The organism is Sphingomonas sinipercae, from assembly GCF_011302055.1.
Taxonomy (GTDB): Bacteria; Pseudomonadota; Alphaproteobacteria; order Sphingomonadales; family Sphingomonadaceae; genus Sphingomicrobium; species Sphingomicrobium sinipercae.
Genome location: NZ_CP049871.1, coordinates 82,501 through 528,558 on the forward strand (window position 1 = coordinate 82,501; position 446,058 = coordinate 528,558).

Sequence of the window (446,058 nt, forward strand, 5' to 3'; positions counted from 1 at the left end):
GACCTCGTTTCCGCTAAGCTGCGAACGTGCAGCGCTAGCCTCGTTCTTTAGCGGCTCGCTGCCAAGAACGTCCGATTGCGTCGGGGGTAGGGGGGTGCGCTCATCTCGCTTCCGGTAAGGCGGACCCGCTCCTAGGAGAAGATGTAGTAGGGAATACAGTCAATTCCAAGCGAATTCGTTCAGGCCCAGGTGAGCAACACCGCCCGGGGCCGTCCGCCGAGATCGTCGGCAAGGCGGGCGCGCAGGCCGTCGCGCTGCAGGATCGCCGGGCCGGCTTCGGCCTGGTCCGCGCCGATTTCGACCGCCGCCAAACCGCCGGGCGCAAGCAGGCGCGGAATCTCCGGCGCGAGGCGGCGTATGTCGTCAAGGCCGTCCGGCCCGGCGAACAGCGCTTCCGACGGTTCATATTCGGCGACCCCGGGGCCAAGCTTGGCCTTCGTCGCGACATAGGGCGGGTTGCAGAGCAAGAGATCGAAGCTGCCCGCAAGGTCGTCGGCCCAATTGCCGAGCCTGAATTCGGCCCGCCCTTCAAGGCCCAGCCGGCGGGCGTTGGCCGAAGCGTAGGACAGCGCCTGGCGGGACATGTCGACGCCGATGCCGCGCGCATCGGGCCACAGGTCCAGCGTCGCCAGCAACAAGGTACCGGGCCCGGTACCGAGGTCGAGCACCCGCCGGGGGCCGTCGGGGTGGCGACCGAAATGGTCGATGGCCGAAGCGATCAGGACTTCGCTGTCGGGCCGCGGGATCAGCACGCCGGGGCCGACGTGCAGGTCGATGTTCCAGAATGCGCGCCGGCCGGTGATGTAGGCGATCGGCTCTCCGCGCTTGCGCCGTTCGAGCATCTCCCAGAAACGGTCGGGCACCGGCCGGTCGGGCGGCGCCAGCAGCAGCCGGTCGCGGTCGATGTTATAGGCTTCGGCCATCAGCAGCTCGGCGTCGAGGCGCGCGCTATCGCTGCTGGCCTCAAGCTGTCGCGCCGCGTCCGCAAGCGCGCGGGCGACCGGCTTCAATGTGCGGATCCACTCCGCCCAGGCAGAGCCGATTCAAGCATCTTCGAGCCCCGCCAGCCGCTCCGCTTCGTCTTCGGCAGTCAATGCTTCGGTCAGTTCGGCCAAACCAGGGCCCTCCAGGATCGCATCTAGCTTGTGGAGGGTCAGGTTTATGCGGTGATCGGTCACGCGTCCTTGCGGAAAGTTATAGGTCCGGATGCGCTCCGACCGGTCGCCGGAACCGACCATCGACTTGCGGGCGCCCGCCCGCTCGCTGGCCAGGCGCTCACGCTCAAGTTCGAACAATCGGGTGCGCAAAACCTTGAGCGCCTTGGCCTTGTTCTTGTGCTGCGACTTTTCATCCTGCTGGATGACGACGAGCCCGGTCGGCAAGTGCGTGATGCGCACCGCGCTATCGGTGGTGTTGACCGATTGGCCGCCAGGGCCGGACGAGCGGTACACGTCGATCCGCAGATCCTTGTCGTCGATCTGCACGTCGACTTCCTCGGCCTCCGGAAGGACCGCCACCGTCGCCGCGGAGGTATGGATCCGCCCGCCGCTTTCGGTCGCCGGCACGCGTTGCACCCGGTGGACGCCGCTTTCGAACTTGAGCTTGGCGAACACGCCGACGCCGTTGATCGACGCGACCGCTTCCTTGTAGCCGCCGACTTCCGAAGCGCTGGCCGAGATCAGCTCGAACCGCCAGCCCTGCTCTTCGGCGAAGCGCTGGTACATGCGCAGCAGGTCGCCGGCGAACAGCGCGGCTTCGTCGCCGCCGGTGCCCGCCCGCACCTCGAGCATCGCCGCGCGCTCATCGGCCGCGTCACGCGGCAGCAACTGCACCGCCAGCGCCCGCTCCGCTTCCGGTAGCTTGCGCTCGATTTCGGCCAGTTCCTCCTCGGCCATCGCGCGCATTTCGGCGTCGGCATCGCGGGTCATCGCCGACAGGCTTTCCCGCTCGGCGCGCAGCCGCCGGACTTCCCGGGCCGCGGCGGCCACCGGCTCGATCGCGGCATAGTCCTTCGACAGCCGGACGAACTCGTCTGGCGGCAGGTTTCCCGACGCCATCGAATCGGCAAGCTCCTGCCTGCGCGCCTCGATCGAGGCGATCCGTTCCGACGAAATCCGAGTCATGCGGTGATCGCTTCGCTCAGCAGGTCGAGCGACACCGGTTCCTGCGCGCCGGTCGCCATCGTCTTGAGCTGCGCCTCACCGCGGTCGAGTTCATCGTCGCCGATGATCAAGGCATAGGCCGCACCGGATGCGCTGGCCTTGCTCATCCGCTTCTTCATGTTGCCGCGATAGGCCATGTCGGCGGCGATCCCCTCGCGGCGCAAGCCGGTCAGGATCCGCATGGCCTCCGCCTCCGCCCGCTCGCCGAGCGGCACGATGACCACGATCGGCGCTTCCGGCGCCGGCGCGTCGATCATCATCGCCAGCCGTTCGATCCCCGCAGCCCAGCCGACCGCCGGCGTGCGCGGTCCGCCGAGGGTTTCGACCAGCCCGTCATAGCGCCCGCCGGCGAGCACGGTCCCCTGCGATCCCAGCCGGTCGGTGATGAATTCGAAGGCGGTGTGCCGGTAATAATCGATCCCGCGGACCAGGCGCGGCGCCCGTTCCCAGGCGACGCCGGCAGCGTCGAGCCCGGAGGTCACCGCAGCGAAGAAATCCGCCGCTTCGCCGGTCAGGAAGTCGTCGATCACCGGCGCGCTGTCGACGACCGGCCAATCCTGGTGCGCCTTGCTGTCTAGGATCCGTAGCGGGTTGCGGTCGAGCCGGTCGCGGCTGTCGTCGCTCAAGACGTTGCGATGCGAGGCGAAATGTTCGTGCAAGGCGTCGCGCCAGGCGGCCCGCGTCGCGGGGTCGCCAAGCGTATTGAGGTTGAGGATGACGCCCTCGCCGATGCCCAATTCCTTGAGCAACTGGTCGGCAAAGGCGAGCAGTTCGACATCCGCCTGCGGTTCGCCGGCGCCGAGGATTTCGGCATCCAGCTGGTGGAACTCGCGGAAGCGCCCCTTCTGCGGCCGCTCGTAACGGAAGGCTGGACCGTGCGTGGCGACCTTCAGCGGCGCGAACTGCTGCCAGCCTTCGGACAAATAGGCGCGCGCAATCCCGGCGGTGAATTCGGGCCGCAAGGTGACCGATTCCCCGCCCTTGTCTTCGAAGCTGTACATTTCCTTCGACACGACATCGGTGGTCTCACCCATGGTCCGGGCGAATACCGCGGTCTGCTCCAGCACCGGCACTTCGACGCGGCGAAACCCGAACAGGCGGCGGACGCGGTCGAAGGCGCCGATCACCGCGTGAAACCGGTCGGCTTCCTCGCCGAGGAAGCTTTGCGTGCCGCGAATGGGCTGGATGCCGGAGTTTTGTGCCATTTCAATCGTGGCGGCAGGCCCTAGCCGCAGTGCCGGGCAAAGGCTAGCAAGCCCTATGGCTACATTCATCCTGCGCACCGCCCTTTGCCTTGCCGCCCCACTTTTGATCGCAGCGCAGAACAGCGCTCCCCAGCCAATACCGATCGTCGATTCGATCCCGGCGGCCCGGGACATCGATTATCCCGGCGTCATCCAGCTTGAGGTCGACGCGACGGACACGGCGCGGGGGATCTTCAAGGTTCGCGAAGTGGTGCCGGTGACAGGCCCGGGGCCGTTGACGATGATGGTGCCGCGCTGGTTGCCCGGCCACCATTCCCCGGATGTCGAGCTGGACAAGATCGCGGGGGTCGAATTCCTGGCCGGCGGCCGCAAGCTGGCCTGGCGGCGCGACCCGGTGGAAGTCAGCGCTTATCGCGTAGAAGTGCCGGCCGGCGCGACCAGCGTCGAGGCGCGCTTCATGTTCCTGTCCGCCACGGCCCCGAACCAGGGGCGCATCGTCAGCACGCCCGAACTTGCCAACGTCCAGTGGGAATCGGTGTCGATGTATCCGGCCGGCTATTACGTCCGCCGAATCCCGATCGTCGCGACGCTGGTGCTTCCGACGGGCTGGCAAGCGGCGACCGCGCTTCGCCCGACCGCGACCGCGGGCAACCGCATCACCTACGGACAGGTAAGCTTCGAAACGCTCCAGGATTCGCCGGTGTTCGCCGGCCTGCACGTGCGTCGCGACGACCTTGGCCACGGCGTGACCCTGAACAGCTTCGCGCACAACGCGAAGGAGCTGGCCATTCCCGCCGACGTCATCGCCAAGCATCGGCGCATGGTCGACCAGTCGATCAAGACCTTTGGGTCGCGCCACTTCGACCATTACGACTTCCTCAACGCGGTCAGCGACCAGCTTGGCGGCATCGGGCTGGAGCATCATCGTTCGACCGAGATCAGCACCGATCCCGGCTATTACATCGATTACGCCAACCACTTGCTCGACAGGAACGTCTTCCCGCACGAATTTACGCACAGCTGGAACGGCAAGTTTCGCCGTCCGGCCGGGCAAATCGTCCCCGACTTCCGCCAGCCGCTGCGCAACGACCTGCTGTGGGTCTATGAAGGCCAGACGCAATTCTGGGGCACCGTGCTGGAAGCGCGCTCCGGGATGAGCAGCAAGCAGGACGTGCTCGACAAGGTCGCGCTGTCCGCCGCCAATCTCGACAACCAGCAAGGGCGGCTGTGGCGGCCGCTGGTCGACACCACCTACGATCCGATCATCCAGAACCGGAAACCTGAGCCGTGGGGAAGCTACCAGCGCAACGAGGATTATTACAACGAGGGCATGCTGATCTGGTTCGAGGCGGATGCGATCATCCGGCGCGGCACCGGCGGCACGCGCGGGATGGACGATTTCGCCCGCGCCTTCTTCGGCGTTCGCGACGGCGATTGGGGGGAGCTGCCGTACACCCGCGACGACCTCATCCGAACGCTGAACGCCGTCTACCCTTACGACTGGGCGACCTTCCTCCACGACCGGGTCGACGTGCCGACGCCGCGCGCGCCCCTGGCCGGCTTCGCAATGTCCGGGTACGAGCTTCGCTACACCGACGAGCCGACCGAAGCGGCAAAGGCGCGCGCCAAGCTCTATAACAGCGCGGATTTCGCTTACTCGCTGGGTTTCAGCGTGACGCAGGACAAGGCGCTCGGTTCGGTCCTGTGGGGCTCCCCGGCGTTCCAGGCGGGGCTGCGCTCGGGTGATGAAATCATCGCCGTGGGCGACCGGACCTATGCCGAAGAAACGCTCAAGGACGCTGTGACTGCCGCCAAGGGCGGCCGGCCGATCCGGTTGATCGTCCGCCGCGGCGACGCCATCCGGACGGTCGATCTGACCTATTCCGGCGGCTTGCGCTATCCGCGGCTGGTCAAGGTCGGCAAGGCGCCGGGCGCGCTGGACCGGCTGCTGGCGCCACTGCCCTAGTCGGCTCCCGCCCCGCCGCCCCGGCGGGATCCGCGCGCCGGCAGGAACAGCTTGCGGAAGGTGATTCCGATCGTCCGGCCGGCCGGATCGAGCAGGTCCGGCTGGTAGCTGAACGGCACTTCTCCCGCCGCGTTGCGGACCTTGGGCTTGCTGTCGAAGATATTCTTGACCTCGAAGCGAAGCGTACTGCCGCGAAGCCACGGCTGCTTGCTGACGAGGTCGAACCTTTGGCCAAGGTTTGCGAACAGCCGCAGGTCGAAGGTCGCCAGCGGCGCAAAGTTAAGCAACTGGCCGCCAAGATCGTCGACCTGCGTCCCAGACCGGTAGTTGGCCGAGAGGCGCGCGCCCAGGCCATTGTTGAAGTAGCCGGCCTGCCCCTCAACCTGGTGGCGCGGCCGGCCGCCGGACTGGCCGGCCGCATCGCCATTGAGGAAATCGAGCTTCGGGAGGCCGGGGCGGATCGTCGCCCGGTCGACCAGCGCGATCGTGTCCGTCAGCGAAAATTGCAGTCGGCCGCCGTTACGGCCGCCGCCACCGCCGAAGCGGCCGCCGCCAAAGCCCCTGCCGCCGCGCCGTTCGCCGGCACCTTGCCCGTCGCTGCCTGCGCCTGGCGGTGCGTCGCCCGCTGTTGGAGCGCCCCCGCCAGCCGCCGCACGGCGTGATCGGAACGCCTCGATCTGCGCCGGCGATGGCGCCGCCGATTTCAAAGGCTTGGTGAAGTCGAAGCCGATCCGGACAGTGTCGGTTCGGACGCTGTCGTAATTCACGGGCCGCAGGTCGGCGCTGAGCAGCGTACCGTCCAGACCGCGTTCGAACCGTTCAGGGAAGGCCGCTTCCACCGCCGCGCTCGGTCCCGGGAAGCTCGAAACCGCATCGGTGATGCTGGTCCGCACATATTCCGCGCGCAGGCGAAGATCGGTGTCGGCGATCGGCTGCCAGTTGGCGCCGATCTTCACGACATTGCGGCGGTCCGCGAGCAGGTCGGGATTGCCGCCGCTGACAACCGTCGCAAGCACCGTCTCGCCGCGGGTGAAGTCGAAAACCCGCGATCCCGCAGTCGTGAGCATAGGGTTACCCAGCTGGGTCACGCTCGGCGCGCCGTCTTCGCGGGTCCAGCTGCCGATGAAATTCAGCCGCACCACCGGCGACCAGTTCACGCCCGCACCGACGGTCGTCAGCGTGCCGAAGTCGGATAGCTGCTCGACTTCGCCATTGGCGTTGAGCGTCAGATTGCCGAGCGCCGAGAAATCGCTGTTGCGCCGCGACAATGGCAAATCGACGCTCGCCGACGCGGCGCCGCGCGTCCGGCCCAGCGAAAGCGGCTTGCCGTCCTCGTCTTCGTCGCTTCGCCGGCTGTTTAGGTCGAGCGTGCTGGCCGCCAACTTCAACGTGGTTCCTGCGCGTCCGGCAGGCAGTTCGAACAGCTTTCCGTTGGCAGTGATGTCCGCCTCCGCCGACAGGGTTGTCGAGCGTGAGCGGTTCTCCAACGCGCCGCTCGGCCGGTCGCTTTGAGTCGAATTGCGCGTGTAATCGGCGTTCGCGGTCGACGAAAATTGCCAGTCGGACTTGCGCCAGTTGAGCGCCAGGCCAGCATGGGCGCTGTCCGTGCTGGAGTCGCGCCGGAGCGTCGTCAGCCCGGCATCGTCGAGGCCGAGCAGCGCCTTGCCGTCATTATGTTCGACCTCCGCATTCACCGTCGCGCCGACGTCGCCGAGCACGGTGCGATTGTGGGTAACGCTCGCGCGCACATTGCGCTTGGAGCCGAGCAGCGAGCGCGCCGCGCGGTCGTCGACCGCGTCCGGCTCCTTAAGCGCCACATCGCGCTCATCCTCCGTCAGCAGGCCGTTGCCCTGGGCGCGAAGGTTGACCGAAGTCCTCCCGCTCCGCGAGATCATCAAGCGGGTCGCGTCGGCAGTGCCGCCGACATATCCCCCGCCGGTCGGCACTTGCACCGTCGCCAGCGCGCTGGTCGAGCGGAAGCGTTCGCGAAGCACGAAATTCACGACGCGCTGGTCGGCACGATAGCCGTAGCGAAGCGCAACCTCCTCCGGCAGGATATCGACCCGCTCGATCGCTTCGGTCGGAATGTCGCGAAGCTCGCGGAAGCTGGAGATGCGCTGGCCGTTGAGCAGCAGGATCGGCCGCTCGCCGCCGCGCCCGCGCGCGCTTCCAATCTGCGGCGCGATCGCTTCCAGAAGCTCGTTGATGTCGGTCGCGCCGGTGGCCCGGATATCGCGCGCGTTCAACGTATCTTCCGGCGGAATGTCGCCGATCACATTGCCGCGCCGCTGCCCGGTGACGACGATGACGTCGGCTTCCCCTTCCGCGTCGAGATCGTCGGCGGTGGGCGCGTCGGGTTCCTCAGTTGCCGGCTGGACGACGGGCTCGGGGCCCTGCGCTACCGGCGCGGAAGCGTCCTGGGCCCGTGCGGAAGTGGCGACGAAAGCGATTGCGGCAGCGCCGGCAAGGAAGGCGGATTTGTTCATTCGAAGCGGGTTGGCGTTGGCCGCGTGAATCCTTCCTGACGCCCGGCAAGGTTTCGATGAACGGCCGCCTGCGACTGACGAACGGCGGCTACAGGCGGTCGAACATGTAGATAAGGAGACCAACCAGGCCGCCGACGATCGTGCCATTGAATCGGATATATTGGAGGTCGCGGCCGACCGCGCTTTCCAGCCGCGCCGTGACCGTACGCGCGTCCCACCCGCGGACCGTGTCGGACACCAGCTTGACGATCGACCCGCCATAGCTTGAGGCCATGCCCGCCACGGCGCGCCGCGCGAACATGTTCAGGCTGCGCCGGATAGCCGGATCGGATTCCAGCGTGGTGCCCATCGACCGCAGCACTTCGCCCAACTTCCCGGCGAGGGCCGCGTCCGGGTTGCGCGCCGAAGCGATGATCGCCGCCCGGCCCTTTTGCCAGATGGTGTCGAGCCACAGGCCGACCGAGCGATTGTCGAGGAGCTGCTCCTTCATCTGTTCGACCCGCGCCTTCGTTTCCGGCTTGGACTGGAGGTCGTTGGCGAGCTGCGCGAGCGCTTCTTCGACCTTCAGCCGCACCGGGTGCGCCGGGTCGGTCGACATCTCCGCCGTCAGCTTGCGCAGCCCATCGACGACGGCGTCGGCCAGCTTGGCGTCGAGCCCGGCCAGCTTGACCACCCAATTCGCCTTGTTGTGCACCATGTCGCGGATCAGCTGCTCGTTCGCCTCCAGCGCCCGCGCCGTCCAGCGGATGGCCGCTTCCAGCATCGGCACGTGGCGGTCCTCATTGATCGCCGACGCCAGCGCATGGCCAAGCAAGGGCGACACCTCCATCGCGCGAAGCCGCGATGACACCGCGCTCTTGAAGATGCCGCCGAGGCGTTCGTCGTCGAGGCTTTCGAAGGCATTGGCGATAAGCCGCGACGCGCCTTGCCGGATTCGAGTGCCTTCCCCGGGCGGGGCTTTCAAAAAGCGTCCGGCAGCGCCGGCGATGTCGATGTCCCGCATCCGCCGGGCGACCACCGACGGAATCAGGAAATTGTCCTTCAGGAAGGACGCGAGCGCTTCGCCGATGCGGTCCTTGTTGCGGGGAATGATAGCGGTGTGCGGGATCGGCAGGCCAAGCGGGTGCCGGAACAAGGCGGTCACCGCGAACCAGTCGGCCAATCCGCCGACCATCGCCGCTTCCGCGAAAGCCTTGACGAGGCCGAGCCAGGGATAGGCCGGTTGGAAGGCGCGGGCGGCCAGGAAAATTCCGGCCATCATCACCAGCAGGCCGGTGGCGGCGGCCTTCATTCCGGCGGCGCCGGGCTGGACGGGATTGAAACGCGACAGCGCCGTCATCGCCTCGCCATAGCGGCGGCGGTTGTGGAAATCACTCCGCCGGCTGGGGCAGCGCTGGCGGCGAGTCGCCGGCCCGCCTGATGAAGCCACCGAACTTGCGCGCCACCCAGCTTTCCAGATCGATCGCGATCGAGAAATAGGCGGGCACGAGCACCAGCGTCAGGACTGTCGAGAACAGCAGGCCGCCAATCACGGTCACGCCCATCGGGGCGCGCCAGCTGCCGTCGCCGTGCAGCGACAAGGCGACGGGAAGCATGCCCGCGACCATGGCGATGGTGGTCATCACGATCGGTTGGGCGCGCTTGTGGCCAGCCTCGTAGATCGCCTCGTTCTTCCCCATGCCGTGGTTCATCATCTCAACCGCAAAATCGACCAGCAGGATCGAGTTCTTGGCGACGATCCCGAACAGCATCAGGACGCCGATGAAGACCGGCATCGACACCGGCTGGCCGGCAAGGTGAAGCCCGACCGCGGCGCCGAGCGGCGCCAGGAGAAGCGAGCCCATATTCACGAACGGCGCCAGGAAGCGGCGGTACAGCAGGACCAGCACCGCGAACACGAGCAGGATCCCCGAAATCACCGCGATGATGAAGCTCTGGATCAGTTCGCCCTGCCATTTCTGGTCGCCAAGCGCGAGGCGCGAGACGCCTTCCGGAAGGTTCTTCATGGCCGGAAGCGCGTTGATCTTCTTCCACGCGTCGCCGCTGACCAGCCCAGGCGCCAGGTCCGCGCCGATGGCGATCCGACGGACCTGGTTAGTCCGCTGCACGGTGACCGGCCCGCCGCCGAAGCTGATCTGGGCAACCGCCTTGAGCGGGACCGATCCGCCGTTCTGGGTCGGCACCGGCAGGTTTTCGAGCACGGACAGGTTGCGCCTGGCTTCGATCGGCAGGCTGACGATGATCGGCACCTGGCGGTCGGCGAGCGAGAATTTGGCGCTGTTCTGGTCGATGTCGCCGATCGTCGCGATCCGGATCGTCTGGCTCAGCGCCTGAGTGGTAACTCCAAGGTCCGCCGCAAGATCGGTCCGGGGCGTGATGATGATTTCCGGCCGGATGTCGTCGCCCTGCACGCGCGGCGCGATCAATTCCGGGACGTTCTCCATCTCGGCCGCAACCTGCTGCGCCGCCTGGTTGAGGAGGATGGGATTGTCGCTGCCAAGGTAGAGCGTGATGTCGCGGCCGCCGCTGCCGGGACCGCCGCCGCCCTGGCTAATGAAGTTCACGCGCGCGTCGCTGACCTGCGCAAGCTTGGGCGTGATCTCGCGCTGGATCTGGAAGCTCTTTTTGGACCGGTCGTCCTTGAAGCGAACGTTGATGAAGGCGGCCGAGGTGAACACCCGCTCGAACACATATTGAACGTCCGGGTGATCGTCGACGATGTCCGCGACCTGCGCCGCGACCGAACGAGTCTGTTCCAGCGTCGCACCCGGCGGCATGCCGATCCTGACCGAAGCGTTGTTGACGTCCTGCTCCGGATCGAAAGTCATCGATAGGGTGGAGAACAACCAGATGGTCAGTGCGAAGGTGGCAAAGCCCGCCAGCACCGCGCCCATACGGTGGTCGCGAGTCAGCGAGAAAATGGCGGCGCGCTTGCCCGGATGCCGCTCGCGATAGGCCTCGGCCTTACGCGTATCGAGCGTCCAGTTCAGCATCCGCAAATAATAGCCCATCCACTTGCCGGAGGCATGCGGTTCCGGCCCATGCGACTTGAGGAAGAATGCCGCCATCAGTGGCGTGATCATGCGCGCGACGAGCAGGCTCATCAGGACCGACAGCACGACCGTGTAGCCGAAGTGCCGGAAGAACTGCCCCGAAATGCCAGGCATGAGCGCGACCGGCAGGAAGACGGCGACGATCGACATGGTCGTCGCAAGCACCGCAAGGCCGATCTCGTCGGCGGCATCGATCGACGCCTGATAGGCGGACTTACCCATGCGCATGTGCCGAACGATGTTCTCGATCTCCACGATCGCATCGTCGACCAGCACGCCGGCAACCAGCGCCAGCGCCAGCAGCGAGAGGAAGTTGAGGTTGATGTCCATCAGATCCATGAACCAGAAGGCCGGGATCGCGGACAACGGAATGGCCACCGCGGAGATGATGGTCGCGCGGAAATCGCGCAGGAACAGGAACACCACGAACACCGCCAGGACCGCGCCTTCGATCAAGGCCCGCATCGAACTGGCATATTGGTTCTTCGTGTAATCGACGGTGTTATCGATCTCGACGAACTTGATCCGCGGATCTTCCTTTTCGATCTTGTGCAGTTCCTTCCACGCGGCGTCGTAGACGGTGACTTCGGAAGCCCCGCGGGCCCGCTGCAGGTTGAAGCTGACGACGGTCCGGCCACCGAGATAGGCCGCGGAGCGAACCTCCGAATTGCTGTCGCGAACGCGGCCGAGGTCGTCCAGCTTGACGGTGCGCCCACCGGGCACCGCGATCTGGGTCTGCGACAGCGCGTAGGCGTCCTTGGCATTGCCGAGGACGCGAACCGTCTGCTCGGACCCTGCGATCTCCGCCCGGCCGCCGGTCGCGTTGACGTTGACCTGGCGAAGCTGCTGGTTGACCTGCGCCGCGGTAATGCCCTGCGCCTGCAGCGCGGCGGGATCGAGTTCGATTCTGATCTGCCGGTCGACGCCGCCTTCACGAACGACCGTCGCGAGGCCCGGAACGGCAAGCAGCCGCCGCGACACGGTGTTGTCGATGTACCAGCTTAACTGCTCGAGCGTCATGTCGGTGGTCTGCGCGGCGATGAACGACATCTCGCCGCCGCCACCGGCCTCGATGCGGACGATCTGCGGCTCGAGAATGCCATCCGGAAGCTCGCTTCGAATCTGCGAGACTGCGTCGCGCAGGTCGGTGATCGCCCGGTCGATCGGCGTGCCGATCTGGAAGCTGACGATGGTCTGGCTGTTGCCTTCGCGGATCGAGCTGCTGATTTCCTCGACGCCGGTCAGCCCGCGAGCGGCCGCTTCGATCCGCTGCGTGACCTGGTTTTCCATCTCGCTCGGCGCGGCGCCAGGCTGCGAGACGGTGACGATCGCGCCTGGGAATTCGACGTCCGGGAAGTTGTTGACGTCCATCCGCATGAACGCGACCAGCCCCGCCAGCAGCAGGCCGACGAAAAAGACGATCGGCGGTACCGGGTTGCGGATGCACCAGGACGAGATGTTGCGGAAGTTCATGAATTTATCCGGCTTCTACGGCCGTGCCGCTTGACGCTTGGGCAGTACGCGCTGCCCGGGATTGAGGAACGGGCCGGCAGACATCACGACCGCTTCCTGGCCGCTCAGGCCCTCGGCAATCGTCACGCCCTCCTCGCCGACCTGGCCGACCCGGACGCTCCGCCGTTCGACCGTGTTGCGCGGGCTGATGATGAACACATAGGTGCCCTTGGAATCGCTGAGCACCGCACTTTGCGGCAACAGCGGCGCGGTGGTGGCGCCCGAAGCGATTTTCGCTTCCGCGAAGCCGCCCGGACGAATGCCGGCGGAATAAGGGATGCCGATCCGAACTTCGCCCTGGCGCGATTGCGGGTCGATGACGGGGGATATCTGCCAAACGCTGCCGGCGATGGTCGTGGTGGTGCCGACCGGAGTGACGCTGGCCGGCATTCCGACGCGGATCCCCGCCAATTCCTGCTGCGACAGCTGCGCGCGCATCTCCATCTCGCCGCCGGCGGCGATGCGGAATAGCGCCCCGGACCCCGGACCGACGATTTGGCCGACCTCGACATTGCGCGCGAGCACCAGGCCGCTGGTCGGCGCGCGCACATCGAGCTGGCCAATCTGCGCCCGGGTCTGGCCAAGCTGCGCCTGCGCGACCCGAACCTGCGCGACGGCGGCGTCGCGCGCGGCACGCTTGGCGTCCAGGTCGGCCTTGGACACGAAGCCGCGCCCGACGAGCGCCTGCGAACGCTCAAGGTTATTCTGCGCAAGGTCAGCGTTGGCCCGCGCGGCCGCAATCTGCGCCGTTTGCTGGCGAGCAAGCTCGGATTGGACTGACCGCTCCACCGTCGCCAGCGTCTGGCCGGCCGACACCCAGGTGCCGGCATCCACCAGAACGCGCGCGACCCGTCCGCCCTGACCGGCGATCCCGACCGGCTGATCGCGCCGCGCGGCGAGCGCGCCGCTGGTCGTCACGGTCTGCGCGAGTGGGGTCTTGCCGGGCACGATGACCGTGACCGTGGGCACTTGGCCGCTGCGGCCCGAGGCCCCGACGGAGGCAGGCTTTTCTTCGCCCCCCATCATCGTGAAGGCCAGGACCGCCGCGACCAGCGCGACAATCCCTGCGGCAATGATCGCCAGCCGCTTGCCGCGGCCGTTATCGACCAGCACCAGCGTCTCGTCGTGCGAGTCCCGGATCGGAGTTTCCCTGTTCATCTGCAATCGTCTCTCGCCTTGCGCGGTGCTGGCCGCTGCGCTCCCATAGTTACAGGTGTATTACGCGAATAACTCACCGGTCGCAACCAAAGCGTATCCGTCCTGATTCGCCATTGGTTTTCGACCAACGGCGGCACTTGCGCGGTCGACCCGCGTTGGCGCATCGTACAACGCTGTGCGGCGGCGACGCGCCGAGGACAAGAGGGGAAACGCAATGGAATCATATGGCATTCTCGGTTGGATCATCATCGGCGGAATCGCGGGCGCGATCGCCAAATTCCTGATGCCCGGCCGCGACCCCGGGGGCTGCATCGTCACCATCCTGCTCGGCATCGCCGGAGCCTTCCTCGCGGGATGGCTGGGCCAGGCCGTCGGCTGGTACAAGGCCGGTGAAGGTGCCGGGTTTGTCGCCGCCATCGTCGGTGCCTTCATCATTCTCGCTATCTACAAGCTCATCGCCGGCCGCCGCCGGGTCTGACCCGGCCGGCCGCTCGTCAGTTCAGCCTGCAGCCATGTCGCCGCGGCGAGTCATTGCGCAGCTGAACTGAACGAGGGCTGCATATGAAAATGAAGTTTATGGCGCTCGCGCTTGCGAGCGTCGCGTTATCGAGCGCCGCCGCGGCGGAAGCGCCGACGATCAACCAGTCGATTGCCGGAACCCGGCTCGACGTATCCGCCAGCGGCGAAGTGACGCGGGTTCCGGATATCGCGGTGATCAGCGCGGGTGTCGTGACTCGCGCGCCAACGGCATCGGCGGCGATTCGCGACAATGCGACGCGGATGGAGCGGGTCATCGCCGCATTGCGCGCTGCCGGGATCGCCGAGGGCGACATCCAGACCACGGCCCTCAACCTCAACCCCGACTATCGCTATCCGCAAAACCAGCCGCCGCAGTTGACCGGTTATAGCGCATCCAACCAGGTGACGATCCGCTTCCGCGACGTGCGCAACAGCGGCAAGATCCTCGACACTTTGGTTGCCCAGGGCGCGAACCAGATCAACGGGCCGACGCTGACCGTCGACAAGCCAGGACCGGCGCTGGACGAAGCCAGGGCCAAGGCGGTGGCCGTCGGCCGGGCCCGGGCCGACCAATATGCCCGCGCCCTTGGGCTTCGCGTGGTCCGGGTCGTCTCGGTCAGCGAAAGCGGCGGTCATTACGCGCCCCCGCAGCCGATGGCGGAGCGCGACCAGATGGCGATGGCGGCTTCAAAGACGGAAATCGTCCCCGGCGAACAGAAGCTGCAGGTCAACCTGGCGATGGTGTTCGAACTGCAATGAAAAAAGGCCGCGCGGAGCGATCCGCGCGGCCTTAATAGTCGATCTTACAATCGAGCGCGGGTTTAGCGGACGCTGCCCCGGCGAATGAGGTTCACGATCGCCAGCAGGACGACGGCGCCCAGCAGCGAATAGAGGAACGTCTCGATAGTGATTGCATCGTTGATGCCACCGCCGAAGATCAGTCCGGCAATGAACGCGCCGACGATGCCGACGACGATGTTGAGGAGTATGCCTTGTTGTGCATCGGTGCGCATAATGAGGCTGGCGAGCCAACCGCAGATACCGCCGACGACCAGCCAAACGATGATTCCGATCATGAAGCGTTCCCTCCTGTTACGGCCACCATTTGAATACCGGGTGGCCCTTGCACCTTCACAGACGCTTGATGCAGGGGTGTTGTTCCGGATTCACATCGATCTGTCCAGCTTTGGCGTGAAGGCCAAAGCGGCAGTCGGTGCGGGCGCGAGGAGAGAAGTCGCGCCCGGCAGGTGCGATCAGTAGCGCTGCTGGCGCTCGTAGACGTCGCGATAATGCTTGATTCGAGTGACGCGCAGGCCAGGCATGCCGCTGCGATCGACGGCGCGCTGCCAGCTGGTGAATTCTTCAAGCGTGAGCGAATAGCGCTCGCACGCTTCGTCGATGCTGAGCAGGCCGCCCGCGACCGCCGCAACGACCTCGGCCTTGCGGCGAACCACCCAGCGCGTCGTGGTCGACGGCGGCAAGCTGGCGAGCGTCAACGGCTCTCCCAAGGGACCGATGACCTGCGCGGGCCGGATTTTCTGATTCTCGAGCATTCGCTTTTCAAACCTGTTTCGTGTTGCCTGGGGCATGCTTTAAGACCGTGTCGTTGAAGACTTTCTCAAAGCGCCTGGTTAACCCCCCGCTTACCGGGCCTTACCGGCTCTTAACCTCACTTCTTGACCTCCGTTGCGGCGAAGGCGCCACGCAGCTTCGCCGATGCTTCCTGCCAGCCTTCGCCGGCCGAGAAATATCGTACTACTGCGTCGGTTCGGCTGACTTCCGCCTCGATCGCATCGAGGATTTCCGCAGCGTCCACCGGCATTTCGTTCCCTTTCGGGAAATTCCTATCGATCCGCGACACGGCGCCCCCTGAACTGCCTCGTCCACTGCCAACTAGCCGCGAGGAGTGAACTTGAGGTAAAGAGAACATCCATGTCTGCACCTTTTGACCTTGCCCGCCCCGCTTCGGAGGCTCGGATCGTCGTCGCCATGTCCGGCGGCGTCGACAGCTCGGTCGTGGCTGCGCTCGCCGCGCGCACCGGCGCGCAGGTGATCGGCGTGACCATGCAGCTCTACGATCATGGCGAGGCGGTCCGCCGCTCGGGCGCGTGCTGTGCGGGCCAGGACATTTACGACGCCAAGCAGGTCGCCGACCGACTCGGCATTGCCCATTACGTGCTCGATTACGAAAGCCGGTTCCGGACCGGCGTGATCGACCGATTTGCCGACGAATATGCCCGCGGCCGGACCCCGGTGCCGTGCAGTCTGTGCAACCAGGGGGTGAAGTTCACCGACCTTATCGCCTTCGCGCGCGAACTTGGCGCCGACTGCCTGGCGACCGGCCATTATGTGCAGCGGCTTCGCAACGGCGATCGGATCGAGCTTCATCGCGGGTCGGACCCCCGCCGAGACCAAAGCTATTTCCTGTACGGGACGACGGCCGAACAGCTCGGCTTCCTCCGCTTCCCGCTCGGCGGCTTGCCCAAGGATGCGGTGCGCGCGCTTGCCATCGAGGAGGGACTGGCGGTTGCGGCCAAGCCCGACAGCCAGGACATCTGCTTCGTCCCCGACGGCGATTACGCCAGCCTGGTCAAGCGGATGCGGCCGGAAACCGACGTTCCCGGCGACATCGTCGACCTTCACGGCAAGGTGCTCGGCCGGCACCGCGGCGTGGTCCACTTCACTGTCGGCCAGCGGCGCGGGATCGAGATTGGCGGCAGCCCGGAGCCGCTTTACGTCACCCGGATCGACCCAGAGCGCCGCCAGGTCGTCGTCGGCCCCCGCCACGCGCTGGCCGTCAGCAGGATGCGGATCGAAGGGCTGAGCTGGCTTGGCGAGGATCAAGCGGACGTGACGGTGAAGGTGCGTTCGCTCGCGCCGCCGGTGGCAGCGACTTTGGAAGGCGACTGGGCGGTGTTCGCGCAGCCCGAATATGGGGTGGCGCCGGGGCAGGCCGCCGTCTTCTATGACGGCTCGCGGGTGCTTGGCGGCGGCTGGATCGCCGAAACGACGATGGCCGGAGCGGCCCTTCCCAGTGCCGCCGCCGCGTAGCGCCGGAGTCCTGCTGTTCCGTCACAACGGACGCGGCACCGAAGTTTTGCTGGGCAAGCCGGGTGGCCCTTATTGGCACCGCCGCGACGCCGGTGCGTGGATGATCCCGAAGGGCATGATCGAGGCCGGCGAGAGCGCGATCGAAGCGGCGCTTCGCGAATATGAGGAAGAACTCGGCTCGCCACTGGGGCCGGTGCCGTTCCCGCTGTGCACCATCCGCCAGAAAGCCGGGAAGATCGTCGAAGTCTTTGCCGCCGAAGGCGACTTCGACCCGGCCACGCTGAACAGCCTGGAACATGAAGTGGAATGGCCGCCGCGCAGCGGTCAGCGCCGGCGCTTCCCAGAAATGGCGGAGGCGGCGTGGATGCCGATCGGCGAAGCGCGCCGAAAGATGCTGGAAAGCCAGCAACCGGCGCTCGACGCGCTGGAGAAGAAGCTCAAAGGCTGAACGTGCCGCTGATTACCGTCTGGCAACGGCCGCCGAGCAGCACCCGGTCGCCGGTAAGCTTGCAATCGAGCACGCCGGTGCGCGCGCTGGCCTGAAGCGCGACGAACGAATCGCGCCCGAGCCGCCGGGCCCAGAACGGCACCAGCGCCGCGTGCGCCGAACCGGTCACCGGATCCTCGTCGATGCCATGGTAACTGGCGAAGACCCGGCTTGCGACGTCGTGCCGATCGCCGGGCGCAGTGACCATGACCAGCCGGTCGAACGCCTTGAGACGCCCAAAGTCGGGGCGGACCGAGCGCACGGCCGCTTCGTCTTCAAGTAGGACGATCGCCGCGTTGTTGCCGCCTTCGCCAAGGAAGATGGGGGCGGCGCCCGTGCCAAGCGCCGCCGCAAGCTCCGGCAAATGCCCTTCCGCCACCGCGAAAGCCGGCAGGTTGAGCTGGAGCAACTCGCCTTCGCGCGCGACGGTGAGAATGCCCGACCGCGTGGCGAAGCGGATGCGTTCGCCGGCAAGGAGGACGTGCGCGCTTGCCAGCGTCGCGTGGCCGCACAGGTCGACCTCCGTCGTCGGAGTGAACCAGCGCAAGTCGTAATCGGCATCGGGATCGGCGCTCGCCACGGTAAAGGCGGTTTCGCTCAGATTATTCTCTGCCGCGATCGCCTGCATTACATGGTCGTCCAGCCAGCTTTCCAGCGGCATCACCGCCGCCGGGTTGCCGGTCAGCGGCCGCTCGGCAAAGGCGTCGACCTGGAAGAACGGGATCTGGATCATGCCTGCTCCGTAAGATGGGCGGGCAGCAGCCCCTCGCGATCGGTATGGCCTTCGGGATCGAGGTGGATGAGGATTTCCGTGTCCGGGAAGCGCTTCTGAAGCTCCTCCTCGGCGCGGTCGATCCGGTCGTGCGCCTCGCGGACGGTCCAGTCCTCCGGCACCCAGACGTGGAACTGGACGAAATGGTGCGTGCCGCTGGTCCGGGTGCGAAGATCGTGAAGACCCGACAGTTCCGGATATTCGGCCGCCGCGTCGAGGAACCGCTGGCGCTGGTCGACCTGCCACTCCCGGTCCATCAGCTGGTCGAGCGCGTGGCTCGACGAGCGCCACGCGCCGACCGCCAGCCAAAGGGCGATCAGCAGACCGAACACCGCATCGGCGCCGACAAGGCCGACGAACTGCTCCAGCGCAAGCGCGGCGATAACCGAGAGGTTGAGCAGCAGGTCGGAGGCGTAGTGCAGCCGGTCGGTTGCGATCGCGACCGACTTCGTCTGCTTCACTACATGGCGCTGGTAGGTAATGAGTGCGAGGGTCAGCACGATCGCCACCAGCGAAACGCCGATGCCAAGTTCGGCGTCCGCTGTCTGCGCGCCACGAAGCAACCGCCGCACCGACTGGATGCCGATAAAGATGGCGGAAATGCTGATGATGACGACTTGCGCCAGCGCCGCCAGCGCTTCCGCCTTCCCGTGACCGAACCGATGCTCGCTATCGGCCGGGGTCGCGGCAACGCGGACCCCGATCAGCACGACGATGCTTGCAAACAGGTCGAGCGAACTGTCGGCCAGCGATCCCAGCATCGCCATCGACGAAGTATGGAGGGCGGCCCACGCCTTGGTTGCGATCAGGAACAGCGCCATCGCGATGCTTGCCAGCGCCGCTCGCGACGTCAGCGTCGACCGCTGGCCGTGGCTATGATCATGGCCGTGCGCGTGAAGCCCGCTCACGGGTAGAGCAGCCCTTCGCTCCAGCCGCCGTCATGGCGCGTGAACAGCCTGCGCTCATGCAGCCGGTGCGGGCGGTCGGACCAGAATTCGATTCGGTCCGGGACCAGCCGAAAGCCCGACCAGCGCGGCGGTCGCGGGACCGGGCCGCCTTCGAATCGCTGGTCCATTTCTCGGTAACGCTGCTCGAACAGTTCGCGGCTTTCGAGCGGGCGCGATTGGTCCGACGCCCACGATCCGACCTGCGATTCTCGTCCGCGCGAAGCGAAATAGTCATCCGCCTCCGAATCGCTGACCTGCTCGACCGCGCCCTCGGCCCGCACCTGCCGCCGCAGCGATTTCCAGTGAATGCTCAACGCGCCCCACGGATTGGCGAGCAGCTCGCGGCCCTTGCGGCTGTCGAGATTGGTGAAAAAGCCGAACCCGTCCGGGCCGGCGCGCCGCAACAGCACCATCCGCACCGAAGGCCGCCCGCGCTCATCGGCCGAAGCGAAAGCCATCGCGTCGGGATCGTTGATCTCGCTGGCGCGGGCTTCGGTAAGCCAAGCGTCGAACAGCGCGAACGGGTCGGTTACAGCCATGCGGGCGCTCTAGGCCGCGCCGGGCGAGCGCCGCAAGCCTCGTGCCGGCCCGGTCCATTCAGCGAAGCGACAGCTAGCTTCGACGAACGGCGTGCCACGCTCTTGTTACATTATCTCATCACAGCCTAAACGAACGCCTCTCGAAAGGATTAGACTCGCAATGCTTGGGATCTTGCTTGGTTCGGCTGCTGCTACGGCCATTTTTGCACCGGCGCCGGCCTTGGTGAGCGAGGCCCCGACCGCGCCGGCATCGGCAGACGCGCAGTCGCAGGCGGCCACTGCCGAGCAGGCCCATGTCAACACCCATGACGCCATTGTCGTGACCGGCGTCCGCCGGCGCGCCGGCGACGTCCTCGGCGGCGTTTCGGTGCTCGGCAAAGAGGAATTGGCCCGCAACGTCCGGCCGAGTCTTGGCGAAACCTTGCAGAAGCAGCCGGGCGTTTCGGCAACGAGCTTCGGGCCAGCAGCGTCGCGCCCAATCCTTCGCGGCCTTTCCGGCGAGCGCATCCGGATCCTGACCGACGGGATCGGCAGCCTCGACCTCTCCGGATCCGGACCCGACCATGCGGTGGCGATCAACCCGCTGACCGCAGAGCGGATCGAAGTCCTTCGGGGGCCGGCCGCATTGCTGTTCGGATCGGCCGCAATCGGCGGCGTCGTCAACGTGATCGACGCTCGAATCCCGCGCGCGCTTCCGGACGGCGGCATCGATGTCGACGCCATCGGCGACTTCGGATCCGCCGCCAGCGAGCGCTCCTTCAACCTGGGTGTCGATGCCGCGTTGGGCGCCAAGTTCGTCGCTCACGGCGACGCTAGCTATTCGAAGTCCAGCGACCTGCGTGTCGGCGGACACCTGCTATCCCCGGCACTGCGCGACGAGGCGCGCGCCAGCGACGATCCCGACATCCAGGCACTGGCGGAGCTCAAGGACCGGTTGCCCAACACCCAAGGCCGGACACGCGACCTCGCCGGCGGCGTCGCTTATGTCGATGGCGACACCAACATCGGCGTTTCGCTCGCCCGCCATGACAGCAAATATGGCGTGCCGATCCGCTTCTCGCTGGACCCGGCCGGGGATGCCGAAGCGCCGGTGATCGACGCCCGGCAGACGCGCGGCGACGTGCGCGTGCAAGTGCCGGTCGGCGGCATTTTCCGTACCGCAACGCTACGCGGCGGCTTGTCCAAGTATCGCCACGACGAGCTGGAAGAAGGCGGCGACATCGGCTCCAGCTTTTTCAGCCGCGGCGGCGAAGTGCGCGGAGACATCATGCAGTCCGAACGCTCCGGCTGGGGCGGCACCAGCGGCTTCCAATATCTTCAACGCAACGTGCGCATCCGCGGCGAAGAGAAATTCCTGCCCGATGCGCGGCAGCAGCAGGCGGGCCTGTTCACCGTCCAGACCCTGGTGCGCGGCCCGCTGCGGCTGGAGGCCGGCGCCCGAGTCGAGTTCAGCAAGTTGGACGCCGATGCGGACAACCAGATCGGCACGCCCGCCTTGTCGCGCGATTTTACCACCGTCTCCGGCTCGATCGGTGGCGGCTACGACGTGGCGCCGGGCTGGCGCGGATCCCTATCGCTGTCCCGATCGTCGCGCGCACCCGGCGTTGAGGAACTGTTTTCCAACGGTCCCCATGGCGGCACCGAATCCTTTGAGCGCGGCAACCCCGATCTTGATCCGGAACGCAGCCTGTCGGTCGAGGCGGGTATCCGGCGCACCGAGGGGCCGGTCCACTTCACCGCCAACGCTTATTACAGCCGCTTTTCGAACTTCATCTACCAGGCGCCGATCGACGCGCTGGTCCAGGACCTGCCGCTTTACGAATACCGGCAGGGGCGGGCGAACTATTACGGCTTCGAAGTCCAGGCCGACGCCCACCTGGGACATGCGCTTGGCGTCTATTGGGCCGGGGAACTCGTGGCCGACGCCGTCCGCGCGACCATCCAGGACTTCGGTCCGGCACCGCAAATCCCGCCGTTCCGCGTGCTTGCGGCACTGACTGGGACACGGGGCAAGGTCGACGGCCGGATCGAGGTCGAGCGCGCAGCCCGGCAGGATCGGATCGCGCCGAACGAAACGCCGACGCCGGGCTATTCCTTGGTAAACGCGTCGATCGAGTGGCACCCGCTTGCCGCCGCAACCGAGCTTACGCTTGGATTGAGCGCCAACAACATCTTCGACGTCGTCGCCCGTCGCCACTCCAGCTTGCTCAAGGACTATGCGCCGCTGGCCGGCCGCGACATCCGATTCACCGCGCGCCTCGGATTCTAGGCTGCAAAACGGAATGAGGCGGCCCTGGCAGTGACTTGCCGGACCGCCTCGGGCAAGCGCTGGGGGAGCAGCGCGTCGCGTGCGAAGTTTCCTAAATATCGATTCCCGCGGCGATGGCTTCGAGCTTGCGGACCCGTTCCTTGAGGTCGGCCAGTTCGATCCGGCCGCCGGTGTGCGGCGCGATCCTGTCGGCGCCCGCGTGGCCCATCTCGACCCGCTTGAGCTCCAGCCAGCCGGACCATCCCTTAAGGGCCGCCCAGCTTAGCGTCGCAACGCCGGCCAACGTGGCGGTTGCGACCATCGCGATTGAAAGTGCGTCCATCACTTATCCTCCCGAAGCGCTTCGATTTCGCGCGCCAGCTCGTCATTCTGGGTGAGCAGATGGTGGTCGATGGCCATCATCCGGCGATCGATCGGTTCAAGCTCGGTGCGCATGGCATGGACCGAGGGCCGGACCCGGCTGGCGAACGCCATCCGGTCGAACTCGCTCGTCGTATCGCGACGAAGGGCCTTGCGACGATTGACGCTGAAGTAGACGCCAATCCCGACGTAGAGCAGCAGCGTCAGCTGGAAGCTGACCAGCACCGCCGCAGCGGCGAAACCGAGGCGGACGAAGGTCGGGTCGACCCCGAACCGGTTGCCCAGGGTCGAACAAACGCCGGCCAGTTTCTTGTCGTGACGTGCGAGCGAGTAAGCGCGGGCCATCGGCCGTTTCCTTCCTTAATTCTGCTTGGCCGCGAGTGCGGCTTTCATGGCGGCCAGTTCGGCTTCGACCTGTTCGGCGGCGCGAAGCTCGGCGAGGTCTTCCTCCAGGCTCCTGGGGCCGGTCAGGCCAAGCGCGTCCGCACGCCCTTCGGCGAACTCGGCGCGGCGTTCGAGAATCTCGAACTTGGCGAAGGCGTCCAGCGTCCGGTTGCCGTTGACCAGCTCGCGGGCCTTCGCCCGGCTAACCGCGCTTTCGAGCCGCGTGGCGATCGCGTTCTGCCGGGCGCGGGCCTCGCGAAGCTTGCCCTGGAGCTTGGCGATGTCCGCTTCATATTCGCGAAGCACCTGCTCGAGTTCGGCAAGTTCCGCCTTCAGGCCGTCGGCGATCTCGGCCGCTTTTTGCTTTTCCTCGATGGCCGCCTTGGCAAGGTCCTCGCGGCCCTTCGACAGGGCCAGCTCGGCCTTGTCGCTCCACACCAATTGCATCTGCTCGAGCTTGCCGAGCGAGCGCCGCATTTCCTTCATGTCGGCGATCGAGCGAGCCGCGGTGGCGCGAACCTCGACCAGCGTCTCTTCCATTTCCATGATGATCATTCGGATCATCCGCGCCGGGTCTTCCGCCCGGTCGAGAAGCTCGGTCATGTTCGCGGCGAAGATGTCGCGGGCGCGGCTGAACACCGGGCCGGAAAGCCAGCTGGCGATCGGCTGCAGGCGCTCGAAGCGTTCCGGCTGGCTGGCCGCAACGGGCATCCGCACCGGCACTTTCGCCTCAAGAATTTCGAGCTCAGGCACGGATCGACGCATCCATTGGGGCCAGGCCGACGGCTGCCGGCGCGACCGCCGAGCCGACGGCAAGAGCGCTCAGGACGATCGCGCCGAGGGCGCTGATCATGGTCCGTGCGATCTTCGATTGAGCCGACATTTTCATTCTCCCTTTTGCCCCCGCAAATGTGTCTGGCGGGTATGCAATCCTCTATTCAAGCGCCGTGCCAATCCCGAAAAACTGCGAAAAACCAGCTCGCTGTGGCGCTGCGCGGGGGGCAATTGGGATTCCGCGCCACGTCAGGTTGGGACAATTTGCCAACCCGCGATGATGCGCCGCCGCGGGGAACCGCTCGCGGGTCCCGGGACTTGAACCGGCAAGTATAATTTTCAGGAGATCAACGATGCTTGGGAAACTTGCCGGTGCCTGGCTGGGCAACAAGGTGGCAGGCCAGAACAGCGGCGCGCGCGGCGCGCTGGTCGGCGCTGGCGTTGCGGCCCTGGCGCGGCGCGGCTTCGGTCCCCTCGCGGCTGCGGCGGCGATCGGTTACGGCGCCAAATATCTGTGGGATCGCCGCAATCGGCGGTCGTCGGCCCGTTACCCTTCGGACGCGGCGCCGTCGTCGGCCGGCTGATCGTCCGCCGGTCCGTCGATATAGGGCTCAACCGTCCCGTTGAGCTTGATGGTCATCGGGTTGCCGAAGCGGTCGCGACTGCGCCCGGCGGCGACCCGGATCCATCCCTCTGAAACGCAATATTCCTCGACGTTGGTCTTTTCCTGCCCGTTGAAGCGGATGCCGACGCCCTGCTGAAGCACATCGGCGTCGAAATATTCGCTGCGCGGGTTGAGCGACAGGCGGTCGGGCAGCTGCGTTTTGTCTTCGGCCATGGCGCGGCACTAGGCAGGGGGGCTTCGCGCGTCAACGAAGCCCCGCCCGACGCTAGGCCGCCATCTTCGGCCTGGGCGCGTTGGCGACGCAGCCGGTATCGAGCTGCCTGAGCGCCGTCCCGCTGTAGAACTTGCCGAGGAGCTGCTGCGTGCAGCCGGGTAGCGGCGGCAGGTGCGAAGCGCCGGGCACTTCGATGTGCAGGCTGTTGGGGAGCGTCCTGGCGATGACATCGCCCCACGCCTTGCCCGCCACCGGATCGTGGTAGCCGGAGATGATCAGGACCGGCTTGTCGCTTTTGACGGGCTTCAGATAATCCGCCGGGACGGCGGCACGCGGCCATTTCGAACAGGCGCGGATTTCATCCTCGACGGCGCCCGTACCCATGAACGTGTTGCGGGCGGCCGCCGCGACCGTCTTCGGGTCGATCCGGCGTACGTCTTCGTCACAGACCACCGACCAGCGCATCCCCCAGGCGATCTCGTCGCCGACGCCGAGCAGGAACGGCGAGGCGGCTTGCACGAGCGGCGAGAAATTGCCGCCCTTGGCGTTGGCCAGCAGCGGCGGCAGCTGCGAATAGAATTCGGGGATGTAGAGCATCGCGAACATGACGGTGCCCAGCCCGTTGCGCGACAGCTTTCCGGTCAGGGTTTTGCCGTTGCGCGGGTCCTTGATCGTGATCGGCGCCGGGGACTTGTCGAGCATCGCCAACAGGGCCTTGAGGTCGCCCTTCAGGTCCGGATGCTTGGCCGCGCAGTCGGGCTGCGCCAGGCAGGCTTCCGCCATTCGGTCGAAGGAAAGCTGCGTATCGCGGGCGGTCCACAGCGGCAGCTTCATTTCGACGGGCGCGGCGGCGCGGATAACCGTCTCGCTAACCCGGTCCGGATAGAGCCGCAGGTAATCGAGCGCGGGGCGAGTGCCGTAGGACATGCCGAACAGGTCGAGCTTCTGATAGCCGAGCGCGGCCCGCACCAGCTCCATATCCTTCACCGCTTCGCGCGTGTGATAGAAGCGGAGATCCGCTTTCTTCGCCAGCGCGTCGCGGCAATCGGTCACTTCCGACGGCGTCGATTCGTTGAGCTGGCCAAGCGGGTCCGAGTCATTTTCGACCTGCGGGCATTGCAGCGGGTTCGACTGGCCGGTGCCGCGCTGGTCGATCAGCAAAAGGTCGCGATCCTTCAGCATCGCGCCGAACATCTGGTCGATGCCCGGCCCGCTCTGCAGGCCGCCGAGACCGGGGCCGCCGGGCAGCATGACGATCGGGTCATCGACGGCCACGCCGGCGGCCGGCTGGACGCCGAAATGGATGGCGATCTTGCGCCCGTTCGGGTTGGCGCGGTTCTCGGCGACGGTGACGGTGCCGCAGCGAACCGATGGGTGCAGCCCCTTGATCGTGCACGGCCCGAGAGCCACCGGCGCGACTCCGCCAAGCTGGAATTGCTTTGTCAGCTTCGACCCGGAATCGACCCGGTAAATCGTACCGAAGTCCTTTTCGCCGATCGGGCCTGGCGGCGTTCCGCCGAGCCGGGCGACGATGTCCGGGACGGTGTTGCTGTGGCCAACGACCAGCACGTTGCCCGGAACCGCGGCGATCGCGCGAAGCAGCCCGTCGGGATCGCGCGGATCGTAAGTGCCGACCGGCAGCCCGAACGCTTTTGCGACTGCACCCGCGGTTTGCTGCGTCCGCTTGTACGGCGTTGCAAACACCGCCTTGAACTGTCCGGCCTTGAAAAAGTCGGCCAGTCCCTGCGCCAGCTTGGCGCCGGCCGGCGACAGGTCGGGGTCCGGTCCATCGCCCGCTGGCAGGTGGCGCATCACATAGACCTGCTTCACCGGTGCGGCGGCCGCCGCGGCCGGCGGCGCGTTCGCATCGGCGACCGCCTTGGCCAGCATGGCGTCGAGCGCCGCGCGCTCGAACAGGCGGCCACCGGCGACGACCAGGTTCGGGCGAGCCAGCGCGCTCAGGCTGCGGCTGGGATCGCCGGCAAGCAGGATGAGGTCCGCCCGGGCGCCGGGCCGAATGGCGCCGAAGTCGGCCTTCCAACCGAGCGCCGAACCGCCGTTGGGCAACGACCGGAAGTAATCGCGGGGAGTGACCGTTGCAGTACGAAGCGCCTGCATCGGCGTCAGCCCGGCGGCGGCCAGGGCCCGCACTTCCTCGTAAAGGCCCGGGCCCCAGACATGAAAGTTCTGCGCGGTGTCGGAACCGGCCATCAACGGTACGCCCGCCTGCGCGAACGCGCTGACGATGCGCCGCCGAAGCTGGGCGAACGCAACGCCATCGGCGACGGTGAAGCCGGCGGCCTTGAGGTCGCCATAGTGCGACGCCCATTGCTTCAACGCCCCTTCGGGCACGAACCGCATGTTCGGGTCGGCCAGCCGCTGCTCGACCGGCGTGGTCAGGTCGGCCAGCTTTTCGAACAGCGACAGGGTCGGTCCGTGCCACGACTTAGCGGCGGCGACCTTGCGCGCCAGTTGCGCCAGCTGCGCATCTGTCACCTTAGAAGCAACGGCGATGACTGGCGGCGGCGGAACCTGGCCCCATTCGAGCGGCGTGCCCGGGGCGACCATCTTCACGATTTCGGCAAGAACTCCGTCCAGATGCTCGATCTGCTGATGCGCGGCCAGCGCACGATCCAGCCCAACCGCATTATTGACGTGGCCCGCGGTGGGAATGCCAGCCTTCCGCGCTTCGTCGGCGACGGCCTGCCAAACTTCGGCGTTGCTGAGTTCGTGCGACTTGATGAGGTCGAACCCGGCGGCCTTTGCCTTGCGCACCGCTTCCCTGCCGTCCTCGGCACTTTGCGTGTTCTGGTCGTGCAGCGGCGGCGCGGCCGCATAAAAGCGCGGACCGGCAATCTGGCCGGCTTCGATCTTGCCGCGCACTTCCAGGTTCATCGGCGAACCCGCCATTCCGCGCGCGGTGGTAACGCCATGCGCCAACATCACCGCCAGCGCCCGCTGCGCCGGGTCGCCCGGATCGCCCGGCGTCGGGGCGAGGTGGACGTGCATGTCGACCAGGCCGGGCATCAGCACCTGCCCGCGCGCATCGATCGTCCGCGCACCGGCCGGAATCTTGATGCGTTGCCGCGGGCCCATTTGCTCGATTCGGTCGCCGCGGACGATCACCGTCTGGTCGGCCAGCCGGTCCGGTCCTTCCATCGGCAGCACCGTTGCGCCGACGATGGCGATGACCTGCGGTTGCGCCACGGGCTGTGCCGCACCCGTAAGTGCGGGCGCCGTTGCCAAGGCGCCGAGCGCCACAAGCTGCTTGGTGATGTTCACGTCATTCCCCCTGCTATGCCTGGGCTGACAAACGAATGTCCGCTTGTCATCCAGCCCGCGTCGACAAACCGACCGGCGGTTCGACGAGCGTTCCGGGCGCGCCGACGAACGGCGGGAGGGCCGCCCATTGCCCCACCCGCGCGGCGCGATTAAGCGCTCCGGTCAATGCGTGACACAGATTCCTTGAAGCGGAACCGGCCGCAGCTTTCGCTGCACGTGCCCGAACCCGCTTACCGCCCGGGCGATACGCCGGATTTTTCAAGCATCGCGGTGCCCGCCGCCGGTGAGGTTCCGCGCCCGGACATCGGCGTCGCGCCTGCCGACATCGCAGGGCTTGCGACATCGTTGGTGCGAGTCCTCGACGACCGGCATCAGGCGGTCGGCCCATGGGACCCCAAGCTGGACGCCGACACCTTGCGAAAGATCCTGCGCGACATGGTCACGGTGCGCATTTTCGACGACCGCATGTACCGCGCCCAGCGCCAGGGGAAGACGAGCTTCTATATGAAGGCGACGGGCGAAGAGGCGATCGCTTGCGCTGCCGCCGCCGCCCTTGACCGCGACGACATGAACTTCCCGACGTATCGGCAGCAAGGCCTGTTGATCGCACGCGGCTACCCGCTGACCGAGATGATGTGCCAGATCTACTCGAACAAAGGCGACAAGCTGCGCGGCCGGCAGCTGCCGATCATGTACTCCTCGCCCGACCACGGCTTCTTCACCATCTCCGGCAACCTCGGCACGCAATTCCCGCAGGCGGTGGGCTGGGCGATGGCATCGGCGATCAAGGGCGATAGCCGCATTGCGGTCGGCTGGATCGGCGACGGCGCAACGGCGGAGGGCGACTTCCACGCCGCCGCCACCTTCGCCGCCGTCTATAACGCGCCCGCCATCCTGTGCGTGGTCAACAACCAGTGGGCGATCTCCAGTTTCTCGGGCATCGCCGGGGCGGAGCGCGCGACCTTCGCCCAGCGGGCGATCGGCTACGGCATCCCGGGCCTTCGGGTCGACGGCAACGATGCGCTGGCGGTGTTCGCCGCGATCCGCTGGGCGGCCGACCGGGCGCGATCCAATTCGGGCCCGACTCTGATCGAGTTCTTCACCTATCGCGCCGAGGGTCACTCCACGTCGGACGACCCCTCAGGCTACCGCCCGACCGAAGAGGCCAAGGCCTGGCCCTTCGGCGATCCGGTCGAGCGGTTGAAGGCGCACCTGCTGGCGCTTGGCGAGTGGGACGGTGAGCGCCACGAGGCGATGGTCAAGGAACTCGACGCCGAAATCCGCGCCGCCCAGAAGGAAGCGGAAAAGCAGGGCATCCTGCCCGAACAGGGCAAGGAGAACGTCGAAAGCATCTTCGACGACGTCTATGCCGAAGTTCCCTGGCACCTGGCCGAGCAGCGCGATGAGCTGCGACAGGAGAGGCAGGGCTGATGGCCACGATGAACATGATCCAGGCGCTGAACGACGCCCACCGCGTCGCCATGCGCGCCGATCCGGACGTCGTCGTCTTTGGCGAAGACGTCGGTTACTTCGGCGGCGTCTTCCGCGTGACCGAGGGCCTGCAAAAGGAATTCGGCAAGCAGCGTTCGTTCGACGCGCCGATCAGCGAAACCGGGATCGTCGCCGCCGCAGTGGGCATGGCCGCTTACGGCATCAAGCCGGTGATCGAGATCCAGTTCGCCGATTACATCTACCCCGGCTACGACCAGATCGTCAGCGAGGTGGCGAAGATCCGCTATCGCACCGCCGGCGAATGGACGATGCCGATGGTCATCCGCTCGCCCTACGGCGGCGGCATCTTCGGCGGCCAGACGCACAGCCAGTCGCCCGAAAGTCTGTTCACCCACATCGCGGGACTGAAGACGGTGATCCCGTCGACGCCTTACGACGCCAAGGGCCTGCTGATCGCCGCGATCGAAGATCCCGATCCCGTAATCTTCTTCGAGCCCAAGCGCATCTACAACGGCCCGTTCGACGGTTACCACGACCGCCCGGTGAAGCCGTGGTCGAAGCATTCGGCCAGCGATGTTCCCGAAGGCCATTATACGGTGCCGATTGGAAAAGCGGCGATCGTTCGCGAAGGATCGGAACTGACCGTGCTTGCCTATGGCACGATGGTGCACGTGGCGCTTGCCGCGGTCGAGGAGCGCGGGATCGATGCCGAAGTGATCGACCTGCGCACGCTGGTGCCGCTCGATATCGAAGCGATCGAACAGTCGGTGAAGAAGACGGGCCGCTGCCTGGTGGTCCACGAAGCACCCAAGACCTCCGGCTTCGGCGCCGAGCTGGTCAGCCTGGTGCAGGAACGCTGCTTCTATCATCTCGAAGCCCCGGTCGGACGCGTCACCGGCTGGGATACGCCCTACCCGCACGCTTTCGAATGGGCTTACTTCCCCGGACCCAAGCGGCTCGCGCGCGCTCTAGAAAAAGTGATGGCTGACTGATGGCGACCTACGAATTCAAGCTCCCCGACATTGGCGAAGGCATTGCCGAGGCCGAGATCGTCGCCTGGCACGTCAAGCTCGGCGACCGGGTCGAGGAAGACCAGCAGCTCGCCGACATGATGACCGACAAGGCGACGGTGGAAATGGAATCGCCCGTCGCTGGAACGGTCGCGAAGCTCGCCGGTGAAGTCGGCGACCAAATTCCGATCGGGTCCGTGCTGGTCGTGATCGAAACCGACGCTTCGTCGCCGGCCGCCAGCGAGCCCGAACCAGCCGCGCAATCGGTCGACGAGATGCCGCTTGCCGACGGCGCCGTCGAACCGACCGCCGCCCAGGAACAGCAAATCCCGACGACGGCGGAAGAGCCGCCTAGCCCCGTTGCAAAGCCGGCCAAGGAAGCGCCCAAGCCCGCGGTTTTGAGCCCGGCACCCGCGAGCGACGGCGGCCACTCCGCCCAGGTCCTTGCCTCGCCCGCCGTGCGCCAGCGTGCCCGCGATCTCGGCATCGACCTTGGCCAGGTCAAGACCAGCGCCGATCGCATCCGCCACTCCGACCTCGACGCCTATCTTCTCTACAACGGCGGCTCCGTCGGTCAGCGCGGCGCCGCCGCCCGGCCCGACGAGACGATCAAGGTCGTCGGCCTGCGCCGTAAGATTGCGGAGAATATGCAGGAGGCCAAGCGCCGCATCCCGCACTTCACGCTGGTCGAGGAGTTCGACGTCACCGACCTTGAGGACACGCGGGCGATGATGAACCGCGACCGCGGGTCGAACCCGAAGCTGACCTTGCTGCCCTTCCTGATCACGGCGATGGCGCGGGCGCTGCCCGACTGGCCGATGCTCAACGCGACGTATGACGACGACGCCAATGTCATCACGCGCCACGGCGCGCTCAACCTCGGCATGGCTGCCCAGACCCCCAACGGACTGATGGTGCCGGTGATCCGTAATGCGCAGGCCATGAGCGTCTGGCAGCTCGCGTCCGAAGCGCTTCGGCTCGCCGAGGCCGCCCGTTCCGGCAAGGCCAGCCGCGAGGAGCTGTCCGGTTCAAGCATCACCTTGTCATCGCTCGGCCCGATGGGCGGCATCACCTCGACGCCGGTGATCAACCGGCCCGAAGTCGCGATCATCGCCGTCAACAAGGTCGAGGAGAAGGTCGTCGTCGTCGATGGCGAGATCGAGGTTCGCAAGCGCATGAACCTGTCGCTTTCCTGCGACCACCGGGTCGTCGACGGCTGGGACGCAGCGAGCTTCCTGCAGGCAATGAAAGCCTACATCGAAAACCCGCTGCGGCTACTCAGCTAGGCGCAGCGCCCCGCCAACGTGTTTCGGCGGTGGGCGCTCAGTCCTTGCCGATTTCGCGCCAGCTCTTTTCGTTGACCTCGACCCCGTGCTTGTCGGCGGCTTTCTTGATCCGCCGCCACGCCGCCTCGCGTTCATCGTCACTCACGCCCTTGACCTGGTTGAACCGGGCAATGGCGTTGCGGACGTGGCTGGCGTCGTTGAGCGGCTCCTTGCGCTCGTCGGGGAATGCGAACGTCTCCTCATCCAGAGAATCGCGTTTCTTCTCGCTAAGCTCCGACATGATGCGTCTCCTTTCGCGCGATCAACGAACGCCGCCGCGTGATTTTCCGCGCTTAAGCCGCCAGCCGCACCGTTTCGCCGAGCGCTTCGCTGACCGATTGCGCTTTCTGCTCGGGACTGATGTTGAGGCCGTCGGCGGAAACGAATTCGGCGGCGATGCCGATGAAGGCGAAGACACCACGCAAATAAGTTTCGAGATGCTCGAGCGCCGCTGCGGGGGAGCCGTCGTCGTAAATCCCGCCGCGCGCCATGGCGACGATTACCCGCTTGCCGCCGGCCAGGCCTTCGGGGCCGTCGGCGTTGTAGCGAAAGGTCCTGCCGGCGACGAGGATCCGGTCGAGCCACGCCTTGAGCTGGGTCGGCAGCGTGAAATTGTACATCGGCGCGCCGATCACGACCGTGTCGGCGTCGAGGAACTCATCGAGCACGTTGCTGTCGGCGTAGGCATCGAGCGTGAGATGGGACAACGGATCGGCGAAGAGGTCGCGCCGGACGACCCTTGCGACCGGGCGCTCCCGCTTCAGGCGCTCAACGACGGACGCCGAAAGCTGGCGGCTGACGCTCGCCTCGCCGGTGATGCTGCTGTCGAGATGAAGGATGGTCACTGTTGCCTCCTAAGTATGGAATTGTTACCGAGGCACCCTAAGTAACCACATGAAAACCCCCCGCAAGAACGCACTTTCTTGTGGCCGACGAACAAAGATGTGACGCAGTATCAGTGAGGTAACTGGACGATGCAGGACCCCAACAACCCCGTCTGCCAGACGATCAGCGCGCTTCTTCAGCGCATCGGCGACAAGTGGACCGTGCTGGTCGTCCAGACGCTCGGCGACGGCGGCAAGCGCTTCAACCAACTGCGTCGCGAAATCCCGAGCGTCTCCCAGCGGATGCTGACGCTGACGCTGCGCCACCTGGAACGCGACGGGATTGTCAGCCGGACGGTCACGCCCAGCATCCCGCCGCGGGTGGATTATGAACTGACCGAGCTTGGCCGGTCGTTGCAGAAGCCGATCTGCGGCCTGGCCAGTTGGGCGACCGAGAACGTCGGCGCGATCCACGAAGCGCAGGCGCGCTATGACGACGGCTCGGCCACGGCGCAGGCGGCGTAACCGTGCTGGCGGCGGCTGACCTTCCCGGCGGCGTCGTTCATGACCTGCCCGGCGATTTCGCCGCGGCGATCAAGGGCGACGAGGCCGCGCTTGCTACCTGGCAGGACATCACCCCGCTCGCCCGCAACGAATGGATTTGCTGGGTCACGTCCGCGAAAAAGGCGGAGACTCGGGAAAAGCGCATCGGCTGGGGCCGCGAGAATTTGAGCGCTGGGAAACGGCGCCCCTGCTGCTGGCCGGGCTGCAAGCATCGCTAGGACTCGAACGGCATGCGCTGCCGACGCCATCTAGCGCTTGCCAGGGTGCTGGCTTAAGCCGTCGCCATGGCCGGTAAATATTTCGACGAATGGCAGGTCGGCGACCGCATCGCGCACGCCATATCCCGCACGGTGACCGAGACGGACAACGTCCTCATTTCGACGCTCACCCACAACCCGCAGCCGATGCACCTCGACCACGAAGCGGCCTCGCAATCCGAATTCGGGATGCCGCTGGTCAATTCGGTCTTCACGTTTGGCCTGATGGTCGGGGTCAGCGTCGCCGACACGACGCTCGGCACGCTCGTCGCCAACCTTGGCTATGACAAGCTCGTCTTCCCCAATCCGGTCTTCATCGGCGATACGCTGCGTTCGGAATCCGAATGCGTGGCGGTGCGCGAAAGCAAGTCGCGGCCGAACGCCGGCATCGTCACCTGGGCCCACCGAAGCTTCAATCAGCGCGGCGACCTGGTGTGCGAATGCACCCGCTCGGCGCTCCTCAAGAAGAAACCGCAATGACTCAGCCGCGCAGCTGGCTGTTCGTCCCCGCCGATAGCGAGCGCAAGATCGCCAAGGCGCTCGACAGCAGTGCCGATGCGGTCATCTTCGACCTCGAAGACAGCGTCGCCGCCACCAACAAGGGCGCCGCTCGAGAGCTTCTGCGCAATCTTCCCGACCGGTCGGGCGGGCCCGAATGGTGGGTTCGGATCAACCCGCTGGGCAGCGAATTTCACAAGGACGACCTGGAAGTGTTCGGCCACGCCGACCTGGCCGGGATCGTCCTACCGAAGACGGAAAGCGGCGCGGACGTGACCCAGCTTTCGCACCGCACCGGCAATATCCCGGTGCACGCCATCGTCACCGAAACCGCGGCCAGCCTCTTCGGCCTGCTGTCCTACCGCGATCCGAAGTCGCCGCTGGCGGCGATGAGCTGGGGGGCGGAAGACTTGTCAGCGGCGCTCGGCGCTTCCTCGAAACATGATCCGGACGGTGCCTTGAGCTTCACTTACCGGCTCGCCCGTTCGTTGTGCCTGGCCGGCGCCGCGGCCGCCGGGGTGCAGCCGGTCGATGGCGTCTTCGCCGACTTTCGCGACGAAGCTGGCTTGCGCGCCGAAGCCGAGGCCGCGCGGCGCGAAGGATTCACCGGCAAGCTGGCGATCCACCCGGCCCAGGTCGACGTGATCAACGCTGCTTTCACCCCTTCCGCGGACGAGATTGCGCACGCCCGCGCCATCGTCGCCGCGTTTGACGCACAACCGGACGCAGGCGTGCTGTCGGTCAATGGCCGGATGCTCGATCGCCCCCATCTAGTGCAGGCAAGGCGCACACTCGACCGCGCCAGATAAGGAGACCGCGCCATGCCGACCCAAGCCAAAGGATGGGGCACGGAAGCGGCCGACCAGCCGCTAAGGCCGATGACGTTCGAGCGGCGCGACCTGCGCCCCGACGACGTCGCGATCCAGATCACTTACGCCGGCATCTGCCATTCCGATCTCCACACCGCCCGCAACGATTGGGGCGGCACCATCTACCCCAACATCCCCGGCCACGAGATCGTCGGCCGAGTCACCGCGATCGGCGATGAGGTGACCCGCCACCGCGTCGGCGACCTCGTCGCAGTCGGCTGCATGGTCGACAGCTGCATGAGCTGCGACCAGTGCCTATCCGGCTGGGAAGTGTTCTGCCGCGAAGGCATGGTCGGCACTTACAATGGCGTCGATCGTCACGACGGGTCGATTACCAAGGGCGGCTACACCGACCATGTCGTCGTTCGCGACCATTTCGTCCTGAAAGTCCCCGACGGCATGGACGAGGCGCGGGTTGCGCCGCTGCTGTGCGCCGGCATCACCACTTACTCGCCGCTTCGCCAGTACAACGTCGGGCCGGGCACGAAGATGGCGGTGATCGGCCTTGGCGGGCTTGGCCACATGGGCGTGAAGCTCGGCGCCGCGCTTGGCGCGCATGTGACGATGATCACGACCACGCCAAGCAAGGGGGAAGATGCCCGCGCGCTCGGCGCTCACGATGTCATCGTCTCCACCGACGCGGTCCAGATGGAGGCTGCGGCGACCCGCTTCGATTTCATCCTCAATACCATCCCCGTCAGCCATGAAATCGACGGCTACCTGCAACTCCTCGGGCGGTCGGGCCGGATGGTGATCGTCGGCGCGCTCCTGCAGATGCCCGGCTTTGTCGGCGCCAACCTCATCTTTTGGAACCGCGCGGTCGGCGGATCCGCGATCGGCGGCATTCCGGAAACGCAGGAAATGCTCGACCTGTGCGCCAAGGAAGGCATTTACCCCGAGGTTGAGCTTATCGCGATGGACGAGGTCAACGACGCCTATGAGCGACTGCTCAGGAACGACGTCCGCTACCGCTTCGTGATCGACATGGCGCGCGGCCTGTGACGAGCGCCGTGCATCCGGTGCCGCAGGGCTTCGGTGCGCGGATCGGCCCGCCTGAACTGGCAGCGCTTCGTGACCAGGTGGAGCGCGACCCCGATGCCTTCTGGCTGGAACAGGCGCGGCGGCTTCAATGGCAGCAGTTTCCCACCCGCGCCGGCAACTGGTCGTTCGACGAGGCGGATTTCAACATCCGCTGGTTCGAAGACGGCGCGCTGAACCTTTCGGTCAATTGCCTCGACCGTCATCTCGCCGCGGACGGCGACCGCACCGCGCTGGTCTTCGAAGCCGACGAACCGGGCGACGGGCGCCGGGTCAGCTTCCGCGAGCTGCACGAAGAAACCTGCCGGCTCGCCAACCTGCTCAAGGAACGGGGCATCCGCCGCGGCGACCGGGTCATGATCTACATGCCGATGATCCCGGAAGCGGCGGCGGCGATGCTCGCCTGCGCCCGCATCGGCGCGGTCCATTCGGTCGTCTTCGGCGGCTTTTCCCCCGACAGCCTGGCTGGCCGGATCCAGGATTGCGACGCTTGCGCGGTCATCACGGCCGACGAGGGCGTGCGCGGCGGCAAGGTCATTCCGCTCAAGCGCAATGTCGACGCCGCGCTGGAGCAGCGCGACGTTCCGACCGTCATCGTCGTCTCCCGCACTGGCGCCGACGTGCCGATGAAGGACGGCCGCGACATCGCTTACGCGCAGGTTCGCGACCGGCTCGATACGGACTGCGCGCCCGAAGCGATGAACGCCGAAGACCCGCTGTTCATCCTCTACACTTCCGGCTCGACCGGGAAGCCGAAGGGCGTGGTCCACACCACCGGCGGCTATGCCGTCTGGGCGGCGGCGACCTTCGACTGGGTGTTCGACTACCGCCGCGATGACATCTTCTGGTGCACCGCCGATGTCGGCTGGATCACCGGCCACAGCTATGTCGTCTACGGCCCGCTGATGAACGGCGCGACCAGCGTCATGTTCGACGGCGTCCCCAACTATCCCGACTTCGGCCGTTTCTGGGAAACGATCGACCGGCTTGGAGTCACCATTTTCTACACCGCGCCAACCGCGATCCGCGCGCTGATGCGGGAGGGCGAGGGGCCGGTAAAGGCGCACAGCCGGGCCTCGCTCAGGCTGCTCGGCACCGTGGGCGAGCCGATCAACCCGGAAGCGTGGGAGTGGTATTGGCGGGTCGTAGGCGACGGCCGCTGCCCGGTCGTCGATACTTGGTGGCAGACGGAGACCGGCGGCATCCTGATCTCACCCTTGCCGGGTGCGACCGACCTTAAGCCCGGGTCCGCGACCAAGCCATTGCCGGGGATCAAGCCGCTGCTGGTCGATGCCGAACACAAGGTTCTGGAAGGCGCGGCGAGCGGCAACCTTTGCCTCGCATCCTCATGGCCAGGCCAGATGCGCACCGTCTGGGGCGACCACGAACGCTTCTTCCAGACCTATTTCAGCGCCTACCCCGGGCTATATTTCACCGGCGACGGCTGCCGCCGCGATGAGGACGGCTATTACTGGATCACCGGCCGGGTCGACGACGTCATCAACGTGTCCGGCCACCGCATCGGTACCGCGGAAGTGGAAAGCGCGCTCGTCGCCCATGCCAAGGTCGCGGAAGCCGCGGTCGTGGGTATGCCGCACGAGATCAAGGGCCAGGCGATCTACGCGTTCGTCACCCTCAACGCCGGCGAAGAAGGCAGCGATGACCTCCGCCGCGAATTGGTGGCCGAGGTCCGTAAGGAGATTGGCGGGATGGCAGCGCCTGAAGTCATTCACTTCACGCCATCGCTGCCCAAGACCCGGTCGGGAAAGATCATGCGCCGAATCCTCCGCAAGATCGCGGAAGGGGAGACCAGCGGTTTCGGCGACACATCGACGCTGGCCGACCCCAGCGTGGTCGACTCATTGCTCGCTGGCCGCCAGTGAAACGCTTCCTGCTGGCGGCGGCGCTGGCGCTGACGCTTTCCGCCTGCGGCCCGGACTCACCCTTGCCTGCCGCGGAGGACGCGACATTCGATCCGATCGCTTTCTTCACCGGCCGCAGCCACGGTGAAGCGAAGCTCGATAAATTGGGCAGCAGTCCCGTGCGCGTGACCGTCGACAGCCTCGGCCGACGGCGCAGGGATTCCCTGGTCCTCGATCAGATCATTCGGGAGGGCGGCAAACCGCCGCGCGTCCGGCGCTGGACGATGCGCCGCGTGGGCTCCGATTCCTTCAAGAGCACCCTGACGGACGCAGACGGCCCGGTTCAAGTTTGGGTGCACGGGCCGCGCGCGATGATCGCCTACACGATGAAGAATGGGATGGCGGTGAACCAGCAGCTCGCGCTTCAGCCGGACGGACGAACCGTCCTCAACCGTCTGAAAGTGAGCAAATTCGGGGTGGACCTGGCTGTCCTGGAGGAGAGGATCGCCAAGGCCGATCAGCCCCAATTGCCTTCACGTTCCAATCCAAGCTAAGCCTTCGGAATGCAGCGGAAACTTTCGATTCTTGCGCTCCTGGCCTTCGCCCCGGCGCTTGGCGGTTGCGCCGTGCAGGCGGCGCTCGCGGCGGCGCAACTGGCCCAATATGCGCAGCCTGCCGAAGGCCCGAGCAACGCGCAGTTCAAGCCGGTGGCGACGCAGGCCTGTACGCAGCAGGCGGCGCAATATGGGGCCGTCCACGTCATCGATGTCGAGCAGCGCCGCGCCGACCGGATCATCGTCTGGGGCTCGGTCACCGACGCCAGGCAGCACCGCCGCACCTTCGAATGCCACTTCACGACCAAGCTGGTGAAATTCAAAATCCGCAAGATTGGCGGATAAGCGATCAGCCGCCGGCGGGCTTGTTGCCGCGCACGGAGCCGCTATCCCTCTCCGTCAACAGGGGGAATGTTAGATGGCGACTGCCGTAGCGGGTGAAGAACGCAAATCCTGGTCGATGGCGCGGGTCATCACCGCTTCGTCGGCGGGGACCGCGTTCGAGTGGTACGACTTTTTCATCTTCGGCAGCCTGGCGCCGGTCATTTCGAAAGTGTTCTTCGCCGGGCTCGACCCGACGCCGGCGCTGATCGCGGCGCTCGGCCTGTTCGCCGCCGGCTTCGCCTTCCGGCCATTGGGTGCGCTCATCTTCGGAGTCGTCGGCGACCGACTCGGGCGCAAGGGCGCGTTCCTGGTCACCGTCAGCCTGATGGGCGGCGCCACCTTCCTCATCGGCCTGCTGCCGACCTATGCCAGCGTTGGCCTGCTCGCGCCGGCGCTGCTGATCTTCCTTCGCATCCTGCAGGGGATTGCGCTTGGCGGCGAGTATGGCGGCGCCGCAATCTACGTTGCCGAGCATGCGCCCGATGACCGCCGCGGCTTTTCGACCGGCTGGATCCAGTCGTCCGCCTCGTTCGGGCTGCTTGCCGCGCTGCTGGTGATCCTGGCGACGCGCACCGCGCTTGGCGAGGATGCGTTCAACGCCTGGGGCTGGCGCATCCCGTTCCTCATCTCGGCGATCCTGCTGGCGATTTCGGTCTGGATGCGCGTCAAGCTGGCGGAAAGCCCGGCGTTCGCGCAGCTGGTCGCGGACGACAACGTCTGCAAGGCGCCGCTGCGCGAAGCCTTTGGCAACCGCGACAATCTCAAGCGCGTGCTGGTCGCCTTCTTCGGCATCATGTGTGCGCAGGGCGCTGTCTGGTACTTCACCTTTTTCTACCTGCAGGTGTTCCTCGAACGCTCGCTCGGCCTGCCGGGGTCGACCAAGGACCTGCTGCTGATCGTCATGACCCTGGCCAGCGCGCCGCTTTACGTCTTCTTCGGCTGGCTGTCCGACCGCATCGGGCGCAAGCCGGTGATGGTCGGCGGGATGCTCCTCGCGCTCGTCCTTTATTTCCCGGCATCGCACTGGATTGCCCAGGCGGTGAACCCCGCGCTGGTGGCGGCGCAGCGGTCGACACCGGTGGTCGTCGAGACCGACCAGTCCCGCTGTTCCGTCCAGTTCGACCCGGTCGGAACCGCCAAGTTCGCCAGCGCCTGCGACCTCTCCAAGAGCGCGCTGGTGACCAAGGGCGTGTCCTACACCACCCGCGCCTCGAGCGACGGGCAGACGCGCGTGCTGGTCGGTCGCACTGCGGTGCCCATCGCTGGCGGCGAGGCGGCCGGGACCGACCTCAAGGCGCTGAAGGCGTCGACCGGCGAGGCCATCGGCGGCGCGCTTGCGGCCGCCGGCTATCCCAAGTCAGCCGACCCAGGGGCGGCGAACATGCCGGTCCTGGTTGCGATCCTGTTGCTGTTCGTCGTCGCCGCGACGGCGGTCTACGGCCCGCAGGCCGCCGCGCTGGTCGAGATGTTCCCGACGCGGGTGCGCTACACGGCAATGTCGCTGCCCTATCACGTCGGCACCGGCTGGGTGGGCGGCTTCCTGCCGGTGACCAGCTTCGCGCTCGTCGCCATTACCGGCAACATTTACGAGGGGCTTTGGTACTCGGTCGTGTTCACCGGGATCTCGCTGATCGTGTCGCTGCTGTTCCTCAAGGAAACGCGGGGCAAGCCGCTCGACACGGTCTGACTTACGCGACCCAGTGAATGTCGATCGGCTGCTCGGCCTCGGCCAGCACCCGGCCGATCGGAAGCTTCGAGCTCTGCCCGTCCGCGATGGCGCCTTCCAGCACTTCGCGGGCTTCCTTCCCCTGCACGGTGATGAGGACGGTGCGCGCCGCCAGGATCGAAGCGCGGGTCAAGGTCACCCGCGGCTCGCCGCTTTCCGGCATCACGCCGACCGCGCGCCGGGCCTTCGGCGCGTCGAGCGCGTCCTGAAGGTCGGCGCCGCTGGCGATTCCCGCCGCATTGCCATCCACGCCGACCGACAGCCAGACCAGGTCGGGCGGCCAGGGCAGTTCCTGAAGCCGGGCGTCGGCGGCATTGCCGGCGGCCTTGTGGTCGGGGATTGCGGTGACGATCGGCACGACCCGAGCGCCGACGGGAAGGAACGCCTTGGCCAGCGCCCGCGCCTTGCTTCGCTCATCCTCGACCCCGACGATGAAGTCGTCGGCCGGGACGATGGCGGCCTGCTTCCACTTCAGCTTGGCGGCGGCGAGCGTCGGGAAAACCTGCTGCGACAACCCATCGACCGGGAGCGCGACCAGTGCCGCCGCGCGGGCGTCAAGCGCGCTGTCGATGATGAAACCGACGTCGCCGCCGACCGCCTCGGCCAGCTCGTCGACCGAATCATAGTCCCACCATTCCGCTTCGATCATCGGTCAGCTTCCCGCTTCTTCAGTTATTGGGGTGGCCTCTGGACGTATCCGGCCCATCCGGCAACCGGCCGGCCCGACCTGTCGAGTGCCGGACGGTAGCGGAAGCGCGCCTTCACCGTCGCGCAAACCTGGCTGTCGATCGCGGAATTTCCAGTGCCACGGTCGACGAGGCACTGCAGCACGCCGCCCTGCGCATCGACGCGCAGCCGCATGAAGATGGGCACGCCTCGCGGCCAGCTGTCGAGCAATTGCGGCGGGAAATTGCGTTGGGTTAGGGTCGGCGTTGCGAGGCGCGGCGGCTGCACCGGAAGGCCACCGGAACCACCACCGCCCGGCCCGCTTCCGCCAGCACCGCTGCCTGTCCCGTTGCCGAAACCGCCGGCGCCCGTTCCCGGACCGCGCACGTCGGAAGCGCCCTGCGTCGGCGCACTGCCCTGCCGCGGCGTTTCCGACGTTGCGATCTTGGGCGGCACCGGGATTTCGATCCTTGGCTTGGGCGCGACCACCGGCGTCGCCTGGCTCTTGATGTTCTTCGGCGACGACCGGCCCTCCTTCTCCTTGGGCTTGGGCGCCTGCTGCTGCTTTGGCGGCGGCGGTGGGGGAGGGGGCGGAGGGGGCGGCACCTCGGTAATGTCGAAAACGCTGAGCGCGCTTTGCGGGTCGGTGAGGTCGATCCGGCCCGACAAGTGCATCAGCATGAAGAACAGCCCTGCATGGACCGCCGCGACAGCGGCGATCGCTCCGCCTTTATCGCGGGTCGGCAGGGTGTTTCGGTACATCGTGTCGGTCAACGCCGTTGCGACGGGACGGTTTCGGATCGCCAACGTTCGCGCCGCGAAAGCGCGCTTCGGCAGGCACGGGAAGCGCTTGCGCCTCGCTCGACGCTCCAGCGCCGATGTCCAGCCGCTCCAGCATCGATTCGATCAGCACCTGGACGGCGGATTCGCTGGCCAGGCCTCCGCGTACCAGGCAGCGGTCGACCAGCACGCGGCGGAAGGCTTCATAGACTCCCGGCTCCGGCGGGGTGGGCTTGGCCCAGAAGCTGTCGATATGCCCCTGGTGCGTGATCCCGGGCATGTCGTAGATCGCCTCGCCGACCGTGCACACCGGAGTCGCATGGGCCAGCGCCAGGGTTGCCGAGGTGCTGTTGACGCACACCAGCCCGCGGGCGATTTCGGCAATGTCCTCCAGGTCGCCGCCGTGGATCAGGTGCAGCCGGTTCTGCAGGCCGAGCCGCCGCGCAAGCCGGGCGACGAAGCGGTCCCAGCTGAAGAAGCTGGAATCCAGCGGGTGGGTCTTAAGCAGCAAGTGCACATCGCCCGGCGCATTGGCGGCAAAGCTTTCAATGACGTAGGTGGCCGCGCTCTGCATGTCCGGGAACAGCGAGTGCGTGCGGATCTGATAATCGGTCGACAATTGCAGCGGGAAGACGAACAGGGGCTTGCCCTCGACCCGGCCAAGCACCCGCGCCGTCGCCGCGGCCCGGCGGCCCTCGTTGACGAACTTCCACAGCCACCCGAGCCCTTCGACGATGATCGAATTGGGGCGGTGCGAACGATAATGCGGGAAGGTGCGCAGCAGGCGGCCGGTGACCACGCTGTGATAATGCCAATAGCTGTCGCGGGCGCGGCGCTTGAAGCTGGCGGTGATCGGCGGCAGCTCCGGCTCGCGCGGCAACGTCTTGGCTTCCTTGACGAACCAAGCCTTGCTTCGCGGCAAGGTGGAACCCGCGTTGACGGCCTCCGGCTCCAGGGTCATCCAGTCGGGACGCAAATATCCTTCTTCGAGCACATGGGTGCGCACCCCGCGGATCTGCGCAATCCCGAGCGCGGACACGTGATAGGGGCGACAGTCGCCGAACACGATCAGGTCGGTAATGTCGTGCTTGCGCAAGTAGCGGTCGAAAAAGGCGGGCCATTGCGAAAAGCGGGCGCGGAAATTGACGGTCGCGTCCGGCCAGTCGCGATGGTCGCCGCCACAGATGTTGATCCGGTGGACGCCGACTCCGCGGTCGGCCATCGCCTGCCCCAGGCGGCGGAAGAGCGGGCCCGGCGGGCCTTGCAGGAACAGGAAGGTTCGGGTCTCGCTCATCGCCAAAATCGCAGTGCCGACGCCAGTCGCCGGGTTCGGCCCTGGACCCGGCGGAGCCCGACCAGCAGGCCGTCCGTCGTCCCGCTCCTACCCTCCGCCAGTCGGCGGACAAGGATTTCCGGGGGGCACGGCAGGCCGGTGACCGGGTCCAGGTAACGGGGGTATCGAAGCAAGGCGGCGGCAACAAGCTCGTCCAGCGTGCGTGTCGCCTTGCGCCGGTCCGGCACCGCGCCGAGGTCACGGGTCAGGCCCCACCCGGCATAGAAAGGCACGCCGTAAGTCGTCACGGGCTTGCCGCGAAGAAGCGCTTCGAACCCGGCCAGCGAGGTGTTGACGTGGACTTCGTCGGCAAGCGTGATCGCCGCCGTTATCGGAGGGTCGCGGATGATTTCGTCCGCAAGCGCCAACGCGGCCTGGTCGGCGATCGCACCGGACCGGTGGCCCGCCTCCACGTCGGGATGCGGCTTGTAGATGACATGCGCGTCGGGCCGCTGCTCCCGGACCCGGCGCAGCAGTTCCAGGTTGGTCCGCACCGCGCCCCCGCCCGAAAGCACCGATCGGTCGTCTTCCACCTGGCCGGGGACGAGCACATGCGGTTTCGCATTGCGGCGGCGAAGGGTCGCGCCACCGACGGCATATTTCGAAATTCCCTGGTCGACGATCAGTTCGCGCAGCCTTGCCGCGCGGGCCAGCGTGGCGGCGTCGAAATCCCCTTCGGCCAGCAGGCGTTCGAGCGCGCTCGGCCGCGACGGGTCGAAATAGATTCCCAATTCGTCGAGCACGATCGACAGCGGCGGGATGCAATCGGCGCCCAACCCCGCCGAACGGATGAAGCCATCCTCCACCTCGACCAGGTCGATATCCGCAGCCTCCAGCGCGGCGAGGACGGCGGGCGCCGTGCGCGCGCGCCAGACCGCGATCTTCCGACCGGTTGCCCGGGCGGCGTCGCTTGCGAAGACGACCGGCCGTCCGCCCCACAGCAACGGCGCCGCCGTCGGCTGCTTCCAGCGCCCGAAGCCGACCGCCGCGTCGATCGACCGGTTGGCGTCGATCAGTGCGCGCCAGAAGCCGCACAAGGCAATTGCCGCGGCGGCGCTGGTCGCTTCGCCCGTGAACGGGTCAGCATATTGGATCCGCCCGACCTGCTCGGCCAGGATCTGGTGCAGCGCGTCGTCGTCGCCGGCCGACAGCGCGGCCAGCGGCCCAGCCGGGCAACGGACCGGGACGCCGCTGAGCGCGGCGACGACCAACAGGGCTTGGTCGCCGTCGCCGGAAACCTCGCTGGCGCCGCTGACCAGGTGCCAGGGATCGCAGGGGCCGGTGATGCGCACCGCGTCGCCGTTGGCAGGATGGATTTCAAAGCGATCGGCGGCCGTCGCGATCAGCCGGTAAGGCGCTGGCGGAAGCGCCGGCTGGGCGCCCCAATAGGTGCCTCCGACCCGGGCGTCCTTGAGCAGTGCGGCCAGGTCTTCGCCGCTATCGCCCGCCGCTCCCCCTGGAATCGCCGCGCCGCGGACGAGCGCGGGCGGCCGCGCGCCGGGAAAGGGCGGGATTCGAAGCAATGGGGGGGTCAGGGGTTGCGCCATAGTCATCCGCTGCCCGTCACGTTGATGGAAAGCGCCCGGATAGCAAGCCGGCCTTGGTGGTTCAGGCTTCTGCCCCGATCAGCAGCTGCGCATCGTCTGCCTCGATCCGCGCGCCTGGCGCCGCGAGCAGGCATTCGCCGGCTTTGGCGATGACGTCGCCGCAGCGCACGGCCCCGTTCAGCGGCAGGATCCAGCGCCGCCGGTCGGCCAATGTGTCTCCAGGTCCGACGGCAACGGTGAACGCCGGGCCGTCGGCAAGCACGTCGGTATGCCCGCCCCGCGCTTGCCGGACGGGCTCGGCGAACGGCTCGAGCGAGGCGACGGCCAGCGCTTGGTCGAGGTGCAGGTCGCGTGGTCGACCGTAATCATAAAGCCGGTAGGTAAGGTCGGAATTCTGCTGGAACTCCAGCAAGGCGATGCCGGCGCCGATCGCATGGACGGTTCCCGGCGCGACGACAATGAAGTCGCCTTTGCGGACCGGCCGGAAATCCAGCAGTTGCTCGACCGACCCTTCGGCGACCGCTTCCCGCACTTGCTCGGCCGACACGCGCCGCTTGAACCCAAGGCCGATGGCGGCGCCCGGTTCGGCATCGATGATGTACCAGCATTCCGCCTTGCCGCGCTCGCCGCCCTGTTGGCGGGCCTGCGCGTCGTTGGGGTGGACCTGCACCGACAGCGCTTCGCTGGTGAACAGATATTTGGCGAGCAGCGGCAAGTCCTTGCCGCCGGTGAACCAGACTTCGCCGACGCGCTCGCCGGCCGCCGCCGCGTCCCGCCCGAACATCGGCGGCAGTTGCGTTCGTCCCCACGGCTTCTCGACATAACGCCGGTCGAGCTTGCTGCACTCCATCCAATCACCCTTGCCGCCTGTCCTGCGACTTCTCAACCTGCGCCTTGGCCCGATCGCCACGCGCCACCCGCGAGGCACAAAAAAAGAGGGCGGACCGAAGCCCGCCCTCTCTCCATTCCAAGCGATGGCGTTAGCCGCGCTCGGGAGCCGGGGCCGGCGGCGGCGGCGGCGGCGGCGGAGCCGGACAAATGTCCGTCGCCATGATCACCGAGCCGTCGGGGCAGGTCTGCGTCGCCGGGGCGGGCGGCGGGGCCACCACGACCGGAGCCGGGGCAATCACCACCGGCGCTTCAGCGCGGGCGCCACCGAACAGGAAGCCGAGGCCAACGAGGCCGGTCACCGTGTGGGTGCCGCCCGAAATGTTGCCCTTGTCCTTATAGTCCGAATAGCGGCCTTCGACCTTCGCGTAGATGTTTTCGCCGAGCATCTGCTCGACGCCCGCACCATACTGCCAGCCGCTGACCTTGTAGTTTTCATAATACGCGCCCGGCAATGCCGAGTTCAGCACGGTCGTGCCCGGGTTGAACGGGGTGAACCGCTTGCGCTGCTCGTTGCGGACGTAGCCGAGCTTGCCGTAAACCAGGGTCGACGGCGTCGCCATCACACCGGCACGGGCAGCAATACCCAGCTCTTCAAACGTCTTGTGCTCGGCAAGGCCAGGACCGTCGATGGTCTTGTTCTCGGCCGGAGCCCACCAGAACGTGCCTTCGGCACCGAGGACGAAACCGCCCAGGTCGAAGTCCACGCCGGCAGCGGCGCCATAGCCGATGTGACCGTCCTTGTTCCCTTCCGAGTGGAACTGGCTGTAGCCAACCTGAGCTTCCGCGCGAATGCCGCGAAGGCCCTGAGCATTTGCCTGGGTGGCGGTCAGTCCGGCGATGAGTGCCAGCGCCGAGGCGGCGGCTGTGAATGTACGCTTCATTTGTACCCCTTTCTACTAACTAGCAGAATTGTTTGATGATTTGTTTGTCGGTAAGACTCTATCCTTGGACTTTCGGAAGTTCCTCCTACCCCTAAATAACAGTCGATGGGCCGTTTCGGAAGTGCAACCGAACCAATTAAGCCGTCCGCGCAGCCTTGCTAGACCGCTTTGACAGCCTTCACGACGCAGAGAGAGCGAGAGAGTTCCCGCGGCTGCGTCGATTTGGAACGCAACTGTTGCATCAAAGCAACTCACAGTCACGAGACGGTTCCCGTTCAATTTCCGTTAATCGCTCACTAGTCCCCACAAGCAATAGCATCAGCTTGCGGAAAGAATGCGTGAGAAGTGTCCAGTCTGGACAAGTATATTTACTCTGGCAGTCACGCTGTCACCGCATTTGGACTATAGCGGCGGACGGCGGAGGTTCCTTCGCCATTGCGAATCCTTGCTTGAACCAATGACTTGGTGCGGAGTATCAGGCGGGCAGATTTGCGTTCAGGTAGGGGCTACTAAGAGGGGCCACCGCCAACGATCGGGAAAACGGGTAAAGCCATGGATTTCAACGCACGTTCGGAAGGCGAAGCGGGGGCACTCGCGGAGCTAACGCACCCTGCGGAGCGAAGCGAAACGCCGCAGCGGACCCGGCTTGACGTGGTCCCAGTCGTCCTAAGCGGCGGCGGCGGCAGCCGCTTGTGGCCGTTTTCGACCAGCGAGACCCCGAAGCAATTCCTGCCGCTGGTGAACAGCAAGAGCCTGTTCAGCGAGGCGCTGAACCGGGTGCGCGGCCGCGCCGGATTTCGAGCCCCGATCGTAGTCGGCAGCGAACGGCACGCCGATCTGTGTGAGGCGGAAGTATTGAAGGACGGCGAAAACACCCGCCTGATCCTGGAGCCGTGTGCACGCAATACCGCGCCGGCAATCGTCATGGCCGCGGCGGTCGCCGGGCAGATGTACGGCGACGATGCACTGTTGCTGGTGATGCCGAGCGACCATGTCATCGAGGATGTCGAGGAATTTCACGAAGCCATTCGCACCGGCGAGGCGGCAGCGCGGGACGGCCGCCTGGTCACGTTCGGGATTCGCCCGACGACTCCAGACACCGGCTACGGCTATCTTCACCTGGGTGACGATTTGCCGGGCGCGACGGGCGTCAAACAGGTGCGTCAGTTCGTGGAGAAGCCGCGCCTCGAGCGGGCTGAACAGATGTTCGCCGACGGCGAGCATTTGTGGAACGCCGGAATCTTCCTGTTTCGCGTCGGCACGTTGCTTGAGGAAGCGAGCAAGGTCGCGCCGGATATCGCCGAAAAAGCGCAGCAGGCAATCAATGCCGGCAAGCGCGACGGAATCCGGATCACGCCGGATGCGCATCTGCTGTCGCTGTGCCCGAGTGAATCGATCGACATTGCGGTGATGGAGCGATCGTCGCGCATTGCTGCCGTGCCGATGTCCCCAGGGTGGTCCGATCTCGGCAGTTGGGACGCGCTTGCCGCAATGCTTGGCAACGGGGGGCCGGTCGGGCCCATCACCGCCATCGATTGCGAGAGCTGCTACATCCGAAGCGATGGCGTGCAGGTGGCCGCGCTGGGCGTTCGCGACCTGATCATCGTTGCTGCCGGTGGGCGCTTGCTAGTTATGCCTCGGGGCCGCTCGCAAGAAGTCAAGAAGCTGCTGTCGGCGATGGAGGCGATGGCCGCCTAGGCTTTCGGTGCGGCTTTCGGGCGGGTCCGGCGAGGCGCTGCAGGACCTTGTTCAAGTCCAGTGCAGGCCGGCTCGGCAATTTGCAAAATTTTGAAGATGTGCGCAGGAGCAGCGGCGTCTGCTGGCAGGGCACTCTGCGCGATCCGAGGTAAACAATAACTGATGGTACGTTGGTTGGTTGAACGGCGAAGGCGTTTGTCGCCATTGTTCCTGTTGACGGTGGCGTTGCCGACGCTGGCGTCGATCATCTATTTCGGCTTCTTCGCGTCCAACGTCTACGTGTCCGAATCCAGCTTCGTCGTCCGTAGCCCGGACAAGCCGTCGACTGGCGGGTTCGGCGTGCTTCTGAAAACCGCCGGCTTCAGCAACGCCAATGACGAGGTTTTCGCGGCACAGGACTTCTTGAAGTCGCGCGACGCATTGCGCGCCATCAACACCAACGATGAATTTCGCAAATCCTACAGTGCGCAAGCGATCTCGATATTCGACCGTTTCAATCCACTTGGCTTCAGCGGATCCTTTGAAGACCTGTACGATTACTTCCGCGGCAAGGTCGATGTGAAGTACGACAGTTCCAATTCCATCGCCAAACTCACCGTCCGTGCGTTCAACCCGCGCGATTCCTACCATTTCAACGAGCGGTTGCTGCAAATTGCGGAGCAGACGGTCAATCGGCTGAACCAGCGCGGCCGGAGCGACCTGATCGAGTCTGCTCAACGCGAGGTCACGCAGGCCAAGGCCGAATCCCGCGACGCCGCGGCGCGCCTTGCATCGTTCCGCAATCGGTCCGGGATCGTCGATCCTGAGCGTCAGGCCGAGGTACAGTTGCAGATGGTGTCGAAGCTCCAGGACGAGCTGATCGCCAGCCGGACGCAACTGGCCGAGTTGCGCCGCTACGCCCCGGCCAACCCGCAAGTGGAATCGCTGGAGACCCGGATCGCCAGCCTGCAGCGCCAAGTCGGCCTGGAGCAGGGCAAGGTCACCGGCAGCCAGCGGTCCCTTGCCGGCGCAACGGCACAATATCAGCGTCTGTCGCTGGAAAGCCAGTTCGCGGACAAGCAGCTTGCAGGAGCGATGAGCTCCCTGTTGGAAGCGCAGAACGAGGCGCGCCGCAAGCAGGCCTATGTGGAACGGATTTCCCGCCCGAACCTTCCTGACGAGCCAGTTGAACCGCGCCGACTTCGTGGCATCCTGGCCACGTTCATCCTCGGCCTCGTGGCCTGGGGCATTCTGTCGATGCTGCTGGCGGGAGTGAGGGAGCACCAGGATTAGCGTAATCACGCCAATTTCCGCCGCGACCGACCAGGGCGACGTGCCGGATGCTGGCCTGCCGCCGGCGCCGGAAGGGTTCGTCCGGCTTGTCGACGTCAGCAAGTCCTACGACACCCGCAAGGGCCGCGTTTCCATTTTCAGGGATGTGAACCTGGAAGTGCGGCGCGGCGAAAAGGTCGGGATCCTGGGCCGCAACGGCGCCGGCAAGTCGACCATGATCCGACTGATCAGCGGCGCCGAGCGGCCCACTACTGGCAAGGTCGAACGCACGATGAGCGTTTCCTGGCCGCTTGCGTTTGGCGGCGCCTTCCAGAGCAGCCTGACCGGCCTCGACAATCTCCGCTTCATCGCCCGGGTCTATGGGACGACGCCTGAAGACAAGATCGATTTCGTCGAGGAGTTCTCGGAGCTCGGCACCTATTTTCGGGAGCCTGTGCGCCATTATTCCGCCGGCATGCGGGCGCGGCTTGCCTTCGCCATTTCGATGGTCGTCGAATTCGATTGTTTCCTGATCGACGAGATCGTTGCCGTCGGCGATGCGCGGTTCACCGAAAAGTGCCGTCGGGAGCTGTTCGAGAAGCGCGGCGACCGGACGATGATCATCGTGTCCCACGATCGCGGCTTCATCCGCGACTTTTGCGAACATGCCGCGGTCCTCGCCCATGGCGAGCTGAAGCATTTCGAAAACGTCGGCGACGCTTACGATTATTACGGCGAGCAAATGCAGTGAGCATTGTTGCCGAGACGGACCCGACCGAAACGGCCAGGCCGAGCAACGATCACGTGCGTGAGCTTTTGATCGATATATCCAACATCGCCCGTGGCGACGCGAGAACCGGGATCCAGCGAGTCGTGCGGGCAACCGTCCTGGCGATCCAGGGACTGGCGATCGACGGCATTTCGGTCAGGCTGGTGGCCGCCAACCGGACGACGCCCTATCGCTACCTGCCAAGCGACTGGCTCAATCGAAGCGGGGCCGGGCGGTCACTGAAGCTGGACGAGCGCGAGGCGGTCGAGCCGGGCGAAGGCGACATCTTCCTTGGCTTGGATTTTACGTCGTCGATCCTGCCGCATCATGAACGGCAAATCGCCCGGTGGCGCGAGCATGGCGTTTCGGTGAACCTGGTGTTGTACGACATGTTGCCGATGACCCACGGCCAGTGGTTCACCCACCGCATCCGCCGCAATTTCCGCCGCTGGGCAAAGCTTGCTGAGCGCCGCGCCGACCGAGTGATCGCTATCTCGCGATCGGTTGCCGACGAGTTCGATTCGTGGCAGCGCCGGCTGCGTATCCGCAAGGGCCGCAAGGTGCCCGCGGTAACGATGCAGCTGGGCTGCGACATCGCCGCATCGCTGCCGAGCCGGGGGCTCCCCAGTAACGCAACCGAACTGCTTGACTGGATGGCGCGGCGCCCGACGGTGCTGATGGTCGGCACGGTCGAGCCGCGCAAAGGGCATGGCCAGGCAATCGCGGCTTTCCAGCATATCTGGGCGAACGACCCGAATGCCCCGCAACTGCTGGTCATCGGTCGCCCGGGTTGGCAGACCAGCGCATTGCAGCGCGCCATGCGGCAGCTCGGCCGCGATGAAGCGCGATTCCGCTGGGTGGACGGCGCCAGCGACGAATTCCTGCAAGGTTTGTACGAAGCTTCAGCCGGGCTTCTGGTCGCCAGCGAAGGCGAGGGCTTTGGGTTGCCGATCGTCGAAGCTCTGGCGCACGGCCGCCCGGTGCTGGCCCGCGAGCTTCCGGTATTTCGCGAACTTGCGCGGCCCGGCGTTTCCTTTTTCGATGCAGCGACGCCGCGGGATTTGGGGCAAGCCATCTCGGCCTGGCTAGTCGCCCAGCAAGCCAGCGAGTTTCGAGTGGTGCCGGGTCCCTTGCCGACGTGGCATGAGGCGGCGGTGGGGTTGGTCGAATTGATCGTCCCCGGCTGTCTCGCCCAGCGCGCGCCCTTGACCGCGATCCCGGTGCCTTTGAAAACAGTTGCGCCGGCAGCGGTCGGGCGTGGAATTCCCGGAGCCCGGGTTGCAGGCAGGAGTGCGCGAGGATGACCGATCGGGGAGTGCGGCCGCCGCCCGTGCGTAGCGTCGACGAGCTGTGTTCGTTCTGGGACACGGCCTTCATCGAGCGCGCTTACTGGAGCTTGCTGGGACGCGAGCCAGACCCCAACGGCGGGGTCCATTTCCTCAACCAACTCCGTGACGGCGCGCCAAAGTTGGCGATCCTCGACGGTCTTCGCAATTCGGACGAAGGCCGCGCCCGCGAGCACGGGATCGCCGGCCTTGACGAAGCCATCGACCGGTACCGCAAGTCGACCAGGTCGGTTTTCGGCCGGATCAGAAGCTTCCTCGGCGTCGATGGCGGCGACGGTCCCGCGGCCCGTGAACGGCGCGCGATCAGTAACCAACGCGCAGCGGTTTACGCCGAAGATTCCACCCGGCAGCAGGACCAGCAACGTTGGCGTCAGGTCAGCGCACGGCTCGTCGGCCTGGCCGAGCTTGCCGATCGGCAGGGCCAGGTCGAATCGACGCTGGCCGGGGTCGAGACTGCGGCGCAGCAGATGAACCGGCGGCTGATCCGCATCGAAGCAGCGATCAAGCGCCTTGAGGATCGCGCCAACAGGAAGCCGGCGGCGAAGCTGCCCGCGGGCACGGCCGGTGGACGAAAGCCGCCGGCGAGCGGCGCGTGAGCGCGCCCTGCGCTCGGGCGTAACCGCGAGGACCCGCATGGAAACTATCCACGACAGCGACGGGCCCGGCCTTGAGCCGGAAGGACGCGCCGGTCCGGTCGATACGCAGCGGGTCGGCCGTTCCCTCGCCGGGTTGGACGCCGATACCGAGCTTCGTCACCTAGGCGTCTGGATCCAGGGCGTCGACTATCTGGGCACTGCCTATGAGGGGATCTGGCGTGTCATCAAGCGCATGCTGGTGTCCTCGCAGGGATCCGACACCCGCTTTTCCTTCGTGGCGCCCGCGCGCTTCGAGGAAGAGATCGAACACTTCTTTCTCGGCTTGCCGGACCAGGTGCGCGAACGAGTCCAGCTGAAGGGTTTTGGTGGGCGGACTGAGGAGCATTATGAAGACGAAGCGGATCGGCAGGCGGCCTATGCCAACGACCTCGACGTCGATGCGTGGCTGATCCCGAACCCGATGTGGGGCGGGTCGCGGCTGCTGGCCGCGCCGAAGGTCGTGTGGTTTCACGACTTCCTGTTGGCCGACTTTCCGCAAAGCTATCCGCAGGAAATGTTCAACCGGTTCCGCGGGACCGTTCGCGACCTGCGCGAGGCGGGCGCCTTTTTCATTTTCACCTCACCCTATGTCCGCGAGAAACATGGGCGCGAGGCGTGCGGCATCGAACCGCAACAATCGATGCTGATCATCAACCCGCTGATCGACGAGGTCGGCGCACTCGACGGCTTCCCCGACGATCCGCAGGCGGGCGGCAGCTACATCCGCGCAGAACTGGCGCGGACGCTGAAACAATGGTGCTCCCCGGAGCATGCCGAAATCTTCGGCCATCACATCTGTCACTATCCGTTCGAAAGCGTGCCTTACCTCTTCGTGTCCTCGCAGAACCGCGAGCATAAGGGCTTCCTTCGGCTGGCGCAGGCGCACGCAGCGCTGATCCGCGAACATTACGTCCCCTACTCGCTGTTCACCACCGCCCTGGCCGACATGAAGGGCAAGACGCCGCTCGAGCGGTTCCTCAACAAGGAGCTGCTGCTGGGCGACTTCATGAGCGTCGGGAAGGTCAGCGATGTCACGCACGCGCTGCTCTTCAAATTCGCCCGGATGACGGTCCATCCATCGACCTTTGAGGGCAATTTGCCGTTCACCTTCAGCGAATCCGTGGCTGTCGGCACGCCATGCCTGGTGCCGTTCAGCCGCGCCTACGCCGACTTCGTCGATCCCGCGCTGCATCCTTGGGTGTTCTACAACGCCACGCCCACCGGACTGATCACCAAGATCAAGGAAGTGGACGCGAACCATGCCGAGTTCCTAACGGCGCAGCAGCAGGTTCTCCAATCGTTACGGCGCAACACCCCGCAGGATTTCTACCACCGCCTCCGCGAAGCGGTCGGCCGAGCGCGGGACAGCCAGCGCACGTCGCGCCAGGTTGCGAAGGTGGCGCTGCAGGTTCGGATGTGGCTGGATATCGAGCCTAAGACCGACGATGTCGGCGCAGGCGGGGCTCCGGTGATGCACTGGGCCACGTACCTGGCGTCCGACCATCCGCCCGGCACGTCATATCTGATCGCGTCGGCGGAAGGGGACGACGACCAGATCAAGAGCCTGGAGCTGACGGCGGAGATTGGGTCCTGGGACGGCCCCGATTACGTCGTCGGAGACCGCCGCGGGCTGGCGTTCGCCAAGGCGGCCCCGATGCCACGCGACCTGCGTAATGCGCTTGAGCTGACGGGAGCCAGTCCAAGCTTCGCCGCGCTCGGCGAACGCGTCGCCTGGACCTCGCTCAGTTGGAGCGGGGGCGTTTCGCCGGAGCTTCGAATTTCGGGCAAGCTGCTTGCCAATGATTCGCAAGTCAAAGTGCGCCTCGCACTGCTGACCGGTCTCGAAGGGCGGCGGAGGAGCGGTGCTCGTGGCTGACGGAATCTTCGCGCGCGCCAAGCCGAGCGCCGATTTTCGCAATCGGACCGTGATGGTCGTGATGCCGCACGGCTGGAAGGGCGGGTTCTTCAGGGTCGCGGCGGCACTGTGCAACGCGATCAATGCGCTCGACGTCGACGGCATTCGATTTCGCGTCATCCTCGGCGTGCCGGCGGGATATGATTGCACCGAGCGCTACCTGCTCGACCCCGAAGTGGTCGTCGAACAAATCGGCTACGACCTCGTCGACCCCGGCGACCGACGCTACGTCAGCGCCGAAGCGGCGCAGTTCCTTGGCGACCTTCCGCTCGTTACGCCTGCCCGCACGCTTCCCTATGGCGACACCGGGACGATCGGGGAGGTCGACGCCTACATCCTGCTGTCTGCACTGTTCCTTGGCGGCGTGTTCGTCAGCCGCAAGCCCTTCGCCGTCTACATTGCGGACATGATCCAGCGCTACGTGCCGGAGATCTACAGCGATCAGGGCAGCGACTACAGCGTGCCGCCGTGGAAGATGGACCGGCACCAGCGCGCTTCGGTGAAGCTTGCGAATTGCGTTTTTTCAACCACCGAACAGACCCGCAACGATGTGCTTCATTACGGCGGAGTGGCGCCGGACCGTACGATGCTGTTCCCGATGTTCGCGATGGACGTTGCCGAGCAGCAGGAACGCGACGCTGGCCGCGCGAACCGGTCGGCTTTCCAAGTTCGCGACCTGGTGTCGCAATCGCAGGTCACGGTCGAACCGGGGAAATATTTCCTGTGGGTGACCAACGCCGCCGCGCACAAGAATCACGTCAATGCGCTGCGGGCGCTACGCCATTATTACGAGGGGCTGGGCGGCGAATTGACCTGCCTGATGTGCGGCCCGGTGACCGACATGCTGATCCCCAAAAAGCCGGTGATCCAAGTCGGTGACAAGAAGAAGAAAAAAGGAAAAAAGAAAACAAGCGACGTCCTGCCTTACCACCAGCGCGTGTTTAAGGAGGTCGAGAATTGGACGGATTACAACCGTCATATCAAGGTACTCGGCTATACGTCCGACCAGGCCTACCTGTCGCTTCTTCGCGACGCCAAATTCCTTTGGCACAACGTCATCTACGACAACGGCACTTTTTCGATCATCGAGGCGTCCAGCGTCGGCACGCCCGTAGCGTCGAGCGATTACCCCCAAATCCGGTTTATCGATAAGAGCTTCGGAGTCGGCAGCACCTTCTTCGACGCCCACGACCCGGTGGACGCGGCGAACAAGCTTCGCTGGATGGAGCAGAACGCCAAGCCGACCAAGCCGCGCCGAGTTGGCACGATCAACCGCGCCGATTTTGAAACGCACCTGGCGGAACTGATGCGCCGGCTGTTCACCGATGGGGCGGGGGCCGTTGCCGCAGAGTGACGGGAAACAACCGGTGCGCTTTTACGGCCAGTTCGACCCGCCGGTCGACCGCTACCTGTTCGAAACCTTTTTCAGGGGCAGAAGCGAGCCAGGCTTCTTCGTCGAATGCGGAGCCTTCGATGGCGTCTTCGAAAGCAGCTGCCTCTTCTTTGAAGAATCGCTCGATTGGGCCGGGGTCAACATCGAAGCGTCGCCGTTGATCTTTCCCTTGCTCGTCGAGCGCCGGCCAAATGCGATCAATCTCAACCTTGCTCTCTCCGACGCTTGGGGCACGACGATCTTTCGGCACGTGAGCGACGACCTGCACGGGAGCTTTCTCGGCTGGGGGTCGATCGAACATCAGGCTCGCCAAGAGGAAGAAATCGAAAACAGCGCGATGATTGTCACCGAGCATCTGGTGGAGACCCGCCCATGGCGGGACATCGCGGCAATTCAGTCGCGCGACAGGGTCGACCTGCTGGTGCTCGACGTCGAAGGCCATGAGCTTGCCGCCATCGACGGGATGAGCGGCGCTACGGTACTGCCCGACGTGATCTGCGTCGAACATGGACAAGTCGGTCTTCAGTTGCTCAGGGACCGACTGGACGCGTTCGGCTACGATTATGTGTCGAGCCTGCATGTGAACAGCTTCTTCGTCGCGCGGCGCGCAGGGCCGCAACCAGGAATTTGAGAGACTGAATGGATTCACCAGCACCAAGCGCGCCCGGCACGGCTTCCAGCCTCGCGCATTCGCTAAAGGTCGAAGGACGGGTGATCCATGCGCTGTTGATGCGCGAGGTCCTGACCCGCTTTGGCCGTCACAACATTGGCTTCATGTGGATGTTCGTGGAGCCGATGATCTTTACCCTCGGCGTTACCGCGCTGTGGACGATCACCAAGTCGATGCACGGATCCGACCTGCCGATCGCCGCCTTCGCGCTGAGCGGCTATTCTACGGTGCTGTTGTGGCGCAACATGCCGACCCGATGCATCAGCGCGGTCGAGCCAAATCTGGCGCTGATGTATCACCGCAACGTCAAGGTCATCGACATCTATTGGGCGCGCCTGCTTCTCGAAGTCGGCGGCGCGACCACCTCTTTCGTCGTGCTGACGATCGTTTTCATGGGAATCGGCATGATCGATCCGCCGGAAGACGTGCTGCAGGTCTTCTGGGGCTGGGTGATGATCGCCTGGTTCGGAATGGCGCTCGCGCTGCTGCTGGGTTCGCTGTCCGAAAACTACGAGATGGTCGAAAAGCTGTGGCACCCGACATCGTACCTGTTGTTCCCGCTGTCCGGAGCCGCCTTCCTGGTCGATGTCTGGCCGGAACCGGCGCGAAGCTGGTTCCTGTATCTGCCGATGGTCAATGGCGTGGAATATCTGCGTGAAGGTTTCTTCGGCTCACGGGTCCGGGCGCACTACGACATGGCGTATATGGCCTATTGCAACGCGGGCCTGATGATCATGGCGCTGGCCCAGATTCGCAAAATCAGCCGCGAGATCATCCCCGAATAGGCTTCCCCCAACTTGCTAGCGGCTGCCCCTTCCGGTAGCCGCGCAGCGCTGAAAATCGGTTCGCTTTCAAATGAGTTCGCCCGCGATGATTCCAGTCTATACGCCCGACCTGAGCGGCAACGAAGAGCGCTATGTCGCCGACGCGGTTCGATCGAGCTGGATTAGCAGCCTCGGGCCCTACATCGATCGCTTCGAGGGCGCGCTTCGCGAGGCGATCGGGACGCCGCACGTCATCGTGCTGGCCAATGGGACGGTCGCGCTGCACCTCGCGCTCCACTGCCTCGACATCGGGCCGGGCGACGAAGTCATCGTCCCGACCTTTACCTACATCGCTTCCGTCAATGCCATCGCGCAGACTGGGGCGACGCCCGTGCTTGCCGATGTGTCGCCGCACGATTGGCTGCTCGATCCCGACGACGTCGAACGGCTGATTACGCCGCGTACGAAGGCGATCATGCCGGTTCATCTCTACAGCGGCGTATGTGATCCCAGGCTTTACGCGATCGCCCGCGAGCGCGGCCTGAAAGTAGTCGAGGATTGTGCGGAGGTCCTGGGGACCACCGTCGGCGGCCGCCATGTCGGGCTCGACGGGGACGTGTCGACCTTTTCCTTCTTCGGCAACAAGACCGTGACGACGGGCGAAGGCGGCGCGGTGACCACCTCGGACGAAGGACTCGCCGCCCGGCTGCGCAAAGTGAAGGGCCAAGGCCAGTCGCTGACTCGCCGCTATTGGCACGACGAACTCGGTTTCAACTACCGCATGACCAACATCTGCGCGGCGATCGGGACGGCGCAGATGGAACGGCTCGATGCGATCCTCGCTCGCAAGCGCCAGATCGCCTCGATGTATCGTGAGGCGCTTTCTCCGGCAGGGCTGGAGTTCCAGCAGACCGGGGCGGACGTGCAGAGCAGCGAATGGCTGGTCACCCTGTTGCTGCCGCGCGGCGTCGACCGGGATGCCATAATGGCTGGCCTGTCGGCGCGCGGCATCGATACCCGGCCGGTCTTTTATTGCGCGCATCAGCTGCCGATGTACCGATCCGACCGGCCGTTCCCGGTCGCCGAGGACATCGCCGCGCGAGGCATTTCCTTGCCGTCCTATCCGGCACTGACCGACGAGCAGGTTCGCCAGGTGTCCGACGCCCTGCTAGACCTCCTCCCGGCGCGCAACTGAACAGCGCGCTCCCGATCTCACCAGCGAGGCCACGATGAAGATCGGAATCCTGCTTCCAACCCGCATTGACCTGGGCCTGCTTCGGCGCGCCCGAAATTTGTCGCTGCTGGTGACATCGCTGGGTGCCGATCATTCAGCGGCGATCGGCCTTCCGGAGCGGAGCGAGAGCCAGTGGCGGCGGATTGAACGCAACCTGCGCCGCGACAATCCTCGCACCGTCGTGCGGCGGCTGCGCTGGGAATCGGTGCCGGTCGACAACGCCAGGCGAATGTTCGCCAAACTGCCGGACTCGCTCGACCTTGAGGGAATACAAGAGGTCGTGGTCCCGCGCGACTGGGGCTGGAACTTCCAGGATTGCGACGCCGTCGTCGCTTTCGCCGATGCCGCGCTGGGCGCTGTGCTGCCGCTCGCTCCGACCCTGTTTTACTGCACCGACCTTGCGGCCAGGGTCGTCCCGGAAGCGTTCGCCGAAAGCATCGACGACGACTATTGGAAGAAGCAGGTCGACGCCTTCCGAATGTGGCGCCAGTCGACGGTGCTGACCAGCGATCCGGCGACCGCCGACGATCTGGTCAGCTACGCCGGCGTTCGGTCGGCAAGCGTCGTCACGGGACCGAATCTCCTGGATTGCCGGTGGGAAGCTCCCGCCGGTCAAGCGGAGGGCGATTCCAACGCCCTGGCGTGGCTGGTCTCGTCCGCCGCCCTCGACGACCTCGCGACCGCGGCTGAAGGCCTCGACACCTACCTGTCGGAAGGAGGGACGCTGCAGCCCCGAATCGTCGTCGACGATCTAAGAGCCGACACGATCGAGGATTCGTTCGGAGCGCTGCCGCAGCATCTCGCCGACGTGCTTTACGGCCTGCCGGTTCGTCATGTCGCGTCCGAGGCCGCGCTGGTGCGCGCATTGCAGCCCTGCTCCGTCATCTGGTCGAGCCGAATTGCGGGCGGCGAGGGCGAGGCGCCACTGCTTGCAAAGGCCCGCGGAAAGGCATTCGTCGGCGCCGACTATGCGGTGAACCGCGCCAACGCCGATGCCGCGCGGGGTAACGCCGCCCTCTATGTTTTGGACGATCCACTGGCGATCGCCGACGCGCTGCATGATGTGGAAGCGATGGCTGGCGAGCGAACGCTCGCAGTCGCTTCGACGCCAGCCGTGCGCAAGCAAGTTGCAAGCGAGCTTCAGGCCATCCTGGAGCGGGTTATGAGCGACCGCCTTGGCTGACACGCCCCGCGTTCCCATCGGCCTCTGGTCGGAGCTGGGGCCAGGCGCTCGCTGGACCAACGAAGGCGTCTCGCGCGTCGTCGGCTTCCTGATCGAAGGCGCGGCGACGGGCGGAAAATATATCTTCCATCTCGTGGTCCAGCCCGAGCTTGCGGCCGAGGTTCGCGCCGACCTGCGCACGCTGAAGGCGGTTGAGGGCCGCGACTGGGCGCTCTGGTCGCCGGAGGATCCGCGAGAGCTCGACGCCGGGCTTAAGGCCAAGCCGTTTCCCTCGATGGAGGCGGAGTGGCGGGCGATCGCCGGCCTTGCCGACTATGCCAACCGCAACGTCCCCGTCCGCGCATGGGTTGTGACCTTTCCCAAGTTTTCAGGCGCGCTGCTGCTCGACAAGCCCAAGGCGGTGCTTTTTCCCGACGCATTGCCCTACGATTTCCCGCTCGGCTGGCCCGGCGACATTCATTGGGGCGAAGGCGGCGCCTGGGTACGCTGGCGCGATGTCGCGACGAAAGTGCTTGAAGATAGCGACGCCGTCATCACCTTTTCCGAGCATGTGGCGCAGCGGCACGTGGTCGAACTGTGCGGGATCGACCGGTCGAAGGTTACGGTGGTCCCACTGGCGCCGCCCGACCTGAGCGGCCTGATCGGCCTTGGCGACGACCGCCGCCGGAGCGCCCAAAGCCGCGCCGCGGCGGCCGAAACGCTGCGCGCTTACATGCGCGACAAAGGGATCGATTATCTTCGGGACTTCCCGTTCGAGGAGGTTGAGTTCGTCGCCGCGGCGACTCAGGACCGGCCGACGAAGAACCTGGGGCTGACCGCCGACGCGGTGCTGCGTGCGGTTCGACAATATCGCCATCCGATGAAAGTACTGATGACGGCCCCGCTGCATTTCGGAGCCGACTGGACGCGGCTTCCGCAAGTCGTCGAGCAACATCAGTTCCAGCGCGACCTGATCTCGCTGCCCGACCTTCCGCGCGAGGTGCATGCGGCGCTGTTCCATTGCGCGAGCATCATCGTCCACAGCAGCTTCTACGAAGGTATCATTGGCGCCCTGCCCTTCTACGAAGCGGCCAGTGTCGGAACCCCGGCGGTGCTCGCCAATGGCCCGCACATCGAGGAGCTTCTGAAAGACGAGCCGACCTTGCGCCCCTTCGTCTATGATCCTTACGACCCGGACGCCCTTGCCGAATTGATCCGGCGCATCGGCGACGACCGTGACTCCGCCGTCGAGGCCCAGGCGGCGATCTTCGACCGGCTCAATCGACGGGGATGGGACTCAGTTGCCGCCGACTATGCGGTCGCCGCTTTGTCGGGCGAAAAGCGGTCGAGCCGAGTCCAGTGACCGCTCCGCGCGAAATCGGCATCTGGGCGCAGTGGCCCGCCAATGCGCGCTGGTCGAACGAGGGCATGACCCGCCTGCTCGGCTTCTTGATCGAAGGCGCGTCGAAGAGCGGCGGCAAATATCTATTCCGAGTGATCGTCCCCGACGAGGTGCGCGAGCCGGCGGCGCGGGACTTGGCGACTCTCGATGCGACGCCCGGGCGCGATTTCACCCTGCATTCGCCGAACGACGTGGGGGCGACCTGCGAGACGTTCGACGCGCTCGCGCAATTCGCCAACGACCATGTTCCAGTCGAAGCGTGGCTGACGCTATTCCCCAACTTCAGCTCGGCGAGGCTTTTGAACAAGCCGGTCACCGCCATCTTCCCCGATGCGATCCCCAAGGCGTTTCATGAGTTCAGCGATGCCGCGTGGGGCGAGCGCGGTGCTCACCTGGAATGGGATCGAGCCGTGCGCGAGCTGCTGCCGCACGCGGCCCGGGTCATCACCTTTTCCGATCATGTCGCCAACCGACACCTGCAGGAGCTGTTCGGTGTGCCGGGGAGCAAGATCGTCCCGATTGCGCATGCGCCGCCCGACCTGCAGCCGCTGCTTCCTTTCGTCCAGCGGCGGACCGGTACGCCGGCCAGTCGCGCACAAGCCGCGACGATGCTGCGCGACCATTGCGCGGCCCAGGGTTGGGATTACCTGCGCGATTTTCCGTTCGAAGACGTGCCTTTCGTCGCCGTTTCCACGCAGGACCGGGTCACCAAGAATATCCAGGTCGCGGCGCGGGCCGTCACCATCCTTACCCGCGAGCGACGCCAACCGTTGAAGCTCCTGACCACTGCGCCTCTGCACTTCGGCCACGAATGGACCGTGCTGCCCGCACTGATCGAAGCGACCCAAAGCCACCTGGACATCGTCTCGCTTCCCGACCTTCCGCGCCCGGTCCACGCCGCCCTGCTTCACTGTGCGGCGCTTGCGGTTCACCCATCGATTTTCGAGGGCGGCCATGCCCCATTCCCATTTTACGAGGCGGTGAGCATCGGCACGCCGTGCCTGATGGCGGCGGGGCCCCATCTCGACGAGTTGGCCGAGAGCGAGCCCGACATCCGCGACTTTACCTTCGACCCCAATGATGCGGACGGCCTGGCTACGGCGATCGCCGAGGCGATCGCCAATCGGACTGAGATTCTGGAAAGGCAGCAACGCATTTACTCGCGGCTAAGCGGCAGCAGCTGGGCAACGGTCGCAGCAGCTTATGCGGAAGCTGCGCTCGGAGCGGCGGCAGCATGAACATGAACGAGATCGACCTGGCGCGCGCCGTCGTCGTCATCGGCGCCGGCGGCCATGCGAAGGTCGCGATCGAGGCGCTGCGCCATTCGGGCTGGAACGTCGTCGGATGCACCGATCCCGATGGGAGCAGTCGGCAAGTGGTCGGCGCCGATGTCCTCGGCGACGATTCGTTGCTGCCGGAGCTTCGGTCGGCCGGCATCCGCTTCGCCTTTCCAGCCCTTGGCAACAATGCCGTGCGCGAGCGTATCGGGCGGGAATTGATTGCGATGGGGTTCGAATTGCCGAACGCTCTCGGGCCCCAGACCATCGTTTCTCCTTCAGCCAAGCTTGGGGTTGGAGTCGCCATTTTCGCCGGTGCGGTGATCAACGCCGAAGCCGCCGTCGGGGACTTTGCGATCATCAACACCAACGCTTCGGTCGATCATGACTGCGTCATCGGGAGCGCTGCGCACATTGCGCCGGGTTGCGCGCTCGCCGGCTGCGTCAAGATCGGCGACCGCGCCTTTGTCGGGGCCGGAAGCTCGGTCATTCCAAATATCGAGATCGGGACGGACTCGACCGTCGGCGCCGGTAGCAGCGTGGTCCGGGACATCCCTTCCGGAGTCACCGCGTTCGGCGTCCCCGCGCGCGCCAAATGAGCGGTTTGCGGACTTCATGCGCGTTTGACCGGGATGCGGCGTCTGCTATCTCGCCGCGGCTGCGAAGGTGCCCTTACGACGAAGCTATGCCGCGCATTTGAGCGCCAGGTCGGAACTGTCGCCGAAAACCTCTTCCCGAAGTGAAAGAATAGCGAAGCGTTGAAATGAAAACTGCAGTCATCACGGGGATTACGGGCCAGGACGGCGCCTATCTGGCCCAATTGCTCCTGGACAAGGGCTATGAGGTTTACGGCACGTTCCGCCGCACCAGCTCCGTCAACTTTTGGCGCATCGAGGAGCTTGGGATCAGCGAGCATCCCAGGTTGCACCTGGTTGAGCACGACCTCACCGACCTGTCGGCCTCGATCCGCCTGCTTGAGCGATCCAGGGCCGACGAGGTCTACAATCTCGCCGCGCAAAGCTTCGTCGGGGTGTCGTTCGACCAACCGGTAACCACCGCGGAGATCACCGGGATCGGCCCTCTCAACCTTCTCGAGGCGATCCGGTGCGTGAACCCGAAAATTCGTTTCTACCAGGCCAGCACGTCGGAAATGTTCGGCAAGGTGCAGGCTGTCCCGCAGGACGAGGACACCGTCTTCTACCCGCGCAGCCCGTATGGCGTCGCCAAGCTCTACGCCCACTGGATCACGGTCAATTACCGCGAAAGCTACGATATCTTCGGTAGCAGCGGCATCCTGTTCAATCACGAAAGCCCACTTCGCGGACGCGAATTCGTGACGCGCAAGATCACCGACACGGTCGCCAAGATCAAACTGGGGAAAGCCGACCGGCTTGAACTGGGTAACCTCGACGCCAAGCGCGACTGGGGATTCGCCAAGGAATATGTCGAAGGCATGTGGCGCATGATGCAGGCCGACGAAGCCGACACCTTCGTACTCGCTACCAACCGCACCGAGACCGTGCGGGACTTCGTCGAAATGGCATTCAAGGCGGCAGACGTCACGGTCGAATTCAGTGGCAGCGGCGAAGCCGAAACCGCGATCGACACGGCAACCGGCAAGACCGTGATGCAGATCAACCCCAAATTCTATCGCCCGGCGGAAGTCGAGCTGCTGATCGGCAATCCTGCCAAGGCCAAGGAAAAGCTTGGCTGGGAGCCGCGGACGACTCTGGAAGAGCTTTGCCGAATGATGGTCGACGCCGACTTGCGCCGGAACACCGCCGGCTTTTCCTTCTAGATGGATCGCGCGCGCGGACGATTTGGTGGTTGACCGCAGATGAAGCGCATTCTGGTCACCGGCGTTCATGGGTTTACAGGACAGTATCTGGTCCCCGCCCTACGTAATCGCGGCTTTGACGTGCATGGCTTGCTTCGGCCGGGCACGGACACGGCTGCCGAAGGCCTGGTGACGCATGTCGCGGACCTCACCGACGTGGCCGAGCTTAGCCGAACGGTTCGAGAGGTTCGACCGGATGCGGTCATTCACCTCGCCGGCATTTCCTTTGTCGCCCATTCCGATCCGCGGGAAATCTACGATTCGAACCTGATCGGCAGCCGCAACTTGCTGCAGGCGGTGTCTACCGAGGCTGCGCAATGCGGCGCGGTGATCCTGGCGAGCAGCGCCAACGTCTACGGCAACCAGCGCGAGGGCGTGTTGACCGAGGACACGCCGCCCGAGCCGATCAACGAATATGGCATCAGCAAGCTGGCAATGGAGCTAGTCGCCAAGTTGTACATGAGCCGCTTGCCGATCACGATCATGCGGCCGTTCAATTATACCGGCGTCGGCCAGTCCACCGACTTCGTCATCCCCAAGATCGTCGACCACGCCCGTCGCCGCGCACCGGTCATCGAACTTGGCAACCTGGACGTCGAGCGAGACTTTTCCGACGTGCGCTCGGTCGTCGAATGCTACCTGAGGCTGCTCGAAACGCCCGCCGCGCGCGGTCGCACGCTGAACATTTGTTCGGGCCGCGGCTATACGCTGCGGACAGTGCTCGACCTGGTGCAGGAGCTTTCCGGTCACCGACTGCAGGTCCGCTCCAACCCCGACTTCGTTCGCAAGAACGAGGTAAAAACGCTCTATGGCGACAACAGCCGCCTACTCGACCTGATCGGGGGGCTCGACATGCCGCCGCTGGCAAGCACGCTGCGCTGGATGATCGAGGCCTGACCTGCCGCTGAAGGTCGCTCTTGCCGTCGACGCGATCGGGCCGGAACTGACCGGCATTGGCCGCTATTGCCTGGAACTGGCCAATCGCCTCCCCAGCCATCGCGACGTCGAATCGCTGACGATGTTCCGCGGCGACCGCGAGGTTCGAACGCTGCTCGACTCGGCGGCACCGAGGACGCGCTGGCGCAAGTTTGCGGACAGGTTCGCCCGCCCTCGGGATGAGCGCCCCATGCTGGCCCGGAGCGACGTCGTTCACGGACCCAATTATATGCTGCCGGAGTGGGCGGAAACCGGCGTCGTCACGATCCATGACCTGTCGGTGTTTCGCTTTCCCGAAATGCACCCGCCCGAACGCGTCGCCAATTTCGAGCGCGAGATGCGGCGCAGCGTCGAGCGCGCAAGCCACCTTATCACCGATTGCGAGACCATCCGGCAGGAGGTGATCGCCTTCACCGGATTCGCGCCGGACCTGGTGACCGCAGTGCCGTTGGGAATCGCACCGTCGTTCCGCCCGATGCAAGCAGCGGAGCGCGCGCCGATCCTGCGGCGGCATGGCCTGCCGCCCGCCGGGTACGGCCTGACCTTGTCGAGCCTGGAGCCCCGCAAGCGCATCGACCGCCTGCTTTCGGCGTGGCGCAGGCTTCCGGACGCGCTTCGCCAACGGTTTCCACTAGCCATTGCCGGTGCCAGCGGATGGAAGAACGATGCGCTCCACCACGCGATCCGTATGGGCGCCGACGAAGGGTGGGTAATCCCGCTAGGCTTCGTCAGCGAGGACGAGCTGCCAGCGATTTATGCGGGCGCCGCGCTATTCCTGTATCCCTCCATTTACGAGGGTTTCGGGTTGCCGCCGTTGGAGGCGATGGCTAGTGGCGTGCCCACCGTCGTCGCTGGCGGCTCTTGCCTGGCCGAAGTCACAAAGGGCGGGGCGATGCTCGTCGAGCCCGACGATGCGGACGCTTTCGCCCAAGCGATCGTCCAGGCGCTCGAGGACGAGGAGTGGCGACGCATTGCCGTTTCATCTGGCATTCAGATCGCGGCAGGCTACACGTGGGAAACGTGCGTCGACAGAACTGTCGATGTTTATCAAAGAGTTGTAAGCGGGGCCAAGTCAGCGGCATGATGATTTCGAGCACACCATCGACGCGGCTGCCGCGCAATGCGGTCAAGTTGCTGTCCGCAGCGGCAATGGCGCTTGCGCTTTCCGGGTGCATGTCCGCCGGCGCCTCCGGTCCTTCGGCCGGCCGGGTGATGAGGGCTTCGGCGCAATCGATCGAGCAGTCCGGCATCAAAGTGGTCGACGTCGACGGCTACGTTGCTCGCCGGGTTGCGCTCGCGAACCGCCCGTCATTGTTTTCCGATCAGCTCGGTCCCGGCTTTGCCGGCGCGACCGTCATTGGGCCCGGCGATGTCATCGACATCAGCATCGTCGAGGCGCCCCCGGCAGTGCTGTTTTCGGGCGCGCTCGCCCGAACGACAATTTCCGACAACGTCCGGCCGACAACGGTTTCCAGCGGCATCGAGCTTCCGCAGCAAATGGTCGACCTGAATGGACTGATTTCGGTCCCGTTCGCTGGCTCGATCCGCGCCGCCGGCCGGACCCCGCAGCAGATCGCGGCGGACATCGTCTCGCGGCTTCGCGGCAAGGCCCATGATCCGCAGGCCGTCGTCCGCCGAGTGACCAACACGAGCTCCACCGTTTCGGTGCTTGGCGAAGTCAACCAAAGCGGCCGCATTCCACTGACCGCTGGCGGGGAGCGCCTCCTCGAAGTGCTCGCGACCGCTGGCGGATCGCGCCAGGCGGTCTCCAAGAGTGTCGTGCAGGTCACGCGCGGCGCGCAGACAGTGACGCTGCCGATGGCAATGGTGGTCAGCGACGCCAGCCAGAACATCGTGCTGGCACCGGGCGATATCGTCACGGTGTACTATCAGCCTTACACCTTCACCGCGCTCGGCGCGTCCGGCACCAATGCCGAGGTGCCGTTGGAAGGGACCGATGTCAGCCTTTCGCAGGCGCTGGGGCGGATCGGCGGCCTCCAGGACAATCGGGCCGACGTCAAAGGCGTCTTCATCTTCCGCTTCGAAGACCCGCGCGCGCTCGATCCCGCGCTTCTGGTCAACGCCAAGGCGACCCCCGAGGGGAAGATTCCGGTCATCTATCGCGTCGACATGACCAACCCGGCGACTTTCCTGGTCGCGCAGAATTTCCCGATCAAGAACAAGGATGTTGTCTATATCGCGAATTCGCCGCTGACGGACTTCGCGAAGTTCACCAACATCGTCGCTTCGTTCACTTATACGCTGGTCAACCTGGGAACGACGATCACTCGTTGATCGTGGCGAGCCAGTCGTCGACTTGCCGGAAGTGATCGCTCCAGCTGTGCAGGCGAAAGTCGCGCATTCGTCCTAGCTGCCCCGCGCGTTCCTCGCTTGCGTCGCTGGCGAAGTCGAGGATCGCGCGTTCCCAAGCACCTTCGTCGTCGGCTGGCAGAAATGTTGGCACCCCCTGCCCAATCTCCCGGAATTCCGGCAGGTCGCTCGCGATCACCGGGACGCCCATCCCAAGCGCTTCGACCAGGGGCAGGCCGAACCCTTCCGCCTTGCTTGGGAACAGCAGCGCTCGCGCACCGGCGAGGTGCCGCGCCAGTTCCTCGTCCGAGCAACGGTTCAATTCCTCGACCGAGCCGCGCAGCCGAATGTCGGAATCGAGCTGGTCGAAGACCGCTTGCGCTTCCCATCCGCGCTGGCCGATCAGCAACAGCTTGGGCGCCTTCTCGCCCAGACGATCCACCAGCCGCGACCAGACCCGCAGCAGAATTTCGTGGTTCTTGCGCGCTTCGATGGTGCCGAGGATGACGAAGGTCGGGCTGTCGGGCACGCCCTGCTGGCGCACCGGCGGCAACGTCGTCGCCCCGAGCCAAGCGGCAATTCCGGGTGGATTTGGAAGCCCTTCAGAGGCGGCGAAGTCGGACAAGGCAGCAAGCGTTGCCTGGCTGTTGCCGATGACCCCGCGCGCCGTTTCCAGCACCGTCCGCATCCGCAGCCGGTGCTTGTCGGCCTCTCCCGCCCGGCAATATTGCGGGTGCGTGATCGGAATGAGGTCGTGGATGAAATAGATCGGCCGCACCGCGGCACTTGCCGCCCAGGTCCGAAAGCCGTCGCGATCGAGCCCGGTGTGGCCGATGTTGAGATAGAGACGGTCGCGGCTGGCCTGCCCCGCCAGCCCGGCACGCGCGAGGATCACGGCGAGCGCCCGGCGAAAGCGGACCGACGGCTCCAGCAGGATCCGGAATAGCGCCGCCGAACTCCTGCGGCCAATAATGCGGCGAAATCCCTTGTAGTGAAGCACCGCCTGCGCATCCGGGCCGTAATGTTCGAGATAGGCGAGGCAGACGCGGTCGATCCCGGTCGGGTGGCGGCCGACCCAGCGGCGCCAGACCAGCCTCGTCACGTCGAGCAGCAGCGGCGCGTCGTTCATCCCGGTTGCATCTACCCGGCGCCGAAGGAAGCAACAACGCCGTGCGGCCTTGGCGGCGACCGGCGCGAGCGACTATGCGGGCAGGATGAACATCATCAGCGTCTCGCTTGCGGGCGGCATCGCCTTCGCCAACGACCGGCCGTTCGTCCTGATCGGCGGCATGAACGTGATCGAGGACGAGGACATCGTGTTCCGCGTCGCCGAACGCTTCGTCGAGGTGACTGGCCGTCTAGGCATCCCCTACGTGTTCAAGGCGTCGTTCGACAAAGCGAACCGGTCTTCGATCCACTCGTTCCGCGGGCCCGGCCTCGACGAAGGCCTGCGCGTGCTGCGCGGCGTCAAGGAGCGCTTCGGGGTACCGCTGCTGACCGATGTCCACGAACCGCACCAGGCAGCGCCGGCGGCCGAGGTCATCGACATCCTGCAAATCCCGGCCTTCCTGGCGCGGCAGACCGACCTCGTCATGGCGGTTGCTGCGACCGGCGCGGCGATCAACGTTAAGAAGCCGCAATTCGTCGCCCCGGAGGAGATGCGCCACATCATCGCCAAATGCCGCGAGAGCGGGAACGACAAGGTGCTGTTGTGCGAACGCGGATCCAGCTTCGGCTACAACAACCTGGTCGTCGACATGCTTGGCATGGATGCGATGAAGGCCATGGCCCCGGTCGTCTTCGACGCCACCCATGCGCTGCAGAAGCCTGGCGGACGCGCCGATAGCGCGGGCGGTCGTCGGCAGCAGGCGGCGGCGCTGGCGCGGTCGGGGATGGCGCTGGGCATCGCCGGCCTGTTCCTGGAGGCGCATCCCGATCCCGACCAGGCCAAGTGCGACGGACCTTGCGCGCTGCCGCTCGACGCGCTGGAACCGTATCTGCAGCAGGTGCTGGCGATCGACCGCCTGGTGAAGGACTTCGCGCCGCTCGCGATCGATTGAGGCGGACCTAGCTGTCCGGGCTGAGGCGGCGTTTGCCGACGCCGCGAAGCAGGAACCGGGCGACGAGCGGGGCAATGGCCAGCAACGTGAACCAGACCAGCAGCCGCGGCGAAAGCACGTCGCCCGCAGTCTCGATCCGGCCGAGCTCGGTCCCGGTGCTCACATACAGTGCGGTCGCCGGGGTGAGCCCAAGGAAACTGACCGGGGCGAAGATCCGCAACGGCATCCTGCTGACCCCGAAGGCGAGGTTGACGAGGAAATAGGGCACGGCAGCGGTGAGGCGCAGCGACAACAGGTAGAAGGCGCCGTTCCTGTCGACCTCGCGCTGAGTCTTTTCAAGGTAATTGGCGAAGCGCTTGCGGACCCAGTCGCCGATCAGGAACCGCGCGGCGAGGAAGCCGAGCGAGTCGCCGATAGTCAGCGAAGTCAGCACAATCGCCGTGCCGAGATAGGGGCCGAAAATAGCCCCGCCAGCGAGTGCCATCGTCAACACCGCGCCCGGAAGGCACAGCGCGAGCGCGGTGACGTGTAGCAGCATGAACCCGGCGATGAACAGCCCGGGCGCCCGCCGGTAATGGCTGGTCAGTTCCTGCTGGGCCGCCTTGATCGTCGAGAGCCGCAAATACTCGTCGAGGCCGAGCGCGAAGAAGAGCGCCAGCGCGACCACCAGCACCGCGATAGTCAGCAGTCGCTTAGTCACACGGCGACCCGATGTCCCGATAGGCCTTCAGAACGACGCCGAGCACTTCATCCCAATTGTAGCGGCCGCTTTCCGCCATCGCGGCGGACGCGAGCTCGCGCCGCTTTTCCGGGGAGCGGATGAGGTCTTCCACCGCATCGGCGTAAGCGATTGGGTCGCGCGGGGAGACGAGCAGCCCGCTGACGCCGTCGTCAATCAGCGCGGAAGCGCTCGGGACGTCCGCGCTGACGATTGCCAGCCCAGCAGCCATCGCTTCCAGGTTGGTGTTGCCGAACGCTTCGGTGTCGCTTGGATTAATGAAGATGTCGGCGCTGGCGACGGCGCGGCCGAGCGCATCGCCGTCGAGATGCCCGGTGAAATGGGCCGGGCCGAGACGGTCGCGGAACCACTCCGCCGCCGGGCCATCCCCGACCACCAGCGGCCGAACCTTATGCCCGCGCCGGCGCAGTTCGGCGATCGCTGCAGCGAACACCGCGAGGCCCTTTTCCATAACCACCCGTCCGAAGAACAGGACGACGGGCTCATCCGGATCGTACCCGGCTGCGCTCCGCCACGGCTCTGCCCGGCGCTCCGGCGTGAACAGCGACCGGTCGACGCCGCGGCTCCAGATGGCGAGATTGTCGTAGCCGCCGGCCGCGAACTGCTCTGCGATCGGACGATTGGGGAGGAGGATGAGGTCGGCGTTGCCATGATAATGGTGCAGCCGCTTGCGCAGCCAGCCGCGAAGAAAGCCCAACCGGTAGTAATCGAGGTAGCTTTCGAAGTTGGTGTGGTGGCTGATCACCACTTTCACGCCCAGCTCCCGAGCGAACCGCTCCGCATTGGTGCCGAGCCAGTCGGGCGCGGAGAGGTGGACGTGGGTCGGAGCGAACCTTCGAATATCCTCACGCAAGGCGGCGTTGAGCCCTGTCGCAATGCGATATTCGGGGCGAAACGGGATTGCGAAGCTGGGTGCCGACACCAGGTCGCCGGCAGGCTCGAACGCAGGTTCGGCGGTCGTCGGCGAATACACCCGCACCTCGGCCCCGCTGTCGAGGAGGAACCGCACCAGCCGGTTCAGCGCCCGATTGGCGCCATCGCGGACGCAATTGTAATTGCCCGAAAACAGGGCGATCCGAAGGCCCTTGCCCGCCCCGCGCCCGGAACCGGCGTCCGCGTCGCTTAGCTGATCGGGATTGCGCGGCGTCGACATCGTTCTGGCGGGCGGTCCTTAAGCTGCCGTTGCACCGTCATCTACGCCGGTACCCGCAGCCGTCAAACGCACGCGCGGGCGGGAACAGCGTCAAGTGATGGCGGAGAGGGTGGGATTCGAACCCACGGTACGGTTACCCGCACGCCGCATTTCGAGTGCGGTGCTTTCGACCACTCAGCCACCTCTCCGCTCGGTAGGTGCGGCGCGGACATGCCGGCACGCGGTCGGGGCGGGCGTCTAGCAGCGAGGCCGCACCTTGCCTAGCCCGCGCGGGCGCCTAGATTGCAGCCATGTCGCATATCGAACGTTCAACCTTCATGACGTCCCCAGCCACCCCCATCCCGCAGGCCCGCTACGGCATCGGCGATGTCGTCCGGCACCGGCTGCTGGATTTTCGGGGCGTCATTTTCGACGTCGATCCGGAATTCGCCAACTCCGAAGAATGGTACCTGTCGATCCCGGAATCGATGCGGCCGGCGAAAGACCAGCCGTTTTACCACCTGCTCGCCGAGAATGCGGAGCAGAATTACATCGCCTACGTCAGCCAGCAGAATTTGGTACCCGACGACACCGACGAACCGGTGGACCATCCGGCGATCACGACGATGTTCGATCGCTTCGACGAAGGCCGCTACCAGCTGCGTCCGGAGCACCGCCACTAGGTTGACAGTCCGGGGCGGCTGCCATAGGCGGCACGCTTTCGCGCGTGGGCTGCCTGGCCCAGGGCGCGGCATAACTACAGAAGAGATCAAGCCAATGTTCGCAGTCGTGCGCACGGGCGGCAAGCAATACCGCGTCACGCCCGGAGACAAGATCGTAGTCGAGAAGCTGGACGGCAACGCCGGCGACCGCATCACCCTGGGCGACATCCTGCTCGCCGGCGATGGCGGCAGCCTGCAGTCCGTCGAAGGCCTCAACGTGGCTGCCGAGATCATCGCGCAGGCGAAGGGCGAGAAGGTCACCGTCTTCAAGAAGCGGCGCCGGCACAACTATCGCCGCAAGAAAGGCCATCGCCAGCAGCACACGATCCTGAAGATCGTGTCGATCGGCGACAAGAAGGCTGAGCAGAAGGCGAAGCCGGCGAAGGCCGAAGCAGCCAAGCCCGCCGCCGCAGCGGCCGAAGCGCCGGCAAAGCCGGCCAAGGCTGAAGCAGCCAAGCCGGCGAAGGCCGAGAAGCCCGCCAAGGCGGCCGAAACGAAGGCCTCGACGAAAAATGCTGCACCTGCTAAGGGCGCGGACAAGAAGCCTGCGGCCAAGGCCCCGGCAAAGAAAAAGTAAAGAGCTTTAACGATGGCACATAAAAAGGCAGGCGGCTCGTCCCGCAACGGTCGCGACAGTGAAGGCAGGCGCCTTGGCGTGAAGCTGTTCGGCAGCCAGTCGGCGCGCGCCGGCAACATCATCGTGCGTCAGCGCGGCACCAAGTGGCATCCCGGCACCAACGTCGGCATGGGCAAGGATCACACCTTGTTCGCGCTGACCGACGGCACCGTCGCGTTCCGAGACGGCAAGCTTGGCCGCAAGTACGTGCATATCATGCCGGCAGCGGACGCGAACGAAGCATAGGATCGGTTGCAAAAGGACCGTTCCCACAAGGGGCGGCCCGGACGAGATCCTAAGCGATCGAGACCAGATAGGGAGAAGGGGAGCCTCGGAAGGGGCTCCCCTTTTTCTTTGCCTTCTCCCGAAAACGTAACACGGCGGCGCTACGGGCCGCCGGGGAGGAGGAAACGATGTTCGCCCGGACCAGGAGGCTGCTGCTGCGGCCCGGATTCCCTGAAGATGCGCAGGCACTGCACGCCGCCATCGCCGACCAGGGCATCCTGCGCAACCTGGCGAGCGCGCCGTCGCCATACTCGCTCGATGACGCGCACGCATTCCTCAGTCAGCGCCGCGACCCGGTCCTTCCCAGCTTCGTGATTACGGAGCGCACGGATGCGGCGCCGCGGCTGGTCGGCGCTTGCGGCCTCGGCCGGCGCCCTTCGGGCGCGGTCGAGCTGGGTTACTGGATCGCGCGCACCCAATGGTCGCGCGGGCTTGCCACGGAAGCCTGCAAAGCGGTCATCGACATTGCGCGGACGCTGAAGTTGGCGACGCTCGAGGCTTCGTACTTCATCGACAATCCCGCATCGGGCCGAGTGCTCGACAAGCTCGGCTTCGAGCCGACCGGCATCATCGCGCCCCGGCACAGCTGCGCGCGCGGGGAGGAGACTCCGGCGCGTCTGATGCGGCTGGCCTTGGCGGCGGTGCGCGTCGAGGCCGACGAGCCGCTCGCGGCCTGACTCAGGCGGCGCTGCGAACCTTTTTGGCAGGCTCGGGACGGCCGCTCGCTTCGGCTGCGTATGCGGCGAGGAGATGGCGGTCGTCCACGTCCCAAGGATGAAAACCGGGGAGGAAATAACTCAGCCAGGCGCCGCCGATCTTGCGGAACATGCCGGGGCGGAGCCAGAGATAGGCGAGCAGCCTGGTCCAGGCGGCAAGGCCGGTGACTCCGTCCTGGCGCATCAGTTCAAGCGCGCCAGCCGTCCGGTCGACCAGGAAGTTGCGCGTGACGTAGAGCATCACCAGCGCCTTTACCTTCCACCGTTTCCAGCGGGTCCAGTCGCGGGTCGCGAACAGCCAGGTGTCATAGGCCACGGCCTTATGCTCGATCTCCTCGCAGGCGTGCCAGCGCCATAGCGCCGCAGCCTCCGCCTCGGCGCCTTCAAGGTGCCGCGGATCCTTGAGCAGTTCATGGGCAAGGATGGCGGTGAAGTGCTCCAACGCCATGGTTGCGGCAAGGCTGACGATCGGCGGCTTCGAACGGGTCAGCGCCAGCCGGCGCTCGACATCGGCGTCCAGCTTCGTGAGGTCGTAGCCGGAATCAATCGCGCGCCGGTTGAAGGCAAGATGTTCGCGGCTGTGAATCGCCTCCTGCGTCGTGAACCCCTTGATGTCGGCGGCTAGCCCGAGGGGGACCCCGTCGCGGAACTTGCGGACGCTTTCGACGAAGAAGGCTTCGCCGTCCGGGAAGGTAGCCGAAAGGGCGTTGTAAATGGCAGTCGCCTCAACGCGACCGCCGTGCCAAAGACGGGCCTTCAACGGCGCGCGGTCGAATCGACGGTCACGCGGCGTGATCGTCAGGCCCGGGGGGGCTTGTGTCAGGGCGTCGGCTCTACGCATCGATCGCGAAGGTGGAGGTAACTGACAAGCGTGTCAATAGTTCGCAAGCGCCTGACTTCCGAGGAAAGCCGGGATGCCGCGATCGAGGCGGCGCGCCAGTTGCTCCTGGACGAAGGCCCGCAAGCGGTGACTCTGAAAGCGGTCGCGGCGAAGATCGGCCGAACCCACGCCAACCTGCTTCATCACTTCGGTTCGGCAGCGCAGCTCCAGTCGCAACTTGCCCGAAGCATCGCCGAGCGCGTGACGAGCAGCATCGCCAGCGCCGTCGAGCGCGCGCGCAAGGGCGAGACCGACGCTCGCGAGATCGTCGACGGCACCTTCGATGCGTTCGGGAAGGAAGGCGCCGGCGCACTCGCCGCCTGGATGATCCTCACCGGCAACCGCGACGCGCTCGACCCAGTCCTCCATTCGATCCGCAGCCTCGTCGCGCAGCTCAGCGACGGCGATGAGGATCACCAGGTCGGGGAAGCGACCCTTTGGCTCGTCCTGCTCGGCCTTGGCGACGCGCTGCTTGGCCAGCCGATCGCCGATGCCTTGAGACTGGATCAGGACACCGCTCGCCAGGTGGCGGCCGACCGGCTTCGGGCGCAGCTGGCTCAACACACCCAGTCCGGATTGCATTCGCGGACGGGCGGTTGAATGACTGCTATGCAATATAAAGTTAACCGCGATTAAGGGGCTTGCGGGGGGTTTGGGGGCGAAGGTGTTTGACCGGGGCCTGAAACATCGTTCGGGGCGGGTGATCGCGCTTGGCCGCTTCGTGCTGTCGGCAATCTTCCTGTTCTCGATCTGGATCGATTCGAGCCAGCCCGCCCGCAACGCGCCCGAAACCTACTGGCTGCTTGCAAGCTACGTCGCGGCCGCGGGCCTGGTCGGTGCCGCCACCTGGAACAGCTGGTGGCTCGATGCCCGGCTCGCCGGCCCGGCGCATTGGCTGGATGTCTTCGTCTTCGGTCTGCTGATGTTCAGCACCGACGGCTACACCAGCCCGTTTTTCTTGTTCTTCGTCTTCATCATGCTGTCCTCGGCGATCCGGTGGGGCTGGCGCCAAACCGCGCTGACCGGCGCCGCCTTGATCGTCATGTATTTCGCAGCGGCCGCGCTTGCCGGCGTGGCGAGCGACCAGTTCGAATATCAGCGCTTCGTGCTTCGGGGCACCCACCTGGTCATTCTGTCCGCGATCCTGATCTGGTTCGGAATCAACCAGGGCGCGCCGCAATGGACGTTTGAGGGCAAGCTCCTCGGCGACATTTCACCCGACGAGTCACCCCTGCCCAGCGCGCTCAAGGCGGCGCTGCGCTCGACGGAAGCGACCTTCGGCGTGCTGATCTGGCGCGCAAGTGAAGCGCATAGCCTGACCGTCCTATGCGGCCGGACGGGCGACGAACCGGAGGCCCGGTCGATCGAGTGGGACGGCGACCCCGACAGCCATCCGCGCGCACCATTCCTGTTCGACCTTGCGCGGGACCGCGCGCTGGCCGGCGGCGGGGGACGGGGCTTCCGTTTTTTTACCGCTAGCTCGGCGCTCGATCGATCGGCGCTGGGACCGCTTTCCGACATGCAAGGGCTTGGCGTCCCCTTTTCGGCCGACACGGGTAACGGTCTGTTGTTGCTGGGCGGCATTCGCGGATTGAGCCTCGACTATCTCAGCCTTGGCGAGCAATTGGCGCCCGCGATCGAGCTTCATATCCAGCGGCATGCCTTGCTTTCGGCCGCGCAGCACAACGCGGTCGCCCACGCCCGCCTGGCGCTGTCCCGGGACCTGCACGACAGCATCGTTCAATTCCTGGCCGGGGCCTGTTTCCAGGTCGAGGCACTGACTCGGTCGGCTCGCTCCGGAAGCGCGATCGTCGATCAGCTCGCGTCGCTGAAACAAATGCTGCTGGAAGAGCAGCAGGAATTGCGCTCGAGCATCGGGGCGATGCGCAGCGAGGAAGTCGGCTTGATCGACCTGGCCGCGAACCTCGAGAAGCTTTGCGCGCGACTGGCGCGGCAATGGGGTGTCCATTGCAGTTTCGACGCGCAGGTGTCGGCCGCCGCGGTCCCGATGCGGCTTCATTTCGACACGCACCAACTGGTGCGGGAAGCCGTTGCCAATGCCGCGCGCCATGCGGCGCCGACGGCAATTCGAGTTTCGCTGTCCGAGGAAGGCGGGAGCTTGCGGCTGGACATCGTCAATGACGGGGGAGGGGCGGAGCCGCTCGCGCCCGGGGCGCCATGGTCGTTGCGCGAGCGCGTCGACGAGGCGGACGGCAATTTGATGCTCGCCACGCGAAACGGCTCGACAACCGTCTCGATTACCCTGCCTTTACGGAGTTCCGCGACATGACCCGGCTCGTGCTCGCCGACGACCATCCCATCATCCAAGGCGCGGTCCGGTCGCTTCTCGAAGGAACTCACTACGAACTCGTTGCCACGGCGAGCAGTGGTTCGGCTGCCCTGTCGATGATCGCGGCGACGAAGCCCGACATCGCCCTGCTCGACCTGCAGATGCCGGACGGCAGCGGTCTCGACGTGCTTCGGAAGCTCCGGGCAGACAAGGCGAACATCAAGGTGGTGCTGCTGACTGCGTCCATCGACCGCCATGCGCTGGCCGAAGCATTGAAGCATGAGGTCGACGGCATCGTCCTGAAGAACTCGGACCCGACTCTGCTGCTCGAGTGCCTGAATTGCGTTGGCTCGGACCGGCAATGGATCGACCCGCAGCTCGCTTCGATAGCGGCGGAGGCCACGGGCCCCTCGTTGACCCCGCGCGAGCGCGACCTGGTTGCATTGGTGACCGAGGGGCTTCGACACCGGGAGATCGCCGACCGGCTCGGGGTCACGGAAGGCACGGTCAAAGTCTACCTGCACGGAATCTTCGAAAAGACCGGTGTCTCCAACCGGACCGAACTCGCCATGCGGGCGCGCGACCTGCTGGGCTGACTTACGCGCAGAGCGTCGGTGCAGCCAAAAGCGACATAGCAAAGTCAAATCTGGCACTGTCCCGGCGCGGGACTCGTCCTGGTTAACCTAAGGCTACTAACCTTTGGTAAGTTCAGCATTAAATCGACTTGGTTTAACAGGAAATTATCACCTTCCGAGTCGCACACCCCCGCCGCTCCCAGGTGAAAAATCGAACCGGGGAAGAGGATTACTGCCATGAAACTGATCAAGATCGCAGCCGCGAGCGCGCTGCTCTGTTCAACCATGATGTCGCCTGCCAACGCAGCGGTCACGCTTATTTCATCCACGCCAAGCGCCAATCCGGCCGAACTGACCACGGCCAACCTGGCCGCTGCGCAGTCCCAGTGCGACACTGCGGCCGCAACCGCTGACGCAGACGGATCGGCCGCGAACAGCGACCGCTACACCGCCGCCGTCGTTCAAGGGGCTCCTTCCTACGTTAGCGGCCCGGCTGAAATCGGCAGCGAAGCCGATCGCACGCTGACCACGGCCAAATCGCCCGCGGGCACGTTCAGCCCAGGCGTAAAGTTCATTTCGGGCAACCCGTATCGCAATGGCGGCAGCGTCAACATGTTCGGCCTGCAGAAGGCGACCGGCGGCAGCTACAGCAACAGCCAGTACGACTTCACGGCGCAGTTCAAGACGACCTACGCGGTCGCCTACACCTGCACGATTTCGAAGGAAGTCTATAATCCGCCGGTCTACGTGCCGCCGGTGTTCCACCCGCGGACCGGCCACTGGATCGTCAATCCCGACTTCCACGGCAATGAAGAAGCAGTGACTCAGAATTGCACCGCGTTCAACACGTCGCTGCCCACCGGCCCGCAGAACGGTCATCCGACCGATCAGGCTAACTGCCGCTACATCGAAGAAACCGCAGCCTATACCACGCCGGGCTACACCATCCCGGCCTACTTCGGCCCGAAGACCGAAGTTGCAGCCGGCGTTCCGGGCGGTTCGTTCAACCAGGAGCAGACAGATACGCTGAGCGCGCACGAGAGCTTCGGTTCCGGCTATTCGATCAGCGAGACGGTCACGCTTGGCCAGGTCGTCGTCTGCATCTCGCCGAGCAAGTCCGGTGCGAAGCTGCCGGGCGCATGGACGAAGCAGAACGGCTACACCGGCGACCTGTGCAACAGTGCTTGGTACAACGGCACGAGCCCGTACAGCCCGAGCAACTACGCGGGTACCAACATTCCGAACCTGAATGACAGCAGCCACAACTGGGTCACGGTTCCGATCATCTAAGTCGGCGCGGAAGCCTCGTTCAAGAACGGGGCTTCCTCTCCGGGTTTTTTCACTGCGGCCCAGAACCGCGCGTGAGCTCTCTGTCTGGCACCCCCGGTGCCAGGCAGGGCAGCGCGAGGGCCGTGTTAACGTAAACGCATTAGCGATGTTGCGGCCTTTTCTGGGGGGGCAGGCAAATGATCCAAGACACCGGCCATCGGCTGACCTGGCGCCGCGTCGCGGGCGTACTGCTGCTCAGCAGCGTGGCCATGCCGGGACGGGCCGACATCGGCGCCGCGGCCGCCGAAGTCCAAGCGTCGCAGCCGCGCGATCCCTATCGCGACGAGATTATCGTCATTGGCCGCCGCCTCCAGGGCGTCATTCCGGAACGCAACCTCGACGAAGACGAAATTCGAGGTTTCGGCGCGAACACCATCGATGAACTCATCGGCGAGCTCGCTGGCGACGCCGGCGACGGCGATGAACCGCTCATTTTCGTCAACGGCGAACGGGTAAGCGGCGCCGGCGACATCGGCGACTTCCCGATCGAGGCGCTGCGCGCAGCCCAAGTGCTGCCACGCGGCTCGGCCGTCGGCCGGGGCGGCTCGGCCAGCCAGCGCGTGCTCAGCCTGACGCTGAAAGACCGCCTGCGCAGCGTCACGGTCAGCGCCGCCCACAGGCTCGCAACCGAGGGGGAATTTACCGCGGATCGCGGCGATTCCATCTTCACGCATATTCGTGGGTCCACCCGCGCAAACCTGTCGTTCCGGATCGAAGACCAGAGCGCGCTGTTCGAAAGCGACCGGGGCATCGTTCAACCCGCCGCCAACTACCCGTTCGCCCAAGGCGGAAACATCATCGCCTACCCGGCGCTGGCAGGCGAGATCGACCCCGCGCTGAGCGCCATCGCCGGCACGCCGGTAACCGTTGCGGCAGTGCCCGGCGGCGACAATTTCGGCCTTGGCGCTTTTGCCGCAGGGGCGAACCAGGCCGCGATCACCGACCTTGGCGCGTTTCGGACGCTGCTGCCGGGCCTTCGCAATTACGATCTGAACGGCACCTTCGGCACGCGCTTGTCGCCCTGGCTGACGGGTTCGTCGACGCTCCGGTTCAGCCGCAGCACCAGCAAGTCGAGCCGGGGACTCCCTAGCGTTCTCGTCGCGATCAACGAGGCCAACACCTTTTCGCCATTCACTCAGGATGTCGCGCTGGCCGCTTACGGCACCACGCCCTTTCGCTCTCGCAGCCGCTCTGATTCCGGCGAAGGCAGCGCGACGCTCAACGCCAATGTCGGACTTTGGACCGGGACGCTCGTGGCCCGCCACTTGCGCGCCAAGTCGGTCTTGGACAGCCAGCGTCAATCGACGTTCGCACCCGTCCTGGTGGCCGATACGCTCAATCCCTTCACGGCCGACTTCGACGACTTCATCCACATCGAAGACGATCGCGCGGTTACGCGTACGCGCACGACGCTGTCGCAGCTGACCTTGACCGGGCCGGCCGGCGAGCTTCCGGCCGGGACCATCCGGGCGACCGTCGAGGGCAAGGTCGCCTGGTACGCGATCGATTCGGAAAGCAGCTTCACCGGCGGCGACTTGCGCAAGTACCGGCGCTCCGAACAAGGCGTCCGCGGCGCATTGGAAGTGCCGCTGGCCAGCCGCGAGGGCCAAGTGCTGTCCAAGCTGGGCAACCTCGATGCGTCGGTGGAGTTTGGCGCGACCCACTTTTCCGATGCCGGCACGCTGACCCGGCACTCGCTTGGCCTCACCTGGGAACCGAGCATCAGCTTCCGGTTGCGCGGGTCGATCGAAAAGAAGGAAATGCCAGCGCTGATCGAGACGCTCGGCAACCCTGTGATCGTCGTTCCTGGTGTTCGCGTCTTCGATCCGCTGACCGGCGCCACGACCGACGTGATTCAGATCAGTGGCGGCAACCCGGACTTGAAGCCGGAGTCGACGACCATTCGGCGGCTGACCGGGCTGGTTCGCCTGATTCCAAGCATCGAGCTGCAACTGAACGCCGAGTATACGGACACCGATCGGCGCAACTTCATCTCGGCGCTGCCGGAGGCCAGCGCTGCGGTGACCCTCGCTTTCCCTGACCGGTTCGTTCGCAATGCCGATGGCGTGCTGACGTCCGTCGACCTGCGCCCGGTCAATTTCGAATCCGAGCGCGAAAAGCGGCTGCGCTGGGGCCTGAGCATGAGCAAGCCCCTGGGCACGGCGCCGGCGGTGGTGCGCAAGCCTGGAATGCGCCCGCCGCTGCCGAGGACCATTCTCCAGCTAAGCGCCAACCATTCGATGGTCTTTTCGAACGAAATCCGGATCCGCCCCGAGCTGGACCCGGTCGACCTTCTGGGCGGCGGCGCGATCGGTATCGGCGGCGGGCGTCTGCGCCATCAGCTGGATGCGACGGCCGGCCTTGCCTCGGGTGGCACGGGGGCGCGCATCGGGCTGACCTGGCGGGGCGCAAGCGAGCTTGAAAGCCGCATCGACGGGGTCACCGAACGCCTGCGTTTCTCGCCGGTGATGCTGGTAAACCTTCGCCTGTTCACGGACGCCGAAAGGTTCATCCCAGGCTCCAAGTGGGCGAAAGGTCTTCGCCTGTCGCTTGAAGCGGTCAACCTGACCAATGATCGCCAGTCGGTTCGCAATGCTCTGGGCGAAACACCGCTGCAGTATCAGCCGGGTTATCGGGACCCAACGGGCCGCACGATCGAGTTTGAAATCCGCAAGGTCTTCTAGCCCCGTCGGTGGCGCTTTGGCGCGGGTGCGCTTACATCCGCGCCAATGCATTTCCTCGATCAGGCCAAGATTTTCGTAAAGTCCGGCGACGGCGGTCCCGGCGCCGTCAGCTTTCGCCGTGAAAAGTTCGTCGAGTTCGGCGGGCCCGACGGCGGCGAAGGCGGCAAGGGCGGGGACGTCATCTTCGAAGCCGTGCCCGGGCTCAATACGCTGATCGACTTTCGCTACACCCAGCATTTTCGGGCCCCGCGCGGCAAGGGCGGCGCGGGATCGAACCGAACCGGTGCCGGCGGCAAGGACCTGGTGATCAAGGTGCCGGTCGGCACGCAGGTGCTCGCCGACGACGAGGACCGGACCCTGCTTGCCGACCTGACCCGGGTCGGCGAACGGCTCGTCTTCCTGCGCGGCGGCGACGGCGGTCGAGGCAATGCGAGCTACAAGACCTCGACCAACCGGGCGCCGCGCCAGCACACCACCGGCTGGCCGGGCGAGGAAATGTACGTTTGGCTGCGGCTCAAGCTGCTTGCCGATGTCGGCCTGGTCGGCCTTCCGAACGCGGGCAAGTCGACGCTCCTCAACGCCGTCACCAACGCGAGCGCCAAGGTCGGCGACTACCCCTTCACCACCCTGCGGCCGCAGCTTGGCGTCGTTCGGCACAAGGGTCGGGAATTCGTGCTCGCCGATATCCCGGGCCTGATCGAGGGCGCAGCCGAAGGTGCCGGGATCGGCGACCGCTTCCTCGGCCATGTCGAGCGGACGCGCGTGCTGCTTCACTTGGTCGACGCCGCGGGGGACGATCCGGCGGAAGCCTGGCGGGTCGTGCGCGGCGAGCTCGACGCTTATGGCGCCGGGCTTGAGGACAAAGCAGAAGTGCTGGCCCTCAGCCGTGCCGACGCAGCCACGCCGGAGCAGCTGGCGCAAGCGCTGCAGGGGCTTCGCGATGGAGGCGCGCCCGAGCCGCTGGTCATATCGGCCGCTTCGGGCGACGGCATGGACGCCCTGCTCGACCGGCTGATCGAGCTGCTCGGTTGGGAGCGGAAAGCCGACGAGGCCGAAGCGCCGGAACAGGATTGGTCGCCACTGTGAGTCTGGGGCGTTGAAGCTCGCGGTCACCGGCGGCACCGGCTTCGTCGGATCCCACTTCATCGATGGCGCAACCGCCGCCGGTCACGAGATCCGGGCGCTCGCCCGCCGCCCACAGCCAGGCCGCGCTGGCGTCGAATGGATGGAAGGCTCGCTCGAATCGTCGGATTCGCTGCACGAATTGGTCCGCGACACGGACGCGGTCGTGCATATCGCAGGAGTCATCAACGCGCCCAACGCCGCCGGCTTCCAGGCGGGCAATGTTGCTGGAACCCTGACAATGCTCGCGGCCGCGACAGCGGCCGGCACCCAGCGGTTCGTCCATGTTTCATCCCTCGCCGCACGCGAGCCCGGCCTTTCGCTGTACGGCGCATCGAAGGCGCGGGCGGAGGAATTGGTCAGGGAATCGGGGCTCAACTGGGCGATGGTCCGGCCGCCCGCGGTTTACGGCCCCGGCGACCGTGAGACGCTCGAGCTGTTCAAGATGGCCAAGCTCGGCCTGATGCTGTTGCCGCCGCCCGGCCGGGTGTCGATGATCCACGTCGGCGACCTTGCGGCCTTGCTGCTCAAGCTCGCGACGCACGACCAGCCAAGCCGGGCGATGTTCGAAGCGGACGACGGCAGGACCCAAGGCTGGTCGCATCGCGAAATGGCGGCCGCGATCGGCGCGGCCGTGGGTCGGCGGAATGTGGCGCTGTCGGTGCCCGGATCGGTGTTGCGCGGCGCCGCCCGGCTCGACCGGCTTTTCCGCCGCGGCCGCGCCAAGCTCACCCCGGACCGCGCCGCTTACTTCAACCATCCCGATTGGGTCGCGAGCGCCGAGATGCGTCCGCCAGCCGGACTGTGGCGAGCGGCGATCGACACCGCTTCCGGACTGGCCGACACCGCTCGCTGGTACGAGCGCGAAGGCTGGCTGTAGCCCGCCCTGTTTGCGCCCCAATGCGTTGCGATAGCGCCCGCCGCCGCATAGGGACTTCACCATGACCGACCGAGACGAAATGTACGCCCAGATCCTCAAGCTGATCGAGCCGTTCAATAAGAAGGGCGCCGAGGTCAGCGAGGCCACCCGATTCCAGCAGGACCTGGAATGGGACAGCCTGACGGTGATGGATTTCGTCGCCTCGGTCGAGGACGAGTTCGATATCCTGATCAGCATGAACAAGGCAGCCGAGATCGAGACCGTCGGCCAACTGGTCGATGCCGTCGAGCAGCTGCAGGCGGAACGGTGACCGATCCCGGCCTGGAGATGACCGCAGGCGGCGCGCCCGAGGGCGGCGGGAACGACCTGTTTTCCAAGTTCGATCCGTTGATCCAGATGCGCGCCCAATTGCTGGAAGGCGGCGTCACCGATCCGTTCAACCTGGTCATGGAGCGGGTGGAAAGCCCGACCGTCGCCATCTGCAACGGCAAGCGGACGATCCTGCTCGGCACCTACAATTACATGGGCATGACCTTCGACCCGGATGTGATTGCCGCGGGCAAGAAGGCGCTCGACGAGTTCGGGTCCGGCACCACGGGCAGCCGAGTACTCAATGGGACCTACCTAGGCCACCGCGAAGTCGAAGCGGCGCTGCGCGAGTTTTACGCGATGGACCATGCGATGGTCTTTTCGACCGGATACCAGGCGAACCTGGGGATCATTTCCACCATTGCGGGCAAGGACGATTATGTCGTCCTCGACATCGACAGCCACGCATCCATCTACGACGGGTGCAAGATGGGCGACGCGCAGATTGTCCCGTTTCGCCACAATGACATCGAAGCGCTCGAAAAGCGGCTGAAGCGGATTCCGGCCGGCGCCGGCAAGCTGGTCGTCCTCGAAGGCGTCTATTCGATGCTTGGCGACATTGCCCCGCTGAAGGAAATGGTCGCCGTCGCGAAGGCGAATGGCGCGATGGTGCTGGTCGACGAAGCCCATTCGATGGGGTTCATCGGCGAGAACGGGCGGGGCGTTGCCGAAGCGCAGGGCGTCATCGACGATGTCGATTTCATCATCGGCACCTTTTCAAAGTCGGTCGGCACCGTCGGCGGCTTTTGCGTTTGCAACCATCCCAAGTTCGAAATCCTGCGGCTGGTGTGCCGGCCCTACGTGTTCACCGCCTCGCTGCCGCCGTCGGTCGTGGCCACCGCGGCGACTTCGATCCGCAAGCTGATGGGTGCGCGCCACAAGCGCGAGCATCTGTGGGAAAATTCGAAGCGCCTGCACGGCGGCTTGAAGCAGCTCGGGTTCCAGCTCGGGACCGAGGAGCCCCAGTCGGCGATCATCGCCGTCATCATGCCCGACCTCGAGCGCGGCGCTGCCATGTGGGAAGCACTTCTCCACGAAGGGCTGTACGTCAACCTCGCCCGGCCGCCGGCGACACCCGCCAACATGACCCTGCTGCGCTGCTCCCTATGCGCGGAGCATACGGCCGAGCAGGTCGGCGAAATCCTCGGCATGTTCGAGGCCGCCGGCCGCGCCACCGGCATCCTGCCGGCCGCCTAACGTTCCTTTTTCGGGCGGCCGCGCTTTCGCGGCGCTGCCGCGTGAAGCTTGATGCCGCGCGCGCCCAGCGCCTCGCGAAGCAGGATCTCGACCTCCGCATTGACGCTTCGCAAGTCGCTTGCCGCACAGCGCTCGACTGCGGCCCACAGGGCCGGCTCGACGCGCAACGGATAGGCTTTGCGGGCGTCGGTCACCAAGATCCTACTGGTACAGCGTCCCGGTGTTGACCACCGGCTGCGTGTCGCGCTCGCCGCACAGGACGACCATCAGATTCGAAACCATCGCAGCTCGGCGTTCGTCGTCGAGCTCGACGACATTCTTGTCGCTGAGCATCTCGAGCGCCATTTCGACCATGCCGACGGCGCCTTCGACCAGCGTCTTGCGCGCGGCCACGACCGCCTGCGCCTGCTGCCGGCGAAGCATCGCCCCGGCAATTTCCTGCGCGTACGCCAGGTGGGTGAAGCCGCATTCATCGACGGTGATCCCAGCCACGGACAGCCGCGCGATCAGTTCGCCGCGAAGCTCGCTCCCGACCTGGTCGTGATTGCCGCGCAGGGTGACCTCGAGATGCTCGAAATCGTCATAGGGGTAGCGGGACCCGATGGTGCGGATTGCCGATTCGACCTGCACCCGCACAAAGGCATGATAATCGTCGATATCGAATAGGGCCTGCGCCGTATCGACCACGCGCCAGACGATCTGCGCGGCCATTTCGATCGGATTGCCGCGCAGGTCGTTGACCTTGATCCGTTCGGAAATGAAGTTGTTGGCGCGGACCGAAACCTTCTTGCGCATCAGCCATGGCAGCACCCAGCGCAGGCCGCTTTTGCGGTCGGTGCCCTGGTAATCGCCGAACAAGGTGATTGCCGCCGCCTGGTTCGGCTGGAGCATGTAGAAGCCGCTAACGGCCAGGATGAGCAGCAAGACGCCGACAACAACAAGTATGACCGGAAGCCAGCCGGTGCCTTCCCCGACACCCGTCATTCCGTACACCGCCATCACAATCGCGAGCAGGGCGACGAGCAACATCGGGTAGCCGCTTAGCGACGACGCTTCCCGCTCCTTGGATGTTCTCAGTGCGATCAGTTCCGCCATGCGTGCCTCCCTTTATTTGATATCAATCTGATATCATTCTGAAGCCGAGTCAAATCGTTTCGCACGCTGCCCCTTTTAAACTGGCGGGCGGCGAGCCAAAGCGACGGGATGGCTGATCAAGACTGGAAGCTGGTCGTTCACGGTGGCGCCGGAGTCATCGAACTGGAACGAATCTCATTCGAGCGCGACCGTATGATCCGGGCCGCCCTTGATGCCGCGCTGCAGCAGGGGTCGGCGGTGCTGTCCGGTGCCGGCACCGCCGTCGCCGCCGTCGAAGCGGCGGTGCGGATCCTGGAGGACGATCCGAGCTTCAACGCCGGCCGCGGCGCCGTGCTTACCTACGACGGACGCATCGAACTCGACGCGTCGATCATGGACGGGCGCGATCGTTCCGCCGGGGCGGTCACCGGCATCTGCGCCAGCCGTAGCCCGGTCAGCCTGGCGCGGACGGTGATGGAGGAGAGCGACCACGTCTTCCTCAGCGGTCCCGAAGCCGATGCTTTCGGGCGCGAGCATGGCATCGAGCAGGTCGACCCCAGTTTTTTCGAAACCGAGTTTCGCCGCAAGCAACTTGCCGAGCTGAAGTCGAAGCGGGCGAGCGCGCTCGACATCGAATATAAATATGGGACGGTCGGCGCCGTCGCGCTCGACCGGCAGGGCAATGTGGCCGCCGCCACCTCGACCGGCGGCATGACCGGCAAGCGCTGGGGCCGGATCGGCGATTCGCCGCTCATCGGGGCCGGGACTTACGCGGACAACCGCGCCGGCGCGGTGTCGGCCACCGGCTGGGGCGAATATTTCATCCGTGCCGGGGTCGCGCACGAAATCTGCGCCCGGATGCGCCTTTCCGGCGTGTCGGGTCAGGAAGCCGCCGACGCGGTCATGCGTGACGTGAAGGAGCTCGGCGGCGAAGGCGGGGTCATCGTCGTCAGCGCGGCCGGCGAAATGATCTACGCGTTCAACACGCCGGGCATGTACCGGGGCCGGGCCGACAGCGGCGGCCGTTCGGTCGCGCTCTATTCCGAAGATGAGGAACGGTAAGGCAGGTCCTGCCGCATCAGCCCGGCCTCAACCGCGACGGCCGCGCGTTCCTGGTCGAGGAAGTCGGCGATCGCGTCGCGAAAGCTTCGATTCGGGATGAAGTGCGCCGACTGTGTGATGACCGGCTCATAGCCCCGCGCCAGCTTGTGTTCGCCTTGGGCGCCCGCCTGCACCCAATCGAGCCCATGGTCGATCGCCCATTCGATCGCCTGATAGTAACTGAGCTCGAAGTGCAGGAACCGCACGTCTTCGATGGCGCCCCAATAGCGCCCGTAAAGCGCGTCCGGCCCGACCACGTTGAGCGCACCCGCAATCGGCACGCCGTCCCGATCGGCGAGGAATAGCAGCAAGCGGTCGCCAATCGATTTGCCGATGAGATCGAAAAAGGCGCGGGTCAGGTACGGATGGCCCCACTTGCGGCTGCCGGTGTCCTGGTAGAAGCGCCACATCGCGTCCCATTCGGTTGGGCCGATCTCATCGCCGCGCAGCGCCTGGAATTGCAGGCCCTCGCGAGCAGCGGCCCGCTCCTTGCGGATCGCTTTGCGCTTGCGGCTACTCAGCGAGAGCAGGAAATCGTCGAAGCTGCCGAACCCGCGGTTCGACCAGTGGTATTGGATGCCGTCGCGGATCAGCCAGCCGCGCTCCCGGCAAGCGGCGGCATCGGCCTGCTCGAGGAAGGTGACATGCGCCGATGACAGCTGGTTTTGAGTGGCGACGGCCTCCAGCGCCGAAAGCAGCTGCTGCGGACGGGTGCCGAGCAGGCGCGGCCCGGGGACGGGCGTGAACGGCACCGCCACCTGCAGCTTGGGATAATAAGCGCCGCCGGCCCGTTCCCAAGCGTCGGCCCAGCCATGGTCGAACACATATTCGCCCTGGCTGTGAGTCTTCAGATAGGTCGGCGCAGCGGCGGCAATGCGGCCATCCTCGCTTTCGATCAGGATCGGCGCCGGGGTCCAGCCGGTGCCGGGGCCGACGCTTCCCGAATCTTCCAGCGCCGCGAGGAAGGCGTGGCTGACGAAGGGATGCGCGCCGGCAACCCGGTCCCAGTCGGTGGGATCGATGCTGGAAACACCCGTCGCGATTCGGGCGATGACGTCGTCGCGGTCGGCCACTTGGCTGGCGCTAGGCCGCGCCGCCTGAACTAGGCTTTGACGGCGACGATTGCATCCACTTCAACCGCGACCCCGAGCGGCAGCGACGGCGCACCGACGGCGGCGCGGGCGTGGCGGCCGGCTTCGCCGAAAACCTGTTCCATCAGGTCGCTGGCGCCGTTGCCGACCTTGGGCTGGTCGGTGAAGTCCGGGGTGCAATTGACGAACACGCCAAGCTTGACGATCCGTTCGACGCGATCAAGCGAGCCGAGCGCGGCCTTGAGCTGCGCGAGCACCATCAGGCCGCAGGCGCGCGCCGCCTTCTGCCCCGCTTCGACATCCATCCCGTCGCCAAGCTTGCCGGTGATCATCTGGCCGTTCTCGTTGGAGACCTGGCCCGAGACATGGGCGAAGCCGCCGGCGACGACGACCGGGACGTAGGATGCGACTGGGGCCGCGGGCTGCGGAAGGGTGATGCCGAGTTCGGCGAGGCGCTGGTCGATGCTCATGCCCTCGCCTGTGGCCAGTCGCGCCGCTTGAATCAACCCTTCCGCTCGACCGCAAAGCCAGCGAAGCTCTGGCTGGTTGGCATCAGCTCGAGCGTGTTGATGTTGAGGTGCGGCGGCAGGTTGGCGACCCACCAGATGGTCTCGGCAATGTCCGCCGCCGACATCGGATCCATGTTGGCATAAAGGGCGTTCGATGCCGCCTGGTCGCCGCCGGTGCGGACGATGGTGAACTCTGTTTCGACCATGCCCGGCTCGATCGAGGTTACGCGGACGCCGGTCCCCGCCAGGTCGCAGCGAAGGTCGAGCGAAAACTGCCGGACGAAGGCCTTGCTGCCGCCATAGACCGCGCCGCCACGGTAGGGATAGGTCGCGGCGACCGAGGACAGGTTGATCACCGCCCCCTTCCGCTCGACCAGTTTGGGCAACAGCGCGCGGGTTAGCGCGACCAGGCCGGTGATGTTGGTCTGGATGACGTTTTCCAGCCCGGCGTAATCGGCGTCCTGCAACGGGCTCATCGGCGGGGCGAGGCCGGCATTGTTCAACAGCAGGTCGATCGCGCCCCATTCGCCCGACAGCTTGGCGCACTCCAGCAGCGCGTCCGTGTCGCGCATGTCCAGTTCGAGCGGCAGACAGGCATCGCCCAGTTCGTCGGCCAGCGCGCGCAACCGGTCTCCGCGGCGGCCGGTCGCGATCACCCGCCAGCCGTCGCTTGCGAACCGCCTGGCCGAAGCCTGCCCGATCCCCGCCGTTGCGCCGGTAATGAAGATCGTCTTGCTCATTGTTCCTCCTCCAGCGTCCGGCGGGCCTTTACCAGCGCCTGTGCCGAACAGCCGATCTCGCCCGCCACCGCAAGCAGGTCGGGCTCATGGGCCTCCAGAAAGGCAAGGAAAGCGGCAAGCAGTGCGGGTTCCGCGGCGCGGGCCCGCATCTCATCCGGGGACAGGCCGCTAAGCTCAAGGAACCGCTGTGCTTTTCGTTCGTCGGAAAGTGTCGCGGCAAGCGCGGTCAACGCCAGCGCGGTCGCGTCTGTTGGAGATGAAGACGGCATCGCTTAGATTAGTCAGCGTTAGGAGTGGAAAGCAGCTTGGCCAAGATTTTGATCGTCGAGGACAATGCGTTGAACATCAAGCTGTTCTGCGATCTCCTCGCCGCGCATGGCCATGATGCGCAGGCAGTGACGGACAGCCGCCAGGCGTTGGAGCGAGCGCGGGCGTTCCGGCCGGACCTAGTCATCACCGATATCCAGCTGCCGCATGTAAGCGGGCTGGAGCTGATCCAGGCGATTCGCGGCGATCAAGACCTTGAGACCGTGCCGATCATGGCCGTGACCGCTTATGCGGCGGCATCGGACGAAGAGCGAATCCGCGCGGCCGGCGCGGAAGCCTATGTATCCAAACCGATTTCGGTGGCGAAATTCGTTGCCCAGGTCGACGAGCTGCTGGGCACCCAGAGCGTCCTGAAGACGCCCGAGCCAGAGGCTACTTGATCTTCGCTTCTTTGAAGTCGACGTGCTTGCGGACGACCGGGTCGTACTTGCGCATGCTCATCTTTTCCGTCTGAGTCCGCGGATTCTTCTTGGTCACGTAGAAGAAGCCGGTGTCGGCGCTGCTGACGAGCTTGATCTTGACGGTTGCCGGCTTGGCCATCGGAAGCGTCCCAAATGCTAGAAATGAAGAAAGCGGCACTCAGGAGCGCCGCTCTTGCGGCCGCCACATGGCCGGAGCCGCCATTTTTGTCAAGGCAACGAGGCCGTTGAGGGCCTGTTAACCGCTTTGAGCGACTCTGCCTTCAACAGGAGGCGGACAATGGGCAGCAAGATGCTAACCGGCCACAGCCAGCTCGGCGAGCGGATCTCCGACATCCAGAGCCGGGCCGACCGCCTGTCACCGATGGACATCTATGCGAGGATGGATGCGATCCGCCAGGCGGCCGCCGACAGCGGCCTCGATGCGCTGGAGGGGCTCGCGCATCGCTCGGCACAGCTCGCGCTGCTCCCCGGACACAGGGTCAGCACCCAATGCTGCCTCGAGCATTTCGACGAGGCGCTGGCGAGCCGCTCGAAATCCGATCGGACGGCAATCCTGGCCGTCATCGCGGCGCGGCTGCACTGACCCGACGAAACTGAACGGCAGCGCTCTCGTTGAGGGCGGATGCGCGCCTTCTCGCAGTTGCTCGACGATCTCGTCTACACGCGCTCGCGCAACACCAAACTCAAGCTGATCGGCGACTACCTCAAGGAAACGCCCGATCCCGACCGCGGGATCGCCCTTGCGGCGCTGACCGGCTCGCTCAGCATCCCCGCCGTCAAGGGCGCCGCCATCCGCGCGATTGCCGAGGAACGGGTCGATCCCGTGCTGCTCCACATGAGCCGCGACTATGTCGGCGACATGGCGGAAACGGTGGCGCTGCTGTGGCCGACCGCAAGCGATGGCGAGCCGGAGCAGGACGACGGCACGATCCGAATCTCGGACGCGGTTGAGCGGCTGGCGAGCGCTAGCCGGATGGATGCGCCGCGCGTGCTTGCGGGAATGCTCGACCATCTCGACTCGTCAGGCCGCTTCGCATTGCTCAAGCTTGCGACCGGCAACCTCCGGATCGGCATTTCCGCGCGCCTTGCGAAGCAGGCGCTCGCCGACGCCTTCTCGCTCGATGTCGATGCGGTGGAGGAGGTCTGGCACGGCATCGGCGCGCCGTATCGGGAACTGTTCGATTGGGCCGAGGGCAGGGGACCGCAGCCGACCGTTCGCGACGTGCCGGTCTTCCGCCCCTTCATGCTCGCCCACCCGCTCGAAGAGACGAAACTGTCGCTCGACGATTATGCGGCCGAATGGAAATGGGACGGCATCCGAGTCCAGCTGGTGCGAGTCGCCGGTCAGACCCGGCTCTACAGCCGCACCGGCGACGATATTTCGGGGAGCTTCCCCGACGTCGCCGAAGCATTTTCCGCCGATGGCGTCCTCGATGGCGAATTGCTGGTGCGCGGCAGCGCTCAGGGCGCCGACCGGCATGGCGGCGCGGCGGCGAGCTTCAATGCCCTTCAGCAGCGCCTCGGCCGCAAGGTCGTCAGCGGCAAGATGCGCGAGCAATATCCGGCGTTTGTCCGCCTCTACGACATATTGATCGACGGCGATGAGGACGTGCGCGGCCTGCCATGGGCGGAGCGGCGGCAGCGGCTTGAAACGTTCATGCCCCGGCTCGATTCGCAGCGGTTCGACCTGTCGCAGCTCATCGCCGCCGACAGTTTCGAGGCGCTGGAGGAAATCCGCGGCGGCGCCCGCGACGCCTCGATCGAGGGAGTGATGCTCAAGCGTCGCGACAGCCCCTACGTCCCCGGCCGCCGGGTCGGCCTGTGGTACAAATGGAAGCGCGACCCGCTGACGGTCGATTGCGTGCTGATGTATGCGGTGCGGGGGTCCGGCAAGCGGTCCAGTTTCTACAGCGATTACACTTTCGGCTGCTGGTCTGACGAGGGCGAGCTGCTGCCGGTCGGGAAGGCCTATTTTGGGTTCACCGACGAAGAGCTGAAATGGCTCGACCGCTTCGTTCGCAACAAGACCGTCGAGCGGTTCGGGCCGGTTCGCGAAGTCGAGAAGACGCTGGTGCTGGAGGTCGCCTTCGACTCGGTGCACCTAAGCAGCCGTCACAAGTCCGGCCTGGCGATGCGCTTCCCACGGATCAGCCGAATTCGAACCGACAAGCCGGCGCACGAAGCCGACCGCATTGCGACGCTGAAGGCCATGGTCACCTAGCCGGACACGAAAACGCCCGCCCGGATCGACTCCGGACGGGCGTTTCTAGGTCTATCGCCCCGGTGGGTGGGTCAGGCGACAGACTGAAGGTTCACCGCCGCATACTTGCCACGACGATCGACCTCGATCTCGAACTCCAGGCGATCGCCCTCGTTGAGGGTCGGGATGCCCGCGCGCTCGACGGCCGAGATGTGGACGAAGGCGTCCGGCTGTCCGTCGTCGCGCTGGATGAAGCCGAAGCCCTTCATCGCGTTGAAGAACTTGACCGTACCGCTTGCCTTTTCACCCGTCAGCTGCCGCTGCGGGCCGCCGCGGTCGCCACCCGCGGCGCGATCGCCGCCGGCACTGGCGCCGCCGCGCTCGACCGGCATCGGTTCGCCGTCGATGCGGATGTTCGTCGCCGAAATGCGCCCGCCGCGATCGACCAGCGTGAATTCCAGCGGCTGGCCGTCGGCGAGGTCCGAAAGACCGGCCTGTTCCACCGCCGAGATGTGCACGAACACATCTTCGCCGCCATCATCGCGGACGATGAAGCCGAAACCTTTGGCCGGGTTGAAGAATTTGACGACGCCCTTGCCTTCGCCAACGACCTGCGGAGGCATGCCGCGGCCAGCACCGCCAGCGCCGCCGCCGAAGCCGCCGCCACCAGCACCGCCGCCGCCACGGAAGCCACCGCCTCCGCCGCCGCCGCCGAACCGGTCCCCGCCGCCGCCGAAGCCGCCACGATCACCGAATGCCGGGCGCTGGCCGTAGCCGCCGCCGCCGCCACCACCGAAACCGCCGCGATCGGCAAAGCCGCCGCCGCTGCCGCGATCACCGCCACTGTAGGCGTCTTCTCCGCCAAACCCGTCGCGCTTATCCCTGCCGCGACCGCCACGATCGCCTTTGCGCCCTCTATCGAAACCCATGCCCGTCCAAATTCCCTGTGCCCACTATTCGACAACAACCAACGCGCTGGGCAGTAAGGCGCAACCGGTCCTCGTGCGTTTCGCTCACGCACCATTCAGCGCCTTACAGGAAAAATACTGCCTCCTCTAGTGATTCCATGGCGCAGTCGCTGCTATGGCGCATCGAAGGCTGCCGTCCGCGACAGGGGAACGCGCAGGGGGCGACATCAGAAGCGAGCAGAATGAGCATTCATTTCCACGAAGAAGACCTGCCCGAAGGGGTCACGTTCGACGGACCGATCGCCGTCGACACCGAGGCGATGGGCCTGATGCCCGGCCGCGACCGGCTGTGCCTGGTCCAGCTTTCCGACGGCAACGGGGAGGAGCATCTCGTCCGCTTCGGTCCCGGCAGCGACTATTCGGCGCCGCGGCTTAAGGCGCTGCTGGCCGACCCGCAGCGGCTCAAGCTCTACCACTTCGCCCGTTTCGACCTCGCGATCATGATTCGCTACCTCGGAATCGTCGCCGGTCCGATCTACTGCACCCGCACCGCGTCGCGCCTCGTGCGCACCTACACCGACCGCCACGGGCTCAAGGACCTGGTGCGCGAACTGCTCGGGCAGGAGATTTCCAAGCAGCAGCAGACCAGCGATTGGGGCGCGAGCGAGATCAACGATGCGCAGCGCGAATATGCCGCGAGCGACGTGCGCTACCTCCACCAGCTCAAGGCGAAGTTGGACGAGCGGCTGCAGCGCGAAAACCGGGTCGAGCTGGCGCAGGGCTGCTTCGACTTCCTGCCGCACCGGGCCCTGCTCGATATCGCCGGCTGGCCCGACCAGGACATCTTCGCGCACGACGGATGAGCGAGGCGGCCCAGACAGAACGCGCGGTCAAACAGCGCTGGGCGGTGCCCGGAAGCAGGCACGACCGCCTGGTCGGCTTTGCCAAGGTCGCCCTGCCGTCCGCGGTCGGGGTTCTGATTGCGGTCCTTGCGCTCGCGCCGCTCGACAAGCGCGGGGACGTCAGCTTCATCCTCGACAAGAACAAGGTCGATAACGCGCCGGAGCGGATGCGGGTCGACACGGCGCGCTACACCGGGGCGGACAATCAGGGCCGGCCCTTCCAGATCCTCGCTCGGTCCGCGGTCCAGCCGAGTTCCGACGACCCGATCGTCGATATTCGCGGGATGATGGCCCGGCTTGGCCTTGCCGACGGCCCGGTGACCATCGTTGCCAACCTCGCCCGCTACAATCTCGACGAACAACGGGCTGCGGTCAGCGGCCCAGTGCGCGTGACCGGGCCCAACGATTACCGGCTGACGACCAGCAACGTCAGCGTCGACATGAAGGATCGAACCGTCACCGGCAGCGGCGGCGTCCAGGGCCGGATAGAGCTTGGCGACTTCCAGGCCGGCAGGATGCGCGCCGACCTTGGCCAACGCACGGTCGTCCTCGACCAAGGCGTTCGCTTGAAAATCGTGCAGGGGGCGGTCAGATGATGACGATGCGACGCACCATCCTGTCCCTTGCCGCCGCGGCAACCCTCGCCGCCGGTGCATTGGCGCAGGCGCAAGCGCCGGTTTCGGCGCTGAAGGGCCACAACAGCAATGCGCCGGTCGACGTCACCGCCGACCGCATCGAAGTGCAGGATCGCGCCGATCGCGCCATCTTCGCCGGCAACGTAAAGGTTCGCCAGGGCGAGCTGTCGATGGACACGCAGCGCGTGACGGTCGCTTACGCAAGCGCGGGCGGCATCCAGATCCAGCGGCTCGACGCAAGCGGCGGCGTCATTGTCCGAAGCCCGTCGGAAACAGCGCGCGGCGACTTCGGAATCTACGATCTCGACCGGCGCCTGATTACGTTGATCGGCGACGTGCAGCTGAACCGGGCCGGGTCGAGCATCAACGGTGCTCGCCTCGTGATCGACCTCGACAGTGGCCGCGCGGTCATCGATGGCGGCCCGGCCGGCGTTGCGCAGAGCGGTGGGCGGGTGACCGGCCACTTCACGGTCCCGCAGCGCGGCAACTGAGCCGATGAACGAGGCTTCCACGCTGGTCCGGCCGGCCGACCAGGCCACCGTGGGAACGGGGCTGGAAGTGCGTTCGATCGCCAAGGCCTACGATCGCCGCGCGGTGCTCCACGACGTGTCCCTGTCGGTCGACCGCGGTGAAGTGGTCGGGCTGCTCGGTCCCAATGGCGCGGGCAAGACCACCTGCTTCTATTCCGTCATGGGGCTGGTGAGGCCGGACGCCGGACGGATCCTGCTCGACGGGCAGGACATCACCGGCCTGCCAATGTACCGCCGCGCGGTTCTGGGCCTCGGTTACCTGCCGCAGGAAACCTCAATCTTCCGCGGGCTTAGCGTCGAGCAAAACATCATGGCGGTGCTCGAGGTATCGGAGCCCGACCGCGAGACCCGCCGCGCCCGGCTCGACCAGTTGCTCGACGAATTCGGGCTGACTCGGCTGCGCGATTCCGCGGCGATGGCGCTGTCGGGGGGCGAGCGGCGGCGCTGCGAAATCGCCCGCGCGCTTGCCGCCGACCCGTCGATCATGCTGCTGGACGAGCCCTTCGCGGGCATCGACCCGATCTCCATCTCCGACATCCGCGAGCTGGTCCGCGAGCTCAAGCAGCGCGACATCGGCGTTCTGATCACCGACCATAATGTCCGCGAGACGCTCGATATCGTCGACCGCGCCTGCATCATCTACGACGGGCAAGTGCTGTTCCAGGGCACGCCCGAAGCCTTGGTTGCAGACAGCGAGGTCCGCCGGCTCTATCTTGGCGAGAGTTTTGCTCTTTAGGAGCCGGTAAGCCAGTGGGCCTCGGTCCGACGATCCAACTTCGCCAATCGCAGCAGCTGGTAATGACCCCGCAGCTGACGCAGGCGATCAAGCTGCTGACGCTCAGCAACCTCGAACTCGAGGCCGCGATCGCCGAGGAAGTGGCGAACAATCCCCTGCTCGAAATGGCCTCCGGTGAAGAGGGCGGCGATGGCCCCGGCGAAAGCGAGCCGTCGCCGGACGAACCCGGGCCCGCCGAGGACGATCGGCCGCTCGATTACGACTTCGAACAGGCGGCGCTGGAAACGGACAGCTTCACCGACGTGACCGTCGCGTCGACCGATGGCGAAGGCTTCGATTTCGACCGGCTGGAGGCCTGCGAAACGTCGCTGTGCGAACATTTGATGGCCCAGTTGTTCGGCGCGTCGGGGACAATTGCGCTGCTGGCGCAAATCATCGTCCAGCAGCTCGACGAGACCGGCTATCTGACGACGCCGCTATCCGACATCGCCAGCGATTCGGGCGCAACGAAGGCCGAGGCCGAACAGGCGCTGGCCCTGGTCCAGTCGCTCGATCCGCCCGGAATCGGCGCCCGCGACCTGTCCGAATGCCTCGCGCTGCAGGCCAAGGCTGCCGACCGCTACGACCCGGCGATGGCGCGGCTGATCGACAATCTGGAATTGCTCGCCAAGGGGCGGATGAGCGACCTCAAGCGCATCTGCGGGGTCGATGACGAGGACCTTCACGACATGGTCCGCGAATTGCGCGCCTACGATCCCAAGCCGGGATGCGCGTTTAGCGCGGTCGCTGCGGAGGAAGTCGCGCCCGACGTGTTTGTGCGCCGCACCGCCAAGGGCTTCGCGGTCGAGCTAAACGGTGCTGCGCTGCCTCGGCTGCTGGTCAACCGGCGCTATTACCAGGAGCTCAAGCGCGGGCCGCAGGACGGCAAGTCGAAGGCTTGGCTGAGCGAGTGCCTGGCCAGCGCAAACTGGCTGGTCCGCGCGCTCGACCAGCGGGCGCGGACCATCGTCAAGGTCGTCAGCAAGGTGGTCGAGCGGCAGCAGGGCTTCTTCGACCATGGAGTCGCCGCGCTGAAGCCGCTGACCCTGCGGGAGATTGCCGAGGCGATCGAGATGCACGAATCCACCGTCAGCCGAGTGACGACCAATAAATATCTGCTGTGCGACCGCGGCGTGTTCGAACTGAAATACTTCTTCGGGTCTGGGGTGGCGTCGGCGGCAGGGGACGGCGCTTCGGCGGAGGCGGTGAAGGCGGGCATCAGGGAGATCGTCGCCGCTGAGCGCGAGGTGTTGAGCGACGATGCGATTGCCGAGCTGCTCAAGCGCCGGGGCTTCGATTGCGCGCGCCGGACCGTCGTCAAATATCGCGAATCGATGGGCATCGGCTCATCGGTCCAGCGGCGTCGTCAGCGGAAGATATCCGGCGGCTAGACCGACAGCCGCGCCCAGATCGGCAAGTGGTCGGACGCCTTGCGGGCGACTTCGCTCATGTGCACGCCGGCGGCTTCGATCTTCGCGCCCTGGACGATGATCCGGTCGAGCGGCGCCATCGGGTGGCGAGCGTGGAAGCTTGGCCCCGTCTGGGCAATGCGGAAGGTCGGCGGCAGGTCCATCAGGCAGCCGGCGGCGCTGCGCCATTCGTTGGTGTCGCCCATCAGCACGGTGGGCATGGTTTGCGGACGCTTGGCGACCGCTTCCAGGATCGCCCGCATCTGGCGTCGCCGCCACAGGCCGGACAGGTCGAGATGCATGCCGATCACCCGCACCGGCTTGTCGCCCGCGAGCAATAGCTCCGCCATCACCGCGCCGCGCGGTTCGAGCGTGGGCAGGTCGAGGGCGGCGCATTCCATAATCCGCACGTCGTGCTTCACCAGCAATGCATTGCCATGCCAGCCGATGTTGCGCGTGTTGACCTTCAGGAAGCGTTCGGCGTGCGCCCGCGCCTTTTCCATCCGCCGCTTGTGGCGAACGCCCAGATGGACCGGCTGGTACATGCCATGGTCGTCGATCAGTTCGTGCGGCACCGCCGAAGCGCGCCCGCCGAAACGCTTGTCCGCCTCCTGCAGCGCGACGATATCGGCATCGATTTCCTGAAGGACTTCAAGAATGCGATGCGGATCGCGGCGACGGTCGGTGCCGATCGCTTTGCGCATGTTGTAGCTGGCAATGGTGATGGTGCTGGCGGCCATTGCCGCATCAAGCATCCGTGCCGCTCAGCGGTTCCGCAATCCGCGTCGGGGTCCAGCGCCGGCGGCGACGCTCGATCCTGTCGGCGCTGCCTTCCGAGTCGTAAACGATCGGTTCGGCGGTAAGCTCAAGCTGCGGATTGTCGAAGCAATTGAGATTGAAGGTGCCGAGCCAATGCTCGCCGTCCTGCATGACCGCCGCGACGTAACTGCCGCACGTCGGGCAAAGCAGGAAATCGGTGATTCCAAGGCCAAAGCGATAGCGGGTCAGCGGCAACGAAGCGGTAATGTCGCCCTGCCCTTGCGCATCGCTGACATTGCGCGACCCATGCTTGCGGCAAAAACTGCACTGACAGGCGCGCACCGCCAGCGGCTGCTCGCTCGCATAGGTGAACGTCACCGCGCCGCAGTGGCAGGAGCCGGCGTGGACGGTCACTCTAGACGTCCAGGTTGGCGACGCTGAGGGCGTTGTCCTGGATGAATTCGCGGCGCGGTTCGACGACATCGCCCATCAGCCGGGTGAAGATCTCGTCGGCGACGTCGGCCTGCTCGACCTGCACGCGCAGCAAGGAGCGGTTGGCGGGATCGAGCGTGGTTTCCCACAATTGCTCCGCGTTCATCTCGCCCAGCCCCTTGTAGCGCTGGATGGACAGACCCTTCCGCCCGGCGGCGAGCACCGCTTCGAGCAGTTCGGACGGGCGCGTGACGGGCGCCGTCTTGCCCTTGGTCTCCAGGTCGGCCGGCTGCTCGTCGCCGTCCACACCGTCGATCGGCTCCGGCTTTTGCTCGTCGGTCGCCGCGCCCTTCTTCAGGACCTTGATCGACGACGGCTTGGCGTAGACGTCGATCTGCTCGGCCGCCAGGGCATGGAGCTTGCGCGCTTCCGCCGACACCAGGAACTTGTCCTCGACGATGTGCGCGTCGGTGACTCCGCGCCACAGCCGGCGCAGCAAATAGCCGCCCTCGGCCGCGATCTCGCCCGACCAGGTCGCTTCCAGGTCGCCCCGCCCGAGCCACGCGGCCACACGCGCGATCGCCTGCTCCCGCCCGGCCTTATTGAGGTCGGGCTTGAGCGCGCCATTGAGCGCCAGGCCTTCGAGTAGCGCATAATCATATTTGCGCGGCGCGTAGCGCATCAGCGTCCGGACCCGGCGCGCATGATCCACCAGGACCTTGAGGTCAGCGCCGGTGCGCGGTCCCTCCGCAGTCTCCAGCACCAGGCCGTCGATGCCGGCGTCGACCAGGTAATCGTCGAGCGCGGCGTCGTCCTTCAGATAGACCTCCGACCGGCCGCGGGCGACCTTGTAGAGCGGCGGCTGGGCGATGAAGAGGTGCCCGTTTTCGAGCAGCTCCGGCATCTGGCGGTAGAAGAAGGTCAGCAAGAGCGTGCGGATGTGGGCGCCGTCGACGTCGGCGTCGGTCATGATCACGATCTTGTGATAGCGCAGCTTCTCGAGGTTGAATTCCTCGCGGCCGATGCCGGTGCCGAGCGCCTGGATGATGGTGCCGATTTCGCGGCTGGACAGCATCCGGTCGAAGCGCGCGCGCTCCACGTTGAGCAATTTACCGCGCAAGGGAAGGATCGCCTGGTTGTGGCGATTGCGGCCCTGCTTGGCCGAGCCGCCGGCCGAGTCACCCTCGACCAGAAACAGTTCTGACAGCGCCGGGTCGCGCTCCTGGCAGTCGGCGAGCTTGCCGGGCAGCGAAGCGATATCCATCACGCCCTTGCGCCGGGTCAGCTCGCGCGCCTTCTTCGCCGCTTCGCGCGCGGCGGCGGCGTCGATCACCTTCTGGATGATCGAGCGCGCGTCGGCCGGATGTTCTTCCAGCCATTCGCTCATCTTGTCGGTCATCAGGCTTTCGAGCGGCTGGCGAACCTCCGAGCTGACCAGTTTGTCCTTGGTCTGGCTGCTGAACTTGGGGTCCGGCAGCTTTACCGAGACGATGGCCGTCAGGCCCTCGCGCATGTCGTCGCCGGTCAGCGTGACCTTCTCCTTCTTCAACATGCCGGACTTTTCGGCATAGTTGTTGATGGTGCGGGTCAGGGCCGCGCGGAAGGCGGCCATGTGCGTGCCGCCGTCGCGCTGCGGGATGTTGTTGGTGAACGGCACGACGTTTTCGTAGTAACTGTCGTTCCACTCCAGCGCGACGTCGATCCCGATGCCGTCGCGCACTGCGGAAATGGCGATCGGCTCCGGAAACAGCGGCGTCTTGGCGCGGTCGAGGTATTTCACGAAGGCCGCGATCCCGCCCTCGTAGAACAATTCATGCTCGACCCGCTCTTCGTGCCGCGCATCGGCAAGGATCAGTCGAACGCCGGAATTGAGGAAGGCGAGCTCACGGTAGCGGTGCTCTAGCTTCTCGAAATCGAATTCGGTGATCTTGAAGGTCGCGGGGCTCGGCAGGAAGGTCACGCGCGTGCCCTTCTTGCCGTCGGGCGCGGGGCCGGTGACCTTCAACGGCGACACGGCGTCGCCAAAGGCGAAGCGCATCTGATGCTCCTCGCCGTCGCGCCAGATGGTCAGTTCGAGCCACTCGCTGAGCGCATTGACGACGCTGACGCCGACGCCGTGGAGGCCGCCCGACACCTTGTAGGCATTGTCGTCGGACGTGTTCTCGAACTTACCGCCAGCGTGGAGCTGGGTCATGATGACTTCGGCCGCGGACACCCCTTCCTCGGCATGGATTCCGGTGGGAATGCCGCGCCCATTATCCTCGACGGTGACCGACCCGTCGGGGTTCAACTGGATCAGGATGCGGTCGCAGTGACCCGCCAGCGACTCATCGATCGCATTGTCCGAAACCTCGAACACCATGTGGTGGAGGCCGGAGCCGTCATCGGTGTCGCCGATGTACATGCCGGGCCGCTTGCGGACTGCGTCGAGGCCCTTGAGCACCTTGATGCTGTCGGCGCCATATTCGTTCTGGTTGGGGTCTTCTGCCATGGTCCGGATATAGGGATTCCGGCAGGGAAGTCACGCGTGCGCGCGCGTAGGCGAGCGCTCAATGGGGGAGCCGTCGGGCTCCCCCTGAGACGTTTTAGCGCGAGAAGCCACCGCCGGCGCGGCGGGAGCCGCCCGGGCGTCGACGGCGCTGGCCTTCGGGGCGCGGCCCTTGACCGCGATGAGCCGGATTCTGGTTCGGACGATGCGAGCGCGGTCCGCGCTGCTGCTGTTGCCGTTCCGGTTGCGCGGGCTGGGCCGGCTTGAGGCGCTTGAGCGCCTCCGCCGATTGCAGGAAGCCTTCCGGAAGCGGGGCAACGGGCACCTTCTGACGGGTCAGCCGCTCGATATCGCGCAGCAGGCCACGCTCGTCGGGCGAGCAAAAGGCAAGCGCCTTGCCGTCGGCGCCGGCGCGCGCAGTGCGGCCGATGCGGTGCACATATTGCTCCGGCACTTCGGGCAGGTCGTAGTTGATGACGTGCGCGACGCCGGGGATGTCGATCCCGCGAGCAGCGATGTCCGTCGCAATCAGGACCGAAACGTCGCCGGCCTTGAACTCGGCGATGGCGCGCTCGCGCTGCGGCTGGCTCTTGTTGCCGTGGATCGCATTGGCCTTGATCCCGGCCGCTGCAAGCAGCTTCACGATCTTGTCGGCGCCATGCTTGGTGCGGCTGAAGACCAACGTCCGCTCGCCATGACGCGGCTGCAGGAACAGCGTCAGGAGCGCGGTCTTTTCGCTCTGGTTGACCAGGGTCACGCTCTGATCGATGCGCTGGACCGTCGTCGCCGCCGGGGTCACCGAGACTTCGGCCGGGTTCGACAGGTAGCGGTCCGCCAATTCCTTGATCGCGCGCGGCATGGTGGCCGAGAAGAACAGGGTCTGCCGCTTGGGCGGGATCAGCGCGACGATCCGCTTGAGCGCATGGATGAAGCCAAGGTCGAGCATCTGGTCGGCCTCGTCGAGGACGAGGATTTCAAGCTCGCGCAGGCTGAGCACGCGCTGGTCGATCAGGTCGAGCAGGCGCCCCGGAGTCGCGACGAGCACGTCGAGCCCGGCGGAAACCGTGCGGACGCTCTTGCCGTTGGGAACGCCGCCGAAGATCACGCCCGACGATAACCGCATGAAGCGGCCGTACGTCTGCGCGCTGGCAGCAATCTGCGAAGCAAGCTCGCGCGTCGGCGCAAGCACGAGCATCCGGACGTGGCCGGGCTTGGGCATGCGATTGGCCTCGGCCAGCCGCTGCAGCGACGGCAGCATGAATGCCGCCGTCTTGCCGGTGCCGGTCTGGGCGATGCCAAGCAGGTCGCGGCCGGTGAGGACCGTCGGAATGGCCTGGAGCTGGATGGGCGTCGCCTTGGTGTAATCCTTGGCGGCGAGCGCATCGAGCAAGGGCTTCGAAAGCCCGAGATTAACAAATGACATGTGTGATGAATTCCAAATATGGCGCGCGCGGCTAACGCCTTCCTGGCGCGCCGCGAACGGGGTCAGAAAGCGCCCCGCGTGAATAGGAGAGCAAGTTGGTCGAGGCGCGGGCCGGCCTTTGGGGCCGTTCACGCCGCTTGTTGAAAGCGCCTCGTGCTGCGGTGCAATATAGGGCCTTGGGGTAAAAAGTCCACCTAGGCGGCCACGACGCCCCCCGGATGAACCTGGAAGCGGCTCGCGGCGCCGATGCCGTCGAACAGCTGGGCCTCGGTCGCAGTCATCCAGACCTGGCCTTTTCCCTCCAGCCGATCGAACAGCGCGGCGCGGCGAACGGGGTCGAGATGGGCCGCGACCTCGTCCAGAAGCAGGATCGGCGCTGCACCGCGACGGGCGGCGACCAGTTCGGCATGGGCCAGGATCAGGCCAAGCAGCAGCGCCTTCTGTTCGCCGGTCGAGCAGCGCGACGCCGGCATCGCCTTGGTCGCATGGATCACCGCCAGGTCCTGCCGGTGCGGGCCGGAAAGCGTTCGGCCGGCGGCGGCGTCGCGGGCGCGGCCAGTGCGCAAGGCGTCCGCGAGATTCCCCGCGTTCAAGCCTTCGATGGCGATCGCGGCGCGCGCAAACTGGTCGTCCGGCGTCGCGTCCAGCTGCCCCTCAAGGGCTTCGACGGTCCGGGCGCGGGCGCCGGTTATCGAGGCGCCATGCTCCGCCATCTGCAGTTCGAGGGCTGTGAGCCAGGCAGGGTCGGCCTGCTCGATCTCCGCCAGCAGCTTGTTGCGGGCGCGCATGGCGGCCACGTAGCGGGACGAATGGTGCGCGTGATCGGGCTCCAGCGCCAGAACCAGCCGGTCGAGAAAGCGGCGCCGCTCGCCAGCGGTGCCGGCGAACAAACGGTCCATGGCCGGCGTCAGCCAGAGGACGGATAGCCATTCCGAAAGCGAATTGACTGCGGCGGGCGCGCTGTTGATGCGCACCTGCCGCCGTTCGGGCGTGGCCGGGGACGTGCCCGTGCCAATTTCAACCTCCCCAAGCCGGGCCGCGACCGCAAAGCCGCCCGAGCCGCCGATGCGCGCCATTTCGGCCAGCGACGCTCCACGCAGGCCGCGTCCCGGAGCGAGGAGCGAGACAGCTTCCAGCAGGTTGGTCTTCCCCGCCCCATTCTCGCCGAACAGCAGGACGAAGCCGGGCCCAGCGTCCAGCGACGTCTCAGCGTAAGAGCGGAAGTCGGTAAGCGCGAGGCGGGTAACGTGCACCGTGCCGGCTTAGAACAAGCCAGGTGGAGGAGGAACCTGCTAACCTTCTTCGCGACGCACAATAGGGCAGGAATGCACCGGAACCGGTCGCTCAATGTTGGTCGCGGCCGTCCAACATTCGCCGAAGACCGAACAGTAGCAGGCTTTGGCGACTAGGCGGTTTTCCTGCACGGTCTTGATCAGCTTCTCGACGGCTGCGCTGGTCGCCCCAATTTCCCGAATTTCGAAGTAGGTAGTGTCGCTTCCAGCGCGAAGCATCGTTCCAGCCAAGGAGCTTTGCAGGCTTCTGATTTTGCCGGGCGCGTTACAGCAGGCGGTGAGGACCGCCGCCATATTATCTTTTGGCCTACCGTCGAGCCTATATTCGGCCCAACGTATTTCAGCTGGGCCAATGCCATCGTTGCTGAATCGCAAAGTTGCAAATCGCTCGCCCGGCTTCGATAGATCGGCCTCAAAACCGGTCGTCAGGTAAGGCAGTGAATTCGCCTGAACCAGGCGCTCGTTCTGATGCACCAGCTCTTTCATCACTTGCCCGTGATGCCAGGCAATCAGGATTGAGATGAAGGATACGAACAGGGCGGAAATCGGAAGCACCTTGTCCAGCCATTGATGGCCGGTCCGGTGCGCGACATGGTCGTGCGGGTTTTCGACCTCGACGTCCATCGCCTCTGGTTCCTCGCTCAGACCCGCATCGGCATGAGGACGTACAGCGCGTTCGACTTGTCATTCTCGCGCAGCAGCGTCGGGGCCGCGGCGTCGGCGAGGTGGACTTCGACCGTATCGCCGTCGATCTCGCCGAGGATGTCGAGCAGGTAGCGGGCGTTGAAGCCGATCTCGATCGTATCGCCGCCATAGTCGGCGGGCAGTTCTTCGGTCGCGGTTCCGGCCTCAGGCGAAGTGACCGACAACGTCACCTTGTCGCGGTCGACGGTCATCTTCACCGCGCGGGTCTTTTCGCTGGCGATGGTGGAAACGCGGTCCACGCCCTGCGCGAACGTCTTGGGATCGAGCTTCAGCAGCTTGTCGTTGGCCGTCGGGATCACGCGGGTGTAATCCGGGAAGGTGCCGTCGATCAGCTTGCTTGTCAGCACCGCGCTGCCCAGGCCGAAGCGGATCTTGGTCGCCGACATCGACACTTCGACGGTGCCTTCGACCTCTTCGAGCAGCTTGCGAAGCTCGGCCACGCATTTGCGCGGGATGATGATGTCCGGCATCCCGTCGGCGCCGTCGGGCTTGGGCAGGACGACGCGGGCCAGGCGGTGCCCGTCGGTCGCAGCGGCCTTTAGCTGGTCGTCGGCGACGTGCAGGAAGATTCCCATCAAATAGTAACGGGTCTCCTCGCTGGAAATCGCGAAGCGGGTCTTGTCGATGATCTGGCGCAGCGTGGCCGCCGGAAGTTCGAAGCGGGTCGGCAGGTCACCTTCCGCAATCACCGGGAAATCGTCGCGGGGCAGCGTCGACAGGTTGAACCGGGCGCGGCCGGCATTGACCTGCATCTTGCCGTCAGCCGCGTTCATTTCGACCTGGCTGCCGTCGGGCAGCTTGCGAACGATATCGAACAAGGTGTGCGCCGACACCGTGATCGCGCCCGGGGTGCCGACCGTCGCCGGAACGCTTTCATCGACCTGCAGGTCGAGGTCGGTCGCCATCAGCCGGATCGAATTGTCCTCGCGCGCCTCGATCAGCACGTTGGACAGGATCGGGATCGTATTGCGGCGCTCCACGACCGACTGGACGTGGCCGAGGCTCTTCAAGAGTGTCGCCCGTTCAATCGTCGCCTTCATCGCGCGCCATGCCCCCAGTGAAACCTAATCAACTGCCCCGTTTATAGCGGCCGTTTGCAGGTGTGCCAGTGGGGTAATGGCGCGCGAGTGGGCGGTCGGCGCGCGGTCGCCTAGCCGGCGGCCGGGGCGGCCTTTTCCGCCTGTGCCGGCTGGAGCACGCCGCTGATGCGGTGGACGACGCCGTTGGAGAACCTCTCGTCCGAACCGGTGACCGTCGCCTTGCCGCCCGCGGCGTCGGTCAGCACGATCGTGTCGCCGTCCTTGGTCGCGGTGATGGTGCCACCACCCATCGTTGCAAGCTGCGCCTTGCCCTTGCCGGCATCGATCGCATTGCCGATGTCCGCCGCCAGGATCGTCCCGGGCAGGATGTGGTTGGTGAGGATGCCCGTCACCCGGGCGCGGTCCTGCGGCTGCGCGGCTTCGCCCTGCGGCAACCCGGCGAGCGCCTGGTCGGCGGGAACGAGCACGGTGTAGGGCCCTTGGCCGGCGAGCGTGGCATCGAGCCCGACCGACTTTAGCGCCTTGAAGAAGGCGCCGTTCTGATCAAGCCCGGCGGCAATCGTCTTGCTGCCGGCCGCGTCCTTGGCCGCGGACGACTGTTCGGTGGAGCGGTTATCCGCGCCCTTGCCGTCACACCCTTGCAGCGCCAGCGCCGCGCATGCCACCAGCGGAAGCACTTGCTTGATCATTAATTCTCTCCTGCCGTTGTTCGATACGAATAGAAACGGCCCCGCAACGCTTGCGAGGCCGTTCCCGATCCCAACTTTCGTAATTAGGTCAGCGCAGCGACGATTGCGGTGACCAACTGGGTCGTCGGATCGACCCGATAGATGTTGCCGTCGGCATAACGGTACCAGTCGTTGGGCGTATCGTAATATTGGTCACGATAGCCAAGCGGCACGTTGTAGGCGCCATAGCCTGCCGGCAGCGGCTGGCCGACGCCGAAACCACCCGTCAGCAGCGCTGCAACCTGGTCGATCAGGCCGCTGCCCGCATCGACCCGATAGATCGAGCCCGGCGCGTAGCGGTAATAATAGTCCGACGAGTCCTGATACAGCGGCCGATAATTGTATGGCACGTTGTAGGCCGAATAGCTGGCCGGCATCATCTGCCCGTAACCATAACCATAGCCGAGCATCGGATCGACGTCCTGCACCAGGCCGGTGTAGGGGTCGATTTCGTACACATAGCCGTTGGCGTAGCGATAATCGGTGTTCGGATAGCTCGCATAGAACGGCTGCAGCGACGTCGGCAGCATGTAATTGCTGCCCATATAGTTCGTCGGGAACTGCTGGCCGACGCCGACGCCGAGGCCGAACAGCGGCAGGAGCGCGCTGATCAGCTGGCTTTCCCGGTTGACCTGGTAGGCGTACCCGTTGCCGTACCGATAATAATAATCGTCGGTATCAGGATACAGATACGACAGGCTGCTGGGCAAAGCGCTCATCGCCAGCGCGCGCTGGACGGTGTCGTAGCGCTGGCCGACCAACTGCTTGGCCTGGCCCGGAGGGACGCACGCGACGGCCTTCTTGGCCAGCCCGGGAGGACAGCCGTTGGCAAAGCCATTGGCGTTCAGCGCGATCGCCCGCTGCTGCCAGTCGCGGTCGCGGAAGATGTCGATGTTGCGGTTCGCATCAGCAATCCGAACGGCCTGGCCGTTGCGGCGGTCGAAGACTCGGTCGGCCAGCTGGCCGCGGCCCTTTTCGACCTGCTTCATCTGCCGCGCGATTGCCTTGTCTTGCCCCTTGCCGTTTCCGGCCATGCGGACCTGGCGGTCGAAATGCTGGGCATTCGCCTTGCGGTCGTGCTTCATCTGCGGCCCGCGGTCGGCCTTGGCAAAGCGCTGCTGCTGCTGGACCTTGGGCGCCTTGTGGGCCTTCGGCTGCTGCTGCTGGGCGAAGCGCATGGGCGCGTGGGCCTTCTGCCCGCCGCCGCCGCGCGCCATTTTCGGGGCGCCACCGCCGCCGCCGCCGCGCGCTGCCTTCGCACCGCCGCCGCCGTGCTGCGCATGGGCAGCCTGTCCGCCACCGTTGCCGCCGCCGGGCTTGGCGGCCGCCGGAGCGGAAATTGCCAGGGCCGCCACACCGGCGGCCAAAAGGAACGTATTCATCAGGATTCTCCTGTAAATGCTTGCGGGGAGAACGGCTGGCCTAAGCCTCCGTTCCACCGCCAGTCCAAGCGAACAGGCATCCTACCGCATTCGGGTGAACCCAGAATGTCCAGGCGGTTCAGGCACTTGCCTGATAGGCGTCCCGCTTAATGGTGAACGCTGCAATGCCGCAGAGCGCCGCTGCAACCGCGTAGAAGCCCAGACCGTAATTGATCGAATAGCGCATTGCGTCGGCGCCGTAGGTCGGCCGGAGCGCATCGGCGATGAACCCGAAGATGAATGTCCCGAAGCCGATGCCGATGAGGTTGTTAATGAGCAGGAAGCAGGCCGAGGCGGTCGCTCGCCGCGCCGGCTCGACCAGCATCTGCACGCCATTGGCGATCGGCCCGAGCCAAACCAGCGACAGCGCGTAGGCAAATGTGAACAACAGCCCCGCCACGATCCTCGATTCCACCGCCATTGCCGCACCGAACATCGGCGCGGTCAGCAGGAAGGCGAACGCCGGCGTGGCCGCGTAGGCCGCGATCCTCGCCCCGCCCAGACGGTCGGCGACCAGCCCGCCAAGGTAGATGCCCGCGATTCCCCCGATCAGCACGATGGTTCCGAAAAACGTGCCGATGCTGCCGAGCGAAAGGCCGAGCGATTCGCTGAAATAGGAAGGCAGCCAGAACGCCAGGCCATAGCCGGCGACAGATGCCGACGCAGCGCCAAACGAAAGCAGCCAGAAGCTTGGCAGCCTGGCCAATTGGGCCGCGATCGCTCCGAACCCGGGCTGCGCCTGGTCGACCCGCGGCTCACCCGACGCGGATTCCGGTACCCGCGTCGCGATCAACCAGCCGACCGGCAGGCCGGCCAGGCCGATGACGACGAACGCGGTGCGCCAGTTAACCGCTTCGGCGATCCAGCCCCCGAAGAACAGGCCGAGCGCGGAGCCGATCGGGATGCCCAGGCTGAAGATTGCGAAGGCACGTGCGCGGCGGTTGGCCGGAACATGTTCGGCGATGAGCGCATAGCTGGGTGCAACTCCGCCGGCTTCACCGACCCCGACGCCCATCCGGGCGGCGAACAGCTGGCCGAAATTGGTCACGAAGCCGGACAGCGCGGTGAAGAGGCTCCAAATCGCGGCCGAGATGCCGATGACCCGGGCACGCCTTCCGGTGCGGTCGGCGTAACGGGCGATGGGGATGGCCAGGGTGGAATAGACGCTGGCGAAGGCGATCCCGCCCATCAGCCCGAGCTGGGTGTCGGTGAGGCCGAGTTCGGCCTTGATCGGAATCTTCAGGATGCTGACGATCTGGCGATCGAGAAAATTGAAGATGTAGGCGAGCAGCAGCAGGAGCAGGACGCGCGTGCGGGCGGGATTGGTCGCTTCGTCGCTCATCCGCCCGTCGCTCGCACGCTCGGGTCGGAGCGGCAACCCCCCGGCCCGGTGACCGCTCGCCTAAGCGGAGAGCCGGCCTGCAAGCGCGGCGAAGCGGTCGACGTCGGCCTCATCCTGATAGATTCCGAAACCAAGCCGGATCACGTCGCCGCGAACGTCGGTGATGCAGTCGATGGCCTTGAGTTCGTCGCACCACCGTTGCGCATGGGGGCTGCGGAAAGCGAGAAAGCGCGCGTGGTCGCCGTCGCCCGGCGGGTTGAGCAGCTCCGCGCTGGCGAACGCCGTGCCGTCGAGCGTATCGACCATCCGTTGCTGGAGGTGCGCGACGTGCTGCGAGACGTCCGGCGTGCTTAGCCCTTGCGCGGCCAGCATCCGCTGGACGGCGTTGAATCGATAGAGCCCGCTGGCGTCGAACGTCGCGCCCATGAACCGCATCGCGTCCGGCGCATAGCCGACGCTGCCGGGCGGAAGGCTCAAATCCTCGAACTCGGCGAACCAGCCCGTCACCGGCGGGCGCGGGCCGAAGCCGGGTGGCGCGTGCATGAAGGCGCACCCTTCCCCCGCCATCGCATATTTATACCCCCCTCCAAGGAAGAAGGCGGATCGCCCCGAGTCCGCACCGAACGGACGATCCAGCGCCATGAAGGCGTGATAGCCATCAATCACCACCCATGGCCCGGCAGTAGCGCCAAGCGCGGCCAATTCCGCCACCCGGTCGAAAATCCGGCCGGTCCCGAACAACACCTGGCTGACCATAATGAGGTCGTGTTCGCCCGCGCGGGCACGATCGAGGAAACGCTCGCCGAAGCTATCCGCCGGGTCGGTGGCGACCGTTTCGAGGTCCAGCCAGCCATCTTCGGCCCAGCGGGCGAACTGGCGCCGGGCGCTGTGAAATTCGCCGTCGCTGGTCAGGACCCGCAACCGAGCGCCTTGCCGTGGGCATGCGCTGGCGATCCGGACCAGCAGGTCGTGGGTATTGGGGGCAAAGACAATCGCGTCGGCCATTGCCGTGCCCAGTTCGGCGGCGACGTGGCGCTGCGCTTCCGGCCAGACTTCGCCCATGATCCGATCCCACTTGCGGTCGGCGAGCGTGGCGGCATCGTTCCAGCATTCCACTTGGCCGTCGAAGCTGGCGTCGGGCCACAGGTGATGGCTATGCGCGGCGAAGTGCAGTCGACCGGGCGCCGCGCCAAGGCTTCGCGAGAACAGCGCCTTGAAGCTCAAAGCTCGGTCCTGATCGCCCACAATTCGGGGAAGGCGCGCTTTTCCAGGGTCGAGCGCAAGTAAGCCGCGCCCGCCGACCCGCCAGTGCCCTGCTTGTTGCCGATGATGCGCTCCACGGTGAGCACGTGCTTGTGCCGCCACGATGCCATGGCGTCATCAAGATCCATCAATTTTTCAGCGAGTTGGTAAAGGTCGAACCATCGATCGGAGTCGCGATACACCTGGAGCCAGGCGGCCGCGAGCATCTCATCCGAACCGTCGCCAAGGTCGAAGCCGGCGCGGCGCAGCGCGTCGTGTGCCGCCTCGCGCAGGCTCGGCTTTTCCAGCGCGGCGAGTAGCCGGTCATGCTCATGGCTGTCGGCCGGATAATGCTTGAGGAAGCGCTCGTCCTTGATGCCGAGCCGATATTCGAGCTCGCGAAACTGCGCCGACTGGAAGCCCGACGAGGTTCCGAGCACGTCGCGGAACGCCATGTAATCGACCGGGGTCAACGTCGCGAGCACGTCCCACGACAAGGTCATCACCGACTGGATCCGGTTGACCCGGGCCATCGCCTTATAAGCCGGGGCGAACCGGTCCTGGCCGACCAGGTCGATGGCAAGATCGAGCTCATGCAGCATCTGCTTGAGCCACAACTCCTTGGTCTGGTGGATGACGATGAACAGCATTTCATCGTGCAGCGTCGACAGCGGCCGCTGCGCCGACAACAGCTCGTCGAGCGCGAGATAGTCTTTATAAGTGATGCCGGCAGGCGTCGCGGTCATCGCCGAGCGATGCCGCTAAACGCCGCTGCCTGCAAGCGCGTCGGCTTACTGGTCGCCCTGCGGAACGATCCCGCCCGATCCGACGCTGCCGATGCCGCCGAAGAACTCCTCGAAAAAGCTCTTCTTGCGGCCGAGCGTCGGGGTCAGGTCCTTGTTCGGACGAATCGACGCGATCAGCTCCTTGCCCGACGTCTGGACCGAAGCGACATTGCCCTTCGGATCGAAGCGGACGCGAAGCACCGTCTGCTCGGCGACCTTCGGATTGCGGAACGCCAGCGTGTTGGTGTCGCGCGAGAGATAATACCAATCGTTCTCGCTGAACTGGCCGGTGAACGTCGGGCGACCGAGCGTCTTTTCGACCGATTCCTTGTTGTCGACGCCAGGCTGAATCGCGGAATAAACTTCCTTTTCGAGGACGGCACCGCGGTGGTCGCGGCTGCCGGCGCACCCGGCCAGCAGGGCAGCGCCCGCGACCGCGACCGCCATTTTGACCAGCGCAACCTTCATACCAACGACACCTTCTCTTGCCTGAAGCCCCTGCCGGCCACTATCCGGCGGCGCGCACCAAGCGCAACCCTAAGCCGTCAAGGACCTATGCTGCGCTTCCTGTTCCGGAGATTAACGAACGAACCGCCCCGCGGCCAGCAGTTGTTCGACGCTGTGGTCGGCGAGGCGCGGCAGCCGGACTGGTACACCGCTGGCGGCGTGCCCGACACGCTCGACGGTCGCTTCGCGATGCTGGCCACGGTTTGCGCGCTGGTCACGGTCCGGCTCGACAGCGAGGCGGACGGCGCGGTGATCTCCGCCGCGCTGACCGAGCGCTTCATCGAGGCGATGGATGCCGAGCACCGGCAGCTCGGCCTCAACGACCCGACCCTGGGGAAGCGCGTGCGCAAGATGGTCGGTGTCCTTTCCCGTCGAGTCGGGGAATGGCGCGCGGTCATCGCCGCCGATGGCGACTGGGGCGCGGCGGCGCGATCGAGCGTCTATCGCGGCGGCGACATGTCGGACACGCAGCTGGACTTCACCGTTGGCAGGCTGCGTGACCTGTGGTCGCGACTCGTGCGCGCCAGCGGCAGCGCGCTTATGGAAGGCAGGTTCTGATGACCGACGGCTTCGCCCACCGCCTGCCACTCGACCGAATCGCCGGCGGGCAGCGGCTCGACCTCGTCGCCGACGAAGCGGAGCGGCAGGCCATTGCCGAACGCCTGCGCCTGGTCTCGCTCGACCGGCTCGACGCGCACGCAATCCTCGATCGCACGGGCGCCGAAGTGCGCGCACGCGGACGGTTGAAAGCGGCCCTGTCGCAGCGTTGCGTGGCGACCGGGGAACCGGTGGCCGAGCATGTTGACGAGGCGTTCGAGCTCAACTTCGTGCCAGCCCCGACGTCCGGCACGCCGGACGAGGAAATCGAGCTTGGCGCCGACGATTGCGACGTGGTTTTCTACGATGGGCAGGCGATCGACCTCGGCACTGCGATCGCGGACAGCCTGGCGCTGGCGATGGAGCCCTACCCGCGCAGCCCCGATGCTGAAATGACGCTCAAGGAAGCGGGCGTCCTTAGCGAAGGGGAAGCAGGGCCCTTCGCCGCGCTTGCGAAACTTAAGCGCGGCGGCGATTCCGAAACCTAGAAGGGCCGAAACCTAGAGGAGCTGAAACCTAGAAGGGAACGTCGTCGTCCAGGTCGGTGTCGAACGCCGCCGGCTGCGGACGGGACTGCGAACCGCCGCCCCGGCTGCTGCCGCCGCCGAAGCTGTCGTCGCCGAAATCGCGGCCACCGCCGCCTGAGCCACCGCCCGAACCGCCGCCGTCACGGCTGTCGAGCAGGACCATCGCGCTGTTGAAGTTCCGCAGGACGACATCGGTCGTGTAGCGGTCGTTGCCCGACTGGTCCTGCCATTTGCGGGTTTCCAGCTGGCCTTCGAGGTAGACCTTCGAGCCCTTGCGCAAATAGCTCTTGGCGACTCGGGCCAGCCCTTCGGAGAAGATCGAGACATTGTGCCACTCGGTCTTTTCCTTGCGGTCGCCGGAGTTGCGGTCCTTCCAGCTTTCCGACGTCGCGACGCTGAAGCTGACGACTTCGCCGCCATTCTGGAAACTGCGCGACTCGGGGTCCTTGCCGAGGTTCCCCACCAGGATGACCTTGTTCACGCTGCCTGCCACGTCTCTCTCCCTAAAGTCCGGCGGCGACTGCAATCCAATAGGTCGCCCCTGCAGCGAGATAGGCGAGCGCGAACAGGTAAGTCACCATGAAAAGCGGCCACTTCCAGCTATTGGTTTCGCGCCGGGTCACGGCAATCGTCGAGATGCACTGCGGCGCGAAGACGAACCAGGCGAGGAAGGCCAGCGCAGTCGCCAGCGACCAGCGGCCCTGAAGCCGCTCGGCAAGGGTGGCGCTGGCCGCTTCCTCGTCGCTGGCATCGATCGCGTAGACCGTGGCGATGGCGCTGACCGCGACTTCGCGTGCGGCCATCGAGGGCAGCAGCGCCATGGCGATGTCGTGGTTGAAGCCGATCGGCCGGACCACCGTTTCAATCGCGCTGCCGATGCGCCCGGCAATCGACACGTCGACCTGGCTTTCGCCCGGTTTGGCCTGCGGAAAGCTGGCTAGCGCCCACAGCAGAACGGTGGTGCCGAGAATGATGGTCCCGGCCCGCTTGAGGAAGATGGTCGCGCGCTGCAGAAGACCGAGCGCGACATCCTTGATCGACGGCATCTGGTATTTGGGCAGTTCCATCATGAAGCCGCCGCCGCCGCCTTTGAGGATCGTGCCGCGCAGGACCAGCGCGGCCAGCAGCGCCCCTGCCACGCCGACGATGTACAGGCCGAACATGACCAGGCCCTGCAGCCCGACCCCGGCACCGACGCTGCGGTCCGGAATGAAGGCGGCGATGATCAACGTGTAGACCGGCAGCCGGGCCGAGCAAGTCATCAGCGGCGCGACCAGGATCGTCGTCAGCCGGTCCTTGGGATTGTCGATCGTCCGGGTCGCCATGATGCCGGGCACAGCGCAGGCGAAGCTGGACAGGAGCGGGATGAAGGCGCGGCCCGACAGGCCGGCGCCGTGCATCAGCTTGTCCATCAGGAAGGCGGCGCGGACCATGTAGCCGCTCGCTTCGAGCAGCAGGATGAAGAAGAACAGGATCAGGATCTGGGGCAGGAAGACGACCACTGCGCCGACTCCGCCGATCACGCCGTCGACCAGCAGCGAGCGGAGCAAGCCGTCGGGGACCAGCGCGGTGACGCCCTGCGCGAGCGCGGCCATGCCCGCCTCGATCCAGCCGATCGGTAGCTCGCTCCACGCGAAGACCGCCTGGAACATGACGAACAGGATCGCCGCCAGGATCAGCGGGCCGACGACCGGGTGAAGCAAGACGAAGTCGAGCCGGTGGGTCCAGCGGCGCACCGGGCTTTCGCTGATCACGGCCGTGGTGGCAATGTCTCTCGCGCGGCGCTGCAGGTGCAACAGGTCGGTCGGGATGTCCGGCATCGGCCGGCGGACCGGCCCGGCGAGCAGTTCGTCCAGCGCCGACTGCACTTCGGCGACCCCGCGGCGGCGCACGGCGACGGTTGGGACGACGGGCACGCCAAGCTCCATCGCCAAGCGCTGCGCGTCGAGCTCGAGCCCGTCGCGCTTGGCCATGTCGATCATATTGAGCGCCACCACCGTCGGCAGGCCCAATTCGATCAGCTGGAGCGCGAAGCGCAGGTGGTTGTCGAGGTTCGATGAGTCGACGACGATCAACAAGGCGTCGGGCGTCCGTTCCCCCTTCTGCTTGCCGAACAGCACGTCGCGCGTGACCGCTTCGTCGGGGCTTGCGGGGTCCAGGCTATAGGCGCCGGGCAGGTCGACCATTTCAACCGGGCGCCCGTCGGCGAGCAGCAGGCGGCCCGATTTCCGCTCGACCGTCACCCCGGGATAATTGCCGACCTTCTGGCGGGCGCCGGTGAGGGCGTTGAACAGGGCGCTCTTGCCGGCGTTGGGGCTGCCGACCACCGCCACCAGCGGGAGCGGGTTCATCGGATTGTCAGCTGATCGGGACGACGCGGACGGCGTGCGCATGAATACGCCGGATCGCGACGGTCATCCGCCCAACCCGGACGGCCAGCGGGTCGCGTCCGAACGGGCCAAGGTGAAGCGGTTCCACGGCCACGCCTTCGTCAAACCCGAAATGGCGCAGCCGGCAGGCCTCGCCCTCGTCCAGCGCCGCCCAATCGATCGACGCGACATGGGCGCGTGTGCCGACCGCCAGCTGGTCCAGCGGCAGCGAATCGAGCTTGAACGGCGCGTTCATATGAGAATGATTATCAATAACGGCAGGCTTTGGGAATAGCCGCTCGCCCGGACCGCTGTATTAGCGACGAAACCGCCTAGCGCGGCGGGTAACGCAGGCGACCGAGGAAGCGGGCGACGCTGAAATGCTCCTGCCCCCGCCACTGCGCCTTCCACCGTTCGAACTGCATGACATTGTCGATTCGGCGGTCGAGGAAGCCGGCGGTGTCGGCCCAGCCTTCGCTATTGTCGTCGAGCCAGGCGACGAGTGTCGACGCGTAAACGGCGCCAAGCGTGATCCGCTTCGTATAATGGTTGTAATCGGTGCTCGTGTCGCCGGCCAGGCGCCACATCAGGTCGGCGGTGTTCCAGCCGGTCCGGGCGCCGAGCGCGAGGTTCTGCGGCATGGCGAGGATGGCCAGCCCGCGCCGCACCGCTTCGCGCGCCGGGGCCATGATTTCGAGCCGGGTCCAGACCAGGGTCCGGATTCGTTCGCGGATCTTGAGCGCCATCAGCTGCTCAGGCGGAAGCTGTTCCTCAAGCGCGAGGTCGACGCCCTGGATGTACAGCTCGACCATCGCGGCCTGGCCCTTGGGCACCGCCAGCCGCGCCTGTGCACGGTCGATCCCGAGCTGGTCGGCGGCGGCATCCACTGCGGCACGGGTCCAGCCGTCGAACACGGCATTCTCGCCCAGCGCGAGCGCCATCCGCCGGCGAATCTGCTCGAGTGGACTCGGCTCTTCCATGCCGTTCAACTGGGCTGCGCCGCCGGTTGGCGCAAGTCCCGCTGGGGCAGCCGCACCAGCACGAGCGCCAGGCCGATGGCGATGGCGCCGGTGAAATCGAGCGCCGAGAGCGTCTCATCGTAGGCCAGCCAGCCGACGAAGGCGGAAATGGCCGGCTGTGTAAGCAGCGCGAGCCCCACGACGATCGGCGGAAGCTTCCCGATCGCATAGACCAGCAATCCCTGGCCGATCACCTGGCTGCTGAGCGCGAAAATCAGCACCGGCGTCCAATCGCGCGGCCACACCTGTTCGCCCAGGGCAAGGCTGGTCGGAAGCAGCATCGCCGCGCCGAACGCGGTCGCCAGCAGCAACAAGGGCAGCGCCGCCAGGTCGCCGCGCGCGCGCTCGATCCCGATCAGATAGCCGGTGTACAGGAGCCCGGCGACCAGCGCGAACAAGTCACCGCGGAAGTTGCGCGGCGAAAGCTCGTAACTGCCGGTCATCAGCAGCGCCGAACCGGCAGCGGCAAGCAGGAGCGCGGCCGCCTGCAACCGGGTCGGCCAGCGGCGCGCGATCCACAGGCCCCAGGCGGCGAAGGCGAAGCTGGAAATGTTGCCGAACAGCGTCGCGTTGCCGAGCTTGGTCATGCGGATGCCGATGTTCCACAGCGCCAGGTCGGCCGCGTAGAACAGGGCGGCGCCGAAGATCGTCCACACCAGCGCTCGGCGCGGCCAATGCGGCGCCTGGCGGAATGCGTAAGCGAGCAGGACCAGGAACGGGATGGCGAGGCTCAGCCGCCAAAAGCCCGCCGCGACCGGCCCGACATCCGCCAGCCTGACTAGCCACGGGCCGAACGCGAGGCTGCAGCTGCCGACGAGCAAGGCGATGAAGGGGACGGTGTTGGATCTGCGGTCGGTCACGCGGGCCGGTTAAAAGGTTCGCGGCGCGCACGGAAGCGCGAAAGGCTGCCCAATGCATCAAACCTGCTTATGACGCGCAAAGCGGAATCGCGGTGGAATAGGTTGCAGGGCGCAACTATCTGCCCCGCGACAAAAGTGTTGAAGGACGTGCGCATGCCCACCTTGTTCGACCCTGCCGAATTTGGCGCTATCCCGCTTTCCAACCGCATCGTCATGGCGCCGCTCACCCGCGCCCGGTCCGGCCGCGACGGGATCCCCAACGCGCTGATGGCGCAATATTATGGCCAGCGCGCGAGCGCCGGGCTGATCATTTCCGAAGCGACAGGCATCAGCCGCGAGGGTCTCGGCTGGCCCAATGCGCCGGGGCTGTGGAACGACGCGCAGGTCGAAGGGTGGAAGCGAGTGACTGCCGCCGTGCACGAACGCGGCGGCCGGATCGCCGCCCAATTGTGGCACATGGGCCGGCTGGTGCATCCCGACCTTGGCGGCGGGCAGCCGGTCTCCTCCTCGGCCACCACCGCGCCGGACCTGGCCCATACATACGAAGGCAAGAAGCCCTACGTCGAGGCGCGATCGGCAACGGTCGACGACATCCGCCGGATCACCGCCGATTACGTGGCGGCGGCGAAGAATGCGATCGCCGGCGGCTTCGACGGAATCCAGATCCACGGCGCCAACGGCTATCTGATCGACCAATTCCTGCGCAGCTCCGCGAATGCGCGGACCGACGAATATGGCGGCTCGATCGAAAACCGGATGCGTTTCGCCTCGCAGGTGCTGGAGGCGGTCGGCGCGGCCATCGGCATGGACCGCGTCGGCATCCGTTTTTCGCCCAACATCCTTTCCCAAGGGATCGAGGACGAAGATCCGATCGCGCTGTTCACCGCGCTGGCCAAGCGGCTGGAAAACCTTGGCGTGCCCTGGATCGAGCTGCGCGAGCCGACGATCCCGAACGCACTGGGTATCGCTCCCACCGAGCGCGTCAGCCCCGCCATGCGGCCGCTTTATTCGGGCAAGATCGTGCTCAATGCCGATTATGTCGGCGCCAACGCCATCGCGCGGATGGCGGAGGGCGTCGCCGACGCGATCAGCTTCGGCCGCCCGTTCATTTCCAATCCCGACCTGGTTGAGCGGATCCGGCTTGGCGCCGAGCTCGCGCCTGCCGACACGAAGACGTTCTACGCCGGCGACGCTGCCGGCTACGTCGACTATCCGACATTGGCGCAGGCCAAGGCCGCCTAGGCGAACTGCTCGCGAAGGTCGAAGAGAGACAAAGCGGCGCGCGCGGCGTGGCCGCCCTTGTCGCCATGCTCGGGGTCGGCACGCTCTATCGCCTGCGCTTCGTTCTCGACCGTCAGGATGCCGTTGCCGATGGCGAAGCCGTCGAGGGTGAGGTCCATCAGCGCACGGGCGCTCTCCTCCGCGACGACTTCGAAATGATAGGTTTCGCCGCGGATGACGACGCCAAGCGCGACGAAGGCACAGAAGCGCCCGCTCTTGGCGGTCAGGCTGATCGCCGCCGGAAGCTCTAGCGCGCCGGGGACGGTGACCGTTTCATGCTTATGCCCGGCCGCTTCGATGGCGCGGCGGGCCCCGGCCAGCAGCATGTCGTTCAAGTGCGGATAGAATCGCGCCTCGGCGATCAGGATGGTCGCCATTTGCCTCAGCCCTCCGCCACGATCGGCCGTTCTTCGACGATGGCCAGACCATAACCGGCCAGCGCGACCGGGGAGTGGCGCGTGTTCGACAGCAGGATCATGTCGTGCACGCCAAGCGCGGCGAGGATCTGCGCGCCGATGCCGTAGCTGCGAAAGGCGTCGCCAGTTTCGGCCGGCTTGCCCGAGCGCAGGTCCGTCGCACGAGACAGCGATCCAGGCGACGCGGCGTGGAGCGCGACGATGACTCCCGAGCCTTCGGCCTCGATCATCCGCATGGCCGCCTGGAGGATTCCGCTGCGCTCCCCCGCTTCACCAAGCACGTCGGCAAACAGGTCGAGGCTGTGCATCCGGACTAGGGCCGGCCGTTCGGGGTCCAGCGTGCCGTGCACCAGCGCTAGTTGCTCGCCGCCCGTCGCCTTGTCGCGGAAGACCTCCGCCTGCCACTTGGCGCCCGAGCTGGCCGTGAACGGGGAGGCGGCGACCCGCTCGACCATGTGGTCCTTCTTCAGCCGGTAGGCGATCAGGTCGCGGATAGTGCCGATCTTGAGGCCGTGGGTGCGCGCGAAATCCATCAGGTCGTCGAGGCGCGCCATGGTCCCGTCGTCGCTCATGATCTCGCAGATGACCGCGCTGGGATTCAGACCGGCGAGGCGGGCGACGTCGACCGCCGCCTCGGTGTGGCCCGCGCGGACCAGCACCCCGCCGGGGCGAGCTACCAGCGGGAAGACGTGGCCGGGCGACACAATGGCGTCAGCGCCGTTGGCGGCGTCGATGGCGGCGGCGATGGTGCGCGCGCGGTCGGCGGCGCTGATCCCGGTGGAAATGCCTTCCTTCGCCTCGATCGAGACCGTGAACGCGGTTTCGTTGCGGCTTCGGTTGGTCTGCGTCATCGGCTGCAGCCCCAGGGTAGCAGCGCGCTCCTGGGTCAAGGTCAGGCAAATGAGGCCGCGGCCGTGGCGAGCCATGAAGTTGATCGCGTCCGGGGTCGCCATCTGCGCCGGAATGACCAGGTCGCCCTCATTCTCTCGGTCGTCGTCGTCGACCAGGATGAACATGCGGCCGTTGCGCGCCTCGTTGAGGATCGCTTCGGCGCCGACCAGCGCCTCCGTATTCCCGCGCTCGATCAGCTTCTCGAGCCGCCCGAGCGTGTCCGCGGTGGGATTCCAGTCAGCGGCGCCGAGCTTGCGCAGGGAGTTGGGATGGAGGCCGGCGGCGCGGGCAAGCGCCGAGCGGCTGACTTCCCCGGTTTCGATGATCGCGTTGATACGCTCGATGAGATTCGTGCTCATGAGCGCTCAATATCACATTATAATGTGATTGCAAGCGCGCTACTCGAGTTCCTATTGTGCTCTGGCTTGCAGCATCCGGTCGAGGTAGCGCGCCAGCACGTCGAACTCCACATTGAAATGTACGTCGGCGCTAGCGTTCCCCAACGTCGTGCAACTCGCGGTGTGGGGGATGATGTTGACCGAAAAGTGCGTCCGTCCGTCTTCCGCCTCGCGAACCGCGTTGACGGTCAGCGAAACGCCGTCGACCGTGATCGACCCTTTGGCGGCGACCAGCGGCGCATATTCGGCGGGGATGGCAATTCCGATACGGGTCGACCCGCCTTCGGGGCAGGTGCCGACGACTTCCCCGACGCAATCGACATGGCCGGTGACAAAATGCCCGCCCAGCTCGTCGCCGATGCGCAGCGGCCGCTCGAGGTTCAGCCGCGCGCCTTCGCTCCACAGGCCCGGGGCGGTCCGCGACAGGGTTTCGTTCGACACATCGACCGCGAACCAGTCGTGGCCCTTGTCGACGACCGTCAGGCACACGCCCGAACAGGCGATCGAGGCGCCGAGGTCGACCGTCGCCAGGTCGTAGCCGCAGCCGATGGTCAGGCGCAGGTCGCCGCGCTGCTCGGCGGCGCGGACGGTGCCGACGTCGGTGATGATACCGGTGAACATCGCCGCCGCTTAGGCCCGCCGCACCCGCTCGTAAACTTCAAGCCGGTCGGGGCCGAGGCGGCGCTCGTCGACCAGCGCCCAGCGGCCGTGCGCATCGGCGATGGCATCGAGGCCGACATAGCCGAACGACGACTTCCCCTCGCCGACGATGATCGGCGCGCGGTAGATCAGGATCCGGTCGACGAGGTCGGCCGTCAGGAATGCGGTTGCAGTCGCCGAGCCGCCTTCGACCAGCAGGTCGTTGACGTCATGAAGTCGGCAGACATCTTGCGGAGAACGCAGGGTTTCCCATCCCTCGACCGCCTCGCCGCGAGTCAACAGCGCGCGACGCGGCGAACGCTGCTCCAGGCCGGGCAGTCGAACGTCGAGCGCCGGTTGGTCGGCCAGGTAGGTCCCGCGCCCGACGAGAATCATGTCGGTGCGCGCGCGTTCAAGGTGCACGTGGGCGCGAGCGTCGGTGCCGGTAATCCACTTCGATTCGCCCGACGGAAGCGCAATCTTGCCGTCGATCGACAGCGCCAGCTTCAACGTGATCCGCGGCCGGCCGCTCCTCAGCCGGGTGAGAAACCCGGCGAGCGAGGCCGCGGCGGCGGATCGCCCAGTACCGACCCTGACGTCGATGCCGGCGGCGCTCAGGCGCTTGATGCCGTCGCCGTTCGTGCGCGGGTCGGGGTCCTTCAGCGCAACAACGACGCGCGAAGGGCGCGCTTCAATCAGTAGGTCGGCGCAAGCGGGGCCGCGCGCGCTCCGGTGAGCGCAAGGCTCGAGCGTCGCATAGACCGTCGCACCCTCTGCCCGGGTGCCCGCCTCGGCGAGCGCGACCGCTTCGGCATGGGGGCGTCCACCCGGCTGGGTCGCGCCACGGCCGATGATCTCGCCCGCCGCGGCGACGATGACGCAGCCGACGTTGGGATTGGGCGCGGTGCTGCCGCGCGCGCCCTCGCCAAGCTTCACGGCCAGCGCCATGAAGCGGCGGTCGCTGGCTAGAGCCCGAACCGTTTTTCGAGTTTCTGAAATTGCCGTTGCTTCTCGAGCTCGTAGGCGCGCTTGCGCTCCTGGTCTTTCTTCTGGTCGGCGATGATTTCCGCGTCGGTACGGTTCACGCTCCATTGCTCGACGTAGATGATCTGTGCCGGCGGGGCGGTGTTGATCTTCGAGTCGACGAAAAACATGATGACGATGATGATCGTGACCAGAACTGCCAAGGCGGCGCCGATGGTCTGTTCGCGGCTGCGATTGCGCATGAAGGCGCGCAAGTCGGCAAAAGCGGCGCGCGGACCGACGGGGCTTGGAAACCAGGACATGAGCGGAATGTAAGCGCGCGCCGCCGCGTCCGCTACCCCGGTCGAAAGCGAAGAGTTCACCCTTCGTTGCGCTTCGGCGAACGCCAGATTAGGCGAAGCCATGCGCCAACACCGCCTCGCCGCCTTCGCCTGTCTCGCCGCCATCGCCGCACCGGCGTCGGCAAGCGAGGATTCGCAACTGTGGACGACCGCGTCGGTGGGCGTGAAGCTGTCGGACAAATGGCGGCTGTCGCAGGAACTGGTGACTCGCTTCAGTGCCGATCGGAACGGCCTGTGCGAAGTCGAGTCCAACACGCTGCTGGGCTACAAACTCGGCAGGCTCACGACGGTCTGGGCCGGCTACACCCACAATCCGCAATATGATGGCGGCGACTTCACCGTGCTCGAGCACCGCTTTCGCGAGCAGATCACCGTGGACAATTTCGCGAAGGTCGGGCCGGGCAAGCTCAGTGCGCGATTGCGGTTCGAGCAGCGCTGGCGCGACGGCGTCGACGGCACCGGCTGGCGGTCCCGGCCTTACCTTCGATACCAGATTCCGCTCGGCAAGGGCTCGAAGACGTCGCTGAACCTGAGCAACGAGACTTTCATCAACCTCAACGCCGTGCCTTTCCAGTCGCGAACCGGCGTGGACCGGATGCGCAACGCGGTCGCGATCACGACGCCGTTGAGCAAGTCGCTCAACCTGGAGGCCGGCTATCTGAACCAGCACCGGTTCGTCCGGGGTGGCGAAGACAGCAGCGACCACGCCGCCACCATTTCCTTGAGCCTTAGCCTCTAAGGCTATTCATCGAGCAGGAAGCGGAGGGTGATGACCGTGCTCGACGCTACCGCGCGCCCGTCCTCGGTCGCGGGCCGATAGCGCCAGTGAGCGATCAAATGCTTGCGCGCAGCCGTCAGGAATGACGCATCGGCGGCGCCGACCGGATCGACCGCGGTCACTCGGCCGCGTTCATCGATGGTCAGCCGCAGCCGCAGCGACGCCTCCTCCTCGGAACTGATCTTGTCCGCCGGATAAGGCGGGCGCAGCTGCGAATCGGGCGTGGCGAAGCGCGGCCCGGTGCGCACCGGCAATGGCTTTGGCACCGGCTTGAGATCGATGACCGGATCCCTGCTCGGCCCGATCACCGGGCCGCTGTTGGGAAGGACGACGGGGGTCGTGTCGATCGCCGGCGCATCGTCCTCGGCGGGCAGGGGCACGAGCGGGAGCGGCCGGTCGATCACCGACCGAACCGGCTTTGCCGTCGGCTCGGCCCGCGGCTCCGGCGGGGGCGGATCCTTGGGCGCTTCGATCAGGTCGACGACCGTCCGCGTCGGGCCAAAGGACGCCGGCAAGTCCATCTTCGCCGTGATCACGGCGGCGAGCAGCACGGCGTGGCCCGCAATAATGATGGTCAGCGTCTTGGGAGCACTCTTTCGCTCGGCAAAGGCGGGTACGGGAGCGTAGGTCGTCATTTCCGACTCCTCTCATCGTGAGTCGAGAGATGATGTTACAACATTACACGAAAGGCAATGGCAAAGTCAGCGGCGGGCCGCGGCCTGCAGGCGCTCGATCACTCGGGCCTTGCCGATGCTTTCGACCAGCGGCGCCATCTCCGGACCGCTTTCCCGCGCGGTGATTGCCAGTCGCAGCGGCAGGAACAAGGGCTTGCCCTTGCGCCCCGTCCTTTCCTTCAAGGTTGAAGTCAGCGCCTTCCACGGTTCCGCCGACCAGTCGATCGTCTCGGCGACAGTGGCCGCTTCGCGCACGAAGGCGAGGTCGTCGTGCGACAGGTTGGGCGCCGGAATGTCGCCTGAGACGACTTCCAGCCAGGCGTCGATGTCCGACAGATGCTCAAGGTTGGCGCGCAGCAGCAGCCACAGGTCTTCCGTCACCGACGCCGGCAGCCGATCGCGCACCGCCGCGAAGTCGGACAGGTGCAGCAAACGGGCATTGAGCAGCTCGACCTCGTGCGGGTCGAAATGCGCCGGCGCCCGGCCGAAATGCGCGAAATCGAAGGCGGCGGCGAGGTCGTCGAGCCGCGCGACGGGCTCGACCGGCTGTGAGGTTCCGATCCGGGCCAGCAGCGACAGCAGCGCCATTGGCTCGACTCCTTCTTCGCGCAGATGCTCGGCGCCGTAGGAACCAAGTCGCTTCGACAACTTGCCTTCCGCAGCGACCAGCAGCGCTTCGTGCGCGAAATGCGGCGGATCGCTGCCGAGCGCTTCGAACATCTGGATCTGGACGGCGCTGTTGGAGACATGGTCCTCGCCCCGAACGACGTCGGTGATGCCCAGGTCGATATCGTCAATGACGCTTGGCAGCAGGTACAGCCAGCTTCCGTTTTCGCGCCGCACCACCGGATCGGAAAGCAATTTCGGGTCGAATTTCTGCTCGCCGCGAATGCGATCGGTCCAAACGATCGGCGCGCCATGGTCGAGCTTGAAGCGCCAGTGCGGCGACCGGCCCTCAGGCGCCGACGCATCCTCCGACTTACGCTCGTACACCGGCGGCAGGCCACGGCCGAGCAGGACCTTGCGCCGAAGCTCCAGCTCCTCGGCCGTCTCGAAGCAGGCATAGACCCGCCCGGCCGCCTTGAGCCGCTCGAACTCCCGCTCATACAGGTCGAAGCGATCCGATTGGCGAACCACCTGGTCGGGCGACAGGCCAAGCCAGTCGAGATCGTCGCGGATTGCTTGGTCGAACGCAGCGGTCGAGCGCTCGGCGTCGGTGTCGTCGATCCGCAGCAGGAAACGCCCGCCATGCTTGCGCGCGAACAGGAAATTGTGGAGCGCAGTGCGGATATTGCCGACGTGCAGCCGGCCGGTCGGCGACGGCGCGAAGCGAGTGGTGACGGTCATCGCGTCCGCCTAAGCGCTCGCTACCGGCCTGTCACCAAGGGCCACTCACTTCGTCCGCAACAGCGGGTCGAGCCGGCCGCTGTTCCAGATCGCGGCGCAGCTTGTGGCGGGGCCATAGTCCGACTCAACCGGATTGCGCGACCCGACGTTCATCCGGGTGAGCACATCGTCCGTATCGTTCGCAATCACCTCCATCGCCCGCAACTGGGCCTTGATGTCGGCGGCGGCCATCCGGGCCTCGGCCCGATCGCTAGCAGTGACTTGCCCGTTGGCGGGGTCGATAAGCATCAGGCGCCCCCAGCGCGCAATGATCGACGCGATGACCGTGCTCGAATTGGCGACGTTGCCTCCGACCCAGTTCAGGTCATCCTTGTCCTTTGCCCCATATTTGGCGGCCAGCAGGTCGAGTACCTCCGTCGACGGCGCCGCATATGCCGGCGTCGGGAAGCGCGGGCGCCGGAGCTCGCTTGGCCGGAATGATGCGCCGGACATGATTTGAGTCATCCGCTCGGCAAGGCAAGGAACACCCGCGCGCCAGGCTTTCACAAAAGCATGGACGCCCTCCAGCTCCGACTGCAGCCGCGACCGCTCCGCTTCCATGTGCCTGAGTTCGGACTGCCGCTGGGCATAGCCGGCGACCGACTGGGCAATAAGCACGCCAATAATGACGACGAATAATTCGAACAGGAAAAGGCGGACGGTCATCTTGCCGCGACCGCTGTCCCACCAGTGCCGGACGGTATTGAACATGCTTCACCCCCCAGCCCGATGCGACGCTAGCGACTCATTTGCTCGTGCGGAAGAAATTGCTGATCGGGTAGCGGCGGTCGCGGCCGAAGTTGCGGGCGCCGATCTTCACGCCGGGCGGCGCCTGCCGGCGCTTGTATTCGGCCAGCAGCACCTTGCGCTCGATCTCGCTGACCAGGGCTAGGTCGGCGCCGGTCGCGAGCGCCGTTTCCTTGACCGACATTTCTTTGTCGATCAGCGCCTCGAGCATTCGGTCGAGCAGCGCGTAGGGCGGCAGCGAATCCTCGTCCTTCTGGCCGGGGCTGAGCTCGGCCGTCGGCGCCTTGGTGATGACGTTGTCGGGCATGACCGGCCCATCCGGCCCGAGCGCGCCGCCCGGCTTCACCCGATTGCGCCAGCGCGAGAGCGCGAAGCAGGTGGTCTTGTACGCGTCCTTCAACACGGAATAGCCGCCCGCCATGTCGCCGTAGAGCGTGGCGTAGCCGACGCTCATCTCGCTCTTGTTGCCGGTGGTTAGAAGCATGGGCCCATGCGTATTCGAAAGGCCCATCAGCGCGACCATCCGAAGCCGCGCCTGCACGTTTTCCTGCGCCAGCTTATTGAGGTCCGGCACCATCTGCCCAAGCGCCTCGACCGCCGGCGCGATCGGGATGACGTCATGGCGGCAGCCGAGCAGGCGCGCGCACTCGCGGGCGTCGTCCAGGCTTTCGTCCGAAGTGTATTTGGACGGCAGCATCACCCCCCAGACCTTGTCGGGTCCAAGTGCGTCGACCGCCACCGCCGCCGACAGCGCGCTGTCGATGCCGCCGGACAAGCCAAGGATCACGCCGGGAAAGCCGTTGCGCTGCACATAATCGCGCAGGCCCATCATCATCGCGTGATAGACATCGGCCGGGTACGGATCGAGCTCCCGCTTCTCCCGGGTCAGGCAAGTCCAGCCGTCGCCCTGCCGCGCCCATTCGGTCATCAGCAGCTGCTCTTCCCAATCGGCCATCTGCACGACCACTTCGCCATCGGCGTGCATGATGAAGGATGATCCGTCGAAGACGATCTCATCCTGGCCGCCGACACGGTTGAGGTAGATCATCGGCAACCCGGTCATGACCACGCGCGAGCGCACCAGCCGCTGCCGCAGGTCGTCCTTGTCGAGCTCGTAGGGACTGCCGTTGGGCACCAGCATCAGCTCCGCGCCGGCATTCGCCAGATGCGCGCAGACCGGTTCCAGCCAGATGTCCTCGCAAATCGGGACGCCGAGCCTGATGCCGTTGAATTCCATCGGTTCGGGGAGCGGGCCGGACGCGAAAACCCTTTTCTCGTCGAACGTGCCGTAATTGGGCAGCTCGCGTTTGAAGGTCCGGCCAAGCACGCGACCGTGGTTGGCGAGCACCATCGCATTGTAATTGGCCCCACCTTCCGAGACGATCGTCCCGAACAGCAGCGCCGGGCCGTCGTCGGCCGTGGCGTCGACCAGCCGCTCTGCCGCTTCCATCGTGCGCCGGACGAACTCGGGCTTCAGCACCAGGTCCTCGGGCGGATAGCCGGTTAGCTGCAGCTCCGGCACCATCAGCAGGTCGGCCCCGGCCGCCTCCTTGCGCAGCGCCAGAATCCGGTCGGCATTGCCCGCCAAGTCCCCGACCCGCTGGTTCATCTGTGCCAGGGCAATGGTCAGGCGGTCGGTCACAGCCCCGCTTTAGCGCTCGAACGCGGAGCGGCAACCAACAGCTTTGCGCTTGGCCGGCGGGCCGCTAAGGCGAGTATGACCGCCAGGGGGATCGAACAGATGAAATTGCTCGCCGGGAACAGCAATCCGCCGTTGGCGCGAGCGATCTCCGATTACCTTGAAATGCCGCTGACCGAGGCGAGCGTCCGCCGCTTCGCCGATGAGGAAATCTTCGTCGAGATCAACGAGAACGTCCGCGGCGAGGACGTCTTCGTCATCCAGTCGACTAGCTACCCGGCCAACGACAATTTGATGGAGCTGCTGATCTGCATCGACGCCCTGCGGCGCGCGTCGGCCAAGCGAATCACCGCGGTCGTCCCTTATTTCGGCTATGCGCGGCAGGACCGAAAGCCGGGCCCGCGGACGCCGATTTCGGCCAAGCTGGTCGCCAATTTGATCACCGTCGCGGGGGCCAGCCGAGTGCTGTCGATCGACCTCCATGCCGGCCAGATCCAGGGCTTCTTCGACATCCCGACCGACAATTTGTTCGCCTCTCCGGTGATCGCTTCCGACATCCAGGCGCGCTTCGGTAGCCGCGAACTGACCGTCGTTTCCCCCGACGTCGGCGGCGTCGTCCGCGCCCGCAGCCTTGCCAAGCGCATCGGCAACGTGCCGCTGGCGATTGTCGACAAACGCCGCGAACGGGCCGGCGAATCGGAAGTGATGAACGTCATCGGCGAAGTCGACGGCCGCACCTGCATCCTGATCGACGACATCGTCGATTCGGCCGGGACGCTGTGCAACGCAGCCGCGGCGCTCAAGCAGCAGGGGGCGGTCGAAGTGTTCGCTTATTGCACCCACGGCGTACTGTCCGGCGCCGCCGCTGCGAGAGTCGCAAAGTCCGACCTGTCGGAGCTGGTCGTCACCGATTCGATCTGGAGCGGCGAAGCCGACGAGAAAGGCGGCAAGCTGCGCCGACTCACCGTGGCGCCACTGCTGGCGGAAGCGATCCGGCGGATTTCCGACGAAGCGAGCGTATCCAGCCTGTTTGACTAAAGGGAAACAAGCGGGCGCGCGGGTTGTTTGCGCGGCATGCCCACTGTCCTGATCACTGGCGCGAACCGTGGCATCGGCCTGGAATTCGCGCGCCAATATGCTGCCGACGGCTGGAACGTCATCGCCAGCGTGCGCGAAAGCAGCCCCGAATTAGAGGCCCTTGGCGTTCGAATCGAGCGCCTGGACATGCGCGATCTTGAGGCGGTCGCCAGCTTCGGCGCGCGCGTCGAGGATCTCGACCTGCTGGTCGCCAACGCCGGCACCTGGCTGCCGGAGCAGGCCGAAACCGCCCACGACGGCCGCGCCTGGGCCGAGATGATGGTGTCAAACAGCATCGGCCCCTACCTGCTCGCGCACTCGGTGCTGCCGAAGCTCCGCGCGCCGGGTGGCAAGTTGGTCGCGCTCAGCAGCGGGTTGGGCAGCATCGGCGAAAGCACCGGCGGCTACGTTCCCTACCGCAGCAGCAAGGCGGCGCTGAACATGGCGTGGCACGCCCTGGCGATCGAAGTGAAGCCGCGCGGCCTGATCGCCATCACGGTCGACCCCGGTTGGGTGAAGACCCGCATGGGCGGCAAGAACGCGCCGACGACTGCGGCGCAGAGTGTCAGCGAGATGCGGCAGCTGATCGAGCGGCTCACTCCCGAACAGTCGGGTGGCTTCCTCAAGCGCGACGGCGCGCGCCACGCCTGGTAGGTTGCCTTAAGCGCTGCTCCAATCTATAGGCGCCGCCTTTCCAGATCATTGGAAAAACCACCGGGCCGGCCAGTGAGGGCTGCCGTGTCGGGTGAGAAACGTCGCCGTCCGCCGCAAGCGGAGGGCACACAAGGAGACGAAAATGCCCAAGCTCAAGACCAAGAGCGGCGTCAAAAAGCGCTTCAAGCTCACGGCGACCGGCAAGGTGAAGCACGGCGTTGCCGGCAAGCGTCACCGGCTGATCAGCCACAACGCCAAGTATATCCGCCAGAACCGCGGAACCACGGTCCTTAGCGACGCCGACACGAAGACGGTGAAGCTGTGGGCGCCGTACGGCCTGAAGTAAGGAGCGCTAAGACATGCCACGCATCAAACGCGGCGTAACCACGCGCGCCAAGCACAAGCGGATCCTGGAGCAGGCGAAGGGCTATTACGGCCGTCGCAAGAACACGATCCGGATCGCCCGCCAAGCCGTCGAGAAGGCCGGCCAGTACGCCTATCGCGACCGCAAGGTGAAAAAGCGGTCCTTCCGCGCCTTGTGGATCCAGCGCATCAACGCGGCTGTCCGCGCCGAAGGCATGACCTACGGCACGTTCATCCACGCCCTGAAGCTTGCGAACATCAACCTCGACCGCAAGGTCCTGGCCGACATCGCGATGCACGAAGGCGAAGCATTCAGCGCGATCATCGCCCAGGCGAAAGCCGCGCTGCCGAAGGAGGGCGAAGCCGCTTAAGGCTCCGCTCTCCATCTGAAGAAGGGCGCCCGGGCAACCGAGGCGCCCTTTTTCGTATTTGGTAGACGGCGTCTTTGCGCGAGGGGGAGTTTGAGCATGTTGCCGTTGTTTGCCTGGCTGGCGCTCGCCGCCGCCGCCGATCCGGTCGCGCCGGCGAGCGAAGCCACCATCGACGCATTCATCGCCGCGCTCCCGCCATCGACGTCGACCAGGAAGAGCGAGATCGACGCCGCCGAGCTGAGTCGCCTGGCCGCGCTCAACCCCGGGCGCGGCGCGGAGGTGAAGGCCGCGCTTGAGGGCTCGGCGACGTGCCAGCGGACCGCCCAGGATGCCGCCGTGACCAGCGCGCTGCGTTCGAGCGCTCGCCGGCTTGGCGATGCGCAGTTGAAGCGGCTGACCGCCTTTTATGCCGGTCCGGACCACGCCATCTTCGCCGCTTTCGCAAGCCGGGTTCCGGACAAGCTGACCCCGGCCGAACAGGCCGAATTCGATCGCCTGCAAAAGGCGTATCCCCTCGAAGCTTATGCGAAGAGCAGCCAGCAGAGCCAGGCCGAGCTGTGGTCGCCGGACGGGCTGATGAACGAGCTGATGAAGTGCGATGAGCAGCTTGAGGCGGACATTGCGAAGCGCGGGCTGAAGCGCTGAGGCCTACCAGACGGCGTAGAGATTCCACAGGCAGTGCATGACGATCGGCAGGAATACCGATCCGGTGCGCCAGCGGGCCAATCCCAGCAGCAGGCCCTGAATGAAGATTATCCCGATGACGAGCGGGGAATAGTCCCAGTGGATCGCGGCCCAGACGGCGGCGGTCGCCACGATCGTCCCGGCCGCGCCCAGGGGCGTCTTCAGCAGCCGGCCGAACATGAAGCCGCGGAAGATCAGCTCCTCCATCGCCGGGCCGAATACCGCCACCCCAAGCACCCGGAACACGCTGTCCATCAACGGTTGCGCCTGCCACGGCGCGAAGTCGAATGGGCCGCGCCAATTGACCAGGAAGTCCGTGCCCAGCATCCAGGCCAGGGCTAGCGCGCACCATAGCGCTACCTGCCTCGCCGGCGGCCAGAACAGCGCCGGCGCAAGGATGTCCCGCTTGCCGAAGCGAAGGAAGATGATCAGGCAGCCGACGGCCGGGATCAGGAATTTGTAAATCGCGGGGATGGCCAGGTTCATGCCGCCCTGCCTAGCCACGCCGGCCCTGCGCCGCTTTGACCGATCTTGCTATTCGCGCGCTTGAGAGCGGGCCCAGGCGGCCGGGCTGATCCCCTTGTGCCGGCGAAAGGCGCGGGTGAAGGACGCCTGGTCGGCAAAACCGAACCGCTCCGCCGCGGCCGCCGCGCTCGTGCCAGACATCAGCGCCGCCGCCGCTTGCTCCATCCGCACGCGCCCTTGGAAGCGCGCCGGCGGGCAGCCGTAAACCGCCGCGAAGGTGCGGGCGAAATGGTGGACCGACATGCCGGCCGTGTCGGCCAGCCGCTTGAGGTCGGCAGGCTGGTCGATGTCGGCCTTCAGGTAGGCCGCGGCGCGGTCGACCTGCTGCAGCACCCGCTGGCTGGTTTGCCAGCGACGGGACGGGATGGCGCGAAACTGCCGCCCGACCGTTTCCGCGAGGCGCGGCAGTTGCTGCGCCGTCGCCGCGATCATCGCGGCCGCGCCGACGTCACCGGCAGCGGCCAGGTAGCGGCCCAGATCGGAATTGGCGGCGCTGACGACGACGGCGGGCGCGGGCAGGTCGACGCTTGGAAGACAGACGCAAATCGCGCGGTTGCCGTCGCGCCGTTCCAACACCACCCGCAGCCTGTGACCGGCCGAGATCAATATCATTTCCCCGGCGCGGACTCGCATCCGCGCGCCTTCGACCTCATAGGTCTCCTCGCCGTCGAGAACGATGTTGATTCCGGACGGGGACGATTCGACTTCATAGTCGCAGCGCTCGAGGTTCGAGAGGATGATCCTGCTGGCGCCCGGCGTGGTGCGCTGCGCCGGCAACTGCGTCAGATAGTCGAAGCGGACGGTCATCGCGCCCAGTCTAGCAGCCCAAAGCCGGAGGAGTCAGCCGGATCCTCCTACAGCAGCCGTTCGTACGCCGGCAGGGTCAGGAACTCGACCAGCTCGCGCGCAAAGACCATTTCCCGGAACAGCTCCGCCGCTTCCTGGATGTCCGGCACCTCCTGCAGCAGGCCGATTTCCTCGTCGAACAATTGGTCGAACAGATCGCGGTCGAAGCGGCGCCCATCGTCCAGGTCGGCGCCGAAGTGCAGCCATTGCCACAGCTGGGTGCGGCTGATTTCCGCCGTCGCGGCGTCTTCCATGAGGTTGTAGAGGGGCACCGCGCCTTTGCCGCCGAGCCAAGCGGCGAGATATTGGACGCCGACGCGAATGTTCTCGCGCGCGCCGGCCTCGGTGCGCGGTCCTTCGTGCATCGCCAGCATCTCGTCGCGGCCAGGCAGGTGCTCAGGCATCGTGGAAAGCTGATTGGGTCCGTCCATCGCCTCGAAGGCTTCCAGCGCAACCGATACCAGCGCCGGATGCGCGACCCAGGTGCCGTCGTGGCCGTTGCGAACTTCGCGCAGCTTGTCCTGCCGCACCTTGTCCATCGCACCGGCGTTCGCCGCCTCGTCGCCCTTTACGGGGATGAAGGCGCTCATCCCGCCCATCGCAAAGGCGCCGCGGCGGTGGCAGGTGGCGATCAGACGCAGCGAGTAAGCGGCGAGGAATGCCTTATCCATCGTCATCGCCGAGCGGTCGGGGGTCAGCCGGTCGGGCGTACGGCCGAGCCGCTTGATGTAGCTGAAGATGTAGTCCCAGCGGCCGCAGTTGAGCCCGACGATGTTCTCCTTCAGCGCATAGAGTATCTCGTCCATCTCGAACGCCGCCGGCAGCGTCTCGATCAGTACGGTGCACTTGATCGTCCCGCGCTCGAGCCGGAGCCGGTCCTCAGCCAGCGCAAACACGTCGCTCCACAGCGCCGCTTCCTCCATGCTTTCGAGCTTCGGGATGTAGAAGTACGGCCCCGAGCCCGCGGACAGCGCGCGGCGCGCGTTGTGCCAGACGTAGAGCGCGAAATCGAAGAATGCGCCGGAAACGGGCCGGCCATCGACGGTGACATGGTCTTCGGGCAGGTGGAGCCCGCGCGGGCGAACCATCAGCACCGCCGGCTGGTCGCCAACCCGATAGTGCTTGCCGCTCGCCGGGTCGGTATGATCCAGCCGCCCGAGCCAGTAATTGCGCAGGTTCACCTGGCCCTGGACCAACTCGTCCCAGACCGGCGAGGTCGCGTCTTCGAAATCGGCCATGAACACGCGCGCGCCGCTGTTGAGCGCGTTGATCACCATCTTGGCGTTGGTCGGGCCGGTGATTTCGACCCGGCGATCCTGAAGGTCGCTCGGGATCGCGCCGACTCGCCACTCCGCCGCGCGAAGGTCGCGCATATCCTCGCGGAAGTCCGGAAGCTCGCCGCGATTGAAGCGCTCCTGCCGGTCGAGGCGCCGATCGAGCAACGACCGCCGCCGACCGTCGAAGCGCTGGTGAAGCTCAAGAAGAAGGTCGAGCGCGTCGGTGCTCAATATGTCACTTGCGCCTCGAACCGCCGAAGGCTCGGCTGCAATCGGCGTTTCGAGGATCGTGCTCATCGCGCGGCAGGCTCGATGCAGATCGAATAGCGTTCGGTCGCCGTGCAATGATCGCGAAAGGTCAGGCGCTGCCACTCCATGCGGGCGTGAAGCTCGTCGTTATACGGCCCATGCACCTTTTCGGTACCGGGTTCGAGTTCGGTGAACCGGCAGTCCGCATAGTGGCCGCCGACGACCCAGAAACGCTGTCCCATATGCTTGCTCCCTATTCGGCTGCGGCGAACTGCGCCGCTTCGGTCGATTCGTTGAGTGCGGTGGTCGACGATTCGCCGCCGGAGACGGCCGTGGCCACGGCGTCGAAGTAGCCGGTGCCGACCTCGCGCTGGTGACGAGTTGCGGTGTAGCCGTCGGCTTCGCTTGCGAACTCGGCTTGCTGCAGTTCCGAATAAGCCGCCATGCCACGATCGCGATAGCCGCTCGCCAGCTGGAACATGGAATGGTTGAGGCTGTGGAAGCCGGCCAGGGTAACGAACTGGAACTTGAAGCCCATCGCCCCGAGCTCGCGCTGGAACCTGGCGATGGTGTCGCGGTCTAGGTTCGCCTCCCAGTTGAAGCTGGGCGAGCAATTGTAGGCCAACATTTTGCCGGGGAAGTCGCGGTGCACCGCTTCGGCGAAGGTCCGCGCCTGCTCAAGATTCGGCTTGCTGGTTTCGAACCACAGCAGGTCGGCGTGCGGCGCGAACGCCTTCGCTCGGCTGATGCAATTGTCGAGGCCGGTGCCGTCGCGCAGGCGATAGAAGCCCTCCGCCGTGCGCTCGCCGGTGATGAACGGCCGGTCGCGCTCGTCGACATCAGACGTCAGCAGCTTGGCGCTCTCCGCATCGGTGCGGGCAACCAGGATGGTCGGCACGCCCGAGACGTCGGCGGCAAGCCGCGCGGCGTCGAGGTTGCGGACCGCGGCCCTGGTCGGGATCAGCACCTTGCCGCCAAGGTGGCCGCACTTCTTCTCGCTGGCGAGCTGGTCTTCGAAGTGAACGCCCGCGACGCCCGCTTCGATATAGCCCTTCATGATCTCGAAGCAGTTGAGCGGTCCGCCGAAGCCGGCCTCCGCGTCGGCCACGATCGGCGCGAACCAGTCGCGCTTGGCGCCCCCTTCCATATGCTCGATCTGGTCGGCCCGCTGCAGCGCGCGGTTGATTCGCTTGGCGAGCTCCGGCCCGGTGTTCGCGGGATACAGCGACTGGTCGGGATACATGGCGCAGGCGGTGTTGGCATCCGCCGCCGCCTGCCAGCCCGACAGGTAGATGGCCTTGAGCCCGGCGCGGACCATCTGCATCGCCTGGTTGCCGGACATCGCGCCAAGCGCCCGCACCGGCTCTTCCTGGTTGAGCAATTCCCACAAGCGCAGCGCACCGCGGCGGGCCAGCGTATGCTCGACAGGGATGGAGCCGCGCAGCCGAAGCACGTCGTCGACGGAATAGGGCCGCTCGATGCCTTCGAACCGCCTAATGCTCGCTGGGACGACGTCGCTGAAATCCGCCATGTGGGTTGCCTTTCCGCTTTGCTGCTCGCCGCCAACAAACAGCAACGAACTTGCAAATGCTGCACAAAAAATGGCGGAGATGTCAGGTCGCGACTTGCCAAAGCTGTGAAGATGTTGACAACTTCACAACATGGCTGGGCGCAAACTCTTCCTCGGGCCGAGGCTGAAGCGGCTGCGGCGCGAGCGCGGCTTGAACCAGAGCGCGATGGCCGCGGAGCTTGGCGTGTCCGCATCCTACCTCAACCATTTGGAGCGCAATCAGCGGCCGGTGACGGCGGGCGTCCTTCTGCGGCTTGCGGAAGCCTTCGACATCGACGTCAAGAAATTCGCCGCGGAAGGCGCGGATTCGGCGAGCGCCGACCAGCTTAGCGAGATCTTCGCCGATCCGATGCTGTCCAACCTCGGCGTCGCGCGGTCCGAACTGGTCGAGCTTTCGGACAATGCGCCCAGCGTGGCCGATGCGGTCGTCCGGCTCTACACCGCGGTGCGTGAGCTGCAGCGCCAGCCGACCAGCGAGACGGGCGGCGATCCGCGCGCATTGATCACGCCCGAAACCTGGGTGCGCGATTACATTCAGGCGCAGCGCAACCATTTCCCGGAGCTTGAAGAAAGCGCCGAGACCCTCGGCCAGGGGCTTGGCGATCCCCTGTCGATCGCGGAGCCGTTGCGGCGGCGGCTGAAGGAAGCGTTCGGAGTCGAGGCGCGGGTGGTCGAGCCCGAGCAGCTGGACGATGCCAGCCAGCATTACGATGCCCAGCGCCGCACGCTGATGCTATCGGCGCTGCTGCGGCCGGAGAACCGCACCTTCGGCCTCGCCTACCAGCTCTCGCTGCTGGAATTTTCCCATATCCTCGACCGAATGGTCGACGCTGCACGCCCGCCCGACCTTGGCAGCAAGCGACTTCTGCACATGAGCTTCGCCAACTATGCGGCGAGCGCGATCATGATGCCCTATGGCAAGTTCCTGCGCGCCGCCGAGGAGCATCGCTACGCGCTCGATCGGCTGTGCGGCCAGTTCGGGGCCAACATCGAACAGATCGCGCACCGGGTCACGACTCTGGGCCGGGCCGGCGCGCGCGGGGTTCCCTTCTTCATGCTGCGGGTCGACCCGGCCGGAAACATTTCTAAGCGTTACGCGGGCGAGAGTTTCCCCTTTTCCCACTTCGGCGGCACCTGCCCGCGCTGGCACCTGCACGCCGCCTTCCAGACGCCCGGGCAGACGATCCGGCAACTGATCGAGACGCCGGACGGGCAGCGCTTCTTCACCATCAGCCGAACCATCGAGCGACCGATCCGCCCCGACCTTCGCGACGATGCGCTGCTTGCGGTCGGCCTTGGGTGCGACGTCCGCTACGCGCCGCGGATTGCCTATGCCGACGGCCTCGACCTGGTGAACACGCCGGCGACTCCGGTCGGCCCGGCCTGTGCGGTCTGCCCGCGCATGCAATGCGCTTATCGCGCGACGGCGCCGGCCGGGCGGATGCTTGCGGTGCACGAGAATCGCAAGACCATCTCGCCCTACCCGTTCCTCGCTGTCTAGGGCGCGACCGGTTCGCGCTCGAGCGCGGTGCGATCCCACTGCGCAAGCTCGGCCGCTGCCTCGTAGCTTCCCTGCAGAAAGCTGGTGAGCAAGGCCTCGGGATCGGCCGCCGCGCGAACCGCATCGTAGGACAGCGTGAATTCCTGGAAGTCGGCGTTCCAGCCTCCGGCATCGAGCGGCCGGTCGCGAAAGCCCGCCGGCTCCGGATAGGCGTAACTGTAGAAGAACGGCTCCGCCTCGACGGCGCCTGCTGCCCAGAAACCGGCGCTCGAAACCTCGTGGCTGTACGCTTCCCGGGTGATTCGGTCGGGAAGCCCGGGAACGCCGCCCGGATGCGCCGGCGCCGAGCGGCCGGAGAAACGGGTCACCGCCAGGTCGAAGCTGCCCCAGAAGAAATGGAGCGGGCTGGTCTTGCCGATGAAACCGGCGCGAAAGCGATCGAAGACCGGGACCATCGCCTGCAGCGCGCGATGGAGCGCAAGCGCCGCTTTGGGGTCGTAACGGCTTGGCCGCCGGTCCTGTGCAAAGGGTGTCGCATCGGCGATCTCATTGGGCCGTCCGTGAAACGTCGAAGGCAGGCCGTGCCGGTCGAGCAGGGCCCGAAGCTCGTCATGGAGCTCGGCAATGCTCTTGCCGTCGAAGCCGATGGCCGCGCGCGATCCATCGCTGACGGCCAGCGCCAGGCGATGCCGGCACAGGTCGATGGCCAGCGTGAACGTACGGCCATCGCCTGCGGCGGTCGGCAGGATCGCAAGTCCGCTGGCGGTCGGGCGCAGGGTCGCGTGCCACCCGTGGTTCACCCACGGCGCATGGGCGACCCGGATCTTGCCGAGCATCTGCGAGACGAGGTGAAGCAGCGCGAACGTGTCGTGATCGCGCGCCGGATCGAGCTTGGGCCAATCGCTCATCGGCGGCGATGTAGCACGCGGCTTTGCATTTTGCGCCGCGCCAAGGCTAAGCCGCGCGCCATGAATGATGCCGAAAGCCTGACCCGCTCGATTGGCGAAGCGCCCGATCTAGCCGCGCTTGAGCAACTTCGCGTCGCCGCGCTGGGCAAGTCCGGAAGCGTCACCGCGCAGCTCAAGTCCCTGGGGTCGATGAGCCCGGAGGAGCGGACTGCCAAGGCGCCGCACGTCCATGCGTTGCGCGAGCAAGTCACCGCTGCCCTCGCCCAGCGCAAGGCCGCGCTTGAAAAGGCAGAGCTTGAGCGCAAGCTGGCGACCGAGAAGATCGACCTGTCGCTGCCGGCGACCGACCTTGCGGTAGGAACTGTGCACCCGGTCAGCCAGGTGCTGGACGAGCTTGCGGAAATCTTCGCCGACCTTGGCTTCGCGGTCGCCGAAGGGCCGGAAATCGAGGATCAGTGGCACAACTTCACCGCCCTCAACATGCCGGAATTCCACCCGGCCCGGGCGATGCAGGACACTTTCTATTGCGAGCGGATCGACGGTTCCGACGCCGCCGAGCTGCACGTCCTTCGCACCCACACCTCGCCGGTGCAGGTGCGCACGATGACGTCGCAGCCGCCGCCGATCCGGATCATCGCCCCCGGCCGGGTCTACCGCTCCGACAGCGACGCGACCCACACGCCGATGTTCCACCAGGTCGAAGGGTTGGTGATCGACCGCAACATCACCATGGGCCACCTCAAATGGACGCTTGAAACCTTCCTGAAGGCCTTTTTCGAGCGCGACGACATCGTCCTGCGCATGCGCCCGTCCTACTTCCCGTTCACCGAACCCTCGGCGGAAGTCGACGTCGGCTGGTCGATGGAAAAGGGCCGGCGGGTGGTCGGCGGAAGCGAGGGCTGGATGGAGGTGCTCGGCTCCGGGATGGTGCATCCCAAGGTCATCGCCAATTGCGGGCTCGATCCCGACGAGTGGCAGGGGTTTGCGTTCGGCACCGGCGTCGACCGGCTGGCGATGCTCAAATACGGCATGGACGACCTGCGCGCCTTCTTCGACGGCGACCTGCGCTGGCTCAAGCATTACGGCTTCCGCGCACTCGACGTGCCGACATTGTCCGGCGGGGTGGGCGCATGAAGTTCTCGCTCTCCTGGCTGAAAGCGCACCTCGACACCGAAGCGGACGCGGCGGCGCTGGCCGAACGGATGACCGCCATCGGCCTTGAGGTTGAAGCGGTCACTGACCGGGCCGAGGCGCTGGCGCCGTTCAAGGTGGCCAGGGTGCTGACGGCGCAAAAGCATCCGCAGGCCGACAAGCTGCAAGTCCTCACCGTCGATGCCGGCCCGGAAATCAACCACGGAGCGCCGATCCAGGTCGTCTGCGGCGCGCCCAACGCCCGCGCCGGCATGGTCGGCGTGTTCGGCCCGCCCGGCGCCTACGTCCCCGGCAGCGACATGACGCTCAAGGTCGCGGCTATCCGCGGCGTCGAGAGCAATGGCATGATGTGTTCGGTCCGCGAGCTGCAGCTCGGCGATGAGCATGACGGGATCATCGAACTGCCCGCCGACGCGCCGATCGGCGCCGCTTTCGCCGATTTTGCCGAGCTCAACGATCCGGTGTTCGACGTCGCGATCACGCCCGACCGTGCCGATTGCATGGGCGTGCGCGGGATCGCCCGCGACCTCGCCGCAGCCGGCGCTGGACAGCTCAAGCCGCTGACGGTCCCGCAGATCGAAGGCAGGTTCGCCTCGCCGATCGCAATCCGTATCGAGGATGAGGAGGGCTGCCCCGCCTTTTTCGGTCGCGCGATCCGCGGCGTGCGCAACGGCAGCAGCCCCGAATGGATGCAGCGCCGGCTCAAGTCGGCGGGCCAGCGGCCGATCTCGGCCATCGTCGACATCACCAATTACGTGATGCTCGACCTCGGCCGCCCAAGCCACGCTTACGACGTCGCCAAGCTCGACGGTGCGCTGGTTGCCCGCCGAGCGAGGGAGGGCGAGCGCGTGCTCGCGCTCAACGAAAAGGAATATGCGCTCGACCCGTCGATGACGGTGATCGCCGACGAACGCCGGGTTCACGACATCGCCGGGATCATGGGCGGCGAGGACTCCGGCCTGTCGCCCGACACGACGCAAGTGATGCTCGAAGTCGCGTACTTCGCGCCGGACCGCATCGCCCGCACCGGCCAGCAGCTGGCGCTGACCAGCGATGCGCGCACCCGTTTCGAGCGGGGGGTCGATCCGGCGTTCCTCGGCGACGCGCTGGAGATTCTGACCGGCCTGATCCTCGAGCATTGCGGCGGCGAGGCGTCGGAAGCGCTGCATATCGGCAAGCCTCCGCTCGACCAGCCGGAGATCGCCTTCAGGCCCGAGCGGGCGCTTGGCCTGGGCGCGCTCGATGTGCCGGTTGACCGACAGCGCGCGATCCTGCTGTCGCTCGGCTTTGAATTCGTCGGCGACGACCGGGTCCGGGCGCCGAGCTGGCGGCGCGACATCGACGGGACTGCCGACCTGGTCGAAGAAGTACTCCGCATCGAGGGCTATGAGTCCATCCCATCGACCCCGCTTGAGCGCGTAGCTGGCGTGGCCAGGCCCACCGCGACGCCGTCGCAGCGGGTCGAGCGGAAGGTTCGCCGTGCCGCCGCGACGCTCGGCCTGGACGAGGCCGTGACCTGGAGCTTCGTCTCCGAAGCCGAAGCCGCCCCATTCGATGCCGCATGGCGGGTCGCCAACCCGATCAGCGAAGAATTGAAAATCATGCGGCCGTCGCTGCTGCCGGGCCTGGTCGCCGCGGCCCGGCGCAACGCCAATCGCGGTTCGGCGAGCATCCGGCTGGTCGAAATCGGGCGGCGTTACCTCGCCGATGCCGAACGCCCGACGGTGACCTTCATCCTGTCGGGCCAGAAGGCAGATCGGGACTGGCAGTCGGGCAAGGCGCAGCCGTTCGACGCGTTCGACGCGAAGGCGCACGTGCTGGCCTTGCTCGAAGCCGCCGGAGCGCCGGTCGCCAACCTCCAAGTGCTGGCCGACGCTGGGCCCAACTGGCATCCCGGCCGTTCCGCCCGCCTTGGCCTGGGGCCGAAGACGATCCTGGCGAGCTTCGGCGAGCTTCACCCGCAATTGGCCAGGACGCTCGATGCGCCGGCCCCGCTGGTCGCGGGCGAGATCTATCTCGACGCAATTCCGGCGCCGCGCAGTTCGAGCCGCACCCGTGCCCGCTTCGCGCCGCCCGCGCTGCAGCCGGTCACCCGCGATTTCGCTTTCTTCGTGCCGGCCGGGCTGACCGCCGATGCGTTGGCCAGGGCGATCCGCGGCGCCGACAAGGACGCGATCGTATCGGTTCGGCTGTTCGACCGCTTCGAAGGCGGCGAGGGACTGTCGCTTGCCTTCGAAGTCTCGCTGCAGCCGGGCGAGAAGAGCTTCACGGACGAGCAGATCGGCGCAATCTCGCAGCGCATCGTCGCCGCCGCCGAGAAACTTGGCGCCAGGCTACGCGGCTGATTCCAGCGCGTTGATTGCCGAATGCACGCGCCGCTCGATTTCGTCGCGCGGCAAGCCGGCGGGAATGGCGTCGCCAACCACGAAATGGATCGTGCCCGGCTGCTTGACGAGCCCGCGGCCCCACAGCCGGCCGCTGTCCATCGCCACCGGCACGACGGGCAGGCCAAGCGCGCGATAAAGCCCCGCGAAACCGGCGCCCAGCGGCGGCGTCTCCCCCGGCCTGACTCGGGTTCCTTCGGGATAGATCATCACCGGCCGGCCGGCTTCCTTGGCGGCGCGGGCTTCGCGCATCATCGCCCGAAGCGCCTTCGCGCCGGCGTCGCGGTCGACGACGATGACGCCATAGCGGCGGGTCAGCCAGCCGAAGAGCGGGATGTCGGACAATTCGCGCTTCAGCACCACGACCGGCGTTCGCGCGATCCGCATCATTTCCGTGGTTTCGAACATCGACTGGTGCTTGACCGCGATCAGGTAGCCGCCTTCCGGCACCTGTCCTTGCACCGCGACCCGGATGCGCAGCAGGTGCCGCGCGAGCCAGTGATTGAAGTCGCACCAGCCGTGCACCACCCCGCGCATCGGCGCGGTACCGAACAGGCTCGCCGAAATGCCGGCGAGGACGAACAGCGCCGTCCCCGGATAAAAGATCGCCGCGTAGAGGATGGAGCGGAGCAGCCGCACGATCAAAGCTCCAGCAGCACCGCGACCCGGCGCAGGAGATATTTGTTATATTCCGCGAACAGCGTGAGGAACGACGGCTGGGTCCGCGCCGCATCCGGGACGACTTCGTAGCGATCGTCGAGCACGCGGGCGAATTCGTAGCGCGCGCGGCGCATGTGCCAGTCGCTGGTGATCAGCCGGAACGAACGATAGCCATGCTTGTCGAGCCAGCGGCCGGTTTCCTCCGCGTTCGACCTGGTGTCGACGGAGACGCTGTCCAGGTCGACGCAGCAATTGAGCAGCCGGCTCCGCTTCTTCCCCAGCCTTGCCGCCAGGTCGGGCTTGGTCACCGACGGGTCGACCCCTGAAATGAGCAGCCGCCGGGCTTTCTTGGCCAACAGCACGTCCATCGCATGTTCGATCCGGCCGCTGCCGCCGGTCAGCACGACCGCCGCATCGGTCTTGCCCGCGGTGGCGGGACGCCCGAGCGTCACCGCGAACAGGATGAAGCCGAGCGCGTAAAGCAGCAGCAGGAAGGCGAGGAAGCGAGCGATCACAGGTTTTGTCGCAATGCCCTGAGCACCGTCCATCGCGCAACCGCGACCGCCAGGATGACGGCGATGAGGGGCAAGGCGGCAAGCACCGCATATTCGCGCGTGCCGAGCGGCGCCGTGCCGAACATGTCGCCGGCAAAGGCTGCGCCGGAGCCGCCGATCAGCAGGAGGGAAAGCGCGGCGACAAGGCTTCCGGCCACCGCCCCGACCGCTGCATCGAGCCCGATCTTGTGCTGGAACAGCCGCGTCAACTGGCTGTCGGTGGCGCCGATGCCGTGCATCACGTCGATCGTCGGGCGGTGGGTGTCGAAGGCGCCGCGCGCGGCCAGGACGACGGCGGCGGCGGTCGCGAAGAAGATCAGGAGGACCAGCGACAAGGCCAGCCATTGCAGCATCCGAAGCGATCCGAGCAACGGCCGAAGCTCGCTGCTTTCGGCGACGAGCGACGATCCCGGCGCCAGGTCCTGCACCCGTTTCCGAAGCCCGGCGACGTCGGCGCCCGGCCGCAATTGCAGAGTGATCAAAGCGGGCACCGGCAGGTCGGTGACGTTGGCTGCATCGCCCATCCAGCGGCGCAGCGTCTCCCGCATCTCCTGCTCGGGGATCGGCTCTGCAACCACCACTTCCGGCGCCTTGCGCACTGCCCGTGTCGCCGCTTCAAGCTGGCCCGGCGACGGGTCGGCAAGCTGCACGACGACGCGATGCTCGACGCCCTGGGCGATCGCGCCGGCGGCCCGTGACAAGGCCAGCCCGGCGGCCCCGACGACGATCATCGCAAAGACCATGATCGCGACCACCGCCACGCTTGGCAGGTGGAAGCCTTCGAACGGCAACAGCCGGCGTTCGGCGGAGGCGATCATGCCGGCGCCGTCCGGCGCGGCGGGTTCTTCAGGCCCCCGGTCGGGTCATTGAGTGCCCCGCCCTCCAGCCGCAGCCGCTCCGCGCTGGGGTTTGCGGCGATCAGGTTGATGTCGTGGGTGGCGACCACCACTGTCGTGCCAAGCCCGTTGAGCGCGTTGAACAAATGCAGCAGCCTTGACGCCATGTCGGCGTCCACGTTGCCGGTCGGCTCGTCGGCGACCAGCAGCTCCGGCTGGCTGATCACCGCCCGCGCAATCGCGACGCGCTGCTGCTCGCCGCCGGACAGGGTCGCCGGCCGGGCCCCGGCGCGGTCGGCCAGCCCAACCCATTCGAGCATCTCGCGAACCGGCCCGTCGACGTCCCGCTCCGACTTGCCGGCGATGCGCAGCGGCAGCGCGACATTTTCAAAGGCGGTCAGGTGGCGAACGAGGCGGAAGTCCTGGAACACGACGCCGATACGGCGACGAAAACCGGGCAGGTCTTCACGAGGCGCATCGCTCAATTCCTGCCCGAACAGGCGGATCCGACCCCGCGTCGGGCGCTGCGCCAGGTACAGGAGTTTCAGCAACGACGTCTTGCCCGCGCCCGACGGCCCGGTGAGGAAATAGAATCGGCCGCGGTCCAGGCGGAAGTCGAGGTCGCGAAGCACCTCGGCGCCGGTTCCGTAACGCAGGCCAACACTATCGAACTCGACGATCGGCGTCAGTTGACCGGCCCTCCCCAACCATTCTCTCGCACAGCCGACGCCGCCTTGCCAACGCCCGCTCATTCCTGTTTACCCGGAGTACACTCGGAGGGAAGGTACGAGGCGACATGATCCTGACCTGCCCGGCTTGCGGCACGCAATATGCGGTGAAAGACGGCGCCATTCCGCCCCAGGGCCGGAAGGTGCGGTGCGCGTCCTGCGGTGAAAGCTGGCACCAGCAACCCGAAGGCGGCGACGCGGCCGCTCAAGCGGACAATGGCGAAACCGCCCAGGCGGCGGGCGATCCGAAGCCGATGGCAATGGCTCCCGAGGCCGAACCCGCGCCAGCCGCTGGATCGTTCGACGATCCGGCCGCACAACCGGCGGACGACGACGGCCTGGGCTTTTCGACGGTTCCGCCGATCGCACCCGGCCCGGCCGGGGTCGAGGCGCCCTCGGCCGTGCCAATTCCGACCGATGACGGGTGGGACATCGTTTCCCGGCGCGACATGGAGCGGGAGTTCGATCCCGAAAAGGAAATCCCCGACGCGCGCGAGCTGGACGAGCTGCGCGACGAGACCGGGGAGGACCGCCGCCGCAACTGGGGCATGGCGGTCGCTCTGGCCCTGGTCCTCGTGATCGCGCTCGCTGCTGCATTCTGGCTGCTCGCGCCGGATTCGCTGCGCCGCTCGATCGGCTTCGGCAGCGCCAGTGCATCGCCGCTGCAAATCACCGCCCAGGGCGGACGACAGAAACTCGCCAGCGGCAACGAATTGCTGGTGGTGAGCGGGCGCGTCGTCAATCCGAGCACCGAAGCGCAGCGGATCCCGCCGATCCAGGCGCGGCTGCTCGGTGCCGGCGGCAAGGTCCTATACAGCTGGACGATCGCTCCACCGGCGACCAGCCTGCCGCCCGGCGGAAGCACCAGCTTCAGCAGCGCGGAAGTCGACGTGCCGAGCGGCGGCGACGATATCGCCGTCTCCTTCGGTCGACCCGTCCGGGGTTAACTTACTGGAATTCCACTAGTTTCGCTGGGCGCAGAGTGCCGTCCAGTTCGCGGAACTGAGTCTTCCTGAGCTGCGCTTCGGCGCTTTCCTGCCCGAGCTTGACCCGCGACCCGCTGACGATCCGAACGCTCGCGCGCGCCTGCTCGACGATCCGCGACGGCGGAGAGGGCGTGGCGGCGGCTGCCGCGGCAAGGGCGAAGACGACCATCATTAGTGACAGCCTAACGAACTGCCGGCGCAATGGTAAACGTCTTGTTAGGGATTGTTCCAAAATGGAGCAGAACAGCGGCGTTGCGCCGGGTCCGAGGCTTTGGTAGAGGCGCCGCCTTGCCAGTCGCGGCCATCCGGCCGCAACCTTTCATGCACGTGCGGTCGTGGCGGAACTGGTAGACGCGCAACGTTGAGGTCGTTGTGGCCGAAAGGCCGTGGAAGTTCGAGTCTTCTCGACCGCACCAGCATGGACGCCGCCGGACCTACCGGCGTGCCCAATGTCCTGAATTCGAAGTCGTCTCGGACGACTATTGGGTTGAAGCGAGCTTCAGCGCCTTGGCGACGGTGATTGCCCCGACCCTGGCGACGGGCGCGTCCGGGGTTACGACGGCGTCGATATTAAGCTCGGCGTCCACCGCGCCGGCAGTCGCCGATTCCGTTGCCACCCGGATCCGATACTGGCCGTAAGGCACGCCTTCGAACAGGAAGAAGCCGTCGAAATCGCTGCGCGCGGTCGCCACGACCTTGCCGGCGGCATCGACCAGCTCAAGGTCCAGGCCTTCGAAGCCGAGCCCGCCATTCTTGACCACCGAGCCTTCGACATCGCCCGACCCGACGAGCGGAATATCGACCCTGGCCGGGATACCGGGCCGCGGCACCACCACCTGCATCGCTTTTTTCGGCGCAAGCAGCGGATCGTCGAGGCTGGCGCGGTCGATCCCGACGACTAGCGGCGTAAAGGCGGTGAGGCCGGCAATCACCACCGAGCCACTGGCGTCGGTCGCCTTTGGCGCCGCCACGGTCCCGGTCGTGATGACCGCGCCCTTTTCGACCGGCTCGTCGGTTTCGCGAAGGCCATTGCCGTTGAGGTCGCGGAACACGCGCGCTTCGACGATTCCGGCCTGCGCCATCGGCTGGCGCGACAGGCGCATCCCGCTTCCCGGATCGAGCGAGAAATTGAGGTTGAAGCCGAGCGCGAAGGAGCCGTCGCTCGCCGCTTCGCCGGTTACTGCGAAAGCCATGGCGTCCATTCGCCGGACATGGGTGACGCGCGCCCGGCTGCGATGCAGGCTTGCGTCATAGGCCACCGCCCCTTCCCAATCGACACGGTCGCTAGCCGACCAATAAGCGGAAACCTCCGTCGAGCGGAGGCGGGCATGCGGCGTGATTTCGAAACTGGTGCCGCCGCGCAAGCGCACGTCGCCGACCCGGCCCGTGCCGATCAGCTCGGTCACGACCTCTCCCGGCGGGGCCTTTGCCCCGGCGAGATACTGGCGTTTGTAACCGACGCTCGACGCGAGGTTGAATCGCCCGATATTGGCGGAAAGCCGGGTTGCGGCCTCCAGTTCGCCGCTGCCGTCCGACCGCTTGCGCAGCCGCACGTCGGCGTGAGCCGGAATTACCGCCCGGCCGATCCGCACCGGCGCATCGATCGACACGCGGCCTTGCTTGACCGTTTCGCGCGGCCGCCCGGCCAGCCGGAAATCGTCGGCGGCGATGCCCTCCGCGCTTAAATTGACCGATCCGACCTTGGCCAGCACCTGGCCGCGGATCGCCGTGCCGCCGCGATCGTCGCGTGCAAGCGCAACTTCCGTCAGCGCCGGCCCAAGCGAGCGCCGCACGGAAGCTTCGACGAAGGTCACGCGCTCGTCGTCGAGCAGCATCGAACGGGCAAGCGCGCCGACCGAGGTCTGCACATCGAGGCCATGTTCTACCGCGATCGTCGCCTGCGTCTTCGGCAGCAGCTTGTCCGGCGATTGCTCGCGAAGGCCGATGACGTCGCGCCCCGGCTGGTTGACCCCGGCCCAATACCAGGTCTTGCCCGGCGGCACGTTTTCGCGCCCGACATTGATCTGTTCCGAACGTGCCCGCACTTGCCCCTGGGGACCGTAAAGGATCACGCTGAAGTCATTGTCGCCGTAAAGAAGCTGAATGTCTTCAAACACATAGCGCTGCCGTGAATCCGACCGGGCAAAGCCGAGCAATTGCCCGTTGCGATACAGTTCGGCGTCCCAGCCGGATGGCAGGTCGCCTTCGAAGCGGGTGCGGTCGAAGCTGCTGGGGTTGACCAGCGGCCGGTTGGTGACGACCGCGCCGCGCCCGCTGGCCGACGTCCCGGTCAGCCGGGTTTCGAACCCGCTGACGTCGCCGACGCCCACATGGGTCGCCTGGAGCGGGCCGAGCAGGTGGCCGTCGGGATCCGACCGGTAAGCGCGCAGCCGCAGTTGCGACGGAATCCCCTTGCGGCTGGTCGTCAGCTGCGCGTCGTACGACAAGTGGGCAAGCTCGCCGGCCGCATAGACCGACGCCTGGCGATCGACCTTGGCGCCAGTGTCGGCGCGATAGGTCAGGCCGCCGCTGACAACGAAATCGAGCGCCGGCGCGCGCCACATGCGATAGGGCAGGCGCACCTGCGGCAATGTCGACAGGTCGAGCTTGGCTTTCTTCAACGAAGCCGAACGCTTCTCGCGCTCGATCGCCAGCTCGACGGGCAATTTCGCTTCCGATTCCAGGATCAGCACCGATCCTGACGTCATTGGCCTGACGCCGATGCCAAACCAGCGCGCCAGGGCGGCGCTTTCGATGCACCAGCCTTCAGGCGTTTCCCGCACCGCGCCGCGCGCCAGGGCTTCGGCCTTGCCGCCGTAGCGCACCTGGTTGCTGCCGACGTCGATCGAGATGGCGTTGGCCTCCTTGAAGGCCCAGCCGCTGGCTTTCTTCGCGGTCAGGTCGATCTTCATCGGCACGTCGAGCGTGGCGAGGAAGTCGCCAAAGACGATGCACGTGCCTTCGGGCGTCGCATAAGCGCGCACCCCGTCGCCAAGGCGGTATTGCCGAAGCTTCACGTCGAGCAGGAACTGGTCGTCGGGGTCGGCCGCCCAGCCCTGGGTCACCGGCGTAGCCGCACCTGTGGCAAAGGCGCCGGCAACCGCCAGCGCCAAAGCCCCCGCTCTGCCGAGCCAGGTGAGCGTCCGAAGCATGAGGGGGCCCCCGGCCTCGCCTTCAGCTTACCTGAGGACCGCTTGCGTTTCGGCGAGGGTCTTCGACCCGTCCTCGAACGTCTCGATATATTGGACCGTGACCGGGCCGGCGAGCTGGCCCTTGAAGGATTCGGCGACCGGAATGACGACGTCGCGCGAATTGACGTCGGTGTAGACGGCAACCGCGCGCTGGATCGCGATGGGATCCTTGATGCCGCTTTTCAGCACCCTGACGTCGCCGAAGGTGGAGCGCGTGCCGGAGCGGGTCAGCGCGAGCGCGATGGCGCGCTTCCCGTCCCGCTCGGCGACGCGGACGTTGTTGATCGCCGCCTGCACCTGCAGCGAGCCGAGCCGGACGATGACCGGGATGGTGACGCCATAAACCGGGATCAGGCGGAAGCTGACGCCCTTGGCTTCGGCGGTCGCCTGCTGCGCGACCGGGATTGCCGGCGGGATCGCGCGGAACAGCAGGTGGACTCGATATTCGCCGTCGGCCAGCCCTTGCGGGGCGCGCGCGTTGATTCGGATCGACTGCGGCTCGTTCGGGGCGAGGGTCACCCGCCGCGGCGCATAGACGATCATGTTGCTCGCGGCCTGTTCCGCGCTGCTCGGCGACTTCACTTCTTCCAGCGACCCGTCGGGCAACATCCGCCGGAATTCGACCGAGATGCGATAGGTCGCCGGCTCGTCGCCGATATTGTTTAGGATGACTTCCGCACCCTTGCGGCCGTCGAGCACCAGGCGGGTCGGCGCGACCAGCAGGTCGCCGACGGCGGCGGCCGCCGGGGCCGCGGGCAAGGCGCAGGACAGCAGCGCGACGGCTGCGGCGACGTTCAAGGCAAGCTTCATCTGATCGAACCCCCACTTCCTCCATTTCGGAGCGAAGGGGCGTTCTGGCACCGGAATGGTTTATTTTCGGTCAACCATCCCTGTTCAGCACAGACGTAAAAAGGGGCCGCCGTTGCCGGCAGCCCCTGACTTTACCCGCGCTTCGAACGCGCGGACGATCGGCAACAGCGCTTACTGATAGTCGGCGCTGATGTTGAAGTTGCCGGTGTAGACGCCGTCGGCGGTCGCCGAGGTCACCGGGATAGAACCACCGATCGAGAACACTTCACCGGCCAGCGTCGTCGCGGCGCTGGTCAGCGTCACGCTTGCCGGCGCGTCGAGCGTCAGCGTCAGCGTGGCCGAGCCGTTGCTGAGCGAAACGTTCGGGGCCGTGACGGTGACAACCGCACCAGGGGTGCCGTTGATCTTGTACTTGGCGACCGAAGTCGTGCCCGAGCAGGTGACCTTGGTGGTGTCGCAGGTCAGCGCACCGGCCTGGTTGAGGCCGACCGAGGTCGAGAAGCCCGACGGGCCCGACAGGACGATCGTGCCGAGGTCGAAGTTCTGGGTCGATTCCAGCTTGAGCGGAGTCAAGATCCGGACCTTGCCGGTGGCATTGGTGGTAGCCGAAACCGGGGCCGCGTTGGCGCCGGTTGCCGTAAGAGCGAGCGCGGCAAAGGCGCCGGCGAGAACGAGCTTTTTCATCTGATATTTCCCCACTGGTTCAAAAGCGCGGCTGTCCCGACCTTGGTCCGGTCACCCGTGATCGCCTCATTAACCGCAGCCGCTTACGGCTTTGCTCAACAGCATGGTAAACGCGGCGCTAAGCTTTTCGCCGTTTTGGAGCCGTCTTTTCCTACAGGTATTCGACGGTGATCGGCACGTCCCCGCGATAGTCGCCCTCGGCATCGCCGGCGATCGACAAGCGGCCGCCGAAGCGGAACGACAAGGCGCCATTGGAATCGAGCTTGGGCGCCTGCGGAAGATCGCTTCCGATCTGGTCGATGGCGATGCTTCCGCCCGATAGCGAATAGAGCCGGAGCCTGTCCGGAAGGTCGATTCGCACCGCCCGGCCCGGCTCTCCGCGAACGGTCACGGCGCCGACCATGGCCCGGCCGCTGATCGCGGTGATCCCGCCGCTGGCGCTGCGTTCGCCGCTTGGCAGCAGGGTCGCCGATCCGCCGCCTTGCCCGAACAGGACAAGCCGGTCGAAATCGAGCGAGGCTTCGACGTTGAGCGCGATCTCGCTCTTGCTGGTGCCGAGCGACGGCGCGTCGGTGGTCGGCGTTCGGCACAGCCGGCATTGCGCCTGGGCCGGCACCGGCATTGCGACGGCCAGCCCCGCCGCCATCGCGAGCATTCCACAAAGACCGACACGGGGCGCCATGGTCCGGGGTGGTAAGCAACAGACCCTAAGACACCGTTAAGCATGTTCTGCCCGCGCCCGCTTGCGGCAGCGCCCCGGGCTTCGTATCGCTTGGACGTCCATGGCCCGATCCCCATCCGCAACCGGCCGACGCCCGATCCGAACGGCGTTCCAGCTCCTGCTCTATGCGACCCTGCTTGGCCTGCTTGCGCTTGGTGTCGCGGTCGCCGTCGCGGTCGCGTCGCTGCCCAGTTACCAGCAGCTGTCGAAACGCTCCGACCTCGGCCAGATGATCCGCGTCCACGGCGCCGACGGTTCGGTCCTGCTCTCGCTCGGGCCAAGCTTCGGCAATTGGCTCAGCTACGACCAGATCCCGCGCGAGATGCGCTCGGCCATGGTGGCGATCGAGGACAAGCGCTTCCGCTCGCACCTCGGCGTCGACCCGATCGGCATCGCTCGCTCGTTCAAGGTCCGGCTCGAATCCGGCCGCTGGCGGCAAGGCGGCTCGACCATCACCCAGCAACTCGCCCGCAACATCTTCCTGACCAACAGCCGCAACTTCGGCCGCAAGATCAAGGAAGCAGTGCTCGCGCTCGCCATCGAGCGCAAATTCTCGAAGGACCAGATCCTCGAACTCTATCTCAACCGGGTCTATTTCGGCGGCGGCGCCTACGGCATCGACGCAGCATCGCGCCGCTTCTTCGGCCACGGCGCCGAAAACCTGTCGCTTGGCGAAGCGGCAATCATCGCCGGCCTGGTCAAGGCGCCGTCCAATTACTCCCCAACCGCGGACGTTGAGGCCGCGCGCAGCCGTTCGCAGGTCGTGCTCGACGCGATGGTTGAAAACGGCTTCGTGTCGGCCGGCGCCGCCGCCAGCGCCGACCCGGCCAAGATTCGGGTGCAGCCGACCGTCAAGGAAAACAGCGTCCGCTACTTCACCGATTGGGCGCTGCCGCAGCTTGATACGCTGATCGACGAAACCAGCGAGCCGATCGACGTGTGGACGACGCTCGATCCGCGCATGCAGGCCGCGGCCGACCGCGCGATCGCCACCAACGCGCCCGCCGGAACGCAGGGGGCCCTGGTTTCGCTCGACCGAGACGGCGCCGTCCGTGCGATGATCGGCGGCCGCAACTACGTCCAGTCGATTTACAACCGCGCGACCCAGGCCCAGCGGCAGGCGGGCTCCGCGTTCAAGCTGTTCGTCTACTTAAGCGCGCTTGAAAGCGGGATGAAGCCGACCGACACGATGGTCGATCGCCCGGTCGACATCAACGGCTGGCAGCCGCGCAATTCCAGCCGGTCCTATGCCGGCGAAGTCACCCTTCGCGAGGCGTTTTCGCGGTCGCTGAACACGATCAGCGCCCAGATCGGCGAACAGGTCGGCTTCTCGACCATCGCGGACATGGCGCATCGCTTCGGCATCACCACGGCCATCTCGACCTATCCCTCGATGGTCCTGGGGACGAGCGACGTCCGGTTGATCGAAATGACGCAGGCGTTCGCTTCGGTCGCCAACCGCGGCGCGGGGGTAACGCCTTATGGCATCACCAAGGTCGTGACCAACGACGGCGAGGTTCTCTACCGCCACGATGCGCAGGAGGAACGCGTCCTGGTCGCCCCCTGGGTCGCCGCAGAAATGACCGACCTGCTGCAAACCGCGGTGATGTCCGGCACCGGTCGGGCGGCGCAGATCGGGCGTCCGGTGGCGGGCAAGACCGGCACCACCAGTTCCAACAAGGACGGCTGGTTCATCGGCTTCTCAAGCGGGCTCACCACCGGCGTATGGATGGGCCGCGACAATGCCCGCGCGGTGGCCGGGCTCCAGGGCGGGACCGCGCCGGCCCGCGCATTCCACGACTATATGACGGTCGCCGTCGCCAATCGGCCGGTACAGCCGTTCGAAACGCAGGTGCCGCTGCCTGACTGGGGCCTCGACGCCGACGAGCAGTATCCGGACGGCGAATATATCAACCCGAGCGCGGGCCAGATGGTCGACGCCGACGGCAACCCGATCTTCGTGGACGATCCGAACGGCGGGGCGCAGCAACAGCCGCCGGTTTACGAAGGCGACCCGGGCGACAGCGGATCCAGTCCGCCGTTCCGCGACCCATTCGCGCCAGCTCCGCAGCCGCAGCCGCAGCGCCTGCCGCAAACGCTGCCGCCGCCGCCCGGCCCGGGACAACAGCAGCCGCGGTCAGCCCCGCCGGCCGATCCCCTTCAGCCGCGGCCCCCAGGCGCGCAATAAGGCCCGCGCTTCGGCAACGTCGCCGCCGAACAGGTCGCGCTCGACCTGCTTGAACTTCGGTCCGTGATTGAGCTCGATCAGGTGGGCCACTTCATGGGCGACGACGAACTGGCGCGCCTCGGCCGGCGCCAGGATTAGCCGCCAGCTATAGCGAATCCGGCGCGCGCTGCTGCAGCTTCCCCAGCGGGTCGCCGCATCGCCGATCCCGACCGACGCGGGCGCGATCCCGGCGCGTGCGGCGACCTCCGCCGTTTCCCGCGACAACGTCTCCAGCGCCAGCCGCTTCAGGAAGCGCTCGATGCGGCCGGGAAAGGCGCTGGCTGGCCCGCCGACGACCAGCCGGCCTTCGGCGAGCAGCGGTGAACGGCCGGCCCCTTCAACCTGCACCAGAAGGACATCGGCCCCATCGATGGGAATGGTCGCGCCCGGAGCGAACGGTTCGGCCGCGGGCGCTTCGGTGATCTGCCGGTCGATCCAGTCGCGATGCCCGGTTGCCCAGCTCAACACCGCCCGGCGCGACAATCCGCGCGGATAGGTGACTTTGAGCAAATGCCTTGCAGCGTCGTAGCGAAGGCGCATCCGGCGGGCGCTTCGCAGCGGGGAAAGCAGGATCGGCGCCGGCAGGTCCGGGTGCCGTTCGAGCCGTTCAGAGGCCACGGTCGACCATATGATATTCAAGCTCGCCCGCATCGTCCTCGCTGACCGTCCAGCCGCGCGTCGACTGGCCGGCCTCGTGTACCGTCTCGCGGTCGCCGGAGATCAGGTAATGCCATTGCGGAAGCGGCTTGTCCTCGGCCCGCAGCCGATAGGCGCAGGTGTCCGGCAGCCAGTCCAGCGTGCCCAGCTTGTTGCGGTCGAGGATGACGCAGTCGGAGACTCGCCGCTTGCGGTTGCGATAGTCGGAGCAGCGGCCGTGACGCCGATCGAGCAGCGTGCAGGCGACGTTGGTCGCGAACAGCTCGCCGGTTTCCTCATCCTCGAGCTTGTGCAGGCAGCAGCGCCCGCAGCTATCGCACAAAGCCTCCCACTCGCCGCGGTCGAGCTGCGCTAACGGCTTCTCCCAAAAGGGTTTCGAGGACTTCACGACGTTCATGACAAGCGCTGCAATGCTCTGCTATCGACTCCCGATCAAGTTGGGAGGGCAGTCGACGATGAAGTGGTGGGAAGCCGCCGCGGCCGCTTTGGTCCTGGTGGGCAGCAGCGCGGGCGCATTGGCGCAGAAGGCCGGCCAGGCCAATGCCGACTCGTTCGTGAAGGCAGTGCGCGAGCAGGACAATGCCAATGCGATGGACATGCTCCGCGAGAATCCGGGGCTGATCGATGCCCGCGGCGACAAGGGGCAGACCGCGCTGATCGCCGCCATCGGCGAGCGCGACCCCGAATGGACGGCGTTCCTGCTGTCGCGCGGCGCCGATCCGAACTTCACCGGCGAGGATGGAGACCGGCCGTTGATCGCCGCCGCACGCGCCGGTTTCGAGGACGGGGCCATGTTGCTCCTGGAAAAAGGGGCGAAGGTCGACGCGACCAACAAGCGGGGCGAGACCGCGCTGATCGTGGCGGTGCAGCGCAAGCAGCCGGCGATCGTGAAGCTGCTGCTCGGCAGCGGTGCCGATCCCGACAAGAACGACAGCTTCGCCGGCTATTCGGCCCGCGATTACGCGCTTCAGGACACGCGTTCGCGCGACATCATCAAGCTGATCGAAGCGAAGAAGCCGCCGCCCAGGCCCTAATTTCCGGCGCCCAGCGTCGGGTCGATCTGTTGCGACAGCCGCCGCGCCGCGCGCCGGGCGAAACGCAGGACTTCCGCCTTGCGCCGGGCCGGCGACAGCGGCCGGGGCGAGGCCGCGCGCACCATCGCCGCATCGTAGCGGTCGGCGACGATCAGGCCCGCTTCCGACGGCAGGAAGCGCTCTTCCTCCAGGAAGTGCGACAGGCCGGGCGGCACCGCCCAGAAGAAATGGTCGCAATAATCGAGATAATCGAGCCACTTGCAGTCGCCGACCAGGTCGGCCTTGGCGACCTTGATCTCGACGATGGTCAGGCACCCCTTGGCATCGATCGCCATCATGTCGGCGCGGCGCCCGTTGGGCAGCGGCACTTCGCAAATGGCGAACAGGTCCTGCCTGCAGAATAGCCGGGTCACGCCGCGCGCGACCTCCGCCGCGATTGGCGGGGCGTCGGCAAAGCACGGCGAATCGAGCACGATATCCACCGCGCCTGCCTAGAACATAAGGGGACCGGCCGAAAGCGGCCGGAAGCGAGCCCTAGCGGTAAAAGACGTGATTGCCGATCGAGGCGACGCGCTTCAGGCGCCAGCCCGGGCTGACCCGCTTGGCGTGGAAGAACAAGGCGTTGCCGGCGGCCGAATCCTTGAGATCCTGGTCGACGATCTTGGCGATGGCGACCGCTGTCTGCCATTGCCGCCCGCTCTTCGCGACCGCCGGCCAGCGACCGCCGCGAACGAAGGAGAATTGGCCGCGCTGGGTGAGCACGCCGCAATAGGTCTTGGCGAAGCGGCCGCTGCTGGCGCGATTGGCGATGACTTCGCCAACGGCCAGCTGGCCGGCCAGGGGTTCGCTCTTGGATTCGAAATAGATGCCGGCGGCCAGGCATTCCAGCTCGCGGCTGCCCGGGTCGGAACTGCGAAGGTCGGCAACCAGGGTCGCCAGGTCGGCCTTCGGATTAACCGTCGGAGTCGGGGTCGGGATCGTCGTTTCTACTTCCGTGGCGGGATCGGCAGGCACGACTTCGATCGGCGTCGGGACTACGGTCGTCGGGACAACGACCGAATTGACGGCGAGAAGCGGCTCGACCTTAGGCCCGACCTGGGCCGGCGCAACCGAGCTGGCGTTCAACGCAGCAGCTACAATGAGCGCCCAACGAAGCGAAATCGACATATTTTCCGGTATTCATGCGGTGAACCGCCTCAGCGGAGCGGCCAGGACGGAACGTCCCTTTTGCCCCCGAGTTGTATTCCCCGACTCGCGTGGCGCCCGCCGAAACCCGGCTGATGGGTGCCCCCCGCTCTTGCTGTTGCACCCCTGTGGCGGCGGGCGGCCGCTCGCGTCAACTCGCCGCTGTCGTTTCAGCGACGAATCGTTCCGGCTGCGGGATATCCAGTTCGATCACCCACAAATCTTCGTCGAAGCGGGTGCGCTTTTGCAGGAAATCGGCCAAATCCTCGGCGCTGCTCGATTCGGCCGGGCCAACGGCCTGCCAGGCATAGCCGCCGTTCGCCGCTAACGCGCGCTCCAGGCAGGCGACGTGGACGCCGCGGCGAGTGACGACCAGCAACAGCGCGCCGCGCTCTTCATCGCCCTTGCGAAGGATCGTCCCGAAACCGCCCTGTGCCTCGGCCAGCCGAAGCAGTGCCGACGCTTCCAGCCCGGCTGGCAGGCGCTCGCTCATCGGCGGGGGCTAAGCCGCATCCCGCTCGTCGGCCCCCATCAGCACCGCGGCCAGCGCATCGCGGCTTCGCGCGCCGCGCATCTTCTCGAGCGTCGGCCCGTGCCGGACCACGCGGCTGACGGCCGCCAACGCCTTCAGGTGCTCCGCGCCCGCGTCCGGCGGTGACAGCAGCAGGAACACCAGGTCGACGGGCGCGCCGTCGATCGCGTCGTAACGGATCGGCTCCGACAGCCGCGCAACCAGGCAGTAAATGCGGTTGAGCCCTTCGACCTTGCCGTGCGGAATGGCGACGCCCTGCCCAAAGCCGGTCGAGCCGAGCTTCTCGCGCTCGGTCAGGCTGCTGAGGATCGCCGCCGACTTGGCGTCCAGCCGACTCGCCGCAAGGCTCGCCAGCTGCTGCAGCAGCTGGCGCTTGTTGCCCGCCGACAGCGCCGGCTTGATGGCTTCGAAATCGAGGAACTCGGTCAGCTGCATGGCAGGCCTTGATGGTGCGGCCGCGTTGGCCGCGGCGCCGGTTGCAATAGGGTCAGCCCTGCGGCTCGACCCAGCCGATGTTCCCGTCGTCGCGGCGATACACCAGGTTGAACTCGCCGCTGTTCGAATTGCGGAACATGAGCGCGGTGGTGTTGCGCAGGTCCATCAACATCACCGCATCGGCCACGCTGGAACGCGGGATATCGACCCGGGTCTCGGCGACGATGGTGGGATTGTCGGGCGCTTCCTGCTCGTCGCCCGAGCCGGCGAACACCGTATAGCCGGCGTTCGAATCGACCATTGGCGGAGCGGCCCCGTTCGAGCGATGCTCCTTGAGCCGGCGGGCGTAGCGGCGCAGCTGTTTCTCGATCTTGTCTCCGGCGCCCTGGAAAGCGATTTCCGCCGTCGGCGCGCGGTGTGCAGCTTTCAGCACCACGCCCTGCGCGACCGGCGCGACGATGTCGCAGGTGAAATCGTTCTGCGGGCCCTTGCCGAAAGTGACGTTGGCGCCGACCGAGCGGGCGGCATATTTCTCGGTCATTTCCTCGACTCGAGCGATTGCCTGCTCTTTCAGCGAGTCGCCGGTTTCAACTTGATGGTCAGCGACATGGACGTCCACGAGCAGGCTCCCTTTTTTCGACTTCGGCCGCGCTTAGGGCCGCGTCAAACGGCCCGTCAACTTGCTCCGGCGAACCGTGCCCACAACGGGTCGGTCAGCTTGGCCATAAACGCACGATGGCGCTCAAGCTCCTCAACCGCCGCAAAATGCGGCCGCGGAATCCGCGGCTCGCGCACCGTGACGGTGCCGATGGCCCCGGCATTGTCCGTGACTTCTGTTTCCGCGACCAGACCCAGGCCGATCTGACGGCCGCCGGTCAGTTCGATATATACCTGCGTCAGCAGCTGCGCGTCGAGCAAGGCGCCATGCTTGATGCGCTGGCTGCGATCGACGCCGAAGCGCATGCACAGGGCGTCCAGGCTGTGCTTGGCGCCGGGATGCCGCGTCCGGGCGATCGCCAGTGTATCGACCATCCGGGTGGTGCAGACCGGGTCGCGCCCGCACAGGTTCAGCTCCCAGTTGAGGAAGCTGAAGTCGAAGCCGGCGTTGTGGGCGACCAGCGGCGCATCTTCGATGAAGTCGAGCAGCTCCTGAACCCGCTCCGAAAAGCGCGGCTTGTCCGACAGGAAGACGTCGCTGAGCCCGTGGACCGCCTGCGCCCCGAACGGCATCGTCCGCTCGGGATTGAAATAGGCATGGAAGTGGCGACCGGTCTCGACCCGATTGAAAATCTCGACGCAGCCGATTTCGACCATGCGGTCGCCGTCGGCCGGGCTGAGCCCGGTAGTCTCTGTATCGAATACGATTTCCCGCACGGCCGCGATTATCCCCCTGCCGCGAGTCCCAGACAAGCGAGAATGTCGCGCACCTGGGCTTTGGTTGTGGATAGGTCGCCGCCGGTATCGACCACGAAATCGGCCTGCGCGCGCTTCTGCGCGTCGGGCACCTGCCGGGCAAGGATCGCGTCCAGCCTGTCCTGGGTCATCCCCGGCCGGCCAAGCACCCGCTGTTGCTGGACCTCGGCGGGCGCCGACACGACCACGACCTTGTCGAAGGCGGTCTCCCCATGCGTTTCGAACAGTAGGGGGATGTCGAACAACAGCGCCTGCGCATCGCCATTCTCGACGATGAAGCGGGTGCGCTCGTGATGGACCGCCGGATGGACGATCGCTTCCAGGGCGGCGAGCTCATCCGGATGGCCGAGCACCTTGGCCGACAAGGCGTCGCGGTCGACCGCCCCGTCGCGCGTGCTGCCGGGAAAGCGCGCCTCGATCTTTTCGACCAGTGCGCCGCCCGCACCCTGGAGCCGGCGGACGACCGCGTCGGCGTCGAACACAGGAATCCCCGCTTGTTCGAACATCTGCGCGACGGTGGACTTGCCCATCCCGATCGACCCGGTGAGCGCAATGGTGATCATGCCTGCATGACTCCGCGGTCCCGAAGCGCGCCGAGCAGCGGCAGCAGCGGCATTCCAAGGACGGTAAAATAGCTGCCTTCGATGCTTTCGAACAATTGCACGCCCGGCCCTTCAAGCCGGAACACGCCGACGCAATAAGCGACTTCCGGCCACTCGGCGTCGAGATAGTCCTCGATGAACGCATCGGAAAGGGTGCGCACCTGCAACCGCGCGACATCGGCCACGCTCCAGTCGATCTGCCCGCCCCGGGCCAGCGCCACTGCGCTGGTGAGCTTCAGCGCCTTGCCGGAAAAGAAACGCAGATGGTCGGCGGCCTGCTCGCGGTCCGCGGCCTTGTCGAAGCGGCGCCCGGCGACGGTCACCACCGAATCGCTGCCGGCCACCCAATCGTCCGGCCGCTCCACGCTCACCGATTGGGCTTTCAGGCCCGCCAGATGCTCGGCCAGCAGCGACGGGTCGCCGCGATGCGCGGCCTTTTCGACCGCTTCGTCGATGGCCGCCGCCTGGCTCAGGAAGCTGACTCCGGCCTGCGCCAGCATTTGCTGCCGGATCGGGCTGGTTGAAGCGAGGATCAGCGGCAAATCGAACAACCCTGTGGAAAAGCGGGGCTGTGCTTGTAGCGCGAGGATGGGGGCGGTCTCAACGCGCGGTTCGCCCTCATCCGAGTCCGGCTAATTCGACATTCCATCCACGGGCGGACCATTTCATCCCCACCCTGTGAATCGCGGGGGAAGCCGGCGGCGACTCGCGGCATCGCCTGTGGTGCGGACTTCGCCGCGCTGTTGGCAAAACCGGAAGCTGCACCTATTTCCCAGCTTCTGCCTGCCTACTACCTCCATCAATCTTTCTATAAGAATCTATATAGGGAAGGAGAGGGGTGGCCCTTTCGTTTGAAGATCGTCCGGTCGAGCAAGCGGTGACCAAGCCCTTGCTTAGGGTGCTCGCTGGTGAACGGCTGGATCCGCCGCCGATGTGGCTGATGCGCCAGGCCGGTCGCTACCTGCCCGAATATCGCGAATTGCGGGCGGACAAGGGCAGCTTCCTCGACCTCGTCTATAATTCCGATGCCGCGGCTGAAGTGACTCTGCAGCCGCTCGCTCGCTTCCCGTTCGACGGCGCAATCCTGTTTTCCGATATCCTGATCGTCCCGTTCGCGATCGGCCAGCATCTCACCTTCGTGGCCGGCGAAGGGCCGCGGCTCAGCCCGACGCTGGAGGCCGCGGACCTCGACGACCTCACCCCGTTCCTCACCCGGCTCGAACCGATCTACGAGACGGTGCGCAAGGTGAAGGCTCGGCTGGCGCCCGAAACGACGTTGATCGGCTTTGCCGGCGCGCCCTGGACCGTCGCCACCTACATGGTCGCCGGGCAGGGAAGCCGGGAACAGGCCGAAACTCGCCGCCTCGCCTACAAGGACCCGGAGCGGTTCGCGGCGATCATCGAGCGCATCGAGCGCGTGACGTTCCAATATCTGTGCGGCCAGATCGAAGCGGGCGTCGAAGCGGTGCAACTGTTCGACAGCTGGAGCGGGAGTCTCGCCCCGGCGGAGTTCGAGCGCTGGGTCATCGCCCCGACGCAGCGGCTGGTCCGGCGGCTCGGCGAAGAGCATCCGGACATTCCGGTCATCGGCTTTCCCAAGGGCGCCGGCGGCAAGCTTGCGGCCTACGCCCGCGAAACCGGGGTCGCCGCCGTCGGCATCGACGAGACGGTCGACCCGGCCTGGGCCGACCGCGAACTGCCGGCGTCGCTGCCGGTCCAGGGCAATCTCGACCCCCTGGCGCTGATCGCCGGCGGTGCGACCCTGGAAGCAGCGGTGCGCAGGATCATTGACGCCTTCGCCGGACGGCCGCACATCTTCAACCTGGGCCACGGGATCCTGCAGGACACGCCGATCGCGCATGTCGAGCAGCTGGCGGCGCTGGTGAAGGGGCGGCGATGAACGAACTGACCGGTTTCCTGGGCGTGGCCTACCCGTGGGTGAAGGCCGCGCACGTCACGTTCGTCATTTACTGGATGGCGGGCTTGCTGCTGCTGCCGCGCTTCTACGTCTACCATCACGAAACGCCGGCCGGCTCCGCCGAAGACCGCGCGTGGATCGAACGCGAACGCCGGGTCCGCGCGATCATCCTCAACCCGGCGATGATCGTCGTCTGGGTGCTTGGCCTGCTGCTGGCTTTCCACGTCGCCGCGTTCAGCCAGGCCTGGTTCCACGCCAAGCTGGCGTTGGTCGTCGGGCTTTCGGGCTACCAGGGCTGGCTCGGCTATTACGGCAAGCGGCTGGCGCAGGGGAAACGCCCGGTCGACCAAAAGACCCTTCGCATCATGAACGAAATCCCCGGCATTGCCGCCGCGATTATCGTAGTCCTGGTCATCGTCCGGCCCTTCTAGCGCCGCTCTCCGCCGTTGACTCGGCAACGGGGGCTGCCTAACTCGCCCTTACCGCTGCACGGCCAGTGCCTTTCTGCCGCCGCGGCCGATCACCTTTCGCCGCGGCGTCCTGCCGCGCTTGCTTTCCGAATGAAGCCCAAATCCCGCCCGAAGAGCGAATCCCAATGCATCTTAAAGACCTTAAACTGAAATCGCCGGCCGAGCTGGTCACCATGGCCGAAGAGCTCGGCATCGAAGGCGCATCGACCATGCGCAAGCAGGACATCATGTTCTCGATCCTGAAGGTCGAGGCGGAAGATGGCGCGCAGATCAACGGCAACGGCACGATCGAAGTCCTCAACGACGGCTTCGGCTTCCTTCGCTCGCCCGAGGCGAACTACCTCGCCGGGCCCGACGACATTTACGTCGCGCCCTCGGTCGTCCGCCGCTTTGGCCTGCGCACCGGCGATACGGTCGAAGGCGAAATCCGCGCGCCCAAGGACGGGGAGCGCTATTTCGCGCTGACCCGGGTCACGACCATCAATTTCGACGATCCGGAGCAGGTCCGGCATCGCGTCAACTTCGACAATTTGACGCCGCTTTATCCGGACCAGAAGCTCAAGCTCGACACGCTCGATCCGACGATCAAGGACAAGTCGGCGCGGGTGATCGACATCGTCGCTCCGCTCGGCAAGGGCCAGCGCGCGCTGATCGTCGCGCCGCCGCGCACCGGCAAGACCGTCCTGCTGCAGAACATCGCGCGCGCGATCACCGACAATAATCCGGAAGTTTTCCTGATCGTTCTGCTGATCGACGAGCGGCCCGAGGAAGTCACCGACATGCAGCGCTCGGTCCACGGCGAGGTCGTCAGCTCGACCTTCGACGAGCCGGCCCAGCGCCACGTCCAGGTCGCGGAAATGGTGATCGAAAAGGCCAAGCGCCTGGTCGAGCACAAGAAGGATGTCGTTATCCTGCTCGACTCCATCACCCGCCTCGGCCGCGCCTACAACACGGTCGTGCCAAGCTCCGGCAAGGTGCTGACTGGCGGTGTCGATGCCAACGCGCTCCAGCGCCCGAAGCGCTTCTTCGGCGCCGCCCGCAACATCGAGGAAGGCGGTTCGCTGTCGATCATCGCCACCGCGCTGATCGATACCGGCTCCAAGATGGACGAGGTCATCTTCGAAGAGTTCAAGGGCACCGGTAACAGCGAAATCGTGCTCGATCGCAAGGTCTCCGACAAGCGCATCTTCCCGTCGCTCGACGTCGGCAAGTCCGGCACCCGCAAGGAAGAATTGCTGGTCGACCAGGGCACGCTGACCAAGATGTGGGTGCTGCGCCGAATCCTGATGCAGATGGGCACCGTCGACGCGATGCAGTTCCTGCTCGACAAGATGAAGGACGCCAAGTCCAACGAGGACTTCTTCGCCTCGATGAACCAGTAGCGGCGGTGCGCCGTTAAGCGCCCATGATCTCCGGGCTCAGCTTTTCCAGCGTCTTCACCGCCGGCGGGATGGTCAAGCTTGGCCAGATCGTCGTCGGCGACCTGACGATGGCCGGCGACAATGTCGTCATCATGGGATCGCTCGCCTCCGGCCTTCCGGAAAAGGATCGCCGCCGGGTGCTGATGCTTGGCGTTGGCATGGCGCTGGCCTTCCTGATCACCTTCGCCGTGATGGCGACGCAGCTGCTCAAGATTACCGGCCTGGTGTTCGCCGGCGGCCTGCTTTTGCTGTGGGTCGCCTACAATCTGTTCAAGGAACTTCACCCCACGCAGGCGGTCGTTTGCGACGATCCCGACACCGAAGCGGTCGAAGGCCCGCCGCGCACCAAGACCTTCCTCCAGGCGGCGGTGCAGATCGCCATTGCCGACCTCAGCATGAGCCTCGACAACGTCCTGCTCGTCGCGTCCATCGCCCGCGAGAATCCGGCGCTGCTGATCATCGGCCTGACCTTCTCGGTGCTGTTCATGGGCTTTGCCGCCAATTACGTCGCCCGGCTGATCCAGCGCTATCACTGGATCAATTACATCGGCCTGGTCGTCATCCTCTACGTCGCTGCGACGATGATTTACGAAGGCTGGGTCGGCGGAGAGCATGTGTTGGGCTTGAGGCAGGTGGTCGGAGTCGGCTAGCGCCTTGCCGGAGACGACAAAGGAACGCCGGTGCTTGAGACTTTGCTGACGACGCTTGCCGCCGCCCCTGCGAGCGCAGGCATGTGGGACGCGATCGTCCACGATTTCTCCAACATCACCGAGCCGGCGGCCTTCGCCGCTTTCCTCCAGGTCCTGATGATCGACCTGGTGCTGGCCGGCGACAATGCGATCGTGGTCGGCGCCCTGGCCGCGGGCCTGACGATGGAGCAGCGCCGCAAAGTCATCCTGATTGGCGTCATGGCGGCATTGGTGCTCCGGGTGCTCTTCGCGCTCGTGGTGACCCAGTTGCTGCAGATCATCGGGCTGATCCTGGTCGGCGGCCTACTGCTGCTGTGGGTGGCGTGGCGCATGTGGCGGGAGCTTCGCCACGCCGGTGAATCCCCGGGCTCCGACGAAATCGCCGGCGACGAACATTCGGGCCTCAAGCCCGCCAAGAGCTTTGCCGCCGCCGTCTGGGCCGTCGCCATCGCCGATGTCAGCATGAGCCTCGACAACGTCCTTGCCGTGGCGGGGGCCGCGCGCGACCACCCCGGCATCCTCATCGTCGGCCTGGTGATCGCGGTCGCGCTGATGGGCCTCGCGGCGAATGTCATCGCCAAATATATCGAGCGCTACCGCTGGATCGCCTACGTCGGGCTGGTCGTCATCGTCTACGTCGCGTTCAAGATGATCTACGACGGCTGGGTCCATCCCGATGTCGGGGTTGGCCGGCTGTTCGGCTGACGCGGAGGCGGTGCACGACACGATCTTCGCGCTGTCGAGCGGTCGTCCGCCGGCGGCCATCGCGGTCATCAGGATCAGCGGGCCGAGCGCCCATGCCAGTGCGGCAAGGCTGGCCGGGGAGCTGCCGCCCGCCCGCCACGCCGCGGTCCGCGAGCTGCGCGGCGACGACGGCGAGCTGCTCGATGAAGCGCTGCTCCTGCGCTTCGATGGCCCGGCAAGCGCGACGGGCGAGGATCTGGTCGAGCTTCACTGCCACGGCGGCCGGGCGGTCGTCGACGTCGTCCTGGGCGCACTCGCTCGGCACGACGACCTGCGCGAAGCCCGTCCCGGCGAGTTCACGCGGCGAGCGTTCGAGAATGGCAGGATCGACCTCACCGCCGCCGAAGGCCTGGCCGACCTCCTCGAAGCCGAGACTCAGAGCCAGCGCCGCGCCGCGCTGCTTCTCGCCGACGGTCATCTCAGCCGCCAGATCGAGGCATGGCAGGCGCGGCTGCTGCAGCTTTCGGCTCGCGCCGAAGCGGCAATCGATTATGTCGATGAGGATAGCGTCGATGCGGACCCGGCAATCGCGGCCGACGCGCAAGCGCTCGTTGGTGAGCTTGACGCATGGCTTGCCCGGGCCACTGCCGAGCCGCTGCGGGACGGCGTCTTGGTCGTTATCGCCGGCCCACCAAATGCTGGAAAGTCCAGCCTTCTCAATGTGATAGTCGGTTCCGAGCGGGCGATTGTTAGCGATTCCCCGGGCACGACCCGTGACCATATCGAAGTGGCGATGGCGCTCGACGGGGTGCCGCTGCGGCTGACCGACACCGCCGGCATCCGCGAAGCCGAAGGGGTGGAGGGGATCGGGGTTGCACGAGCCCACCGGCTGGTCGATGCCGCGGACATTCTTCTTTGGCTGGGCGAAGTTGCGGACGCCCCGGCACATCCTCGGCGCCTCAACGTCCACGCCCGCGCCGATCTCCCGGACCGCCGGCGCGCACCCGCTGGATCCCTCGCCGTCTCCTCCGTCACTGGCGAGGGAATTTCCGAGTTGCTTGTCCAAGTGACGCAAATCGCCCGTCAAATGCTGCCCGGCGAGGGCGAGGTCGCGCTCAATCGCCGTCAGCGGGCGTGCCTGGCCGCGGCGCGTGATGACCTTGCCTTGCTTGAGGGCACGAGCGACTCGGCGGTGGTGGCGAACTGTCTTCGCTCGGCCCGGTCGGCGTTTGATCGCTTGACCGGTCGCGCCGGGGTTGAAGACATGCTCGACGCCTTGTTCGGTCGCTTCTGCCTTGGGAAATAGCAGATGCCCGTGATGTTTCACGTGGAACACCGACTTTGACCGCAGGCCCCTCTCTGGGCTAACTCCCCGCCATGTTTGACGTTTTGGTCGTTGGCGCGGGTCATGCCGGATGCGAGGCTGCGGCTGCGGCCTCGCGCCGTGGTGCGCGGGTCGGCCTTGTCACGTTCCGCCGCGAAGACGTCGGCCAGATGTCGTGCAATCCTTCGATCGGTGGCGTCGGCAAGGGACATTTGGTCCGGGAATTGGACGTGTTCGACGGCCTGATGGGCCGCGCCGCGGACCGCGCCGCGATCCATCGCCGGATGCTCAACCGCAGCAAGGGCCCGGCTGTGTGGGGCCCACGCGTACAGGCTGACCGGCGGCTCTATCACGAAGCGATGGTCGCATTGCTCGGCGAGAGCGATGTCGAGCTCATCGTTGCCGAAGCCTTGGGCATGACGGCCAGTGGTGGGGCTGTGACCGCGCTCGAAACCAGTGTCGGGCGGCTCGACTGCCGGAGCCTGGTCATCGCCACCGGTACGTTCCTCGATTCGCGCATGTTCCTTGGCGAGGAGGTCGTTGTTGGCGGGCGCAGCGGAGAAGGCGCGTCGGTGCCGCTGGCTGACCAGCTTCGCGATCTCGGCCTTGGACAGGGCCGCCTGAAGACCGGCACGCCGCCACGGCTCGATGGGCGGACCATCGACTGGTCACGCCTGGAGGAGCAGCCGAGCGACGAAGAGCATTGGCTGATGTCGGCGATCGATGACGGCGTTCGTCGCCCGCAGCTAGGCTGCGCGATTGCCCGCACCAATGCCGAGACGCATGAGATCATCGAAGCGGCGTTCCACCGGTCGCCGCTGTTCGCCGGGTCGATCGAAGGTCGCGGCCCTCGTTATTGCCCCTCGATCGAGGATAAGGTGAAGCGCTTCGGCGGACGCGACGGGCACCAGATTTTCCTTGAGCCCGAAGGCCTCGACGACAGCACCGTCTATCCCAATGGGATTTCGACCTCGCTCCCGCTTGAAGTCCAGCAAGCCTTCGTCCGCAGCGTGGCTGGGCTGGATCGAGCGGAGATCGTGCGGCCCGGCTACGCCGTCGAATATGAGTTTGTCGATCCGCGCAAGCTCGATACGACGCTGGAGACGCAGGACATTCGCGGCCTGTTCCTGGCCGGCCAGATCAACGGCACGACCGGCTACGAAGAAGCCGCGGCGCAGGGGCTGGTGGCAGGCCTCAACGCCGCTGCGCGCGCCACCGACTGCGATCCCATCCGGTTCGACCGAGGGGAAAGCTACATTGGGGTGATGACCGACGACCTCACCTTGCAGGGTGTAAGCGAGCCGTATCGGATGATGACCGCGCGCGCCGAATATCGTTTGTCGTTGCGCGCGGACAACGCGGTATCCCGGCTCGGCAGGCAAGCCCTCGCGGCCGGCTGCGTTGGACAAGCTCGCCGGCGCTTGATCGAAGATCACTTTGCCACTCGCGAATCTTCAGATTGGCAATCGAGCGAAGAGGCGCAGGCCGACGCACTCTATGCGCCCTATGTCGAAAGGCAGCGGCGTGAGTGGGCGGCGGTTCGTGCCGACGCCCAACTGTGGCTCGGCCACCGCGTCGACTACGCTGCCGTCCCCGGTCTTTCCGCCGAGATGATTGAGCGACTGACCACGGCGCGGCCGGAAAGCCTCGCGCAGGCGTCGCGCCTTGCCGGCATCACGCCCGCGGCGCTTTCGGCGTTGCACGTCGCCGCCTCTCGCTGTGTGGCATGATCGAAGCCCTGTCGGCGGTCGCCGGAAAGCCTGTTTCACGTGAAACACTCAATTCCTTGCGCGCCTACGAGGACATCCTCCGTAGCGAAGCGGGACGCCAGAACCTCGTGTCGGCGACCACGCTCGATTCCTTATGGACCCGTCATATTCTGGACTCGGCCCAGCTTGTCGCACTTGAGCCGGCGCCGGGCGCGTCCTGGGTGGATATCGGCTCGGGAGCGGGCCTCCCGGGAATCGTCATTGCCCTTCTGGTCGACGGCCACATGACCCTGGTCGAGCCGCGGCGGTTGCGCGCCGACTTCCTCAAACATGCCGTCGCCGAATTGCGACTCGGAGATCGCGTGACGGTAGTGCAGGCCAAAGCGCAGGGCGTTGCCGGCCGGTTCGACACGATTACCGGCCGAGCGGTGGCCCCGCTGGACCAATTCCTGTCTTTGTCCACGCACTTGTCCACGAAAAACACCCGCTGGGTCCTGCCGAAGGGTCGGAGCGCCGAATCGGAACTGGCCGAGGCCGGGACTCGGTGGCAGTGTGAGGCTGAGAGCGTTCCAAGCCGCACGGATCCGGACGCCAGGATCCTGCTGCTGCGGAACGTCAAGCCAAGGGGCAGGGCATGATCCGGGTCGCGGTGGTCAATCAGAAGGGCGGGGTCGGCAAGACGACGACCGCGATCAACCTTGCAACCGCGCTTGCCGCGATTGGCTGGCGGGTGCTGCTCATCGACCTCGACCCCCAAGGCAACGCCTCGACCGGGCTCGGCGTGCCGCAGTCGAAGCGCGAACGCTCCAGCTACGACGTGCTGATCGGCGCGCAGACGGTGCAGGACAGCGTCATCCCAACCCGCGTGCCCCGTCTCGACCTGCTCCCGGCGACGGTCGACCTGTCGGGCGCGGAGGTCGAAATGGTCGGCCTCGCCGACCGTGCTCACCGGCTGGAGAAAGCACTCGACGCCGCGCCGGGGCGGTGGGACATCTGTTTGATGGACTGCCCGCCGTCGCTCGGGCTGCTGACGGTCAACGGGCTGGTGGCCGCGCGCCACCTGCTGGTGCCGCTGCAGTGCGAATTCTTTGCCCTCGAAGGCTTGAGCCAGCTGTTGCAGACGGTCGAGCGAATCCGCGTGTCCTTCAACCCGTCGCTGGCAATCCTGGGAGTAGCGCTGACCATGTTCGACAAGCGTAACCGGCTGTCCCAGGCGGTCGCCGACGACGTTCGCGCCTGCCTTGGCCAGGCCGTGTTCGAAACGGTGGTGCCGCGCAACGTCCGCCTGTCGGAAGCGCCGAGCCACGGCCTTCCAGCGCTGATCTACGACCTCAAATGCCCCGGCTCCGAAGCCTATGTGCGGCTTGCCCGGGAGCTGATCCAGCGGCTTCCCCGGCCGGCGGAGGCGGCGTGATGGCCAAGCCAGGCACCGGGCTCGGCCGCGGCCTTTCCGCCCTTCTCGACGAAGCCGTCCGCCCGGCCACCGCAAGCGCGGATGGCGAAAGCCCGGCGAGCGGCGTTCGCGAGGTGGAAGTTAGCCGGATTCACCCCAATCCCAACCAGCCGCGCACCCAGTTCGACGAGGAAGCGATCGCCGAGCTTGCGGAATCGATCGCCGAGCGCGGGATCCTGCAGCCGATCCTGGTGCGTCCGCATGGGGCCGAGTTCCAGATTGTGGCCGGCGAGCGGCGCTGGCGAGCCGCGCAAAAGGCGCAGCTGCACCGGGTCCCGGTCCTCGTCCGCGAGATCGACGATTCGACCGCGGCGGAAATCGCGCTGGTCGAGAATATCCAGCGCAAGGATCTCAACCCGCTGGAGGAGGCGGAGGGCTACCGCCAGCTGATCGAGCGATACGGGCATACGCAGGATGCGGTCGCGAAATTGGTCCACAAGTCGCGCAGCCACGTCGCCAACCTGCTGAGATTGCTCGACCTTCCCGACGCTGTTCGCGACCCGCTGTTGCGAGGCGATATCACCATGGGTCACGCGCGGGCGATCGCGGCGGCCGACGATGCCGAGCGCCTGGTCTCCGAAATCATCAGCAAGGGGCTGTCGGTGCGGCAGGCTGAAGCGCTCGCCAAGAAGGTTCGCCCCGGGGCCGGCGCCGATATCGCCCGCGCCAGCGCCCGCAACGCCCAACCGGCCGATGCCGATTTGGCCGCGCTCGAGCGCCAGCTCGCCGACATCCTCGGCCTCCGGGTCAAGGTCGCGCACAACGGTGCCGGCGGCTCCGTCTCGCTGCACTATAGCAGCCTCGACCAGCTCGACATGATCTGCCAGCGGCTCTCCGGCGAGCCGATCTAGCTACCGGCGTTGCGCGGTCCGGGCGATCGCAATCAGTTCCTCGCCCAGCGCCTCTACCGGCGGCGGCGAATCGCCGCGCATTAGCGACCGCTCGAGCTCCCCGGCCCGCTCGGCCACCCGCGCCAGGCGCTTCGAATCCCACTGTCGAAGCATCTTCCCGACCATCGCTTTGTCCTTGAAGAACAAGGCCTTGCCCAGTGACGCCATGGCTGCGTCGACGCCTTCACCGCTATCAACCCGCGACCGCAGCCGGGCCAGCATCAGCAGCCGCCGCTGCAGCGCGCGCACCAGCGTGATCGCTTCCCCGCCGGCCGCCGACCGGCTGAGCTCGTCAGCCAGCGTCGCAGTGTCGCCGGCAAGCGCGACGTCGCCTAGCGCGGCCCATTCGCCTTCGCTGCCGACGCCGATTGCCTCCATCACGTCGCCCGCGACATCCTTGGGCCGCTCCGGCGCTGCGCCCACATAGAGCGCGATCTTGGCCAGCTCGCGGGTGATGACGCCGCGGTCTCCGCCCGCGCCCGCCGCGATCCGCCCGGCGATGCCGTTGCCGAGCCGAAGCCCTTCGGTCCGCGCCAATTCCTCGACCATCCGCTCCAAATCGCGCTCGTTGAGCTCGTAGGAGACGTGGGCCAAGGCCAGCGCATGGCTTTCGGCCAGCTTCAGCAGCCGCGAAGTCTTCTTCAACGCGCCCGCCAGCGCGATGACCGGGCTTTCCACCGCGGCAGCGCCAAGCAGGGCCTCCACCGCATCGGCGATCTCATCCCCGGCCGGCTCGATCCACAGCGCACGCTTGCCCCCGAACATGTCGATCGCCGCGGCTTCGTCGACCAGCGCCGCGGGGTCCGATTTCACCGCGCCGGCGGCAATCGCGAACTTGTCCGCGCCCATCGCCTTCAGCAGGCGGTCGGCGTGGCCGCGGGACTGCCCGTCGTCATAGCCGTAGAACAGGTAGAAGCGGGTCTTGCCGTCGGGCGAATCGAGCAGCCGGTCGATGGTCCGGCGGTCGGACTTCATGGCCGGTGCGTGCGCGCGGCGTAGAGGCCAAGGCGGGCGACGATGTCCTCCGCGACCAGCTCCGACAAGCGTTCGGCCGCGGTCTGCTCGGCGGCAACGGTCGCATATTCCGAGCTGACGACGTCGATCCCGGCGTCGGACCCGGCGGTGGCGTCGAGCACCACTTGCCCGTTCGAGACGCGCACGAGCTGGTAGCGGGCCCGCAGGATCCGCCGTTCGCGAGTGACCGCGCGGTCGCCGCGAATGCCAAGGCCGATGATCTGGTCGTCGAGCTCGACGTTGAGCCGATAGGCACCCGGCGCGGCGCGATTGGCGCCAAGGCGGTCGCGAAGCTTGTTATAGACCAGCCAGCCATTGCGGCCGGGGATCGTCGAAACTTCGACCTGGCCCAGCAGCGATGCGACCGGGCCGCCGCTGCCCCCCGCGTAAAGCGGCCGAAGCGCGCAACCGTCGAGCGCGAAGGCGGCCAGCGCGAGGAGCCACAGCCGGGTCATGCGACGATGTTCACCAGCCGGTCGGGCACGACGATGACCTTGCGCGGCGCTGCTCCATCGAGCTGCTTCTGCACCTTTTCCGAAGCCAGTGCGACCGCCTCCGCCTCGTCCCGGCCAAGCCCGCGCGCGACGACGATGGTGTCGCGCAGCTTGCCGTTGACCTGGACCGCCAGGGTCACTTCGTCTTCGACCAGCAGCGCCGGGTCGTGCTTCGGCCATTCGGCATTGGCGGCAAGCCCCTTGCCCCCAATCGCCTGCCAGCATTCCTCGGCCAGGTGCGGGGCCATCGGCGCGACCAGCCGGACCAGCGTCGCGACGCCGTCCTGCCGGGTCCGCGACGGCTTCGCTTTTTCAAGCGCCGAGACGAATTCGTACAATTGGGCGACGGCCTTGTTGAACTGCAGCCCTTCCAGCGCCTCGGTGACTCCGGCGATGGTCGCGTGCCGCTTCTGCTCAAGCGCCGGATCGTCCCCGTCCGCCGTCTCCGATGAAGCGAGCCGCCACACGCGCTGGACGAAGCGGGCGGCGCCTTCGATCCCGCTCTCCGACCATTCGAGGTCGCGTTCGGGCGGGCTGTCGGACAGCATGAACCAGCGCACCGCATCGGCGCCGTAGCGCTCGACGATCGGCTGCGGGTCGATCGTGTTGCGCTTGGATTTCGACATCTTCTCGACCCGGCCGAGCGTCACCGCCTCGCCGCTGTCCACGCCGACAAAGGCTCCGCCCTCGCGGCGCACCTGCTCCGGGCTCAACCAGCTGCCGTCGGCCGCGCGATAGGTCTCGTGCGTGACCATGCCTTGGGTGAACAGGCCCTTGAACGGCTCGGCTACGCCGACCCGCCCGATCCGCTCCAGCGCCCGGGTCCAGAAGCGCGCGTAGAGCAGGTGCAGGATCGCATGTTCGACCCCGCCGATATATTGGTCGACGGGCAGCCACGAGTCCGCCTCCTGTCGATCGAACGGCGCGTCGATCGGCTGGCTTGCGAAGCGGATGAAATACCAACTGGAATCGACGAAGGTGTCCAGCGTGTCGGTCTCGCGCCGAGCCGGCCCGGCGCACTTGGGGCAAGCGACGTCGCGCCAGCTTGGATGACGGTCGAGCGGGTTGCCGGGCACGTCGAAGCTGACGTCCTTGGGCAGGACGATCGGCAATTGCGCGCGCGGCACCGGCACCGGCCCGCAGGCCGCGCAATGGATCATCGGGATCGGCGTGCCCCAGTAACGCTGGCGCGACACGCCCCAGTCGCGCAGGCGATAGGCGACTTCGCGCGTGCCCCAGCCGCTCTCCTCGGCGCGGCGGATCACCGCCTGCTGGGCCTGGGGAACCGACAGGCCGTCCAGGAAGTCGGAATTGACGATGACGCCTTCACCCGGCTCGGCCGAATCGCCGATGGGGGTCGTCGAATCCTGCGTCGGCCCGGCCACGACCCGGCGGATCGGAAGCTCGTACTTGGTTGCGAATTCGTGGTCGCGCTGGTCGTGCGCGGGCACTCCGAAGACCGCGCCGGTGCCATAGTCCATCAGCACGAAGTTCGCGATCCACACCGGCAGCCGCCATTCGGGGTTGAGCGGATGCACCGCTTCCACGCCGGTCAAAAAGCCTCGCTTTTCCGCCGTTTCCAGGGCTGCCGCCGTGGTCGGGCCGGCGCGGCATTCGGCGACGAACTGCGCGGCATCCGGATTTTCCGATGCGACCGCTCGCGCCAATGGATGGTCCGCGGCGACGGCGACGAAGCTGGCGCCGAAAATAGTGTCCGGGCGGGTGGTGAAGACCTCGATCCCCGTTCCCACGCGCAGCGCCGCCTGGACCCACGGATAGTCGGCATTGGCCCGGTCGGGCGCGAGCTCGAAGCGGAAACGGAGCCCGTCGGACCGGCCGATCCAATTCTCCTGCATCAGCCGGACCTTGTCGGGCCAGTGCTCGAGGGTCTGGAGGCCGTCGAGAAGCTCCTCGGCGAAATCGGTGATCTTCAGGAACCATTGGTTGAGCTTGCGCCGCTCGACCTGCGCGCCCGATCGCCAGCCCTTGCCGTCGATGACCTGCTCGTTGGCAAGCACGGTCATGTCGACCGGGTCCCAATTGACCTCGCTTTCCTTGCGATAGACGAGCCCGGCTTCGTAAAGGTCGAGGAACAGCGCCTGTTCGTGCCCGTAATATTCGGGGTCGCAGGTCGCGAGCTCCCGGCTCCAGTCGAGCGAGAAGCCAAGCCGCTTCAGCTGGTCGCGCATCGCCGCGATGTTCGACCGGGTCCAGCCTTCCGGGTGGACGCCGCGCTCCATCGCCGCATTTTCGGCCGGCATCCCGAACGCGTCCCAGCCCATCGGATGCAGCACTTCGAAGCCCTGCATCCGCCGATAGCGGGCAAGCACGTCGCCCATCGTGTAATTGCGGACGTGGCCCATGTGGATGCGCCCCGACGGATAGGGGAACATCTCCAGCACATAGCTTTTCGGCTTGGCGCTCGCCGAATCGGCGATGAAGCAGCGCTCATCGTCCCAGCGCTGCTGCCAGCGGACATCGGCAACCGCTGGATCGAAGCGGCCGGTCATCGGTGCATTGCCGGGTTAGCCGCGGACGGCGGTGCGGCGCAGGTCGCGGGCGCGGGTCAGGATGATGTCCTCAAGCTTCTGCACCGTCGCCGCTGCGACCGGCGCGTTCACCCAGGCGCCGTTCTGCACGACCTGGCGCGACGCCGCGACTCGAAGCGCGTCGGCGCGCAAGTCCTGGTCGAGGATGGTGACGGTCAGCTTGACCCGCTCGCCGGTGGCGCTGGGCGGCGCATACCAGTCGGTGATGATGACCCCGCTCGCGGCGTCGGCCTGGACCAGCGGGGCGAAGGACACGGTGTCCAGCGCCGCCTGCCAGAGGTAGCCGTTGACCCCGATCACGGTCATCCGCGACGGCGCGAGCTGGTTCGGCACCGCCCGGTTACGAGCGCAGCCGGACGCGGCAAGCGCGGTCAGCAGGAGCGCGGCGGCAGTCACTTGCAAACGGGGCATCGATGTTCCTCAGCAAATCCGGTCTGGCGGCGTTATAGATGCTGGCCCATGCGCCGCAAGCGCTCCGGTTGCATCGCCGCTTGTGGTGTAAGGGCAACACGGCCCATCCGAATCGTTTCGGGGCGTGGAACCATCGGTCGCGCCATCCTATATGACTTGGACAGGGAGAGTCGTTGTGCGCGTCATGGGGCGTTTCAGTGCAGGGAAGGTAGCCGCCGCCGCAGGCGTCGCTGCACTGCTGCTGTCGCCCGCTTTGGCCGCGCCCGACTCGAAGCGCCGCGCCCCCTCGATCGCAATTTCCGCCGATTCGGGCATGAGCTTCACGCCCGCCACTGCCGACCCGCGACTCGCCGCCGCGTTCAATCGCAGCGCTTCGGTCGGCGATTTCAAATTCACGCCGGCGGCGGTCAAGACTCGCCCGTCGCAACTTCGCGTTGCCATTCGTGCCCGCGCCAGCGGCCCGACCGGGGTCGCAGCGGCGAACAGCTCCGCTTCGCCGGTCAGTGCGCTGGCCCCGGTGACCTACAGCCTCGGTGCCGCCGTCGGCTGGCGCCGCTTCGCCGTTGCCGGCGAAGTCGGGAAGGTCAGCCCGGCCGGATCGATCGTCGATGGCCGCGAAAGCGCCGCGGTCGGGATCAGCTATTCCTTGCCGCGCTTCACCGGCCGCCTGGCCGTTTCCGCCGACCGGTCGGAACGTCGCTCGGCTGTTGCCCTGCGCGAACCCGACAATGTCGCGGTCGATCTCGGCGGCTCCTATTCGCTCAGCCGCCGGATCGCGGTCACGGGCGGCGTCCGCTACAAGGTCGAAAGCGATCGCCTGCGCGCGCTCAGCGACGAACGCGTCGACAGCCAGGCCGTCTACGTGGGAACCGCCTTCAAGTTCTGAGCTAAAGCCGCCGAACGCAGCGCATCGGATTGCGTAGCAATCGATAGCAGAGCCCTAAAGTCACGAAAAAGCTGCACGACCGCGTGACTTTAGTGACGTTAAGCCAGCCAGGCGTCGATCCCCGCCCATCCGTGAAAGGCTCCGGCCACGCCTTCGAAACGCTCCTCCGTCATCCCGCCTAGCGCAATCGCCGGCACCCCCGCCGCCTTGGCAATTTCGACCGCCGCGGCTTCGCCCAACTGGCGCTGGCCCGGATGCGACCGGGTCGCGTGGACCGGCGACACGAACAGCAAGGCAGCGCCTTGCGCCTTCGCTTCCATCGCCTCTCGGAGCGAATGGACCGAGCGGGAGAAGGGCAGCCCTCCCGGCTCAAGCGGATTGTGGACCAGCGCCGCCCCGACCGCCCGCGCCAGCGCTTCGTCTCCGGCCACCGCCAGCACCAGGCCGCGGTCGCGGCAGTCCGCGGCGACCCGCTCGGCCAGCCTGCGCCGCTCGTCCGCACCCAGCCCGTAGTGGCGAAACACGATTCCGCCGCCGGCCGGAAGGCGGCCGATCGCCGGCCACAGCCGCTCGCCGATCCGCTCGTCGGTCATCAGCCAGCGGGTCGGCCAAAGGCTGTGGCGGGCGGTCATCGCCTTGCCCTATAGCGCGGCGATGACGGCTTCCGAACGCCTGCGGGAAATTCGCGACTCGATTGACGCTGCGGCCAGGCTGGCGCGTCGAGAGCCCGGTGACGTGCAGCTGATCGCGGTCAGCAAGACCCGCTCGGTCGAGGAGATCGAAGCGCTGGTCGCCGCCGGCCAACGCCATTTCGGCGAAAGCCGCGTCCAGGAGGCGGCCTCGAAATGGCCGGCGCTCCGGCAGCGGCATCCGGATGTCCGCCTTCACTGCATCGGCCGGCTGCAGTCGAACAAGGCGGCCGAAGCGGTCGAACTGTTCGACGTCGTCCACTCGCTCGACCGCGAGTCGCTGCTCGATGCGCTGGCCGCCGCGGCCGCCAAGGCCCAGCACTTTCCGTCGGTCTATGTGCAGGTCAATATCGGGGAGGAGGAGCAGAAGGGCGGCTGCGCGATCGCCGAGGTCGGCGCGCTGGTCGACGCGGTGCGCCAATCGCCGCTGCCGCTCGCCGGCCTGATGGCGATCCCCCCGCTCGGTCCCGAACCCGCCCCCTATTTCGCGCTGCTGGCCAAGATCGCCGCCGAGCACGGGGTCGCTGGGCTCAGCATGGGCATGTCGGGCGATTACCGAAGCGCGGTGATGCTCGGCGCAACGGCGGTGCGCATCGGCACCGCCCTGTTCGAGGATTCCGCCTAGAACAGGTGCCCGCTCTTGCGGCGTTTGGTCTCCAGGTAATCGGCATTGTGCGGGTTGGCGGGCATCGTGTGCCCGACGCGCTCGACCACCCGGATCTGCGCCGCTTCCAGCCCGGCCACCTTCGACGCATTGTTGGTCAGCAACCGCACCCGGTCGATGCCGAGCGCCCGGAGCATCGCCGCCGCATGGGCATAGTCCCGCTCGTCGTCGCCGAAGCCAAGCCGCAGGTTGGCCTCGACCGTATCCAGCCCCTGGTCCTGCAGCGCATAGGCGCGAAGCTTGTTGGCCAGGCCGATGCCGCGCCCCTCCTGCCGCAAGTACAACAGCACCCCGCCGCCCTCGGCCGCGATCAGGCGCAGCGCTTCCTTCAATTGCGGCCCGCAATCGCACTTGAGCGAACCGAACACGTCGCCGGTCAGGCACTCGCTATGCAGGCGCACCAGCGGCGGCCTGCCAGCGAAGGCGCCGACCAGCAGCGCGACATGCTCCTGCCCGTCCCCGGCAGAGCGGAATGCGACGACCTGCGTATCGGGCAAGCCCTCGATCGGCAGCCTGGCCCGCGCGGCCAGGATGACCTCGTCGCGCGAGGCGTCGATTTCCTCGGCGGTGACATTCACCGAAGCTGCGTTCGGGTCCACCAGCCACAAAGCCGGCAGCAGCCCGGCCCGGCGGGCGAGCAAAAGCGCGGCCCGGGCCTTTTGCGGTTCGGCCAGCGGCGCGGTGGTGAGCGGTCCGATCGGCGCGCGGGAGAAGTCCCTGGCCGGATCGGCCAGCGCCAGCGCCGTCTCGCCGTCCAGCCACTGGCTTCGCTCCACCAGCACCGGCTGCGCCCGGTCGGCGGCGTCGCGGCGGTTCGCAAGCGACAAAGCGGCGGCGCGCTCGCCACTGATCAGCAGTTGCGCGACGCCGTTCGAGTCGATCTGGCGGAGCGTTTCGGCCGTGGCGGTCTCCACGGGGATAAAGCCGATCTTCGGGTCTGGTCCGATGGCGACGGCACGCCCGCCCTTCAGCGCCCCGATCGCGCGTTCGACGCGGTCGGCGTCGCTCAACAGGCGATCTCGCAGACCAGCGGCACGTGGTCGGACGGCCGCTGCCAGCTGCGGCACGGTTCAAGCACCGAGTGGGCGGTGACCTGGGCCGCCGCGGCCGGCGAAACCCACATATGGTCGAGCCGGCGGCCGCGGTCGTTCCTGGTGTGGTCGGGCGAGCGATAGCTCCACCAGGTGAAGCAGCGCTCCGGCGCGGGCACGAAATGGCGGCCGATGTCGACCCAGCCGTGCGATTGGCGGAAAGCGTCGAGCGCCTCGATCTCTATAGCGGTGTGGCTGACGACGTTGACCAGCGCCTTGTGGCTCCAGACATCGCATTCCAGCGGGGCGACGTTGAAGTCGCCGACGATCAGGGTGGGCTCGCGCAGGCTTTCCGACCAGCGGGTCATCCGCCCGATGAAGTCCAGCTTCTGACCGAACTTGGCATTGACGCTGCGGTCGGGGATGTCGCCCCCGGCCGGCACGTAGACGTTCTCCAGCCGGATCCCGCAGGGCAGCATCGCGCCGACATGGCGCGCCTCACCATTGTCCTGCCAGTCGTGGCTCTTGGCCTCGCCAAGCGCGATTCGGCTGAGGATGGCGACGCCGTGGTGCATCCGCTGTCCGCACAATTGCTGGTGGGTGTAGCCGAGCCGGCGGAAGAAATCGGCCGGGAAGACGTCGTTGGCAGCCTTGGTTTCCTGCAGGCACAGGACGTCTGGACCATGTTCCTTCATCAGCCGCTCGACGATCGGCAGCCGGGCACGGACCGAATTGATGTTCCAGGATGCGACGGTGATGGAGCTTTGCACGGCTCGCCCTCTATCGGCCCATGTAGCGCCAGACAATAAAAGGCCCCCGCTCCGGGGGCTTGGAGCGAGGGCCGACCAAGCGTTCGTCACGCAAGGTGATCCTGAAGCGACCCGGGTAACAGGGGGAAACCCCGGCTGAGCTTCAGGGACCTTTGATGGATTACGCCGCTTATACTGACGCCGCGATGAACGGTTTTGAGTTGCTACGTTTTTACCGCTTCCGCTTCGTCGGCTCGGCGTAGCTGAACGCACTTTCCGACACGCCGACGTTATAGCGGACGTTCGACAGCTTGACGGTGGTGCGCTTGTTCTGCGGGTCGACCGCGGTCCAGCCGTAAAGCTGCAGCCCGCCCGGTCCTGCCCCGGAACGGGTGAAGGCCAGGATCAGCGTGCCGTAAGGCTGCCGCGTGGCGCGCACGACCAGGACACGCGGATCGTTGCTGGGCACGATCTTGGCGAACTTGGCGACCTGCGGGTTGTCGGCCAGCAGCATGCCGAGTGGCGTCTTGCCAAGCGGCCAGCTCGATTTCTGGCCCACTTCATAATCGAGGAAAGTTAGCTGACCGCCGTTCGATACCAGCAGCATGTTGGCGCCGCGGCCATATTCGAAACGGATCTTGCCCGGGCGCTTGAGCTGCAAGGTGCCGCTCATCTGCCGGCCCTTGCCGTCGGTCTGGACGAAGTTGGCCGTCATGGAATTGACGGCATTCAGGTGCGCCTGGACCTTGGCGAGGTCGGGCGACGTGGCGGCAACGGCGGTTGCCGGCACCGCCAGCATCGTCACTGGAATAAGCGCGCGTGCGATGGAATTCGCAAAAGACATTCAAAGCTCCTTGGGAGTGTTCCGCCATTAACTGGCGTTTGCGTATTGAATGCGCACTGAACTTGCCGGTTCCCGCCCGTTCAGCTTGGCGGCCGCTAGATCGGGTGGCCGTCGCGGTCGATCAGCACTTCGCGGCTGCCGACATGGTTGGCCGGGCCGATCAGCCCCTCCTTTTCCATCCGCTCGATCAGCCGCGCCGCGCTGTTGTAGCCGATGCGCAGCTGGCGCTGGACATAGGACACCGACGCCTTCTGGGCCTCGGCGACGATTTGGACCGCCTTGCGATACTGCTGGGTTTCCGGGTCGTCCTCGCCGGTCGGCTGGCCATCGAACAAATACCCGCCGTCCTCGGGTTCCTCGGTGACCGCCTGAATGTAATCGGGCGTTCCCTGCTTGCGCCAATGCTCGGCGACGGCGCGGACTTCCTCGTCGGACACGAACGGCCCGTGCACGCGCAGGATCTGCTTGCCGCCGGGCATGTAGAGCATGTCCCCCTTGCCCAGCAGCTGCTCGGCGCCTTGCTCGCCAAGGATGGTGCGGCTGTCGATCTTGCTCGTCACCTGGAAGCTGATGCGGGTCGGCAGGTTCGCCTTGATGACGCCGGTGATGACGTCGACCGACGGCCGCTGAGTCGCCATGATCAGGTGGATGCCCGCCGCCCGCGCCTTTTGCGCCAGCCGCTGGATCAGGAACTCGACCTCCTTGCCGGCGGTCATCATCAGGTCGGCAAGCTCGTCGACGACGACGACGATCTGCGGCAGCACTTCATATTCGAGGCTCTCGGTCTCGTATATCGGCTGGCCGGTGTCGGCGTTGTACCCGGTCTGGACCTGGCGGCCGAGCTGCGCGCCCTTGGCCTTGGCCTCGCGCACCTTCTGGTTGAAGCTGGCGAGCGAGCGGACACCGAGATTGGCCATCATCCGATAGCGCTCCTCCATCTGCTCGACGGTCCACTTGAGCGCCCGGATCGCCTTGCCCGGCTCGGTCACCACCGGCGCCAGCAGGTGCGGGATGCCTTCGTAGATGCTCAGTTCGAGCATCTTGGGGTCGATCATGATCAGCCGGCATTGCTCCGGGTTGAGCCGGTACAGCAGCGACAGGATCATGCAGTTGAGGCCAACCGACTTACCCGATCCGGTGGTTCCGGCGACCAGCAGGTGGGGCATTGGCGCAAGGTCGGCGATCACCGCGTCGCCGGCGATGTTCTTGCCCAGGATCAGCGGCAGCGAGGTGCTTGCGTCGCCGAAGTCCTGCGATCCGATCAGCTCCGACAGCGCGACCGATTCCCGGCGTGGGTTGGGAAGCTCGATGCCGATGACGCTCCGTCCCGGGATGATTGCGACGCGCGCCGACACGGCCTGCATGTTGCGGGCGATGTCGTCGGCCAGCTGGATCACCCGGCTCGCCTTGATCCCGCTCGCCGGCTCCAGCTCGTACATCGTCACGACCGGGCCGGGACGCACTTCAACGATGTCGCCGCGGACGTGGAAGTCCTCGAGCACGGATTCGAGGATTCGGGCGTTGCGCTCCAGCGCGGCCCGGTCGACCGGGGTCCGGCCCTTGTCCGTGACCGGCGCGAGGAGGGAGACATCTGGAAGGACGTAATTGTCGCCCAGCGCCAGAGCCTGCTGGGTCGCCGGCTTGCGCAGCGCCGAGGCCGAACGCGCAATCGGCTTCGTCGGCTCGGTGACCGACACGCTCGGCCGCGGCCTTGGCGGCGCAGCGGCGGCGACCTCGTTCCGCTCGGTCTCGGTCCGGCGCGGCTTCGGCGCCTTGACGCGCGGGCTGCGGCTGAACAGCCCGGCCAGCCAGTCGCGCTCGTCCATCGTCAGTCCCAGCGACAGGTACGCGAGCGCCAGTCCGCCGCAGGCGAACAGGATCAAGACAGCGATCCGCGTCGGCTCAAGGAACCGGTCGTCCGGGATCAGGCCGATCAGGGCCTGCAGTCCGGATGCGCCGGCTAGACCGAGCACCCCGCCCCAGCCGCTGGGCAGGCCGACCACGGCCGATCCGCTGGTCAGCCCAAGCGCGATTCCAATCAGAACCGCCGCGGCCCCGGCGATCAGCAAGGCGCGGCGGATCCGGCGCGGCGGCTCGGTGCGAAGCAGCCTGAGCCCCGCAATGGCGATGACCGGCAGGAAAGCGAGCGCGCCGAGGCCGAATGTCAGCAGCAGGAAATCGCTGAGGTAGGCGCCGAAACTGCCCAGCCAGTTCGCCGGCGGGCCGGCGGCAGCGGTGGTGAAGGAGGGGTCGGTGCTGCTGTGGCTGGCAAGGGCGATCGCCGCCGCGGCGCAGAAGGCGAGCAACAGCGCGCCGAGGCTGCGCAGCAGGAGCCGCCGCGAAACGTCGCGCAGCTTGTCGCGCCAATCCGGGCCCAAGTCGTCGCGCGCCCGCGTTGCAGCCGTCGCCATTGTCTAACCCCCACCGCTCCAACGCTAAAATGCCCTGCCGGGGACTCCCCGGTCAAGCGAAGTCGTGACGTCACGCCTCGCCACGGTTCAAACTGGGCGTTAGAGCGGCCGGGATGGATCGCGCGGACGTCATCATTTTGGGCGGTGGGCTGGTGGGGCTGGCGCTTGCGGCCGCGCTCGACGCAAGCGGCCTCTCTGCAATCGTCGTCGATCCCGCCGATCCCGACCAGCGCCTCGACGCCGCCTTCGATGGCCGGACCAGCGCGGTGTCCTCAAGCTCGATGCGGATGCTCGAAGCCACCGGCGTCGCGGACCATTTCCCGCAGCCTGGCTGCCCCATCCTGAAGATCGCCGTTGCCGACGGCCTGGCCCCCAGCGGGCTCGATTTCGATGCCGACGACGACGGGCCGCTCGGCTGGATGCACGAAAACCGGAACTTGCGGGCAGCGCTTCGTGCCCGTGCCGAGGCGGGATCGAAGCTCTGGCTGCTGTGGAAATCGCGCATCGCCGATGTCGACCGCAGCGAATCCGGCGTGGTGGTTAGCCTCGGCGACGGGCGCAAGCTGACGGCGCCGCTGCTGATCGCCGCCGACGGCCGCAATTCGGCGATGCGCGAAGCGGCGGGGATCCGGATGGCGCGCTGGCGCTACGATCACAACGCGATTGTCTCGGTGCTTCGGCACGATCGGCCGCACCAGAATATCGCATACGAAATCTTCTATCCGTCGGGCCCGTTTGCACTCCTGCCGATGACCGATGATGCCAAGGGTCATCGTTCGGCGATCGTCTGGTCGATCCGGAGCGGCGATGCGCCGGGCCTGCTGTCGCTATCCGACGAACAGTTCGCGGGCGAAGCCAAGGCGGCGATGGGCGGGTTCCTGGGCGAGGTTGGGATGGCGGCGCCGCGCTCGACCTATCCGCTCGGCTTCCACCACGCGGCGCACATCACGGCCGAGCGGCTTGCGCTGGTCGGTGACGCGGCGCACGCGGTTCACCCGATCGCCGGGCAAGGGCTCAACCTTGGCTTCCGCGACGCCGCTGCCCTGGCGCAGGTGCTGGTCGAAGGCGCCCGGCTAGGGCTCGACCTTGGCGACCGGCAATTGCTCGACCGCTACCAGCGCTGGCGCTCGCTCGACGCGCTGTCGGTGGCGTTCGCGACCGATAGCCTGACACGAATCTACAGTGTCCCGGGCCGCACCGCATCGGCCATCCGCCGCTTCGGCATGGGCCTGGTCGACCGCATTGGCCCGGTGAAGAATCGGCTGATGAACGAAGCGCGCGGCACCAGCGGCGAACTGCCGCTGCTGCTTCGTGGCTTGCCAATCTAACCGGCTTATTGAAGCGTCGGCTGCAGCTCCGCGCTGCCCTGGCTGAGGCGCAGGAACTGCATCAGTTGGACGAGCAGGTCGGCGCGCGTGTCGAGCGACTGCGCTTCCAGCAACGCCTGCTTGGCGGAAATGTCGAAGGGCGCGACCTGGCCAATTGCGTTGACGAGCATTTCGTCGTCCAGCCGGCCGACCGCGTTCCAGTCGACAGTCAGCCCCAACGCATCGCCTAGCCGGCGCGCTTCGCGCTCTACTTCGGAGCGCTGGGCCAGTCCAAGCGGCGCCGGCTCCCCATCATCGAACGCATCGAGGTCGACCTCGGCATTGCGGTAAAGCGTGTCGCGGTCGACTTCGCGAAGCAGGCGGAAGCGCCGCGTGCCGTTGAGCACGATATTGAAGCGCCCGTCGTCGAGCTCTTCGAGCCCGACGATCTCCCCGGTGCATCCGACGGCGTGCAGGGCCGGCCGCTCCTTATCGAGCTCGGCGGCAAGCGGCTGGATCATGCCGATGTGGGAATGGCCGTCGACCGCATCGCGGATCATGTCGCGATAGCGGGCCTCGAAGATGTGCAGGGGCAATTGCGTGCGCGGAAAGAGGATCGCGCCGGCCAATGGAAAGAGCGGGACGTGCACTGCCGAAGCTCAGGTGAATAGCAGGGCCGACAGGCGGCGGCGCTGTGCCCGGCCCCACGGATCTTGCAGGCCCTGCGCCTCGAGCAGTTGCAGGAAGCGCTTGCGCGCCTCGCCCTCGTTCCATTCGCGGTCGCGCGCGATGATTTCGAGCAATTCGTCGGCGGCGCGATCGCGGTCGCCGGACGCCATTGCGGCGGCCGCCAGTTCCAGCCGGGCATCAAGGTCGTCCGGGTTTGCGCTGACCTTTTGCTCAAGCGCGCCATGGTCCGCGGCGGGGGCGGCAGCGAGCAGTTCGAGGGCGGCGCGGGCGCGAGCGACCGGCGCCTGCTTGGCCAGCTCGGGCGAAAGCGAATCGAGGATCGCGCGTGCCTGTTCCTGCTCGCCCGCCGCGGCCAGCGCGCGGATGAGGCCGCCAATGGCGGTGGGCTCGTCCGGCGCCATCTCGCGCACCTGCTCGAAGATATTTGCCGCGCGGGCCGCATCGCCCGCCTGGAGCACCTCTTCGCCCATCGCCACCAGCGGCTCGACCTGCGCCTTGATCGATTCGCCGGGGCCCGGGACTCGAAGCTGGGCCAGCAGCTGGTCGATGACCCGGGTCAGTTGCCCTTCCGTGCGGTAATTGGTCAGGTCGGCGACCGGCTGCCCCTGATAGAAAGCGTAGACGGCGGGGATCGACTGCACCCGGAACTGCGCGGCGATGATCTTGTCGGTGTCGACGTCGATCTTGACCAGCTTGACGCCCTTGGCCGCATAATCGGCGGCGATCTTGTCGAGGATCGGCGAAAGCTGCTTGCACGGGCCGCACCACTCGGCCCAGAAATCGAGCAGGACCAGGCTCGTCATCGACGGTTCGACGACTTCGCGTTCAAGCTTGGCGATGGCCTCGCTTTCCGCTTCGCTCATGCCCAGTGTCGCCACGTCACCGCTCTCCTTCCACTGCGAGCGCATATGGGCCGCCCAATCTGGCGCAACAAGCCAAAGCGGACGCTTGCGCCGCCGCGCCGGCCCATGCTAGGCGCCCGCCACCCTGTCGCGGAGCCTTCCTTCGCGATCAGCGCCAGAGCGGGCGTAGCTCAGGGGTAGAGCACAACCTTGCCAAGGTTGGGGTCGAGGGTTCGAATCCCTTCGCCCGCTCCATTTTCTCGGATTCGCGAGTCAGAGCGCCAGGTCGGCGCCGCCGTCGCGTTCGTGCTGGGCGATAACCGCGCGCACGACATTGTTCATCAGCGTCATTCGGGTCGGCAGCGGCACCGACGTCTTCTTGATCATCACGGCCACCGCATAGCTGCTGCCGTCGGGCGCGGTCAGGATGCCGATGTCGTTATAGCCGGCCTGCACCGCACCGAGGATCTGGCCGGTGCCGGTCTTGTGGCTTAGCGACCAGCCCGGGCGGAGGCCGCCTTTCAGCCGGTTGGCGCCGGTCTTGGTATTGCCCATGATATTGAGCAGGCGCGCCGTCGAGGATGGCGACAGCAGCTCGCCGCGCTTCAGGCGCGAGAGGGCATGGACGATCGCATTGGCCGAAGCGCCGTCGTACGGGTCTTCGATGTAGCGGTTGAACGCCGCGCGCCGAACCGACAGCGGCAAGGCGTCGCGCGCCTGGTAGAAAGCGCGGCCGATCGAATAGCTCTGGGTCCAGGTCAGGCCGGCAATCTTGCTCTGCAACGAACGCTCGCCGTTATAAAAGCGGATGGCGCCAAGCCCCTTGTTGCGGATCATGGCGCGAACCGCGTCGGGCCCGCCGACCGATCGCATCAGCTTGTCGTTGGCGGTATTGTCGCTGGTGGTGATCGCCTTGAACATCAAATCAGCGAGCGTCGTCGTGTAGCCGCCGCCAAGGACTCTTGCAGCGATCGGCTGGTGGAACAGGGTAAGGTCGCTGCGGTCGAAGCTGACCGCGTCGGTCAGGCGCACCTTGCCCTTGTCGACAGCGTCGAGGGCAGTGATCGAAACCCACAATTTACTGACGCTCTGCTGCGGCGAAAGCTCATTGCCGTTCCACGAGGTGGTCCAGCCGTCATCGATGGATTCGACGGCGATCCCGACCCGACCGGCAAAGCCCTTGCCGAGTTCGTCGATGCGCCGCTCGAGCTGCGCCGGCGGCTGCGGGGATTGGCGGACGACGCGGGGCGGCTGGGCATCCTGGACGGACTTCGCCGGGGTGGATTTCTGCGCGACGGGGGCCGCCGCGGCGCCCAATTGGGCCATTGCGGCCATCGCCAGGGCAGCGCCAAGCCCCCTCCAGATTGACGTCATGCCGTTAAACTCCCACCCGCTTTTCGACTGATCTGAATAGGTTAGCAGGTTCCTCCTGAACCCTTGCTAGCCGTTCGGACAGAATCGCATCCGGGATTCGCTTTGCCAACCCCCTTTGGGATCAGGCCGGCTGTTCGTTGCCCAACAGGGCGGCCGATTCCAGCTCGTCGAGGGCGCGGTGGACGGCGACATATTGGCGGGCGGAGGCGATCCAGCCGCCAGCATTGCGCGCGCCCGGAAGCCGCATCGTTTCGGCAAGTGCGGCATCGACTTCGCCGGCGCGAAGGCTGGCGGCAGCGCGCGCAGCGCGAGCCTGCGGCCGGGACGACGGCTCGTCCGACCGGCGCACCTGCACGAGCGAGCCGAATTCGCGCTTGAGCCGTTCCCAGCCGCCATCTTGAGAGTTCGAGCCGGTCAACTGGCGTTCCAGGCCGCCATATTGGGCGACGAGATCGCCGAGCCGAACCGGGGAGCGGGAGCCGGTGACGATCGTCGCCACCGCCTGTGGATGGCGCACGCCGAAGCGTTCGACCAGCAAGGGTTCCAAATAGCCGAGTGCTACGCCGCGATCGATCGCGCGCCGGGCGGCGAAGATGACGACCAGGGCATCGGCGCGGCCGGCCGAGCCTTGCGCCTCGGTGGCGGCATTTTCGACGCGCTCGAGCCGGGAGCGGAGCTCCGCGACCTGGGCTTCGACACCGGCCGGCGGCGTGGCGACGACCTGTGGAACGGCGATCAATTGCTGGCGCGGGGCCATGGCGGGCGGCGTGGACGGAGTCACCCCGAGCAACCGCGCCGCCGGCTGGTAACGGGCAAGGCCCCAGGTCGCAGCGGCGGCGCCAAGCAGGATCAGCACGAGCGCAAGCAACAGCCGCGCCGTCCAGCCCATGCCGGTTGTGCTTCCCGCCACCATCAATCGGGATTGTTGCACAGCCGTGACGCAAGGGCCAGCAGCGACGAATCGTTCGGTTCTTCCGCGACTTCGACCCCAGCCCAACCGGGCCCCAAGCCTCCGGCTGCATCGTCGCTAATGGCGGCGAGGGTGACTCGCGCGCGGTCGAGCTTCGCCTCCGCGGACAACGCCGCCAGCCGGGCGCCTGCCCGGCGCGAGTGGACGAGCACCAGCTTGCCCTCGACCTGCGCGAGATCGCCGCCCGCCGGAATTTCCGCGGATCGGTACACCGGCACGGCGGTGATCGCCTGGCGAACGCCGGACGAATCCTTGCGATGCTCTCCGCACAGGTGGACCACCCGGAGCGCCGGATCGGTCGAGCCGAGCAGCCGCTCGACCCCGGAATCGCCAACGGCTGCAATATCGAAACCGGCGTTCCGGGCCGCTTCGGCGGTCGCCTTTCCAACCGCATAGGCCGGCAGGCCGCGCAGCGATTGCAGCCCGTCGCCCGCGGCGCGAAGCGCGTTGGCGCTTGTCAGCAACACCGCGTCGAAGCTCGCGGCGTCCGGGGCGTCCCACGCCAATGGCTCAATTGCGAACAGCGGGATCGCTATCGGATCAAGCCCAAGCCGGCGGGCGGCGTCGCAGGTGGCGGTCGCGCCCGGCTCCGGACGCAAGACGACGACGCGCTTCATTCGCCGCGGAAAAGCTTCCGGATCGAGTCTGGCGCGCGCTCGAGCATGGCGTGGGCAAGCTTGGCGCCTTCGTCGCAGTCGCGCATGGCGAAGCGGGCCTGGTCGCGGACCCGGTCCTTGCCGTCGGTCGACAGGATTTCGGCGCGAAGGTGGGTTTCCATGTGCGACACGGTCGCCAAGGCCGCGACCGGCGAGTGGCATGACCCGCCCAGCGCGCGGGCGAAGGCGCGCTCCGCTTCGACGGCGCAGCGGGTGCTGACGTCGTCGAGATGCTTTAGCATCGTGCAGGTTTCCTCATCGTCGGCGCGGCATTCGACGCCCAAAGCGCCTTGCCCCGGCGCGGGCAGCATCACTTCGAACGGCAATGTCACCCCGATATGGTCCATCCGCAGCCGATGGAGCCCGGCTGCCGACAGGAAGGTCGCGTCGGCTTCGCCCGCCTCCAGCTTGCGGATCCGGGTCTCCACGTTCCCGCGCATCGGCACGATCTTCAGGTCGGGGCGAAGCGCAAGGACCTGGGCGGCGCGGCGCGGCGACGACGTGCCGATGACCGCCCCGGTGCGAAGCTCGTCGATCGAATTGGCGCCGATCAGCTTGTCGGCGACGTAAACCCGGGGGCGGATTGCGGCGAGCCGGATCTCGGCCGGTCGGACAACCTCGACGTCCTTCATCGAATGGACGGCGAAATCGATCTCGCCGGCCAGCAGCGCCTGGTCCAGTTCCTTGGTCCACAGGCCCTTGCCGCCGACTTCGGCCAACGGGCGGTCGGTGATTCGATCGCCGCTGGTGGTGATGGCGACGATCTCGACATGACCGGCGGGCCAGCGCTCCGCGACCTCAAGGGCCGACGCGACCTTGCGCGCCTGGATCATCGCCAGCGGCGAACCGCGCGTGCCAAGTCTCGGATTCCGACGCATTTCCTTCCGCTAGCGCATCGCGGAGCCTTCAGGCAAAGGCATTTGCGAATGGCAATCATCCTTGGCCTCGAATCCAGCTGCGACGACACGGCCGCGGCGCTCGTCACCAGTGACCGGCGAATCCTCGCGCAGGCGGTGGTCGGCCAGAACGATGCCCACCAGCCGTTCGGCGGGGTGGTTCCGGAAATTGCGGCGCGAGCCCACGTCCAGATTTTGCCGGGGCTGGTCCGGCAAGTGCTTGACGAGGCGGGGCTGCAGGTTGCCGAGGTCGATGCCATTGCCGCGACCGCGGGACCCGGCCTGATCGGCGGGGTGATGGTCGGGCTGCTCACCGGCAAGGGGCTCGCGCTGGCGTCGGGCAAGCCGCTGATCGCGATCAACCATCTCGAAGGCCATGCGCTCAGCCCAAGGCTGGTGGATCCGGACCTGGGCTTTCCCTACCTGTTGCTGCTGGTTTCCGGCGGGCATTGCCAGCTTCTGGAAGTCACCGGCATCGGCCAGTACCGCCGGCTCGCAACGACCATCGACGACGCCGCCGGCGAAGCTTTCGACAAGGCGGCCAAGCTGCTTGACCTCGGCTATCCAGGCGGACCTGCGATCGAGGCGTTGGCGCGTGAGGGCGATTCGACGGCGGTGCCGCTGCCGCGCCCGCTGGTCGGCTCCGGCGAGCCGCATTTTTCCTTTGCCGGCCTGAAGAGCGCGGTGCAGCGCGCCGTGCAATCGGGGACGTATTCCGCTGCCGATGTGGCGGCCAGCTTCCAGCAAGCGGTGGTCGACTGCCTCGTCGACCGGACCCGGCTGGCGCTGGAGACAAGCGACGCGCCCGCGCTGGTCGTCGCCGGCGGGGTCGCTGCCAATGGTGCCATTCGCGCCGCGCTGAAGCAGCTTGCAAGCGACCAGGGACGGGCATTCAGTTCGCCGCCCGGCTGGCTGTGCACCGACAATGCCGCAATGATCGCCTGGGCGGGCGCGGAACGCTACGGCGCGGGCATGACCGACTCGCTCGACGCGCCGGCGCGGGCGCGCTGGCCGCTCGACGAACAGGCCGACAAGGTGCGCGGCGCGGGGGTGAAGGCATGACGACGATCGGCATCATCGGCGGCGGCGCCTGGGGAACGGCGCTGGCCCAAGTCGCCGCGAGCGACGGGCAGCAAGCGCTGGTCTGGGCCCGCGAACCGGAAGTGGTCGCATCGATCAACGCGGCGCACGAGAACAGCCTGTTCCTGCCCGGCCGCAAGCTCAGCGAAGGCATTCGCGCCACGGGCGACATCGGCGACCTGGCCGACTGCTTCGCGTGGTTGGTGGTAACGCCCGCGCAGCACATGCGCTCGGTGCTGGCCGAGGCCCCGGCGTCGAACGTGCCGCTGGTGCTGTGTTCCAAGGGGATTGAGGAAGGCTCGGGCGAGCTCTTGCACGATGTCGCGCACGAAGTTCGGCCCGATGCGCCGGTCGCGGTCCTGTCCGGCCCGACCTTCGCCCATGAAGTGGCGCAAGGGATGCCGACCGCGGTGACCCTGGCGGCGCGGGACCTGGAGCTTGCGGAACGCCTTCGCCAGCGTCTCTCGCGCTCGACGTTCCGAATCTACCTCACCGACGATGTCGCCGGCGCCGAAATCGGCGGCGCGGTCAAGAACGTGCTGGCGATCGCTTGCGGCGTGGTTGAAGGGCGCGGCCTCGGCCAGAATGCGCGCGCGGCGCTGATCGGCCGGGGATTTGCGGAAATGACGCGCTTCGGCGTTGGGCTGGGTGCGCGCCGGGAAACGCTGGCCGGCCTTTCCGGGCTTGGCGACCTGGTGCTGACCTGCTCGTCGACTAGCTCGCGCAATTACTCGCTTGGCGTCGGCATCGGCCTGGGCAAGTCGGCGAAGGAGCTGATGGCTGATCGCCGCACCGTTGCCGAGGGCGCGTTCACCGCACCGGTGCTTGCCAGGCTGGCCGAAGCGCGCGGGATCGACATGCCGATCGTCGCCGCGGTCGCTCGCCTGCTTGAAGGCGCGGACGTCGATTCGGTGCTTGGCAGCGTGCTCGCGCGGCCGCCCCGGGCCGAGGGCCTTTAGAAATCGATCGCGATGCCCTTCTTTTCCCAATCGCCGTAGCGCGTTGGATCGAGCTTCTGCTCCTCCCCTGCGGGCGGGGCGGAATCGTCCAGCGGTTCGGGCTTGGGCACGGGCGTCGACTTGGACAAGGTCGCTGGCGGCTTCAGATGGGCGGGCCGTTTCATGCCGGCAAGATGTGCATTGGCTAGCCCGTTGCCAAGCACCGAGGGCGTTGCCGCGCGCCGCGCCGCGCTGGCCATGCTCGACGCCGTGCTTCGGCGCGGCCGAACGCTCGATTCGGCGGCGCAGGGATCGCGTGGGTTGGCGCCCGCCGACCAGGGGCTGGCCATCGCCATCGCCGGGGAGGTGCTTCGCCGGCTGCCCGACCTCGATGCGATGATCGACAGCGCGACCCGGCAGCGGCTGCCCGACGATTCCAAGGCGCGGATGGTGCTTCGGCTGGCGCTGGCGCAGAAGATCGGGCTCGGCACGCCGGAACATGCGCTGGTGGCGACCGCATTGCCCTTGGTCGATGGCGGGCCGCGGCGGCTGGTGCACGGCGTTCTCGGGACTCTGCTTCGGCGCGGGATCGACTCGTCGGCGCCGCCGCGCTTGCCGGAGGATGTCGAGCATCGCTGGGAAGCGGCGTGGGGCGCCGATGTCGTCGCGGCGGCGCGGCGGCAGATTGCGTCGCGGCCGGCGCTCGATCTCAGCTTCGCTTCTGCGGAAGCCGCAACCGCTTACGCGGCCGATCATGGCGGGGTGTCGCTGGCGACGCGGCACGTGCGGCTCGACAATGCGCAGGCAATTCCCTCGCTCGCCGGGTTCGGCGGAGGCGGCTGGTGGGTTCAGGACCTGGCTGCCTCGCTGCCCGCGCGGCTCATCCCCGCCGACGCCGCCGACGTGCTCGACCTTTGCTCCGCGCCCGGCGGCAAGGCGATGCAACTGGCGGCGGCCGGCCACCGGGTCACGGCCGTCGACCTCGCCGAATCGCGGTTGAAGCGGCTGTCCGAAAATCTCGATCGGACCGGGCTATCGGCCAACCTGGTCGCCGCCGACGCGCTCAGCTGGAAGCCTGGCCGGCAGTTCGATGCGGTCCTGCTCGACGCGCCCTGTTCCGCGACCGGCACCTTCCGCCGGCACTCGGAGGTCCTGTATCGGGCCAGGCCCCGAGTGATTGCCGATTCGGCCGCGCTCCAGTCGCGGCTGCTCGCCCGCGCCGCAGAATGGGTCAGGCCCGGCGGCACCCTGGTCTATTCGGTTTGCTCCCTGGAACCGCAGGAGGGCGAGCAGGTCGTCGCCGATTTCCTGGCGCGGCACGATCGCTTCCAAGTCGGTGGGGCAGGCCCGCAAATGCCCGCTTTTGTTGCTGCGACCGACCGGGGTTTCCTTCGGATCCTGCCTGGATTGCTCGAAAGCGAGGGCGGACTCGACGGCTTCTTCGCCGCGCGCCTTGTCCGCGCCGCCGATTAGCGTCTAATCGGGGCGATGCCGCTGATCGCCCCCTCCATCCTGTCCGCCGACTTCGCCCGGCTTGGCGAGGAAGTGCGGGCGATCGACGCCGCCGGTGCGGACTGGATCCACGTCGACGTGATGGACGGCCATTTCGTGCCGAACATCACCATCGGCCCGGCCATCGTGAAGGCGCTTCGCCCGCATTCGTCGAAGACCTTCGACTGCCACTTGATGATTTCACCCGTCGACGGCTTCCTCGATGCCTTTGCGGAAGCCGGGGCGGACATCATCACCGTTCATCCCGAAGCGGGGCCGCACCTCCACCGCACGATCCAGCGGATCAAGGGTCTGGGCAAGAAGGCCGGAGTTTCGCTGAACCCGGCGACTCCGGCGAAGATGCTCGACTATGTGCTGGAAGACATCGACCTGGTGCTGGTGATGAGCGTCAACCCGGGCTTCGGCGGCCAGAAATTCCTTTCCGGCCAGCTGCGCAAGATCGAAGCGATCGCGCAGCGCATCGCTAAGGAAAACCTCGACATCGCGCTTGAAGTCGATGGCGGCATCGATGCCGAAACCGCCCGGCAAGCGACGGATGCCGGAGCGACGGTGCTCGTCGCCGGGACCGCCGCCTTCCGTGGCGGCGAAGCGCATTACGCCAGCAACATCCGGGCGCTTCGGGGCAGCGAATGAGCGAGCGGCAGGCCGCGGATCGCGAAATCGTCCGCAAGCTCGCCAAGGGACCGATGCTGTCCCGCCTGCTTGGCCAGGGTAAGCAGCCGCTCCGCCTCATCGCCGTTCCGCGCGACCATGTGCAGGGCGACAAGGCGCGCGGCGATGCGCTGCTCGCCGGCAAGTTCATCGCTGGAAGCGAAATGTTGCCGCTTGCGGACCTCGACTTCGCAGCCATCGAGCCGGGCAGCCCGATCGGCGACCAGTTGCAGGGCTTCTCCTGGCTTCGCGACCTTGCCGCTGCGGCGTCGCGGGAAAAGGGATCGCGGCTGGCGGAGGCGATCGTCGGCCGTTGGCTGATCACTCACGGAACCCGCGTCGACGAGGCCTGGGTGCCGCAGCTGTGGGGCGAACGCATCCTCTTCTGGACCGCTTATGCGCCGTACATCCTGTCGAGCACCGACGGCGGTTACCGCTCGGCATTGCTCAACACGCTCGCGCGCGGCGCCCGACATCTCGATTCCACTGCGGAAAAGGCCGCGCCGGGCCTCGACCGGATCACCGCCTGGGCCGGGGTGGTGGCGGCATCGCTGATCATCCAGGGCGGGGTCGCGCGCATTGCGCGAGCCGAGGCTGGGCTCGGCCGAGCCCTTGGCGGGGGCAATTCGACGACGGCGGGCTGATCAGCCGGACGCCGTTCGCGCAGGCGTTGCTGGTCGACCGGCTGGCGCTGGTCCGGGCGGCTTACGCGGCGGCCAAGCAGAGCATTCCTGAAAGCATCGAGGGAGCGGCCGCCGCCGCCCTTGCCGCCTTGCAGGGCGTGCTGATGGGCGATGGCGCCTTGTCCAGCTGGCAGGGCGGCAACCCTGGCGATGCGGCACGGATCAGCGCGATTGTCGAAGGCTGCGGCATTCGCGCCCGGCCGCTCCGCCAGCCGCGCGGCTGGGGCTATCATCGCCTGTCCGCGCTGGGCACGATCGCGGTTATCGACGCTGCGCCGCCGCCGCCCGCGCGGATGGCGCCGTCCGGCTGCGCATCGACGCTGGCGCTGGAGCTGTCCGACGGTCCCCAGCGCCTGGTCATCAATTGCGGCGGCCGAGGCGCGTTGCCCAGCGCCTTGCCCGACGACCTGGTGCAGGCGCTGCGCACGACCGCCGCCCACAGCACGCTGACCGTTGCGGACGCCAACTCCACCGCGGTCAACGCCGACGGTTCGCTGGGCAAGGGTGTCAGCGACGTCGTCGTCGACCGGGCGGAGGAAAACGACTTCAGCCGAATCGATGCCAGTCATGACGGCTACGTCCGCCAGTTCGGCCTGCTTCACCGGCGCACCCTGGTGCTCGGCAACGACGGCAAGGAATTGCGCGGCACGGACACGCTGAGCTCGCGCACATCGCGGCGGTCGCGCACGCCGGTGGCATTCGCGATCCGATTTCACCTCGCCTCGGGAATTGAGCCGACGGTGACCGCCGACGGCATGGGCGCGATCCTTCGTTCGCGCGGGGCGCCGCCGTGGAACTTCCGCTCGCGCGGGGCGCCGATCGCGATCGAGGAAAGCCTGGCGATCGACGGGCGCGGCCATCCGCGGCGCGCGATGCAGCTGGTGATCAACGGGCAGACCGCCGCCGGCGGCGCCGAAATGGAATGGCAGTTCCGCCGCTCCAGCTGAGCGGCGACGAATAGGGAGAGACGTGTGGCCGACCTCGTGCCCATCAAGCGGGCGCTGATCTCATTGTCCGACAAGTCGGGGCTGGAGTCCCTCGCCGAGGCCTTGTCGTCGCGCGGCGTGGAATTGGTGTCTACCGGCGGCACGGCGACGAAGTTGCGCGAACTTGGCGGGCAGCCGCGCGATGTCAGCGAACTGACCGGCTTTCCCGAGATGATGGACGGGCGGGTGAAGACCCTGCACCCCAAGGTTCACGGTGGGCTGCTCGCGGTGCGCGACAATGCAGATCACACAGCGGCGATGGACGAGCATCAGATCGGTGCGATCGACCTTGTCGTCGTCAATCTCTATCCGTTCGAAGCGACGCTTGCGAAGGGCGCGGAGCGCGACGAAATCATCGAGAACATCGATATCGGTGGGCCGTCGATGGTTCGCTCGGCGGCCAAGAATCACGCCTTCGTCACCATCGTTACCGACCCCGCCGACTATGACGAATTGCTCGGCGAGCTCGAGCGCAACGACGGCGCGACTTCGCTCGACTTCCGCAAGCGCATGGCGGCCAAGGCGTTCGCGCTCACCGCAGCCTATGACTCGATGATCTCGCAATGGTTCGCTTATGCCGACCAGCAGCAGCGCTTTCCGCCACGCTGGACGCTTTCGTCGACCTTAAAGATGCCGCTGCGCTACGGCGAAAACCCGCACCAGCGCGCCGCGCTTTACGTGCCGGCGGGGCCGGGCACGGCCGGCATCGGCCAGGCGCGGCAAGTGCAGGGCAAGGAGGTTAGCTACAACAACCTCAACGACGCCAGCGCCGCGCTCGAGTTGGTCGCCGAATTCCGCGACGCGGCGCCCACGGTGGTCATCGTCAAGCACGCCAACCCGTGTGGCGTCGCAACGCGCCCGCTGCTGGTCGACGCATGGCGCGAGGCGCTGGCCTGCGACAGCGTGTCGGCATTCGGCGGGATCGTCGCGGTCAACCGCCCGCTCGACGCTGACACTGCCGCCTCCATCGCCCAAATCTTTACCGAAGTCGTCGTCGCCCCCGATGCCGGCGAGGAAGCGATGGCGATCTTTGCGCGGAAGAAGAACTTGCGCCTGCTGTTGACCGGCGACCTGCCGGACCCGGCGCGGGCCGGGCAGACTCTGGCCGTCATTGCCGGTGGGTTGCTGGTGCAGGACCGCGACAATGGCGTGATCGGGCGCGACCAGCTGAAATGCGTGACCAAGCGCGCGCCGACCGACCAGGAAGTGGCGGATTGCCTGTTCGCCTGGACGGTTGCCAAGCACGTGAAGTCGAATGCGATCGTCTATGCCCGGGACGGCGTCACGGTCGGGATCGGCGCCGGGCAGATGAACCGCCGGGACAGCGCCCGGATCGCGGCGATCCGCGCCAGCGAAACTGCCGAGGTCAACGGCTGGCCGGAGGCCCGGACGGTCGGGTCGGCGGTTGCATCGGACGCCTTTTTCCCGTTTGCCGACGGCTTGCTGGCGGCCGCCGAAGCCGGCGCAACGGCGGTCATCCAGCCGGGCGGGTCGATGCGCGACGCAGAGGTTATCGCCGCCGCCGACGAAGCCGGGCTGGCGATGCTGTTCACCGGCATGCGCCACTTCCGCCACTAGGGCCTAGCGGGGCGCGTCGCCCCCAGTGCTTGGGTCGGGCAGTCGCAAATCCTCGATTTCCGCCTTGCGCATCCGGAACAGCTCGCGGTCCTGCGGGCCGAAGCCGCGAGTCCACAGGATCAGTCCGAAGGCGGTCATGATGGCTGGGATGCCGAAGATCAGCTCGGCCCATTCGGGAAGCAGGATGGCAAGTTCGCCAACTGCGATGCCCGCCGCCGCGGCGTAAAGCAGCGGCCAGCGCCAGCCGGACACCGGCGCATCGAGCAAGCGGCTGAGCAACCGCGACTTGGTGACGGCGGCGAAACCGAGCGCCAGCACCAGGGCCATCGCCGGCCCGGTCGCTTGCCACATCATCGGCAGGTCGAACGAGCGCATGACCAGCACGATGCTAACCGCAAGGATCGCCTCCAGCACGATCATCGCCAGGCTGATCAGCATGTTGCGGTGCCGCGCGACGTAGATCAGCGCGGACTCGCTAACCGCGGCCATCGACGCGACCACTTCCGCCGCCAGCAGGAAGGCCAGCGCGCCGGTGCCGGCAACGAATGCCGATCCGACCAGCCCCATCACGCCTTCGCCCGGAATGCCAAGCGCAAGCGCGACGCCCAACTGCGCCGCAATGACCCAGAAGCCCACTTGCCGGACCTGGCGCGCGACGGCAGTCTTGTTGCCGTCGCGAAGGTTCTGCGTGATCACCGGGCCGAGGATCGGGTCGAAGCTGGACTTCAGCTTGGACGGCAGCGTCGCGACTTGCTGCGCGACATAATAGATGCCGACCACCGCCGGCGAGAAGAACAGGCCGAGCACTGCGATGTCGACACGCCGGGACCCCCATTCGACGGCGTCGGCAGCGGCGACGGGCAGGTTCTTGCGCGCCATCCGCCAAAGCGCGGCGGGGTCGGGCCGCCAGTCGTGGGGCAGGCCGTAGCTTTTAAGGAACGGGATCGCGGACGCGACCAGGGCGCCGACCATGGACAGCACATAGGCGATGATCAGCCCGTCGCGGGTCGAGATGTAGGCCCAGGCGAAGGCCGCGATGCTGATGGTCCACGGCTCGACGACCGCCCGCGCCCGCACCGTCGCGCCGATGTTGTGCCGGTAAGCGAGTGCGGCGAGCATGATGTCGGACCAGGCCAGCGCAATGATCGTGACGGGCAACAGCCAATCGAGCCCGTGCATCTCGCTGTTCGGGAACATCGCCTGCGGGAAGACCAGCAGGATCCCCATCGTCAGGACCGAACCGGTCAGCGCCACCACCAATGCGTCCCACGCAATGCAGGCGTGCGGCTTGTCGCTGTGCGACAATTGCTGGGCCAGGCCGCGCTTAAGGCCCAGTGTTGCAAGCTGCGCCGCGAACTCCACGATCAGGATTGCGTAAGCGAAGCGGCCAAGCGCTTCGGCGCCGTACATCCGGCCAGCGATGAATAGGAACGGCAGCCGCGCCGCCAGCCTGAGGATGAAGCCGAAAAAGTTGATCCGCCCGCCGCGTGCGAGCGCGGCAAGGTCGGCAGTCGCGGCGGCGCCCTGGGCCGTGTCGTCGCTCAATGCGCCGTGCCCCAGTTGGCGCCCCAGCCGACTTCGACATCCAGCGGCACGTCGAGTTGGAGCGACGGCGCCGCGGCTTGCGACATCACCGTCCTGACGACTTCCGCGGCCTCTTCCTCGCGGCCCTCGGGCACTTCGAAGACCAATTCGTCGTGGACTTGCAGAAGCATCCGCACGCCGCCCAGTCCGGCTGCGTCCAGCGCATCGTCCATTCGAGTCATGGCCCGCTTGATGAGGTCGGCGCTGGTGCCCTGGATCGGTGCGTTGACCGCCGCCCGCTCGGCCCCGCCGCGAAAGCTCTGGTTCGACGAGCGGATGTTGGGGAAATGCGTCTTGCGGCCGAACAAGGTGCGGGTGAACCCGGTTTCGCGGACGAACGCCAGGGTCTGCGCGATATAGTCGCGGATGCCGGGGAAGCGCTCGAAATAGCGGTCGATGATGAACTTGCCTTCGTCCCGCGACACGCCGAGCCGCCCGGCCAGCCCCCAGGACGAAATGCCGTAAAGGATCGCGAAATTGACCGTCTTCGCCTTGTTGCGAGCGTCGCGGTCTGACGTTCCGAACAGCTCCTCCGCGGTCATGCTGTGGATGTCGGCTTTCTCGCGGAAGGCCTGCTTCAATTGCGGCACGTCGGCCATGTGCGCCGCGAGCCGAAGCTCGATCTGGCTGTAGTCGGCGCTCATCAGCACATGGCCCGGCTCGGCGACGAAGGCGTCGCGGATCTTGCGCCCGATTTCGGTCCGGATCGGGATGTTCTGGAGGTTGGGTTCGTTTGACGACAGGCGGCCGGTCTGCGCGCCGGCGAGGCTGAAGCTGGTGTGCACGCGGCCGGTGTCGGGGTTGATCTGGGCCTGCAGCGCGTCGGTGTAGGTCGACTTGAGCTTGCTGAGCTGGCGCCAGTCGAGCACCAGCCGGGCGCATTCGACGCCCTCTCCGGCAAGCCGTTCGAGCTCGTTGACGTCGGTCGAATATTGGCCGCTCTTGCCCTTGCGGCCGCCCTTCAGCCCAAGCCGCCCGTACAGGACTTCGCCAAGCTGCTGCGGCGATCCGATGGTGAACGGGCCGCAGGCGCTGTCGTAGATGCGGGTCTCCAGGCTGGCGATTTCCTCGGCGAATTCGCGGCTCAGGCGAGCGAGATATTCGCGATCGACCTTGACCCCGCGCCGTTCCATTCGGCCGATCACCGGCACCAGCGGGCGATCGACCCGCTCATACACCTGCGCGACGTTTTCCGCCGCGATCCGGCTCTTCAACCGTTGCCACACCCGCAAGGTGATATCGGCGTCCTCCGCCGCATATTCGGTCGCTTCCTTCAGCGGCACCTTGTCGAACGTGATCTGGCTCTTGCCGGTGCCGCACAGCTGCTTGAACGGAATGCATTCATGCTCGAAGTTCAGCTTCGCCAGCTCGTCGAGACCGTGGCCGTGAAGGCCGGCGTCGAGGTCGAAGCTCAGCAGCATCGTGTCGTCGAACGGCGCGACCGTGATGCCCGCCTTTTCGAACATCACCCAATCGTATTTCAGGTTGTGGCCGATCTTCAGGACCGCCGGATTTTCCAGCAACGGCTTTAATCGATCGAGCACCAAGTGCATCGGCAGCTGGCTCGGCGCGTCCGAATAAAGGTCGGCGCTGGAATGGCCGACTGGAATGTAGCAGGCACGGTTCGGCTGGGTCGCAAGGCTGATCCCCGCCAGCTTGGCGACGACGCAATCGATGCAATCGGTTTCGGTATCGAGCGCGACGAAACCCTGCGCCGATGCTTCGCTTATCCAGCGGTCCAGCGCGGCTTCGTCGGTCACCGTTTCGTACAGTGATCGGTCGACTTCGATCTTCTCCGGCGCGGCCGGTTTGGCGGGGCTCGCGCCGAGCGTCGCGGCCATCATGTCGATGCCGGCGCCGCTGCTGCTGCGCGCGCTTGCCGGGGCACCGCCGTTCAGCCGGTTGAGCAAGGTCTTGAACCCCTGCTCCTCCAGGAATTCACGCAGCGGCTCGGCCGGAATGCCCTTGAGCGCCAGTTCTTCCAGCGGCTCGGGAAGCTTCGAATCGCAAACCAGGGTGACCAGCTGGCGGCTGAGCCGCGCGGAATCCGCATGATCGATCAGCGACTGCTTGAGCTTGGGCTTGGCGATCTTGTCGGTGCTTGCCAGCACCGCTTCCAACGACCCGAACTCGGCGATCAGCTGGGACGCCGTTTTGGGTCCGATGCCGGGCACGCCCGGCACGTTGTCGACCTTGTCCCCCATCAGCGCCAGCACGTCGCCAAGCTCGGCCGGCCCGACGCCGAACTTCTCGCGCACGTAGGCGCTGTCGATACGGCGGTCGTTCATCGTGTCGAGCATGTCGACGCAACCGTCCTGAATCAGCTGCATCAGATCCTTGTCGGAGCTGACGATGGTCGTCTTCCAGCCGGCGTTGCAGGCGGCGGTGACGTAGCAAGCGATGATGTCGTCCGCTTCCAGCCCGGCCTCTTCGATGCACGGAATGGAAAAGGCGCGCGTGGCGGTGCGGATCAGCGGGAATTGCGGGACCAGGTCTTCGGGCGGCGGCGGGCGATGTGCCTTGTACTGGTCGTAAAGCTGGTTGCGGAAAGTCGATTCAGACGCGTCGAGGATGACCGCCATGTGCGTCGGCCCGTCGGCGCGGTTGAGCCCTTCCGCGAGCTTCCACAGCATCGTCGTATAGCCATAGACCGCGCCCGCCGGCTGCCCGTGCCGGTTGGTCAGCGGCGGCAGCCGGTGATAGGCGCGAAAGATGTAGCTCGAGCCGTCGACGAGATAGAGGTGGGGCTGCGCTTCGGACATGAAGCCGTCGCGTTTAGCAGGGTAGGCGGGGGATGCCAGCGCCGCTGAAGTCCAGCTGTAAGACCGCTTGGCAACCGATGGCGGGCGCAACGGTTGTTGATCAGATGGAAGAGAAAAGCACCGCCGATCACCGCCTTTGGTGGACCGTCCAGCGCGGCGACGGTCCGGTCCTGGCCACCGCAATCCACGACGGCAACGGCCTCCGGCCCGAAATCGCGGCGGCGATGAAGCTCGCCGACGCCGACCGGCTTCGGGAGGAGGATCCGTTCACAGGCCAAGCAATCGTCGACGTGCCGACCCACGTCATCGCCCACCGCTCGAGGTTCGAATTCGATCTCAACCGCGGCGGGCAGGACGCAATCTACCGGACCGCGGACCAAAGCTGGGGGCTGGAGGTATGGGATCGGCCATTGAGCGAAGCGGATGTCGCCGCCTCGCTGGCGATCCACAACGCATATTATGCGATGCTCGGGCAGCTGCTCGATTCGATCGCCGAGCGCCACCCAAAGTTCGTGCTGATCGACGTGCACAGCTACAACCATCGCCGCGACGGGTCGGATGGCGACCCGATGCCGCAGGACAAAGCGCCGGACATCAACATCGGCACCTTCTCGATGCCGCGCGAGCAATGGGCCTGGCTGCTGGATCCGCTGATGGAAGGGATGGCGGGTTTCGACTTCAACGGCCGCCGCCTCGATGTGCGTGAAAACGTCGCCTTCCAGGGCAAGGGCGAACAGACGCGCTTCGTCCACGATCGATATCCCGGGCAGGGCTGCGCGATCGCCCTCGAGTTCAAGAAGTTCTTCATGGACGAATGGACCGGCCAGCCCGATCCGGCCGAGCTCGATGCTATGCGCCGGTTCATCACCTTCATCGCCGGCGAAGCGGAACGACTGCTTAAGTGAACCAGGCGCACCGCAACATCGCCGAAGCCAAGGCCGGGCCCGAGTTCGGCCCTGGCGGCGCGCTTCGGGCCCAGGTCGGCGAACACGGCCGGGTCCATCTCGATCGCTGGCTGCCGTTCATCCTGCTTCACCGGGGTGATGAACCGGCGGACGGACTTGCCCGGCGAGTCGCGATCGAAAGCCCGGCCTACCTGGTGTGGTCGCCCGAAGACGACGCCGCCGCGATGGATGTGCTTGATCAAATCGGCGCGGCTGCCGCCGAAGCTGCCGGCGGACGACTGCTCGTCATTACCCTCGACGACCATCAGGTCGAACATGTCGGCGAGGGCACGCAGGACTTGCCCATGTTTATGGCCGAGGTCGGGGCCGGCGATCAGGGCGACGTCGGCCGCGCGGCGGGAGCGCTGGAACGCGCCCTTCACGAGATCGAAATCGACCTGCGCAAGTGCAAGGTGTCGCGCGTGCCGTTTGCGCCATTGTTGCCGGCGTCGTTCGACCGGTTGCTCAACGGCATCGAGGGCGTCCAGCGATTGTCGCTGCGAATCCCGCAAATTCACCGCTCCTCCGACGGCCGCGAGTTCCCCGCGATCCGGCACGAACTGTCGACCCGGATCGGCGATGCGCTGTTGCGGACCGGCTGCGCCTTCCTCGACGACGGCCGGGGCCATGCACCGGCGCATTACCGTGCGCTCGGGCGAAGCGCTTACCTTGCCGCCGCCCGCAAGGCGGACCGCCAACTCGACCGGATCGCGCGCAGCTTCGATTTCCTGCTGTCGGTATCGCCGATCGACACAGCCAAGGCGCTCGACCGCTTCATTGCCGAAGGCGAGCAGAAGCCGCCGCGCTTCCATTACCGCCCGCTGACCGTCGATCCGGACATCGCCAAGCGTGACCTTTACGCGATCGATTTCCGCCAGCTCGAAGATCCGCTGCTGGAGCAATTGCTGGGCGAAAAGCGGCACGAGCTGGATTCGCAACTGACCATGCTGGCGACCCGCAACACGCCCGCGTTCCACGCCGCGTCGGTCTTCCAATATGGCACCGTCGCCCGCGAACTGCTGGACGATGCCCACGCCATCCTTGCTGCGGAAACGCGGCGGCGCCCCGCCGGCGATGCGGTCGGCGCAATGGAGCTGGCACACGCTATCGACGAGCTTTCAGCGCGCTATCGCCAGGTCGATCCGTCCTTCGCCCCCGATATCCAGGTTCGGGACGATGTCGCCGGGCTGATGGTGTCGGGGCCCAAGATTTTCATCGGCTCCGACAGCGTCGTCCCGGCCCAACGCGTCAACGCCCTGCTCGCGCACGAGGTCAGCATCCACTTGCTCACCCATTTCAACGGGGCGGCGCAGGGCCTGACCATCTTCCGCACCGGCCTTGCCGGCTACGAAGGCATCCAGGAAGGGCTGGGCGTGTTCGCCGAATGGGCGACGGGCGGCCTGACCAGCGCCCGATTGCGCCTGCTTGCGGCCCGGGTCGTCGCGGTCGACGCGTTGCAGCAGGGCGCGGGCTTCATCGAAGTGTACCGGCTGCTGAATCGCGATCACGGTTTTTCCCGCCGCGGCGCGTTCGGCATCGCCGCCCGCATTTTCCGGTCGGGCGGGTTTGCCAAGGATGCGATTTACCTGCGGGGGTTCCGCGCCGTTCTGGCGCTGGTCGCCGCCGGCAAGCCGCTGGCGCCGTTCTGGCTGGGCAAGATCGCCGAGGCGCACGTGCCGGCGATCGAGGAACTGCTTCAGCGCGGGCTCGTTCAGCCGCCGCGGTTCACGCCGCTTTTTCTCGAAGACGACGACAGCTCCAGCCGCATCGCCAAGCTGCGAAAAGCGAAAAGCTTCGCTGAGATGATTTCAGGAGAATGATGGGTGCTGATCGCGTTTTTCATCAATGATCTGGAGCGCGAGCATCCCGGATATACGACCACGGTCCTCGCCCACCAGGCGACCGAGCGCGGCCATCGCGTATGCTACCTCACCCCCAGCGACTTCGCGCTTCAGCGCGATGACACGCTGCATGCGCACGCCCGGTTCATGCCCAAACGCAAGTATCAGGACGCCAAGGAATTCTTTGAAACGCTGAAGTCCGGCAAGGCCAAGGTCGAACCGGTCGACATGGCCGAAATCGACATCCTCATGCTGCGCAACGACCCGTCGATCGACGCCGAAACGCCGTGGGCGATGGAGGCGGGCATTCTGTTCGGGCGCGAAGCCGCCAAGCGCGGCGTGATCGTCCTCAACGATCCCGACAGCCTGGGCCGGGCGATCAACAAGCTCTATTTCCAAAGCTTTCCGACCGAAGCGCGCGCGGAAACCGTGATCACCCGCCACGCCGACGACATCAAGGCGTTCGCCAAGGATCATGGCGGCAACATCATCCTCAAGCCGCTGCAGGGATCGGGCGGATCGGGCGTGTTCAAGGTCGACGCCAAGTCGAAGTCCAACCTCAACCAGATCATAGAAGCGATTGGCCGCGACGGCTACATCATCGCCCAGGCCTATGTCCCGGCGGCGAAGAAGGGCGACATCCGGCTGTTCCTGATGAATGGCCGGCCGCTGCAGATCGACGGTAAATATGCCGCCCTTCGGCGGGTCGCGTCGGCCGACGACATCCGTTCAAATATCCATGCCGGCGGCACTGCCGAGGCGGTCGAAATCGGGAAGACCGAACTGCACGTGGCCGAACTGATCCGACCAAAGCTGGTTGCCGACGGCATGTTCCTGGTCGGCATCGACATCGTCGGCGACAAGATCCTGGAGGTGAACGTCTTCTCTCCGGGCAACCTCGGCAGCTGCTCGCGGCTCGCCGGGGTCGATTTCTCGGTCCCGATCCTCGAAGCGATGGAACGCAAGGTCGGCATTGCCTCGCAATATGCGAACAGCTTCGACAACCGCCATTTGGCGGTGCTGTAGCGCCACTACGGAACCAGGATCGTGTCGCGGGCCTCCGGCAGCGTTGCCGGATAATCGAGCGTGTAATGAAGGCCCCGGCTTTCGTGGCGGCTTAGTGCGGACCGGACGATCAGGTCGGCGACCTCCACCAGGTTGCGAAGCTCGATCAGGTCCGGCGTAACCCGAAAATTCTTGTAATATTCGGCGACTTCCAGCCGCAGCAGGTCGATCCGCCGCTTGGCGCGCTCGAGCCGCTTGGTGGTCCGAACGATGCCGACGAAATTCCACATGAAGCGGCGGATTTCGCCCCAGATCTGCGTGATGACGACTTCCTCGTCGCTATCGGTGACCCGGCTTTCATCCCAGGCCCGGACTTTCGGCATTGCCGGCAGCGAGTCCCAATTGGCCAATATGTCTTTCGCCGCCGCTTCGCCGAAGACGAGGCATTCCAGCAGGCTGTTCGATGCCAGCCGGTTCGCGCCATGCAGCCCCGACTGGGTCACTTCGCCGGCTGCATAGAGCCCGGCCGCGTCGGTGCGGCCGTTGCGGTCGATCATCACCCCGCCACAGGTGTAATGCTGGGCCGGCACGACCGGGATCGGCTCCCTGGTAATGTCGATGCCAAGGCCAAGCAGCTTCTCGTAGATATTCGGGAAATGCTCGCGGACGAAGGCGGGTTCGCGGTGCGAGATGTCGAGGTGGACGTAATCGAGCCCAAGCCGCTTGATTTCATGGTCGATGGCGCGGGCGACGATATCGCGCGGCGCCAGCTCCGCCCTCTTGTCGAACCGCGGCATGAAGCGCTCACCAGTGGTCGGAAGCTTGAGCTGCCCGCCTTCGCCGCGCACGGCCTCGGTGATCAGGAAGTTCTTGACCTCAAGGTTGTACAGGCAGGTCGGGTGGAATTGCATGAATTCCATATTCGACACGCGGCAACCGGCGCGCCAGGCCATGGCGATGCCGTCACCCGTGGCGCCGCGCGGCGCGGTGGAGAACAGGTAAGCGCGCCCGGCGCCGCCGCTGGCGAGGACGGTTGCGCGCCCGGTCAACGCTTCGACCCGCCGCCGCTGCTTGTTATAGGCGTAAAGCCCGTGGACCTGGCCGCTGGTTGAAAAGTCGGCGGCGTGGCGGCCGGTGATCAGGTCGATCGCGACCATGTCGGGCAGCAAGGTGATGTTCGGATGTGCCGCCGCCGCTTTCTCGAGCGCCGTCTGGATCGCCCGCCCGGTGGCGTCCGCGACGTGGACGATGCGCCGGTGGCTGTGGCCGCCTTCGCGGGTCAGGTGAAGGCCATCGCCTTCGGTGGCGAAGGGCACGCCCAATTGCTCCAGCCGGGCAATCGCCGCCGGCGCTTCCCCCACCACATATTCGACGATCGCCTTGTCGTTGAGGCCGGCGCCGGCGATCATCGTATCGTTGACGTGCGCTTCGAACGTGTCGCCTTCCTCAAGGACGGCGGCGATCCCGCCCTGCGCCCAGCCGGTCGCACCCTCGCCGAGCGAGCCTTTCGCGATCACCGCGACCTTGCGTTCCGGGGCAAGGTTGAGCGCCGCGGTAAGTCCCGCCGCCCCCGACCCGACGATCAAGACGTCGAAGGCCTTGCTCACGCGCTGGCGCCGGACACCAGGCTTAGGAACACGTCTTCAAGGTCCGGTTCGCGAGTCTTCACATCGACGATGGCGAGCCCGTCCCGCTGCAGCGCCGCCAGCACCTCGCCGGCGTTCACCCGGTCCTTGCGGTAAGTGATCTGCAACGTGCGTTCGTCGAGCAGGCCGATGTTCTGGAAGCAATCGTTGGTCGGAACGTCCTCGACGGCCTTGTCGAAGGTGACCACGACGGACTTTTCCTGCGCCTTGGCGATCAGCGTCCGGGTCGGCTCATTGGCAATCACCTTGCCGTGGTTGATGATCGCGATGCGGTCGCAAAGCTCCTCGGCTTCCTCAAGGTAATGGGTGGTCAGCACCACCGTGACGCCTTGCTCGTTGAGCGAGCGCACATAGCCCCACAATTGCTTGCGAAGCTCAATGTCCACGCCTGCTGTCGGCTCGTCCAGGACCAGGATCGGCGGCGAATGGACCATCGCCTTGGCCACCAGCAACCGCCGCTTCATCCCGCCGGACAGGGTGCGCGCGTAGGCGTTCGCTTTGTCGCTGAGGTGCATTGCCGCGAGCAGTGCTTCGGTCTTGCGCGCCGTGGCTGGGATTCCATAAAGCCCGGCCTGGATTTCCAGCGCCTCGGCGGGGGTGAAGAAGGGATCGAACAGGATTTCCTGCGGCACGATGCCGATTGAACGTTTCGCATTGCGCGGGTGGCGGTCGATGTCGAAGCCCCAGACCGTTGCCCGGCCGCTGGTCTTGGTCACCATCCCCGCAAGGATGTTGATCAGCGTGGACTTGCCCGCCCCATTGGGGCCGAGGAGTCCGAAAATCTGGCCGCGCGGCACGTCGAAGCTGACTTCGTCCAGCGCGCGCTTGCCGCCGGCGTAGGTCTTTGACAGCGATTCGATGCGGATCGCGGGTTCGGCTGGCTGCATCGCCGTCGCATAGCCCCCGGCCCGCGCTTGCCACAAGCGGCGGTGGGTTAATTGGCCCTTTACCCTAACCGACAAGATGATCTTGAAGTTAACCGTGTAGCGGCTTCGGCATGATCCGGCCCTCCTCCTTGGCTCAACTTGCGCTGGCCGCGGCGGCGATGGCCGTACCCGCGCGCGTGGACGCCGTGCCTGCGTCGAAGAACGCGACCGGCGCCGCGACGCTGCTTCGGCCGTTGACCCTGCAAAAGAAAAGCGACCTCGATTTCGGCAACGTCATCGGCAGCGCCGCGGCCGGAACCGTCGTCCTCAACCCGGCGACGACGGCAGTGACCACAACCGGCGGGATTACGCGTGCAGGCGGCGTTCCAAGCGCCGCGCGCTTCACCGGCGCCGCGTCCGACGGGCCGGTGGTGAACATCAAGCTGCCGAACCAGCCGGTACTCCTGACCCGGGTCGGCGGGACCCAGACGGTCAGCTTGTCGGCCTTCACGCTCGACGGGCCCGCCAAGCGCGTGATGGGGACCGCGCCAAGCTTCGATTTCTCGGTCGGCGGCACGGTGACGATCCCCGCCAACCCGGTGGCCGGCGACTATGTCGGAACGTTCCCGGTGACCGTCCAATATCCCTGACCCGTTTAGGGGCGTGGTAAACTTTTCGCGTACCTCGACTCTTCAATCGCCAGTCATCCGCTTCGCCGACAATCGCGCTAACGACACATTGCGCGAAGGAAATCGACGTGGGGACTTCAAAGCTGATGATCGCGGCCCTTGCCGCAGCACTGACCGTGCCGACGGGCGCACAGGCCGCCGGCGTTCCGGCGACCACGGATTCGGGCGGCAAGGCACTAATCCTGGTGCCGTTGACGCTGACGAAGATCGACGACCTGGATTTCGGCACGGTCATCCCGTCGTCCGTGTCGGGGGTCGTCACCATCAACGCGACCACTGGCGCTCGCAGCTTCGCTGGCGGCGTGACGGGCATTTCGACGGTCGCCGGCAATCGCGCCGAATTCGCCGGTGCCGGCTCGCCCAGCCAGCAGGTCATCCTGGCGCTCTCGCCGCCGGCGCAGCTGACCAGCGCGGCAGGCGATACGGTCGACGTGCTTGGCCTGACGCTCAACGGCTCGGCGATCCGCACCATCGATCCGACCACCCGGGCGTTCTTCGTCGGCGTCGGTGGATCGCTGCTGATCGGCGGCGACCAGCCGGAAGGCGACTACAGCGCCGACTTCTCGCTGACCGCTATCTATCAATAGGATGCCTTGTCGCGGCTGGCGCGCGACCTTAAGTGCGCAGCTGCGATGAACGGACCACCGCCTCCTGAAACCTTCAAGGTGACTGCGCCGCAGGTTGCCTGTGACGGGTCGGGGGCGGTGTCGCCCGAATTGGGGCACCCGCGGGTCTTCCTTCGGATCGACCCCTCGGTCGGGTTCGTCGAGTGCGGTTATTGCGACCGCCGCTTCGTGCTCGAAGGGGGAGTCGCGGACACCGACTCGGCATGAGCATCGATCCGCGCCAGTTTATCTATCGACCCGGCCTGCTCGATCGCGACGACGCCAAGCGTCTGGCGGGCGTGCACCTGTCCGGCTGCGACGATGGCGAGCTGTTCCTCGAATATAGCGCGAGTGAGGGGTTCGGGTTCGACGACGGCCGGTTGAAGACCGCGGATTACAGCACCGGTTCGGGCTTCGGCCTGCGCGGGGTCAGCGGTGAGATGACCGCCTTCGCCCACGCCAACGAAATCAGCGCCGCCGCGATCGATCGCGCCGCCGCCACGCTCAAGCTGCTCGACCCCGCCAAGGGCGCGCCGTCGCCGTCCCCGGCCCGGACCAACCAGGCGATGTACGGCGCCGACGACCCGCTCAGCGCGGTTGCGTTTGCCGACAAGGTCGCGCTTTGCCAGCAGATCGATGCCGCCGCCCGCGCCCGCGACCCGCGGGTCGCGCAGGTCAGCGTCGCGCTTTCGGCAAGCTGGCGAGCGATCGAGATCGTCCGTTCCGACGGCTTCATTGCCTCCGACGTCCGCCCGCTGGTTCGCCTTGGGATCCAGATCGTCGCCGCCGACGGTGCAAGGCGCGAAACCGGCAGCTACGGCACCGGCGGCCGTTATCTTTACGACCGGCTGTTCGACCCGGCGGTCTGGAACCGCGGCATCGACGAGGCGCTGGCGCAGGCGATTACCAACCTGTCCTCGGTCGCGGCGCCCGCAGGCGAAATGCCGGTGGTGCTCGGCCCCGGCTGGTGCGGCGTGCTGCTTCACGAAGCGGTCGGCCACGGGCTGGAGGGCGATTTCAACCGCAAGGGCACCTCGGCCTTCAGTGGGCGCATCGGTGAGCGTGTCGCGGCGCCCGGCGTGACGGTGATCGACGACGGCGCGATCCGCGACCGGCGCGGGTCGCTGACGATCGATGACGAAGGCACCCCGACCCAGCGCAACGTGCTGATCGAAGACGGCGTCCTCAAAGGCTATATCCAGGACCGGCTCAATGCCCGGCTGATGGGCGTCGATCCGACCGGCAACGGCCGCCGCGAAAGCTTCGCGCACGCGCCGATGCCGCGGATGACCAACACCTTCATGCTCGGTGGCAACGACGATCCCGACGAGCTGATCACCCGCGTCCCCGACGGCATTTACGCCAAGAGCTTCGGCGGCGGGCAGGTCGATATCACCAGCGGCAAGTTCGTATTTTCCTGCACCGAGGCCTATCGAATCCGCGGCGGCAAGATCGCCGAGCCGGTCAAGGGCGCGACCCTGATCGGCGACGGTCCGACGGTGCTGACCCGGGTCAAGGGGATCGGCAACGACATGTGCCTCGACGAAGGCATCGGCGTTTGCGGCAAGGGCGGCCAATCGGTTCCCGCCGGGGTCGGGCAGCCGACATTGCTGATCGACGGGCTGACGGTCGGCGGCACCGCCGCTTGACCGAGGCCGCCGCAAACTGGCGTGCCGATGTCCTGAATTTCTGGTTCGGCCTGGGCTACGACCGCTGGTTCGGGGGCGATCCCGAACTGGATGAAGCGATCGCCGACCGCTTCCAGCATCTCTGGGCCGAGCAGCGCCAGCTACCGGTGGACAGTTTCCTTGCCGATCCCCGCACCGCGCTTGCCGCGGTCATCCTGTTCGACCAGTTCCCGCGCAACATGTTCCGCGGCTCGGCGGAACAGTTCGCCACCGACCATCTTGCGCTACAGATCGCAAAGGCGGCGGTTGCCCGCGATTTCGACGACGGGCTGTCCGACGACGAGCGCGCCTTCCTCTACCTGCCGTTCCAGCACAGCGAGGATCTCGATGACCAACGGCACTCGCTGCTGCTGGTGTCGGGGCTGAAGGATCAACGGTATCTGCCGTTTGCGCAAAAGCACCATGACGTCATCGAACGTTTCGGCCGCTTTCCCCACCGCAATGCGATCCTTGGCCGATCGCCGCGTCCCGACGAAATTGCCGCCGGCGACGTCGTCCCGTGGTGACTGCCGGCTAAGTTTACAGCAGGTGGGCGATCGGCCCGATGTCGACTCCGGCATCGGCGGCCGCGGCCTCGAGCTGGGCGACCGAAGCGCCCTGATGCCGACGGGCGACTGCCCAGGCGAGCGCCGACCGGGTTCCGGAGCGGCAGAACGCAAGCACCTTTCCGTCCGCGGACTCGAGCGCCTGGCGCATCAGTTCGACGTCCGCGGGGCCGATCCCCCGGACGATCGGGATGTGGCGGTAAGCGATGCCGGCTTTTACCGCAGCATCCTCGATCTCGGCGCTGCAGGGTTGGCCTTGATCCTCGCCGTCCGGCCGATTGTTGATGATCAGGGTCACGCCCTCATCCTTGAACTGGGCGATTTCGGCGGGCGTGACCTGGCCGCTCACGAATGTGGTGTCGTCGAGCTTGCGGATCATGCGCTTTCCTCCTCGAATGCCCGAACGCTTGCGAGCATCGCTTCTCCATAGCGCTCCAGCTTCGCTTCGCCCACGCCCTGAACTTCGGCAAGTTCGCGAAGCGTGCCCGGGCGCCGCTCGGCGATTCCGCGAAGCGTCGAATCGTGGAACACGACGTAGGGCGGAACCCCGGCGGCGGATGCCAATGATCGCCGCGCTTCCCGCAATGCCTCGAACAGCGGGTCGGCCGGACCGTCCGACGATCGCCGCCGCGACCCGCGCTTGCGCGGCGGGGGCACGGCAATGACCAGCCTCTCGTCGCCCTTCAGGATCGGCCTTGCGCCGGGGCCGAACGACAGCCCGCCATAGGCATCGGCGCGAAGCGCATCGCGGGCGATCAGCGCGCGCGACACCGGCTTTAACAAGGCGAGCTCGTCGGCGTCGGCAATGCCGAACACCGATAACCGGTCGTGGCCGAAGCTGCGCACCTTTTCGCTGTCATTGCCGCCCAGCACGTCGGCCAGGTGGGCGACCCCGAAGCGCATTTCCGTGCGGAACGCGGCGGAAAGCAGCTTTCGCGCAACTTCCGTCGCGTCGATCGTTGCCGGCGGGTTCAGGCAATTGTCGCAGTTGCCGCAGTTTTGCGCCGGCGCCTCGCCGAAGTGGCGCAGCAGGATGGCGCGGCGGCAGGAGGCCGATTCGACCATCGCGGCGAGCGCGTTCAACCGCTCGCGTTCGCCCTGGCGGCGATCGGGCTCGACCTCGGTTTCGATCCGCCGGCGGGCGCGCGCAAAGTCTTCCGCGGCCCAGAACAGCCAGGCCTCGGCCGGCTCGCCATCGCGACCGGCGCGGCCGGTTTCCTGGTAATAGGCCTCGATCGACTTGGGGATTGCGGCGTGGGCAACGAAACGCACGTCGGGCTTGTCGATCCCCATGCCGAAGGCGACGGTGGCGGCGATCACCATGTCTTCCGAAGCGACGAAGGCGGACTGGTTGCGCGACCGCACCTGCGGTTCCAGGCCGGCATGGTAAGGCGCGGCCTTGCGCCCGCCGGCGGCGATCGTCTCGGCGATCCGCTCCGCCTTGTCGCGGCTTGGCGCATAGACGATGCCGGAGCCGCCGTGGCTGGCAAGCAGCGTCTTGAGCTGACCGGGCAATCCGTCGCGCGGCAGCACGTGATAGCGGATGTTGGGCCGGTCGAAGCCGGCGATGACCAGCCCGTCGTCGGGGATTCCAAGCTGGGCGAGGATATCGCTTCGAGTACGCTCGTCGGCGGTGGCCGTCAGCGCCAGCCGCGGGACGCCGCCGAACGTGTCAAGCAATGGCCGCAACAGCCGATAATCGGGGCGGAAATCGTGTCCCCATTCGCTGACGCAATGGGCTTCGTCGATTGCAATAAGCGACAGCGGGACGTCGCCGAGCAAGCGCTGGAAGCTGCCCGTGGTCGCCCGTTCCGGCGCTGCATAAAGCAAGTCCAGTTCGCCCGCGCGCAACCGCTCGATCGTCCGCTCACGGTCCGAGTCCGCCGACGTCAACGCGGCGGCCCGGATGCCGGCCGCGTCTGCGGAACGGATCTGGTCGTGCATCAAGGCGATCAGCGGCGAGATGACCAGCGCCGTCCCTTCGCGGGCGAGCGCGGGCAGCTGGTAGCACAGCGACTTGCCGGCGCCGGTCGGCATCACCGCCAGCGTGTGCCGGCCGGCCATCACGCGGTCGACCACCCGCTCCTGCACGCCGCGGAAGCTGTCGAAACCGAAAACCGTCTTGAGGATTGTGCCCGGATCGCTCGTCATTCCGCCGCCAGCGCCGCCTCTTCTGCCGAGCGCTCGCTGGCCTGCCGATTCCACAGCTCCGCGTAAAGCCCGTTGCTGGCGAGCAGCTGGGCGTGGGTGCCGCTTTCGGCGACCACGCCCTGGTCGAGGACGATGATCTGGTCGGCATCGACGATGGTCGACAGGCGGTGGGCGATGACCAATGTCGTCCGGTCGAGCGCCAGCCGCTCCAGCGTCGCCAGGATCGCTTCTTCGGTGCGGCTGTCGAGCGCGCTGGTCGCTTCGTCGAGGATCAGCAGCGGCGGATTCTTCAACAGCGTCCGGGCAATCGCCACCCGCTGCTTTTCTCCGCCGGAAAGCTTCAGCCCGCGCTCGCCGACCAGCGATTCATAGCCGCTGGGGAGCGATTCGATGAAGCCGTCGATGGCCGCTCCGCGCGCCGCTTCTTCGACTTCGCCGTGTTCGGCACCGTCACGCCCGTAAGCGATGTTGTAGCCAATGGTGTCGTTGAACAGCACCGTATCCTGGGGCACGATCCCGATTTGCGCGCGCAGGCTGTCCTGCTTGACCTCGGCAATGTCCTGGCCGTCGATCAGGATCCGGCCGCTCGACGGTTCGTAGAAGCGGTAAAGCAGCCGCGCGATGGTCGACTTGCCCGCGCCCGACGGGCCGACGATCGCTACCCGCGAACCCGGGCGGACCTCGAAGCTCAGCCCTTTCAGGATTTCGCGCCCGTCTTCGTAACCGAAGCGCACGTCCTCGAAGCGGACGTGGCCGCCGTTGACGCCCAGCGGCTTCGCGCCCGGCCGGTCGACGATCTCCGGCGCGGTGTCGAGAAGGCCGAACATCGCTTCCATGTCGATCAGCCCCTGGCGGATGGTGCGATAGACCCAGCCGAGCATGTCGAGCGGCCGGAACAGCTGCATCAGCAAGGAATTGACCAGCACCACGTCGCCCGGCGTGAACTGCCCGCGGCTCCACCCCCACACGGTGAAGGTCATCGCCCCGGCCATCATCAGGTTGGTGATGAAGGACTGGCCGATGTTGAGCCACGCCAGCGAAACTTCATTCTTGACGGTGGCGCTGGTGAACTGGCCGATGGCGTCGTCGTAGCGCTTGGCCTCGCGCTCCTCGGCGCTGAAATATTTCACCGTCTCGTAATTCAGCAGCGAATCGACGGCGCGGCCGATGGCGCGGTTGTCGACCTCGTTCATTTCGCGCTGCAGCCGTGCCCGCCAGTCGGTCACCTTGCGCGTGAAGGCGATGTAGAGGGCGACCATCGCCAGCGTTGCCGCGACCAGCCCGAACCCGAACTTGACGAAGAAGATCACGCAGATCGCCGCCAGTTCGATGATCGTCGGGCCGATGTTAAACAGCAGGAAATAAAGCATCATGTCGATGCTCTTGGTGCCGCGCTCGACCACCTTGGTCAGCGATCCGGTGCGGCGTTCAAGGTGGAAGCGAAGCGACAGCCGATGGATGTGGCGGAACACCTGGCCGGCAAGACGCCAGGCCGCGTTCTGCCCCACTTTTTCGAACAAGGCGTTGCGCAGATTGTCGGACAGGACCCCGGCGAAGCGCGCGCCGGCGTAGGCCAGGACCAAAGCGGCGACGACGGAGAAGACGGCGGCGCCCGTCGCCATCCGGTCGATCACGCCCTTGTAGGCGAACGGCATCAGAAGCACCGCCGCCTTGCCGGCCAGCACGAGCAGGACTGCGCCGACGACGCGCGCCTTCAACTCCCGCTCCCCCGCCGGCCAGAGCATCGGCAGGAAGCGAAGCAGCGTTTTGAACCCGCCCTTGGGCTTTTCCGGAACCTGTGCCGCCGCTGCCATCCGCCCCTACGTAGGAGCGCCCACGCGCGCCAGCAAACGGATGCGACGAACCGTTTGGAACCACGCCATTAATTGTCGGTTCTGAAGACAAGTTCACCGACAGGCGAGAACACATGGGTCCGGGTTACTTTATCATTGCAATCCTCGGCTGCGCCGACGGCGGCACCGCCTGCACCCCCGTCGCCACCGCCCCGACGCGCTACGAGAGCCAGGCTGCGTGCGAGGCCGCGACGGTGGAAACGCTGACCAAGAACAGCGATTTCGATTTCCCGAGCTTGCTCGCCCAGTGCCGCGCGGTCGGCCCGAGCGAGACTGCGGAAAAGGCCAAGGCCGAACAGCCCAAGCCTCGGACCCCCGCCCGACAGGCCTAGGCCCAACGCGCCGAGCGGCGCTCATCTGAAGACCAACTGCAGGAACGGCTTTTCGCGGCGCCGGTTGAATCGGCGAAGTGCCGCGTGCCGTGCCGGCGCGCGAAGCGAATGGACCGCCAAGGGAGCAGTGCGATGAGCGACAATGATGTCATGGAACCGATGATCCACGAAGATCGGGAGCCGGGCCATGAAAGCCAGCTCGAGCCGAAGCCCGACTGGGCGCCGCGCTATCCCGGGTCGGGGCGGCTGCAGGGCAAGGTCGCGCTGATTACCGGCGCCGATAGCGGAATCGGCCGCGCCGTCGCGGCGCTGTTCGCGCGCGAGGGGGCTGACGTCGCAATCCTCTATTTGTGCGAGCACGACGACGCGCGGAAGACGAAGGAGATCGTCGAAGGCGAAGGCCGCCGCGCCATCGCCATAGCCGGCGACGTCGGCAGCAAGTCTTTTTGCGAACAGGCCGTCGCCAAGACGATCGAGGCGTTCGGCCGGCTCGACATCCTCGTCAACAACGCGGGCGAGCAGCATCCCGACGAAGACATTCGCGACATTACGGAAGGGCAGCTGAAGCGGACTTTCCAGACCAATTTCTACGGCTACTTCTTCATGGTGCAGGCGGCGCTCGACCACCTCAAGCAGGGGTCGGCGATCATCAACTGCACATCGGTGACGATGTACAAGGGCTCGCCGCAGCTGCTCGACTATAGCGCGACCAAGGGCGCGATCACCGCTTTTACCCGGTCGCTGTCGAAGGCGCTGGTGGACAAGGGCATTCGGGTCAACGGCGTGGCGCCCGGACCGATCTGGACTCCGCTCAACCCGTTCGGCGGGCAAAAGCCGGAAGACATTCCGGAGTTCGGCAAGGATACGCCGATGGGCCGCCCCGGCCAGCCCAACGAGGTCGCGCCGGCCTTCTTGTTCCTGGCCTGCGAAGACAGCAGCTACATGATCGGGCAGGTGCTCCACCCCAATGGCGGCGACCTGACTTCAAGCTAGGAAGTCGGCGAAATTCACCACATCATGGCGGTGAATTGGTGGGAATTTCTGCCAGCCCGAAAGCACGAACACTGTAAACATTGGATAATTCCAAATTGGCACGATCCCTGCATTGAAGGTTGCAGGGGTCCGATCGTGGGTCCCGACAGAAAAGGGAACAGACCGATGATCGCAATTTTCGAACCGAACCGCACGACCGCCACCTCGCTCGCCGCCGCCTTCGTGTCGGCCATGCTGCTGATCAGCAGCGCCACTTCGCTGATCGCCTGACGGAAGGAATGGCAATGAACGGACGCTTTTTACTCAACCGCAGCGACGGCAAGCTGATGGGCGTCGCCGCCGGACTGGCGGACTGGAGCGGCGTCGACGCGCTGATCATCCGCCTCGGCCTTGTCGCCGCACTGCTTGTCACCGGGCCGGTCGTGGTCCTCTTCTACGTCCTCACCGGCTGGCTCGCCTCGGAGCGCTGAGCCAGCCGCCTCACTCCGGCCGGGCGCAGCCGCTGCGTTGCTCGCCGCCGACGGTCAACGACACCGCAATCGGATAGACCGTGTCCGACATGCCGTCAGAGCATTTCGCGTCTGGCTTGGTCTTGAGCACGAACGGCCGGCCATCAAGCATCCCCGACCAGGTGCCGCTTTCGCCGGTGCCGGCGAACTTCGTCCAGACCCGAGTCCCCGCCTGGTTTTCGGGCGTCGAGTAAGTCACGCAGCGTCCTTGGATGCGCGTGCTCCAGAACGGCTCCGTCCCCGTGCCGCGCAGCCTGGTGGTGGGCAGCACCTTCCCATCCTGGAAATCGCACGGGCTCGCCGCGATCGATGGCCGACCGGGGGCCGGCAGCGGCGTCGTCGGCGCTGGCGCAGTGGCGTTCGTCGCCATTTCGGGGGGTTCGGAAGGCTCCTGGTTGACCGTGACCTCGGCGACGGCGGCGTTCTCCGTGGCGGATGGCGGCGCCTGGGTGCAGGCCGAAAGCGCCAATGCTGCAGCTACGATCGTTCTTTGCATGGCCGTAACAACGCCGTTGCGGGCGATTGGTGTCCCCGCGCTGGCGCGCTGCTCGTCCCTTGGCTAGGCTGGGGCCAAGTCGGCCGGGAGAGCGCGCATGCATAAGTTTCTGATTGGATTGTCGATTGCCGCCGTGGCCGCGCCCGCATCCGCCGCGTTGCCGGTGGGTGCGACGGCCCCGAACTTCACCACCGTCGGCGCGCTTGCCGGCAGGCCCTTCCGCTTCCAGCTCGCGCAACTGCTAAAGCGCGGCCCGGTCGTTCTCTATTTCTATCCCAAGGCCTTCACCAAGGGCTGCACGCTTGAAGCGCGGGCCTTCAGCGAAGCGCGCGATGATTTTCGCAAGGCGGGCGCGCAAGTGATCGGCATGTCGGCCGACGACCTGCCGACGCTGAAGCGCTTTTCGGTCGAGGAGTGCCGCAACGCCTTTCCCGTCGCCACCGCGACGCGCGCTACGATCAAGGCTTACGATGTCGCAATGCCGGTGGTGAACAATCTCAGCACCATGTCCAATCGCACGTCCTACGTCATCGCGCCGAACGGCAAGATCGTCTTTGTCCATTCCGATCTCAATTGGAGCGAGCACGTCAAGAAGACGCTGGCGGCGGTCGAAGGGCTCAAAGGGAAGTCGTAATTTCGGCTCTGGGCGATTGGCTTTTGTTGCGTTACTGGAACTAGTCGCCTGCCCAGGCGCTATAGCCGACTCAGGTTCGATCAATAGGGGTAAGCTTAGATGAAAAAATTCACCGTACTCGCAGTAGCCGTTGGCCTTGGTTCGCTGGCTGCCTGCAACCAGAGCCCGCAAGAGCAAAAGGCCGACAACATCGAGGCCAATGCCGAAGCCACGGCCGACAACCTTGAGGAAGCGGCCGACAACGCCACGACCGAAGCTGGCGAAGACGCCCTGGAAAACAAGGCCGACGCCACGCGTGAAGCCGGCGAAGAAAAGGCCGATTCGGTCCGCGAAAGCGCGGACGCCGACGGCAACAGCGCCAACTAAGCTCGACGCAGAGCACGCGTCGCGGGGCGTCCTTTGGGCGCCCCGTTTGCGTTTCGGCTCACCGCGCCGAGCGGTGGAACAGCCACGCAGCGCCTAACCAGAGCGCAACGAAGACGGCGGTGATCGGTCCGGTCACCGGATCCTGGGGGTAGCCGATCGCACCCGTGACGCCGTGGGCAGCCGCCGCCGCCGTCAGCAACACGGCCATGGGCTTGGCCCGCATCCGGACGGCCAGCGCGCCAATCAGCACCAGCGGCGGGATCGCCAGCAGCGCGATGTTGAGCGGCGAAGACCCGTCGCCGATATATCCGACCGCAAGGTCGCTCCAGACCAGCAGGAAACCAGTACCGATCGCCGTCAGGGCGCCTAGCCGCTGTGCCCAGTTACGGGCCGCGCGCATCGCCAGCTCGACGACCAGGCCGACGGTGCCGATCAGGCCCGCGGCGAAAACGAAATCGCTAAGCGTCCAGTTGACGCCGGCGTCCGGCGCCAGCCGCATCGCCACCAGCGGCAGCAGGATCAATGCGACCGCGCCGCCCCATCCGACATAGCGTACCCAGCCCAAGTCGCGTTGGTGATTTTCAATCGTGTTCATCGCCGTGCATCCCTTCATTTCACTGGCGGCGAGGTAGCGCGCCGTCGAATGAGCGGCATGAGCGACGGGTGAGCAATCGCTGAAAAGCGTTGGAGCGGTCGCCGTGGACTTCGCGCCCCAGGCTAGCGCTCGCAAACGTCCGGCGTTCCAGTCGAAGAGATTCGCGCGAACGTGTCAGGCGAAGTGCTGATGACGATCCCGCGCGACTTGCAGTCACGCAGCTGGAACCGCACCTTGCGGGACCGGAAGTCGAGCGAGACTCGGCGGAATGATTTCAGAAGGTCGGTGCCCAGCAGCAGCGCCGGCTGGTCCTGAAGCCCGAACAGCTTGAACGGCGGCACATCGGCAAACGCGATCGGGACATCGTTGAGGGCTACCGGGCCCAACTGGAGTTCGCCGATGCGGGCGAAATCCATCTCAACCTTGACGCCGGTGACCCCGGTCACCTGCATCTTGACGAACTTGTCCTTGTTCCGGCGCAGCAACTTGTCGCGCAGTGCAAGGTTGCCGATCGTCACCTGGGTGCCGGTATCGATGACCGCGTCGAGCGGCAGGCCGGCGGCGTGCACCTGGGTCAGGATCAACTGGCCGCGGCGGCGGCGAGCGGTGACGACAATATCGCCGGGGCGGATCTTGATCGGGACTCGGGCATCCTCGATCCGGATCAGCCGCCGTTCGAAATCGAGCATCAGCCGCTGCTGAACGAGCGCGTCGATGCCGATCAATCCGTCGGCCCCAAGATGGGCTTCCCGGAGCGCCGGCAGGCTGACGTCGGTCAGTCGGTTTGACCCCAGCTTGAGCTCGGCAACCCGCACCTGGTCGACGACGTCGCGGGAGGTCATGCCGTTAAGGATGACCGGTTTGCCCACGGGTAGCGCCAGCGCGCGCGCGATCCGCTGTCCGATGACCGACGTGTCGGCGCCGCTGTCGACGACAAACTGATATGGGCCCTGGCCATTGATGAAGACCGGCACCGTCAGCCGCGTTTCCACTTCGCGCGCCTTCAATTCCTCGCCGCCGATCGCCAGTCCCTGGTCGATCTGCGCCGGCGGCAGCGGGGCCACGGTCGATTGGCTCGGCGGCGCTGGCCGGGGCTTGGCGGTCACTCCGCTGACAGCGGATGCCAAGGCCGCCAGGCCGGCCGCAGCGATGATCGACAAGGTCAGATTGCGGGTCACGCTGGCATCCTCGATGGAGCGATCTTTCCTGCCCATCGCTGGCGCGTCAATTGCAGCCTTCCCGATACCCCAGCGCTGGCTGCACGCCGGCGGAGATTTCGCGGACCCGACCGCTGCCGTCGAGGTCGAGCCGGAGGCCGGGCTCGGTCTTGGTCGCTTCGGGCAGGACCAGGACATTGCGCAACGGGTCGCCGGGAGCGGCGAGCAGCTTCGCGCCGTAAAGATGGCGAAAGCCGGGGTAGGCGGCGCGAAGGTCGGCCTCGGTCGAACCAATGCCGATGCCCACGCTGGTTCGGATGGCCGGCGTGACCGGGTCGCCTTCGCCATCCTGCGCCATCACGCTGACCCGCGTGACGATGCCATGTTCCACATAGACGTGAAGGCCGGGGGCCTCGGCCGTCGTATAGATTGCGCAATCGTCGGTGTAGTCGGGCCGTGTCGCCAGCCGGTAGGCGCGCTTCGCGTCGGCCAGCCGGCTGCCAATGGCCAGCTTGCCATAGCCCGCAGCCGACAGTTGCGGGGGCGCGCAGGCCAGGCTCGGCGCCGCGACGATGGCGAGCAAGGTCGCGACGACCGGGAACCGTCCTGCTGTTGTCATCGCACGATCCAGCTCATCTGAAGTTGCAGCTGATGCCCGCCCACATGTGGCTGATCCGGGCGGCCTTACTTGTCCCGTCCAGTATCCCGAACAGGTCGCCAGCAGCGAATTCAGTGCCAAGAGTCGATTCGAAAACCTTCGCCACAAGCGCGCTGTCGAGTTCGGCGCGCGTGCTGCCGGGGCCGATTCCAGCGGCATTGGCGAGGCGCTCGCCACCCGGCTTCGAGTTGCCGCCGCCGGCCGCCCAGCCGACGAACTTGCCGTCCTGGAAATAGACGGCCAGCCCGTCGTCCCAGCTCGCCTGCTGGAGCGGGCCGGCGCCGCATTCGTCGAGCTTGCCGCCGACCGGTGGTCCTCGGAAGGCCAGCGCATCGAGCAATTGTTCGCCCCAAATGCCAAAGCCAAGGGTCCGCGACGAACCCGATTCGCGATCGAACAGCATCAGACCTTCGCCGGCCAAGGCGAGCGCCGGCGGCTCGGCCTGGGCGGGCTCGGCCGACACCGCCGGGGCGGGCCTAACGGCGGGTGCTGCTGCGGTCGGTCGCTGGGCCGTCGCCGCGCCTTCGTCCGCGCCGGGCGAGCAAGCGGCGAGCGCCAGTGCAAAGGCGATGCTTGATAAACGTCGGCTCATCGGCCGACATCAGCCACATCGAACGGGCGGAAGGCTAGAAAAATAATGCTTGCTACCGTACTATGGTACGGAAGTTAGACGCTGGCCACCGGCGGCGAATCATTGCCCCGGAAAGCGAAGGAGACACGAAATGAACAGCCAGATGACCGAACAGCAGACGCAGGCGGCAAAGCTCGACACGCGGGGCGGCTGCCGCTGCAATCCGTGCACCTGCAAGAACTGCGGCTGCTAAAAAACGACACGGCCGCGCCTCTGCCGTGGGGCGCGGCCGATTTCGTGCTAAAGAAGCACCTGCACACCAGGAGAGCAGCCATGGCCAAGGGCCAGATGAAATCGAACAAGGAAGCGCGCAAGCCGAAGAAGGAAAAGGTGAAGACCATCGCCGCCAACCCTTCGACCAAGGGCGGCGGCGGGCTTGAGAAGCTGGAGCATTTCAAAAACAGCTAAGCCGCGATGAGCGCTGCCGTCCGCATCCTGGTCGACGCCGACGCCTGCCCCGTAAAGGACGAGGTCTACAAGGTGGCGTGGCGGCGCGGCGTGCCGGTGGCCGTGGTCAGCAACCAACGCATCCGCGTGCCCGATCACCCGCTGATTGAGCGGATCGTGGTGTCGGACGCCTTCGATGCCGCCGACGACTGGATCGCCGGGCAGGCCGACGTCCGCGCAGTGGTGATAACTGGCGACATCCTGCTTGCCGACCGCTGCCTGAAAAAAGGCGCGACGGTGATCGCCCACAACGGCAAGCCCTTCACCGGCGCCAGCATTGGCGGCGCCATCGCCACCCGGGCGATCATGGCCGATCTTCGGGTCGCGGCCGACGGCATCACCGGCGGACCTGCGCCGTTCGCAAAGGCCGACCGGTCGCGGTTCCTGCAGGCGCTCGACACGGCGCTGGAGCGGCTGCGCCGGTAAGACGCCGCCTCGCTCTCCAATTTAAAAAACGCGCAGCGCGCCGGCCGATTTTTGACCGCGGTCAAAGTCTTCCATCCCAAGCGCGCCTAATGCCGCTCCAAGCAAAGGAGTTCGGCAGATGGTTGCTCGCCTCGACAAAGTTCAATTGATCGACAGCAGCGAAATTGTCGCTGCGCCGCCGGCGCCGGCCTGGCAGGACTATAGCTTTGAGCTTCCGCTTGGATTGCACCTTGCCATGGGCGCGCTCTTCCTGGGCTTCGTGGCGGTACTCAGCGCCGCCTTTGCCAATCCCGGGATGGCGGTGCCCTTTGGCATTTGCGTCGCCTTCATCGCGGCCTTCTTCACCGTTCCGGCGATCTTCGTCCGCTCGGCCCCCGACGGAAGCGCCAAGTCGAAGCGCTGGTCGGATTTCATCGAGCATGGGATCGCGGTCGAACGCGGCCGCTGTGGTGGTAGCGAGGCGGTGGTCCTGGTCCTTGTCCTGCCGGTGCTGATCTTCTGCTGGGCGCTCGCCATCGCGACGATCGCGGCGCTGACCTAAGCCGCGAGCTGTTCGAGCCGGACGGCGTCGACGAGCCTGACTCCGCGGCGGCCCTGGCGGGCGATCACGCCTTCGCGCTCCAGCCGGGAAAGCTGGCGGCTGACCGTCTCGATGGTCAGGCCAAGTACGCCGGCGATTTCCGCGCGGCTTAGTGGAAGGTCGAATTGGGCGGCGGCGTGGCACGGGGATTCGCTGGCCGAACGGGCGATGGAAAGGATGAAGCCGGCGACCTTCTGCTGCGCGCTGCGGCGGCTCATCAGGTCGATGGCCGACCGGCTTTCGAACAAATCCTGGGCAGTGCGCCGGAGCAGGGCGCGGCCAAGTGCCGGAAAACGCTCGATCGCACGCTCGTAATCCTTGCGAGCGAAGACGCACAGGTTGCTGTCGGTCAAGGCGACGACGTCGTGCCGCTCGACCGGTGCGAACATCTCGCCGACGAACCCCGCCGGATGGACCAGGCTCAAAATCCGCTCGGTCCCGTCGGCGGAGAAGCTCGCGATCTTCAACGCGCCCGAGATCAACGTTGCGCACGCAAATCCCTCGTCGCCCGTTGCGAACAGCGTTTCCCCACGGCGCAGCGTGCGATGCTGGCCAAGCTGTGTAAGCTCGGAGCGTTGATCTTCGGTAAGCGCGGAGCAGGCGGCACGATCCCGCACGGGGCAGGTGGCGCAGGCGAGAGGATTGGCGGCCATGCGTCGGATTCTAGGCGCGAAGCGAGCCCATCGCCACCGCTAGATACTCCCAGCGCCGAGCCGTCAGATTGACCGCAGTCAAAGTAGGAGTAGCGTCGCGCGAATAGCCGGGCGCAACGACCGATCTGGAGTGACTCGATGTACCGCCTTTTGACGTTCGCCGCCTTGGTGATCCTGTCCTCGTCCGCGCAGGCCCACGTGAAGTGGTTCGAGGAATTTGAGGTGGCGCAAAGCCCGGTCCCGATCCTGACCACGCTGGCACTGCCATACTTCTGGCTGGGCATGGGCCTGGTCCTGGCCTTCTTCCTGACGACCACCATGCTGGAACGGCGGGCGCCCGGCATCGCTGTCAGCAGGGGCCTCGACAAGGCGACCCGGCTGCTGCGCGACAATGCCGACGCCTTCCTAATCGCCGTCATCTTCGCTTTCTTCGTTGCGCTCTACGCCGTCGGCGGATCCTACCTGACGCCGGAGCTGAAGACCCGGTCCGAGCTGATCCCGTGGGCGCAGCTGGTCATTGCCTTGCTGGCCCTCGCGCGGCGGACTCGGCCGATCGCGGCGATTGCGATCGTCCTGCTGTGGCTGGTCGCGATGGGCAATTACGACCTGTTCCACCTCTACGATTATCTCGCGCTGGGCCTTGGCCTGGCCGGCTATCTGCTGCTGTCGGGCATGAAGGACGGCGCGTGGCATGATCGCCGTTTCGCGGTCCTGCGCTGGGGCGTGGCGCTGGCGCTAATGTGGTCGAGCATGGAAAAGCTCATGTACCCGCAGTGGTTCACGCCGCTGCTTGAAGAAAAGCCGTTCCTGGCCTTCGGCATCCCGTTCGGCCCGTACACGACGATGGCGGGGGTCGCCGAATTCACGCTTGGGTTCGGGCTGTTGTGGACCTCGCTGATCCGGCGGCTGAGCGCGGCGGCGCTGTTCCTGTTGATGTTTTCGGCGGTCTATCCGTTCGGGCGGGTCGACATGATCGGCCATGCGACGATCCTTGCGGCGCTGCTGGTCGTCATCGCCGATCCGGCGCCGCGCGAAGCGCTGGAAGTCGCGCCGCACGATCGCCGCTCGACCTGGTGGGTGCCGGTCGGGCTGGTGATTGCCCTGGCGGTGACGATGATCTCCTACTCCGGGCAGCATTACGTCATTTACAAGCAGGCGACGGGACCACTGGCGGCGCTTCTGCGGCCGGAAAGCAAGCGCCCGCCATCGTCGCAATCGGGGGTCGGCCCGGGCGCTTTCTGGCGCGGGCAGGAGCATTATCATGGCCAGCCGGGGCCCGAGGCAGACCCGGCGACCGCGGCCATGATGGAAGCGATGGACGCGATGCAGGCCGACATGAACGGGGTTCGCATGACCGGCGACGTCGACCGCGATTTCGTCGCAATGATGGTCCCGCATCACCAGTCGGCGGTCGCGATGGCGCAAGCCTACCTGCAAAGCGGTCGCGACCCGCAGCTGCGCGCGCTTGCCCAGCATATCGTCGACAGCCAGCAGCAGGAGATCCGACAGATGCAATCGCGCGGCGCAGCTGCGGGAGCGCACGCCGGCCACTGACACGGGCTTTGGTCTATCACCGGCATCGACCGGCGGCCCGCCGCGTTCCCACCAGCAAACAGCGATGGGAGAACGAAGATGGCCGAGATGACGATCGAGCAACTGAGCGAAAAGATGCGCGACATCGATTTCTGCATGCTGACGACGATCAGCGACGGCGGGCTGGCGGCGCGGCCGATGTCGAACAACCGCGAAGTCGCCTTCGACGGCGACTGCTTCTTCTTCAGCGACGGCGACAGCCGCACGGTCAAGGACCTGGAACGCGACCCGACCGCGGGCCTGAGCTTCCAGGGCAGCGGCGGGCTGATGGGCGTGGTCGGCAAGCCCGGCATCTTCATCGCCATTGAAGGCAAGGGCGAGCTGATCCGCGACAAGGCGCAGTTCGAGAAGCGCTGGCAAAAAGGGCTGGAACGCTGGTGGCCGCAAGGGATCGACACGCCGGGCCTGACGCTGATCAAGGTCAAGGCCGACCGCGTGCATTATTGGGATGGCGGCGATGAAGGGGAGGTCAAGCTGACCAGCGCCTGACCCGCAGGAGCCGCAAGATCGGCGCTTAACGTCACTAAAGTCACGCGGTCGTGCAGCATTTTCGTGACTTTAGCGGGCGGGTCGGCAGCCTCGGCGAGACGGCGAATCGCGCCGTGATGCACCGACGGCGGCACCGGGCGATTCCAGCACGAAGGCCCGCCTGTAGGACAGCAAAATCGGCCGGCGCGTGGTAAGCGGCGGGATGGCCGGCGACCCTTTCAACCTGCAGCGCTTCGTCGATTCGCAAGGCGGCGGCGTGTACGAACAGGCGCTGGCCGAGTTACGAGCCGGCGAGAAACGCAGCCACTGGATCTGGTCCCGTCGCAGACGCGGACAGTCCCCCGGACTGCTCGCCCATGCTCCGTCCCCCAGCACCGCGACCTGGGGCGAAGCGAGATGGCGCAATATTACGGCCTGTCAGGCGAGGATGAGGCGCGGGCGTATTTGGCGCATCCGCTGCTTGGGCCGCGGTATCGCGAGTGCGTCGCGGCGGTGCGCGCGTGGGTGGATGAAGGCCGAAGCCTGGAGACGATCTTCGGCACCCTCGACGCGATGAAGTTCAGGTCGAGCGTGGAGATTTTCGCGCTTTAGGCCAGCGCACAGAAAAAGGGGCGGCGAACGCCACCCCTTTCCTCGTTCGTTTCGCTCCGCGTTCAGGCAGTGCGGATATAATAGAGCCGGATTTTGCGGTCGTAATCGTCCGACCATTCGGGCTCCCGGCCGCCCGCTGCGCCGGTGGCGGGCAAGCCTGACCGCCTGGGGTGAAAGCACCGGCGGCGGCGCTTCTTGGTCCGACTCGGCCGCAAGGCGTATGGTGGAGCCCCCGTCAGCAAAGGAGGCTCCAGATGCGACGGCTTGGCGATATCGTGCACTTCGATGCCCGCGATGATTTCAGCGAGGGCGATCACCAGGAGTATGTTGAAAGCGGTCTGCGCGACATGCTGCTAATCGGTGGCGCGGCGGTGCTGCTGATCGGCGGTTTCGTGGCATCGCTGCTTTAGCGCGCGCGGGGTGCCTGAAGACGGGGCGCAGGCCTAGCGCGCGGGCTGCGTATTCTCGCCTTCGCGCGAGCCAGTCGCGCCGGGATGCGCCTGCGGCCGGGCGATGTGGCGCTTCATTTCGGCAATCTCGCGCACCTGCGCCGCGATGATGGCATCGGTCCGCTTGCTCGTCATGATCGCGAGCGAATGGTGTGGGATCATCGCCTCCATATAGGCCACGTCCCCCACCGTTTCCTGGCGCGCACCAGCCACAGACGATCTTCGGCGCGCTCGATGCGATGAAATTCAGGTCGGGCGTGGACATTTTCGGGCTGTAGAAGATGACCGGCAGGGAGGTGGACGCGATGGAAAACGATTCCGGATCGATCGAGGGCAAGTGCCTGTGCGGCGCCGTGACGGTGCGGGCAGTGCCGCGCCGGCGCACGGTCGAGGCCTGCCATTGCACGATGTGCCGCAAGTGGAGCGGGGGCGCTTACCTGGGCGTCCAGTGCGGCAGCGAAGTCGAGTTTTCGGGGGCGGAGCATATCGTGCGCTACCGATCCTCACAGTGGGCGGAGCGCGGCTTTTGCGGGCGCTGCGGAAGCAGCCTTTTCTTCCACTATTTGCCGGGCGACGGCTACGGCCTGCTCGCCGGCCTGTTCGACGACGACGCGCTGGAGCCGCTCGCCGAAGAAATCTTCATCGACGAAAAGCCGGCCTATTACGCCTTCGCCGGCAATGCCGAGAAGCTGACCGGGGCGCAGGTGATGGCGAAATTCGGCGTTGGCGAGAGCGGGGGCGGCTGAACGACCGGCGGCGGCGCGCTTAGCCGCGATGCCACGCCAGCGTGGGCGCGACGAGGGCCTTGGCGTGGCCGTGGCCCATCTCATGCTCCGCCTTCAGCCAGGCGACCAGCTCCATGTGCTTCGACGGCGGACGGGCGCGGATCAGCGCCTTCCACTCCGCGATCTGGCGGTAGGTGTCTTGATCGAGGGGAATTAGGAGGCGGGGCCTTTGATGGGGGTGGTCATCGGGTCTGTTCAAGAATTCGCCGTCAGAGGCAGCCAAGCGCAGCAGGCGCTGACGGCATCATGCATCTGACAACCACCCTTCCTCAATTAGGCGAGCTATGGCGATGCCTATCTGCCGTTCCGTAAAGCTAGATTTTCGTACGTTCCAAGCGGCGCAGAAATTCTTAATCTCCGGCACAGCTGTGGATCCTATCTCGGTAGCTGCCCAGTGGGTCGTCGCTAATAACTCGAGCCCCACGGGGGTTTCGAAACCTTCGATGAGTCTGTCGATGCCCTCCAACCGTCGCTCAGTGTCGACATCTGAGCTTAACACCGCCGCTGCCTCTTCGACTGCAGTCGGCACTAGCGAAATTTTCTTGAACGGCTGGTCGCCTCCGTCACCGTAGCCAGCCGTATAATATCCTTCCATGTCACTCAGGACGTGGCGAAGATTGTCAGCGTACGGACCGTAATGGCCCTTAACGAAGCGGAGCCTCATGGGCAGCCCGGAAGTCTGGAGGAAGTAAACGAGCTTGTGAACTTCTAACAGAGTGACATACGGCTCCATTAGCCCGCGAACATACCTGTCCATAATGCTCACGAGAGCTGCACGGTATGGCGTGAGTTGAGGGGCAGACTTTCTTTTGTGACGCGCCATTCTGTCGCTATCTGCATGCGGCTCAAAGACGAGAATGTCGACGTCTTCGATGCTTTCAAGAGCATCAATAATTCTAGCTTTCACGGCGGGCCAAGGTAAGCCGCCAAGGCCACTCCCCAGGGGAGGTATGGCAACCGACTTCACTTTCAATCGCTGCAGCTCTTCTCGTAGAGCAAACAAACCAGATTCGATATCCTCGAGCTTACTATTGCCTTTCCAGTGGCGCTTTGTCGGGAAATTGATGATGTACTTCGGATTAGTCATCTCACCAGTATGGTGAACGTACATCTTACCTGGGACGACTTCGCCAGCTGCGCATGCCGCGGCGTACGAAGAGAAGTTTGCCGGGTACATCTTTTTGAATTGCAGAGCGATTCCTCGCCCCATAATGCCCACGCAGTTTACCGTGTTCACCAACGCCTCTGCGTCGCTATTAAGCAGATCCCCGCGTGCGAATCTAATCATGCCGAGGCCTCCCCACTAGTAGTACCATCCCGACATACGCTGAACGAGCGGCCGGTGAGGCTGGCCCTGCAAGGCCTGCGCCACCTGCATTGCGATCGGGTCTGAATGAGTCCCAACACGATCGAACAGTTCCCATGGGAAGAAGTCGTGGACCAGTAACTCAGACTGTTTTGCCTCCTTCACCTCAGGGTCGGTGAACATCGTTCTCGGTATGAGGTCCCATCGTAGTTCATCAAGACTCCCCCGATGCGCTCGAAATTCTGTAAAGACGGCGGTCGCGTTACCTAAGCTGAAGGCCCACGGGACCTCTTGCTCTTCCACCCAGTCCAACACACGAGCCAAGTCGGCTTCCAGATGGATAATCGGCTGCTGACCGCCTCGGTACGCCAGGGCCGGATGGTTGGCCATGTGTATCACATAAAGCATGATTGATCTAGAACAAAAGTAGAACGGCACATAGTCGCCGACGAAGGTTCTAGGCCGAACGTCTACCTGCCGACGCAGCCGTGTAGCCTTCAAATCGCCCATTCCGATCGTGGTACCGCACGCCCCGGCGGCGCGCATACGCGCGTCACTTAAAAGACCGCCTGCCGCTAGAATGCTAGGGAGCCGGTCGATGTGTACAATGTGGTAGATCTTGGCGTTGGCCGGACATGGCGGCATGCCAGTCTACGCTCCCTCCCGCTTATGACCGGGGAATCGTACGGCGCTTGCGCAGCGACCGCCAGAGTCAATTATGTCACACCCTAGTATCTAGACAGACTTCGCCACATAGAGGCCGCCACCCTCCCGATAGCGCTCAAACATCTCCGCCGTACCGGCTTCCGCTTCCTCAGCGGCAATGCTCTGCTCCAGCGGAACATTCTGCTTCGCCGCAAAATCCCTGACCTCCTGCCTAATCTTCATTGAGCAGAACTTGGGGCCGCACATCGAGCAGAAGTGCGCGGTCTTGGCGCCTTCGGCCGGCAGCATCTGGTTATGGTGTTGTTCGGCCGTGTCGGGGCCCAACGGCAGGTCAAACTGGTCCGCTGGAGCCGTGCAACGCGCACTGGGTGCGGGAGCGGGGCATTTGCGGTAGACTGCCTGCACGGTCCGGCAGTGGCTTGGTCCGCGCTACGTTCAGCAAGGGGATGGCTCCATGCCCATCTTGAACACGCATCCCGAACGGCATTTGGTCGAGCGCATCGGCTGGCTTCGCGCCGCGGTCCTCGGCGCCAATGACGGGATCGTGTCGACCGCCAGCCTGATCGTCGGCGTCGCCGCGGCGGCGTCGGGGCGGGGCGAGATATTGCTTGCCGGCGTGGCCGGGCTGGTCGCCGGCGCGATGTCGATGGCGGCGGGCGAATATGTGTCCGTCAGCTCCCAGGCCGACACCGAAGCCGCCGACCTGGCGCGCGAGCGGGCCGAACTGGCCGCTTCACCCGCGTTCGAGCAATCGGAACTGGCCTCCATCTATGTCCAGCGCGGCCTCGACGAAGCGCTTGCCGGGCAGGTCGCGGAGCAGCTCATGGCCAAGGACCCCATCGGCGCCCATGCGCGCGACGAGCTGAGCATCACGCACGTCACCACCGCGCGGCCGGTGCAAGCCGCGCTCACTTCGGCCGCGACCTTTACCGCGGGGGCGGCGCTGCCACTGCTCGCCGCGTGGCTGCTGCCGTCCGGGCCGGCGATGATCACCGGCGTGGCGAGCGCGTCCCTGGTGTTCCTGGCCCTGCTTGGCGCGGTCGGCGCCAAGGTCGGCGGTGCGCCGATCGCCAAGGCGACGCTGCGCGTGGCCTTCTGGGGCGCGCTGGCGATGGCGATCACGGCCGGGATCGGCAGGCTGGTCGGGGCCGCTGTCTAGGACCGGGCAGCGTCCGGTCGCACTATCGCCCGGCGGTGTCGGTCGAGCGGTCTATGGCGCCGGCTTTGGCGCTGGCGGCCAAGGGGCTTGCGGGAGGCGGTGGGAATATCGGTAGATCACTTGCCATTGGCCGCCCCGGCGGACCCAGGTGTCGGTGACGGCGAAGCGCATCGCTTCCGCGGGGCGGTCGGGCCGGCGCTTGACCCGCCACAGCCCCTGCGCAAGCGCCACCGCGGTATCGCCGGCGACCGCAACGTCGACTACCTCGACCGCGAATGCCTCGTGCTGGAACGCGCGCGAATTGCGCATCCATTCAGCCCGGAACGTAAGCCGTTCCTGACCCGCGTCCGTCACGCCCGCCAGCCTGAATTCCGGGGCAACGATGCGGTCGATGAAGGCGAAGTCCCGCTTGACGAAAGCCTGGCCCCAATCGTGCTCGAGCTTGCGGATTTCGGCGACGATGGCGGCATCGGCCGGCGGCGGTGCGAGTGCCTGCGGCGTGGCCGGCGCAGGCTGCAACGCGGCCGCTGCAGCGGCGATCAAAAGCGCATTCATCGGCATCCTCCCGTCAGCTCGTCCCAATATCCCTTTTGGCCTTATGCTCCGCCACCAGCCGGTCGATCTCGGCGATGCGCAGGCGTTCGGGCGTATCCCTGGGCAGGCCTTTCAGGCGGCAGGTTGCCCACAACGTCCTGCGTTCGGATTCGAGCTTCTTGAGGTAGAGGTCGGCCATCAGTCGTGTTCTCGACCCCCTGCGCCGATGTAGAGTTCGCGGCCGCCTTCGTTGTAGCGCTGCGACATCTCCGCCATCCCGGCTTGAGCTACGCTCATCTCCAGCTCGCTTGGCGAGCTTTCGATTCCCGCTTCTTCGGCCGAGCGCCCCTCGACGTCGCTCGGGACGAACGGGGTGGGCGTGTTCAGCAATCCGGCTTCTTGTTTGGCCGCAAAATCCCGCACTTCCTGCGTAATCTTCATCGAGCAGAATTTCGGGCCGCACATCGAGCAGAAGTGGGCGGTCTTCGCGCCTTCGGCCGGCAGCGTCTGGTCATGGTATTGCTCGGCGGTGTCGGGATCGAGGCTGAGGTTGAACTGGTCGCGCCAGCGGAATTCGAAGCGAGCGCGGGACAAGGCGTCGTCGCGCATCTTCGCGGCGGGGTGGCCCTTGGCGAGGTCCGCCGCGTGGGCGGCGAGCTTGTAGGTCACCACGCCGACCTTGACGTCGTCGCGATCGGGCAGGCCGAGGTGCTCCTTGGGCGTGACGTAGCAAAGCATCGCCGTGCCGAACCAGCCGATCATCGCGGCGCCGATGCCGCTGGTGATGTGGTCGTAGCCGGGTGCGATGTCGGTGGTCAGCGGCCCAAGCGTGTAGAAGGGCGCCTCGCCGCAGCTTTCCAGCTGCTTGTCCATGTTCGCCTTGATCTTGTGCATCGGCACGTGGCCGGGGCCCTCGATCATTACCTGGCAGTCGTGCGCCCACGCCTTCTTGGTCAGCTCGCCGAGCGTGTAGAGCTCCGCGAACTGGGCCTCGTCATTGGCGTCGGCGATGCTTCCGGGACGCAGGCCATCGCCCAATGAGAAGGCGATATCGTAGGCCTTCATGATCTCGCAAATCTCGTCGAAGCGTTCGTAGAGGAAGCTTTCGCGGTGATGGGCGAGGCACCATTTGGCCATGATCGAGCCGCCGCGGCTGACGATCCCGGTCACTCGCTTGGCGGTCATCGGCACGTAGGGCAGGCGCACGCCGGCGTGGATGGTGAAGTAATCGACGCCCTGCTCGGCCTGCTCGATCAGCGTGTCGCGGTAGACGTCCCAGGTCAGGTCCTCGGCGATGCCGCCGACTTTCTCCAGCGCCTGATAGATTGGGACGGTGCCGATCGGGACCGGCGAATTGCGGATGATCCATTCGCGCGTGTCGTGGATGTTGCGGCCGGTGGAGAGGTCCATGACCGTGTCCGCGCCCCAGCGGATCGACCAGACCATCTTGTCGACCTCGGCCGCGACGTCGGACGCGACCGCGCTGTTGCCGATGTTGGCGTTGATCTTGACCAGGAAGTTGCGGCCGATCGCCATCGGCTCCGATTCCGGGTGGTTGATATTGTTGGGAATTATGGCGCGGCCGCGGGCGACCTCGTCGCGGACGAATTCGGGCGTGACGAAGTCGGGAATCGAGGCGCCGAAATCCTCGCCGTCGCGGACGTGGTTCAGGGCCTGTTCGCGGCCGAGATTTTCGCGGGTGGCGACATATTCCATCTCGGGCGTGACGATGCCGCGGCGGGCGTAGTGCATCTGCGTGACGTTGGCGCCGGGGCGGGCGCGGAGGACGCGCTTGCGGACGTTGGGGAAGGGGGCGACGCCGCCGCTACGGTCTGGCCCAAGCTGGCCATTATCCTCGGGGCGGACTTCGCGCTGCTGCACTTCCTCGACATCGCCGCGGGCGCGGATCCATTGGGCGCGAAGCTCGGGCAGGCCGGCCATGATGTCGATGCGGGCATTGGGGTCGGTGTAGGGGCCGCTGGTGTCGTAGAGGTTGAGCGGCGGCTCCCCCGACGAAGGCTCCAGGTCGACGGCGCGCATGGCGACCCCGTTGACGTGGCTCTTGCGGCTGCCACGGATCGGGCCCGTGGTGACCTTGAGTTCAGTGCGTGCAGGTGCGTCGGCCATCGTGGCTCTCCTTCTCCCTACGCCGGTGTCAGCCGGATCAGGTTCGACGGGTCTCTCTCAAGCGCGCAGCCGCGCTACCCCGGGGAAGAGTCGGGTCTAGCCGCGTTCGGGCTTCGGCGCCACCTCCGGGCAGGGCATGGTCGACACGCGCATGTGGCCGCTTGGGCAGACCTCCATCGTCGGGTTGCCGCTGTCCCGCGGCGGGGGCGGCTCCTCACCCAGCGGCGGCAGGTCCGGCATCGGCGGATCGGGCAGCGGCGGGCCGAAATTGTAGACCAGGCTGGCGAGGATGGAGTGGGAGCTTAGCCGCTCCCCGAAGTCGAAGCGGCCGGTGCGGAAATAGCGATATTTGAGGCCGGCGGTGAGCGGGCCGCTGACCGGGACATGGGCGCCGCCGATGAGTTGCCAGGCGAAGGCGCTGTCGCTCGTCCCCAGCACCCGCGCGTCGGCCAGGCCGATCCCGGCGCCGCCGTAGATGCCGTAGCCGGCACCGCCGTAATAGCCGAGCGCATTGGCCATGCCGGACAGGATTCTGCCGTGACCGCCGCCGTCGAGCCCCGCGCGCTTGAGGCCGAGCTCGCCCTCCAGCCGGAAGGTGTTGAAGTTGTAGCCGGCGATGGCGTCGAGGTCGGTGCCGGTCTTGAGGCCGTCCGTGCGGGGAAACAGGATGCCGCCTTCAAGCCCGACGTAGGGGCCGGGGCTTTGCGCGGCGGCAGGCGCGGCGGCGAGGGCGAGGAGCGCGAAGGCGAGGGTTCGGGTCATCGCGCTTGGGTAGCAGTTGCGCGAAGCTTCACAAGCTGGCGGGCTCGGCTAAACCGGACCGCATGGCGGTAATGGGGCTGACGCATCTCGACCGGCTTGAGGCCGAGAGCATCCACATCATGCGCGAGACGGTCGCCGAGGCTTCGGCGCCGGTGATGCTCTATTCCATGGGCAAGGATTCGGCGGTGATGCTGCATCTTGCGCGCAAGGCGTTCTTCCCGGCGCCGCTGCCCTTCCCGCTGCTGCACGTCGATACGACGTGGAAGTTTCGCGAGATGTACGCGCTTCGCGACACAGTCGCGGCGGAGCGGGGCATCGCGCTGATCGTGCACAGGAATGCCGAGGCGGAGCGGCAGGGGATCAACCCGTTCGACCATGGGCCGGTGCACACGGATTTGTGGAAGACGGAAGGGCTTCGCCAGGCGCTGGACGAACATGGCTTCGACGCGGCGTTCGGCGGCGCGCGCAGGGACGAAGAGATGAGCCGCGCCAAGGAGCGGATCTTCAGTTTCCGCGACCGCAATCACCGCTGGGACCCGAAGCGCCAGCGGCCGGAATTGTGGTCGCTCTACAACCTCAGGAAGAACAAGGGCGAGAGCCTGCGCGTCTTCCCGCTGTCCAACTGGACCGAGCGCGACGTGTGGCAATACATCCTGCGCGAGGCGATCGAGGTCGTGCCGCTCTATTTCGCCAAGGCACGGCCCACGGTCGTCCGCGACGGCCTGATCGTGATGGTCGACGACGAGCGGATGCGGCTGGAGTCTGGCGAGGAGCCGATCATGCGCAAGGTCCGATTCCGGACGCTGGGCTGCTATCCATTGACGGGCGCGATCGAGAGCGAGGCCGAGACGGTCGAGGACATTCTGGCCGAGATGGCGGTGAGCCGGAATTCCGAACGCGTCGGGCGGGCGATCGACCGCGATGGCGGTTCCGCGAGCATGGAGCGCAAGAAGCAGGAAGGCTATTTCTAGTGGACCTGCTGCGGTTCATCACTTGCGGCAGTGTCGACGACGGCAAGTCGACCCTGATCGGCCGACTGCTCCACGACACCGGACAAGTGCGCGACGACCAGTTGCAGGCGTTGCACGCGGACAGCAAGCGGCACGGGACTCGGGGCGAGGCGCTGGATTTCGCGCTGCTGGTCGACGGCCTCGCGGCGGAGCGCGAGCAGGGCATCACCATCGACGTCGCCTATCGCTATTTCGCGACCCCAAAGCGCAAGTTCGTCGTCGCCGACACGCCGGGGCACGAGCAATATACGCGCAACATGGTCACCGGCGCTTCGACCGCCGAGCTGGCGGTGCTGCTGGTCGATGCGCGCAAGGGCGTGCTGACGCAGACCCGGCGGCATTCCTACCTGGCGCAGCTACTGGGCATCCGCCGCTTCGTGCTGGCCGTGACCAAGATGGATCTGGTCGATTGCGACCGCGCCGTGTTCGCGGCGATCTCGGACGAGTATCGCGGCTTTGCGGAGAGCATCGGAATCGCCGACTGGATTGCCATCCCGGTGTCGGGCGTGACCGGCGACAATGTCGTCGCGCGCAGCGAGCGGATGCCATGGTTCGAAGGGCCGACGCTGCTGGAGCAGCTTGAGTCGGTCCCGGTCGATGCGGCGTCGGAGCCGGCCAGGCCGTTGCGGATGCCGGTGCAGTGGGTCAACCGGCCCGACCAGGACTTCCGCGGTTTTGCCGGGACGATCGCATCGGGGACGGTCGCTCGATCGCAGGACGTGCGCGTCCTCCCCAGCGGCCGGACGACCCGGATCGAGCGGATCGTCACGGCGGACGGAGAGCTGGAGCGCGCCGTTGCCGGGCAAGCGGTCACGCTGACCTTCACCCACGACGTCGACTGTTCGCGCGGCGACGTCGTCGCCGCCGCCGAGGCACCGCCCCAGGCCGCCGACCAGTTCGAAGCGACGATCGTCTGGCTGGATGAGCAGGCGCTGCTTCCGGGACGGGGTTACTGGCTCAAGCTGGGCACGCAGACGGTAACGGCGACGGTGCAGCACCCGAAATATGAGATCAACGTCAATTCGCTGGAGAAGCTGGCGGCGAAGACGCTTGCGCTCAACGCCATCGGGGTGGCCGAAATCGCCACCGACCGGGAGCTTGTGTTCGAGCCTTATGCGGTGGCTGGGGAAAGCCCGAACCGGGTACTTGGCGGCTTCATCCTGATCGACAAATTGACCAATGCGACGGTCGCCGCAGGGATGATTCACTTCGCGCTTCGCCGCGCGCTCAACGTCCATCGCCAGCCGCTGGAGGTCAGCCGCGAGACCCATGCGATGCTGAAAGGGCAAAAGCCGGCGGTGCTGTGGTTCACCGGCCTGTCGGGTTCAGGCAAGTCGACCATCGCCAACCTCGTCGAGAAGAAGCTCGCCGCGCTTGGGCGCCACACTTTCCTGCTTGACGGCGACAATGTCCGCCACGGCCTCAGCCGCGACCTTGGCTTCAGCGAGGCCGACCGGATCGAGAACATTCGCCGGGTCGGCGAGGTCGCGCGGTTGATGGCCGACGCGGGGCTGATCGTGCTGACCGCCTTCATCTCCCCGTTCCGGGCAGAGCGGGCGCTGGTCCGCCGCATGCTGCCGGACGGCGAGTTCACCGAGATCTTCATCGATACGCCGCTTGCGGATGCGGAGAAGCGCGACCCGAAGGGGCTGTATGCCAAGGCGCGTGCCGGCGAGATCGAGAATTTCACTGGCATCGGCAGCCCATATGAAGCGCCGGAGAAGCCCGAGATCAGGATCGACACCACCAAGGTTTCAGCCGAGCAAGCGGCGGACCTGATCGTCGAACGGCTGCTCGGCCGGCTTTAATAGCCGGTGCGGTGCCAGTCGGTCGTCGCGGCGCCGGGGTCCGTGATCTTCAGCCACGCGCCGGGCCCGTCGGGCGGAAGCATGAAATTGTAGCGCGCGCCGCAGGCGTCGGTGAACAGCCAGCCTTCGATATTGTCGGTGGCAAGGTCGCGCGGGACGCCGCCGCGGTAAATCACCAGTCGATGCCCGCCGAGCCGAGTCACCCGGACGCTTTCACCGCCGCTGACGTAGGTGCCGTGAAACTTGTCGGTCAGCGCCGGGCCGAACCGCGGGTTTTCGGGCAGGGGAACGGTCGCGCAAGCCGGCTGCGCGGGCACGACCGGCACCGGCATTACCGGCGCAGCAACGCACGCGCCAAGTGCAAGCGCGGCGGCGAGCGGAAGGATAAGTGCCCTCATGCCGCAAAAACGGCTGTCGGAAAGCTGAGGTCCCAGACAATGACTGGGGCCGTCACGGAGTAAATCCGTGACGTCAGTCCTGTCCGCTAAGCGGCAGGCTGGCCGGCCTTGCCCGATGGTCATCTACGATTCCGCGCACTCTTTGACATAAGCGGGCGATTGCATGCGCAATCGCCGGCTTATGCTCGGACGCTCAGGCTCAGTCCCCCTCGCCCGCGTCCGGGGTGAAGTATTTGTCGTACTTGCCCTCTTCGCCCTTATGCTCGTCGGCGTCGGCGGGGCTGTCTTTCTTGCGCGTGATATTGGGCCACTGGCTGGAGAAAGTGGCGTTGAGCTCGAGCCACTTTTCCTGCCCGTTTTCGGTGTCGGGCAAGATCGCTTCGGCCGGGCATTCGGGCTCGCAAACGCCGCAGTCGATGCATTCGTTGGGATTGATGACGAGCATGTTCTCGCCCTCATAGAAGCAATCGACCGGGCAGACCTCGACGCAGTCCATATACTTGCAGCGGATGCAGGCGTCGGTGACGACGTAGGTCATGTGTCTCAAGCTCCCTTTGGCCGCTGGCTAGGTCGCCGCGCTATTCTCGTCAACGCCTGTCCCGCCCGCGAGGGGGTGGAGTTCTTCGTAGCAGGCCCGCGCTTCCGCTGGCGGGCCGCGGCGATCGGGCAGCGCAAGCACCTTCAGGACCCGGACCCGGTCGTGGAGCGGAAGGGCAACGATGCTGCCGGCGCGCACCGGATCGCTGGCCTTGCCGACCCTTTTGCCGTCGATGCGGACATGGCCTGTCTCGACGATGGCCTGGGCGATGGAGCGGCTTTTCGCCAACCGGATGCAGTGGAGGAAGCGGTCGATCCTCATTCCAACGGGCGGCTCACCGCTTCAGTTTCGCCAGTTCGGCAAAGGCGTTGGGCTTGGCGGGGGCGCGGCGATCCTCGCGCGGGCGACGGTTGCCGCGCCACTTCCAGCTGTCGCCGGCGCGGGCAAAACCGATATCCGCCATCAGCCGGGCAATGGCGTCGTCGTCGAGCCCGATCGACGTCGCGAAGGCGGCATCGACGGGATTGTCGCCGCCCGCCGAACGGACCTTGTGGGCGTGGCTTGCAAGCCGGTCGGCAAGGTCGATCCGGATCCAGTCGCGGCCGAGGCGGCGGTAGGCGAGCGCCGCGCCGCGCGAGTCGGCGTCCGACCCGAGCATCGCCGCGCCGGCGGCGGGGAGCAAAGGCATCGGCTGGCCCGAACGCACCGCTTGCAGCGCCGCGCGCCAGAATTGCGCTGCCGGTTTGAGCAGCGGCGCCAGGTAAACGTCGAGCGGCCCGAGGCGGATGCGCAGCTTGTGCAGGGTCTGGCGGTCGGCCTGGTCGAGGTGGGCGATGGCGCCGGTCACCGCCTTGCGCGGGAGCGAGCCGCCGGCATCGGTCAGCATTGCGCCGAGCGCGCGCACCCCGGGCGAGCTGGCGCGGCCGACGGATGCGGCCGCAAGCGCCGTGAGCGGATGCAAGTGACGGTCCACCTGGGCGTCGAGCCAGCGTTCGAGGCGCGTGCGCAAGGCGGCGCGGCTATCCGCGGCCAGGCGGTCGAGCGCGCGCGCGGTGCGGATGGCCGGCTCAAGCAGCGACCGGCCCGGCGCGAGGCGGGCGAGGATGTTGCCGTCCCAGCCGATGGCCACGCCGCCGCTGTCCTCGACGACCAAAGCGAAGGCTTCGTCGGGGGCGTCGAGCAGGCCGGTTGCGCGGCGCTCGAGCTCGTCGCCGAGGCGGCGCTCGGCGGCGGCGAGAAGCAGGCGCTTGTCGGCCAGGCGGGCGGTGGGATCGACCTTGAAATCGAAGCCGGCGAGATGGCCGATCGGTTCCGGCCCGACGCTGACTTCGCCGTCGGCGGCGACGGTCACCGGCAGCGCGTCGGCCCCGCGCGCGCCAATGTCGCGCACCAGGACGGCGGTGCGCCGGTCGACGAAGCGCTGGGTCAGCCGTTCGTGCAGGGCGTCGGACAGGCGCGCTTCGACGTCGCGGGTGCGTTCGGCCCATTTGGCCGGATCGGCGAGCCAGTCGGCGCGGTGGGCGATGTAAGCCCAGCTGCGCACCCCGGCGAGGCGGTCGGCAAGCACTTCGATGTCGCCGTTGACGTTGTCGAGCCGGGCGACCTCGGCCGCGAACCATTCGTGCGGGATATGGCCGCCGTCGCCGGTGTAGCTGAAAATCCGGCGGACCATTCGGGCGTGGTGCATCGGCCCGACCTTGCGGAAATCGGGCAAGCCGCACGCCGCCCACAGTCGCCGCGCCTGGACTCCGCGCCGGGCGGCGACCGAGGGGTCTTCGGCCACCAGCTTGAGCACGGCGAGATCGATAGCGAGCGGCGCGGGGCGAAGCAGCGGGTCGTCGCTCGGCCGTTCCAGGCTGGCGATCAGCGTTAGGACATCGGTGAAGTCGAGGTCGGCGTTGCGCCAGTAAAGGTGGTCGAGCGGCCGGAAGCGGTGATCCTCGATCGCCTCAATCTCCTCGTCCGAGAAGTTGGCCCCATCCTCCCCGCCAAGGCCGAGCGTCCCGAAGCTGCCGTCGCGCTGGTGGCGACCCGCGCGGCCGGCGATCTGGGCCATTTCGGAAATGCTCAGACGGCGCTGGCGGCGGCCATCGAACTTCTCAAAGCCGGCGAAGGCGACATGGGTGACGTCCATGTTGAGGCCCATGCCGATGGCGTCGGTGGCGACCAGATAATCGACCTCCCCGCGCTGGAACATCGCGACCTGCGCGTTGCGCGTGGCCGGGGACAGCGCCCCCATCACCACCGCCGCGCCGCCCTTGAAGCGGCGCAGCATTTCGGCGAGCGCGTAGACCTGCTCGGCGGAGAAAGCGACGATTGCGGAGCGCGGTGGCAGCCGCGAAAGCTTGGTGTTGCCGGCGTAGCGAAGCGTCGAAAAGCGCGGCCTGCTGACGACCTCCGCCTCCGGCAGCAGGGCGCGGATCATCGGGCGCAGCGTGTCGGAGCCGAGGATCAAAGTTTCTTCGCGGCCGCGGGCACGCAGCATCCGGTCGGTGAAGACGTGGCCGCGTTCCGGGTCGATGCCGAGCTGCGCTTCGTCGATCGCGGCGAAGGCGAACTGGTCCGGAAATGGGCCCTCGGCTGGTCGGTCATCGCGGCCGGTTTTTACCGGCATCGATTCGGCGGTGCACAGCACGTAGCGCGCTTGCGGCGGGACGATCCGTTCCTCGCCGGTCAGCAGCGCGACGCTGTTGGCGCCCTTGATGGCGACGACCCGGTCATAGACTTCGCGGGCGAGGAGCCGCAGCGGGAAGCCGATCACGCCGGAAGAATGGGCGCACATGCGTTCGATGGCGAGATAGGTCTTGCCGGTGTTGGTGGGCCCAAGGATCGCCCGAACCGGTGCATCGTCGCGCCGCATTGCCACAAGGTGGCAGCGCCTGGCCCAAGTGCAAGCTCCCAAAGCGCAATAATCCCCAATTTAAACGCGGCGTTAACCCTGCTGGGGGATGACGGCGGCAAGGGAGAGCGAAGGTGCTGTCGGTCGCGCGGTTGATCAACTGGAAAGCGGGTAGGGATTCGGCGCCGTTCAGCTTCGTCGTCGATCTCGCCCACGAGCCGATCGGCGGGCGCTGGTTTCGCGGCGCCGCGACCCTGGCCTTGCTGTGCGGAGCTGCGATCGCGCTTTCGCCCGGGCTACCGAACTTTGCCACGGGCGCGCCCGAGCCGATGCCATCGGGACGCCAGTTCCAGATGAATGCGATGCTGTCGGCGACGGGGGACATTCCGGTGCTTCCGAGCCGGCCGGTCGCGGCGCCGCCCAGGCGGCCCGATGAAATCGTCAAGCCGACGGTCGCCGCGCAAGGCGACATGATCCGAGTCCAGGGCGCGGTGACGGAGGGGCTCTATTGGTCGCTTCGCGATGCCGGAGTCTCATCGGAGATGGCGGCCGATTACCTGCGCGCGCTGTCGAGCCGGATCGACGTCGGCACCGAGGTTGCGCCTTACGACCGGTTCGACCTGGTCATGTCGCGCGCGCCGGGCGGCGGCCTGCTATTCGCTGCGCTGCATCGATTCCAGGGTGACGACGTGCAGCTGGTGAAATGGAACGCCAACGGGCGTGTCGACTGGTTCGACGGGGATGCCGGTGCGCGCCGGTCCGACGGACTGATGGCTCCGGTGGCGGGACGGATCACGTCAAGTTTCGGCATGCGGCGCCACCCCATTTTGGGCTTCGCGCGGATGCATTCGGGGATCGACTTCGGGGCCAAATGGGGCAGCCCGATTGCCGCCGCCGCCGACGGGCGGGTGATCGGCGCCGGCTGGGCCGGCGGCTACGGCCGGCAAGTGCAGGTGCTCCACGAAGGGGGCTATGTCAGCAGCTATTCGCACATGAGCGGATTTGCCGCCGAGCCGGGGCAGGCCGTTCGGCAGGGCCAAGTCATCGGCTATGTCGGATCGACCGGCCTGTCGACCGGCCCGCACCTCCATTTCGAGGTCAAGATGGGCGGCCGCGCGGTCAACCCGATGGCGGTGCGGCTTCGCTCCGCGGGGGCGATCAGCGGGCCGGCGTTGCAGGCACTGAAGGCGCGGCTGAAACAGCTGACGTCGATTGGGGCGCCGGCGTAGCCTCGGCATTGCCGAACATTGGCCCGGCCTCCGGATAGAGGCTCGCCAGCAAGCGCTGCGCCATGGCGGTCAATAGCGACTGCAGGGCCGCCTCGGTCTGTTCGGGGGCGGCATCGCGGGCGTTCCCCCAGGCAGCCTTGATGGCGCGACGATTGTGTTCGACCTCCGCGGCGACGGCGGCCTGCCAGCTGGTCGGATGCTCGCCCTGTTCCCATTCGCCGCGGCCACGGCCGAAATGGGCGACCGCAAGGTAGCGCAGCAGCGCCGACCGGATCAGGCCGGTGTAGAATTCTTCCGACCAGCGCACGGCATTGCGATCCTCGCCGCGCGCCATGTTGTAGGTCTTGGCCGCCGACCCGGCGCCGACTGCGCCGAGGATCCCGCCGACGATCATGCCCCCGCCAAGTGTCAGTCCACCGGCGGCGACGTCAGCGGCAAGGCCGCCGGCAGCGCCGGACATCAACCCGCCGAGCACCGCCGCGATTCCAGGACGCGCGGGCGCGGATTCCTGATAGTCCTTTTGCAGCCGGCTGAGCACTTCCTGGCTGGCGCGGCCCGACAAGCCGTGCAGCGCGATCAGCGCGTCGGTGCTGGCGCGAATGCTTGAATCGAGCCGCTCGGCAAGCTTGCCCATCGCCCGTTCTCCGGCGGCCGAATTGCCCCCGCCAGCCGGGTTGAGCACCGCTCCGCGCACCACGTCGTGCCATTTTCTGTCGCCGATGTCCTCGCGGTCGCGGGCGACTTCGCCGAGCTGCGATGCAAGCACGCGCATCGAGGCGTGGAAGCGATCGAGGTTGCGGTCGGTCCATGCGTCGATCAGCCGCCGCATCGGTGCCTGCTTGTCCGCATCGAGCACGCGTTCGACCGCGTCGAGCAACGTACGTTCCTGCACCCAGCAGCGGGCGAATGCGTCGAGCGTGAGCACGTCGCGGACCAATGGGTTTGCGCCAAGCTGTTGCCGCCAGCGATCGGCATCCTCGTCGCTCGCTTCGCCAGGCGGGCCGGTCTGGTTCAGCAGCAGCAGGATCGGCTTGCCGACCCATTGCAGCACTTCCATTTCCAGCGGGACATAGGCGGCGCCGGAAGGATCCTCGCCGGCGCTGACGAGGTAGAGGACGACGTCGGCCTCTTCGCGGGCGTTGCGCACCGCCTGCTGGCTCGACCATAGCGGGCGGTCGCGGAAGCGGTCCCAGACCTGGGTGAGCAGCCAGCCGATGGGGTTGCCGGACTGCCGCAGCCGCCCGACCAGCCGCGCGGTGTCGCCGAAGCCCGGCGTGTCCCACAGCATCAGCGTATCGTCGCCCGACTGCACCATCGGATAGCCCGTCGCCAGTTCGGTCACATGCGCGGCGTCGCGCACTTCGCCGACGTCCTGTTGCAGCAGGGTGCGGACCAGCGTGGTCTTGCCGACATTGGTGTGGCTGACGAGGCTGATGTTGACGGTGCTCATGCGCTCGCCCCTGAACGCATCAGCGCCTGCTCAAGGGCCCGCGCGGCCGCACGTTCGTCGGCTTCGGACAGCGAAACGACGGTGGGCGCGGCGCCGCAAGCCGCGAGCATCGACCGCCAGGCGTCGACTCGTTCCTCGACTCGCCGGTCGGCCGAGGGTTGGCCGCGCAAGCGGTGGCGAAAGGCGCTGTCGTCGAGCAAGACGGTGACCGCCGTCGGAGCGCCGCGAAGCGCGGCCTGGATCCCGGCGACCAGGGCGCCGTGATTCTCCGCTTCGGGGGTCGAAGACAGGTTGAACAGGACGACCAGCTGGTCGGACTGGCGGAGGTCGGCGCCGTGACCGGCGAGCCAATCGTCTTCATTGCCGTATGGGATTTCGGGCTCGATCGCGATCCTCGATTTCTCGCCGACCGCGCCGCGCAGGCTGGCTTGCAGTTGCTCGCGGGCCGGATCGGCCAGCGCGAAACCGTACGGGATGACGCGCAGGCTGGTAGCGCGGCCGGTCGCGTCGCGAAGGAGGCTGCGCAAGTAGAAATCGTCGGGGACGGCAATTCTTCGCGCCAGCATTGCGGCCCGGGCGCCGCTGAACGCCGCAAGGACGAGCCGCGGGACGATGACGAACAGGGTCGCGGTGACCGCCCACAGGATCAGCCAGTCGCCGGCATTCTCGCCGCCGCCGCGAAGCTCGCGCAGCCGCTCGACACTGGGCAGGGCAATGCCGGTGAGAAGGCTGGCCGGGCCGAAGATGATCCGCAGAAGCACTGCAATCTCATTCTCCGCGCCGGCCCAGGTGCCGGACCAGCCGGCCGAATAGTTGGCGGTGTAGCGGGCGCGCAGCAGCATGCCGGCAAGGATGCCGACGGCGAACATGGCGGCGCCGATGTGCAGCGTCCGGCTGGCGCGGGCGTGGGTCAGCGGCCCGGCGGCCTGGGCCCAGTTGCGGGCGTAGAGCGCGACCCCGCGTTCAAGTGTCGGTTGCGCCGCCAGCCGCGCGCTGGCCGGGCGGACCAGCCATTCGAGGGCGCGGCGCAAGGGATGCGCCGAATGATCCTTGCGGGTCGCCGACGACAGCAGCGCGCGCGCGGCGAGCAGGACGTACATCGCCAGGTTCCAAGCGATCAGCGCCAGCAGCGGAAAGGCCAGGATGTTGAGCCGCTCGCCATCGAGACGATGGCTGACGAACCCGATTCCAAGCGCCGCCACGGGCACCGCCCAGTTGAGCCACGCCGGCCAGCGCGACAGCGTGCGGACTCGCTCGAGCGTCGGATAGCGGGCGGTCAATCGTTCCAGCGCGCGGCCGGCTCGGGCGGCGAGGAAGGCGGCGGTTTCGGATCGCCCTGGATCGTCCGGCATCGGCTGTCCCGAGAGCGCCGCGGCAGTCGCATACTGCCGGTCGTCGCGGGTCAGGACGAGCGCGTCGGAATCTTCCGTCTCGATGGCGCGAACCAGCAGGACGTCGATCGCTTCGGGCTCGCTGAGCCGCGCCTTGGTCACGATGTGTCTCACCCTGCTGCGTTACGGGGGGACAACGATGAACGACAGCTTTGGTGGCACGGCCCCGCCAGCCCGCCGTCGCCGAGGGCAATGGCCGGGGGCGAAGCCTTTTCAGCGAATCATCATGTCCCGCTCATGCCGCTCACCCGCGCGGTGGGCACCGGTGCCCCATTACCAATGGGAGTTTCGTCCATGCGCGTTTCAAGACAGCTTGCAATCATCATCCTGGCCACGGCTTCGGTCAGCGCACTTGCCAGGCCCGCGCTGGCCGCACCCGCGGAATTGGCGACCGGCGCGTTCAAGGTTGAGGCCGATGCGCTGCTGCGGTCGGCCTTCGCGGCCGATGGACCGGGCGGGGCAGTGATCGTCACCCGGCGCGGGAAGGTGGTCTATGCCGCCGCGCGCGGACTTGCGGACGTGGAGACGCGCCGGCCGCTGACGCTCGACACGCCGTTCAAGCTGGGGTCGATCGTCAAGCAATTCACCGCCGCCACCGTCCTCCAGCTCGTCGCCGAAGGAAAGGTCTCGCTCGACGATCCGATTTCGCGCTTCCTGCCCGATTTCCCTGAACCGGCCGCCCGGGCAACCGTCCGGCAGCTGCTCAACCACAGTTCGGGGATCAACGACTACAGCAAGATTCCCGGCTGGATCACGACGGTCGGTCGGCGCCCGCATACGACCTCCGAGCTGGTCGCCGAAGTGCGCAACCGGCCGGCCAAGACTGCGCCGGGGGCAAGCTGGGAGTATAACAATGCCGGCTATGCAATGCTCGGCGCGATCATCGAGAAGGTGACCGGGAAAGCCTGGCACGAAGCGATTGCGGAGCGGATCGCGCGCCCGCTTGGGCTGAAGTCGCTGCTCTATGCGGGCGGGCCCGAAGCGAACCGGCTGATGGCGCGCGGCTACAGCGATGACCAGGGGCGGCAGCAGCGGGCCCTGGGCGGCGATGCGAGCGTGGCCCATGCGGCGGGCGGCATGGTCGCCAGCGCCCGCGACCTCGCGGCATGGGCGAACGCCTTGCATCATGGCCGGGTGGTCAGCCCGGCGCTGTACCGGGAGATGGTGTCCCCTGCCCGGCTGGCGGACGGCACGACCCGGCCATATGGCTTCGGGCTGCGGATCCAGCGCTTGCTCGGGCAACGCGCACTCGTTCACGGCGGCGCCGGCGCGGGGCTCGACACCGACACGGCCTATCTTCCGGACCAGGACATTTACGTCGCCGTCCTGGCCAACACGGAAGATGCGAAGCTGGATGCAAGCACATTGAGCCGGCGGCTTGCCGCACTCGCAATGGGGCAGCCATTCCCGACCTTCAGCAAGGTGGACGTCCCCTTGCCGGAACTGCAGCCGCTGTTCGGCGCCTATCGCGCCAAGGGCGCACCGCCTATCAGTTTCTTCAACCGGGCCGGCAAGCTCTACCTGTCGAGCGGCGAGCAGGAGATGGAGGCCTTCGCGGCGGGCGGCGACCGCTTCTTCTTCGGGCCGGACCGGCTGTTATGGATGCGGTTCTTGCGCAAGCCCGACGGCGCCCATGTGATGGAGCTTCACGAAGCCGACGACGCCAAGCCGGGCGAGGCCGTGCGCGCCGGCCCGGTGCCGCCGCCGATGACGGTCCCGGCGGCGATCCTGAAATCCTATACCGGGACGTACAAGACCGAAGTGTTCGAAGTGACCGTGGCGATGGCCGGCGACGGATCGCTGACGATCGCGCCCGCCGGCAAGAGCCCAGCGCCGATGCGGCCGGTTTCGACCACGGAATTTCGGGTCGATGCCGCTGGTTTCCGGGTCGTGTTCCATCCGGATGACGGCAAGGTCGACCACCTCACCATGCACCGCGGCGCGCGCGAGCTTCACGGCACGCGGATCGCGAAATGATGTGAGCCGGGTGGTGCCGTCATGCGCTCGATCGCGTGACGGCGGCCCGCGCCAGTCTAGCGGCCGTGCCCCCGCCAGCGCTTGACGGTGCGCTGGATAATGCCTTCCTCGCCGCCGGTTTCGCGCCACAAGGCGGCGAAGCTCGGGTCGGACGAGGCCGGACGCTTTTCCGGCTCCAGGTCGTCGAAGCGGACCCGGATCGGGATGGAGACGCCTTCGCCGCAGACGATGCATTCGCGGTTGCGAAGCGCCGGAATCGCGTCGAGGAAGCCGCGCGCGCCTTCCGGCATCGCGGCGCGGACGCAGGCCTGGTCGCGGTCGTTGTTCAAGCGCATCGAGATGATCGTGCCGCACTGCGACAGCACGCCTTCCGCCAGGTCCGACGGACGTTGCGTGATCAGGCCGAGCGAAACGCCGTATTTACGACCTTCCTTGGCGATCCGCTCCAGGATCCGGCGCACCGACTGGCCCGACGCATTCTCATCCTTGGGCACGTAACGGTGCGCTTCTTCGCAGACCAGCAGCAGCGGGCGCTGCGCCTCGGTCCGCGACCAGATCGCATAGTCGAACACCATCCGGGCGAGCACGGAAACCACGACCGAGGTGACTTCGGAAGGAACGCCGGACACGTCGACGATGGAGATCGGACGGCCGTTCGCGGGGAGCCGGAACAGCTTGGCCAGGAACGACGGCATCGAATCGCTGACCAGCATCCCGGAAAACATGAAGCTGTAGCGCGGGTCGGCCTTAATCTCGTCGAGCTTGGTTTTCAGCCGCTGGAACGGCAGCGTGTCGCCAGCCCGGTCGAGCTTGCCCATTTCGTTGACGATGATGCCGTTGAGGTCGGCGAGCAGGTAAGGGATCGGCGAGTCCACCGTCACCTTGCCATATTGGCTCATGTCCTTGCCCTTGGTGCGGGCGGCGAGCAGGCACTTGGCGAGGATGTCGGCGTCGCGCTGGCGTTCCTGGCCCTGCGTCGTCAGCAGCACCTCGCAATGTTCTTCGAAATTGAGCAACCAGTAAGGCAGCTGGAGGTTGTCGACGTTGAACAGCTCGCCGCAGCCCTTGAACGCGGCGGAATATTCGCCGTGCGGGTCGATCATCACGATGTGACCTTCGGGGCTGAGCTGCGAGATCCGGTGCAGGATCAGCGCGACCGAGGTCGACTTACCGGTACCGGTGGAGCCCAGGATCGCGAAGTGCTTGGACAGCATCGGATCGACGTAGAGCGCGCCGCGAATGTCGTCGGTCGGGTAAACCGTGCCGATTTCGATATGCGGGCTGTCGTCGGCGGCGAAGACGGACCGCAAGTCGTTGGTCGTCACCGGCATCACTTGCGAGCCCGGGATCGGGTAGCGGGTGACGCCGCGGCGGAAGTTGCTCATTGCCCCGCTGGCGTGGCGCGTGCCTTCGCCCAAAAAGTCGATGTGGGCGGTGATTTCGCCCTGTTCGTTGGCGGCGAGCGTGCGGACGTTGGCGATCAGCCAGCTGTTGTCGACCAGCATCTTGACCTGGCTGCCGACGTGGCCGGACATCGAAACGGCCGGGTCCGAATGGGCATGAAGTGCCGACAGCGTCGCCGCGTCCATGTGGATCTTGGACCCCGAGCCGGCGATCTCCATCACCCGGCCGACATGCGGCAGGTCGCGCGCCGAAGCGCTTCCCGCTGCCGCCGGCTCCTCGCTGAAGCTGCTGAGTTCGCTGACGAACTGTTGCAGGTTCGGCTGATCGTCCATGAATAGTCCCTCGCCACAGATTACGTGCAGGGGATTAACCGGCAGCCGTTAATATTTGGCTTAGAAGCGGCGGCGGAATGCCATTGCGGCGGCGTAGCCGAGGCCGACCGACATCAGCACCGCGGCGAGGCCGTAGAGCAGCGCGTGGCGACGGGCAGCCAGGGCGACGAAGCGTTCGAACCCGCTCTTTCCGATCTGGATTTCCCGGGTTGCGGCGGCGAGGACCCTATTGTTGTCGATTAGGAAGGTCTCCGCCGTGTAGGTGCCGACCGGAACCTGGCTGGGGATGCTGATCCGCGCCCGGTAGAGGACGCCGTCGGTAATCTCGACGCCGTTGGGATCCTCGGCATAAAGGCCCTGGCGGTGGCGAAGGTCGAGCAGACCCGCTTCGAACCGGCGGGCCTTTTCGGGCAGCGCGCCGGTGCCGGGCGAAAGCTGCAGGTTCTGCAGCCCCAGCTCATAAACCGCGGCGGTGCGTTCATCGACCAGCTGCGCGATCGGTTTTGAGGAGGCGATTGCGTAAAAGGAGGGGGCCGAGCGGAAGCGGCTGGAATCCGCATTCATCCAGATGGCCGCGATGCGCTGCTTTTCGCGCACCACGATCGGTTCGACCGGGCCTTTGACGACGACCACGACCTGCGCGCTTTCATTGGGCTGGCGGCCGTCGGGATAGATGATGGCGCCGAAGAGAAGCAGTTGCGCTCCGGTGAAGCTGTAGCGAATCTGGATGTTGCGCGAGGAAACGTCGGGGACGAGCACCGGCTTGTCGGCCGCGGTCAGGCCAAAAGCGGCAAGTGCAAGGATCGCGGCGCGCGCGCGGTTCACAGTTGCTCGATCGAGAAGATTTCGTCCGGCCGCCAGACCAGCCCAAGCCCCATCCGGAGCGCGACAAGCAAAATGACGATGGCGAGGGCAAAGCGGAGCAGGTCCGGCTTCAGCCGAGTCGCGAGCAGCGCCCCATATTGCGCGCCGACGACCCCGCCGATCAGCAACAGCCCGGCAAGGACGATGTCGACGGAGCCGGTGGTCATCGAGTGAATCAGCGTGGTGCCGGCGCTGACGCACAGCACCATCGCCAACGACGTGCCGATCACCACCCGCGGCGGCATCCGCAGCAGGTAGATCATCGCCGGCACCAGGATGAACCCACCGCCGATGCCCAGCAGCAGGGTCAGCATCCCGGCGCCGAAGCCGATCGCCAGCGGCGCAATCGGCGACAGGAACAGGCCGGACGCGGCGAAGCGGAAGCGGAACGGAAGCGATGCGGCCCAGCGCGTGTGGCGGGCCGGTTCCGCCGGCTGGGCGAACTTCACCCAGCCCAGCGTGGACAGCGCATCCTTGAGCATCAGCCCGCCGATCCCGCCAAGCAGGAGCACGTAAAGGAAGCCGATGACGACATCGATCTGGCCGGTGCTCTGAAGCGTCCGGAACAGGAATGCGCCGGCGACCGAGCCGAACAGCCCGCCGACCACCATCACCGCCGCCATTTGCAGGTCGACCCCGCCGCGGCGCATGTGCACCAGCACGCCCGAGACGCTTGCGCCGGTGATTTGGGTTGTGGCTGACGCGACCGCGACCGACGGCGGGATGCCGTAGAAAATCAACAGCGGAGTCGTCAGGAATCCGCCGCCGACCCCGAACATCCCGGACAGCAGGCCGACCACCCAGCCGAGGCCGACGATGAAGAGCGCATTGACCGACTGCCCGGCGATGGGAAGGTAGATGTGCATCGCGGTTCAGTGGCTAGCGCCAAAGCCGCCGCAGGGCCACCCGCGCAGGGCCTCGTCGGCTAGAAGTCGGCTGCCAGCGTCAGTGCCGCCCCGGAATTGGGCAGCGCGCTCCCCGCCAGCCGCTGCCGATAGTCGACGTGCGCGCGGATGTTGTTGCGCAGCCGGACGGTGACGCGCGGCCCCGCATCGACCCGGTAGATTCCGGTCTGGTACCCGCCCCACATGCCGAAGCCCGCCGAATAGCGGCCGTAGACCGGGCGCGTGAACGCAAGCGCGCCGTCGGCGAACAGGTCGCGCTTGCCGATGCCGACCATGCCGGCCTGCATATAGCCGTCGAGCAGGAAGCCGAGCGGCACCGGGCGATTGTACAGGCCGCTTTCGGCAAACAGCGCAAAGTCGGAACGGCCGCCGCCGAAACTGCTGATCGATTGGCGGCGTTCAAGGGTGAAGGCGACCGGCACCGATTGCATCGGCGTGAAGCGGACCCCGCCGGCGATTTCCGCGCCGCGCGATCCGCCGAGCGGGCTGGTCGTGCGCAAGGATGCGGCCAGCCATTTGTTGAAGGCATAGGTCACGCGGGCGCCGCCCTGGCTTCCGCCGAGCGTGCCGCCGGCAGCGAGCGTGCCGGGGGACGACGGTCCGCGCAGCACCGCCCAGGACGACATCTGCCAGCGATCGAGCTTTCCGCCGGGTTGCTGCGACTGGACGGCTGCCGGCACGCTTTGGGCAGCGGGCTGGGCGATCGCGTTAAGCGGGGGAAGCGGGGAGAAGCCCTCGGCCGCGGCGGGGTAATAGATCGACGATGGGTCGAGCGCCGGCAGGCTCCAGGGACCGCGCGGGGCCAGGGCAGGAAGCGCGCTGGCCACCTGCGCCGCCGGTGCGCTGACCGGCATGTAATAAGGGACTGGGATCGCCATCGGGCGGAATTGCGGAAAATACTGGCCGGGGGCGGCCGCGGCGACCGGTTCGTTCGGCCAGGGCGTCGGCGGCGCCAATTGCGGTTCGAATGACGCCAGTTGCGTCGGCACGATTGGCGGCAGGGCCGCGCGCGCCGGGGTGATCGTAAAGCCGGGGATGGCGCCGAGCGCGGTCATCCGGACAGCCGCCCAGCCCGCTATTGCAAGAGTCAGGAACCGAAGTGGTGCGCTCATGCGCCAACGTCGGCGGGGAAGATATGCCGGGTCTTGTCCCAGACCGGCTTGGAGCGGCCGATGTAAAGGCGGAGCGCGCGGAAGGCGGCGAAGATGGTGATAAGGTTGCCGACCACCAGGCGCGGGATCGCCAGCAACCCTTCGCGCCAGCCATAGGCCGAGCCGGTGAACGCCACCCGCATCGCGATCCGCCAGGCGAGCAGCCACAGGTTGATCCACAACAGGACCGCAAGCGCCGGGTCGATGCCAATCTGGACCGGCGCGCCGATCGCCTGGGCGACCCACAATTGCCCCCAGAGGAGCGCTGCGAAATAACCGCAGACCAGCAACAGCGCGGCGATCGGCCCGCGCCGGTCGCGCAGCCGCATCCACCGCTCGCCGATGCCGGCGCCCCAGCCCAGCCGGTCCCAGCCGGTCAGCGCGATCCCGCCCAGCCAGCGCGCCTTTTGCCGCACTGCTTCGGAAAAGGTCGACGGGAAGTGGCCGCGGCTGGCGACGACGGCCGGGTTGCCGGGCGCCGCCGGCATGCGCACGAAAATGGTCTTCAGCCCAAGCCCGCCGGCCCGCAGGCCGAGCTCATAGTCTTCGGTCAGGCTGGCCCCGGCGAACGGTCGCCCTTCCTGCATCGCCGCCATCCGCGCCAGCGTATCGCGCGAGATAGCGCAGCCGACGCCAGCAAGTGGGATGCTGGCGCCGACTGCTTCCCGGACGACGAGTTCCTTGGTGTGAGCCTCGGCAAACTCGTCGCAATAATGACCCGCGATCCAGCGCGAGCGCGGATCGATCAGCGGCAGGACTGGCAATTGGATCGCCGCGGCACGATCGATCAAACGGTTGAACACCGCGAATTCGAGCGGGTGGACGACGTCTTCCGCGTCGTGGAGCACGACCGCTGCCGCGGGCTCGTCCGCGCGAAGCTCATAAGCCAGCAGCGCATCGTAAAGATGGTTGAGGCAGTCCGCCTTCGTCGTTGGCCCGTCCACATCGACGAGCACCGGCTCGATCCGGGGGTCGGCGACGGTCGCGATGGCAGCGCCCGTCAGCGGATCGTTGCGATAATGGCCGACGAAAATCCGGTAATTGGAATAGTCGATCCGGGCGAGCGACGCGCGCAGCATCTGGGCGATGACCGCCGCTTCGTCCCACGCGGGAACGAAGACGGCGAAGAACGCCTGTCGATCGCCGCCTTCGGCAAGGGTCTGGCCGAACGCCCGTGGAAAGCGGCGGTAGACGGTCGCCGACCGCCACAGCTGGCGCGCGAAGTAGATGACATCCACGACCAGGTCGTTGATGGCAAACAGCAGGAACCCCACGCCGCTGAACAGCGCGAGCTCGGACGCAATACGGGTCAGGAAATCGGCGGCGACCATCGACTAGAACAGTCGTTCGGCCACATATGCGGTGATGGAATCGCTCGGCACTCAGCGCCTCCGGACAAGGGCTTTGATTGAACCGAGCGCGGCTTGGATGGCACAAGCGCGACGAAGTCTCAAGATTGGATGGTTACCGCATGATAATGGATGCGTTAGGTTGATCGCCATGGCCGGACGCTATCTCCTTGCCGTTTCGGCGCTTGTCGTCGCGGCCCCCGCCGCTTCCCAGGTAATCTTCGCCCGCGGCCATTGGGCAGCGATGACATTCTCCGGCCGTTGCGAAGCGCGCGCCCGCCCGCTGCGCGCGAACACGGCAGCCGGGAATGCGTATGCCGGCTTCGCCTTCGAACCGGGCGGCCGCCGCTGGGGTCAATTCTATGCCAAGCTGCGGCGGCCGGTGCGGCCGGGATCGAGCGTGATCGTCACGATCGGCAACCAGCCGTTCCTGATTGCCGCCGGCGGCGCGCTTGGGCTGAGCCGGGACAGGCAGCAGCAACGGGCGATGATCGAGGCCGCCCGCTATGCGACCATGATGCGCATCGAAGCCCGCGATGCATCCGGCCGCCGGTCGGTCGAACGCTACTGGCTGGACGGCGCGGCAACGGCGATCGATGCCGCCGCCGCGGCCTGCGCTGGCAAAATGCGCTGATCGGCACTAAATCCCTGTTTCCGCAATGACCGCTGAAACCGCCTTGATGCCGATTCCCGGCGCGATCGATCCCGTGCCCGTTCCGCGCGGGGCCGATCTCGCTCGCGTTGCCGACGGCCGCATTGAATTGCTCGGCCAGTCGAAGGACGGACTTCGCGCCGCGCTTGAAGGGGAAGGGCTGGACGCCCGCCAGGCCAAGCTTCGCGCCAAGCAATTGTGGCACTGGATATACAATCGCGGCGTGTCCGACTTCGACTCGATGAGCGACATCGCCAAGGTGCAGCGCCCGTGGCTGAAAGAGCGCTTCGTCATCTCCAGGCCCGAGGTGGTGGAGGCGCAAGTGTCGTCCGACGGCACCCGCAAGTGGCTGCTTCGTACGCGCGACGGCAACGACTTCGAAATGGTGTTCATCCCGGACGCCGACCGCGGTACCTTGTGCGTGTCGAGCCAGGTCGGCTGCACGCTCAACTGCCGCTTCTGCCACACCGGGACGATGCGGCTGGTGCGCAACCTGGAGCCGTCGGAAATCGTCGGCCAGGTGATGCTGGCGCGCGATGCCCTGGGCGAATGGCCGTCCCAGCCGGACGGGCGGATGCTGACCAACATCGTGATGATGGGGATGGGCGAGCCGCTGTATAATTTCGACCATGTCCGGGATTCGCTCAAGATCGTCATGGATGGCGACGGGCTGGGCCTGAGCAAGCGGCGGATCACTTTGTCGACGTCGGGCGTGGTTCCGATGATGGGCCGCTGCGGCGAGGAGATCGGGGTCAATCTGGCGGTCTCGCTGCACGCCGTGACCAAGGAGGTGCGCGACGAGATCGTGCCGATCAACCGCAAGTATGGCATCGAGGAGTTGCTTCAGGCTTGCGCCGACTACCCGGGGGCGAACAATGCCCGGCGGATCACGTTCGAATATGTGATGCTGAAGGACAAGAATGACAGCGACGAAGATGCGCGCGAGTTGGTCCGCCTGATCCGCCACTACAAGCTGCCGGCGAAGGTCAACCTGATCCCGTTCAACCCGTGGCCGGGCGCGCCTTACGAATGCTCGACGCCGGAGCGGATCCGGGCGTTCAGCAACATCATCTTCGAAGGCGGGATTTCCGCACCCGTTCGAACGCCGCGCGGCCGCGACATCGACGCCGCCTGCGGCCAGCTGAAGACCGCCAGCGAGAAGAAACGGCGCTCTGTCATCGACGCCGAGACCGAGGCGGCCGGCTAGCAGTTGCGCGGCGCTGGTGACGCGGCGTAGCTTGGCGCAATCCAGAAGAGCGAGGCGTCTATGTCGCTGATTGGGCGGTTCATCGACCAAATCCTGCCGGTCGGAAGCATCACCATCGTCGAAGCCGACGGGAAGCGCGGCACCTATGGCCCGGGCGGCGGCAAGCATGTCACCATCCGCTTCCACGACAAAAGCGTGGCGCTCGAAATCTTCCGCAACCCGCGACTGCGGTTCGGCGAATTGTACATGGACGGGCGCGTCACCGTCGAGGACGGCACCATCCTCGACCTGCTCAAGCTGGTGGTCGGCGCCAAGCCCTGGGAACGGGGCGGCGGACGCAAGGCGCTCGGCAAGGGCAAGGTGAAGTGGATCAAGCGCCTGTTCCGCAACAACAACCCGAAGCGCGCGAAAATGAACGTCGCGCACCATTACGACATCGGCAACGCCCTGTACCGGCTCTTCCTCGACGAGGACATGCAGTACAGCTGCGCTTACTTCACCGATCCGGAAAACTCGCTGGAGCAGGCGCAGCTCGACAAGAAAGCGCACATCGCGGCGAAGCTTCACCTGCAGACGGGGCAGCGCGTGCTCGACATCGGCTGCGGCTGGGGTGGGATGGCGATCTTCCTGCACCAGGTCGCCGGGGTCGATGTCCTGGGCGTGACCTTGTCGGAAGAACAGCTCAAGCTTGCCCGCGAGCGGGCGGACGCGGCGGGCGTCTCCGACCACGTCAAGTTCGAGCTGATCGATTACCGGCAGATCGACGGCAAGTTCGACCGCATCGTCTCGGTCGGCATGTTCGAGCATGTCGGCGCGAAACATTACGACGAATTCTACGCCAAGTGCCGCGAGCTGCTGGCCGACGACGGGGTCATGCTGCTGCACACGATCGGCAAGTTTGGCGGCGCCGGCGGGCCCGACCCCTTCACCGACAAATGGATCTTCCCCGGCTATCACTTGCCCAGCCTGTCGCAGATGTGCGCGGCGAGCGAAAAGTCGAAGATGATCGTCAGCGACGTGGAGAATTTGCGCCTGCATTACGCCTATACGTTGCGCAACTGGCTGCAGCGGGCGGAGGCGAACCGCACCAAGATCGAGGCGCTGTACGACGCGCGTTTTTTCCGGATGTGGGAATTCTACCTGGCCGGCGGGATCGTCATGTTCGAAGACGGCGCCGCCTGCGTGTACCAGACGCAATATATCCGCGACCGCCGGGCGCTGCCGATCACCCGCGATTACATGGCGCAGGCGGAGCAAAAGTACCGCGAAGCCTCGGGCAAAAAGAAAGGCCCGGCGCCGAAACGCCGAGCCTCTCCAGGCAAGCCCAAGGCCGGTTAGCCGCGGGGGCGGCCGCCCATGCGCTGATGCGCGGCGCGCATTTCGTCACCGGTCAGCCGTCCATCGCGATTGGTGTCGGCAGCGTCGAAGTGCGCGGCGGCGGCGCCGGTTGCTTCCTGCAGCGAGACGCGTCCGTCACGGTTGGAGTCGGCCATCTGGAACATCCGCCCGCCAAGTGCGGCCATGTGCATCCGGCCGCCCATATGCCCGCGCATCGCCATCTTGCCCTGGCCCGCGTGCGCCTGGTGAGCGCTGTCGAATTCGACTCGGCTGATCGCGCCATCCTTGTTGGCGTCGAGCCGGTCGAAGCGCTTGCCGCGGACTTGGGCGATCTTGTCCTGCCGGCGGTCCTTGTTCATCGCGCGAAGCGAAGCCAGTTCCGCCTGGGTGACGAAACCGTCGCGGTTCTGGTCGGCGCGGGCGAAATGCTGCTGCACCTGCTGCAGCAATTGCGCGCGGTTCATTTCCTTCATCATCATCTGATGATGGGGCGCCTGGGGGGCCGGCTGCTGCGCGATCGCGGGCGCGAAGGCGGCGAGGCCAAGGGCCGCGACGGCGGCGAGAAGTTGAGTGCGCATGTGATGTAACCTCCTGAAGACTGGGGGGTTTCCTAGTGCGACTCGGCTGTATGGAGGTTGAATGATTTGTCAGCGCGGCGTGTAGGCGCGGACGCTGATGATGCCCCACTGGCGCTCTGGCCCGGGGCGGCGGACCCGGGCGAGTTCGCGCGGCAGGTCCCCGGCGGGGTCGATGACATCGCTTTGCCGGGCTAGCAGCCAGATGGTCGGAATCCGGGCGAGCGCGGGATCGTTCGCGGCGGCGCGCGCCTGCTCCGGCGTAAGCGACTTGACCGCCGGCGACCCGGCCCGGACCAGCCCTGGCGAAGCAACTGCTGGATAAGGGTCGGGAAGCGCGCGCGTCTGGGTGCCGTTGTTCCAGCCGGCGGCCGCGAGGGGCAGGGCGCTGTCGTTGGGATATAGCCAGACCTGGTCCGACGGGCCGACGTTGCGGTCGAGGTAAGCCGCGACCTCCCGCCACTGCTCGTTCGCCGGCCGAAGCGCGACCTGCATCGCGCCGACAAGCAAGGATGCGGCGAGGGCACCGCCAATGAGCATCCGCTCCCGCGAAACCTCGGTGCGGGCGAGCGCTCCGGCCATGGCGAGGTATGCGGGGATCATGGCCCCGGCGAGCGCGCGCGGGAGGAAGACCGGCATGAACAGGAAGGAGATGGCGGCGGCCATGAGTGCCGGCCCAAAGCCGGCGACGAGGAGCGCCTTGTCGCCGGTCCAGCCGCGGCCGGCCATTGCGTGGTCGCACGCCCGCTTGAGCAGAAGCAGCATCGCAATCGCCGCAATGCCGGTGACGACGCCGAGCAATTCGAACGGGATCGAGTAAAGCGTCAACAGGAGCAGGACCATCGCCGGCTCCCATTTAAGCCAGCCGCTGCCCCAGTCGCCGGCCCGGGCGACGATCATCGCCAGGCAGGGCGCGTAGACGATTGCGACGGCGGCGCCGACGGCGATCCCCCGCCAGATCCGGGCCCGTGTCGGTTTCGACAGCCAGGCTGGAAGCAGTGCGGCCGCCAGCGCGATTGCATACAGCGGCCCAAGGCCATGCGACCACAGCACGATCTCGATGCCGCCGCCGAGCAGCAGCCACGATCCCCAGCGTCCCGGGCCGCCGCAGGCGAACTGGCGGAACAGGCGAAGCAGCGCGAGCACCGCCACGGCGTAGGCAAGGATCAGCAGCGGATAAGGCCGCGCCTCCTGCCCAAGCAGGACCAGCATCGGCGAACAGGCGACGAGGATGCCGGCAATCGCGATCCGCAGCGACGGCCGGGGCGACGGGTCCTGGCGTTCCTGTTCGCGCACCGCTGCGGCCACCACTGGCACCGTCGCGACGGCGCAGATGACGGAAAAGGCGCGGAGCGCGATTTCGCTTCCCCCCCACAGGCCGCGCCACAGCTTCAGCACCGAATAGTAAAACGGCGGATGCGGCTCGTAGGTCGGCACGACTGCCCACAATTCATGCCAGCCGCGCGTCGAGAACCAGGCGCTATAGGCCTCGTCCAGCCACAGCGGTCGGAGGTCCAGGCCGGCAAGGCGGACCGCCAGCGCGAGCGCCGTAAGGGCGACGACCAGCCAAGCAGCGGAAGGGCGCGGCTTGACCAGCGAGGGGCGTTCGATCGCAATTGCCGGGAAGACGGCGTTCATCCAGCCGAGCCCTAAGCAGGTTTGGTTAACAGCCGGTAAGGCGACGCCGCATGGACAATCGGGGCATTGCCGCTAGTGACCGCCGCTTCGCTTCTGGAGCAGGTGGGACGATGGCCGGTACGGCCGCGGCAACGAGGGACGGGGCAGACAGGGTACGCGCCTGGTGGGAGGTGCGCTGGCTGATCGCTGTGCTGGTCCTGCTGAGCGCAATCCCCTTGCTCTATCCCAAGGTCCCGCCGCTGGTGGACCTTCTGGGACACATGGGCCGCTATCGGGTCCAGCTAGACCTCGCGCAATCCGAGAGCCTGCAGCGCTTTTACGCGTTCGATTGGGCGGCGATCGGTAACCTTGGCGTCGACCTGTTGGTGGTGCCGCTAGGCGCGGTCTTCGGCCTGGAACTGGCGGTCAAGCTGATCGTCCTCGCCATCCCGCCGCTGACCGTCGGCGGCTTCCTGTGGGTCTCGCGCGAGGTTCACCACCGGGTCCCGCCAAGCGCCTTTTTCGCGCTTCCGCTGGCCTATGGCTACCCATTCCTGTTCGGCTTCGTGAACTTCGCATTGTCGATGGCGCTAGCGTTCCTCGCCTTCGCACTCTGGCTGAACCTTGGCGAGCGCGGGCGGTGGCGGCTTCGCGCAGCGTTGTTCGTGCCCATTTCCGTGATCGTCTTCTTCACCCACGTTTACGGCTGGGGCGCGCTCGGCCTGCTGTGCTTCTCCGGCGAGGCGGTGCGCCAGCACGACCGCGGCATCGGCTGGGTCCGGGCCGGGGCGAAAGCAGCGGCGCACGCGATGGCGCTGACGCTGCCGATCGTCATCATGCTGGCCTGGCGAAGCGAGGCGCATGGCGGGATGACCGCGGGCTTCTTCGCGTGGAAATACAAGTGGGAGTGGCTGTATTCGGCGCTCCGCGACCGCTGGCAGATCTGGGATCTCGCGTCCCTGGCGATGATCGGGCTGGTCCTGTTGTTCGCCCTGGTCAGCCGCAAGCTGCAATTCTCCCGCATGCTGGCCTTCTCCGCGATTGTCTTGGCCGCGTCGTTCGTCCTGCTGCCGCGGATCATCTTCGGCTCCGCTTATGCGGACATGCGGCTGGTGCCGTACATGCTTGCGGTGTTCGTGCTCGCGATCCGGTTCAAGGGGCCGATGCACGTGCCGACCGGGATGCTGCTGGCCGTGTGCGGGCTCGCCTTCTTCGGGCTTCGCCTGGCGTCCACGACCGCTAGCCTGGCCATCGCCGCCGACGACCAGGCTGCGAAGTTGCATGCGCTCGACCACGTTCCGGCAGGCGCGCGCGTCGCCAGCCTGGTCGGGCGCGGCTGCATGAAAAGCTGGGACCTTGCCCGCAACTCCCACCTTGGCGCGATGGTCATCGTCCGGCGCAACGGTTTTTCGAACGACCAATGGGTGATGGAGGGGATGAACCTGCTCGGCCTGCGTTATCGGGGCGCGGGCGCCTTTTCCTCCGACCCGTCGGAAATGGTGCATCCCAATCATTGCGGCAGCCGCGAAGCGCCGCGCTCGATCAACCGCGCGCTTGCGACAATTCCGCGCGACGGGTTCGACTACGTCTGGCTGATCGACCCGCTGCCGTTCGATCCGCGCCTAGCGCATGGCCTGGAGCCGGTGTGGGCCGGCAACAACGGATCGATCCTGCTCCGTTCAACCGGGGCGGCGAAGGACGGCGATCAGGGACACGCCAAACGGTAACGGCAACCGGCCGATCACCGGCGCTTCGGCGGCGAAGATCGCCCGCAGCAGGCGGTTGACCGGCGCCGGGGGCGGGGCGTCGTCGGCGCTTTCCTTGCCCGCGACCTTGCCGGCGATGCGCGCGGCCGCGGCGAGCGGGAAGAGGAAGCTGTTGAACGGCGAAAGCAGTTCGATCTCATAGCCCGCGGCGAGCGCGAGGCGCTTGATCTCCCGCTTGCGATAGCGGCGGTGGTGATGGTGAGCGACGTCGTGCGCGCTCCACATCCACGGGTTGGCCGGCACCGTCACCAACAGCTTGCCGCCGGGTTTGAGCAACTGGAAGATTGCCGCCAGCGACCCGGCATCGTCTTCGACGTGTTCAAGCACATCCAGCAGCGCGACGAGGTCGAAGCTGTCGCGCTTGAACATCGACAAGTCCGGCAGTGCGGCGCGCTCCACCGGTCGGCCAAGCCGCTTGCTGCTTAGATCGCGCGCCCAATCGTCGAGCTCGGTCGCCTGCACGTGCCCGAACCGGCCCAGCATCTCCAGATTGTGACCGGTGCCGCAGCCGACCTCGAGGATGGCGGCGTCCTGCGGCGGGCGGACGATGCGGCGGAGCACGGTCTCGAGGATCTGGCGGCGGGCGGTGAACCACCAATGGTCGGCGTCCGATTGCGCCATGCGTTCGAAAACGGCTGCGTCCATCAGTCCTCGTCCCCGATCCTTTCGCGCACGACGTATAGCGGCCGGTGTTTCACTTCGGTCAGCATCCGGCCGACATATTCGCCGAGGATGCCGAGCGAGAGCAATTGCAGTCCGCCGAGAAAGGAAATGGCGACCATCAGCGATGCGTAGCCAGGCACTTCGGTGCCCCAGATCATGGTGCGGATGCTGAGGAAAATGGCGTAGCCGATGGCGAGCAACGCAACGATGCCCCCAAGGTAGCTCCAGACGCGCAGCGGGACCGTCGAAGCCGACGTGATCCCGTCGATCGCGAACTTCCACAGCTTCCAGTAGCTGAACTTGGACTCCCCGGCCTCGCGCTGGGGACGGGTGTAGGGGACGTAGGCTTCGCGAAAGCCGGCCCAGGCGAACAGGCCCTTCATGAAACGATTGCGCTCGGGCATCGAGCGGATGACTTCGACCACCTTGCGGTCGAGCAGCCGGAAATCGCCGGCATGTTCCGGAATCTTGTCGTCGCTAAGCCAGTTGTGGGCGCGGTAGTAGAGGTCGGCGGTCAGGCGCTTGGGCAGGCTGTCGGTTTGCCGGTCCTCGCGGATTCCGCAAACCACGTCGAAGCCTTCGCGCCAGCGCGCGATCATCGCCGGAAGCACTTCCGGCGGGTCCTGCAGGTCAACGTCCATCGGCACCACCGCATCGCCGCGCGCGACGTCGAGGCCGGCGGTGAGCGCCGCTTCCTTCCCGAAATTGCGCGATAGCGACACCGCCCGAACGCGCCGTTCGGAAGCGTGCGCCTCGCGGATTCGCGCCAGCGTTGAATCGGTGCTGCCGTCGTCGACGAACAGGATTTCGAAGTCGCGGCCGGCGGGGTCGTCGATTTTGTCGAGCACGGCAACGACGCGCGAGACGAAGGTTGCGATCGACTGCTCCTCGTCCTTGACGGGAACGACAATGGTCAGCGCGGTCATCCGAATACCCATCGGCGATGCAGCGCGAAGGTCAACACCGGCGTGACGAAGATGATCGGGATCACCGGCCACCACGTCGGCCCACCAAGCTGCTTGACCAGCAGCCAGACGAAGAATTGGTTGGCCGCGAAACCCAGCAGGTTGACGGCCAGGAAGCGGGCGGCGCGGACATGCTGGCGGTCGCGCGACCCGTGGCCGCGAAAGCTGAAGGCGCCATGGGTGACGTAGCTGACCGCGGTGAAGAACAGGAAGACGACGGCCAGGGACAGCATCGGGTCGACGTGCAGGAATTCGCTGATCGCCCAATAGCTGCCGGCGACGAGCAAGGTGATGACTCCGCCGGCAAAGGCGTAGCGATAGGCCTGCCACAGCAACTGACTGCGTTTGGGGTCGATGAAGCTCGGCAGCGGGATGGTCATGAAGATGGTGCGCTTGCCCTTTGAACCTCACCGGCTAGAGCGCGAAAAATGTTGAAGCGCAAGGAACACCTCAGCCCCGATCGGCTCCTCGCGCTGCTCGACCGGCATTGGAAGCTGGTCGTGGTCATTGCCTGGGTCGGCCTGTGCGCCTGGTACCTCAACGACCGGTGGGGCGATCTTCGCGCATTCGCGCTCGGCGATACCGACGACAACATGCGCATGATGCAGGTCCGGGCGCTGCTCCACGGGCAGGACTGGTTCGACCTTCGGCAATATCGGCTCAACCCGCCCTACGGCGCCAACATGCATTGGAGCCACCTGGTCGACCTGCCGCTGGCCGGGCTGATCCTGCTGCTCCGGCCGTTGGTCGGCGGGCCGATGGCGGAGATGTACGCCGCGGGCTTCGCGCCGCTGATCCCGTATCTCGCGCTATTGTTCGGATTGGCGCTGGTCGCCCGCCGGCTGATCCATCCCGCCGCTTATCCGCTGGCGATCGTCGCCTTGTTCTTTGCCGGGTCAACCAACGGCATGTTCATGCCCGACCGGATCGACCATCACGGCTGGCAACTAGCGCTGCTTTCCATCGCGCTTGCCGGCCTTGCCGATCCCCGGCGCGCGCGCGGGGGGATCACGCTTGGCATCGCCAGCGCACTGTCGCTGGCGATCGGGCTTGAGCTGTTGATCTACCTCGCCATCGCCGGCGCCGCGACAGTCCTGTTCTGGGTCGCCGATCGGGAGGAGCGCGGGCGACTGGCCGCTTATGCGGTCAGCCTTTCGGGCGGCGTCGCGTTCTCGTTCCTAGTCTTCGCCTCCTACGCCAATCGGGCGCCGGTGTGCGACGCGCTGTCGCCGGTGTGGCTGGCCGACGCGCTGCTTGCCGGCGCGCTGCTGTTCGGCCTGTCGATGCTCGGCACCGCTGACTGGAAGCGGCGGCTGATGCTCGCGCTGGCGGCGGGGGCAGTGCTTGCGCTGTTCCACACGCTGACCTGGCCGCATTGCCTGCAACGGCTGGAGGGCGTGTCGGACGAGGTCAATGCGCTGTGGTTAAGCCACGTCCGGGAAGCGCGGCCGGTCTATCGCCACGGCTGGAAGCTGGCGATGTTGATCTGCGCACTGCCGGTCACCGGCCTGGTCGGCTGGGCCTTGCTCAGCTGGCGCAATCGCATCGACCGCGACCTGCTGCGCCGGACCTTGGCGGCGGCGGCGCCAGCCGTTGCCGCGACGGTGCTGCTCCTGTGGCAGACCCGCACGGGTCCCGCGGCGCAGATGATGGGGACGATCGGAGCGGCGTCGCTGGTCGCCATCCTGCTGCCGCTGACGCTGCGGGCGCCAAGCGCGGTGCTGCGGACGATCGGCCCGGCGCTGATCATCATCATCGGCGCCGGCGCGGCCGTGCCGCTGATCGTCAGCTACGTCCCCGCCAAGAAGCAGACTAAGCGCGAGAACCAGATTGCCGCCGCCAACCGCGGCTGCAACTTCATCGGGTCGTTCAAGCCGATCGCGAAGCAGCCGCGCGGAATCGTCTTCACCTTCGTCGACACCGCGCCGCGGCTGATAGCCGTGACCCGGCATTCGTCGATCATCGGCCCCTATCATCGCAACGGCGAGCAGATCGGCGACGTGATGAAGGCCTTCCGCGGATCGCCCGAACAGGCCCGCGCGATCATGGCGAAGTATCGCGCCGACTACCTGCTGACCTGCCCCAATGCTTCGACGACGACGATCTTCCGCTCGGAAACGCCCAAAGGATTCTACTCGCAGCTTGAACGTGGCCAGGTGCCCGGCTGGCTGACGCCGATCGACCTGGGCAAGGATTCGCCGTTCAGGATGTGGCGGATCGCCCGCTAACCAGCGAGGCCCGGGAGGCTGCGTTCCAGCCCGTCGAGCACGAACTGCACCGCCAGCGCGGCAAGGATGACGCCAAGGATGCGGGTGATCATCGCTTCCAGCTTGCTGCCGATCAGCTTCATCAGCGGTCCGGCCGCGAGCAGCGCGACGAGCGTCAGCAGGATGACCAGGGTCATTGCGCCGAGCACGACCAGCCCCTCGCTAAGACCGTCGGCGCGCGCGGTGAGCAGCATCACCGTCGCGATCGAGCCGGGGCCGGCGATCATCGGGATCGCCATGGGGAAGACGGAAATGTCCTCGGCCTCGGGCGTCCCCTCGATTTCGCGGGCGCGTTCCTCGCGCCGTTCGGTGCGCCGTTCGAACACCATGTCGAGCGCGATCATGAACAGCATGATCCCGCCGGCTAGGCGGAAGGCGCTGAGGCTGATCCCGAGCGTGGAGAGCAATGGCTCGCCGAGCAGGGCGAAGAAGACGAGGATGCACCACGCGACCGCGGCCGAACGGATCGCCATCCGCCGCCGGTGACCGGCATCGGTCCCGCTGGTGAGCGACGCGAAGATTGGCGCGCACCCCGGGGGATCGATGATCACCGCAAGGGTGATGAAGGCGGTGGTGAAAAGCTCGATCATTGCGGCGGTGCTGCGACCTTGTCCTCGACCACGGTTTCAAAGCGCTTGCCGTTCCACTGCTGGGCAAGGAAGCGGCGATCACCCTTGGGCCCGGTGGTCCACGACCACACCAGGGTGCCGTCGGCGGAACGGCCGCCACCGGTGTTGTAGCCGACGGCGCCGACCGTCCCGAGCACGACCGCATTGCGCGGCTTGCCGCGGCACGCGGCCAGGCGCGGCTGGATATCCCCGCCTTCGGCGCGCGGCGTGTCGAGCGCGTCGCCGCCGTCGTAGATCCACTTCCAGCCGCCGTCGGGCTGGCGCTGCCACACGGTGGTGAAATAACCGACAGCCTTGCCCCAGTCGCGCACCCACGGGCCGGTGTTGATCGCGAGCTTGCCATCGCACGAGACGTAGCTTCGTCCCGGCCACCAGAAGATCGCCACTGGCGGGTTCTTCCGGCCGCTGAGCATCGCATGGGCGTTGGCCGGATGCGGCGTGAACATCACCGCCTTGTCCGACGACCATTTGAGGAAGGCGGTGGTTTGCCCGATCTTCTGTGCGTCGGCGGCAAAGGCGCGCTCCGCCTCGACGGCGGTCGCCGGCGCGGCTGCAGCGAGGAGGATCAGCGCGATCATAGACCCTCCGGATCGGGCAGGCCGGCGCGGCGGTGCGCGGCGACCAATGTGTTCCTGAGCAGCATGGCGATGGTCATGGGGCCGACGCCACCGGGGACGGGCGTGATTGCCGAAGCGACGCTTGCTGCTTCGTCATAGGCGACATCGCCGACCAGCCGGGTCTTGCCCTCGTCGGCGGGAACGCGGTTGATGCCGACGTCGATGACCACCGCGCCCGGCTTGATCCAGTCGCCCCTGACCATTTCGGGACGCCCGACCGCGGCGACGACGATGTCGGCGCGGCGGACGACTTCCGCCAGGTCCTTCGTCCGCGAGTGGGCGATGGTCACCGTTGCGCTTTCACCGGTCAGAAGTGCGGCCATCGGCTTGCCCACGATGTTGGAGCGGCCGATCACCACCGCGTCCTTGCCGGCCAGGGAGCCAAGTTCCTGCTTGAGCAGGTACAGGCAGCCGAACGGCGTGCAGGGCACAAGCGCGTCGAGCCCCGTGGCGAGCCGGCCGGCGTTTATCGGATGGAAGCCGTCGACGTCCTTGGCGGGGTCGATCGCCGCAATAATCGTGTCCGCGTCGATCTGGGTCGGCAGCGGGAGCTGGACGAGGATGCCATCGACTCGGTCGTCGGCATTGAGCGAGGCGACCAGATCGAGCAGCTCGGCCTGGCCAAGCGTGTCCGGCAGGTGATGGGCGAACCCTTCCATTCCGGCTTCGGCCGTGGCCCTGGTCTTGGAGCGGACATAGACAGCGCTTGCCGGATCCTCACCGACCAGCACCGTCGCCAGCCCCGGCGCCCTGCCGGTGCGTTGACGAAAGTCGGCGGCAGCGGCGGCAACCTTGTGGCGGACCGCGGCGGCAGCGGCCTTTCCGTCGATCCGCCGTGCCGTCATAGCGAACCCGTCAGCAGGCTCCGCTCCGCGCCGTTGAGCAGGATCTGCAGGACGTTCAGCAGAAGCAGCAACACGAGTGGCGAGAAATCGATGCCGCCAAAGTCAGGCATCACCTTGCGGATCGGGCGGTAAAGCGGCTCAGTGATCCGATCGAGCGCCTGCAGGAATGCGCGCACCCCGCCGGAACCGGTGTTGAGTACGTTGAACGCAATCAGCCAGCTCAGGATCACCTGGACGATGATGATCCACCAGACGACGTTGAGGATGAGCCGAAGCACATCGAAGATAGCAGCAACCATGCCCGCCCGCTTAGCGGCGCGGCCTTGCGGCGGCAATCAGGGCGCGGATCGGTTAGGCTGCGCCTGCGCGAGGATGAGCGAGAAATCCTCGTGCCCATCCTCCCACTCGGCAATCGGGGTCCAGCCGCCCGCTAGCAGCAGGACCCTCGCGCCGCGCTGACCGTATTTGTGGCTGTTTTCCGTGTGGATGGTCTGGCCGGCGGCGAAGTCGAAGGCGTGGCCGGCAATGGTGAAGCGAACGTCGCGGGTCGCCTCCAGATGCATTTCGATGCGCGACAGGATGTCGTTCCAGACGACCTTGTGCCGGAATGCGTCGCTCGGAATGTCGGCGCCAAGCTCGCGGTTGATCCGGCGGAGGAGGTTGCAGTTGAACTCGGCAGTGACTCCGGCCGGCTCGTCATAAGCGGCGAGCAGCCGGTCGACGGGCTTCACCCGGTCCATGCCGATCAGCAGCAGCGCCCCGGTGCCGAGCAATTGGCGGAACTGGCGGAGCAGGTCGGTGGCGCTGCGCGGGACGAAGTTGCCGATGGTCGAACCGGGGAAGAAGCCTAGCTTCGGCAAGCCATCGATTTCGGCCGGCAGGTCGAACGGCCGCGCGAAATCGGCGGCGACCGGGAAGATCGGCAGTTGCGGGAAATCCGGCTGCAGGTCGGCGGCACTCTTTTCCAGATACTCGCCCGAGATATCGACCGGGACGTAAGCGGACGGCGCGATGGCGCGCAGCAGCAGCGGAGTCTTGGTCAGCGAGCCGGCCCCGAATTCGACGACTGCCAGCTTGCCCGGAATGCGCTCGCGAAGTTCGGGCGCAATCCGTTCGAGCAATTTGGTTTCCGTTTGCGTCGGATAGTAGCTCGGCAGCTTGGTGATGGCGTCGAACAGTTCGGACCCGCGCTCGTCGTAAAGCCAGCGGGCGGGGACGGCCGGGGTAGGCGCCGACAGCCCGGCGATCACATCGTTGCAAAAGGCGTCGTCACCAGTCGCGGGCAAGGCGCACTCCAGTAAATTGCCAGCGTGCGCTGGGGGGAAAGAAGTTGCGGTAGGACGCGCGGCTGTGGCCCCGCGGCGTGGCGCAGCTGGCGCCCTTCAGCACTTGCTGAGAGCACATGAACTTGCCGTTATATTCGCCCACCGTGCCTTCGGCGGTCGTAAACCCGGGGTAGGGGGTGAAGGCGCTTTGCGTCCATTCCCAGACGTCGCCGAAAATGTCGCCCGGCGGCTTCGGCATGGCCGCGCCGGCGCAATCGAGCTGGTTGCCGAGGTTGGGATCGGCGGAAGCGGCGAAATCCTCCCACTCGGCCTCGGTCGGAAGCCGGGCGCCGGCCCAGCGGGCGAAGGCGTCGGCCTCGTAATAGCTGATGTGGGATACCGGTGCAGCGGGATCGACCGTGCGGCGGCCGGCAAGCGTGAACTGGGCCCCGTCCTCATCCCAATAGAGCGGGGCCGCGACGGCGTCGCTGCGCACCCACTCCCAACCTTCGGAGAGCCACAAGGCGGGCTTCTCGTAGCCGCCGTCGGCGATGAAGGCGCGCCATTCGCCGTTGGTCACCGGGCGGCTGGCGATTGCGTGTGGGTGGAGCAGGGTGCGGTGGCGCGGGCGTTCGCAATCGAACGCGAAGCCGTCGCCGCTCGCGCCAATTTCGACGATCCCGTTGCGGCCGGGAAGCCAGCTTAGCGGCTCCGGCGCGTGGCAGTTGGCCGCCGGCGCCTCCGCGTAGGCCGGCTCCAGCGGGTTTTCGGCGAAGGTCGCGAGAATGTCGGTAAGCAACAGCTCCTGATGCTGCTGCTCATGCTGAATTCCGAGTTCGACCAGCTCCAAAGCCGCCGGCGGCAGGCCGGGAAAGGCGCGCTCGACCGCGTCGTCGACGTGCCGGCGCCATGCGCGGATCTCCTCCAGCGAGGGCCGGCTGATCAGTCCCCGCTTGGGGCGCGCGTGGCGCTCGCCCTCACCCTCGTAATAGCTGTTGAACAGGTAAGCGAAGCGGTCGTCGAACGATTTGTGGCCAGGCACGAAATCACGCAGCACGAACGTGTCGAGGAACCAGGTCGTGTGCGCCAGATGCCACTTGGCGGGCGATGCATCCGGGAACGGCTGGATGGTGGCATCGGCATCGGACAGCGGGGCAGCCAGGTCGAGCGTCAGGGCACGGGTCCGCTGGAACCGCTCGAGGAGGGAAGTCGTCGTGCCTATCGCGTTGCGCCGGGTTGCCAAAGCACGTCCCCACCCTGTTCCGAGGCAATGAAACGCGCCGCCACGAATAAGTGGTCCGACAGCCGGTTGATGTAGGCAAGCAGCTGCGGGTTGACCGTCTCCGCTTCGGCCAGCGCAACCGTCGCCCGCTCGGCGCGGCGAACGGTTGTCCGGGCCAGGTGAAGCGCCGCGACGTCGGCCGATCCGCCGGGCAGGATGAAGCTGGTCAGCGGCTCAAGCGCCGCATTCATCGCATCGATTTCGCGCTCAAGCCGCTCGACCTGGCTTGGCACGATCCGAAGCGCGCCTTCGATCTCGCCCGGGGTCGCGACATCGGCGCCAAGGTCGAACAATTCGTTCTGGATGCGCCGCAGTTGGTCGGCGGTGTCGCCGGGCCGGAGCGCGGCGATGGCCACCCCGATCGCCGCATTGGCTTCGTCGACTTCGCCAATGGCGGCCATCCGCGCGCTGGACTTGCTCACCCTCGATCCGTCCACCAGCCCGGCGCTGCCCTGGTCGCCGGTGCGGGTGTAAATCTTGTTGAGCTTGACCATCTAGCGGCCGGCGCTGGCCATGATCAGGATTAGCGCGACGATGACGATTGCGACCGCCTGGTACAGCACGCGCTTGCGCATCCATTGCTGCTGCGCTTCGCTGGACCCGGCCTTGCCGTTGGCCATTGCGACGACGCCGCGAACGAGCACGTAGGCAGTCGCCGCCATGGCGATCGCCAGCACGATGATGAGGAGGGTGGTCATTGGCCCTATTTAGGCGTCGGCGAGCCGAAAACCAGACGGCAGTAAGCCGGTAGTCAATCCGTCGGCCAATTCGCGGCCGTCCACGCCCGCTTCGCGCATCGCGGCGAGCGTCGGCGCCTGGTCGCGCTTGGCCAGCCGCCGGCCGTCGTCGTGAACGACGAGCTTGTGGTGGAGATAGGTCGGCTCCGGCAGTTCCAGCAGCAGCTGCAGCAGGCGCTGGATCGGCGTGGAAGGGCGCAGGTCGGCGCCGCGCACGACGAGCGTGACGCCGCTTGCGGCATCGTCGACGACGCAGGCCAGGTGGTAAGCGGCGGGGGCGTCCTTGCGGGCAAGGATGGCATCGCCGACGTCCGTTGCTTTGGCGCGGTGGATGCTGCCGTCCTGCTCGGCCCAGCCCGGTAGCGGACACCGTTCCAGCGCCCGGGCGCTGTCGAGCCGCCAGCTATGCGGCGTCGAAGCGCGTCTCTCCGGGTCGTCGGGCAGGCCGCGGCAGGTCCCGGGGTAATGGAGCCCGGGGTCGCCGTGCGGGGCGGCGGCGACCTGGACAATGTCCGCGCGGGTGCAAAAGCAGGGGTAGGCAAGTCCGTCCGCGCGCAGCCGGTCAAGCGCGTCGAGGTAAGCGGCCGCCCGCTGCGACTGGACGATCGCCGGCCCGTCCCAATCGAGCCCGAGCCAGCGCATGTCCTCTTGGATCCCATCAACGAATTCGGGACGGCTTCGAGTCTGGTCGAGGTCCTCGATCCGCAGCAGGAAGCGGCCGCCGGCACTCCGCGCCGCCGCGTGGCCCAAAACGGCGCTGTAGGCATGGCCGAGGTGAAGCCTGCCCGTTGGCGAGGGCGCGAAGCGGGACGTCAGCATTTCACGCCCTTGCCGACATTGAGCACTTGACCGCGAGTCATCGAAAATGCTGTCATCACCTTGTCACGCCGGGTTGGCATCCGGTTGGTCACAAGGGAAGACGGGCCTGAACGGACCCATCTCCTCCTTGCGTGCGACAGGGCCGGAGAAATGTTCGTCGGGCAACGGACGAAAGGTCATTGCCCGCGCATGTATCATCCCGAGGTCATTCGTCATCCCGAAAGCTGTCCGGCGCTGGTGCTCAACGCCGATTACACGCCTCTGTCTTATTATCCGCTGAGCCTTTGGCCGTGGCAGACGGCGGTCAAGGCGATGTTCCTGGAGCGGGTCGACGTGGTCGCCCATTACGAGCGCGAAGTACACAGCCCGAGCCGGGCGCTGAAACTGCCGTCCGTGATCGCGCTGCGCCAGTTCGTGAAGCCCAACGAATATCCGGCATTCACCCGGTTCAACCTGTTCCTTCGCGACCGCTTCCGCTGCGTGTTCTGCGGGTCGCCCCGCGAATTGACGTTCGATCACGTCATTCCGCGCTCGCAGGGCGGCCGGACGACCTGGGAAAATGTTGCGACGGCCTGCGCCCCGTGCAACCTGCGCAAGGGCGGCCGAACGCCGCGCCAAGCCGGAATGCACATGGAGCGCGAGCCGATCCGCCCGACGAGCTGGCAATTGCAGGACCATGGGCGCGGCTTCCCGCCCAACTACCTGCACGAAACGTGGCGCGACTACCTGTATTGGGACATCGAGCTCGACCCGTAATGGCGGCGAATTTATCCCGCCATTAACCATTATCGGCCAGACTGTGGGCATGGATGCGCTATTTCTCCGTGATGCGGCAGATCAGCCGCGCCTGCTGATCATCGAGCCCAATCGCTCGTACCTCGGCGTGTTCGCGCGCCGGCTGGCGCCGTTCGGCTTCCGCATCGCCACTGCGCTCAACGTCCACGACGGGCTTGCCGAAATGCAGCGGATGCCGGTGGACCTGGTCCTGTGCGCGGTACGGATGCCGGGGACGGGCGGGATCGAGCTGGTCCGGATGCTCCGAGAGGATCCGGTGCAGCGCTACCTTCCGGTGATCCTGCTCGGCGGCCGCTCCGACGGCGCTGACCTGATCAAGGCTTTCGATGCCGGCGCGGACGGAGTCATCCGCAAGCCGTTCGACTTTGCTGTCGTCGCCGCCCGGCTCCGGCGGGAAATCGACCGCTCCCACGCCATCGCCAGGCTGCGCGCCGACAATGCCGCGCTGGATGCCCGGATTACCAGCCGCGCCATCGAGCTTGGCGAATTGCGGGCCGCGCTTGCCGCCAGCGAAGCGGAACGCCGCCGGCTGGGCGTCGCCAACGCCGCTTAGCGGCGGGCGAGGAACTCCCGCACTTTCGGCGCGACATCGTCCCGCTCCAGCGCCAGCGCGAGATTGGCGATGACGAAACCGGCAGCGCTGCCGCAATCGTGCCTTTCCCCGTCGAACAGGAAGCCGTGGAACGGCTGCTTGCCGATCAGCTTGGCCATCGCGTCGGTCAACTGGATTTCGCCGCCGGCGCCGGTTTCCTGCGCATCGAGTTCGCGCATGACTTCGGGCTGCAGGATGTAACGCCCCGGAAGCATCAGGTTCGACGGCGCGGTCCCGGGCGCGGGCTTTTCGACCAGGCCGCGGATTTCGGTCAGCCGGCCTTTCGTCTCGCCCGGATCGATGACTCCATATTGGTGGGTCTGGTCATCGGGCACTTCCAGCGCCGCCACGACGTTGCCACCGACCTGTTCGTAGGCCGCGACCATCTGCTTCAGGCAATTGGGCTTGCCCAGCATCAGCTCATCGGGAAGCAGCACCGCGAACGGCTCGTCGCCGACGATGTCGCGCGCGCACCAGACCGCATGGCCAAGGCCGAGCGGCTGCTGCTGCCGGACCGAGACGAGCTCGCCGAAGCCGGTGCGTGACGGCGCGAGGGGGTCGAGGCTCTTGCCCTTGGACGCCATCGTCGTCTCAAGCTCGAACGCAATGTCGAAATAGTCGTCCAGACTGCCCTTGCCGCGGCCGGTGACGAAGATCAGCTGCTCGATGCCGGCCTCGCGCGCCTCATCGACCGCATATTGGATCAGCGGGCGATCGACGATCGTCAGCATTTCCTTGGGGGTGGCCTTGGTTGCCGGGAGCAAGCGGGTGCCCAGGCCGGCGACCGGGAAAACGGCTTTTCGAACGGGCTTGATCATGTTGGCTTGACGGGTCCTTCGGCACTGGCGCTCGCGTCATCGTCCTGCGTTTCGACCGGGGCGTCCGGCGCACCGCCGTTGGGCGGCGGCAGGTCGAAGCGGTCGCTTGCCCGCGGCGCGGACTTGCGCATCAGTTCGTCGACGCGGTCGGGGTCGGCGTAGGCAGGCGGGGTGAGCAATTGGTTCGGGGTCGGGACGACGTGCGCCATCAGCGGCTTGACCGGCAGCTTCTGGCCCGGCCCGGGGCGAAGCTCGGACGACTTGCCGCAGGCCGCCAGCAACAGCGGAAATACGGCGATGACGATGGCGCGTCGCATAGTTGAAGCGCGTAGCCGCTCGGCGGCGGCGGTTCCAGCCCGCTTGCGGCGGATGGCAGCGCCAACTAATCGCCGGCCATGGCCAATCGCACCTTCCTCCTCCTGCTTGCTGCTTCACTTTCGCTCGCCGGGTGCGGACGGCAGGGCGAAGGCGATCAGGGCGAACCGCAGGCGGAGGTGCCGGCGAAGGGCGCCGACCGCAGCCAGGCCGGAAAGCCCATTCCCGATACGGAGCTTCGTAACGCGGATGACGAGGCGGCGACGCTGCAGGAGGCGTCGGGGCAACCGCTGCTCGTCAATTTGTGGGCGACCTGGTGCGCGCCGTGTGTCAAGGAACTGCCGACGCTCGACGCGCTCAGCCGGCGACCGGGCGCGCCCAGGGTCGTTGCCGTTTCACAGGACATGGGGCCGCGCACGTCGGTCGAGGCGTTCCTCGACAAGGCCGGGGTCAAGGATCTGGAACGCTGGCACGACCCGAAGATGAGCCTGTCAGGCGCGCTCAATGCACAAGTGCTGCCGACGACCATCCTTTACGATTCGAACGGGCGGGAGGTGTGGCGCTTTATCGGCGACCTCGACTGGACCAGCGCGCAGGCGGCTAAGCTGCTGGCCGAGGCTCCTGCCGCCGCCGGCCCAGGCCGAGCAGCCGGCCGTCGATAGCGGCGAGCCCGAAAGCAATCAGGCCAAGGCCGAGGAAATCGCGAGCGGCGATCGTTTCGTGAAGGAACAGCCACCCGAGCAGGATCGCGACCGGAGGCACGAGCAGGGTCACCAGCAAGGCGTTGGTCGCCCCGGCCCGGTCGATCAGTCGGAAATAGAGCACGTAGCCGAGCGCGCTGCACACGACGGCTAGAGCGACGATGGCGCCCAGGGCAGCGGCGGACGGCATCGGCTGCAGCCAGGGCCGGTCGACGAGTAAGGCAAGCGGCAGCATCAGCAGGGCCCCGGCGGTGAGCTGGCCGGTGCTGACGGCGAGCGGCGAAATGCCCTGGCGGCGGTAACGCCGCGCCCAGACCCCGGCGAGCGCATAGGAGAAGGCGGCCGTGAGGCAGGCGATTTCGGCGAGGCTGTCGCTGCCCAGCGAGGCGAGCAGGTCGGGGCCGATCATCAGCGCCACGCCGCCAAAACCAAGCAGGACGCCGGCAACCTTGCGCGGGCTCATCCGCTCGTCGTCGGTGAACAGGTGGGCGACGACGACGCCCCAGATCGGCGTGGTCGCGTTGAGGATCGACGCGAGCCCGGCGGCGATGTGCGTTTGCCCCCAGCCAAACAGGGTGAACGGGATGGCGTTGTTGAGCAGCGCGAGCAACAGCATCGATGCCCAAGCGCTTCCCGGCAGGCCAAGCTTGCCGCCGCGCCACAGGACGTAGGCCCACAGCGCAACCGCCGCGAAGGACAGGCGCAGGAACACATACGTGAACGGCGGCACTTCGCGGACGGCGACGCTGATGAAGAAGAAAGCCGCGCCCCAGACAATCGCCAGGAACAGCAGGATCGCCCAGTCGGCGCGGTTCATGACGGAGCGGATCATCGGCACCGGATAGCCGGCGGTTGCCGCCGCCGCATCCTGAAGCTTGCGGCTAAAGCCGTGCCGATGAACCGTCATCCATGGCGGATATCAAAGGCATGGGCGGCCCGGCCAACAAATGCTGGCGCGAAGCCGATAAGGCCGGCTTATGCTCAGTCGCGCAGCAGTTCGTTGATGCTGGTCTTCGAACGCGTGCGCTCGTCGACTCGCTTGACTATCACCGCGCAGGCCAGCGACGGTCCGCCGCTGCTTCCGGGCATCGCGCCGGGCACGACCACCGAATAGGCCGGGACGCGCCCGTACATCACCTCGCCCGTGGCCCGGTCGACGATCCTGGTCGAAGCGCCCAGGAACACGCCCATCGACAGCACCGACCCTTCCTCGACGACCACGCCTTCGGCGACTTCGGAACGCGCGCCGATGAAGCAATTGTCCTCGATGATCACCGGCCCGGCCTGAAGCGGCTCAAGCACCCCGCCGATCCCCGCGCCGCCGGAAATGTGGACGTTGCGGCCGATCTGCGCGCAGCTGCCGACCGTCGCCCAGGTGTCGACCATCGTGCCTTCGCCAACATAAGCGCCGATGTTGACGAAGCTGGGCATCAGCACTGCGCCCGGCGCGATGTAGGCGCCGCGGCGAACGATGGCGCCGGGCACGGCGCGAAAGGCCGCGGCCTTGAACTCCGCTTCGCTCCAGCCGGCGAACTTCGAGGGCACCTTGTCCCACCAATTGGCGCCGCCCGGGCCGCCCGAAATCGCCTCCATCGGGTTGAGCCGGAACGACAGCAGCACGGCTTTTTTGAGCCACTGGTGCACCTGCCATCCATCGCCGGCCTTTTCGGCGATCCGTACTTCGCCGCTGTCGAGCGCGGCCAGCGCGGCCTCGACCGCATCGCGGACCTCGGCGTTCGAACCGTCGAGCGTTTCGCGCTCGTCCCAGGCGCGGTCGATGACCTGTTCAAGCTGTGCGTTCATCATCGTCCCCAATGATCGTTTCGAGCCAGGCGCCGACTTCGGCGATGCGGTGGTCGACATGCTCCGGCGTGTATCCGTGGCTGCCGCGTTCCGAGCCGTTGTCGACCCAGACCGTGGTCATCCCCAGATCCTTAGCGGGCTTCAAATTCTGCGCCATGTCTTCGACCATCAATGCCGCCGCCGGATCGATCGCGTAGCGCGCGCAAATGAGGTCATAGCCGTGGCGGTTGGGCTTGGGCCGAAGCTCGCTGGCGTGGATGTCGTGAAGCTCGTCGAAATGGCCGTGGATGCCGATCGCTTCGAGCACGCGGCGCGCATAAGGGCCGTCGCCATTGGTGAAGACGAACTTGCGGCCGGGCAGGCGATCGAGCGCGGCGGCGAGTCGGCGGTCCTCGCTGACCCTGTCCAAGGCAATGTCGTGGACGTCGTCAAGGAAGTCGTGCGGATCGACGCCATGTTCCTCCATCAATCCGGCGAGCGTGGTCCCGTGCTTGTGGAAGTGGCCCTTCTGCACCCGCCGCGCCTCGACCGGATCGCAGCCGAGCAAGCGCTGGATATAAGCGCCCATGCGCTCGTCGATGAGCGCGAACAGCCCGGTCGACGCCGGGTACAGGCAATTGTCGAGATCGAAGATCCAGTCTCGAACATGGGCAAAGCGGGCGTCCATCGACGGCGCGCTAGACGCTTTGGTTCAGACGGTGAAGCTCTCGCCGCAACCGCAGGCACCCTTGGCGTTGGGATTCTCGAACACGAAGCCGGCGGTGAAGTCGTCCTCGCGCCAGTCCATAACGCTGCCAATCAGATAGAGGACCGATGCGCCGTCCACGTAAAAGGTGCCGCCGGGCGTTTCGATCTTCTCGTCAAAAGCGATTTCGTCGGTCACATAGTCGACGGAGTAAGCAAGGCCGGAGCAGCCGCGGCGCGGGGTCGACAGCTTGACGCCGATCGCGTCGGCCGGGGCGCGCGCCATCAGGTCGGCGATGCGCTGCTCCGCCGATTGCGTGAGCGTGATCGCGGCCGGGCGGGCGCGGACCTTGCTGTGCTCGTTCATAACATTCCCAGTTCTAGGCGCGCTTCGTCGCTCATCTTCGCCGGGTCCCATGGCGGTTCCCAGACCAGCTTCACTTCGGCATCACGGATGCCCAGAACGCCAAGGACTCGAAGCTCGACTTCCTGCGGCATCGATTCCGCGACCGGGCAATGCGGGGTCGTCAAGGTCATGGTGACGACCGCGTCGCCATCCTCGCTGATGTCGACGTCGTAGATCAGGCCGAGCTCGTAAATGTCGACGGGAATCTCGGGATCGTAGATCGATTTCAATGCCTCGATCACGCGCTCCTTCAGCTCCTCGTTGCCGGCCGGCAGCGCGGTTTCGGTTTCGCCGGCCAGGAAGCCGGTCAGATAGTCGCGCTTGCGTTCGAAGGTTTCAGCGGGGCTTTCGACACGCGCCCGCGGCGGCGGCGTGACCGCCTCCACTTGCTCGACCTCGATCCGGCGTTCCTCGTTCATCCGAAAATCCGTTTCACTTGTTCAATACCGCGGACCAGCGCGGCGATGTCGGTACTGTCGCTGTGCGCCGCAAAGCTCGCCCGCGCCGTTGCCGGCACGCCCAGCCAGTCCATCAGCGGCTGCGCGCAATGGTGGCCGGCGCGAACCGCGACGCCCGCATCATCCAATATGGTGGCGGTATCGTGCGGATGCACCCCGTCGACGTTGAAGCTGACGATGCCCGCAGACTCTTCGGGGCCGTAGAGCGTCACGCCGCCAATCGCGCGCAAGGCGTCGCGGCATTCGGCGCCGAGCGCTGCTTCATGCGCTTGAATCTTCTCCATGCCGATGCCCTGCGCCCAGTCGATTGCGGCGTGCAGGCCGATGGCGCCGACGATATGCGGCGTTCCCGCCTCGAACCGTGCTGGCGCGCCGAGATAGGTGGTTTCGGCGAAGGTCACGCGGTCGATCATCGCCCCGCCGCCTTGCCACGGCGGCATCGAGCCCAGCAGGTCGGCGCGGCCCCACAAGGCCCCGATTCCGGTCGGGCCGTAGAGCTTGTGGCCGGAAAAGGCATAGAAGTCGCAGCCAAGCTCGGCGACCTTCACCGGCAGGCGCGGCACCGCCTGGCACCCGTCGAGCAGCAGCAGCGCGTCCTTCGAATGGGCGATCTCAGCCGCCCGGCGGGTGTCGAGCACGCTCCCAAGCGCGTTGGACACGTGGGCGAAGGCGACGACCAAATGCTCGCTGCTGATCATCTCCGCGGCGGCGTCGAGGTCGACCTGCCCGTCGGCGGTCAGCGGCACCGCGTCGACCTGGAAGCCGGCGAGCTGCCACGGGACGATGTTGCTGTGATGCTCCAGCGTCGACACCAGCACGCGCCGGCGCCCGGCGCGGGGCAGCGAATAAGCGACCAGGTTGATCGCCTCCGTCGCGCCGCGCGTGAAGACCAGCTCGTCCGCCTTGCCGCCGATCAGCCCGGCGGCGGCGGCGCGGGCGGCTTCGTAGCGGTCGGTCATTGTCGACGAGCGCTGGTAAACGCCGCGGTGCACCGTGGCATAATCGGCGCCGTAAGCTTGGGCGATTGCGTCGATCACCGCCTGCGGCTTTTGCGCGGTCGCGGCGCTGTCCAAATAATGCCAGTCGGCGATGCCCGGAAACTGGTCGCGCACGTTAAGGGACGATTTGGATTCGGGTTGGCGCGTTCATCGCGTGACGCTCCGCAATGCAGCGCGTGCCGCACTGGCGATTGCCTCGCGCTTGGCGTCGTCGGTAATGCCTTCCCACAGGCCGGTGACGAACCCTTCCAGCAGCAGCGCCTTGGCCGATGCCGGATCCATGCCCCGCGACATGGCGTAGAATAGCTGATCCTTGTCGAGCTCGCCGACCGTGGCGCCGTGCGCGCACTTCACGTCGTCGGCGTAGATTTCCAGTTCGGGCTTGGCATTGGCGGTTGCGCCGCGGTCGAGCAGCATCGCCTTGATCGACTGCTCGCCGTCGGTCTTCTGCGCGTCGCGCGCAACCTCGACCTTGCCGAGGTAGGAGCCGATCGCCTTGCCGCCGAGCACGCTGCGCACCGTCTGGCGTGAGCGGCCGCTGGGTTCGAGATGGCGGACGTTGGTGACGACTTCGTTGTTCGAATTTCCGCCGCCGATGTTGGCGACGAACAGGTCGAACTCGGCGCCTTCGCGCATGTGCACGATGACTTCGGTGCGGCCGTAAACGGGCGCGAAGTTGAGCGCGAACAGCCGCATCCGCGCGCCGGCTTCAAGCTCGATGCAGAGACGGCGGACCTGCACGTCGTCGCCGGTCGGAAGCCAGACCTGCTCGTGCGTCCGCCCGGCCCCGACCTCGACGATCGTCGGCTCGCCAAAATGGTCCCAGACCGATTTCAGCGCCTCCAGGTCGGCATAGCGCCATGCCTCCTGGGCGCGAGTGGGCAAGGGCGCGTTCATGCGACTTCGACGTAGCCTTCGCGCTCGAGCTCGTGGGCGAGTTCCGGCCCGCCGCTGCGCTCGATTCGGCCGGCGCGGAGCACGTGGACTCGGTCGGGGCGAACGTAGTCGAGCAAGCGCTGGTAATGGGTGATCAGCAGCACGCCCTTGTCCGGCTTGCGCATGATGCTGTTGATGCCCGCGCCGACGGCTTTGAGCGCATCGATGTCGAGGCCGCTGTCCGTCTCGTCGAGGATCGCGAAGGTCGGATCGATGATGCCCATCTGCACCATTTCCGCCCGCTTCTTCTCGCCGCCGGAAAAGCCGACATTGACCGGCCGCTTGAGCATCTCGGCGTCCATGCCGAGCGCCGCGGCCTGTGCGCGCGCGAGCTTGATGAACTCGGCGCCCGACAGTTCCGCTTCGCCGCGCGACCGGCGCTGCGAGTTCAGGCTTTCGCGCAGGAATTGCAGGTACGAAACGCCGGGGATTTCGACGGGATATTGGAAGCCGAGGAACAGGCCGGCGGCGGCGCGCTCGTGCGGCTCGAAGGCGAGGAGGTCGGCGCCGCCGAACGTGGCGCTGCCGTCCGTGATTTCGTAGCCGGGCCGCCCCGCAAGCACATAAGCAAGCGTCGACTTGCCCGACCCGTTCGGCCCCATGATCGCATGCACTTCGCCCGCCGGCACGTGCAGCGATACGCCGTTTAGGATCGGCTTGTCGGCTACCGTCGCGTGGAGGTTGGTGATCTCAAGCATTAGAAACTTCTCACGATCCAGGAGTCGAGTTTCGCGCCGGCATCGCGGTCTTCGCAAATCCGGAGGTATTCGGGCGAATTCAAGAAGGCGCGCGCCGCATCTTCGCTGCCGAAGCGGAGGATGACGATCTTGTCGACACCGGCACCGTCGCCATCGAACGGCTTCGGCTCCTCGTCGGCCGCAAGTACCTGCCCGCCACTCGTCGCGAACACCGCCGGAAAGGCAGCGGCGTAGCGCAGGTAGCGTTCCTTGTCGGTGAACCGAAGGTTTGCGACGACGAGTGCACCAGCCATCAGCCGACGCTTCCTTCAAGACTGATCCCGAGCAACTTCTGCGCCTCGACCGCGAACTCCATCGGCAGCTGTTTGAGCACCTCGCGGGCGAAGCCGTTGACGATCAGGGCGACGGCCGCTTCCTGGTCGAGCCCGCGCTGCATCGCGTAGAAGAGCTGGTCTTCGCTGATCTTCGACGTGGTCGCTTCATGCTCGATCTGCGCGGTTGGATTCTTGACCTCGATGTAGGGCACCGTGTGTGCGCCGCACTTGTCGCCGAGCAGCAGCGAATCGCACTGGGTGAAGTTGCGCACGTTCTCCGCGCCCGGAAGCACGCGCACCAGCCCGCGATAGGTGTTGTCGCTGCGGCCCGCGCTGATGCCTTTTGAGACGATCGTCGAGCGGGTGTTGGCGCCGATGTGGATCATCTTGGTGCCGGTGTCGGCCTGCTGGCGGTTGTTGGTCAGCGCGACCGAATAGAATTCGCCGACGCTGCCTTCGCCCTTCAAAATGCAGCTCGGGTATTTCCAGGTGATCGCGCTGCCGGTTTCGACCTGCGTCCAGCTGACCTTCGATCGCGCGCCGCTGCACAGCGCCCGTTTGGTGACGAAGTTGAAGATTCCCCCCTTGCCCTCGGCGTCGCCCGGATACCAATTCTGGACGGTCGAGTATTTCACTTCGGCATCCTCGTGCGCGAAGATTTCGACCACCGCGGCGTGCAGCTGGTTCTCGTCGCGCATCGGCGCAGTGCAGCCTTCGAGATAGGACACGTAGCTGCCCTTGTCGGCGACGATCAGCGTGCGCTCGAACTGGCCGGTATTTTCGGCATTGATCCGGAAATAGGTGCTCAGCTCCATCGGGCAGCGGACGCCCTCGGGGATGTAAACAAAGGTGCCATCGGAAAAGACCGCGGCGTTCAAACAGGCGAAGTAATTGTCGCGCTGCGGCACCACGCTGCCGAGATACTTGCGGACGAGGTCGGGGAACTCCTTCACCGCCTCGCTGATCGAGCGGAAGATGACGCCGGCGCGGTCGAGTTCCTCACGGAAGGTGGTCGCGACCGAGACGCTGTCGAACACCGCGTCGACCGCGACCTTGCGCGCGCCCTCGACGCCGGCGAGTACCTTCTGCTCCTCGATCGGAATGCCGAGTTTCTCGTAAGTGCGGCGGATCTCGGGGTCGAGTTCGTCGAGCGACGCGAGCCTCGGCTTCTGCTTCGGCTCGGCGTAATAATAAGCATCCTGGTAATCGATCGGCGGGATCGTCAGGTTCGCCCAGTCGACCTCCTTCATCTCCAGCCAGGCGCGATAGGCCTTGAGCCGCCACTCCAGCAGCCATTCCGGCTCGCCCTTCTTGGCCGAGATGAAGCGGACGGTGTCCTCGGTGAGGCCCTTGGGCGCGAACTCCTGCTCGATGTCGGTGGCAAAGCCCCACTCGTAATCGGCAAGCCTGTTGGCGGCTTCATGCGCCTCGCGGTTCTTGATGGCGGTCTGTTCGGTCACTGATTGCTCGCAAGGGAGTGGAGGGTGACCGCGCCGAGCGCGCCGCGAACGGCGTTGCTGACGATGTTCATGTGCGGCTTCACCCGGCAATGCGCGTCGAGCGCGCAGTCGGAAACTTCGTCGGAACCGCTGCACTGGGTCATTGCGATCGGGCCTTCGACCGCTTCGATGATGTCGGCCAGGCTGATCTGCTGCTCCGGGCGGGCGAGCGTGAAGCCGCCGCCGGCTCCGCGGACGCTGGAGAGCAGGCCGGCGCCCGCCAGCTTGCCCATCAGTTTCTGCGCGGTCGGAAGCGGTACGCCGGTTTCCTCGGCCAGCTCAGCCGCGGACAGCCGTTCGCCCGCGTCGCGGCGGGCGGCAGCGGTCATGATCACGACCGCATAATCGGCGAGATGGGTCAGGCGCATAGGCTAATTCGGAGCTTTCCAGTCCGATTTAGGCGCTTGGCCGCGCAAAGACAACCGGATAGGCGGGCAGCGATGTCGCTTTACCGCCTTTTGCGCCCGGCGCTGTTCGCGATCGATGCGGAGCCGGCGCACCGGCTGGCCATCGCCGGACTGAAGCTTGGGCCGTCGGGTCAGCCGCCGCGGTTCGACCCGCGCCTGGCGAGCAGGGTTGCAGGCCTGGCCTTTCCCTCGCCGGTCGGGATGGCGGCCGGATTCGACAAGGATGCCGAAGTCTTCGCCCCATTGCTCGGCCATGGCTGGGGCTTCGTCGAGGTCGGCACCGTCACGCCGCTGCCGCAACCCGGCAATCCAAAGCCGCGCTCGTTTCGGCTGGCCGAGGACGAAGCGGCGATCAACCGCTTCGGCTTCAACAGCCTGGGGCAGGGTGCGGCGTTGGCAAGGCTTGCCAAGCGCGATCGGACCCGGGGAATCGTCGGGGTCAATATCGGCGCCAACAAGGACAGTCCCGACCGGATTGCCGATTACGCCGAGGGTGTCCGGCGGATGGCCGGGGCGGCGGATTACCTGACGATCAACATCAGCTCCCCCAACACGCCGGGGCTGCGCGCGCTTCAGGATGAAGGCGCGCTGCGGGCGCTGCTGGCCGCGGTCAGGGACGCGCACAGCCCGGTCCCGGTGTTCCTGAAGGTCGCGCCGGACCAGTCGGAAGGCGAGCCGGAGCAGATCGTGCGGGCCGCGATCGACCATGGCATCGACGCGCTGGTCGTCGGCAATACGACGATTACGCGTCCGTTGTTGAAATCGCGGTACGGCGGTGAAAGCGGCGGGCTTTCGGGGCAGCCGCTCAAGCCGCTCGCGCTCGACGCGCTGCGCCGTTTCCGCAAGGCTAGCGGCGGGCAGTTGCCGCTGATCGGAGTCGGCGGAATTGGCTCGGTCGACGATGCCTGGGAACGGATCCGCGCCGGTGCCAACCTGGTGCAGCTGTACACGGCAATGATCTACGAAGGACCCGGCATTGGGCGCCGCATCGCCGAGGGCCTCGCGCGCAAGCTGGACGAGGCCGGCTTCGCCAGCATTGCCGAGGCGGTTGGGAGCGAGTAGCCGACGCCGATGCGTCGCCTGTCCCTGATCGCCGCCGCCGGCCTGATGTCGCTTGGAGGGTGCGCAGCCCCCGTCGCCATCGTTCCCGCTGCACCCGCCCCCGCCACCCAAAGCCCCGGCATGGTCAGCGCCGCCGACCCGCGCGCGGCGCAGGCGGGTGCCGAAATCCTTCGCGCGGGCGGAAGCGCGGCGGACTCAGCCATCGCGACGCTGGTCGCACTGACGGTGGTCGAACCGCAAAGCTCGGGCATCGGCGGCGGTGGATTCCTCGTCTACTCGGCGGGCGGGCAGCAGCCGCTGACCATCGACGGGCGTGAGACCGCACCGGCGGCCGCCGACGGGAAATGGTTTTACGAAGACGGCAAGCCGATGCCGATCGACCGGGCGATTCCCGGCGGGAAAAGCGTCGGCGTGCCCGGCAACGTGCAGCTGATGGCGCAGGCCCATCGCCGCTTCGGCAGGCTGCTGTGGGCGCGGCTGTTCGATCCAGCGATCAGGCTGGCCCGCGACGGGTTTGCGGTCACGCCGCGATTTCGCGAGTCGCTCGACCGGTTTCGTGCGACCGGCGCACTATCGCCCGAAGCGCGGGCCCTGTTCTATGCCGGGAACGGCGAGCCGAAGCCCGTAGGCGCGATGGTGCGCAACCCCGTCCTCGCCGAATATCTCGAGCATCTGGCCGCGGCGGGTCCCGACAGCTTTTACCGGGGCGGCAACGCCCACGCGATCGTCGCGACGGTCAACGGCAGCCGGCTGAACCCGTCGCGGATGTCGGCGCCGGACATTGCAGCTTATCGGGCGATCCCGCGCGAAGCGGTCTGCGGCACCTATCGCGGCTACCGGATTTGCGGGATGGGGCCGCCCTCGTCCGGCGCGACGACGGTCTATGCAATCCTCAAGCAGCTCGAGCGGTTCGACCTTGGCCGGCTCGGGCCCGGATCCCCGACCAGCTGGCATTTGTTCGCCGAATCGACCCGGCTCGCCTTCGCCGACCGCGACATTTACCTGGCCGACCCGTCGTTCGTCCGGGTGCCGGTCGCAGGGCTGACCGACGCCCGCTACCTGGCCTCACGATCGGCGATGATTTCGCCGACCAAGACCTTAACGGGGGTCGTTGCCGGAGACCCGGTTGGTGCGCCGCCAGCCTGCCCCGCGCCACCGGCGGCCGAGGCCGGCACGTCGCACTTCGTTGCCGTCGACCGCTGGGGCAATGTCGCCTCCCTGACCTCGACCATCGAAAGCGCGTTCGGCTCGGGGCTGATGGTCAACGGCTATTACCTCAATAACGAACTCACCGACTTCAATTTCGAACCGGTCAGGAACGGCTGCGCCGTCGCGAACCGGGTCGAAGGCGGCAAGCGGCCGCGCAGTTCGATGAGCCCGACCATCGTCTATGGCCCGGACGGCGACGTGCGGCTCGCCGTCGGCGCGGCGGGCGGAGCGACGATCATCGCCCAGGTCGCCAAGGCAATCATCGGCGTGGTCGACTGGAAGCTGAGCGCGCAGGACGCGATTGCCTTGCCGATGCTGTTCGCGCCCGGCGACACCGTGCTGGTCGAAAAGGGCACCAGCCTGGAAGCGATGATCCCGGCGCTGGAGAAGCTTGGCCACAAGGTCGTGGCGCGTGACGGCGGCTTCAAAGCGAACGCCATCGAACGCATCGACGGGCGCTGGGTCGGGGCCGCCGATCCGCGCAGCGAGGGCACGGCGGTCGCGCAATGAAGCAGGCCCGGCAGCTCGAGCATTTCGACAGCCTGGTCGACATGTTCCTGGCCCGCGTGCGCGAAAAGGGCGACGCGCCGTTCCTTTGGGGCAAGCGCGACAAGCAGTGGCAATCGGTCAGCTGGAACGAGGCGGCGCGACAGGTTGGCGCCTTTGCCGCGAGCCTGCGCAAGATTGGATTGAAGGCCGGCGACCGCGTCATGCTGGTCAGCGAGAACCGGCCCGAATGGCTGATCGCCGACCTTGCGATCATGGCCGCGGGCTGCGTGACCGTTCCCACCTACATCACCAACACCAGCCGCGATCACGGGCATATCCTGGGCAATTCCGGCGCCAAGGCAGTGATTGTATCAAGCCGCAAGCTGGCGAAGACGTTGCTGCCCGCAGTGCTGTTCGCGTCCGAATGCCACCATGTCATCGGCATTGAAGATGTCGCGCCGCCGCAGGGTGTCGAAGGCACCAGCTTCCATTCGTGGGCCGACATGATCGGCGGCGACGGCGACCTCGCGGCGATGACCGAGCGGGTCAAGGCGATGCGCCGGTCCGACCTTGCCTGTATCATCTACACCAGCGGCACCGGCGGCGCGCCGCGCGGCGTCATGCAGCATCACGGCGCCATCCTGCACAATGTCGCGGGCGCGACCGACGTCATCTCCACCGATTTCGGCTGGGCCGACGAAGTCTTCCTGTCGTTCCTTCCGGCCAGCCACGCGCTTGAGCATACCGGCGGCCAGATGTTCCCCGTCGGGCTTGGCGCGCAAATCTATTATGCGGAAAGCCTGGAGAAACTCGCCGCTAACATCGAGGAGACGAAGCCGACGATCATGATCGTCGTGCCGCGCTTGTTCGAGATGCTGCGCACGCGCATCCTCAAGGCCCTGGAAGGCGGCGGCGGCGTATCGCGTTACCTGTTCAAGCGGGCGATGCAGATCGGCCAGCACAAATATGACGGCAGGCTCAAGCCGTGGGACCTGCCGATGGACCGGTTGCTGGAGCTGACCGTCCGCAAGAAGGTGCGGGCAAAGGTCGGTGGGCGGACCAAGGCCTGGGTTTCCGGCGGGGCGCCGCTCAACCCCGAAATCGGAATCTTCTTCCAGTCGCTCGGGATCACCTTCCTCCAGGGCTATGGCCAGACCGAGGCGGCTCCGGTGATCAGCGCCAACCGGCTCAAGAGCGGCATTCGGCTCGACACGGTCGGGCCGCCGCTCAAAGACACCGAAGTCAGGATCGCGCCCGACGGCGAGATCATGGTCCGCGGCGAACTGGTAATGCACGGTTATTGGCGCAACCCGGAAGAAACGGCGCGGGTGCTTCAGGACCCCGGTGACGGGACTGGCGTCTGGCTGGCGACCGGCGACGTCGGCCATTTCGACGACAAGGGCCGGATCGTCATCACCGACCGCAAGAAGGACATCATCGTCAACGACAAGGGCGATAATATCGCCCCTCAGCGCGTCGAGGGGATGCTGACGCTGCAGCCGGAAATCGCGCAGGCAATGGTGTTCGGCGACCGCAAGCCGCACCTCGTCGCGCTGCTGGTCCCGGACCCGGAAATTGCCGGCAAGGCCGATGTGCAGCAGCGGTTGTCGGCGGCGGTCGATCGCGTCAATCGCGAGCTGTCGGTAATCGAACGGGTGCGCCGCTTCACGCTCTGCGAAACGCCGTTCACGGTCGAGAACGAGCAACTGACCCCGTCGATGAAGATCCGCCGCCACGTCATCACCGCCGCCTATCGGGAGCGGCTGGCGGGCCTTTACGGCCGCTAGCGGGCGACCTTCGCGTAGGGCGTGAACGCGCCCAGCGCGCAGCTGCCGCGCAACATGCCGGAACGCAGGTCGCGAACCTCGGCGATGTCGCCGCGGCAAAGCTGGCCGCCGCCAAGCGAGCGGGTCACCAGGGTATAGCCGGGCTGTCCAAGCCCATTGCACGCCCCTTCGATATCGTTGCGATAGATCGTCCGGCCGGAACCGAAGAGGATCGTCTGCGGTCCGATCGCCCGCATTTCGGCGGTGTCATGACGCGGCAGGCAGTCGCGCGGCGCGCCGGCCGTCCTGCCCGCGAGTTCGGCCGAGAGCTCGCTCTGCGCACGCGCCGAAAGGCCCGCCGGCGGCTGAACGGTGCAGCCGCCGGCCAGGCAGGGTGCCAGCAGCAGGAACGGCTTTACACTCATGGCTTCGTGTAGGGGACGAAGTCGCCGAGCGAACAATTGCCGACCGTCATCCCGCTGCGCACATCGGCAACCCGCGCAATGTCGCCGCTGCACAGGTTGGTCGAGGGCGAGCGCGTGACCAGCGAGTAGAAGCCGCTGCCAAGCTGGCTGCACCCGCCGGGCGGATCGTTGCGGTAAATCGTGCGGCCGCTGCGGAACAGGATCGTGTTGTCGTCGATGACGATCATTTCCCGGCGCTGGTTGGGCTGCAGGCATGACAGCGCGGGACCGGCGACGCGGCCGGCGAGCAACTGCTGCAGGCGACCCTGCGCCTGGCTGGTTCTCGACGCTGGCAACACCTCCGCGGCGCACCCGACGAGGGTGGCGGAAAGGAGCAGGACGGCGATGCTACGAGTCATGGCGACCTCCTGAAATGGGCGTTCCGCTTTCCAAACAAGCGCTCGACGAGCTTAACCGAAGCTGTCTTTTTCGCTGCGCAGGCGCGCGAACTTTTCGACGCCTGGACTACGAACGAAAGGGTTGGTCGCCCGTTCCTGCGCGACCGTGGTCGGAAGCGTGATTTCGCCGCGGCCGCGCATCGCGGTGACGGCGGCCAAGCGCTCGGCGATGGCGGCGCTTTCCGGCTCGGCATGCGCGGCGAACCGGGCGTTGCCCAGCGTATATTCGTGCGCGCAATAAAGGCGCGTGTCGGGCGACAGGCCGGCAATCCGCTGCAGCGCGTCGAACATCTGCGCGGCCGTGCCCTCGAACAGGCGCCCGCAGCCCATGGCGAAGATCGTGTCGCCGACGAATGCGATGCCGTCCGCCTCGAACACCAGGCCGATGTGGTCGAGCGTATGGCCGGGAATTTCGATCACTCGGCCGACGTGCGCGCCTAGGCGGATTTCAGCCCTTTCGCGCAATTCGACATCGCGGCCGGGAATGCGCTCGCCCGCCGGGCCGGAAACGGTCGCTCGCGCCGCATCCTTGACGGCCAGGTTCCCGCCGGTGTGGTCGGGGTGCCAATGCGTGTTCCAGACCTGGCTGATGCGCCACCCGCGCCGCTCGGCTTCGGCCAGCACCGGCACGGCGTCGCCGGGGTCGACGACCGCGGTTTCACCGCTGTCGGGATCGTGAACCAGCCAGATGTAATTATCGCTGAAGGCAGGGACCGGGACGATCTCCAGCATCACCATTCGCCGCTGTTCGGCATCGACGCCCAGGGCTCGGCGGGCGCGAGCGCCGCGTCCTTCTGCAGCAGTTCGATAGAGATGTTGTCGGGCGAGCGCACGAAGGCCATCCGCCCATCGCGCGGCGGCCGGTTGATGGTCACGCCGGCGTCCATCAATTGCTGGCACAGCGCGTAAATGTCGTCGACCTGGTACGCCAAGTGGCCGAAGTTGCGGCCGCCGGGATAAGCGTCGGACTGATCCCAATTGTGGGTCAATTCCACCTCCGCATCCTCGCCCGGAACGCCCAGGAAAATTAGCGTGAAACGACCGCCTTCATTGTCCATCCGCCGGCGCTCTTCGAGCCCGAGGAGGGTGAAGAAGCCAATGGTGGCCTCCGGGTCTTTGACGCGAAGCATGGTGTGGAGGAAGCGCATGCGAATAGCCTTACTCCACCGCGGTTGAACTTGCATCGGCAAGTCCGCCGACCGTGCGCAGGATCAGATCGATTTCATTCGGCTCGGACAATCGATGCCCGCCGCCCTTGACGATCGTCAGCTGGATGTCCGGCGATTGAAGCTGCTGCAGCAACCGGTAAGCGACCGGCAGCGGCACATCGCCGTCATTCTCGCCATGCAATAGCCGCACTGGGCAGGTGACGGGGATCGGCTTGTCCAGCACGCACAACGGCCCGCCGGATTGCAGGAAGCCAAGCGTCATTATCGGTGGGCCATCGACCTTGCCGGCCTTCGCGATGTGGGCGCGCTGGTCGTCGCTAAACCCCCAGTCGGTGAAGTCCGGGGCAGCGGCGATGCCGACGAAAGCGGCGATACGATCGGGCCGCTGAAGCGCCAGGTGAAGGCCGATCCAGCCGCCCATCGACGATCCGACGACGATCACTGGTCCGCTCGTCAAACGGTCGATGACGGCAAGCGATTCCGCCAGCCAGCGGTCCAGCGTTCCTTCCTCGAAATTGCCGGGCGACGAACCGGTGCCCGAATAATCGAAGCGCATCATCGTCCGCCCACGGCGTTCGGCAAGCGCGTCGAGCGCGAGCGCCTTGGCGCCGTCCATGTCCGACGCGTAGCCCGGAAGGAACAGGATTGCCGGGCCGCCGCCTTCACGCAGCCGGTACGCGATTCGCCGGCCCTCGACGTCGAGTTGCTGGAGCTCAGGAGTCACGGCGTCGATCTGTCGAGGCGGCCGCCAGGCCTTAGGTCATTGCCCGGTCGACGACCCACATGATGAGAATGAAAATGATCGCGGCGGCAACCGCGATGGTGATGAGCACCGGGGTCGTCTTTGAGCGACGGCGGTCGCGCTTGCGCGCGCGGCGGGCGCTCTTCTTCCGGAAATACGCTTCCCAATCGTCCATCGGTTGCAATTAAGCGCAGCATTCGCGGACTCGTCAAGGACGTCGCCAAGCGGCGATCAAGCGACCAGCCCGCGCGATTCAAGCTCTTCGCGCGCCTGGTCGACGCGATCATCGGCGGACTGCCGCGCAACCCACTCGGAAAGCTCGGCAAGCCCCTCCTGAAAATCCTTTTTGGCGAGGAAGCCAAGCTTGTCGGCGGCCCTGGCGCCGTCGCAGAAGCAATGACGGATGTCGCCGATCCGCGATTTGCCGACGATCTCCGGCTCGATATCGTTGCGCTTCAGCGCCGTCGCCAGTTCGCGCGCGACGTCGTTGACGCTGCGATGCTTGCCGGAGCCGATGTTGAGCACTTCGCCGACGACATCCGGGTGAACCAGGGCGTCGCAAAAAGCGCGGGCGACGTCGCCGACATAGACGAAGTCGCGCCGCTGCTCGCCGTCTTCATAGACCAGGGGTCGCTGGCCGTTGAGCAGCCGCGACGAGAAGATCGCGAGCACGCCGGTGTACGGGTTGGAAAGCGCCTGGCCGGGCCCATAGACGTTGAACAGCCGCAGGCACGTGCCCTCCATGCCATAGGCGTTGGTCATGATCAGCGTCTGGCGTTCCTGCACATATTTGCCGAGCGCGTAGATGGATTCGAGGCTTGGCCGCTTCGATTCCGGGGTCGCGACGGGGGTCAGCGGCCGGCCGAGCGAATCGAGTGGCTCGTAGCCTTGGTCGGCGCCCTGGCGCGGCTGGCGCTTGGCGTCGTGGACCAGGGCGCCGTCGGCATCGCGGTAGAGGCCTTCGCCGTAGATGCTCATCGACGACGCCGTGACGACCCGGCGGACGGGCCGTTCGATCAGCGCTTCCAACAGCACCGCCGTGCCGACTTCGTTGGCGGAGGTGTAGCGTTCGACCTCGTACATCGACTGGCCCACGCCGACTTCGGCGGCCAGGTGGACGATGCTGTCGACGCCATCGAGCGCGCGCGCCACCGCATCCTTGTCGCGGACGTCGCCGCGGATGAATTCGGCCTCCTTGGAAAGATCGGCGGGTGCGCTGTCGCCGTGGACTTGCTCGACCAGGCTGTCGAGTACCCGCACCCTGTTGCCGCGTTCCAGCAGCATTCGGACGACGTTGCGGCCGATGAAGCCGGCGCCGCCGGTGACCAGGACTGTTTCGCGCAACGTGGTTCCCTCTCTTGTCGCCGGCCCGGCCTGTGCCCGTTGCCGCAGCGGTCAGCAAGGCGGCACTCCGGTCAGGTGGTCCCAGGCGTGAAGCCAGGTGCCAACTCGTGCGTTTTGGCGGCGTGAAATCGAAGGAGGAACCGCAATGCCAGCAAAGTCCAAGTCGCAGCAGAAGGCCGCGGGCGCGGCGCTCTCGGCCAAACGCGGCGACACGCCGAAGAGCGAGCTCAAGGGCCCGTCGAAGCAAATGGTCGAATCGATGACCGAGAAGGAGTTGGAGAAGATGGCTTCGACCAAGCGCAAGGGTAAGCCAGAGCACGCCGGCTGAACCCGCCGAGAAAAACCGAATCGGGGTTGGGTGTGGGGAAGAGTGCCGCTAGGCCCGGACAATGGGCCACGATGCAGCGAAGACCCGGCGGGAGGAGCGTAACGCCGGCCTGCTGTTGATCGCGGCGGCGGCGCTCGCCCTGCTCGCGGCGAACAGCGCCGCTGGCGACTTCTACCATCACATCCTCGACTATTCTTTTGGGCCATCGCTTCCCAGGATCGGGGTGCCGACGGTCCACCTGTGGGTGGCCGACGCGCTGATGGCGCTATTCTTCCTGCTCGTCGGGCTGGAGGTTAAGCGCGAATGGTATGAAGGACGGTTGTCGACGGCTGCCGAGCGGCGCCTTCCGTTCATTGCCGCCGCCGCCGGCATGGCGCTGCCCGCGCTGGTCTTCATCAGCATCGTCCAGTCCGATCCGTCGCTGATCAACGGCTGGGCGATCCCCGCTGCGACCGATATCGCCTTCGCCATCGGCATTCTCGCACTGCTCGGGTCGCGCGCGTCGCCGTCGATCAAGCTGCTGCTGGTGACCATCGCCATCATCGACGACGTCGGCGCGGTGCTGATCATCGCCTTGTTCTACACCGCCGACCTTAGCGTGTACGCGCTTGGCGCATCGCTGGTCATCGCCGGGGTGATGGCGTTCCTCAACGTCGCCGGCGTGCGCCGGCTGTGGCCTTACCTGGTGCTTGCGGCTTTCCTGTGGTTCGCGGTGCTGGCCAGCGGGATCCACGCGACCATCGCCGGGGTCGTCGCCGCACTGACGATCCCGCTCGGTCGCGGCGAAGCGCATTCGCCGCTCCGCAAGCTCGAACATACGATCCACCCGTGGGTGATGTTCGGGGTGGTGCCGCTGTTCGGCTTCGTCAGCGCCGGGGTCCATGTGGGCAGCATTGGCGAAATCCTTCGGCCACTGCCGCTGGCGATCGGGCTTGGCCTGTTCGTCGGCAAGCAGACCGGCGTGTTCGGCGCCATCTGGCTGGCGGTCCGAAGCGGGCTAGCGCCGCGTCCGGCGGGCGCGAACTGGCAACAGATTTACGGCGCCGCCATGCTGTGCGGGATTGGTTTTACGATGAGCCTGTTCATCGGCGCGCTGGCTTTCCCCGGTCAGCCGGAAGCGGTCGAGGCCGCCAAGCTTGGCACGCTGGGCGGGTCGTTCCTGGCGGCGGTTGGCGGCTGGCTCGTGCTGCGCACCGCCGGCCCGGCCGAGCCGGTAGAGGAAGACGCAAGCGAAGCGGCGGAAATTTTTGGCGAGGATTGGATGGCTGACCGGCAGCCGTAGGTTCGGCTAACGAATGCGTCCAAAGGCGGGAGAATGATGATGATGCGATGGACCCTGGGCGCGACTGCGCTGTCGCTCGGCGCTTGTGCCCAGCTCCCGCCGGCGCTCGTTGCCGCTCCCCAACCGCCCGCCCCATTGCCCGCGCCGGCCGACACGCTCGACGCCGCAGCGCGCGACTATGTCGTGTTGCAGCTGGCCATCGGCGAAAAGGAAGCCGGTTACATCGACGCTTATTACGGCCCGGCCGAATATCAGGCGCGGGGGCGGGAAATCGCCGCGGCGCGCAATCTCGCGCAACTCAAGGCCGACGTCGATGAATTGTCCGCGCGTGTCGCGAAGCTGTCGGCGACCGACGATCCGGCGCTGGCGCGGCGCGGGCGCTACCTGCTTGGCAACCTGACCGCCGCGAAAACGCGGCTGCGGATGATGGCGGGCGAAAAGCTGAGCTTTGCCGATGAGGCGGAAGGTTTGTTCGGTGTTCGGCCGGTGCTGAAGCCGCTGTCGGCTTACGATCCGATCCTGGCCAAGGTCGAAACGCTGGTGCCCGGCAAAGGGCCGCTGTGGAAGCGCGTCGACAGTTTCGCCGACCGCTTCATCATCCCCGCCGACCGGCTAAAGCCGGTGATGGATGCGGCCATTGCCGGCTGCAAGGCGCGGACCCTGCGCCACATCGCCTTGCCTGCGGGCGAGCGCTTCGACCTGGCGCTGGTCACCGGGAAAAGCTGGGGCGGCTACAATTACTATCAGGGAAATTATCATTCGAAGATCGAGATCAACACCGATCTGCCGGCGCGCATGTCGCGGGCGGTCGATCTTGGCTGTCACGAGGGGTATCCCGGGCACCACGTGCTCAACGCGCTAATGGAGCGCGAACTGACCCGCGGCCGCGGCTGGATCGAATATAGCCTCTACCCGCTCTATTCGCCGCAATCGCTGATCGCCGAAGGGTCGGCCAATTACGGCATCCACCTCGCCTTCCCGGGGTCCGAGAAAGTGGCCTTCGAAACCGCCACGCTCTATCCGCTTGCGGGCCTGTCGAGCGCGGATGCGGCCCGCTACGACCAGCTCGGCACGGCGACGGAGGGGCTGAGGGGTGCGTCGATCACCATCCAGCGCGACTATCTGGAGCAGCGCATCGGCGAAGAGCAAGCGGTCAAGCTGCTGCAGCATTATGGGCTGCAGAGCGAGGAGCGGGCGCGCAAGGCGATTTCATTCGCCAAGCAATATCGCAGCTATGTGATCAACTACGGCCTTGGCCAGGACATGATCCGGCAGGACGTGGAATCCTATCCGCCCGCCGCGCGCTGGAAACGGTTCGAGCAGATCATCAGCGAGCCGACCTTGCCGTCGGACCTGCGCGCCGCTCAGTGACGCGGCGTTGAAGCGACCAGCTTGTCCATGAAGGCGAGCATCACGCCGGATGCGATGAAGACCAGGTGGATCGCCACCATCCAGAACAATTGATGTTCCTTGGCAGCGGTCATCCCGGCGGGCTCCAGGGCCATAAAGTTCTTGAGCAGGTTGATTCCGGAAATGGCGACGATCGATGCGACCAGCTTCAGCTTCAGCCCGGCGAAGTCGACCTTGCCCATCCAGTCGGGCCGGTCGGCATGGTCGCCGATGTCCATCTTCGACACGAAATTCTCGTAGCCGGCGAACAGCACCATCAGCAGCAGATTGCCGGTCAGGGTGATGTCGATCAGCGACAGGACGGCAAGCACCGCGTCGGATTCGGTCATCGCCAGCGTGTGGGTGACGATGTGCCAGCATTCCTGGGTGAACTTGACCAGCAACATGCCGAGCGCGACGACCATCAGCAGGTAGAATGGCGCCATCAGCCAGCGGCTTCCGAACAGCACCGTCTCAAGGCCATGCTCGATCCGCTGCCGCGGCGTGCGCCGTGCCTCTTCAACCTTGATCGCTACGTGCTTCATCGTCGTCCCCCGTGCCGTCGCGGCCTAGCGGGGGAGGGGTTAAAAACGCGCTAAGCCTAAGGCTTGCGCTGCAGCGCGACCTGGTAGCTGAAGACCTTGCCGCGCATCAGCCCGGCCTTCACCGCCGGATCGCCGTCCAGCACCGCTTCGGCGGCGGCGCGGTCGGGCGCTTCGAGGATGATCAGCCCCATCGTGTCGGGCACGAGGTTGCCGTTGGGCAGCGTATCCTGGGTGCGGCCGAACAAGACGACCTTGCCCTCGTCCGTCATCGTCTTCAGCCGCTGGAAGTGCGCGCCGACGGCGGCGTTGTCCGCCGGAGTCCAGGCTTTCGGATCCTGAAGCTCGGGCCGGGCGAGCGAGAGGACGATCAGCCATTGCGGCATGCGCTCTGCAGCGGCAGCAGGAAGGCTGGAAAGTGCCGCTGCGGCGAAGGCAAGCAGGGCCGGCATAGACTTCATCGAGCGCTCCTTCCGTAACCGCAAGCGTTACCTCAGTTCGAAGACGACGGTGCTTTGATAATATGACCGGACCGGTTGGCCCTTGGCGTCAAGCGCGGGATCGAACCTCGCCTTCCGCATCATGATGCCGCACACCACATCGTCGAACTCCTTGGGTCGGGTCGACACCTGAACGTGGCACGATTCGGGAATGCCCTGTCGATTGACGATCAGGCGGATGTTGACGATGCCCTCTTGCTCCGACCGGATCATGTCCAGCGGGTAGTCCTTCGATTGGAACCAGCTTTGCGCGGAGGGGCTTGGGCGCGCCTCCCGGGTCAGGCCTTTTTGCTCGGCCACGTCCAGACCCCAGCTTCCGACGAGGTCCCAGACGCAGTCGCGCAATGCCTTCATCGGTGCGTCCATCGGGCCAGTTTCAAGGACCAGATCGAATTTCATGATGTCCTTGACCGCAAGCCAGCTTGCTGCACGTTCGCGCGCGGCGCCCACGGGCGGTGGTTTGTAGTAGGTGCCGGCACTGGCAGCCAAATTGATCGCGTCTTCCTCGGCTTTCGAAAACGGTGCGATTCGTTGGGATGCCTTGATCAGGAAGACCGGCTTCGATCCTGCCAGCGCTCGGACGCCTTCGATTTCGCTTTCTGCGTTACCCGGCCCGAATTGCAGTTTTCCGAGGATCGGTCGCACGGTGTTCGCCGGCTTCACGGTCCAGCCGGCCAATGTGACCTTCAGCGAATCCCCCGGCTCGAACTGGTCGAAAACGAGGAGGACTTCGCTGTTGCCCGTCCCGAACTGTCGCGACATGCGGCAATTTTCGGCGGCATAATCGAGCGTCCAAGCACTGCTCGGCGGCAAGCTCCGCACCTCGCGCGGCTTTGCGGTCGCGGTGGAGGTCAGGAGCCCGCCAATCACAAAGGCGGTCAGCAAATTACGCATGCGGCCCTCCTAGACAGTCGTTCTAAAGCTTCTCGGTCAGCTCCGGGACGATTTTGAAGAGGTCGCCGACCAGGCCGATGTCCGCGACCTGGAAGATCGGGGCGTCTTCGTCCTTGTTGATGGCGATGATCGTCTTGCTGTCCTTCATGCCCGCAAGGTGCTGGATGGCGCCGGAAATGCCGATCGCGACATAGACTTCGGGGGCGACGATCTTGCCGGTCTGGCCGATCTGGTAATCGTTCGGCGCATAGCCGGCATCGACCGCGGCGCGGCTGGCGCCGACAGCGGCGCCGAGCTTGTCGGCAAGCGGATCGATCAGCGCGTGGAACTGCTCGCTGCTGCCGAGCGCTCGGCCGCCGGAGACGATAATCTTGGCGCTGGTCAGTTCGGGACGTTCGCTTTCGGAGGCTTCGAGGCCGACGAAGCTGCTGTTCCCGACCGGCGCGGCGGCGTCGACCGTCTCAACCGAAGCGCTGCCGCCTTCACTGGCCGCTTTCTCGAACGCGGTGGTGCGGACCGTCATCACTTTCTTGGCGTCGCTGGAACGGACGGTGGCGATGGCGTTGCCGGCGTAGATCGGGCGGGTGAACGTGCCGTCGTCCTCGACCGACAGGACGTCGCTGATCTGCATGACGTCGATCAAGGCGGCGACGCGCGGGGCGATATTCTTGCCGAAGGTCGAGGCCGGAGCGACGAAGGCGTCGTAGCCGTCCATCAGCCTGGCCGCGAGCGCGCCGACTTCCTCGGCAAGATCATGCTCGAGGTGACCGGCGTCGGCCGCGAGCACCTTCGAGACGCCGGCGATCTTCGCAGCCTGCTCGGCAATCGGCCCGACGTTCGCACCGGCGACCAGCGCGTGGACTTCGCCCAGCTTCGACGCTGCCATTACGGTCGCCAGCGTGGCGTCCTTGACGGTCTTGCCGTCATGCTCGACCAGGACCAGCACGCTCATTTCGCAATCCCCATGCCTTTGAGGCGTTCGACAAGTTCGTCGACCGACCCGACCTTGATCCCGGCCTGGCGCTTGCCCGGCTCGACGACCTTCAAGGTCTCGATGCGCTTCGCAGTATCGACGCCGTAATCCGCCGGCGACTTGGTCGCGAGCGGCTTCGACTTGGCCTTCATGATGTTCGGCAGCGAAGCATAGCGCGGCTCGTTGAGGCGAAGGTCCGTGGTGACCACCGCCGGCAGGTTGAGCTTCACCGTTTCGAGGCCGCCATCGACTTCGCGGGTGACGGTCAGCGCGCCGTCCGACGCTTCGACCTTCGACGCGAAAGTACCCTGCGGCCAGCCGAGCAGCGCGGCGAGCATCTGCCCGGTCTGGTTGCAATCGTCGTCGATCGCCTGTTTGCCGAGCACCACCATCTGCGGCTGCTCTTCGGCGGCAATCTTCGCGAGAATCTTGGCAACCGCGAGCGGCTCGACCTCGTCATCGGTCTGGACCAGGATCGCGCGGTCGGCGCCCATGGCGAGCGCGGTGCGCAAGGTTTCCTGCGCCTTGGCCGGTCCGATCGAAACCGCGACGATCTCGGTCGCGACGCCCTTTTCCTTGAGGCGGATCGCTTCCTCGACCGCGATCTCGTCGAACGGGTTCATGCTCATCTTGACGTTGGCGAGATCGACGCCGGAGCCGTCCATCTTCACCCGCGGCTTCACGTTATAGTCGATCACTCGTTTGACGGCGACGAGTAGCTTCATGCTTTCACTCCATGTGTCCCTGCGAAGGCAGGGACCCAGTACTGGGCTCCTGCCTTCGCAGGAGCACAACCAAAGTTACGCCGCCTGTTTGACCTCCGCGACGATCTTCTTCGCGGCGTCGCCGAGGTCGTCGGCGCTGACGATCGGCAGGCCGGACTTGGCGAGGATGTCCTTGCCTTGCTGCACGTTGGTGCCTTCGAGGCGGACGACCAAGGGCACATTGAGGTTCACCTCGCGCGCGGCGGCGACGATGCCGTCGGCGATGATGTCGCACTTCATGATGCCGCCGAAGATGTTGACGAGGATGCCCTTCACGGCGGGATCGGAAAGGATGATCTTGAAGGCCGCGGTGACCTTTTCCTTATTGGCGCCGCCGCCGACGTCGAGGAAGTTGGCCGGGAAGGCGCCGTTCAGCTTGATGATGTCCATCGTCGCCATGGCGAGGCCGGCGCCGTTGACCATGCAGCCGATGTCGCCGTCGAGCTTGATGTAGGCGAGGTCGTACTTCGACGCCTCGATCTCCATCGGGTCTTCTTCGGTGAGGTCGCGAAGCTCGGCCAGATCCTTGTGGCGGAACATAGCGTTGGAATCGAAGCCGACCTTGGCGTCGAGGACCAAAAGCTCACCCTTGTCGGTGACGGCCAGCGGGTTGATTTCGATCTGCGAGGCGTCGGTGCCGAGGAAGGCATCGTACAGCCTGGCCAGAACCTTGCCCGCCTGCTTGGCGAGGTCGCCGTCAAGGTCGAGCGCAGCGGCGACGGCGCGGCCGTGGTGCGGCATCAGGCCGGTGGCCGGGTCGATGGTGATGGTGTGAATCTTTTCCGGCGTGTCGTGAGCGACCGCCTCGATATCCATGCCGCCCTCGGTCGAGGCGACGACGGCGATCCGGCCGCTGTCGCGATCGACCAGCAAGGCCAGATAGAATTCCTTAGCGATGTCGACGCCGTCGGTGATGTAGAGGCGCTGCACCTGCTTGCCCGCATCGCCGGTCTGAATGGTGACGAGGGTCTTGCCGAGCATTTCCTCGGCGTGGGCGCGCACTTCGTCGATCGACTTGGCGAGCCGCACGCCGCCCTTCGCGTCGGGGCCGAGTTCCTTGAACTTGCCCTTGCCGCGGCCGCCGGCGTGGATTTGCGCCTTCACCACCCAGAGCGGCCCGGGCAGTTTCTGCGCGGCGGCGACAGCCTCCTCGACGGTCATTGCGGGATAGCCGGCGGGGACGGGCACGCCGAACTTCGCGAGCAGCTCTTTGGCTTGATATTCGTGGATGTTCATCGTGCGGGCCTAAAGCAGATTGCCGCTGCGGATGCAAAGCCGCCTTAAGGTCGCTAAAGTCACGCGGTCAGGCGCCTTTTTCGTGACTTTAAGACCCTCCTCCCGCTGCGTCGGCAAGCGATGAAAAACGGCTTGGGTCATAGCGGCCGGAGCCTAGGGGAAAGCGCGCCTGTAGGACAGCCGCAGGTCGACCCGGGCCGCCCGCCACGCAAGATCATCCATGTCGACATGGACGCTTTTTATGCATCGGTTGAGCAGCGCGACGCGCCCGAGCTGAAGGGGAAGCCGGTCGCCGTCGGCGGCGGCCATCGCGGCGTGGTCGCGGCGGCTTCCTATGAAGCGCGGGTGTTCGGGGTCCGGTCGGCGATGCCGTCGGTGACGGCGAAGCGGCGCTGCCCCGACCTGATCTTCGTCAAGCCGCGCTTCGACGTCTATCGCGAGGTGTCGCAGCAGATTCGGGCAATCTTCGCCGACTATACGCCGCTGATCGAACCGCTGAGCCTGGACGAAGCCTATCTGGACGTCAGCGAGGATCGGCTCGGGCTGGGTAGCGCAAGGGCGATCGCCCAGGATATCCGGCGCCGCATCCGGGAGGAGACGGGCCTGACCGCATCCGCCGGGGTAAGTTACTGCAAGTTCATCGCCAAGCTGGCCTCCGACCACCGCAAGCCGGACGGTTTGTGCGTGATCACGCCGGACAGGGGCGCCGATTTCGTCGCTTCGCTGCCGGTCGCGCGCTTTCACGGCATCGGGCCGGTGACGGCGAAGAAGATGGAAGCGCTGGGCATCCACACCGGCGCCGACCTTCGCGCCTGGAGCCTGCCGGAACTGGAAGCGCGCTTCGGCAGCTCCGGCGGCTGGTACTGGCGAATCTGCCGCGGCATCGACGAGCGCGAGGTCAAGCCCGACCGGCCGTACAAGTCGGTCAGCGCCGAGCGGACCTTCGATGAGGATTTGATCGAACCGGGGGCGCTGGCGGCGGAGCTCGAGCGGATCGCCGGCTATGCCTGGGCGCGGGTCGAACGGGCCGAGGTCACCGGGCGGACCGTCACGTTGAAGGTGAAATTCGGCGATTTCACGACGATCACCCGCTCCAAGAGCTTCGTGCAGTGCGTCGATGACCAGCAGGCGTTCGCCGCCGCCGGCCAGGCGCTGCTTGCGGGCCTTCACCCGCTGCCCAAGGGCATCCGCCTGCTCGGCCTTGGGCTGCACAGCCTGTGCGAAGAGGGCGCCACGGGGCCGCTCCAGCTGACCCTTGCGGTCTGAGCGAGGCCAGACTCGCGTCTGGACGCAAGTTGTGCTATAAAATTGTCACACAGGCCGCATCCTTTTCCGCGGCCGGACAAGCAGGAACTAGCACTTCAGACGGAAGAGCCGCGGCCAGCAGGTCGTTTTGGGGGACGATGCGGGATGTGTCGGCTCTCTTCGTCGTAATCAGAAAGGTGAGCAATGGCTGCTAAAGCGCTTAGCTTCGACGTTGGCGATTATGTTGTGTACCCCAAGCATGGTGTCGGCCGTGTCGTTGAGCTGCAGAGCACGGAGATCGCCGGCACCCGCCTCGACCTCTACGTCCTTCGCTTCGAGAAAGAGAAGATGACGCTTCGAGTGCCGGTGGCGAAGGCCGATTCGGTCGGGATGCGCAAACTGTCGTCCGACAAGACGATGAAGGACGCGCTCGAGACGCTCAAGGGCAAGCCGAAGGTCAAGCGGACCATGTGGTCGCGCCGCGCCCAGGAATATGAAGCGAAGATCAACTCGGGCGACCTGACGTCGATCGCCGAAGTGGTGCGCGACCTGTTCCGCCCGGACGATGCGCCGGAGCAGAGCTATTCAGAGCGGCAGATCTTCGAGGCCGCTTCTTCCCGCCTGGCCCGTGAGCTCGGCGCGATGGAAGAGACCGACGAGAAGGGTGCCCTGGCCAAGATCCTGGAGATCCTGAACAAGGCCGCCGAAATCCACCACAAGGCCAAAGAGCCCGCTTAAGCGAAGCCTTTGACCGACGAAGAGGGCGCGACCGCAAGGCCGCGCCCTTTTTCGTGCGCGTCGGATTCCGCTTGAAGCTACGATTGTAGAACTGTATGGTCTTCCTAACACAGGGAGAGTCGGGATGCGCAACGGAATTGTCATCGCAGCTGCGGCGCTGGTCGCCGCGGGGGGTTGCAGCCAGGGCCATGCAGAAAGCGGTCCGAGCGTCCAGCGGCAGTATCAGGTCAGCGGCTTCGACCGGATCGCGGTGGCCGGCCCTTATGACGTCAAGGTCGTGACCGGCCGGCCGCCCGCTGTCTCGGCGCACGGGTCACAGGCGCTGATCGATCGCCTGGTGGTCGAGGTGCGCAACGGCGAATTGATGATCCACCCGCGCAAGGAACGCAGCTTCAACTGGAACGGCGTGCACGGTTCGGCGGTCGTCGAAGTCTCCGCCCAGATGATCCGCGGCCTGGCGCTGGCCGGTGCCGGCGACGTCACGATCGACCGGATCGCCGGCGACAGGTTCGAAAGCAGCATTGCGGGCGCCGGCGACCTGACGATCGGATCGGTCGCGGTGCAGTCGCTCGACGTCAACATCGGCGGCGCCGGCGACGTCAGGGCCAAGAGCGGCCAGGCGCGCACGGCCAGTTACAGCATTGCCGGATCGGGCGAGATCGATGCGGCCGGCGTTAAGGTCACGGCCGCGAAAATCTCGATCGCCGGGTCGGGCAACATCCGCGGGCAGGTGTCCGGGGCGGCTGACGTGAGCATCGTCGGCTCCGGCGACGTCGCCTTGTCCGGCGGCGCCAAATGCTCGGTGTCGAAGCTGGGCAGCGGCGACGTCCGCTGTTCCTAACCCGCCCTTAACCATCAGCGGCGACAAGGGCCGCCATGCGCTTGCACCTTTTCGTCCAGATGGCCCTCGCAATTGCCGCGGCCTCGCCGCCGGCGGCCGCGACCCGGTCGTTCACCATCACCGGTTTCGACCGAATCCGGGTCGACGGACCGTATAAGGTCACACTGACCAACAATGTCGCGCCCTTCGCCCGGGCGACCGGGCCGCTCGGCGCGCTCGACCGGGTCAGCATCGATGTGCAGGGACGCACCCTGATCGTCCGCCCGGCAGTGTCGGCCGCGGCCGGAAACCGGTCGTCGCAACGCGAAGGGCCCGTCGAAATCGCGGTCGGCACGCATGAGCTGACCCAGGCGACGGTCAACGGTTCCGGCTCGCTCAGCATCGACAAGGTGCGCGGGCTGTCGTTCGAACTGTCGGTGCAGGGGGCGGGCGGCGCCCGGATCCAGCGGATCGACGTCGACCGGCTCAAGCTGTGGCTGAGCGGTTCGGGCAGCAGCACGGTCGCGGGCAAGGCTGCGACGTTGACCACCAGCGTGCTTGGGACCGCCCTGCTCGACGCCGCCGCGCTGACCGCGAAAGACGCGACCATCGCGGTCGAGGGAACGTCGACGGTGCGGCTGAACGTCGCCGACAGCGCGAAAGTGAATGCGCGCGGACCGGCAATCGTCGAACTTGGCGGCCGCCCGTCCTGCACGCTTCGCGCGGAAGGGTCGTCGGAAGTGACCGGCTGCCGCTAGAGGGCAGCCGACCGCTTAGTTGACGGCGGCGTTGGCCTCGACGCCGGACAGGAAGCCCCACAAGGCATCGGCCAGCTCGGCGGCAGCGCCCAGCGCCTCGACCTTTTCGGCGTCCGGCAGCTTGTCGAGCAACTCGCGGCAGACGGCGCTATGTTCGACGTCGGCACTTTCGTGGACCCGGAAGAAGCGCAGCGTTTCCTCCGCGGTGATCCCGTAACGGTCGACCAGCCCTTCGATCTTCGCCGACGCGACGCCCGGGAATTGCGATTCGTAGGCGTATAGCGCGCCCAGGCCGGAGGCGTAGGACGTGCCCGACAAGCGGCGGAACGTGTCGATGAGGTTGCGGGTCTCGACGTTCAGCGCCTGCTCGCGCACCGCGGCGTCGTTTTCGCCAAGGCCGCAGGCGAACATCATCCACAAGGTCGCGTGATCCTGCTTGCCGGCCTCGAGCCCTTCTTCCTCGGCGAGGTTTTCCGCGAGCATCCGGCGGCCGTCGCGGTCCGGACAGGCGCTGTGCACCGCGCTGACCGCGCGCGGGAAAGCTTCGACATGGTGGAAATATTGGCGGGCGTAGGCGCGCAGCGTGTCGAGCGGCAGGCGGCCTTCGGTCCATGCCTGGTAGAACGGATGCGAAAGCATCGCGCGCTCGGCGACAGCGGCGTCGATCTGGGTGGAAATGGCGATGGTCATGAGCGGGCCTCCCTGTGCGTTCGGCACCAGCGATAGGCGGCACGCCGCTGCTGGGCAAGACGAGTGAGCGGCCGGCGCCCCCGGCGGTGCTCGGGCGCGGCAACCGATGCGCCGTTCGACCGTTAAAGCTTCAACACGAAAAAAAGGGAGTTGGACTATGTATATCGGTATCGGCGGTCTTATCCTGTTGATCATCCTGCTGGTGGTCCTGTTCTAAGACCAAGCAACACGATTGAATTACGGCTGGCGGTGCGGGCGTTCCATTAGACGAGCGCAAGCGCCGCCAGTTTTCCATAGAGCCGTGGTGGAAGCAGCCCGACGCCGCTGACTTCCTCGCCGACATCTTTTTCATCGCCGCGCTCGTAGTAACGCCAGCCCTGGTGGGCGCGGCACTGCGTCGGCGTCAGCCTGACCAGGGCCGCCGCGCAGACGATGTCGACGCGGCCATCCTCGCGATCGTCGAAGCGCAGGATCTGGTTGGAGCCGACCAAGCGGTGCTTGACGATCCAGTGGAGCCCGCCGCCGATCACTTCGTCGGCGCGCTTGGGCCTGTAACGGGTGGCGATGCGAAGCTCCCCGCCTTCGGCACGAAGGGCGATACGCGCGGCGAGCGCGTCAAAGTCGCGGCAACCGAACGCCACCTTCGTCAAACCCACAGCCGGCATACACCCAACTTACAAATTATGGGTGCGAAGACAATAGCTTAGCGCACAACACCGGAAGCAGTGGCAAGGCCAAGGAAGGCCAGGAAGCCCATCGAATCGGTGACCATCGTGACGAAGACGCTGCTGGCGACCGCGGGGTCGGCGCCGGCGCGCTCGAGGGCCAGCGGAACCATCACGCCGGCAAGGCCAGCGACGATGATGTTGATCAGCATGGCCGCGGCGATGACGCCGCCCAGCGACGGGCTGCCGAGCACGAGCGTGACGCCGATGCCGATGAGCACGGCGATGGTCAGCCCGTTGAGGATTGCGACCCGAATCTCGCGCCCTACCGCGCGCCAGCGGTTGGAGCCGGTGAGCTGGTTGGTGGCGATGGCGCGCACCGTGACGGCCAGAGTTTGCGTGCCCGCATTGCCGCCCACGCCGGCGACGATCGGCATCAGCACGGCCAGGATCGCAAGCCGTTCGATGCTATGTTCGAACTGCCGGATGACGAAGGCCGCGACGAGTGCGGTGAGCAGGTTGGCGATCAGCCAGCGGACGCGCGAACGGTAGCTTTCGCCGACCGGTTCGTTGATGTCGCCTTCATCGACGCCGGACAGCAGCAGCGCATCCTCGCTCGCTTCTTCCTGGATGATGTGGACGACGTCGTCGACGGTGATCATGCCGACCAGGCGCCCGTTGTCGTCGACCACCGCGGCGGACACGAGCGCATATTTCTGGAAGCGGAGCGCCACGTCCTCCTGGTCCATCTCGACCGGGATCAGGGTCTGTTCGCGCTGCATGATGTCGGCGACCGGGGTCTTGCGCGGGGCCCGCAGGATGCTCGACAGCTTGCAGGTGCCGACCGGCCGGTGCGCCGGCGAGACGACGAACACTTCCCAGAAGTCGTCGGCCAGTTCGCCCGGGGAGCGCAGGTAATCGATGACTTGGCCGACGTTCCAATGTTCGGGCACCGCGATCAGGTCGCGCTGCATCAACCGGCCGGCGGAATCCTCCGGATAGGTCAGCGCTTCCTCGATGGCCGCGCGGTCGTCCGGCTCCATCGCCCGCAGGACGGCGCGCTGCTCGTCCTCTTCCAAATCCTCGAGAATGGCGACGGCGTCGTCCGTCTCCATCTGCCCGGCGATGTCGGCGACCTGCTGCGGCTCAAGCGCATCGAGCAGGTCCTCGCGGACATATTCGTTCATCTCCGCCAGCACGTCGGCGTCGACGATCCCGGCGAGCGCCTTGACCAGCCCTTCGCGCTCGTCGCGGGCGGCAAGCTCAATCAGGTCGGCGACGTCGGCCGGGTGCAGCGGCTCGACCAGCTCGCGCGCGGTGGCGTCGTCGCCGGCCTCGACCGCATCGAGCACGCGGTCGACGAATTCCGGGCGCAGCCGGTCTTCCTCGTCAATTGCCGATGCGGGGGCGGAGCCGAGCGCTTCTTCCTCGTGAGGGGCGGAGACGTGTTCGCTCTCGCTCATTGCCCTCATCCCCTGCGCCCGTCCCGGCCCTCCTATTGCCGAGCCTCCACTGGCGCAAGCGCGGGCGGCTCCCTAAGTCGTCGCCAATCGAACCCTTTTAACAGTCGGAGACTCGACGATGGCGGACAGCCTGACCTTCACCCTTTCCAGCGGCGGCGACGTCGTCATCAAGCTTCGCCCCGACCTGGCGCCCGGCCATGTCGAGCGGATCACCCAGCTCGCCAGCAGCGGCTTTTACAACGGCGTGCCGTTCCACCGGGTAATCCCTGGCTTCATGGCGCAGGGCGGCGACCCCACCGGCCGCGGCACCGGCGGGTCCGACCTGCCGGACATCAAGGCGGAATTCAGCGCCGAGCCGCACGTTCGCGGTACCTGTTCGATGGCGCGCACGAGCGATCCGAACAGCGCCAACAGCCAGTTCTTCATCTGCTTCGACGACGCGCGCTTCCTCGACAAGCAATATACTGTCTGGGGCCAGGTCGAGAGCGGGATGGAGCATGTCGACGCCTTGCCCAAGGGCGAGCCGCCGGCGAACCCGGGCACGATCGTCAAGGCGACGGTCGGCTGAAATGACTCAGCCGGTCGCGCTGATTACCGGCGCGTCTGCCGGGCTGGGCGTCGAGTTCGCCCGGCAGCTGGCGCGGCGCGGCCACCGGCTGGTGCTCGCCGCCCGGCGCAAGGACAGGCTTGAAGCGCTTGCCCGCGAGATTGGGAACGCCCGCGCGGTCGCCATCGACCTGGCGCGAGCCGGATCGACGGCGCGGCTGGTGGCGGACATCGAAGCGGCCGGCGAAGAGGTCCATGTGCTGGTCAACAACGCCGGCTTCGGCCTTCGCGGCAAGTTCGCGGAGCTGGATTCAGCGCGTCAGCGGGAGATGATCGACCTTAACATCGGGACGCTCACCGACCTGTGCCGGGCAGTGGCGCCGGGCATGATCGCGCGGCGGGGCGGCGGCATCCTCAACGTCGCTTCCACCGCAGCCTTCCAGCCGGGGCCGAACATCGCGGTCTATTTCGCGACCAAGGCCTATGTGCTGTCGTTCACCGAAGCGCTGCACGAGGAATTGAAGCCCCACCACGTTCGCGTGACGGCGCTGTGTCCCGGGCCGACGCGGACCGAATTCGGCGCGGTCGCGGGCTTCCCGGACAATGGGGCGTTCGACCGGGTGGCGATGGACGCCGGCCCAGTGGTCAGCGCCGGGCTGGCCGGGCTGGACGACAACAAGGCGGTCGTGGTGCCCGGGACGATCAACAAGATCGGCGCTGCGTCGCCGCGCTTTATCCCGCGCGGAATCGTCCGCAAGATCGCCGGAGCGATCAAGTTCTGAAGGCACCGGCATTGAACCGTCCGCACGCGCGCCCGTTAGGGGGTGTGGAGCTTATTGGGAGGCATGATGGCCGACACTGACACCCTCGACCGGACCAAGGGCCGCCGCGTCCAGGTTGCGAACCTGCCGCCGGGCGACAGCGGCCGCGGCATCGCCCGCCTGCCCGAAAAGCTGATGACCGAGCTAGGCCTGGCCGAAGGGGACACGATCGAGATCGTCGGCCAGCGTTCGACCGCCGCCCGCGCGATCCGCCCGTATGGCGAGGACGAGGGGCTGGAGATCGTTCGCCTCGACGGCCTGCAGCGCGCCAATGCCGGCATCGGTTCGGGCGACTTCGTCGAAATCCGAAAAGTGAAGTCGAAGGCGGCGACTCGGGTCGTGTTCGCCCCGGCCCAGGACAACGTCCGGCTGCAAGGCTCGTCGGAAGCGCTTCAGCGCACCTTCGCCGGGCGGCCGCTGTGCGAAGGTGACGTCGTCGCCACCGCCGGTCACCAGCGGGTCAACGCCGACATGCCCGACGCGGTTCGGCAGCTGCTCAACGCGCCCGCCTTCGCCATGCAGGAAGTGCGGATGGTGGTGGTGACTGCGACGCCGAAGGGCGTGGTCCACATCGACGAGTCGACGAAGGTCGAGCTGCTGCCCGAATATCTTGGTGGCAAGCCCGGCGAGCGCCGCGCCGACGTCACCTACGACGACCTTGGCGGCATGCGCGATACCATCGATTCGCTGCGCGAAATGGTGGAACTTCCGCTGCGCCACCCCGAACTGTTCCAGCGGCTTGGCATCGACCCGCCCAAGGGCGTGCTGCTGCACGGGCCGCCCGGCACCGGCAAGACCCGGCTAGCGCGGGCGGTCGCGAATGAAAGCAGCGCCCAATTCTTCCACATCGCGGGCCCGGAAATCATGGGCTCCGCTTATGGCGAGAGCGAGCGCAAGCTGCGCGAACTGTTCGAGCAGGCGGCCGCCGCGGCCCCGTCGATCGTTTTCATCGACGAAATCGATTCGATCGCGCCCAAGCGCGGGCAGGTGCAAGGCGAGGCGGAGAAGCGCCTGGTCGCTCAGCTGTTGAGCCTGATGGACGGGATCGAGCCGCGCCAGAATCTGGTCGTGATCGCCGCCACCAATCGTCCCGAAGCCATCGACGAGGCGCTTCGCCGCCCCGGCCGCTTCGACCGCGAGATCGTCGTCGGAGTCCCCGACGAACAGGGGCGGCGCGAAATCCTGCAAATCCATACGCGCGGCATGCCGCTGGCGGCGGACGTCGATATCGGCGCGCTGGCCAAGCGCACCTACGGCTTCGTCGGCGCCGACCTTGCGGCGTTGATGCGCGAAGCTGCGATGGAAGCGGTCCGGCGGATCATGCCGCGGATCAACCCGCAGGAAGACACGATCCCGACCGAGGTTCTCGACGCGCTGTCGGTCGAGCAGCGCGACATCGAAAACGCCATCAAGCGCGTGCAGCCGTCGGCGATGCGTGAAGTGATGGTCGAAGCGCCGTCGATCGGCTGGGACGATATCGGCGGGCTCGACAACGCGCAGGAGAAATTGCGCGAAGGGATCGAGCTTCCGCTCAAGCACCCCGAGGCGTTCAAGCGGATCGGGATCCGGCCGGCGAAGGGCTTCCTGCTGTACGGCCCACCGGGCACCGGCAAGACCTTGCTTGCGAAGGCGGCGGCGCGGGAGAGCAATGCCAACTTTATCGCCACCAAATCGTCCGATCTGCTGTCCAAATGGTATGGCGAAAGCGAACAGCAGATCGCGCGCCTCTTCGCCCGCGCCCGGCAGGTCGCGCCGACGGTCATCTTCATCGACGAGATCGACAGCCTGGTGCCGGCGCGCGGCGGCGGGCTTGGCGAGCCGCAAGTGACCGAGCGGGTGGTCAACACCATCCTTGCCGAGATGGACGGGCTGGAGGAACTCAACAGCGTCGTCGTGATCGGTGCGACCAACCGGCCCGGGCTGATCGACCCGGCGCTGCTTCGGCCCGGACGCTTCGACGAGCTGATCTACGTCGGCCCGCCCGACACCGCCGGGCGCCGTCGGATCCTGGCCATCCATGCCAAGGCGATGCCGCTGGCCGACGACGTCGACCTGGAGGACTTCGCGCGGCGCACGGACCGGTTCACCGGAGCGGACCTTGAGGATTTGGTGCGCCGGGCTGGCTTGTCGGCGCTCCGCCGCGGGCTCGATTCCGGGACCGTCACCAAGGCCGATTTCGAGGCCGCGCTCGCCGATACGCGGGCATCGGTCACCGAACAGATGCTGCGCGAATATGAAAGCATCCAGCAGACGCTCAAAAGCGATGCGGTGCGACCGATGGGCGGCATCGGCTTCGTCCTGCCAGGGATGCTCCGCTCGCGCGCGGGCGGCAAGGACGCGTCAGCTCCGGCCGAGCCGGCGGCTGCCCCAAGCCAGGACGACAAGGATCAGGGCTGACACTTCGAACGGCAGGTTCGGGTTGATCCCGTAAAGGGCCATTCCGAGCGCGGGCGCGGCGATGAAGCTGATCCCGTTGGCCGAGGTAATGACCCCGGCGACGCTCCCCTGCTCGGCCAGCGGCACCGCCAGCGACGCGCCGCCGGTGAAGCCGGGGCGGGTCATGCCGAAGCCGAACGAGGCGACCGCGAAGCCGACGGTGATCCCGTAAAGCTCGTTCGCAAGCGTGATCCCGCCAAGCCCGGCGGCGGCCACCAGCGAACCCCAGATCATCAGCCCGCGCGGCCCCGCGCCGAGCCGCGGGATGACGCCCCACTGCGCCGCCAGGGTCGCGCAGGCACCGGCCATCATGACGATGGCGATGGACGATTCGGCGCCGTTGGGGCTGAGGGCCAGCCGGTCGATGACGAAGAAGCCGAGGCAGGTGAGGGTCGCCGCCTGCGCGTGGCCGGCGGCGATCCCGGCAGCGATCCAGCCGCGGATGCGCGGATCGTTCCACTTCAGGCGGGCGAGGCGGCGTCCCGAGGTGGCGGCAATGACGCTGGCGCCGGTGGCGGTGGACGCTTGCGAGGGATAGCTCATCGCCGCGCCGCGCCCGAGCCGGCGCTCGCCCTTGTCGTTGGGCAGCCACAGCAGCACCGCGACGAAGACGACCGCGCCGATGGCGGCGAAGGCGAACAGCGGGCCGGACAGGCCGAACGGTTCGAACACGAACAGCGGCGCGCTGGCCGGGCCGATGATGGTGCCAAGGCCGAACGACGACGACAGCGCGGAAAGGGCGGCGACTCGCCCGCTGCGCCGAGTCTTCGACGCCAGATAGGCCTGCGTTGCCGACGGAGTCGCGCAGCCGAACGTGCCGTAAATGGCGCGGAACAGCGCGAACACCGCGAAGGTCGCCGCCCCGCCAAGCAACCCGCGAAGCCCGATATCGAGGATGACCCCGCACAGCAGCGTCGAGACGATGAACCCCGACACCCCGACCAGGGTGAGCGCCTTGCGGCCGTGGCGGTCGCTCTTTTCGGCCCAGTAAGGCGCCAGCAGCACCCACAGGATCGCCGACCAGGTGTAAGCGATGGCCACCCAGAAATCGGCGATGCCGATTTCCCGCCCGATTGCCGGCATCACCGACTGGAGCGCGGTATTGCCGGCGGCGGCGACCAGCATCGCCGCATAGAGCAGGAAGAAATGGGGCTTGCTCAGCGCTGTCGCGCCGACGGCCTTGCGTTCACCGATGGCTGCCACCACTTCGCCTTAGCGACGCCTCGCTTGAAGCGGAACCGCGTCGAGACGAGGAACCTTGCCAAGCCGCGGCGCATTTGCCAACGCAGCCCGCCGAAGCCTCCACGGAGCCCAAATTGCCAACCACCGCGAGAACTCTCAAAGGATCGCGCCGCCTTGCCAAGCGCTCGGCGCGCCGGGCGCCGAATCCGCGGTGGCAGTTCCTGCGCGGCTTCCTGAAGCATCCGGTGATGGTCGGTTCGATCATCCCGTCGAGCCGGATCCTGATCGACAAGATGCTCGGGCCGGTGTCTTGGAAAAGCACCAAGCTGTTCGTCGAATATGGGCCGGGGGTGGGCACCTTCACGCGCCCGATCCTGGACAATCTGCCGGCGGATGCGACCCTGATCGCGATCGACACCAATCCGGAATTCATCCGCTTCCTGCGCCAGTCGATCCCCGACGATCGCCTGATCGCGGTCACCGGCTCGGCCGCCGATGTCGAACAGATTGTCCGCGACCACGGCTTCGACCATGCCGATTACGTGCTCTCCGGCCTGCCCTTCTCGACGCTTCCGCCAGGCGTCGGCGATGCGATCGGGGAAGCGACGGCCAGGGTCATCCGCCCGGGCGGCGCGTTCCTGGTTTATCAATTCAGCGCCAAGGTGCTCGATTTCATCACCCCCTGGTTTGATCGCGTCGACAAGGGGTTTGAATGGATCAACGTCCCGCCGGCCAAGCTGTACTGGGCTTGGCGCGAGCTCTGATTTTCAATCGACCCGGAAGTTCAGCCGCCGGGTGACGGTGTAGTCCATCGACGTCACCAGCCAGTGTGAAACCGTCCACTTGATCCGGCGCCAGAGCGTCGAGCGTTCGCGGTGGAGCTGGGGCGTAATCTGCTGGCTGTCGGCTTTCTCCCGCTCAAAATAGCCGCGCATCTGCTTGGCGAAGCCCGCGTCCTCGATCCGCAGCATGATTTCCAGGTTGATGTAGAAACTGCGGAAATCGAAGTTGGCCGAGCCAAGATGGACGACGTCGTCGACGACGATCAGCTTGGTGTGGAGACGCGCCGGCAAATATTCGTACATTTCGACGCCGCGCCGGAGCAGCCGCCGATAGGTCGAGCGCGCCGCCGCGATCGTTGCGCGGTTGTCCGACTTGGACGCAGTGATGACCCGCACCTGGCCGCGCTGCATCACTCTGCGCATCCGCCGAAGCATCGATCCCGACGGCGAAAAGTAAGCCGCGATCACATCCAGCCGGCACGCTTCGTTGACGTCGGACACGATGGCGTAGACCCACGGGTTGCGCCGGCTCAGCGGGGAGGTGAACTTCCACTGCAGGGCGCCTTCGGCCTGGCTGTGATCGCATACCAGGCGGCGCAATTGCTTGACCTTCGACCCCTTGGTGATCGTCCAGTGGTAAAGGTCGTCGAAATATGCAGCCGCCGGCGGCACCGCCTCCCCCTCCAGCAGCAACCACAGGTCGCGCCAGCAGGTTTCGCCCTCGTCGCTCAAATAGCTTTCGTGCAGGTTCGCCCCGCCGATCAGCGCCAGCTGGTCGTCGAACACGGCCAGCTTCTGATGATTGCGCATCAGGTAGCGGCGGCCGTAGCGCGGATGGAAGATGCAATGGTCGCCGCCGGCTTGCTCCAGCCCGCTGAAGAAGTCCGGCGCGATGTCCCCCGACCCGAAGCCGTCGAGCAACACGCGGACTTCGACTCCGCGGCCGGCGGCTTCGACCAGCGCGTCGCGGATCCGGGTCCCGGCTTCGTCGCTGTTGAACATGTAGAAGAGCAAGCGGATGCTTCGCTTGCTTTGCCCAATCAGCCGAAGGATCGTGTCCAGCCGCTCCACACCGCTTTCCAGCAGGGTCAGCTGCGTGCCCGCCACCTTCGCCTGGATCGCATGCCGCTGCTTTGGACGGGGGCCGTTCATCTGCCGCCACTGTTAGGGTCGCGGTAGCCGCGTGCAAGCGCGTTCGGCGGCGATTTCGTTGACTTTGCGGGCCTTCGACCCTAAATCGCACGCCTTCCCGGCATTGCCCGACTTCTTATTTTGCGAGACCAACGATGGCGCGCGTTACAGTCGAAGATTGCGTCGACAAGATCCCCAACCGCTTCGACCTGGTGTTGATGGCCGCCCAGCGCGCCCGGCAGATCTCCGGCGGCGCCGATCTTACGATCGACCGCGACCGCGATAAAAATCCGGTCGTTGCGCTGCGCGAAATCGCCGAAGTCACGCTCAAGCCGCGCGACCTGGAAGAAGCGATCGTCACCAACCTGCAAAAGGTGCGGATCGACGAGGAAGACGAGACGGATGAGCTGGCTTCGCTCAGCGATTCGGCCGAAGCGCTGCGCCTGACCGCCGCCGCCCCGCCGCGCCCGAGCCCGAGCGGCAACGAATACGAGTGACGAGCCCAGGCTGTCCGCCGGACGGCCGAGCTCTTCACTGTCGAAAGCCGCGGCCTAGGCCGCGCGGTCGCGCTTCAGGAATTCTTCGCGGCTGATCCACATCAGGTCGCCGCGCGCCAATTGCCGGCCATCCTGTGCCTGCACGCAGATCGGCCGAATCGGCTGGCCACTGACATTGTCGGCAAGGACCACGGACGCTTCGCCGCCGCAGGCCCATCGCTCGCCCCACTGCCGCATCGCCAGCACGGCCGGCAGCAGGTCCTCGCCCTTTTCCGTCAACGCATAGATGACCTTGCGCTTGTCGGACGGGTCGGGCGTGCGTTCCATGATTCCGCCCGCGACCAGCTTGCCCAGGCGGTCCGAAAGGATGTTGCGCGCGATCCCCAGGCCGGCCTGGAACTGTTCGAAATGCTCGAGCCCGTTGAAGGCGCCGCGAAGGATGAGGAAGGCCCATTTCTCGCCGATGAGCTCCACCGCCATCGGGATCGGGCAGCTCAGCGCCGCCTCGCGGAATGCCGCAATATCCGTGCCAGCGCTGGATGCAGCCACCGTCCTCGTCTCCCTCTCGCTCACCAGCAAAGCACAGAAGCCTGGCGATGAACAGTTTTTCGACATGTAACGCGGCTGTCTCATCCAGAAGTTAATCGCCGCTGGCGAAGGGGGCCGCGCACTCCACTCCCCGCGCGGTTCCTTTCACCCTTGCGCATGGAGGGGGCTGGGCTCCATCTAAGGACCGTGCTGCGCCAATATGAATTGATCGAGAAGGTCCGGGCCTACGATCCCGATGCTGACGAAGGACTGATCAACCGCGCCTACGTTTTCTCGATGCAGGCGCATGGCAGCCAGAAACGAGCGTCGGGCGACCCGTATTTCAGCCACCCGATCGAAGTCGCCGGGATCCTCACCGACCTGAAGATGGACGACCAGACGATCGCCACGGCGATCCTCCACGACACCATCGAGGATACGCTGGCGACCCCGGAACAGATCCAGAAGCTGTTCGGGAAGAACGTGGCCCGGCTGGTCGACGGGGTCACCAAGCTGAGCAAGATCGAAGCCCAGTCGGAGAACGAGCGCGCAGCCGAGAATTTGCGCAAGTTCCTGCTCGCGCTGAGCGACGACATCCGCGTGCTGCTGGTCAAGCTTGCCGACCGGCTGCACAACATGCGCACGCTGTATCATGTGCCGGCGGAGGAGAAGCGCCGTCGGATCGCGCGCGAGACGATGGAGATTTACGCGCCGCTGGCCGAGCGGATCGGCATGTACGAAATGATGACCGAGATGCAGACGCTCGCGTTCCAGCAGCTGGAACCCGATGCCTATGCCTCCATCATCCGGCGCCTGAAGCAATTGCACGACCAGGGCGGCGACCTGGTCAACCGCATCGGCCTTGGACTGCAGCTCCACCTTGCCGACAACGGCCTGGAAGCGGACGTCACCGGCCGCGAGAAGCATCCCTATTCGATCTGGAAGAAGATGGCCGAGCGGCACATCAGCTTCGAGCAATTGTCGGACGTGATGGCGTTCCGAGTGATCGTCGAGGACGGCCCCACCGAATGTTATCGCGCGCTGGGGCTGATCCACCAGCGCTGGCCGATGGTGCCGGGTCGCTTCAAGGATTACGTCTCGACCCCGAAGCGCAACGGCTACCAGAGCCTGCACACCTCGGTGATCCACGATTCCAAGATGCGGATCGAAATCCAGATCCGGACCCGGGCGATGCACGAGCAGGCGGAGCGCGGGCTCGCCGCCCACTGGGCCTATAAGGAAGGCAAGCCGAAGGCCGACCTGAAAGTGCCGTGGATCGACGAGCTGGTCGAAATCCTGGAACATGCGGCAAGCCCCGAAGAGCTGCTCGAGCACACCCGGATGGCGATGTACCAGGACCGGATCTTCGCCTTCACCCCGAAGGGCGAGCTGATCCAGTTGCCCAAGGGCGCGACGCCGGTCGACTTCGCTTATGCAGTGCACACCGACCTTGGCGACCGCACGGTGGGCGCGAAGGTCAACGGGCGCGTCGTGCCGTTGCGCACCATTTTGGAGAACGGCGACCAGGTCGAAATCCTGGCGTCGGAGGCGCAGCATCCGCAGCCGTCCTGGCTGCGCTTCGTCGCGACGGGCAAGGCGCGGGCTGGCGTGCGCCGCTTCGTTCGCCACAAGGAGCGCGACGAGACCGTCGAGCTTGGGCGCAAGATCTACGACGAGATCGTGCAGCGGCTTCCGGCGGAGCTTGGCCCCGATGCGCTCAAGCGCGCGCTCAAGAAGCTGAAGATGGAAGATGCCGAAGCGCTGATGATTGCGGTCGCGCGCAAGCGGGTCAGCGATGACGAAGTGATGGAAGCGCTGATGCCTGGCTCAGCCGGCGGCGACGTCGCCCAGCGCCCGCTGCCGCAACAGACGGCGATATCGATCAAGGGCCTTACCGCCGGCGTCGCTTATCACCTCGCCAGTTGTTGCCACCCGATCCCGGGCGATCGCATCGTCGGCCTTCGCCGGGAGGATGAGGAGATCGAGGTCCACGTCATCGGCTGCGACACGCTTGCCAGCGGGATCGATGCCGATTGGCTCGACCTTGCGTGGGGCGAAGGTTCGGACGGCGGCGCGGCGCGGATCTGCGTGATCCTGCAGGACGTGCCGGGTGCGCTGGGCATCATGTCGGGTATCCTGGGCGGCAAGCACGCCAACATCGTCAACCTGCGCCTGGTCCACCGCGACGGCAGCTTCCAGACCTTTCACATCGACATCGAAGTGCACGACCTGGCGCACCTGCACACGATCATCGCCGCCTTGCGCGACGCCGACCCGATCAGCTCGGTCGAGCGGATTTAGCCGCGCGGCCGGCGCGCTCGCGCGTGCTTCCGGCCGCAAGGACGGCGAGCGTGACGAGGTCGGAGGCGCTTGCCGTCATCGGCGCGATCTGCACCGGGAGCTCGAGCCCGAGGATGAACGGTCCAAGTACGCTTTCACCGCCCAGCGCGCGCAGCAACTTCGACGACAGGTTCGCCGATTGCAGGCCCGGCATCACCAGCACGTTGGCCGGGCCGCTCAAGCGGCTGAACGGATAATATTGGCGCTGCATTTCAAAGTTGAGCGCGACGTCCGGCCCCATTTCGCCTTCATATTCGAAGTCGAGATGCATGCTGTCGAGCAGCTTCACGGCGCCGCGAAGCTCCTCGATGTGCATCCCCGGCGGGTTGCCGAAGGTGGTGTAGGAGATGAAGGCGATGCGCGGGTCGAGGCCCATCCGGCGGGCAAAGCCGGCCGAGCGCATGGCGATCGCGGCAAGCTGCTGCGCGGTCGGCCGTTCCGTGACCGCGGTATCGGCGATCAGCACCGTTCGGTTGCGCGAGACGACCATGTTGACGCCGAACGGCGTGGAATCCTTTTCGTCGTCGATGATCATCCGCACTTGCTTGAGCGACTGGCTGAACGGGCGCGTCGTGCCGGTGATCATCGCGTCGGCCTCGCCCAGCGAAAGCATCGCAGCGGCGAAGAAGTTGCGGTCCTGGTTGACCATCCGCTCGACTTCGCGGCGAAGCAGCCCCTGGCGCTGGCAGCGCTGGTAGATGTGATCGACGGCGCGGCCGACCAACGGTGAGTTGCGGCTGTTGAGCACTTCATATTCTTCCGGCCGGTCGACACCGAGTTCGCGCAGCAGGTCGTGGACGTTTTCGCGGCCGACCAGGACGGGCGTCCCGTAACCCGCCTCCTTGAAGGCGATTGCGGCGCGAAGCACGTTCGGCTCCTCGCCTTCCGCGAAGAGCACCCGCTTCGGATTGGCCTTGGCGGCTTCGTAGGCAAGGCTGAGCACGGCCACGGTTGGGTTGAGCCGGGCCCGAAGTTCGTGCCGGTACTTGGCCATGTTTTCGATCGGCTTCTGGGCAACGCCGCTGTCGATCGCCGCCTGCGCGACGGCCGAGGCGACGACTTCCATCAGCCGCGGATCGAACGGCGCGGGGATGATGTAGTCGCGGCCGAAGCTCTGGCTGCGCCCGCCGTAAGCGGCGGCAACTTCTTCGGGGACGGCTTCACGGGCAAGATCGGCAAGCGCCGTCGCGGCGGCGATCTTCATTTCGTCGTTAATCGCGGTGGCGCGCACGTCGAGCGCGCCGCGGAAGATGAACGGGAAGCCCAGGACGTTATTGACCTGGTTGGGGAAGTCCGAGCGGCCAGTGGCGATGATCGCATCGGGCCGGACTGCGGTCGCATCGGGCGGCCAGATTTCCGGGTCCGGGTTGGCCATGGCGAAGATGATCGGTTCCTTGCCCATCGTCTTGACCATGTCGGGGGTCAGCGCGCCGGCGGCGGACAGGCCAAGGAAGACGTCGGCGCCGACGCAGGCATCGGCCAGGTCGCGGGCGTCGGTGTCGATCGCGTGCGCCGACTTCCACTGGTCGAGGTCCGTGCGGCCCTTGTGGATGACGCCCTTGCGGTCGCACATCGTCACCTGGTCGCCGCGCACGCCCATCGCCTTGATCAGCTCGGTGCAGGCGATGGCCGCGGCGCCGGCGCCGTTGACCACGACCTTAATGTCCTTCAGCTCGCGGCCGGTCAGGAAGCAGGCGTTGATCAGGCCTGCGGCGGTGATGATCGCGGTGCCGTGCTGGTCGTCGTGGAAGACCGGGATGTTCATCCGCTCGCGCAGAGTCTGCTCGATTTCGAAACAGTCGGGCGCGGCAATGTCTTCAAGGTTGATGCCGCCGAAGCTCGGCTCCAGCAGGGCCACCGCCTCGATGAACTTCTGGCAGTCTTCCGTCGCCACTTCGATGTCGATCGAATCGACGTCGGCGAAGCGCTTGAACAGCACCGCCTTGCCTTCCATCACCGGCTTCGAGGCGAGCGCGCCGAGGTTGCCGAGGCCAAGGATTGCGGTGCCGTTGGAGATGACGGCGACGAGGTTGCCCTTGGCGGTGAGGTCGTAGGCCCGCGCCGGATCCGCGGCGATGGCGCGTACCGGAACCGCCACCCCCGGCGAGTAGGCAAGGCTGAGGTCGCGCTGCGTCGCCATCGGCTTGGAGGCGATGATCTCGATCTTGCCGGGCCGTCCGCGCGAGTGGAAATCGAGCGCTTCGGCCTCGGAGAATTTAACGTTGCTTTCGGACATGCTCGCTCCCTTGCGGCGGCTTTAGCCAAAGGGTGTGGGAAGAGTCACCCCGAGCGGCTACCAAGACGCCATGGCCCGAGCCGACGCCCCGACTCCAATGATGGCGCAATACCATCGGCTCAAGGCCGAGGCGGGCGACGCCCTGCTGTTTTATCGCATGGGCGATTTCTTCGAACTCTTCTTCGACGACGCCCGGCAGGCGGCGGCCTGCCTCGACATCGCGCTGACCAAGCGCGGGGAATCGGAAGGCGAGCCGATCCCGATGTGCGGCGTGCCGGTGCATTCGGCGGAAGGCTATCTGGCGCGGCTGATCAAGGGCGGCTTTCGCGTCGCCATCGCCGAGCAGACCGAAAGCCCGGCCGAGGCGCGCAAGGCGCGCGGGTCGAAGGCGCTGGTCGACCGGGCGATCGTCCGGCTGGTGACCCCGGGCACGCTGACCGAAGAAACGCTGCTGGAATCGGGCGCTGCCAATTGCCTGGCGGCGATCGGCCGGGCGGGCGAGGAGTGGGCGATTGCCGCCGCCGATATTTCGACGGGTCGGTTCGAGCTGATTGCGTGCGGAACCGGGGAATTGTCGTCGGAACTGGCCCGGCTGTCACCGGCGGAAACCGTGGCCGACGGCAAGGTGCCGGGAATCGCTACGCGTCCCGGCCAGGGCGGGTTCGAAAGCGGGGCGGGGGAGCGGGCGCTGAAGGCGCGGTTCTGCCTTGCGACGCTGGATGGAATCGGCGCGCCGTCGCGGGCCGAGCTGGCGGCGGCGGGGGGCCTCCTCGCCTATCTCGACGCGACCCAGAAAGGCGCCGGCGTGCTGCTGGACGTGCCCAGACGGGTCGCGCGCTCGGCCTTCATGCAGGTCGACTCGGCAAGCCGCGAAAGCCTTGAACTGACGCGCTCGGCCAGCGGCGGCGTCGCCGGGAGCCTGCTTGGCGAAATCGACCGCTGCGTCAGTGCCGCCGGACGGCGATTGCTATGCGCGGACCTGGCCGCGCCATTGACGGAGCGGCGGGAGATCGAGGCGCGGCTGGCGCTGGTCAGCTGGTTCCACGAAGACCAGCTGCGGCGGGAGCGGACTCGCAGCGCGCTGAGGGCGCTTCCCGACCTCGCCCGGGCACTGGCGCGGCTGACCGCCGGGCGCGGCGGCCCGCGCGACCTTGCCCAACTGCGCGACGGGCTGATCGCCGCCGCCTCCCTGGAAGCCGAACTCAGCGGCGAGCCCAACCTGCCGCCGCTGCTTGGCCAATTGCTGCCGCAGCTGCGGGGTCATGCGGCGCTGACCGACCGATTGGCGCTCGCGCTGGTGGCGTCGCCGCCGCTCGATTCCGCCAAGGGCGGCTATATCGCCGAAGGCTTCGATGCCGCGCTGGACGCCTTGCGATCGGCGTCGTCGGACGGGCGCCGCGCGATTGCCGCGCTCGAGGCGCGCTACCGCGAAGCGACGGGCGTTTCGTCGCTGAGGATCCGGCACAACGCGGTCCTTGGCTATCATATCGAGGTTGCGTCCCGGCACGCCGACGGGCTGATGAACCCCGACAGCGGCTTCACCCATCGGCAGACGCTGGCCGGCGTCGTCCGCTTCAATGCGCCGGAGCTTCACGAGGAAGCATCGCGCGTGGTCGAAGCGGGCGGGCATGCGCTCGCCGCGGAAGCCGGGCACCTTGAACAGCTGACCGCCCTGGCCCTGTCCCGCAGCCAGCCGATCCTCGCCACCGCCGACGCGCTTGCCCGCGTCGATGTAGCCGCCGCGAACGCGGAGCGGGCGGCCGAAGGCGGCTGGGCGCGGCCGACGCTGACCGACCAGCCGTGCCTGGAGATCGAAGGCGGCCGCCATCCGGTCGTCGAAACCGCGCTCAAGGAAGGCGGCGAGCGCTTCGTCGCCAACGACGTCGAGCTTGGGCCAGGCGACCGGCTGTGGCTGATCACCGGCCCCAACATGGGCGGCAAATCGACCTTCCTTCGCCAGACCGCGCTGGTGGCGGTGCTTGCGCAAAGCGGCTGCTTCGTTCCCGCCGCGCGCGCCAAGGTTGGGATCGTCGACAGGCTGTTCAGCCGGGTCGGGGCGTCCGACAACCTCGCCCGCGGACGCTCCACCTTCATGGTCGAGATGGTCGAAACGGCAGCGATCCTGGCGCAGGCGACTTCGCGAAGTCTCGTCATCCTCGACGAAATCGGGCGCGGCACCTCGACCTACGACGGGCTGGCCATCGCCTGGGCGGTGGTCGAAGCGATGCACGACCAGGTCCAGTGCCGGACCTTGTTCGCCACCCATTATCACGAGCTTACCCGCCTGGCCGGGCGCTTGGATGCGCTGTCGCTGCACCATGTCCGAGCGCGCGAGTGGAAGGGCGACCTGGTGCTTCTGCACGAGGTTGCGGGCGGGGCGGCCGACCGCAGCTACGGGATCGCGGTCGCCAAGCTCGCCGGCTTGCCGCCGTCGGTCGTCGGGCGAGCGAAGGCGGTCCTCGCCAAGCTGGAGGCCGGGCGCGACGCCACCGGAGGGATTGCCGCTGGGCTCGACGACCTGCCCTTGTTCGCTGCCGCGGCCGATGAGGCGCCCTGCGATCCGCTGGCCGATGCCGTCGAAGCGCTCGATCCCGACGCGTTGACGCCGCGCGAGGCGCTGGACGCGCTCTACCGGCTCAAGCGCTTGTGGACGGAACGGAGCGGCGAGTGAACGCGCCGTTCGATCCCGTCGAGAACCGGCGCGCGATCGTCGACCCGCGAACGATTGCCGACCGGCTGCGCGGCGCCGACCGGGCCCAAGCCGCCGACATCCTCTGTTCGGCGCTCAAGCAGGGACGGGCGGAAATCGAACGGCGGTTGCTCGCCAATCCGGGCCGGGGCCGCAGCACGGCCCGCGCCACTTACTACCTTCACTCCCAGATCGTCCGCCTTGCCTATGAGCATGTCAGCGGGGACAGCGCACTGGAGCTTGCGATCGTCGGCCTTGGCGGGACCGGCCGCGGGGAGATGGCGCCGTTCAGCGACGTCGACCTGATGTTCCTGACCCGCGCCAAGCCGTCTGCGGCGGTCGAGAAGATCGTCGAGGCGGTGTTGTATTTGCTGTGGGACCTGCAGCTCAAGGTCGGGCACTCGATGCGTTCGATCCCGCAACTGCTGGAGCTGGCCAAGTCGGACATGACCGTGCGCACCGCCTTCCTGGAGGCGCGGCTGCTGTGGGGCGACGAGGCCGTGTTCGAGGAAGCGGCGGCCTTGTTCCGAAGCAAGGTGGTGAGCGGGACGGCCGCAGAATATGTCGCCGCCAAGCTGGCCGAGCGAGACGAACGGCACGTGCGCATGGGCGACAGCCGCTACGTCGTCGAACCCAATATCAAGGACGGCAAGGGCGGGCTGCGCGACCTGCACACGCTCTATTGGATCGGCAAGTATATCCACAATGTGCAAAGCCCGGCCGAACTGGTCAGCGTCGGCTTGCTCAGCGCCGAGGAATTCGCCTCGTTCGAGCGCGCGGAGCGGTTCCTGTGGGCGGTTCGCTGTCACTTGCACCTGGAGGCCGGGCGCGCCGAGGAGCGGCTTGGCTTCCAGTACCAGAAGGCGATCGCCGAACGGATGCGCTACGCCAACCGGCCGGGCAAATCCGCCGTCGAGCGGTTCATGCACTTCTATTTCCTCAATGCGAAAACAGTCGGCGACCTCACCGGCGTCTTCCTTGCGCAACTCGACGAGCAGATGGCGCGCAGCGGGTTCCGCTTCGCGCTGCCGACGATCCGCCGGCGGCCCAAGCGGCTCGATGGCTTCGTGCTCGACCGCGGCCGGCTTTCGATCCCGTCCGACACCTTTTTCCAGGACGATCCGGTCCGCCTGATCGAAATGTTCGCGCTGGCCGCCCGCGAGCAATTGGAAATCCACCCGACCGCGATGCGGGCGGCGACGCGCGACACGAAGCTGATCAAGAACAAGGTGCGCCGCGACCCGCGCGCCAACGCTTACTTCCTGGAAGTGCTGACCAGCGTCAACGCGCCGGACATGGTGCTGCGCTGGATGAACGAGGCCGGGATCTTCGGCCGCTTCGTGCCGGACTTCGGCCGCGTGGTGGCGCAGATGCAGTTCGACATGTATCACCATTATACCGTCGACGAGCACGCGATCCGGGCGATCGGCCTGCTTGCCGCGATCGAGCGCGGCGAGCTTGCCAAGGACCATCCGCTGACGACCGCCCTGTTCAAGCAGATCGCGTCGCGGCGGTTGCTGTACGTCGCGGTGCTGCTCCATGACATCGCCAAGGGACGCGCGGGCGACCACAGCGTGCTTGGCGAGCAGGTGGCGCTTCAGCTCTGCCCGCGGCTCGGCCTCGATCCGGCGGAAACGGAGACGGTGGCCTGGCTGGTCCGGCATCATCTGCTGATGAGCGCGACGGCGTTCAAGCGCGACCTTGCCGACCCGAAGACGGTCGAGGACTTCATCGCCAAGGTGCAAAGCCCTGAACGGCTGCGGCTGCTCCTGATGCTGACGGTCGTCGACATCCGCGCTGTCGGGCCGGGCGTCTGGAACGACTGGAAGCGGCTGTTGCTTCGAACCCTGTTCGACGCGGCCGAGGAGAAGCTTCGCCTTGGCCACAAGGAGCGCGGCCGGAGCGAAGTGGTGACCGAGCGGCAGGAGCGGCTGGCCCGGGCGCTGGACTGGAAGCCGAAGGTCGCGCGCGCGTACTTCCGCCGTTTGCCCGACAGCTACTGGCTGGCCGAGCCGATCGAGGGGCAGCTCGCCAATGCGCGACAGGTAGCCAGTGCGGAGGCACGGATCGGCGACCGGCGGCCCAGCGTCGAGGCCGCGCACGAACCGGATCGCGCAGCCGCCCGGATCAGCGTTTTCACGCCGGACCGCGAAGGCCTGTTCTATCGCATCTCCGCCGGGCTGGCCGCAGCCGGCGCGAGCATCATCGACGCGCGGGTGCACACGACGAGCGACGGCATGGCGCTCGACAATCTGCTAGTGCAGGATTCGCAAGGCGGCGCTTATGCCGACAAGCGGCTTCGCGGCCGGTTGGTGAAAGCGGTGGAGAAAGCGCTGACCAGCGAAGCGCCGCCGGCGATCCCGCGGCCGTCCCGAGGGGATTCGACGCCGTTCCACGTCGCGCCCGCGGTCGCCATCGCCGAAAAGGCCTCGTCGCGGACGACGGTGGTCGAAATCAATGCGCTCGACCGGCCCGGCTTGCTGGCCAGGCTGGCGCGCGCGATCCACGATTGCGAGCACCAGATCCACTCGGCCCATATCGCCACTTATGGGGAGCGGGCGGTCGACGTCTTCTACTTGACGACGACCAAGGGCCGAAAGCTGAACGCCAAGCAGATCGACGACCTTCGGGTCGCGCTGCTCGCCGCCGCGGCGGCATAAAAAAGGCCCCGCCGAAGCGGGGCCTTCTCAACTGTCTTGGCGAAGCGGTTTAGCCGCGCTCGCCGGCCGGCGGTGCCGGCGGCACCGGCGCTGCCGGGCACATTGCATCGGCGGCGATGACGGTGCCGTCCGGGCAGGTCTGGGCCTGCGGCACCGGCGCCGGCGCTTCCGGCGGAGCGACGTAGGCCGGGCCGGCCGAACGGCGACCCGAGAACTTCGTGCGCAGGGTCATGCCGAAGGTCCGCGGTTCGGCTAGGAACGCGCCGAACAGCTGCGTCGAGCGGGCGATGAAGCCGCTGTCCACCGCACGGGTCGTGCCCGACCCCTGCAACGGCGCGTCGAAGCCGACCTGGATGTAGTTCTTGTCGAACAGGTTGCGGCCCCACAATTCGATGGCCCACATGTTGTCCGGACCGTGGATGCCGACGCGGCCGTTGAAGACCGTGTAGCCCTTCTGGGTCTTTTCGACGTCGAGGTCGGAACCGGTGTTGTACGTCGTCGAATGACGGGCATCGAGGTAGACGAGGCCTTCCAGGCCGCCGGCGCCGATCGGCGGGGTCCAGGTGATCGAGCCGGTGCTCGTCCAGGCCGCCGAGTTCGAGATTCGCCGCCCCGGCAACTGGAACAGCTCGCGCGAAGTCGCCGATTCCGCATCGGAACCGACGAGGTTTTTCGAATAGCGGCTGTTCACGTAAGTGGTGCCGAAGTTGAGGCTGAGATCGCGCGTTGGGCGGGCGAAGACTTCAAGTTCGACGCCGCGGCTGCGGACGCCATGCTTGAGCTTGCCGGTGCATGTGCCGGTGTCGCTGTCGTAGTCGGTGTCCGCGCCACCCAGGTCGTTGTCGCACCCGTTTACGGTCTCCACTTCGAAGCTGATGCCGTTGAACAGGTTCAGCTGGAAGTCGTCGAACAGCTGTTGGAACACGGCGACATTCACGTCGAAGCCGCGGCCGTTATACTTCGCGCCAACCTCGACGGCGTCGTTGATCTCCGGGTCGAACTGGAGGTCGTTGAGCGTCGCGGTCGGCAGGACGTAGCCGTTCTTTGAGAAGCGCGGCAGCGACGCGCGGTCGAGGTTGTAGCCGCCCGCTTTGTAGCCGCGCGAGTAGCTGGCGTAGGTCAGCAACTGGTCGGTCGGCTTGTAGCTGAGGACGACGGTGCCGGAGACCTTGCTTTCCGTCTTGGAATCGCTCTGCGTCAACTGGCCGCCCGGAAGGTCGGGGATGACGCAGACCAGCGGCCGCACGTCGGCGAAGGCGGGTACCTGCGAGATAGCGGTACAGAACGGATTGGCCCCGGTCAGCGTGGCGTCCAGCTTCTTGCGCTCCCGCGTGTAGCGGGCGCCGACGGTCAGCTTGAGCTGCGGCGTGATGCTGAAGATGTTGTGGGTGAACAGCGCCAGGTTGTTGCTGGTCTGGTCGTAAAGGTCGTTGCTGGCCACGTCGAACGCACCGTTGCCCGGAATGCCCAGCGCATTGGCGACCGAGCCGAGGCCCGGGTTGCCCGGCGTGAAGTTGATCGCGCCGACGAGCTGCGCCTGCGGGATCAGCGTGGCGAGCGTCGCCTGCAGGCCGGCCCGCTGTGCGAGTGCGCCTTGCAGCTGCGCTTCCTGCTGCGGGGTGCGGTTCGGAATCGCCTGCAGCTGGTTGATGGCGGCTGTCAGCTGGGCGATGCCGGTCGACAGCTGGGTGATGCCGGCCGTGAGCTGCGCCTGCGCGGCGTTCAGAGTCGTGGCGTTCAGGCAGTTCGTCGAGTTAGGATCGTAGAAGGTCGCAAGCGGGCCGCCCGGCGTGCTTGCGACTCGGCAGTTGACGAATTCCTGATAGTCCTCGCCGTAAGCCAGATTGTCGCGGACGCGTAGCTTCTCGTTCGCGTAATAGCCGCCGACCAGCCAGTCGAGCGGGCCCGAAGTGCCCTGCAGGCGAAGTTCTTGGCTGAAGGTCTTGAAGCGGTTGAAGGCGCCGCCGTCGTCGTCGCGGTACAGGATATCCAGGTTATTGAAGTCGGCATCCTGGCCGCGCGTGTACTTGTTGTAACGGTAAGCGGTGATCGAGGTCAGCTCGGCGGCACCGAAGTCGTAGACGAGCTCGCCGGAAAGGCCGCCGTCGACAACGTCGGAGCGATAGCTGCGGCCCGGGGTTACGGACACGCGGCGGGCGAACGGATCGTCGTTGATGATCGCGCCGCGCGCCGTCAGCGCCGCCGCCAGGCTCGACGGCTGCTGGCCCGCCGCGGTCACGTCGAACGTCGGCAAATACACTGCGGCGCAACATTCCTCGTCGCGCTTGGCGTAATCGGCGATCAGCCGGAACGAAACGTCGTCGTTCGGCTGGACCAGGACCTGGCCGCGGAGGAGCCAGCGGTCGCGGTCATTGATGTCGCGGCCGGAGATGACATCGCGAACGAAGCCGTCGCGCTGCATGTAGACGCCGTCGAGGCGGGCAGCGACGGTCGAGCTAAGCGGCCCGGTAACGCCCAGTTCGACACGGCGAAGGTCGAAGTTGCCGATATCGAGCTGGCCGTACGCTTCGGTATGGAAGCGCGGGCGGGCGGTGATCACGGAGATCAGGCCGGCGGATGTGTTGCGCCCGAACAGGGTACCCTGCGGACCGCGCAGCACTTCGATCCGGTCGACCGCGCCAAGCTCCGTCAGGCCGGTGCCGGTGCGCGAGCGGTAAACGCCGTCGATGAAGACGCCGACCGACGATTCGAGCCCGGGGTTGTCGCCGACCGTGCCGACGCCGCGGATACGGGCGACGGCCGCGCCGCCTTCGGACGAGGTCGAGGACACCAGCAGCGACGGGGAAAGCTGGGTCAGCGCGCGAATGTCGCTCGCGCCGGAATTCTCCAGCGATTCCGACGTGACCGCGCTCACCGCGATCGGAACGTCGGACAGCGCTTCGTTGCGCCGGTTGGCGGTAATGACGATGTCGCCGCTCGTGGCTTCCTGCTGGCCGGTCGTCTGCTCGCCGCCGCTGCCGGTCTGCGAGCTTGCCGAAGTCGTTTCCGGAGCGCTGTCAGGTTGGGGCTGGATGCCCTCCTGCGCTTCTTGCGCGTAAGCCGGCGTCGAAAGCGCCATGAGTCCTGCAGACAGCAGCCACACCGATTTACGCATGAAGTCCTCCCCTTAAGAACCGTCCGGCCACCGGCAGGACGCTTGCAAGGGGACGACGCTAATTGACCCGGAAGGGCGTGGAAAGAGAACGGAGGTTAGGCTTGCACACAATCGTGTAAGTTGCAGCAAAACTGCAACAAACCGGTTGCTTATAGCAATCGACTTTCCGTTTTATTTGGGGGCCAGCACCATCAACATCTGGCGGCCTTCCATCCGCGGATGCGCTTCGACCTTCGCCATTTCTGCGGTCTGTTCCTGCACCCGGCGAAGCACGGCCATGCCCAGTTCGCCATGCGCCATTTCGCGACCGCGGAAACGCATGGTGACCTTGACCTTGTCGCCCTCGTCCAGGAACTCGAAGACCTTCTTCATCTTGGTATCATAGTCATGGTCGTCGATGTTCGGACGCATCTTGATCTCCTTGATCTCCTGCGTCTTCTGGCGCTTGCGCTGCTCGTTGGCCTTTTTCTGCGCTTCGTATTTGAAGCGGCCGATATCGAGGAATTTGGCGACCGGCGGGTCGGAGTTCGGGGAGATTTCGACCAGGTCCAGGCCGACTCCGGCAGCCTGTTCGATCGCTTCACGCGTATACATCACACCCAGGTTTTCGCCGTTTTCGTCGATCACCCGCACCTTCTGGCTCTGGATGAATTCGTTAAAGCGGGGGCCGGTAAATTGCGGCGGGGCCTGCGGGCGGCGCGGATAGGGTGGTATAGCGGTGTCTCCAATCGGTTGTTCAAGGACTCGTGCGAATTAGGCGTTTGCCGGCCAATTTAAAAGGCGGGCGCCAAGTTCCGAACGTTTTTTGCATCGGCTGTAGCGAACGCGCGTCAGCGTAAGTCCGGCGCAACCGCATCGGCGGCGATCATCGACACGGCCTCGTCCAGGCTCATCGCGACCTGCCGTTCTTCCGAACCGAGCCGGCGAAGCGCGACCGTTTGCTCGTCTGCCTCGCGCTTGCCGACGACCAGCAGCAGCGGGACCTTGGCCAGGCTGTGCTCGCGCACCTTGTAGTTGATCTTCTCGTTGCGAAGGTCGGTGTCGACTCGAATCCCGCGCGCCGCCAGCCGGGCCGCGACCTGCAGCGCATAATCGTCGGCATCGGACACGATCGTCGCGACCACCACTTGCACCGGCGCCAGCCACAGCGGGAACTTGCCCGCATAATGCTCGATCAGGATGCCGATGAACCGCTCGTACGAGCCGAAGATCGCCCGGTGGAGCATGATCGGCAGATGCTTCTGCCCATCCTCCGCGATGTAGCTGGCGTCCAGCCGATGCGGCAGCACGCGGTCGGACTGGATGGTGCCGACCTGCCAGGTGCGGCCGATGGCGTCGGTCAAATGCCATTCCAGCTTCGGCGCGTAGAAGGCGCCTTCGCCGGGCAATTCCTCCCAGCCATACTCTTCAGTCGCCAGCCCCGCGGCGACGACCGCGTCGCGAAGCTCGCCTTCGGCCTTGTCCCAATCCTCGTCGCTGCCGAAGCGCTGGTCGGGCCGAAGCGCCAGCTTGATCGCATAGCCTTCGAAGCCGAGGTCCTTGTAGACCCGGTCGGCAAGCGCGCAAAAGGCCTGCACTTCGGCGACGATCTGGTCTTCGCGGCAGAAGATGTGGGCGTCGTCCTGCGTGAACTGGCGGACGCGCATCAGGCCGTGGAGCGCGCCGTGCGGCTCATTGCGGTGGCAGCTGCCGTTTTCGTACAGCCGCAGCGGCAGGTCGCGATAGCTTTTGATGCCCTGGTTGAAGACGATGACGTGCGCCGGGCAGTTCATCGGCTTGAGCGCCATCAGGTCGGCGTCACCCGACAGGACCGGCCCTTCGTCCTCCGTGTTCGGAATCTCGTCGGGGACGACGAACATGTTCTCGCGATACTTGCCCCAGTGCCCGCTCTTTTCCCACTGGCGCGCGTCCATCAGCTGCGGGGTCTTGATCTCGCGGTATCCGGCTTCGTCGATCCGGCGGCGCATATACGCCTCGAGCTCGCGCCAGATGAGGTAACCGTTGGCGTGCCAGAAAACGCTTCCGTGCGCCTCCGCCTGCATGTGGAACAGGTCCATCTCCTGCCCCAGCTTGCGGTGGTCGCGCTTGGCCGCTTCCTCCAGCCGGACGAGGTAAGCGTCGAGCTGCTTCTTGTTCAGCCACGCCGTGCCGTAGATCCGGCTCAGCATCGGATTTTTGGGGTCGCCGCGCCAATAGGCCCCGCTGACCCGGGTCAGCTTGAACGCCTGCGGGTCCAGCTTGCCGGTCGAAGCGAGGTGCGGGCCGCGGCACAGGTCGAGCCAGCTGTCCTGCTTGCTGCCCGAACGGTACATGGTGATCGGCTCGCCTTCGGGCAGTTCCATCACCCATTCGGCCTTGAACTGCTCGCCCTGCTTTTCGAACAGGGCACGCACGTCCTCGCGCTGCCAGACTTCGCGCACAAGCGGCTCGTCGGCGGCGATGATGCGCCGCATTTCCTCCTCGATCGCCGGCAGGTCTTCCTCGGTGAACGGGCCGCGGTCGGGGGCCGGCGCGAAGTCGTAATAGAATCCGTCGTCGGTCGCCGGGCCGAACGTGATCTGCGTGCCCGGGAACAGCTTCTGCACCGCTTCCGCAAGGATGTGCGCGAAATCGTGGCGAAACAGCTCGAGCGCGTCCTTCTCGTCGCGCGCGGTAACCAGCGCCAGTTGCGCGTCGCCCTCGAACGGACGGGTGATGTCGCGCAGCTCCCCGTCGATCTTGGCGGCAAGCGCGGCCTTGGCGAGGCCAGGGCCGATCGCCGCTGCAACGTCGGCGGGCGTCGACCCTTCGGGCATTTCCCTGACCGATCCGTCGGGAAGCGAAATCTTGAACATCTTCGTCATGTGCGCCGCATGTAGCCGCGCGCTTCAGCTTTTTGCACCCCTCCACCGACGACAAGGACGCTTGACACCGCTACGCATTGATGTAAAGCGAGCTTGTCTAATTGAGGAGCTACCTTTACATGGCGCGTTACAAAAGCCCCGCCGTCCGGCGCTACCTGGTCCGGTTGAGCGTCCTGATGATCGCTTATCTGGCCTTGTTGCTTGTCGCGGTGCGGACCTTCCGCAGCGGCGCCGACATCGGTGTCTTCGCCTGGCCGCTCGCGGTCGCGCCGGCCTTTCCGATCATCGGCGTTTTCTGGGCCGTGATGCGCTTGCTGGTCGAGGAGCCGGACGAATATCTGCGCACCTTGTTCGTCCGCCAGGTGCTCATCGCGACCGCCTTCTGCCTGACCGTGATGACCGTTTGGGAATTCCTCCAGAACTTCGACCTCGTTCCGGCGGGGACCGGCGGCTTCGGCGCCGCCTTCATCTGGTTCCTCGGCCTTGGCGTCGGCGCGATCTTCAACCGCGTGACCGACGGAACGTCGGGGAATTGTCCGTGAACAACCGGCTGAAGATCTTGCGCGCCGAACGCGACTGGAGCCAGCAGGACCTTGCCGACCTGCTCCAGGTTTCGCGCCAGAGCGTCAACGCCATCGAGACGGGCAAGTACGACCCGTCGCTGCCGCTCGCCTTCCGCATCGCAGAATTGTTCGGGCAGCCGATCGAGCAAATCTTCGTCAGTCCCAGCCGGGGCTGACGGCGTAGGCACACCCTCCCATGACTTTCAGGAGAAATCGCATGCGCTTTTACCCAATGGCTCTGTGCGCCCTTATGTCCGCCTTCAGCGTCATTACACCCGCGTCGGCGCGGCCCGCGGAAAAGCCGGTCGCGGCGACGAGGGAAGAGCGGCTGGACCATATCTCCGTCGTCGCCATTGGGCGCGGCGATCCGATCGTCCTGATCCCGGGGCTGTCCTCCCCCCGGGCGGTTTGGGATGGCGTCGCCCCCAAACTAGCCCGCGACCACCAAGTGCTGCTTGTCCAGGTCAACGGCTTCGCCGGCGACGGACCAGGGGCGAACAGCGGCCCCGGCGTGCTCGATGGACTCGTCGACGACCTCCATCGCTACCTGCTTCGCCACAAGCTGCGGTCGGTCACGGTCATCGGTCATTCGCTTGGCGGTCTGTCCGCGATGCTGCTGGCTGCGCGCCAGCCCGGCGACGTTGCGAAGGTGATGGTGGTCGATGCCTTCCCGTTCGCCGGCGTGATGTTCGATGAAAACGCCACGCCGGAGGCGCTACGGCCGCTTGCCGCGATGCTGAAAGGCCGGATGCAGGCCGGTTATGCAGGGGTGAGCGGCGAGGCATCGGCGGAAAGCACCGCAAAGAGCTTGGCCCTCAGCCCGAGCGGCGCGGCATTGGTGAAGGAGTGGGTGCTCAAGGCCGACCCCGCCGTGAGCGCGCAAGCGATGGCGGAGGCGATGCTGCTCGACCTGCGTCCGCGGCTGACGGCCATTTCGGCGCCTTTGACCATCGTTCACCCTGCAACCGTTCCCGGGAAGGACGCGGCGCAAACGGCGGCCTTCTACCGCGGCCAATATGCCGGTGTCCGGGCGGTGAAGTTCGTTCCTATCGAAGGGACACGCCACTTCATCATGCTGGACCAGCCGGCGGCGTTTTCTGACGCGGTCGAGCGCTTCCTAAAACCCTAAGCAGCTCCGGCGCTTCAGATCGGTCCCATTCAGGTGGACTGGGCTAGGGTCGGCGAATGATCGATCCTAAAAGCGCCATTGGGCGGCGGGAACTGATTGGTGGCGGTTTGGTCGCCGGCGCCGCACTGCTGGCATGGCCGCGACAGCGCGCCGAGGCCGCGGTCGCTTTCGAAGTCAGGCGGTCGACTGGCGAATGGAAAAAGCTGCTCGGGCCCCAGCGCTATGCGATCCTGCGCGAGGCCGGGACGGAGCGGCCCTATTCGAGCGCGCTCAACAAGGAGCATCGGCGCGGGACGTTCACTTGCGCCGGCTGCGGGCTGCCGCTGTTTTCCTCGGCGACCAAGTTCGAAAGCGGGACCGGCTGGCCGAGCTTCTTCCAGCCGCTCGGCAATGCGGTGGTCACGCATTCGGACCGAACACTCGGCATGGCCCGCACCGAAGTGCTTTGCCGCCGCTGCGGCGGGCACCTCGGCCACGTGTTCGATGACGGGCCGCGGCCGACCGGCCTGCGCTATTGCATGAACGGGCTGTCGCTGAAATTCCGGCCCGCCTGATGGAGACGAAGATGAAAGCCCTGCTCGCCGTCGCTGCCTTGGCGATCACCGCGCCCGCCCCGGCTGCCCCGCAACAATTGCAGACCGCGGTCCTCGCCGGCGGCTGCTTCTGGGGCATGGAAGCGGTGTTCGAACATGTGAAGGGCGTGCAGGACGTCGTTTCGGGCTTTGCCGGCGGTGAGGCGGGCGACGCGACCTACGACAGGGTCAGCACGGAACGCACCGGCCATGCGGAGGCCGTGCGCATCCGCTTCGACCCGAAGCAGGTGAGCTATGCCGACCTCCTGAAAATCTATTTCACCGTCGCTCACGATCCGACGCAGGTGAACCGCCAATATCCGGACACCGGGCCAAGCTATCGCTCCGCAATCTTCCCGCAATCGCCGCAGCAGCGGGCGCTTGCGGCCGAATCCATCCGCCGGCTCAACGCCGCGAAGGCGTTTCGCCAACCGGTCGCGACGCGGATCGAAGGCGGCCGCTTCTATCCCGCGGAGGCCTATCACCAGGATTTCGCCCGCAAGAATCCGCGCCACGCCTACATCGTCGCGCACGACGCGCCGAAGGTGGCGAAGTTGAAGAAGACCTACCCGCAATATTGGCGAGGGTAGAACCGCGCTGTGACGCGCGATCTGCACCAAGCCATCGCAAGGGGTTCGCGACGGCAGCTCCATATTTTGGCTTTCGTACCAGCCTGATCAGCTTACAGGCGATATTGAATTGGTGGAGGTGCGGCTGAACGCGACCCCTGAGATCGTGGACACGTTCGTTGCTGCGCTCGGCTGGTCACTTGAGCCCGTACAGTGGGGTGACACGCTCTTTCTGCGCCGCGAGCAGTCGATGGAGCGGAACGCCGTCGGAGCAATGCTTATCGACATGCTTGAGTTTGCTGGACTCGCCGGCATGCGTTTTCACTCTTGGCTGCACGGCTCAGATTTAGAAGACTGAAGCCATGGTTCTCCGAAACGTGCTGCTTGCCTCGGCTTGTTTCGCATTCGCGGCCTGCTCCGCCGACACGAGCCGTCCGCCGAGCGATGGGCAGGTTTGGGCTACTTCCTGCGGCGGCGACCTGTATGCGATCCTCCACCCCGACGGGACGTTCGTCGAGGCGGGTGATGGCCGCGGCACTTGGAGGCGGGAAGGCAATACATTGCGGTTTCGGGTGATCGCTCACCCCGGCGTCGAATTCCTCAGCATGTACCCGGAGCTGATCTCCCTGGATGACGATGGTCTGCTGCCCTTTGTCGACGAGAAAACAATCGAAGCCGAACTCGGCGGACTTCGAAGGCGGTTCTATCGCTGCTCCTGAAATGCCCTCTCCGGCGCGCTTGGGGCATTACTCTGTCCGACAGGGTTGATCGGACCCTCAATGCAATTGTCGGGGCCGCTCGGGGCGCAGCTAGCCTGCGACCAGCAGGCGTCGAGCTGCTAGAGATTGACGCAGACACCCTGCAGAAGTTCAACATAGCAAGTTTGTGACGCTCTACAGCGCGCCGATCGCTGTCCTCGACATGCCCCCGGCATGTCTCCGGGCGGCGATGGTGCCCAGGGACGGGATCGAACCGCCGACACTGCGATTTTCAGTCGCATGCTCTACCAACTGAGCTACCTGGGCATACCATCGGCGGGGCGATTGGCCCGCGGGCGACCGGCTCCCTAGCCCTCGCCTTCCTCACTGTCCACCCCGCCGGGCGGGACCGGCGGGCCGGGGATGCGATAGCCTTCGCCAAGCCATTTCAGCAGGTCGCGGTCCTTGCACCCGCGCGAACAGAATGGCGCATGCTCGTCGGACGGCGGCTTGTCGCAGATCGGGCAGCGCTTGCGGTCAGGCTTGCTCGGCATAGGCCCCCGAGATGGCAAGCGATGGCTCGGCGCGCAAGCTGACGGTGCCGCCGATTTGGCGCGCGAGCTGCTCAAGCCACGCGGGGTTCCGCTCCAGCAGCGCGGCGACCGCCGGGTGGGCGACCAGCCGCTTGCTTCCAGGGCCGCCCATCGCCGCTTGGCGGAGCAAGGCGCGGGCCTCGAACGACGCTCGCTCCTGCGCCAGTTCGAACAGCGACGGATGCCGGCGCGGCCGGACGACCTGGAGGAAGCCGAAGCCGTTGACCGTGGTCCGCTCGAATGGTTGCGGAAGCGCTGCGTCGAAAGCTTCCGCAATGGCCTGGCGCGGCCCCTTGCCGGCGACGGTCGGGAAATCGATGCCGATCGACCCGCCGATGCCGTGACGAAGAATCGTTCGCGCCGCCGCCGTCGCCGCCTTCAGCGCCAGCTCGGCAGCGGGCAAGTGGCCGTCGACGTCGATCAGGGTCATTGCCGGGGTCGGGGAGACGCGCAGCTCGCCGCCGGGGAAGCGGACGATGCCGCTGCGCGCTTCGTCCAGCAGGTCGGACCAGCCAGCGGCCTCCAGCTGGTCGACCGGGGACGGGAAAGCAAGCGCTTCGCCCGGCAGGCCGGCCACGGCAGGCGCGGCCCCACGCAGCGCAAGGCGGGCAAGCGGCCGCTTCCACGGCTCGCTTCCGGCGATCTGCTCGCGGGTCACCTCGATCAGGCAGGCCGCGCCCTCGGTTATCCCGGGCGCGCCGCCGGGCAGAAGATATTCGGCGCCGCTCGCGGTGGCGATGGCCGGCTTGCCGGCTTGGGCCAGCCGCGCCTCGACGATGCTCGACGCCGGCACGACGCCGTCGACCAGGATCCGCGCTTCGACGATTTCGCCGCCCGCGATCCGCACCGACCGCGTTTCGCCGATGCCGCGCTCGACCAGCCGGTCAGGCAAGGTCGTACCCGGCCGCCTTCAGCATGGTGCGAGTCTCGCCTAGCGGCAGGCCGACGACGTTGGAATAGCTGCCGCCGATGTGCCGGACGTAGACTTCGCCATAGCCCTGCAGCGCATAGCCGCCGGCCTTGCCGCGCCATTCGCCGTGTGCGGCGTAATAGTCGATTTCCTCGTCGCTCAGGCGCTTCATCGCGATGGTTGTTTCGACCACTCGGCTGCGCAGCGGCTGGCCGGGCGCGGCGAGCGCGACTCCGGTCATCACGCGGTGGCGACGGCCGGACAGCAGCTTCATGCACGCGCGCAGAGTCGCTTCGTCCTCGACCTTCGGCAGGATCCGCCGCCCGACCGCGACCACCGTGTCGGCGGCAAGGACGAAGGCGTCGGGGCGTTGCACGGCAACCGCCTGCGCTTTCTCGATCGCCAACCGAAGCGCATGCTCGCGCGGCAATTCGGCCTTGCGCACGCTTTCATCGATGTCGGCTGGAAGCACTTCGTTCGGGGTCACGCCGATGCGCGCCAGCAGGTCGAGCCGGCGCGGGCTGGCCGAAGCGAGGATCAGCATCCGGCGTTACGCGCGGGGCGGTGGGCCCCCACGGCCCGGCATGAAGCGATAGGTAATGCGCCCCTTGGTCAGGTCGTAGGGCGTCATTTCGACCAGCACTTCGTCGCCGGTCAGGACGCGGATGCGATTCTTGCGCATCTTGCCGGCCGTGTGGCCGAGGATCTCGTGGCCGTTCTCGAGCTCGACACGGAACATTGCGTTGGGAAGCAGTTCGAGCACTTTCCCACGCATCTCGAGAAGTTCTTCTTTGGCCAAACGAAACCTCTTTGCTCTTAAACGAAAAGTCGCGGTGCCTTAGCGGCGCGGCTTGCGAAAGGGAAGGTGGCGCCCTCTGGGACCAAAGAAAAGCCCCGCCGCGGCACGACCGGGCGGGGCCTTTCGTTACCCGATGGACGGGCGCCGGGTCAGATGCCCGAACCGCCCGCCAGCGCCGCGAGCAGCAGCAGCGCGACGATGTTGGTGATCTTGATCATCGGGTTCACGGCCGGGCCGGCGGTGTCCTTGTAGGGATCGCCGACGGTGTCGCCGGTCACGGCAGCCTTGTGGGCTTCCGATCCCTTGCCGCCGTAATGGCCGTCTTCGATATACTTCTTGGCATTGTCCCAAGCGCCGCCGCCCGACGTCATCGAAATGGCGACGAACAGGCCGGACACGATCACGCCGAGAAGCAGCGCGCCCAGGGCGGCAAAGCCCTGCTCACGGCCCGCGACGCCGGCGATGATGAAGTAGACGGCGATCGGCGCCAGCACCGGCAGCAGCGACGGGACGATCATTTCCTTGATCGCGGCCTTGGTCACCAGGTCGACGGTGCGGGCGTAATTGGGACGGCTGGAACCGTCCATGATGCCCGGGTTGGAGCGGAACTGCTCGCGCACGTCGAGCACGACGTCGCCGGCGGCACGGCCGACCGCGGTCATGCCCATCGCGCCGAACAGGTACGGCAGCAATGCGCCGAGCAGCAGGCCAACGACGACATACGGGTTGGACAGCGAGAAATCGACGCCCGCCGCACCGATGCCAAGCTCGCTGGCGAACTCGGTCAGGTCGGTCGTGTACGCGCCGAACAGCACCAGCGCCGCAAGCGCGGCCGAGCCGATCGCATAGCCCTTGGTCACGGCCTTGGTCGTGTTGCCGACCGCGTCGAGCGCGTCGGTGCGCTGGCGGACCTCGTCCTCCATGCCCGACATTTCGGCGATGCCGCCGGCATTGTCGGTGACCGGGCCGTAGGCGTCGAGCGCGACCACCATGCCGGCCAGCGCAAGCATCGCCGTCGCCGCGAAGGCGATTCCGATCAGGCCCGCGAGCAGGTAGGAAGCGATAATCGCGATGCAGATGACGACCGTCGGCATCGCCGTCGATTCAAGGCTGATTGCCAGGCCCTGGATGACGTTGGTGCCGTGGCCCGTCTCCGACGCCTTGGCGATGGAGCGAACCGGGCGATAGTTGGTGCCGGTGTAATATTCGGTGATCCACACCAGCAGGCCGGTTACCGCCAGCCCGATGAGCATGCAGTAGAACAGGTCCCAGCCGGTGAAGCCGCCGGTCTGGGCAGCGACCGCGCCCTCGACGACCGTACCAGCCGCTTCGGGGCCGCCGATGACGGCATTCATGTCGCCAAGCGCGAACGAGGTGGCGAAGAACAAGGCCGGGATCGACAGGATCGCGGTCGTCCAGAAGCCCTTGTACAGCGCGCCCATGATCGAGCCGCTCTTGCCCAGCTTCACCATGTAGGTGCCGATGATCGAGGTGATGATGCACACGCCGCCGATCAGCAGCGGAAGCGCCATCAGCGCGGTGATGTCGGCGGCACGGGTGCCGATCAGGAGGGCGGTCAGGATCATCGTCGCACCGACGGTGACGACGTAGGTTTCGAACAGGTCGGCAGCCATGCCGGCGCAATCGCCGACGTTGTCGCCGACGTTGTCCGCGATAACGGCGGGGTTGCGGGGATCGTCTTCGGGAATCCCGGCCTCGACCTTGCCGACCAGGTCGGCGCCGACGTCGGCGGCCTTGGTGAAGATGCCGCCGCCAAGACGGGCGAAGATGGAAATCAGCGATGCGCCGAAGGCCAGGGTCGTCAGCGCGGTGACGACTTCACGGCTCTGCGGGGTTTCGCCCTGCACGCCAACCAGCACGTAGAACACGCCGGCAATGGCCAGCAGCGCCAGTCCGGCAACGAGCATGCCGGTGATCGCGCCGGAGCGGAAGGCGGTGGTCAGGCCGCCCTGCAGGCTGGTGCGGGCAGCTTCGGCGGTGCGGACGTTGGCGCGGACCGAAATGTTCATGCCGATGTATCCGGCGGCGCCCGAAAGCACGGCGCCGACGACGAAGGCGATTGCCGGGGTCAGGCCAAGGAACACGCCGACCAGGATGGCGACTACGACGCCGACGATGGCGATGGTCGTGTACTGGCGGCCAAGGTAGGCTTTCGCGCCTTCCTGGATGGCACCGGCGATGTCGACCATGCGCTGGTTACCGGGCGAGCTGGCAAGCACCTGGCGGCTGGTGATGATGCCGTAAAGCACGGCGATCACGCCACAGGCGATCGCAATCAAAGTCAGGTCCATGAGTTTCCCCGTTGGCGGCAAATAAATTGACAAGCGACTTGGGGCCGGTCTGCGAAAGCAGCCGGCGAGTTGGCGCCCTTTATGTGGGGTTTACGCGGCTTGCAACCGCTTGAGCGTCGCTAGTGGAGGAGAACGGCCGCAGCCATGCCGCAGACGAGGCCGCTAACCGCGATCGTCCATTGGCGAAAGTTCAGTGCGATGTTCATACCCAAGCCGCTCCGGCAACGGAACCGTCTCGCCGCCGTCGGTCAGGGAAATACCGTGACCTTCGGCAAGACGGCCGATGCACACAAGGGTCGGCTTTTCAGGTAAAGAAAGGGTTACCGACGGGTCGAGCTCGGGCGGGATAGCGGCGAGCAGCGCATAGTCGTCGCCGCCGGACGCAGCGAACAGCCGCGCCGCCCGGTCCTGGCCTTTCTCACCGACGAAAGCGCGGGACAGCGGCATTGCGTCGAGCTGCACCTCCGCACCGCAACCGCTTGCCGCGCACAGGCGCGACAGGTCGAGCAAAAGCCCGTCGGACACATCCATCATCGCCGTCGCATGGGGCGCCAGCGCGCGGCCCATTTCCAGCAGCGGCACCGGCCGTCGAAACACGTCGACCAGCGGCCCGTCCGCCGCCGGGTCCATGTCGAGCAGCGCCAGGCCGGCGGCGGCATCGCCAAGCGTCCCAGCCACCCACAAGCGATCGCCGGGCCTGCCGCCGGACCGTGCCGGCGTCCGTTCCCCGGCGCGCCCGACCGCGGTCAGGCCGACGATCCGCGGCGCGCCGGGCGGCAGGCTGATCGTGTCCCCGCCAAGCAGCGGCACCCGGTAACTTTCGCAGGCCGCCTCCATCCCGTCGATGAAAGCGGCGATCCAGTCGTCGTCGGACAAGGTCACCGACAGCAAGACGCCGACCGGTGCCGCGCCCTTGGCGGCAAGGTCGGACAAGTTCACTGCAAGCAGCTTCCAGCCGACGCTGGCGGGCGGATCGAAGGGGAAGAAATGGACGCCTTCGGCAATCGTGTCGTGGGTCAGGACCAACCCCTCGAGCACTGCGGCATCGTCGCGAAGCTCGCGCGCGCCGGGATGGGTCGCGAGCCGGCGGAGCCGCTCGATGAGGTCGGCTTCCCGCATTATTCGGCGCGCGCCGGGCGCACCTCCTTGGCGATGGCGTCGAGCAGGCCGTTGACGAAGCCGCTCTCGCGCTTGTCGTAAAACGCCTTGGCGACATCGACATATTCGGAAATCACCGACCCGACCGGCACGTCGTGGCGCGCGATCAGCTCATAGGTGCCGGCGCGAAGGATGGCGCGCATCGGCCGGTCGAGCCGGTCGAGGGTCCAGCCGCTGGCAAGCTTGCCGACAATCGCCTGGTCGACGTCGCCCAGGCGCGCCTGGGCACCGCTGACCAGATCGTCGAAAAAGTCGCGCTCGGCATCGAAATATTCGTCTTCCTCGATCACCGCGCCAAGCCGATGCTCGTGAAATTCTCGAAGCAGCCGCGGGATCGGCGTCCCTTCCATGTCATGCTGGTAAAGCGCCTGGACGGCGGCAAGCCGCGCGGCGGAACGAGAACGGGAACGGGTGGAAGCGGACATGGCCGCGGCTGTAGCTAGGGCTCAGCCCGCAAGGAAGGGGGCAAGCGGCGTGGCCACCGCTTCGGGCGCTTCCCATGGGGCGAAATGGCCGACCCCTTCGAGCCGTTCGATCGACAGGTTCTCGACCAACAGGTCGAGCCCTTCGAGCTGGACCGGAAGGAGCGCCGAGTCGCGCATTCCCCAGATGACGAGCGTCGGGATGGCGATTTTCCGCGCATGCTTGAGCAGCCAGTCGGGCAGTGGGACGGTGATCAGCGGCGGCGGCACGATCATCCGCGTGGCGCGATACCAGTTGAGCATCGCCGCGAACGCGCCCGGCTGGGACCATTCGGCGATATATTGCTGCTTCTCCGCCTCCGGGATCGAAGCGAGGTCGACATGGTCCCGGAAAGTGCGTTCGAAGAACCAGTCCCATCCCTTGATGCGGATGAACCGTTCGAAGCCCGGCGCCTTGAACGCGTTGATATATTGCGATGCCGCGCGCTGGCCGGAGTCCTCGATCAACGACTTCGCGAAGATCGTCGGGTGCGGGGAGTTGACGATCGCCAGCCGCTCGACGCGCGGATCGTGCCGAAGCGCCGCGGCCCAAGCGACGGCGCCGCCCCAGTCATGACCAACCAGCGCGAATCGCTCGACCCCAAGCGCGTCGGCCAGCGCGAAGACGTCGTCGACCAGCCTGTCGGTCCGGTAATTGATCTTGCCCTGGGGCTTGTCCGAGCCGGCGTAGCCGCGCTGGTCGGGCATGATCAGCCGGAAACGGTCGCGCAGCAGCGGCTCGAGCCCACGCCAGGTGCGGTGCGATTCGGGAAAACCGTGGAGGAGGATCACCGGCCGGCCGTCCGGCGGCCCCGCCAGCGCGACGTTCAACGTTACGCCCGTCGGCAGCGCGACCTGCCGGAAATCGGTCACGGATAGCTGACGGTCAGCGGCACTTCGGGCAGCGGGATGAACTCGTCATGGTCGTCGGGCGGAAGCGCGAATTCGCCCGCCTTCCACGCGCGCTTCGCTTCGTTCAGCCGGTCGCGGCTCGACGACACGAAGTTCCACCAGACATGGCGCTCGCCATCCATCGGCGCGCCGCCGCACAGCATCAGCCGGGCGCCGCTCTGGCTTCGGACGACGGGACGGCGGCCGGGGGCAAGGAGCGCCAAATACTGCGGCTGAAGCTCGAACCCGTCGACGTTGGCGTCGCCATCGAGCAGGTAGAGCGCACGTTCGTCGGCGTCCTTGTCGATGTCGACCGACGCGCCGGGCGCAAGCGTGATCGCCGCATATATGGTCGGCGAATGGCAGGTGACCGGCGAGGCCGCGCCAAACGCTTCGCCCATGATCAGGTTCAGGCTGACCCCGTCGCCGTCGATCACGGGAAGCGCGTCCGCCGGCACATGCTCGAAGGCCGGCGGAACCTCCTCCTTCGCTTGCGGCAGCGCCAGCCAGGTCTGGATTCCGGACAGCTCCGGGCCGGCGGCGCGCTCGTCGGCGGGGGATCGCTCGGAATGGGTGATGCCCTGTCCCGCGGTCATCAGGTTGACAGCGCCGGGCTCGATCCGCTGGCGGGTGCCCAGGCTGTCGCGATGGTCGATGGCGCCGGCGAACAAATAAGTGACGGTGGCAAGGTTGATGTGCGGGTGCGGCCGGACGTCGATGCCGCCACCGATTTCCAGCTGCGCGGGGCCCATCTGGTCGAAGAAGATGAAGGGCCCGACCATCGTGCGCTGCTTGTGCGGCAACGTCCGGTGGACCTTGAACCCGCCAAGGTCGTGAGTCACCGGCGCCAGGGTCTGGAGGATCGGGCTGTCATTCTCCATCGAAGGCAATCCTCACTCTCCCGGCGCGCTTGCCTTGATCGACAATGCGTGCACCCGCTCGTGCAGCAAGTCGCCAAGCGCATTGTGGACCAGGCGCTGCCGCTGCACCCGCGACTGCCCCGCGAATGCCGGACTTTCGATTAGCAGGCTGAAATGGCTTTCGCCCGCCGGATTGTATCCGCCGTGGCCGCGATGCTTCTCGCTGTCGTCGGTCAATTCGATGCGCGTCGGGCTGAGCGCCTGAATCAGCCGGCGATGCATTTCGCGTGCAACCGGTCCCATGGCAGGTGCGTCCATGCACCCTATATAGTCAGGTTCCAGAAACGAGGAAGCCGGTGGCGTCGCGAAGTCAGAAACTGCACGGAAGGGTGGAAGGCGCGACCGATCGCTGCGCCGTTCCGGGCTGCCGGGCCGCCGGCGAATATAAGGCGCCGGTCGAGCCCTCCGGCTTCGACGGGCCGGGTGTCTATCACTTGCTGTGCCTCGACCACGTCCGCCAGCACAACGCCAAATACAATTATTTCACCGGCATGAGCGCCGAGGAGATTACCGAGGCCCAGGGCCCTCTGGCCGGGTGGGAGCGGCCGAGCCGCAAGTTCGCCCATATCGGCGCCGATCCCGCCCCTGCTTGGGCCGATTTCAGCGATCCGCTGGAAGCGATCGGCGCGCGCTTTCGCCGGGCCGACCGGGGGCCGCCGCAGCGCTTCACCAAGCCGGAGCAGCGGGCGCTGACCGCGCTTGGCCTGGGGCAGGAAGTCGACCTGCATTCGGTGCGCCAGCGCTATTCGCAACTGGTCCGCAAATACCATCCCGACCGCAATGGCGGCGACCGTAGCTACGAAAAGAAGCTCGGCGAAACGATCGATGCGTGGCAGCTGCTCAAGCAGGCCCGCGCTTTCGCTTAATCGCGGTCGGGTGCGCCGAGCGGGAAGAACGGCCGATACGGTCGCGCATCTTCGACGCAACGGCTGACCGGGGCAAGCGCCAGCAACTCCGCGCGCAGGCCGGCGACCCGGCGACAATCCTCCGGAATGCGTTCGACCCAATCGCCGTAGAACAAGGCCGGCGCGGCGGCGCAGGTGACCAGCGAGACATGCGGTGGAAGGGCATTGGAGCCAAGCCAGTCTTCAAGCCACCGATAGGCCTTGCGCAGCTTCGTCGTCGCGCCTTCGATCTCGGTCGCGATCGGGGTTTGGCGCAGGCCAAGCTCCGGCTTGTCGCGGCTGACGAAGTGGGCGGCGACGACCCGCTGCATATTGCCCATCACATAATTGTCGAAGAAGCGGTCCATCATCCGCGCCTCCGCCGCCGCCGCCGGGTCTTGGGGGATCAGCGGGGCCGGGCCCGGGTGGTGAACCGCGAGGTATTCGACGATGCTCGTCGCCTCGAAGATTACCTTTTCGCCGTCGACCAGGACCGGGATGTGCCCGCCGGGGTGCACCTTGCCGGGAAACTGCTCGCTGAGCGGCAGGTCGCCCGCCATGTGCACGAATTCGAACGGCGTTTCGTTGGCATAGAGCGCGATGAGCGCCTTCCAGCAGTAGGAAGAGAATGGGTGACCGTGCAGGTGCAGCATTACCAGCGGCCCTCCGCCATCGCTTGCTGCCGGGCCTGTTCGCGCTTGCTGTTCGACTGCGGCCCCGCCCAGCCGTGCTCGACCGCGCCCGCGGGCTCGTAGGTCGCGATCACGGCGCCGGATTGCGTGACCTTATGGTCGACCAGGCGCAGCGCCTTGGCCGGGGTTTCCGGGCCGAAGATGCGCTTGCCGCTTCCCAAAACGACCGGGAAGGTCATCACGGTCAGACGGTCGAGCAGCCCTTCGGCGAGCAACGCCGGGTAGATGGTGCTGCTGCCCTGGATCAGCAGGTCGGGACCGTCGCCGTGCTTCACTTCGCGCAGCGCGTCCATGCCGCCCAGGCGATGACTGTTCGACCACCCAAGGTCGGGGTTGCCGCGGGTCAGCACATATTTGTTCGCGCGGGTGAACGCCTCGCCCATGTCGATCGCTGCGGCTTCGCCATCGTCCTTGCCGGTCTTGTCGAACACTTCGCCGATCCCGGTCGCCTCGCCGCCGACATAGGGCCAGTAAGCCGCGAAGATGTCGTAGGTCCGGCGGCCCAGCAGCAGGTCGTAGTCCTTGCCGAAAAAGTCGTCGATCGCGGCGCCGACATCCTCGTCGAAGAATTGCGGCAGCCAGCCGCCGTGGGCGAAGCCGCCGGTGGGGTCCTCGCTGGGTCCGCCCGGCGCCTGCATGACCCCGTCGAGCGAGACGAAGACGCTGCCGCGGATGTTACGCATCGGCCGGCACGCCTTCGACCGCGGCTTCGATGGCGGCGATGTCGATCTTGCGCATCGTCATCATCGCCTGGAACGCGCGCTTGCCGCGCTCGCCCTTCTGGCCGGTCAGCTCGAGCAGGCGGCGCGGCGTGATCTGCCAGGAGAAGCCCCAGCGGTCCTTGCACCAGCCGCAAGCGCTTTCCTGCCCGCCATTCTGGGTGATCGCATTCCAATATTTGTCGGTCTCGGCCTGGTCGTCGGTCAGCACCATGAAGCTGACCGCCTCGTTGGGCTTGAAGTTGGGGCCGCCGTTGAGGGCGACGAATGATCGTCCGAGCAAGGTGAATTCGACGGTCAACTCGTCACCCTCGGTGCCGCCCCGATAGTCGGAGGCCGCGCCATGGGCCGGGCCGACATGCGTGTCGGGGAACAGCGAGGCGTAGAATTCGGCGGCCTTGCGGCCCTCGCCTTTGTCGAACCACAGGCAAGTGGTCATCTTGTCGCCGTTCATTTGTTCTCTCCTTGCCTGCGCGGCCCGACCAGCCCGAAGCTCGCGCCCTGGGGGTCGATGCCGTTCAATGAATATTCGCCGCCGGGGATCTGATGCGGGCCCATCAGCACCTGGCCGCTGCCGGCCTTCACCGCCGTGGCGGCGCGGTCGATGTCGTCGACGCCGATGTAGAACGACCAGCTGCTCGCGGGCATCTGCGGCGGCTTGCGCATGATCGCGCCGATCATTCCGCCGCCCTGGTGGATGAAGCGGTATTTGCCCATTTCACCCATGTCCATGTCGCCTTCCTGCCGCCAGCCGTAGTGGCGGGTGTAGAAGTCGACCGCGCCGTCGCAGTCGGTGGTCGCGAGCTCGTTCCAGCGCACATGCTCCGCCTGGTCGTAAGAGAAGACGTCGCTGGACTTGCCTTCCTGGCCGGGCGGCGGGGTCGGCTTCATCAGGTAGAATGGCGCGCCCTGCGGGTCGGCGACCATCGCCAGCCGGCCGATGCCGGGAACGTCCCAGGGCGGCATCATCGTCTTGCCGCCGTCGCGCTCGACCGCCGCAACCTCCGCATCGAGATCGTCGACGCCGATATAGCCTAGCCAGGCTGGGCGGGCGCCCTTCGAGCGCATGGAATCGTCGAGCTGGAGGACTCCGCCGGCATTGCCGCCATCGCTGCGCTGGATGGCGCGGTAATCGACCGGGCCTGGCATCGGCTCGCCGAACGTCCAGCCGCCTACGACCGCGCCGTAAAAGTCGCCGGCCGCTTTCGCGTCGCTGGTCATCAGTTCGTACCAGATGAAGCTTCCGTGCGGATTGGTCATTCTACTTCTCCAGCGTGACGACGGGGATGAAGCCGCCGTAAATCATGCGCTTGCCGTCGAACGGCATCTCCATCACCTCGTGCAGGCGCGGGTCGTCCATGAAGGCCTTCATGCCGGTGTCGCGGGTCGCCTTGTCCGGCCATTCGATGAAGGAGAAGACGACGACTTCGTCTTGTGTCGCCTGCACCGCTCGGCGGAAGTCGGTCTGCTTGCCGTCGGGCACGTCGTCGCCCCAGCATTCCAGCACGCGAAGCGCGCCATGCTCGACGATCATGCCGTCGGCGGCGGTCGCATGTTTGATGAAATCCTCTTTCTTCGCCGCCGGGACCGGCAGGACGAAACCGTCGATGTACGCCATCGTTCTCTCCTCGCGCCGGGCGCTGGTTGAGTCAGTTCTTGAGCGTGCTCACGAATGGCTTGAAGCCGCCCCAGAACATGCGCTTGCCATCGAACGGCATGTCGCCGCCCGGCTGCATTTCCGGATCGGCCATGATCTTCTCCCATGCCGTGTCGCGGGTCGCCTTGTCCGGCCAGACGACAAAGGAAAAGACGACGTTCTCGCCGTCCTGCGCCTGCACGGACCGGAAGAAATCGGTCGTGTGGCCATGCTCCAGGCCATCGCCCAGCGCTTCGACGGACGCGATCGCGCCAAGCTCCGTCGCCTTGCGCGCGAACGTCTCGGCCATCGTCTTGTACGCGTCGAGTTTCTCTTCGTTCAGCGGCAGAACGAAACCGTCGATATAGGCCATCACAAGGCTCCCTGAGTTTCACGTTGCTCGAAATCGGCAAGCTGCGCTTCGATGGCGCGCTTGAATGCCGGACGGGCCGTGCCGCGCTCCACGTAGGCGAGCAGGTTGGGCCGTTCCTTCAGCAGGTCGGTGTTGTCGACGATGCGCAGAACATCGACCATCAGCAAGTCGCCGGCACTAAATTCATCTTCCAGCCATTGCTTGTCTCCAAGCCAGTCGGACAGCCGGTCAAGCCGGCGGCCGATCATCTCGACGACCTGCGGACGCCGTTCCTTGGTCCACTCTTCGCCGCGGTGGAAAATGTCGATGATCGGCAATTGGGCGGCGAACGGTTCGACGCTGTTGAGCGCGGCAATCACCCAGGCGGTCGCCCTCGCTCGCCCGTTCTCGTCGGCGGGCAGGATGCCGCCGAACTTGCGTCCGATGTGCAGGACGATTGCGCCCGATTCGAACAGCTGGACCTCATCGTCCTTATAACTTGGAACCTGGCCCCATGGCTGCTCGGCGAAGTAGTCGGCGGGGCGCTCCCCGATCGCCTCCAGCTTTCGTACCGAATAGGGAATTCCGGCCTCTTCGAGCGCCCAGCGGACGCGCAGGTCGCGGACCCGCCCCTGTGCAAAGTCGGGAACCCACTTGAAAGCGGTGATCCGCACGTTGGCTTCGTCGCCGCGGTTCATCGCTCAGGCCTCGACCGGTTCGCAGTCATGCGCGCCGGCTTCAGCGAAGGCGGGATCCATCCACATCACTTCCCAGCCGTGCCCGTCCGGATCCTCGAAGTCGCGGCCGTACATCATCGCATTCTGGTCCTGCTTCAGGCCCTGGTCGATCTTGCCGCCCGAGTCCCCTGCCGCGGCGACGATCTCGTCCACTTGCTCCCGGCTCTCGGCCGACAGGCACAGCAGCACCTGGCTGGTCGCGTGCGCGTCGGCGATCTGCTTGGACGTGAAGCTTGAATAGAAGGGGTGGGTCAGCAGCATCACGTGGATGGCGTCGGACAGGACCATCATTGCCGCGACGTCGTTGGAGAATTTCGGCTCCTTGCGCGCGCCGATCGCCTCATAGAAGCGGATCGACCGATCCAGGTCCTGCACCGGCAGGTTCACGAAAATCATCCGCGCCATCATTTCCCTCCTCGCGACTCGATTCGCTTGTTTTTTGAGCGAATCGGTTATAAATAGCAACTGTGCAGTTAGAAAAAGCAACTAAGCGTTCGAAACCAGAGACAAAGCGTGGTTACGAGGATGCTTGCGGGACGGCGCATGCGCTCGAACTGATCGGCGAACGCTGGGCGCCGCTGGTGCTGCGCGAACTGATGTTCGGGCCGCGGCGTTTCTCCGGGCTCAAGGCCGACTTGCCGGGGATCAGCGCCAATGTGCTGATTCAGCGCCTGACCGAGCTTGAGGAGCGCGGGCTGGTGCGCCGAATCAAGTTGCCGCCGCCGGCGTCGGTGCAAGTCTATGAAGCGACCGACTGGGGGCTGGAAGCGGCGCCGCTGTTGCGCGCGCTGGGCAAATGGGCCGTGCGCAGCCCGCGCCACGACGTCGCCCAGTTCGTCAGCCCGGTGTCGATCATGATGTCGATGCAAACGATGTTCGACCCGGCCAAGGCGGACGGGTTTGCGGCGCGCCTTGCCTTTCGGTTCGGCGAGCGGTCGTATGTGGCCGAGGTCGCCGATAGAGACATCGAGGTTCGCCAGGCCCCGGCCGAGGGCGCCGACGTGGTCTTCGATGCCTCGCCGCAGCAACTTGCCGGCTTCCTTTACGGCGGCGCCCCGATCGAAACCGTCGCCTTCACCGGGGACAAGGCGACCGCCCAGCGCTTCGCCGGCTTTTTCGAACTTCCGCCCAAAGCCTTTTGACGGCGTTATTGAGGCGCGCTTGCCGCTGCCCTAAGGCGATTTGCGATGAACGATATTTCCAACGCCAATCCCGAAAGCCGCGCCGAGACGGTGATGGCGACGCCCGACCGCATGGTGAAGGTGCGCGAGGCCTTCGGTGTCGACAGCGACATGGAGGTGCCGGCGTTCAGCGAAGCCGATGAGCGGGTGCCGGACCTCGACCCCACCTACGTCTTCGACGCCAACACGACGCTCGCCATCTGCGCCGGCTTCGCCAAGAACCGCCGGGTGATGGTCCAGGGCTATCACGGCACCGGCAAGTCGACTCACATCGAACAGGTTGCGGCGCGGCTCAACTGGCCGATGATCCGGATCAACCTCGACGCGCACATCAGCCGGATCGACCTCGTCGGCCGCGACGCAATCGTTCTTCGCGACGGGCAGCAGGTCACTGAATTTCGCGAAGGGCTGCTACCCTGGGCGCTGCAGCATCCGGTGGCGCTGGTGTTCGACGAATATGACGCCGGCCGGCCCGACGTGATGTTCGTCATCCAGCGCGTGCTGGAGACGGAGGGCAAGCTGACCCTGCTCGACCAGAATCGGGTGATCCGCCCGAACCCCTGGTTCCGGCTGTTCGCGACCACCAACACGATCGGGCTTGGCGACACCACCGGCCTGTATCACGGCACGCAGGCGATCAATCAGGGTCAGATGGACCGCTGGAACATCGTCAGCACGCTCAATTACCTGCCCGCCGCCGTCGAAGCGCAGATCGTGCTCGCGAAGAGCGGGGAGTATGACAATCCCGACGGCAAGCAGACGGTCGAAAAGATGATCAAGGTCGCCGACCTGTCGCGGCAGGGCTTCGTCAACGGCGACATTTCAACGGTGATGAGCCCGCGCACGGTCATCAGCTGGGCCCAGAATGCGATGATCTTCGGCGACGTCGGCTTCGCCTTCCGGGTCTCGTTCCTCAACAAGTGCGACGAATCCGAACGCCCGATCGTCGCCGAATATTATCAGCGGGTATTCGGCTCCGACCTGCCCGAAAGCGTGGCTTCGACCGCCGGCTGAGCCTGGGTTGCGGCCTCGTCGGCCCGGCGCGGCATCAGTTCGACGAACAGCGCCATCGCCACCCACATGAGCAGCGTCGGCTGAAGCTTTTCCGGAACGCTCTCCCCGGCTTCGAAGACGGGCGAGAAGACTTTCGGAAGGAGCAGGATGAGGCCGACCGACAAAGCGGCGTAAACGATCTTCTGGCGGCTTGCCGAAACGTAGAGGATCGAAATGACCACGCCGGCGACCATGAACAGCATGTAGGCGAACTCGACATTGTCGAGCTTTTCCGTGCCGGCCATGACAAAGCCGAGGACGGCGCCGAAAAAGGTGTTCATTCCGGCGTGATTGGCGGCCACCTCGCTCTCGGTCGGGACGAACGCGGATTTCAGGTGGTGCATCATTCGAGGGGCCCTTTGCTTGCATGTTGCGGTGGGCCGGGGGCAATGACAAGCCAATGAGCGAAAGCAGCGCCATCGACCGCTTCCGTCGCGCGCTCGCGGGCGCGGCGCGGGCAATCGCGCGCGATCCCGAGCTCGATGTCGTGTTCGCGTCGGAAGCCTCCGCCGCTTCGGCCGGCAAGGCGGCGCGCGTGCCTTCGCCCGGGGCCTCGCTCGAGCCGCGGCTGGTCGCCGAAGCCCGCGGCGCGGCGGATTCGTACGCGCTTCGCCTGCGCTACCACGACGGCAAGGTGCACGCCGCCAACGCGCCCGGCGAGCCGGAGGCGCGGGCGGTGTTCGACGCGCTTGAAACCGCCCGGGTCGAGGCGCTCGGCGCCCGCTCGATGGCCGGCACCCGCGCCAACCTGGCCGAGCTTACCAATGCGCGGGTGCGCGGCGACGCGATCCTTCGGGCGCGCAATGCCGACGAAGTGCCGCTGTCCACCGCCGTCGGGTTGATCGCCCGGGAACGGCTGACCGGCGATGCGCCGCCGCCGTCGGCGGTCGCCGGGCTCAAGCTGGTCGCGCCGTGGATCGAGGAAAAGGCGGGGGCCGAACTCGACGCGCTGGCGCTCGCGCTCGACGACCAGGCCGCCTTCGCCAGGCTCGCGCGCCGCCTGCTTGAGGATCTCGACCTCGCCTCGGCGACCGATGACCCGGCCGACGATGAGCTCGAAGATAGCGGCGACGACGACGCCGACGATGGCGGCGACGACAAGGATGATGAGGACGGCGAGGACGACCAGCCGGACCTTGGCGACGCGGAAACGCGCGGCGAGGAGAACCAGCAGGAGCGGGACGAGCAGGACGGCTCCGACGAGCTGGAGCCCGGCGAGGACGAGCTTAGCGACGGCGATGACGAATCCGACACCGGCACGCCGGGGCAGGGCAGGCGCAACTGGGACCTCTCGCCGGTCACCGACTACAAGCCGTTCACGACCCGCTTCGACGAGACGGTCGAGGCGCATGAACTGTGCGACGATGCCGAGCTGAACCGGCTGCGCGCTTACCTCGATCAGCAGATTGGCGGCCTGCAAGGCGTGGTCACCAAGCTCGCGAACCGGCTCCAGCGGCGGCTGATGGCGCAGCAGGCGCGAAGCTGGCAGTTCGACCAGGAAGAAGGGCTGCTCGATGCCGCCCGGCTGGCGCGGGTGGTCATCAACCCGGCCCATTCGCTCAGCTACAAGGTGGAGCGGGAAACCGAATTCCGCGACACGGTGGTGACGCTTCTGATCGACAATAGCGGCTCGATGCGCGGGCGGCCGATCGCCATTGCCGCCATTTGCGGCGACATCCTTGCCCGGACGCTCGAACGCTGCGCGGTCTCCACCGAAATCCTCGGCTTCACAACGCGCGCCTGGAAGGGCGGGCAGAGCCGCGAAGCCTGGTTGTCGGCCGGGCGGCCGCCGCACCCCGGCCGCCTCAACGACCTGCGCCACATCGTCTACAAGCGCGCCGACGAGCCCTATCGCCGCGCCCGCCGCAATCTCGGGCTGATGATGCGCGAAGGCCTGCTGAAGGAAAATATCGACGGCGAAGCGCTGCTCTGGGCGCACAACCGGCTGATCGCCCGGCCCGAGGAGCGCCGCATCCTGATGGTGATTTCCGATGGCGCGCCGGTCGACGATTCGACCGCTTCGGCCAACGGCGGCGCCTATCTGGAGCGGCACCTGCGGCAAGTGATCGGCTGGATCGAAGAGCGCTCGCCGGTCGAGCTGGCGGCGATCGGGATCGGTCACGACGTCACCCGCTATTACAGCCGCGCAGTGACGATCATGGACGCCGAACAACTCGGCGGCGCCATGGTCGAGCAATTGGCACAGCTGTTCGAAGCCAAGTGACGGGGATGCAGAAAAAAGTGGGCCCAGCGCGGTCTCCCGCACTGGGCCCCCCTCGTTACGCGACGCGAGGGAACTCGTCGGCACATTGCTGTGCGTTGCAGCGGGGAAAAGGGGGAAACCTCGCTACCTCAACGGCTTATGCCTGCCCCGGCAATGATGGAAGCTGAACCGCGAATGCAGCGACGGTTCATTTACCGGGCCATGGCGATCGCCTTCTTCGCGCTCGTCATCGCCGCTCACGAATGGATCCTCACAGTCCCCAGCCGGTCGGAGCTCGGGCCGAAAACATCGGCGCTGCAGGTGGCGGCGGCCGACGTCTCGCCCCTCGGCTTTGCGCCGCTCAAGTTGGCCGGGGCGTGGCGGCTAGCCGCTGCGGACGATCGCTTCGCCGGCATTTCCGGCCTGGTCCTGGATCGGGAAAGGCTTCTCGCCATCAGCGACCTTGGCTTGGTCGCCAGCCTGCCCGTCCCCGGGCGCGGGTCAGCGCAGGTCACGGTCAAGGACTTGCCGGCGGGGCCCGGATCGCCACGTTTCAAGTCGGACCGCGATGCGGAGGCGATTGCTGCCGACCCTGCTGGCAGAGGCTGGTGGGTCGCCTTCGAGAATCGCGACGAGCTGTGGCTTTACGACCGCGCCTTTTCCAGGCCGCTGTCGCGCGTTCGCCTCGGCGTCGGGGAATTTTCGCAAAATAGCGGTGTCGAGGGCCTGGCTGCGGGGCCGGGCGCGCTGTTCCTGTTCCCCGAAAGCGGCGGTGCGGTCGTGCGCGTCGGCCAGGCGCCCGAATCGATCCCGATTGCCAGGCCCCGGCGCCTGGCGGAGGCGGTCAGGCTCAAGGATGGCTCGTTCCTGGTGCTGCAGCGCCGCGTGACGCCCTTCGGCTTCGACAATTGGCTCGCCCGGCTGGCCGGTGATGGCAGCCTGCGGGAATTGTGGCGCCTTCCGTTGCCGGTGCGCTGGTTCGACAATCTGGAAGGCATGGCGGTGCAGCCGGCCGGGCAGGGCGGTTACCGCTTATATTTGATGAGCGACAGCGGGCTTCGGCCAAAGGCCGGCACGCTTCTGCTGATAATCGACGTTCCGGAAGCGCTGACGAAGGCGGCTTAGGCCGCGGCTTCGCCCTGCTGCTTCTTGGCCAGCTCGCGCTTCAGCTTGCGGGCCTTGACCGACAATTTGTCCTCACCGGTCTTGGCGAGCCAATTGTCGAGACCGCCGACATGCTCGACCGAACGCAGGCCGTTGGTCGACACGCGCAGCTTCACGCTCCGCTCCAGGCTGTCGGAAATCAGCGTCACGTTCTGCAGGTTGGGCAGGAACGTCCGCTTGGTCTTGTTATTGGCGTGGGAAACGTTGTTACCCACCTGCCGGCCCTTGCCGGTCAGCTCGCATACGCGCGACATAGTCAATTCCTGAGTGTTGGCGGATCAAAGACCCGCGAAAGCGCCGTCCCGTTAGCCAATGAGGCCCTTCTCGTCAACCGAAGGAAACCTCGCTACTCCCGGGCGTTCCGGTCCTGTTGCTTACCCGACCTCATGCTGCAGGAAAGTCCATGCGAGCCATAATTTTCATTCTCATCCTTGTTGTCGCGGCGCTGCTGCTTGCCGTCGGCACGGGCTTCTTGAACATCCGCCAGACCCGGCCGGCGGCAGTTCCCAACGTCGCGGCGACCGGTTCCGGCGTCCGTGCGTCGGGTGGCCAGGCGCCCGCTTTCGATATCGAAACCGGGTCGGTGTCCGTCGGCGCTGCGCAGCGCAACGTCACCGTTCCGAACCTCAGGGTCGAGCCGGCCGGGCAGGACAACCAGGCCGTCGCGGCCAACCAGGCGGCCCCGGCGCCGGCGCGTTAACAAGCGGCACGGCTTGGGCTAGCCGGGCTCAATGACATTCCCGCTGCCCGCGCCGATGCGCCGCGCGCTCGACCTCGCTGCCGAGGCGGCGAGTGCTGGAGAAGTGCCGGTCGGCGCGGTCGTGACCAAAGGCGACACGGTGATCGCCGAGGCGCGCAACGCGATGCGCGGTTCGGTGGACCCGACCGCCCATGCCGAAATGGTGGCGATTCGCGCGGCGGCGGCGGCGCTCGGCCAGCCCCGGCTCGACGGCTGCACCTTGTGGGTGACTCTGGAACCGTGCGCCATGTGCGCCGCGGCGATCGCCATCTCGCGCATCGGCGATCTTCGCTTTGCCGCCGAAGATCCCAAGGGCGGCGGCGTCGTCCATGGGCCGCGGATTTTCGCCCAGCCGACCTGCCACCATCGCCCGGACGTGCTCGGCGGGATCGGCGAAGCGGAAGCAGCGGAGCAACTGCGCCGCTTTTTCGCGGTGCGGCGATGAAGGCCGATCGTTCGTCGGCCGCCTTGATGCCCGCCCCAATTAGGGGCAAAAGGCCCGGCAACCATTCATGAGCAATCACCTGCTCCCACTTCCCTGGATCGATGTCCTCATCATCGCCGCGCTGATCGCCCTCAACGGCGTCCTCGCGATGACGGAGCTTGCCATCGTGTCGGCGCGGGAGGCGCGGCTGAAGGGCCTCGCCCGCGGCGGCAGCAAGGGCGCGAAGGCCGCGCTCGACCTTGCCTCGGACCCAGGCCGTTTCCTCTCGGCCGTGCAGATCGGGATCACGCTGATCGGGATCATCGCCGGTGCTTACTCCGGCGCCAGCCTGGGCGAACCGATATCGCAGCGGATCGAATTGCTCGGCGTTGCCGCCGACACCGCACACACGCTTGGCTTCACCGCCGTGATCGCGGTGGTGACCTATGTCTCGCTCGTGATTGGGGAGATTGTGCCGAAGCAGTTCGCCCTGCGCTCGCCCGAGCCGATCGCGGTGTTGGTGGCGCGGCCGATGTTCTGGCTATCCAAGGTGGCGGCGCCGTTCGTGTGGCTGCTCGACCGGACCAGCGCGCTGATCTTCCGTGCCCTCGGCCTCAACCGCGAATCCGAAAATGCCGTCACTGCCGAGGAACTGCACCTGGTCGTGGCGGAGGCGCAGACCGCTGGCGTTCTGGAAGAAAGCGAGCGGGCGATCATTTCCGGAATCGTCCGGCTGGCCGATCGCCCGGTCCGCGAAGTGATGACGCCGCGCACCGATGTCGACTGGATCGACGTGTCGGAAACCGGCGATGAACTTCGCGCGAGCCTGGCCGAAACCCCCCATAGCCGGATCCCGGTTGCCGACGGCTCGGTCGACAACATCGTCGGCGTTATCCAGACCGGCGACGTGCTTCAGGCGGTCCTTGCCGGCGAGACCCTCGACGTTCGCCGGCTGGCCAAGCCGGCCCCGGTCATCCCCGACCTGATGGACGCGATGGACGCGCTCGCCGTGCTGCGCTCGGCCGACGTTCCGCTGGCGCTGGTCCACGACGAATATGGCCATTTCGACGGGATCGTGACGCCGGGCAGCATCCTCGCGGCGCTAGCTGGCGCCTTCCACCACGATATCGAGGATGGCGAGGAGCCGCCGCTGGTCGAGCGCGAGGACGGCAGCTGGCTGGTTTCCGGCGCCGCCAATGCCGACGTGCTTTCGGACCGCCTCGGTATGCGCATGCCCGTTGAACGGGACTTTTCGACCGTCGCCGGCTTCGCGCTCTCGGTGCTCAAGCGCTTGCCCGAAACCGGCGAGCGCTTCAGCCACGACGGCTGGAGCTTTGAGATCGTCGACCTCGATGGCCGCAAGATCGACAAGTTGATCGCGACGCCGCCGAAGCGGCGCTCGAAACCCGCCGCCTAGAGCTTCCCGAACCTCTGCTCGAAGCCGTCCTGGTCGCCGCGGGCCAGGTAATCGGCCTGGGCCGGCACCTGGTCGCGCTTCAGCCGCCCGCGAAACGGCCCGAGATCCTGGTCGATGCGGTCGAGGTCGGCGCCCGAGAGCCGCGCGAGCTGTTCGAAGCGGATGATCCCGCGATCGTTGAGCATCGCCGCGAACTTGGGTCCGACGCCCTTCAGGCGCTGCAAATCGTCCGGCGGCCCCGACGCGCCGGGCAGGTTGGCGTGGACGTTGGCGTCGATGATTTCGCCGCTGACGTCGCTCGCCGCGGCCGCAAGCTCGGCGGCAACGCCCCGGCCTTCGCTGCGCGACGAAGCCTGCATGTGCGGCCGAAGCGGCGCGCTATCGTTCGAAAGCTCGACCCGCTGGCGCGGCCGAAGCAGGAAGAACAGCAGGATCGCGACGACGGCCGCGGCTAGAAGGACGATCGGCCAATTGTCGTTTACCCAAAGCATCGATTTACCAACTCCATTGCGCGTTGTGACGGCGGTGCAGCGCCGCGAGATAGGCCAGGAACCACCCGAACAGGAAGCCCAGCAAGGCGCCGCCAAATCCTTCGATTAGGAGCGGCACGCCCGGGCCGCGGTCCGACCATGACGCGGTGTCCACCCCCGGCACGTCGCCGATGATCCGGGCCAGCTCGCGGCGCTGGAAATCGTCGGCGGTGCCGGACAAGATTGCGCGCCGGCTCAGCGGCCCCTGGCGCAGCTTCCCGTCGATCTGCGGCATTTCCCAGCCGTCGAGGTTGATCCGGATGAACCGGTCGGTCTGTTGCTGGAAAGCGGTCGCGGCCCCAAGCGGCGAATGCCAGAGGAACGTGCCCACCGCCGCCACGGCGATGCCGATGGCGGCCGACTGGATCAGGCGCCCGTTGCGGCGAAAGGCGAACCGCCCGGCAACCGCGCCGCACACCAGCCCGATCGCGAGCAGCGGCCAGAAATAGGTCCAAAGGGGATTCACGCTTCCTGCCTTTCCAGTTCGCGCCAGCCGATGTCGCGGCGGTGGAAGCCGTCCGCGAAATCGATCTGGTCGATGGCGCGATAGGCCCGGGCGCGGGCCTGCGCGAGGGTTTTGCCCAGCGCCGTCACCGCCAGCACCCGGCCGCCCCTGGCGACGAGCCCGGCTTCCGCCTGCGCGGTCCCGGCGTGGAAGACGGTGACGCCCTCGACCGCTTCGGCGGACTCGACGGCGCGGATCGCTCCCCCGCTCGCCGGCGTGCCGGGGTATCCGCGCGCGGCGACGATGACCGTCATCGCATGGCTGGCCGACAGCTCGGGCGCCGCCACTTCGCCCAGCCGGCCCGATGCGACCGCATGCAGCAATTCGGCAAAGTCGCCTTCGATGCGCGGCATGATCGCTTCGCACTCCGGGTCGCCGAAGCGGACGTTATATTCGATCAGCTTGGGGCCCTCGTCGGTCAGCATCAGGCCGGCATAAAGCACGCCCGAAAAGGGCATCCCGGCCGCCGCCATCGCCCGCGCCGTCGGCCGCACGATTTCGTCCATCGCGCGCTGTTCCAGCTCGGCGGTCAGCACTGGCGCCGGGCTATAGGCGCCCATGCCGCCGGTATTGGGACCGGTGTCGCCTTCGCCCACACGCTTGTGGTCTTGCGCGCTGGCGAGCGCGACGCAGGTTTCGCCATCGACCAGCGAGAACAGGCTGGCTTCTTCGCCCTCCAAGAACGCCTCGATCACCATCGGGCCCTCGCCGACAGCCTCAATCGCCTGCTCGGCCTCGTCGGCGGTCGTCGCGATGACGACGCCCTTGCCGGCCGCAAGCCCGTCGGCCTTCAGCACCACCGGCAGCGAAAATGCGCCAAGCGCGGCCCGGGCGGCCTCGCGGCTTTCGGTCCGGACGTAGGCGGCGGTGGGGATTGCGTTGGCCCGGCACAGGTCCTTGGTAAAGCCCTTCGACCCCTCAAGCTGGGCGGCGGCTGCGCTCGGTCCGAAGACGGCGATTCCCGCGGCCCGAAGCGCGTCGGCGACGCCGGCGACAAGCGGCGCTTCCGGCCCGACGACGACCAGCGCGATATCGCTCGCCCTGGCCAGCGCGACCACCGCGGCCGGATCGGCGGGGTCGATGGCGACGCATTGCGCCCAGCGCGCGATTCCCGGGTTGCCGGGCGCGGCAATCAATGCTTCGCAGCTCGGCGATTGCCTGATGCGCCATGCAAGCGCATCTTCACGGCCGCCCGAACCCAGAAGCAGAATATTCAAATGGACGTCCCCGAAGACCAGCCTGGCGGCCTGTTAGCCAACGTCCCGCCCGGCGACAATTCACCGGCGTTGACGGTCAGCGAGCTGGCCGGTTCCGTCAAGCGCGTCGTCGAGGGCGCGTTCGGCAGGATTCGGGTCCGCGGCGAGATTTCGGGGTTCAAGCGCCACGCCTCGGGTCACTGCTACCTGACGCTGAAGGACGATTCCGCCTGCATCGACGCGGTCGTCTGGCGCAGCCAGGCCGGCGCGCTCGCCTTCCGCCCTGAAGACGGTGCCGAAGTCATCGCGACGGGCCGGATGACGACCTATCCCGGCCGTTCGAAATATCAGCTCGTCATCGACCGGCTGGAGCTGGCCGGCGAGGGCGCGCTGATGGCGCTGCTCGATCGGCGCCGCAAGGCGCTGGCGGCGGAAGGGCTGTTCGACGAAGCGCGCAAGCGCCGGCTGCCCTTCCTCCCCCGGGTGATCGGCGTCGTCACGTCCCCGACTGGCGCGGTTATCCGCGACATCCTCCACCGGCTGGAGGACCGTTGCCCGACGCGGGTCATCGTCTGGCCGGTGCCGGTCCAGGGCGAGGGCGCGGCCGCCAAGGTTGCAGCGGCGATCCGCGGCTTCGGCGCGCTCGAAAGCTCCGGGCAAGTGCCCCGGCCCGACTTGCTGATCGTCGCCCGCGGCGGCGGTTCGATCGAGGATCTTTGGGCCTTCAATGAAGAAGAGGTGGTTCGCGCCGCCGCCGAATCGCCGATACCGCTGATTTCGGCTGTCGGGCATGAAACCGACACCACCTTGATCGACCATGTGTCGGATCGCCGGGCGCCAACGCCGACGGCCGCTGCAGAGATGGCGGTGCCGGTCCGGGCGGAATTGTTCGCCTTCATCGACGAACTCGGCCGGCGAGCGCAGCATTGCCTTTCGCGCCGGGCCGAGCGCGCCCGCGAGCGCTTCGACCTGACGACCTGCCGCTGGCCCCAGCCGCAGGCCCTGTTCGCGCCCGTCGCCCAGCGGCTCGACGACGCCGGCGACCGGCTGCCCCGGGCGCTCGGCTCACGCGCCAGCAACGCGCGTGCCGATCTCAACGCCGTTGCGCCGCGGCTGCGCTCGCAATTGCTGTCCGACCGAGTCGAGCGGGCGGGGGACAAGCTCGCGTCCATCTGGAAGATGGCCGAACTGGTGCATCCCGACCGGCCGCTTCACCGCGGCTTCGTCCGGGTCACCGACCGGTCCGGAGCGACCCTGGCGAGGGCGGAAGCAGCCAAAGCGGCGCGGCTGCTCACCTTGCGCTTCGGCGACGGCGCGGTCGACGCGACGGTAGGCGAATCCGCGCCTGTCCCGGCCCCAGCGCCGCCGGTTGAGCGCAAGCGCCGCGCCACGTATGTCGCCCCGCAGCCGGGGTTGTTCGACCGGGCGGAGGACTAAAAGGATGTTGATGAGCGGAAGCGGCGCGCCGGCCAAGGTGCGATATCTCGCCGGGACTTTCCGGGTGCTGAGCCATGGCGACCACGTTCTCTGCGCCGTCACCGGCGCCCGCATCTCCTTGCACGAGCTTCGTTATTGGAGCGTCGAGCGCCAGGAAGCCTATGTCGATGCGCAGGCCAGCGCGAAGGCGGAACAGGGCTGAGCCATCCACTGGCACTGTGACCAATTTGTTACGGTGACAGCCAGAAAATTTCCTAACCAAGGTGAGTAGCTTGTGCCTTTGACGCAAAGGGCAGAAGCTCGGTGAATCTTTAGCCGCCTCATGTTTGGAAGGGGAAACATGAATACTCGTTTTCGCACTGCACTGCTCAGCAGCACGCTGATCGCCAGCGCCGCGCTGGTCGCCACTCCGGCGTTCGCGCAAGCCACCATGACTCCGCCTGCGGGCGAGCCGGACACCACGGTGTCGCAGCCCGCTGAGTCCACCGACACGACCCCGGTCAGCCAGGCGCCGACCGATGCCCAAGGCGAAATCATCGTCACCGGTTCGCGCATCGCCCGTCCCGACCTTGAGGCCTCAAGCCCGGTCGCGGTGATCAGCGGCGAGTCGCTTCGCGAAACGAACAATGTCACCGTCGAGCAGATCCTGGCGGTCAACCCGCAGTTCGCTTCCGGCTTCGGCCAGAGCTCGAACAACCCGGGCGACGGTTCGGCCACGGCAAACCTGCGCGGCCTTGAGGAAGAGCGCACGCTCGTCCTCATCGACGGCAAGCGCGCGCCTGCCTTCGACACCAACGGCCGGGTCGACCTCAACTCCATTCCCACCGGCCTGATCAAGCGCATCGACATCCTGACCGGCGGCGCTTCGTCGGTGTACGGTTCGGACGCCATCGCCGGCGTCGTCAACTTCATCCTCGACGACCGCTTCAAGGGCATCCGCCTCGACGGCAGCGCGCAGACCTATGGCGAAGGCGACGGCGAGATCTACAACGCCACGCTGACCGCCGGCATGCCGATTGGCGATCGCGGCAATATCATCGGCTCGATCGGCTGGACCAAGCGCAACGGCGTGTTCTTCGGTGACCGCAGCTGCTGCAGCGTCGCCGTCGACAGCTATGACTTCACCGCGTCGGGCGGGTCGAGCAACACGGTTCCGACCGCGTTCGACATTCCTGGTGCCGACCGGATCCAGATCCAGCCGGACGGGTCGGTGACGACCGATGTCGCTTTGTACAACTTCAACCCGGTCAACTACGTGCAGTCGCCGTTCCGCCGCATCAATGCGATGCTGATCGGCCGCTACGAACTGACCGACAACATCGAAGCTTATGCGCGTGCAATGTACGCGGATAACAAGGTGCAGTTGCAGCTTGCTCCGACGGCCACCGCGGGCTTCGGCTTCAACATCGACCCCAGCAACCCGTTCCTGTCGCCCGACCTGTACGATGCCTTCTTCAACACGACGGCGAACCCGGACCTGATCATCAATGACGGGACGGACGTCGCCAACGACCCGACCGCGCGGGCCGGCACGTCGAACGTCGGCATCCGTCGCCGTATCATCGAAACCGGCGGTCGTACGGAAGACTTCCGGACGAAGAGCCAGCAATATGTCGGCGGCCTCCGCGGCGATCTCGGCTCCTTCAACTGGGATGTCTTTGCCCAGTGGGGTCAGTCCAAGAAGCACACGGTGTTCAGGAACGACCTTTCCTACACGGCGCTTCAGCAGGCCCTCGACGTCGTCGACGACGGCAACGGCAATGCGGTCTGCTTCAACCCGGCGAACGGGTGCGTTCCGCTCAACCTGTTCACCACCGAACCGCTGTCGGCGGACTCAATCGCCTTCGTCCTGCGCGATGCGATCGAGGACTCCAAGACCAGCCAGTTCATCGCTGGCGGCAACCTCGGCGGCGACCTGACCTTGCTGCACAGCCCGCTCGCAGCCCACCCGGCCGCGATCGCGCTGGGCGTCGAGTATCGTAAGGAGAAAGGCTCGACCGCGGTCGATCCGCTCTACGCCTCGGGCGACCTGATCTATTACGGTCAGGGTCAGAACATCTCCGGCAGCTATGACGTTCGCGAAGTTTACGGCGAAATGAAGCTGCCGCTGATCGAAGACCGGCCCTACATCAGCTCGCTGGGTCTTGAGCTTGGCGTGCGCTACTCGGATTACTCGAACGTGGGCGGCGTCTGGTCGTACAAGTACGGCGGCGACTATGCCCCGGTTCGCGGCTTCCGCTTCCGTACCATCTACCAGCGGGCAGTCCGTGCGCCGAACATCTACGAACTGTACTCGCCGGTCGTGGCCGGTACCGGCGGCCTCTCCTTCGACCCGTGCACCGGCACGGTCACCGCGGCGGTGCAGGCAGCCTGTATCGCTCAGGGTGCGCCGGCCAGCCGCTTCAACAACGGCGTCAGCAGCATCCCCGATCCGATCTCCGGTCAGATCAACATCTTCACCGGCGGTAACCAGAACCTGGAGGAAGAGGTCTCCGACACCTTCACCCTGGGTGCGGTGCTAAGCCCGACGCTCATTCGCGGGTTCAGCGCCTCGGTCGATTACTACAAGATCAAGATCAAGAACGCGATCAGCGACACCTCGCCGTCGCTGACCCTGGACGCCTGCTTCAGCAATCCGAGCCCGAACAACCCGGCTTGCACGAGCATCGTTCGCAACCCGATCGACGGTTCGCTTAGCGGCGACACGACGATCGGCGTTCCGTCCCAGCTTGGTAACGTCGCGTCGATCGCCACGAAGGGCTTCGACTTCACCGCCGGCTACCGCGGCGGCGTCAGCAGCGGCGTCCACTATGCGTTGAACCTCGCTGCCACCTGGACTCGCAGCTACAAGTTCAACGACACGGAATGCGCCGGCTTCTTCGGGCCAGTGTGCGATTATGAGCCGATGCCGACGTGGAAGCACGTCGCCGAGGCGACGGTCGGAAGCGGTCCGTGGAGCTCCAACACCCGTTGGCGTTACCTGAGCAGCGTCGATGCCGACTCGGATATCTCCGGCCCGGATGGCATCCTGGTCCAGCAGATCCCGTCGTACAGCTACTTCGACCAGACGTTCTCGTACAATCTGGCCGATCGGTACCAGTTCCGCTTCGGTGTGCTGAACGTGTTCAACAAGAAGCCGCCGTTCGTTGGCGACACGACCGGCGCCACCGCCGGTGGTGGCGGCACCTTCCCGAACACGTATGACGTGCTCGGTCGGGCGTTCTTCGTCGGCGCTACGGCTCGCTTCTAAAGCGGGGGACAGTCGCGGCCGTGGGCGGGCAACCGCTCACGGCCGCCTCTTTTTTGGTGCGGGATGACATCGACCCGCCTTTTCCTGCATGAGCTTCGGCTCGCCGGCGACGAAGCCATGTTGCTTCCCGTCGCCGCTACTGGCCTGAGGTCGGCCACTTTCCTCGACGGGCGCGAGAATTTCAGCGCCGGCCAGGCGCAATTTGCCGGCGCCGCGCAATTCCTCGCCGGACAGCCGGCGACGGCCGACGCGCGCTTCATCTTCCATATCGGTTTTTGCGGATCGACCCTGCTTTCGCGGCTGCTCGACGTGCCCGGCGCGACCCTGGTGCTGCGCGAGCCGCATTGCCTTGCCAACATCGTCAACCAGCCGCTCGACGAAGCGACGCTGCAGTCGGTTCTTCCGCCCGTCATCGCCCATCTCTCCCAGCCATGGGCGGCGAACGAACGGGTCGTCATCAAGCCGTCGAATTGGGCCAATGCTCTGCTTGGTCGGATCGTTCGCCCGTCGTCGCGCGCCGTCTTCATGACCGACAGCCGCCAGCGGTTCCTCACCGCCGTCCTGCGGGGCGGGCAAGACCGCGTGGCGTTCACCGCCCGGCTTGCGGCGCGGCTGGGCGGCGACGATCCCGAGCTTGGGGCGCTGGTCGGACTCGCGGCCGCCGCGCCGGACGCCGATCGGCAACTCGCTCGCCTGGTCCTGGTCGCCCACGAAATTCAGTTGCGGCGGTTTCGCGACGCCGCTTCAACCCTCCCGGCGGATCGCCGGGCGTGGGTTTCGGCGGCGGCGCTGGACCACGATCCAATGGCGGTGCTTGGCCAAGCGTCGGCCGCCCTCGACCTTGCTCTCGCGCCCGAGCAGCTTGCCGCCAATGTCGAGCGCTGGTCGAAAAGCCACGCGAAGGATCCCGGCCGCGCATTCTCGCCCTCGAACGAAGCGTCGGCCAACGCCGCCGTTGCTGCGCGCTTCGGCGCCCTGATCGCCGACACGCTCGATTGGGCGGGGGACGCGCTTGGGCCCGAGCCTAGGGAGCCTTCGTCCGAAACCAGCCGGTGACGGAAATCCGGTCGCCCGCCGCATAAGGCGCAACGAAACTGACGCTGTGCGGCTGGCCGATCGCGAACAGGTGAAGCGCGTTGTAAGCGGGCACGAAGGTTTCGGCGACGCCGCCGTCGGCATCGTTGAACAGCAGCAGGCCGCCCCATTCGGCCAGCCAGTCCGGGGTCAGGCTGAAAACATAAGCGTGGGTGCGGTCCTTGCCGTGCACATTGTCGTCGTGGCGCGTCAGGAAATCGCCCGCGCGGTAGCGGGTCGCCTGCGCGTCGGCGAAGGCGATGTCGGACCGCCCGGTGACGTCGCGGACCCAGTCCAGCACCGGTTCCGATGACATGAACCGGGCGAAGGCCGCCAACAGGTCGGGGCGCGCTTCCCGCTCGGCCAGGGCGTCGGGGACGCGAATGGTGTCGTAGCGATATTGGAACCCGCTTCGGGCCGCGCGGTACACGGCTTCGTCGAGCGTCTTGCGCTCGGCTTCGGGCATTTGCTCAAGCTGGTCGGGCGTGGTTTCGAACACCTGCTCCCCGCCCTTGATGACATGCTTCCAGTCGGGCGAGGCGCGCAGCTCGCCGGCAAGGGCGGCCGCACCTTCGGGCTCCAGGAACGACCCGATCTTCAGCCGCCCCGTCCCATCGAGCTGCTCGCGCAGCGGGCCGGCGGCCAGCGCCGGATTGAGCTGGAAGCTCATGCCGCCTGCTTTTCGCTGTCGACCGGGGTCAGCTCCAGCCGGCCTTCGCCCTCGTCGACCCGGACCGTCTGGCCGTCGTGGACGGCGCCGGACAGGATCGCGTCGGCCAGCGGGTCCTGCAAATGTTTTTGGACGGCGCGCTTGAGCGGGCGCGCGCCATAGACCGGGTCGTAGCCGACCCGTCCAAGCCACTCGCGCGCCGCCGGGGTCAGCTCCAGCGTGATCTTCCGGTCTTCCAGAAGCTTCTGCAGCCGGGCGACCTGGATATCGACGATCGGCGCCATGTGCGCCGCCGACAGCCGGTGGAACAGGATGATCTCGTCCAGCCGGTTGAGGAATTCGGGCCGGAAGTGCGAGCGCACGACGTCCATCACCTGCGGTTCGACCTTGGCGAAATCTTCGTCGTCGCCGACCGAGGCGAGGAATTGCGAGCCCAGGTTCGACGTCAGGATGATGATCGTGTTGGTGAAATCGACCGTGCGTCCCTGCCCATCGGTAAGGCGACCGTCGTCGAGCACCTGGAGCAGCACGTTGAACACGTCGCCGTGCGCTTTCTCGACCTCGTCGAACAGCACAACCTGGTACGGCCGCCGGCGCACCGCCTCGGTCAGAACGCCGCCTTCTTCATAGCCGACATAGCCCGGCGGCGCGCCGATCAGCCGCGCCACCGCATGCTTTTCCATGAACTCGCTCATGTCGATGCGGACCATCGCGCTGGAATCGTCGAACAGGAATTCGGCCAGCGCCTTGGTCAGCTCGGTTTTGCCGACGCCGGTCGGGCCGAGGAACAGGAACGACCCCAGCGGCCGGTTGGGATCCTGCAATCCGGCACGCGCTCGGCGCACTGCGGCGGAGACCGCCTTGACCGCATCCGCCTGGCCGATGACCCGCGCGCCGATCGCGCTTTCCATCTGCATCAGCTTGTCGCGCTCGCCTTCCATCATCCGCTCGACCGGGATTCCGGTCCAGCGGGCGACGACGCCGGCGATGTCCTGGTCGGTGACTTCCTCGCGCAGCATCGCGCCCTTGGTCACGGCCTGCGCTTCGCCAAGCTGCTTCTCGAGCTCGGGGATGCGCCCGTATTGAAGCTCACCCGCCTTGGCGAGGTCGCCGTTGCGCTGGGCCTGCTCAAGCTCGATCCGGGCAGCGTCAAGCTGCTCCTTGATCTTCGCTTCGCCGGCGATTTTCTCTTTCTCCGCCTGCCAGCGCTGGGTCAGTTCCGCCGACTTCTGCTCCAAATTGGCCAGTTCGCCTTCCAGCGTGGCGAGCCGGTCCTTGGATGCCTTGTCCTGCTCCTTCTTCAGCGCCTCGCGCTCGATCTTGAGCTGGATGATCCGCCGGTCGAGGTTCTCGATCTCCTCGGGCTTGGACTCCACCTCCATCCGGATCCGGCTGGCCGCCTCGTCCATCAGGTCGATCGCCTTGTCGGGCAGGAAGCGGTCGGCAATGTAGCGATTGGACAAAGTCGCCGCGGCGACGATCGCCGCGTCGGTGATCCGCACCCCGTGGTGGAGCTCGTATTTCTCCTTCAGCCCGCGAAGGATCGAAATCGTGTCGGGCACGGTCGGCTCGCCGATGAACACCGGCTGGAACCGCCGCTCCAGGGCCGGGTCCTTTTCGATATGCTTGCGATATTCGTCGAGCGTGGTGGCGCCGATACAATGCAGCTCGCCGCGCGCCAGCGACGGCTTCAGCAAGTTGCCGGCATCCATCGCCCCTTCGGCCTTGCCGGCCCCGACGATGGTGTGCATCTCGTCGATGAAGAGGATGATTTCTCCGGCGGCCTGCTTGACTTCGTCGAGCACGCCTTTCAGCCGCTCCTCGAATTCGCCGCGATACTTCGCCCCGGCGATCAGCGAGCCCATGTCGAGCGAGAGCAGGCGTTTGTCCTTGATCCCGTCGGGCACGTCGCCGTTGGCGATGCGCAAGGCCAGTCCTTCGGCGATGGCGGTCTTGCCGACGCCGGGCTCGCCGATCAGCACGGGGTTGTTCTTGGTCCGGCGGGCAAGCACCTGCACGGTGCGGCGGATTTCCTCGTCGCGGCCGATGACTGGGTCCAGCTTGCCGGCCCGCGCCGCCTCGGTCAGGTCGCGCGCATATTTCTTCAGCGCGTCGTAACGGTCCTCCGCCCCTTGCGTATCGGCGGTTCGGCCACCGCGCAATTGCTCGATCGCGGCGTTGAGCTTCTGCGCCGTAACGCCGGCGCGGTTCAGCGCCTCGCCGACATCGGTGCCCTTGGCCAGCGCGAACGCCAGGAGGATCCGCTCGACCGTCACATAGCTGTCGGACGCCTTCTTCGCGACCTGCTCGGCCTGGTCGAGGATGCGCATCGTGTCGCCGTCCAGCCCGGGGGCGCTGGTGGCGCCGCTGCCGGTTACCGACGGGATCTTGGCGACCAGCGCGTCGGTCTCCTGCTTGGCGACCTTGGGATCGCCGCCCGCCGCCTGGATCAACCCGGCCGCCATCCCCTGCTCATCGTCCAGCAGCGCCTTGAGCAGGTGCGCCGGCGCAATCCGCTGATGGTGCTCGCGCACCGCGATCGTCTGGGCTGCCTGCAGAAATCCGCGCGCCCTGTCGGTAAGCTTTTCCAAGTCCATTCAGCCAATCCCCTTCGTTGGCGTGGATATGGTGTTGCACTTGGGCAACACAAGAGCGGCGCGGCTATTTCGGCGTCGGGCTGAGCGGGTCCGGCAAGGTGGTTGGCGTAGCGGGTGCGGGCGCGGCCGCAACCGTGGTCCGGGCGACGGTCGCAACGGGTCCGCAGCCGACGCCGTCGGACGAACCGGCGAAGCCCCACTTGCGGAATTTGCGCGAATCGATGTGGAATCGAAGGAAGGCGTAAAAGCCCAGGCCGACCTGGTAGCTTTCGCCGCCGTGGGCATGAAGGGCGCACAGGTCGTGCATCAGCGCTTCGCGCGTGATCGGGCGCAGCGGCACCATGTCGACGGCCTGCATGTAGCGGTGGGCGCTCTCCCGCGCGCCGCCGGCACAGATGTTGAGCTGCGGGTTGCGATAGACCGAAACCGGCTCGACCGGACCGACGGCCGGGATCACCCGGTCGCGGATGTAGCGCAGGGTTTGCACCAGGTTCGGCCATTCGGAAACTGGCGCGACCTCGAACGGCTCCGCCCCGCACGGCTGCCACTGGCTCGCGGTGCGCAGCAATTGCCAAGTCGGTACGACTCCGCCGACGCCGTAATAGGTTAGGTAATCGTTGAAGCTCTTGACCTGCGCCGCCCGCCACGGCGCCGCCATGTACCAGCTTCGATAGCCCGGCTCGTCCTGCCCGGCAGTGACGTAGGCGGCGGTCGGCTGCCATGCCGGCGCATAAGCCTGCTGCGCCTGGGCGGGTGCGGCACAGGCAATCAGTACGGACAAGGTGACGGGCAAACGCATCGCGCCAAGCATAATCCCGGAGACGCGCTTGCAAAGCGCTGAACGGCATACGACAGTCGCAAGCATGTCACAGCCCATCGAAGTCGATCTGCCGCACAGCCTCGGCAAGGACGAAGCCCGCCGCCGGATCGGCGCCAACATCCACAAGCTCGAAAGCCACATTCCGGGCGGCGCGAACGTCGAATCGGCCTGGGCCGGGGACAAGCTCAATCTGTCGATCACGGCGATGGGCCAGGCGGTGCGTGCGGAACTCACGATCCTCGAAGCGAAGGTCCATGTCCGCATGGACCTCCCCGGAATGCTCGGCCTGTTCGCAGCGCCGATCGCGGCGGCGCTGAAGGCGAAGGGCGGCGACCTGCTGCTGGACGACAAAAGCAAGCGATAGCAGGGGAAGGCGATGCGCCATTTCGCGGTGATCGGTTCGGGCCCAAGCGGCTTCTACACTGCGGAGGCGCTGAACAAGGCCTTTGGCGAGCAGGCGCGGGTCGACATCATAGACCGCTATCCAGTGCCCTATGGCCTGATCCGCTTTGGCGTCGCCCCAGATCACCAGTCGCTAAAGGCCGTCGCCAAGCGTTACGATAAGGTCGCGGAAAGCCCGGGGGCCGCGCTGATCGGCAACGTCGATGTCGGCCGCGATGTTTCGGTCGCCGAACTGCTCGACGCCTATGACGCGGTCGTGCTTGCGACCGGCGCGCCGAACGATCGCAAGCTGGGCATAGAGGGCGAGGATTTGCCCGGCGTGTTCGGCTCCGCCGCCTTCGTCGGCTGGTACAACGGCCATCCTGAATTCGCCGATCTCGACCCGCCGCTCGGCGGCACCGACGCGGTCGTCATCGGCAACGGCAATGTCGCGCTCGATTGCGCGCGCATCCTGTCCAAGACCCACGCCGAATTCGATGGCTCGGACATCGCCGGCCATGCGCTCGACGCGCTCGACCGGTCGGCAATCCGCACCGTCACGCTCCTGGGACGGCGCGGCCCGCACCAGATCGCAATGACCCCGAAAGAGCTGGGGGAGCTTGGCCACCTCGAAGCGGCCTCGCCGGTGGTCGATGGCGACGACTTCCCGCCGGTCGAAGCCGACGAGCCGCTCGAGCCCGGCCATCGCAAGTCGATCACGATCCTGCGCGGCTTCGCTGCCGCCGGCGCGGACCCGGCCAAGCCGAAGCGGATCGTATTCGATTTCTTCGCCCGCCCGCTGCGGATCGAAGGCGACGGCACGGCGCAGCGGGTGATTGTCGAGCGCACCGAGGTCGACGAGGCCGGCGGCGCTCGCGGCACGGGTGAGACTTATACTGTCCCGGCCGGGCTGGTGATCAGTTGCATCGGCTATTCGACCCCGCAGATTGCCGACGTTCCCTACGACGAACGCAGCGGCAGGTTTCGCAACGACGGCGGCCGAATATCGGACCGGCTCTACTGCGTCGGCTGGGCGCGGCGCGGCCCAACCGGCACCATCGGCACCAACCGGCCCGACGGTTATGAAGTGGCCGGGCTGATCGAAGCGGCGATGCCGCCCGGGACCGGCGGCGAGCGCCGCGGCGCCGAAGCCCTTGGCGAAGTCTTGTCCTCGCGCGGCGTCCGGCCGACCAGCTTCGACGATTGGCGGAGCATCGAGCAGGCCGAAGAAAGCGCCGCCCGTCCCGGCGCCCCGCGCGAAAAGATGGTGCGCGCCGAACAGTGGATGGCGACGCTCGGCCGCTTGCCGAAGTAAAGCTCGCTTGCGCATGGTCGGGGCGGCGGCTAGGAAGCGCGCGCCTTGGCTCCCGCCGTACGACGCGGGTTCCGGTCGGGGAGTAGCTCAGCCTGGTAGAGCACTGTCTTCGGGAGGCAGGGGCCGGAGGTTCGAATCCTCTCTCCCCGACCAACTAATTGCGGTCGAGCGTTTCGGCGCCGATCGCGGCGATCGAGGTGGTGCCCGTCAGGGCCATTGCCACCCGCATCTCCGCCTCGATCAGGCGCAGCGCATGGGCAACGCCCTGTTCCCCGCCGCCGGCCAGCGCATAGGCCCAGGCCCGGCCCAGAAGCACGAAATCCGCGCCCAGCGCGAGCATCCGAACCACGTCGAGGCCGGAGCGAACGCCGCCATCGGCAAGCAGGGGTAGTCGCCCGCCAACCGCCTCCGCGACCCTGGGCAGCGCGCGCGCCGTCGACGTCACGCCGTCAAGCTGCCGCCCGCCATGGTTCGACACGACGATGGCATCGGCGCCGCTGCCGGCCGCCGCAACCGCGTCTTGCGGGTCGAGGATGCCCTTGATGATCAGCGGGCCCTGCCACTGACGGCGCACCCATTCGACGTCGCTCCAGCTCACGGTGGCGTCGAAGTTGTTGTGGATCCATTTCTGGAAATCGGCGAGCGGCGCCTTGTTGCCGACGATCGGTTCCAGGTTGCCCAGGCTGTGCGGCCGGCCGTGCAGGCCGACGTCCCACAGCCAGCCGGGCCGCGCCGCCAGTTGCAGCGCCCGGCGCAGCCCGGCGCCGGCCGCCCGCGCGTCACGGTAGCGCGATCCCGGCACCGCCAGGTCGACGGTCAGCACCAAAGCGCCGCAACCGGCCTCGGCCGCCGTCTCGATCATCCGCTGGACGAAGCCGCGGTCCTTGACGAAATAGAGCTGGAACCAGGGCACGTTGCCCGACCGCGCCACTTCGCGAAGCGAGCAGGCGCCGACGGTCGACAAGGCGAAGGGGACGTTGGCGGCGGCCGCGGCCCGCGCCGCCTGCACTTCGCCGCGCCGCGCATACAGGCCGGCAAGCCCGACCGGGCCGAGCCCGACGGGCATTGCATAGCGCCGTCCGAATAGTTCGGCGGAAAGGTCGATCGCGGCAACGTCGCGCAGCACCCGCTGCCGCAATGGCACGCTTGCCAGGTCGGCGACGTTCCGGCGCAGCGTCACTTCGCCGTACGATCCGCCGTCGAGATATTCGAACAGGAAGTGGGGCAGCCGCGCCTTCGCCAGCGCGCGATAGTCGCCGACGCTCGCCGGTCGCTTCACTTAGGTCGCGAAGCTCGGGTCGAGCCGGTAGGCCTTGCGCTTGAGCGCGGGCCAGGCGAGCAGGTTGGCCGCCACCGACAGCCCCGCCGACCCTTGTTCGGAAGTGATTTCCGGCGACCCTTGCGGCGGATGGTTGAGGTCGTCGCCGGCCGACAGCGCCATGATCTGCGCCTGGCAGGCCCGCTCGAAGAAATAGAGCTTCACGAAGCATTCGCCGATGCTCTTGCCGACGGCCAGCGTGCCGTGGTTGCGAAGCAGCATCAGGCTTTTCTCGGCCAGGTCGGCGACCAGCCGTTCGCGTTCCGAAAGGTCGACCGCGACGCCTTCATATTCGTGGAAGGCGACTTCGCCGCGCACCAGCATCGCCGTCTGGGTCAGCGGCAGCAGCCCCTCGCCATGGGCCGACACCGCCTGGCCCGCCGGCGTGTGCAGGTGCATCACCGACTGCGCATCTTCGCGCGCCATGTGGATCGCGGAATGGATGGTGAAGCCGGCGGGGTTGGTGATGAACGGCGTCGGATCGACCGGGTTGCCGTGCACGTCGACCTTGACCAGCGAGGAAGCAGTCACTTCCTCGAACATCAACTGATAGGGGTTGAGCAGGAAATGATGCTCCGGCCCCGGGATGCGCGCCGACAAATGCGTGAAGATGAGGTCGTCCCAGCCGTAATAAGCGACCATGCGATAGGCGCAGGCGAGATCGACCCGGATGGCCCATTCCTCGTCGCTGACCTTGCCTTCCAGCGACGGGATGTCGAGCGAGCTGAGGGCGCTGATCCCTTCCATGCCGCGGTTCATGCCTTCGGCCCGGTTCATTGCGCGGACCCGTGCTTGTCCGGATGGGCGTCGGCGAAGGCGGGCAGGGCGTTGGCGCTCGCGTCCGCCCGCAACAGCGTCGGATAGGCGTCCAGCGGGACGTTGAACCGCCGCGCATTGTACATTTGCGGCACCAGGCAGACGTCGGCCAGCGTCGGCGTGTTGCCGAACAGGAAACCGCCGGAGCGCTGCTGCGCCATCGCCTCGAGCGCGGCGAACCCTTCTGTGATCCAGTGCGCGTACCAGGCGTCCTTGGCGGCCTCGTCCAGGTGCAGCGTGCCGGTGAGATATTTGAGTACGCGCAGATTGTTGAGCGGATGGATGTCGGACGCGATCGCCATTGCCATTGCCCGGACGTGCGCACCGTCGCCAAGGTCGGCAGGGATCAGCCGCGGCTCGGGAAAGCGCTGGTCGAGGTAGACCATGATCGACAGGCTCTGGGTCAGCCGGCGGTCGTCGATCTCCAGCATCGGCACGAAGCCTTGCGGGTTGAGCGCCCGATACTCGACGCTTTTCTGCTCGCCGGCGCGCAGGTCGACCTGGCGGCTTTCATAGTCGACCTTCTTGAGGTTGAGGGCGATCCGCACGCGGTAAGCGGCGGACGAGCGGAAGTAATCATGAAGGACAGGACGCGGCACGCGCCAATCTCTATCCGGCAATGAAGGGCGCGACAACGTCCCGCGGGACTCGCACCGGCCGCCCCGATGCCTTGTCGATAATCGCCCAGCCGGTCTTGGCCCGGACACAGGTGCGGCCGTCGTTGCCGGCGAATTCGACGAAGCGGTCGAACCGCGCGCCTTTGGGCGCTTCGCCGACCCAGGTGCGGCCGGTCACCCGGTCGCCTTCGACCGCGGCCCGAAGATAATCGATTTCATGCCGCACCACGACCCAGAAATAGGCCGCGTCATGCTCCGGCGCTGCCACCGATCGCCAGTGCGCGACGGCGATTTCCTGGATCCACTGCACCCACACCGCATTATTGACGTGGCCAAGCTCGTCGATGTGCTCGGGCCGCGCGTCGAACGCCATTTCGAACGTCGGTGCAGTCGCCGGGCTGGCGGCCGTCACTGGGCTGTCGGCTCGGCCGCGAACGCGCCGGCGATGCCCGCCCGCGCGATGAATGCGTCCAGTGCCGCTTCGGGTTTGGCATGGCGTCGGTCGAGCAGGACGGCAATGTCGCCGCGAAGCTTACCCCCGCCCTGCCGGCCAAGCTCGGCGAACCAGTCGGCGCGGGTCACCACGCCGTCGCTCCGGTTGCCGTCGATCAGCGCGCGGACGAACCTGCCGAAATCGCCGCCCGCCGCTTGCTCGGCAGCCAGCGCGATGATTGCCCCGCACGCGTAATATGCGCGAAAGTCGTCGGGCCGCGCGTAGGCGCTGGCGACGCCGCCGTTGCGCAGGAATGGCACGCACTCGGCCCGCGCCCGGCTCAGCCGCTTCTTCACTTCATAGGTGGGGTCCGCGGCCGCCATCGCCCGGAAAGCGAGCAGCTCGGCGCCGCCTTCGGTGATCCAGCTGTCGGCCGGGGTTTCGTACCGTACCGCCTGGCCCAGCCAGAAGTGCGCGGCTTCGTGGCTCACCAGCCAGCGGGCGTAATTGCCGACCGCCCGCTCGGGGTTCAGCGTCTGCTTGCCGCCGATGGTCATGACGACGGTCCCCGGCAACACGCTGCCGCCAAAGCTGACGCCGTCCTTTTCCGCGCCGCCCCACGACACCATCACCATCGGCTTGCCGATGGGCGCCGGGCCCAGTTGCTGGCGATAGCGGGCGAGCACGGGGGGCAGCTGCTCCAGCACGAAGGCCTGCAGCCACGTTGGCAACCGGTCGTCGATCACCGTCACCAGCGCTTCGCTTTCCTGCGGGCGGGCATTGCCGAACAGCACATAAGCGTCGGCGTCGTCGACCACCGCCGCGTCGGTCCGCTGCCCCAGGAACAGCACGTCTCCGGCCCGGTCGCGAAACTCGATATGGGTCGGCCGCTCGGCCCCGGGCAGCTTCTCCGATTCCGGCGACGCTTCGATCGCCGCGCTCCGCGAGGGCATCGGCACAAGCTTGAATTGGGACGTGTACAGCGCGACCGCACCGCCGCTGAACGCCAGCGCCGCGTCATAGCCCGCTTCGATATCCTCGGTGAACGGGACGAACGACAGCCGCACCTCGCGCGGGACGTTGCCTCTGGCCGCGACCAGCGCGTCATAATCGCCGATCCGCTGCAAGGTCGCGCCCGGCGTCTCGACCCGCACCGTTCGAAGCCGCCACGACTGCTTGCTTTCGCGCGGCAGCACCGACTTGGCGAATACCCAGACCGGCGCGTCCTGCTTCAACTCCAGTGCCGCGCTCCAGCGGTTGCCGTCGCGCACCACCGCGACGTCCGCCACCGGCGCCCGTTCGGGCGGCGCCGAAGCGGCGACAAGGGCCAGCGCCAGCAGCGGAAGCATTGCGCGCACCCGCATCAGTCGACCTCGGTCAGGACGAAGGCATAGGTCTCCGCGATTTCCTTGAGATGTTCCCACCGTCCCGACTTGCCGCCGTGCCCCGCACCCATATTGATCTTGAGCAGCAGCAGGTTGTCGTCCGTTTTCATCTCGCGCAACTTCGCTGCCCACTTGGCCGGTTCCCAATAAGTGACGCGCGGGTCGTTTAGCCCGCCGGTGATCAGCATCGGCGGATAATCCTGGCGCTTCACATTGTCGTAAGGGCTGTAGCTCCGGATCAGCTCGAACGCGGCCTTGTCGGTGATCGGGTTGCCCCACTCCGGCCACTCGCCGGGGGTGAGCGGAAGCGTGTCATCCAGCATCGTGTTGAGCACGTCGACGAACGGGACGTCGGCGACCACGGCGCCCCACAGCTCGGGATTGCTGTTGGCCACGACCCCCATCAGCTCGCCGCCGGCCGACCCGCCGTTGATCGCAATCCGCCCCGGCCTGGTGAACCCGGCGTCGACCAGGCCTTTCGCCGCATCGACGAAGTCGTTGAAGCTGTTGTTGCGCTTGGTCAGCTTGCCGTCGAGGAACCAGTTGTAGCCAAGGTCGTCGCCGCCGCGGATGTGGGCGATGGCAAAGGCCCAGCCGCGGTCGAGCAGGCTGATGCGCGTGGTCGAAAAACCGGGCGGAATGGAGATTCCGTAAGCGCCATAGGCGTAGAGGAAGAGCTTGCCCTGGCCGTCCTTTTCGAAGCCCTTCTTGTAGACGACCGACACCGGCACGTGCTTGCCGTCGCGCGCCGGGACCATCAGCCGCTCGGTCGCATATTGCGATCCGTCGTAGCCGGAGGGGATCTCCTGCTCCTTGAGCGCCTCAAGCTCCCCGCTGCCGGGATGATAGTCGTAGACGGTCAACGGCCGGACCATCGATGAATAGGTCAGCCGGTACGCGTCCGGCGCGAATTCCGGGTTGCCGGCGAACCCGGCGCTGTAGCTTGCCTCGTCGAACGGCAGCCGGATTTCCTCGCCGGCGTAGGTCCGCAGCATCAGCTGGTCGAGCCCGTCGACCCGAAGCTGAAGCGCGATATGGTCGCGGTAAGCGGTGTGGCCGGTCAGGTAGACCCGGTCCGATCCCGGCATGACGGTCCGCCATTCGCCGGGATTGGCGATGTCGGCCTCCGCCAGCCGGAAGTTCACATGGTCGTCGTTCGTGACGATCCACAATTTCCCGTGCGCCGAATCCGGCGAATATTCGCGGCCTGCCTGGCGCGTCGCGATCAGCACCGGCTCGGCCAGCGGGTCGCCCGCCGGCACGAAGCGCACTTCGCTGGTCGTATTGTCGCCGGTGCCGATGAAGATCAGGCTGCGGTCCTGCGAATCGTCGATGCCGACCGAAAAGCCAAGGTCGTCGGTTTCCTCGTACAGCGTCTTGTCGTCTTCGACCGGCGTGCCCAGCCGGTGATAGCGCGCGCGATAGCTGCGCCACTGGTCGTTGACCTCGGTAAAGACGATCCCGGCATTGTCGCTGGCCCACACCGGCGACCCGATGCCGACCTCGGTGATCGTCTCGATGTCCGCGCCCGTCGCCAGGTCGCGGATTCGAAGCACGAACCGCTCGGACCCGCTGTCGTCGATCATCGTCGCCAGCAGCTTTCCATCCGGGCTGACCTCGAGCGCGCCGAGCCGGAAATAGTCCTTGCCCGCGGCCGCCGCCGGCTCGTCGAAGATTAACTGGTCATCGCCGCCGGCAACGGGCCTGCGCCACCACTGGCGGTATTGCGCGCCCGGCTCGAATTTCCACCAGTACAGCCAGTCGCCGTCGCGGATCGGGACCGAGCTTTCGTCTTCCTTGATCCGCCCCTTCATCTCTTCGAACAATGCATCGACCAGCGCCGTGTGCGGCGCCTTCCACGCCTCGAAGTAAGCGTTCTCCGCCTTCAGGTATGACAGCACGTCTTCGTCGGTGACTTCCGGATACCCCTGGTCGCGAAGCCAGGCGTAAGGGTCGTCGACCGTGACTCCGTGGCGCTCGAACGAATGCGGGCGCTGCTCGGCTTGCGGCGGGGCGGGGCGGTTGGCGGGTTTGTTCATGCGAAGCGCTTTAGCGCCGGTGCGACCGATGGGAATGCCAATGCTTGGCTAGGCCTTGCGGAAAATTGTCACGCGCATGTCGCTGCAGCGGTCGCGGTAGCGTTCATAGAGCGCGCGCGGATAGATTGCGTGATTGAGCAGATAGTCCTCGGCCAGCACCGTCTCCATCCCGGCAGCGGCCATCACCCGGCCGACCTCGTCCCACTCGACATGGTCTTCCGCGGTCACGTGAATGTCGCCTTCGTCCCAGTCCTGCCGCGACAACCGCCGCCGCGCGCCCCGGAAATAGTTCAGCGGGTTGAGGTATTTGCGCCAGTCGCGCCTGCGCGCCAAATGCCAGAATTCATCGTACACCGGATCGTGAAACCAGGATTGCGGACTCGGTTCATGGTCGATCACCACGACCCCGCCGGGCTTCGTGACTCGCGCCAGCTCGACGCAGGCAGCGAGGTAATCCGGAATGTGGTGGAGCACCGAATAGGTCGCGACCAGGTCAAAGGCGCCGTCCGGCAATCCGCCCAGGTCCCGGCCGTTCAGGTGGAACGTCTCGACCGTCTGGTCCCGATATCGCTCGTCGATCAGGTCAAGGAAGCCGCGCGATACGTCCGCGGCCACCACCTCGGCCCCAAGCGCGTGCAGATGCTCGGTCAGGTTCCCCGACCCGCAGCCGAAATCGAGCGCGCGCAACGGGCCTTCCGCGCTCGTCGTCTTCGCCATCGCGGCTGCCAGCACGGATCGAATCCGCGCCTGCTCGACGTCGTTGAAGATTTCCCCGTGAAGCGAATCGTATCGGCGGGCGATCTGGTCGTGAACGGCGATGTTGCGGGCCACGTCCGGATGAGTCGCTGGCTCGTCGACGAATCCGATTTTCTCGCCGATCGTTCCCATCGGGGCACTGTGCCTGCGATGGGCGCCTGCTGCAATCGGCGGGGGCGGGCCGGGTCATCGACGCTTTTACTGTCCTACAGCAGCCTTCCCGTGCTTCACTGCGTGGTGGAAACTTGCCACCCAGGCCTGCCCGACCCGCGCACCGTCCTTCCTGCTTAAAGTCACGAAAATGGCACACGACCGCGTGACTTTAGTGACTTTAAGCGCGCTTGTTGCGCCACGCGGGCGGGCGTAGTTAGCGCTCATGTCCAGCTACGCCGACCGCCTCAAAGCTCTTCGCGAGCAGCTCAAGTCCGACCGCCTCGACGGCTTTGTCGTCCCGCTCACCGACGAACATATGAGCGAATATATCGGCAGCTATGCGCAGCGCCTGGCGTGGCTGACCGGATTTCAGGGCTCCGCCGGCTCGGCGGTGGTGCTGCCGGAAGAAGCGGCGATCTTCACCGACGGCCGCTACACCTTGCAGGTCCGAAGCCAGGTCGACGGCAAGGATTGGTCTTACCAGTCGGTGCCGGAAACTAGCGTTGCCGACTGGCTCAAGGACCATGCGCCCAAAGGCGGCCGGATCGGCTACGACCCGTGGCTGCACACGCGCGACTGGGTCAAGAAAGCGCGCGAGAGCCTCGCCGGCCGCGGTGCGGAGCTGGTGGCGGTCGGGCAGAACCCGATCGACAAGGTCTGGGCCGACCGGCCTGAAGCGTCCAAGGCGACCCTGGACGTCCAGCCCGACGAATATGCCGGCAAGAGCTCGGCCGCAAAGCGCACCGAAATCGCCGATTGGCTGGCCGGCCACGGCGCCGACGCGGCGGTGCTGTCGGCGCTGGATTCGATTGCCTGGGCGTTTAACGTGCGCGGGCAGGACGTCGCCCATACGCCGGTTGCTCTGGCCTATGCCCTGGTCAATGCCGACGGCACCGCCGACCTGTTCGTCGCCGGTGAAAAGGTCGGCGCCGACGTTCGCCAGCACCTTGGCAACGGGGTCCGGCTGCACGAGCGGAGCGACTTCGAACCGGCGCTGGCCCATCTTGCCGGAAAGACCGTGGCGGTCGATCCCGAGCGCGCCGTCGCGGCGATTTTCGATGCGCTTGAAAAGGCGGGCGCCAGGGTCATCGCCGTGCGCGACCCGACGGTGCTCGCCAAGGCGATCAAGAACACGGTCGAGATTTCCGGGCAGAAGGCGGCGCAGGCCCGCGACGGGGCGGCGATCGCGCGCTTCCTCAAATGGGTCGATGAAGAGGCGCCCTCGGGGGAAGTCGACGAGCTGGTCGCTTCCGACCGGCTCGAAGCCTTCCGCAAGGAAAATGCCGAGCTTCGCGACCTGTCGTTTGACACCATTTCCGGCGCCGGCCCCAATGGCGCCATCGTCCATTATCGCTCCGACGAGAGCACCAACCGAAAGCTTGAGCAGGGCACGCTCTATCTGGTCGATTCTGGGGGTCAGTACGTCGACGGGACCACAGACATCACCCGCACCGTGCCGATCGGCACGCCGACGGACGAAATGCGGGACCGCTTTACCCGTGTGCTTCAGGGGCACATCGCCATCGACACGGCACTGTTTCCAAAGGGCACGCGCGGCAGCCAGCTCGACAGCTTCGCGCGCCGGCCGCTGTGGGAAGCGGGGCTCGATTATGCCCACGGGACCGGCCACGGGGTCGGCAGCTTCCTGTCGGTTCATGAAGGCCCGCAGCGAATCTCGCCGGTCGGAAGCGCGCAATCGGGCGGCGACGAACCGCTGCAGCCCGGCATGATCCTTTCCAACGAGCCGGGATATTACAAGACCGGAGAGTATGGGATCCGCATCGAGAATCTCGTGCTGGTCGTCGACAAGCCGATCGATGGTGCGGAAAAGCCGATGCTCGGCTTTGAAACGCTGACCTTCGCGCCGATCGATCGCCGGCTGGTGGTCAAGGAGATGCTGTCGGCGCGCGAGCTCGAATGGCTCAATGCCTATCATGCCAGGGTGCTCGAAAAGATCGGCCCGAAGCTTGAAGGCAGCGACCGCGAATGGCTCGAAGCGGCCTGTGCGCCGCTCTAAGGCTTGGGCTTTTCGTCCGGTTTCAGGTCGCGCGCCTGCGCTTTGCGCCGCCGCAGGTTTTCGCGAAGCGCGGCCGCAAGCCGTTCTTCGCGCTTCTCTTTCTCGCCCATGATCGGCAGATGCATTAGGCGGCCCGCGCCCGCAAGCCGGGTTGACGGCCAAAGGCCGCACCGCCATAGGCGCGCCACCTCCGTAAAAGTGCTGCCGTAGCTCAGTGGTAGAGCGCATCCTTGGTAAGGCTGAGGTCGTGAGTTCAATCCTCACCGGCAGCACCATTTTCACGCACAAGCATCCCGGGTCATGCCGGGCATGGAAATGACGGACCGCGCATGACCTTCCGGGTCGAAGCGACGGACGCCGGCCAGGGCATCCGGATCGCGATCAGCGCCGAGGGCCGGAACGCGACTTACGTCCTCGCCGACACGCTGCAGCCCGACTTCCTGAATTTCTATGCCGAGCTTGCCCGCGATTTCGGCACCCGCCCGCCGCGCGCGCTGCTCCATCACCCGACCGACCACGATCCCCGGTGGCGGCCGCTGCTGACCGAGAACGTCCATCCGCACATCCTCTCCGGCTATGGCGACCCGGCGGTGCTGAAGACGGACGATGGCTGGATCCTGGTCGCCACGTCGAACGATGCGCCCGACGCTTTCCCGATCCTGCATTCCTCCGACCTCGACCAGTGGCGGCATGTCGGCTTCGCTTTCCCACGCAGCGAAACTCCCGGCTGGACCGCAGCCGGCAGCCGAGTCGGCGATTTCTGGGCGCCGGAAATCGCCAGGGTCGGCGACGAATATTGGCTGGTCTACACCGCCCGCGACCGCGACCATGTGCTGCGAGTCGGCCTGGCCAAGAGCGCCCTGCCGACCGGGCCGTGGACCGACATCGGCCGGCCGCTGCTGGGCAGCGGCACCATCGACGGCCATATCTTCGTCGATGACGACGGCGCGCCGTACCTGTTGTGGAAAGAAGATCGCAACGGCATCTGGCCGCGCAAGCTCGCGGCCTTGCTGCGCGACCGGCCGGAACTGATCGAGCGCATTTTCAGCGAGGAAGAGGATCGCCGGACGGCGCGGTTCGCGGCGGAAATCGTCGGTTGGGCAGCGACCCGCCGGCCGATCGAGCGCTTCTTCGTGATGCAGCCGTTCATTGGCACCGCCGTCGACAATTACGAGAGCGTCCGCAGGGTCCTGTCGAGCAGCGGTGAAGGCGACGACTTGCTGGCGGCAATGACGACACCGATCCTTGCCCAGCGGCTGGCGAGCGACGGCACGTCCCTGCTGGGTTCGCCGACGGTCGCGATTTCGAACGACCAGCTGTGGGAGGGGCATTTGGTCGAAGGCCCGTTCCTGTGGAAGCAGGGCAAGCATTACTTCCTGTTTTACGCGGCGAACGATTTCACCGATCCCGCTTACGGCATCGGGGTGGCGGTCGGCGAAAGCCCGCTCGGGCCGTTCACCAAGCACCAGGCGCCGCTGCTGAAGACCGCGCGGAGCTGGGCCGCGCCCGGCCACGCGTCGGTCGCGTTGGGACCGGACGGTCAGCCGCACATCTTCTTCCACGCCTTCTTCCCCAATACCGGCGGCTACAATGTCTTTCGGGCGCTGCTGACGGCACTGCTCCGCTTCGATGGGGATCGGGTCGAAGTCGTTCAGTAGCGGCCGCAGCTTGCCTTGCCGCCGGCGATAGTCTTGGGGAGCGGGATCATGCGCTTTTTCTCCGACAATGCGGCGGCCGCGCATCCGGCGGTCATCGATGCAATCGCCAGGTCCAACCAGATGGACACGGCCTATGACGGCGATGCGTTGAGCCAGCGGCTCGACGGTGCCTTTTCCGAACTGTTCGGGCGCGAGGTCAAAGCGCTGTGGGTGACGACCGGCACCGCGGCGAATTGCCTGGCGCTGGCGGCGCTCTGCCCGTCCTTCGGCGCCATCGTCTGCCACCGCGACGCCCATATCGAGAATGACGAGGCCGGGGCGCCCGCTTTCTTCGCGGGCGGGGCCAAGCTGATGCTGGTCGACGGGCCCGGGGCGAAAGTGACGCCCGAGGCCGTCGCCGAAGCCTGCGACCGGGTGCGCAAGGACGTTCACCAGGTCCAGCCAAAGGCGCTGTCGATCACCAACGCGACCGAATACGGCCTGGCTTACCGCGCGGCCGAAGTCGCGGCGCTGGGCGAGGTCGCACGGTCGCGCGGCCTTGCCTTGCATATGGACGGGGCGCGCTTCGCCAACGCGCTTGCAACCACCGGCGAAAGTCCGGCGGACGTCACCTGGCGGGCAGGGGTCGATGCGCTCAGCTTCGGCTTCGTCAAGAATGGCGGCCTTAATGCCGAAGCGCTGATCCTGTTTCGGACCGAACTTGCCGACGAAGTCGCGGTTCGCCGCAAGCGGGCCGGGCATCTGGCAAGCAAGGGGCGGATGCTTGCGGCGCAGATCCTGGCGATGCTCGAAAACGACCTGTGGCTCGATAATGCCCGGTCCGCCAATGCCGCCGCGCAAACGATCGCCAGCGCCGCCGGCGAGCGGCTGGTTTATCCCGTCGAAGCCAACGAAATCTTCCTGCGCTGCACGCCCGGCGAAGCGGCGTCGCTGCGCTCGGCGGGCTTCGATTTCTACGATTGGGCGCCGGGCGAAATCCGGCTGGTCACCAGCTGGGACCAGCAGGGCGAGGCAGTCGAGCAACTGGCGGCAGCGATCACGCGCCTGTGACTCGCGCCAAAGTCGACGCGTCGATCGTCATCCCGTTCATCGTCTTCACGACCATCTGGGGAACGACCTGGATCGTCATCCGCGACCAGCTTGGCACGGTGTCCGCCCATTGGTCGATCGCCTATCGCTTCTTCATCGCGGCTGCGGCGATGGCGGCGCTGGCGCGGTGGAAGGTTCAGACGCTCCGGCTGCCGGCCGCGGGCTTCGCCGCTGCGGCGGCGCTGGGGTTCCTGCAGTTCGTCATCAACTTCAACGCGGTTTACCTGGCGGAACACCATATCACTTCGGGGCTGGTTGCCACCGTCTTCGCACTGCTTCTGATCCCCAACAGCCTGCTTGCCTGGGCGCTGCTCGGGCAGCGGCCTTCCGCGCGATTTGCCGTCGGGTCGCTGATTGCCGTCGCCGGAATCGCGCTTTTGTTCGCGCATGAGCTGTCGGAGCATCCGGCGCGCTTCGACGCGATTCTCCTGGGCATCGGCCTGACCCTGGTTGGAATGCTCGGCGCGTCGGCGGCCAATGTGTTCCAGGCGCTGGAGCGGGTGAAGCGCTTCCCGCTGCTGGCGGTGTTGACCTGGGCGATGCTGCTCGGCGCGCTATTCGACACGGCCATCGCCCTGATCGTCGCCGGCCCTCCCACAATCGAACTCCGCCCGGCCTATTGGCTCGGCCTTGCCTACCTCGGCGTGTTCGCATCGGCGTTGGCGTTCACGCTCTACTTGCCGGTGGTGCGCAAGATCGGCCCCGGCAAGGCTGCATATTCCAGCGTCATGGTGCCGATCATCGCAATGGCCTTTTCGACCTGGCTGGAAGACTATCGCTGGACGCCGCAAACCATCGCCGGCGCATGCCTTGCGCTGGGCGGCATGGTGGTCGCGCTCAGTCGCGGGCGGGTATTGGTCCCCGCGCCGGACGCTGCCTGACTAGCGGCGAACCCCATAGAGTGGCTTTGGAATCTGGGTGACTCCGGTGACCAGGCAACGTTCCGAGCCGAAGGCGTCGGGGAAGACGATCTGGGCATCCAGCCCGCCGCAAATCCACGATCCGCCGCCAAGGGTGCGCAGCACCGCGCGCGGGTTGGACACGCTGCTGTTGCAAGTCCCGGACAATTGCAGCCGGTAGAAGCGGCTGCCCCCGACCTGCACGTCGACGACATCGTCGGCGATGGTCGAAAAGTGACGGACCTGATTGGCGTTGAAGCAGGTGCCGCCGTTCGACCTGGCGACCGGCACGGCCGGCGAGGGCACTTGCGTGCAACCGGCGGCGGCAAGGGCGCAAAGGCTGGCGGCAGTGGCGGTGAAGCGGCGCATGTCGGGTCTCCTTCGTCAGCGGTTGAACGCTCCAGGGGCGGGTTGGGTCGCATTGCGCGCCGCCGGCCCGCTCCCTAGACCCGGACCATGGCTGACGTCCGAATGACCGCGGAAAATCCGCAAAACCCGACCCACCAGGAAATCCGCCGGCTCGATTACCGGCCGCCGGACTGGCTGGTGCCGGAGGTCGAGCTCGATTTCGACCTCGATCCGGAAAGCACCACCGTCCGCGCCCGCTTGCATGTGCGGCGAAACGGCGACCACGATCGGCCGCTGCGGCTCGACGGCGATGGACTGACGCCGGTGACGGTCAAGGTCGATGGCATGGACGCGCAGTGGCAGCTGGACGGCGCCGCGCTGGTGGTCGTGGTCCCCGCCGGCGAAGCGGTCGTCGAGACCGAAGTCCGGATCGACCCGGCGGCCAACACGCAGCTGATGGGCCTGTACGCATCGGGCGGAATGCTCTGCACCCAGTGCGAGGCGGAAGGCTTCCGGCGGATCACCTTCTTCCCCGACCGGCCTGACGTGCTCAGCAAATATCGGGTGCGGATGGCGGCGGATCGGCAGCGCTTCCCAGTTCTTTTGACCAACGGCAATCCGCTGCGCAGCGGCGAGGCGGAGGGCGGGCGCCATTGGGCCGAGTGGGAAGATCCGTTCCTCAAGCCATGCTACCTCTTCGCGCTCGTCGCCGGCGACCTCAAGGCCAACAGCGACAGCTTCACAACCATGAGCGGCCGCAAGGTCGCGCTGAACATCTGGGTGCGCGAAGCCGATCTGCCGCGGACCGCCCACGCGATGGCCGCGCTGAAGGCGTCGATGCGATGGGACGAAGAGGTGTACGGGCGCGAATACGACCTCGACCTGTTCAACATCGTCGCCGTGTCCGACTTCAACATGGGGGCGATGGAGAACAAGGGCCTCAACATCTTCAACACGGCCTACATCCTGGCCGATCCCGACACCGCGACCGACGCCGATTTCGACAATATCGCGCGGGTCGTCGCGCACGAATATTTCCACAATTGGTCGGGCAACCGGGTCACCTGTCGCGACTGGTTCCAGCTCAGCCTGAAGGAAGGCTTCACCGTCTTTCGCGACCAGGGCTTTTCCGCCGACATGGGCAGCGCCGCGGTGCAACGCATCGATGATGTGAAGGTGCTTCGCGCCGCGCAATTCCCCGAAGACCAGGGCCCGCTGGCGCATCCGGTACGGCCGGACGGCTATCTGGAAATCTCCAACTTCTACACCGCCACCATCTACAACAAGGGCGCGGAGCTGATCCGGATGTTGCGGACGGTGCTTGGGGCCGACAAATTCCGGGCCGGCACCGACCTCTATTTCGAGCGGCACGACGGCGAAGTGGCGACCTGCGACGATTTCGTCAGGGCGCTGGAAGATGCCAGCGGGGTCGACTTGTCCGCTTTCAAAATCTGGTACGGGCAGGCCGGGACGCCGCTGGTCGGCGCGCGGCTGGACCATGATTTGGCCAGCGGACGCGCGACCCTGCACCTGACCCAGACGGTCAAGCCGACCCCCGGGCAGCCGGTCAAGGCGCCGATGCCGATCCCGCTGCGCACCGCCCTGATCGGCGCCGACAGCGGCGCCCAGATCGGCGAGGAGCAACTGATCATTTTCGACCGGCCGGAGCAAAGCATCGCTTTCGACGATGTGCGCGAGCGGCCGCTGCTTTCCATCAACCGCGGCTTTTCAGCGCCGGTGGTGATGGCCGTGGACCGGGATGGCGACGCGCTGGAGCGCCTGGCCCAGAGCGATACCGATCCCTTCGCCCGATATGAGGCGATGCAGGAGTTGATGCTGCAATTGCTCATCGCCGGCAGCCGTGGCGAGCCGACCGATTCGGCGCCGCTGATCAGGGCGATGGCGGAGACTCTGAAATCCAACTCGCTCGACCCGGCCCTGAAGGCCGACGCGATTATGCTTCCGACGGAGGCGGTCATCGGCGACCGGATGGAGCAGGTCGACCCGGACGCCATTCACGCCGCCCGCGAAAGCTTGCGGGCCGATCTGGCGATTGCGCTTCGGACGGACCTCCTGGCGCTCCACGCTGCTTCGGCGCCGGGCGGCAGCGACCTGTCGCCGGAGGCCAAGGGCGCGCGCAAGCTGCGCAATGGCGCCTTGTCCTACCTTGCCGCCGCCGACTCCGCCGACGGCGCACGGCGCGCCAAGCAGCAATTCGATTCCGCCGACAACATGACCGCGCGGCAGGGCGCGCTTGCGGTGCTGGTGTCGCTGGACAGTGAGGAGCGCGAACAGGCGCTGGGAAGTTTCTACACCCGCTTCGAAGCGGAGCCGCTGGTGATCGATAAATGGTTCGCGCTGCAGGCGATGGCGCAGCGGCCCGAAACTCTGGACGATGTCGAACGGCTGGCTCGCCACCCGGCGTTTACTATCGCCAATCCGAACCGGCTGCGCGCGCTGGTCGGCACTTTCAGCGCCAATCAGTGGGCATTCCATGCCGCCGGCGGGCGCGGGTACCGGTTCCTCGCCGACATGATCCTCGCCGTCGACAAGCTGAACCCGCAAATGGCGGCGCGCTTCATTCCGCAGCTGGGCCGCTGGCGCCGGTTCGACGAACAGCGCCAGGCGCTGATGCGCGCGCAGCTTGAACGGATCGTTGGGACCCCGGGATTGTCGAAGGACGCTTTCGAGCAAGCATCCAAATCGCTCGGCTAGGGGCCTAGCCGCCGATCCATTGCGCGACTTCGGCCGCGACCTGGTTGGCGACGGCGTTGAGCGCCGGTGCCACCGTCGCGGTGGTTCCGTCGGCCGGTGCTTCGGCAACGAAAGTGCGGCTCTGCACGCTGGCGCCGCCGTTGGTCGCGAGCGTGCCCTGGTAGCGGGCGATGACGACGCCGCGCTGCGCATCGAAGCCGAAATCGAGCAGCTCGCCGCTCAGCGTGATTCCCGGATCGAGCCCGGACTGCTGCGGGTCGAGCACGACGCGGCTAGTGGTCCGCCGGATCGTTTCCGCAACCAGCTTCTGGAACAGCCGGTCGGGGGTATCGACCCACTGCATGTCCTTCACATATTCGACCTGCGACGCATTGACCTGCACGGGCACGCGAATGGTGTGCAATTCCTTGCTGGTGACCGGCACGCGGACAGTCACGGCCGACCCGGCGCTCGACTGGCGCGCAATGGCGCCGGTGGGCGGTGCCGCCGGCGTCAGGTCGTAAAGCACGGTCGGGGCCTTGCCGCCGCCAAGCAGGCCGCCGAGCGAGCAGCCGGCCAGCGATACCGCGAGCGTGAGCGGTCCTGCGAAACGCAACAGCGGGGTCATTTCTTTTTCCTCGGTTCGTAATCGGGCAGCTTCTCGGGGCCGAGCGTGCCGCCGATGCCGCCCTGTTCGACGCGGTCGGCGACGCCGCGCAGCGACTGCGTCAGTTCGCGCATGTCGCGGACCAGGCGATTGGCCTCCGGCAAGGTCGACTTGCTGAAGTTCTGGATGCCCGGGCGGGCTTCGGTGATCACGGTGTCGAGATTGTCCGCGGCCCGCTGCATCGAAGCGATCGCCTTGCGCAGGTCCTGCGCTGCCGGCTTGCCCTCGTCGTTGACCAGCCGGTTGGTGTTGTCCGCCAGCGCCGCGACACGTTCGGCGGCGATGCCGGCGTTGGTCAACGCCACTTTGGCGCTGGCCATCGCATCGCCAAGTTCGGGGGCACGGTCGGCAAGCACCTGGGTCGTGCGGTCGATATTCTCGAGAATGTCGGAAATCGCATTCTGGTTCTTGTCGGACAGCAGTTCGGTCAGCCGCTCGGTCAAGCGCTGGATCCGCTCGAGCAATTCAGGAGCGCTGTTGAGCAAGGCGCCAAGGCCGCCAGCGCTCGATGGGATGACAGGGCAACCCTCCGGGCCGAGCTGGGCGATCGGCCGGGCGCCCTTGACCGCGCCTTGAAGCTGGATCTCGCTGACGCCGGTGAAGCCGACGCCTTTGACCTGCGCCGTCGTACCTTGAAGGACCGGGGTTTCCTCGTCGACCTCGATCCGCACCCAGACGAACTCAGGACGCTTCGGAAGCAGGGAAATCTTCGTGATCTGGCCGACCGGAACGCCGGAGAAGCTGACGTTGGACCCCTTGTTGAGCCCACCGACGCCCTGGCTGAAATAAATGTCGTAGCATTTGCGTTCTTCGCTGGAGACGCCGCTCAACCAGACAATGAACAGCAAGGTCGCCACCAGCAAAGCCAGCGTGACCGAGCCGACCAGCACGAAATTGGATCGCGTTTCCATCAGGCTTCAGCGTGCTCCCTGGCCGTCGTTCCGGCGGACCGCCCCCGCGGGCCGTTGAAATATTCCTGAATCCACGGGTGATCCAATGCCAATAGTTCCGGAATCGTTCCGACCGCGATCACCTTCCTTTCGGCGATGACCGCCACTCGGTCGCAGATCGCGTACAAAGTGTCGAGGTCGTGGGTGATCAGGAACACCGTCAGGTCGAGCTTCTTTTGCAGCGACAGGATCAGTTCGTCGAAAGATGCGGCAGCGATCGGGTCGAGGCCGGCGGTCGGCTCATCGAGGAACAAGAGCTCCGGATCGAGCGCGAGCGCGCGCGCAAGCCCGGCGCGCTTGACCATGCCGCCCGAAAGCTCCGACGGATATTTGGGGCCGGCGTCGGCAGGCAAGGCGCTCATCGCGATCTTGTAGGACGCGATCTCATCAAGCAGCGGCGGCTTGAGGAACGGGAAATATTCCCGGATCGGCACTTCGATATTTTCGGCCACGGTCAGCGTCGAGAACAAGGCGCCGTTCTGAAACAAGATACCCCAGCGGCGGCGAATGTTCTTGGCCTCGTCCTCCGGGCGGTCGATCATGTTCTCGCCAAGCACTTCGACCTCGCCGGCCTCGGGCTTCTGGAGGCCGATGATCGAGCGCATCAGGACCGACTTGCCGGTGCCCGACCCACCAACCACGCCGAGGATTTCGCCGCGGCAGACGGTTAGGTCGAGACCGTCGTGGACGACCGCTTCGCCAAAGGCGTTGCGCAGGCCGCGCACCTCGATGACCGGGTCGCATTGTTTGCGCTCGTTCATCGCCATCCAATCGAGCTGAAGAAGACGGCGAAGACCGCGTCCAGGACGATGACCAGGAAGATCGACTGCACCACGGCCGTCGTCGTGCGCCGGCCCACCGCCTCGCTGTCGCCTTCGACCAGCATTCCCTGGAAGCAGCCGGCAAGCGCGATGATGAAACCGAACACCGGCGCCTTGATCAGCGCGATCCACAGGTCGGTCATCGGGATGACTTCCTGCAGCCGCTGCACGTAGGTCGCGGGCGGAATCCCAAGCACCAGCCATACGAACAGCCCGCCGCCGAGCAGCGAAGACAGGATCGCCCACATGCCCAGTAGCGGCATCATCACCACGGCAGCGATCATCCGCGGGATCACCAGCGCCTCGATCGGCGATACGCCGATGGTGCGCATCGCGTCCACTTCCTCGGTAAGCTTCATCGTCCCGATCTGCGCGGCGAAGGCAGATCCGGAGCGGCCGGCGACCATGATGGCGGTCATCAGGACGCCAAGTTCACGCACGGTGATGCGGCCGATCAGGTTGATGGTGTACACTTCGGCGCCAAACTGCTGCAGCTGGACCGCGCCCTGCTGGCCGACGACGATGCCGATGAGGAAGCTCATCAGGCCGATGATTCCGAGCGCGCGCACGCCGACGACATCGAAGCGCTGGACGACCGAATTGAACCGGAACCGCTTGGGTCGCCGGATCAACGCGACGAAGCCAAGCAAGGTAGCGCCGAAAAAGCCGAGCAAGCCGACGAGGGTGTGGCCGACTTCGATTACCCAGACGCCAAGTTCGCGGACGACGCGGCCGAAACCGCCGCTTTCTTCCGGCCGGACCCGCGCCGGCTTGTCCGCTTCGGCGACCTGGTCGAGCAGGCTTTGGAGTTCGCTGCTGGCGCCAACGACCTTCGCCTGGCGGTCGCGCACGGTGCGATAGACGAGCCATGCGCCAACCGTGTCCATCCGGCTGACCTCGGACAGGTCGATGGTCAGCGGATCGGGCGCGTTTTCGATTTCCCGGGCGGTGCTGGCGGCGCGCGCAATGGTGATGGCGCCGACCATGCGATAGGTCGCGCCTCCGTCACTTTCCTCCTGCTGTGCGACGCTGGCGGCCATCTGACTAAAGAGTGCGCCATTTGCGTTGTCGCGGCAAGGGCGCCGACGCAGCCCACTTTCACGGCGGGCGTCTCGCCCCTACACAGCCGCGCGATGGATACGCCTGCCCGCCCCGATTTCGTCCCTGTCGGAACCAATGAAACCCGCGTCTTCGGCGTGCCGGCGCGGGAGCGTGCCTGCCGCCTGGCTGCGAAAGCGGGTCTCGAATGCAGCGACGCGCCGCGGCCGGATGCGCCAACTTTGCTTGCGAACATCGATTATGCCTGGGATCCCTTGTGGCTGAAGATGCTGGTGAAGCGGCCCGGCGCGGTCATCGTCTGCGACGGCGTTGCCGTCCTGGCGCACCTGCCGGCGGGCAGCGACATCGATCGGGTTCATGCCGGCGACCTGACCGGCTTTGAGCAGCTCGACGCGGCGACCGTCGAACTGACCAACGACGAACTTCGCAAACGCGAACGCCCATTCGTCCTGCCATTGACTGAACAGACCGCGGACCAGGTCGAACGTGCCGCTTACGACGGGGCATATAAAGGCGTGACCGATGCGCTGACGCTGTACGTGTGGCGCAAGCCCGCGTTTTACCTGACCCGCTGGGCCGCGCAGGCGGGAATCAGCCCGAACATGGTGAGCCTGGTCGGCGCGGCCTGCTGCATCCTTGCATTCTACCTGTTCTGGATCGGCCAATATTGGCCCGGGATGCTGTCCGGTTTCGTGTTCATGGTGCTCGACACGGTCGACGGAAAGCTCGCGCGCTGCACCGGTACCGCTTCCTGGTGGGGGAATGTGCTCGACCACGGCGTCGACCTGGTGCACCCACCGTTCTGGTGGTGGGCCTGGTTGCACGGCCTTGGGGCTTACGGGCGTCCGCTAGAGCCCGTCTATGCCGCGAACCTGCTTGCGGTCATCGTCATCGGCTACGTCATGCAACGCGTCTTCGAGGGCATCTTCCTCGCCCGCTTCGGCCTGGACATGCACACGTGGCGGCCGATCGACAGCCAGTTCCGGCTGATCACTGCGCGGCGCAACCCGAACATGGCGATCCTCCTTGCCGCCCTGCTGTTCGGCCGTCCCGACGTCGGCATTGAACTGGTCGCGTTGTGGACGTTGCTCTCGCTGATCTTCCACGCCGTCCGGATCGCGCAGGCGGAAACGGCGCGCCAGGTCGGCGGACCGATCAGGTCCTGGTTGTCGTGACCGGCCTCACCGCGCTGGTGCTGGCGGGCTCCCGGCCGGGCCGGGATGCCTTCGCCGAGGCGCATGGGACGGACTTGAAGCCGCTTATCCCGGTTGGCGGGGAGCCGATGGTCCGGCGCCCGGTACTGACCCTGCTGGCGACTGACGGAATCGCGCGTGTCCTGGTCGTTTCGCAGCAGCCGGAACGCATCGCCGCCGTCCTCCCCGCCGATGCGCGCACGGCGGTCAGCGCTTCCGCCGCGACCATCGCCGCGACCCTTGTCCAGCTGATCGACGACCCGGCCACGCAATGGCCGCTGCTCGTCACCACGGCCGATCATGCCCTGCTGACCAGCGGCATGATCTACGACTTGGTGACGGGCGCCGCCGGGGCCGACGTGGCGATCGGGCTGGTCGGCGAAGCCGCGCTGATGCGGCGGCTCCCGGACACCAAGCGGACCTGGATCCGCTTTCGCGACGGCGGTTACAGCGGGGCCAACCTGTTCCTGCTCCGCGGGCCGCAAGTTCGCCCGGCGATCGAGAAATGGCGGGCGGTCGAGCAGGATCGTAAGAAGGGGTTGCGCCTGCTACTGAGCCTCGGGCCGCTGGCCTTGGTCGGCGCCGTCCTGCGGCTCCGCACGCTCGACCAGACGCTGCGCACGGTCGGCCGCAAGCTCGGCCTGAAACTGGTCGCGGTGCGGATGAGCGACCCGCTCGCCGCCGTGGATGTCGACAAGGATGCCGACCTGACGCTCGTCGAACAATTGCTTCGGGAACGCGCATGAGCGACCTTGCCGTCTACGACCTCGACCGGACGATCACGCGCCGGGCGACCTACACGCCGTTCCTGCTGCACTGCGCGATGCGGCGCCAGCAGTGGCGGCTGGTGTTCGTGCCGGTGGTCGCGCTGGCGATGCTTGCTTATGTCGCCGGGCTGTTCGACCGCGGCCGACTGAAGGAAATCTGCCAGGCTCTGCTGATCGGCCGGCACATCCACGCATCGCGGCTAAAGCCGCTCGCCGACAGCTTTGCCGACGCGACGGTTGCGGGCAATATCCGGCCCGGTGCACGCGACGCCATCGCCCGCGACCGGAAGGAGGGCCGCCGCCTGGTCCTCGCGACTGCTTCCTATCGCCTTTACGCCGCCTCGATCGCGGAGCGCCTGGGGTTCGACGACGTCATCGCCACCGGCTCGGTCATCGGCCTCGACGAGAGAGTCCACGCCCGCATTCATGGCAACAATTGCTACGGAGTGGAGAAAATGCGGATGATCGCCGACTGGGTAGAAAAGAGCGGCCTAGCCGGCAAGCACGGCCACGTCCGCTTCTATTCAGACCACGCGTCGGATGCGCCCGCGTTCGAGTGGTCGGATGAGCCGGTGGCCGTGAACCCACATGACCGGCTGCGGCGGCTAGCGGGTGAGCGTGGTTGGGCGGTGGAGGACTGGGGCTAGCCGTGCCCCAAACCAGGCCTGCACCGCCAAGGACGCCCGATGGGCGATACTTTGCGATCGTCGGCAAAGCCGGCCCACGGCTGTGGCGCGCCACCAATCCGAACTTGCCGGAGGCTGAGCGGCAGCGGCTCGTAAGCAAACTCATGGAAGCTCGGCGCACGATTCGCTCGGCCGAGCCTGGTTCCGAGGCGCTCGCTCATGCGCGCAAAGACGTCCATTCGGCCAAGGTTGCGTTGGGCGAACGCGGCGCGCCGTGGTGGACCGATGGCGATCCCGATTACAACCGACACTTAGTGCGTAACACGCCTTACGCCGCCTGGTGGTCGGAGGTAGAAGGCTAAACTGCCTCCAGCGCGTTGGCGAAATCGGCGATGAGGTCGTCCGGGTCTTCGACTCCGATCGAGATGCGCACCAGATTGTCGGTGATCCCGAGCGCCTGCTTGCGCTCGTCGGGGACCGACAGATGGGTCATCGCCGCGGGCGCGCTCGCCAGCGTCTCGGTACCGCCGAGGCTGACCGCGAGATGGGCAATCTTCAGCGCGTCGAGGAACGCGAACGCCTCCTTCTCGCCGCCCTTGAGGTAGAGCGAAAAGGTCGACCCGGCGCCGGTGCAGTGGCGGTTGTAGATGTCCGCCTGCCGCGAGCCTTTTTCGAGGAAGCCGAGGTAGCCGACGGTTTCGACCTTCGGGTGAGTGCGGAGGAATTCGCAGACCTTGGCGGCATTTTCGCCGGCGCGGCTCATGCGCAGCTCGAGCGTTTCCAGGCTGCGCAGGAGCATCCATGCGGTGTTGGGATCGCAGATCGTGCCGATGGTGTTACGCATCATCCGCACCTGGTTGATCATCCCCTTTTCGCCGACCAGCCCACCGGCGACGAGGTCGCTATGGCCGCCCGCATATTTCGTCAGGCTATAGATGGTCAGGTCCGCGCCCTGCGCGAGCGGTTTGGCCCAAAGCGGGCCGAGGAAGGTGTTGTCGATGGCGATCGGCGGCACTTCATCGCCAGAGAATGCCGCCTTGCGGGCGGCGGCGACGGCCTCGACATCGACCAGCGCGTTGGTCGGGTTGGCCGGGCTTTCGAGATAGATGAGCGAGACCCGGCCCTTTTGCTTGGCGGCGGCGAGCACGGCGTCGATTTCCTCACGCGTCGCGCCGGCGGGGAAGTCGAGGTACGAAACGCCGAACTTGCCCAGAATCTTGGCGATCAGGCCTTCGGTCGCCGCATAGAGCGGGCCGGAGTGGACGATGACGTCGCCCGGCTGGACGAAGGTCATGAACAGGGTAGCGATCGCCGACATGCCGCTGGAGAAAGCGAGCGCGTCGTCGGCGCCTTCCCAAAGCGCAAGGCGATCCTCAAGGATTTCCTGGTTGGGGCCGTTGAAGCGCGAGTAGATCAGCCCTTCGGCGCCGCCCGGGCGCTTGCCGGTCACGCCTTCGAAAAAGCGCTTACCGGCGGCCGCATTCTCGAACACGAAGGTGGAGGTGAGGAACACCGGCGGCTTCAGCGAGCCTTCGCTCAGCGCCGGATCGAAGCCGTAGCCCATCATCAGCGTCGCCGGGTTCAGCTTGTGATTGCCGATGGTCGTGACCGGCTTCTTCGGCCGCCGCTGCGGGGTTCCGGTCATCTCGTCTTCGTTGGGCACGTAAATCTCCTCACTGGCGGTGGCGCTAGGCCCCGCTTGCTTGAGCGGTCAAGCCGAAGTTGGCGGCAGGCCGATAAGGCTGACTTGTCGGCCATAGTCGGGCTCGCCTCGGTGCGTCGCCCGGCGGAAGCTGAAGAAGCGATCCTCGGCGGCGTAGGTGTCGAGGCCGAGCGTTTCGACCTGCGCCAGGCCGGCGTTCCGCAGCCGCTGCGCGACGTAGCCTTCGAGGTCGAAGTGCGGCCGGCCAGCGCCCGGGGAGAAAAAGGCGGCATTGGCAGGATCGGCGGCGACGAAGCGATCCCGGAAACCCTCGTCCACTTCGTACGATGCGCGGGCGATGCATGGCCCGACCGCGGCGGCAATCCGGTCGCGACGAGCGCCGCGCTGCTCCATTAAGGCGATGGTCGCGTCGGTCACGCCGGCCAAGGCGCCGCGCCAGCCGGCATGAGCGGCGGCAATCACGCCCGCCTGTGCATCGGCGAACAGGACCGGCGCGCAATCGGCGGTGAGAATGCCAAGCAACAGCCCGGGCCGGTCGGTAACCATCGCATCCGCCTTCGGCCGCGCCTCGTGCGGCCACGGTTCAGCGACGAACACGGCATCTCCGGAGTGCACCTGGAAGACCGTCGCCAGCAGCGCTCCGGGAAGCACTGCGTCGACGGCTCGCCGCCGGTTCTCGGCAATGGCCTCCGGGTCGTCGGCGCTGCCTGTGCCGACGTTGAGGCCGGCCACGACCCCAGTCGACACGCCGCCGCGGCGGCCGAGGAAACCGTGCGGGAGTCCGCGCAATCCCGCGGCCTGGACCGCCTCGACGCTCACAGGGTCAGGCGCATGATGATGTCGTCGTCGGCATGGTTGCCGACCATGAACGTGTAAGGCGCGACATAGTCGAACCCGTAGCGTTCGTAGAAGCGGCGCGCGCGGTGATTTTCCGTGAAGACCGACAAATAGATTTCGCGGGCGCCGCGCTCCCTCGCGACCCCGATCGCCCACTCCATCAGTTCGGCGGCTATGCCTTGGCCGGTGTAAGCGTGAAGCAAATAGAATTGCCGAAGCTCGATCGCCGCGCCGCCCGGTTCGACCGGAAGCGATAGCGGGCCCAGCTTGATGTAGCCGATGCATTCGCCGGCATCCTCGGCAACGCGGAACGCAAAACCGGCGTCTGCGATCTCCCCTTTCCACTTGTCCGGCGTAAATCCGCCGAGAAAGCTGGCCAGGTCCTCCGGGCCGTAAAGGTGGCCGAAGGTGTCGCAGAAACTCTGTCGGAAAACGCGGTCGATGGCGGCCGCGTCGGCGATTTGGGCCGGTCGGTAGGCGATCGTCATTCGAAGCCCTCCGGCCGGGGCCACTCGGGCGCATGGATGGCCATGACCTTGAACAACGATCCCATCTCCTGCGGGTCGCACAATCGGCGATGGGAAGCCGCGATTTCCTCGGTTCGATCCGGGTGACGTCGCGCCAGCGAAGCGGCACGGGCGGCGATGCCGAGACGTTCGAGCCACAGGCCCTGCGTGACCACCGGCGACGCTTTGGCACCGGCCGACCGCGCGGCCTCGGCAAGCGCCTCGAAGTCGACGTGGGCGGTCAGGTCCTGCTCTCCGGGGCGGTCGAGCACCGCAGCGAACTTGTGTCCGTGCAGGGCCTGCAACGTCTCGCCGGGCGCGCTTTTCGCGTGGCCGTAGTCAATGACCAGGGCGACCCCGCCATTCGTGGCGATCGAGCCGCTTAGCGCGGCGGCGGCTTCGGCGCGCGCGGGCGACTGTTCGACGACCTGACCGTCGCGATCGAAGGCCAGTCCGCCCGCGGCCACCGAAACGCGGCGTTCGACGCCATCGACGAATTGCCGCACCGGCAGTGCATCGAAAAACTCGTTGGCGACCACCGTCAGCGGCGCTTGCGGCAAGTCGTCGATGCTATCGTGCCAGATTGCTCCGGGTACCGCTTGCGCCTGGGCTTCGCGAAGGACGGGGCTGGTTTCAACCAGATGCACCGGCGGTTCCAGCCCGGCCATGCGCATCGTTCGCAAGGCATCGGCGGCAAGGGTGCCTCGGCCCGGCCCAAGCTCGGCATAGATTGCTTTCCCGGGGCGTCCGGCCCGCGTCCAGCAGTCGGCGAGGCAGGCGCCGACCAGCTCGCCGAACATCTGGCTGATCTCCGGCGCGGTGGTGAAGTCGCCGCTTGCGCCAAGCGGGTCGCGGGTCGCGTAATAATAAGCGTTGCAGGCCTCCATATAGGCCTCGAGGGTGATCGGCCCGTCGGAGCGAATGCGCTCCCGAAGCGCCCGTTCCAGCGGGGTCAAGAGACGCTTGCAGTCCCGACCGTCGGTTCGACGCGGACCCTGCGCTTGCTCGCGGTCGCCATCAGATAGACTCCGCCAAGGATCAGCGGCAGCGACAGCCATTGGCCCATGTGCAGGCCGCTGACCCGCGCGAACTCGACCAGCTGGGCGTCGGGTTCGCGGACGAACTCGATCAGGAAGCGGAACAGGCCGTAAAACAGGCCAAACGCGCCGACCAGCATGCCCGGCTTGTAGCGGGCGTCGGTTTTCCAGAACATCCACCAGAGGATCGCGAACAGCGCCACGCCCTCAAGCAGCGCTTCATAGAGCTGCGTCGGGTGGCGTGGCGGGCCAAGGATGGACGCCCCGGCGACGACTTCGGGAAAGCGCACGGCCCAAGGGACGTTGGTCGGCGCGCCCCACAGTTCGGCATTCACGAAGTTGGCGAGGCGGCCCAGGAACAGCCCGAGCGGGGCCACGCAGGCGACATAATCGTGGACTCTGAGCGGCGAGAGCTTGTTCTTCAACGACAGGTAGAAGACCGCGAGCACGGTTCCGAGCAGGCCGCCGTGGAAGGACATGCCGCCGTCCCACAGCCGGAACACCTCGCCCGGATGATCGATGTAATAATCGAGATTGTAGAACAGGACGTAGCCGATCCGGCCACCCAGCAGGATTCCCAGGGAAGCGTAGAAGATAAGGTCGTCGGCGTGGCGCCGCGCCATCGGCGCGCCCGGTTGGGCAAGCAGCTTGACCATGTAATAATAGCCAAGCGCGACCCCGGCGATGTAGGCCATGCTGTACCAGCGCAACTGGAAGAAGCCGAGGTCGAGTGCGACGGGATTGAGGTGCAAGTCCGCCCACGCGATCGCGGCTGTTGCGAAAATGGCTGCTTGCAAGGCTTCCCCCTGAATGAACAGCGCCTCATAAGGCGCACAGGTGCAAAGGCAAAGGAGCGGGAAGGCCGATGGCGAGCGAGCTCGATCGCAGGTTCGACGAGATGCTGGCCAAGGTTATCGGTCCAGGGGGCCGGATGGTCATTGGCGAGGGACCGGACGGGCGCCCGATTGCGACCAATTTCCCGCCGACTCTGTCGGGGCTCTTCACTACCTTTTGCGCGCTTTATCCCGATCGCGAGGCCGTGGTCGCCGGCGACGAACGCCTGACCTTCGGCGACCTCGAGCGCTGGGCTCAGGACCTTGCGCCCCACTTGGCGGCGCGCGGCATCGGCAGGGGCGACCGGGTAGCGATCGCGATGCGCAACTGCCCCGCCTGGATCGTCAGCTACATGGCGCTTGCTCACGTCGGCGCGGTGATCGTCCTCGTAAACGGCTGGTGGCAGTCGCACGAAATGAAGCACGGGCTCGACCTGGTCGAACCCAAGCTAGTTCTGGCCGATCCGCCCCGCGCCAAGCGGATTGCGGCGACGGGACGCGATGTAGACATTGCCGTCCTCGACGTCGGCGAACCGCTGGCGGAGGCGTTGCGCCCCCTGATGGAGGTGGAGCCGGCAACTGGCGACCTGCCGCAGGCCGCGCCGGAGGACGATGCGACGATCCTCTTCACTTCCGGCTCCACCGGTGAAGCGAAAGGCGCGGTGTCGACCCAGCTAGCGGTGGTTACCGGCACCTACAGCTACGCGGTTGGGCTGATGACGTTGCTCGGCCTGCTGACCGAAGAGGGGCGAGCGCCCGAAACGCCACCGCGCACTCTGCTTAGCGTTCCATTGTTCCACGTCACCGGCGAAGTGCCGGTGATGCTCAACAGTTTCGTCGTCGGGCGCTGCATGGTGGTGATGCCCAAGTGGGACGCGGGCGAAGCGCTGCGGCTGATCGAGAAGGAGCGGATCAGCTATTTCGTCGGCGTGCCGACGATGAGCCTGGAACTGATGAACCACCCCGACCGGGATCGCTACGACCTGTCGTCGCTGAAGGACATTACCGCCGGCGGCGCGCCTCGCCCGGTCACGCACGTGCAGCGGATCGCCAAGGAGTTTCCGCACGCCAATCCGGCGATGGGCTACGGGCTGACCGAAACCAATGCGTGCGGGGCCAGCAACTTCTGGGGCAGCTACGCGGCCAAGCCGGCATCGACCGGCCGGGCGCAAAAGCCGTTCGTCGACCTGGCGATCCTTGGCGAAGGCGATCTCCATTTGGGAAGCGACCAGATCGGCGAGGTTGCGATCCGCACCGCGTCGAACATCCGCGGCTATTGGCGCAACCCGGAAGCGACCGCTGCAGCGTTCACCGCCGATGGCTATGTTCGAACCGGCGACATCGGTTTCCTCGATGACGAAGGCTATCTGTTCATCGTCGACCGCAAGAAGGAAATCATCATTCGCGGCGGCGAGAATATCTCCAGCGCCGAGGTCGAAGCGGCCTGCTACGAATGCCAGTCGGTCGCCGAGGTGGCGGTGTTCGGCGTGCCCGACGAGCGGCTCGGCGAAGTCCCGATCGCAATCCTGCACTGCCGCGACGGGCTCAACGAGCAACAGCTGCGCACCTTCCTCGAGCCGCGGCTGGCAGCGTTCAAGATTCCGGCGCGTATGATCTTCAGCGACGAACCGCTCCCACGACTCGGCACCGGCAAAATCGACCGAGTCGCGTTGAAGGCGAAGTACGCGGCTTGATCACGGCCCCGAAGCCTGACGGTCACCCGGCCGTGGCCCATGGCCGCGTCGGCGTGCTACTGATCAACCTCGGCACGCCCGACGCGCCGGATCCGGGGGCGGTGCGTCGCTACCTTGCGCAATTCCTGTCCGACCCGCGCGTGATCGAGATTCCGGCGATCGCCTGGAAGCCGATCCTGCACGGCATAATCCTGCGCACGCGGCCGAAGAAATCGGCCCATGCCTATCGCCAGGTGTGGACCAACGAGGGGTCGCCGCTGGCAGCGATCACTCGGCGGCAGACCGAAGCGCTGCGGCGGCGCTTGGGCGGCGACGTCATCGTCGAGTTTGCAATGCGCTACGGCAACCCCGGCATCGCCTCCGTGGTCGACCGGATGCTTTCGGCCGGTTGCGACCGCATCCTGGCGGCACCGCTTTACCCGCAATATTGCGCGGCCACGACGGCGACGGCGCAAGATGCCTTGTTCGCGGCACTGGCATCGGTTCGCCGCCAGCCGGCGCTGCGGACGCTTCCGCCTCATCACGATGATCCTGCTTACATCGGCGCACTGAAGGCGAACATCGAACGCCAGCTCGGTGGGCTCGGATTCGCGCCGCAACGCCTTCTGCTCAGCTTTCACGGGATGCCGCAGCGCACGCTCGAGCTGGGCGATCCCTATCATTGCCACTGCCAGAAGACCGCGCGGCTGCTTTCCGAGCAATTGTCGATCCCGACCGACATCGCCTTCCAGTCGCGGTTCGGTCGGGCCAAATGGCTGGAGCCGGCAACCGATAGCGTCCTTGCGAGCTACCCGTCGCAACAGGTCAAGCGCATCGCCATCGCCGCGCCCGGCTTCTCGGCCGATTGCGTCGAGACGCTGGAGGAGCTGGCGCTGCGCGGGCGCGACACCTTTATCGCTGCTGGCGGGACCGACCTGGCGGTACTCGAATGCCTGAACGATTCCGATGAAGGCATGCAGATGCTCGATGCGCTGATCCGGCGCGAACTTGCAGGCTGGCTGCCCGGGGCATAAGCCGCCGGCAGAGAACAGGGAGAAGACTATGGCTCGGGTGGCGATCGTAACGGGCGGAACGCGCGGCATTGGCGAAGCGATCAGCCTCGCGCTCAAGGACATGGGGATGACCGTCGCCGCGAATTACGCCGGTAACGACGAACGCGCTAAGGCCTTTTCCGACAAGACTGGCATCAAGGCCTTCAAATGGGACGTGTCCGACTTCGACGCGTGCCAGGAAGGTGTCCGCAAGGTGGAGGCGGAGCTTGGGCCGGTTGACGTCCTTGTCAACAACGCCGGCATCACCCGCGACACCACGATGAAGCGGATGGATCACCAGAAGTGGCAAGAGGTGATGGACACCAACCTTGGCGGTTGCTTCAACATGGCCAAGGCGGTGTGGGACGGAATGACCGCCCGCGGTTACGGCCGGGTGGTCAATATCGGATCGATCAACGGCCAGGCGGGCCAGTACGGCCAGGTCAATTACGCCGCCGCCAAGTCGGGCATTCATGGCTTCACCAAGGCGCTTGCCCAGGAAGGCGCGCGGGCAGGGATCACCGTCAACGCCATCGCTCCGGGCTATATCGACACCGACATGGTCGCCGCAGTGCCGGAAGAAGTACTCGGCAAGATCGTGGCCCGGATTCCCGTCAACCGGCTCGGGCGGGCGGACGAGATTGCGCGCGGCGTCGCTTTCCTGGTCGACGAAAATGGCGGCTTCATCACTGGATCGACGCTGTCGATCAACGGCGGGCAGCACATGTACTGATGACGTCCGGCGCATCCCTTGGGGCGCCGGTGAAGCGATCGGTGACCATCGCCGGGCACGAAACGTCGCTGGCGCTGGAGCCGATCTTCTGGGCCGCCCTCGCCAGACAGTGTGACCAGCGGCAATTGCCGATCAATGCGCTGATTGCGCGGATCGATGCGGAACGGTTGGAGGCGCCGACCCCGCCCAACCTGGCGTCAGCGATTCGGCAGTGGCTATTCGCGCAGGCGCTCGGCGGCTGAGCGCACGGCTGCGGCAAAGCGCGGGCCTGCTTCGGGCACCTGGGCAAGGAAGAACGCCGGCTCGATCAACTCGAGTTCGATCACTTGCAGGGCGCCGTCATTGCCAACGACCAGGTCGACCCGCGCGTAAGTGGCCGCCGTCGGCGCCGCCGCAAGCGCGGCGGTCGCGACGTCCCGCGCGCCGGCAGGAGGATCGCAGCGCGTGACGACTCCGCCGAACTCCGGCTGCACTCGGAATTCGCCCGGCACGGGCACCTTGCTGACGCAATGGCTGAACGCGCCGCCGAAGAAGATCAGCGAATATTCGCCCGCGCTGACGATGCTGCCAAGCCATGGCTGGACCAGCATCCGCCAACCCCGGACAGGCTCCGGGACGCCCTCACCATGGCCAATTCGGAACGTGCCATAGGAGCTGGCGGAAATTGGCGGCTTGACGACAAGCTCGCCGCTGCCAAGCGCCTCGCGCGCCCGGTCGAGCCCGGCTTCGTCGAGTGCATCGACCATGATCGTCGGCACCGTCGGGATTCCCTGGCCGCCAAGCTCCGTCAGATAGGCCTTGTCGCCATTCCACCGAAGCAGCGCGACCGGATTTTCGATCTTCAGCCCATCGCGCTCGGCGCGATCGAGGAAGCCCAGCCAACGCTCGTAATCCTGATGATAGCCCCAGGCGACGAGTGGCAGGACGAGGTCGAAACCTCGAAGATCCCGCTGGTCGGTCCAGGCAATCGGCTCGACCGCCATGCCTGCGTCGGTCAGCGCTTTGGCTTCGAGGTCGTAAGCCCACCGCCACTCGCCCGCATAGTCAGCGGCGGGCGTCAGGATTGCGACCTTCAAGGCGGCGCTAGCGCGCGAGCAGGATGCGCGCCTGGCTGGCAATCTGGGCCAGCATCGACGCCGAGACGGAGCCTTCATGCCGAGCGCGCGCGATCAGCTGGCGGAACTGCTCGATCCTGGGCATCTGCGCTTCAACCCAATTTTCGACCGCGACATGCGGTTCCTTGCTGCGCACGCGCGACAGGAACTCGATCCGCAGCTGTTCGAAGTCGCGGGCAAGGCCGGCGGTCAGAAGGCGTTCCCACTGGTCGGACGGGGTGAAGCGGGCGACCTGCTGTTGCGCCCAGTCGATCCCGAGCGCTTCGCCGAGCATCGTGTAAGCGCGGGTCAGCGATAGCTCGTCCACCTTTCGGCGGGCTGCCAGCGCAACGATCCCGAACATGCCGTCGAGTTCGAACAAGCGGACGAGGCCTTTGACGATGTCTTCGCTGGCGCCGAGCGCGATCAGTCGCTCGCGCCGGGCGACGGCTTCGTTGCGGACCTCTGCACGGATCAGCTTGGTAGCGGCGGCCGAGATCTTGCGGACGCCAGGCTCCAGAAGCTTGCACAGGGCGCTTACGCTTGCGTCCGCGCTGGTTGCCCGAAGGATATCGGACATGTGCGCACGCACACTGCGTGCGGCGATCGTGAACAGCTCGACCCGGACCGTTTCCGGGACCTCCGCGGTTTCAATCTGTCCCCACAGCGTGTCGAGGTCGAGCAGACGCTCTGCGACCAGGAATGCCGACGCGACCTGGCCGAGCGATGCGCCCTCTTCCTCGGTCAGGTCGAGCGCTACACCCGGGCCAAGGCGGTTGACGAGCCGGTTAGCGACCCGCGTTGCGATGATTTCGTTGCGCAAGCGGTGGGCGCGAATGGCATTGGCATGCGCGCTTCGCATCGGCTTTGGAAAGGCCGCGAACAATTCCGGCTCCAACAGCTTGTCGTCGGCCAGATCGAGTTCCTCGATCGCATCCTGGAGCGCCATTTTCGACATCGACAAGACCACCGCCAGTTCGGGCCGGGTCATGCCGCGATTGTCTTGCCCACGGCGCAACAGCTCTTCGCTGGACAGAAGCCCTTCGACCTTGCGGTCGAGCCGGCCGGACGCTTCGAGCAGTTCGATCGTCCGGACATGGCCAGGCAGGCCGTTGATCCCGGCGCTTTCGGCGATCGACAGCGCCAACGCTTGCAGGCGATTGTCTTCAAGCACCATCTCGGCGACGTCGTCGGTCATTCGCGCCAGCAGCGTATTGCGCTTCGCCTCGGTCAGCCGCCCTTCGCGCATTTCGCGATTGAGCGGGATCTTGATGTTCACTTCCTTGTCCGAACAATCCACGCCGGCGCTATTGTCGATGAAGTCGGTGTTGATGCGTCCGCCGTGCTCGGAAAATTCGATCCGCGCGGCCTGCGTGATGCCAAGGTTGGCGCCCTCGCCGATGACTCGCACCCGCAGTTGATTCGCGTCGGCCCGGATCGCGTCATTGGCCGGGTCGCCGACTTCGGAATGGAGCTGGTCGGACGACTTCACGTAGGTGCCGATCCCGCCGAACCACAGCAGGTCCACCTGGCTTCGAAGGATCAGGTTCATCAGGGATGCCGGGTCGATGGTCGCAGTCTCGATACCCAGTGCCGCCTGGGCTTCCTTCGACAGCGAAATTTCCTTCTGCGTGCGCGGGAAGACGCCGCCGCCGCGCGAAATCTTCGAACGGTCGTAGTCGTCCCAGCTTGATCGCGGCAGATCGAATAGGCGTTGCCGCTCGGCCCAGCTCGCCGCCGGGTCGGGATCGGGGTCGATAAAGATGTGCCGATGATCGAAGGCGGCGACCAGCTTGATCGCCTTGCTCAGCAGCATGCCGTTGCCGAAGACGTCGCCCGACATGTCGCCAACGCCGATCACCCGGATCGGGTCGGTTTGCACGTCGGTGCCCATTTCAAGGAAATGGCGCTGCACCGAAATCCAGGCGCCGCGCGCGGTGATCCCCATCGCCTTGTGGTCGTAGCCGTTGGAGCCGCCGCTGGCGAAAGCGTCGCCGAGCCAGAAGCCGCGTTCCAAAGCGATGCCGTTGGCGACGTCGGAGAAGGTCGCCGTACCCTTGTCGGCCGCGACGACGAAATAGGGGTCGTCGCCGTCGTGGATGACCACCTGTTCCGGATGCACCACCTTGTCGTCGACGATATTGTCCGTGACCGAGAGCAGGGACCGGATGAAGATCCGATAGCTTTCGGTCCCTTCCGCAATCCAGGCATCCCGGTCGGACGGCGGCGGCAGCAGCTTGGGATAGAAACCGCCCTTCGCGCCGGTCGGAACGATCACTGCATTCTTCACCAGCTGGGCCTTCATCAGGCCAAGGATTTCGGTCCGGAAGTCGTCACGCCGGTCCGACCAGCGCAGCCCGCCACGCGCGACCGGTCCGCCGCGCAGATGGATACCTTCGATGCGCGGCGAATAGACCCAGATTTCGCGCCACGGCACCGGCGCCGGCAGGCCTGGCACCAGCGACGAGTTCAGCTTGAACGCGAGCGCTTCTTCCGCCGCAGGAGCGAAGGCGTTGGTGCGAACCACCGCTTCGACGAGCGCGCGAAGCCGGCGCAGGATTCGGTCGTCGTCGATCGAGCGTACCTGTCCCAAGGCGTGGTCGAACGCGGAACGAAGCCGCGCCACTTCGGAATCGCGCTTTTTGACCGACGGATCGTGAAGTGCGCCGAACAGCGCGACCAGCGCATCCGTGGCAGCCGGCGCACGCCGAAGCGCGTCGACGACGGTAAGCAGTCCGAACGAGCTGCCGGTCTGGCGCAGGTAACGGAACCAGGCGCGCAGCCAGACGACCGCCGACGGATCCAGCCCCGCGAGCACCACGAGCTGGTTGAATTCGTCATTCTCCGCCGCGCCGCTGAGCACGCAGGCAATGGCCTGCTCAATCACTGACGCGCGCTTCAGGATCGTGTCGACGGAATCGACCCCGGGAAGCTCAAGCCGGAAATCGTGAATGTAGCCAATCGTGCCGCCGCCCAGCGAGGTCGGCATTTCTTCAAGCACCCGGAAGCCGAAATTCTCCAGCACCGGCACCGCATCGGACAACGGGATCAGCTGCCCGCGGCGATAGGTCTTGAGTTGGAGCTGGCTGCCCGAATCGCCGACTTTGGCGAGCCGCACCGAGCGCTCGTCGGCGCTGTTTAGGTCAGCCAGGCGAAGCACGTCGACCGCTGCGTCTTCGGGACTGGTGCGGCCGCGATATCCATCGGGAAGGGCAGGCAAATAGGTCAGCGCCAGCCGGGTGGCGCGGTGCGCGCCGGCGACATTGACCAGTTCGGCCTCGACGGCTGGCGCCCAGCCGCGGACCATTTCCAGCAGCGCCTCGTCAAGCGCTTCGGTATCGGGCAATTGCGCGCCCGGATCCACCGGCAGCGTGAAGCGCAGCAGCGCCAGCTCGCCCTCGCCAAGCTCCAGCGACCAGCTGGTGATCGGAGCTTCGATTTCCAGTTCGAGCATGCGCGCAATCGCGCGCCGGCGGGCGGTGCTAAGCTCGTCGCGCGGAAGCCAGACGAAGGCGTAGATGTGCCGGTGAAGCGCTCCGGGGAGGAGCAGCAGCTTTGGCCGCGGACGGTCGGCCAGGCCCATCGCCGTAAGGGCAACGGCGCGCACCTCTTCCTCGTTGAACGAGATCAAAAGGTCGTGCGGAAGCGTCGAAATCGTATGCGCCAGCGCCTTGGCGGCGTGGCCCGAGGGTGCGAAGCCGAATTCGCGATCGAGACTTTCAAGCCGGGTACGCAGGACTGGCACTTCGTCTGCCGACGTGCGCAGCGCCGCGCTGGTCCACAGGCCGACGTGCACCGACAGGGAGCCGTCGGCGAGCCGGACCATGACCACGTCCAGCGGGACTCGGCGGTGGACCGGCGAGATCCGATCGGCCTTGAGGATCAGGACGGTGCGCGATTCGTCGCCGAGATGGTCGATCGCGGCTTCGGCGGCGCCGCGTTCCCAAAGCGCCATTTCCCGCTTCAATATCCCTTGCGCCTCGCGCACCTCGCCGTTGCTTTTGAGGTGGGCCTGGCCAAGCAGGGTGAAGTTGTTGTCGGCAAGCCAGCCGAGCAGCGCTGCCCCTTCGGCATCGCGGCCGGCCAGGCATTCGGCGTCCGACCGCATCTGCGCGAGCATCGGCTTCCAGTCGCGGACCGCGGCCCGGACATCGCTGAGAACATCCTTGAGTTCGCGGACCAAGTCCTGCCGGCCACGCGCGTCGGCGCGATCCAGCTCGATATAGATAACCGATTCCGGGCTGCCTTCGCCAACCGCCAGCAGCTCGCCGTCCGCGTCGCGCTCGATGTTGACGATGGGGTGAAGCAGCCGGTGAACGGCCAGGCCACGCGCGGCGATCGCGCCGGTGACGCTGTCGACTAGGAACGGCATGTCCTCGTTGACGGTGACCAGCCGCATCCGGCGACGTCCCGCTTCGCCGCCGGTCGATTCGATGTCGATCGCGGTCGTGCCGGCCGGCCGTGAGGCGGCGGCGTCCGCGACGAACTCGGCGGCCTCGCGAAGTTTTGTCCGATCGAGGCCTTCGGTTTCGCCGGGAAGCGCGCTGCTGGTCAGTGCGGTCCTAAGCTGGTCGACTACCGACTTCGGCAGGCGCGAATGGACCGTCATCAATGCTGAGCTCCGCTATGCTGTCGCGATGGTGGCGGCCTATAGCCGCCGCCCTAGCGAAGGAGCAACCGGGAGACTCGGCGAATGTTCGAGTTTCAGCCCGCCGCGTGGCGCAGGGCGCGCTCGACCAGCGCCGGATCGTCGACGACAGCAACTGCCTGATGGCCGCCGTCGGCGGAACGACGCGTCAGGACCAGCGCAAACTCTTCGTCGGTGCCGATGGCTGAAAGCGACATCGGCGCCGCTTCGCGCAACCGCGCCTTCGCCTCCATCGTCTTCGTATCGGGCTTGGGCTCGGGCCGCCGCGCCTGCCGCTCGGCCGCGACCAGCGCCTTCAAGCCGCCGAGCTGGCGCTCGACCAGGTTCAAAAAGCCGCCGAGCGGGACGCCTTCGCGTTCCGCGTAGGACAAAGCGGCGGCAAATTCGGTCAGTCGCGCCTTGTCGTAATCGATTCCGAAGACGAGCTTGACGATCGCCGTCATCGGGGCACGGACCTGCGCCTTGAGCCCGGATTCGTCGAGCAGTTCGGCGTATCCGTCCGGGTCGGCCTTGGCTGCCAGCGCAAAGTCCCACGCCCGGCTCAATGCCTGGTAGAGCGCGGTCCTGCTGCGGCCTTCCGAAGCCTTGGCAGCTTCGGCGGTTTCGCGCGCGGCCCATAGGCGATCGCCGATCCCGGCATCCTCGCCAACGTCGAAATCGGTTTCGCCCTCGTCGTCATGGATGGCCGGCGCAACGATCGATTCGGCGCCCAGCTCAAGCGGCGCCTCTTCCTCGTCGGCCAACCCATGGATCGAAAGTGCCGCATAGGCGTCGGGCTCGTCTTCAGGTTCGAGGACAGGGGTCTCCGGTGCGACTTCAGCGGTAGCGGGGGCTGCGACCGGCTGCGCGGCGCCTTCGCCTTTCTTCCAGTTGATCACGCCGTAAATGAAGTCGATCGTGTCGCCGTCGGACGAAAACGGCATCAGGATGCCGCGATAGCAGATGTTTTCGCCGCGCTGGTTTTCGAATTCCGCTTCGAAGCCGACCGGCGCGCGGTTGGCGATGATTTGCATGTAATGGTCGGTCAGGCGCGAAAGCAGCGAACGGGCGGGCACATTGGCAATGGTCTGGATGTCGTCGCCAACGCCGCATTCCACCCGGATCGCGTCGCCGATGTACGGGGTGGCCGGGTTATCGCGACCGGCGGTAAAATCCAGAAGGACGCTGTGCGGTGCGAATTCCTTGAGGTCGCCCGGCTCGAGGTCCTCGATCGAGGGATAGTCGCGGCCATCGAGCAGCGACGCCCAGTAATTGTATGCGCGAACGTGCATCCGGCGCTCGTCGCTGCCGATGTCGGGACGGACGGCCTCGCTTTGCGCCGCCGGCTCGAACTCGCTCGGATGTTCGCGATAACTGTCCACGGCACGACGCCCCACTGCTTCAATCCGGATGAGAGATGCCGGAGCCGCGTTACCAAAGCGTTAAGCATAACCGTTCAGCCGCCGCGCCGGGGCCCGGATAAAGCCTGCGGGCTTGCCCGCTTCGAAGGCCGCTGGTAGGGGGTGCGCCGCCTGGCGCGAGCAACGCCCGGCCTACCTGGAAATGCCGCTTTAGCTCAGCTGGTAGAGCACATCATTCGTAATGATGGGGTCAACGGTTCGAGTCCGTTAAGCGGCACCAGATTCCCCATCTCCCTTCTGTCACGATGACCTCGTTGGTGTGCACCTGATCTGGCAAGGGCATGACACCGCAGGCCTTTTACACCCCGCAACGGCCAAGCAGGCCTAGGCTGCTTGTGACCGAAATAGGTGAAGGCCAGCTGCCATATGGCTCACCTCGGCGGGAACATGATCTTCGCCGCGATATTGTCGACCCCGTCGAAGCCGCCGGAATTGGTAAGCACCACAACTCCCGTGTTGCGCTTGGGCTCGATCACCATGAAGGACCGAAAGCCCGCAGTCCCGCCACTGTGAGTGAGCAGCGTCCGACCGTCGCGTTCCCGAATGCTCCAGGCAAGGCCCGCTTTTCTTCCGGTCGAGGCGTCAATGACATTGGGCTGATGGGCGATGCGCAGGGACTTTTCTATGCGGGTTTCCGCAGGGCCCACGTTCGCATCAATAAAGGCCAGCATGTCTCGTGCCGACGCATTCAGTCCGCCCGCGCCGCTCAAGACGGCGACGTCCCAGTGCGTCACCTCGCGCCCCTCCTTATCATGCCCGGCGACTAACCTGGGAGTGGGTCCGAAACGGGTCGACGTCATCTTGAGCGGATTCAAAATCCGCGTCTGCACCAAGGTCTTGAAATCTTTTGCCTTGGCCGCTCGCGCGAGGACATGGCCGAGGAGGCCGGCGCCGAGATTGGAATATTCCATCTTCTCGCCGGGATCGCGAACCAGCTGATACCGGTTCAGGAAGGCGTACAGCTGCGTTTCCTTGTAATCGGCATAGGGATTGTCGGCTCGCGGAGGGACGTAGCCCTCTGGGAGCCGCGGCAAACCCGACATGTGCGTGGCAAGGTGCCGCAACGTGATTGCCTTGCCGTTGCGTGAAGGCACGCGGACCGATGCGGGCAAATATTTCGAAATCGGATCGTCGAGACCAACCTCGCCGCGCCGAACCATGTCCGCAAGGACGCTTGCGGTGAATGTCTTGTTCAACGAGCCAATTTCGAACACTGAATCTGGTCCCAGCGGCGCGGCGCCGCCACCCCCGGAGCCGTAAGAGACGTACCGCCTGCGACCATCCGGCTCGAGGATGCCTACGACAATCCCCTTTGCTTCGCCCTTGTCGACGTAGCGAGCAATCATGGATCGAATGGCATCATCCGAGGGAGATGCGGCCACTGACACCGCGGCCGCCGCGGCGGTTTGATTGTCTTGGGCAGTCGCAATCGCGGAAGGGAAGGCAACGGCCAAGCTTACCGTAAGCCAAAGGGTCTTACGCATAGTAGTTCTCCTTGAATTAAACTGCTGTGTGGTGGTTAGCGCTCGGCGTGTCGCCGGACGGCGAATGTGATTAGCAACAGGGTCCCTGCCATCCAGGCGGCGGTCGAGCGCAGCCACGGGGCAGGAGAAGGCAGGCTCGACCAGAGGAGCGCCTTGCTTCCGTTCGGAAGTTGGAATTCGTGCTGGAGGCGGTAGTCCTGGACGCCGCTCAGCACCTTATCCAAACCATAGCGACCGAACCACAGGTGCTCCCGGATAGTGTCCACACCTGCCGCCAAAGGGGTGCCCGGTAAGTTCAGAAGCGCGATCAGCAGCCCCCAAGTAAAAGCGATGCCGAGCACCCACCGCAGCGGATAGCGGAGTCCGACAACGGCCGCGGTCGCCAGACCGTAGACGATAAGGCAGGCGGTGAACGGTGCGATATATTCCCAAGCGGGCGTCGTCCAAGTGACCTTCGTCGCTGCAGCCGGATTGGCCGTTGCCGAGACCAATCGCACCTCGGTGATCCCCATGTGTCCGCCGCTTGCCCAGGCAATCACTGCAATGGTGAGCATCGTCACGCCGATTGCGACCACGAGCCAGACGGCGCCTGCAAATATTCGGGCGAAGGCATTGCCTTGGCGCCGGGCGGGTAATGTCCACAGGTAGGCCCGCCCGAACAAGCTCTCCCCGCGCCACACCGCAATCGGCAGGATGGCCGCGACGGGTAAAGCGAGCAAAAGGAAACTTGGCTCCCCAACGAGCGGATCCCGGCCAAAGCCGCCAAGCGCAGCGAACAGGCAGAGGAGGATGAGGGCAGCGGCGAGCACGCGGACTTCCTGCCTGAGCGCGCCGGTGACGACGCGCAGCTGCTGCCCGACAATCGTCCCCATGGACGGAAGGTTAAGGGGATTGGACGCCATCAAAGGTCTCCAGCCTGAAGAAGAATGAGGATTGAATCGGCAAGGGTCAGTCCGGTGACGCCGCGGACACCGGCGCCAGCCCGCGACAGCGCGGCCTCCACGGCCGCTTCCGGCGCGCGTGTCGTGAACATGCGGGATCGACCAAGCCCCCGGTCCCAGCGAAGGACGAGCGCCTCCAAATCTTCGCTCGGCGACCAGCTTTGCGGAACATCGACTTCGTAGCGGCGGATTGAGCCAGCAACCTCGTCCCGCTGCCCTTGCGCAATCAGGCGGCCGGAATGCAGGACGCCAACATGATCGACCAGTCGATCGACTTCCCCGGCCAAGTGCGTCGAAATCAGTAACGTGCAGCCCGTGTCAGCGAAGTGTGCGGCGAGCAATTCGAGCACAGTGTCACGGATGATTGGGTCGAAGCCGTCGGTCGGCTCGTCGAGCAGAAGAAGCTGCGGGCGATGTGCCAAAGCCGCGATCAGTTGAACCCGCCTCGCCTGCCCTTTGCTAAGGTCCCCGACAATGCGATCGGTCCGGACGCCTAGAGTTTTTACCAGCCGGGCGGCGTAGTCGTGATCCCATGTCGAGAAGTAGCTGGCGCGGTGATCGAGCAGCTGGCGGATTCGCATCCACCGGTAGCCGGGCTCAATTTCCTCCGACATGTACCCAGTGCTAGCCCGCACCAGAGGTCCGTCTCGCTGGGAGTCTAGGCCGAGGACCGAGGCCGAACCTACGTTTGGTCGGTCTAGGTTAAGAAGAATCCGCAGCAACGTGCTCTTGCCGGCGCCGTTCGTACCCGACAGCAGATACGCGCTTCCCGCCGGCACGGTGAGATCGACATCCCGGAGCGCCTGTTCGCTGCCGTAACGCCGGCTCAGCCCATGTGTCTCGACCGCGTTCAGGCCGTCCCGCGGCCCAGACCCAGCAATCTGGATGGATTGAGGAATCTTGTTCACTTTCGAGCCTTTACTGATGTGGCCGGACGCGCCGGCGCTTGGATGGATTGGATGGCGTGCAGCAGTTCATCTGTCGAAAGGCCGTTACGGTGTGCTTCGTTGATCGCCCGCTCAGCGACCCCTGCGGCAAGCTTGGCACGCTGCGCTTGGCGGTCGGCGATCGGAGCGACGAACGTTCCCTGGCCCCGGCGGACGTAAACGATTCCGTCCCGTTCGAGCTCGCGATAGGCCTGGGCGATAGTGTTGTGATTGATGCGGATGTCCGCAGCGAGCTGCCTAACGGACGGAAGCGCATCCTCAGGCGATAAGTCGCCAGTGGCGATGAGGCGGCGAACCTCATCGCTGATCTGCACATACAATGGCCGGATTGCGGCGGGGTCTACGGAGATGATCAAAACATGTGCCCTACTGTACCGGTAGACTGGTACACCAGTTCACATTCGTGTCAAGTGGGGTTTTTGCCTTAGCGCGTGATCTTGGGTGTGATCCCGGTCGGGGTCGAATGCAGACTTAAGCGATTAACGCCATGAATGAGTGCAAACACACATTGCGACTAGCGAAACGCCACGGTCACGACCAAGGCTAACGCCGCAAGGCCGATAATCCAAACGGCTGGCCGGGAACGCGCAAGGCAGCAACGCCAACACTCGCCGTGGAAGTCTACGTTTCTGACAGCCTGCCCGCAGCTAGCGCAACGCTCCGTCATTTGCCCTCCTTCGTGTCCACTCATCAGCCTCCTCGACTTCCCGCATTGCGGATGCTCGCCAATGCCCCATCCGGGGCAGTGGACAAAGCTCGGCCACGCCTTAGTCTTGCCCCCACAATTGGGGGACAGATCGTGCGGCTGATCATTTCGACGTTGCTGCTGGCGACAGCGGGTTGCACGCAGGTTGCCGTTCCGGTGGCGCCGGTACCGCCAGTGGCGGTCGTTCCCGCGGATTCGGAAAGCGTCCGCTTTGCCGCGTTCAGCGATCGGGTCGTCGACGATTGGCTGCGGATGGATCCGGTCAACGCCACGCAACAGGGGGATCACCGCTACGACGCGCTGATGCCCGACGTTTCGGCGGCGGGACGAGCCCGAGCGCAGGCCTTCGCGGTATCGACGCTGGCCGAACTCGCGCGTTTCGACGTCGCAGGTTTGACCCGTGAACAGCAGGTCGATGCGATCCTGCTTCGGGACCAGCTCAACTACGCGCTGTTCAGCGACGCGCGCCTCCAGGAGTGGGCTTGGAACCCGCTCGGCTATTCCGGCACCGCCGGCAATGCGCTCTATACGCTGTCGGCACGCGAATTCGCGCCATTGCCCGATCGGCTGCGGTCGGCGATCGGGCGCATGGAGGCGCTCCCGGCCTTCCTGGCGCAGGCTCGGTCCGCCCTGGTGCCCGCCCGCGTCCCGCTGATCTATGCGCAGACCGCGGCCAAGCAGAACCCCGGGCTGAATGGCCTCATCGACGGCTTCGTCGCGCAGAAGGCGGTGCTTGCGGATGCCGACCGCGCCCGGATCGAGCAAGCCGCGGCGAGTGCCAAGGCCGCGGTGGCGGAGCATCAGCGCTGGCTCGACACCATGCTGGTGCCGAATGCCAAGGGCGACGAGCGCATCGGCGCCGAATTCTACGACGAAAAGCTCCGGCTTGCGCTGAACTCGCCGCTGTCGCGGCAGGAAATTCGCGCCCGCGCCGAGCGGACGTTCAAGGACCTGCGCCAGAAGATGTACGACGTGTCGGTGCAGCTGCTTCGCGGCCGCGCGGGAGCGCCGCCACTGCCCAAGGCGCCAACCGCTGCCGAGCAGCAACGCGTGATCGAGGCCGCGCTTGCAATCGTCACCGCCGAGCGTCCTGCCCGCGACCAGGTGGTGCCGTTCGGGCAGGCCACGCTCGAGCAAGCGACGGTTTTCGCCAAGGCCAAGGATCTTGTCGGTTTCCCGGATGCCCGGTTCGGCGTGATCGAAATGCCGGAGTATGCGCGCGGATATGCGGTCGCTTACGCCGACATGCCGGGCCCGCTGGAGCCGGACCAGCGCGGCTATTATGCCGTCATGCCGATCCCTGCCGACTGGACGGCGGAGCAGAGCACCTCGTTCCTTCGCGAATATAACAAGTGGACGATGCACGAGCTGACGATCCACGAAGGCGTGCCGGGACACTTGCTGCAGCTATCCCACGCCAATCAGTTCAAGTCGCGATTGCGGGCGCTGCTCCAGTCCGGCCCGATGATCGAGGGATGGGCCTGTTACAGCCAGGACGTGATGGCCGACGCCGGCTATCTCGACCGCGATCCGCGCTACCTGCTCGCCCATTACAAGTTCCAGCTGCGGCTGCCGATCAACGCCATGCTCGACCAGGACTTCCATGTGAACGGCCTGACCCGCAATGCGGCGATGACGCTGATGACTCAAGGCGGATTCCAGGAGGAACGCGAGGCGGCCGGCAAATGGGTCCGGATGCAGATCAGTTCCGCGCAGCTGCCGACCTACTTCGTCGGTTACCAGGAATGGCTGGACCTGCGGGCAGCGGCGGAGCGTCGGCCCGGCTTCAGCCTGCGCACGTTCCACGATGAGGCGTTGAGCCACGGCTCGCCGCCGGTGCGCTTCATTCGGCAGCTGATGTTCGGCGAGCCGATCCAGTAGCGGCTATCGGGCGGCGAGCACCCGTCCGACGCATTCGCCGAAGCCGATGCGGACTTCGCCTTCGCGCTCGCACCAGGCGCGAAGCGTGATCTCGTCGCCGTCCTCGAGGAAGCTCCGGCTCTCGCCGCTGGCAAGCGTGATAGGCTGCTTGCCGCCACGGCTGATTTCCATCAGCGAGCCGAGGCCGTCGTCGCTGCTGGTCGATAGCGTCCCGGTCCCGATCAGGTCGCCGGGCTGCAGGTTGCAGCCGTTCGATGCGTGGTGAGTCACGATCTGCGCCGCGCTCCAATACATCGCGCTGTCCGCCGACCCGCGCGAGAGGACGTGCGGCTGCAGGCCTTCGCTGCGCATTCGCTCCGTCGTCAGGGTTACTTCCAGCTGGATTTCCAGCGCGCCGGCGCCATTGCCCTCCTGCAGATAGGGTAAGGGTTCAGGGTCGCCTTCGGGCCGCGGCGGCATGGCCTTGCGGAACGGCGCCAGCGCGTCGCTGCTCACCACCCAGGGGCTGATGCTCGTGAGGAAGTTCTTGGCCAGGAACGGCCCGAGCGGCTGGTACTCCCAGGCTTGCAGGTCGCGCGCGGACCAATCGTTGAGCAGGCAATAGCCGGCGATATGCTCATCGGCCTCGTCGATGGCGATCGCATCGCCAAGGCCGTTGCCGCGACCGATCCAGATGCCCAGCTCCAGCTCATAATCGAGACGGCGGCTGGGCCCGTATTCCGGCGCTTCGGCTTCCGGCGGCTTGCGCTGGCCCTTGGGGCGGACGACGGGTTCGCCGGAAACCCGGACCGAGCTGGCGCGGCCGTGATAGCCGATCGGCACATATTTGTAGTTGGGCAGCAGCGGGTTGTCGGGGCGAAACTGCCTGCCGACGTTGGTCGCGTGATGAATGCCGACGTAGAAATCGGTGTAATCGCCGATGATGCAGGGCAGGTGCATGTCGGCCTCCGACTGGCCGATCAGCGCCGGCTCGACGTCCGCGCGATAGCGCTCGTCGGACAGCAACTGCGTCAGCCGCGCTCGAAACGCGCGCTGGTCCTGCGGCCGGCGCGCCAGCCAGCCGTTGAGCACCGGCATGGACAGATCGTCGCGCCAATCCTCGTCGAGCAGGTCGGCGATCGCAGGCAGGTCGAGGATGTAATTGCCAATGGCGACCCCCGGCCGCCTTTGCTCGCCCGGGGTCGAAAAAATGCCCAGCGGCAGGTTCTCAATCGGAAAATCGCTGCCCGGCTGCGCGCCGTCGACCCAGCTGACGACATCGGTCATGGTAGTTTCGCCTTCGGAAAATCCCGCCATGCCTGGTCGTAATCCTGTTGCGCGTGGTCGAGCGCGAAGCGGGTCGGGACATAGGGCCAGCAGCTTTCGACCATGAAGGCCATCGTCCCTTCGATCTTCACCGGCTTCAATTCTGCGCCGCTTGCCTTCTTCCAGCTATCGACGTCGGGGCCGTGCCCGCTCATCAAATTGTGCAGCGACAGACCGCCCGGCGCGAACCCGTCAGCCTTGGCGTCATATTCCCCGTGGATCAGGCCCATCGCCTCGCTCATCACGTTGCGGTGGAACCAAGGTGGGCGGAACGTGTCTTCGCCGACCATCCAGCGCGGGGGGAAAATCACGAAATCCGCATTCGGCCGGCCAAGCGTTTCGCTGGGGCTGGTCAGCACCGTAAAGATCGACGGGTCGGGGTGGTCGAAGCTGATCGACCCGATGGTGTTGAAACGCGCAAGCTCATAGCGGCAGGGGGCCAGGTTGCCGTGCCAGGCGACCACGTCCAGCGGGCTGTGGTCCAGTGCCGTCGTCCAGGTCGACCCCATATATTTCTGGACCAGCTCGTTATCGCCATCGACGTCCTCGAACGCGGCGACCGGCACTTCGAAGTCGCGGGCATTGGCAAGCCCGTTGGATCCGATCGGCCCAAGCTCGGGCAGGCGGAACATGGCGCCGTGGTTTTCCGCGACATAGCCCCGGCTGTCGCCGTCCACCTCGACCTTGAAACGGACGCCGCGCGGGATCAGGGCGATCCAGCCCGGCGCAACCTGCAGCCGGCCCATTTCGCTAAAGATGCGCAACGTGCCCGATTGCGGGATGATCAGCAGCTCGCCGTCGGAATTGGCGAACACCCGCCGCTCCATGGACCGGGTCGCACGGTACAGATGGATTGCAACGCCGTTGAGATCGTGCGGCGGCCGGCTCGCCATCATCGTCACCAACCCGTCGACGAAGTCCGTGCCGCCGGGCAAATGTTCGGGCGGGTCCCAGCGCAGCCTGTTCGGCGGGACCGCTTCCTTGACCGTTCCGGGCGCGAACATTGGCGCGCCTTCATAGCGACGAAACGGTGGGTGATCGGCGGTCGGCCGCATCCGGTACAGCCAGCTCCGGCGGTTCTCGTGCCGAGGCGCGGTGAAAGCGGTTCCGGAGAGCTGCTCGGCATAAAGCCCGAAGGCGGGCCGCTGCGGGCTGTTGCGGCCCTTCGGCAAGGCGCCGTCCACGGCCTCGGTTTCGAAGTGGCCGCCGAAACCGGTCATGTAATCGCCAGTCATGGGCGCGGGTTAGTGCGTCCCGGCTGCAAACTCAAACGCGGCGAATGCAAACGGGCGCAGCGCCCCGGCCGGGGAACTGCGCCCGTCAGCGCGCGAGACTCGCATACCACGCGCCGGCCTGTCGAGGGCGGCGTCGCGCGCCGCCCGCGCCCCGCTTCGATTAGGTCAGGTTACGTTGACGTTGATCGAATCCGGTACGTTGACCGTCGTGTCCTTCGATCCGAAACCGAGTTGGTCGCGGAACAGGAAGAGCAGCACGAGCACGACGATGATTAATAGTACGACTGCGAGCACGCCGCCGCTGCCGCCGCCGCCGTCAGTTTCGACGATAGTGGTGCGTTCGACCTCGCGGTCCCGATCTGGATCGACCATGCATTCCTCCTGTTGACCCTGTTGAGGTTGCGTAACGAACGATTGCCTTGCGTCACGGTTCCGCAGCCCCGGTGAACGCATTGGGGTGAGGCGCGTTACATGGCCGAGCGGAGGAAATCGGCGGTGAGAAAACGGGTCCTGATCAGCGCTGCAGCAATGCTGCCCTTGGCTGCCTGCGGCGGCACCGACCCCGCGCAGACCAACGCCGCAACGCCGCCGGCCCAGCAGCCTGCCGAACGAGCGCCCCTGAGCCCGCCCACGCCGGGGACAGCGGGCGGATTGCCAATCCAGCCCGGTTCGCCCGTGGCCGAGCCGAACGGCCCGATCGACCCGAAGAGCGCGGAGGCCGCCGGGCAGGTGGTGCAGCTTTACGCGGCGCTGGTGGAAGCGAAGAAATTCGACGAGGCGGCCAGGCTCCGCCCGGGCAACACCGGGGCAAGCCTTAAACAGGATTATGCCGGCTATTCGGAAGTGCACATGCAAATCGGCGCGCCGTCCGAACCGGAAGGCGCCGCCGGATCGGCCTACGTCACGGTTCCGGTCGTCGTTTACGGCAGGCAGCTCGACGGCAAGCAGTTCAGCAATCCGGGCACAGTGACCTTGCGCCGGATCAATGACGTTCCCGGTTCGACCGAGGAGCAGCGGCGCTGGCACATCGAAACCATCGTCCTCAAACCGACCCAGTAAGCGTTACCCCGACCAGAAGGAGAATATCATGAGCATAGAGAACGTCCGCGAGCACATGCAGGTGATCGATGCCGAGGGCACGCCGCTGGGCAAGGTCGACAAGGTCGAAGGCGACCGCATCAAGCTGACCCGCGACAGCTCCAGCGTCGGCGGCGGTGAGCATGACGGCCATCACCATTTCGTGCCGGCCGGGCTTATCGCCGATGTCGAGGGCGACACGGTCCGCTTGTCGGCCCGGATCGATGCGATCGAGGCGAACTTCATCAGCGAAGAAGACGGCTCCGCCGCTTGAGTTGACGCCGGACAGGCGGCGTTCCAAACCGGCCGCATCGATTTAGCAGCCGGGATGGAACGCCGTTCATGACTACCGCTGAAGCAACGCCGGATTTCGAAGTCGGCGACCGCAACGACCGCGCGTTCATCGGCCACCCCAAGGGGCTCGGCTATCTCTCCTTTGTCGAGGGATGCGAGCGCTTTTCCTATTATTCCATGCAGACGCTGCTGGTGCTCTACATGGTCAAATACCTGCTCACGCCGGAGCGGATGGCCGGCGTGGTGGGGCTCGATTGGCTGCGTTCATGGCACTACACCGGGCTTGAAGGGCAGCAGCTCTCGTCCGCAATCTACGGCGACTATAGCTCGCTCGTTTACCTGACCCCGATCCTGGGCGGAGTCATTGCCGACCGTTTCGCCGGACGCCGCGCGGCGTTGCTCGCGGGCGGCCTCGTCATGTCGCTCGGCCATTTCCTGATGGCGATCGAAGGTGCGTTCGTTTTCGCCTTGTTGGCGCTGATCGTCGGCGTCGGACTGTTCAAGGGCAACATAGCCAGCCAGGTCGGAGCGCTTTACAAAGACAATGATCTGCGCCGCGCGATGGCGTTCCAGATCTTCTACATCGCCATCAACGTCAGCGTGATCGTCGGCCCGCTCATCAGCGGTACACTGGGCGAAAAGGTAGGCTGGCACTACGGCTTCGGCTGCGCCGGCATTGTCATGGTTCTCGGCGTCTTGCTGTTCCTGGCCGGAAGGCCGCACCTTCCGGAAGACGACGCAGGCCGGGAGATGAACTCGACGCGGACGCTGGGCGCGATCGCGCTTGGCACAATCTTGTCATTGCTGGTGATCGGCATTGTCTTTGCGCTTGGCATTACCATCACCGTCTTGGCGCTGATCCCCCTCTACTTCTTCCTGACTTACCGGCTGCAACGCGCTGACAAGGCGAGGGTGCTTGGACTGTGCCTGCTGATCCCGGCGCTCGCCATCTCGCTGCTGACGAACCAGGAAATCTTCAACGCTTACCTGGTTTGGGCCGACGAGCATTTCCAGCTGACCTTTGCCGGCAACACGCTCCCGACCAGCTGGATGATCACGCTCGACGCGACGCTAAGCTTCGCCATGCTGGTCGCCGTTGCGGCATTCTACAAATGGTACGGGACGCGCCGGAATGAGCCCGACGAGCTCAACAAGATGATCATCGGCAGCTTCTTCACCATCGCGGGTGGCCTTTGCCTGTACCTTGCGGCGCTGACCCAGGGCAGTGGCAAGATCGGCCTGTTCTGGCCGTTCATGTTCCACCTGCTGAACAGCATCGGCTTCGCGCACATCCTGCCGGTCAGCCTTGCGCTCTTCTCCAAGATCGCGCCGCGGCAGATCAACGCGACGGTCATCGGGCTTTACTATCTGGCCTTCTTCGCCGCGAACAAGATCGTGGGCGAGGTCGGCAAGCTTTACTCGACCATGGACACGCCGACGTTCTGGCTCCTGCACGTCGGCAGCGCGGTCGTCGGGCTCGTCGCCTTCATCGTCTTCAAGCTGGCGATCGGCAAGCGGATGGACAGCACCGTCGAGGACCAAGCAGCGGCGCTTTCGTGAGCCCGGATGCGCCGATCGAGCGGGCGAAGGAGCTCGCTCGGGAAAGCAATTTCCTGAGCTTGTGCCGAATCGGCTTCCTGGGCCGCGGCGTGCTCTACATCCTGATCGCTTTCCTCGCGCTGCGGACTGGGCGGACCGAGGACCTGACGGGCGCACTCACCTATCTCAACGAAGGCGTCGGGCGCGTTCTGCTGATCGTCATCGCCGCGGGGCTTAGCGCTTACGGCTTGTGGCGGCTGGCCGACGCGGCGTTCGGGATCGAACATCCGGGCGGCGATGCGAAAGCCATGCGCAAGCGCGCGGCGGCCGGCGGGATCGGGCTCATTTACCTGTATCTCGCCTACAAGGCGGCGCGCATCCTGCTGGCCGGCGAGGCGGGCGAAATGAGCGCCGCGGAGCAGGCGGATACGGTGCTCGACCTGCCCGGGGGCGCACTGGTGCTGGGGTTGGCCGCGCTGGGGCTCGCGGCGGGCGGGCTCAACCAGATTCGCAAGGCATGGATATGCACGTTCCTGCGCAATCTCGACCATCGCGGACGCGCGCCATTCGTGCTGTGGCTGGGCCGCATCGGCTACACCGCGCGCGGGGTAATTTTCCTGACCATCGCCTATTTGATCGGTCACGCCGCCCTAGACGGGGAGACCGACGAGGTCGGCGGCATGGAGGAGGCGCTCGACTTCTTCTCCGGCCCGGTCCTTTACGCTGTGGCGCTCGGCCTGCTGCTATTCGGCGTTTTCAGCCTGATCGAGGCCGTCTTCCGCCAGATGCACGAGCCGCCATCCGCCGACGCCATCAAGCGCGACGTACAGGCCAAAGTAGGTAGCTGAAAACACGTCCTTTTGCTGGACTCCGCAAAGCGGAGAACATATCTAGAACATGTGGCCCAGCTCGACCTCCAGGCAAAGCTCGCGATCCTTGCCGACGCGGCGAAATACGATGCCTCCTGCGCCTCGTCGGGAACGTCCAAGCGCGACAGCCGGGGCGGAAAAGGCGTCGGTTCGACCGAGGGCATGGGCATCTGCCACGCCTACGCCCCGGACGGCCGTTGCATTTCGCTGCTGAAGATATTGCTGACCAACAGCTGCATTTTCGACTGCCATTATTGCATCAACCGCAAGAGCTCGAACGTGCGGCGGGCGCGGTTCACGGCCGAGGAAGTCGTCCGGCTGACGCTCGCTTTCTATAAGCGCAATTACATCGAAGGCCTGTTCCTCTCGTCGGGCATCATCCGCTCGTCCAACTATACGATGGAACAGATCGTGGAGGTGGCCCGGTCGCTGCGGGAAGACCACGACTTTCGCGGCTACATCCACCTCAAGACCATTCCCGACGCCGATCCGGAATTGGTGCGCCTGGCGGGCGTCCATGCCGACCGGGTTTCGATCAACGTCGAATTGCCGACCGACGCCGGGTTGAAGCGACTGGCGCCGGAGAAAGACGGCGGCCGGATCGAAGGCGCAATGGCCGACGTGAAGGCGTCGATCGTCGAGACGAAGGACGCGCGGAAGCGATTCAAGTCGGCACCCAGGTTCGCACCGGCAGGGCAATCGACGCAGATGATCGTCGGCGCCGACGCGGCCAACGACTGCGATATCGTGGCGCGGTCATCTACCCTTTACGACCGGTTCAAACTTCGCCGGGTCTATTACTCGGCCTTCTCCCCCATCCCGGACGCAAGCGCGGTGCTGCCGCTGCAACGGCCGCCATTGATGCGCGAGCACCGGCTTTATCAGTCCGACTGGCTGATGCGTTTCTACGGCTTCAAGCCGAAGGAAGTGATGGCCGCGGCCGGGGCGGATGGAATGCTTCCGCTCGACATCGATCCGAAGCTCGCCTGGGCGCTCAAGTTTCGGGAAAGTTTTCCCGTCGACGTCAACCGCGCTCCGCGGGACATGTTGCTGCGCGTGCCCGGGCTTGGGACCAAGGCGATCGACCGGATCCTGGCGTCGCGCCGAGTCCGTAGCCTACGCCTTGAAGACGTCGCGCGGCTGACGGTGTCGGTCGCCAAGGTTCGTCCGTTCATCGTCACCATCGACTGGCGGCCGACCTTGCTGACCGACCGCGCCGACCTGCGCGCGCTGATCGCGCCGAAGCGGCAGCAGCTCGAGCTATTCGCCGCCTGACCATGGCGATGACCGACGTTCGCCGGGTGACGCTGACGGCGCCGGACGATTTCGAAGGCTGGCGCGATTCGGCGCGCGACCTGGCCGAAGCTGGTGTGCCGCCCGACGCAGTCGTCTGGCAGGTTGAAGGCAAGGAAGCCGACTTGTTCGGAAGCGACGCGCCGGCCCTTACTGCACCGAGCTTCGCCGTGCCCCGCTCATTCGTTTCGCTTGCCAGGGACGCGATTTGCCATTCGGACCCTGAACGGTTCGCGTTGCTTTATGCCTTGCTGTGGGAATTGCGCGGCAATCGGGCGGCCGTTTCCAATTCCGCCGACCCGCTGGTGCGCCGTATCGAACTGCTCGCCAAGGAAGTCCGCCGCGACCTTCACAAGATGCATGCGTTCGTGCGCTTCCGTGAGCTGGACGAGCCGGGCGGCGACACACGGTTCGTCGCTTTCTTCGAACCCGACCATCACATCGTCCGCCGCGGTGCTCGCTTCTTCGTCAACCGTTTCGCCAACATGCGCTGGTCGATCCTGACGCCGGAACTGTCCGTGCATTGGGACGGCGACGTGCTGACCGAAGGGCCGGGGGCGACGCGCGCCGAGGCGCCCGCCGGCGATCCGCTGGAAGCCATGTGGGGCACCTATTACGCATCGATCTTCAACCCCGCGCGGCTGAAGGTGGGCGCGATGCTGAAGGAAATGCCCAAGAAATATTGGCGCAACATGCCGGAAACGTCGCTCGTTCAACCGCTGATCGCAGGCGCGCGTGCACGGGAGCTGGAGATGATCGACCGATCGGCGGCGAAGCTAGGGTTCGATAATGCGCTGCAAGCGGAGCGCGGGATCGAGCGCGGCAGCAACATTCGTGCCGCCTGGGAAGCCCTGTTCAAGGAAGCGTGGGGCTGCACCCGATGCGAACTTTTCAAATGCGGGACGCAGACCGTGTTCGGCGAAGGGCCGCTTGACCCCAAATTGATGTTCGTCGGCGAGCAACCGGGGGACCAGGAGGACCTTGCCGGGCGGCCGTTCGTCGGCCCCGCCGGGCAATTGCTGGACCAGATGCTGGAGGAAGCGGGCGTCGACCGCGCCCAGACCTACGTCACCAACGCGGTCAAGCATTTCAAGTTCGAACGGCGCGGCAAGCGGCGCATCCACAGCAAACCGGACAGTGGCGAAATCGAAGCCTGCCGGTGGTGGATCGACCAGGAGCGCACGCTGATCCGACCGCCGATTACCGTCGCGCTCGGCGCCACGGCCGCGCGTTCGCTGTTTGGCAAGGCGGTGACGATCGGCAAGGTGCGCGGCAGCCCGATGGCGCTCCCCGACGGTTCGGAATGCTGGGTGACGATGCACCCCAGCGCGCTGTTGCGGATGCCGGAGCCCGAGCGCCGCGAGGAGGAGCGCGCCCGCTTCGTCACGGAGATGCGCGAGATCTGGAAGCGGGCCGAGACACTCGCCGTCTGACCCGCCTCAGAAGCCGTAGCGAAGCGTCGCCTTCAGCGAGCGCGGCGCGCCGGGCGCGATATTGTTGTCGTTGTGCGCGGTCGGGAAGTAATCGGCGTTGAAGGCGTTCTCGAGGTTGAGCTGCGCTTCGATGCCGCGCGCAACCTTGTAGAACAGCGCGGCATCGACACGCGCATAACCGGGCAGGGTGACGTCGTTGCTGATCGACGCATAGGACTTCGACCGGGCGACGAGGCCTAGGCCGAAGCCAAGCTGCTTATTGGCGTCGTAGCGGCTCCACAGCGAAAAGGTGTGGCGGGGGACCAGCGGGACTTCGCGCCCCTCCGGCGCCGACGCCGTCGTCCTGGTGATCTCCGCTTTCTGCAGCGCATAGCCGGCCGAGATTTGCCAGCGGTTGCTGATGCTCCGCTCCAACCCCAGTTCGATCCCGCGCGTGCGCTGCGCGCCGGTAAGCACCGTCAACTGGGTCAGCGGGTCGGTGGCGCGGGTGTTGGTGCGGTCAAGCTGGTAGACGGCGGCGGTCGCCAGCAGGCCTTCGACCGGCTCCCACTTGGCGCCAGCTTCGACGTTGTCGAACTTCTCCGGCTTGAGCGAGTCGGTGACCGGGCTCAGGCCGCTGAACTGGTCGCCCGATTGCGGCAGGAAGGAGCGGCTGTAACTGCCGTAGAGCGAAAGGCGCTGCGACGGCTTGAGCACGACGCCAAGGCGCGGCGACCATAGGGTATCGCGGCGGTCGAACTCGGCGCCGCCGTCGCGAAGGTCGTCGACGTGAAGCTTGAAGCTGTCGAAGCGAAGGCCGGCGACGATTTCCAGCCAGTCGGCCGGTCGGATCTGGTCCTGGACGTAAAGCGCGCCGACCGTCGCCCGGGTGCGGTTGTCGGCGTCGCTGGCGGTCGAGGCGAAGAGGACATCCCGGTCGACCGTGGCGGCCGCGAGGTCGGTCGTGTTGCCACCCGTTATGGTGCCGCTCATCCGGTGATTGCGCGACGTCTGCTTGCCGACCTCAAACCCGAACAGCAGCGTCTGGTCGACGCCGCCCACCCGGCCGGTCCAGACAAGGTCGGTCTGGTTGAACAGGTTCCGGCGACTGTTCTCGCTATTGTACGCGCCCAGGGTGACGGTCGAGCCTTCCAGCTTCGACGGGTAAATGTTCTGGTAGAACTTGTCGTAGTCGCCGAACCGGGCCCGGCTGCGCAGCGTCAGTTCGGGCATGAACTGATGCTCCAGCGTCGCTGTCGCCAGGCTGACGTCGGCCTTTGAGAAACTCTTGTCGGGGTCGCCGAAGAAAGTGCGGTCGAAGCCGCGCAGCGGTTCGCCATCGCGCGCCGGGACGCCGCGGTCGGCGGTGCGCCGGTCGTGCAGATATTCGAATCCGACATCGATCCGGATGCTGGAGCCCGGCACATAGGCAAGCGTCGGATTGATGCCGTAGCGCTGCAGGTCGACGTGGCGGCGGAAGCTGTTGCCGTCCTCGTACAAGCCGTTGACCCGCAGACCCAGGCCTGCGCCCAGCGGCTGGTCGACGTCGCCGGTGAAACGAGCGCCCCCGTCGCTTCCGGTCGATCCGATGAACTGCCGATAGGGGTTGAGGCTGGAGCGCTTGGTCACGCGATTGACGACTCCGCCGCCGCCGCCGCGGCCGAAAATCATCGCGTTCGATCCGCGCAGGACCTCGACCCGGCCGACGTTATAGAAGTCGCGGAAATATTGGACGTCGTCGCGCACGCCGTCGACGAAGAAATCGGCGGTGCTGTTGTTGCCGCGCAGGGTCATCTGGTCGCGGTTGCCCTCGCCCGTCCCTGGTGTCGCGCCGGGGACGAAATAAAGCAGGTCGGCGACCGAGCGCAGCTGCTGGTCCTCGATTTGCGCCTCGGTAATCGTGGTCAGCGCCTGCGGGATGTTGCGGACCTCGGTAACCGTCTTGGTCGCGGTGGAGGTCGAGCGCGCCCCATATTCGGAACGCTGGCCGGTAACGACGATCTCCGGCTGGTCGACCGCGTCCGCGCTCGCGTCAGCCGTTTCCGCCGCCGCCCAAACCGGCGAGGCGCTGGCGAGCAGGATCGCCGCGAACGAGCAGCCACGAAGAATCATTGATGGTCCCCTTCAAGTCGGGGACAGCACTATCGCTATTGATATCTATTCGCAATAGCGAGCTTACTCTGCTGCGAGCAAGGTCTCCGCTCCGCCAAGGTCGACCGACACCAGGCGACTGATGCCTTTCTCGATCATCGTCACCCCGTAGAGGCGGTGCATCCTGCTCATCGTCACTGCATTGTGCGTGACGATCAGATAGCGGGTGTCGGTTTCGCGGGTCATCCGTTCCAGCAGGTCGCAAAAGCGCTCGACGTTGGCATCGTCGAGCGGCGCATCGACTTCGTCGAGCACGCAGATCGGCGCCGGGTTGGTCAGGAACAGGCCGAAGATCAGCGCCACTGCGGTCAAAGCCTGCTCGCCGCCCGACAGCAGGGTCAGGGTCGACAGGCGCTTGCCGGGCGGTTGCGCCATGATCTCCAGCCCGGCTTCCAGCGGATCGTCGCTCTCGACCAGCTCAAGGTGGGCCTGCCCGCCTTCGAACAAGGTGGTGAACAGGCTTTGGAAATGCGTGTTCACTTTCTCGAATGCGTCGAGGAGCCGCACGCGCCCCTCGCGGTTGAGGCTGCCGATCGACCCGCGCAAGCGATGGATCGCCTGCGTCAGTTCCTCGGCCTCCTCGGCGCCCTTGGTGCGGTCGGCCTCGATTTCCGCCAGTTCCTGCTCGGCCACCAGGTTGACCGGGCCGATCCGCTCGCGATCGGCGGTCAGCCGCTCCAGAGTCGTTGACTGGACGTCGGGGTCGGCGACCTCGTCGGCGTCGAAGCCCAGCTTTTCCGGAAGCCGCTGCGGGACGCATTCGAAGCGCTCCAGGGCAATCCGCGCATATTCGGTACGGCGGGCGTTCTGCGCTTCGGCCCGCGCTTCGGCCCCGGCTCGCTGCTCCCGCGCCGACGCCGAGGCTTCGGTCCCGCTGGCGACCGCGCTCGCCTTTTCGCTCACCAGCCGCTCGGCCTCGCGTTCGGCACTGAGCGCCGCCGACAGCGCCGCCTCGCTGCCGGAGGCTTCATGCTCCAGCTCGGCGATCCGGCTTTCCAGCACCGCCGGTTCGGCTTCCAGCTCGACGCGTTCCAGGCGATAGCGCTCCAGCCGTTCGGCGCTTTCCGCGACCCTCTTCTCCGCATCCTTCTGTCGCCGGCGCCATTCGGCGTCTTCGCGTCCCGCCGCTGAATGCCGTTCCCGCGCCGCCGCGGTTTCGCGCGCGCGCGTGGCGGCTTCGGCCCGCTTGTCGGCCACCGCGGCTCCAGCCTCCGCCGCAAGCGCGCGCAAATTGCCCACCGTGGCTTCCAGCTCGTCCGGATCCGGCAGCGCGACCAAATTCCCTTCCGCACCGGCAACCGCGTCGGCGGCGGCCTTCGCGACCGGCGCCAGTTCCTCGATCCTTTGTTCGATCGCGCTTTGCTGGGCGGCAATCCGCTCGATTGCCGCATCTGCTGCGTCGGCCGCGCGCTGCGCGTCGCGGAGTTCCCGTTCGGCGGTGGCCGCCGCGGCGCGCGCGCTGTCGCCCTCGGCCCGGATCCGAGCAATCTCCGCCCCGGCGGCGTTACGCGCCGCTTCCGCCGCGCCGACCGCTGCTTCCAGCGCCGGCAACTGCCGCGAGATTTCGGCCAGGCGGTTGACCCGGACCAACCGCTCGGCGTTCGCCGCGCCGCTACTGGCCGAAACGAATCCGTCCCAGCGCCGCATCATTCCGTCGCGAGTGACCAGCCTTTGCCCGACCGCCAACCGCTGGCCGGTATCGGCATCCGCGATCCCGACCTGGCGTAACCGGCGGATCAGCTGCGCCGGGGCGCGAACGTGGTCGACCAGCCGCTCAAGCCCGTCAGCGAGCGGCGGGTCATCCGCCTGCGGCTCGCTCCCCGCCCATCGGCGCGAACCTTCATTGCCCAGCGCGGCATCGGCGTCGTCGCCGAGCGCTGCTGCAAGCGCCTGCTCGAAACCGGGATCGACCGACAGGGCTGAGAGCAGCGAATTGCCGCTTCCCTGGACTGCGCTGCTCAGAGCCTTGTGCTCGGCGCTGGCCGCGGATTGCGCCGCGCGGGCCGAGGCCAATGCGCTCTCCGCCACATCGCGCGCTTCCACCGCCGCGGTGCGACCTTCCTCCGCGGCAGCCACCCGAGCTTCGGCATCCGCTCGTGCGCTTTCCGCCGCGCTTGCCCGTTCGCGGCCTTCTTCGCGGGCGGCTTCATGCTGCCCGCGCAAGTCGCCGGCGCGACGCTGGTCGGTCAGCTTCGCACGCTCCGCCTCGATCCGGCCGAGCTGGGCGCGCGCTGCTTCCAGCGCAGCCTCCGCAACCCGCCGCTCGGCGCGCATCGCCGCCTGGCGAGCCATCATGTCGGCGAGCGCCACCTCCGCTTCGCGCGACTTGGCCTCAAGCGCTGAAAGGTCCGTCGCCAGGCGAGCCGAATTCGCCTCGCTGTCGGCCAGGCGAGCCTCGATCGCCGACCTCTCGGCTTCCAGTTGCCCGATTGCCTTGGCGGCATCGGCCTGCAGCGCTTGCTCGCGTTCGATCTCGGCCTGGGTCGTGCCGTGCAGGCGCTCCAGCTCGGCCAGGCGGCGAGTAACGGTATCGCGCCGCGCCCGCGCCGTCGCCAGCTGGTGGGCGATCTCGCTGCCGCGCGACCGCGCTTCGGCGGTCGCCTCGCGCAACTTGGCAAGCGCCGCCTCGGCTTCGCGCTGCTCGCCGCGCGCGCGCTCGACATGCTGCAGAAGGCGGTCGACCTCGGCTTGGGCCGCCGCCGCTTCTTCGCGCGCCTTTCGTGCTTCCCGCTCGGCCTCGACCCAGCGGGCATGGATCAGGCGCGCCTCGACGGCCCGTATCTTCTCGGTCAGTTGGCGATACCGCTCTGCGGCGCGCGCCTGCCGCCGCAGGGTCGAGGCACGGTTTTCCTGGTCGCTGAGCAATTCGGCTAGCCGCGCCAGATTCGCTTCGGCCGCGCGCAATTTCTGCTCGGCGTCCTTGCGCCGCGCGTGAAGCCCCGAAATCCCCGCCGCTTCTTCCAGCATCAACCGGCGCTCGGTCGGCTTGGCCGCGATGACCGCGCCGATCCGCCCCTGGCTGACCAGCGCCGGCGAGTGCGCCCCGGTCGCCGCGTCGGCGAACAAAAGCGCCACGTCCTTGGCGCGGACATCCTTGCCATCGACGCGGTAAGCGGAACCCGCGCCGCGCTCGATCCGGCGGGTGACTTCGCTTTCGCCATCCTCCTGGTCGAGCAGGATCGAGACTTCGGCGAAGTCGCGCGGCGGCCGCTGGGCGGTGCCGGCGAAGATGACGTCTTCCATGCCGCCGCCGCGAAGCGACTTCGGGCTGCCTTCGCCCATCACCCAGCGGATGGCTTCCAACAGGTTGGACTTGCCGCACCCATTGGGTCCGACGACGCCGGTCAGGCCGGGTTCGATCCTGAGCTCGGACGGCTCGACGAAGCTTTTGAAGCCGCTGAGTTTCAGCCGCCGGATCTTCACCGCTGCCGACCCCGCGACACGCCCTAGCCCCGTTCGCCCATGGCCTGCCGGATCGCGGCATCGACATCGGGCCAGGCGTTCACCGGCAATTGCTGGCCGTTGAGGAAGAACGTCGGCGTGCCCTGGACCCCAGCGGCCGACCCCGCGTCGTGAAGAGCGGTCAGGCGAGCGCCGAGCTTCGGGTCGGACAGGCATTGCCTCGCCTTGACGGCCGTGACTCCGTGGGCGGCCGCCGCCTTCAGCAAATCGCCGGCCCGGGCGAGCGCAACCAGCCGACCGGTTTCGCTCAGCCCATTGATGCGCTGTTGCTCTGCGACCGGCAGGCCGACGATCTTGGCAACCCAGGTTGGCTGCGACTCGTACAGCTTTTCAACAAAGGGAAAGAAGGCCCTCGTCCCCGCACAATGCGCCAGCCGGGTCGCGGCTAGGTCGATATCGTTGAGCACGTAATTGCGAAACTCATAGGCGACCTTGCCCGACCGGACGTAAGTCATCAGCGGAGCCGAGGAGTCCTGGCTGAAGTGCGCGCAATGCGGACAGGTCAGCGACCCATATTCGACCAGCTTGACCGGCGCCGCCGGGTTGCCGACGACGAACCCGTCGTCCAGCGAAAGCGCGACGGTTTTGGTCCAGTCCTTCACCTGCGTGGCGGCCGGCGCTGGGGCGGCGATTACCGCGAGCGCCAGCGCCGAGGCGATGGCAAACCTCACTGCAGGGCCTTGTCGATGGCGGGCTTGAGCGTGTTCCAGGCGGCCGCGTCCGGGACCAGCTCGCCGTTGATGACGAAGGCGGGCGTGCCGGGCACATTATATTGCTGGGTCGCATCGCTGTTCATTTGGACCAGCTTGTTGATCGCATTCTGGTCGGCCAGGCACTGGCTGCTCTTGGCGCTCGGAACGCCGCGCATCGCCGCCCAGGCCGGGAAGCCCGCAGCATCGGCAATCGCCGCAAACTGCTTTTCAGGCGGCAGCGTCTGCAGCGCCTGCTGCTGGTCGGCCGGCATCTTCTGCAGCTTCATGAACCAATCTTCCTGGTCCTTGTAGAGGCCGCGCGTCAGCGGGAAGAAGCTCTTGGCGCCGTTGCAACGGGCAATGAGCGCGGCGGCGATGTCGTACGGATCGCGCACGTAATTGCGAAATTCGAAGCTGACCTGCCCGGTCTTCACATAAGTATCGATGAGCTTCGGTACGCCGTTTTCATCGAAGTCGCGGCAGTGCGGGCAGGTCATCGAGCCGAATTCGACCAGCTTCACCTTGGCATCCGGGTTGCCCATGACGAAGCCGCCTTCGTGCGTCGCGGCGACCGCCTGGCTCCAATCGCCGTCGGCCGGGCGCGCAACTTTCTCGACCGGGCCCGACTGGGCGCTGCCGGTGGCGGCATTGCCGCCGGCCTTGTCGTCGTTGCAGCCGGCCAGGCTTAGCGCCGCAGCGCCGATGAGAAGGATGGAAATGCGCTTCATTTCGCCTGAACTCCGCTGAATGGGATGGGATCGGGCTCGCTCGCCTCGATCTCGGGAGGGCCATTACTGGCAGCAATCCGGCCTGCAAGCGATTCCAGGCAGGCGCGAAGCTCCGAATCCGCGATTTCACGCAGGCCTTCGCCGATTTCCTTGGGCACCGGACGGAGCTGGGGGCGCGTCGGCCGGGCCGCCGCCGGAGCCGGCGATCCTTGCCGGAATGCGACCCGGCAAACGGCCGAATAGCCGAAGAAGCGATTGACCCGTTCGATGATCGTCGGTGCAAGATGCTGCATCAGCGGCGCATGGGCGCCCTGGACGAGCAGGGTGAGGACGCCGGCCGATTTCTTGCCGGCCGGGAAGCGGATCGATTCGGGCGAGGAGACCCTGGCGTAGCGTTCGCCGACGATCTCGCTCCAGCGGCTGACGATCGACGATTGCACGAAGCCGAAGCGCTTGAACGCGACCCCGCCGATCTCGCCGATCAGCTCCCCCGCGGAGCGCGCACGTCCGCCACGCGCACGTTCGGGAGTTCCAGCTTTTTGCGGGGCCTTCGCCATCGCGCCGGAGCATGCCATAGCCCAAACATGGCTGCCAATGCCGGACGACGGCTACTCCAACATTATGTGGATAACTTCAGGCATTTGCCCTGGCGTTCGCCGCCCGGCGAAGCGCCGCCCGATCCCTATCGCGTCTGGCTGAGCGAGGTCATGCTGCAGCAGACGACCGTCGCCGCGGTGGCGCCGCGGTTCGAACGGTTCGTCAGCCGCTGGCCGACGGTGGGCGCGCTCGCGCAAGCGCCGGAGGCGGAAGTGCTCGGCGAATGGGCGGGGCTGGGCTATTACGCCAGGGCCCGCAACCTCATCGCCTGCGCTCGCGAAGTGGCGACCCGCGGCCGGTTCCCGACCGACGAACCGGGCCTGCGGACGCTTCCCGGGATCGGCGAATATACCGCCGCCGCAATCGCCGCGATCGCGTTCGGGCGCGACACGTCGCCGGTCGATGCCAACGTCGAGCGAGTGATCGCCCGGGTGCACGGCCTGCCAACGACGGAACGCGCACCTATCCGCGCCCGCTTCGCTGAAATGGCGCCGCCCGGCCGCTGCGGCGATTTCGTGCAGGCGATGATGGACCTTGGCGCGACGATTTGCCGCCCGCGCGCGCCGCTTTGCGCGCAATGCCCGCTGAGCGAAGGTTGCGCGGCCTTCGCCAGCGGCTCGCCAGAGTCCTTCCCCCAGCGTAAGCCGAAGCAGCCGCGCCCGCTTCGGTTCGGGGTCGCTCACTGGATCGAGCGCGACGCCGCGGTGTGGCTGGTGCGGCGGCCGGCCAAGGGACTTCTCGGCGGGATGGCGGCGCTTCCTGGCGACGACTGGAGCGGTCCAGACGCGCCCGCCAATGCAATGACGCAGGTGACCCATGTCTTCACGCATTTCGAGCTTCGGTTGAGCGTCGTCGCGAAAGCCGAGCCCGAGGGCGAGGGCTGGTGGCATCCGATTGCCGACCTCGGCGGCGCCGGCCTGCCGACGCTTTACCGCAAGGCCGCGGGCGCGCTTATGGCGAAGCGCGCGTCGCTTGCCGCTGCCGCTTGAAGTAGGCCGGAGTCACCCGTAAAGGGTCGCCGACTTTCCACACTTGGCTCGAACGAGCAGGAACCTCATGGACGATCGCTTCAACACCATCGCTGGCTGGACCTTATTTGCCGGGATCGTCGCCTTGGGCGGGTCGATCGTCGCCGCCGAGCTCTTCCATTCGGAGCGGCCGGAAAACATGGGCTTTCCGATTGCGGGCGTAGTCGAGGACGGCGAAGACACCGAAGCCGAAAAGCCGATCGCTTTCTACCTCGCCAGCGCCGACGCTGCGAAGGGCGAGCAGGTGTTCAAGAAATGCACCGCTTGTCACAATGCCGACAAGGGCGGCGCCAACGCGCTCGGCCCGAACCTTTGGGGCGTGTTGGGTGAGCCGGTTGGCAAGGGCCACGGCTTCGCGTTCTCGGACGCGCTCGCAAGCAAGGGCGGCACTTGGGACTGGGACACGATGAGCGCGTGGCTCAAGAGCCCGAAGGCATTTGCGCCGGGCACCAAGATGACCTTCGCCGGGCTCAGCAACCCTGAAGACCGCGCGAACGTCATCGCTTTCCTCAATTCGCGCAGCGATTCGCCCAAGCCGCTGCCGGCGGCTCCGGCCGAAGCCGCGGCTCCCGATCCGGGCACCGCGCCGGGCGCGACAGATGCGCAGGCTAAGGCGGGCTCCGGCACCAACGACGGCGCCCAGAAGGCGGAAGCCGAGCCGGTGATCGACGCTGGCAAGAAAGACGTGAAGGGCGGCGGCGAAGCCGACCCGACCAAGAAGAACTAGGCCGCTAGCGGCTTTCGTTCACTCGGACGGCGCACCTTGCTGCCGCTCGGGGCAGGGGTCTTCTTCGTAATATTTCTGGACGAACGCCCAAGCTTCCTCGGCGCTCTCCGTCCAGTGCAGCAGGTCCAGGTCCTGGCGTGAAATCACGCCTTCGTCGGCAAGCGCCTCGAAATCCACCACCCGGTTCCAGAATTCACGCCCGAACAGCAGGATCGGCAACGGCCGAACCTTGCCGGTTTGGATCAGCGTCAGCAGCTCGAACATCTCGTCGAAGGTGCCGAACCCGCCCGGGAACACCGCCACCGCACGGGCGCGCAGCAGGAAGTGCATCTTGCGAAGCGCGAAATAGTGGAACTGGAAGCTCAGGTCCGGGGTGACGAAGGTGTTGGGCAATTGCTCGTGCGGAAGCACGATGTTGAGGCCGATGGTCTCCCTGCCTTCTTCGACCGCGCCGCGGTTCGCCGCCTCCATGATCGAGGGACCGCCGCCGGAGCAGACGACGAAGTGGCGCGAGCCGTCCTCATCGACCGCGCAGCGGCTGGCGAGACGCGCAAGCTCCCGCGCGACTTCGTAATAATGCGCCTTGGCCTTGAGCCGCTCGGCGACGCGTTTCTGGGTTTCGTCGGTCGCTGCTTCAATGAGCGCGTCCGCCGCCGCGGGCTCGGGAATGCGCGCCGAGCCGTAAAAGACGAACGTGGAGGCGATGTTCGCCTCGTTCAGCATCAGCTCCGGCTTCAGCAGCTCGAGCTGGAAGCGGACCGGCCGCAAATCCTCGCGCAGCAGGAAGTCGAGATCCTGGAAGGCGAGCTTGTAGGCCCGGCTTTCGGTCTGCGGGCTGGACGGGACATGGCTTGCCGCTTGCGCGTCAACGCGGGAAGTCGGGAAGATGCGTTTGGGGGGTACTGCGTCGGACATCGGGCGGCTCTTAGCGTCCGCCGCCCGGAACCCCAAGCGCTCACTCCGCAATCGCGCGACTTGCCCCCCAATCGATGCGCCGCGTCGCATACATCACCCCGGCCAGAGCTGCGAAGAGCAGCAACGATCCGATCAGCAGCGAGAAGGCTTCGAGGCTGAGCAGGATGTACAACACAGCATAAAGCGCAACCAGCAGTCCGCCGATGAACCACGCGCGCCGCCAGCTGCCGAGGACCGCCGCAGAATAAGCCGTGTTGAGGCCCGCGATCGCGGCCGCCGCCAATATGTAAGCGGGGGTGAAGCCGATCACTTCGGCCAGGGCCAGCAACAGCACGAAGAACAGCACCAGCGCCGCGCCCATCAGCAGATATTCGACCGACGAGACCCGCACCCCGCCGATGATGTCGAACATCAGCAGCGCCAGGAAGGTGAAGGCGACGAACAGGAAGCCGTATTTGGTCGCCCGATCGACTTGCGAATAAAGGTCGACCGGCTGGATCAGGCTGATCTGAGCGGTCTGGACCGAACCTGCGTCGGTGGCGTTGGTCGTGGCTCGGGCAGCTATCGGGCTGGGCGGCGCGATCCGCTCGACCAGCGACGGAGTGCCGATGTCGCTGGTGCTGACCAGCGAACGGCCAAGCGCCAGATTGCCGACCCGGTAGGTCGCCTGAAAGCCGTCGGAACCGATTGTCCGGCCGACGGGAAGGAAATCGCCGGCGAAGCTTGGGTGCGGCCAGCTCGACCGTACCGTCCAGCGCGTGTCGCCCGCTTGGGGCGCGAGGCTGAGTGCGGCATTGCCGCGGAAGTCGAATTGGAAATCGACGACGATCGGCTTGGAGGAGAGCGATGCGGCGTCAATCCAGGCGAAGAAGCCGCGGCCGGCGGCGGCGCCGCTACCACCGCCCGGCTGAAGCCGAAGCGGCCGGCCATCTGCGATGACGCGCGGATTGGCGCCGAGCCCGCGGGGGTCGCTAAGCGCAAAGCGAAGCTCGGCCGCGCCAAGGTTGGCTTTGGCAAGATCGACACCGCTTTGGGCGAGGTCTGCCGGCAGTGCAAAGCGGGCCCGACCCGACGCCTTCGCATCATAAACGACCGCCTGGTAGATTGATCGCTTGCGCAATTCGGGCCGGATGTCGGTGGTCAGCTCGACCGCTTCGGGCGCCAGCGTCAGCTCGCGCACGACTTCGGTCGAACGGGTGACGCTCTGCCCGTTCTGCACCACCGTCTCGCGCGCGGTGGTGCGATAGGGAATGACCAGCGTCGGCCCGGCAAACGCCTGCGGTCCACCCCAGCCCTCGGTGATCGATGCGGTCGCCTGCTGCGATTGCGACTGGCGGTCGTAGACCAGGGCCCAGACGACGAAGATCGGGATTGCCAGCGCGACTCCGACCAGGATCGCGAACAGCAGCTTGATCGCCGGGCTCCGCTCGCCGCCTTCAGTCCTGAACATCGTCGTCCTCCGCGCTTGGTCTTGCAGATGCGGGATAGCGCGAGCGGCGGTGAGCGCCATGAGCGCCAAGTGATGTTTCGCTGAAATCGGCGGTTAGTAAACCCGCGCCTTCGGCTTGATGTAGTCGATGTCGTCGGTGAGCGTATATTCGTGGACCGGGCGATAATCGATCTTGACCGCGCCTCCCTTGCCGCCCCAGCCCTCGAACCAGGCGGCGGTATGCTTCATCCACTTGGCGTCGTCGCGCTTGGGATAGTCCTCATGCATGTGGGCGCCGCGGCTTTCCTTGCGGTTGGCGGCGCAATGCATGGTGACGACGGCCTGGCTGATCAGATTGTCGAGCTCCAGGGTTTCGACCAGGTCGCTGTTCCAGATCAGGCTGCGGTCGGTGACGTGGATGTCCTTCATCCGCTGGTAGACCGCGTCGATCTTCTGCACGCCTTCGGCCAGCGAGCGCTCGGTGCGGAACACCGCGCAATCGGCCTGCATCGTACGCTGCATCTCTTCGCGGATTTGCGCCGTCGGCGATCCGCCCTCGGCATGGCGGAAGTGGTCGAGGCGGGCGAGGGACAGCTCGGCGCTGTCCTTTGGCAGCGGCTGTTGCTGCGCGCCCGGCTTCAGGGTTTCGCCGAGCCGGTGGCCCGTCGCGCGGCCGAAGACGACGAGGTCGATCAGGCTGTTGGAGCCAAGCCGGTTGGCGCCGTGGACGGACACGCACGCCGCTTCGCCGACCGCGAACAGGCCAGGCACGATCGAATCCGGGTTGCCGTCGCGGATGGTGACGACTTCGCCGTGATAGTTCGTCGGGATGCCGCCCATGTTGTAATGGACGGTCGGGGTTACCGGGATCGGCTGGCGGGTAAGGTCGACGCCAGCGAAGGTCATCGCCGTCTCGGTAATCCCGGGCAGGCGTTCCGCCAAGATCTTCGGGTCGATGTGGTCGAGGTGAAGGAAGATATGATCCTTGTGCTCGCCGACGCCGCGGCCTTCGCGGATTTCCATCGCCATCGAGCGTGAGACGACGTCGCGGCTGGCAAGGTCCTTCGCGCTCGGTGCGTAGCGCTCCATGAAGCGCTCGCCCTCGCTATTGGTCAAATAGCCGCCTTCGCCGCGCGCGCCCTCGGTGATCAGAACGCCGACGCCGTAGACTCCGGTCGGGTGGAACTGGACGAATTCCATATCCTGCAGCGGCAGGCCGGCGCGAAGCACCATCGCATTGCCGTCGCCGGTGCTGGTGTGCGCTGACGTCGCCGAGAAATAGGCACGCCCGTAGCCGCCGGTTGCAAGCACCACCGCCTGCGCGCGGAAGCGGTGAATGGAGCCGTCGTCCATCGACAGGGCGATGACCCCGCGGCACTCGCCATTCTCCATGATCAGGTCGAGCGCGAAATACTCGATGAAGAAGTCGCTCTCATACTTCAGGCTCTGTTGGTACAAAGTGTGAAGCATCGCGTGGCCGGTGCGGTCGGCGGCGGCGCAGGTGCGCTGCGCGGCCGGGCCTTCGCCCATGTTCTGCGTCATCCCGCCGAACGCGCGCTGGTAGATTTCGCCTTCCGCCGTGCGGCTGAACGGCATCCCCATATGCTCAAGCTCGACCACCGCGGCGGGCGCTTCGCGAGTTAGATATTCGATCGCATCCTGGTCGCCGAGCCAGTCGGAGCCCTTGACCGTATCGTACATGTGCCAGGTCCAATGGTCCGGGCCCATGTTGCCGAGGCTGGCAGCGATTCCGCCCTGCGCCGCGACCGTGTGGCTGCGGGTCGGGAAGACCTTGGTGATGCAGGCGGTCTTCAGGCCTTTTTCCGCGGACCCCATGGTCGCGCGAAGGCCGGCGCCGCCGGCGCCCACGACGACGACGTCATAGGTGTGGTCGATGATCTTGTAAGCGCTCACGCAGCAGCTCCGAAAGCGATCTTGCCAAGGGCGAACAGGCACAGTGCCGCGCCCGCGACCGTGGCGAACAGCAGGACGGTGCTGACCGCGAAGCGGTTGCCTTCGTCGTGGACGTAATCGTCGACGGCGACTTTCAGCCCGTCGAGGCCATGCCAGAACGCGGTGATGACGAAGAGCGCCATGGGCACGGCCGCGCTCGGCGCGCGCAGCCATTCCGCCACTGTCCGTTGGTCGAGGCTTGGAAGCATCAGGAGCGAGGCGATGAACCAGACGCCAAGCAGCAGCAGCGCGACGCTTGAAACCCGCTCGCTAAGCCAATGCTCGCCGCCTTCGCGCGCCGATCCGAGGCCGCGAACCTTGCCGAGGTCGGTCGAACTTTTGCCGATGCTCATTTCACGACTCCCAAGGCGAAGACCCAGACCGCGGCGGTGCAGATTAGCGAGGCGACGATGGTCGCGACCGCGCCGGTCTTGTTGGACTTCAGCTCAAAGTTCATGCCGGTATCCATCAGAAGGTGACGAATGCCGGAAAACAGGTGCTGGAAGAATGCCCAGGTCAGCCCGATCAGGACGACCAGCCCGGCCCAGTGCGATGCGGCCTTGCTGAAATCCTCATAGGCCGTCCCGCCCTTGGCGGCCGACAGCAGCCACCAGGTCAACGCCGCCAGCCCGGCGATGGTCAGCGCGCCGCCGGTCACCCGGTGCAGGATCGACACCAGCATGTGCGGGCCCCAGCGCCAGATTGTCAGGTGCGGCGAAAGTGGTCGTTCGCGAACGGCTGGCATAGGCGAAAATGCTTTCTTTTGGCGGTTCCAAATTGGCGTTGACGGCGCCGCGAACCGCTTACGGCGCGCACCTGAACCGCGCAAGGTCGCCGGCTCGCGCCCTAACCCCGCTTTAACCATTGCCGGCGCAAGGAACGGCTCAGCCGGGCGCATTGCCCTTCAAGCGTTTTCGAGCGGAGTGACGGAATGAGCAGCGACACCAGCCATCTGCAGCGGATGACGAGCGAGCAGGTCGAAGCGCGGCTGGCCGCCTACGCCGATGGCGGCCGGTTCCAGTATTCGCTCGGCTGGCTGTGGTCCGAAGCGGGCGAGATGATTGAGAACGCCTGCCGCGATCACTTCGGCGACAAGGGCGCGGACGTCGCCCGCACCTATTTCACGCGCCCGGTCGATGCGGCCTGGGTGCAGACCGTCGCCAAGCAGGGCCGGCTGATGTTCAGCTCCCGCGCCAGCGTGCCTGAATTCATCGCCACCCGCGCCGAGATGATCCGGCAGGTGATCCCTGGCCTTGAAGAGCGGTTCAGCGACCGGACCGAGGATCGAATTCGGGCGATCGACACCTTTTACCGGCTGATGACCTATAGCGAGGACATCATCCTGGCGCAGATCTCGTTGCTTGAGGCCAATGCCGCCGCCGATGCGCGCGGCCGCCAGAGCGAACAGTTCGAACGCCGCGTCGGCGACCTCGTGCGCGGCAGCACCGACCAGTCGCGCGTGCTGACGGAACGCACCCGCGCCACTGCAAGCTCGGCGCGCGGAATGCTCGGCAAGACCAGCGAAGTCGCCGCCGCGGCCGAACAGTCTGCCGTCGCCATGCGCGAAGCCGCGCAAACCGCCGCCGGCCTGATCCGCGCCATCGAGGATGCGCGCTCTGAGGTCGAGGTTGCCGCCGACGTTGCCGTCCGCGCCGGCGACCAGGCGAGCGAAGCGGTCAAGGTCAGCCAGATGCTGTCCGGGCACGTCGAAGCGATCGAATCGATCCTCAGCCTGATCCGCGACATCGCCGGCCAGACCAACCTGCTGGCGCTCAATGCGACCATCGAAGCGGCGCGTGCCGGGGACGCCGGTCGTGGCTTCGCGGTGGTTGCGCAAGAGGTGAAGAGCCTTGCGTCGCAGACCGCGCGCGCCACCGACGACATCACCGCCAAGATTACCGCCATCCAGCAAGCGACCCGCCAGACGGTTGAAGCCAACGGCTCCATCCAGGGAACGGTGCACGAGGTGCAGACCTCCGCGGACCGGATTCGCCAGGCGATGGAGCTGCAGGCGCAAACCGTGACGATGATCACCGCTGCGGTCGATGAAACGGCCCTCGCCGCCGACTCGATGAGCTCGACCATTGCAGCGATCCGAAGCGACACCGAAAACGTCGCCACCGACATCGACGAGGTCGAAAAGGGCTTCGGCCGCTTCGTCGAGCAAATCGCCGACTTCAAGTCGACGACTAAGGAGTTCGTGGCCGGAATCGCCGCCTGACGCTTCACCGGCCGCGCCCGCGCGGCTAGTGACGATTGCATGAACATCCTTGTCACCGGCGCCAGCCGGGGAATCGGCGCCGCCGCTTTAGAATTGCTCAAGGCGCGCGGCCATGCGGTCGTCGGCCATTCGACCCGCGGCGGCGGCGACCTGGTGGCAGGCGACCTTGCCGATCCCGCCGCACCGCGTGGCATCTGGGAAGCGGCGCTCGATCGCCTGAATGGCCGGATCGACGTCCTGGTCAACAATGCCGGCATCTACGAAGCGGTGTCGGCGGACAGCAGCGACGACGAATGGCAAGCGGCGTGGGCCCGGACGATGCGGATCAACCTGCATGGGTCGGCCGACCTGTGCCGACTGGCGGTCAATCAATTTCGTGCGCGCGGGCAGGGTGGGCGGATCGTCAATGTCGCCAGCCGCGCCGCGTCGCGCGGGGACAGCCCGGACCATTGGCATTATGCGGCGTCAAAGGGCGCGATGATCGCGATGACCAAGTCGATCGCCCGCGCTTATGCCGGCGAAGGCATACTCGCCTTCGCGGTTTCGCCCGGCTTCACCGTGTCGGAGATGACCGCTGACTATCTCGCGGGCCGCGGCGGAGAGAAAATCCTGGCCGAAATCCCGCTCGGGCGCGTCGCGAGCACCGACGAAATCGCCGAGACGATCCGCTGGCTCGCGACCGAAGCGCCGGCTTCCGCCACCGGCGCGAACATCGACGTCAACGGAGCAAGCTATGTCCGCTAGGATCTGGCGCACGATTCCCGCACTGCTTCTGGCCGGGTGCGCGGTCACCGTCCCACTACAATCCACACCGCCGCAGCTTGACCGCTTGCCGGCCCCGCTCGCGGTGTCGGGCAAGGCGTTCGCCGCGACCTGCAAGGATTTGGACGATTGGGACAAGCCCGCTCCGCCGGTGCGGATCCACGGCAATAGCTACCTCGTCGGCACCTGCGGCATTTCGGCGATCCTGGTGACCAGTCCGGACGGCCATTTCCTGATCGATGGCGGCACCGACAATGGCGCCGAGTTGATCGCGGCCAATATCCGGGCGCTGGGCTTCCGACTGGAGGACGTCAAATACCTGCTGCACAGCCATGAACATTTCGATCATGTCGGCGGCATCGCGCGGCTGCAGCAGCTCACCGGCGCGCAATTGCTCGCTTCACCAGCGGCCGCCAAGGCGCTCGCTAGCGGAGTGCCGGGGGCCGACGACCCGCAGGCCGGGATGCACGCCCCCTTCCGAATTGCGCGCGTCGATCGAATCATCAACGAGGGCGACACCGTGCGTATCGGCGACTTGGTCCTGCGGCCCTTTGCCACGCCCGGCCATACCCCTGGAGCGTTGAGCTGGAGCTGGACATCCTGCGAAGCCGGCGAATGCCGGCAGATCGTTTATGCCGACAGCCTGTCGCCGATCAGCAGCGATCGCTATCGCTTCAGCGATCATGCCGCCTACGTGCAGGCCTACCGCAACGGGCTCGCCAAGCTGGCCGACATCCCGTGCGAGATCCTGCTCACGCCGCATCCCTCGGCAAGCAAGATGATCGATCGGCTTGGCGGCCGGATGCCATTGGTGAATGCGAACGCTTGCCGGGCTTACGCCCTCGACATCGACAAGCGGCTCGATGAGCGGCTGGCCAAGGAGCAGGGGCGATAAGCTGGCGAGTAACGGTCCGCGCGTCACGGGCGCAAGCCGAAGGCCTGGCCGAGGCGGATGACCTGTTCGATGATCCGCCCGTGCTGGTCGCTGACGAGCCGGACCCGGCGAAGCCCGACGACTGGCTGATCCACGGTTATTTCGACCACCGCCCGACTGCTGCAGAATTGGCTATCCTCGAAAGGCTTGGGATCGGGGAACCGCAGGTCGAACAGCTCGCCGAAACCGATTGGGTAACGATGAGCCAGTCGGGTCTCCAGCCGATCCGCGCCGGCCGCTTTTTCGTCCATACGCCGACGCACCGTTCGATCCCGCCGGGAGCCGTCCCGTTCGAAATCGACGCCAGCCTGGCGTTCGGGACCGGCCAACATGCGACCACCGCCGGCTGCCTTGAAGCGCTGGACTTGCTTGAAAGGAAAGGTTGCCGGTTCGAAAACGTTGCCGACATCGGGACGGGCACCGGCCTGCTCGCTTTCGCGGCGCTTGCGCTCTGGCCCGAAGCCCGCTGCATCGCCACGGATATCGACCCGGTCGCGATCGACGTCGCTCGCGACAACGCACGGATCAACCGCATTCAAGTCGGCCACGACGCCGGCCAACTGCTTCTCGCGGTCGCCGACGGGATGGATTCGCCGTTGCTCGCCGCCCGCGCGCCGTTCGACTTGCTGATCGCCAACATCCTCGCCGGCCCGCTAATCGACCTGGCACCAGGCTTTGCCGGATCGCTCGTCAGTGGCGCGCGTCTAATCCTCGCCGGCCTGCTTGATTCCCAGGCCGAAGCCGTCGCCCGGGCGTATGAAGAAAACGGCCTGGCCTTGATCGATTCCGGCACCGGCGAGTGGCCGGTGCTCGTGCTCGGGCGCTAGGCCCGGGCCACGATTTCAGCCCAGTCGGCTTCGCTGACGACGCGGATGCCCAATTCCTCGGCCTTCTTCAGCTTCGACCCGGCACCGGGGCCAGCGACGACGAGATCGGTTTTCGCGCTCACCGATCCGGCCGCGCGCGCCCCCAGTCGCTCCGCCTGCGCCTTGGCTTCGTCGCGGCTCATCGTTTCCAGGGTGCCGGTAAAGACGATGGTCTTGCCGCTCCATTCCGTCTGCCTGGCCGCGCTGACATAGGCTTGCGGTCTGACCTCGGACAGCAAGTCGTCCCAGACTTGCAGGTTGTGCGGTTCGTGGAAGAAATCGATCAATGCTTCCGCGACGACCGCGCCGACGCCTTCGACACTTGCCAGCTCGGCCGGCGCATTGTCCCCCGTCGCCGCGGCCCGCAGCGCTTCGACAGTTACGAAGCACTTCAGCAAATCCTTGGCGGTGACGATCCCGACGTGCCGGATGCCAAGCCCGAACAGGAAGCGGGCCGGGTCTGGCGAACGCTTGGCGTCGATTGCGGCGAGCAGGTTGTCGACCGACTTTTCCTTCCAGCCTTCGCGGCCAAGTAGGTCCGCGCGGTGCTGGTGGAGGCGGAAGATGTCGGCGGGCGAATGGAGCCAGCCCAGGTCGATGAATTCGGCGATGCTCTTCTCGCCCAGGCCTTCGATGTCGAGCGCGCCGCGGCTGACGAAGTGACGAAGGCGCTCGAACCGCTGCGCCGGGCAGACCAGGCCGCCGGTGCAGCGCACGTCGACCTCTCCCTGCTCCGCCACCGCTTCCGACCCGCATTGCGGGCAATGGTCGGGGAAGACGTAGGCCGCGCGCGGCTCGTCCCGCGTCAGATTCTCGACAACTTGCGGAATGACGTCGCCGGCGCGCTGGATCCGCACCCGGTCGCCGATGCGAAGGCCCAGCCGCGCGATTTCGTCGCGATTATGGAGCGTGACGTTGGCGACCATCACGCCGCCGACGCCGACCGGCTTGAGCCGTCCGACGGGGGTCAGCTTGCCGGTCCGGCCGACCTGGATGTCGATACCCTCCAGGGTCGTTTCCGCCTTTTCCGCGGGAAACTTGTGTGCCAGCGCCCAGCGCGGCGCCCGCGCCACCTGGCCAAGCCGATCCTGCCAGTCGAGCCGGTCGACCTTGTAGACGACGCCGTCGATATCGAATGGCAAGTCGGCCCGAGCCTGCTCGATCGCGGCATAGTGGGCGAGCATCGCGTCGACCGTCTCGCACCGCACGAACAGGTTCGCGATCGGCAGCCCGAAACCAGCGATCCGCTGCATCGCTTCGAACTGTGTTTCGGCCAAGGGTTCGGACAATTCGCCCCACCCGTGTGCGTAGAAGCGCAACGGGCGAGCGGCGGTCACGCCCGGGTCCTTTTGCCGAAGCGAGCCCGCGGCGGCATTGCGCGGGTTGGCGAAGACCTTGCCGCCGCTTGCTTCCTGGCGCGCGTTCAGCGCCTCGAAGTCCGCCTTCGACATGTACACTTCGCCGCGCACCTCCATCAATTCGGGCGCATTGGCGATGCGCTGCGGGATGTCCTTGATGGTGCGCGCGTTGGCAGTGACGTCTTCGCCGACGCCGCCGTCGCCCCGCGTAGCCGCAAGCACCAGTAGGCCAGCCTCGTAGCGCAACGAGCAGGACAGACCGTCGATCTTGGGCTCGGCGGTGACCGTGACCGGCTCGGCCGGATCGAGGCTGAGGAAGCGCCGCACACGGCCGACAAAATCACTCACTTCCCCGGCGGAGAAAGCGTTTTCGAGACTGAGCATCGCCCGGGCGTGGGTGACTTTGGCAAGCGCGCTCGTCGGCACCGCGCCGAGCCGCTTTGAGGGAGAATCGGGCCGAACCAGCTGCGGGAAGCGCGCCTCCAGCTCCCGGTTCTCGCGGACCAGCGCATCATAGTCGGCGTCGCTGATCTCGGGTGCGTCGCGGTCGTGATAGAGCCGGTCGTGCCGCGCGATTTCGCGCGCCAGGCGCATCAGGCGGTTGGCCGCTTCGGCTTCGCTCAACGCGTCAGCCATCGGCCCCGAACAATTCTTCAAGCAGGTTGATGAAGCTGGTCCACGCGCGGTCTGCGGCCAGCGCGTTATATTGGATGCCGGCGACCGCGCCGGTCGCGGTCGGGTTGGTGAAGCCATGGGCGACATGGCCGTAAGCGTGGATTTGCCAGTCAGCGCCGGCGTCGGTCAGTTCCTTGGCCAGCGCGACGACCTTGTCCGGCGGGGCCAGCGGGTCGTCCCAGCCGTGGAAGGCGACGACCTTGGCCGTAATCGGCTGGGGCGCCAGGCCGGGCGGGTCGAACAGGCCGTGAAAGGACACGGCGGCGCGCACGTCGGCGCCGCTGCGGGCCACGTCCAGCGCGCACATGCCGCCGAAGCAATATCCGGCGACGGCGACCGATCCGGGATCGACCTGCGGCAGGCCCCGCGCGGTTTCGATCACGGCGGTCAGTCGCTCGCGAAGCCCGGCCCGGTCGGCCTTGAGCCGGTTCATCGCAGTGAAGGCCGCGTCGCGGTCGACGCCCGGGCGGAAACGTTGCCCGTAAATGTCGACGACCAGCCCATTGAAGCCAAGCTCGACCAACTGACGGGCGAACCCGATTTCCAGTTCCGACACCCCCATGACGGTGGGGAAGAGTATTACCGTTGGCCGGCGCGAACCGTCCCGGCGGCCGACGAGCACATGCTCGAGCGTCTCGCCCGCAAAGTCCTGGCGGATGGCCGTCTGCTTGCTCATCCCGCCTCCAGCAGCCGCGAGGCCTGCGCGCGCGCCTCATCGGTGACCGCGGCGCCGGAAAGCATCCGGGCGATTTCCTCGCGCCGTTCATCGTTCGACAGGCGGCGCACGATCGTTCGAGTCGCGCCATCGCCGTGCGCCTTCTCAATCCGGTAGTGTGCGGTGGCGCGAGACGCGACTTGCGGGGAATGGGTGACGACCAGCACTTGCGAGCGCTCGGCAAGCTGCGCGAGCCGCTCTCCGATCGCGCTGGCGACCGCGCCGCCGACGCCGCGGTCGATCTCGTCGAAAATCATGGTCGATGCGCTGCCTGCCTCGGCCAAAGCGACTTTCAGCGCCAGGATGAAGCGCGACAGCTCGCCGCCGCTGGCGATCTTGGTCAGCGGCCCGAACGGCGATCCGGGATTGGTCGAAACCTCGAATTCGACCCGGTCGATCCCGCTCGGCCCAGGCTCTGCTTGCGCGATCGCGCTCCGGAAACGGGCCGAGTCGAGCTTGAGCGGCGCAAGCTCGGCCGCCACCGCGGCGTCGAGGCGGGATGCGGCCGAATGCCGCGCAGCGCTAAGCGCCTGGGCAATCGCGAAGTAAGCGCGCCTTGCCTGCTCAAGCTCTGCATCGAGCGCGGCGATCCGGCCCGCGCCTTTTTCGATGTCGTTGAGCTGCCCCTGCATCCGCTCGGCAAGCTCGGCCAGCGCGTCGGGCTCGACGCGGTGCTTGCGCGCAAGCCCGCGGATATCAAACAGCCGCGCCTCCACCGCGTCCAGCCGCGCGGGATCGAAGGCCATCGCCTCGCTCGCCCTAGCGATCTTGTCCTCCGCTTCGTGGGCTTCGATCAACGCCCGGTCGAGCGCCGCCAGGGCGTCGGCGAGTAAGGGGTGGTCGGCCGCGCCCCGCTCCAGCCGCCGCGCAATCTGGCGAAGTTGGGACAAGGCGCCATCGGAACCGCCGAGCAGCTCGTCGATCCCGGACAGCGACTCGCCCGCCTTCGCGCCGGCCTGCATCGCCGCGCGATCTTCGGCCAAACGGCTTTCCTCGCCAGGCTCGGGCGACAGGGCCTGCAATTCGGCGACTGCATGGGCAAGATATTCGCGATCGCGCTCGGCGGCGGCCGCCTCGGCCCGCGATTGAGCGAGCGCCTGCTCGGTCGCCGCGACCTTCGCCCAGGCCGCTTCCGTTTCGCGTGTGTCGAGGCCGGCGAAGGCGTCGAGCAAGGCGCGATGTCCGCGCGGGTTGAGCAGGCCGCGGTCGTCGTGCTGGCCGTGAATCTCCAGCGCCTGCGCGGCAAAGTCCCGAAGCGTCGCCGCCGCGACCGGCATCGCCCCGATGAAGGCGCGGCTGCCCCCGTCGCTTTTCACCGTGCGCCGAAGCAGGACCGGTTCGCCCGGCGCCACCTCGATGTCCTGCTCGGCGAGCAGCGCAAGCGCAGGATGGCCAGACGGCAAGGCAATCTCCGCCGTGACGGTGGCGCCATCCGCGCCCTGGCGGACCAGCGCGCTGTCGGCGCGCGCGCCCAGCGTCAGTCCAAGCGCGTCGAGGAGGATCGACTTGCCGGCGCCCGTTTCGCCGGTCAGCACTCCAAGCCCAGGCTGGAACTCAAGTTCCAGCTGGTCGATCAGCACCACATTACGGATTGCGAGTTGCCTGAGCATCCCGCGGTTGGGTTCAGCCCTGCTGCGCGGCGCGCGGCATCTTGCGCTGGATCAGCTGGTAGGACCGGCGATACCATTCGCTCGAAGGGTAATTGCGGCCAAGGACAGCCGCGGACTTTTGAGCTTCCTCCGGAACGCCAAGCGCCAGATAGGTCTCGACGAGCCGGTGCAGCGCTTCGGGCGCGTGGCTGCTCGTCTGATATTTGTCGACCACGGTGCGGAAGCGAAGGCTTGCGGCAAGCCACTTGCCCGACCGCTCGTAAAACCGTCCGACCTCCATCTCCTTGCCGGCGAGGTGATCGTTGAGCAGGTCCATTTTCAGCCGGGCGTCGGCCGAATATCGGCTGTCAGGATAGCGGCGGATCAATTCGCCGAACGCGCTCAACGCCTGCTGCGTCGTCGCTTCGTCGCGGGTGACGTCTTGAATCTGCTGATAATAGCTCATCGCGATCAAATAGTTCGCGTAGGGCGCGTCTTTGTTGCCCGGGTGGATGCTGAGGAAGCGCTGGCCCGAGCGGATCGAATCGGTGTAATTTTCGGCCATATAGTGGCTGAAGGCGCTCATCAGCTGCGCCCGGCGGGCCCATGCCGAATAGGGATGCTGCCGCTCGACCTCGTCGAACAGCTTGGCGGCTTCGGGGTAGCGCTTCTGATCGAGCCGCTTTTTCGCCAGCGAATAGAGGGTGTTCACGTCGCGCGCGATGTAACCGGTGTCCCGCGCGCTTTGGTTGCGGGCGCAACCGCCGGCGGGAAGCAGGATTGCGCAGGCGATCACGGCCAGCGCGGCGCGGTTCAATTTCGACATGGGAACCTCATTAGCGTCGGGCCGTCGGATGGCCAAGCGGCGAGATGCCAAGCGGCACCTTGGAATTTGATGAACGGGCGTCAGGCAACGGTTGGGTCAGGCTTCCCCGACGGATCCGCCTTGACGAAGCTGTCCGGCGTTACGCCCAGCCACACCAGCACCGGCGCGGAAATGTAGATGGAAGAATAGGTGCCGACGAAAATGCCGAGGAAAATGGCGATGGTGAGGCCGAAGATAACCTCCGGGCCGAAGAACATCAGCACGCCGAGAGCAAGGAGGATGGAGATCGACGTTACCATCGTTCGGGACAAAGTCTCGTTCAGCGACAAATTGAGCAATGGTTCGATCGCCATCTTGCGGAACTTGCGCAAATTCTCGCGGATCCGGTCGTAAATGACGACGGTGTCGTTGAGCGAATAGCCAACGATGGTCAGGATCGCCGCGACCACGTTCAAGTCGAACTGCAGCTGCGTGATCGAAAAGAAGCCGAGCGTCATTGCGACGTCGTGGAACAGGGTCATCAGCGCGCCGACCCCGAACTGCCATTCGAAGCGCAGCCAGATGAAGATCGCGATCCCGATCATGGCCAGGCCGATGGCGAGCGCGCCGTCGGTCGCAAGCTCCTCGCTGACCTTGCCGGACACGGTCTCGACCGCGTCGACGCGGGCCCCGGGATAGCGCTGCTCAAGCATCGTGCGCACCTGGCTTGCGGCGCGGTTGACTGCCGCTTCCCCACCTTCGGGCCTTGGCAGGCGGATCTGGTAACTGGTCGGCCCGCCCGATTCCTGGATGCTTGCTTCGCCCAGTTGCAGGCTCTCGACGTCGTTGCGCAGCTTCTCGACGTTGATCGAGGTCGGGAAGGTGGTCCGGATCATCTGCCCGCCGACGAAATCGACGCCCAGGTTGAGCCCGCGAACGCCCACGATGGCGAGGCTGGCGACGGTTGCGATGATCGACAGAATGAGCGCCAGGTTGCGCCAGCGCATGAAATCGATGTTGGTGTTGTCGGGGACGAGCTTGAGCAGGCGCATCGTTGGCGGACCTTAAATGTGAAGCGTGCGCGGGCGCTTGCGGCGGACCCAGAGCGCAACCAGCATGCGGGTGAAGTTCACCGCGGTGAACACCGACGTGACGATGCCGATCATCAGCACCACCGCAAAGCCGCGAACCGGGCCGGAGCCGAAGTACCACATCAGCGCCGCGGCGATGACGTTGGTGATGTTGGCGTCGAAGATGGCGGTGGACGCTTCCTTGTAGCCGGTTTCAAGCGCATCGAGCGTCTTGCGTCCGCGGCGCTGCTCCTCCCGGATGCGCTCGTTGATCAGCACGTTGGCGTCGACCGCGGCGCCGATCGTCAGCACGAAGCCGGCAATACCGGGCAAGGTGAGCGCCGACCCGAACACCGCAAGGCCGGCAAGGATCAGGATCGCGTTCACGATCAGGGCGGCCGTCGCATAGAAACCGAAGCGGCCGTAGGTGACGAGCATGAAGATGATCACCGCAAGCGTCGCGGCGATGCTTGCGATCGTCCCCTTGCGGATCGAATCCTTGCCAAGGTCGGGGCCAACGGTCCGCTCTTCGATGACATTGAGCTTCACCGGCAGCTTGCCCGATGCCAGCGACACCGCGAGCGCGCTTGCGCTTTCAACCGTGAAGCTGCCGCTGATCTGGGCGCGGCCGCCAAGGATCGGCTCGTTGATGTTCGGCGCCGACAGCACCTTGTTGTCGAGGATGATGGCGAACGGCTTGCCGACATTTTCGCGCGTGACTCGCCCGAACCGCTGCGCGCCGGTCGTGTTGAAGGTGATGTCGACAACGGCCTGGCCGTCCTGGTTGAAGCCCTGCTGCGCGTTGACCAGCTGGTCGCCGGAAACCATCACGCGCCGCTTCACCGCGATCGCGCCGCCATCGACCATCGGCAGCACCTGGCTGCCTGCCGGGGCGCGGCCCTGCGCAACCTGCTGCGGATCGGCGGCCAGGTCGACCAGCTTGAATTCAAGGCGGGCAGTCTGGCCGATCAGCTTCTTGAGCGCCTCCGGGTCTTCGACGCCCGGGACCTGCACCAGGATTCGGCGGTCGCCCTGGTTGATGACCGTGACTTCCTTGGTGCCCTGCGGGTCGATGCGGCGACGCACGACATCGCGAGCGACGGTCATCGCGTCCTTGAGCGCTTGCTTCGATCCGCCGGCGGTCGGGGTCAGGACGACCCGGTTGAGATCAACGACGCCAACATCCCAGTCGCGCGTTCCGGTAAGGCCGACGGGGCGGCTCAGCGTCCGCATCCGCTCGACCGCCGAATCCACCTGGGCCGGGTTGCGAACGACGAAAGACAGGCGCCCGCCGCTGGTTGAAATGTCGCCGACTTCGATCCGCGGGTCGCGGCGAAGCTCGGTGGTGACGGTGTCCTCGAGCGCCTGGATGCGCTGCTTCGATGCGTCGGCGGCGTCGGCTTCCAGCAGCAACTGGCTGCCGCCGGCAAGGTCGAGGCCAAGGCTGATCCGGGCGCTCGGCAGCCAGGTCGGATATTTCTGCAATGCCGATGCCGGCAGCACGCTGGGGATTGCGAGCAACAGCCCAAGCAAGATCACGCCCCAGATCGACAGAACCTTCCAGCGGGGAAAATCGAGCATGGTCGCCGACGCTCTTAGTCGTTGGCCGGCTTGGTCGACGGGGTCAGCACGTTGCTGATCGTCGACTTGACCGCGCGGACGCGGACGCCCTGTGCAATTTCGACTTCGACTTCCTCGTCGGAAACCTTGGTCACCCGCCCGCGAAGGCCGCCGCCGGTGACGACCTCATCGCCTTTCTTGACGGCGGCGAGCTTGGCCTGGTGCTCCTTCATCCGCCGGTTCTGCGGGCGGATCATCAGGACGTAAAAAATGACGAAGATGAAAAGCAGCGGCGCCATCTGAATGAAGAAGCTCGCGCCTCCGCTCGGACCCGCAGCAGCGGCCAGCGTCATCGAAAAAGCCGGTGTGATCATAGGTGCTCTGAGACTTCCCTTGGCCCGGTGGTCGGGGCGACAGGATTCGAACCTGCGACCTCCACACCCCCAGTGTGATGCGCTACCAGGCTGCGCTACGCCCCGACCGATACTGCCTGTTCAGCAGCGTGGGCGCATCTAGGCAGGCGACAGGGTTAAGGCAAGTGGAGCGGGTGGGGTGAGGCGACGCGGGCGGGGCAGGAAAGCGCGGATGCGGTGGCGTGCGCCCCTCCTGGCGATCGCCGCGATCCCGCTGCTTTATCTGTTCGCCGCGCTGGTCGGGTCGCTAGTGCCGGTCAACCGGGGCTGGAGCGAAGCCGACGAAGGCGTCACCGTCTATCTCGCCGATAATGGGATCCACGCCGACCTGATCATGCCCGCGTCGGCGGCCGGGGTCGATTGGCGGCCGCTCTTCCCCCGCAGCGACTTCGCCGCGGCTGACCCGAAGGCGCGCTGGATCGCGTTCGGCATGGGCGAGGAGCGGGTCTACCTTCACACCCCGCGCTGGGTCGACATCAGCCCGCGCACCGTCTGGGCGGCGCTTGCCGGCGGCAAGCGCGTGATGCACGTCGAATGGGTGGCCGACACGCGCTATCCTAAGCGGGAAATCCGCTTGCGGCCGGAAGAATATCGCCGATTGTGGGCGGCCGTGCGGGGCGACCTCGACCTGGACTCACGCCGCCGGCCCAAGCGCATCGATCATCCGGGGTATGGGCCGGCCGACGCTTTCTATCGCGGACGCGGCAAGGCGAGCGCGCTCAGCACCTGCAACAATTGGCTCGCCGACAAGCTTCGGCTGGCCGGCGTGGAGACGAGCCTGTGGCCGCCTTTCGCGCAGGGGCTGCTGTGGCGGTACCGCAAAAGCGGCTACAGCACGTAGCGGCTAAGGTCGGCGTTCTTGGCGATGCCGTCGAGCTGCCTGGCGACGAAACCGGCGTCGATCACCAGCTCCTGCCCGGCATTTTCGTCGGCGGCGAAGCTGACGTCCTCAAGCAGCTTTTCCATCACCGTCTGCAGTCGCCGGGCGCCGATATTCTCGACCGCTTCGTTGACGTCGGCGGCAATGCGGGCGAGCGCGTCAATGCCGTCCTCGGTGAATTCGATGCTCACCCCCTCGGTCCCGAGCAGCGCCTTATATTGCTCGGTCAGGCTGGCCCGCGTCGCCGACAGGATGCGCACGAAATCCTCCTGCGTCAGGGCTTTCAGCTCGACCCGGATCGGCAACCGGCCCTGAAGCTCTGGAAGCAAGTCGGCGGGCTTGGCGACGTGGAACGCGCCGGACGCGATGAACAGGATATGGTCGGTCTTCAGCGGGCCGTACTTGGTCGCAACAGTGGTGCCTTCGATCAGCGGCAGCAGGTCGCGCTGAACGCCTTCGCGGCTGATCGACCCGCCGCGCACATCGCTGACCGCGATCTTGTCGATCTCGTCCAGGAAGACGATCCCATTGGCCTCGGCATCGGCTAGCGCGACCCGGTTGATGTCGTCTGGATCGACCCGCTTGTCCGCTTCTTCCTCGGTCAGCCGGGCGAACGCTTCCGGCACCTTCAGCTTGCGGCGCTGCTTGGGCGCTTGGCCCATCGCCTTGCCCATGATCGACTTCAGGTCGAACATTTGCGCGCCCATGCCCGGAATCTCGAACTGGGTCTGCGGCGTGTCGTCCACCTCGATCTCGACCTCGGCCGAAGCCAGGCTGCCGTCGGAGAAACGCTGCTTGAAGCTGTCGCGCGTCGCGGTGCTCGACCCCTTGCCGGTCAGTGCATCGAGCAAGCGTTCCATCGCCGCTTCCTCGGCGGCGGCTTTCACCGCGGTCCGGCGCCGCTCGCGCTCCAGCCGGACCGCTTCTTCGACCAGGTCGCGGGCGATCTGCTCGACGTCGCGGCCGACATAGCCGACTTCGGTGAACTTCGTCGCTTCGACCTTCACGAACGGCGCGTCGGCAAGGCGTGCCAGCCGCCGGCTGATTTCGGTCTTTCCGCACCCTGTCGGCCCGATCATCAGGATGTTCTTGGGCGTGACTTCCTCGCGCAGTTCGGGGCTGAGCTGCTGCCGCCGCCAGCGGTTGCGAAGCGCCACGGCGACCGCCTTCTTGGCGTCGTTCTGGCCAATGATGTGATCGTCCAGCGCGGCAACGATCGCCTTCGGCGTCAGCTTATCTTTCATCGCCTGGGTGACCGCTTCCTGGGGCTGGTCCCGGTCTTCGCCCGGGATCGGAGTCTGATAATTCATGTCAGGAAACTAGATTGGAGCGGGGCGATGCCACTTCAAGCGGCGCAGCGAAGCGCGGCGAACAGCCTGCGGTGCGCCTGAAGGATGCCGGCGATCGTCGCCGGTTCGGGCCGCGCATCCCACACATCGCGCTCAAACGTGCCGCCAAGGACGATCCCGTCACCGCGCGGGAACATGTAGCCGTTGGGCAAGGTGTACGCATATTGCACCTCGCTCTGCGGCGCGAGCTCGACGATCTGGCCGCGCACCGGCCCGAGCTCTTCGTCGCCGAACAAGGCACGCGCGCCAAGGCCCGTGCAATTGAAGACCAATGCTTCGGGCAAAGCGGCAATGTCCGCCGGAGTGCCGAACCGCCGCACATGCAGCTTGCCGCCGGACCGCAAATAGTCCGCCTCAAGCTCGGCAAGGTAGCGCGGGACTTCGACGTACATGGTGCGGTAAACCGCCACCGCGTCCATGGCGAAGGGGTGCTCGTGCGGCGCCAGCAGCCGGGAGCCGCGATAATATGGCGCCAGCCCCGGCGGGGCGACGCGGTCCGCCTCGGTATAGGTGGGCAGCGAGCGGATCCCGAAGCGGACCGGATCCATCTTCTGGAAGCGGTCCCAGCTGATCGCCAGCGCCGCTTTATATTGCGCCCGCCATTCGGGCGTGACGGCGCTTTCCCGATAATGGCCGGTCGGCCCCCATTGCCCGCCAGCCAGGTT

The 446,058-nt window shown here is 66.3% G+C and carries 455 protein-coding genes, 8 tRNA genes, 3 pseudogenes and 1 riboswitch (1 of these 467 only partly in view); of the genes and pseudogenes, 200 read left to right on the top strand and 266 right to left on the bottom strand.

The genetic code is table 11. The features are described from left to right. Positions 1–179 precede the first annotated feature (179 nt). Genes prmC through hisS form a run of 3 tightly spaced genes read right to left on the bottom strand, consistent with a single transcriptional unit; the run spans position 180 to position 3,367 of the window. Positions 180–1,010: a peptide chain release factor N(5)-glutamine methyltransferase gene (gene prmC / locus G7078_RS00435; protein ID WP_166091877.1), complete on the bottom strand. Its 831-nt coding sequence runs from the start codon at positions 1,008–1,010 to the stop codon at positions 180–182. Positions 1,011–1,043: 33 nt separating this feature from the next. Then, positions 1,044–2,123: a peptide chain release factor 1 gene (prfA, locus tag G7078_RS00440; RefSeq protein WP_166091880.1), complete on the bottom strand. Its 1,080-nt coding sequence runs from the start codon at positions 2,121–2,123 to the stop codon at positions 1,044–1,046. Further along, complete coding sequence (gene hisS / locus G7078_RS00445) at positions 2,120–3,367, bottom strand: histidine--tRNA ligase (protein WP_166091882.1); 1,248 nt, start codon at positions 3,365–3,367, stop codon at positions 2,120–2,122. Before hisS ends, prfA begins: the two co-directional genes overlap by 4 nt. 55 nt (positions 3,368–3,422) lie before the next feature. Between hisS and G7078_RS00450 the strand changes: the two genes are divergently transcribed. Next, positions 3,423–5,333 carry a M61 family metallopeptidase gene (locus G7078_RS00450; protein ID WP_166091885.1) on the top strand — a complete coding sequence of 637 codons (1,911 nt, stop codon included), beginning with the start codon at positions 3,423–3,425 and terminating at the stop codon, positions 5,331–5,333. On the opposite strand, the gene G7078_RS00455 is transcribed toward G7078_RS00450, so the two are convergent. From G7078_RS00455 to G7078_RS00470, 4 genes are all read right to left on the bottom strand, one after another. Next, positions 5,330–7,819, bottom strand: a complete 2,490-nt coding sequence (locus G7078_RS00455; RefSeq protein WP_166091887.1) for a TonB-dependent receptor plug domain-containing protein — start codon at positions 7,817–7,819, stop codon at positions 5,330–5,332. The genes G7078_RS00450 and G7078_RS00455 overlap by 4 nt on opposite strands. Before the next feature lie 88 nt (positions 7,820–7,907). Continuing rightward, entirely contained in the window at positions 7,908–9,158 is a 1,251-nt protein-coding gene (locus G7078_RS00460) for a DUF445 domain-containing protein (protein ID WP_246166386.1), read from the bottom strand. A gap of 31 nt (positions 9,159–9,189) precedes the next feature. Next, entirely contained in the window at positions 9,190–12,345 is a 3,156-nt protein-coding gene (locus G7078_RS00465) for an efflux RND transporter permease subunit (protein WP_166091889.1), read from the bottom strand. A 15-nt stretch (positions 12,346–12,360) separates the two neighbouring features. After that, positions 12,361–13,542, bottom strand: a complete 1,182-nt coding sequence (locus G7078_RS00470) for an efflux RND transporter periplasmic adaptor subunit (protein ID WP_166091891.1) — start codon at positions 13,540–13,542, stop codon at positions 12,361–12,363. 214 nt (positions 13,543–13,756) lie between these two features. On the opposite strand from G7078_RS00470, the gene G7078_RS00475 reads away from it, so the two are divergent. Then, entirely contained in the window at positions 13,757–14,020 is a 264-nt protein-coding gene (locus tag G7078_RS00475; RefSeq protein ID WP_166091893.1) for a GlsB/YeaQ/YmgE family stress response membrane protein, read from the top strand. Positions 14,021–14,103: 83 nt separating this feature from the next. After that, a complete protein-coding gene (locus G7078_RS00480) occupies positions 14,104–14,820 on the top strand; it encodes an SIMPL domain-containing protein (RefSeq protein ID WP_246166388.1) in 717 nt (238 codons plus the stop codon). A gap of 62 nt (positions 14,821–14,882) precedes the next feature. On the opposite strand, the gene G7078_RS00485 is transcribed toward G7078_RS00480, so the two are convergent. The 3 genes from G7078_RS00485 to G7078_RS00495 form a co-directional block, all read right to left on the bottom strand. Then, positions 14,883–15,134: a GlsB/YeaQ/YmgE family stress response membrane protein gene (locus G7078_RS00485; protein ID WP_166095970.1), complete on the bottom strand. Its 252-nt coding sequence runs from the start codon at positions 15,132–15,134 to the stop codon at positions 14,883–14,885. A gap of 180 nt (positions 15,135–15,314) precedes the next feature. Beyond that, on the bottom strand, positions 15,315–15,614 hold the full coding sequence (gene sciP / locus G7078_RS00490) for a CtrA inhibitor SciP (protein WP_166091896.1): 300 nt from the start codon (positions 15,612–15,614) through the stop codon (positions 15,315–15,317). A gap of 116 nt (positions 15,615–15,730) precedes the next feature. Continuing rightward, a complete protein-coding gene (locus G7078_RS00495) occupies positions 15,731–15,922 on the bottom strand; it encodes a hypothetical protein (RefSeq protein WP_166091898.1) in 192 nt (63 codons plus the stop codon). A 71-nt stretch (positions 15,923–15,993) separates the two neighbouring features. Between G7078_RS00495 and mnmA the strand changes: the two genes are divergently transcribed. Together mnmA and G7078_RS00505 are read left to right on the top strand one after the other, a co-directional pair. Next, complete coding sequence (mnmA, locus tag G7078_RS00500; RefSeq protein ID WP_166091900.1) at positions 15,994–17,112, top strand: tRNA 2-thiouridine(34) synthase MnmA; 1,119 nt, start codon at positions 15,994–15,996, stop codon at positions 17,110–17,112. Beyond that, positions 17,096–17,560: an NUDIX hydrolase gene (locus G7078_RS00505; RefSeq protein WP_246166389.1), complete on the top strand. Its 465-nt coding sequence runs from the start codon at positions 17,096–17,098 to the stop codon at positions 17,558–17,560. The genes mnmA and G7078_RS00505 overlap by 17 nt, the downstream gene beginning before the upstream one ends. Here G7078_RS00505 and G7078_RS00510 read toward each other — a convergent pair. The 3 genes from G7078_RS00510 to pdxH are packed head-to-tail and all read right to left on the bottom strand — an operon-like array spanning position 17,550 to position 19,857. Next, positions 17,550–18,332 (bottom strand): PhzF family phenazine biosynthesis protein, encoded by a 783-nt coding sequence (locus G7078_RS00510; RefSeq protein WP_166091905.1) that lies wholly within the window; start codon positions 18,330–18,332, stop codon positions 17,550–17,552. The genes G7078_RS00505 and G7078_RS00510 overlap by 11 nt on opposite strands. Continuing rightward, positions 18,329–19,279 carry a cation diffusion facilitator family transporter gene (locus tag G7078_RS00515; protein WP_246166391.1) on the bottom strand — a complete coding sequence of 317 codons (951 nt, stop codon included), beginning with the start codon at positions 19,277–19,279 and terminating at the stop codon, positions 18,329–18,331. Before G7078_RS00515 ends, G7078_RS00510 begins: the two co-directional genes overlap by 4 nt. Continuing rightward, positions 19,276–19,857, bottom strand: a complete 582-nt coding sequence (gene pdxH / locus G7078_RS00520; RefSeq protein WP_166091907.1) for a pyridoxamine 5'-phosphate oxidase — start codon at positions 19,855–19,857, stop codon at positions 19,276–19,278. The genes G7078_RS00515 and pdxH overlap by 4 nt, the downstream gene beginning before the upstream one ends. 223 nt (positions 19,858–20,080) lie before the next feature. Here pdxH and G7078_RS10950 point away from each other — a divergent pair, with 223 nt between their 5' ends. After that, positions 20,081–22,126: a TonB-dependent receptor gene (locus G7078_RS10950; protein WP_281346912.1), complete on the top strand. Its 2,046-nt coding sequence runs from the start codon at positions 20,081–20,083 to the stop codon at positions 22,124–22,126. Between the two features lie 91 nt (positions 22,127–22,217). Here the strand turns inward: G7078_RS10950 and G7078_RS00530 are convergent, their stop codons facing one another. The 4 genes from G7078_RS00530 to G7078_RS00545 are packed head-to-tail and all read right to left on the bottom strand — an operon-like array spanning position 22,218 to position 23,753. Beyond that, positions 22,218–22,451: a hypothetical protein gene (locus G7078_RS00530; RefSeq protein WP_425505252.1), complete on the bottom strand. Its 234-nt coding sequence runs from the start codon at positions 22,449–22,451 to the stop codon at positions 22,218–22,220. Next, complete coding sequence (locus G7078_RS00535) at positions 22,448–22,831, bottom strand: PspC domain-containing protein (RefSeq protein WP_166091913.1); 384 nt, start codon at positions 22,829–22,831, stop codon at positions 22,448–22,450. The genes G7078_RS00530 and G7078_RS00535 overlap by 4 nt, the downstream gene beginning before the upstream one ends. 15 nt (positions 22,832–22,846) lie before the next feature. Beyond that, positions 22,847–23,623, bottom strand: a complete 777-nt coding sequence (locus G7078_RS00540; RefSeq protein WP_281346913.1) for a PspA/IM30 family protein — start codon at positions 23,621–23,623, stop codon at positions 22,847–22,849. After that, entirely contained in the window at positions 23,616–23,753 is a 138-nt protein-coding gene (locus G7078_RS00545; protein WP_166091915.1) for a hypothetical protein, read from the bottom strand. The genes G7078_RS00540 and G7078_RS00545 overlap by 8 nt, the downstream gene beginning before the upstream one ends. A gap of 244 nt (positions 23,754–23,997) precedes the next feature. On the opposite strand from G7078_RS00545, the gene G7078_RS00550 reads away from it, so the two are divergent. Continuing rightward, positions 23,998–24,228: a hypothetical protein gene (locus G7078_RS00550; protein ID WP_166091916.1), complete on the top strand. Its 231-nt coding sequence runs from the start codon at positions 23,998–24,000 to the stop codon at positions 24,226–24,228. Here the strand turns inward: G7078_RS00550 and G7078_RS00555 are convergent. Beyond that, a complete protein-coding gene (locus G7078_RS00555; protein ID WP_166091918.1) occupies positions 24,192–24,482 on the bottom strand; it encodes a DUF3297 family protein in 291 nt (96 codons plus the stop codon). The two genes, G7078_RS00550 and G7078_RS00555, sit on opposite strands and share 37 nt — an antisense overlap. Before the next feature lie 52 nt (positions 24,483–24,534). Next, a complete protein-coding gene (locus G7078_RS00560; RefSeq protein ID WP_166091922.1) occupies positions 24,535–27,765 on the bottom strand; it encodes an alpha/beta fold hydrolase in 3,231 nt (1,076 codons plus the stop codon). Between the two features lie 165 nt (positions 27,766–27,930). On the opposite strand from G7078_RS00560, the gene G7078_RS00565 reads away from it, so the two are divergent. From G7078_RS00565 to G7078_RS00575, 3 genes are read left to right on the top strand one after another with little or no spacing between them, the layout of a single operon-like run. Then, positions 27,931–29,196, top strand: coding sequence for a 3-methyl-2-oxobutanoate dehydrogenase (2-methylpropanoyl-transferring) subunit alpha (locus G7078_RS00565; RefSeq protein ID WP_166091924.1), 1,266 nt, complete (start codon positions 27,931–27,933; stop codon positions 29,194–29,196). Positions 29,197–29,204: 8 nt separating this feature from the next. After that, positions 29,205–30,209 carry an alpha-ketoacid dehydrogenase subunit beta gene (locus G7078_RS00570; RefSeq protein WP_206367479.1) on the top strand — a complete coding sequence of 335 codons (1,005 nt, stop codon included), beginning with the start codon at positions 29,205–29,207 and terminating at the stop codon, positions 30,207–30,209. Next, a complete protein-coding gene (locus tag G7078_RS00575; RefSeq protein WP_166091927.1) occupies positions 30,209–31,513 on the top strand; it encodes a dihydrolipoamide acetyltransferase family protein in 1,305 nt (434 codons plus the stop codon). The genes G7078_RS00570 and G7078_RS00575 overlap by 1 nt, the downstream gene beginning before the upstream one ends. A gap of 37 nt (positions 31,514–31,550) precedes the next feature. Here the strand turns inward: G7078_RS00575 and G7078_RS00580 are convergent, their stop codons facing one another. Next, positions 31,551–31,793 carry a DUF6582 domain-containing protein gene (locus G7078_RS00580; protein WP_166091931.1) on the bottom strand — a complete coding sequence of 81 codons (243 nt, stop codon included), beginning with the start codon at positions 31,791–31,793 and terminating at the stop codon, positions 31,551–31,553. A gap of 52 nt (positions 31,794–31,845) precedes the next feature. After that, on the bottom strand, positions 31,846–32,397 hold the full coding sequence (locus G7078_RS00585) for an FMN-dependent NADH-azoreductase (RefSeq protein ID WP_166091933.1): 552 nt from the start codon (positions 32,395–32,397) through the stop codon (positions 31,846–31,848). A 129-nt stretch (positions 32,398–32,526) separates the two neighbouring features. On the opposite strand from G7078_RS00585, the gene G7078_RS00590 reads away from it, so the two are divergent. The 9 genes from G7078_RS00590 (at position 32,527) to G7078_RS00630 (ending at position 40,089) form a co-directional block, all read left to right on the top strand. Beyond that, positions 32,527–32,901: a winged helix-turn-helix transcriptional regulator gene (locus G7078_RS00590; protein WP_166091935.1), complete on the top strand. Its 375-nt coding sequence runs from the start codon at positions 32,527–32,529 to the stop codon at positions 32,899–32,901. Positions 32,902–32,903: 2 nt separating this feature from the next. Continuing rightward, positions 32,904–33,158 (top strand): YdeI/OmpD-associated family protein, encoded by a 255-nt coding sequence (locus tag G7078_RS00595; protein ID WP_246166393.1) that lies wholly within the window; start codon positions 32,904–32,906, stop codon positions 33,156–33,158. Positions 33,159–33,224: 66 nt separating this feature from the next. Continuing rightward, a complete protein-coding gene (locus G7078_RS00600; RefSeq protein ID WP_166091937.1) occupies positions 33,225–33,677 on the top strand; it encodes a MaoC family dehydratase in 453 nt (150 codons plus the stop codon). Continuing rightward, positions 33,674–34,504 carry an HpcH/HpaI aldolase/citrate lyase family protein gene (locus tag G7078_RS00605; RefSeq protein ID WP_166091939.1) on the top strand — a complete coding sequence of 277 codons (831 nt, stop codon included), beginning with the start codon at positions 33,674–33,676 and terminating at the stop codon, positions 34,502–34,504. Before G7078_RS00600 ends, G7078_RS00605 begins: the two co-directional genes overlap by 4 nt. A gap of 12 nt (positions 34,505–34,516) precedes the next feature. Then, a complete protein-coding gene (locus G7078_RS00610; protein ID WP_166091941.1) occupies positions 34,517–35,566 on the top strand; it encodes an NAD(P)-dependent alcohol dehydrogenase in 1,050 nt (349 codons plus the stop codon). Continuing rightward, positions 35,563–37,485: an acetate--CoA ligase gene (gene acs, locus G7078_RS00615; protein ID WP_166091943.1), complete on the top strand. Its 1,923-nt coding sequence runs from the start codon at positions 35,563–35,565 to the stop codon at positions 37,483–37,485. Before G7078_RS00610 ends, acs begins: the two co-directional genes overlap by 4 nt. After that, positions 37,482–38,018, top strand: a complete 537-nt coding sequence (locus G7078_RS00620; protein ID WP_166091944.1) for a DUF3833 family protein — start codon at positions 37,482–37,484, stop codon at positions 38,016–38,018. Before acs ends, G7078_RS00620 begins: the two co-directional genes overlap by 4 nt. Positions 38,019–38,027: 9 nt before the next feature. Further along, entirely contained in the window at positions 38,028–38,363 is a 336-nt protein-coding gene (locus G7078_RS00625) for a hypothetical protein (RefSeq protein WP_166091946.1), read from the top strand. Positions 38,364–38,436: 73 nt separating this feature from the next. Then, a complete protein-coding gene (locus G7078_RS00630; protein WP_206367454.1) occupies positions 38,437–40,089 on the top strand; it encodes an MFS transporter in 1,653 nt (550 codons plus the stop codon). 1 nt (position 40,090) lies between these two features. Here G7078_RS00630 and G7078_RS00635 read toward each other — a convergent pair whose 3' ends face one another. The 6 genes from G7078_RS00635 to G7078_RS00660 all read right to left on the bottom strand — a co-directional run bounded on the left by G7078_RS00635 (position 40,091) and on the right by G7078_RS00660 (position 46,226). Further along, on the bottom strand, positions 40,091–40,777 hold the full coding sequence (locus G7078_RS00635) for a 6-phosphogluconolactonase (RefSeq protein WP_166091949.1): 687 nt from the start codon (positions 40,775–40,777) through the stop codon (positions 40,091–40,093). Positions 40,778–40,800: 23 nt separating this feature from the next. After that, the gene (locus tag G7078_RS00640; RefSeq protein ID WP_166091951.1) at positions 40,801–41,556 is read right to left on the bottom strand and encodes an energy transducer TonB; all 756 of its coding nucleotides are present in this window, start codon (positions 41,554–41,556) and stop codon (positions 40,801–40,803) included. Next, positions 41,525–42,868: a capsule biosynthesis protein gene (locus G7078_RS00645; protein ID WP_166091953.1), complete on the bottom strand. Its 1,344-nt coding sequence runs from the start codon at positions 42,866–42,868 to the stop codon at positions 41,525–41,527. The genes G7078_RS00640 and G7078_RS00645 overlap by 32 nt, the downstream gene beginning before the upstream one ends. Then, positions 42,865–44,454 (bottom strand): capsular polysaccharide export protein, LipB/KpsS family, encoded by a 1,590-nt coding sequence (locus G7078_RS00650; RefSeq protein ID WP_166091955.1) that lies wholly within the window; start codon positions 44,452–44,454, stop codon positions 42,865–42,867. Before G7078_RS00650 ends, G7078_RS00645 begins: the two co-directional genes overlap by 4 nt. 61 nt (positions 44,455–44,515) lie before the next feature. Next, the gene (locus G7078_RS00655) at positions 44,516–45,304 is read right to left on the bottom strand and encodes a type I phosphomannose isomerase catalytic subunit (protein ID WP_166091957.1); all 789 of its coding nucleotides are present in this window, start codon (positions 45,302–45,304) and stop codon (positions 44,516–44,518) included. A gap of 130 nt (positions 45,305–45,434) precedes the next feature. Beyond that, positions 45,435–46,226: an outer membrane protein gene (locus tag G7078_RS00660; RefSeq protein ID WP_166091959.1), complete on the bottom strand. Its 792-nt coding sequence runs from the start codon at positions 46,224–46,226 to the stop codon at positions 45,435–45,437. Positions 46,227–46,778: 552 nt separating this feature from the next. On the opposite strand from G7078_RS00660, the gene G7078_RS00665 reads away from it, so the two are divergent. The 18 genes from G7078_RS00665 to G7078_RS00750 all read left to right on the top strand — a co-directional run bounded on the left by G7078_RS00665 (position 46,779) and on the right by G7078_RS00750 (position 66,810). Beyond that, positions 46,779–47,924, top strand: coding sequence for a mannose-1-phosphate guanylyltransferase (locus G7078_RS00665; RefSeq protein ID WP_166091962.1), 1,146 nt, complete (start codon positions 46,779–46,781; stop codon positions 47,922–47,924). Between the two features lie 162 nt (positions 47,925–48,086). Then, positions 48,087–49,196, top strand: a complete 1,110-nt coding sequence (locus G7078_RS00670) for a KpsE/RkpR family capsule polysaccharide export protein (protein ID WP_166091965.1) — start codon at positions 48,087–48,089, stop codon at positions 49,194–49,196. Positions 49,197–49,236: 40 nt separating this feature from the next. After that, a complete protein-coding gene (locus G7078_RS00675) occupies positions 49,237–49,926 on the top strand; it encodes an ABC transporter ATP-binding protein (protein WP_246166394.1) in 690 nt (229 codons plus the stop codon). Further along, complete coding sequence (locus tag G7078_RS00680) at positions 49,923–51,248, top strand: glycosyltransferase family 4 protein (RefSeq protein WP_166091967.1); 1,326 nt, start codon at positions 49,923–49,925, stop codon at positions 51,246–51,248. Before G7078_RS00675 ends, G7078_RS00680 begins: the two co-directional genes overlap by 4 nt. After that, entirely contained in the window at positions 51,245–51,886 is a 642-nt protein-coding gene (locus G7078_RS00685) for a DUF4214 domain-containing protein (protein WP_166091969.1), read from the top strand. The genes G7078_RS00680 and G7078_RS00685 overlap by 4 nt, the downstream gene beginning before the upstream one ends. A gap of 37 nt (positions 51,887–51,923) precedes the next feature. Then, complete coding sequence (locus tag G7078_RS00690; RefSeq protein WP_166091971.1) at positions 51,924–53,801, top strand: glycosyltransferase family 4 protein; 1,878 nt, start codon at positions 51,924–51,926, stop codon at positions 53,799–53,801. Beyond that, a complete protein-coding gene (locus G7078_RS00695; RefSeq protein WP_166091973.1) occupies positions 53,794–55,194 on the top strand; it encodes a glycosyltransferase in 1,401 nt (466 codons plus the stop codon). The genes G7078_RS00690 and G7078_RS00695 overlap by 8 nt, the downstream gene beginning before the upstream one ends. 13 nt (positions 55,195–55,207) lie before the next feature. After that, the gene (locus tag G7078_RS00700) at positions 55,208–55,864 is read left to right on the top strand and encodes an FkbM family methyltransferase (protein WP_166091975.1); all 657 of its coding nucleotides are present in this window, start codon (positions 55,208–55,210) and stop codon (positions 55,862–55,864) included. Between the two features lie 8 nt (positions 55,865–55,872). After that, complete coding sequence (locus G7078_RS00705; RefSeq protein WP_166091977.1) at positions 55,873–56,688, top strand: ABC transporter permease; 816 nt, start codon at positions 55,873–55,875, stop codon at positions 56,686–56,688. 85 nt (positions 56,689–56,773) lie between these two features. Next, entirely contained in the window at positions 56,774–57,862 is a 1,089-nt protein-coding gene (locus G7078_RS00710) for a DegT/DnrJ/EryC1/StrS family aminotransferase (protein ID WP_166091979.1), read from the top strand. Positions 57,863–57,896: 34 nt separating this feature from the next. Next, a complete protein-coding gene (locus tag G7078_RS00715; protein ID WP_166091981.1) occupies positions 57,897–59,084 on the top strand; it encodes a hypothetical protein in 1,188 nt (395 codons plus the stop codon). Next, on the top strand, positions 59,077–60,426 hold the full coding sequence (locus G7078_RS00720; RefSeq protein WP_166091983.1) for a glycosyltransferase: 1,350 nt from the start codon (positions 59,077–59,079) through the stop codon (positions 60,424–60,426). Before G7078_RS00715 ends, G7078_RS00720 begins: the two co-directional genes overlap by 8 nt. After that, the gene (locus tag G7078_RS00725) at positions 60,423–61,703 is read left to right on the top strand and encodes a glycosyltransferase family 4 protein (RefSeq protein WP_166091985.1); all 1,281 of its coding nucleotides are present in this window, start codon (positions 60,423–60,425) and stop codon (positions 61,701–61,703) included. The genes G7078_RS00720 and G7078_RS00725 overlap by 4 nt, the downstream gene beginning before the upstream one ends. Positions 61,704–61,705: 2 nt before the next feature. Further along, entirely contained in the window at positions 61,706–62,341 is a 636-nt protein-coding gene (locus tag G7078_RS00730) for an acetyltransferase (RefSeq protein ID WP_166091988.1), read from the top strand. Between the two features lie 164 nt (positions 62,342–62,505). Beyond that, the gene (gmd, locus tag G7078_RS00735; protein WP_166091990.1) at positions 62,506–63,540 is read left to right on the top strand and encodes a GDP-mannose 4,6-dehydratase; all 1,035 of its coding nucleotides are present in this window, start codon (positions 62,506–62,508) and stop codon (positions 63,538–63,540) included. 39 nt (positions 63,541–63,579) lie between these two features. Continuing rightward, positions 63,580–64,476, top strand: a complete 897-nt coding sequence (locus G7078_RS00740) for an NAD-dependent epimerase/dehydratase family protein (protein WP_166091993.1) — start codon at positions 63,580–63,582, stop codon at positions 64,474–64,476. Between the two features lie 55 nt (positions 64,477–64,531). Next, positions 64,532–65,599: a glycosyltransferase family 4 protein gene (locus G7078_RS00745; protein WP_281346924.1), complete on the top strand. Its 1,068-nt coding sequence runs from the start codon at positions 64,532–64,534 to the stop codon at positions 65,597–65,599. Next, positions 65,596–66,810, top strand: a complete 1,215-nt coding sequence (locus G7078_RS00750; protein ID WP_206367455.1) for a polysaccharide biosynthesis/export family protein — start codon at positions 65,596–65,598, stop codon at positions 66,808–66,810. Before G7078_RS00745 ends, G7078_RS00750 begins: the two co-directional genes overlap by 4 nt. On the opposite strand, the gene G7078_RS00755 is transcribed toward G7078_RS00750, so the two are convergent. Further along, entirely contained in the window at positions 66,800–67,954 is a 1,155-nt protein-coding gene (locus tag G7078_RS00755; RefSeq protein ID WP_166091995.1) for a glycosyltransferase family 4 protein, read from the bottom strand. The two genes, G7078_RS00750 and G7078_RS00755, sit on opposite strands and share 11 nt — an antisense overlap. An 85-nt stretch (positions 67,955–68,039) precedes the next feature. Between G7078_RS00755 and kdsA the strand changes: the two genes are divergently transcribed. After that, entirely contained in the window at positions 68,040–68,885 is an 846-nt protein-coding gene (gene kdsA, locus G7078_RS00760) for a 3-deoxy-8-phosphooctulonate synthase (RefSeq protein ID WP_166091997.1), read from the top strand. 7 nt (positions 68,886–68,892) lie between these two features. Here kdsA and G7078_RS00765 read toward each other — a convergent pair whose 3' ends face one another. The 3 genes from G7078_RS00765 to G7078_RS00775 form a co-directional block, all read right to left on the bottom strand. Beyond that, positions 68,893–69,585: a TVP38/TMEM64 family protein gene (locus G7078_RS00765; protein ID WP_166092000.1), complete on the bottom strand. Its 693-nt coding sequence runs from the start codon at positions 69,583–69,585 to the stop codon at positions 68,893–68,895. After that, on the bottom strand, positions 69,578–70,777 hold the full coding sequence (locus G7078_RS00770; RefSeq protein ID WP_166092002.1) for a glycosyltransferase family 4 protein: 1,200 nt from the start codon (positions 70,775–70,777) through the stop codon (positions 69,578–69,580). The genes G7078_RS00765 and G7078_RS00770 overlap by 8 nt, the downstream gene beginning before the upstream one ends. 98 nt (positions 70,778–70,875) lie before the next feature. After that, positions 70,876–70,965 (bottom strand) — tRNA-Ser (locus tag G7078_RS00775). 129 nt (positions 70,966–71,094) lie between these two features. Between G7078_RS00775 and hspQ the strand changes: the two genes are divergently transcribed. The 4 genes and pseudogenes from hspQ to G7078_RS00795 all read left to right on the top strand — a co-directional run bounded on the left by hspQ (position 71,095) and on the right by G7078_RS00795 (position 73,056). After that, positions 71,095–71,439, top strand: coding sequence for a heat shock protein HspQ (gene hspQ, locus G7078_RS00780; protein WP_246166395.1), 345 nt, complete (start codon positions 71,095–71,097; stop codon positions 71,437–71,439). Positions 71,440–71,533: 94 nt separating this feature from the next. Then, a pseudogene (gene rplU / locus G7078_RS00785) lies at positions 71,534–71,896 on the top strand (50S ribosomal protein L21); the annotation flags it as partial. A 171-nt stretch (positions 71,897–72,067) separates the two neighbouring features. Next, positions 72,068–72,340, top strand: coding sequence for a 50S ribosomal protein L27 (gene rpmA / locus G7078_RS00790; protein WP_166092008.1), 273 nt, complete (start codon positions 72,068–72,070; stop codon positions 72,338–72,340). A 167-nt stretch (positions 72,341–72,507) separates the two neighbouring features. Beyond that, a complete protein-coding gene (locus G7078_RS00795; RefSeq protein WP_166092009.1) occupies positions 72,508–73,056 on the top strand; it encodes a GNAT family N-acetyltransferase in 549 nt (182 codons plus the stop codon). Between the two features lies 1 nt (position 73,057). Here the strand turns inward: G7078_RS00795 and G7078_RS00800 are convergent, their stop codons facing one another. Next, entirely contained in the window at positions 73,058–73,936 is an 879-nt protein-coding gene (locus tag G7078_RS00800; protein ID WP_166092011.1) for a metal-dependent hydrolase, read from the bottom strand. Positions 73,937–73,966: 30 nt separating this feature from the next. On the opposite strand from G7078_RS00800, the gene G7078_RS00805 reads away from it, so the two are divergent. The 9 genes from G7078_RS00805 (at position 73,967) to spt (ending at position 84,421) form a co-directional block, all read left to right on the top strand. Beyond that, positions 73,967–74,575 carry a TetR/AcrR family transcriptional regulator gene (locus tag G7078_RS00805; RefSeq protein ID WP_166092013.1) on the top strand — a complete coding sequence of 203 codons (609 nt, stop codon included), beginning with the start codon at positions 73,967–73,969 and terminating at the stop codon, positions 74,573–74,575. 64 nt (positions 74,576–74,639) lie between these two features. Then, positions 74,640–76,265 carry a sensor histidine kinase gene (locus G7078_RS00810; protein WP_166092015.1) on the top strand — a complete coding sequence of 542 codons (1,626 nt, stop codon included), beginning with the start codon at positions 74,640–74,642 and terminating at the stop codon, positions 76,263–76,265. After that, a complete protein-coding gene (locus G7078_RS00815) occupies positions 76,262–76,861 on the top strand; it encodes a response regulator (protein WP_166092018.1) in 600 nt (199 codons plus the stop codon). Before G7078_RS00810 ends, G7078_RS00815 begins: the two co-directional genes overlap by 4 nt. 216 nt (positions 76,862–77,077) lie before the next feature. Next, complete coding sequence (locus tag G7078_RS00820) at positions 77,078–78,130, top strand: hypothetical protein (protein ID WP_166092020.1); 1,053 nt, start codon at positions 77,078–77,080, stop codon at positions 78,128–78,130. A 176-nt stretch (positions 78,131–78,306) separates the two neighbouring features. After that, complete coding sequence (locus G7078_RS00825) at positions 78,307–80,853, top strand: porin family protein (protein WP_166092022.1); 2,547 nt, start codon at positions 78,307–78,309, stop codon at positions 80,851–80,853. 45 nt (positions 80,854–80,898) lie between these two features. Continuing rightward, positions 80,899–81,939, top strand: a complete 1,041-nt coding sequence (gene obgE / locus G7078_RS00830; protein ID WP_166092024.1) for a GTPase ObgE — start codon at positions 80,899–80,901, stop codon at positions 81,937–81,939. A 10-nt stretch (positions 81,940–81,949) separates the two neighbouring features. Beyond that, positions 81,950–82,855 carry an NAD-dependent epimerase/dehydratase family protein gene (locus tag G7078_RS00835; protein WP_166092026.1) on the top strand — a complete coding sequence of 302 codons (906 nt, stop codon included), beginning with the start codon at positions 81,950–81,952 and terminating at the stop codon, positions 82,853–82,855. A gap of 61 nt (positions 82,856–82,916) precedes the next feature. Further along, on the top strand, positions 82,917–83,165 hold the full coding sequence (locus G7078_RS00840) for an acyl carrier protein (protein WP_166092029.1): 249 nt from the start codon (positions 82,917–82,919) through the stop codon (positions 83,163–83,165). A 17-nt stretch (positions 83,166–83,182) separates the two neighbouring features. Continuing rightward, positions 83,183–84,421 carry a serine palmitoyltransferase gene (gene spt, locus G7078_RS00845; protein ID WP_166096001.1) on the top strand — a complete coding sequence of 413 codons (1,239 nt, stop codon included), beginning with the start codon at positions 83,183–83,185 and terminating at the stop codon, positions 84,419–84,421. On the opposite strand, the gene G7078_RS00850 is transcribed toward spt, so the two are convergent. Beyond that, a complete protein-coding gene (locus G7078_RS00850) occupies positions 84,418–84,621 on the bottom strand; it encodes a type II toxin-antitoxin system antitoxin (RefSeq protein WP_425505263.1) in 204 nt (67 codons plus the stop codon). The genes spt and G7078_RS00850 overlap by 4 nt on opposite strands. A gap of 1 nt (position 84,622) precedes the next feature. Next, positions 84,623–85,516 (bottom strand): SPFH domain-containing protein, encoded by an 894-nt coding sequence (locus G7078_RS00855; RefSeq protein ID WP_166092033.1) that lies wholly within the window; start codon positions 85,514–85,516, stop codon positions 84,623–84,625. A gap of 108 nt (positions 85,517–85,624) precedes the next feature. Here G7078_RS00855 and G7078_RS00860 point away from each other — a divergent pair, with 108 nt between their 5' ends. After that, positions 85,625–86,557, top strand: coding sequence for an isoaspartyl peptidase/L-asparaginase family protein (locus G7078_RS00860; protein ID WP_166092035.1), 933 nt, complete (start codon positions 85,625–85,627; stop codon positions 86,555–86,557). On the opposite strand, the gene G7078_RS00865 is transcribed toward G7078_RS00860, so the two are convergent. The 4 genes from G7078_RS00865 to G7078_RS00880 are packed head-to-tail and all read right to left on the bottom strand — an operon-like array spanning position 86,533 to position 89,205. Next, the gene (locus tag G7078_RS00865) at positions 86,533–87,669 is read right to left on the bottom strand and encodes a GNAT family N-acetyltransferase (protein WP_166092037.1); all 1,137 of its coding nucleotides are present in this window, start codon (positions 87,667–87,669) and stop codon (positions 86,533–86,535) included. The genes G7078_RS00860 and G7078_RS00865 overlap by 25 nt on opposite strands. Positions 87,670–87,698: 29 nt before the next feature. After that, a complete protein-coding gene (locus tag G7078_RS00870; protein WP_166092039.1) occupies positions 87,699–88,157 on the bottom strand; it encodes a RidA family protein in 459 nt (152 codons plus the stop codon). 32 nt (positions 88,158–88,189) lie between these two features. Continuing rightward, positions 88,190–88,936, bottom strand: a complete 747-nt coding sequence (locus G7078_RS00875) for an SDR family NAD(P)-dependent oxidoreductase (protein WP_166092041.1) — start codon at positions 88,934–88,936, stop codon at positions 88,190–88,192. Further along, the gene (locus G7078_RS00880; protein WP_166092043.1) at positions 88,933–89,205 is read right to left on the bottom strand and encodes a DUF3572 family protein; all 273 of its coding nucleotides are present in this window, start codon (positions 89,203–89,205) and stop codon (positions 88,933–88,935) included. The genes G7078_RS00875 and G7078_RS00880 overlap by 4 nt, the downstream gene beginning before the upstream one ends. 45 nt (positions 89,206–89,250) lie before the next feature. Between G7078_RS00880 and G7078_RS00885 the strand changes: the two genes are divergently transcribed. Further along, positions 89,251–89,643, top strand: coding sequence for a response regulator (locus tag G7078_RS00885; protein ID WP_166096004.1), 393 nt, complete (start codon positions 89,251–89,253; stop codon positions 89,641–89,643). On the opposite strand, the gene rpmG is transcribed toward G7078_RS00885, so the two are convergent. Beyond that, positions 89,636–89,803 carry a 50S ribosomal protein L33 gene (gene rpmG, locus G7078_RS00890; RefSeq protein ID WP_166092045.1) on the bottom strand — a complete coding sequence of 56 codons (168 nt, stop codon included), beginning with the start codon at positions 89,801–89,803 and terminating at the stop codon, positions 89,636–89,638. The genes G7078_RS00885 and rpmG overlap by 8 nt on opposite strands. Before the next feature lie 159 nt (positions 89,804–89,962). Between rpmG and G7078_RS00895 the strand changes: the two genes are divergently transcribed. Both G7078_RS00895 and G7078_RS00900 read left to right on the top strand, forming a co-directional pair. Then, positions 89,963–90,268: a hypothetical protein gene (locus G7078_RS00895; RefSeq protein ID WP_166092047.1), complete on the top strand. Its 306-nt coding sequence runs from the start codon at positions 89,963–89,965 to the stop codon at positions 90,266–90,268. Between the two features lie 39 nt (positions 90,269–90,307). Then, positions 90,308–91,906: a cisplatin damage response ATP-dependent DNA ligase gene (locus G7078_RS00900; RefSeq protein ID WP_166092049.1), complete on the top strand. Its 1,599-nt coding sequence runs from the start codon at positions 90,308–90,310 to the stop codon at positions 91,904–91,906. 71 nt (positions 91,907–91,977) lie between these two features. Here G7078_RS00900 and G7078_RS10955 read toward each other — a convergent pair whose 3' ends face one another. Next, positions 91,978–92,814: a cold-shock protein gene (locus G7078_RS10955; protein ID WP_166092052.1), complete on the bottom strand. Its 837-nt coding sequence runs from the start codon at positions 92,812–92,814 to the stop codon at positions 91,978–91,980. Positions 92,815–93,035: 221 nt separating this feature from the next. Here G7078_RS10955 and G7078_RS00910 point away from each other — a divergent pair, with 221 nt between their 5' ends. The 5 genes from G7078_RS00910 to rpoN are packed head-to-tail and all read left to right on the top strand — an operon-like array spanning position 93,036 to position 97,026. Further along, on the top strand, positions 93,036–93,656 hold the full coding sequence (locus tag G7078_RS00910) for a ribonuclease D (protein WP_166092054.1): 621 nt from the start codon (positions 93,036–93,038) through the stop codon (positions 93,654–93,656). Then, positions 93,653–94,291: an LPS export ABC transporter periplasmic protein LptC gene (lptC, locus tag G7078_RS00915; RefSeq protein ID WP_166092056.1), complete on the top strand. Its 639-nt coding sequence runs from the start codon at positions 93,653–93,655 to the stop codon at positions 94,289–94,291. Before G7078_RS00910 ends, lptC begins: the two co-directional genes overlap by 4 nt. Next, positions 94,288–94,821 (top strand): LptA/OstA family protein, encoded by a 534-nt coding sequence (locus G7078_RS00920; protein WP_343037796.1) that lies wholly within the window; start codon positions 94,288–94,290, stop codon positions 94,819–94,821. The genes lptC and G7078_RS00920 overlap by 4 nt, the downstream gene beginning before the upstream one ends. 4 nt (positions 94,822–94,825) lie before the next feature. After that, a complete protein-coding gene (lptB, locus tag G7078_RS00925; protein WP_166092058.1) occupies positions 94,826–95,596 on the top strand; it encodes an LPS export ABC transporter ATP-binding protein in 771 nt (256 codons plus the stop codon). Between the two features lie 14 nt (positions 95,597–95,610). After that, positions 95,611–97,026 carry an RNA polymerase factor sigma-54 gene (gene rpoN / locus G7078_RS00930; protein ID WP_166092060.1) on the top strand — a complete coding sequence of 472 codons (1,416 nt, stop codon included), beginning with the start codon at positions 95,611–95,613 and terminating at the stop codon, positions 97,024–97,026. Here rpoN and G7078_RS00935 read toward each other — a convergent pair. The 13 genes from G7078_RS00935 to G7078_RS00995 all read right to left on the bottom strand — a co-directional run bounded on the left by G7078_RS00935 (position 97,023) and on the right by G7078_RS00995 (position 111,169). Continuing rightward, positions 97,023–97,784: an endonuclease/exonuclease/phosphatase family protein gene (locus G7078_RS00935; RefSeq protein WP_166092063.1), complete on the bottom strand. Its 762-nt coding sequence runs from the start codon at positions 97,782–97,784 to the stop codon at positions 97,023–97,025. The two genes, rpoN and G7078_RS00935, sit on opposite strands and share 4 nt — an antisense overlap. 7 nt (positions 97,785–97,791) lie before the next feature. Beyond that, positions 97,792–98,217, bottom strand: a complete 426-nt coding sequence (locus G7078_RS00940) for a GFA family protein (protein WP_166092065.1) — start codon at positions 98,215–98,217, stop codon at positions 97,792–97,794. Position 98,218: 1 nt separating this feature from the next. Then, positions 98,219–100,726, bottom strand: a complete 2,508-nt coding sequence (gene gyrB / locus G7078_RS00945) for a DNA topoisomerase (ATP-hydrolyzing) subunit B (RefSeq protein WP_166092067.1) — start codon at positions 100,724–100,726, stop codon at positions 98,219–98,221. A 94-nt stretch (positions 100,727–100,820) separates the two neighbouring features. Then, positions 100,821–102,146, bottom strand: a complete 1,326-nt coding sequence (locus G7078_RS00950) for a DEAD/DEAH box helicase (protein ID WP_166092069.1) — start codon at positions 102,144–102,146, stop codon at positions 100,821–100,823. 194 nt (positions 102,147–102,340) lie between these two features. Continuing rightward, positions 102,341–103,399, bottom strand: a complete 1,059-nt coding sequence (gene recF / locus G7078_RS00955; RefSeq protein WP_166092071.1) for a DNA replication/repair protein RecF — start codon at positions 103,397–103,399, stop codon at positions 102,341–102,343. A gap of 39 nt (positions 103,400–103,438) precedes the next feature. Next, on the bottom strand, positions 103,439–104,062 hold the full coding sequence (locus tag G7078_RS00960; RefSeq protein WP_166092074.1) for a hypothetical protein: 624 nt from the start codon (positions 104,060–104,062) through the stop codon (positions 103,439–103,441). A 17-nt stretch (positions 104,063–104,079) separates the two neighbouring features. After that, positions 104,080–105,183, bottom strand: a complete 1,104-nt coding sequence (dnaN, locus tag G7078_RS00965) for a DNA polymerase III subunit beta (protein ID WP_166092076.1) — start codon at positions 105,181–105,183, stop codon at positions 104,080–104,082. A gap of 110 nt (positions 105,184–105,293) precedes the next feature. Continuing rightward, positions 105,294–105,872 (bottom strand): fasciclin domain-containing protein, encoded by a 579-nt coding sequence (locus G7078_RS00970; protein ID WP_166092078.1) that lies wholly within the window; start codon positions 105,870–105,872, stop codon positions 105,294–105,296. 83 nt (positions 105,873–105,955) lie between these two features. Next, the gene (locus G7078_RS00975) at positions 105,956–107,293 is read right to left on the bottom strand and encodes a hypothetical protein (protein ID WP_166091706.1); all 1,338 of its coding nucleotides are present in this window, start codon (positions 107,291–107,293) and stop codon (positions 105,956–105,958) included. A 118-nt stretch (positions 107,294–107,411) separates the two neighbouring features. Continuing rightward, positions 107,412–108,674: a spinster family MFS transporter gene (locus G7078_RS00980; RefSeq protein ID WP_166092081.1), complete on the bottom strand. Its 1,263-nt coding sequence runs from the start codon at positions 108,672–108,674 to the stop codon at positions 107,412–107,414. 60 nt (positions 108,675–108,734) lie between these two features. Continuing rightward, the gene (locus G7078_RS00985) at positions 108,735–109,898 is read right to left on the bottom strand and encodes a kynureninase/PvdN C-terminal domain-containing protein (RefSeq protein ID WP_166092084.1); all 1,164 of its coding nucleotides are present in this window, start codon (positions 109,896–109,898) and stop codon (positions 108,735–108,737) included. Next, positions 109,895–110,662: a tryptophan 2,3-dioxygenase gene (locus G7078_RS00990; RefSeq protein ID WP_166092086.1), complete on the bottom strand. Its 768-nt coding sequence runs from the start codon at positions 110,660–110,662 to the stop codon at positions 109,895–109,897. The genes G7078_RS00985 and G7078_RS00990 overlap by 4 nt, the downstream gene beginning before the upstream one ends. A gap of 45 nt (positions 110,663–110,707) precedes the next feature. After that, entirely contained in the window at positions 110,708–111,169 is a 462-nt protein-coding gene (locus tag G7078_RS00995; protein WP_166092087.1) for an outer membrane protein assembly factor BamE, read from the bottom strand. Between the two features lie 87 nt (positions 111,170–111,256). On the opposite strand from G7078_RS00995, the gene G7078_RS01000 reads away from it, so the two are divergent. Both G7078_RS01000 and G7078_RS01005 read left to right on the top strand, forming a co-directional pair. Next, positions 111,257–111,766 (top strand): ubiquinol-cytochrome C chaperone family protein, encoded by a 510-nt coding sequence (locus tag G7078_RS01000; RefSeq protein WP_166092090.1) that lies wholly within the window; start codon positions 111,257–111,259, stop codon positions 111,764–111,766. After that, a complete protein-coding gene (locus G7078_RS01005) occupies positions 111,766–112,293 on the top strand; it encodes a YceD family protein (RefSeq protein WP_166092092.1) in 528 nt (175 codons plus the stop codon). Before G7078_RS01000 ends, G7078_RS01005 begins: the two co-directional genes overlap by 1 nt. 28 nt (positions 112,294–112,321) lie before the next feature. Here the strand turns inward: G7078_RS01005 and ssb are convergent, their stop codons facing one another. The 5 genes from ssb to G7078_RS01030 all read right to left on the bottom strand — a co-directional run bounded on the left by ssb (position 112,322) and on the right by G7078_RS01030 (position 116,580). Beyond that, positions 112,322–112,825 carry a single-stranded DNA-binding protein gene (gene ssb, locus G7078_RS01010; protein WP_166092095.1) on the bottom strand — a complete coding sequence of 168 codons (504 nt, stop codon included), beginning with the start codon at positions 112,823–112,825 and terminating at the stop codon, positions 112,322–112,324. Positions 112,826–112,835: 10 nt separating this feature from the next. Further along, complete coding sequence (feoB, locus tag G7078_RS01015; protein ID WP_166092097.1) at positions 112,836–114,683, bottom strand: ferrous iron transporter B; 1,848 nt, start codon at positions 114,681–114,683, stop codon at positions 112,836–112,838. A gap of 7 nt (positions 114,684–114,690) precedes the next feature. After that, positions 114,691–114,957 (bottom strand): FeoA family protein, encoded by a 267-nt coding sequence (locus G7078_RS01020; protein ID WP_166092100.1) that lies wholly within the window; start codon positions 114,955–114,957, stop codon positions 114,691–114,693. Positions 114,958–115,033: 76 nt separating this feature from the next. After that, on the bottom strand, positions 115,034–115,681 hold the full coding sequence (locus G7078_RS01025) for a COQ9 family protein (protein ID WP_166092102.1): 648 nt from the start codon (positions 115,679–115,681) through the stop codon (positions 115,034–115,036). 5 nt (positions 115,682–115,686) lie between these two features. Then, the gene (locus G7078_RS01030; protein WP_166092104.1) at positions 115,687–116,580 is read right to left on the bottom strand and encodes a DMT family transporter; all 894 of its coding nucleotides are present in this window, start codon (positions 116,578–116,580) and stop codon (positions 115,687–115,689) included. Positions 116,581–116,733: 153 nt separating this feature from the next. Between G7078_RS01030 and G7078_RS01035 the strand changes: the two genes are divergently transcribed. Continuing rightward, on the top strand, positions 116,734–117,822 hold the full coding sequence (locus G7078_RS01035) for an alkene reductase (RefSeq protein WP_166092106.1): 1,089 nt from the start codon (positions 116,734–116,736) through the stop codon (positions 117,820–117,822). Here the strand turns inward: G7078_RS01035 and ribH are convergent. The 5 genes from ribH to G7078_RS01060 are packed head-to-tail and all read right to left on the bottom strand — an operon-like array spanning position 117,819 to position 121,491. Then, the gene (gene ribH, locus G7078_RS01040) at positions 117,819–118,238 is read right to left on the bottom strand and encodes a 6,7-dimethyl-8-ribityllumazine synthase (RefSeq protein WP_166092109.1); all 420 of its coding nucleotides are present in this window, start codon (positions 118,236–118,238) and stop codon (positions 117,819–117,821) included. The genes G7078_RS01035 and ribH overlap by 4 nt on opposite strands. Before the next feature lie 5 nt (positions 118,239–118,243). Beyond that, the gene (gene ribB / locus G7078_RS01045) at positions 118,244–119,527 is read right to left on the bottom strand and encodes a 3,4-dihydroxy-2-butanone-4-phosphate synthase (RefSeq protein ID WP_166092111.1); all 1,284 of its coding nucleotides are present in this window, start codon (positions 119,525–119,527) and stop codon (positions 118,244–118,246) included. Positions 119,528–119,578: 51 nt separating this feature from the next. Further along, positions 119,579–120,187: a riboflavin synthase gene (locus G7078_RS01050; RefSeq protein WP_166092112.1), complete on the bottom strand. Its 609-nt coding sequence runs from the start codon at positions 120,185–120,187 to the stop codon at positions 119,579–119,581. Between the two features lie 9 nt (positions 120,188–120,196). Further along, positions 120,197–121,204, bottom strand: a complete 1,008-nt coding sequence (ribD, locus tag G7078_RS01055) for a bifunctional diaminohydroxyphosphoribosylaminopyrimidine deaminase/5-amino-6-(5-phosphoribosylamino)uracil reductase RibD (RefSeq protein ID WP_281346925.1) — start codon at positions 121,202–121,204, stop codon at positions 120,197–120,199. Then, positions 121,171–121,491, bottom strand: coding sequence for a hypothetical protein (locus tag G7078_RS01060; protein ID WP_166092117.1), 321 nt, complete (start codon positions 121,489–121,491; stop codon positions 121,171–121,173). Before G7078_RS01060 ends, ribD begins: the two co-directional genes overlap by 34 nt. 100 nt (positions 121,492–121,591) lie before the next feature. Between G7078_RS01060 and G7078_RS01065 the strand changes: the two genes are divergently transcribed. Continuing rightward, on the top strand, positions 121,592–122,269 hold the full coding sequence (locus G7078_RS01065; protein ID WP_166092120.1) for a DUF2490 domain-containing protein: 678 nt from the start codon (positions 121,592–121,594) through the stop codon (positions 122,267–122,269). A 2-nt stretch (positions 122,270–122,271) separates the two neighbouring features. Here G7078_RS01065 and G7078_RS01070 read toward each other — a convergent pair whose 3' ends face one another. The 4 genes from G7078_RS01070 to G7078_RS01085 form a co-directional block, all read right to left on the bottom strand. Continuing rightward, the gene (locus tag G7078_RS01070; protein ID WP_166092122.1) at positions 122,272–122,943 is read right to left on the bottom strand and encodes an energy transducer TonB; all 672 of its coding nucleotides are present in this window, start codon (positions 122,941–122,943) and stop codon (positions 122,272–122,274) included. Positions 122,944–123,009: 66 nt separating this feature from the next. Beyond that, positions 123,010–124,329: a glutamate--tRNA ligase gene (gene gltX, locus G7078_RS01075; RefSeq protein ID WP_166092124.1), complete on the bottom strand. Its 1,320-nt coding sequence runs from the start codon at positions 124,327–124,329 to the stop codon at positions 123,010–123,012. Between the two features lie 45 nt (positions 124,330–124,374). Beyond that, entirely contained in the window at positions 124,375–125,079 is a 705-nt protein-coding gene (locus G7078_RS01080) for a hypothetical protein (RefSeq protein WP_166092126.1), read from the bottom strand. Between the two features lie 34 nt (positions 125,080–125,113). Further along, the gene (locus G7078_RS01085) at positions 125,114–126,757 is read right to left on the bottom strand and encodes an NAD+ synthase (RefSeq protein WP_166092128.1); all 1,644 of its coding nucleotides are present in this window, start codon (positions 126,755–126,757) and stop codon (positions 125,114–125,116) included. Between the two features lie 99 nt (positions 126,758–126,856). Between G7078_RS01085 and G7078_RS01090 the strand changes: the two genes are divergently transcribed. From G7078_RS01090 to G7078_RS01110, 5 genes are all read left to right on the top strand, one after another. After that, positions 126,857–127,792 carry a ribose-phosphate pyrophosphokinase gene (locus tag G7078_RS01090; RefSeq protein WP_166096008.1) on the top strand — a complete coding sequence of 312 codons (936 nt, stop codon included), beginning with the start codon at positions 126,857–126,859 and terminating at the stop codon, positions 127,790–127,792. A 36-nt stretch (positions 127,793–127,828) separates the two neighbouring features. Further along, on the top strand, positions 127,829–128,485 hold the full coding sequence (locus G7078_RS01095; RefSeq protein ID WP_166092130.1) for an SDR family oxidoreductase: 657 nt from the start codon (positions 127,829–127,831) through the stop codon (positions 128,483–128,485). 142 nt (positions 128,486–128,627) lie between these two features. Further along, positions 128,628–128,831: a 50S ribosomal protein L35 gene (rpmI, locus tag G7078_RS01100; RefSeq protein ID WP_166092132.1), complete on the top strand. Its 204-nt coding sequence runs from the start codon at positions 128,628–128,630 to the stop codon at positions 128,829–128,831. Between the two features lie 13 nt (positions 128,832–128,844). Next, positions 128,845–129,219 (top strand): 50S ribosomal protein L20, encoded by a 375-nt coding sequence (rplT, locus tag G7078_RS01105; RefSeq protein WP_166092135.1) that lies wholly within the window; start codon positions 128,845–128,847, stop codon positions 129,217–129,219. Between the two features lie 96 nt (positions 129,220–129,315). Continuing rightward, complete coding sequence (locus G7078_RS01110; RefSeq protein ID WP_166092136.1) at positions 129,316–129,864, top strand: hypothetical protein; 549 nt, start codon at positions 129,316–129,318, stop codon at positions 129,862–129,864. Between the two features lie 3 nt (positions 129,865–129,867). On the opposite strand, the gene G7078_RS01115 is transcribed toward G7078_RS01110, so the two are convergent. Genes G7078_RS01115 through aceA form a run of 5 tightly spaced genes read right to left on the bottom strand, consistent with a single transcriptional unit; the run spans position 129,868 to position 134,331 of the window. Next, positions 129,868–130,389: a CPBP family intramembrane glutamic endopeptidase gene (locus G7078_RS01115; RefSeq protein ID WP_166092138.1), complete on the bottom strand. Its 522-nt coding sequence runs from the start codon at positions 130,387–130,389 to the stop codon at positions 129,868–129,870. Positions 130,390–130,437: 48 nt separating this feature from the next. After that, positions 130,438–131,235 (bottom strand): helix-turn-helix domain-containing protein, encoded by a 798-nt coding sequence (locus tag G7078_RS01120; RefSeq protein WP_166092140.1) that lies wholly within the window; start codon positions 131,233–131,235, stop codon positions 130,438–130,440. A gap of 47 nt (positions 131,236–131,282) precedes the next feature. Next, entirely contained in the window at positions 131,283–132,848 is a 1,566-nt protein-coding gene (gene aceB, locus G7078_RS01125; protein ID WP_166092142.1) for a malate synthase A, read from the bottom strand. Next, positions 132,845–133,042: a DUF4170 domain-containing protein gene (locus G7078_RS01130; protein WP_166092144.1), complete on the bottom strand. Its 198-nt coding sequence runs from the start codon at positions 133,040–133,042 to the stop codon at positions 132,845–132,847. Before G7078_RS01130 ends, aceB begins: the two co-directional genes overlap by 4 nt. An 11-nt stretch (positions 133,043–133,053) precedes the next feature. Continuing rightward, complete coding sequence (gene aceA / locus G7078_RS01135; RefSeq protein WP_166092147.1) at positions 133,054–134,331, bottom strand: isocitrate lyase; 1,278 nt, start codon at positions 134,329–134,331, stop codon at positions 133,054–133,056. Between the two features lie 130 nt (positions 134,332–134,461). On the opposite strand from aceA, the gene G7078_RS01140 reads away from it, so the two are divergent. Then, on the top strand, positions 134,462–135,871 hold the full coding sequence (locus G7078_RS01140) for a helix-turn-helix domain-containing protein (protein ID WP_166092149.1): 1,410 nt from the start codon (positions 134,462–134,464) through the stop codon (positions 135,869–135,871). Here the strand turns inward: G7078_RS01140 and G7078_RS01145 are convergent. Continuing rightward, positions 135,868–136,779, bottom strand: a complete 912-nt coding sequence (locus tag G7078_RS01145) for a DUF5996 family protein (protein WP_166092151.1) — start codon at positions 136,777–136,779, stop codon at positions 135,868–135,870. The genes G7078_RS01140 and G7078_RS01145 overlap by 4 nt on opposite strands. Positions 136,780–136,839: 60 nt before the next feature. Here G7078_RS01145 and pheS point away from each other — a divergent pair, with 60 nt between their 5' ends. Together pheS and pheT are read left to right on the top strand one after the other, a co-directional pair. Beyond that, complete coding sequence (gene pheS / locus G7078_RS01150) at positions 136,840–137,913, top strand: phenylalanine--tRNA ligase subunit alpha (protein WP_166092153.1); 1,074 nt, start codon at positions 136,840–136,842, stop codon at positions 137,911–137,913. Continuing rightward, complete coding sequence (gene pheT / locus G7078_RS01155; protein ID WP_166092155.1) at positions 137,910–140,276, top strand: phenylalanine--tRNA ligase subunit beta; 2,367 nt, start codon at positions 137,910–137,912, stop codon at positions 140,274–140,276. The genes pheS and pheT overlap by 4 nt, the downstream gene beginning before the upstream one ends. On the opposite strand, the gene G7078_RS01160 is transcribed toward pheT, so the two are convergent. From G7078_RS01160 to ftsE, 4 genes are read right to left on the bottom strand one after another with little or no spacing between them, the layout of a single operon-like run. Then, entirely contained in the window at positions 140,265–140,954 is a 690-nt protein-coding gene (locus G7078_RS01160) for a lysophospholipid acyltransferase family protein (RefSeq protein WP_166092157.1), read from the bottom strand. The two genes, pheT and G7078_RS01160, sit on opposite strands and share 12 nt — an antisense overlap. A gap of 2 nt (positions 140,955–140,956) precedes the next feature. Further along, complete coding sequence (locus tag G7078_RS01165; protein WP_246166397.1) at positions 140,957–141,490, bottom strand: YdcF family protein; 534 nt, start codon at positions 141,488–141,490, stop codon at positions 140,957–140,959. Further along, a complete protein-coding gene (locus G7078_RS01170) occupies positions 141,487–142,347 on the bottom strand; it encodes a cell division protein FtsX (protein WP_206367457.1) in 861 nt (286 codons plus the stop codon). The genes G7078_RS01165 and G7078_RS01170 overlap by 4 nt, the downstream gene beginning before the upstream one ends. After that, positions 142,344–143,054: a cell division ATP-binding protein FtsE gene (ftsE, locus tag G7078_RS01180; protein ID WP_166096010.1), complete on the bottom strand. Its 711-nt coding sequence runs from the start codon at positions 143,052–143,054 to the stop codon at positions 142,344–142,346. Before ftsE ends, G7078_RS01170 begins: the two co-directional genes overlap by 4 nt. Before the next feature lie 107 nt (positions 143,055–143,161). Between ftsE and G7078_RS01185 the strand changes: the two genes are divergently transcribed. Next, complete coding sequence (locus tag G7078_RS01185; protein ID WP_166092164.1) at positions 143,162–144,040, top strand: zinc-ribbon domain-containing protein; 879 nt, start codon at positions 143,162–143,164, stop codon at positions 144,038–144,040. 1 nt (position 144,041) lies between these two features. Here the strand turns inward: G7078_RS01185 and G7078_RS01190 are convergent, their stop codons facing one another. After that, the gene (locus G7078_RS01190; protein ID WP_166092167.1) at positions 144,042–144,251 is read right to left on the bottom strand and encodes a hypothetical protein; all 210 of its coding nucleotides are present in this window, start codon (positions 144,249–144,251) and stop codon (positions 144,042–144,044) included. Between the two features lie 157 nt (positions 144,252–144,408). On the opposite strand from G7078_RS01190, the gene G7078_RS01195 reads away from it, so the two are divergent. Next, a tRNA-Leu gene (locus tag G7078_RS01195) sits at positions 144,409–144,495 on the top strand. 63 nt (positions 144,496–144,558) lie between these two features. Here the strand turns inward: G7078_RS01195 and G7078_RS01200 are convergent. From G7078_RS01200 to G7078_RS01215, 4 genes are all read right to left on the bottom strand, one after another. Then, on the bottom strand, positions 144,559–147,231 hold the full coding sequence (locus tag G7078_RS01200) for an MSCRAMM family protein (RefSeq protein ID WP_166092169.1): 2,673 nt from the start codon (positions 147,229–147,231) through the stop codon (positions 144,559–144,561). 27 nt (positions 147,232–147,258) lie between these two features. Next, positions 147,259–148,080 carry a fimbrial biogenesis chaperone gene (locus tag G7078_RS01205; protein WP_166092171.1) on the bottom strand — a complete coding sequence of 274 codons (822 nt, stop codon included), beginning with the start codon at positions 148,078–148,080 and terminating at the stop codon, positions 147,259–147,261. Positions 148,081–148,251: 171 nt separating this feature from the next. Continuing rightward, positions 148,252–148,764, bottom strand: coding sequence for a DUF4402 domain-containing protein (locus G7078_RS01210; protein ID WP_166092173.1), 513 nt, complete (start codon positions 148,762–148,764; stop codon positions 148,252–148,254). Between the two features lie 151 nt (positions 148,765–148,915). Further along, positions 148,916–149,446: a DUF4402 domain-containing protein gene (locus tag G7078_RS01215; protein ID WP_166092175.1), complete on the bottom strand. Its 531-nt coding sequence runs from the start codon at positions 149,444–149,446 to the stop codon at positions 148,916–148,918. 100 nt (positions 149,447–149,546) lie between these two features. Here G7078_RS01215 and G7078_RS01220 point away from each other — a divergent pair, with 100 nt between their 5' ends. Continuing rightward, the gene (locus G7078_RS01220) at positions 149,547–151,673 is read left to right on the top strand and encodes a transglycosylase domain-containing protein (protein WP_166092178.1); all 2,127 of its coding nucleotides are present in this window, start codon (positions 149,547–149,549) and stop codon (positions 151,671–151,673) included. On the opposite strand, the gene G7078_RS01225 is transcribed toward G7078_RS01220, so the two are convergent. Together G7078_RS01225 and G7078_RS01230 are read right to left on the bottom strand one after the other, a co-directional pair. Further along, entirely contained in the window at positions 151,623–152,351 is a 729-nt protein-coding gene (locus G7078_RS01225; RefSeq protein ID WP_166092181.1) for a M48 family metallopeptidase, read from the bottom strand. The genes G7078_RS01220 and G7078_RS01225 overlap by 51 nt on opposite strands. Continuing rightward, positions 152,320–152,766 (bottom strand): YcgN family cysteine cluster protein, encoded by a 447-nt coding sequence (locus G7078_RS01230; protein WP_166092183.1) that lies wholly within the window; start codon positions 152,764–152,766, stop codon positions 152,320–152,322. The genes G7078_RS01225 and G7078_RS01230 overlap by 32 nt, the downstream gene beginning before the upstream one ends. Before the next feature lie 58 nt (positions 152,767–152,824). Between G7078_RS01230 and G7078_RS01235 the strand changes: the two genes are divergently transcribed. Continuing rightward, complete coding sequence (locus G7078_RS01235) at positions 152,825–153,403, top strand: ankyrin repeat domain-containing protein (protein ID WP_166092186.1); 579 nt, start codon at positions 152,825–152,827, stop codon at positions 153,401–153,403. On the opposite strand, the gene G7078_RS01240 is transcribed toward G7078_RS01235, so the two are convergent. The 8 genes from G7078_RS01240 to G7078_RS01275 all read right to left on the bottom strand — a co-directional run bounded on the left by G7078_RS01240 (position 153,400) and on the right by G7078_RS01275 (position 158,121). Then, complete coding sequence (locus G7078_RS01240) at positions 153,400–153,885, bottom strand: MmcB family DNA repair protein (protein ID WP_166092187.1); 486 nt, start codon at positions 153,883–153,885, stop codon at positions 153,400–153,402. The two genes, G7078_RS01235 and G7078_RS01240, sit on opposite strands and share 4 nt — an antisense overlap. Before the next feature lie 52 nt (positions 153,886–153,937). Then, the gene (locus G7078_RS01245) at positions 153,938–154,528 is read right to left on the bottom strand and encodes a cell wall hydrolase (protein WP_246166399.1); all 591 of its coding nucleotides are present in this window, start codon (positions 154,526–154,528) and stop codon (positions 153,938–153,940) included. Positions 154,529–154,739: 211 nt separating this feature from the next. After that, positions 154,740–155,081, bottom strand: a complete 342-nt coding sequence (locus G7078_RS01250) for a DUF1491 family protein (RefSeq protein WP_166092192.1) — start codon at positions 155,079–155,081, stop codon at positions 154,740–154,742. Positions 155,082–155,090: 9 nt separating this feature from the next. Continuing rightward, entirely contained in the window at positions 155,091–155,555 is a 465-nt protein-coding gene (locus G7078_RS01255; RefSeq protein ID WP_166092194.1) for a PTS sugar transporter subunit IIA, read from the bottom strand. Between the two features lie 52 nt (positions 155,556–155,607). Further along, positions 155,608–156,174, bottom strand: coding sequence for a ribosome hibernation promotion factor (locus tag G7078_RS01260; protein ID WP_166092196.1), 567 nt, complete (start codon positions 156,172–156,174; stop codon positions 155,608–155,610). A 56-nt stretch (positions 156,175–156,230) separates the two neighbouring features. Next, positions 156,231–156,929: a DNA polymerase III subunit epsilon gene (dnaQ, locus tag G7078_RS01265; RefSeq protein WP_166092198.1), complete on the bottom strand. Its 699-nt coding sequence runs from the start codon at positions 156,927–156,929 to the stop codon at positions 156,231–156,233. Positions 156,930–156,937: 8 nt separating this feature from the next. Next, entirely contained in the window at positions 156,938–157,531 is a 594-nt protein-coding gene (coaE, locus tag G7078_RS01270) for a dephospho-CoA kinase (RefSeq protein WP_166092201.1), read from the bottom strand. Beyond that, positions 157,528–158,121, bottom strand: a complete 594-nt coding sequence (locus G7078_RS01275) for a Maf family protein (protein ID WP_281346914.1) — start codon at positions 158,119–158,121, stop codon at positions 157,528–157,530. Before G7078_RS01275 ends, coaE begins: the two co-directional genes overlap by 4 nt. A gap of 287 nt (positions 158,122–158,408) precedes the next feature. Between G7078_RS01275 and hemE the strand changes: the two genes are divergently transcribed. The 10 genes from hemE (at position 158,409) to G7078_RS01325 (ending at position 168,089) form a co-directional block, all read left to right on the top strand. Continuing rightward, positions 158,409–159,470, top strand: a complete 1,062-nt coding sequence (gene hemE / locus G7078_RS01280) for a uroporphyrinogen decarboxylase (RefSeq protein ID WP_425505253.1) — start codon at positions 158,409–158,411, stop codon at positions 159,468–159,470. Further along, on the top strand, positions 159,467–159,919 hold the full coding sequence (locus tag G7078_RS01285) for a CopD family protein (RefSeq protein WP_166092203.1): 453 nt from the start codon (positions 159,467–159,469) through the stop codon (positions 159,917–159,919). The genes hemE and G7078_RS01285 overlap by 4 nt, the downstream gene beginning before the upstream one ends. A gap of 164 nt (positions 159,920–160,083) precedes the next feature. After that, a complete protein-coding gene (gene rho, locus G7078_RS01290; RefSeq protein WP_166092206.1) occupies positions 160,084–161,340 on the top strand; it encodes a transcription termination factor Rho in 1,257 nt (418 codons plus the stop codon). 23 nt (positions 161,341–161,363) lie between these two features. Then, a complete protein-coding gene (locus tag G7078_RS01295) occupies positions 161,364–162,029 on the top strand; it encodes a YjbE family putative metal transport protein (RefSeq protein ID WP_166092209.1) in 666 nt (221 codons plus the stop codon). A gap of 81 nt (positions 162,030–162,110) precedes the next feature. Beyond that, positions 162,111–162,773 (top strand): YjbE family putative metal transport protein, encoded by a 663-nt coding sequence (locus G7078_RS01300; protein WP_166096017.1) that lies wholly within the window; start codon positions 162,111–162,113, stop codon positions 162,771–162,773. Between the two features lie 10 nt (positions 162,774–162,783). Then, positions 162,784–164,058, top strand: a complete 1,275-nt coding sequence (gene mnmE / locus G7078_RS01305) for a tRNA uridine-5-carboxymethylaminomethyl(34) synthesis GTPase MnmE (protein WP_166092211.1) — start codon at positions 162,784–162,786, stop codon at positions 164,056–164,058. A 71-nt stretch (positions 164,059–164,129) separates the two neighbouring features. Then, the gene (gene mnmG / locus G7078_RS01310; protein WP_166092212.1) at positions 164,130–165,806 is read left to right on the top strand and encodes a tRNA uridine-5-carboxymethylaminomethyl(34) synthesis enzyme MnmG; all 1,677 of its coding nucleotides are present in this window, start codon (positions 164,130–164,132) and stop codon (positions 165,804–165,806) included. Next, positions 165,803–166,423 carry a 16S rRNA (guanine(527)-N(7))-methyltransferase RsmG gene (rsmG, locus tag G7078_RS01315; RefSeq protein WP_166092214.1) on the top strand — a complete coding sequence of 207 codons (621 nt, stop codon included), beginning with the start codon at positions 165,803–165,805 and terminating at the stop codon, positions 166,421–166,423. The genes mnmG and rsmG overlap by 4 nt, the downstream gene beginning before the upstream one ends. Continuing rightward, a complete protein-coding gene (locus G7078_RS01320; protein WP_166092217.1) occupies positions 166,420–167,199 on the top strand; it encodes a ParA family protein in 780 nt (259 codons plus the stop codon). The genes rsmG and G7078_RS01320 overlap by 4 nt, the downstream gene beginning before the upstream one ends. Further along, positions 167,199–168,089, top strand: coding sequence for a ParB/RepB/Spo0J family partition protein (locus G7078_RS01325; RefSeq protein WP_166092219.1), 891 nt, complete (start codon positions 167,199–167,201; stop codon positions 168,087–168,089). Before G7078_RS01320 ends, G7078_RS01325 begins: the two co-directional genes overlap by 1 nt. Here G7078_RS01325 and holA read toward each other — a convergent pair whose 3' ends face one another. From holA to G7078_RS01345, 4 genes are read right to left on the bottom strand one after another with little or no spacing between them, the layout of a single operon-like run. Beyond that, a complete protein-coding gene (gene holA, locus G7078_RS01330) occupies positions 168,090–169,103 on the bottom strand; it encodes a DNA polymerase III subunit delta (protein ID WP_166092222.1) in 1,014 nt (337 codons plus the stop codon). Next, on the bottom strand, positions 169,100–169,597 hold the full coding sequence (gene lptE / locus G7078_RS01335; protein WP_166092224.1) for an LPS assembly lipoprotein LptE: 498 nt from the start codon (positions 169,595–169,597) through the stop codon (positions 169,100–169,102). The genes holA and lptE overlap by 4 nt, the downstream gene beginning before the upstream one ends. Then, on the bottom strand, positions 169,594–172,146 hold the full coding sequence (leuS, locus tag G7078_RS01340; RefSeq protein WP_166092226.1) for a leucine--tRNA ligase: 2,553 nt from the start codon (positions 172,144–172,146) through the stop codon (positions 169,594–169,596). The genes lptE and leuS overlap by 4 nt, the downstream gene beginning before the upstream one ends. A gap of 15 nt (positions 172,147–172,161) precedes the next feature. Beyond that, positions 172,162–172,596 carry a DUF3576 domain-containing protein gene (locus tag G7078_RS01345; RefSeq protein WP_166092228.1) on the bottom strand — a complete coding sequence of 145 codons (435 nt, stop codon included), beginning with the start codon at positions 172,594–172,596 and terminating at the stop codon, positions 172,162–172,164. Between the two features lie 184 nt (positions 172,597–172,780). Between G7078_RS01345 and G7078_RS01350 the strand changes: the two genes are divergently transcribed. Continuing rightward, positions 172,781–173,482, top strand: a complete 702-nt coding sequence (locus tag G7078_RS01350) for a porin (RefSeq protein WP_166092231.1) — start codon at positions 172,781–172,783, stop codon at positions 173,480–173,482. Positions 173,483–173,580: 98 nt separating this feature from the next. Here G7078_RS01350 and G7078_RS01355 read toward each other — a convergent pair whose 3' ends face one another. After that, positions 173,581–174,114 (bottom strand): thiamine phosphate synthase, encoded by a 534-nt coding sequence (locus G7078_RS01355; protein ID WP_166092234.1) that lies wholly within the window; start codon positions 174,112–174,114, stop codon positions 173,581–173,583. Between the two features lie 22 nt (positions 174,115–174,136). Between G7078_RS01355 and G7078_RS01360 the strand changes: the two genes are divergently transcribed. After that, entirely contained in the window at positions 174,137–174,796 is a 660-nt protein-coding gene (locus G7078_RS01360; RefSeq protein WP_166092236.1) for a YggS family pyridoxal phosphate-dependent enzyme, read from the top strand. Here G7078_RS01360 and ribA read toward each other — a convergent pair. From ribA to G7078_RS01380, 4 genes are all read right to left on the bottom strand, one after another. Then, positions 174,793–175,845: a GTP cyclohydrolase II gene (gene ribA / locus G7078_RS01365; RefSeq protein ID WP_166092238.1), complete on the bottom strand. Its 1,053-nt coding sequence runs from the start codon at positions 175,843–175,845 to the stop codon at positions 174,793–174,795. The genes G7078_RS01360 and ribA overlap by 4 nt on opposite strands. After that, positions 175,842–176,636: an exodeoxyribonuclease III gene (locus tag G7078_RS01370; protein ID WP_246166401.1), complete on the bottom strand. Its 795-nt coding sequence runs from the start codon at positions 176,634–176,636 to the stop codon at positions 175,842–175,844. The genes ribA and G7078_RS01370 overlap by 4 nt, the downstream gene beginning before the upstream one ends. Positions 176,637–176,847: 211 nt before the next feature. Then, positions 176,848–177,459, bottom strand: a complete 612-nt coding sequence (locus tag G7078_RS01375; protein WP_166092240.1) for a LolA family protein — start codon at positions 177,457–177,459, stop codon at positions 176,848–176,850. A 95-nt stretch (positions 177,460–177,554) separates the two neighbouring features. Then, the gene (locus G7078_RS01380; protein ID WP_166092242.1) at positions 177,555–179,870 is read right to left on the bottom strand and encodes a DNA translocase FtsK; all 2,316 of its coding nucleotides are present in this window, start codon (positions 179,868–179,870) and stop codon (positions 177,555–177,557) included. A gap of 113 nt (positions 179,871–179,983) precedes the next feature. Between G7078_RS01380 and G7078_RS01385 the strand changes: the two genes are divergently transcribed. Further along, the gene (locus G7078_RS01385) at positions 179,984–181,198 is read left to right on the top strand and encodes an FAD-dependent monooxygenase (protein WP_166092244.1); all 1,215 of its coding nucleotides are present in this window, start codon (positions 179,984–179,986) and stop codon (positions 181,196–181,198) included. A 5-nt stretch (positions 181,199–181,203) separates the two neighbouring features. Here the strand turns inward: G7078_RS01385 and G7078_RS01390 are convergent, their stop codons facing one another. Both G7078_RS01390 and G7078_RS01395 read right to left on the bottom strand, forming a co-directional pair. Next, the gene (locus G7078_RS01390; protein WP_166092246.1) at positions 181,204–181,827 is read right to left on the bottom strand and encodes an LON peptidase substrate-binding domain-containing protein; all 624 of its coding nucleotides are present in this window, start codon (positions 181,825–181,827) and stop codon (positions 181,204–181,206) included. Between the two features lie 9 nt (positions 181,828–181,836). Further along, on the bottom strand, positions 181,837–182,745 hold the full coding sequence (locus G7078_RS01395; protein ID WP_246166402.1) for a tetratricopeptide repeat protein: 909 nt from the start codon (positions 182,743–182,745) through the stop codon (positions 181,837–181,839). A gap of 144 nt (positions 182,746–182,889) precedes the next feature. Here G7078_RS01395 and G7078_RS01400 point away from each other — a divergent pair. Next, positions 182,890–182,964, top strand: a tRNA-Gly gene (locus G7078_RS01400). 18 nt (positions 182,965–182,982) lie between these two features. Here the strand turns inward: G7078_RS01400 and bla (G7078_RS01405) are convergent. The 4 genes from bla (G7078_RS01405) to hemC all read right to left on the bottom strand — a co-directional run bounded on the left by bla (G7078_RS01405) (position 182,983) and on the right by hemC (position 186,587). Then, positions 182,983–184,083 (bottom strand): class A beta-lactamase, encoded by a 1,101-nt coding sequence (gene bla / locus G7078_RS01405; RefSeq protein WP_166092248.1) that lies wholly within the window; start codon positions 184,081–184,083, stop codon positions 182,983–182,985. A 121-nt stretch (positions 184,084–184,204) separates the two neighbouring features. After that, positions 184,205–184,996, bottom strand: coding sequence for a hypothetical protein (locus G7078_RS01410; RefSeq protein ID WP_166092250.1), 792 nt, complete (start codon positions 184,994–184,996; stop codon positions 184,205–184,207). Continuing rightward, positions 184,996–185,670 carry a uroporphyrinogen-III synthase gene (locus G7078_RS01415; RefSeq protein ID WP_166092252.1) on the bottom strand — a complete coding sequence of 225 codons (675 nt, stop codon included), beginning with the start codon at positions 185,668–185,670 and terminating at the stop codon, positions 184,996–184,998. The genes G7078_RS01410 and G7078_RS01415 overlap by 1 nt, the downstream gene beginning before the upstream one ends. Then, positions 185,667–186,587: a hydroxymethylbilane synthase gene (gene hemC, locus G7078_RS01420; RefSeq protein WP_166092254.1), complete on the bottom strand. Its 921-nt coding sequence runs from the start codon at positions 186,585–186,587 to the stop codon at positions 185,667–185,669. The genes G7078_RS01415 and hemC overlap by 4 nt, the downstream gene beginning before the upstream one ends. A 48-nt stretch (positions 186,588–186,635) precedes the next feature. Here hemC and tsaD point away from each other — a divergent pair, with 48 nt between their 5' ends. Both tsaD and G7078_RS01430 read left to right on the top strand, forming a co-directional pair. Then, complete coding sequence (gene tsaD, locus G7078_RS01425) at positions 186,636–187,667, top strand: tRNA (adenosine(37)-N6)-threonylcarbamoyltransferase complex transferase subunit TsaD (protein WP_166092256.1); 1,032 nt, start codon at positions 186,636–186,638, stop codon at positions 187,665–187,667. Beyond that, complete coding sequence (locus G7078_RS01430) at positions 187,664–188,644, top strand: NAD(P)H-dependent glycerol-3-phosphate dehydrogenase (RefSeq protein ID WP_166092258.1); 981 nt, start codon at positions 187,664–187,666, stop codon at positions 188,642–188,644. The genes tsaD and G7078_RS01430 overlap by 4 nt, the downstream gene beginning before the upstream one ends. Here G7078_RS01430 and G7078_RS01435 read toward each other — a convergent pair. Beyond that, positions 188,641–188,808, bottom strand: a complete 168-nt coding sequence (locus G7078_RS01435) for a DUF1674 domain-containing protein (protein ID WP_166092261.1) — start codon at positions 188,806–188,808, stop codon at positions 188,641–188,643. The genes G7078_RS01430 and G7078_RS01435 overlap by 4 nt on opposite strands. Between G7078_RS01435 and G7078_RS01440 the strand changes: the two genes are divergently transcribed. Genes G7078_RS01440 through purH form a run of 5 tightly spaced genes read left to right on the top strand, consistent with a single transcriptional unit; the run spans position 188,807 to position 194,033 of the window. Continuing rightward, the gene (locus G7078_RS01440) at positions 188,807–190,096 is read left to right on the top strand and encodes an RsmB/NOP family class I SAM-dependent RNA methyltransferase (RefSeq protein ID WP_166092263.1); all 1,290 of its coding nucleotides are present in this window, start codon (positions 188,807–188,809) and stop codon (positions 190,094–190,096) included. The two genes, G7078_RS01435 and G7078_RS01440, sit on opposite strands and share 2 nt — an antisense overlap. Before the next feature lie 15 nt (positions 190,097–190,111). Further along, positions 190,112–190,768, top strand: a complete 657-nt coding sequence (gene rpe / locus G7078_RS01445; protein WP_166092265.1) for a ribulose-phosphate 3-epimerase — start codon at positions 190,112–190,114, stop codon at positions 190,766–190,768. Beyond that, a complete protein-coding gene (locus tag G7078_RS01450; RefSeq protein ID WP_166092267.1) occupies positions 190,765–191,430 on the top strand; it encodes a hypothetical protein in 666 nt (221 codons plus the stop codon). Before rpe ends, G7078_RS01450 begins: the two co-directional genes overlap by 4 nt. A gap of 26 nt (positions 191,431–191,456) precedes the next feature. Beyond that, complete coding sequence (locus G7078_RS01455; protein ID WP_166092269.1) at positions 191,457–192,416, top strand: heparinase II/III family protein; 960 nt, start codon at positions 191,457–191,459, stop codon at positions 192,414–192,416. A gap of 24 nt (positions 192,417–192,440) precedes the next feature. Further along, positions 192,441–194,033: a bifunctional phosphoribosylaminoimidazolecarboxamide formyltransferase/IMP cyclohydrolase gene (gene purH, locus G7078_RS01460; RefSeq protein WP_166092272.1), complete on the top strand. Its 1,593-nt coding sequence runs from the start codon at positions 192,441–192,443 to the stop codon at positions 194,031–194,033. A gap of 3 nt (positions 194,034–194,036) precedes the next feature. On the opposite strand, the gene G7078_RS01465 is transcribed toward purH, so the two are convergent. Then, on the bottom strand, positions 194,037–195,578 hold the full coding sequence (locus tag G7078_RS01465) for a lipopolysaccharide biosynthesis protein (RefSeq protein WP_206367458.1): 1,542 nt from the start codon (positions 195,576–195,578) through the stop codon (positions 194,037–194,039). Further along, positions 195,575–198,379 (bottom strand): DNA polymerase I, encoded by a 2,805-nt coding sequence (gene polA / locus G7078_RS01470; protein ID WP_166092274.1) that lies wholly within the window; start codon positions 198,377–198,379, stop codon positions 195,575–195,577. The genes G7078_RS01465 and polA overlap by 4 nt, the downstream gene beginning before the upstream one ends. A gap of 104 nt (positions 198,380–198,483) precedes the next feature. Between polA and G7078_RS01475 the strand changes: the two genes are divergently transcribed. The 3 genes from G7078_RS01475 to G7078_RS01485 are packed head-to-tail and all read left to right on the top strand — an operon-like array spanning position 198,484 to position 202,190. Further along, a complete protein-coding gene (locus G7078_RS01475) occupies positions 198,484–199,284 on the top strand; it encodes an N-formylglutamate amidohydrolase (RefSeq protein ID WP_166092276.1) in 801 nt (266 codons plus the stop codon). Beyond that, complete coding sequence (locus G7078_RS01480) at positions 199,281–201,143, top strand: peptidase MATCAP family protein (RefSeq protein ID WP_166092278.1); 1,863 nt, start codon at positions 199,281–199,283, stop codon at positions 201,141–201,143. Before G7078_RS01475 ends, G7078_RS01480 begins: the two co-directional genes overlap by 4 nt. A gap of 3 nt (positions 201,144–201,146) precedes the next feature. Next, on the top strand, positions 201,147–202,190 hold the full coding sequence (locus G7078_RS01485; RefSeq protein ID WP_166092280.1) for a glutathione synthetase: 1,044 nt from the start codon (positions 201,147–201,149) through the stop codon (positions 202,188–202,190). A 5-nt stretch (positions 202,191–202,195) separates the two neighbouring features. Here the strand turns inward: G7078_RS01485 and nadB are convergent, their stop codons facing one another. Further along, complete coding sequence (gene nadB / locus G7078_RS01490) at positions 202,196–203,776, bottom strand: L-aspartate oxidase (protein ID WP_166092283.1); 1,581 nt, start codon at positions 203,774–203,776, stop codon at positions 202,196–202,198. After that, the gene (locus tag G7078_RS01495) at positions 203,773–204,702 is read right to left on the bottom strand and encodes an ABC transporter ATP-binding protein (RefSeq protein ID WP_166092286.1); all 930 of its coding nucleotides are present in this window, start codon (positions 204,700–204,702) and stop codon (positions 203,773–203,775) included. Before G7078_RS01495 ends, nadB begins: the two co-directional genes overlap by 4 nt. Positions 204,703–204,812: 110 nt before the next feature. Between G7078_RS01495 and G7078_RS01500 the strand changes: the two genes are divergently transcribed. The 5 genes from G7078_RS01500 (at position 204,813) to G7078_RS01520 (ending at position 208,169) form a co-directional block, all read left to right on the top strand. Then, on the top strand, positions 204,813–205,331 hold the full coding sequence (locus tag G7078_RS01500) for a DUF4402 domain-containing protein (RefSeq protein WP_166092288.1): 519 nt from the start codon (positions 204,813–204,815) through the stop codon (positions 205,329–205,331). Positions 205,332–205,438: 107 nt separating this feature from the next. Continuing rightward, entirely contained in the window at positions 205,439–205,957 is a 519-nt protein-coding gene (locus G7078_RS01505) for a DUF4402 domain-containing protein (protein WP_166092290.1), read from the top strand. 45 nt (positions 205,958–206,002) lie between these two features. Then, positions 206,003–206,203: a zinc-finger domain-containing protein gene (locus G7078_RS01510; RefSeq protein ID WP_166092292.1), complete on the top strand. Its 201-nt coding sequence runs from the start codon at positions 206,003–206,005 to the stop codon at positions 206,201–206,203. Beyond that, positions 206,200–207,624 carry a metalloprotease TldD gene (gene tldD, locus G7078_RS01515; protein WP_166092294.1) on the top strand — a complete coding sequence of 475 codons (1,425 nt, stop codon included), beginning with the start codon at positions 206,200–206,202 and terminating at the stop codon, positions 207,622–207,624. Before G7078_RS01510 ends, tldD begins: the two co-directional genes overlap by 4 nt. Then, positions 207,621–208,169: a DUF924 family protein gene (locus G7078_RS01520; RefSeq protein ID WP_166092297.1), complete on the top strand. Its 549-nt coding sequence runs from the start codon at positions 207,621–207,623 to the stop codon at positions 208,167–208,169. Before tldD ends, G7078_RS01520 begins: the two co-directional genes overlap by 4 nt. 13 nt (positions 208,170–208,182) lie before the next feature. Here G7078_RS01520 and G7078_RS01525 read toward each other — a convergent pair whose 3' ends face one another. From G7078_RS01525 to G7078_RS01535, 3 genes are read right to left on the bottom strand one after another with little or no spacing between them, the layout of a single operon-like run. Continuing rightward, entirely contained in the window at positions 208,183–208,587 is a 405-nt protein-coding gene (locus G7078_RS01525; protein WP_166092299.1) for a protein tyrosine phosphatase family protein, read from the bottom strand. After that, positions 208,584–210,359, bottom strand: a complete 1,776-nt coding sequence (gene recQ / locus G7078_RS01530) for a DNA helicase RecQ (RefSeq protein WP_166092302.1) — start codon at positions 210,357–210,359, stop codon at positions 208,584–208,586. The genes G7078_RS01525 and recQ overlap by 4 nt, the downstream gene beginning before the upstream one ends. Then, complete coding sequence (locus G7078_RS01535) at positions 210,356–212,173, bottom strand: ABCB family ABC transporter ATP-binding protein/permease (RefSeq protein WP_166092304.1); 1,818 nt, start codon at positions 212,171–212,173, stop codon at positions 210,356–210,358. Before G7078_RS01535 ends, recQ begins: the two co-directional genes overlap by 4 nt. Positions 212,174–212,286: 113 nt before the next feature. Here G7078_RS01535 and G7078_RS01540 point away from each other — a divergent pair, with 113 nt between their 5' ends. From G7078_RS01540 to G7078_RS01550, 3 genes are all read left to right on the top strand, one after another. Further along, the gene (locus G7078_RS01540) at positions 212,287–212,544 is read left to right on the top strand and encodes a hypothetical protein (protein ID WP_166092307.1); all 258 of its coding nucleotides are present in this window, start codon (positions 212,287–212,289) and stop codon (positions 212,542–212,544) included. Positions 212,545–212,676: 132 nt separating this feature from the next. Then, entirely contained in the window at positions 212,677–213,537 is an 861-nt protein-coding gene (locus G7078_RS01545; RefSeq protein ID WP_166092309.1) for an SDR family oxidoreductase, read from the top strand. 284 nt (positions 213,538–213,821) lie between these two features. After that, positions 213,822–214,007, top strand: a complete 186-nt coding sequence (locus tag G7078_RS01550) for a PspC domain-containing protein (protein WP_166092311.1) — start codon at positions 213,822–213,824, stop codon at positions 214,005–214,007. Positions 214,008–214,017: 10 nt separating this feature from the next. Here the strand turns inward: G7078_RS01550 and G7078_RS01555 are convergent, their stop codons facing one another. Continuing rightward, positions 214,018–214,542 (bottom strand): hypothetical protein, encoded by a 525-nt coding sequence (locus G7078_RS01555; RefSeq protein WP_166092314.1) that lies wholly within the window; start codon positions 214,540–214,542, stop codon positions 214,018–214,020. Positions 214,543–214,639: 97 nt separating this feature from the next. Here G7078_RS01555 and G7078_RS01560 point away from each other — a divergent pair, with 97 nt between their 5' ends. Continuing rightward, positions 214,640–215,176 (top strand): peroxiredoxin, encoded by a 537-nt coding sequence (locus G7078_RS01560; RefSeq protein WP_166092316.1) that lies wholly within the window; start codon positions 214,640–214,642, stop codon positions 215,174–215,176. A 99-nt stretch (positions 215,177–215,275) separates the two neighbouring features. After that, complete coding sequence (locus G7078_RS01565; protein WP_166092318.1) at positions 215,276–215,542, top strand: hypothetical protein; 267 nt, start codon at positions 215,276–215,278, stop codon at positions 215,540–215,542. A 58-nt stretch (positions 215,543–215,600) separates the two neighbouring features. On the opposite strand, the gene G7078_RS01570 is transcribed toward G7078_RS01565, so the two are convergent. The 4 genes from G7078_RS01570 to G7078_RS01585 all read right to left on the bottom strand — a co-directional run bounded on the left by G7078_RS01570 (position 215,601) and on the right by G7078_RS01585 (position 218,544). Further along, positions 215,601–216,137 (bottom strand): hypothetical protein, encoded by a 537-nt coding sequence (locus G7078_RS01570; protein WP_166092320.1) that lies wholly within the window; start codon positions 216,135–216,137, stop codon positions 215,601–215,603. A gap of 122 nt (positions 216,138–216,259) precedes the next feature. After that, complete coding sequence (locus tag G7078_RS01575; RefSeq protein WP_166092323.1) at positions 216,260–217,351, bottom strand: retroviral-like aspartic protease family protein; 1,092 nt, start codon at positions 217,349–217,351, stop codon at positions 216,260–216,262. A gap of 10 nt (positions 217,352–217,361) precedes the next feature. Continuing rightward, positions 217,362–217,913, bottom strand: a complete 552-nt coding sequence (locus G7078_RS01580; protein WP_166092326.1) for a hypothetical protein — start codon at positions 217,911–217,913, stop codon at positions 217,362–217,364. Positions 217,914–217,926: 13 nt separating this feature from the next. Next, a complete protein-coding gene (locus G7078_RS01585) occupies positions 217,927–218,544 on the bottom strand; it encodes a hypothetical protein (protein ID WP_166092327.1) in 618 nt (205 codons plus the stop codon). Positions 218,545–218,646: 102 nt separating this feature from the next. On the opposite strand from G7078_RS01585, the gene G7078_RS01590 reads away from it, so the two are divergent. The 3 genes from G7078_RS01590 (at position 218,647) to G7078_RS01600 (ending at position 219,997) form a co-directional block, all read left to right on the top strand. Continuing rightward, positions 218,647–218,991, top strand: a complete 345-nt coding sequence (locus G7078_RS01590) for a hypothetical protein (protein WP_166091708.1) — start codon at positions 218,647–218,649, stop codon at positions 218,989–218,991. Positions 218,992–218,997: 6 nt separating this feature from the next. Continuing rightward, entirely contained in the window at positions 218,998–219,456 is a 459-nt protein-coding gene (locus G7078_RS01595) for a YaiI/YqxD family protein (protein WP_166092328.1), read from the top strand. Between the two features lie 118 nt (positions 219,457–219,574). Beyond that, the gene (locus G7078_RS01600; protein WP_166092329.1) at positions 219,575–219,997 is read left to right on the top strand and encodes a hypothetical protein; all 423 of its coding nucleotides are present in this window, start codon (positions 219,575–219,577) and stop codon (positions 219,995–219,997) included. Here G7078_RS01600 and G7078_RS01605 read toward each other — a convergent pair. Beyond that, entirely contained in the window at positions 219,994–220,689 is a 696-nt protein-coding gene (locus G7078_RS01605) for a Crp/Fnr family transcriptional regulator (protein ID WP_166092331.1), read from the bottom strand. The two genes, G7078_RS01600 and G7078_RS01605, sit on opposite strands and share 4 nt — an antisense overlap. Positions 220,690–220,827: 138 nt before the next feature. Here G7078_RS01605 and G7078_RS10790 point away from each other — a divergent pair, with 138 nt between their 5' ends. The 5 genes and pseudogenes from G7078_RS10790 to G7078_RS01625 all read left to right on the top strand — a co-directional run bounded on the left by G7078_RS10790 (position 220,828) and on the right by G7078_RS01625 (position 223,772). After that, positions 220,828–222,243 carry a DUF305 domain-containing protein gene (locus G7078_RS10790; protein ID WP_206367459.1) on the top strand — a complete coding sequence of 472 codons (1,416 nt, stop codon included), beginning with the start codon at positions 220,828–220,830 and terminating at the stop codon, positions 222,241–222,243. Positions 222,244–222,321: 78 nt separating this feature from the next. Next, positions 222,322–222,771, top strand: a complete 450-nt coding sequence (locus G7078_RS01615) for a pyridoxamine 5'-phosphate oxidase family protein (RefSeq protein WP_166092333.1) — start codon at positions 222,322–222,324, stop codon at positions 222,769–222,771. Between the two features lie 202 nt (positions 222,772–222,973). Further along, positions 222,974–223,075, top strand: a pseudogene (locus G7078_RS10960) (DUF1810 family protein); the annotation flags it as partial. A gap of 8 nt (positions 223,076–223,083) precedes the next feature. Beyond that, positions 223,084–223,362 (top strand): DUF1810 family protein, encoded by a 279-nt coding sequence (locus tag G7078_RS10965; protein WP_425505264.1) that lies wholly within the window; start codon positions 223,084–223,086, stop codon positions 223,360–223,362. 254 nt (positions 223,363–223,616) lie between these two features. After that, entirely contained in the window at positions 223,617–223,772 is a 156-nt protein-coding gene (locus G7078_RS01625; protein WP_166092334.1) for a hypothetical protein, read from the top strand. A 33-nt stretch (positions 223,773–223,805) separates the two neighbouring features. Here the strand turns inward: G7078_RS01625 and G7078_RS10860 are convergent, their stop codons facing one another. Beyond that, positions 223,806–224,024 (bottom strand): hypothetical protein, encoded by a 219-nt coding sequence (locus tag G7078_RS10860; protein ID WP_425505254.1) that lies wholly within the window; start codon positions 224,022–224,024, stop codon positions 223,806–223,808. Positions 224,025–224,116: 92 nt separating this feature from the next. Here G7078_RS10860 and G7078_RS01635 point away from each other — a divergent pair, with 92 nt between their 5' ends. Continuing rightward, a complete protein-coding gene (locus G7078_RS01635; RefSeq protein WP_166092336.1) occupies positions 224,117–224,557 on the top strand; it encodes a GFA family protein in 441 nt (146 codons plus the stop codon). Between the two features lie 19 nt (positions 224,558–224,576). Here the strand turns inward: G7078_RS01635 and G7078_RS01640 are convergent, their stop codons facing one another. From G7078_RS01640 to G7078_RS01655, 4 genes and pseudogenes are all read right to left on the bottom strand, one after another. Further along, the gene (locus G7078_RS01640; protein WP_246166404.1) at positions 224,577–224,795 is read right to left on the bottom strand and encodes a DUF4287 domain-containing protein; all 219 of its coding nucleotides are present in this window, start codon (positions 224,793–224,795) and stop codon (positions 224,577–224,579) included. 45 nt (positions 224,796–224,840) lie between these two features. Further along, a complete protein-coding gene (darG, locus tag G7078_RS01645; protein WP_166092337.1) occupies positions 224,841–225,884 on the bottom strand; it encodes a type II toxin-antitoxin system antitoxin DNA ADP-ribosyl glycohydrolase DarG in 1,044 nt (347 codons plus the stop codon). Positions 225,885–225,899: 15 nt separating this feature from the next. Then, the gene (gene darT, locus G7078_RS01650) at positions 225,900–226,547 is read right to left on the bottom strand and encodes a type II toxin-antitoxin system toxin DNA ADP-ribosyl transferase DarT (RefSeq protein WP_166092338.1); all 648 of its coding nucleotides are present in this window, start codon (positions 226,545–226,547) and stop codon (positions 225,900–225,902) included. 90 nt (positions 226,548–226,637) lie between these two features. After that, a pseudogene (locus G7078_RS01655) lies at positions 226,638–226,910 on the bottom strand (phosphomethylpyrimidine synthase ThiC); the annotation flags it as partial. 112 nt (positions 226,911–227,022) lie between these two features. Here G7078_RS01655 and G7078_RS01660 point away from each other — a divergent pair. Next, entirely contained in the window at positions 227,023–227,727 is a 705-nt protein-coding gene (locus G7078_RS01660; protein ID WP_166092340.1) for a VIT1/CCC1 transporter family protein, read from the top strand. Positions 227,728–227,778: 51 nt separating this feature from the next. Here G7078_RS01660 and G7078_RS01665 read toward each other — a convergent pair whose 3' ends face one another. The 4 genes from G7078_RS01665 to G7078_RS01680 form a co-directional block, all read right to left on the bottom strand. Continuing rightward, positions 227,779–228,282, bottom strand: a complete 504-nt coding sequence (locus G7078_RS01665) for a nuclear transport factor 2 family protein (RefSeq protein WP_166092341.1) — start codon at positions 228,280–228,282, stop codon at positions 227,779–227,781. A 13-nt stretch (positions 228,283–228,295) separates the two neighbouring features. Then, positions 228,296–228,460 carry a hypothetical protein gene (locus G7078_RS01670; RefSeq protein WP_166092343.1) on the bottom strand — a complete coding sequence of 55 codons (165 nt, stop codon included), beginning with the start codon at positions 228,458–228,460 and terminating at the stop codon, positions 228,296–228,298. Next, positions 228,460–230,388, bottom strand: a complete 1,929-nt coding sequence (thiC, locus tag G7078_RS01675; protein WP_166092344.1) for a phosphomethylpyrimidine synthase ThiC — start codon at positions 230,386–230,388, stop codon at positions 228,460–228,462. The genes G7078_RS01670 and thiC overlap by 1 nt, the downstream gene beginning before the upstream one ends. Further along, a riboswitch (TPP riboswitch) is annotated at positions 230,386–230,480 on the bottom strand. Its footprint overlaps the gene before it by 3 nt. A gap of 4 nt (positions 230,481–230,484) precedes the next feature. After that, positions 230,485–231,150: an outer membrane protein gene (locus G7078_RS01680; RefSeq protein ID WP_166092345.1), complete on the bottom strand. Its 666-nt coding sequence runs from the start codon at positions 231,148–231,150 to the stop codon at positions 230,485–230,487. Positions 231,151–231,212: 62 nt separating this feature from the next. Here G7078_RS01680 and cysD point away from each other — a divergent pair, with 62 nt between their 5' ends. Both cysD and cysN read left to right on the top strand, forming a co-directional pair. Beyond that, entirely contained in the window at positions 231,213–232,121 is a 909-nt protein-coding gene (cysD, locus tag G7078_RS01685) for a sulfate adenylyltransferase subunit CysD (RefSeq protein ID WP_166092346.1), read from the top strand. Beyond that, a complete protein-coding gene (cysN, locus tag G7078_RS01690; RefSeq protein WP_166092347.1) occupies positions 232,121–233,968 on the top strand; it encodes a sulfate adenylyltransferase subunit CysN in 1,848 nt (615 codons plus the stop codon). The genes cysD and cysN overlap by 1 nt, the downstream gene beginning before the upstream one ends. Here the strand turns inward: cysN and G7078_RS01695 are convergent. The 4 genes from G7078_RS01695 to G7078_RS01710 all read right to left on the bottom strand — a co-directional run bounded on the left by G7078_RS01695 (position 233,965) and on the right by G7078_RS01710 (position 237,764). Then, positions 233,965–234,366: a hypothetical protein gene (locus G7078_RS01695; protein WP_166092348.1), complete on the bottom strand. Its 402-nt coding sequence runs from the start codon at positions 234,364–234,366 to the stop codon at positions 233,965–233,967. The two genes, cysN and G7078_RS01695, sit on opposite strands and share 4 nt — an antisense overlap. A gap of 199 nt (positions 234,367–234,565) precedes the next feature. Then, a complete protein-coding gene (gene fdxA / locus G7078_RS01700) occupies positions 234,566–234,904 on the bottom strand; it encodes a ferredoxin FdxA (RefSeq protein WP_166092349.1) in 339 nt (112 codons plus the stop codon). 27 nt (positions 234,905–234,931) lie between these two features. Next, positions 234,932–235,225: an RNA-binding S4 domain-containing protein gene (locus tag G7078_RS01705; protein ID WP_166092351.1), complete on the bottom strand. Its 294-nt coding sequence runs from the start codon at positions 235,223–235,225 to the stop codon at positions 234,932–234,934. 13 nt (positions 235,226–235,238) lie between these two features. After that, on the bottom strand, positions 235,239–237,764 hold the full coding sequence (locus tag G7078_RS01710; RefSeq protein WP_166092352.1) for a helicase-related protein: 2,526 nt from the start codon (positions 237,762–237,764) through the stop codon (positions 235,239–235,241). A 113-nt stretch (positions 237,765–237,877) separates the two neighbouring features. Between G7078_RS01710 and G7078_RS01715 the strand changes: the two genes are divergently transcribed. After that, entirely contained in the window at positions 237,878–238,972 is a 1,095-nt protein-coding gene (locus G7078_RS01715) for a M23 family metallopeptidase (RefSeq protein WP_166092354.1), read from the top strand. Here the strand turns inward: G7078_RS01715 and G7078_RS01720 are convergent. Together G7078_RS01720 and G7078_RS01725 are read right to left on the bottom strand one after the other, a co-directional pair. Beyond that, entirely contained in the window at positions 238,902–240,422 is a 1,521-nt protein-coding gene (locus tag G7078_RS01720; RefSeq protein ID WP_166092356.1) for a DUF3482 domain-containing protein, read from the bottom strand. The genes G7078_RS01715 and G7078_RS01720 overlap by 71 nt on opposite strands. After that, the gene (locus G7078_RS01725; protein ID WP_166092359.1) at positions 240,419–241,927 is read right to left on the bottom strand and encodes a DUF2868 domain-containing protein; all 1,509 of its coding nucleotides are present in this window, start codon (positions 241,925–241,927) and stop codon (positions 240,419–240,421) included. Before G7078_RS01725 ends, G7078_RS01720 begins: the two co-directional genes overlap by 4 nt. Before the next feature lie 180 nt (positions 241,928–242,107). Between G7078_RS01725 and G7078_RS01730 the strand changes: the two genes are divergently transcribed. Continuing rightward, a complete protein-coding gene (locus tag G7078_RS01730) occupies positions 242,108–243,790 on the top strand; it encodes a serine hydrolase domain-containing protein (RefSeq protein ID WP_166092362.1) in 1,683 nt (560 codons plus the stop codon). 56 nt (positions 243,791–243,846) lie between these two features. On the opposite strand, the gene G7078_RS01735 is transcribed toward G7078_RS01730, so the two are convergent. The 5 genes from G7078_RS01735 to G7078_RS01755 are packed head-to-tail and all read right to left on the bottom strand — an operon-like array spanning position 243,847 to position 249,777. Beyond that, the gene (locus G7078_RS01735; protein WP_166092363.1) at positions 243,847–245,526 is read right to left on the bottom strand and encodes an ATP-binding protein; all 1,680 of its coding nucleotides are present in this window, start codon (positions 245,524–245,526) and stop codon (positions 243,847–243,849) included. 60 nt (positions 245,527–245,586) lie between these two features. Beyond that, the gene (locus G7078_RS01740) at positions 245,587–246,351 is read right to left on the bottom strand and encodes a TIGR02186 family protein (protein WP_166092365.1); all 765 of its coding nucleotides are present in this window, start codon (positions 246,349–246,351) and stop codon (positions 245,587–245,589) included. Further along, the gene (locus G7078_RS01745) at positions 246,348–247,256 is read right to left on the bottom strand and encodes a sulfite exporter TauE/SafE family protein (protein ID WP_166092367.1); all 909 of its coding nucleotides are present in this window, start codon (positions 247,254–247,256) and stop codon (positions 246,348–246,350) included. Before G7078_RS01745 ends, G7078_RS01740 begins: the two co-directional genes overlap by 4 nt. Positions 247,257–247,315: 59 nt before the next feature. Then, on the bottom strand, positions 247,316–248,407 hold the full coding sequence (locus G7078_RS01750) for a hypothetical protein (protein ID WP_166092369.1): 1,092 nt from the start codon (positions 248,405–248,407) through the stop codon (positions 247,316–247,318). After that, positions 248,404–249,777 (bottom strand): glycosyl transferase family protein, encoded by a 1,374-nt coding sequence (locus G7078_RS01755; RefSeq protein WP_166092371.1) that lies wholly within the window; start codon positions 249,775–249,777, stop codon positions 248,404–248,406. Before G7078_RS01755 ends, G7078_RS01750 begins: the two co-directional genes overlap by 4 nt. Positions 249,778–249,946: 169 nt before the next feature. Here G7078_RS01755 and G7078_RS01760 point away from each other — a divergent pair, with 169 nt between their 5' ends. Genes G7078_RS01760 through G7078_RS01770 form a run of 3 tightly spaced genes read left to right on the top strand, consistent with a single transcriptional unit; the run spans position 249,947 to position 252,992 of the window. Further along, a complete protein-coding gene (locus G7078_RS01760) occupies positions 249,947–250,429 on the top strand; it encodes a hypothetical protein (RefSeq protein WP_166092374.1) in 483 nt (160 codons plus the stop codon). Positions 250,430–250,454: 25 nt separating this feature from the next. Then, entirely contained in the window at positions 250,455–251,654 is a 1,200-nt protein-coding gene (rlmN, locus tag G7078_RS01765) for a dual-specificity RNA methyltransferase RlmN (RefSeq protein ID WP_246166406.1), read from the top strand. A gap of 60 nt (positions 251,655–251,714) precedes the next feature. Beyond that, positions 251,715–252,992 carry an SAM-dependent methyltransferase gene (locus G7078_RS01770; protein ID WP_166092376.1) on the top strand — a complete coding sequence of 426 codons (1,278 nt, stop codon included), beginning with the start codon at positions 251,715–251,717 and terminating at the stop codon, positions 252,990–252,992. Here the strand turns inward: G7078_RS01770 and G7078_RS01775 are convergent. Both G7078_RS01775 and G7078_RS01780 read right to left on the bottom strand, forming a co-directional pair. Continuing rightward, complete coding sequence (locus G7078_RS01775; RefSeq protein ID WP_166092378.1) at positions 252,989–253,570, bottom strand: EF-hand domain-containing protein; 582 nt, start codon at positions 253,568–253,570, stop codon at positions 252,989–252,991. The two genes, G7078_RS01770 and G7078_RS01775, sit on opposite strands and share 4 nt — an antisense overlap. Positions 253,571–253,639: 69 nt before the next feature. Next, entirely contained in the window at positions 253,640–255,205 is a 1,566-nt protein-coding gene (locus G7078_RS01780; protein ID WP_166092380.1) for a glycosyltransferase family 39 protein, read from the bottom strand. Between the two features lie 110 nt (positions 255,206–255,315). On the opposite strand from G7078_RS01780, the gene G7078_RS01785 reads away from it, so the two are divergent. After that, positions 255,316–256,911: a hypothetical protein gene (locus G7078_RS01785; RefSeq protein WP_246166408.1), complete on the top strand. Its 1,596-nt coding sequence runs from the start codon at positions 255,316–255,318 to the stop codon at positions 256,909–256,911. On the opposite strand, the gene G7078_RS01790 is transcribed toward G7078_RS01785, so the two are convergent. From G7078_RS01790 to G7078_RS01800, 3 genes are read right to left on the bottom strand one after another with little or no spacing between them, the layout of a single operon-like run. Continuing rightward, positions 256,864–257,595: a class I SAM-dependent methyltransferase gene (locus G7078_RS01790; protein ID WP_166092382.1), complete on the bottom strand. Its 732-nt coding sequence runs from the start codon at positions 257,593–257,595 to the stop codon at positions 256,864–256,866. The genes G7078_RS01785 and G7078_RS01790 overlap by 48 nt on opposite strands. Beyond that, entirely contained in the window at positions 257,595–258,539 is a 945-nt protein-coding gene (locus G7078_RS01795) for a glycosyltransferase family 2 protein (RefSeq protein WP_166092384.1), read from the bottom strand. The genes G7078_RS01790 and G7078_RS01795 overlap by 1 nt, the downstream gene beginning before the upstream one ends. Beyond that, a complete protein-coding gene (locus tag G7078_RS01800) occupies positions 258,536–258,958 on the bottom strand; it encodes a GtrA family protein (protein ID WP_166092386.1) in 423 nt (140 codons plus the stop codon). The genes G7078_RS01795 and G7078_RS01800 overlap by 4 nt, the downstream gene beginning before the upstream one ends. A 48-nt stretch (positions 258,959–259,006) precedes the next feature. On the opposite strand from G7078_RS01800, the gene G7078_RS01805 reads away from it, so the two are divergent. Then, positions 259,007–260,806 carry an AcrB/AcrD/AcrF family protein gene (locus tag G7078_RS01805; protein ID WP_246166409.1) on the top strand — a complete coding sequence of 600 codons (1,800 nt, stop codon included), beginning with the start codon at positions 259,007–259,009 and terminating at the stop codon, positions 260,804–260,806. Here G7078_RS01805 and G7078_RS01810 read toward each other — a convergent pair. Genes G7078_RS01810 through gluQRS form a run of 9 tightly spaced genes read right to left on the bottom strand, consistent with a single transcriptional unit; the run spans position 260,803 to position 267,039 of the window. Continuing rightward, the gene (locus G7078_RS01810) at positions 260,803–261,435 is read right to left on the bottom strand and encodes a MarC family protein (protein WP_166092388.1); all 633 of its coding nucleotides are present in this window, start codon (positions 261,433–261,435) and stop codon (positions 260,803–260,805) included. The two genes, G7078_RS01805 and G7078_RS01810, sit on opposite strands and share 4 nt — an antisense overlap. Further along, a complete protein-coding gene (locus G7078_RS01815; protein WP_166092391.1) occupies positions 261,432–262,052 on the bottom strand; it encodes a hypothetical protein in 621 nt (206 codons plus the stop codon). Before G7078_RS01815 ends, G7078_RS01810 begins: the two co-directional genes overlap by 4 nt. Then, complete coding sequence (gene folD, locus G7078_RS01820; protein ID WP_166092393.1) at positions 262,049–262,936, bottom strand: bifunctional methylenetetrahydrofolate dehydrogenase/methenyltetrahydrofolate cyclohydrolase FolD; 888 nt, start codon at positions 262,934–262,936, stop codon at positions 262,049–262,051. The genes G7078_RS01815 and folD overlap by 4 nt, the downstream gene beginning before the upstream one ends. Continuing rightward, entirely contained in the window at positions 262,933–263,235 is a 303-nt protein-coding gene (locus G7078_RS01825; RefSeq protein ID WP_166092395.1) for a YggT family protein, read from the bottom strand. Before G7078_RS01825 ends, folD begins: the two co-directional genes overlap by 4 nt. Before the next feature lie 36 nt (positions 263,236–263,271). Beyond that, positions 263,272–264,222 (bottom strand): L-histidine N(alpha)-methyltransferase, encoded by a 951-nt coding sequence (gene egtD / locus G7078_RS01830; protein WP_246166411.1) that lies wholly within the window; start codon positions 264,220–264,222, stop codon positions 263,272–263,274. Next, positions 264,206–265,444 carry an ergothioneine biosynthesis protein EgtB gene (egtB, locus tag G7078_RS01835; protein ID WP_166092397.1) on the bottom strand — a complete coding sequence of 413 codons (1,239 nt, stop codon included), beginning with the start codon at positions 265,442–265,444 and terminating at the stop codon, positions 264,206–264,208. Before egtB ends, egtD begins: the two co-directional genes overlap by 17 nt. Next, positions 265,420–265,977: a cob(I)yrinic acid a,c-diamide adenosyltransferase gene (locus G7078_RS01840; protein ID WP_166092400.1), complete on the bottom strand. Its 558-nt coding sequence runs from the start codon at positions 265,975–265,977 to the stop codon at positions 265,420–265,422. Before G7078_RS01840 ends, egtB begins: the two co-directional genes overlap by 25 nt. Further along, positions 265,978–266,181 carry an HIG1 domain-containing protein gene (locus tag G7078_RS01845; RefSeq protein WP_166092402.1) on the bottom strand — a complete coding sequence of 68 codons (204 nt, stop codon included), beginning with the start codon at positions 266,179–266,181 and terminating at the stop codon, positions 265,978–265,980. 9 nt (positions 266,182–266,190) lie between these two features. After that, positions 266,191–267,039 carry a tRNA glutamyl-Q(34) synthetase GluQRS gene (gene gluQRS / locus G7078_RS01850; protein WP_166092404.1) on the bottom strand — a complete coding sequence of 283 codons (849 nt, stop codon included), beginning with the start codon at positions 267,037–267,039 and terminating at the stop codon, positions 266,191–266,193. Between the two features lie 189 nt (positions 267,040–267,228). On the opposite strand from gluQRS, the gene G7078_RS01855 reads away from it, so the two are divergent. After that, positions 267,229–267,795, top strand: a complete 567-nt coding sequence (locus G7078_RS01855; RefSeq protein ID WP_166096037.1) for an HNH endonuclease — start codon at positions 267,229–267,231, stop codon at positions 267,793–267,795. 49 nt (positions 267,796–267,844) lie between these two features. Beyond that, entirely contained in the window at positions 267,845–268,387 is a 543-nt protein-coding gene (locus G7078_RS01860; RefSeq protein WP_166092407.1) for a response regulator, read from the top strand. Here the strand turns inward: G7078_RS01860 and G7078_RS01865 are convergent. Beyond that, complete coding sequence (locus tag G7078_RS01865) at positions 268,384–269,244, bottom strand: UTP--glucose-1-phosphate uridylyltransferase (protein ID WP_166092409.1); 861 nt, start codon at positions 269,242–269,244, stop codon at positions 268,384–268,386. The two genes, G7078_RS01860 and G7078_RS01865, sit on opposite strands and share 4 nt — an antisense overlap. Then, entirely contained in the window at positions 269,241–269,561 is a 321-nt protein-coding gene (locus G7078_RS01870) for a hypothetical protein (RefSeq protein ID WP_246166413.1), read from the bottom strand. The genes G7078_RS01865 and G7078_RS01870 overlap by 4 nt, the downstream gene beginning before the upstream one ends. Positions 269,562–269,639: 78 nt before the next feature. On the opposite strand from G7078_RS01870, the gene G7078_RS01875 reads away from it, so the two are divergent. After that, positions 269,640–270,221 carry a TlpA family protein disulfide reductase gene (locus G7078_RS01875; RefSeq protein WP_166092412.1) on the top strand — a complete coding sequence of 194 codons (582 nt, stop codon included), beginning with the start codon at positions 269,640–269,642 and terminating at the stop codon, positions 270,219–270,221. Here G7078_RS01875 and G7078_RS01880 read toward each other — a convergent pair. From G7078_RS01880 to G7078_RS01930, 11 genes are all read right to left on the bottom strand, one after another. Next, entirely contained in the window at positions 270,160–271,167 is a 1,008-nt protein-coding gene (locus tag G7078_RS01880) for a DMT family transporter (RefSeq protein ID WP_206367461.1), read from the bottom strand. The genes G7078_RS01875 and G7078_RS01880 overlap by 62 nt on opposite strands. Before the next feature lie 74 nt (positions 271,168–271,241). Then, on the bottom strand, positions 271,242–272,063 hold the full coding sequence (dapD, locus tag G7078_RS01885) for a 2,3,4,5-tetrahydropyridine-2,6-dicarboxylate N-succinyltransferase (protein WP_206367462.1): 822 nt from the start codon (positions 272,061–272,063) through the stop codon (positions 271,242–271,244). Next, positions 272,047–272,730 (bottom strand): pyrimidine 5'-nucleotidase, encoded by a 684-nt coding sequence (locus G7078_RS01890; protein ID WP_166092416.1) that lies wholly within the window; start codon positions 272,728–272,730, stop codon positions 272,047–272,049. Before G7078_RS01890 ends, dapD begins: the two co-directional genes overlap by 17 nt. A 24-nt stretch (positions 272,731–272,754) precedes the next feature. Further along, positions 272,755–273,114: a HesB/IscA family protein gene (locus G7078_RS01895; protein WP_166092418.1), complete on the bottom strand. Its 360-nt coding sequence runs from the start codon at positions 273,112–273,114 to the stop codon at positions 272,755–272,757. Beyond that, positions 273,111–273,572, bottom strand: a complete 462-nt coding sequence (locus G7078_RS01900) for an SUF system Fe-S cluster assembly protein (protein WP_166092421.1) — start codon at positions 273,570–273,572, stop codon at positions 273,111–273,113. The genes G7078_RS01895 and G7078_RS01900 overlap by 4 nt, the downstream gene beginning before the upstream one ends. Further along, the gene (locus G7078_RS01905) at positions 273,569–274,723 is read right to left on the bottom strand and encodes a cysteine desulfurase (protein ID WP_166092424.1); all 1,155 of its coding nucleotides are present in this window, start codon (positions 274,721–274,723) and stop codon (positions 273,569–273,571) included. Before G7078_RS01905 ends, G7078_RS01900 begins: the two co-directional genes overlap by 4 nt. 33 nt (positions 274,724–274,756) lie before the next feature. Next, positions 274,757–275,506: a SufD family Fe-S cluster assembly protein gene (locus G7078_RS01910; RefSeq protein ID WP_166092426.1), complete on the bottom strand. Its 750-nt coding sequence runs from the start codon at positions 275,504–275,506 to the stop codon at positions 274,757–274,759. Further along, on the bottom strand, positions 275,503–276,243 hold the full coding sequence (sufC, locus tag G7078_RS01915; RefSeq protein WP_166092429.1) for a Fe-S cluster assembly ATPase SufC: 741 nt from the start codon (positions 276,241–276,243) through the stop codon (positions 275,503–275,505). Before sufC ends, G7078_RS01910 begins: the two co-directional genes overlap by 4 nt. Beyond that, positions 276,243–276,536 (bottom strand): DUF1330 domain-containing protein, encoded by a 294-nt coding sequence (locus G7078_RS01920; RefSeq protein WP_166092431.1) that lies wholly within the window; start codon positions 276,534–276,536, stop codon positions 276,243–276,245. The genes sufC and G7078_RS01920 overlap by 1 nt, the downstream gene beginning before the upstream one ends. Then, a complete protein-coding gene (gene sufB / locus G7078_RS01925) occupies positions 276,536–278,017 on the bottom strand; it encodes a Fe-S cluster assembly protein SufB (protein WP_166092434.1) in 1,482 nt (493 codons plus the stop codon). Before sufB ends, G7078_RS01920 begins: the two co-directional genes overlap by 1 nt. After that, entirely contained in the window at positions 278,014–278,424 is a 411-nt protein-coding gene (locus tag G7078_RS01930) for an SUF system Fe-S cluster assembly regulator (RefSeq protein ID WP_166092436.1), read from the bottom strand. The genes sufB and G7078_RS01930 overlap by 4 nt, the downstream gene beginning before the upstream one ends. 72 nt (positions 278,425–278,496) lie before the next feature. On the opposite strand from G7078_RS01930, the gene G7078_RS01935 reads away from it, so the two are divergent. The 3 genes from G7078_RS01935 to G7078_RS01945 are packed head-to-tail and all read left to right on the top strand — an operon-like array spanning position 278,497 to position 283,010. Continuing rightward, positions 278,497–279,525: a quinone-dependent dihydroorotate dehydrogenase gene (locus tag G7078_RS01935; RefSeq protein WP_166092439.1), complete on the top strand. Its 1,029-nt coding sequence runs from the start codon at positions 278,497–278,499 to the stop codon at positions 279,523–279,525. 9 nt (positions 279,526–279,534) lie between these two features. Beyond that, positions 279,535–281,244, top strand: coding sequence for a gamma-glutamyltransferase family protein (locus tag G7078_RS01940; protein WP_166092441.1), 1,710 nt, complete (start codon positions 279,535–279,537; stop codon positions 281,242–281,244). Next, the gene (locus tag G7078_RS01945) at positions 281,241–283,010 is read left to right on the top strand and encodes an AMP-dependent synthetase/ligase (RefSeq protein ID WP_166092443.1); all 1,770 of its coding nucleotides are present in this window, start codon (positions 281,241–281,243) and stop codon (positions 283,008–283,010) included. The genes G7078_RS01940 and G7078_RS01945 overlap by 4 nt, the downstream gene beginning before the upstream one ends. On the opposite strand, the gene G7078_RS01950 is transcribed toward G7078_RS01945, so the two are convergent. The 7 genes from G7078_RS01950 to G7078_RS01980 are packed head-to-tail and all read right to left on the bottom strand — an operon-like array spanning position 283,007 to position 287,106. Beyond that, positions 283,007–283,414, bottom strand: a complete 408-nt coding sequence (locus G7078_RS01950; RefSeq protein ID WP_166092445.1) for a hypothetical protein — start codon at positions 283,412–283,414, stop codon at positions 283,007–283,009. The genes G7078_RS01945 and G7078_RS01950 overlap by 4 nt on opposite strands. Then, complete coding sequence (locus G7078_RS01955) at positions 283,411–283,812, bottom strand: hypothetical protein (protein WP_166092447.1); 402 nt, start codon at positions 283,810–283,812, stop codon at positions 283,411–283,413. The genes G7078_RS01950 and G7078_RS01955 overlap by 4 nt, the downstream gene beginning before the upstream one ends. A gap of 51 nt (positions 283,813–283,863) precedes the next feature. Continuing rightward, a complete protein-coding gene (gloB, locus tag G7078_RS01960; RefSeq protein WP_166092449.1) occupies positions 283,864–284,589 on the bottom strand; it encodes a hydroxyacylglutathione hydrolase in 726 nt (241 codons plus the stop codon). Beyond that, positions 284,583–284,999, bottom strand: a complete 417-nt coding sequence (locus tag G7078_RS01965; RefSeq protein WP_166092451.1) for a VOC family protein — start codon at positions 284,997–284,999, stop codon at positions 284,583–284,585. The genes gloB and G7078_RS01965 overlap by 7 nt, the downstream gene beginning before the upstream one ends. Positions 285,000–285,009: 10 nt before the next feature. Continuing rightward, the gene (locus G7078_RS01970) at positions 285,010–285,744 is read right to left on the bottom strand and encodes an alpha/beta fold hydrolase (protein ID WP_246166414.1); all 735 of its coding nucleotides are present in this window, start codon (positions 285,742–285,744) and stop codon (positions 285,010–285,012) included. 31 nt (positions 285,745–285,775) lie between these two features. Then, positions 285,776–285,937 (bottom strand): hypothetical protein, encoded by a 162-nt coding sequence (locus G7078_RS01975; protein ID WP_166092452.1) that lies wholly within the window; start codon positions 285,935–285,937, stop codon positions 285,776–285,778. A gap of 56 nt (positions 285,938–285,993) precedes the next feature. Then, positions 285,994–287,106: an SDR family NAD(P)-dependent oxidoreductase gene (locus tag G7078_RS01980; protein WP_166092454.1), complete on the bottom strand. Its 1,113-nt coding sequence runs from the start codon at positions 287,104–287,106 to the stop codon at positions 285,994–285,996. Between the two features lie 145 nt (positions 287,107–287,251). Between G7078_RS01980 and G7078_RS01985 the strand changes: the two genes are divergently transcribed. The 3 genes from G7078_RS01985 (at position 287,252) to G7078_RS01995 (ending at position 290,087) form a co-directional block, all read left to right on the top strand. After that, positions 287,252–287,434, top strand: coding sequence for a DUF3008 family protein (locus tag G7078_RS01985; RefSeq protein WP_166092456.1), 183 nt, complete (start codon positions 287,252–287,254; stop codon positions 287,432–287,434). A gap of 61 nt (positions 287,435–287,495) precedes the next feature. Next, a complete protein-coding gene (gene nhaA / locus G7078_RS01990; protein ID WP_166092458.1) occupies positions 287,496–288,716 on the top strand; it encodes a Na+/H+ antiporter NhaA in 1,221 nt (406 codons plus the stop codon). A 33-nt stretch (positions 288,717–288,749) separates the two neighbouring features. Then, a complete protein-coding gene (locus tag G7078_RS01995) occupies positions 288,750–290,087 on the top strand; it encodes a hypothetical protein (RefSeq protein WP_206367463.1) in 1,338 nt (445 codons plus the stop codon). Here the strand turns inward: G7078_RS01995 and G7078_RS02000 are convergent. The 6 genes from G7078_RS02000 to sucC form a co-directional block, all read right to left on the bottom strand. Further along, positions 290,081–290,650, bottom strand: coding sequence for a TIGR00645 family protein (locus G7078_RS02000; protein WP_166092460.1), 570 nt, complete (start codon positions 290,648–290,650; stop codon positions 290,081–290,083). The two genes, G7078_RS01995 and G7078_RS02000, sit on opposite strands and share 7 nt — an antisense overlap. A gap of 56 nt (positions 290,651–290,706) precedes the next feature. Then, positions 290,707–291,108, bottom strand: coding sequence for a YciI family protein (locus G7078_RS02005; RefSeq protein ID WP_166092462.1), 402 nt, complete (start codon positions 291,106–291,108; stop codon positions 290,707–290,709). Positions 291,109–291,135: 27 nt separating this feature from the next. Next, entirely contained in the window at positions 291,136–292,041 is a 906-nt protein-coding gene (locus G7078_RS02010; RefSeq protein ID WP_166092464.1) for an energy transducer TonB, read from the bottom strand. 22 nt (positions 292,042–292,063) lie between these two features. Then, positions 292,064–292,993, bottom strand: a complete 930-nt coding sequence (locus G7078_RS02015) for an electron transfer flavoprotein subunit alpha/FixB family protein (protein ID WP_166092467.1) — start codon at positions 292,991–292,993, stop codon at positions 292,064–292,066. Continuing rightward, positions 292,990–293,739 (bottom strand): electron transfer flavoprotein subunit beta/FixA family protein, encoded by a 750-nt coding sequence (locus G7078_RS02020; RefSeq protein ID WP_166092469.1) that lies wholly within the window; start codon positions 293,737–293,739, stop codon positions 292,990–292,992. The genes G7078_RS02015 and G7078_RS02020 overlap by 4 nt, the downstream gene beginning before the upstream one ends. 75 nt (positions 293,740–293,814) lie before the next feature. Continuing rightward, positions 293,815–295,014 carry an ADP-forming succinate--CoA ligase subunit beta gene (gene sucC, locus G7078_RS02025; RefSeq protein WP_166092472.1) on the bottom strand — a complete coding sequence of 400 codons (1,200 nt, stop codon included), beginning with the start codon at positions 295,012–295,014 and terminating at the stop codon, positions 293,815–293,817. 120 nt (positions 295,015–295,134) lie between these two features. Here sucC and dinB point away from each other — a divergent pair, with 120 nt between their 5' ends. From dinB to G7078_RS02045, 4 genes are all read left to right on the top strand, one after another. Next, entirely contained in the window at positions 295,135–296,280 is a 1,146-nt protein-coding gene (dinB, locus tag G7078_RS02030; RefSeq protein WP_166092474.1) for a DNA polymerase IV, read from the top strand. 183 nt (positions 296,281–296,463) lie between these two features. Beyond that, positions 296,464–296,997: a CarD family transcriptional regulator gene (locus G7078_RS02035; protein WP_166092476.1), complete on the top strand. Its 534-nt coding sequence runs from the start codon at positions 296,464–296,466 to the stop codon at positions 296,995–296,997. A gap of 124 nt (positions 296,998–297,121) precedes the next feature. Then, positions 297,122–297,838: a head GIN domain-containing protein gene (locus G7078_RS02040; protein ID WP_166092479.1), complete on the top strand. Its 717-nt coding sequence runs from the start codon at positions 297,122–297,124 to the stop codon at positions 297,836–297,838. A 35-nt stretch (positions 297,839–297,873) separates the two neighbouring features. Next, positions 297,874–298,575, top strand: coding sequence for a GIN domain-containing protein (locus tag G7078_RS02045; RefSeq protein ID WP_166092481.1), 702 nt, complete (start codon positions 297,874–297,876; stop codon positions 298,573–298,575). 15 nt (positions 298,576–298,590) lie between these two features. On the opposite strand, the gene G7078_RS02050 is transcribed toward G7078_RS02045, so the two are convergent. The 3 genes from G7078_RS02050 to mgtE all read right to left on the bottom strand — a co-directional run bounded on the left by G7078_RS02050 (position 298,591) and on the right by mgtE (position 301,393). Further along, positions 298,591–299,265 (bottom strand): CADD family putative folate metabolism protein, encoded by a 675-nt coding sequence (locus G7078_RS02050; protein WP_166092483.1) that lies wholly within the window; start codon positions 299,263–299,265, stop codon positions 298,591–298,593. A gap of 263 nt (positions 299,266–299,528) precedes the next feature. Continuing rightward, positions 299,529–299,906: a DUF1489 family protein gene (locus tag G7078_RS02055; RefSeq protein WP_246166416.1), complete on the bottom strand. Its 378-nt coding sequence runs from the start codon at positions 299,904–299,906 to the stop codon at positions 299,529–299,531. Between the two features lie 62 nt (positions 299,907–299,968). Further along, a complete protein-coding gene (gene mgtE / locus G7078_RS02060; protein ID WP_166092487.1) occupies positions 299,969–301,393 on the bottom strand; it encodes a magnesium transporter in 1,425 nt (474 codons plus the stop codon). A gap of 118 nt (positions 301,394–301,511) precedes the next feature. On the opposite strand from mgtE, the gene G7078_RS02065 reads away from it, so the two are divergent. From G7078_RS02065 to G7078_RS02075, 3 genes are all read left to right on the top strand, one after another. Then, positions 301,512–301,961, top strand: coding sequence for a peptidylprolyl isomerase (locus G7078_RS02065; RefSeq protein ID WP_166092489.1), 450 nt, complete (start codon positions 301,512–301,514; stop codon positions 301,959–301,961). 1 nt (position 301,962) lies between these two features. Beyond that, positions 301,963–302,721, top strand: a complete 759-nt coding sequence (locus tag G7078_RS02070; protein ID WP_166092491.1) for an SDR family NAD(P)-dependent oxidoreductase — start codon at positions 301,963–301,965, stop codon at positions 302,719–302,721. Between the two features lie 66 nt (positions 302,722–302,787). After that, on the top strand, positions 302,788–305,157 hold the full coding sequence (locus G7078_RS02075; protein WP_166092493.1) for a CDC48 family AAA ATPase: 2,370 nt from the start codon (positions 302,788–302,790) through the stop codon (positions 305,155–305,157). Here G7078_RS02075 and G7078_RS02080 read toward each other — a convergent pair. Further along, the gene (locus G7078_RS02080) at positions 305,101–306,399 is read right to left on the bottom strand and encodes an MFS transporter (RefSeq protein WP_246166418.1); all 1,299 of its coding nucleotides are present in this window, start codon (positions 306,397–306,399) and stop codon (positions 305,101–305,103) included. The two genes, G7078_RS02075 and G7078_RS02080, sit on opposite strands and share 57 nt — an antisense overlap. Before the next feature lie 113 nt (positions 306,400–306,512). Here G7078_RS02080 and G7078_RS02085 point away from each other — a divergent pair, with 113 nt between their 5' ends. Continuing rightward, complete coding sequence (locus tag G7078_RS02085) at positions 306,513–307,142, top strand: class I SAM-dependent methyltransferase (RefSeq protein WP_246166420.1); 630 nt, start codon at positions 306,513–306,515, stop codon at positions 307,140–307,142. Between the two features lie 3 nt (positions 307,143–307,145). Here G7078_RS02085 and G7078_RS02090 read toward each other — a convergent pair whose 3' ends face one another. Beyond that, positions 307,146–308,312 (bottom strand): phospholipase D-like domain-containing protein, encoded by a 1,167-nt coding sequence (locus G7078_RS02090; RefSeq protein ID WP_246166422.1) that lies wholly within the window; start codon positions 308,310–308,312, stop codon positions 307,146–307,148. Between the two features lie 134 nt (positions 308,313–308,446). Here G7078_RS02090 and rpoZ point away from each other — a divergent pair, with 134 nt between their 5' ends. Beyond that, positions 308,447–308,788, top strand: coding sequence for a DNA-directed RNA polymerase subunit omega (gene rpoZ, locus G7078_RS02095; RefSeq protein WP_166092496.1), 342 nt, complete (start codon positions 308,447–308,449; stop codon positions 308,786–308,788). Between the two features lie 54 nt (positions 308,789–308,842). Here rpoZ and G7078_RS02100 read toward each other — a convergent pair whose 3' ends face one another. Then, positions 308,843–309,268 carry a winged helix-turn-helix transcriptional regulator gene (locus G7078_RS02100; protein WP_246166510.1) on the bottom strand — a complete coding sequence of 142 codons (426 nt, stop codon included), beginning with the start codon at positions 309,266–309,268 and terminating at the stop codon, positions 308,843–308,845. A gap of 255 nt (positions 309,269–309,523) precedes the next feature. Between G7078_RS02100 and G7078_RS02105 the strand changes: the two genes are divergently transcribed. Beyond that, complete coding sequence (locus G7078_RS02105; protein ID WP_166092497.1) at positions 309,524–311,617, top strand: RelA/SpoT family protein; 2,094 nt, start codon at positions 309,524–309,526, stop codon at positions 311,615–311,617. On the opposite strand, the gene G7078_RS02110 is transcribed toward G7078_RS02105, so the two are convergent. Continuing rightward, the gene (locus G7078_RS02110; protein ID WP_166092500.1) at positions 311,595–313,892 is read right to left on the bottom strand and encodes an NADP-dependent malic enzyme; all 2,298 of its coding nucleotides are present in this window, start codon (positions 313,890–313,892) and stop codon (positions 311,595–311,597) included. The two genes, G7078_RS02105 and G7078_RS02110, sit on opposite strands and share 23 nt — an antisense overlap. A 97-nt stretch (positions 313,893–313,989) precedes the next feature. Here G7078_RS02110 and mutS point away from each other — a divergent pair, with 97 nt between their 5' ends. Next, entirely contained in the window at positions 313,990–316,563 is a 2,574-nt protein-coding gene (mutS, locus tag G7078_RS02115; protein ID WP_166096057.1) for a DNA mismatch repair protein MutS, read from the top strand. After that, a complete protein-coding gene (locus G7078_RS02120) occupies positions 316,560–319,241 on the top strand; it encodes a [protein-PII] uridylyltransferase (RefSeq protein ID WP_166092502.1) in 2,682 nt (893 codons plus the stop codon). The genes mutS and G7078_RS02120 overlap by 4 nt, the downstream gene beginning before the upstream one ends. A 49-nt stretch (positions 319,242–319,290) precedes the next feature. Here the strand turns inward: G7078_RS02120 and G7078_RS02125 are convergent, their stop codons facing one another. The 3 genes from G7078_RS02125 to thrS all read right to left on the bottom strand — a co-directional run bounded on the left by G7078_RS02125 (position 319,291) and on the right by thrS (position 325,199). Next, positions 319,291–322,356 (bottom strand): TonB-dependent receptor, encoded by a 3,066-nt coding sequence (locus G7078_RS02125; RefSeq protein WP_166092504.1) that lies wholly within the window; start codon positions 322,354–322,356, stop codon positions 319,291–319,293. Between the two features lie 171 nt (positions 322,357–322,527). Then, complete coding sequence (gene infC / locus G7078_RS02130; RefSeq protein WP_166096059.1) at positions 322,528–323,070, bottom strand: translation initiation factor IF-3; 543 nt, start codon at positions 323,068–323,070, stop codon at positions 322,528–322,530. 116 nt (positions 323,071–323,186) lie between these two features. Beyond that, positions 323,187–325,199, bottom strand: coding sequence for a threonine--tRNA ligase (gene thrS / locus G7078_RS02135; RefSeq protein ID WP_166092506.1), 2,013 nt, complete (start codon positions 325,197–325,199; stop codon positions 323,187–323,189). Between the two features lie 119 nt (positions 325,200–325,318). On the opposite strand from thrS, the gene G7078_RS02140 reads away from it, so the two are divergent. From G7078_RS02140 to G7078_RS02170, 7 genes are all read left to right on the top strand, one after another. Continuing rightward, positions 325,319–325,741, top strand: coding sequence for a hypothetical protein (locus tag G7078_RS02140; RefSeq protein ID WP_166092509.1), 423 nt, complete (start codon positions 325,319–325,321; stop codon positions 325,739–325,741). Then, positions 325,738–325,938: a helix-turn-helix transcriptional regulator gene (locus G7078_RS02145; protein WP_166092511.1), complete on the top strand. Its 201-nt coding sequence runs from the start codon at positions 325,738–325,740 to the stop codon at positions 325,936–325,938. Before G7078_RS02140 ends, G7078_RS02145 begins: the two co-directional genes overlap by 4 nt. 74 nt (positions 325,939–326,012) lie before the next feature. Then, a complete protein-coding gene (locus G7078_RS02150) occupies positions 326,013–326,891 on the top strand; it encodes an alpha/beta fold hydrolase (RefSeq protein ID WP_166092513.1) in 879 nt (292 codons plus the stop codon). 56 nt (positions 326,892–326,947) lie between these two features. Next, positions 326,948–327,445, top strand: coding sequence for a peptide-methionine (R)-S-oxide reductase MsrB (msrB, locus tag G7078_RS02155; RefSeq protein ID WP_166092515.1), 498 nt, complete (start codon positions 326,948–326,950; stop codon positions 327,443–327,445). An 11-nt stretch (positions 327,446–327,456) separates the two neighbouring features. After that, positions 327,457–328,053: a peptide-methionine (S)-S-oxide reductase MsrA gene (msrA, locus tag G7078_RS02160; protein WP_246166424.1), complete on the top strand. Its 597-nt coding sequence runs from the start codon at positions 327,457–327,459 to the stop codon at positions 328,051–328,053. Positions 328,054–328,165: 112 nt separating this feature from the next. Continuing rightward, positions 328,166–328,390: a hypothetical protein gene (locus G7078_RS02165; RefSeq protein ID WP_166092519.1), complete on the top strand. Its 225-nt coding sequence runs from the start codon at positions 328,166–328,168 to the stop codon at positions 328,388–328,390. Between the two features lie 19 nt (positions 328,391–328,409). After that, positions 328,410–328,751 (top strand): hypothetical protein, encoded by a 342-nt coding sequence (locus tag G7078_RS02170; RefSeq protein ID WP_166092521.1) that lies wholly within the window; start codon positions 328,410–328,412, stop codon positions 328,749–328,751. 230 nt (positions 328,752–328,981) lie between these two features. Here G7078_RS02170 and G7078_RS02175 read toward each other — a convergent pair. The 11 genes from G7078_RS02175 to G7078_RS02225 all read right to left on the bottom strand — a co-directional run bounded on the left by G7078_RS02175 (position 328,982) and on the right by G7078_RS02225 (position 337,032). Next, positions 328,982–329,057 (bottom strand) — tRNA-Phe (locus tag G7078_RS02175). A 41-nt stretch (positions 329,058–329,098) separates the two neighbouring features. Beyond that, positions 329,099–329,284 carry a DNA gyrase inhibitor YacG gene (gene yacG / locus G7078_RS02180; protein ID WP_166092523.1) on the bottom strand — a complete coding sequence of 62 codons (186 nt, stop codon included), beginning with the start codon at positions 329,282–329,284 and terminating at the stop codon, positions 329,099–329,101. Further along, entirely contained in the window at positions 329,268–330,215 is a 948-nt protein-coding gene (locus G7078_RS02185; protein ID WP_166092525.1) for a ribonuclease E/G family protein, read from the bottom strand. Before G7078_RS02185 ends, yacG begins: the two co-directional genes overlap by 17 nt. Continuing rightward, positions 330,208–330,777: a Maf family protein gene (locus G7078_RS02190; protein WP_166092528.1), complete on the bottom strand. Its 570-nt coding sequence runs from the start codon at positions 330,775–330,777 to the stop codon at positions 330,208–330,210. Before G7078_RS02190 ends, G7078_RS02185 begins: the two co-directional genes overlap by 8 nt. Before the next feature lie 6 nt (positions 330,778–330,783). Continuing rightward, positions 330,784–331,032, bottom strand: coding sequence for a translation initiation factor IF-1 (gene infA / locus G7078_RS02195; RefSeq protein ID WP_166092530.1), 249 nt, complete (start codon positions 331,030–331,032; stop codon positions 330,784–330,786). 149 nt (positions 331,033–331,181) lie between these two features. Beyond that, positions 331,182–333,344 carry a sodium-translocating pyrophosphatase gene (locus G7078_RS02200; protein WP_166092532.1) on the bottom strand — a complete coding sequence of 721 codons (2,163 nt, stop codon included), beginning with the start codon at positions 333,342–333,344 and terminating at the stop codon, positions 331,182–331,184. Positions 333,345–333,506: 162 nt separating this feature from the next. Beyond that, complete coding sequence (thiL, locus tag G7078_RS02205; RefSeq protein ID WP_166092536.1) at positions 333,507–334,463, bottom strand: thiamine-phosphate kinase; 957 nt, start codon at positions 334,461–334,463, stop codon at positions 333,507–333,509. Further along, positions 334,463–334,927 (bottom strand): transcription antitermination factor NusB, encoded by a 465-nt coding sequence (nusB, locus tag G7078_RS02210; protein ID WP_166092538.1) that lies wholly within the window; start codon positions 334,925–334,927, stop codon positions 334,463–334,465. The genes thiL and nusB overlap by 1 nt, the downstream gene beginning before the upstream one ends. Before the next feature lie 21 nt (positions 334,928–334,948). Next, on the bottom strand, positions 334,949–335,836 hold the full coding sequence (locus tag G7078_RS02215; RefSeq protein ID WP_166092540.1) for an alpha/beta fold hydrolase: 888 nt from the start codon (positions 335,834–335,836) through the stop codon (positions 334,949–334,951). Further along, positions 335,833–336,735: a pirin family protein gene (locus G7078_RS02220; RefSeq protein WP_166092542.1), complete on the bottom strand. Its 903-nt coding sequence runs from the start codon at positions 336,733–336,735 to the stop codon at positions 335,833–335,835. Before G7078_RS02220 ends, G7078_RS02215 begins: the two co-directional genes overlap by 4 nt. A gap of 12 nt (positions 336,736–336,747) precedes the next feature. Further along, complete coding sequence (locus G7078_RS02225) at positions 336,748–337,032, bottom strand: BolA family protein (protein WP_206367464.1); 285 nt, start codon at positions 337,030–337,032, stop codon at positions 336,748–336,750. Between the two features lie 38 nt (positions 337,033–337,070). On the opposite strand from G7078_RS02225, the gene G7078_RS02230 reads away from it, so the two are divergent. Further along, positions 337,071–337,640: a J domain-containing protein gene (locus G7078_RS02230; RefSeq protein WP_166092544.1), complete on the top strand. Its 570-nt coding sequence runs from the start codon at positions 337,071–337,073 to the stop codon at positions 337,638–337,640. On the opposite strand, the gene G7078_RS02235 is transcribed toward G7078_RS02230, so the two are convergent. Genes G7078_RS02235 through G7078_RS02270 form a run of 8 tightly spaced genes read right to left on the bottom strand, consistent with a single transcriptional unit; the run spans position 337,637 to position 342,199 of the window. After that, positions 337,637–338,311 carry a glutathione S-transferase family protein gene (locus G7078_RS02235; RefSeq protein WP_166092546.1) on the bottom strand — a complete coding sequence of 225 codons (675 nt, stop codon included), beginning with the start codon at positions 338,309–338,311 and terminating at the stop codon, positions 337,637–337,639. The genes G7078_RS02230 and G7078_RS02235 overlap by 4 nt on opposite strands. Further along, on the bottom strand, positions 338,311–339,033 hold the full coding sequence (locus G7078_RS02240) for a dihydrofolate reductase family protein (protein ID WP_166092548.1): 723 nt from the start codon (positions 339,031–339,033) through the stop codon (positions 338,311–338,313). The genes G7078_RS02235 and G7078_RS02240 overlap by 1 nt, the downstream gene beginning before the upstream one ends. Then, positions 339,026–339,523, bottom strand: a complete 498-nt coding sequence (locus G7078_RS02245; RefSeq protein ID WP_166092550.1) for a VOC family protein — start codon at positions 339,521–339,523, stop codon at positions 339,026–339,028. The genes G7078_RS02240 and G7078_RS02245 overlap by 8 nt, the downstream gene beginning before the upstream one ends. After that, positions 339,520–340,329 carry a VOC family protein gene (locus G7078_RS02250; protein WP_166092551.1) on the bottom strand — a complete coding sequence of 270 codons (810 nt, stop codon included), beginning with the start codon at positions 340,327–340,329 and terminating at the stop codon, positions 339,520–339,522. Before G7078_RS02250 ends, G7078_RS02245 begins: the two co-directional genes overlap by 4 nt. Before the next feature lies 1 nt (position 340,330). Further along, entirely contained in the window at positions 340,331–340,687 is a 357-nt protein-coding gene (locus G7078_RS02255; RefSeq protein WP_166092553.1) for a DUF1428 domain-containing protein, read from the bottom strand. A 31-nt stretch (positions 340,688–340,718) separates the two neighbouring features. Next, positions 340,719–341,078, bottom strand: a complete 360-nt coding sequence (locus G7078_RS02260) for a DUF1428 domain-containing protein (RefSeq protein WP_166092555.1) — start codon at positions 341,076–341,078, stop codon at positions 340,719–340,721. Then, positions 341,078–341,755 carry a glutathione S-transferase family protein gene (locus G7078_RS02265; RefSeq protein ID WP_166092557.1) on the bottom strand — a complete coding sequence of 226 codons (678 nt, stop codon included), beginning with the start codon at positions 341,753–341,755 and terminating at the stop codon, positions 341,078–341,080. The genes G7078_RS02260 and G7078_RS02265 overlap by 1 nt, the downstream gene beginning before the upstream one ends. A gap of 3 nt (positions 341,756–341,758) precedes the next feature. Continuing rightward, positions 341,759–342,199, bottom strand: a complete 441-nt coding sequence (locus G7078_RS02270) for a VOC family protein (protein ID WP_166092561.1) — start codon at positions 342,197–342,199, stop codon at positions 341,759–341,761. Between the two features lie 62 nt (positions 342,200–342,261). On the opposite strand from G7078_RS02270, the gene G7078_RS02275 reads away from it, so the two are divergent. Both G7078_RS02275 and cobS read left to right on the top strand, forming a co-directional pair. Beyond that, positions 342,262–342,936, top strand: a complete 675-nt coding sequence (locus G7078_RS02275; protein ID WP_166092563.1) for a winged helix-turn-helix transcriptional regulator — start codon at positions 342,262–342,264, stop codon at positions 342,934–342,936. A gap of 45 nt (positions 342,937–342,981) precedes the next feature. Then, complete coding sequence (gene cobS, locus G7078_RS02280) at positions 342,982–343,989, top strand: cobaltochelatase subunit CobS (protein ID WP_166092566.1); 1,008 nt, start codon at positions 342,982–342,984, stop codon at positions 343,987–343,989. Here cobS and G7078_RS02285 read toward each other — a convergent pair. Then, positions 343,935–344,375 carry a hypothetical protein gene (locus G7078_RS02285; protein ID WP_166092568.1) on the bottom strand — a complete coding sequence of 147 codons (441 nt, stop codon included), beginning with the start codon at positions 344,373–344,375 and terminating at the stop codon, positions 343,935–343,937. The two genes, cobS and G7078_RS02285, sit on opposite strands and share 55 nt — an antisense overlap. Before the next feature lie 53 nt (positions 344,376–344,428). On the opposite strand from G7078_RS02285, the gene cobT reads away from it, so the two are divergent. Together cobT and G7078_RS02295 are read left to right on the top strand one after the other, a co-directional pair. Then, complete coding sequence (cobT, locus tag G7078_RS02290) at positions 344,429–346,252, top strand: cobaltochelatase subunit CobT (RefSeq protein WP_166092570.1); 1,824 nt, start codon at positions 344,429–344,431, stop codon at positions 346,250–346,252. Between the two features lie 174 nt (positions 346,253–346,426). After that, positions 346,427–347,356 carry an esterase-like activity of phytase family protein gene (locus G7078_RS02295; protein WP_166092573.1) on the top strand — a complete coding sequence of 310 codons (930 nt, stop codon included), beginning with the start codon at positions 346,427–346,429 and terminating at the stop codon, positions 347,354–347,356. Here the strand turns inward: G7078_RS02295 and rpmB are convergent. After that, positions 347,353–347,649, bottom strand: a complete 297-nt coding sequence (gene rpmB / locus G7078_RS02300; RefSeq protein ID WP_166092575.1) for a 50S ribosomal protein L28 — start codon at positions 347,647–347,649, stop codon at positions 347,353–347,355. The genes G7078_RS02295 and rpmB overlap by 4 nt on opposite strands. Before the next feature lie 149 nt (positions 347,650–347,798). On the opposite strand from rpmB, the gene G7078_RS02305 reads away from it, so the two are divergent. From G7078_RS02305 to G7078_RS02315, 3 genes are all read left to right on the top strand, one after another. Continuing rightward, entirely contained in the window at positions 347,799–348,095 is a 297-nt protein-coding gene (locus G7078_RS02305) for a hypothetical protein (protein ID WP_166092578.1), read from the top strand. Positions 348,096–348,126: 31 nt separating this feature from the next. Beyond that, the gene (locus G7078_RS02310; RefSeq protein WP_166092580.1) at positions 348,127–348,579 is read left to right on the top strand and encodes a nucleoside deaminase; all 453 of its coding nucleotides are present in this window, start codon (positions 348,127–348,129) and stop codon (positions 348,577–348,579) included. A 67-nt stretch (positions 348,580–348,646) separates the two neighbouring features. After that, a complete protein-coding gene (locus tag G7078_RS02315; protein ID WP_166092582.1) occupies positions 348,647–349,975 on the top strand; it encodes a hemolysin family protein in 1,329 nt (442 codons plus the stop codon). Here G7078_RS02315 and G7078_RS02320 read toward each other — a convergent pair. The 3 genes from G7078_RS02320 to purD are packed head-to-tail and all read right to left on the bottom strand — an operon-like array spanning position 349,972 to position 352,227. Continuing rightward, on the bottom strand, positions 349,972–350,466 hold the full coding sequence (locus G7078_RS02320; RefSeq protein ID WP_166092585.1) for a hypothetical protein: 495 nt from the start codon (positions 350,464–350,466) through the stop codon (positions 349,972–349,974). The two genes, G7078_RS02315 and G7078_RS02320, sit on opposite strands and share 4 nt — an antisense overlap. 4 nt (positions 350,467–350,470) lie before the next feature. Beyond that, the gene (locus tag G7078_RS02325) at positions 350,471–350,971 is read right to left on the bottom strand and encodes a hypothetical protein (protein ID WP_166092587.1); all 501 of its coding nucleotides are present in this window, start codon (positions 350,969–350,971) and stop codon (positions 350,471–350,473) included. Beyond that, on the bottom strand, positions 350,968–352,227 hold the full coding sequence (gene purD, locus G7078_RS02330; protein WP_166092590.1) for a phosphoribosylamine--glycine ligase: 1,260 nt from the start codon (positions 352,225–352,227) through the stop codon (positions 350,968–350,970). Before purD ends, G7078_RS02325 begins: the two co-directional genes overlap by 4 nt. Between purD and xseA the strand changes: the two genes are divergently transcribed. The 4 genes from xseA to G7078_RS02350 all read left to right on the top strand — a co-directional run bounded on the left by xseA (position 352,228) and on the right by G7078_RS02350 (position 357,949). Continuing rightward, the gene (gene xseA / locus G7078_RS02335) at positions 352,228–353,643 is read left to right on the top strand and encodes an exodeoxyribonuclease VII large subunit (protein ID WP_166092592.1); all 1,416 of its coding nucleotides are present in this window, start codon (positions 352,228–352,230) and stop codon (positions 353,641–353,643) included. It abuts the gene before it with no gap. A gap of 4 nt (positions 353,644–353,647) precedes the next feature. After that, a complete protein-coding gene (locus G7078_RS02340; protein WP_166092595.1) occupies positions 353,648–353,845 on the top strand; it encodes a DUF2093 domain-containing protein in 198 nt (65 codons plus the stop codon). 138 nt (positions 353,846–353,983) lie between these two features. Beyond that, complete coding sequence (locus tag G7078_RS02345) at positions 353,984–356,893, top strand: TonB-dependent receptor plug domain-containing protein (RefSeq protein ID WP_166092597.1); 2,910 nt, start codon at positions 353,984–353,986, stop codon at positions 356,891–356,893. 63 nt (positions 356,894–356,956) lie between these two features. After that, the gene (locus G7078_RS02350) at positions 356,957–357,949 is read left to right on the top strand and encodes a hypothetical protein (protein ID WP_166092599.1); all 993 of its coding nucleotides are present in this window, start codon (positions 356,957–356,959) and stop codon (positions 357,947–357,949) included. Here G7078_RS02350 and G7078_RS02355 read toward each other — a convergent pair. The 3 genes from G7078_RS02355 to G7078_RS02365 all read right to left on the bottom strand — a co-directional run bounded on the left by G7078_RS02355 (position 357,918) and on the right by G7078_RS02365 (position 362,033). After that, complete coding sequence (locus tag G7078_RS02355; RefSeq protein WP_166092602.1) at positions 357,918–358,637, bottom strand: 2OG-Fe(II) oxygenase; 720 nt, start codon at positions 358,635–358,637, stop codon at positions 357,918–357,920. The genes G7078_RS02350 and G7078_RS02355 overlap by 32 nt on opposite strands. Further along, a complete protein-coding gene (gene clpB, locus G7078_RS02360; RefSeq protein ID WP_166092605.1) occupies positions 358,634–361,234 on the bottom strand; it encodes an ATP-dependent chaperone ClpB in 2,601 nt (866 codons plus the stop codon). The genes G7078_RS02355 and clpB overlap by 4 nt, the downstream gene beginning before the upstream one ends. A 64-nt stretch (positions 361,235–361,298) precedes the next feature. Further along, complete coding sequence (locus G7078_RS02365) at positions 361,299–362,033, bottom strand: D-Ala-D-Ala carboxypeptidase family metallohydrolase (RefSeq protein WP_166092608.1); 735 nt, start codon at positions 362,031–362,033, stop codon at positions 361,299–361,301. Between the two features lie 64 nt (positions 362,034–362,097). Here G7078_RS02365 and G7078_RS02370 point away from each other — a divergent pair, with 64 nt between their 5' ends. From G7078_RS02370 to G7078_RS02380, 3 genes are all read left to right on the top strand, one after another. Then, positions 362,098–362,418, top strand: a complete 321-nt coding sequence (locus G7078_RS02370; RefSeq protein WP_166092610.1) for a polyhydroxyalkanoic acid system family protein — start codon at positions 362,098–362,100, stop codon at positions 362,416–362,418. Between the two features lie 12 nt (positions 362,419–362,430). Then, a complete protein-coding gene (locus tag G7078_RS02375; RefSeq protein WP_166092612.1) occupies positions 362,431–363,750 on the top strand; it encodes an FAD-dependent oxidoreductase in 1,320 nt (439 codons plus the stop codon). Between the two features lie 76 nt (positions 363,751–363,826). Beyond that, positions 363,827–363,903 (top strand) — tRNA-Pro (locus tag G7078_RS02380). A 1-nt stretch (position 363,904) separates the two neighbouring features. Here G7078_RS02380 and G7078_RS02385 read toward each other — a convergent pair. From G7078_RS02385 to G7078_RS02415, 7 genes are read right to left on the bottom strand one after another with little or no spacing between them, the layout of a single operon-like run. Further along, entirely contained in the window at positions 363,905–365,029 is a 1,125-nt protein-coding gene (locus G7078_RS02385) for an L-lactate dehydrogenase (protein ID WP_166092614.1), read from the bottom strand. Further along, a complete protein-coding gene (locus G7078_RS02390; RefSeq protein WP_166096064.1) occupies positions 365,030–365,815 on the bottom strand; it encodes a class II aldolase/adducin family protein in 786 nt (261 codons plus the stop codon). Between the two features lie 26 nt (positions 365,816–365,841). Next, the gene (maiA, locus tag G7078_RS02395; protein ID WP_166092617.1) at positions 365,842–366,483 is read right to left on the bottom strand and encodes a maleylacetoacetate isomerase; all 642 of its coding nucleotides are present in this window, start codon (positions 366,481–366,483) and stop codon (positions 365,842–365,844) included. Between the two features lie 10 nt (positions 366,484–366,493). Beyond that, positions 366,494–366,874, bottom strand: a complete 381-nt coding sequence (locus G7078_RS02400) for an acyl-CoA thioesterase (RefSeq protein WP_166096067.1) — start codon at positions 366,872–366,874, stop codon at positions 366,494–366,496. A 35-nt stretch (positions 366,875–366,909) separates the two neighbouring features. Then, a complete protein-coding gene (locus tag G7078_RS02405; RefSeq protein WP_166092619.1) occupies positions 366,910–368,283 on the bottom strand; it encodes a gluzincin family metallopeptidase in 1,374 nt (457 codons plus the stop codon). Positions 368,284–368,297: 14 nt separating this feature from the next. Further along, positions 368,298–370,358, bottom strand: a complete 2,061-nt coding sequence (locus G7078_RS02410) for a S9 family peptidase (protein ID WP_166092621.1) — start codon at positions 370,356–370,358, stop codon at positions 368,298–368,300. 48 nt (positions 370,359–370,406) lie between these two features. Next, positions 370,407–371,246 (bottom strand): class I SAM-dependent methyltransferase, encoded by an 840-nt coding sequence (locus G7078_RS02415; protein WP_166092624.1) that lies wholly within the window; start codon positions 371,244–371,246, stop codon positions 370,407–370,409. 244 nt (positions 371,247–371,490) lie between these two features. Between G7078_RS02415 and G7078_RS02420 the strand changes: the two genes are divergently transcribed. Then, positions 371,491–373,284 (top strand): aminopeptidase P family protein, encoded by a 1,794-nt coding sequence (locus tag G7078_RS02420; protein ID WP_166092627.1) that lies wholly within the window; start codon positions 371,491–371,493, stop codon positions 373,282–373,284. Here the strand turns inward: G7078_RS02420 and G7078_RS10970 are convergent. Beyond that, positions 373,281–373,409 carry a hypothetical protein gene (locus G7078_RS10970; protein WP_281346916.1) on the bottom strand — a complete coding sequence of 43 codons (129 nt, stop codon included), beginning with the start codon at positions 373,407–373,409 and terminating at the stop codon, positions 373,281–373,283. The two genes, G7078_RS02420 and G7078_RS10970, sit on opposite strands and share 4 nt — an antisense overlap. A gap of 75 nt (positions 373,410–373,484) precedes the next feature. On the opposite strand from G7078_RS10970, the gene G7078_RS02425 reads away from it, so the two are divergent. The 4 genes from G7078_RS02425 (at position 373,485) to G7078_RS02440 (ending at position 376,912) form a co-directional block, all read left to right on the top strand. Next, a tRNA-Thr gene (locus G7078_RS02425) sits at positions 373,485–373,559 on the top strand. A gap of 54 nt (positions 373,560–373,613) precedes the next feature. Continuing rightward, a complete protein-coding gene (locus G7078_RS02430; protein ID WP_166092629.1) occupies positions 373,614–374,942 on the top strand; it encodes a glycoside hydrolase family 43 protein in 1,329 nt (442 codons plus the stop codon). Positions 374,943–374,990: 48 nt separating this feature from the next. Beyond that, positions 374,991–375,992 carry a threonine aldolase family protein gene (locus tag G7078_RS02435; RefSeq protein ID WP_166092630.1) on the top strand — a complete coding sequence of 334 codons (1,002 nt, stop codon included), beginning with the start codon at positions 374,991–374,993 and terminating at the stop codon, positions 375,990–375,992. Then, entirely contained in the window at positions 375,989–376,912 is a 924-nt protein-coding gene (locus tag G7078_RS02440; RefSeq protein ID WP_166092632.1) for a DMT family transporter, read from the top strand. Before G7078_RS02435 ends, G7078_RS02440 begins: the two co-directional genes overlap by 4 nt. Here the strand turns inward: G7078_RS02440 and G7078_RS02445 are convergent, their stop codons facing one another. Beyond that, positions 376,913–377,299 (bottom strand): DUF6491 family protein, encoded by a 387-nt coding sequence (locus G7078_RS02445; protein ID WP_166092634.1) that lies wholly within the window; start codon positions 377,297–377,299, stop codon positions 376,913–376,915. It abuts the gene before it with no gap. An 87-nt stretch (positions 377,300–377,386) separates the two neighbouring features. Here G7078_RS02445 and pepN point away from each other — a divergent pair, with 87 nt between their 5' ends. Further along, a complete protein-coding gene (gene pepN / locus G7078_RS02450) occupies positions 377,387–379,993 on the top strand; it encodes an aminopeptidase N (RefSeq protein WP_166092637.1) in 2,607 nt (868 codons plus the stop codon). A 4-nt stretch (positions 379,994–379,997) separates the two neighbouring features. Here pepN and G7078_RS02455 read toward each other — a convergent pair whose 3' ends face one another. From G7078_RS02455 to G7078_RS02470, 4 genes are read right to left on the bottom strand one after another with little or no spacing between them, the layout of a single operon-like run. Then, entirely contained in the window at positions 379,998–380,600 is a 603-nt protein-coding gene (locus tag G7078_RS02455; RefSeq protein WP_166092639.1) for an ABC-type transport auxiliary lipoprotein family protein, read from the bottom strand. After that, the gene (locus G7078_RS02460; protein WP_166092641.1) at positions 380,597–381,550 is read right to left on the bottom strand and encodes an MlaD family protein; all 954 of its coding nucleotides are present in this window, start codon (positions 381,548–381,550) and stop codon (positions 380,597–380,599) included. Before G7078_RS02460 ends, G7078_RS02455 begins: the two co-directional genes overlap by 4 nt. Then, the gene (locus tag G7078_RS02465; protein ID WP_166092643.1) at positions 381,550–382,356 is read right to left on the bottom strand and encodes an ABC transporter ATP-binding protein; all 807 of its coding nucleotides are present in this window, start codon (positions 382,354–382,356) and stop codon (positions 381,550–381,552) included. The genes G7078_RS02460 and G7078_RS02465 overlap by 1 nt, the downstream gene beginning before the upstream one ends. Beyond that, positions 382,347–383,450, bottom strand: coding sequence for an ABC transporter permease (locus tag G7078_RS02470; protein ID WP_166092645.1), 1,104 nt, complete (start codon positions 383,448–383,450; stop codon positions 382,347–382,349). Before G7078_RS02470 ends, G7078_RS02465 begins: the two co-directional genes overlap by 10 nt. A gap of 93 nt (positions 383,451–383,543) precedes the next feature. Between G7078_RS02470 and G7078_RS02475 the strand changes: the two genes are divergently transcribed. From G7078_RS02475 to G7078_RS02485, 3 genes are read left to right on the top strand one after another with little or no spacing between them, the layout of a single operon-like run. After that, a complete protein-coding gene (locus G7078_RS02475) occupies positions 383,544–384,644 on the top strand; it encodes a CDP-alcohol phosphatidyltransferase family protein (RefSeq protein WP_166092647.1) in 1,101 nt (366 codons plus the stop codon). After that, on the top strand, positions 384,641–385,408 hold the full coding sequence (locus tag G7078_RS02480; RefSeq protein ID WP_166092650.1) for an NTP transferase domain-containing protein: 768 nt from the start codon (positions 384,641–384,643) through the stop codon (positions 385,406–385,408). The genes G7078_RS02475 and G7078_RS02480 overlap by 4 nt, the downstream gene beginning before the upstream one ends. Next, positions 385,405–386,076: an HAD family hydrolase gene (locus G7078_RS02485; RefSeq protein ID WP_166092652.1), complete on the top strand. Its 672-nt coding sequence runs from the start codon at positions 385,405–385,407 to the stop codon at positions 386,074–386,076. Before G7078_RS02480 ends, G7078_RS02485 begins: the two co-directional genes overlap by 4 nt. Before the next feature lie 337 nt (positions 386,077–386,413). Here G7078_RS02485 and G7078_RS02490 read toward each other — a convergent pair whose 3' ends face one another. The 5 genes from G7078_RS02490 to lgt form a co-directional block, all read right to left on the bottom strand. Further along, complete coding sequence (locus tag G7078_RS02490; RefSeq protein ID WP_166096069.1) at positions 386,414–387,700, bottom strand: cystathionine gamma-synthase family protein; 1,287 nt, start codon at positions 387,698–387,700, stop codon at positions 386,414–386,416. 66 nt (positions 387,701–387,766) lie between these two features. Continuing rightward, on the bottom strand, positions 387,767–388,537 hold the full coding sequence (gene pgeF, locus G7078_RS02495; protein WP_246166428.1) for a peptidoglycan editing factor PgeF: 771 nt from the start codon (positions 388,535–388,537) through the stop codon (positions 387,767–387,769). Then, positions 388,534–389,043, bottom strand: a complete 510-nt coding sequence (locus G7078_RS02500) for a GNAT family N-acetyltransferase (RefSeq protein WP_166092654.1) — start codon at positions 389,041–389,043, stop codon at positions 388,534–388,536. The genes pgeF and G7078_RS02500 overlap by 4 nt, the downstream gene beginning before the upstream one ends. After that, positions 389,040–390,017, bottom strand: coding sequence for a class I SAM-dependent methyltransferase (locus tag G7078_RS02505; protein ID WP_246166430.1), 978 nt, complete (start codon positions 390,015–390,017; stop codon positions 389,040–389,042). Before G7078_RS02505 ends, G7078_RS02500 begins: the two co-directional genes overlap by 4 nt. Next, on the bottom strand, positions 390,014–390,895 hold the full coding sequence (lgt, locus tag G7078_RS02510) for a prolipoprotein diacylglyceryl transferase (protein WP_166092659.1): 882 nt from the start codon (positions 390,893–390,895) through the stop codon (positions 390,014–390,016). The genes G7078_RS02505 and lgt overlap by 4 nt, the downstream gene beginning before the upstream one ends. 68 nt (positions 390,896–390,963) lie before the next feature. Between lgt and G7078_RS10870 the strand changes: the two genes are divergently transcribed. The 4 genes from G7078_RS10870 to G7078_RS02525 are packed head-to-tail and all read left to right on the top strand — an operon-like array spanning position 390,964 to position 394,631. Then, entirely contained in the window at positions 390,964–392,625 is a 1,662-nt protein-coding gene (locus tag G7078_RS10870; protein ID WP_246166432.1) for a class I adenylate-forming enzyme family protein, read from the top strand. Continuing rightward, complete coding sequence (gene hemH, locus G7078_RS02515) at positions 392,622–393,638, top strand: ferrochelatase (protein ID WP_246166434.1); 1,017 nt, start codon at positions 392,622–392,624, stop codon at positions 393,636–393,638. Before G7078_RS10870 ends, hemH begins: the two co-directional genes overlap by 4 nt. A 28-nt stretch (positions 393,639–393,666) precedes the next feature. Beyond that, positions 393,667–394,389 (top strand): acetoacetyl-CoA reductase, encoded by a 723-nt coding sequence (gene phbB, locus G7078_RS02520; protein WP_166092664.1) that lies wholly within the window; start codon positions 393,667–393,669, stop codon positions 394,387–394,389. Beyond that, positions 394,389–394,631 (top strand): ribbon-helix-helix domain-containing protein, encoded by a 243-nt coding sequence (locus G7078_RS02525; RefSeq protein ID WP_166092666.1) that lies wholly within the window; start codon positions 394,389–394,391, stop codon positions 394,629–394,631. Before phbB ends, G7078_RS02525 begins: the two co-directional genes overlap by 1 nt. Here G7078_RS02525 and G7078_RS02530 read toward each other — a convergent pair. The 3 genes from G7078_RS02530 to G7078_RS02540 form a co-directional block, all read right to left on the bottom strand. Continuing rightward, positions 394,605–395,465, bottom strand: coding sequence for an ATP-grasp domain-containing protein (locus tag G7078_RS02530; RefSeq protein ID WP_166092668.1), 861 nt, complete (start codon positions 395,463–395,465; stop codon positions 394,605–394,607). The genes G7078_RS02525 and G7078_RS02530 overlap by 27 nt on opposite strands. Positions 395,466–395,472: 7 nt before the next feature. Further along, the gene (locus G7078_RS02535) at positions 395,473–400,092 is read right to left on the bottom strand and encodes an NAD-glutamate dehydrogenase (RefSeq protein WP_166092670.1); all 4,620 of its coding nucleotides are present in this window, start codon (positions 400,090–400,092) and stop codon (positions 395,473–395,475) included. Positions 400,093–400,187: 95 nt separating this feature from the next. Continuing rightward, entirely contained in the window at positions 400,188–401,492 is a 1,305-nt protein-coding gene (locus G7078_RS02540; protein WP_166092673.1) for a PAS domain-containing protein, read from the bottom strand. 183 nt (positions 401,493–401,675) lie between these two features. Here G7078_RS02540 and G7078_RS02545 point away from each other — a divergent pair. Then, positions 401,676–401,751: transfer RNA gene (locus tag G7078_RS02545), tRNA-Thr, on the top strand. Positions 401,752–401,902: 151 nt separating this feature from the next. Here G7078_RS02545 and G7078_RS02550 read toward each other — a convergent pair. From G7078_RS02550 to G7078_RS02565, 4 genes are read right to left on the bottom strand one after another with little or no spacing between them, the layout of a single operon-like run. Beyond that, positions 401,903–403,015 carry a serine hydrolase domain-containing protein gene (locus tag G7078_RS02550; RefSeq protein ID WP_166092674.1) on the bottom strand — a complete coding sequence of 371 codons (1,113 nt, stop codon included), beginning with the start codon at positions 403,013–403,015 and terminating at the stop codon, positions 401,903–401,905. Positions 403,016–403,050: 35 nt separating this feature from the next. Continuing rightward, complete coding sequence (locus G7078_RS02555) at positions 403,051–403,887, bottom strand: hypothetical protein (RefSeq protein WP_166092676.1); 837 nt, start codon at positions 403,885–403,887, stop codon at positions 403,051–403,053. A 29-nt stretch (positions 403,888–403,916) separates the two neighbouring features. Next, a complete protein-coding gene (locus G7078_RS02560) occupies positions 403,917–404,864 on the bottom strand; it encodes an ABC transporter ATP-binding protein (RefSeq protein WP_166092679.1) in 948 nt (315 codons plus the stop codon). Beyond that, the gene (locus G7078_RS02565; protein ID WP_166092681.1) at positions 404,861–405,259 is read right to left on the bottom strand and encodes a GntR family transcriptional regulator; all 399 of its coding nucleotides are present in this window, start codon (positions 405,257–405,259) and stop codon (positions 404,861–404,863) included. Before G7078_RS02565 ends, G7078_RS02560 begins: the two co-directional genes overlap by 4 nt. Positions 405,260–405,702: 443 nt before the next feature. Here G7078_RS02565 and G7078_RS02570 point away from each other — a divergent pair, with 443 nt between their 5' ends. Then, a complete protein-coding gene (locus G7078_RS02570) occupies positions 405,703–407,490 on the top strand; it encodes a DUF885 domain-containing protein (RefSeq protein WP_206367465.1) in 1,788 nt (595 codons plus the stop codon). 3 nt (positions 407,491–407,493) lie between these two features. Here G7078_RS02570 and fahA read toward each other — a convergent pair whose 3' ends face one another. The 3 genes from fahA to G7078_RS02585 form a co-directional block, all read right to left on the bottom strand. After that, entirely contained in the window at positions 407,494–408,756 is a 1,263-nt protein-coding gene (gene fahA / locus G7078_RS02575; RefSeq protein ID WP_246166436.1) for a fumarylacetoacetase, read from the bottom strand. Further along, positions 408,753–410,030 carry a homogentisate 1,2-dioxygenase gene (hmgA, locus tag G7078_RS02580; RefSeq protein ID WP_166092688.1) on the bottom strand — a complete coding sequence of 426 codons (1,278 nt, stop codon included), beginning with the start codon at positions 410,028–410,030 and terminating at the stop codon, positions 408,753–408,755. Before hmgA ends, fahA begins: the two co-directional genes overlap by 4 nt. Positions 410,031–410,195: 165 nt before the next feature. Beyond that, positions 410,196–410,402 (bottom strand): hypothetical protein, encoded by a 207-nt coding sequence (locus G7078_RS02585; RefSeq protein WP_166092690.1) that lies wholly within the window; start codon positions 410,400–410,402, stop codon positions 410,196–410,198. 123 nt (positions 410,403–410,525) lie between these two features. Here G7078_RS02585 and G7078_RS02590 point away from each other — a divergent pair, with 123 nt between their 5' ends. From G7078_RS02590 to G7078_RS02615, 6 genes are all read left to right on the top strand, one after another. Beyond that, positions 410,526–411,089 (top strand): hypothetical protein, encoded by a 564-nt coding sequence (locus G7078_RS02590; protein ID WP_166092692.1) that lies wholly within the window; start codon positions 410,526–410,528, stop codon positions 411,087–411,089. A gap of 28 nt (positions 411,090–411,117) precedes the next feature. Then, a complete protein-coding gene (locus G7078_RS02595; protein ID WP_206367466.1) occupies positions 411,118–411,381 on the top strand; it encodes a DUF2171 domain-containing protein in 264 nt (87 codons plus the stop codon). A 68-nt stretch (positions 411,382–411,449) separates the two neighbouring features. Next, positions 411,450–412,961 (top strand): peptide MFS transporter, encoded by a 1,512-nt coding sequence (locus tag G7078_RS02600; RefSeq protein ID WP_166092694.1) that lies wholly within the window; start codon positions 411,450–411,452, stop codon positions 412,959–412,961. Continuing rightward, positions 412,958–413,788, top strand: a complete 831-nt coding sequence (locus G7078_RS02605) for a DUF1206 domain-containing protein (RefSeq protein WP_166092696.1) — start codon at positions 412,958–412,960, stop codon at positions 413,786–413,788. Before G7078_RS02600 ends, G7078_RS02605 begins: the two co-directional genes overlap by 4 nt. A gap of 51 nt (positions 413,789–413,839) precedes the next feature. Continuing rightward, positions 413,840–415,084 carry a putative DNA modification/repair radical SAM protein gene (locus G7078_RS02610; protein WP_166092698.1) on the top strand — a complete coding sequence of 415 codons (1,245 nt, stop codon included), beginning with the start codon at positions 413,840–413,842 and terminating at the stop codon, positions 415,082–415,084. A 2-nt stretch (positions 415,085–415,086) separates the two neighbouring features. Further along, the gene (locus tag G7078_RS02615) at positions 415,087–416,535 is read left to right on the top strand and encodes a UdgX family uracil-DNA binding protein (RefSeq protein WP_246166438.1); all 1,449 of its coding nucleotides are present in this window, start codon (positions 415,087–415,089) and stop codon (positions 416,533–416,535) included. Positions 416,536–416,541: 6 nt separating this feature from the next. Here the strand turns inward: G7078_RS02615 and G7078_RS02620 are convergent, their stop codons facing one another. The 5 genes from G7078_RS02620 to G7078_RS02640 all read right to left on the bottom strand — a co-directional run bounded on the left by G7078_RS02620 (position 416,542) and on the right by G7078_RS02640 (position 424,104). Further along, complete coding sequence (locus G7078_RS02620) at positions 416,542–418,626, bottom strand: TonB-dependent receptor (RefSeq protein ID WP_166092700.1); 2,085 nt, start codon at positions 418,624–418,626, stop codon at positions 416,542–416,544. Between the two features lie 63 nt (positions 418,627–418,689). Next, positions 418,690–422,088 (bottom strand): chromosome segregation protein SMC, encoded by a 3,399-nt coding sequence (gene smc / locus G7078_RS02625; protein WP_166092702.1) that lies wholly within the window; start codon positions 422,086–422,088, stop codon positions 418,690–418,692. Positions 422,089–422,111: 23 nt separating this feature from the next. Then, positions 422,112–422,798, bottom strand: a complete 687-nt coding sequence (locus G7078_RS02630) for a thioredoxin domain-containing protein (RefSeq protein ID WP_166092705.1) — start codon at positions 422,796–422,798, stop codon at positions 422,112–422,114. After that, a complete protein-coding gene (locus G7078_RS02635) occupies positions 422,795–423,547 on the bottom strand; it encodes a thioredoxin domain-containing protein (RefSeq protein WP_166092707.1) in 753 nt (250 codons plus the stop codon). The genes G7078_RS02630 and G7078_RS02635 overlap by 4 nt, the downstream gene beginning before the upstream one ends. Then, on the bottom strand, positions 423,544–424,104 hold the full coding sequence (locus G7078_RS02640) for a DUF721 domain-containing protein (protein WP_206367467.1): 561 nt from the start codon (positions 424,102–424,104) through the stop codon (positions 423,544–423,546). Before G7078_RS02640 ends, G7078_RS02635 begins: the two co-directional genes overlap by 4 nt. Positions 424,105–424,131: 27 nt before the next feature. Between G7078_RS02640 and G7078_RS02645 the strand changes: the two genes are divergently transcribed. Next, complete coding sequence (locus tag G7078_RS02645) at positions 424,132–425,133, top strand: A/G-specific adenine glycosylase (RefSeq protein ID WP_166092711.1); 1,002 nt, start codon at positions 424,132–424,134, stop codon at positions 425,131–425,133. A 67-nt stretch (positions 425,134–425,200) separates the two neighbouring features. After that, positions 425,201–425,899 (top strand): c-type cytochrome, encoded by a 699-nt coding sequence (locus G7078_RS02650; protein ID WP_166092713.1) that lies wholly within the window; start codon positions 425,201–425,203, stop codon positions 425,897–425,899. Positions 425,900–425,917: 18 nt separating this feature from the next. Here G7078_RS02650 and G7078_RS02655 read toward each other — a convergent pair whose 3' ends face one another. The 5 genes from G7078_RS02655 to sdhC form a co-directional block, all read right to left on the bottom strand. After that, the gene (locus G7078_RS02655; protein ID WP_166092715.1) at positions 425,918–426,814 is read right to left on the bottom strand and encodes an LOG family protein; all 897 of its coding nucleotides are present in this window, start codon (positions 426,812–426,814) and stop codon (positions 425,918–425,920) included. A 40-nt stretch (positions 426,815–426,854) separates the two neighbouring features. After that, positions 426,855–428,264 carry a cell envelope integrity protein CreD gene (gene creD / locus G7078_RS02660; RefSeq protein WP_166092718.1) on the bottom strand — a complete coding sequence of 470 codons (1,410 nt, stop codon included), beginning with the start codon at positions 428,262–428,264 and terminating at the stop codon, positions 426,855–426,857. Between the two features lie 93 nt (positions 428,265–428,357). Continuing rightward, positions 428,358–430,157, bottom strand: a complete 1,800-nt coding sequence (gene sdhA / locus G7078_RS02665; RefSeq protein ID WP_166092720.1) for a succinate dehydrogenase flavoprotein subunit — start codon at positions 430,155–430,157, stop codon at positions 428,358–428,360. After that, entirely contained in the window at positions 430,154–430,549 is a 396-nt protein-coding gene (sdhD, locus tag G7078_RS02670; protein WP_246166440.1) for a succinate dehydrogenase, hydrophobic membrane anchor protein, read from the bottom strand. Before sdhD ends, sdhA begins: the two co-directional genes overlap by 4 nt. Further along, positions 430,546–430,941 carry a succinate dehydrogenase, cytochrome b556 subunit gene (gene sdhC, locus G7078_RS02675; RefSeq protein WP_166092722.1) on the bottom strand — a complete coding sequence of 132 codons (396 nt, stop codon included), beginning with the start codon at positions 430,939–430,941 and terminating at the stop codon, positions 430,546–430,548. The genes sdhD and sdhC overlap by 4 nt, the downstream gene beginning before the upstream one ends. Positions 430,942–431,127: 186 nt before the next feature. Here sdhC and G7078_RS02680 point away from each other — a divergent pair, with 186 nt between their 5' ends. The 4 genes from G7078_RS02680 to G7078_RS02695 all read left to right on the top strand — a co-directional run bounded on the left by G7078_RS02680 (position 431,128) and on the right by G7078_RS02695 (position 434,940). Then, positions 431,128–432,417 carry a methyl-accepting chemotaxis protein gene (locus G7078_RS02680; protein WP_166092724.1) on the top strand — a complete coding sequence of 430 codons (1,290 nt, stop codon included), beginning with the start codon at positions 431,128–431,130 and terminating at the stop codon, positions 432,415–432,417. Between the two features lie 39 nt (positions 432,418–432,456). Then, positions 432,457–433,161, top strand: coding sequence for an SDR family NAD(P)-dependent oxidoreductase (locus G7078_RS02685; RefSeq protein ID WP_166092726.1), 705 nt, complete (start codon positions 432,457–432,459; stop codon positions 433,159–433,161). Then, positions 433,151–434,074 (top strand): subclass B3 metallo-beta-lactamase, encoded by a 924-nt coding sequence (bla, locus tag G7078_RS02690; RefSeq protein WP_166092728.1) that lies wholly within the window; start codon positions 433,151–433,153, stop codon positions 434,072–434,074. The genes G7078_RS02685 and bla (G7078_RS02690) overlap by 11 nt, the downstream gene beginning before the upstream one ends. An 80-nt stretch (positions 434,075–434,154) precedes the next feature. Further along, positions 434,155–434,940 (top strand): 50S ribosomal protein L11 methyltransferase, encoded by a 786-nt coding sequence (locus G7078_RS02695; RefSeq protein WP_246166441.1) that lies wholly within the window; start codon positions 434,155–434,157, stop codon positions 434,938–434,940. Here G7078_RS02695 and ligA read toward each other — a convergent pair. From ligA to G7078_RS02735, 8 genes are all read right to left on the bottom strand, one after another. Further along, complete coding sequence (gene ligA / locus G7078_RS02700) at positions 434,937–436,973, bottom strand: NAD-dependent DNA ligase LigA (RefSeq protein ID WP_166092730.1); 2,037 nt, start codon at positions 436,971–436,973, stop codon at positions 434,937–434,939. The genes G7078_RS02695 and ligA overlap by 4 nt on opposite strands. Next, a complete protein-coding gene (locus G7078_RS02705; RefSeq protein WP_166092732.1) occupies positions 436,966–437,688 on the bottom strand; it encodes a dienelactone hydrolase family protein in 723 nt (240 codons plus the stop codon). Before G7078_RS02705 ends, ligA begins: the two co-directional genes overlap by 8 nt. Continuing rightward, positions 437,685–439,337: a DNA repair protein RecN gene (gene recN / locus G7078_RS02710; protein ID WP_166092734.1), complete on the bottom strand. Its 1,653-nt coding sequence runs from the start codon at positions 439,335–439,337 to the stop codon at positions 437,685–437,687. The genes G7078_RS02705 and recN overlap by 4 nt, the downstream gene beginning before the upstream one ends. A 13-nt stretch (positions 439,338–439,350) precedes the next feature. Then, a complete protein-coding gene (locus G7078_RS02715) occupies positions 439,351–440,142 on the bottom strand; it encodes an outer membrane protein assembly factor BamD (protein ID WP_166092736.1) in 792 nt (263 codons plus the stop codon). Positions 440,143–440,222: 80 nt separating this feature from the next. Further along, entirely contained in the window at positions 440,223–441,173 is a 951-nt protein-coding gene (gene secF, locus G7078_RS02720; RefSeq protein ID WP_166092739.1) for a protein translocase subunit SecF, read from the bottom strand. Positions 441,174–441,185: 12 nt separating this feature from the next. Next, the gene (gene secD, locus G7078_RS02725) at positions 441,186–442,772 is read right to left on the bottom strand and encodes a protein translocase subunit SecD (RefSeq protein WP_166092741.1); all 1,587 of its coding nucleotides are present in this window, start codon (positions 442,770–442,772) and stop codon (positions 441,186–441,188) included. A gap of 14 nt (positions 442,773–442,786) precedes the next feature. Continuing rightward, positions 442,787–443,050, bottom strand: coding sequence for a preprotein translocase subunit YajC (gene yajC, locus G7078_RS02730; protein WP_166092743.1), 264 nt, complete (start codon positions 443,048–443,050; stop codon positions 442,787–442,789). A 103-nt stretch (positions 443,051–443,153) separates the two neighbouring features. Further along, a tRNA-Pro gene (locus G7078_RS02735) sits at positions 443,154–443,230 on the bottom strand. Positions 443,231–443,336: 106 nt separating this feature from the next. Between G7078_RS02735 and G7078_RS02740 the strand changes: the two genes are divergently transcribed. Beyond that, positions 443,337–444,005 (top strand): TIGR02117 family protein, encoded by a 669-nt coding sequence (locus G7078_RS02740; RefSeq protein WP_166092745.1) that lies wholly within the window; start codon positions 443,337–443,339, stop codon positions 444,003–444,005. Here G7078_RS02740 and hslU read toward each other — a convergent pair. Together hslU and G7078_RS02750 are read right to left on the bottom strand one after the other, a co-directional pair. After that, on the bottom strand, positions 443,993–445,288 hold the full coding sequence (hslU, locus tag G7078_RS02745) for an ATP-dependent protease ATPase subunit HslU (RefSeq protein ID WP_166096078.1): 1,296 nt from the start codon (positions 445,286–445,288) through the stop codon (positions 443,993–443,995). The two genes, G7078_RS02740 and hslU, sit on opposite strands and share 13 nt — an antisense overlap. 101 nt (positions 445,289–445,389) lie before the next feature. Next, a protein-coding gene (locus G7078_RS02750; protein ID WP_166092747.1) for an FAD-dependent oxidoreductase crosses the window boundary here: on the bottom strand, positions 445,390–446,058 show its 3' portion. It continues 468 nt past the right edge of the window; the window shows 669 of its 1,137 coding nt (coding positions 469–1,137); its start codon lies beyond the right edge, outside the window; the stop codon is at positions 445,390–445,392.

Excerpts from the sequence above, each read along its gene's own strand:
- prfA (WP_166091880.1), bottom strand. The coding sequence starts at position 2,123 with ATGACTCGGATTTCGTCGGAACGGATCGCCTCGATCGAGGCGCGCAGG.
- hisS (WP_166091882.1), bottom strand. The coding sequence starts at position 3,367 with ATGGCACAAAACTCCGGCATCCAGCCCATTCGCGGCACGCAAAGCTTC.
- G7078_RS00450 (WP_166091885.1), top strand. The coding sequence starts at position 3,423 with ATGGCTACATTCATCCTGCGCACCGCCCTTTGCCTTGCCGCCCCACTT.
- G7078_RS00455 (WP_166091887.1), bottom strand. The coding sequence starts at position 7,819 with ATGAACAAATCCGCCTTCCTTGCCGGCGCTGCCGCAATCGCTTTCGTC.
- G7078_RS00460 (WP_246166386.1), bottom strand. The coding sequence starts at position 9,158 with ATGACGGCGCTGTCGCGTTTCAATCCCGTCCAGCCCGGCGCCGCCGGA.
- G7078_RS00465 (WP_166091889.1), bottom strand. The coding sequence starts at position 12,345 with ATGAACTTCCGCAACATCTCGTCCTGGTGCATCCGCAACCCGGTACCG.
- G7078_RS00470 (WP_166091891.1), bottom strand. The coding sequence starts at position 13,542 with ATGAACAGGGAAACTCCGATCCGGGACTCGCACGACGAGACGCTGGTG.
- G7078_RS00475 (WP_166091893.1), top strand. The coding sequence starts at position 13,757 with ATGGAATCATATGGCATTCTCGGTTGGATCATCATCGGCGGAATCGCG.
- G7078_RS00480 (WP_246166388.1), top strand. The coding sequence starts at position 14,104 with ATGAAAATGAAGTTTATGGCGCTCGCGCTTGCGAGCGTCGCGTTATCG.
- sciP (WP_166091896.1), bottom strand. The coding sequence starts at position 15,614 with ATGCTCGAGAATCAGAAAATCCGGCCCGCGCAGGTCATCGGTCCCTTG.
- mnmA (WP_166091900.1), top strand. The coding sequence starts at position 15,994 with ATGTCTGCACCTTTTGACCTTGCCCGCCCCGCTTCGGAGGCTCGGATC.
- G7078_RS00510 (WP_166091905.1), bottom strand. The coding sequence starts at position 18,332 with ATGATCCAGATCCCGTTCTTCCAGGTCGACGCCTTTGCCGAGCGGCCG.
- pdxH (WP_166091907.1), bottom strand. The coding sequence starts at position 19,857 with ATGGCTGTAACCGACCCGTTCGCGCTGTTCGACGCTTGGCTTACCGAA.
- G7078_RS00535 (WP_166091913.1), bottom strand. The coding sequence starts at position 22,831 with ATGGCCCGCGCTTACTCGCTCGCACGTCACGACAAGAAACTGGCCGGC.
- G7078_RS00545 (WP_166091915.1), bottom strand. The coding sequence starts at position 23,753 with ATGTCGGCTCAATCGAAGATCGCACGGACCATGATCAGCGCCCTCGGC.
- G7078_RS00550 (WP_166091916.1), top strand. The coding sequence starts at position 23,998 with ATGCTTGGGAAACTTGCCGGTGCCTGGCTGGGCAACAAGGTGGCAGGC.
- G7078_RS00555 (WP_166091918.1), bottom strand. The coding sequence starts at position 24,482 with ATGGCCGAAGACAAAACGCAGCTGCCCGACCGCCTGTCGCTCAACCCG.
- G7078_RS00565 (WP_166091924.1), top strand. The coding sequence starts at position 27,931 with ATGCGTGACACAGATTCCTTGAAGCGGAACCGGCCGCAGCTTTCGCTG.
- G7078_RS00570 (WP_206367479.1), top strand. The coding sequence starts at position 29,205 with ATGAACATGATCCAGGCGCTGAACGACGCCCACCGCGTCGCCATGCGC.
- G7078_RS00575 (WP_166091927.1), top strand. The coding sequence starts at position 30,209 with ATGGCGACCTACGAATTCAAGCTCCCCGACATTGGCGAAGGCATTGCC.
- G7078_RS00580 (WP_166091931.1), bottom strand. The coding sequence starts at position 31,793 with ATGTCGGAGCTTAGCGAGAAGAAACGCGATTCTCTGGATGAGGAGACG.
- G7078_RS00590 (WP_166091935.1), top strand. The coding sequence starts at position 32,527 with ATGCAGGACCCCAACAACCCCGTCTGCCAGACGATCAGCGCGCTTCTT.
- G7078_RS00600 (WP_166091937.1), top strand. The coding sequence starts at position 33,225 with ATGGCCGGTAAATATTTCGACGAATGGCAGGTCGGCGACCGCATCGCG.
- G7078_RS00605 (WP_166091939.1), top strand. The coding sequence starts at position 33,674 with ATGACTCAGCCGCGCAGCTGGCTGTTCGTCCCCGCCGATAGCGAGCGC.
- G7078_RS00610 (WP_166091941.1), top strand. The coding sequence starts at position 34,517 with ATGCCGACCCAAGCCAAAGGATGGGGCACGGAAGCGGCCGACCAGCCG.
- G7078_RS00625 (WP_166091946.1), top strand. The coding sequence starts at position 38,028 with ATGCAGCGGAAACTTTCGATTCTTGCGCTCCTGGCCTTCGCCCCGGCG.
- G7078_RS00630 (WP_206367454.1), top strand. The coding sequence starts at position 38,437 with ATGGCGACTGCCGTAGCGGGTGAAGAACGCAAATCCTGGTCGATGGCG.
- G7078_RS00635 (WP_166091949.1), bottom strand. The coding sequence starts at position 40,777 with ATGATCGAAGCGGAATGGTGGGACTATGATTCGGTCGACGAGCTGGCC.
- G7078_RS00640 (WP_166091951.1), bottom strand. The coding sequence starts at position 41,556 with ATGTACCGAAACACCCTGCCGACCCGCGATAAAGGCGGAGCGATCGCC.
- G7078_RS00645 (WP_166091953.1), bottom strand. The coding sequence starts at position 42,868 with ATGAGCGAGACCCGAACCTTCCTGTTCCTGCAAGGCCCGCCGGGCCCG.
- G7078_RS00650 (WP_166091955.1), bottom strand. The coding sequence starts at position 44,454 with ATGGCGCAACCCCTGACCCCCCCATTGCTTCGAATCCCGCCCTTTCCC.
- G7078_RS00655 (WP_166091957.1), bottom strand. The coding sequence starts at position 45,304 with ATGGAGTGCAGCAAGCTCGACCGGCGTTATGTCGAGAAGCCGTGGGGA.
- G7078_RS00660 (WP_166091959.1), bottom strand. The coding sequence starts at position 46,226 with ATGAAGCGTACATTCACAGCCGCCGCCTCGGCGCTGGCACTCATCGCC.
- G7078_RS00665 (WP_166091962.1), top strand. The coding sequence starts at position 46,779 with ATGGATTTCAACGCACGTTCGGAAGGCGAAGCGGGGGCACTCGCGGAG.
- G7078_RS00670 (WP_166091965.1), top strand. The coding sequence starts at position 48,087 with ATGGTACGTTGGTTGGTTGAACGGCGAAGGCGTTTGTCGCCATTGTTC.
- G7078_RS00685 (WP_166091969.1), top strand. The coding sequence starts at position 51,245 with ATGACCGATCGGGGAGTGCGGCCGCCGCCCGTGCGTAGCGTCGACGAG.
- G7078_RS00690 (WP_166091971.1), top strand. The coding sequence starts at position 51,924 with ATGGAAACTATCCACGACAGCGACGGGCCCGGCCTTGAGCCGGAAGGA.
- G7078_RS00705 (WP_166091977.1), top strand. The coding sequence starts at position 55,873 with ATGGATTCACCAGCACCAAGCGCGCCCGGCACGGCTTCCAGCCTCGCG.
- G7078_RS00710 (WP_166091979.1), top strand. The coding sequence starts at position 56,774 with ATGATTCCAGTCTATACGCCCGACCTGAGCGGCAACGAAGAGCGCTAT.
- G7078_RS00715 (WP_166091981.1), top strand. The coding sequence starts at position 57,897 with ATGAAGATCGGAATCCTGCTTCCAACCCGCATTGACCTGGGCCTGCTT.
- G7078_RS00730 (WP_166091988.1), top strand. The coding sequence starts at position 61,706 with ATGAACGAGATCGACCTGGCGCGCGCCGTCGTCGTCATCGGCGCCGGC.
- gmd (WP_166091990.1), top strand. The coding sequence starts at position 62,506 with ATGAAAACTGCAGTCATCACGGGGATTACGGGCCAGGACGGCGCCTAT.
- G7078_RS00740 (WP_166091993.1), top strand. The coding sequence starts at position 63,580 with ATGAAGCGCATTCTGGTCACCGGCGTTCATGGGTTTACAGGACAGTAT.
- G7078_RS00750 (WP_206367455.1), top strand. The coding sequence starts at position 65,596 with ATGATGATTTCGAGCACACCATCGACGCGGCTGCCGCGCAATGCGGTC.
- G7078_RS00755 (WP_166091995.1), bottom strand. The coding sequence starts at position 67,954 with ATGAACGACGCGCCGCTGCTGCTCGACGTGACGAGGCTGGTCTGGCGC.
- kdsA (WP_166091997.1), top strand. The coding sequence starts at position 68,040 with ATGAACATCATCAGCGTCTCGCTTGCGGGCGGCATCGCCTTCGCCAAC.
- G7078_RS00770 (WP_166092002.1), bottom strand. The coding sequence starts at position 70,777 with ATGTCGACGCCGCGCAATCCCGATCAGCTAAGCGACGCGGACGCCGGT.
- hspQ (WP_246166395.1), top strand. The coding sequence starts at position 71,095 with ATGACGTCCCCAGCCACCCCCATCCCGCAGGCCCGCTACGGCATCGGC.
- rpmA (WP_166092008.1), top strand. The coding sequence starts at position 72,068 with ATGGCACATAAAAAGGCAGGCGGCTCGTCCCGCAACGGTCGCGACAGT.
- G7078_RS00795 (WP_166092009.1), top strand. The coding sequence starts at position 72,508 with ATGTTCGCCCGGACCAGGAGGCTGCTGCTGCGGCCCGGATTCCCTGAA.
- G7078_RS00800 (WP_166092011.1), bottom strand. The coding sequence starts at position 73,936 with ATGCGTAGAGCCGACGCCCTGACACAAGCCCCCCCGGGCCTGACGATC.
- G7078_RS00815 (WP_166092018.1), top strand. The coding sequence starts at position 76,262 with ATGACCCGGCTCGTGCTCGCCGACGACCATCCCATCATCCAAGGCGCG.
- G7078_RS00820 (WP_166092020.1), top strand. The coding sequence starts at position 77,078 with ATGAAACTGATCAAGATCGCAGCCGCGAGCGCGCTGCTCTGTTCAACC.
- G7078_RS00825 (WP_166092022.1), top strand. The coding sequence starts at position 78,307 with ATGATCCAAGACACCGGCCATCGGCTGACCTGGCGCCGCGTCGCGGGC.
- obgE (WP_166092024.1), top strand. The coding sequence starts at position 80,899 with ATGCATTTCCTCGATCAGGCCAAGATTTTCGTAAAGTCCGGCGACGGC.
- G7078_RS00840 (WP_166092029.1), top strand. The coding sequence starts at position 82,917 with ATGACCGACCGAGACGAAATGTACGCCCAGATCCTCAAGCTGATCGAG.
- spt (WP_166096001.1), top strand. The coding sequence starts at position 83,183 with ATGACCGCAGGCGGCGCGCCCGAGGGCGGCGGGAACGACCTGTTTTCC.
- G7078_RS00855 (WP_166092033.1), bottom strand. The coding sequence starts at position 85,516 with ATGGCGGAACTGATCGCACTGAGAACATCCAAGGAGCGGGAAGCGTCG.
- G7078_RS00860 (WP_166092035.1), top strand. The coding sequence starts at position 85,625 with ATGGCTGATCAAGACTGGAAGCTGGTCGTTCACGGTGGCGCCGGAGTC.
- G7078_RS00870 (WP_166092039.1), bottom strand. The coding sequence starts at position 88,157 with ATGAGCATCGACCAGCGCCTCGCCGAACTCGGCATCACCCTTCCGCAG.
- G7078_RS00875 (WP_166092041.1), bottom strand. The coding sequence starts at position 88,936 with ATGAGCAAGACGATCTTCATTACCGGCGCAACGGCGGGGATCGGGCAG.
- G7078_RS00880 (WP_166092043.1), bottom strand. The coding sequence starts at position 89,205 with ATGCCGTCTTCATCTCCAACAGACGCGACCGCGCTGGCGTTGACCGCG.
- rpmG (WP_166092045.1), bottom strand. The coding sequence starts at position 89,803 with ATGGCCAAGCCGGCAACCGTCAAGATCAAGCTCGTCAGCAGCGCCGAC.
- G7078_RS00895 (WP_166092047.1), top strand. The coding sequence starts at position 89,963 with ATGGGCAGCAAGATGCTAACCGGCCACAGCCAGCTCGGCGAGCGGATC.
- G7078_RS00900 (WP_166092049.1), top strand. The coding sequence starts at position 90,308 with ATGCGCGCCTTCTCGCAGTTGCTCGACGATCTCGTCTACACGCGCTCG.
- G7078_RS10955 (WP_166092052.1), bottom strand. The coding sequence starts at position 92,814 with ATGGGTTTCGATAGAGGGCGCAAAGGCGATCGTGGCGGTCGCGGCAGG.
- G7078_RS00910 (WP_166092054.1), top strand. The coding sequence starts at position 93,036 with ATGAGCATTCATTTCCACGAAGAAGACCTGCCCGAAGGGGTCACGTTC.
- lptC (WP_166092056.1), top strand. The coding sequence starts at position 93,653 with ATGAGCGAGGCGGCCCAGACAGAACGCGCGGTCAAACAGCGCTGGGCG.
- G7078_RS00920 (WP_343037796.1), top strand. The coding sequence starts at position 94,288 with ATGATGACGATGCGACGCACCATCCTGTCCCTTGCCGCCGCGGCAACC.
- lptB (WP_166092058.1), top strand. The coding sequence starts at position 94,826 with ATGAACGAGGCTTCCACGCTGGTCCGGCCGGCCGACCAGGCCACCGTG.
- G7078_RS00935 (WP_166092063.1), bottom strand. The coding sequence starts at position 97,784 with ATGGCCGCCAGCACCATCACCATTGCCAGCTACAACATGCGCAAAGCG.
- gyrB (WP_166092067.1), bottom strand. The coding sequence starts at position 100,726 with ATGGCAGAAGACCCCAACCAGAACGAATATGGCGCCGACAGCATCAAG.
- G7078_RS00950 (WP_166092069.1), bottom strand. The coding sequence starts at position 102,146 with ATGTCATTTGTTAATCTCGGGCTTTCGAAGCCCTTGCTCGATGCGCTC.
- G7078_RS00960 (WP_166092074.1), bottom strand. The coding sequence starts at position 104,062 with ATGGACGTCGAGGTCGAAAACCCGCACGACCATGTCGCGCACCGGACC.
- dnaN (WP_166092076.1), bottom strand. The coding sequence starts at position 105,183 with ATGAAGGCGACGATTGAACGGGCGACACTCTTGAAGAGCCTCGGCCAC.
- G7078_RS00970 (WP_166092078.1), bottom strand. The coding sequence starts at position 105,872 with ATGATCAAGCAAGTGCTTCCGCTGGTGGCATGCGCGGCGCTGGCGCTG.
- G7078_RS00975 (WP_166091706.1), bottom strand. The coding sequence starts at position 107,293 with ATGAATACGTTCCTTTTGGCCGCCGGTGTGGCGGCCCTGGCAATTTCC.
- G7078_RS00980 (WP_166092081.1), bottom strand. The coding sequence starts at position 108,674 with ATGAGCGACGAAGCGACCAATCCCGCCCGCACGCGCGTCCTGCTCCTG.
- G7078_RS00990 (WP_166092086.1), bottom strand. The coding sequence starts at position 110,662 with ATGACCGCGACGCCTGCCGGCATCACTTATAAAGACTATCTCGCGCTC.
- G7078_RS00995 (WP_166092087.1), bottom strand. The coding sequence starts at position 111,169 with ATGAAGGTTGCGCTGGTCAAAATGGCGGTCGCGGTCGCGGGCGCTGCC.
- G7078_RS01000 (WP_166092090.1), top strand. The coding sequence starts at position 111,257 with ATGCTGCGCTTCCTGTTCCGGAGATTAACGAACGAACCGCCCCGCGGC.
- G7078_RS01005 (WP_166092092.1), top strand. The coding sequence starts at position 111,766 with ATGACCGACGGCTTCGCCCACCGCCTGCCACTCGACCGAATCGCCGGC.
- feoB (WP_166092097.1), bottom strand. The coding sequence starts at position 114,683 with ATGAACCCGCTCCCGCTGGTGGCGGTGGTCGGCAGCCCCAACGCCGGC.
- G7078_RS01020 (WP_166092100.1), bottom strand. The coding sequence starts at position 114,957 with ATGAACGCGCCGTTCAAGCTCGATTCGCTGCCGCTGGACCAGCTGGCG.
- G7078_RS01025 (WP_166092102.1), bottom strand. The coding sequence starts at position 115,681 with ATGGAAGAGCCGAGTCCACTCGAGCAGATTCGCCGGCGGATGGCGCTC.
- G7078_RS01035 (WP_166092106.1), top strand. The coding sequence starts at position 116,734 with ATGCCCACCTTGTTCGACCCTGCCGAATTTGGCGCTATCCCGCTTTCC.
- ribH (WP_166092109.1), bottom strand. The coding sequence starts at position 118,238 with ATGGCGACCATCCTGATCGCCGAGGCGCGATTCTATCCGCACTTGAAC.
- ribB (WP_166092111.1), bottom strand. The coding sequence starts at position 119,527 with ATGAGCACGAATCTCATCGAGCGTATCAACGCGATCATCGAAACCGGG.
- G7078_RS01050 (WP_166092112.1), bottom strand. The coding sequence starts at position 120,187 with ATGTTCACCGGTATCATCACCGACGTCGGCACCGTCCGCGCCGCCGAG.
- G7078_RS01060 (WP_166092117.1), bottom strand. The coding sequence starts at position 121,491 with ATGTCCTGGTTTCCAAGCCCCGTCGGTCCGCGCGCCGCTTTTGCCGAC.
- G7078_RS01065 (WP_166092120.1), top strand. The coding sequence starts at position 121,592 with ATGCGCCAACACCGCCTCGCCGCCTTCGCCTGTCTCGCCGCCATCGCC.
- G7078_RS01070 (WP_166092122.1), bottom strand. The coding sequence starts at position 122,943 with ATGACGACCTACGCTCCCGTACCCGCCTTTGCCGAGCGAAAGAGTGCT.
- gltX (WP_166092124.1), bottom strand. The coding sequence starts at position 124,329 with ATGACCGTCACCACTCGCTTCGCGCCGTCGCCGACCGGCCGGCTGCAC.
- G7078_RS01080 (WP_166092126.1), bottom strand. The coding sequence starts at position 125,079 with ATGTTCAATACCGTCCGGCACTGGTGGGACAGCGGTCGCGGCAAGATG.
- G7078_RS01090 (WP_166096008.1), top strand. The coding sequence starts at position 126,857 with ATGAAATTGCTCGCCGGGAACAGCAATCCGCCGTTGGCGCGAGCGATC.
- G7078_RS01095 (WP_166092130.1), top strand. The coding sequence starts at position 127,829 with ATGCCCACTGTCCTGATCACTGGCGCGAACCGTGGCATCGGCCTGGAA.
- rpmI (WP_166092132.1), top strand. The coding sequence starts at position 128,628 with ATGCCCAAGCTCAAGACCAAGAGCGGCGTCAAAAAGCGCTTCAAGCTC.
- rplT (WP_166092135.1), top strand. The coding sequence starts at position 128,845 with ATGCCACGCATCAAACGCGGCGTAACCACGCGCGCCAAGCACAAGCGG.
- G7078_RS01110 (WP_166092136.1), top strand. The coding sequence starts at position 129,316 with ATGTTGCCGTTGTTTGCCTGGCTGGCGCTCGCCGCCGCCGCCGATCCG.
- G7078_RS01115 (WP_166092138.1), bottom strand. The coding sequence starts at position 130,389 with ATGAACCTGGCCATCCCCGCGATTTACAAATTCCTGATCCCGGCCGTC.
- G7078_RS01120 (WP_166092140.1), bottom strand. The coding sequence starts at position 131,235 with ATGACCGTCCGCTTCGACTATCTGACGCAGTTGCCGGCGCAGCGCACC.
- aceB (WP_166092142.1), bottom strand. The coding sequence starts at position 132,848 with ATGAGCACGATCCTCGAAACGCCGATTGCAGCCGAGCCTTCGGCGGTT.
- G7078_RS01130 (WP_166092144.1), bottom strand. The coding sequence starts at position 133,042 with ATGGGACAGCGTTTCTGGGTCGTCGGCGGCCACTATGCGGACTGCCGG.
- aceA (WP_166092147.1), bottom strand. The coding sequence starts at position 134,331 with ATGGCGGATTTCAGCGACGTCGTCCCAGCGAGCATTAGGCGGTTCGAA.
- G7078_RS01140 (WP_166092149.1), top strand. The coding sequence starts at position 134,462 with ATGGCTGGGCGCAAACTCTTCCTCGGGCCGAGGCTGAAGCGGCTGCGG.
- G7078_RS01145 (WP_166092151.1), bottom strand. The coding sequence starts at position 136,779 with ATGAGCGATTGGCCCAAGCTCGATCCGGCGCGCGATCACGACACGTTC.
- pheS (WP_166092153.1), top strand. The coding sequence starts at position 136,840 with ATGAATGATGCCGAAAGCCTGACCCGCTCGATTGGCGAAGCGCCCGAT.
- pheT (WP_166092155.1), top strand. The coding sequence starts at position 137,910 with ATGAAGTTCTCGCTCTCCTGGCTGAAAGCGCACCTCGACACCGAAGCG.
- G7078_RS01170 (WP_206367457.1), bottom strand. The coding sequence starts at position 142,347 with ATGATCGCCTCCGCCGAACGCCGGCTGTTGCCGTTCGAAGGCTTCCAC.
- G7078_RS01185 (WP_166092164.1), top strand. The coding sequence starts at position 143,162 with ATGATCCTGACCTGCCCGGCTTGCGGCACGCAATATGCGGTGAAAGAC.
- G7078_RS01190 (WP_166092167.1), bottom strand. The coding sequence starts at position 144,251 with ATGATGGTCGTCTTCGCCCTTGCCGCGGCAGCCGCCGCCACGCCCTCT.
- G7078_RS01200 (WP_166092169.1), bottom strand. The coding sequence starts at position 147,231 with ATGCTTCGGACGCTCACCTGGCTCGGCAGAGCGGGGGCTTTGGCGCTG.
- G7078_RS01205 (WP_166092171.1), bottom strand. The coding sequence starts at position 148,080 with ATGAAGCTTGCCTTGAACGTCGCCGCAGCCGTCGCGCTGCTGTCCTGC.
- G7078_RS01210 (WP_166092173.1), bottom strand. The coding sequence starts at position 148,764 with ATGAAAAAGCTCGTTCTCGCCGGCGCCTTTGCCGCGCTCGCTCTTACG.
- G7078_RS01215 (WP_166092175.1), bottom strand. The coding sequence starts at position 149,446 with ATGGCGCCCCGTGTCGGTCTTTGTGGAATGCTCGCGATGGCGGCGGGG.
- G7078_RS01220 (WP_166092178.1), top strand. The coding sequence starts at position 149,547 with ATGGCCCGATCCCCATCCGCAACCGGCCGACGCCCGATCCGAACGGCG.
- G7078_RS01230 (WP_166092183.1), bottom strand. The coding sequence starts at position 152,766 with ATGAACGTCGTGAAGTCCTCGAAACCCTTTTGGGAGAAGCCGTTAGCG.
- G7078_RS01235 (WP_166092186.1), top strand. The coding sequence starts at position 152,825 with ATGAAGTGGTGGGAAGCCGCCGCGGCCGCTTTGGTCCTGGTGGGCAGC.
- G7078_RS01250 (WP_166092192.1), bottom strand. The coding sequence starts at position 155,081 with ATGAGCGAGCGCCTGCCAGCCGGGCTGGAAGCGTCGGCACTGCTTCGG.
- G7078_RS01255 (WP_166092194.1), bottom strand. The coding sequence starts at position 155,555 with ATGCAGCTGACCGAGTTCCTCGATTTCGAAGCCATCAAGCCGGCGCTG.
- coaE (WP_166092201.1), bottom strand. The coding sequence starts at position 157,531 with ATGATCACCATTGCGCTCACCGGGTCGATCGGGATGGGCAAGTCCACC.
- G7078_RS01285 (WP_166092203.1), top strand. The coding sequence starts at position 159,467 with ATGAACGAACTGACCGGTTTCCTGGGCGTGGCCTACCCGTGGGTGAAG.
- rho (WP_166092206.1), top strand. The coding sequence starts at position 160,084 with ATGCATCTTAAAGACCTTAAACTGAAATCGCCGGCCGAGCTGGTCACC.
- G7078_RS01295 (WP_166092209.1), top strand. The coding sequence starts at position 161,364 with ATGATCTCCGGGCTCAGCTTTTCCAGCGTCTTCACCGCCGGCGGGATG.
- G7078_RS01300 (WP_166096017.1), top strand. The coding sequence starts at position 162,111 with ATGTGGGACGCGATCGTCCACGATTTCTCCAACATCACCGAGCCGGCG.
- mnmG (WP_166092212.1), top strand. The coding sequence starts at position 164,130 with ATGTTTGACGTTTTGGTCGTTGGCGCGGGTCATGCCGGATGCGAGGCT.
- rsmG (WP_166092214.1), top strand. The coding sequence starts at position 165,803 with ATGATCGAAGCCCTGTCGGCGGTCGCCGGAAAGCCTGTTTCACGTGAA.
- G7078_RS01320 (WP_166092217.1), top strand. The coding sequence starts at position 166,420 with ATGATCCGGGTCGCGGTGGTCAATCAGAAGGGCGGGGTCGGCAAGACG.
- G7078_RS01325 (WP_166092219.1), top strand. The coding sequence starts at position 167,199 with ATGGCCAAGCCAGGCACCGGGCTCGGCCGCGGCCTTTCCGCCCTTCTC.
- holA (WP_166092222.1), bottom strand. The coding sequence starts at position 169,103 with ATGAAGTCCGACCGCCGGACCATCGACCGGCTGCTCGATTCGCCCGAC.
- lptE (WP_166092224.1), bottom strand. The coding sequence starts at position 169,597 with ATGACCCGGCTGTGGCTCCTCGCGCTGGCCGCCTTCGCGCTCGACGGT.
- leuS (WP_166092226.1), bottom strand. The coding sequence starts at position 172,146 with ATGACCGGCCGCTTCGATCCAGCGGTTGCCGATGTCCGCTGGCAGCAG.
- G7078_RS01345 (WP_166092228.1), bottom strand. The coding sequence starts at position 172,596 with ATGCCCCGTTTGCAAGTGACTGCCGCCGCGCTCCTGCTGACCGCGCTT.
- G7078_RS01350 (WP_166092231.1), top strand. The coding sequence starts at position 172,781 with ATGGGGCGTTTCAGTGCAGGGAAGGTAGCCGCCGCCGCAGGCGTCGCT.
- G7078_RS01355 (WP_166092234.1), bottom strand. The coding sequence starts at position 174,114 with ATGACCGCCCGCCACAGCCTTTGGCCGACCCGCTGGCTGATGACCGAC.
- G7078_RS01360 (WP_166092236.1), top strand. The coding sequence starts at position 174,137 with ATGACGGCTTCCGAACGCCTGCGGGAAATTCGCGACTCGATTGACGCT.
- G7078_RS01375 (WP_166092240.1), bottom strand. The coding sequence starts at position 177,459 with ATGTCTTTTGCGAATTCCATCGCACGCGCGCTTATTCCAGTGACGATG.
- G7078_RS01380 (WP_166092242.1), bottom strand. The coding sequence starts at position 179,870 with ATGGCGACGGCTGCAACGCGGGCGCGCGACGACTTGGGCCCGGATTGG.
- G7078_RS01385 (WP_166092244.1), top strand. The coding sequence starts at position 179,984 with ATGGATCGCGCGGACGTCATCATTTTGGGCGGTGGGCTGGTGGGGCTG.
- bla (WP_166092248.1), bottom strand. The coding sequence starts at position 184,083 with ATGACGTCAATCTGGAGGGGGCTTGGCGCTGCCCTGGCGATGGCCGCA.
- G7078_RS01410 (WP_166092250.1), bottom strand. The coding sequence starts at position 184,996 with ATGGTGGCGGGAAGCACAACCGGCATGGGCTGGACGGCGCGGCTGTTG.
- G7078_RS01415 (WP_166092252.1), bottom strand. The coding sequence starts at position 185,670 with ATGAAGCGCGTCGTCGTCTTGCGTCCGGAGCCGGGCGCGACCGCCACC.
- hemC (WP_166092254.1), bottom strand. The coding sequence starts at position 186,587 with ATGCGTCGGAATCCGAGACTTGGCACGCGCGGTTCGCCGCTGGCGATG.
- tsaD (WP_166092256.1), top strand. The coding sequence starts at position 186,636 with ATGGCAATCATCCTTGGCCTCGAATCCAGCTGCGACGACACGGCCGCG.
- G7078_RS01430 (WP_166092258.1), top strand. The coding sequence starts at position 187,664 with ATGACGACGATCGGCATCATCGGCGGCGGCGCCTGGGGAACGGCGCTG.
- G7078_RS01440 (WP_166092263.1), top strand. The coding sequence starts at position 188,807 with ATGCCGGCAAGATGTGCATTGGCTAGCCCGTTGCCAAGCACCGAGGGC.
- G7078_RS01435 (WP_166092261.1), bottom strand. The coding sequence starts at position 188,808 with ATGAAACGGCCCGCCCATCTGAAGCCGCCAGCGACCTTGTCCAAGTCG.
- rpe (WP_166092265.1), top strand. The coding sequence starts at position 190,112 with ATGCCGCTGATCGCCCCCTCCATCCTGTCCGCCGACTTCGCCCGGCTT.
- G7078_RS01450 (WP_166092267.1), top strand. The coding sequence starts at position 190,765 with ATGAGCGAGCGGCAGGCCGCGGATCGCGAAATCGTCCGCAAGCTCGCC.
- polA (WP_166092274.1), bottom strand. The coding sequence starts at position 198,379 with ATGTCCGAAGCGCAGCCCCACCTCTATCTCGTCGACGGCTCGAGCTAC.
- G7078_RS01475 (WP_166092276.1), top strand. The coding sequence starts at position 198,484 with ATGGAAGAGAAAAGCACCGCCGATCACCGCCTTTGGTGGACCGTCCAG.
- G7078_RS01495 (WP_166092286.1), bottom strand. The coding sequence starts at position 204,702 with ATGCAGCCAGCCGAACCCGCGATCCGCATCGAATCGCTGTCAAAGACC.
- G7078_RS01500 (WP_166092288.1), top strand. The coding sequence starts at position 204,813 with ATGATCCGGCCCTCCTCCTTGGCTCAACTTGCGCTGGCCGCGGCGGCG.
- G7078_RS01510 (WP_166092292.1), top strand. The coding sequence starts at position 206,003 with ATGAACGGACCACCGCCTCCTGAAACCTTCAAGGTGACTGCGCCGCAG.
- tldD (WP_166092294.1), top strand. The coding sequence starts at position 206,200 with ATGAGCATCGATCCGCGCCAGTTTATCTATCGACCCGGCCTGCTCGAT.
- G7078_RS01525 (WP_166092299.1), bottom strand. The coding sequence starts at position 208,587 with ATGATCCGCAAGCTCGACGACACCACATTCGTGAGCGGCCAGGTCACG.
- recQ (WP_166092302.1), bottom strand. The coding sequence starts at position 210,359 with ATGACGAGCGATCCGGGCACAATCCTCAAGACGGTTTTCGGTTTCGAC.
- G7078_RS01535 (WP_166092304.1), bottom strand. The coding sequence starts at position 212,173 with ATGGCAGCGGCGGCACAGGTTCCGGAAAAGCCCAAGGGCGGGTTCAAA.
- G7078_RS01540 (WP_166092307.1), top strand. The coding sequence starts at position 212,287 with ATGGGTCCGGGTTACTTTATCATTGCAATCCTCGGCTGCGCCGACGGC.
- G7078_RS01545 (WP_166092309.1), top strand. The coding sequence starts at position 212,677 with ATGAGCGACAATGATGTCATGGAACCGATGATCCACGAAGATCGGGAG.
- G7078_RS01550 (WP_166092311.1), top strand. The coding sequence starts at position 213,822 with ATGAACGGACGCTTTTTACTCAACCGCAGCGACGGCAAGCTGATGGGC.
- G7078_RS01555 (WP_166092314.1), bottom strand. The coding sequence starts at position 214,542 with ATGCAAAGAACGATCGTAGCTGCAGCATTGGCGCTTTCGGCCTGCACC.
- G7078_RS01560 (WP_166092316.1), top strand. The coding sequence starts at position 214,640 with ATGCATAAGTTTCTGATTGGATTGTCGATTGCCGCCGTGGCCGCGCCC.
- G7078_RS01565 (WP_166092318.1), top strand. The coding sequence starts at position 215,276 with ATGAAAAAATTCACCGTACTCGCAGTAGCCGTTGGCCTTGGTTCGCTG.
- G7078_RS01570 (WP_166092320.1), bottom strand. The coding sequence starts at position 216,137 with ATGAACACGATTGAAAATCACCAACGCGACTTGGGCTGGGTACGCTAT.
- G7078_RS01575 (WP_166092323.1), bottom strand. The coding sequence starts at position 217,351 with ATGGGCAGGAAAGATCGCTCCATCGAGGATGCCAGCGTGACCCGCAAT.
- G7078_RS01580 (WP_166092326.1), bottom strand. The coding sequence starts at position 217,913 with ATGACAACAGCAGGACGGTTCCCGGTCGTCGCGACCTTGCTCGCCATC.
- G7078_RS01585 (WP_166092327.1), bottom strand. The coding sequence starts at position 218,544 with ATGAGCCGACGTTTATCAAGCATCGCCTTTGCACTGGCGCTCGCCGCT.
- G7078_RS01595 (WP_166092328.1), top strand. The coding sequence starts at position 218,998 with ATGAGCGCTGCCGTCCGCATCCTGGTCGACGCCGACGCCTGCCCCGTA.
- G7078_RS01600 (WP_166092329.1), top strand. The coding sequence starts at position 219,575 with ATGGTTGCTCGCCTCGACAAAGTTCAATTGATCGACAGCAGCGAAATT.
- G7078_RS01605 (WP_166092331.1), bottom strand. The coding sequence starts at position 220,689 with ATGGCCGCCAATCCTCTCGCCTGCGCCACCTGCCCCGTGCGGGATCGT.
- G7078_RS10790 (WP_206367459.1), top strand. The coding sequence starts at position 220,828 with ATGTACCGCCTTTTGACGTTCGCCGCCTTGGTGATCCTGTCCTCGTCC.
- G7078_RS01615 (WP_166092333.1), top strand. The coding sequence starts at position 222,322 with ATGGCCGAGATGACGATCGAGCAACTGAGCGAAAAGATGCGCGACATC.
- G7078_RS01625 (WP_166092334.1), top strand. The coding sequence starts at position 223,617 with ATGCGACGGCTTGGCGATATCGTGCACTTCGATGCCCGCGATGATTTC.
- G7078_RS01635 (WP_166092336.1), top strand. The coding sequence starts at position 224,117 with ATGGAAAACGATTCCGGATCGATCGAGGGCAAGTGCCTGTGCGGCGCC.
- darG (WP_166092337.1), bottom strand. The coding sequence starts at position 225,884 with ATGATTAGATTCGCACGCGGGGATCTGCTTAATAGCGACGCAGAGGCG.
- darT (WP_166092338.1), bottom strand. The coding sequence starts at position 226,547 with ATGCCGCCATGTCCGGCCAACGCCAAGATCTACCACATTGTACACATC.
- G7078_RS01660 (WP_166092340.1), top strand. The coding sequence starts at position 227,023 with ATGCCCATCTTGAACACGCATCCCGAACGGCATTTGGTCGAGCGCATC.
- G7078_RS01665 (WP_166092341.1), bottom strand. The coding sequence starts at position 228,282 with ATGAATGCGCTTTTGATCGCCGCTGCAGCGGCCGCGTTGCAGCCTGCG.
- G7078_RS01670 (WP_166092343.1), bottom strand. The coding sequence starts at position 228,460 with ATGGCCGACCTCTACCTCAAGAAGCTCGAATCCGAACGCAGGACGTTG.
- thiC (WP_166092344.1), bottom strand. The coding sequence starts at position 230,388 with ATGGCCGACGCACCTGCACGCACTGAACTCAAGGTCACCACGGGCCCG.
- G7078_RS01680 (WP_166092345.1), bottom strand. The coding sequence starts at position 231,150 with ATGACCCGAACCCTCGCCTTCGCGCTCCTCGCCCTCGCCGCCGCGCCT.
- cysD (WP_166092346.1), top strand. The coding sequence starts at position 231,213 with ATGGCGGTAATGGGGCTGACGCATCTCGACCGGCTTGAGGCCGAGAGC.
- G7078_RS01695 (WP_166092348.1), bottom strand. The coding sequence starts at position 234,366 with ATGAGGGCACTTATCCTTCCGCTCGCCGCCGCGCTTGCACTTGGCGCG.
- fdxA (WP_166092349.1), bottom strand. The coding sequence starts at position 234,904 with ATGACCTACGTCGTCACCGACGCCTGCATCCGCTGCAAGTATATGGAC.
- G7078_RS01705 (WP_166092351.1), bottom strand. The coding sequence starts at position 235,225 with ATGAGGATCGACCGCTTCCTCCACTGCATCCGGTTGGCGAAAAGCCGC.
- G7078_RS01710 (WP_166092352.1), bottom strand. The coding sequence starts at position 237,764 with ATGCGGCGCGACGATGCACCGGTTCGGGCGATCCTTGGGCCCACCAAC.
- G7078_RS01720 (WP_166092356.1), bottom strand. The coding sequence starts at position 240,422 with ATGAGCACCGTCAACATCAGCCTCGTCAGCCACACCAATGTCGGCAAG.
- G7078_RS01730 (WP_166092362.1), top strand. The coding sequence starts at position 242,108 with ATGCGCGTTTCAAGACAGCTTGCAATCATCATCCTGGCCACGGCTTCG.
- G7078_RS01735 (WP_166092363.1), bottom strand. The coding sequence starts at position 245,526 with ATGGACGATCAGCCGAACCTGCAACAGTTCGTCAGCGAACTCAGCAGC.
- G7078_RS01745 (WP_166092367.1), bottom strand. The coding sequence starts at position 247,256 with ATGCACATCTACCTTCCCATCGCCGGGCAGTCGGTCAATGCGCTCTTC.
- G7078_RS01750 (WP_166092369.1), bottom strand. The coding sequence starts at position 248,407 with ATGAGCGCACCACTTCGGTTCCTGACTCTTGCAATAGCGGGCTGGGCG.
- G7078_RS01755 (WP_166092371.1), bottom strand. The coding sequence starts at position 249,777 with ATGGTCGCCGCCGATTTCCTGACCCGTATTGCGTCCGAGCTCGCGCTG.
- G7078_RS01760 (WP_166092374.1), top strand. The coding sequence starts at position 249,947 with ATGGCCGGACGCTATCTCCTTGCCGTTTCGGCGCTTGTCGTCGCGGCC.
- rlmN (WP_246166406.1), top strand. The coding sequence starts at position 250,455 with ATGACCGCTGAAACCGCCTTGATGCCGATTCCCGGCGCGATCGATCCC.
- G7078_RS01770 (WP_166092376.1), top strand. The coding sequence starts at position 251,715 with ATGTCGCTGATTGGGCGGTTCATCGACCAAATCCTGCCGGTCGGAAGC.
- G7078_RS01775 (WP_166092378.1), bottom strand. The coding sequence starts at position 253,570 with ATGCGCACTCAACTTCTCGCCGCCGTCGCGGCCCTTGGCCTCGCCGCC.
- G7078_RS01780 (WP_166092380.1), bottom strand. The coding sequence starts at position 255,205 with ATGAACGCCGTCTTCCCGGCAATTGCGATCGAACGCCCCTCGCTGGTC.
- G7078_RS01785 (WP_246166408.1), top strand. The coding sequence starts at position 255,316 with ATGGCCGGTACGGCCGCGGCAACGAGGGACGGGGCAGACAGGGTACGC.
- G7078_RS01790 (WP_166092382.1), bottom strand. The coding sequence starts at position 257,595 with ATGGACGCAGCCGTTTTCGAACGCATGGCGCAATCGGACGCCGACCAT.
- G7078_RS01795 (WP_166092384.1), bottom strand. The coding sequence starts at position 258,539 with ATGACCGCGCTGACCATTGTCGTTCCCGTCAAGGACGAGGAGCAGTCG.
- G7078_RS01800 (WP_166092386.1), bottom strand. The coding sequence starts at position 258,958 with ATGACCATCCCGCTGCCGAGCTTCATCGACCCCAAACGCAGTCAGTTG.
- G7078_RS01805 (WP_246166409.1), top strand. The coding sequence starts at position 259,007 with ATGTTGAAGCGCAAGGAACACCTCAGCCCCGATCGGCTCCTCGCGCTG.
- G7078_RS01810 (WP_166092388.1), bottom strand. The coding sequence starts at position 261,435 with ATGATCGAGCTTTTCACCACCGCCTTCATCACCCTTGCGGTGATCATC.
- G7078_RS01815 (WP_166092391.1), bottom strand. The coding sequence starts at position 262,052 with ATGATCGCGCTGATCCTCCTCGCTGCAGCCGCGCCGGCGACCGCCGTC.
- folD (WP_166092393.1), bottom strand. The coding sequence starts at position 262,936 with ATGACGGCACGGCGGATCGACGGAAAGGCCGCTGCCGCCGCGGTCCGC.
- G7078_RS01825 (WP_166092395.1), bottom strand. The coding sequence starts at position 263,235 with ATGGTTGCTGCTATCTTCGATGTGCTTCGGCTCATCCTCAACGTCGTC.
- G7078_RS01840 (WP_166092400.1), bottom strand. The coding sequence starts at position 265,977 with ATGGTCAAGCTCAACAAGATTTACACCCGCACCGGCGACCAGGGCAGC.
- G7078_RS01845 (WP_166092402.1), bottom strand. The coding sequence starts at position 266,181 with ATGACCACCCTCCTCATCATCGTGCTGGCGATCGCCATGGCGGCGACT.
- gluQRS (WP_166092404.1), bottom strand. The coding sequence starts at position 267,039 with ATGCTGACGTCCCGCTTCGCGCCCTCGCCAACGGGCAGGCTTCACCTC.
- G7078_RS01855 (WP_166096037.1), top strand. The coding sequence starts at position 267,229 with ATGTATCATCCCGAGGTCATTCGTCATCCCGAAAGCTGTCCGGCGCTG.
- G7078_RS01860 (WP_166092407.1), top strand. The coding sequence starts at position 267,845 with ATGGATGCGCTATTTCTCCGTGATGCGGCAGATCAGCCGCGCCTGCTG.
- G7078_RS01865 (WP_166092409.1), bottom strand. The coding sequence starts at position 269,244 with ATGATCAAGCCCGTTCGAAAAGCCGTTTTCCCGGTCGCCGGCCTGGGC.
- G7078_RS01870 (WP_246166413.1), bottom strand. The coding sequence starts at position 269,561 with ATGCGACGCGCCATCGTCATCGCCGTATTTCCGCTGTTGCTGGCGGCC.
- G7078_RS01875 (WP_166092412.1), top strand. The coding sequence starts at position 269,640 with ATGGCCAATCGCACCTTCCTCCTCCTGCTTGCTGCTTCACTTTCGCTC.
- G7078_RS01880 (WP_206367461.1), bottom strand. The coding sequence starts at position 271,167 with ATGACGGTTCATCGGCACGGCTTTAGCCGCAAGCTTCAGGATGCGGCG.
- dapD (WP_206367462.1), bottom strand. The coding sequence starts at position 272,063 with ATGAACGCACAGCTTGAACAGGTCATCGACCGCGCCTGGGACGAGCGC.
- G7078_RS01890 (WP_166092416.1), bottom strand. The coding sequence starts at position 272,730 with ATGGACGCCCGCTTTGCCCATGTTCGAGACTGGATCTTCGATCTCGAC.
- G7078_RS01895 (WP_166092418.1), bottom strand. The coding sequence starts at position 273,114 with ATGAACGAGCACAGCAAGGTCCGCGCCCGCCCGGCCGCGATCACGCTC.
- G7078_RS01900 (WP_166092421.1), bottom strand. The coding sequence starts at position 273,572 with ATGAACGAGGAACGCCGGATCGAGGTCGAGCAAGTGGAGGCGGTCACG.
- G7078_RS01910 (WP_166092426.1), bottom strand. The coding sequence starts at position 275,506 with ATGAACGCGCCCTTGCCCACTCGCGCCCAGGAGGCATGGCGCTATGCC.
- sufC (WP_166092429.1), bottom strand. The coding sequence starts at position 276,243 with ATGCTTGAGATCACCAACCTCCACGCGACGGTAGCCGACAAGCCGATC.
- G7078_RS01920 (WP_166092431.1), bottom strand. The coding sequence starts at position 276,536 with ATGGCTGGTGCACTCGTCGTCGCAAACCTTCGGTTCACCGACAAGGAA.
- G7078_RS01930 (WP_166092436.1), bottom strand. The coding sequence starts at position 278,424 with ATGCGCCTGACCCATCTCGCCGATTATGCGGTCGTGATCATGACCGCT.
- G7078_RS01935 (WP_166092439.1), top strand. The coding sequence starts at position 278,497 with ATGTCGCTTTACCGCCTTTTGCGCCCGGCGCTGTTCGCGATCGATGCG.
- G7078_RS01940 (WP_166092441.1), top strand. The coding sequence starts at position 279,535 with ATGCGTCGCCTGTCCCTGATCGCCGCCGCCGGCCTGATGTCGCTTGGA.
- G7078_RS01945 (WP_166092443.1), top strand. The coding sequence starts at position 281,241 with ATGAAGCAGGCCCGGCAGCTCGAGCATTTCGACAGCCTGGTCGACATG.
- G7078_RS01950 (WP_166092445.1), bottom strand. The coding sequence starts at position 283,414 with ATGAGTGTAAAGCCGTTCCTGCTGCTGGCACCCTGCCTGGCCGGCGGC.
- G7078_RS01955 (WP_166092447.1), bottom strand. The coding sequence starts at position 283,812 with ATGACTCGTAGCATCGCCGTCCTGCTCCTTTCCGCCACCCTCGTCGGG.
- gloB (WP_166092449.1), bottom strand. The coding sequence starts at position 284,589 with ATGGTGATGCTGGAGATCGTCCCGGTCCCTGCCTTCAGCGATAATTAC.
- G7078_RS01965 (WP_166092451.1), bottom strand. The coding sequence starts at position 284,999 with ATGCGCTTCCTCCACACCATGCTTCGCGTCAAAGACCCGGAGGCCACC.
- G7078_RS01975 (WP_166092452.1), bottom strand. The coding sequence starts at position 285,937 with ATGGACGATTGGGAAGCGTATTTCCGGAAGAAGAGCGCCCGCCGCGCG.
- G7078_RS01985 (WP_166092456.1), top strand. The coding sequence starts at position 287,252 with ATGCCAGCAAAGTCCAAGTCGCAGCAGAAGGCCGCGGGCGCGGCGCTC.
- nhaA (WP_166092458.1), top strand. The coding sequence starts at position 287,496 with ATGGGCCACGATGCAGCGAAGACCCGGCGGGAGGAGCGTAACGCCGGC.
- G7078_RS01995 (WP_206367463.1), top strand. The coding sequence starts at position 288,750 with ATGATGATGATGCGATGGACCCTGGGCGCGACTGCGCTGTCGCTCGGC.
- G7078_RS02000 (WP_166092460.1), bottom strand. The coding sequence starts at position 290,650 with ATGAAGCACGTAGCGATCAAGGTTGAAGAGGCACGGCGCACGCCGCGG.
- G7078_RS02005 (WP_166092462.1), bottom strand. The coding sequence starts at position 291,108 with ATGAAGTCTATGCCGGCCCTGCTTGCCTTCGCCGCAGCGGCACTTTCC.
- G7078_RS02010 (WP_166092464.1), bottom strand. The coding sequence starts at position 292,041 with ATGCGTAATTTGCTGACCGCCTTTGTGATTGGCGGGCTCCTGACCTCC.
- G7078_RS02015 (WP_166092467.1), bottom strand. The coding sequence starts at position 292,993 with ATGAGCGTGCTGGTCCTGGTCGAGCATGACGGCAAGACCGTCAAGGAC.
- G7078_RS02020 (WP_166092469.1), bottom strand. The coding sequence starts at position 293,739 with ATGAAGCTACTCGTCGCCGTCAAACGAGTGATCGACTATAACGTGAAG.
- sucC (WP_166092472.1), bottom strand. The coding sequence starts at position 295,014 with ATGAACATCCACGAATATCAAGCCAAAGAGCTGCTCGCGAAGTTCGGC.
- dinB (WP_166092474.1), top strand. The coding sequence starts at position 295,135 with ATGAAAAACGGCTTGGGTCATAGCGGCCGGAGCCTAGGGGAAAGCGCG.
- G7078_RS02035 (WP_166092476.1), top strand. The coding sequence starts at position 296,464 with ATGGCTGCTAAAGCGCTTAGCTTCGACGTTGGCGATTATGTTGTGTAC.
- G7078_RS02040 (WP_166092479.1), top strand. The coding sequence starts at position 297,122 with ATGCGCAACGGAATTGTCATCGCAGCTGCGGCGCTGGTCGCCGCGGGG.
- G7078_RS02045 (WP_166092481.1), top strand. The coding sequence starts at position 297,874 with ATGCGCTTGCACCTTTTCGTCCAGATGGCCCTCGCAATTGCCGCGGCC.
- G7078_RS02050 (WP_166092483.1), bottom strand. The coding sequence starts at position 299,265 with ATGACCATCGCCATTTCCACCCAGATCGACGCCGCTGTCGCCGAGCGC.
- mgtE (WP_166092487.1), bottom strand. The coding sequence starts at position 301,393 with ATGAGCGAGAGCGAACACGTCTCCGCCCCTCACGAGGAAGAAGCGCTC.
- G7078_RS02065 (WP_166092489.1), top strand. The coding sequence starts at position 301,512 with ATGGCGGACAGCCTGACCTTCACCCTTTCCAGCGGCGGCGACGTCGTC.
- G7078_RS02070 (WP_166092491.1), top strand. The coding sequence starts at position 301,963 with ATGACTCAGCCGGTCGCGCTGATTACCGGCGCGTCTGCCGGGCTGGGC.
- G7078_RS02075 (WP_166092493.1), top strand. The coding sequence starts at position 302,788 with ATGGCCGACACTGACACCCTCGACCGGACCAAGGGCCGCCGCGTCCAG.
- G7078_RS02090 (WP_246166422.1), bottom strand. The coding sequence starts at position 308,312 with ATGAACGGCCCCCGTCCAAAGCAGCGGCATGCGATCCAGGCGAAGGTG.
- rpoZ (WP_166092496.1), top strand. The coding sequence starts at position 308,447 with ATGGCGCGCGTTACAGTCGAAGATTGCGTCGACAAGATCCCCAACCGC.
- G7078_RS02100 (WP_246166510.1), bottom strand. The coding sequence starts at position 309,268 with ATGGCGGTGGAGCTCATCGGCGAGAAATGGGCCTTCCTCATCCTTCGC.
- G7078_RS02110 (WP_166092500.1), bottom strand. The coding sequence starts at position 313,892 with ATGTCCGAAAGCAACGTTAAATTCTCCGAGGCCGAAGCGCTCGATTTC.
- mutS (WP_166096057.1), top strand. The coding sequence starts at position 313,990 with ATGATGGCGCAATACCATCGGCTCAAGGCCGAGGCGGGCGACGCCCTG.
- G7078_RS02125 (WP_166092504.1), bottom strand. The coding sequence starts at position 322,356 with ATGCGTAAATCGGTGTGGCTGCTGTCTGCAGGACTCATGGCGCTTTCG.
- thrS (WP_166092506.1), bottom strand. The coding sequence starts at position 325,199 with ATGACGAAGATGTTCAAGATTTCGCTTCCCGACGGATCGGTCAGGGAA.
- G7078_RS02140 (WP_166092509.1), top strand. The coding sequence starts at position 325,319 with ATGGCGCGTTACAAAAGCCCCGCCGTCCGGCGCTACCTGGTCCGGTTG.
- G7078_RS02150 (WP_166092513.1), top strand. The coding sequence starts at position 326,013 with ATGTCCGCCTTCAGCGTCATTACACCCGCGTCGGCGCGGCCCGCGGAA.
- msrB (WP_166092515.1), top strand. The coding sequence starts at position 326,948 with ATGATCGATCCTAAAAGCGCCATTGGGCGGCGGGAACTGATTGGTGGC.
- msrA (WP_246166424.1), top strand. The coding sequence starts at position 327,457 with ATGAAAGCCCTGCTCGCCGTCGCTGCCTTGGCGATCACCGCGCCCGCC.
- yacG (WP_166092523.1), bottom strand. The coding sequence starts at position 329,284 with ATGCCGAGCAAGCCTGACCGCAAGCGCTGCCCGATCTGCGACAAGCCG.
- G7078_RS02190 (WP_166092528.1), bottom strand. The coding sequence starts at position 330,777 with ATGCTGATCCTCGCTTCGGCCAGCCCGCGCCGGCTCGACCTGCTGGCG.
- G7078_RS02200 (WP_166092532.1), bottom strand. The coding sequence starts at position 333,344 with ATGGACCTGACTTTGATTGCGATCGCCTGTGGCGTGATCGCCGTGCTT.
- thiL (WP_166092536.1), bottom strand. The coding sequence starts at position 334,463 with ATGCGGGAAGCCGACCTCATCGAGCGGCTCCGCCGGCTCGCGACCCAT.
- nusB (WP_166092538.1), bottom strand. The coding sequence starts at position 334,927 with ATGTCCGCTTCCACCCGTTCCCGTTCTCGTTCCGCCGCGCGGCTTGCC.
- G7078_RS02220 (WP_166092542.1), bottom strand. The coding sequence starts at position 336,735 with ATGGAGAATGACAGCCCGATCCTCCAGACCCTGGCGCCGGTGACTCAC.
- G7078_RS02225 (WP_206367464.1), bottom strand. The coding sequence starts at position 337,032 with ATGGACGCACCTGCCATGGGACCGGTTGCACGCGAAATGCATCGCCGG.
- G7078_RS02235 (WP_166092546.1), bottom strand. The coding sequence starts at position 338,311 with ATGCTGCACCTGCACGGTCACCCATTCTCTTCCTACTGCTGGAAGGCG.
- G7078_RS02240 (WP_166092548.1), bottom strand. The coding sequence starts at position 339,033 with ATGCGTAACATCCGCGGCAGCGTCTTCGTCTCGCTCGACGGGGTCATG.
- G7078_RS02245 (WP_166092550.1), bottom strand. The coding sequence starts at position 339,523 with ATGAACGGCGACAAGATGACCACTTGCCTGTGGTTCGACAAAGGCGAG.
- G7078_RS02250 (WP_166092551.1), bottom strand. The coding sequence starts at position 340,329 with ATGACCAATCCGCACGGAAGCTTCATCTGGTACGAACTGATGACCAGC.
- G7078_RS02255 (WP_166092553.1), bottom strand. The coding sequence starts at position 340,687 with ATGGCGTACATCGACGGTTTCGTCCTGCCGGTCCCGGCGGCGAAGAAA.
- G7078_RS02260 (WP_166092555.1), bottom strand. The coding sequence starts at position 341,078 with ATGGCCTATATCGACGGTTTCGTTCTGCCGCTGAACGAAGAGAAACTC.
- G7078_RS02265 (WP_166092557.1), bottom strand. The coding sequence starts at position 341,755 with ATGAACCGCGGCGACGAAGCCAACGTGCGGATCACCGCTTTCAAGTGG.
- G7078_RS02270 (WP_166092561.1), bottom strand. The coding sequence starts at position 342,199 with ATGGCGCGGATGATTTTCGTGAACCTGCCGGTGCAGGACCTGGATCGG.
- cobS (WP_166092566.1), top strand. The coding sequence starts at position 342,982 with ATGAACGATATTTCCAACGCCAATCCCGAAAGCCGCGCCGAGACGGTG.
- G7078_RS02285 (WP_166092568.1), bottom strand. The coding sequence starts at position 344,375 with ATGATGCACCACCTGAAATCCGCGTTCGTCCCGACCGAGAGCGAGGTG.
- cobT (WP_166092570.1), top strand. The coding sequence starts at position 344,429 with ATGAGCGAAAGCAGCGCCATCGACCGCTTCCGTCGCGCGCTCGCGGGC.
- G7078_RS02295 (WP_166092573.1), top strand. The coding sequence starts at position 346,427 with ATGCAGCGACGGTTCATTTACCGGGCCATGGCGATCGCCTTCTTCGCG.
- rpmB (WP_166092575.1), bottom strand. The coding sequence starts at position 347,649 with ATGTCGCGCGTATGCGAGCTGACCGGCAAGGGCCGGCAGGTGGGTAAC.
- G7078_RS02305 (WP_166092578.1), top strand. The coding sequence starts at position 347,799 with ATGCGAGCCATAATTTTCATTCTCATCCTTGTTGTCGCGGCGCTGCTG.
- G7078_RS02310 (WP_166092580.1), top strand. The coding sequence starts at position 348,127 with ATGACATTCCCGCTGCCCGCGCCGATGCGCCGCGCGCTCGACCTCGCT.
- G7078_RS02315 (WP_166092582.1), top strand. The coding sequence starts at position 348,647 with ATGAGCAATCACCTGCTCCCACTTCCCTGGATCGATGTCCTCATCATC.
- G7078_RS02320 (WP_166092585.1), bottom strand. The coding sequence starts at position 350,466 with ATGCTTTGGGTAAACGACAATTGGCCGATCGTCCTTCTAGCCGCGGCC.
- xseA (WP_166092592.1), top strand. The coding sequence starts at position 352,228 with ATGGACGTCCCCGAAGACCAGCCTGGCGGCCTGTTAGCCAACGTCCCG.
- G7078_RS02340 (WP_166092595.1), top strand. The coding sequence starts at position 353,648 with ATGTTGATGAGCGGAAGCGGCGCGCCGGCCAAGGTGCGATATCTCGCC.
- G7078_RS02345 (WP_166092597.1), top strand. The coding sequence starts at position 353,984 with ATGAATACTCGTTTTCGCACTGCACTGCTCAGCAGCACGCTGATCGCC.
- G7078_RS02350 (WP_166092599.1), top strand. The coding sequence starts at position 356,957 with ATGACATCGACCCGCCTTTTCCTGCATGAGCTTCGGCTCGCCGGCGAC.
- G7078_RS02355 (WP_166092602.1), bottom strand. The coding sequence starts at position 358,637 with ATGAGCTTCCAGCTCAATCCGGCGCTGGCCGCCGGCCCGCTGCGCGAG.
- clpB (WP_166092605.1), bottom strand. The coding sequence starts at position 361,234 with ATGGACTTGGAAAAGCTTACCGACAGGGCGCGCGGATTTCTGCAGGCA.
- G7078_RS02365 (WP_166092608.1), bottom strand. The coding sequence starts at position 362,033 with ATGCGTTTGCCCGTCACCTTGTCCGTACTGATTGCCTGTGCCGCACCC.
- G7078_RS02370 (WP_166092610.1), top strand. The coding sequence starts at position 362,098 with ATGTCACAGCCCATCGAAGTCGATCTGCCGCACAGCCTCGGCAAGGAC.
- G7078_RS02375 (WP_166092612.1), top strand. The coding sequence starts at position 362,431 with ATGCGCCATTTCGCGGTGATCGGTTCGGGCCCAAGCGGCTTCTACACT.
- G7078_RS02390 (WP_166096064.1), bottom strand. The coding sequence starts at position 365,815 with ATGGAAGGGATCAGCGCCCTCAGCTCGCTCGACATCCCGTCGCTGGAA.
- G7078_RS02400 (WP_166096067.1), bottom strand. The coding sequence starts at position 366,874 with ATGGCGTTCGACGCGCGGCCCGAGCACATCGACGAGCTTGGCCACGTC.
- G7078_RS02405 (WP_166092619.1), bottom strand. The coding sequence starts at position 368,283 with ATGCTTCCGCTGCTGGCGCTGGCCCTTGTCGCCGCTTCGGCGCCGCCC.
- G7078_RS02410 (WP_166092621.1), bottom strand. The coding sequence starts at position 370,358 with ATGAACAAACCCGCCAACCGCCCCGCCCCGCCGCAAGCCGAGCAGCGC.
- G7078_RS02415 (WP_166092624.1), bottom strand. The coding sequence starts at position 371,246 with ATGGGAACGATCGGCGAGAAAATCGGATTCGTCGACGAGCCAGCGACT.
- G7078_RS02420 (WP_166092627.1), top strand. The coding sequence starts at position 371,491 with ATGTCCAGCTACGCCGACCGCCTCAAAGCTCTTCGCGAGCAGCTCAAG.
- G7078_RS10970 (WP_281346916.1), bottom strand. The coding sequence starts at position 373,409 with ATGCATCTGCCGATCATGGGCGAGAAAGAGAAGCGCGAAGAACGGCTT.
- G7078_RS02430 (WP_166092629.1), top strand. The coding sequence starts at position 373,614 with ATGACCTTCCGGGTCGAAGCGACGGACGCCGGCCAGGGCATCCGGATC.
- G7078_RS02435 (WP_166092630.1), top strand. The coding sequence starts at position 374,991 with ATGCGCTTTTTCTCCGACAATGCGGCGGCCGCGCATCCGGCGGTCATC.
- G7078_RS02445 (WP_166092634.1), bottom strand. The coding sequence starts at position 377,299 with ATGCGCCGCTTCACCGCCACTGCCGCCAGCCTTTGCGCCCTTGCCGCC.
- pepN (WP_166092637.1), top strand. The coding sequence starts at position 377,387 with ATGGCTGACGTCCGAATGACCGCGGAAAATCCGCAAAACCCGACCCAC.
- G7078_RS02455 (WP_166092639.1), bottom strand. The coding sequence starts at position 380,600 with ATGACCCCGCTGTTGCGTTTCGCAGGACCGCTCACGCTCGCGGTATCG.
- G7078_RS02460 (WP_166092641.1), bottom strand. The coding sequence starts at position 381,550 with ATGGAAACGCGATCCAATTTCGTGCTGGTCGGCTCGGTCACGCTGGCT.
- G7078_RS02465 (WP_166092643.1), bottom strand. The coding sequence starts at position 382,356 with ATGGCGATGAACGAGCGCAAACAATGCGACCCGGTCATCGAGGTGCGC.
- G7078_RS02470 (WP_166092645.1), bottom strand. The coding sequence starts at position 383,450 with ATGGCCGCCAGCGTCGCACAGCAGGAGGAAAGTGACGGAGGCGCGACC.
- G7078_RS02475 (WP_166092647.1), top strand. The coding sequence starts at position 383,544 with ATGGATACGCCTGCCCGCCCCGATTTCGTCCCTGTCGGAACCAATGAA.
- G7078_RS02485 (WP_166092652.1), top strand. The coding sequence starts at position 385,405 with ATGAGCGACCTTGCCGTCTACGACCTCGACCGGACGATCACGCGCCGG.
- G7078_RS02490 (WP_166096069.1), bottom strand. The coding sequence starts at position 387,700 with ATGACCGGAACCCCGCAGCGGCGGCCGAAGAAGCCGGTCACGACCATC.
- G7078_RS02500 (WP_166092654.1), bottom strand. The coding sequence starts at position 389,043 with ATGACGATCGCCTACCGACCGGCCCAAATCGCCGACGCGGCCGCCATC.
- G7078_RS10870 (WP_246166432.1), top strand. The coding sequence starts at position 390,964 with ATGGCGAGCGAGCTCGATCGCAGGTTCGACGAGATGCTGGCCAAGGTT.
- phbB (WP_166092664.1), top strand. The coding sequence starts at position 393,667 with ATGGCTCGGGTGGCGATCGTAACGGGCGGAACGCGCGGCATTGGCGAA.
- G7078_RS02525 (WP_166092666.1), top strand. The coding sequence starts at position 394,389 with ATGACGTCCGGCGCATCCCTTGGGGCGCCGGTGAAGCGATCGGTGACC.
- G7078_RS02535 (WP_166092670.1), bottom strand. The coding sequence starts at position 400,092 with ATGACGGTCCATTCGCGCCTGCCGAAGTCGGTAGTCGACCAGCTTAGG.
- G7078_RS02550 (WP_166092674.1), bottom strand. The coding sequence starts at position 403,015 with ATGCGTAAGACCCTTTGGCTTACGGTAAGCTTGGCCGTTGCCTTCCCT.
- G7078_RS02555 (WP_166092676.1), bottom strand. The coding sequence starts at position 403,887 with ATGGGGACGATTGTCGGGCAGCAGCTGCGCGTCGTCACCGGCGCGCTC.
- fahA (WP_246166436.1), bottom strand. The coding sequence starts at position 408,756 with ATGACCGATGTCGTCAGCTGGGTCGACGGCGCGCAGCCGGGCAGCGAT.
- hmgA (WP_166092688.1), bottom strand. The coding sequence starts at position 410,030 with ATGACTGGCGATTACATGACCGGTTTCGGCGGCCACTTCGAAACCGAG.
- G7078_RS02585 (WP_166092690.1), bottom strand. The coding sequence starts at position 410,402 with ATGGTCGATCCAGATCGGGACCGCGAGGTCGAACGCACCACTATCGTC.
- G7078_RS02595 (WP_206367466.1), top strand. The coding sequence starts at position 411,118 with ATGAGCATAGAGAACGTCCGCGAGCACATGCAGGTGATCGATGCCGAG.
- G7078_RS02600 (WP_166092694.1), top strand. The coding sequence starts at position 411,450 with ATGACTACCGCTGAAGCAACGCCGGATTTCGAAGTCGGCGACCGCAAC.
- G7078_RS02615 (WP_246166438.1), top strand. The coding sequence starts at position 415,087 with ATGGCGATGACCGACGTTCGCCGGGTGACGCTGACGGCGCCGGACGAT.
- G7078_RS02620 (WP_166092700.1), bottom strand. The coding sequence starts at position 418,626 with ATGATTCTTCGTGGCTGCTCGTTCGCGGCGATCCTGCTCGCCAGCGCC.
- G7078_RS02635 (WP_166092707.1), bottom strand. The coding sequence starts at position 423,547 with ATGAAGCGCATTTCCATCCTTCTCATCGGCGCTGCGGCGCTAAGCCTG.
- G7078_RS02640 (WP_206367467.1), bottom strand. The coding sequence starts at position 424,104 with ATGGCGAAGGCCCCGCAAAAAGCTGGAACTCCCGAACGTGCGCGTGGC.
- G7078_RS02645 (WP_166092711.1), top strand. The coding sequence starts at position 424,132 with ATGGCTGCCAATGCCGGACGACGGCTACTCCAACATTATGTGGATAAC.
- G7078_RS02650 (WP_166092713.1), top strand. The coding sequence starts at position 425,201 with ATGGACGATCGCTTCAACACCATCGCTGGCTGGACCTTATTTGCCGGG.
- G7078_RS02655 (WP_166092715.1), bottom strand. The coding sequence starts at position 426,814 with ATGTCCGACGCAGTACCCCCCAAACGCATCTTCCCGACTTCCCGCGTT.
- creD (WP_166092718.1), bottom strand. The coding sequence starts at position 428,264 with ATGTTCAGGACTGAAGGCGGCGAGCGGAGCCCGGCGATCAAGCTGCTG.
- sdhD (WP_246166440.1), bottom strand. The coding sequence starts at position 430,549 with ATGAGCATCGGCAAAAGTTCGACCGACCTCGGCAAGGTTCGCGGCCTC.
- sdhC (WP_166092722.1), bottom strand. The coding sequence starts at position 430,941 with ATGCCAGCCGTTCGCGAACGACCACTTTCGCCGCACCTGACAATCTGG.
- G7078_RS02680 (WP_166092724.1), top strand. The coding sequence starts at position 431,128 with ATGAGCAGCGACACCAGCCATCTGCAGCGGATGACGAGCGAGCAGGTC.
- G7078_RS02685 (WP_166092726.1), top strand. The coding sequence starts at position 432,457 with ATGAACATCCTTGTCACCGGCGCCAGCCGGGGAATCGGCGCCGCCGCT.
- bla (WP_166092728.1), top strand. The coding sequence starts at position 433,151 with ATGTCCGCTAGGATCTGGCGCACGATTCCCGCACTGCTTCTGGCCGGG.
- ligA (WP_166092730.1), bottom strand. The coding sequence starts at position 436,973 with ATGGCTGACGCGTTGAGCGAAGCCGAAGCGGCCAACCGCCTGATGCGC.
- G7078_RS02705 (WP_166092732.1), bottom strand. The coding sequence starts at position 437,688 with ATGAGCAAGCAGACGGCCATCCGCCAGGACTTTGCGGGCGAGACGCTC.
- recN (WP_166092734.1), bottom strand. The coding sequence starts at position 439,337 with ATGCTCAGGCAACTCGCAATCCGTAATGTGGTGCTGATCGACCAGCTG.
- G7078_RS02715 (WP_166092736.1), bottom strand. The coding sequence starts at position 440,142 with ATGTCGAAATTGAACCGCGCCGCGCTGGCCGTGATCGCCTGCGCAATC.
- secF (WP_166092739.1), bottom strand. The coding sequence starts at position 441,173 with ATGCGCCTGCTCAAGCTCGTCCCCGACAACACCAACATCGATTTCATG.
- secD (WP_166092741.1), bottom strand. The coding sequence starts at position 442,772 with ATGCTCGATTTTCCCCGCTGGAAGGTTCTGTCGATCTGGGGCGTGATC.
- yajC (WP_166092743.1), bottom strand. The coding sequence starts at position 443,050 with ATGGCGCCGCTGCTTTTCATCTTCGTCATTTTTTACGTCCTGATGATC.
- G7078_RS02740 (WP_166092745.1), top strand. The coding sequence starts at position 443,337 with ATGCGGTGGCGTGCGCCCCTCCTGGCGATCGCCGCGATCCCGCTGCTT.
- hslU (WP_166096078.1), bottom strand. The coding sequence starts at position 445,288 with ATGAAAGATAAGCTGACGCCGAAGGCGATCGTTGCCGCGCTGGACGAT.